The organism is Streptomyces sp. NPDC127197, from assembly GCF_042672405.1.
Lineage (GTDB): Bacteria > Actinomycetota > Actinomycetes > Streptomycetales > Streptomycetaceae > Streptomyces > Streptomyces flavusporus.
The window spans coordinates 167084-562438 of record NZ_JBHXVG010000001.1; the positions used below are offsets into that span (position 1 = coordinate 167084).

Annotated in this window: 360 protein-coding genes, 1 tRNA gene, 2 pseudogenes and 2 riboswitches (1 of these 365 running past the window's edge); of the genes and pseudogenes, 153 read left to right on the forward strand and 210 right to left on the reverse strand. The window is 70.6% G+C overall.

Going from position 1 to position 395355, the window contains the following annotated elements; translation table 11 throughout:
* Positions 1–721, reverse strand: partial view of a 5-dehydro-4-deoxyglucarate dehydratase gene (locus tag ACFVJQ_RS00855; RefSeq protein WP_385779917.1) — the 5' portion only. It extends 221 nt beyond the left edge of the window; only the first 721 of its 942 coding nucleotides appear in the window; its start codon is at positions 719–721; the stop codon falls past the left edge of the window.
* Positions 722–954: 233 nt separating this feature from the next.
* Between ACFVJQ_RS00855 and ACFVJQ_RS00860 the strand changes: the two genes are divergently transcribed.
* From ACFVJQ_RS00860 to ACFVJQ_RS00895, 8 genes are all read left to right on the forward strand, one after another.
* Positions 955–1779 carry an NAD-dependent epimerase/dehydratase family protein gene (locus ACFVJQ_RS00860; protein WP_385779920.1) on the forward strand — a complete coding sequence of 275 codons (825 nt, stop codon included), beginning with the start codon at positions 955–957 and terminating at the stop codon, positions 1777–1779.
* A 280-nt stretch (positions 1780–2059) separates the two neighbouring features.
* Complete coding sequence (locus ACFVJQ_RS00865; RefSeq protein WP_224739978.1) at positions 2060–2830, forward strand: DeoR/GlpR family DNA-binding transcription regulator; 771 nt, start codon at positions 2060–2062, stop codon at positions 2828–2830.
* Positions 2831–2908: 78 nt separating this feature from the next.
* Complete coding sequence (locus tag ACFVJQ_RS00870; protein WP_385509143.1) at positions 2909–4279, forward strand: ABC transporter substrate-binding protein; 1371 nt, start codon at positions 2909–2911, stop codon at positions 4277–4279.
* Positions 4276–5217 carry a carbohydrate ABC transporter permease gene (locus tag ACFVJQ_RS00875; RefSeq protein ID WP_385779923.1) on the forward strand — a complete coding sequence of 314 codons (942 nt, stop codon included), beginning with the start codon at positions 4276–4278 and terminating at the stop codon, positions 5215–5217. Before ACFVJQ_RS00870 ends, ACFVJQ_RS00875 begins: the two co-directional genes overlap by 4 nt.
* Positions 5214–6065, forward strand: coding sequence for a carbohydrate ABC transporter permease (locus tag ACFVJQ_RS00880; RefSeq protein WP_385509145.1), 852 nt, complete (start codon positions 5214–5216; stop codon positions 6063–6065). Before ACFVJQ_RS00875 ends, ACFVJQ_RS00880 begins: the two co-directional genes overlap by 4 nt.
* Positions 6062–7051: a zinc-dependent alcohol dehydrogenase family protein gene (locus tag ACFVJQ_RS00885; RefSeq protein ID WP_385779926.1), complete on the forward strand. Its 990-nt coding sequence runs from the start codon at positions 6062–6064 to the stop codon at positions 7049–7051. Before ACFVJQ_RS00880 ends, ACFVJQ_RS00885 begins: the two co-directional genes overlap by 4 nt.
* Positions 7052–7227: 176 nt before the next feature.
* Positions 7228–7452, forward strand: coding sequence for a hypothetical protein (locus ACFVJQ_RS00890; RefSeq protein WP_385509147.1), 225 nt, complete (start codon positions 7228–7230; stop codon positions 7450–7452).
* Positions 7453–7516: 64 nt separating this feature from the next.
* The gene (locus ACFVJQ_RS00895; RefSeq protein WP_385509148.1) at positions 7517–8734 is read left to right on the forward strand and encodes a TerD family protein; all 1218 of its coding nucleotides are present in this window, start codon (positions 7517–7519) and stop codon (positions 8732–8734) included.
* Between the two features lie 72 nt (positions 8735–8806).
* Here ACFVJQ_RS00895 and ACFVJQ_RS00900 read toward each other — a convergent pair whose 3' ends face one another.
* Entirely contained in the window at positions 8807–10390 is a 1584-nt protein-coding gene (locus ACFVJQ_RS00900) for a TROVE domain-containing protein (protein ID WP_385779929.1), read from the reverse strand.
* Between the two features lie 521 nt (positions 10391–10911).
* Here ACFVJQ_RS00900 and ACFVJQ_RS00905 point away from each other — a divergent pair.
* Together ACFVJQ_RS00905 and ACFVJQ_RS00910 are read left to right on the forward strand one after the other, a co-directional pair.
* The gene (locus tag ACFVJQ_RS00905; RefSeq protein WP_385509150.1) at positions 10912–13152 is read left to right on the forward strand and encodes a protein kinase; all 2241 of its coding nucleotides are present in this window, start codon (positions 10912–10914) and stop codon (positions 13150–13152) included.
* Positions 13149–15434, forward strand: a complete 2286-nt coding sequence (locus ACFVJQ_RS00910) for a protein kinase (protein WP_385779932.1) — start codon at positions 13149–13151, stop codon at positions 15432–15434. The genes ACFVJQ_RS00905 and ACFVJQ_RS00910 overlap by 4 nt, the downstream gene beginning before the upstream one ends.
* On the opposite strand, the gene ACFVJQ_RS00915 is transcribed toward ACFVJQ_RS00910, so the two are convergent.
* Both ACFVJQ_RS00915 and ACFVJQ_RS00920 read right to left on the reverse strand, forming a co-directional pair.
* Complete coding sequence (locus tag ACFVJQ_RS00915) at positions 15400–16848, reverse strand: alkaline phosphatase PhoX (protein ID WP_385509152.1); 1449 nt, start codon at positions 16846–16848, stop codon at positions 15400–15402. The genes ACFVJQ_RS00910 and ACFVJQ_RS00915 overlap by 35 nt on opposite strands.
* A 135-nt stretch (positions 16849–16983) precedes the next feature.
* Positions 16984–18417: a hypothetical protein gene (locus tag ACFVJQ_RS00920; RefSeq protein WP_385779935.1), complete on the reverse strand. Its 1434-nt coding sequence runs from the start codon at positions 18415–18417 to the stop codon at positions 16984–16986.
* Positions 18418–18674: 257 nt separating this feature from the next.
* Here ACFVJQ_RS00920 and ACFVJQ_RS00925 point away from each other — a divergent pair, with 257 nt between their 5' ends.
* The gene (locus tag ACFVJQ_RS00925; RefSeq protein WP_385779938.1) at positions 18675–20501 is read left to right on the forward strand and encodes an endonuclease/exonuclease/phosphatase family protein; all 1827 of its coding nucleotides are present in this window, start codon (positions 18675–18677) and stop codon (positions 20499–20501) included.
* Between the two features lie 10 nt (positions 20502–20511).
* On the opposite strand, the gene ACFVJQ_RS00930 is transcribed toward ACFVJQ_RS00925, so the two are convergent.
* The 6 genes from ACFVJQ_RS00930 to ACFVJQ_RS00955 form a co-directional block, all read right to left on the reverse strand.
* Positions 20512–21252, reverse strand: coding sequence for an SRPBCC domain-containing protein (locus ACFVJQ_RS00930; RefSeq protein ID WP_385509155.1), 741 nt, complete (start codon positions 21250–21252; stop codon positions 20512–20514).
* 17 nt (positions 21253–21269) lie between these two features.
* Positions 21270–21869: an ArsR/SmtB family transcription factor gene (locus tag ACFVJQ_RS00935; RefSeq protein WP_385509156.1), complete on the reverse strand. Its 600-nt coding sequence runs from the start codon at positions 21867–21869 to the stop codon at positions 21270–21272.
* A gap of 146 nt (positions 21870–22015) precedes the next feature.
* The gene (locus ACFVJQ_RS00940; protein WP_385509158.1) at positions 22016–22576 is read right to left on the reverse strand and encodes a DUF3618 domain-containing protein; all 561 of its coding nucleotides are present in this window, start codon (positions 22574–22576) and stop codon (positions 22016–22018) included.
* Entirely contained in the window at positions 22573–23022 is a 450-nt protein-coding gene (locus ACFVJQ_RS00945; RefSeq protein ID WP_385779942.1) for a phage holin family protein, read from the reverse strand. Before ACFVJQ_RS00945 ends, ACFVJQ_RS00940 begins: the two co-directional genes overlap by 4 nt.
* Positions 23023–23045: 23 nt before the next feature.
* Positions 23046–23738, reverse strand: coding sequence for a hypothetical protein (locus ACFVJQ_RS00950; RefSeq protein ID WP_385509160.1), 693 nt, complete (start codon positions 23736–23738; stop codon positions 23046–23048).
* Positions 23735–23869 carry a hypothetical protein gene (locus ACFVJQ_RS00955; RefSeq protein ID WP_385509161.1) on the reverse strand — a complete coding sequence of 45 codons (135 nt, stop codon included), beginning with the start codon at positions 23867–23869 and terminating at the stop codon, positions 23735–23737. Before ACFVJQ_RS00955 ends, ACFVJQ_RS00950 begins: the two co-directional genes overlap by 4 nt.
* 174 nt (positions 23870–24043) lie before the next feature.
* Here ACFVJQ_RS00955 and dapA point away from each other — a divergent pair, with 174 nt between their 5' ends.
* Complete coding sequence (dapA, locus tag ACFVJQ_RS00960; protein ID WP_385779946.1) at positions 24044–24952, forward strand: 4-hydroxy-tetrahydrodipicolinate synthase; 909 nt, start codon at positions 24044–24046, stop codon at positions 24950–24952.
* Positions 24953–25059: 107 nt separating this feature from the next.
* Here the strand turns inward: dapA and ACFVJQ_RS00965 are convergent, their stop codons facing one another.
* From ACFVJQ_RS00965 to ACFVJQ_RS00975, 3 genes and pseudogenes are all read right to left on the reverse strand, one after another.
* Positions 25060–25284, reverse strand: a complete 225-nt coding sequence (locus ACFVJQ_RS00965) for a hypothetical protein (protein WP_385509163.1) — start codon at positions 25282–25284, stop codon at positions 25060–25062.
* Between the two features lie 412 nt (positions 25285–25696).
* Positions 25697–26996: pseudogene (locus tag ACFVJQ_RS00970) on the reverse strand (FtsK/SpoIIIE domain-containing protein).
* Positions 26997–26999: 3 nt separating this feature from the next.
* Positions 27000–27359 (reverse strand): hypothetical protein, encoded by a 360-nt coding sequence (locus ACFVJQ_RS00975; protein ID WP_385509166.1) that lies wholly within the window; start codon positions 27357–27359, stop codon positions 27000–27002.
* 216 nt (positions 27360–27575) lie between these two features.
* Between ACFVJQ_RS00975 and ACFVJQ_RS00980 the strand changes: the two genes are divergently transcribed.
* On the forward strand, positions 27576–28250 hold the full coding sequence (locus ACFVJQ_RS00980; RefSeq protein ID WP_385779949.1) for an XRE family transcriptional regulator: 675 nt from the start codon (positions 27576–27578) through the stop codon (positions 28248–28250).
* Positions 28251–28354: 104 nt separating this feature from the next.
* Positions 28355–28824, forward strand: a pseudogene (locus ACFVJQ_RS00985) (NUDIX hydrolase).
* A 23-nt stretch (positions 28825–28847) separates the two neighbouring features.
* On the opposite strand, the gene ACFVJQ_RS00990 reads toward ACFVJQ_RS00985, so the two are convergent.
* From ACFVJQ_RS00990 to ACFVJQ_RS01000, 3 genes are all read right to left on the reverse strand, one after another.
* Complete coding sequence (locus ACFVJQ_RS00990; RefSeq protein ID WP_385779952.1) at positions 28848–29240, reverse strand: hypothetical protein; 393 nt, start codon at positions 29238–29240, stop codon at positions 28848–28850.
* Positions 29241–29310: 70 nt separating this feature from the next.
* Positions 29311–29562 (reverse strand): phosphohydrolase, encoded by a 252-nt coding sequence (locus ACFVJQ_RS00995; RefSeq protein WP_385779955.1) that lies wholly within the window; start codon positions 29560–29562, stop codon positions 29311–29313.
* A complete protein-coding gene (locus tag ACFVJQ_RS01000) occupies positions 29481–30044 on the reverse strand; it encodes an HD domain-containing protein (protein ID WP_385779957.1) in 564 nt (187 codons plus the stop codon). Before ACFVJQ_RS01000 ends, ACFVJQ_RS00995 begins: the two co-directional genes overlap by 82 nt.
* A gap of 214 nt (positions 30045–30258) precedes the next feature.
* Here ACFVJQ_RS01000 and ACFVJQ_RS01005 point away from each other — a divergent pair, with 214 nt between their 5' ends.
* Positions 30259–31653: an IS4 family transposase gene (locus tag ACFVJQ_RS01005; RefSeq protein WP_385779960.1), complete on the forward strand. Its 1395-nt coding sequence runs from the start codon at positions 30259–30261 to the stop codon at positions 31651–31653.
* A 189-nt stretch (positions 31654–31842) separates the two neighbouring features.
* Here ACFVJQ_RS01005 and ACFVJQ_RS01010 read toward each other — a convergent pair whose 3' ends face one another.
* A complete protein-coding gene (locus ACFVJQ_RS01010; RefSeq protein ID WP_385779963.1) occupies positions 31843–34242 on the reverse strand; it encodes a hypothetical protein in 2400 nt (799 codons plus the stop codon).
* A 652-nt stretch (positions 34243–34894) separates the two neighbouring features.
* Between ACFVJQ_RS01010 and ACFVJQ_RS01015 the strand changes: the two genes are divergently transcribed.
* Entirely contained in the window at positions 34895–35350 is a 456-nt protein-coding gene (locus ACFVJQ_RS01015; protein ID WP_385780382.1) for a GIY-YIG nuclease family protein, read from the forward strand.
* A 276-nt stretch (positions 35351–35626) separates the two neighbouring features.
* Here ACFVJQ_RS01015 and dapD read toward each other — a convergent pair whose 3' ends face one another.
* From dapD to ACFVJQ_RS01030, 3 genes are read right to left on the reverse strand one after another with little or no spacing between them, the layout of a single operon-like run.
* A complete protein-coding gene (gene dapD, locus ACFVJQ_RS01020; RefSeq protein ID WP_385509169.1) occupies positions 35627–36616 on the reverse strand; it encodes a 2,3,4,5-tetrahydropyridine-2,6-dicarboxylate N-succinyltransferase in 990 nt (329 codons plus the stop codon).
* A gap of 53 nt (positions 36617–36669) precedes the next feature.
* The gene (locus ACFVJQ_RS01025; protein ID WP_385509170.1) at positions 36670–37248 is read right to left on the reverse strand and encodes a TetR/AcrR family transcriptional regulator; all 579 of its coding nucleotides are present in this window, start codon (positions 37246–37248) and stop codon (positions 36670–36672) included.
* On the reverse strand, positions 37248–37568 hold the full coding sequence (locus ACFVJQ_RS01030) for a multidrug efflux SMR transporter (protein ID WP_129797252.1): 321 nt from the start codon (positions 37566–37568) through the stop codon (positions 37248–37250). Before ACFVJQ_RS01030 ends, ACFVJQ_RS01025 begins: the two co-directional genes overlap by 1 nt.
* 190 nt (positions 37569–37758) lie before the next feature.
* Here ACFVJQ_RS01030 and ACFVJQ_RS01035 point away from each other — a divergent pair, with 190 nt between their 5' ends.
* Positions 37759–38586: an AbfB domain-containing protein gene (locus ACFVJQ_RS01035; protein ID WP_385779968.1), complete on the forward strand. Its 828-nt coding sequence runs from the start codon at positions 37759–37761 to the stop codon at positions 38584–38586.
* A 67-nt stretch (positions 38587–38653) separates the two neighbouring features.
* Here ACFVJQ_RS01035 and ACFVJQ_RS01040 read toward each other — a convergent pair whose 3' ends face one another.
* Genes ACFVJQ_RS01040 through ACFVJQ_RS01075 form a run of 8 tightly spaced genes read right to left on the reverse strand, consistent with a single transcriptional unit; the run spans position 38654 to position 45209 of the window.
* Positions 38654–38986, reverse strand: coding sequence for a metal-sulfur cluster assembly factor (locus ACFVJQ_RS01040; protein ID WP_129797254.1), 333 nt, complete (start codon positions 38984–38986; stop codon positions 38654–38656).
* A complete protein-coding gene (gene sufU / locus ACFVJQ_RS01045; RefSeq protein ID WP_129797255.1) occupies positions 38983–39447 on the reverse strand; it encodes a Fe-S cluster assembly sulfur transfer protein SufU in 465 nt (154 codons plus the stop codon). The genes ACFVJQ_RS01040 and sufU overlap by 4 nt, the downstream gene beginning before the upstream one ends.
* Before the next feature lie 11 nt (positions 39448–39458).
* Positions 39459–40715 carry a cysteine desulfurase gene (locus ACFVJQ_RS01050; protein ID WP_385509172.1) on the reverse strand — a complete coding sequence of 419 codons (1257 nt, stop codon included), beginning with the start codon at positions 40713–40715 and terminating at the stop codon, positions 39459–39461.
* Positions 40712–41476: a Fe-S cluster assembly ATPase SufC gene (sufC, locus tag ACFVJQ_RS01055; protein ID WP_385509173.1), complete on the reverse strand. Its 765-nt coding sequence runs from the start codon at positions 41474–41476 to the stop codon at positions 40712–40714. Before sufC ends, ACFVJQ_RS01050 begins: the two co-directional genes overlap by 4 nt.
* A 7-nt stretch (positions 41477–41483) precedes the next feature.
* Positions 41484–41801 carry a bifunctional 3-phenylpropionate/cinnamic acid dioxygenase ferredoxin subunit gene (locus ACFVJQ_RS01060; protein WP_129797258.1) on the reverse strand — a complete coding sequence of 106 codons (318 nt, stop codon included), beginning with the start codon at positions 41799–41801 and terminating at the stop codon, positions 41484–41486.
* Entirely contained in the window at positions 41798–42982 is a 1185-nt protein-coding gene (gene sufD, locus ACFVJQ_RS01065; RefSeq protein WP_385779972.1) for a Fe-S cluster assembly protein SufD, read from the reverse strand. Before sufD ends, ACFVJQ_RS01060 begins: the two co-directional genes overlap by 4 nt.
* Before the next feature lie 59 nt (positions 42983–43041).
* Positions 43042–44463 (reverse strand): Fe-S cluster assembly protein SufB, encoded by a 1422-nt coding sequence (gene sufB / locus ACFVJQ_RS01070; protein ID WP_385509176.1) that lies wholly within the window; start codon positions 44461–44463, stop codon positions 43042–43044.
* Entirely contained in the window at positions 44460–45209 is a 750-nt protein-coding gene (locus tag ACFVJQ_RS01075) for a helix-turn-helix transcriptional regulator (protein ID WP_385509177.1), read from the reverse strand. The genes sufB and ACFVJQ_RS01075 overlap by 4 nt, the downstream gene beginning before the upstream one ends.
* A 219-nt stretch (positions 45210–45428) precedes the next feature.
* Here ACFVJQ_RS01075 and ACFVJQ_RS01080 point away from each other — a divergent pair, with 219 nt between their 5' ends.
* Genes ACFVJQ_RS01080 through ACFVJQ_RS01090 form a run of 3 tightly spaced genes read left to right on the forward strand, consistent with a single transcriptional unit; the run spans position 45429 to position 48229 of the window.
* Positions 45429–46352, forward strand: coding sequence for an ABC transporter ATP-binding protein (locus tag ACFVJQ_RS01080; RefSeq protein WP_385509178.1), 924 nt, complete (start codon positions 45429–45431; stop codon positions 46350–46352).
* A gap of 59 nt (positions 46353–46411) precedes the next feature.
* A complete protein-coding gene (locus tag ACFVJQ_RS01085) occupies positions 46412–47128 on the forward strand; it encodes an ABC transporter permease (RefSeq protein WP_385509449.1) in 717 nt (238 codons plus the stop codon).
* Between the two features lie 33 nt (positions 47129–47161).
* Complete coding sequence (locus ACFVJQ_RS01090) at positions 47162–48229, forward strand: heme A synthase (RefSeq protein WP_385509179.1); 1068 nt, start codon at positions 47162–47164, stop codon at positions 48227–48229.
* Here ACFVJQ_RS01090 and ACFVJQ_RS01095 read toward each other — a convergent pair.
* From ACFVJQ_RS01095 to ACFVJQ_RS01110, 4 genes are all read right to left on the reverse strand, one after another.
* On the reverse strand, positions 48184–48921 hold the full coding sequence (locus ACFVJQ_RS01095) for a nucleotidyltransferase domain-containing protein (protein ID WP_385779977.1): 738 nt from the start codon (positions 48919–48921) through the stop codon (positions 48184–48186). The genes ACFVJQ_RS01090 and ACFVJQ_RS01095 overlap by 46 nt on opposite strands.
* A gap of 18 nt (positions 48922–48939) precedes the next feature.
* Complete coding sequence (locus tag ACFVJQ_RS01100; protein WP_385779980.1) at positions 48940–50046, reverse strand: amidohydrolase family protein; 1107 nt, start codon at positions 50044–50046, stop codon at positions 48940–48942.
* A 96-nt stretch (positions 50047–50142) separates the two neighbouring features.
* Complete coding sequence (locus ACFVJQ_RS01105; RefSeq protein ID WP_385509182.1) at positions 50143–50463, reverse strand: hypothetical protein; 321 nt, start codon at positions 50461–50463, stop codon at positions 50143–50145.
* Between the two features lie 84 nt (positions 50464–50547).
* Positions 50548–51489, reverse strand: coding sequence for a heme o synthase (locus tag ACFVJQ_RS01110; protein WP_224740155.1), 942 nt, complete (start codon positions 51487–51489; stop codon positions 50548–50550).
* A 378-nt stretch (positions 51490–51867) separates the two neighbouring features.
* Here ACFVJQ_RS01110 and tkt point away from each other — a divergent pair, with 378 nt between their 5' ends.
* The 5 genes from tkt to pgl are packed head-to-tail and all read left to right on the forward strand — an operon-like array spanning position 51868 to position 58477.
* Positions 51868–53955 (forward strand): transketolase, encoded by a 2088-nt coding sequence (gene tkt / locus ACFVJQ_RS01115; RefSeq protein WP_385779984.1) that lies wholly within the window; start codon positions 51868–51870, stop codon positions 53953–53955.
* A 35-nt stretch (positions 53956–53990) separates the two neighbouring features.
* Complete coding sequence (tal, locus tag ACFVJQ_RS01120; RefSeq protein ID WP_385509184.1) at positions 53991–55109, forward strand: transaldolase; 1119 nt, start codon at positions 53991–53993, stop codon at positions 55107–55109.
* A gap of 4 nt (positions 55110–55113) precedes the next feature.
* Positions 55114–56637 (forward strand): glucose-6-phosphate dehydrogenase, encoded by a 1524-nt coding sequence (zwf, locus tag ACFVJQ_RS01125; protein WP_385509185.1) that lies wholly within the window; start codon positions 55114–55116, stop codon positions 56635–56637.
* The gene (opcA, locus tag ACFVJQ_RS01130) at positions 56634–57698 is read left to right on the forward strand and encodes a glucose-6-phosphate dehydrogenase assembly protein OpcA (protein WP_385509186.1); all 1065 of its coding nucleotides are present in this window, start codon (positions 56634–56636) and stop codon (positions 57696–57698) included. Before zwf ends, opcA begins: the two co-directional genes overlap by 4 nt.
* Positions 57695–58477 carry a 6-phosphogluconolactonase gene (gene pgl / locus ACFVJQ_RS01135; protein WP_385509187.1) on the forward strand — a complete coding sequence of 261 codons (783 nt, stop codon included), beginning with the start codon at positions 57695–57697 and terminating at the stop codon, positions 58475–58477. Before opcA ends, pgl begins: the two co-directional genes overlap by 4 nt.
* A 42-nt stretch (positions 58478–58519) precedes the next feature.
* On the opposite strand, the gene ACFVJQ_RS01140 is transcribed toward pgl, so the two are convergent.
* The 5 genes from ACFVJQ_RS01140 to ACFVJQ_RS01160 all read right to left on the reverse strand — a co-directional run bounded on the left by ACFVJQ_RS01140 (position 58520) and on the right by ACFVJQ_RS01160 (position 65182).
* Positions 58520–59359 (reverse strand): carbohydrate ABC transporter permease, encoded by an 840-nt coding sequence (locus tag ACFVJQ_RS01140; protein WP_385509188.1) that lies wholly within the window; start codon positions 59357–59359, stop codon positions 58520–58522.
* Positions 59356–60714, reverse strand: a complete 1359-nt coding sequence (locus ACFVJQ_RS01145) for an ABC transporter permease subunit (protein WP_385779988.1) — start codon at positions 60712–60714, stop codon at positions 59356–59358. The genes ACFVJQ_RS01140 and ACFVJQ_RS01145 overlap by 4 nt, the downstream gene beginning before the upstream one ends.
* Positions 60715–60718: 4 nt before the next feature.
* Positions 60719–62044 (reverse strand): ABC transporter substrate-binding protein, encoded by a 1326-nt coding sequence (locus ACFVJQ_RS01150; protein WP_385779991.1) that lies wholly within the window; start codon positions 62042–62044, stop codon positions 60719–60721.
* A 39-nt stretch (positions 62045–62083) separates the two neighbouring features.
* The gene (locus tag ACFVJQ_RS01155; RefSeq protein WP_385779993.1) at positions 62084–63721 is read right to left on the reverse strand and encodes a glycoside hydrolase family 13 protein; all 1638 of its coding nucleotides are present in this window, start codon (positions 63719–63721) and stop codon (positions 62084–62086) included.
* Between the two features lie 189 nt (positions 63722–63910).
* Positions 63911–65182, reverse strand: a complete 1272-nt coding sequence (locus ACFVJQ_RS01160; protein WP_385509192.1) for an ABC transporter substrate-binding protein — start codon at positions 65180–65182, stop codon at positions 63911–63913.
* Positions 65183–65303: 121 nt separating this feature from the next.
* Here ACFVJQ_RS01160 and ACFVJQ_RS01165 point away from each other — a divergent pair, with 121 nt between their 5' ends.
* From ACFVJQ_RS01165 to ACFVJQ_RS01175, 3 genes are read left to right on the forward strand one after another with little or no spacing between them, the layout of a single operon-like run.
* A complete protein-coding gene (locus ACFVJQ_RS01165; protein WP_129797277.1) occupies positions 65304–65819 on the forward strand; it encodes a PadR family transcriptional regulator in 516 nt (171 codons plus the stop codon).
* On the forward strand, positions 65816–66568 hold the full coding sequence (locus ACFVJQ_RS01170; RefSeq protein ID WP_385509193.1) for an ABC transporter ATP-binding protein: 753 nt from the start codon (positions 65816–65818) through the stop codon (positions 66566–66568). Before ACFVJQ_RS01165 ends, ACFVJQ_RS01170 begins: the two co-directional genes overlap by 4 nt.
* A gap of 51 nt (positions 66569–66619) precedes the next feature.
* A complete protein-coding gene (locus ACFVJQ_RS01175) occupies positions 66620–68902 on the forward strand; it encodes an FtsX-like permease family protein (protein WP_385779998.1) in 2283 nt (760 codons plus the stop codon).
* A gap of 18 nt (positions 68903–68920) precedes the next feature.
* Here the strand turns inward: ACFVJQ_RS01175 and ACFVJQ_RS01180 are convergent, their stop codons facing one another.
* The 12 genes from ACFVJQ_RS01180 to uvrC form a co-directional block, all read right to left on the reverse strand.
* Complete coding sequence (locus ACFVJQ_RS01180) at positions 68921–69412, reverse strand: DUF2087 domain-containing protein (protein ID WP_385509195.1); 492 nt, start codon at positions 69410–69412, stop codon at positions 68921–68923.
* Positions 69413–69509: 97 nt separating this feature from the next.
* Positions 69510–71159: a glucose-6-phosphate isomerase gene (pgi, locus tag ACFVJQ_RS01185; protein ID WP_385780001.1), complete on the reverse strand. Its 1650-nt coding sequence runs from the start codon at positions 71157–71159 to the stop codon at positions 69510–69512.
* Between the two features lie 154 nt (positions 71160–71313).
* Positions 71314–71649 carry an RNA polymerase-binding protein RbpA gene (locus ACFVJQ_RS01190; RefSeq protein WP_129797281.1) on the reverse strand — a complete coding sequence of 112 codons (336 nt, stop codon included), beginning with the start codon at positions 71647–71649 and terminating at the stop codon, positions 71314–71316.
* A gap of 199 nt (positions 71650–71848) precedes the next feature.
* Positions 71849–72079 carry a preprotein translocase subunit SecG gene (gene secG / locus ACFVJQ_RS01195; RefSeq protein WP_224740157.1) on the reverse strand — a complete coding sequence of 77 codons (231 nt, stop codon included), beginning with the start codon at positions 72077–72079 and terminating at the stop codon, positions 71849–71851.
* A gap of 101 nt (positions 72080–72180) precedes the next feature.
* Positions 72181–72957 carry a triose-phosphate isomerase gene (gene tpiA, locus ACFVJQ_RS01200; protein ID WP_385509197.1) on the reverse strand — a complete coding sequence of 259 codons (777 nt, stop codon included), beginning with the start codon at positions 72955–72957 and terminating at the stop codon, positions 72181–72183.
* A 5-nt stretch (positions 72958–72962) separates the two neighbouring features.
* On the reverse strand, positions 72963–74174 hold the full coding sequence (locus tag ACFVJQ_RS01205; protein ID WP_385509198.1) for a phosphoglycerate kinase: 1212 nt from the start codon (positions 74172–74174) through the stop codon (positions 72963–72965).
* Between the two features lie 108 nt (positions 74175–74282).
* Positions 74283–75290 carry a type I glyceraldehyde-3-phosphate dehydrogenase gene (gene gap / locus ACFVJQ_RS01210; protein WP_224740139.1) on the reverse strand — a complete coding sequence of 336 codons (1008 nt, stop codon included), beginning with the start codon at positions 75288–75290 and terminating at the stop codon, positions 74283–74285.
* Between the two features lie 238 nt (positions 75291–75528).
* Positions 75529–78492, reverse strand: coding sequence for a M14 family zinc carboxypeptidase (locus ACFVJQ_RS01215; protein ID WP_385780007.1), 2964 nt, complete (start codon positions 78490–78492; stop codon positions 75529–75531).
* Positions 78493–78643: 151 nt separating this feature from the next.
* Positions 78644–79633, reverse strand: coding sequence for a DNA-binding protein WhiA (whiA, locus tag ACFVJQ_RS01220; protein ID WP_086170825.1), 990 nt, complete (start codon positions 79631–79633; stop codon positions 78644–78646).
* A complete protein-coding gene (gene yvcK, locus ACFVJQ_RS01225; protein ID WP_385509200.1) occupies positions 79624–80691 on the reverse strand; it encodes a uridine diphosphate-N-acetylglucosamine-binding protein YvcK in 1068 nt (355 codons plus the stop codon). The genes whiA and yvcK overlap by 10 nt, the downstream gene beginning before the upstream one ends.
* Entirely contained in the window at positions 80688–81704 is a 1017-nt protein-coding gene (gene rapZ / locus ACFVJQ_RS01230; RefSeq protein WP_385509201.1) for an RNase adapter RapZ, read from the reverse strand. The genes yvcK and rapZ overlap by 4 nt, the downstream gene beginning before the upstream one ends.
* Positions 81701–83794: an excinuclease ABC subunit UvrC gene (uvrC, locus tag ACFVJQ_RS01235; RefSeq protein WP_385509202.1), complete on the reverse strand. Its 2094-nt coding sequence runs from the start codon at positions 83792–83794 to the stop codon at positions 81701–81703. The genes rapZ and uvrC overlap by 4 nt, the downstream gene beginning before the upstream one ends.
* 292 nt (positions 83795–84086) lie before the next feature.
* On the opposite strand from uvrC, the gene ACFVJQ_RS01240 reads away from it, so the two are divergent.
* On the forward strand, positions 84087–85061 hold the full coding sequence (locus ACFVJQ_RS01240) for a hypothetical protein (RefSeq protein ID WP_385509203.1): 975 nt from the start codon (positions 84087–84089) through the stop codon (positions 85059–85061).
* Between the two features lie 39 nt (positions 85062–85100).
* On the opposite strand, the gene ACFVJQ_RS01245 is transcribed toward ACFVJQ_RS01240, so the two are convergent.
* A complete protein-coding gene (locus ACFVJQ_RS01245) occupies positions 85101–85523 on the reverse strand; it encodes a Rieske 2Fe-2S domain-containing protein (protein WP_385509204.1) in 423 nt (140 codons plus the stop codon).
* 200 nt (positions 85524–85723) lie between these two features.
* Here ACFVJQ_RS01245 and ACFVJQ_RS01250 point away from each other — a divergent pair, with 200 nt between their 5' ends.
* Entirely contained in the window at positions 85724–86797 is a 1074-nt protein-coding gene (locus ACFVJQ_RS01250) for a LacI family DNA-binding transcriptional regulator (protein WP_385780012.1), read from the forward strand.
* Positions 86794–87705, forward strand: a complete 912-nt coding sequence (locus ACFVJQ_RS01255; protein ID WP_385780015.1) for a carbohydrate kinase — start codon at positions 86794–86796, stop codon at positions 87703–87705. Before ACFVJQ_RS01250 ends, ACFVJQ_RS01255 begins: the two co-directional genes overlap by 4 nt.
* An 82-nt stretch (positions 87706–87787) precedes the next feature.
* Here ACFVJQ_RS01255 and uvrA read toward each other — a convergent pair whose 3' ends face one another.
* Positions 87788–90817 carry an excinuclease ABC subunit UvrA gene (uvrA, locus tag ACFVJQ_RS01260; RefSeq protein ID WP_385509207.1) on the reverse strand — a complete coding sequence of 1010 codons (3030 nt, stop codon included), beginning with the start codon at positions 90815–90817 and terminating at the stop codon, positions 87788–87790.
* Between the two features lie 224 nt (positions 90818–91041).
* Here uvrA and ACFVJQ_RS01265 point away from each other — a divergent pair, with 224 nt between their 5' ends.
* Positions 91042–91728: a maleylpyruvate isomerase family mycothiol-dependent enzyme gene (locus tag ACFVJQ_RS01265; RefSeq protein ID WP_385780018.1), complete on the forward strand. Its 687-nt coding sequence runs from the start codon at positions 91042–91044 to the stop codon at positions 91726–91728.
* A gap of 61 nt (positions 91729–91789) precedes the next feature.
* The gene (locus tag ACFVJQ_RS01270) at positions 91790–92446 is read left to right on the forward strand and encodes an MBL fold metallo-hydrolase (protein ID WP_385509209.1); all 657 of its coding nucleotides are present in this window, start codon (positions 91790–91792) and stop codon (positions 92444–92446) included.
* 228 nt (positions 92447–92674) lie between these two features.
* Here ACFVJQ_RS01270 and aroQ read toward each other — a convergent pair whose 3' ends face one another.
* Positions 92675–93154, reverse strand: a complete 480-nt coding sequence (aroQ, locus tag ACFVJQ_RS01275) for a type II 3-dehydroquinate dehydratase (protein ID WP_385509210.1) — start codon at positions 93152–93154, stop codon at positions 92675–92677.
* Positions 93155–93259: 105 nt separating this feature from the next.
* On the opposite strand from aroQ, the gene ACFVJQ_RS01280 reads away from it, so the two are divergent.
* Together ACFVJQ_RS01280 and ACFVJQ_RS01285 are read left to right on the forward strand one after the other, a co-directional pair.
* Positions 93260–94306, forward strand: coding sequence for a S66 peptidase family protein (locus ACFVJQ_RS01280; protein WP_385780022.1), 1047 nt, complete (start codon positions 93260–93262; stop codon positions 94304–94306).
* 61 nt (positions 94307–94367) lie between these two features.
* Positions 94368–95672 (forward strand): MFS transporter, encoded by a 1305-nt coding sequence (locus ACFVJQ_RS01285; RefSeq protein WP_385780025.1) that lies wholly within the window; start codon positions 94368–94370, stop codon positions 95670–95672.
* A 31-nt stretch (positions 95673–95703) separates the two neighbouring features.
* Here the strand turns inward: ACFVJQ_RS01285 and ACFVJQ_RS01290 are convergent, their stop codons facing one another.
* The 6 genes from ACFVJQ_RS01290 to ACFVJQ_RS01315 form a co-directional block, all read right to left on the reverse strand.
* Positions 95704–96804 carry a calcium:proton antiporter gene (locus tag ACFVJQ_RS01290; RefSeq protein ID WP_385780028.1) on the reverse strand — a complete coding sequence of 367 codons (1101 nt, stop codon included), beginning with the start codon at positions 96802–96804 and terminating at the stop codon, positions 95704–95706.
* A gap of 263 nt (positions 96805–97067) precedes the next feature.
* Complete coding sequence (locus ACFVJQ_RS01295; protein ID WP_224738996.1) at positions 97068–98069, reverse strand: TerC/Alx family metal homeostasis membrane protein; 1002 nt, start codon at positions 98067–98069, stop codon at positions 97068–97070.
* A 259-nt stretch (positions 98070–98328) separates the two neighbouring features.
* Positions 98329–100317, reverse strand: a complete 1989-nt coding sequence (locus tag ACFVJQ_RS01300) for a TerD family protein (protein ID WP_385509214.1) — start codon at positions 100315–100317, stop codon at positions 98329–98331.
* A 65-nt stretch (positions 100318–100382) separates the two neighbouring features.
* Positions 100383–100961: a TerD family protein gene (locus ACFVJQ_RS01305; protein ID WP_129797301.1), complete on the reverse strand. Its 579-nt coding sequence runs from the start codon at positions 100959–100961 to the stop codon at positions 100383–100385.
* A 160-nt stretch (positions 100962–101121) separates the two neighbouring features.
* Positions 101122–103272, reverse strand: coding sequence for an excinuclease ABC subunit UvrB (gene uvrB / locus ACFVJQ_RS01310; protein ID WP_385780032.1), 2151 nt, complete (start codon positions 103270–103272; stop codon positions 101122–101124).
* A 40-nt stretch (positions 103273–103312) separates the two neighbouring features.
* Positions 103313–104182, reverse strand: a complete 870-nt coding sequence (locus tag ACFVJQ_RS01315; RefSeq protein WP_385509216.1) for an MHYT domain-containing protein — start codon at positions 104180–104182, stop codon at positions 103313–103315.
* 280 nt (positions 104183–104462) lie between these two features.
* Here ACFVJQ_RS01315 and ACFVJQ_RS01320 point away from each other — a divergent pair, with 280 nt between their 5' ends.
* Entirely contained in the window at positions 104463–105338 is an 876-nt protein-coding gene (locus tag ACFVJQ_RS01320) for a glycerophosphodiester phosphodiesterase (RefSeq protein ID WP_385780035.1), read from the forward strand.
* Between the two features lie 55 nt (positions 105339–105393).
* Positions 105394–105948, forward strand: a complete 555-nt coding sequence (locus tag ACFVJQ_RS01325; protein ID WP_385780038.1) for a methylated-DNA--[protein]-cysteine S-methyltransferase — start codon at positions 105394–105396, stop codon at positions 105946–105948.
* 13 nt (positions 105949–105961) lie between these two features.
* Here ACFVJQ_RS01325 and ACFVJQ_RS01330 read toward each other — a convergent pair whose 3' ends face one another.
* A complete protein-coding gene (locus ACFVJQ_RS01330; RefSeq protein WP_385509219.1) occupies positions 105962–106390 on the reverse strand; it encodes a VOC family protein in 429 nt (142 codons plus the stop codon).
* 66 nt (positions 106391–106456) lie between these two features.
* Between ACFVJQ_RS01330 and ACFVJQ_RS01335 the strand changes: the two genes are divergently transcribed.
* The 3 genes from ACFVJQ_RS01335 (at position 106457) to ACFVJQ_RS01345 (ending at position 110012) form a co-directional block, all read left to right on the forward strand.
* Positions 106457–107398, forward strand: a complete 942-nt coding sequence (locus ACFVJQ_RS01335; protein WP_385509220.1) for a pseudouridine-5'-phosphate glycosidase — start codon at positions 106457–106459, stop codon at positions 107396–107398.
* A complete protein-coding gene (locus tag ACFVJQ_RS01340) occupies positions 107395–108351 on the forward strand; it encodes a carbohydrate kinase family protein (RefSeq protein ID WP_385780042.1) in 957 nt (318 codons plus the stop codon). The genes ACFVJQ_RS01335 and ACFVJQ_RS01340 overlap by 4 nt, the downstream gene beginning before the upstream one ends.
* A 533-nt stretch (positions 108352–108884) precedes the next feature.
* On the forward strand, positions 108885–110012 hold the full coding sequence (locus ACFVJQ_RS01345) for a magnesium and cobalt transport protein CorA (protein WP_385509222.1): 1128 nt from the start codon (positions 108885–108887) through the stop codon (positions 110010–110012).
* A 57-nt stretch (positions 110013–110069) separates the two neighbouring features.
* On the opposite strand, the gene ACFVJQ_RS01350 is transcribed toward ACFVJQ_RS01345, so the two are convergent.
* Positions 110070–110498, reverse strand: coding sequence for a CBS domain-containing protein (locus ACFVJQ_RS01350; RefSeq protein ID WP_224740369.1), 429 nt, complete (start codon positions 110496–110498; stop codon positions 110070–110072).
* A 162-nt stretch (positions 110499–110660) separates the two neighbouring features.
* On the reverse strand, positions 110661–111293 hold the full coding sequence (locus tag ACFVJQ_RS01355) for a uridine kinase (protein ID WP_224740370.1): 633 nt from the start codon (positions 111291–111293) through the stop codon (positions 110661–110663).
* Between the two features lie 202 nt (positions 111294–111495).
* On the opposite strand from ACFVJQ_RS01355, the gene ACFVJQ_RS01360 reads away from it, so the two are divergent.
* The 3 genes from ACFVJQ_RS01360 to ACFVJQ_RS01370 all read left to right on the forward strand — a co-directional run bounded on the left by ACFVJQ_RS01360 (position 111496) and on the right by ACFVJQ_RS01370 (position 114579).
* A complete protein-coding gene (locus ACFVJQ_RS01360) occupies positions 111496–112200 on the forward strand; it encodes a DUF2293 domain-containing protein (protein WP_385509224.1) in 705 nt (234 codons plus the stop codon).
* Between the two features lie 261 nt (positions 112201–112461).
* The gene (locus ACFVJQ_RS01365; RefSeq protein WP_385780047.1) at positions 112462–112941 is read left to right on the forward strand and encodes a DUF1772 domain-containing protein; all 480 of its coding nucleotides are present in this window, start codon (positions 112462–112464) and stop codon (positions 112939–112941) included.
* Positions 112942–113091: 150 nt separating this feature from the next.
* Positions 113092–114579 carry a glutamate synthase subunit beta gene (locus ACFVJQ_RS01370; protein WP_385509226.1) on the forward strand — a complete coding sequence of 496 codons (1488 nt, stop codon included), beginning with the start codon at positions 113092–113094 and terminating at the stop codon, positions 114577–114579.
* A 65-nt stretch (positions 114580–114644) separates the two neighbouring features.
* On the opposite strand, the gene ACFVJQ_RS01375 is transcribed toward ACFVJQ_RS01370, so the two are convergent.
* The 3 genes from ACFVJQ_RS01375 to ACFVJQ_RS01385 all read right to left on the reverse strand — a co-directional run bounded on the left by ACFVJQ_RS01375 (position 114645) and on the right by ACFVJQ_RS01385 (position 116672).
* Entirely contained in the window at positions 114645–115457 is an 813-nt protein-coding gene (locus ACFVJQ_RS01375; RefSeq protein WP_385509227.1) for an SAM-dependent methyltransferase, read from the reverse strand.
* Positions 115458–115535: 78 nt separating this feature from the next.
* A complete protein-coding gene (locus tag ACFVJQ_RS01380; protein ID WP_385509228.1) occupies positions 115536–115811 on the reverse strand; it encodes a DUF397 domain-containing protein in 276 nt (91 codons plus the stop codon).
* A complete protein-coding gene (locus tag ACFVJQ_RS01385) occupies positions 115812–116672 on the reverse strand; it encodes a helix-turn-helix transcriptional regulator (RefSeq protein ID WP_129797316.1) in 861 nt (286 codons plus the stop codon).
* A 245-nt stretch (positions 116673–116917) separates the two neighbouring features.
* Here ACFVJQ_RS01385 and ACFVJQ_RS01390 point away from each other — a divergent pair, with 245 nt between their 5' ends.
* On the forward strand, positions 116918–117538 hold the full coding sequence (locus ACFVJQ_RS01390) for an ATP-binding protein (protein ID WP_385509229.1): 621 nt from the start codon (positions 116918–116920) through the stop codon (positions 117536–117538).
* Positions 117529–117963: a hypothetical protein gene (locus ACFVJQ_RS01395; protein WP_224735282.1), complete on the forward strand. Its 435-nt coding sequence runs from the start codon at positions 117529–117531 to the stop codon at positions 117961–117963. Before ACFVJQ_RS01390 ends, ACFVJQ_RS01395 begins: the two co-directional genes overlap by 10 nt.
* 29 nt (positions 117964–117992) lie before the next feature.
* Here the strand turns inward: ACFVJQ_RS01395 and ACFVJQ_RS01400 are convergent, their stop codons facing one another.
* The 6 genes from ACFVJQ_RS01400 to ACFVJQ_RS01425 all read right to left on the reverse strand — a co-directional run bounded on the left by ACFVJQ_RS01400 (position 117993) and on the right by ACFVJQ_RS01425 (position 123727).
* Entirely contained in the window at positions 117993–118169 is a 177-nt protein-coding gene (locus tag ACFVJQ_RS01400; RefSeq protein ID WP_385509230.1) for a hypothetical protein, read from the reverse strand.
* Positions 118170–118324: 155 nt separating this feature from the next.
* Positions 118325–119014: a DUF899 domain-containing protein gene (locus ACFVJQ_RS01405; RefSeq protein ID WP_385509231.1), complete on the reverse strand. Its 690-nt coding sequence runs from the start codon at positions 119012–119014 to the stop codon at positions 118325–118327.
* An 86-nt stretch (positions 119015–119100) separates the two neighbouring features.
* Positions 119101–120459 (reverse strand): amidohydrolase, encoded by a 1359-nt coding sequence (locus ACFVJQ_RS01410; protein ID WP_385780052.1) that lies wholly within the window; start codon positions 120457–120459, stop codon positions 119101–119103.
* A gap of 137 nt (positions 120460–120596) precedes the next feature.
* The gene (locus ACFVJQ_RS01415) at positions 120597–122468 is read right to left on the reverse strand and encodes an FUSC family protein (RefSeq protein WP_385780055.1); all 1872 of its coding nucleotides are present in this window, start codon (positions 122466–122468) and stop codon (positions 120597–120599) included.
* Between the two features lie 225 nt (positions 122469–122693).
* Positions 122694–122903: a DUF397 domain-containing protein gene (locus ACFVJQ_RS01420; protein WP_385780058.1), complete on the reverse strand. Its 210-nt coding sequence runs from the start codon at positions 122901–122903 to the stop codon at positions 122694–122696.
* Positions 122900–123727 (reverse strand): helix-turn-helix domain-containing protein, encoded by an 828-nt coding sequence (locus tag ACFVJQ_RS01425; RefSeq protein WP_385780061.1) that lies wholly within the window; start codon positions 123725–123727, stop codon positions 122900–122902. The genes ACFVJQ_RS01420 and ACFVJQ_RS01425 overlap by 4 nt, the downstream gene beginning before the upstream one ends.
* A 164-nt stretch (positions 123728–123891) precedes the next feature.
* Between ACFVJQ_RS01425 and ACFVJQ_RS01430 the strand changes: the two genes are divergently transcribed.
* Together ACFVJQ_RS01430 and ACFVJQ_RS01435 are read left to right on the forward strand one after the other, a co-directional pair.
* Entirely contained in the window at positions 123892–124356 is a 465-nt protein-coding gene (locus ACFVJQ_RS01430; protein WP_385780064.1) for an ATP-binding protein, read from the forward strand.
* Between the two features lie 80 nt (positions 124357–124436).
* Positions 124437–125369, forward strand: coding sequence for an expansin EXLX1 family cellulose-binding protein (locus ACFVJQ_RS01435; protein WP_385780067.1), 933 nt, complete (start codon positions 124437–124439; stop codon positions 125367–125369).
* Here ACFVJQ_RS01435 and ACFVJQ_RS01440 read toward each other — a convergent pair whose 3' ends face one another.
* Together ACFVJQ_RS01440 and ACFVJQ_RS01445 are read right to left on the reverse strand one after the other, a co-directional pair.
* On the reverse strand, positions 125370–126197 hold the full coding sequence (locus tag ACFVJQ_RS01440) for a maleylpyruvate isomerase family mycothiol-dependent enzyme (protein ID WP_385780070.1): 828 nt from the start codon (positions 126195–126197) through the stop codon (positions 125370–125372).
* Entirely contained in the window at positions 126194–126970 is a 777-nt protein-coding gene (locus ACFVJQ_RS01445; RefSeq protein WP_385780073.1) for a nucleotidyltransferase domain-containing protein, read from the reverse strand. Before ACFVJQ_RS01445 ends, ACFVJQ_RS01440 begins: the two co-directional genes overlap by 4 nt.
* Before the next feature lie 510 nt (positions 126971–127480).
* On the opposite strand from ACFVJQ_RS01445, the gene ACFVJQ_RS01450 reads away from it, so the two are divergent.
* From ACFVJQ_RS01450 to ACFVJQ_RS01460, 3 genes are all read left to right on the forward strand, one after another.
* Positions 127481–128170, forward strand: coding sequence for a hypothetical protein (locus ACFVJQ_RS01450; protein ID WP_385780076.1), 690 nt, complete (start codon positions 127481–127483; stop codon positions 128168–128170).
* Positions 128171–128235: 65 nt separating this feature from the next.
* A complete protein-coding gene (locus tag ACFVJQ_RS01455; protein WP_385780080.1) occupies positions 128236–129147 on the forward strand; it encodes a GNAT family N-acetyltransferase in 912 nt (303 codons plus the stop codon).
* 159 nt (positions 129148–129306) lie between these two features.
* Positions 129307–129753 (forward strand): GNAT family N-acetyltransferase, encoded by a 447-nt coding sequence (locus tag ACFVJQ_RS01460; protein WP_385780083.1) that lies wholly within the window; start codon positions 129307–129309, stop codon positions 129751–129753.
* Between the two features lie 8 nt (positions 129754–129761).
* On the opposite strand, the gene ACFVJQ_RS01465 is transcribed toward ACFVJQ_RS01460, so the two are convergent.
* Together ACFVJQ_RS01465 and ACFVJQ_RS01470 are read right to left on the reverse strand one after the other, a co-directional pair.
* Positions 129762–130481, reverse strand: a complete 720-nt coding sequence (locus ACFVJQ_RS01465) for an aspartate/glutamate racemase family protein (protein WP_385780086.1) — start codon at positions 130479–130481, stop codon at positions 129762–129764.
* A gap of 4 nt (positions 130482–130485) precedes the next feature.
* Positions 130486–131937, reverse strand: coding sequence for an NCS1 family nucleobase:cation symporter-1 (locus ACFVJQ_RS01470; protein WP_385780089.1), 1452 nt, complete (start codon positions 131935–131937; stop codon positions 130486–130488).
* A gap of 184 nt (positions 131938–132121) precedes the next feature.
* Here ACFVJQ_RS01470 and ACFVJQ_RS01475 point away from each other — a divergent pair, with 184 nt between their 5' ends.
* Positions 132122–132781: a GntR family transcriptional regulator gene (locus ACFVJQ_RS01475; protein WP_385509266.1), complete on the forward strand. Its 660-nt coding sequence runs from the start codon at positions 132122–132124 to the stop codon at positions 132779–132781.
* On the opposite strand, the gene pip is transcribed toward ACFVJQ_RS01475, so the two are convergent.
* Genes pip through ACFVJQ_RS01490 form a run of 3 tightly spaced genes read right to left on the reverse strand, consistent with a single transcriptional unit; the run spans position 132778 to position 136485 of the window.
* Positions 132778–133740, reverse strand: a complete 963-nt coding sequence (gene pip / locus ACFVJQ_RS01480) for a prolyl aminopeptidase (RefSeq protein WP_385509267.1) — start codon at positions 133738–133740, stop codon at positions 132778–132780. The genes ACFVJQ_RS01475 and pip overlap by 4 nt on opposite strands.
* A gap of 37 nt (positions 133741–133777) precedes the next feature.
* Positions 133778–134479, reverse strand: coding sequence for a uracil-DNA glycosylase (locus ACFVJQ_RS01485; protein ID WP_385780093.1), 702 nt, complete (start codon positions 134477–134479; stop codon positions 133778–133780).
* Between the two features lie 32 nt (positions 134480–134511).
* On the reverse strand, positions 134512–136485 hold the full coding sequence (locus ACFVJQ_RS01490) for a glycoside hydrolase family 5 protein (RefSeq protein ID WP_385780096.1): 1974 nt from the start codon (positions 136483–136485) through the stop codon (positions 134512–134514).
* Positions 136486–136615: 130 nt separating this feature from the next.
* Between ACFVJQ_RS01490 and ACFVJQ_RS01495 the strand changes: the two genes are divergently transcribed.
* Entirely contained in the window at positions 136616–137251 is a 636-nt protein-coding gene (locus tag ACFVJQ_RS01495; protein WP_385780099.1) for an RNA-binding S4 domain-containing protein, read from the forward strand.
* Positions 137252–137494: 243 nt separating this feature from the next.
* Here the strand turns inward: ACFVJQ_RS01495 and ACFVJQ_RS01500 are convergent, their stop codons facing one another.
* Together ACFVJQ_RS01500 and ACFVJQ_RS01505 are read right to left on the reverse strand one after the other, a co-directional pair.
* Positions 137495–137953 carry a DoxX family protein gene (locus ACFVJQ_RS01500; protein ID WP_385509271.1) on the reverse strand — a complete coding sequence of 153 codons (459 nt, stop codon included), beginning with the start codon at positions 137951–137953 and terminating at the stop codon, positions 137495–137497.
* Between the two features lie 119 nt (positions 137954–138072).
* Positions 138073–138753 carry a bifunctional 2-polyprenyl-6-hydroxyphenol methylase/3-demethylubiquinol 3-O-methyltransferase UbiG gene (locus tag ACFVJQ_RS01505; protein ID WP_224733194.1) on the reverse strand — a complete coding sequence of 227 codons (681 nt, stop codon included), beginning with the start codon at positions 138751–138753 and terminating at the stop codon, positions 138073–138075.
* A 222-nt stretch (positions 138754–138975) separates the two neighbouring features.
* Between ACFVJQ_RS01505 and ACFVJQ_RS01510 the strand changes: the two genes are divergently transcribed.
* Positions 138976–139242: a DUF6343 family protein gene (locus tag ACFVJQ_RS01510; RefSeq protein WP_385509272.1), complete on the forward strand. Its 267-nt coding sequence runs from the start codon at positions 138976–138978 to the stop codon at positions 139240–139242.
* 27 nt (positions 139243–139269) lie between these two features.
* On the opposite strand, the gene ACFVJQ_RS01515 is transcribed toward ACFVJQ_RS01510, so the two are convergent.
* The 4 genes from ACFVJQ_RS01515 to rpsA all read right to left on the reverse strand — a co-directional run bounded on the left by ACFVJQ_RS01515 (position 139270) and on the right by rpsA (position 143171).
* Positions 139270–139650 carry a tetratricopeptide repeat protein gene (locus ACFVJQ_RS01515; RefSeq protein ID WP_385509273.1) on the reverse strand — a complete coding sequence of 127 codons (381 nt, stop codon included), beginning with the start codon at positions 139648–139650 and terminating at the stop codon, positions 139270–139272.
* Positions 139651–139700: 50 nt separating this feature from the next.
* Positions 139701–140321, reverse strand: coding sequence for a dephospho-CoA kinase (coaE, locus tag ACFVJQ_RS01520; RefSeq protein WP_385780106.1), 621 nt, complete (start codon positions 140319–140321; stop codon positions 139701–139703).
* A 168-nt stretch (positions 140322–140489) separates the two neighbouring features.
* Positions 140490–141428: a PAC2 family protein gene (locus ACFVJQ_RS01525; protein ID WP_385509275.1), complete on the reverse strand. Its 939-nt coding sequence runs from the start codon at positions 141426–141428 to the stop codon at positions 140490–140492.
* 252 nt (positions 141429–141680) lie between these two features.
* Positions 141681–143171, reverse strand: coding sequence for a 30S ribosomal protein S1 (gene rpsA, locus ACFVJQ_RS01530; RefSeq protein WP_141308642.1), 1491 nt, complete (start codon positions 143169–143171; stop codon positions 141681–141683).
* A gap of 318 nt (positions 143172–143489) precedes the next feature.
* Between rpsA and ACFVJQ_RS01535 the strand changes: the two genes are divergently transcribed.
* A complete protein-coding gene (locus ACFVJQ_RS01535; protein WP_385780110.1) occupies positions 143490–144404 on the forward strand; it encodes a class I SAM-dependent methyltransferase in 915 nt (304 codons plus the stop codon).
* Between the two features lie 49 nt (positions 144405–144453).
* Positions 144454–146991, forward strand: coding sequence for an ATP-dependent helicase HrpB (hrpB, locus tag ACFVJQ_RS01540; RefSeq protein ID WP_385780113.1), 2538 nt, complete (start codon positions 144454–144456; stop codon positions 146989–146991).
* Here the strand turns inward: hrpB and ACFVJQ_RS01545 are convergent.
* From ACFVJQ_RS01545 to ACFVJQ_RS01555, 3 genes are all read right to left on the reverse strand, one after another.
* Positions 146981–147973 carry a DUF3068 domain-containing protein gene (locus ACFVJQ_RS01545; RefSeq protein ID WP_385780116.1) on the reverse strand — a complete coding sequence of 331 codons (993 nt, stop codon included), beginning with the start codon at positions 147971–147973 and terminating at the stop codon, positions 146981–146983. The genes hrpB and ACFVJQ_RS01545 overlap by 11 nt on opposite strands.
* 21 nt (positions 147974–147994) lie before the next feature.
* Positions 147995–148129, reverse strand: coding sequence for an SPW_0924 family protein (locus ACFVJQ_RS01550; RefSeq protein WP_385780385.1), 135 nt, complete (start codon positions 148127–148129; stop codon positions 147995–147997).
* 149 nt (positions 148130–148278) lie between these two features.
* Complete coding sequence (locus ACFVJQ_RS01555) at positions 148279–150000, reverse strand: lytic transglycosylase domain-containing protein (protein WP_385780119.1); 1722 nt, start codon at positions 149998–150000, stop codon at positions 148279–148281.
* A 277-nt stretch (positions 150001–150277) separates the two neighbouring features.
* On the opposite strand from ACFVJQ_RS01555, the gene ACFVJQ_RS01560 reads away from it, so the two are divergent.
* The gene (locus ACFVJQ_RS01560; protein WP_385509281.1) at positions 150278–151138 is read left to right on the forward strand and encodes a DUF4184 family protein; all 861 of its coding nucleotides are present in this window, start codon (positions 150278–150280) and stop codon (positions 151136–151138) included.
* Here ACFVJQ_RS01560 and ACFVJQ_RS01565 read toward each other — a convergent pair.
* On the reverse strand, positions 151083–151454 hold the full coding sequence (locus tag ACFVJQ_RS01565; RefSeq protein WP_385509282.1) for a hypothetical protein: 372 nt from the start codon (positions 151452–151454) through the stop codon (positions 151083–151085). The two genes, ACFVJQ_RS01560 and ACFVJQ_RS01565, sit on opposite strands and share 56 nt — an antisense overlap.
* A gap of 263 nt (positions 151455–151717) precedes the next feature.
* Positions 151718–154444, reverse strand: a complete 2727-nt coding sequence (gene polA, locus ACFVJQ_RS01570) for a DNA polymerase I (RefSeq protein ID WP_385780122.1) — start codon at positions 154442–154444, stop codon at positions 151718–151720.
* Positions 154445–154611: 167 nt separating this feature from the next.
* On the opposite strand from polA, the gene ACFVJQ_RS01575 reads away from it, so the two are divergent.
* From ACFVJQ_RS01575 to ACFVJQ_RS01605, 7 genes are all read left to right on the forward strand, one after another.
* Positions 154612–156891, forward strand: a complete 2280-nt coding sequence (locus ACFVJQ_RS01575; protein ID WP_385780125.1) for an FdhF/YdeP family oxidoreductase — start codon at positions 154612–154614, stop codon at positions 156889–156891.
* 67 nt (positions 156892–156958) lie between these two features.
* A complete protein-coding gene (locus ACFVJQ_RS01580) occupies positions 156959–157447 on the forward strand; it encodes a hotdog fold thioesterase (protein ID WP_385780128.1) in 489 nt (162 codons plus the stop codon).
* Between the two features lie 556 nt (positions 157448–158003).
* Positions 158004–159230, forward strand: a complete 1227-nt coding sequence (locus ACFVJQ_RS01585; RefSeq protein WP_385780388.1) for a branched-chain amino acid ABC transporter substrate-binding protein — start codon at positions 158004–158006, stop codon at positions 159228–159230.
* Positions 159231–159364: 134 nt separating this feature from the next.
* Entirely contained in the window at positions 159365–160294 is a 930-nt protein-coding gene (locus tag ACFVJQ_RS01590) for a branched-chain amino acid ABC transporter permease (protein WP_385509286.1), read from the forward strand.
* A gap of 4 nt (positions 160295–160298) precedes the next feature.
* Complete coding sequence (locus ACFVJQ_RS01595) at positions 160299–162107, forward strand: branched-chain amino acid ABC transporter permease (protein ID WP_385509287.1); 1809 nt, start codon at positions 160299–160301, stop codon at positions 162105–162107.
* Between the two features lie 5 nt (positions 162108–162112).
* Positions 162113–162976 carry an ABC transporter ATP-binding protein gene (locus tag ACFVJQ_RS01600; RefSeq protein WP_385509451.1) on the forward strand — a complete coding sequence of 288 codons (864 nt, stop codon included), beginning with the start codon at positions 162113–162115 and terminating at the stop codon, positions 162974–162976.
* Positions 162973–163689, forward strand: coding sequence for an ABC transporter ATP-binding protein (locus ACFVJQ_RS01605; RefSeq protein ID WP_385509289.1), 717 nt, complete (start codon positions 162973–162975; stop codon positions 163687–163689). Before ACFVJQ_RS01600 ends, ACFVJQ_RS01605 begins: the two co-directional genes overlap by 4 nt.
* 76 nt (positions 163690–163765) lie before the next feature.
* Here the strand turns inward: ACFVJQ_RS01605 and ACFVJQ_RS01610 are convergent, their stop codons facing one another.
* Positions 163766–164434: an ANTAR domain-containing response regulator gene (locus ACFVJQ_RS01610; protein WP_385509290.1), complete on the reverse strand. Its 669-nt coding sequence runs from the start codon at positions 164432–164434 to the stop codon at positions 163766–163768.
* Between the two features lie 104 nt (positions 164435–164538).
* Between ACFVJQ_RS01610 and ACFVJQ_RS01615 the strand changes: the two genes are divergently transcribed.
* Both ACFVJQ_RS01615 and ACFVJQ_RS01620 read left to right on the forward strand, forming a co-directional pair.
* Positions 164539–164622: transfer RNA gene (locus ACFVJQ_RS01615), tRNA-Leu, on the forward strand.
* Between the two features lie 89 nt (positions 164623–164711).
* A complete protein-coding gene (locus ACFVJQ_RS01620; RefSeq protein WP_385509291.1) occupies positions 164712–165500 on the forward strand; it encodes a helix-turn-helix domain-containing protein in 789 nt (262 codons plus the stop codon).
* Positions 165501–165510: 10 nt separating this feature from the next.
* Here the strand turns inward: ACFVJQ_RS01620 and pyk are convergent, their stop codons facing one another.
* Together pyk and ACFVJQ_RS01630 are read right to left on the reverse strand one after the other, a co-directional pair.
* A complete protein-coding gene (gene pyk / locus ACFVJQ_RS01625) occupies positions 165511–166941 on the reverse strand; it encodes a pyruvate kinase (RefSeq protein ID WP_385780133.1) in 1431 nt (476 codons plus the stop codon).
* Positions 166942–167122: 181 nt separating this feature from the next.
* Positions 167123–167845, reverse strand: a complete 723-nt coding sequence (locus ACFVJQ_RS01630) for an SIMPL domain-containing protein (protein WP_385509293.1) — start codon at positions 167843–167845, stop codon at positions 167123–167125.
* A gap of 162 nt (positions 167846–168007) precedes the next feature.
* Here ACFVJQ_RS01630 and ACFVJQ_RS01635 point away from each other — a divergent pair, with 162 nt between their 5' ends.
* Entirely contained in the window at positions 168008–169813 is a 1806-nt protein-coding gene (locus ACFVJQ_RS01635; RefSeq protein WP_385780136.1) for a bifunctional metallophosphatase/5'-nucleotidase, read from the forward strand.
* A gap of 20 nt (positions 169814–169833) precedes the next feature.
* Here the strand turns inward: ACFVJQ_RS01635 and ACFVJQ_RS01640 are convergent, their stop codons facing one another.
* From ACFVJQ_RS01640 to ACFVJQ_RS01660, 5 genes are all read right to left on the reverse strand, one after another.
* Positions 169834–171261, reverse strand: a complete 1428-nt coding sequence (locus ACFVJQ_RS01640) for a lysine N(6)-hydroxylase/L-ornithine N(5)-oxygenase family protein (protein ID WP_385780139.1) — start codon at positions 171259–171261, stop codon at positions 169834–169836.
* Positions 171258–172616, reverse strand: a complete 1359-nt coding sequence (locus ACFVJQ_RS01645) for a pyridoxal phosphate-dependent decarboxylase family protein (RefSeq protein ID WP_385780142.1) — start codon at positions 172614–172616, stop codon at positions 171258–171260. The genes ACFVJQ_RS01640 and ACFVJQ_RS01645 overlap by 4 nt, the downstream gene beginning before the upstream one ends.
* Positions 172617–172846: 230 nt before the next feature.
* Positions 172847–175333: an aminopeptidase N gene (gene pepN / locus ACFVJQ_RS01650; RefSeq protein ID WP_385780145.1), complete on the reverse strand. Its 2487-nt coding sequence runs from the start codon at positions 175331–175333 to the stop codon at positions 172847–172849.
* Between the two features lie 218 nt (positions 175334–175551).
* Positions 175552–175902: a chorismate mutase gene (locus ACFVJQ_RS01655; protein ID WP_385509298.1), complete on the reverse strand. Its 351-nt coding sequence runs from the start codon at positions 175900–175902 to the stop codon at positions 175552–175554.
* Between the two features lie 183 nt (positions 175903–176085).
* Positions 176086–176871 carry a trypsin-like serine protease gene (locus ACFVJQ_RS01660; RefSeq protein ID WP_374328856.1) on the reverse strand — a complete coding sequence of 262 codons (786 nt, stop codon included), beginning with the start codon at positions 176869–176871 and terminating at the stop codon, positions 176086–176088.
* A 173-nt stretch (positions 176872–177044) separates the two neighbouring features.
* Between ACFVJQ_RS01660 and ACFVJQ_RS01665 the strand changes: the two genes are divergently transcribed.
* Positions 177045–177941, forward strand: a complete 897-nt coding sequence (locus ACFVJQ_RS01665) for a hypothetical protein (RefSeq protein WP_385509299.1) — start codon at positions 177045–177047, stop codon at positions 177939–177941.
* A 31-nt stretch (positions 177942–177972) separates the two neighbouring features.
* On the opposite strand, the gene ACFVJQ_RS01670 is transcribed toward ACFVJQ_RS01665, so the two are convergent.
* Positions 177973–178887 (reverse strand): SDR family oxidoreductase, encoded by a 915-nt coding sequence (locus ACFVJQ_RS01670; protein WP_385509300.1) that lies wholly within the window; start codon positions 178885–178887, stop codon positions 177973–177975.
* 1 nt (position 178888) lies between these two features.
* Positions 178889–179647: an SDR family oxidoreductase gene (locus tag ACFVJQ_RS01675; RefSeq protein ID WP_385780150.1), complete on the reverse strand. Its 759-nt coding sequence runs from the start codon at positions 179645–179647 to the stop codon at positions 178889–178891.
* A 103-nt stretch (positions 179648–179750) separates the two neighbouring features.
* On the opposite strand from ACFVJQ_RS01675, the gene ACFVJQ_RS01680 reads away from it, so the two are divergent.
* From ACFVJQ_RS01680 to ACFVJQ_RS01695, 4 genes are read left to right on the forward strand one after another with little or no spacing between them, the layout of a single operon-like run.
* Positions 179751–180497, forward strand: a complete 747-nt coding sequence (locus ACFVJQ_RS01680; RefSeq protein ID WP_224740057.1) for an enoyl-CoA hydratase family protein — start codon at positions 179751–179753, stop codon at positions 180495–180497.
* Positions 180494–181342 carry a CoA transferase subunit A gene (locus ACFVJQ_RS01685; RefSeq protein WP_385509303.1) on the forward strand — a complete coding sequence of 283 codons (849 nt, stop codon included), beginning with the start codon at positions 180494–180496 and terminating at the stop codon, positions 181340–181342. The genes ACFVJQ_RS01680 and ACFVJQ_RS01685 overlap by 4 nt, the downstream gene beginning before the upstream one ends.
* A complete protein-coding gene (locus tag ACFVJQ_RS01690) occupies positions 181339–182082 on the forward strand; it encodes a CoA-transferase subunit beta (protein ID WP_385780153.1) in 744 nt (247 codons plus the stop codon). The genes ACFVJQ_RS01685 and ACFVJQ_RS01690 overlap by 4 nt, the downstream gene beginning before the upstream one ends.
* The gene (locus tag ACFVJQ_RS01695; protein ID WP_385780156.1) at positions 182082–183140 is read left to right on the forward strand and encodes an NAD(P)H-dependent flavin oxidoreductase; all 1059 of its coding nucleotides are present in this window, start codon (positions 182082–182084) and stop codon (positions 183138–183140) included. The genes ACFVJQ_RS01690 and ACFVJQ_RS01695 overlap by 1 nt, the downstream gene beginning before the upstream one ends.
* Here ACFVJQ_RS01695 and ACFVJQ_RS01700 read toward each other — a convergent pair.
* From ACFVJQ_RS01700 to ACFVJQ_RS01710, 3 genes are read right to left on the reverse strand one after another with little or no spacing between them, the layout of a single operon-like run.
* On the reverse strand, positions 183124–184281 hold the full coding sequence (locus ACFVJQ_RS01700; RefSeq protein ID WP_385509306.1) for an acetyl-CoA C-acetyltransferase: 1158 nt from the start codon (positions 184279–184281) through the stop codon (positions 183124–183126). The two genes, ACFVJQ_RS01695 and ACFVJQ_RS01700, sit on opposite strands and share 17 nt — an antisense overlap.
* 23 nt (positions 184282–184304) lie before the next feature.
* Positions 184305–184919 (reverse strand): TetR/AcrR family transcriptional regulator, encoded by a 615-nt coding sequence (locus ACFVJQ_RS01705; RefSeq protein ID WP_385509307.1) that lies wholly within the window; start codon positions 184917–184919, stop codon positions 184305–184307.
* A gap of 27 nt (positions 184920–184946) precedes the next feature.
* Positions 184947–185732, reverse strand: coding sequence for an SDR family oxidoreductase (locus tag ACFVJQ_RS01710; RefSeq protein WP_385780158.1), 786 nt, complete (start codon positions 185730–185732; stop codon positions 184947–184949).
* Positions 185733–185782: 50 nt separating this feature from the next.
* Here ACFVJQ_RS01710 and ACFVJQ_RS01715 point away from each other — a divergent pair, with 50 nt between their 5' ends.
* The gene (locus tag ACFVJQ_RS01715; RefSeq protein WP_385780161.1) at positions 185783–186922 is read left to right on the forward strand and encodes an acyl-CoA dehydrogenase family protein; all 1140 of its coding nucleotides are present in this window, start codon (positions 185783–185785) and stop codon (positions 186920–186922) included.
* Positions 186922–187887, forward strand: a complete 966-nt coding sequence (locus tag ACFVJQ_RS01720; protein WP_385509310.1) for an acyl-CoA dehydrogenase family protein — start codon at positions 186922–186924, stop codon at positions 187885–187887. The genes ACFVJQ_RS01715 and ACFVJQ_RS01720 overlap by 1 nt, the downstream gene beginning before the upstream one ends.
* Here ACFVJQ_RS01720 and ACFVJQ_RS01725 read toward each other — a convergent pair.
* On the reverse strand, positions 187859–189499 hold the full coding sequence (locus ACFVJQ_RS01725) for a cytochrome bc complex cytochrome b subunit (protein ID WP_385509311.1): 1641 nt from the start codon (positions 189497–189499) through the stop codon (positions 187859–187861). The two genes, ACFVJQ_RS01720 and ACFVJQ_RS01725, sit on opposite strands and share 29 nt — an antisense overlap.
* Before the next feature lie 77 nt (positions 189500–189576).
* A complete protein-coding gene (locus ACFVJQ_RS01730) occupies positions 189577–190299 on the reverse strand; it encodes a vWA domain-containing protein (protein ID WP_385780165.1) in 723 nt (240 codons plus the stop codon).
* A gap of 366 nt (positions 190300–190665) precedes the next feature.
* Between ACFVJQ_RS01730 and ACFVJQ_RS01735 the strand changes: the two genes are divergently transcribed.
* A complete protein-coding gene (locus tag ACFVJQ_RS01735; protein ID WP_385780168.1) occupies positions 190666–191571 on the forward strand; it encodes a rhomboid family intramembrane serine protease in 906 nt (301 codons plus the stop codon).
* A gap of 114 nt (positions 191572–191685) precedes the next feature.
* Here the strand turns inward: ACFVJQ_RS01735 and ACFVJQ_RS01740 are convergent, their stop codons facing one another.
* The 3 genes from ACFVJQ_RS01740 to ACFVJQ_RS01750 form a co-directional block, all read right to left on the reverse strand.
* Positions 191686–193149: a glutamate synthase subunit beta gene (locus ACFVJQ_RS01740; protein WP_385780171.1), complete on the reverse strand. Its 1464-nt coding sequence runs from the start codon at positions 193147–193149 to the stop codon at positions 191686–191688.
* Positions 193142–197737, reverse strand: coding sequence for a glutamate synthase large subunit (gene gltB, locus ACFVJQ_RS01745; RefSeq protein WP_385509452.1), 4596 nt, complete (start codon positions 197735–197737; stop codon positions 193142–193144). Before gltB ends, ACFVJQ_RS01740 begins: the two co-directional genes overlap by 8 nt.
* Positions 197738–198143: 406 nt before the next feature.
* Positions 198144–198875, reverse strand: a complete 732-nt coding sequence (locus ACFVJQ_RS01750) for a VIT1/CCC1 transporter family protein (protein ID WP_385780173.1) — start codon at positions 198873–198875, stop codon at positions 198144–198146.
* Between the two features lie 230 nt (positions 198876–199105).
* On the opposite strand from ACFVJQ_RS01750, the gene ACFVJQ_RS01755 reads away from it, so the two are divergent.
* From ACFVJQ_RS01755 to ACFVJQ_RS01780, 6 genes are read left to right on the forward strand one after another with little or no spacing between them, the layout of a single operon-like run.
* Positions 199106–200260, forward strand: coding sequence for an ADP-ribosylglycohydrolase family protein (locus tag ACFVJQ_RS01755; protein WP_385780176.1), 1155 nt, complete (start codon positions 199106–199108; stop codon positions 200258–200260).
* A complete protein-coding gene (locus ACFVJQ_RS01760) occupies positions 200257–201372 on the forward strand; it encodes an ADP-ribosylglycohydrolase family protein (RefSeq protein WP_385509317.1) in 1116 nt (371 codons plus the stop codon). Before ACFVJQ_RS01755 ends, ACFVJQ_RS01760 begins: the two co-directional genes overlap by 4 nt.
* An 8-nt stretch (positions 201373–201380) precedes the next feature.
* Positions 201381–202565, forward strand: a complete 1185-nt coding sequence (locus ACFVJQ_RS01765; RefSeq protein ID WP_385509319.1) for an ADP-ribosylglycohydrolase family protein — start codon at positions 201381–201383, stop codon at positions 202563–202565.
* The gene (locus ACFVJQ_RS01770; protein WP_385509320.1) at positions 202553–203989 is read left to right on the forward strand and encodes an ADP-ribosylglycohydrolase family protein; all 1437 of its coding nucleotides are present in this window, start codon (positions 202553–202555) and stop codon (positions 203987–203989) included. The genes ACFVJQ_RS01765 and ACFVJQ_RS01770 overlap by 13 nt, the downstream gene beginning before the upstream one ends.
* 5 nt (positions 203990–203994) lie before the next feature.
* Positions 203995–205185, forward strand: a complete 1191-nt coding sequence (locus ACFVJQ_RS01775) for a CaiB/BaiF CoA transferase family protein (protein ID WP_385780180.1) — start codon at positions 203995–203997, stop codon at positions 205183–205185.
* The gene (locus ACFVJQ_RS01780; protein WP_385780183.1) at positions 205182–206000 is read left to right on the forward strand and encodes an HpcH/HpaI aldolase/citrate lyase family protein; all 819 of its coding nucleotides are present in this window, start codon (positions 205182–205184) and stop codon (positions 205998–206000) included. Before ACFVJQ_RS01775 ends, ACFVJQ_RS01780 begins: the two co-directional genes overlap by 4 nt.
* A 79-nt stretch (positions 206001–206079) precedes the next feature.
* Here ACFVJQ_RS01780 and lgt read toward each other — a convergent pair whose 3' ends face one another.
* The 11 genes from lgt to hisI form a co-directional block, all read right to left on the reverse strand.
* Positions 206080–207009 (reverse strand): prolipoprotein diacylglyceryl transferase, encoded by a 930-nt coding sequence (lgt, locus tag ACFVJQ_RS01785; protein WP_385509323.1) that lies wholly within the window; start codon positions 207007–207009, stop codon positions 206080–206082.
* An 82-nt stretch (positions 207010–207091) separates the two neighbouring features.
* The gene (locus ACFVJQ_RS01790; RefSeq protein WP_385509324.1) at positions 207092–207868 is read right to left on the reverse strand and encodes a DsbA family protein; all 777 of its coding nucleotides are present in this window, start codon (positions 207866–207868) and stop codon (positions 207092–207094) included.
* 87 nt (positions 207869–207955) lie between these two features.
* Positions 207956–208783, reverse strand: coding sequence for a tryptophan synthase subunit alpha (trpA, locus tag ACFVJQ_RS01795; protein WP_385509325.1), 828 nt, complete (start codon positions 208781–208783; stop codon positions 207956–207958).
* Positions 208780–210066 (reverse strand): tryptophan synthase subunit beta, encoded by a 1287-nt coding sequence (gene trpB / locus ACFVJQ_RS01800; protein ID WP_385780188.1) that lies wholly within the window; start codon positions 210064–210066, stop codon positions 208780–208782. Before trpB ends, trpA begins: the two co-directional genes overlap by 4 nt.
* A 58-nt stretch (positions 210067–210124) precedes the next feature.
* Positions 210125–210346 carry a tryptophan biosynthesis modulator TrpM gene (gene trpM / locus ACFVJQ_RS01805; protein ID WP_385509327.1) on the reverse strand — a complete coding sequence of 74 codons (222 nt, stop codon included), beginning with the start codon at positions 210344–210346 and terminating at the stop codon, positions 210125–210127.
* A gap of 22 nt (positions 210347–210368) precedes the next feature.
* Positions 210369–211178 (reverse strand): indole-3-glycerol phosphate synthase TrpC, encoded by an 810-nt coding sequence (gene trpC / locus ACFVJQ_RS01810; protein WP_385780192.1) that lies wholly within the window; start codon positions 211176–211178, stop codon positions 210369–210371.
* Between the two features lie 187 nt (positions 211179–211365).
* Positions 211366–211809 (reverse strand): DUF2752 domain-containing protein, encoded by a 444-nt coding sequence (locus tag ACFVJQ_RS01815; protein ID WP_385780195.1) that lies wholly within the window; start codon positions 211807–211809, stop codon positions 211366–211368.
* 94 nt (positions 211810–211903) lie between these two features.
* Positions 211904–212197 carry an HGxxPAAW family protein gene (locus tag ACFVJQ_RS01820; RefSeq protein WP_385780198.1) on the reverse strand — a complete coding sequence of 98 codons (294 nt, stop codon included), beginning with the start codon at positions 212195–212197 and terminating at the stop codon, positions 211904–211906.
* A 143-nt stretch (positions 212198–212340) separates the two neighbouring features.
* A complete protein-coding gene (locus ACFVJQ_RS01825) occupies positions 212341–212982 on the reverse strand; it encodes a TIGR02234 family membrane protein (protein WP_385509330.1) in 642 nt (213 codons plus the stop codon).
* 45 nt (positions 212983–213027) lie between these two features.
* Entirely contained in the window at positions 213028–214545 is a 1518-nt protein-coding gene (locus tag ACFVJQ_RS01830; protein WP_385509332.1) for an anthranilate synthase component I, read from the reverse strand.
* 11 nt (positions 214546–214556) lie between these two features.
* Positions 214557–214961: a phosphoribosyl-AMP cyclohydrolase gene (gene hisI / locus ACFVJQ_RS01835; RefSeq protein WP_385780202.1), complete on the reverse strand. Its 405-nt coding sequence runs from the start codon at positions 214959–214961 to the stop codon at positions 214557–214559.
* An 81-nt stretch (positions 214962–215042) separates the two neighbouring features.
* Between hisI and ACFVJQ_RS01840 the strand changes: the two genes are divergently transcribed.
* Positions 215043–215678, forward strand: a complete 636-nt coding sequence (locus ACFVJQ_RS01840) for a TIGR03085 family metal-binding protein (RefSeq protein WP_385509334.1) — start codon at positions 215043–215045, stop codon at positions 215676–215678.
* A 10-nt stretch (positions 215679–215688) separates the two neighbouring features.
* Here ACFVJQ_RS01840 and ACFVJQ_RS01845 read toward each other — a convergent pair whose 3' ends face one another.
* The 10 genes from ACFVJQ_RS01845 to hisD all read right to left on the reverse strand — a co-directional run bounded on the left by ACFVJQ_RS01845 (position 215689) and on the right by hisD (position 223428).
* On the reverse strand, positions 215689–216879 hold the full coding sequence (locus tag ACFVJQ_RS01845) for an MFS transporter (RefSeq protein ID WP_385509453.1): 1191 nt from the start codon (positions 216877–216879) through the stop codon (positions 215689–215691).
* Positions 216880–216992: 113 nt separating this feature from the next.
* Entirely contained in the window at positions 216993–217580 is a 588-nt protein-coding gene (locus tag ACFVJQ_RS01850; RefSeq protein WP_385780205.1) for an ArsR/SmtB family transcription factor, read from the reverse strand.
* Positions 217581–217688: 108 nt separating this feature from the next.
* Positions 217689–218444, reverse strand: coding sequence for an imidazole glycerol phosphate synthase subunit HisF (gene hisF / locus ACFVJQ_RS01855; RefSeq protein WP_385509336.1), 756 nt, complete (start codon positions 218442–218444; stop codon positions 217689–217691).
* A complete protein-coding gene (locus tag ACFVJQ_RS01860) occupies positions 218441–218845 on the reverse strand; it encodes a RidA family protein (RefSeq protein WP_385509337.1) in 405 nt (134 codons plus the stop codon). The genes hisF and ACFVJQ_RS01860 overlap by 4 nt, the downstream gene beginning before the upstream one ends.
* Positions 218842–219567 (reverse strand): bifunctional 1-(5-phosphoribosyl)-5-((5-phosphoribosylamino)methylideneamino)imidazole-4-carboxamide isomerase/phosphoribosylanthranilate isomerase PriA, encoded by a 726-nt coding sequence (gene priA / locus ACFVJQ_RS01865; RefSeq protein ID WP_385509338.1) that lies wholly within the window; start codon positions 219565–219567, stop codon positions 218842–218844. The genes ACFVJQ_RS01860 and priA overlap by 4 nt, the downstream gene beginning before the upstream one ends.
* Positions 219568–219571: 4 nt before the next feature.
* Positions 219572–220225 (reverse strand): imidazole glycerol phosphate synthase subunit HisH, encoded by a 654-nt coding sequence (gene hisH / locus ACFVJQ_RS01870; RefSeq protein ID WP_385509339.1) that lies wholly within the window; start codon positions 220223–220225, stop codon positions 219572–219574.
* Entirely contained in the window at positions 220216–220380 is a 165-nt protein-coding gene (locus ACFVJQ_RS01875) for a hypothetical protein (RefSeq protein WP_165396167.1), read from the reverse strand. Before ACFVJQ_RS01875 ends, hisH begins: the two co-directional genes overlap by 10 nt.
* Positions 220377–220970 (reverse strand): imidazoleglycerol-phosphate dehydratase HisB, encoded by a 594-nt coding sequence (hisB, locus tag ACFVJQ_RS01880; protein ID WP_030932889.1) that lies wholly within the window; start codon positions 220968–220970, stop codon positions 220377–220379. The genes ACFVJQ_RS01875 and hisB overlap by 4 nt, the downstream gene beginning before the upstream one ends.
* Positions 220967–222106 (reverse strand): histidinol-phosphate transaminase, encoded by a 1140-nt coding sequence (locus tag ACFVJQ_RS01885; protein ID WP_385509340.1) that lies wholly within the window; start codon positions 222104–222106, stop codon positions 220967–220969. Before ACFVJQ_RS01885 ends, hisB begins: the two co-directional genes overlap by 4 nt.
* On the reverse strand, positions 222103–223428 hold the full coding sequence (hisD, locus tag ACFVJQ_RS01890) for a histidinol dehydrogenase (RefSeq protein ID WP_385509342.1): 1326 nt from the start codon (positions 223426–223428) through the stop codon (positions 222103–222105). The genes ACFVJQ_RS01885 and hisD overlap by 4 nt, the downstream gene beginning before the upstream one ends.
* Before the next feature lie 157 nt (positions 223429–223585).
* Between hisD and ACFVJQ_RS01895 the strand changes: the two genes are divergently transcribed.
* From ACFVJQ_RS01895 to ybaK, 3 genes are all read left to right on the forward strand, one after another.
* Positions 223586–225166, forward strand: a complete 1581-nt coding sequence (locus ACFVJQ_RS01895) for an oxidoreductase (RefSeq protein ID WP_385509344.1) — start codon at positions 223586–223588, stop codon at positions 225164–225166.
* A 70-nt stretch (positions 225167–225236) separates the two neighbouring features.
* Entirely contained in the window at positions 225237–225977 is a 741-nt protein-coding gene (locus tag ACFVJQ_RS01900) for an LON peptidase substrate-binding domain-containing protein (protein ID WP_385509345.1), read from the forward strand.
* Between the two features lie 17 nt (positions 225978–225994).
* Positions 225995–226501: a Cys-tRNA(Pro) deacylase gene (gene ybaK / locus ACFVJQ_RS01905; protein ID WP_385509346.1), complete on the forward strand. Its 507-nt coding sequence runs from the start codon at positions 225995–225997 to the stop codon at positions 226499–226501.
* A 268-nt stretch (positions 226502–226769) separates the two neighbouring features.
* On the opposite strand, the gene ACFVJQ_RS01910 is transcribed toward ybaK, so the two are convergent.
* From ACFVJQ_RS01910 to ACFVJQ_RS01925, 4 genes are all read right to left on the reverse strand, one after another.
* Complete coding sequence (locus tag ACFVJQ_RS01910) at positions 226770–227450, reverse strand: AAA family ATPase (RefSeq protein ID WP_385780213.1); 681 nt, start codon at positions 227448–227450, stop codon at positions 226770–226772.
* Positions 227451–227484: 34 nt separating this feature from the next.
* Complete coding sequence (locus ACFVJQ_RS01915; protein WP_385509348.1) at positions 227485–228306, reverse strand: ABC transporter permease; 822 nt, start codon at positions 228304–228306, stop codon at positions 227485–227487.
* Positions 228307–228409: 103 nt separating this feature from the next.
* The gene (locus ACFVJQ_RS01920; RefSeq protein WP_385509454.1) at positions 228410–229384 is read right to left on the reverse strand and encodes an ABC transporter ATP-binding protein; all 975 of its coding nucleotides are present in this window, start codon (positions 229382–229384) and stop codon (positions 228410–228412) included.
* Positions 229385–229560: 176 nt separating this feature from the next.
* A complete protein-coding gene (locus ACFVJQ_RS01925; RefSeq protein ID WP_385509349.1) occupies positions 229561–230778 on the reverse strand; it encodes an NYN domain-containing protein in 1218 nt (405 codons plus the stop codon).
* A 222-nt stretch (positions 230779–231000) separates the two neighbouring features.
* On the opposite strand from ACFVJQ_RS01925, the gene ACFVJQ_RS01930 reads away from it, so the two are divergent.
* A complete protein-coding gene (locus tag ACFVJQ_RS01930; RefSeq protein WP_385509350.1) occupies positions 231001–231165 on the forward strand; it encodes a hypothetical protein in 165 nt (54 codons plus the stop codon).
* An 85-nt stretch (positions 231166–231250) separates the two neighbouring features.
* On the opposite strand, the gene dnaE is transcribed toward ACFVJQ_RS01930, so the two are convergent.
* Positions 231251–234790 carry a DNA polymerase III subunit alpha gene (gene dnaE, locus ACFVJQ_RS01935; protein WP_385509351.1) on the reverse strand — a complete coding sequence of 1180 codons (3540 nt, stop codon included), beginning with the start codon at positions 234788–234790 and terminating at the stop codon, positions 231251–231253.
* Between the two features lie 216 nt (positions 234791–235006).
* Between dnaE and ACFVJQ_RS01940 the strand changes: the two genes are divergently transcribed.
* The 4 genes from ACFVJQ_RS01940 to ACFVJQ_RS01955 all read left to right on the forward strand — a co-directional run bounded on the left by ACFVJQ_RS01940 (position 235007) and on the right by ACFVJQ_RS01955 (position 239779).
* A complete protein-coding gene (locus tag ACFVJQ_RS01940) occupies positions 235007–236335 on the forward strand; it encodes a DUF2252 domain-containing protein (RefSeq protein ID WP_385780216.1) in 1329 nt (442 codons plus the stop codon).
* A 79-nt stretch (positions 236336–236414) separates the two neighbouring features.
* Positions 236415–237104 (forward strand): hypothetical protein, encoded by a 690-nt coding sequence (locus tag ACFVJQ_RS01945; protein ID WP_385780218.1) that lies wholly within the window; start codon positions 236415–236417, stop codon positions 237102–237104.
* Between the two features lie 86 nt (positions 237105–237190).
* On the forward strand, positions 237191–237991 hold the full coding sequence (locus ACFVJQ_RS01950) for a DsbA family protein (RefSeq protein WP_385509355.1): 801 nt from the start codon (positions 237191–237193) through the stop codon (positions 237989–237991).
* A gap of 126 nt (positions 237992–238117) precedes the next feature.
* The gene (locus ACFVJQ_RS01955; protein WP_385780221.1) at positions 238118–239779 is read left to right on the forward strand and encodes an alkaline phosphatase D family protein; all 1662 of its coding nucleotides are present in this window, start codon (positions 238118–238120) and stop codon (positions 239777–239779) included.
* Between the two features lie 21 nt (positions 239780–239800).
* Here ACFVJQ_RS01955 and ACFVJQ_RS01960 read toward each other — a convergent pair whose 3' ends face one another.
* Positions 239801–240370 (reverse strand): dienelactone hydrolase family protein, encoded by a 570-nt coding sequence (locus tag ACFVJQ_RS01960; RefSeq protein WP_224738275.1) that lies wholly within the window; start codon positions 240368–240370, stop codon positions 239801–239803.
* 106 nt (positions 240371–240476) lie between these two features.
* Between ACFVJQ_RS01960 and ACFVJQ_RS01965 the strand changes: the two genes are divergently transcribed.
* Complete coding sequence (locus ACFVJQ_RS01965) at positions 240477–241598, forward strand: mechanosensitive ion channel family protein (protein WP_385509357.1); 1122 nt, start codon at positions 240477–240479, stop codon at positions 241596–241598.
* Between the two features lie 54 nt (positions 241599–241652).
* Here the strand turns inward: ACFVJQ_RS01965 and ACFVJQ_RS01970 are convergent, their stop codons facing one another.
* From ACFVJQ_RS01970 to ACFVJQ_RS01980, 3 genes are all read right to left on the reverse strand, one after another.
* Entirely contained in the window at positions 241653–242597 is a 945-nt protein-coding gene (locus ACFVJQ_RS01970; protein ID WP_129797397.1) for an RluA family pseudouridine synthase, read from the reverse strand.
* Positions 242598–242661: 64 nt separating this feature from the next.
* A complete protein-coding gene (gene lspA / locus ACFVJQ_RS01975) occupies positions 242662–243324 on the reverse strand; it encodes a signal peptidase II (RefSeq protein WP_385509358.1) in 663 nt (220 codons plus the stop codon).
* Between the two features lie 100 nt (positions 243325–243424).
* Positions 243425–245542 carry a TraR/DksA C4-type zinc finger protein gene (locus ACFVJQ_RS01980; RefSeq protein ID WP_385780224.1) on the reverse strand — a complete coding sequence of 706 codons (2118 nt, stop codon included), beginning with the start codon at positions 245540–245542 and terminating at the stop codon, positions 243425–243427.
* Positions 245543–246145: 603 nt separating this feature from the next.
* Between ACFVJQ_RS01980 and ileS the strand changes: the two genes are divergently transcribed.
* Positions 246146–249289, forward strand: coding sequence for an isoleucine--tRNA ligase (gene ileS / locus ACFVJQ_RS01985; RefSeq protein ID WP_385509360.1), 3144 nt, complete (start codon positions 246146–246148; stop codon positions 249287–249289).
* 341 nt (positions 249290–249630) lie between these two features.
* Here the strand turns inward: ileS and ACFVJQ_RS01990 are convergent, their stop codons facing one another.
* From ACFVJQ_RS01990 to rsmH, 16 genes are all read right to left on the reverse strand, one after another.
* Positions 249631–250779 carry a DivIVA domain-containing protein gene (locus ACFVJQ_RS01990; RefSeq protein WP_224737511.1) on the reverse strand — a complete coding sequence of 383 codons (1149 nt, stop codon included), beginning with the start codon at positions 250777–250779 and terminating at the stop codon, positions 249631–249633.
* A gap of 55 nt (positions 250780–250834) precedes the next feature.
* The gene (locus ACFVJQ_RS01995; protein WP_385509362.1) at positions 250835–251122 is read right to left on the reverse strand and encodes a YggT family protein; all 288 of its coding nucleotides are present in this window, start codon (positions 251120–251122) and stop codon (positions 250835–250837) included.
* Positions 251123–251180: 58 nt separating this feature from the next.
* Positions 251181–251822 carry a cell division protein SepF gene (locus ACFVJQ_RS02000; protein ID WP_385509363.1) on the reverse strand — a complete coding sequence of 214 codons (642 nt, stop codon included), beginning with the start codon at positions 251820–251822 and terminating at the stop codon, positions 251181–251183.
* Between the two features lie 128 nt (positions 251823–251950).
* Positions 251951–252670 carry a YggS family pyridoxal phosphate-dependent enzyme gene (locus ACFVJQ_RS02005; RefSeq protein WP_385509455.1) on the reverse strand — a complete coding sequence of 240 codons (720 nt, stop codon included), beginning with the start codon at positions 252668–252670 and terminating at the stop codon, positions 251951–251953.
* Positions 252671–252675: 5 nt separating this feature from the next.
* Positions 252676–253407 carry a peptidoglycan editing factor PgeF gene (gene pgeF / locus ACFVJQ_RS02010; RefSeq protein WP_385780229.1) on the reverse strand — a complete coding sequence of 244 codons (732 nt, stop codon included), beginning with the start codon at positions 253405–253407 and terminating at the stop codon, positions 252676–252678.
* Entirely contained in the window at positions 253404–254594 is a 1191-nt protein-coding gene (ftsZ, locus tag ACFVJQ_RS02015; protein WP_129797406.1) for a cell division protein FtsZ, read from the reverse strand. The genes pgeF and ftsZ overlap by 4 nt, the downstream gene beginning before the upstream one ends.
* Positions 254595–254873: 279 nt before the next feature.
* Entirely contained in the window at positions 254874–255668 is a 795-nt protein-coding gene (locus ACFVJQ_RS02020; RefSeq protein WP_385509366.1) for a cell division protein FtsQ/DivIB, read from the reverse strand.
* 26 nt (positions 255669–255694) lie between these two features.
* Positions 255695–256792, reverse strand: a complete 1098-nt coding sequence (gene murG / locus ACFVJQ_RS02025; protein WP_385509368.1) for an undecaprenyldiphospho-muramoylpentapeptide beta-N-acetylglucosaminyltransferase — start codon at positions 256790–256792, stop codon at positions 255695–255697.
* A gap of 6 nt (positions 256793–256798) precedes the next feature.
* Positions 256799–258151: a putative lipid II flippase FtsW gene (gene ftsW / locus ACFVJQ_RS02030; protein WP_385509369.1), complete on the reverse strand. Its 1353-nt coding sequence runs from the start codon at positions 258149–258151 to the stop codon at positions 256799–256801.
* 104 nt (positions 258152–258255) lie between these two features.
* Positions 258256–259680 carry a UDP-N-acetylmuramoyl-L-alanine--D-glutamate ligase gene (gene murD, locus ACFVJQ_RS02035; RefSeq protein WP_385509370.1) on the reverse strand — a complete coding sequence of 475 codons (1425 nt, stop codon included), beginning with the start codon at positions 259678–259680 and terminating at the stop codon, positions 258256–258258.
* Positions 259662–260753 (reverse strand): phospho-N-acetylmuramoyl-pentapeptide-transferase, encoded by a 1092-nt coding sequence (mraY, locus tag ACFVJQ_RS02040; RefSeq protein WP_129797541.1) that lies wholly within the window; start codon positions 260751–260753, stop codon positions 259662–259664. Before mraY ends, murD begins: the two co-directional genes overlap by 19 nt.
* The gene (gene murF, locus ACFVJQ_RS02045) at positions 260753–262159 is read right to left on the reverse strand and encodes a UDP-N-acetylmuramoyl-tripeptide--D-alanyl-D-alanine ligase (protein ID WP_224737520.1); all 1407 of its coding nucleotides are present in this window, start codon (positions 262157–262159) and stop codon (positions 260753–260755) included. Before murF ends, mraY begins: the two co-directional genes overlap by 1 nt.
* Before the next feature lie 4 nt (positions 262160–262163).
* Entirely contained in the window at positions 262164–263822 is a 1659-nt protein-coding gene (locus tag ACFVJQ_RS02050) for a UDP-N-acetylmuramoyl-L-alanyl-D-glutamate--2,6-diaminopimelate ligase (protein WP_385509371.1), read from the reverse strand.
* 55 nt (positions 263823–263877) lie between these two features.
* The gene (locus ACFVJQ_RS02055) at positions 263878–265818 is read right to left on the reverse strand and encodes a peptidoglycan D,D-transpeptidase FtsI family protein (RefSeq protein WP_385780235.1); all 1941 of its coding nucleotides are present in this window, start codon (positions 265816–265818) and stop codon (positions 263878–263880) included.
* Between the two features lie 5 nt (positions 265819–265823).
* The gene (locus ACFVJQ_RS02060; RefSeq protein WP_385509373.1) at positions 265824–266408 is read right to left on the reverse strand and encodes a septum formation initiator family protein; all 585 of its coding nucleotides are present in this window, start codon (positions 266406–266408) and stop codon (positions 265824–265826) included.
* A 48-nt stretch (positions 266409–266456) separates the two neighbouring features.
* Positions 266457–267413 (reverse strand): 16S rRNA (cytosine(1402)-N(4))-methyltransferase RsmH, encoded by a 957-nt coding sequence (gene rsmH / locus ACFVJQ_RS02065; protein ID WP_385509374.1) that lies wholly within the window; start codon positions 267411–267413, stop codon positions 266457–266459.
* A 421-nt stretch (positions 267414–267834) separates the two neighbouring features.
* Between rsmH and ACFVJQ_RS02070 the strand changes: the two genes are divergently transcribed.
* The 4 genes from ACFVJQ_RS02070 (at position 267835) to ACFVJQ_RS02085 (ending at position 273523) form a co-directional block, all read left to right on the forward strand.
* Complete coding sequence (locus ACFVJQ_RS02070; RefSeq protein WP_385509375.1) at positions 267835–268383, forward strand: beta-class carbonic anhydrase; 549 nt, start codon at positions 267835–267837, stop codon at positions 268381–268383.
* A 240-nt stretch (positions 268384–268623) separates the two neighbouring features.
* Positions 268624–269658, forward strand: coding sequence for a MoxR family ATPase (locus ACFVJQ_RS02075; protein ID WP_224738416.1), 1035 nt, complete (start codon positions 268624–268626; stop codon positions 269656–269658).
* Positions 269658–271031 carry a DUF58 domain-containing protein gene (locus tag ACFVJQ_RS02080; protein WP_385780240.1) on the forward strand — a complete coding sequence of 458 codons (1374 nt, stop codon included), beginning with the start codon at positions 269658–269660 and terminating at the stop codon, positions 271029–271031. The genes ACFVJQ_RS02075 and ACFVJQ_RS02080 overlap by 1 nt, the downstream gene beginning before the upstream one ends.
* Positions 271031–273523 carry a DUF3488 and DUF4129 domain-containing transglutaminase family protein gene (locus ACFVJQ_RS02085; protein WP_385780243.1) on the forward strand — a complete coding sequence of 831 codons (2493 nt, stop codon included), beginning with the start codon at positions 271031–271033 and terminating at the stop codon, positions 273521–273523. Before ACFVJQ_RS02080 ends, ACFVJQ_RS02085 begins: the two co-directional genes overlap by 1 nt.
* A 97-nt stretch (positions 273524–273620) precedes the next feature.
* Here the strand turns inward: ACFVJQ_RS02085 and ACFVJQ_RS02090 are convergent, their stop codons facing one another.
* From ACFVJQ_RS02090 to ACFVJQ_RS02100, 3 genes are all read right to left on the reverse strand, one after another.
* Positions 273621–274016 carry a DUF3040 domain-containing protein gene (locus ACFVJQ_RS02090; protein ID WP_224738993.1) on the reverse strand — a complete coding sequence of 132 codons (396 nt, stop codon included), beginning with the start codon at positions 274014–274016 and terminating at the stop codon, positions 273621–273623.
* 277 nt (positions 274017–274293) lie between these two features.
* Positions 274294–275064: a methyltransferase gene (locus tag ACFVJQ_RS02095; protein ID WP_385509379.1), complete on the reverse strand. Its 771-nt coding sequence runs from the start codon at positions 275062–275064 to the stop codon at positions 274294–274296.
* A gap of 85 nt (positions 275065–275149) precedes the next feature.
* On the reverse strand, positions 275150–275764 hold the full coding sequence (locus ACFVJQ_RS02100) for an SAV_6107 family HEPN domain-containing protein (protein WP_385780246.1): 615 nt from the start codon (positions 275762–275764) through the stop codon (positions 275150–275152).
* Between the two features lie 156 nt (positions 275765–275920).
* Here ACFVJQ_RS02100 and ACFVJQ_RS02105 point away from each other — a divergent pair, with 156 nt between their 5' ends.
* From ACFVJQ_RS02105 to ACFVJQ_RS02125, 5 genes are all read left to right on the forward strand, one after another.
* Complete coding sequence (locus ACFVJQ_RS02105) at positions 275921–276721, forward strand: ATP-binding cassette domain-containing protein (RefSeq protein WP_385780249.1); 801 nt, start codon at positions 275921–275923, stop codon at positions 276719–276721.
* Positions 276693–278777 (forward strand): YhgE/Pip family protein, encoded by a 2085-nt coding sequence (locus ACFVJQ_RS02110; protein ID WP_385509382.1) that lies wholly within the window; start codon positions 276693–276695, stop codon positions 278775–278777. Before ACFVJQ_RS02105 ends, ACFVJQ_RS02110 begins: the two co-directional genes overlap by 29 nt.
* 50 nt (positions 278778–278827) lie before the next feature.
* Positions 278828–279457, forward strand: coding sequence for a TetR/AcrR family transcriptional regulator (locus ACFVJQ_RS02115; RefSeq protein WP_129797421.1), 630 nt, complete (start codon positions 278828–278830; stop codon positions 279455–279457).
* A 401-nt stretch (positions 279458–279858) separates the two neighbouring features.
* On the forward strand, positions 279859–280473 hold the full coding sequence (locus ACFVJQ_RS02120) for a DUF4126 domain-containing protein (RefSeq protein WP_385509383.1): 615 nt from the start codon (positions 279859–279861) through the stop codon (positions 280471–280473).
* 75 nt (positions 280474–280548) lie between these two features.
* Positions 280549–282066 (forward strand): phytoene desaturase family protein, encoded by a 1518-nt coding sequence (locus tag ACFVJQ_RS02125; protein WP_385780254.1) that lies wholly within the window; start codon positions 280549–280551, stop codon positions 282064–282066.
* Between the two features lie 10 nt (positions 282067–282076).
* Here ACFVJQ_RS02125 and ACFVJQ_RS02130 read toward each other — a convergent pair whose 3' ends face one another.
* The 6 genes from ACFVJQ_RS02130 to ACFVJQ_RS02155 form a co-directional block, all read right to left on the reverse strand.
* Entirely contained in the window at positions 282077–283015 is a 939-nt protein-coding gene (locus ACFVJQ_RS02130) for a hypothetical protein (RefSeq protein WP_385780257.1), read from the reverse strand.
* A 56-nt stretch (positions 283016–283071) separates the two neighbouring features.
* Positions 283072–283995 (reverse strand): methylenetetrahydrofolate reductase [NAD(P)H], encoded by a 924-nt coding sequence (metF, locus tag ACFVJQ_RS02135; protein WP_224735917.1) that lies wholly within the window; start codon positions 283993–283995, stop codon positions 283072–283074.
* 107 nt (positions 283996–284102) lie between these two features.
* On the reverse strand, positions 284103–284759 hold the full coding sequence (gene thiE / locus ACFVJQ_RS02140; protein ID WP_385509386.1) for a thiamine phosphate synthase: 657 nt from the start codon (positions 284757–284759) through the stop codon (positions 284103–284105).
* Between the two features lie 100 nt (positions 284760–284859).
* Entirely contained in the window at positions 284860–285225 is a 366-nt protein-coding gene (locus ACFVJQ_RS02145) for an Rv2175c family DNA-binding protein (protein ID WP_224739044.1), read from the reverse strand.
* Between the two features lie 107 nt (positions 285226–285332).
* Entirely contained in the window at positions 285333–286583 is a 1251-nt protein-coding gene (locus tag ACFVJQ_RS02150) for an NAD(P)/FAD-dependent oxidoreductase (protein WP_385780261.1), read from the reverse strand.
* A 28-nt stretch (positions 286584–286611) separates the two neighbouring features.
* Complete coding sequence (locus ACFVJQ_RS02155; RefSeq protein WP_385509388.1) at positions 286612–286965, reverse strand: hypothetical protein; 354 nt, start codon at positions 286963–286965, stop codon at positions 286612–286614.
* A gap of 52 nt (positions 286966–287017) precedes the next feature.
* Positions 287018–287130, forward strand: a riboswitch (TPP riboswitch).
* Between ACFVJQ_RS02155 and thiO the strand changes: the two genes are divergently transcribed.
* From thiO to ACFVJQ_RS02180, 5 genes are all read left to right on the forward strand, one after another.
* Positions 287127–288293, forward strand: a complete 1167-nt coding sequence (thiO, locus tag ACFVJQ_RS02160) for a glycine oxidase ThiO (RefSeq protein WP_385509389.1) — start codon at positions 287127–287129, stop codon at positions 288291–288293. (Overlaps the previous riboswitch by 4 nt.)
* A gap of 20 nt (positions 288294–288313) precedes the next feature.
* Positions 288314–288514, forward strand: coding sequence for a sulfur carrier protein ThiS (gene thiS / locus ACFVJQ_RS02165; protein ID WP_385258713.1), 201 nt, complete (start codon positions 288314–288316; stop codon positions 288512–288514).
* A gap of 3 nt (positions 288515–288517) precedes the next feature.
* Positions 288518–289312 (forward strand): thiazole synthase, encoded by a 795-nt coding sequence (locus ACFVJQ_RS02170; protein ID WP_385509390.1) that lies wholly within the window; start codon positions 288518–288520, stop codon positions 289310–289312.
* Between the two features lie 92 nt (positions 289313–289404).
* The gene (gene pknB, locus ACFVJQ_RS02175; RefSeq protein WP_385509391.1) at positions 289405–291327 is read left to right on the forward strand and encodes a Stk1 family PASTA domain-containing Ser/Thr kinase; all 1923 of its coding nucleotides are present in this window, start codon (positions 289405–289407) and stop codon (positions 291325–291327) included.
* A gap of 34 nt (positions 291328–291361) precedes the next feature.
* Entirely contained in the window at positions 291362–292237 is an 876-nt protein-coding gene (locus ACFVJQ_RS02180) for a deoxyribonuclease IV (protein ID WP_385780266.1), read from the forward strand.
* Positions 292238–292246: 9 nt separating this feature from the next.
* Here ACFVJQ_RS02180 and ACFVJQ_RS02185 read toward each other — a convergent pair whose 3' ends face one another.
* The gene (locus ACFVJQ_RS02185; RefSeq protein WP_385509394.1) at positions 292247–292879 is read right to left on the reverse strand and encodes a sulfite oxidase-like oxidoreductase; all 633 of its coding nucleotides are present in this window, start codon (positions 292877–292879) and stop codon (positions 292247–292249) included.
* A 174-nt stretch (positions 292880–293053) separates the two neighbouring features.
* Between ACFVJQ_RS02185 and bfr the strand changes: the two genes are divergently transcribed.
* Complete coding sequence (bfr, locus tag ACFVJQ_RS02190; protein ID WP_385509395.1) at positions 293054–293554, forward strand: bacterioferritin; 501 nt, start codon at positions 293054–293056, stop codon at positions 293552–293554.
* On the opposite strand, the gene ACFVJQ_RS02195 is transcribed toward bfr, so the two are convergent.
* Both ACFVJQ_RS02195 and ACFVJQ_RS02200 read right to left on the reverse strand, forming a co-directional pair.
* Positions 293551–293775, reverse strand: a complete 225-nt coding sequence (locus ACFVJQ_RS02195) for a bacterioferritin-associated ferredoxin (protein ID WP_385780270.1) — start codon at positions 293773–293775, stop codon at positions 293551–293553. The two genes, bfr and ACFVJQ_RS02195, sit on opposite strands and share 4 nt — an antisense overlap.
* A gap of 174 nt (positions 293776–293949) precedes the next feature.
* Positions 293950–295302: a class II 3-deoxy-7-phosphoheptulonate synthase gene (locus ACFVJQ_RS02200; RefSeq protein ID WP_385509397.1), complete on the reverse strand. Its 1353-nt coding sequence runs from the start codon at positions 295300–295302 to the stop codon at positions 293950–293952.
* Positions 295303–295398: 96 nt separating this feature from the next.
* On the opposite strand from ACFVJQ_RS02200, the gene ACFVJQ_RS02205 reads away from it, so the two are divergent.
* Together ACFVJQ_RS02205 and ACFVJQ_RS02210 are read left to right on the forward strand one after the other, a co-directional pair.
* Positions 295399–295455, forward strand: coding sequence for a trp operon leader peptide (locus ACFVJQ_RS02205; RefSeq protein WP_129797546.1), 57 nt, complete (start codon positions 295399–295401; stop codon positions 295453–295455).
* 103 nt (positions 295456–295558) lie between these two features.
* Positions 295559–297439: an anthranilate synthase family protein gene (locus tag ACFVJQ_RS02210; RefSeq protein ID WP_385780273.1), complete on the forward strand. Its 1881-nt coding sequence runs from the start codon at positions 295559–295561 to the stop codon at positions 297437–297439.
* Here ACFVJQ_RS02210 and ACFVJQ_RS02215 read toward each other — a convergent pair.
* From ACFVJQ_RS02215 to ACFVJQ_RS02235, 5 genes are all read right to left on the reverse strand, one after another.
* Positions 297391–298386 carry a 2-hydroxyacid dehydrogenase gene (locus ACFVJQ_RS02215; RefSeq protein ID WP_385509456.1) on the reverse strand — a complete coding sequence of 332 codons (996 nt, stop codon included), beginning with the start codon at positions 298384–298386 and terminating at the stop codon, positions 297391–297393. The genes ACFVJQ_RS02210 and ACFVJQ_RS02215 overlap by 49 nt on opposite strands.
* Positions 298387–298693: 307 nt before the next feature.
* A complete protein-coding gene (locus tag ACFVJQ_RS02220; protein WP_385509399.1) occupies positions 298694–299722 on the reverse strand; it encodes a 6-phosphofructokinase in 1029 nt (342 codons plus the stop codon).
* A gap of 144 nt (positions 299723–299866) precedes the next feature.
* Entirely contained in the window at positions 299867–300550 is a 684-nt protein-coding gene (locus ACFVJQ_RS02225) for a response regulator transcription factor (protein ID WP_224737339.1), read from the reverse strand.
* Positions 300543–301763, reverse strand: a complete 1221-nt coding sequence (gene macS, locus ACFVJQ_RS02230) for a MacS family sensor histidine kinase (protein WP_385509400.1) — start codon at positions 301761–301763, stop codon at positions 300543–300545. The genes ACFVJQ_RS02225 and macS overlap by 8 nt, the downstream gene beginning before the upstream one ends.
* Before the next feature lie 45 nt (positions 301764–301808).
* Positions 301809–302576 (reverse strand): lysophospholipid acyltransferase family protein, encoded by a 768-nt coding sequence (locus ACFVJQ_RS02235; RefSeq protein ID WP_385509401.1) that lies wholly within the window; start codon positions 302574–302576, stop codon positions 301809–301811.
* A gap of 160 nt (positions 302577–302736) precedes the next feature.
* Here ACFVJQ_RS02235 and ACFVJQ_RS02240 point away from each other — a divergent pair, with 160 nt between their 5' ends.
* Entirely contained in the window at positions 302737–303516 is a 780-nt protein-coding gene (locus ACFVJQ_RS02240) for a carboxylesterase (protein WP_224737336.1), read from the forward strand.
* Positions 303509–304156 carry a hypothetical protein gene (locus ACFVJQ_RS02245; RefSeq protein WP_385509402.1) on the forward strand — a complete coding sequence of 216 codons (648 nt, stop codon included), beginning with the start codon at positions 303509–303511 and terminating at the stop codon, positions 304154–304156. The genes ACFVJQ_RS02240 and ACFVJQ_RS02245 overlap by 8 nt, the downstream gene beginning before the upstream one ends.
* Here ACFVJQ_RS02245 and ACFVJQ_RS02250 read toward each other — a convergent pair.
* The 6 genes from ACFVJQ_RS02250 to ACFVJQ_RS02275 form a co-directional block, all read right to left on the reverse strand.
* Entirely contained in the window at positions 304153–304905 is a 753-nt protein-coding gene (locus ACFVJQ_RS02250) for an endonuclease/exonuclease/phosphatase family protein (RefSeq protein WP_385509403.1), read from the reverse strand. The two genes, ACFVJQ_RS02245 and ACFVJQ_RS02250, sit on opposite strands and share 4 nt — an antisense overlap.
* 73 nt (positions 304906–304978) lie before the next feature.
* Positions 304979–305932: an ROK family glucokinase gene (locus ACFVJQ_RS02255; RefSeq protein ID WP_129797446.1), complete on the reverse strand. Its 954-nt coding sequence runs from the start codon at positions 305930–305932 to the stop codon at positions 304979–304981.
* 114 nt (positions 305933–306046) lie between these two features.
* Positions 306047–306550, reverse strand: coding sequence for a DUF5304 domain-containing protein (locus ACFVJQ_RS02260; protein ID WP_385509404.1), 504 nt, complete (start codon positions 306548–306550; stop codon positions 306047–306049).
* 57 nt (positions 306551–306607) lie between these two features.
* Positions 306608–307777, reverse strand: a complete 1170-nt coding sequence (locus tag ACFVJQ_RS02265) for an ArsA family ATPase (protein ID WP_385780281.1) — start codon at positions 307775–307777, stop codon at positions 306608–306610.
* Between the two features lie 191 nt (positions 307778–307968).
* Entirely contained in the window at positions 307969–308409 is a 441-nt protein-coding gene (locus tag ACFVJQ_RS02270; protein ID WP_385509406.1) for an SRPBCC family protein, read from the reverse strand.
* Positions 308410–308531: 122 nt separating this feature from the next.
* Positions 308532–309329, reverse strand: a complete 798-nt coding sequence (locus ACFVJQ_RS02275) for a metallophosphoesterase (protein ID WP_385780284.1) — start codon at positions 309327–309329, stop codon at positions 308532–308534.
* 316 nt (positions 309330–309645) lie between these two features.
* Between ACFVJQ_RS02275 and ACFVJQ_RS02280 the strand changes: the two genes are divergently transcribed.
* Positions 309646–311442, forward strand: coding sequence for an AMP-dependent synthetase/ligase (locus tag ACFVJQ_RS02280; protein WP_385509408.1), 1797 nt, complete (start codon positions 309646–309648; stop codon positions 311440–311442).
* Positions 311443–311587: 145 nt separating this feature from the next.
* On the opposite strand, the gene ACFVJQ_RS02285 is transcribed toward ACFVJQ_RS02280, so the two are convergent.
* Entirely contained in the window at positions 311588–312730 is a 1143-nt protein-coding gene (locus tag ACFVJQ_RS02285; RefSeq protein WP_385780287.1) for a glycosyltransferase family 4 protein, read from the reverse strand.
* Positions 312731–312872: 142 nt separating this feature from the next.
* On the opposite strand from ACFVJQ_RS02285, the gene ACFVJQ_RS02290 reads away from it, so the two are divergent.
* The gene (locus tag ACFVJQ_RS02290) at positions 312873–314111 is read left to right on the forward strand and encodes a glycosyltransferase 87 family protein (protein ID WP_385509410.1); all 1239 of its coding nucleotides are present in this window, start codon (positions 312873–312875) and stop codon (positions 314109–314111) included.
* Here the strand turns inward: ACFVJQ_RS02290 and ACFVJQ_RS02295 are convergent.
* Positions 314072–315394 (reverse strand): MATE family efflux transporter, encoded by a 1323-nt coding sequence (locus ACFVJQ_RS02295; RefSeq protein ID WP_385780290.1) that lies wholly within the window; start codon positions 315392–315394, stop codon positions 314072–314074. The two genes, ACFVJQ_RS02290 and ACFVJQ_RS02295, sit on opposite strands and share 40 nt — an antisense overlap.
* Before the next feature lie 91 nt (positions 315395–315485).
* Between ACFVJQ_RS02295 and ACFVJQ_RS02300 the strand changes: the two genes are divergently transcribed.
* Positions 315486–316022, forward strand: coding sequence for a PadR family transcriptional regulator (locus ACFVJQ_RS02300; protein ID WP_385780293.1), 537 nt, complete (start codon positions 315486–315488; stop codon positions 316020–316022).
* Here the strand turns inward: ACFVJQ_RS02300 and ACFVJQ_RS02305 are convergent.
* From ACFVJQ_RS02305 to ACFVJQ_RS02325, 5 genes are all read right to left on the reverse strand, one after another.
* Positions 316010–317209 carry a hypothetical protein gene (locus tag ACFVJQ_RS02305; protein WP_385780296.1) on the reverse strand — a complete coding sequence of 400 codons (1200 nt, stop codon included), beginning with the start codon at positions 317207–317209 and terminating at the stop codon, positions 316010–316012. The two genes, ACFVJQ_RS02300 and ACFVJQ_RS02305, sit on opposite strands and share 13 nt — an antisense overlap.
* Positions 317210–317457: 248 nt before the next feature.
* Entirely contained in the window at positions 317458–318471 is a 1014-nt protein-coding gene (locus ACFVJQ_RS02310; RefSeq protein WP_385780297.1) for an NlpC/P60 family protein, read from the reverse strand.
* Between the two features lie 249 nt (positions 318472–318720).
* A complete protein-coding gene (locus tag ACFVJQ_RS02315; RefSeq protein WP_129797455.1) occupies positions 318721–319755 on the reverse strand; it encodes an NlpC/P60 family protein in 1035 nt (344 codons plus the stop codon).
* A 268-nt stretch (positions 319756–320023) separates the two neighbouring features.
* Positions 320024–321373, reverse strand: a complete 1350-nt coding sequence (locus tag ACFVJQ_RS02320; RefSeq protein ID WP_385509415.1) for an NYN domain-containing protein — start codon at positions 321371–321373, stop codon at positions 320024–320026.
* 35 nt (positions 321374–321408) lie between these two features.
* A complete protein-coding gene (locus ACFVJQ_RS02325) occupies positions 321409–321648 on the reverse strand; it encodes a hypothetical protein (protein ID WP_055541554.1) in 240 nt (79 codons plus the stop codon).
* A gap of 157 nt (positions 321649–321805) precedes the next feature.
* On the opposite strand from ACFVJQ_RS02325, the gene ACFVJQ_RS02330 reads away from it, so the two are divergent.
* A complete protein-coding gene (locus ACFVJQ_RS02330) occupies positions 321806–322540 on the forward strand; it encodes a rhomboid family intramembrane serine protease (protein ID WP_385509417.1) in 735 nt (244 codons plus the stop codon).
* Positions 322537–322818, forward strand: coding sequence for an Lrp/AsnC family transcriptional regulator (locus ACFVJQ_RS02335; RefSeq protein ID WP_224734452.1), 282 nt, complete (start codon positions 322537–322539; stop codon positions 322816–322818). The genes ACFVJQ_RS02330 and ACFVJQ_RS02335 overlap by 4 nt, the downstream gene beginning before the upstream one ends.
* A gap of 9 nt (positions 322819–322827) precedes the next feature.
* Here ACFVJQ_RS02335 and ACFVJQ_RS02340 read toward each other — a convergent pair whose 3' ends face one another.
* The 6 genes from ACFVJQ_RS02340 to ACFVJQ_RS02365 all read right to left on the reverse strand — a co-directional run bounded on the left by ACFVJQ_RS02340 (position 322828) and on the right by ACFVJQ_RS02365 (position 330076).
* Positions 322828–324189, reverse strand: coding sequence for an aminotransferase class V-fold PLP-dependent enzyme (locus ACFVJQ_RS02340; protein ID WP_385780303.1), 1362 nt, complete (start codon positions 324187–324189; stop codon positions 322828–322830).
* A gap of 181 nt (positions 324190–324370) precedes the next feature.
* Positions 324371–324487: riboswitch (SAM riboswitch) on the reverse strand.
* Positions 324488–324693: 206 nt separating this feature from the next.
* The gene (trpD, locus tag ACFVJQ_RS02345) at positions 324694–325758 is read right to left on the reverse strand and encodes an anthranilate phosphoribosyltransferase (protein WP_385509419.1); all 1065 of its coding nucleotides are present in this window, start codon (positions 325756–325758) and stop codon (positions 324694–324696) included.
* A 136-nt stretch (positions 325759–325894) separates the two neighbouring features.
* Positions 325895–327532: a cytochrome bc complex cytochrome b subunit gene (locus tag ACFVJQ_RS02350; protein WP_385780306.1), complete on the reverse strand. Its 1638-nt coding sequence runs from the start codon at positions 327530–327532 to the stop codon at positions 325895–325897.
* Positions 327529–328578, reverse strand: coding sequence for a Rieske 2Fe-2S domain-containing protein (locus ACFVJQ_RS02355; protein WP_385509421.1), 1050 nt, complete (start codon positions 328576–328578; stop codon positions 327529–327531). Before ACFVJQ_RS02355 ends, ACFVJQ_RS02350 begins: the two co-directional genes overlap by 4 nt.
* Positions 328575–329387 carry a c-type cytochrome gene (locus ACFVJQ_RS02360; RefSeq protein ID WP_385509422.1) on the reverse strand — a complete coding sequence of 271 codons (813 nt, stop codon included), beginning with the start codon at positions 329385–329387 and terminating at the stop codon, positions 328575–328577. The genes ACFVJQ_RS02355 and ACFVJQ_RS02360 overlap by 4 nt, the downstream gene beginning before the upstream one ends.
* A gap of 68 nt (positions 329388–329455) precedes the next feature.
* Positions 329456–330076 (reverse strand): heme-copper oxidase subunit III, encoded by a 621-nt coding sequence (locus tag ACFVJQ_RS02365; protein ID WP_171115452.1) that lies wholly within the window; start codon positions 330074–330076, stop codon positions 329456–329458.
* Between the two features lie 191 nt (positions 330077–330267).
* On the opposite strand from ACFVJQ_RS02365, the gene ACFVJQ_RS02370 reads away from it, so the two are divergent.
* On the forward strand, positions 330268–330669 hold the full coding sequence (locus ACFVJQ_RS02370; protein ID WP_385509423.1) for a hypothetical protein: 402 nt from the start codon (positions 330268–330270) through the stop codon (positions 330667–330669).
* A 105-nt stretch (positions 330670–330774) separates the two neighbouring features.
* Here ACFVJQ_RS02370 and ACFVJQ_RS02375 read toward each other — a convergent pair whose 3' ends face one another.
* The 4 genes from ACFVJQ_RS02375 to coxB form a co-directional block, all read right to left on the reverse strand.
* Positions 330775–332046, reverse strand: a complete 1272-nt coding sequence (locus ACFVJQ_RS02375) for an Ig-like domain-containing protein (RefSeq protein ID WP_385509424.1) — start codon at positions 332044–332046, stop codon at positions 330775–330777.
* Between the two features lie 142 nt (positions 332047–332188).
* On the reverse strand, positions 332189–332587 hold the full coding sequence (locus ACFVJQ_RS02380; protein ID WP_385509425.1) for a cytochrome c oxidase subunit 4: 399 nt from the start codon (positions 332585–332587) through the stop codon (positions 332189–332191).
* Positions 332584–334317: a cytochrome c oxidase subunit I gene (ctaD, locus tag ACFVJQ_RS02385; protein ID WP_385509426.1), complete on the reverse strand. Its 1734-nt coding sequence runs from the start codon at positions 334315–334317 to the stop codon at positions 332584–332586. The genes ACFVJQ_RS02380 and ctaD overlap by 4 nt, the downstream gene beginning before the upstream one ends.
* Positions 334314–335273, reverse strand: a complete 960-nt coding sequence (gene coxB, locus ACFVJQ_RS02390; RefSeq protein ID WP_385509427.1) for a cytochrome c oxidase subunit II — start codon at positions 335271–335273, stop codon at positions 334314–334316. The genes ctaD and coxB overlap by 4 nt, the downstream gene beginning before the upstream one ends.
* A gap of 234 nt (positions 335274–335507) precedes the next feature.
* On the opposite strand from coxB, the gene ACFVJQ_RS02395 reads away from it, so the two are divergent.
* Entirely contained in the window at positions 335508–336884 is a 1377-nt protein-coding gene (locus ACFVJQ_RS02395; protein WP_385780312.1) for a cysteine desulfurase/sulfurtransferase TusA family protein, read from the forward strand.
* Positions 336885–336906: 22 nt separating this feature from the next.
* On the opposite strand, the gene ACFVJQ_RS02400 is transcribed toward ACFVJQ_RS02395, so the two are convergent.
* On the reverse strand, positions 336907–337881 hold the full coding sequence (locus ACFVJQ_RS02400; RefSeq protein ID WP_224734464.1) for a carbohydrate kinase family protein: 975 nt from the start codon (positions 337879–337881) through the stop codon (positions 336907–336909).
* Positions 337882–338064: 183 nt separating this feature from the next.
* Here ACFVJQ_RS02400 and ACFVJQ_RS02405 point away from each other — a divergent pair, with 183 nt between their 5' ends.
* Both ACFVJQ_RS02405 and ACFVJQ_RS02410 read left to right on the forward strand, forming a co-directional pair.
* Complete coding sequence (locus tag ACFVJQ_RS02405) at positions 338065–338274, forward strand: hypothetical protein (protein WP_224734465.1); 210 nt, start codon at positions 338065–338067, stop codon at positions 338272–338274.
* 145 nt (positions 338275–338419) lie between these two features.
* Entirely contained in the window at positions 338420–340135 is a 1716-nt protein-coding gene (locus ACFVJQ_RS02410; protein ID WP_385509430.1) for a hypothetical protein, read from the forward strand.
* An 89-nt stretch (positions 340136–340224) separates the two neighbouring features.
* Here ACFVJQ_RS02410 and ACFVJQ_RS02415 read toward each other — a convergent pair whose 3' ends face one another.
* Positions 340225–340581 carry an iron-sulfur cluster assembly accessory protein gene (locus tag ACFVJQ_RS02415; protein WP_006135694.1) on the reverse strand — a complete coding sequence of 119 codons (357 nt, stop codon included), beginning with the start codon at positions 340579–340581 and terminating at the stop codon, positions 340225–340227.
* Positions 340582–340915: 334 nt separating this feature from the next.
* Here ACFVJQ_RS02415 and nadA point away from each other — a divergent pair, with 334 nt between their 5' ends.
* Positions 340916–342100: a quinolinate synthase NadA gene (gene nadA / locus ACFVJQ_RS02420; protein WP_129803545.1), complete on the forward strand. Its 1185-nt coding sequence runs from the start codon at positions 340916–340918 to the stop codon at positions 342098–342100.
* Positions 342101–342165: 65 nt separating this feature from the next.
* Here nadA and ACFVJQ_RS02425 read toward each other — a convergent pair whose 3' ends face one another.
* From ACFVJQ_RS02425 to ACFVJQ_RS02445, 5 genes are all read right to left on the reverse strand, one after another.
* Positions 342166–345291 (reverse strand): efflux RND transporter permease subunit, encoded by a 3126-nt coding sequence (locus ACFVJQ_RS02425; RefSeq protein WP_385780318.1) that lies wholly within the window; start codon positions 345289–345291, stop codon positions 342166–342168.
* Between the two features lie 156 nt (positions 345292–345447).
* Positions 345448–346128: a response regulator gene (locus ACFVJQ_RS02430; RefSeq protein WP_385258812.1), complete on the reverse strand. Its 681-nt coding sequence runs from the start codon at positions 346126–346128 to the stop codon at positions 345448–345450.
* Positions 346125–347345, reverse strand: coding sequence for a sensor histidine kinase (locus ACFVJQ_RS02435; RefSeq protein ID WP_385780321.1), 1221 nt, complete (start codon positions 347343–347345; stop codon positions 346125–346127). Before ACFVJQ_RS02435 ends, ACFVJQ_RS02430 begins: the two co-directional genes overlap by 4 nt.
* 157 nt (positions 347346–347502) lie before the next feature.
* On the reverse strand, positions 347503–347781 hold the full coding sequence (locus tag ACFVJQ_RS02440) for a hypothetical protein (protein ID WP_385780324.1): 279 nt from the start codon (positions 347779–347781) through the stop codon (positions 347503–347505).
* Between the two features lie 22 nt (positions 347782–347803).
* The gene (locus ACFVJQ_RS02445; RefSeq protein ID WP_129803841.1) at positions 347804–348607 is read right to left on the reverse strand and encodes a PspA/IM30 family protein; all 804 of its coding nucleotides are present in this window, start codon (positions 348605–348607) and stop codon (positions 347804–347806) included.
* 262 nt (positions 348608–348869) lie between these two features.
* On the opposite strand from ACFVJQ_RS02445, the gene ACFVJQ_RS02450 reads away from it, so the two are divergent.
* The 3 genes from ACFVJQ_RS02450 to ACFVJQ_RS02460 all read left to right on the forward strand — a co-directional run bounded on the left by ACFVJQ_RS02450 (position 348870) and on the right by ACFVJQ_RS02460 (position 351436).
* The gene (locus ACFVJQ_RS02450; protein WP_385780327.1) at positions 348870–349499 is read left to right on the forward strand and encodes a DUF3043 domain-containing protein; all 630 of its coding nucleotides are present in this window, start codon (positions 348870–348872) and stop codon (positions 349497–349499) included.
* An 83-nt stretch (positions 349500–349582) separates the two neighbouring features.
* Positions 349583–350284: a class I SAM-dependent methyltransferase gene (locus tag ACFVJQ_RS02455; RefSeq protein ID WP_385780394.1), complete on the forward strand. Its 702-nt coding sequence runs from the start codon at positions 349583–349585 to the stop codon at positions 350282–350284.
* Positions 350285–350353: 69 nt separating this feature from the next.
* Positions 350354–351436: a S1C family serine protease gene (locus ACFVJQ_RS02460; RefSeq protein WP_385509436.1), complete on the forward strand. Its 1083-nt coding sequence runs from the start codon at positions 350354–350356 to the stop codon at positions 351434–351436.
* A 39-nt stretch (positions 351437–351475) separates the two neighbouring features.
* Here ACFVJQ_RS02460 and ACFVJQ_RS02465 read toward each other — a convergent pair whose 3' ends face one another.
* Positions 351476–351688: a hypothetical protein gene (locus tag ACFVJQ_RS02465; RefSeq protein WP_224737563.1), complete on the reverse strand. Its 213-nt coding sequence runs from the start codon at positions 351686–351688 to the stop codon at positions 351476–351478.
* Positions 351689–351952: 264 nt separating this feature from the next.
* Here ACFVJQ_RS02465 and ACFVJQ_RS02470 point away from each other — a divergent pair, with 264 nt between their 5' ends.
* Positions 351953–353161: a bifunctional adenosylcobinamide kinase/adenosylcobinamide-phosphate guanylyltransferase gene (locus tag ACFVJQ_RS02470; RefSeq protein WP_385780331.1), complete on the forward strand. Its 1209-nt coding sequence runs from the start codon at positions 351953–351955 to the stop codon at positions 353159–353161.
* 21 nt (positions 353162–353182) lie between these two features.
* On the opposite strand, the gene ACFVJQ_RS02475 is transcribed toward ACFVJQ_RS02470, so the two are convergent.
* Complete coding sequence (locus tag ACFVJQ_RS02475; RefSeq protein WP_385780333.1) at positions 353183–354220, reverse strand: class I SAM-dependent methyltransferase; 1038 nt, start codon at positions 354218–354220, stop codon at positions 353183–353185.
* A gap of 152 nt (positions 354221–354372) precedes the next feature.
* On the opposite strand from ACFVJQ_RS02475, the gene cobT reads away from it, so the two are divergent.
* Positions 354373–355491, forward strand: coding sequence for a nicotinate-nucleotide--dimethylbenzimidazole phosphoribosyltransferase (gene cobT, locus ACFVJQ_RS02480; RefSeq protein ID WP_385509440.1), 1119 nt, complete (start codon positions 354373–354375; stop codon positions 355489–355491).
* A 151-nt stretch (positions 355492–355642) separates the two neighbouring features.
* Here cobT and ACFVJQ_RS02485 read toward each other — a convergent pair whose 3' ends face one another.
* Positions 355643–356413: a hypothetical protein gene (locus ACFVJQ_RS02485; RefSeq protein WP_385509441.1), complete on the reverse strand. Its 771-nt coding sequence runs from the start codon at positions 356411–356413 to the stop codon at positions 355643–355645.
* Positions 356414–356474: 61 nt separating this feature from the next.
* Between ACFVJQ_RS02485 and ACFVJQ_RS02490 the strand changes: the two genes are divergently transcribed.
* The 10 genes from ACFVJQ_RS02490 (at position 356475) to ACFVJQ_RS02535 (ending at position 373122) form a co-directional block, all read left to right on the forward strand.
* Positions 356475–357260 carry an adenosylcobinamide-GDP ribazoletransferase gene (locus tag ACFVJQ_RS02490; RefSeq protein ID WP_385509443.1) on the forward strand — a complete coding sequence of 262 codons (786 nt, stop codon included), beginning with the start codon at positions 356475–356477 and terminating at the stop codon, positions 357258–357260.
* Between the two features lie 236 nt (positions 357261–357496).
* Complete coding sequence (locus ACFVJQ_RS02495; protein ID WP_385509444.1) at positions 357497–359035, forward strand: leucyl aminopeptidase; 1539 nt, start codon at positions 357497–357499, stop codon at positions 359033–359035.
* A gap of 268 nt (positions 359036–359303) precedes the next feature.
* Positions 359304–360692 carry a dihydrolipoyl dehydrogenase gene (gene lpdA / locus ACFVJQ_RS02500; protein ID WP_385509445.1) on the forward strand — a complete coding sequence of 463 codons (1389 nt, stop codon included), beginning with the start codon at positions 359304–359306 and terminating at the stop codon, positions 360690–360692.
* A 62-nt stretch (positions 360693–360754) separates the two neighbouring features.
* On the forward strand, positions 360755–362533 hold the full coding sequence (gene sucB, locus ACFVJQ_RS02505; RefSeq protein WP_385780337.1) for a 2-oxoglutarate dehydrogenase, E2 component, dihydrolipoamide succinyltransferase: 1779 nt from the start codon (positions 360755–360757) through the stop codon (positions 362531–362533).
* 203 nt (positions 362534–362736) lie between these two features.
* Positions 362737–363375: a GntR family transcriptional regulator gene (locus ACFVJQ_RS02510; protein WP_224739404.1), complete on the forward strand. Its 639-nt coding sequence runs from the start codon at positions 362737–362739 to the stop codon at positions 363373–363375.
* Positions 363376–363536: 161 nt separating this feature from the next.
* Positions 363537–368252 (forward strand): HAD-IC family P-type ATPase, encoded by a 4716-nt coding sequence (locus ACFVJQ_RS02515; protein ID WP_385780340.1) that lies wholly within the window; start codon positions 363537–363539, stop codon positions 368250–368252.
* 57 nt (positions 368253–368309) lie between these two features.
* Positions 368310–368441 carry a hypothetical protein gene (locus tag ACFVJQ_RS02520; protein WP_263579104.1) on the forward strand — a complete coding sequence of 44 codons (132 nt, stop codon included), beginning with the start codon at positions 368310–368312 and terminating at the stop codon, positions 368439–368441.
* Positions 368442–368789: 348 nt separating this feature from the next.
* Positions 368790–371492, forward strand: coding sequence for a pyruvate dehydrogenase (acetyl-transferring), homodimeric type (gene aceE / locus ACFVJQ_RS02525; RefSeq protein ID WP_385780343.1), 2703 nt, complete (start codon positions 368790–368792; stop codon positions 371490–371492).
* A gap of 71 nt (positions 371493–371563) precedes the next feature.
* The gene (locus ACFVJQ_RS02530) at positions 371564–372547 is read left to right on the forward strand and encodes a helix-turn-helix transcriptional regulator (RefSeq protein WP_385780346.1); all 984 of its coding nucleotides are present in this window, start codon (positions 371564–371566) and stop codon (positions 372545–372547) included.
* A gap of 56 nt (positions 372548–372603) precedes the next feature.
* Positions 372604–373122, forward strand: coding sequence for a DUF4240 domain-containing protein (locus tag ACFVJQ_RS02535; protein ID WP_385780397.1), 519 nt, complete (start codon positions 372604–372606; stop codon positions 373120–373122).
* A 39-nt stretch (positions 373123–373161) separates the two neighbouring features.
* Here ACFVJQ_RS02535 and ACFVJQ_RS02540 read toward each other — a convergent pair whose 3' ends face one another.
* A complete protein-coding gene (locus tag ACFVJQ_RS02540) occupies positions 373162–374085 on the reverse strand; it encodes a peptidoglycan recognition protein (protein ID WP_385511784.1) in 924 nt (307 codons plus the stop codon).
* Between the two features lie 115 nt (positions 374086–374200).
* Between ACFVJQ_RS02540 and ACFVJQ_RS02545 the strand changes: the two genes are divergently transcribed.
* A complete protein-coding gene (locus ACFVJQ_RS02545; protein ID WP_385511786.1) occupies positions 374201–375385 on the forward strand; it encodes a MarP family serine protease in 1185 nt (394 codons plus the stop codon).
* A 16-nt stretch (positions 375386–375401) separates the two neighbouring features.
* Here ACFVJQ_RS02545 and ACFVJQ_RS02550 read toward each other — a convergent pair whose 3' ends face one another.
* Positions 375402–375905 (reverse strand): GNAT family N-acetyltransferase, encoded by a 504-nt coding sequence (locus tag ACFVJQ_RS02550; protein WP_385511788.1) that lies wholly within the window; start codon positions 375903–375905, stop codon positions 375402–375404.
* Positions 375906–375976: 71 nt separating this feature from the next.
* On the opposite strand from ACFVJQ_RS02550, the gene ACFVJQ_RS02555 reads away from it, so the two are divergent.
* Together ACFVJQ_RS02555 and ACFVJQ_RS02560 are read left to right on the forward strand one after the other, a co-directional pair.
* Positions 375977–376879 (forward strand): TIGR01777 family oxidoreductase, encoded by a 903-nt coding sequence (locus tag ACFVJQ_RS02555; RefSeq protein WP_385511790.1) that lies wholly within the window; start codon positions 375977–375979, stop codon positions 376877–376879.
* A gap of 162 nt (positions 376880–377041) precedes the next feature.
* Positions 377042–378472, forward strand: a complete 1431-nt coding sequence (locus ACFVJQ_RS02560; RefSeq protein ID WP_385780352.1) for an NAD(P)/FAD-dependent oxidoreductase — start codon at positions 377042–377044, stop codon at positions 378470–378472.
* 35 nt (positions 378473–378507) lie between these two features.
* Here ACFVJQ_RS02560 and ACFVJQ_RS02565 read toward each other — a convergent pair whose 3' ends face one another.
* A complete protein-coding gene (locus ACFVJQ_RS02565) occupies positions 378508–379944 on the reverse strand; it encodes a regulator (RefSeq protein ID WP_385511793.1) in 1437 nt (478 codons plus the stop codon).
* A gap of 244 nt (positions 379945–380188) precedes the next feature.
* Here ACFVJQ_RS02565 and lipB point away from each other — a divergent pair, with 244 nt between their 5' ends.
* The 4 genes from lipB to ACFVJQ_RS02585 all read left to right on the forward strand — a co-directional run bounded on the left by lipB (position 380189) and on the right by ACFVJQ_RS02585 (position 383406).
* Positions 380189–380986, forward strand: coding sequence for a lipoyl(octanoyl) transferase LipB (lipB, locus tag ACFVJQ_RS02570; protein ID WP_129802985.1), 798 nt, complete (start codon positions 380189–380191; stop codon positions 380984–380986).
* Positions 380987–381203: 217 nt separating this feature from the next.
* Positions 381204–382169 carry a lipoyl synthase gene (lipA, locus tag ACFVJQ_RS02575; RefSeq protein ID WP_385780355.1) on the forward strand — a complete coding sequence of 322 codons (966 nt, stop codon included), beginning with the start codon at positions 381204–381206 and terminating at the stop codon, positions 382167–382169.
* A 274-nt stretch (positions 382170–382443) separates the two neighbouring features.
* Positions 382444–382644: a hypothetical protein gene (locus ACFVJQ_RS02580; protein ID WP_224733085.1), complete on the forward strand. Its 201-nt coding sequence runs from the start codon at positions 382444–382446 to the stop codon at positions 382642–382644.
* A 57-nt stretch (positions 382645–382701) separates the two neighbouring features.
* A complete protein-coding gene (locus ACFVJQ_RS02585) occupies positions 382702–383406 on the forward strand; it encodes a DUF4191 domain-containing protein (RefSeq protein WP_385780358.1) in 705 nt (234 codons plus the stop codon).
* Positions 383407–383502: 96 nt separating this feature from the next.
* On the opposite strand, the gene ACFVJQ_RS02590 is transcribed toward ACFVJQ_RS02585, so the two are convergent.
* Positions 383503–383970: an RDD family protein gene (locus ACFVJQ_RS02590; protein ID WP_385511798.1), complete on the reverse strand. Its 468-nt coding sequence runs from the start codon at positions 383968–383970 to the stop codon at positions 383503–383505.
* A gap of 208 nt (positions 383971–384178) precedes the next feature.
* Here ACFVJQ_RS02590 and glnA point away from each other — a divergent pair, with 208 nt between their 5' ends.
* Positions 384179–385588 (forward strand): type I glutamate--ammonia ligase, encoded by a 1410-nt coding sequence (gene glnA, locus ACFVJQ_RS02595; protein WP_385511800.1) that lies wholly within the window; start codon positions 384179–384181, stop codon positions 385586–385588.
* A gap of 109 nt (positions 385589–385697) precedes the next feature.
* Here the strand turns inward: glnA and ACFVJQ_RS02600 are convergent, their stop codons facing one another.
* Entirely contained in the window at positions 385698–385976 is a 279-nt protein-coding gene (locus ACFVJQ_RS02600) for a hypothetical protein (RefSeq protein ID WP_385780362.1), read from the reverse strand.
* A 263-nt stretch (positions 385977–386239) separates the two neighbouring features.
* Between ACFVJQ_RS02600 and ACFVJQ_RS02605 the strand changes: the two genes are divergently transcribed.
* The 3 genes from ACFVJQ_RS02605 to ACFVJQ_RS02615 all read left to right on the forward strand — a co-directional run bounded on the left by ACFVJQ_RS02605 (position 386240) and on the right by ACFVJQ_RS02615 (position 388113).
* Positions 386240–386497, forward strand: a complete 258-nt coding sequence (locus tag ACFVJQ_RS02605) for a hypothetical protein (protein WP_129800720.1) — start codon at positions 386240–386242, stop codon at positions 386495–386497.
* A 111-nt stretch (positions 386498–386608) separates the two neighbouring features.
* Positions 386609–387526, forward strand: a complete 918-nt coding sequence (gene htpX, locus ACFVJQ_RS02610) for a zinc metalloprotease HtpX (RefSeq protein WP_385511803.1) — start codon at positions 386609–386611, stop codon at positions 387524–387526.
* 2 nt (positions 387527–387528) lie between these two features.
* The gene (locus ACFVJQ_RS02615; RefSeq protein ID WP_385511805.1) at positions 387529–388113 is read left to right on the forward strand and encodes a hypothetical protein; all 585 of its coding nucleotides are present in this window, start codon (positions 387529–387531) and stop codon (positions 388111–388113) included.
* A gap of 31 nt (positions 388114–388144) precedes the next feature.
* Here the strand turns inward: ACFVJQ_RS02615 and ACFVJQ_RS02620 are convergent, their stop codons facing one another.
* Positions 388145–388426, reverse strand: coding sequence for a hypothetical protein (locus ACFVJQ_RS02620; protein ID WP_224733115.1), 282 nt, complete (start codon positions 388424–388426; stop codon positions 388145–388147).
* Between the two features lie 149 nt (positions 388427–388575).
* Between ACFVJQ_RS02620 and ACFVJQ_RS02625 the strand changes: the two genes are divergently transcribed.
* The 3 genes from ACFVJQ_RS02625 to ACFVJQ_RS02635 all read left to right on the forward strand — a co-directional run bounded on the left by ACFVJQ_RS02625 (position 388576) and on the right by ACFVJQ_RS02635 (position 390660).
* Positions 388576–389097, forward strand: a complete 522-nt coding sequence (locus tag ACFVJQ_RS02625; RefSeq protein ID WP_385780366.1) for a DUF1269 domain-containing protein — start codon at positions 388576–388578, stop codon at positions 389095–389097.
* A 23-nt stretch (positions 389098–389120) separates the two neighbouring features.
* Entirely contained in the window at positions 389121–389309 is a 189-nt protein-coding gene (locus ACFVJQ_RS02630; protein WP_385780369.1) for a hypothetical protein, read from the forward strand.
* Positions 389310–389472: 163 nt separating this feature from the next.
* Positions 389473–390660, forward strand: a complete 1188-nt coding sequence (locus ACFVJQ_RS02635) for a winged helix DNA-binding domain-containing protein (RefSeq protein ID WP_385780371.1) — start codon at positions 389473–389475, stop codon at positions 390658–390660.
* Between the two features lie 87 nt (positions 390661–390747).
* Here ACFVJQ_RS02635 and ACFVJQ_RS02640 read toward each other — a convergent pair whose 3' ends face one another.
* Entirely contained in the window at positions 390748–391056 is a 309-nt protein-coding gene (locus tag ACFVJQ_RS02640; protein WP_385511812.1) for a hypothetical protein, read from the reverse strand.
* A gap of 261 nt (positions 391057–391317) precedes the next feature.
* On the opposite strand from ACFVJQ_RS02640, the gene ACFVJQ_RS02645 reads away from it, so the two are divergent.
* Both ACFVJQ_RS02645 and ACFVJQ_RS02650 read left to right on the forward strand, forming a co-directional pair.
* The gene (locus ACFVJQ_RS02645) at positions 391318–391677 is read left to right on the forward strand and encodes an arsenate reductase family protein (RefSeq protein WP_385511814.1); all 360 of its coding nucleotides are present in this window, start codon (positions 391318–391320) and stop codon (positions 391675–391677) included.
* 134 nt (positions 391678–391811) lie between these two features.
* Positions 391812–392489, forward strand: a complete 678-nt coding sequence (locus tag ACFVJQ_RS02650) for a hypothetical protein (protein WP_385511815.1) — start codon at positions 391812–391814, stop codon at positions 392487–392489.
* A gap of 3 nt (positions 392490–392492) precedes the next feature.
* Here the strand turns inward: ACFVJQ_RS02650 and ACFVJQ_RS02655 are convergent, their stop codons facing one another.
* Positions 392493–393350, reverse strand: a complete 858-nt coding sequence (locus ACFVJQ_RS02655; protein WP_385780375.1) for an alpha/beta fold hydrolase — start codon at positions 393348–393350, stop codon at positions 392493–392495.
* Positions 393351–393425: 75 nt separating this feature from the next.
* Here ACFVJQ_RS02655 and ACFVJQ_RS02660 point away from each other — a divergent pair, with 75 nt between their 5' ends.
* The gene (locus ACFVJQ_RS02660) at positions 393426–393875 is read left to right on the forward strand and encodes a MarR family winged helix-turn-helix transcriptional regulator (RefSeq protein ID WP_385511819.1); all 450 of its coding nucleotides are present in this window, start codon (positions 393426–393428) and stop codon (positions 393873–393875) included.
* Positions 393876–394188: 313 nt separating this feature from the next.
* Positions 394189–395217 carry a glutamine synthetase gene (glnII, locus tag ACFVJQ_RS02665; RefSeq protein ID WP_385511821.1) on the forward strand — a complete coding sequence of 343 codons (1029 nt, stop codon included), beginning with the start codon at positions 394189–394191 and terminating at the stop codon, positions 395215–395217.
* Positions 395218–395355: the final 138 nt, after the last annotated feature.

The window sequence follows — 395355 nt, forward strand, 5'->3', positions numbered from 1 at the left end:
CGTCGTCGCCGGACTCGAGCGCCCGGTGGAAGGCGAGGGCGATCTCCGGGGCGAAGCAGAACACGGCGGAGGAGTAGAGCGTGACGCCGATGGCGCGGTAGGCGAGCTGGGTCTGTTCGGCGGTCGGCAGACCGTTGAAGTAGAGGAAGTCGCCGGGGACTTCGGTGCGTACGGCGCTGACGATCCGCTGCATGAGGTCCAGGTCGCCGAGGCCGTCCTTGAGCCCGATGACACCGTCCGTGCGGGCCAGTTCGACGACGGCGTCCGGGGTGAACACGGCGTTGTCGCGCTGGTAGACGATGACGGGGAGCGCGGTCGCCGCGGCGATCTCCTTGTAGTGCCGCAGCAGCCCCTCCTGCCCGGCGACGACGAGATACGGCGGCATGGCGAGCAGCCCGTCCGCGCCGGCCGCCTCGGCGAGCCTCGCGTAGCGCACGGCGAGCGCGGTGCCGTACCCGGCGCCCGCGACGACCGGCACGCGGCCCGCCGCCTCCTCGACGGCCGCCCGCACGCACGCCTCGAACTCCTCGGGCGTGAGCGCATGGAACTCCCCGGTGCCGCAGCACGCGAAGACGGCGGCCGCCCCGGCCTCCACCCCGCGGCGGACATGGGCGCGGTAGGCGTCGAGGTCGACGGAGCCGTCGGGGCCGTAGGCGGTGACCGGGAAGAACAGCGGCCCGCTGGGGACGCTGAGGCGGGCGGCGAGCGGGGCTGACGTCACGGGCACTCCAAGGTCCACGATCCAAGGTCCATATTCATGTTCCGCGTCCACACTCCTGAACATGCTCACGCTATGGCGGGCGCCCAGGAGGGGTCAAGCGCACCAACCCCCAACACACCAGCGGATTCCTCTCCTTCGCGGCACACTTGACGCACGACGACCCGCTCCTTAGCGTGTCCACGCATGTGAATGCGGTATATGAATGCGGCCGTTCGATTCAAGGAGACCCGAGGATGCCCGCTCCCCGCACCGTTCTGCTCACCGGCGCCGCCAGCGGCCTCGGCACCCTGATGCGGGACCTGCTCCCCGACCACGGCTACGCACTGCGCCTGCTCGACCTGCGCCCCGTCGAGGGCGCACCGGACGCCATCACCGCGGACCTCGCCGACAGGGCGGCCCTGCGCGAGGCCGTACGGGGCGTCGACGCGATCATCCACCTCGCGGGCATCTCCCTGGAAGCCCCCTTCGAGAAGATCCTGAAGGCGAACATCGAGGGCACCTACAACCTGTACGAGGCCGCCCGCGAGGAGGGCATCCGGCGCATCGTCTTCGCCTCCTCCAACCACGCGGTGGGCTACACCCCGCGCCCCCAGGGCGACACACCTCTTGATCCAAGCGTGCTCATCCCGGTCGACACCCCGCGCCGCCCGGACACCTTCTACGGCCTGTCCAAGTCCTTCGGTGAGGATCTTGCGCAGTTCTACTGGGACAAGCACGGCATGGAGACCGTCTCCGTGCGCATCGGCTCCTGCTTCCCGGAGCCGACCAGCGTGCGCATGCTGTCGGTCTGGATGAGCCCCGCCGACGGCGCCCGTCTCTTCCACGCGGCCCTGACCGCCGAGAACGTCGGCCACACCGTCGTCTACGGCTCCTCCGCCAACACACGCCTGTGGTGGGACCTGTCCACCGCGCGGGCGCTCGGCTACGCACCGCAGGACGACTCCGAGCCGTACGCCGAGAAGCTCATCGCCGAACAGGGCGAGCTCGACCCGGACAACCCGGCCCACGCCTGCCTGGGCGGCCACTTTGTGAACGACCCGCCGATCTGGCCGTACTGATCTCGATACTGACTACGAACTGACCGAAAGCCGACGGCGGGCGGGCACCGAACGGGCCCGCCCGCCGTCGTGTTCGGGCGCGCACCCCGCCCGATCTCACACCCCGCTCCGCAACGCCGCAGGTCCGAGGCGGGCACACGCCGCGTCGAACGGGCACACACGGGCAGCATCGGGCCCGCATCAGACCTGGTCAGTGCCGCACACCCGCTGTAGAACTTCTCCCAAGGGCCGCACCGGGCCCGAACGGGCAGCACAGCACCACTGAAGGCAGGTGTCGGCCATGAGCACGAGTTCGGCGGAGGAACGCCAGCGGGAGATCGTGCGGGTGGCGCGCGCCGCCGGGTCGGTCGACGTCACCGCGCTCGCCGACCTGCTGGGCGTGGCCAAGGAGACCGTACGGCGGGATCTGCGCGCCCTGGAGGACCACGGTCTGGTCCGCCGTACCCACGGCGGCGCCTACCCCGTGGAGAGCGCCGGCTTCGAGACGACCCTCGCCTTCCGCGCCACCAGCCACGTCCCCGAGAAGCGCCGGATCGCGGCCGCCGCGGCCGAGCTGCTCGGGGACGCCGAGACGGTCTTCGTCGACGAGGGCTTCACCCCGCAGCTCATCGCCGAGGCACTCCCCAGGGACCGGCCGCTGACCGTGGTCACCGCGTCCCTGCCGGTCGCGGGCGCACTCGCCGAGGCCGAGGGCTTCTCGGTGCTGCTGCTCGGCGGCCGGGTCCGCTCCGGCACGCTGGCCACCGTCGACCACTGGACGACGAAGATGCTCGCCGGCTTCGTCGTCGACCTCGCCTACATCGGCGCCAACGGCATCTCCCGGGAGCACGGCCTGACCACCCCCGACCCCGCGGTCAGCGAGGTCAAGGCGCAGGCGGTGCGGGCCGCGCGGCGCACGGTCTTCGCGGGCGTGCACACCAAGTTCGGGGCGGTCAGCTTCTGCCGGTTCGCGGAGGTCGGCGCGCTGGAGGCGATCGTCACGAGCACGCTGCTGCCGACGGCCGAAGCACACCGCTACTCACTGCTCGGACCCCAGGTCATCCGCGTCTGAAAATCCGACCCACTCCCCTGTAGGGCACCCTCACGCCCAGCAGTGCCCCTTATTTCCCCATATGTTCAGGAGCGATCCATGCGAACCCAGAGCCGACGGAGGCCGCGAGCCACACTCGCCGCGGCCGCCGCAGGGACGCTGCTCGCCCCGCTGCTCTCCGGCTGCTGGGTCGGGGCGGGCGGGGCAGGATCGGGCGGCAACTCGATCAACGTCCTGATGGTCAACAACCCCCAGATGGTCGAGCTGCAGAAGCTCACCGCCGCCCACTTCACCAAGGACACCGGCATCAAGGTGAACTTCACCGTGCTGCCGGAGAACGACGTCCGCGACAAGATCAGCCAGGACTTCGCCAACCAGGCCGGCCAGTACGACGTCGCCACCCTCTCCAACTACGAGATACCGATCTACGCCCGCAACGGCTGGCTGCACGAGATGGACTCCTACGTCGCCGAGGACCCGGCGTACGACGAACAGGACGTCCTGAAGCCCATGCGCGAGTCCCTCACCGGCGACGACGGCAAGCTCTACGGCCAGCCCTTCTACGGCGAGTCCTCCTTCCTGATGTACCGCAAGGACGTGTTCGAGAAGGAAGGCCTCACGATGCCCGCGCACCCCACCTGGACGCAGGTCGCCGACCTCGCCGCCCGGGTGGACGGCGCCGAACCCGGCATGAAGGGCATCTGCCTGCGCGGACTGCCCGGCTGGGGCGAGGTCATGGCACCCCTGACGACCGTCGTGAACACCTTCGGCGGCACCTGGTTCGACGAGAACTGGAAGGCCCGGCTCGACTCCCCCGAGTGGGAAAAGGCGACGAAGTTCTATGTCGACCTGGTCCGTGAGCACGGCGAGTCCGGCGCCGCCCAGTCCGGGTTCGCCGAGTGCCTCAACAACATGACCCAGGGCAAGGTCGCCATGTGGTACGACGCCACCTCCGCGGCCGGTTCCCTGGAGTCCGCCGACTCCCCGGTCAAGGGCAAGGTCGGCTACGCCCCGGCCCCCGTCGAGAAGACCGAGTCCTCCGGCTGGCTCTACACCTGGGCCTGGGGCATCCAGGACGCCTCCCGCAACGCCGACAAGGCATGGCAGTTCGTGTCCTGGGCGTCCGGCAAGGAGTACGAGCAGCTGGTCGGCGACGAGATCGGCTGGTCGAACGTACCCGCCGGCAAGCGCGCGTCGACGTACGACAACCCCGACTACCGCGCGGAGGCCGCCGCCTTCCAGGAGATGACCAAGGAGGCCATCGAGGGCGCCCGCCCGGGCGACCCCGGTGTGCAGCCGCGTCCCGCACCCGGCATCCAGTTCGTCGGCATTCCCGAGTTCACCGACCTCGGCACCAAGGTCTCCCAGGAGATCAGCGCGGCCATCGCCGGACGCCAGTCCGTCGACGAGGCCCTGAAGAAGTCCCAGCAGCTCGCCGAGCGCATCTCCGAGGAGTACGAGGGACGATGACCGCCACCACCACGGCCCCCGTGGCCGCCCCGTCCGTCCGTACGAACAAGCGCGAGCCCTCGGCCCGGCTGCGCGCCTGGGCCACCCGGGCCCCCCTCCTCCCCGCCCTGATCTTCATGATCGTCGTGACCCAGCTGCCGTTCGTGGCCACGCTGGTGATCTCCTTCTTCGACTGGAACTCCCTCTATCCCGACGCCCGCCACTTCACCGGCGTGGACAACTACCGCCAGGTGCTCACCGACACCGACCTGCGCAACTCGGTCTGGACCACGATCCTGCTGACGGTGACGGTGGTCCTGGTCAGCCTGGTCCTCGGCCTGGTCCTGGCACTGCTGCTGGACCGCAGGTTCAAGGGCCGGGGCGTCGTCCGCACCCTGCTGATCGCGCCCTTCCTGGTCGTCCCCGTGGCGGCGGCGCTGCTCTGGAAGCACGTCCTCTACAACCCCGAGTACGGCCTGCTGAACGGCTTGTTGCACTACGTCGGCGGCCCCCAGCCCGACTGGATCTCCAACACCCCGCTGCTGGCGGTCGAGGCATCCCTGGTCTGGCAGTGGACCCCGTTCATGATGCTGATCATCCTGGCCGGCCTGCAGAGCCGCGACCCCCAGCAGATCGAGGCCGCGAAGGTCGACGGCGCGAGCGACTGGCAGATCTTCCGCCACCTCACGCTCCCGCATCTGCGCCGCTACCTCGAACTCGGCGCCCTGCTCGGCTCGATCTACATCGTCCAGAACTTCGACGCGGTCTTCACCATCACATCCGGCGGCCTGGGCACCGCCAACCTCCCCTACACCGTCTACCAGAGCTTCTACCAGGCCCACGAGAACGGCCTCGCCTCGGCCGCGGGCGTCCTGGTCGTCATCGGCTCGATCATCATCGCGACCTTCGCACTGCGCGTGGTGTCGTCCCTGTTCCGCGAGGAGGTGAACCGCGGATGAGCGGCATCGCCGTACAAGTCCGTCGTATCCGCCGTAAGGGCGTCGGCCTGGGCCTGGTGGCCTGGCTGGCCGGCATCGTCTTCTTCCTGCCCATCGCGTGGATGGCCCTGACGTCCTTCCACTCCGAGGAGGACGCGGCGACCAACCCGCCGTCCTTCGGGGCCGCCCTCACCCTGGACGGCTACCGCGAGTTCTTCGGCACGGGCGGCGGGGCGAGCCCGTGGCCGTCTCTGATCAACTCGACGGTGGCATCGGTGAGTTCGACCCTCCTGGTCCTGCTCCTGGCGCTCCCGGCGGCCTACGCCCTGTCGATCCGGCGGGTGCGCAAGTGGACCGACGTCCTGTTCTTCTTCCTGTCGACGAAGATGCTGCCGGTGGTGGCGGGCCTGCTGCCGATCTACCTCTTCGCCAAGAATGCGGGAATGCTGGACAACATCTGGCTCCTGGTCATCCTCTACACCTCCATGAACCTGCCGATCGCGGTGTGGATGATGCAGTCGTTCCTGGCCGAGGTCCCGGTGGCGGTGATCGAGGCGGCACGGGTGGACGGCGCCCGCCTCCCCACGGTCCTGACCCGCGTGATCGCCCCCATGGCTCTCCCCGGCATCGCCGCCACCGCCCTGATCTGCTTCATCTTCAGCTGGAACGAGCTGCTGTTCGCGAGGGTGCTGACGGGCGTCGTAGCCGAAACAGCCCCCGTCTTCCTGACCGGCTTCATCACCAGCCAGGGCCTGTTCCTGGCGAAGGTGTGCGCCGCGTCGCTCGTCATCTCCCTGCCGGTGCTCGCCGCGGGGTTCGCCGCCCAGGACAAGCTGGTCCAGGGCCTGTCGTTGGGAGCCGTGAAATGAAGGCCGCCGTCATCGAGTCCGTGGGCAAGGCCGTCGTCGCCGAGGTCCCGGACCCGACGCCGGGCCCGCGCGAGGTCGTCGTCGAGGTCGCCGCGTGCGGCCTGTGCGGCACGGACCTGCACATCCTCCAGGGGGAGTTCGCACCCGAGCTCCCCATCGTGCCGGGGCACGAGTTCGCGGGCGAGGTGGTCGGGGTCGGCACCCAGGTCACGGAACTGTCGGTGGGCGACCAGGTGGCGGTGGACCCGTCCCTGTACTGCTACGAGTGCCGCTACTGCCGCACCGGCCACAACAACCTGTGCGAGCGCTGGGCAGCGATCGGCGTGACGACGGCGGGAGGCGCGGCGCAGTACGCGGTGGCGCCGGTGGCGAACTGCGTGAAGCTCCCCGAGCACATCCGCACGCAGGACGCGGCACTGGTGGAGCCGCTGTCGTGCGCGGTACGTGGCTATGACGTGCTCCAGTCCCGCCTGGGCGCCCACGTCCTGATCTACGGTTCCGGAACGATGGGCCTGATGATGCTGGAGCTGGCGAAACGGACGGGCGCGGCGAGCGTCGACGTGGTCGACGTCAACCCGACCCGCCTGGAGACGGCCCGCCGCCTCGGCGTCTCGGCGTCCGCCGCGAACGCCGACGAGCTGGACCGCCCGCAGGGCTGGGACGTCGTGGTCGACGCGACGGGCAACGCGGCGGCGATCCAGGACGGGCTGGAGCGGGTGGCGAAGGCGGGGACGTTCCTGCAGTTCGGCGTCGCGGACTACGCGACCCGGGTGACGATCGATCCGTACCGCATTTACAACCAGGAGATCACGATCACCGGCTCGATGGCCGTCCTGCACAGCTTCGAGCGGGCCGCGGAACTCTTCGCGACGGGCGTCCTCGACCCCGAGGTCTTCATCAGCGACCGCCTGCCGCTGACCAGCTATCCCGAGGCCCTTGAGCAGTTCGCGTCGGGCGTCGGCAGGAAGATCGTGGTTGTGCCGTAGCTGAACGGCCTCGTCCTCAAACGCCGGACGGGCTTTCTCAGCCACTTGGGGGTCCCCCCTCTGGGGGAGTTTGAGGAGGGGGGCCCAGGGGGCAGAGCCCCCTGGAGGACGGGACGGGTAGGGGCGGGGGGCGAAAACCGCTGGGCCCGTCACCCCCCACCCCCTACGATCCGAACATGCCACGCCCCCAGGGATTCCGCTACGACACCCACGCCGACGGCACCGTCACCATCACCCACCACAACCGCCCCGCCACCACCCTCCACGGCCCCCGCGCACAACAATTCCTCGCCGAGACAACCTCCGCCCCGGACCCCCAGCTGGTCATGGCCCGCTGGACCGGCAACTACAAACGCGGCAACGAACGCACCGCCCGCAACCACCCCCGCAACCGCCGGTGACCCGATCGGCCGCCCGGTAAGGGAACGGTAAAGCGGCGTCGATCGTTCACCCGGCATGACAGCTATGACCCCCGGCTCGAACATCCCTCTCCCCACCGCCCGCGTGACGGTGGACGTCGCCGCCCCGGTGCGGCTCGACGTATCGGGCCTGCTGCTCACCGCCGACGGCAAGGTGCGCTCCGACGACGACTTCATCTTCTACAACCAGCCCACCGGACCGGGCGTGACGTACCGCTCGGGCGGCGGCACGGCCCCCGACGCGATCACCGTCGACACCACCGCCGTCCCCCCGGGCATCGAGAAGATCGTCGTCACGGCGAGCCCGGACGCCGCCGGCCAGACCTTCCAGGGCATCGAACCCACGGCCACGATCCGCAACGCGGACGACAACAGCGTCCTGGCCACGTTCACGCCCCCGCAGCTCGGCGCCGAGACGGCACTGGTGGTCGTGGAGATCTATCTGCGCAACGGCGCCTGGAAGGCCCGCGCGGTGGGCCAGGGCTACGCCAACGGCCTGGCCGGCATCGCCACCGACTTCGGCGTCACCGTGGAGGAACCGGCCCCGGCCCCCGTCGCCCCGCCACAGCCGGTCACCCCGCCGCCCGCCACGATGCAGCCCCCGGTGACCCCGCCGGCCCCGCCCATGTCCACTCCCCCGGCCCCGGCAGCGCCCCCCGCTCCGGCCGCTCCCGCCCCCGGCGCCGGGAAGATCAACCTCGACAAGGGCCGGGTCAGCCTCCAGAAGAACCAGACCGTCTCCCTGGTCAAGGGCGGCCGCCCGCTGCTCTCCCAGGTCAAGATGGGCCTCGGCTGGGAGCCCGCCTACCGCGGCAAGGACATCGACCTGGACGCCTCGGTCATCGCGTACGGCCCGCAGCGCAACCACATCGACAGCTGCTACTTCGGCAAGCTCCAGATCGTGGGCGGCGCGATCCGCCACTCCGGCGACAACCTCACCGGCGAGGGCGGCGGCGACGACGAGGTGATCACCGTCGACCTCGGCCGCCTCCCGCAGGAGGTCACCGGCCTGGTCTTCACCGTGAACTCCTTCTCCGGCCAGAAGTTCACCGAGGTCGCCAAGGCCTACTGCCGCCTCATGGACGCCGCCACCGGCGAGGAACTCGTCCGCTTCGACCTCACCAACGCCGAGCCCCAGACCGGCGTCCTCATGGCGAAGCTCATCCGCCAGTACTCCGGCGAGTGGGACATGACGGCCATGGGCGACTTCGTCAAGGCCCGCACGGTCCGCAACATGGTCAAGCCGGCGGCCCAGGCGCTGTAACGGCCGCTACGAGCACGGGGCGCCCCCGACAGAGGGGGCGCCCGGCGCCGTACCGTTCCCGCTCGTGCCCGTTCACTCAAGCCATGGCCAGTGCCCGTCCCGGCCTCGCTCGAGCAAGGGCACCATTCGGAACGCCGCGTCCGAGAGGCCGCCGAACGTGTGCCGGTTCCCCTTCCCGGACGGTCCGTGCCCCGCCCGGTAACCGGCCAGGTTCCAGGTGTAGACGGGCACGTCGGCCGGGACCTGTTCGGTCGGGTCGCCGTAGTGGCTGTGGGCGTACTGCTCGTCGGTGACGATCAGCACCCGGTCGTGCTTCGTGTAGTGCCGGCGCACCGCCTCGGTGGTGTTGGTGCCGCCCAGGTCGCCGAACCGCTCCAGGACCTTGAGCACCGACTCGCCCTTGCGGAACCGCACCCGGTTGCTGCTCGTGCCGAACTCGACAAGATCCGCGTCCGCCGCCCGCAGCGCCAGCGCCGTCCCGAAGATCGCCGCCGCGTCGGCCCGGTTGAGCTCCGAGCGGTCCGACAGCCGCGAGTAGAACATGGAACCCGAGCGGTCCACGAGCACCAGCGTCCGGCCGGGCAGTGCGGGCACGTGGGCCAGCGAGTGGCCGAGTGCCTGCTCCAGCGGGTACGACCAGCGCAGCGACGGCGCGTGCTGGTATGCGGCGAGGTACCGGAACGGGAACTGCCGCGAGCGCGCGACCTCCGCCGGGTCGCTGATCCGGGCGGCGACCTGGGCGGCCACCTCGTCGGAGACGCCCGCCTCGTCGAAGTTCCGCAGGTTGCGGACCAGCGCCATCGTGCCCATGGACGGGATCACGGCCTCCCAGGCCGCCTTGTCCATCGGCCCCTGCAGCCAGCCCGCCAGCGCCTCCCAGGTCATCCCGGCCGCCGCGAGCCGCTCGGCCCCGCCGTCCGACGTGACCACCGCGCGCCGCTCCTCGACCGGCAGCGCCATCAGCTCGCGGTGCGCGACCAGCGTCCGGTTCGACGCGGGCGGCACGGCGGTGTCCGGGTTGTGCCGGCGGTCCAGCGCGTACTGGAACAGCTCGCCCTGCCACGGCTTGTCCGGGTCCGGGGCCGCGTGCACCAGGTTGAGGATGTCGCCGAAGCGGTAGCCCTTCGACGCGGTGTCGTACTTCAGCAGCGACTTGCCGCTGTAGAGGCGCCGTACGGCGTCGGCGATGCCGCGCTTCACGGGCTTCGGGACGTTGCGGCCGTACATCGCTGTCCAGTACGCGAGCAGTTCACCGGGCTCGTCGGGACGCTGGAGCACGGAGGCGACGACCGTCCGGTTCGACGGACCGTCGGTCGCCCCGGCCTCCAGCCGCGCCTTCACGTACTCGGCGGCGCCCACGACCGCCGCCGTACGCAGGTTGCCCTCGCTGCGCAGCCAGCCGAGCAGGCCGGCCGTCCACTCCGGGTCGGTGACGGCGAGCTCGCGCACGAGCGTGGCGAACCGGTCGTCGCGGGCGGCGCCGGTCTCGTAGAAGGTCTGCTGAGAGACGAAGTGGGAGACCGCCAGCAGGAAAAGCTCGGAGTGCGCGTCGCGCTCGCGACCGAGGCCGCCCTCGTACGTGCGGAGTACCCGTCCCGTCGAGGTGACGCGCGAAGAGGGCCGTGCCTTCGCGGCCTTCGTGTTGAATCGCGCCATGGTGAATTCCCCCGAATTCATAAGAGGTTTCGGAGGGAGGCGCAGCAGAAGGAGGATGCCCGAGATCAGGAGTCGGCGACGGACTTAGCCTGGTGCTCTGCCGAATTGAGCTACACCGACCCGAAGTCGATGACGGGATTCGAACCCGCAGCCGCCAGATCCAATGAAGTAACCGTTGCCTGCGCACCGGGCACCCACCATGAGCTGCGCCTCCCGAGATCAAGTCGGCGGCGGCTGTGGATTCTTTGGAAGAGAAGTAGCCGCTGCCATCGCACCGGGAGGTGCGTTACCGCACCGGACGGTGCGGAACGTGCATGAAGTTGTGGTGTCCATTGAGGGTGGAAGCAGGTCCTGCCTTCGCACCTGGACGGGAATGACTCTAAGCGAGCGGGAGTTGGAGACGCCAAGGATTTTCCGCGGGGTTCTTGCAGGCCGCAACCTGACGGTGCCTCCCAGGCGTCGCACTGATCGTCGCTGTCATCGTGAGTGCCGTACGACAGGCTCGAGGAGGAGGCCGCTCCATGATGCGTCTCGCGGGGTACCGGCTCGTCACGCAACTCGGCGAGGGCGGGATGGGCCGGGCCCATCTCGCGCGCTCCGCCTCCGGACGGCTGGTCGTGGTCAAGACGGTGCATGCGCACCTGGCCGCGGAGCCGGGCTTCAGAGAGCGGCTGCGCCGCGAGTCGGCCGCGGCGCGGGCCGTCGAGGGGCCGTTCACCGCGGCGGTGCTGGACGCCGATCCCGATGCCCGGCAGCCCTGGCTTGCGGTCGAGTACTGCGCCGGTCCCTCGCTCTCCGAGGCGGTCGCAGCGCTGGGCCCGCTCGGCCCCGGCGATCTCGCGGCGCTCGGCGCGGCGCTCGCGGAGGCCCTGGCCGCCATCCATGGGGCGGGACTCGTGCACCGCGACCTCAAACCCGCGAACGTCGTCGTGACCGGCGACGGGCCCAAGGTCATCGACTTCGGCATCGCCAAGGTGATGGACCCGGCGGCGGGCGAGGAGACGCTGACGGCCACCGGTGAACTCATCGGCTCGCCCGGCTTCATGGCACCGGAGCAGATATCCCAGGACACCGAACCCGGCCCGGCCGCCGATGTGTTCGCGCTCGGCGCGCTGATCGCACTCGCCGCGACAGGACGCAGTCCGCATGGCTCGGGCACCGCGCCCCAGGTGCTCTACCGGACGCTGCACGAGGAGCCCGACCTGCTGGGCGTGCCGGACGCGGAGTGGGACGCGTTCCTCACGCGCTGCCTCGCCAAGTCCCCGGACGACCGTCCGACGGTCCCCGAGATCCTGGCCTGGTGCGCCACGCGGGCGGCCGCGCCTCCGTGGTGGGAACGCCCGGCGTTCACGTCCGTGCTCCGGGGCCACGAGGACGAGATCGCGGAGCGTGTGGCAGCGGCCGAGGAGGAGGGGGAGACGGCAGAGGAAACCGCCGTCGAGGAATCCCCTACCCCTCACGACGGCCTCGGCCGCCTGTCACGCCGACGCCTGCTCACCTGGACCGGCGCCGCACTGGCCACCGCGGCCACAGCCACCACGGCAGCGTTCCTCCTCGACGAGAACGAAACCGACGGCAAGGGATCCGCCTCCGCCTCACCCCGCCCATGGGAGAAGGGCACCTCCGTGTGGACGAGAGAGGTAGGCGCCCTGGAGTACGGGGGTTCCCTGATCCGCCACGGAGAAGCCCTCTACGTACAGGTGGACGGGACCGTCACCTGCCTCGACCCCGTCACCAACACACTGCGCTGGCGCTTCGAGGACGCCTCCGCCCTGGTCCCGCGCGGCGACACGGTGTACGTCCTGCGCCAAGGGGACGCCTTCACCCCTTCGTTCTCCACCCGGATCGCCGCATTGGACGCGGCCACAGGCGAGATCCGCTGGGAGACCGACCCGATCCTCCACAACCCGTACCGTCGGGCCGCGGCCGGCGAGACGGACGGTGAGATGGACGGCGATCATGCGTCGTTCATCGTCTCGGAGCGGACCATCTGCCTGGCCACCTACGCCTCGTACGACACGATCCAGGCCCGCCGCGCCGCGCAGGGCCGGCGGTGGCGGGCCTACGGCTACGACATCACACGCGGCGAGGCTCTCTGGTTCCGGGCAGGCACCGCGGCCGAGGTGATCGCGATGCACGCGGCGGGCGGGCGCTTCGCTCTCGCCCTCAACTCCACCTCCACGACGGGCGATTCACCACCCACCGGCCCACTCATGGTCCTGAACGAACGCAAGGGAACGGTCGAGTCGCGCGTCAGCGGCGGCGCGGCCCGCCCCGAGGCCCACCGCGGCGCCACGGGAACGCGCTGCTACGCGACCCAGAAGGCCGTGCAGTGCGTGGATCTGGCGAGCGGTCATGTGCGCTGGTCGAAACCGCCTGGGCAGGCCGGGGTCACGCCTGCCGCCGCGCACGGTCTCGTCCATGCCGCGACGAGCGAGGGTGTCGGCGCGCTCGACGCGGCGACCGGCAGCAAGCGCTGGTGGCGCGACGACGTGCGGGGCGTCGCGGGCGCGGAGGAACCGCCGCTGCGGGACGGCGGCCTGCTGTACGTGGCCGGGCCGGACCCGGACCGGGCTGCCGGCACGTCGGGGGACTGGCCGGTGTGGGGCGTGCACGCGCTGCACGCGGCGACGGGTGAACTGGCCTGGGCGGTCCCGGCGGACGGCCTGAGCAGCGAGGTGATCGCGGCTGCGGGCGGCGGTCTCCTGCATCTGTCCACCGGCAGGACCCTGCAGACGTTCCGCGGGCCGGGATCGGCATGAGGGGGACGAGGAGCGACGCGCTGGTCCCCGGCGACCCCGAACGGCTCGGCAGGTACGAACTGATCGGGCGGCTCGGTTCCGGGGGCATGGGGCAGGTGTATCTGGGGCGCAGTCCCGGCGGGCGGCTCGTCGCGGTGAAGACCGTGCACGAACACCTCGCTGCCGACCCGCACTACAGGGAGCGGTTCCGGCGCGAGGCGGCGGCCGCGCGGTCGGTCACCGGGGTGTACACGGCACCCGTCGTGGACGCCGATCCGGACTCGCCGATGCCGTGGCTGGCGACCGCCTATCTGCCCGGCGTCACCCTGCGCCAGGCGGTCGTGGCGGCCGGACCGCTCGCCCCCGGCGCCGTACGTGCGCTCGGCGGCGCGCTCGCCGAGGCGCTGCGGAGCATTCACGCCGCGGGGCTCGTGCACCGTGACCTCAAGCCGTCCAATCTGCTGGTGACCGGTGACGGTCCGCGGGTCATCGACTTCGGGATCGCCCGGCTGGTCAGCGCCCACGCGCTCACGGAGACCGGGGACATCATCGGTACGCCGGGCTATATGGCGCCCGAGCAGATCACCGGGGACATGCAGGTCACGGCAGCGGCCGATGTCTTCGCGCTGGGTGCGGTGCTGGCGTACGCGGCGTCCGGGCGAGGCCCGTTCGGCGGCGGTGGCGCGGCCGCGCTGCTCTACCGTGTCGTACACGACGAGCCGGACCTCGTCGATGTTCCGGAAGCGGGCGGGCTGCGGGAGCTGGTCGCGGAGTGTCTGCACAAGTCCCCCGAGCGACGGCCCGGTCCGGCGGAGGTGCTGCGCCGCACGGCGGACCGCAACCCGCCCCTGTGGTGGCGTGCGGAGCCGCTGCGCTCGCTCGTCTCGGGCGTCGCGGACGCGGTGCCCGAGCCGGGGCCGACGGTGGTCGTGCCGACGGTCGTCGACGAGGCCGCGCGGGACGCGGCGCGGCGGGCGATCCGGCGCCGCGAGCTCACCCGGCGCGGTCTGCTGCTGGGCGGGGGCGGCGGCCTGGTCGCGCTGCTGGCCTGTGCGGTGGGCCGTACGTCCGGGCCGACGGGTGAAGGGTCGACCGGACCGATCTGGGAGTTGAAGAAGGGCGCCACCAGGCCAGGAGCCCTGCGGTGGACCCTCTCGGCCGGCTCGGGCACGCTCGACGCGATGCTGGTGACCGCGGGCGGGATCGTGCTGCACGGCACCGAGGACAGCGTCAGCACCGACGGCACGGTCCAGTTCCGCACGACGGCGGGCGGCACCAGGCGGTGGGCCGTCGACTCCTTCACCGAAGCCCCGAAGGCCTGGGGCGTGGTGGACGGTGTGCTGACCGCGGGCGATCTGGGTCTCGAGGCCCTCGACCTGACAACGGGCAAGCGCAGAACACCGGTCGAGAAGGGACTGCTGACCCCTCTCTGGTTCACGGTGTCCGGCTCCACCCTCGTCACCCTGTCCCGGAACGGGAGCGGCGAGAACCTGTTGCGCGGGGCCTCCCTCAAGACCGGGCAGCGGCTGTGGCAACGCAAGGGGGAGGACGAGTGGCCCCGTCCGGCAGTCGCGGGCGATGCACTGCTGTTCACGGACGGATACGACGAACAGGAGTGCGTCTTTGCGGACGACGGGACGGTGCGGTGGCGCTACTCGGGTGTGGGCAAGGGCTACCAGGTGGCGGTCGCCGGCGCTCTGCCGCCCGATCGGTTCGCCGTCCTCACCACCGGCAGAGTCCTGCATCTCGTCGACGTACGTGACGGCCGCCGGATCAGCGGACGAGAGCTGGACGTTCCGGTGGCTCCGGGGGCAACGGCCTTCGCCCGCGCGGACAACACCGGGCTGCTGCTGTCCGGAGAACGGCTGTACGGTCTGGATCCCGACGCCGGCACGGTGCGCTGGAGCCGTCCCGCTCTCGGCCTGGACGCCTGCTGGGCGCCGCACCCCGGTGGCGACCGCTCCCCCGTCCTCGCCGGAGGGCAGCTGCTGCACTGGGCCGCGGACGGCCGCACCCTGGAAGCCCTGGATCCCGCCACCGGCCGGCCGCGGTGGCGGCGGCCGGAGCTCGGCGACGGCCCCGCACAGTGCCCGCCCGCCGTATCGGGCGGCACGGTCTACGCGGCGGCGGGACGCAAGTGCACCGCGCTGCGCCTCTCGGACGGGGTGCCGTTGCGCGACGAGTGGTCGCTGGACGGTGTGATCACCGGCCTCGCGGCCGATGCGAGCGGCTGGTACGCCCGCATCGGCCGCGGGTCGGTCGTTGCGGTCAACGGGATCGCTGCCGCTTCCAGGGACCGGTGATCGCGACCAGGATGCCCGGGTCCTGGATGTTGGCGAACAGCGTCCGGCCGTCGGGGGAGAAGGTGACGCCGGCGAACTCGCTGTACTCCGGCTCCTCTTCGGTGCCGACGTTCAGGTCGTTGCGGGCGATGGGGTACGTACGGCCGCTGTCCGTCGCGCCGAAGAGGTGCGAGACGCCCTCGCCGTCCTCGGCGAGGATCAGGCCGCCGTACGGGGAGACGGTGATGTTGTCGGGGCCGTCGAAGGCGCCGTCCTTGGAGGGGTCGGGGTTCACTCCGAGCAGGACCTTCAGCGTCAGCGTGCGGCGCTTGGGGTCGTAGAACCAGACCTGCCCGTCGTGCTGCACCGGGCTCTCCTCGCGGGCGTACGAGGAGACGATGTACGCGCCGCCGTCGCCCCACCACATGCCCTCGAGCTTGCGGGCGCGGGTGATCTCACCGTCGGCGAACTGCTTGCGCACGGCCACGGTCCTGGCGTCGCGGTCCGGTACGTCGACCCAGTCCACTCCGTACACCGTGCCGACCTTGGTGGCGCGGGAGAGGTCGTCGACGAACTTGCCGCCGGAGTTGTAGCACTTGGGCGCCTGCAGGACGCCGGCGTCGTCGGCGAGGGTGCGGAACCTGCCGCGGCCGTGCTCGAAGCCCTTGGGCGGGGTCCAGCGGTAGAAGAGGCCGTTGGGCTCGTCGTCGTCCTCGGTGAGGTAGGCGTGGCCGCGCTTGGGGTCGATGACGACGGCCTCGTGGTCGTAACGGCCGAAGAACTTCAGCGGCTTGGGGTCGCGGTTGGCGCGCCGGTCGCGGGGGTCGACCTCGAAGACGTAGCCGTGGTCCTTGGTCATGCCGTTGGTGCCGGCCCGGTCGGAGTTCTCCTCGCAGGTGAGCCAGGTGCCCCACGGGGTGCTGCCGCCCGCGCAGTTGGTGGAGGTGCCGGCGATGCCCACCCATTCGGCGACCTGTCCGTCGGGGCGGACCTCGACGACCGTGCAGCCGCCGGAGGCGGCGGGATCGTAGACGAGACCCTCGGTGAGCGGGACCGGGTACTTCCAGTTGGCGCGCGGGCCCTTCAGCTCGTGGTTGTTGACGAGGAGGGTGGTGCCGCGCGGGCCGTCGAAGGTGGCCGTGCCGTCGTGGTTGGAGGGGGTGAACTCGCCCGACTCCAGCTTGGTCTTCCCGCTGTAGGTGATGATGCGGTACTTGAAGCCGGCGGGCAGCGCGAGGATGCCCTTCGAGTCGGGGATCAGAGGGCCGTAGCCGACCCCGCCGGACGCGTCCGCCGACTCCTCCCCCGCGCTGTCGGTGTCGTAGGACGCAAGGGCGCCCGGAGCAGTGGCGAGGGCGCCGACGCTGCCCGCCAGCGCGACACCGGCGCCGGTGATCGCGGATTTTCTGGCGAAGTCCCTGCGGGTGAGCGACATGGTGTCTCCTGTAACGGTGGGAATGCCGTGGAGGGTGGCGGACCTCGGTCGGCGCCACGGTTTCGCCCGGTTCTGAACACGAGTTGAACACCGTGCTACTCCCCCGGGCTCGCTTCCGTGAAGGGTGGCAGGCCGTCAGCCGCCCTGCTGGGACCGTGCCTTGAACGCGGCCTTCCGGGCCTGCTTCGCGATCTTCTTGTCGGGGTGGATGCGCCCCATCGCCTCCAGGACGTCCGCGGTGGCCGGGTGGTCGACCCGCCAGGCCGCCGTGAAGAAGCCGCTGTGCTGCTGTGCGAGGCCCTCGACGAGGGCGCGGAGTTCCTCGGAGTTGCCCTCGGCGGCGAGCTGGGCGGCGAGGGTGTCCACGGTGAGCCAGAAGACCATCGCCTCGGTCGGGGGCGGTACGTCCGTGAAGCCGTGCTCGGTCAGCCAGACCCGGGCGAGGCCGCCCAGTTCGGCGTCGTCGAGGACCTCCCGCAGGGCGGGTTCGGCGTCGGTGCCGACCAGGGAGAGGGCCTGCTGGCAGCGCAGCCGGCGCAGGGGGGCGCCGGAGTCATTACCCCGCGCTGCGGACAGCAACTCGCGTGCGGCGGCGAGGGGTTCACGGCGGGCCAGCCACTGTTCGGTCTCGGCCTGTGCGGCGCTCGGCCCGAAGCCGGCCGTTCCGTCGAAGAGGGCGTCGGCGCCCTTGTCGGCCAGGTCGCCGACGGCGGGGGCCTCGAAACCGGCTTCCAGCAGTCGCGCCCGCAGCCCGTACAGGCCGAGCGGGGTGAGCCGGACCATGCCGTAGCGGGTGACGTCGGTCTCGTCGAGGGCGGACGGTTCGTCGGCAGCATCCTCGGTGTCCGCCATCAGGGCGTCGTCGACCGGCTGGTACTCGACCAGCCCCACCGGCTCCAGCAGCCGGAACTGGTCGTCCAGCCGCATCATCGCGTCGGACACCTGCTCCAGCATGGCGTTCGTGGGCTCCGCCAGGTCGCCGGGGACGATCACCGACGCGGCGAGCACGGGCAGCGGCACGGGTGCCGGCCCCGGCCCGTCCTCGCTGACGGACAGCAGGTAGAGGTTGCCGAGCACCCCGTCGAGGAACTCGGCCTCCGCCTCCGGGTCCCAGTCCAGCGAGGAGAAGTCGACCCGGCCGCCCTCGTCCATGGCGTCGACCAGATCGTCGAGGTCGGGCACGCTCGCGTCGGCGAGCACCGTCTCCAGGGCGGCCAGCCACACGCCGAGCACGTCGTGCGGCGAACCGCCGGTGAGCAGGGCCAGCTCCGTGCCCGTCGCGACCGTGCCGGCCGCCTCGTCGACGACCTCGACGAGCCCGGTGTCCACGGCCACCCGCCAGGCCTCGCTCGCCAGCGCCGCGGCGTCGTCCCCGTTCAGCCCGAGCGTCTCGGCGGCGGCCGGCAGCTGCTCGTCGACCAGCCCGCCCCCGGCGTCCACGCGGGTCTCCGGCCCGGCCCAGCGGGCGAGCCGCGCGGCCCGGGACAGCAGCGGCGTGGACAGCGCGTCGCGCGCCAGCTCCGCTTCGGAGGTCGGCCGGACCGGCGGCAGGGGGGCGCTGTCAGACATCGGGAGGTTCTCCTAGGGCGACATACGGCTCAGCCGCTCAGCCTAGACGGATTTCCACCGATGCCGCCCGGTTCATCTCCTCGTCAGGCCCCGTACATGGCCGAAACCTTGACAACTGGCCCGAGCAGGCTGGAAATTGACGCGCGTAGAAACCGAGAGGACAACTGTTCACTCCGTCACTGTTTCTACGCGCGTCGCCATGCCTGTACATGCTCCACCTCGTCCCGGCGCCCACGTATGTCCCCGGAGGGATCCCGTTGCCGAGCAAGTCTTCCGCGCGCCTTGCCGCGCTCACCGTCGCCGCCGTCTGCTCCGCGGCGTCCGTCGTCGTCCTCACCTCGCCCGCGCACGCGGACAGCGTGCGCATCCGTGACATCCAGGGCAGCACCCGAATATCCCCGTACGCCGGTCAGCAGGTCACGGACGTGGCCGGAACCGTCACCGGTGTGCGGACCTACGGGTCGTCGAGAGGCTTCTGGATCCAGGACCCGACCCCGGACGACGACGCGGCCACCAGCGAGGGCATCTTCGTCTTCACCGGCTCGACCCCGAAGGTCGCCGTCGGCGACTCCGTGACGGTCTCGGGCACGGTCTCGGAGTACGTCCCGGGCGGCACCTCCTCCGGCAACCAGTCCCTCACGGAGATCACCCGGCCGACAGTGACGGTCGTTTCCGGCGGCAACGCCGTCCCGGCGCCGACGGTCGTCGACGCCCGCTCCGTACCCGCCCGGTACGCCCCGGCCGGCGACACCGCCGCGAACGGTTCGATCAACGGCCTCACCCTGCGGCCGGCGCAGTACGCCCTGGACTTCTACGAGTCCCTGGAGGGCATGAACGTCCAGGTCGCCGACACCCGTGTGGTCGGCGCCACCGACCCGTACACCGAGCTGTGGGTCACGGTGAAGCCGCGGGAGAACGCCAGCCGCCACGGGGGCACCGTCTACGGCTCGTACACCTCGCAGAACACCGGCCGCCTCCAGATCCAGTCCCTCGGCAAGGCCGCCGACTTCCCGGACGCGAACGTCGGCGACACCCTCTCCGGCACCACGACCGGCCCGCTGGACTACAACCAGTTCGGCGGCTACACGCTCGTCGCCAACGAGATCGGTGAGCTGAAGCAGGGCGGTCTGGAGCGCGAGACGACCCGCAAGCAGCGGCGCGGTGAGCTTGCGGTGGCCACCTACAACGTCGAGAACCTGGACCCGACGGACGCCACGTTCGAAGAGCACGCCGCCGCGATCGTGAACAACCTCCAGTCGCCCGACATCGTGTCCCTGGAGGAGATCCAGGACAACAACGGCGCCCAGAACGACGGCACGGTCGCCGCCGACCGGACGATGACCAAGCTGGTCGACGCGATCGTCGCGGCGGGCGGCCCGGCCTACGAGTGGCGCTCCGTCGACCCGGTCGACCTCGCCGACGGCGGCGAGCCGGGCGGCAACATCCGCCAGGTGTTCCTGTTCAACCCGGAGCGGGTGTCCTTCACCGACCGTGCGGGCGGTGACGCGACAACCGCCGTCGGTGTCACCAAGGTGCGCGGCAAGGCGCAGCTGACCGCCTCGCCGGGCCGGATCGACCCGGCGAACTCGGCGTGGGCGAACAGCCGCAAGCCGCTGGTCGGCGAGTTCGTCTTCCGCGGCGAGACGGTCTTCGTGATCGCCAACCACTTCAACTCCAAGGGCGGCGACCAGGGTCTGACCGCGCAGTACCAGCCGCCGACGCGCAGCTCGGAGACCCAGCGGCACCTCCAGGCGACCGCGGTGAACGCGTTCGTCAAGGAGATCCTGGACACGCAGAAGAACGCGGACGTCGTCACGCTCGGCGACATCAACGACTTCGAGTTCTCCGGCACCACCGAGATCCTCGAGGGTGACGGCGAGCTGTGGTCGGCGGTCAAGTCGCTGCCCAGGAGCGAGCGTTACTCGTACGTCTACCAGGGCAACAGCCAGGTCCTGGACCAGATCCTGATCAGCCCGTCGATCCGGCGCGACTGCGACTTCGAGTACGACAGCGTGCACATCAACGCCGAGTTCCACGACCAGATCAGCGACCACGACCCGCAGGTGCTGCGCTTCCGCCCATAATCCAGGGTGCTCAGGGCTGGCTGAAGACGCCCTTCAGCCAGCCCTGCCAGGCGGCTTCGTCCGCCTTGGCGTCGGCGTCCGGCGCGAAGTCGTGGACGCTGATGCCCACCACATAACCCCAGTGGTTGCGCCCGAAGAAGCGGATCAGGGCGTCGTCGGTACGCAGCCCGATGAAGTAGGGGTTGCGGTAGTCGACGACCACGTCCAGGGTCTTTCCGCCGGGTCCCTGGGCGCTCACCCTGGCTCCCTCGGCCGTGTCGTCCGACAGTCCAAGGGCCCTGCCGACGGTGGCGAGGGCATCGGGGGCGCCGGACGCCTCGGGCCCGTCGAAGGTGGTGAAGGCGACGGGGCGGCCGCCGAAGTGCGTCAGGTACTGGCGCAGGGTGTGCAGATAGAAGTCGGTGTGCTTGCTCGCGCCGTCGTACTGGTTGTCCCAGTCGTCGACGAAGATGCCGCTGTGCACGTACCGCACCCAGGCGCGCCGGCCCTCGTCGCGCGGTTCGACCGTGTAGTCGAGCTGGTTGACGGTCTGCTCGGAGATGCCCTCGACGTCCTCGACCCGGTTGGTGTAGCGGTGCGGCGGGTCCCAGGCGAGGATCGTGGATCCGAAGGGCCCCCTGCCGCCCTCGCGCGGCTCGGGCGGCTCCATCGGCCACAGCCAGCCGCCGGTTCCTTCCGTGACGGCTTCCCACACCTGCTCCGGCGTGGCGTCGACCTCGAACTCGCGGGCGATCTCGAATTCCTTGGACATGGTGGGCTCCTGGGTTCTCAGCTCTCGTGGGTCTCGGGCTTGACCGTGGGATGGACGGCCACGACGATCCGGTGGTCCCGGCCGCCCTCGGCGTCAGGGGCGTCGTACTTGCGGATCAGCGCGCTGACCCCGGCGGTCAGCTCCTCGACGAACGCGGCCCGGTCGGCGGCCGAGGCGAACCGCACCTCGCCGTCCAGCGCATAGGTCGCGAGCCGCTTGCGGGCCTTGGCCGCGCCGGTGATCAGCGTGCCGACGTCCCGCACGAGCCGGGCGCCGACCGCGAGCAGCCAGCGCGCGGACAGCTGGTCCCGGAAGCGGTCCGGGTCCGGCTGCACGGCGGCCAGGGCGAGCGGCGAGATGACGTACGACGCGGCGGTCGCCCGCATCAGCCGCTCGGTGACGTTGCCCTTGCGGCGCTCCCCCGCCAGCTCGACCAGGCCGTGCCGCTCAAGGGCCTTCAGGTGGTAGTTCACCTTCTGCCGCGGCAGCCCGACCTTGCCGGCCAGCATGGCGGCCGACGCGGGGCCGGCCGCCAGCTCGGCGAGCAGCCGGGCCCTTATGGGGTCCAGGGAGACGGCTGCGGCCTCGGCGTCCTCGATGACGGTCACGTCCAGCATGAGCCCACCGTCTCACCGAAAACTTTTTTTGTCCAGACAGTCTGAGTTTTCGGAAGGTGCCGGTCCCCGTCGAAAGGCTGGTCGGTGGTATGCCGACCAGCCTTCAACCTCAACCAAACTTCAGCGCCCGTTGGGGGTGCGCGGCCCTACCGCCAGTCGCGCCGTCGCCGCAGTACCACCGCCGCGACGACCACCGCGACGGCCGCCCCGGCGACGAGCAGGGGCCGCGGATGCCGGAGCCCCGCCTGCACGACCGTGCGCACGGGCTGCGGCGCACGGCGCTCGACGGCGTGACCGGCCCGCGTCGCCCGCCCCTGAACCGTGCTGCCGACCTGCGCCGCCTTGCCCTGCACCGCATGGCCCGCCTGACTCGCCCTCCCCTGAACCGCGTGCCCGGCGTGGCTCGCCCTGCCCTGGACCGCGTGCCCGGCGTGACTCGCCCTCCCCTGGACCGCATGGCCGACCTGCGTCGCCCGGTCCTGGACCGCGTGGCCCGCGTGGGCTGCGGTGCTGCGCAGCTGGACGGTCATCGCGCCGGCCTTGTCCCTCAGGTCGGCGTACCGGGCCGTCGCCCGGCCCTTCACGTCCGCCTTGGCGGCCAGCTCCTCGATGGTGTCGCCGAGCTGGCTGCGGGTGTGTTCGATCTGCCGGCGCAGCTCGTCGGGCCCCTTGGCACCGCCGACGCCGCCCTTCGTCCGGTGTTTCATCGATGTGCCCTTTCCCTGATCTCCTCGACATCGGCCCTGACGCTGCCGAGAGTCACCTCGGGTGTGGGGGGTACCGCGCGGCGCAGCTGGGCGCGGCCGGTCGCGGCCAGCACACCGGCGAGCGCGAAGAGCACCGCCGTGACGATGAGCGCCGCGGCCCAGACGGGCAGCGTCAGCGGGAGGGCGGCGGCGGCCGTGGCGGCGAGGGCGAGCAGTCCGGCGTAGGCGAGGGCGCCCGCGGCTCCCAGGAGGCCGCCGCCGCGGCCCGCGCGCCGGCCCTTCTCGGCCAGTTCCTCCTTGGCGAGGCTCACTTCCTGCCGTACGAGACGGGAAAGCTGTTCGGTTGCCTGGCCGACGAGTTCGCCCACCGAGTGGTGCTCGTCGCGCACGGGCTTGACGTCCGGGATCCCGGTCACGGTGTTCCGCCTCCTCTCGGTTCGGAACATCCGGGTACCCGGGCCGGCCCGCGCTACCCGTTCCCCGCCCCGCCGCTGCCGTGCTCGCCGAGCCGTGCCAGCTGGGTCTGGAACCAGTCGAGCCGGGCCTGCAACAGGGCAGCCTCCGCGACGAGTTCGGGCATACCGAGTCCGTCGGACGCGTCGAGCCCGGCCGGCACCGCCCCGCCACCGCCGGTGGCCACCACGCGCAGCCCGCCCCCGGCCAGCCGGGCGAATCCGGCCAGGGACACGGACGTGCGGCCGCGCAGACAGGCCGCGCAGGAGGGTGCGAGGGCGTGCCAGCCGGGCCTGCCCCAGCCGGCGTCGGCCAGCGCCACCGCGGTCGCACCGCAGACGCAGGGGCCGACGGTCGCCGTGCGCACCCGCTGACGGGCGTAGCGGAAACCGCGTTCGAAACGGATGTAGCGGCCGAGCACCAGGACCTCGAGCAGGACGGCCGCTCGGTGCTCGGCGGTGCACAGCAGCCCTTCGGCCACCGAGCGGTCGTGCACACAGTGGAAGCCGCAGTCGCAGCGGCGGTGCGGTGCCGCATGCCGCAGGCCGTAGACGCAGGACGCGTCGGCCACGACTCCGTACGGCAGCGCGCCGCCCAGCGACACGCCGGTGAACGCGGCCCGGGTGCCGTCGTGGGACAGCATCGGGTGGGCGATCTTGTATCCGGTCGGCGGCTCCGTCGGACGTTCCTCGGGGAGCCGCAGCCTCATCGCGCGGCCGGGACCTCTTCGGGCGCGACCTCACCGAAGTCCATGGTCTCTTCGGGGAGTTCGAGTTCTTCCTCGTACGCGACCGGCTGCTCTTCCGCGACTCCGGTGGCGAGTGCCTTGCCGAGCTTCATGACGCCTCCCATGACCGGTGGTTTGGTGGACCGTCCCGGCCATGGTGACCCATGAAGAGCCGCATTGGACATAGGGCCCCGCATCGGGGAACCCGAAACATCACAGCAGCGCTTATCAATACATCGTAGAAGAATTAAGTGGAGCTGTACGGTCGCGCTGCCGAGACTACTCACATGACGAACCCCACCACCGCCACCGCCGCTCCCTTCGGCCGCGTCCTCTGCGCGATGATCACGCCCTTCACCACCTCGGGCGCCCTCGACGTCGACGGCGCGGGGCGGCTCGCCGAGCGACTGGTCGCGCAGGGCTGTGACGGTCTGGTGCTCAACGGCACGACGGGCGAGTCGCCGACCACCTCGGACGCGGAGAAATCGACGCTCGTGCGAGCGGTCCGGGAGGCGGTCGGGGACCGCGCGTCGATCGTCGCGGGAGTGGGGACGTCCGACACCCGGCACACGATCGAGCTCGCCCTTCAGGCCGAGAAGGCGGGCGCGGACGGGGTGCTGGTGGTCACGCCGTACTACAGTCGGCCGCCGCAGGACGCGGTCGAGGCGCATTTCCGCGCGGTGGCGGACGCGTCCGGGCTGCCGGTCGTCCTGTACGACATCCCGGGCCGCACCGGCACCCGGATCGAGCCGGAGACGATCATCCGCCTCGCCGGACATCCGCGGATCGTCGCGGTCAAGGACTGCTCCTACGACTTCCTCGGCACGCAGAAGGTGCTGTCCCGCACGGACCTCGCCTACTACGCCGGTTGCGACGAGCACAACCTCGCCCTGTACGCGGTGGGCGCGGCGGGCTGCATCAGCACGGTGGCGAATGTGACGCCACGTCACATCCGTTTCGCACTGGACGCGTTCGACGCCGGTGACACGGCCGGCGCGGCCCGCCGCCAGCAGCGGGCCACCCCGCTCATCGAGACGATGATGTCCGCGGACCTGCCCGGCACGGTCACCGCCAAGGCCCTCCTCAGCGCGCTGAACCTGCCGGCCGGCCCGGTCCGCCCACCCCTGCGGCCCGCCGACCGTGCGGCGACCGACCGGCTGCTGGCGGAGTACGAGCGGCTGACGGGCACCGGCTGATCGTCAGGAGGTTCGCGACTCTCGTCCCGGCGTCAGCACGCGGGAAGGCCCGTGGCCTGTACCGCGTCGGTGTGCGGTACAGGCCACGGGCCGTGCGGGATGACCGGTCAGCCCCAGATGTACTCGTCGCCGATCAGGCCGACGTGCTGCAGCACGTCTTCCATCGGGTCGTCGACCTGGCCGGTGTTGATCAGGCCGATCCGCGGGCCGTTGTGCGAGGCCGTGTTGGTCTCGTCCGCATGCGCGGCACCCGCGGGGAGCCAGCACATCGTCGCCGCGGCGACCACCCCGGTCAGTCGGCGCACCGCGATCCTCGCCCGCTCGTTCGTCATTGCTCGTCCTCGTCTCAGCGGTTCTGCATCTGATCGGACCCTGCGTCCACCCGTTCATCTGCAGAAGCCGCCCCGAGGACACGGACGGTAATCCTTTCAAGCGATCGTCCCGAGCGAGGGCGTGACCTCAGTTTTGACCTCCGTCTCCCTGTACTGAAGCACTGGGATTCTCCGTCTGCGGGTGGCCCTGTTGTGTCGGGGCTACCAGCTCCGGGTGGGTTCCTGGTTCCTCCCCACGCGGGGTGGGGGTTGTGCGCGCTGCCGGGCTGCTGCCCGGTCTTACGTGCGCTCCGCAGGCGTTTACCGCCGCCGTTACCGGCGTCGGGCCCCCGGTCCGGGGGTGGGTGGTGCTGTCTGTTCAGCCGCGAGGATGCGGCGTCCCTCGTAGAGGACGTTGCGGCCGGCGTTCCAGTCACGGTCGTGCCGGGTCTGGCAGTTCGGGCAGGTCCGGGGTCAGGTCGGCGTGCCGGTTGCAGATGTTTCACGGCCTGCCGCAGCGAGGTGTGCGGGGCGCGGATGCGGGCCCAGCCGCCGGTGGAGTCGCCCGTGATGGCGACGCCGGGCATGTCGGTGGGGATCTGGATCGCGGCGATCACGGCGTCCGGGGCGATGTCGCCGAAGGCCATGTTGGCGCTGGGTTCGTCGTTGACGCGGTGCGCGATCCAGCCGGTGAGCTGGGCGCGGAGCATGGTGATGCCCTTGCCGAGTTCGGGGCCAAAGCGCTGCCCGCAGATCTCCAGGTAGATCCCGGCGGCACGGCCGAGCTGGGCGAGCCGGGCGAGTGCGGTGATGATCCGGTCCCGCCGCTTCTCCTGCTCCTTGTTGGCAAACAGGGCGAGTTCGGCGACCTCATCGACCAGGACCACCACCGGGATCGGCCGCAGATCTTCGGGCAGGTCCCAGATGTCGGCGGCGATCTCCGCGTCCGGCACGTCGGCGGTGATCTGCTGCTCGGCACGGATGAGCTGGTAGACGCCCTCCATGTGGGACACCAGCGCGTCGAGGAGTTCGGCGGCGGTGTCCGGGGTGTCGGCGAGCGCGGAGAACCGGCGGGCCAAGGGGAACAGCTCAACACCCTGCTTGCAGTCGATGCCGACGAGGGTGACGTTCTGCGGGGCGAGCGCGGCCACGAGGTTGCGCTGATACACGGACTTGCCGGACTCCGTGGCGCCGAGGGTGAGCGCGTGCGGCACAGCCCGGTAGTCGCGGTAGTGGACACCGCCGTCCTCACGCAGGGCAACCGGTACCCGCATCGGGCGGGTGTCGGGCTGGGCAGGCATCTGCACGCGCTTGAGCACGTCGTAGCCGGTCATCCGCACCTCGACAACACCGGACCGAAGTTCGCGGGAGGTGACGCCGTACATCGCGAACGAGTGCCGCAGCCGGTCGCACGAGGCCGCCACGTCGAAGGCGTCCTGACCGGGCCGAAGCTTGAGCCGGAGGACCAGGCCGGTACGGGTCGGCCGCACGCGCAGGATGCGCGAAGCGCGAGGGCCGGGCACGGGCCGGTTGGTCATCCGGGCCAGGGTCAGGCGCCAGCGGGAGGCCGGGACGGTCAGGCCGCAGGCGTCCATCACGGACGGGTAGCGGACCAGGACCCGCAACGCAGCCCAGGCGACACCGAAGGCCAGCCAGTACCAGGCGGGGCGCCGCCACCGCAGGAGACCCGCAGCGGCGACGACCAGCACCAGGGCGACGATCAGCCACGTCATGGCTCAGGCCGCCTTCGACTTCGACGCGCCAGCCTCAGCGAGCGAGGTGACGGCGACGGCGCGGAACGCGATCCCGTGCCGCTTCTGGCCGTTGAACTCGTTCTCCCACGGCCGGGCGATCAGGCCCGTCAGGGCGACCGGCGTCCCCATCGTCAGGTCCTCGGAGATGCCGGTCTCCGGCACGGTGACGTTCAGGATCTCGACGTCGCCGTTGAGGGCGAACATCACGTTCACCGTCATCAGCTTCGCGCCGGTCTCGGCGTCGGTGGCGATCTCGCCGGTACGGCGGTCGCGGACCTTGGGCTCCGGGGTCTGGGCAACCATCACGGTGGCGGTGGAGGTGTCGACGGGAATCTGACGCATCGCCTGTTCTCCTGATCTGGAATGGATTTGGAACCGACTGGAATCGCCGGTGAGATCAGGAGACCGCGAGAAGTGGTGGACGCATCACGGCCCGTATGGACGTTTAGGGACGTCTGAGCCATCGTCAAAACGTCCCTGATACGTCCCACGAGAGGGCAGTCATGGCGAACGAGCGTCTGCGCGGCGATTTCAGCGAAGGGCGAGACCATCCAGTCCGTGGCTCAGCATGTCGGCGTCGACCCGAAGAGCGTGGAGTGCTGGATCGCCACCGGCCGGACGCCGCACCGAGGACACCGCTGGAAGGCCGCGAGCTTCCTTGGAGTTGACGAGGTCTATCTGTGGCCCACCGTCGAGAAGCAGGCCGAGTCCGCGAGCACGTCCGAGCTGATCACGTATTACCTACACCGGGGTGCGGTACTGGCCGCGCTGTGGTCATCGCTGATCGAGAAGGCGAAGGACCAGGTGGACATCCTCGTGTACGCGGGACTGTTCCTCTTCGACAACCACCCGGATCTCCCGTACGAGTTGGCCGACAAGGCCAAGGCCGGAGCGCAGGTACGCGTGCTCCTCGGCGACCCGGACTCGGAGATGGTTCGCCAGCGCGGCGAGGAGGAAGGCATCGGCGACGACCTGGCCGCACGCGCCCGGATAACGCGACGCTACCTGGAACCGGCGATGACGACACCGGGTGTCGAAGTCCAGCTGCACGACACGATCCTCTACAACTCGATCTACTGCTTAGACGACGACGTGTTGGTGAACCCGCACGTGCTCGGAGCACCGGCCGGGCAGAACCCGGTGCTGCACTTCCGGTACATCCCCGGCGCCCGCACCTTCCGGCACTACATGCGGAGCTTCGACTACGCCTGGGAGCGTGGTCGTCCCGCGTAGGCAACAGCCGATGCCCTCGGGAGCCGGGGCTGCGGGCGCCGGCGGAACCGGCACCCGATCCCCGGCCGACTCGGTTCGACAGCCGAGCATGCGAGGCTGGAGGCATGGCCCGAGTCGACTACTTCAACGATCCGAACGCCCCGAAGGCGAACAGCATCGTCCCCTCCGTGACCGCGGTCGCGCTGAACGATGCCGGGGAAGTCCTGCTGATCCACAAGACAGACAACAACCTCTGGGCTCTGCCGGGCGGCGGGTCGACGTCGGCGAGTCAGCACCCGATGCCGCCGTACGTGAGACGAAGGAAGAGACCGGCTTCGATGTCGAGGTGACCGGCCTGGTCGGCATCTATACCAACCCGGCTCACGTCATGGCGTACGACGACGGCGAGGTGCGCCAGCAGTTCTCGATCTGCTTCCGAGCACGCATCGTCGGCGGCGAGCTCCGGACGAGCAGCGAGAGCAAGGAAGTGGCGTTCGTACACCCCAGTCGGCTGGACAGCCTGAACATCCACCCGTCGATGCGGATGCGGATCGATCACGCACTAGAGGCACGACCCCAGCCATACCTTGGGTGACTCACGCGGCTCCAGGCTGAGCATCACTTGAAGATGAAGTCCGCGCACGCAACGATCGCCGAGATCACACCCACAGCGACACCCAGAGTTGCGCTCATCTGCTGCCGATCCTGCATGAGCGCTGCGTGGGGCCCTTGCGCTTTGCCTCCCGCTCCACGCAGCGCCTTCAGGCCTTGCCACTTGTGCTCACGAATCCAGCACCCACGCAGGAGACCCTGAGCGTTGTTACGGCATCTTCCTTGCCGTCCCAGGGCGATACACCTGAGCGGGGCTTGGAAGAGGAAGTACAGGACAGCCACGGAGGCTACGAGGATGAGGATCCCCGGCCCGATGATGTCCGAAGCCCATGCCAAGATCCCCAGTAAGAGGATCACCACGCCCCAACGCTTCTTTAGGAAGTCCCCCAGGTCACCCATGCGACGGACCGTAGAGCATTCAACACAGTGGCGGTAGAGCGCCTGTCAGCCATGAGCACAGGCCCGCGTCTCAGCCCAAGCGTGCTTGAACCCGCTGGACCGCCGCACCTAGGTAGGGCCGCGCCTTGCTGATCGCGTTGTGCACTTCGCTGCCCGACTCGTACCGCTCCAAAATCTCATCGATGCGGCGGTCGAAGTCGAAGGACTGCCCGGCTGGGCCGGTCGTCATGTCGGCGTAGATCAAGGCGTCCAGGACGGGAGAGTCCTCCCGCTCGTACACGGCCAACTCACCACTGAGCCCGCGCTGTTCAGCCTCATACACAGCGCCGGAGTGATGAGCAACGAGTCGCACGAGCCGATCGGGTGCCCTAGCGTTTCCAGGTGGCGCGCACCGTCGAGCGGATGGAACCCGGTGAGCCGCAGCTCCGGCGCATAGCCGATGTCGTGCAACCATGCAGCAGCGACGAGAAGATCCCTGTCCCCCTCGGGCACAGCCGCCGACGCTTCGCGCGCACGAGCCGCCACGGCCTGAGTGTGCAGCCAGCGGTTCCCGAGTGGAGGCAAGAGCGACTCGGCCAGTTCGGCCGCGCCTTGGGGCGTGTCCAGTCCAGAGGGCATGAATCGCACCGTAGCCGAAACGGGCAGGTCGCCGACAGCCCGGCACCGTCGCTCCGGATCATGGCGCGGTAAGACTTTCCCTACTTCATCAAGGCCCGCGCACGGCGCGGGCGCGCCGCCTTGTCGGCGGGGCCGCCGCCCTGTCTTCGCCAGCGGCGGCCCCGCCCGGCGGCGCGCTGCGTGCATGCGGGCAGAGGTAGGAAAAACCCTCTGTGGCTGAGGCCGGTCGGCTCCACGGCTTTAGGCCAAGACCGGGAAGTTAAGCGGTGTTGTGGCTGGTCGGGTGGGTTGACGTGGGAACGGAGCCCGGCGCGGACTGTGAGTGTCGAGGTCACGGTTCGTGGGGGCTCCGTTGTCTGTTCAGTGTGCCACCGCCGGGGTGGTTCGGGACCGGTCGTGGGTGTGGCTGCCGGGTCATTTAGGGGCGCTGACGCGGTGGGTTCCGCCGTCGTTGGTGGACGAGGTCGTGGAGGCGACGGGCTGTGGGCAGCGTCGGGTGCGGCTGCTGCCGGCCCGGGTGGTGGTCTACTTCCTGCTGGCGATGGGCCTGTTCGGGGAGTGTGGGTATCGCCGGGTGTGGGCGGCGATGACGGCCGGGTGGCCGCGCGGGCGGGTGGCTGATCCGTCGGCGGCCGCCTTGCGGCAGGCACGCCAGCGGTTGGGGGTGAAGCCGCTGATGCTGCTGTTCGACCGGCTGCGCGGGCCGGTCGGCACCGCCGCGACGCCCGGGGTGTTCTGGCGCGGGCTGCGGCCGGTGGCCTGGGACGGCACCTGCCTGGAGGTGGCCGACAGCCCGCACAACGTGGCCCACTTCCGCCGGCACGCGGCCCGCACCACACGCCCGGCCGGCTACCCGCAGCTGCGGCTGACCGCGCTGGTCGAGTGCGGCACCCGCGCGCTGATCGATGCGGTCTTCGGGCCGCAGCAGCACACCGAGCTGCCGCAGGCCAGGTGCCTGCTGGCGTCGCTGCGGCCCGGGATGCTGCTGCTGGCCGACCGCGGCTATGACGGCTTCGAAGCCTTACGGGACGCCGCTGCCACCGGAGCCGACCTGCTCTGGCGGGTGCAGGCCGGACGTCTGCTGCCGATGATCCGCCCGCTGCCCGACGGCACCCATCTCACCCTTGTCACCGACCGCCGCTCCGCCGACCGGCTGGCCAAATGGCAGCAGCGCGGCCGCCGCACCGCGAGGCCCGCGCTGACCGCCCTCACCCTGCGCGTGATCAGCTACCACGTCGCCGTGACCGGCGCGGACGGCACCTCGCACACCAGCACCGTGCGACTGGTCACCACCCTGCTGGACCCCCACCGGTATCCGGCCGCGGAACTGGCCGCCCTCTACCACCAGCGCTGGGAGATCGAGACCGCCTACTACGGGCTCAAGGTCACCCTGCGCGGACCCGACCGCGTCCTGCGCTCCCGCACGCCGGACGGCATCGAGCAGGAACTCTTCGCACTGCTGGTGCTCTACCAGGCCAGCCGCCAAGCCATCACCGAAGCCGCCACCAGCACTCACCTCGACCCCGACCGGCTGTCGCTGACGATCGCCCTGCACACCGTCCGGCTCACCGTGATCAACGCCAGAACAACCCATCCGGACGACCTCATCGCGGCCCTGGTCGACACCCGCAACCTCCACCCCGCCAGGCGCCGGCCACGAAGCAGCCCACGCTGCGTCAAACGCACCCTGTCCCCGTATGCCTACAACAAGACCAAAGGCAGCGTCGGACACAAGACGACCGTGACCACCACCATCACCCTGACCGGCCGTCCCGGCACGACCGAACCGCCCTAACTTCCCGGTCTTGGGCTTTAGGCAGCCAATTTGGCGCGAGCCTCGCAGATCATGGCCCAAAATCGGGCACTAACGGGCAGGCTTACAAACCTGCCCGATCCGCTGGCTAGCGTAATGGGCCATGATCACTCGCACCAAATCAGCTCCAGCCCAAAGCCGCTCCACCACCCTGCTGTATCACCTCACGCCTCAGCTAGCATCTACAGAAATCAAAGGCCGAATCGCATCCTTTGTGGAATCTGTCGAGGCCCGATATTTAGGCCATTTCTCCCATAGTTCGGTATACGTGGAACGTGCGCCTACGGAGAATCGAAGCACGTCCGTAGAAGCATTGAAGCTAGCAACAGGGACGATGAGTTGATCCGACCGCAGGCTAGGCATCCCCGATTCCCCAATGCCAGAAGGCCTGCGCGCAACATAATCCCGACCCTTGTAATCCCTGAACGAGTACGATGATCGCCCAGCAGAGTCCCGAGAGGTTCCTGCGGGCTTAAAAAGCGTTGGACACAAGCCGGAGCTTTCTGCGAGGTCCTGAAAAGCGCCAACGGCTCTTACGCACCGCAACAGTTCATCCTCCTTTGGGAAATCTTCGCGCTGATGCTGCAGCCTATTGCGAACGTCCGTCACGCACCCTTCCTCAAGGATTCGCGTGAAATCCTTTAGTAGGGCGAGAATCTTCGCTTGAGAGCTCGAACTCAAATCCAGAAAAGGGATCGTGTGCAAGTAGGGGAACGCGGTCAATTCGGCGTACCGCGCATAAGTTGGAATCTCACTTGCGGGCCGCTTATGCAGGTTGCTCTCACCCGAGACGCGCGCCAGGTATTCACGCAGGCGCGAAAAACCCGAGATGAGCGGGAAAAGTGTGTTTCGCCCTTCGCTGTCATAAATTACAGACTCTCTAGGGGAAGCCGCCTTCGTGGCCTTGTTCAGCAAGTCGGCCGTGTAAGCCCGAGCTTCCGAAAGGTGATAATTGAATTTCGGATGAGCCATCCAGTGGTCAAACGTGAGAGCCCAGACGCTGAAGGAAAGGGCCGAGTCTAGGGTCTTCTCAAGCGACGTGAACAGAGGAGCTGACTCACGTTTGATCTCATATTTCTCTGCATCGTTGTAGCCGGAGTAGGCGGCTACAGCCTGAGTGAAAGTCTCACGATGACGCTGGAGTGAGCCAGCCGTTTCATCACTGTTCAGTACGTCGAAACCCAATTTCCAGAGAAGGATGTTGAGAAGGTCGTCATCGTCCATCGCCTCCACATCGGCCGGCGCCAAACCGCATTTATCGGCAGCGATCGCGAAGGGTTGCGGACCAACAAGGATTAGATGCCGGATAACCTCTGCCGGATCTTCCTTTGCCAGATACCGTTCCAACTTTTCTTCTGCTGAATGCCCCTCGATCTTCTTCAAGAGCCAGGACAAATCGCGTGAAGCATCCGGATTGGACGGAGGATAGATGGCCAAGACTAGACGCTGAAGGCGCACGAGGGCGAGTGACGGTTCAGATGGCATTACACGAACACCATAACGTGAGCACTCTGCCGACAGTTTGTAGAAGCCTGATGTGACTCGCGCGATCTTCGGCTTCCGGATCTCGTGCTTGGGGATTTCAATCTGCCCCGTGTAAACGGCCCTGTCGATGCTTGTGACTAGGTCACGACTCCTCATAAGCAGGAGCGCTTGAATCTTCGCCGCCCTATCGAGGCTGTCAATAAATTGTTGCGGATCTCTTACCGTGATGTCATTGAAGGACAAAGCATCTCTCAGCGGTGCTGATTTTCCTTTAAGCGCCTCCAGCAACACGACGTCTAGTTCTGCGTCCGAGAAGCACTCTCCTAGGAGCGGTATCTCGCCTGTACAGCGGCGATCGCCGTAGAAGTCATAAAGAGAGTCTTCGATCTCATCAAAGAATTCATAGAAGGCCGAAGGAACCCCGTGCTCCTTATCGAGGATATCTTCCAGCTTTTCTTTAGTCTTGGCTATCTGACTATCTGCCGTGTCCAAAAATGTGGCGTGAACCAGACTGCAGCTTCTCTTTGCGCAGTGATACAGCGGGATCCTGGTAACAGGGGGAGCCTTTCGCATTTCGCGACTTCGGAGAATGCCTAGAGGTCCGGTCAGCAAGTCAAGTTGCTGGAACACTCCCCTCGGTGAACCGTCGAGAAGCTGAAGAGTGTCTCGATGATCCAGGATGTTAGGCTCGTGCGAAAAAAGATCGAAAGCCCTGTCGTAAAGTTCACGCCCCCAGATAAAGGGATGTAGAATCCTGCCCGCCTCGATCTCCTCATTGCATGCAGAGATCAGGTCTTCCGAATTTGTCTGTCTGTGGTCAACCAGGAGTTCTTTATGGTAAAAAGACAAGAAGCAGGCGAGTCGCGCCTCCGCCCATTTGAAGTTTCGGATTCTCATCAGCCGTCGGCACACATCTTCACCGTAAGTCGTGAGCACAATTGGCTCGTGAAGTGCAGACGGCACTCTGTATCGAGATGTCAGAATGGAAAAACCCATGAATTGTGTCAGTCCATAAAGCCTCAGAAGGGCCTTCTGCTCTTCATGGTCTGGGTACTTCTCTCGCAATTCCTGGCACGTGTACGCCATCCGCCCTCCCCATCTCGCCGCTTGAGGATAGCTGCTGGTGTGGTGCCTAGGGGGCTTCTTGCCACAGATTGAGCGGTTCCGGATCTCCGTGCGAACGGCTGTTCCCCTAGATCCTTGACTAACTAGCCGAGGCCGGACCCGCACCTTCCAAGCCCCCGGGTACCCCTGCGCCAACGTAGGAGGTGCGTGGCCTGGCGCGGTAATGGGTGTGTCTCCGCCTGTCGAATGCGTGTCGAAGGCCGGTCGCTGAGACGCCGCGCGAGGGAAGAGAAGCAGGTCAGTTGGGGTTTACTACTCGTCCCACCAAGCGCCTTCTAAGCACTCCGGCGTTCGGAACGTGCCACAGCCGTGCCACATCGTGCGGTCAACCACGGTCAACGACGGCTCGCCGTAGTCGAGATGCGCCGTTCACCTGGACTGCCGCTACCGCCGGAGTGACCTGGGCACCCCCGCTGCCGATCACGTCCGCCCTTACAAAGCCGCGGTGTCCGGTCTGCAGCTGGGGCCCAGGTAGTCAGCCAGTAGCCTGCGGCCAACAGCCTTTGCCGACCTTGGAGGCTCCGTGGCTCATGCTGCTCTTACAGAACCGGATCGGCTGTGGTCAGCGCAGGAGGTCTTGTTGCGTCCCAGCCCAGTGCCGGCGGCGGCCGGGGTGTACGGGTGGTACTTCGAAAACGCTCCCTGCGCAGACCTCGCGGCCGGGCGCCTGCTCTACGTCGGTATAGCCCCGCGACACATGGCGAACCGGACCAGCACGCAGAACCTGCGCAAGCGCGTGCGGTATCACTACCGGGGCAATGCGGCCGGATCAACGCTTCGCCTCACCCTCGGTTGCCTGCTCGGAATTGAGCTGCGCCGCGTAGGCAGCGGGAGGCGCATGACCTTCGGCAAGGCCGGGGAAGCCGCCCTCAGTCAGTGGATGGCGGAGAACGCCCGAGTGTGCTGGATCGAGCATGACGAACCGTGGACCATGGAGTCGGAGCTCATCTCTCAGCTCGACCTGCCTCTGAACCTCGACCAGAACCGCCACAACCCGTTCCACGGCCGCCTCAAGGAACTGAGATCCCAAGCCCGCCAGCGAGCACGGGAGTTGGCCGTCAGCGCATAGCTCGTCGGGCTGACATCAACGGCGGCGAACGATGGCGCACCGAAGCGGCCACAGCCGGATCGGTGAGCGACCAGCGGGCCCCGTTCCGGCACGCCGCACCGCACTGCGATCGAACTTACAAGGCGGTTGTCTCCCTCAACGCACGAGCGCCCTCCCGGGCCGTCCTGGGGCCGTGGAAGGGCGCTCAACGATGACCAACGCCGACAACCGCCGACAGCTCAGCAGCAGGTCAGGGCGTTCATCGTTTAGGCGGCCGCAGGTCACGGCCGCTGCTCGTCAGTTGTGGCTGTGCAGCACCTCGTTCAGTCCACCCCACTCGGCGTTGTTCGGGCGGGCCTCGACCGTGCCGGTGACGGAGTTGCGGCGGAAGAGGATGTTGGAGGCGCCGGACAGCTCACGGGCCTTGACGATCTGGCCGTCGGGCAGGGTGACGCGGGTGCCGGCGGTGAGGTAGAGGCCCGCCTCCACCACGCAGTCGTCACCGAGCGCGATGCCGACACCGGCCTCGGCGCCGACCAGGGAGCGCTCACCGATGGCCACGCGCTCCTTGCCGCCGCCGGACAGCATGCCCATGGTGGAGGCGCCGCCGCCGATGTCGGAGCCGTCGCCGACGACGACGCCCTGCGAGATACGGCCCTCGACCATCGACGTGCCGAGGGTGCCGGCGTTGAAGTTGACGAAGCCCTCGTGCATGACGGTGGTGCCGGCGGCGAGGTGGGCGCCGAGGCGGACGCGGTCGGCGTCGGCGATACGGACGCCGGCGGGGGCCACGTAGTCGGTCATGCGCGGGAACTTGTCGACGCCGAAGACGCTCAGGTGCAGGCCACGGGCGCGGGCGGCGAGACGGACGGTCTCCAGGGTGTCGACGGCGACCGGGCCGAGCGAGGTCCAGGCGACGTTGGCGAGGAGGCCGAAGATGCCGTCCAGGCTCTGTTCGTTCGGCCTGACCAGGCGGTGCGAGAGCAGGTGCAGGCGCAGGTAGGCGTCGTGGGTGTCGAGCGGCTTGTCGTCCAGCGAGGAGATGACCGTACGGACCGCCACGACCTCCACGCCGCGCACATCGTCCTTGCCGAGGGCGGCCACGCCGTGCTCGCCGAGCAGCTCGGCGGTGCGCGCCTCGTCGAGGCGCTCGGAACCGGCGGGGCCGGGCTCGGCGGTGAGCTCGGGCGCGGGGAACCAGGTGTCGAGGACGGTGCCGTCGGCGGCGATCGTGGCAAGGCCGGCGGCCACGGCGCCGGTGGTGCGAGGAGCAGTAGTGTCGGTCATGAGGGCAACCTAACCGGCCGGGGCCCACCGATGCGAACCCACGCCCGGGCGTCTCAGGTGCCGGGCGGGTCGAGGGGCTGCGCACCGCTCCCACGGGCGGGGATCAGGCGGGCCAGCATCTCGCGGGCGTACTCCTCGTCGTACGGCACGTCGGTGAGCAGCGCCTGCAGACAGAGGCCGTCCATCAGCGCGATCAGCGCTCGTGCCGTGACCGGGTCCGTGCGGCGGGCGAGCAGCTCGGCCACTCCGTCGGCCCACTCGGCGGCGACGGGGCGCAGGGCGGGGCGGCGCAGGGCGGCGAGATAGAGCTCGTACTCCAGCTCGACGCCGGTGCGGTCGCCGGCGAGCCAGTCGCCCAGCAGGGCGGCGAGTTCGCCGGCCAGGTCCGTACCGGGGTCGCTCAGGGAGCCGTGCGCGGCGATCATCTTGGCGAAGCCCTCGCCCGCCTGCCGCAGCGCGGCGACCAACAGCTCGTCGAGCGTCCTGAAGTGGTACGTGGTGGAGCCGAGGGGCACATCGGCCTCGGCGGCGACGGACCGGTGGCTCAGCCCGGCGATGCCCTTGGCGCCGACGACCCGGATCGCCGCGTCGATGATCCGCCGGCGCCGCTCGGGGTCGTACCGCCGGGCCATCAGTGCGCGCCTCCCAGGTTGAGCACCACGACCCCGACGATGATCAGCGCGATCCCCGCGGCCTTGGTGAGGCTCATCCCCTCCCCCAGGAACAGCATGCCGATCACCGCGACGACGGCCGTACCGACGCCGGCCCAGATCGCGTACGCCGTGCCGACCGACACCGTCTTCAGCGTCTGCGCGAGCAGCGCGAACGCGACGGCGTACCCGAGCGCGGTCAGCAGGGAGGGCCACAGCCTGCTGAAACCGTCGCTGTACTTCATGGCGGTGGTGGCGGCCACCTCGGCGGCGATGGCTCCGGCGAGCAGCAGATATCCCATGTGTACGACCGTACACAACGATGCGTACGCCCGTACACATCCGGGCTCGGACAACTCCTGGGAACCGATACGGAAAACGCTTGCGGAATCGACTGCTGGACGGTCGTCGTGTCCACTAGTGTTTCACCGCTCAAATACCGGACCGTCACGGCCGCGACCGTCGCCACGGGCGCCGCTGGAGGAACCGCGCATGCCAGAAAGCACGTCTCGGAGCCCGCAGAACCAACCGTGGGAGAACAACTGGACCCCGGACACCTCCCGGGTGCCCGGCACCCGACGGCTCTGGCTGGCGGGCGCCCTCGCCCTGGCCACGATCGTCGCGTGCGTGACCGCGATATCCGTCATGCAGACGCAGCCTGACGAGAAGTCACCCCTGAGCCAGTCCCCCGCGGCCGACGAGGCGTCCATACCCGGGCTGATCTCCTTCGCCACTCCCTCGGCGAGCGCCACCATCACCCCGCCCGGCGGGAAGAGCACTCTGCCGTCCGCACAGCCCACCCGGACGGCACCCCACCGGCCCACCCCCACCCCCACCGTCACCGCGTCCAAGTCCCCCGCGCCCCACACCACTTCACCGGCCCCGAAGCCGCCGTCGACCACCTGGCGCTCCCTGCGCTCGGTCAACTACCCGGACCACTACTGGCGGGTGAGCCACGGACAGGTCACGCTCGAGGCAATCGCCTCGTCATCGGGCCGCAGGGACGCGACCTTCAAGCTGGTGCAGGGCCTGGCCGCCCCCTCCTGCCACTCCTTCGTCACCGCCGACGGCAGCTACCTGCGCCACCGCGACTTCGAGCTGCGCGCCGACCGCCACGACGGTTCCCGCCTCTTCCAGCAGGACGCCACGTTCTGCCCCCGCTCCACCGGCCACTCCGGCGTGATCATGCTGGAGTCCGTCAACTACCCGGGCCGCTTCCTGCGCCACCAGAACTTCCGCCTGCGCCTGGACGAGTACCGGCACGGCGACCGGAACTTCTCCGCCGACTCGGCGTTCCGCCTGGTGGACGGCCTGAGCTGAGGCCGGGCACGACAGTGGCCCCCGGCGCTGCCGCCGAGGGCCACTGAAGCAGCCGGGAGAAACCGGCTCAGACGTTGAACCCGAGCGCCCGAAGCTGCTCGCGCCCGTCATCCGTGATCTTGTCGGGACCCCACGGCGGCATCCAGACCCAGTTGATGCGCAGCTCGCTGACGAGGCCGTCCGTGGCGGACTTGGCCTGGTCCTCGATGACGTCGGTGAGCGGGCAGGCCGCGGACGTCAGGGTCATGTCGACGGTCGCCACATTGGAGTCGTCGATGTGGATGCCGTAGATCAGCCCGAGGTTGACGACGTCGATGCCCAGCTCGGGGTCGACGACGTCCATCAGGGCCTCGCGGAGCTCCTCCTCCGAGGCCGGCTTCATCTCCAGGGTCTCGCTCATGCCGTCTTCCTTTCCGCGTCGGCGCCCAGCGCCTGGGCCGTCGCGTCCTTCCACGCCATCCAGCTCAGGAGGGCGCACTTGACCCGGGCCGGGTACTTGGACACCCCGGCGAACGCGACCGCGTCCTCCAGGACGTCCTCCATCGCGTCGTCGGGCTCGATCCTGCCCTTGGACTGCATCAGCTCCAGGAAGGTCTCCTGGATCTTCTGCGCCTCGGCCAGCTCCTTGCCGACGAGGAGTTCGTTCAGTACGGAGGCGGAGGCCTGGCTGATCGAGCAGCCCTGGCCCTCGTAGGAGACGTCGCTGATCGTCGTGCCGTCGTACTTCACGCGCAGCGTGATCTCGTCGCCGCACGTCGGGTTGACGTGGTGCACCTCGGCGTCGCCATCCCTCAGACCACGCCCGTGGGGGTTCTTGTAGTGGTCCAGGATGACTTCCTGGTACATCGAATCCAGCTTCACCGATCAGCCTCTCAGCCGAAGAAGTTCCGTACGTGCTCCAGTCCGTCGACCAGAGCGTCGATCTCGGCCGGCGTGGAGTACAGATAGAACGACGCTCGCGTGGTCGCAGGAATTCCGTACCTCAGGCAGACCGGCCGTGCGCAGTGGTGGCCGACCCGGACCGCTATGCCCTGCTCGTCGAGGACCTGGCCCACGTCGTGCGGATGGATGTCACCGAGCGTGAAGGAGATCGCGGCGCCGCGGTCCTCGGCCGTCGTCGGACCGATGATGCGCAGATCGGGGACCTCGGCCAGCCGCTTCACCGCGTACTCGGTGAGTGCGTGCTCGTGGGCGAGGATCTTGTCCATGCCGATCGACTGCAGATAGTCGATCGCCGCGCCCAGACCGACCGCCTGCGCGATCGGCGGGGTGCCCGCCTCGAACTTGTGCGGGGCGGGGGCGTACGTCGACGAGTGCATCGACACCGTCTCGATCATCTCGCCGCCGCCGAGGAACGGAGGCAGGTCCTCCAGCAGCTCCTGGCGGCCCCAGAGGACGCCGATGCCGGTCGGGCCGCACATCTTGTGGCCGGTGAAGGCCACGAAGTCGGCCTGCAGGGCCTGCACGTCCAGAGGCATGTGCGGGGCGGCCTGCGAGGCGTCGACGCAGACCAGCGCACCGACCTCCTGCGCGCGCCGCACGATCGCCTCGACGGGGTTGACCGTGCCCAGGATGTTGGAGACCAGCACGAAAGAGACGATCTTCGTCTTCTCGGTAATGATCTCCTCGATGTTGGACAGGTCGAGGCGGCCGTCGTCGGTCAGGCCGAACCACTTCAGCTTCGCGCCCGTGCGCTGCGCCAGCAGCTGCCACGGCACGATGTTGGAGTGGTGCTCCATCTCCGTGATGACGATCTCGGTCTCGGAGTCCACCCGGTAGGGCTCGTCGGCCCAGCCGAGCATGTTCGCCACGAGGTTGAGCGACTCGGAGGCGTTCTTGGTGAAGATCACCTCGTCGCGGCTGGGCGCGTTGATGAACTCGGCGACCTTGTCGCGCGCGCCCTCGTACAGCGCCGTGGCCTCCTCGGCGAGCACATGCACACCGCGGTGGACGTTGGCGTTGTAGCGCTCGTAGTACTCGCTCAGGGCGTCCAGCACCTGGCGCGGCTTCTGCGAGGTCGCCGCGTTGTCCAGGTACACGAGCTTCCGGTCGTCGTGGACCAGTCGGTCCAGGATCGGGAAGTCCTTGCGGATCGCCTCGGTGTCGAGGAGGCCCGGCAGCTGTGTCACGCGGATGCGCCACCCTTCACGTATGCCTCGTAGCCCTCGTTCTCCAGCTTGTCGGCGAGCTCGGGGCCGCCGGACTCGGCGATCCGGCCGGCCGCGAACACGTGGACGTGGTCGGGCTTGATGTAGCGCAGGATGCGCGTGTAGTGCGTGATCAGCAGGGTGCCGACCTCGCCCGTCTCGCGAACACGGTTCACACCCTCCGACACGATGCGGAGCGCGTCGACGTCCAGACCGGAGTCCGTCTCGTCGAGGATCGCGACCTTCGGCTTGAGCAGCTCCAGCTGGAGGATCTCGTGGCGCTTCTTCTCACCGCCGGAGAAGCCCTCGTTGACGTTGCGCTCGGCGAAGGAGGGGTCGATGTTGAGGCGCTCCATGGCCTCCTTGACCTCCTTCACCCAGGTACGCAGCTTGGGGGCCTCGCCACGGATGGCGGTGGCGGAGGTGCGCAGGAAGTTGGAGACCGAGACGCCGGGGACCTCGACCGGGTACTGCATCGCCAGGAACAGGCCCGCGCGGGCGCGCTCGTCGACGGACATCTCCAGGACGTCCTCGCCGTCGAGGGTGACGGTGCCCTGGGTGATCGTGTACTTCGGGTGACCCGCGAGCGAGTAGGCGAGGGTCGACTTGCCCGAGCCGTTGGGGCCCATGATGGCGTGCGTCTCGCCCTGCTTCACGGTGAGGTCGACGCCCTTGAGGATCTCCTTCGTGGCGTTGTCGGCCTCGACGGTGACGTGCAGGTCTCGGATTTCAAGCGTTGCCATGGGTGCCTCAGGACTCCTGGGTGAGGGAGACGAGAACGTCGTCCCCTTCGATCTTTACGGGGTATACGGGGACGGGGCGCGTCGCGGGGAGGCCGGACGGCTTGCCGGTGCGCAGGTCGAAGCTGGAGCCGTGCAGCCAGCACTCGATCTGGCAGTCCTCCACCTCGCCCTCGGAGAGCGAGACGTTCGCGTGGGAGCAGATGTCGTAGATCGCGAACACCTCCCCCTCGGTGTGCACGATGGACACCGGCGTGCCGTCGAGTTCCACCCGCTTCGGGGTGTCCTCCTCCAGCTCACTCAGCGCACATACGCGTACGAAGGTCATCCGACCGACGCCTCCAGCTCCTCTTCGATCCTGGCGATCAGCCGCTCCTCGATGTCCGCGATGCCGATCTGCTGGACCAGCTCGGCGAAGAAGCCGCGGACCACCAGGCGGCGGGCCTCGTGCTCCGGGATACCGCGGGCCATCAGATAGAACAGCTGCTCGTCGTCGAAGCGGCCGGTGGCGCTCGCGTGACCGGCGCCGACGATCTCGCCGGTCTCGATCTCCAGGTTGGGCACCGAGTCGACCCGCGCGCCGTCCGTGAGGACGAGGTTGCGGTTCATCTCGTACGTGTCCGTGCCCTCGGCCGCGGCCTGGATCAGCACGTCACCGATCCACACGGCGTGCGCGTCGTCGCCCTGGAGCGCGCCCTTGTAGGCGACGTTCGACTTGCAGTGCGGGGTGTTGTGGGTGACCAGCAGGCGGTGCTCCTGGTGCTGTCCGGCGTCGGTGAAGTACAGGCCGAACAGCTCGGCCTCGCCGCCGGTGCCGGCGTAGGTCACGCGCGGGTGGAGGCGTACGACGTCGCCGCCGAAGGTGACGACGATCGACTTGAAGCTCGCGTCCCGCCCGACGAGGGCGTTGTGCTGGGCGACATGGACGGCCTTCTCGTCCCAGTCCTGGACCGAGACGACGGTCAGCTTGGCGCCGTCACCCAGGATGTAGTCGACGTTGGCGGCGAGGACGGTGTCACCGGTGTGGTCGATGACGACGACGGCCTCGGCGAAGGCTCCGAGCTCGATGACCTGGTGGCCGTAGGCGACCCCGCCCTGGCCGTGCACGGCGATCCGGATCGGCTCGGTGAGCACCGTCTCCTTGGGGACGGTGACGACACCGGCCTTCTCGAACGCCGAGTACGCCTGGGCGGCGATGCGGTCCACCGGAGTGCCGGCCCTGCCGAGCCGCGCGTCGTCGCGGCCCACGGTCTCGACGACGACGCCCGCAGGGGCCTCGACCTCGACCTTCACGCCCTCGCCGGTGGCGACGGCGGTGCCGTCGTGCAGGCCGCGCAGGCGCTCCAGCGGGGTGAACCGCCACTCCTCCTCACGGCCGTGCGGGACCGGGAAGTCCGCCACGTCGAAGGAGGGCGGCGCGCTCATGCGCGTGGCGACGGTCGACTCGGCCGCAACGGCGATCGAGCCGGCGGTGGTGGATCCCACCGGGATGTTCTGAGCCTCAGCCATGGCTGTCGTTGTGCTCTCTTCCTACGTCAGAAATCTGCTGCTGCTTCTCAGAGGTACGGTCAGCCGACCGCACCTTCCATCTGCAGCTCGATCAGCCGGTTGAGCTCAAGGGCGTACTCCATGGGCAGCTCCTTGGCGATCGGCTCGACGAAGCCGCGCACGATCATCGCCATCGCCTCGTCCTCGGAGAGACCACGGCTCATCAGGTAGAAGAGCTGGTCCTCGGAGACCTTGGAGACGGTCGCCTCGTGACCCATGGACACGTCGTCCTCACGGACGTCCACGTACGGGTAGGTGTCGGACCGGGAGATCGTGTCGACGAGCAGAGCGTCGCACAGCACGTTGGACTTCGCGCCCGGGGCGCCCTCGCCGATCTCGATCAGACCGCGGTAGGACGTACGGCCGCCACCGCGTGCCACCGACTTGGAGACGATGTTGGACGAGGTGTTCGGCGCCATGTGGACCATCTTGGCGCCGGCGTCCTGGTGCTGGCCCTCGCCCGCGAAGGCGATGGACAGGGTCTCGCCCTTGGCGTGCTCGCCCATCAGGTAGACGGCCGGGTACTTCATCGTCACCTTGGAGCCGATGTTGCCGTCGATCCACTCCATGGTCGCGCCCTCGTAGGCGACGGCGCGCTTGGTGACCAGGTTGTAGACGTTGTTCGACCAGTTCTGGATGGTCGTGTAGCGGCAGCGGGCATTCTTCTTGACGATGATCTCGACGACCGCGGAGTGCAGCGAGTCCGACTTGTAGATCGGGGCGGTGCAGCCCTCGACGTAGTGCACGTAGGCACCCTCGTCGACGATGATCAGGGTCCGCTCGAACTGGCCCATGTTCTCGGTATTGATCCGGAAGTAGGCCTGGAGCGGGATCTCCACGTGCACGCCCGGCGGCACGTAGATGAAGGAACCGCCGGACCACACGGCGGTGTTCAGCGACGCGAACTTGTTGTCACCGGCCGGGATGACGGTCCCGAAGTACTCCTTGAAGAGCTCCGGGTGCTCCTTCAGCGCGGTGTCGGTGTCGAGGAAGATGACGCCCTGCTCCTCCAGGTCCTCGCGGATCTGGTGGTAGACGACCTCCGACTCGTACTGGGCCGCGACACCGGCCACGAGGCGCTGCTTCTCCGCCTCGGGGATGCCGAGCTTGTCGTACGTGTTCTTGATGTCCTCGGGCAGGTCCTCCCAGGACTCCGCCTGCTTCTCCGTGGACCGCACGAAGTACTTGATGTTGTCGAAGTCGATGCCCGACAGGTCCGATCCCCAGTTCGGCATGGGCTTCTTCTCGAAGAGCTTCAGGCCCTTGAGGCGGAGCTTGGTCATCCACTCCGGCTCGGACTTCTTCGAGGAGATGTCCCGGACGACGTCCTCATTGAGGCCGCGCTTCGCCGCAGCACCGGCCTCGTCGGAGTCGGCCCAGCCGTATTCGTACTTGCCCAGGCCCTCGAGTTCGGGGTGGGCAGTCTCCGTGGGGAGAGTCATGCGGGGTTCCTCCCGGCCGTGCTTGCAGATGCGTTCTGGGTGGTGGAAGTTTTCGGGGTCTTCGGAATGAAGGTGGTGCAGACACCGTCGCCATGCGCGATGGTGGCCAGCCGCTGTACGTGAGTACCGAGCAACTCGGCAAAAAATTCCGTCTCGGCCTCGCACAGTTGCGGAAACTGCTCGGCGGCATGGGCGACCGGGCAGTGGTGCTGGCACAACTGCTCGCCGGTGGGGGCGCTGCGCGCCGTAGCAGCGTACCCGTCCACGCTCAGGGCCTTGGCCAGCGCTTCCGTCCGCTCCTCGGGGGCGGCCGCCTCGACCGCCTTGCGGTACGCGCCTGCCTGGGCGGCGATCCGGGCGCGGGCGAAGGCGGCGACCGCCTCGCTGCCGCCCTCCCGCTCGGCGATCCAGCGCAGCGCGTCGACGGCGAGCTTGTCGTACGACTGGTCGAAGGCGTCCCGGCCGCAGTCGGTCAGGGCGAACACCTTGGCGGGCCGGCCGCGCGTCCGCGCCCCGTAGACCCGCTGCTCGCGCGCCTCGACGACATCGTCGGTGACCAGCGCGTCCAGATGCCGCCGTACGGCCGCCTGGGTGAGTCCGAGCCGTCCGGCGAGTTCGGCAACGGTCGACGGGCCGTGGTCCAGGATGGACCGCGCGACCCGGTTGCGCGTCGAGCGCTCCCCGGTCGCGAGCTCCTCCTGAGGGGCCCCCGTGGGGGTCACCCGAGCCTCGCCGACGTTTTTCACAACGCCATTGTTGCGTAATTCCTCAGAGCGTGACAAGCGGCGTCCGGACCGGCGGCTGGTGCGCTGCGTCACTTAGGCATACCTAAGCCGACCTGGGGAAACGATCTTTGATCGATCATTCTGACTGGTCGGAGGCCTGTTCATGGCCCGTCGTGAGAACGGCCGGTTTCCGCCACCCGCCCGCCTGAGGGACCGGGCCCCTACCTAGACTCTGGACCCATGCGAAGTGAGCCCGTGCTCCAGGTCCAGGCCTTGGTGAAGCGGTACGGCGACAAGACCGCGGTGAACGGCCTCGACCTGGTGGCCGGGGCGGGCGTCACCGCCGTTCTCGGACCCAACGGCGCCGGCAAGACGACCACCGTCGAGATGTGCGAGGGATACCGCAGGCCGGACTCCGGCACCGTGCGCGTCCTGGGTCTCGACCCGGCGCGGCAGACCCGCGAGCTGCACCCGCGGATCGGCGTGATGCTCCAGTCCGGCGGCGTCTACTCCGGCGCCCGCGCGGACGAGATGCTCCGCCACGTGGCCCGGCTGCACGCGCACCCGCTGGACGTGGACGCGCTGATCGAACGCCTCGGCCTCGGCAGCTGCGGCCGGACCTCCTACCGTCGCCTCTCCGGCGGCCAGCAGCAGCGGCTCGCACTGGCGATGGCCGTGGTCGGGCGCCCGGAACTGGTGTTCCTGGACGAGCCGACCGCCGGCCTCGACCCGCAGGCCCGCCACGCCACCTGGGATCTCGTACGGGACCTGAAGGAGGACGGCGTCTCCGTGATCCTCACGACCCACTACATGGACGAGGCCGAGCAGCTCGCGGACGACGTCGCGATCATCGACGGGGGCAGGGTCATCGCCCAGGGCTCCCCCGAGGAGCTGTGCCGCGGGGGCGCCGAGAACACCCTGCGCTTCACCGGCCGCCCCGGCCTCGACGTCGGCTCGCTGCTCAAGGCGCTCCCCGCGGACTGTGCGGCCGCCGAGCTGACGCCGGGCTCGTACCGGGTGGCCGGCAAGGTCGATCCCCAACTGCTGGCGACGGTGACCTCGTGGTGCGCACAGCACGGGGTGATGCCGGACCGGATCTCGGTGGAACGGCACACCCTGGAGGACGTCTTCTTGGAGCTGACCGGCAAGGAGCTGCGCTCGTGACGATCACGGCCGACAAGGGCACCTACGCGCCGAAGCCCGGCGCCGCCCCGCTCTCTCGCATGATCACGGCGCAGGCGGCGCTGGAGACGAGGATGCTGCTGCGCAACGGCGAGCAGCTGCTGCTGACGGTGATCATCCCGACGCTGCTGCTCGTCCTGTTCAGTGCGGTCGACATCGTCGACACCGGTGCCGGCGAGGCCGTCGACTTCGTCGCCCCCGGCATCCTGGCGCTCGCCGTGATGTCGACGGCGTTCACGGGCCAGGCCATCGCGACGGGCTTCGAACGCCGCTACGGCGTGCTCAAGCGACTCGCCTCCTCGCCGCTGCCGCGCTGGGGACTGATGACGGCCAAGACGGCGTCGGTCCTGGTCACCGAGGTCCTCCAGGTGCTCCTGGTGACGGTGATCGCCTTTGCGCTGGGCTGGTCGCCGCACGGCAACCCCCTTGCCGTGCTCCTCCTGCTGATCGTCGGCACGGCGGCCTTCTCGGGCCTCGGCCTGCTGATGGCCGGAACCCTGAAGGCGGAGGCCACGCTGGCCGCCGCGAACCTGGTCTTCCTGCTGCTGCTCGTCGGCGGCGGGGTGATCGTCCCGCTGGACAAGTTCCCGGACGCCGCGCAGAGCGTGCTGGGCCTGCTGCCCATCTCGGCGCTGTCGGACGGCCTGCGGGACGTGCTCCAGCACGGGGCCGGGATGCCCTGGGGCGATCTCGGGATCCTCGCCGCATGGGCGGTCGTGGGCCTGGCGGCGGCGGGGAAGTTCTTCCGCTGGGAGTGAGGGACGAGCCTCCCCCGGACCCCTCGTGAAAGCATGCACAAGCCCCCGCCTACGATGGTCGGCGTGCCAAACGTGACCCGCGCCGACGCAGCAGCAGCCGTGCGCAACCCCCTCGCTTTCATCGCCGCACGCTGGACCCCGACACCCCGGACGGTTCAGCGGGCGGCCCTCGCCGCGCTCGTCATGTCGGTGGTCATCGTGGTCACCGGCGGCGCAGTACGGCTGACCGGCTCGGGCCTCGGCTGCCCGACCTGGCCCAAGTGCACCGCCGACTCCCTGACCGCCACCCGGGAGATGGGCCTGCACGGCGTCATCGAGTTCGGCAACCGCCTGCTCGCCTACGTGCTGTGCGCCGCGGTCGGCTGGGCGATCATCGCCGCGCGCTCCGAGAAGCCCCGTCGGCGCAGCCTGGTCCGGCTGGGCTGGGCGCAGTTCTGGCTCGTCATGGGCAATGCAGTGCTCGGTGGCATCGTCGTGCTCGTGGGCCTCAACCCGTACACGGTCGCGGCCCACTTCCTCCTGTCGTCGGTCCTGATCGCGGTCGCCACGGTGATGTGGCGGCGCACCCGGGAGGGCGACGAGGCGCCGCGTCAGCTGGTCGGCAAGGTCGTGCAGCAACTGGTGTGGGTCCTGGTCGGCGTCACCGCCGCGCTGATCGCGGTCGGCACGGTGGTCACCGGCACGGGTCCGCACGCGGGCGACTCCAGCGAGGTGCCGCGCATGGACCTGCCGATGGGCATGACCTGGGAGGACGTCAGCAAGGTGCACGCCGTCCTGGCCTGGGTCGTGGTGACGCTGACCTTCGCCCTGTGGTTCGTCCTCAAGGCGGTCGACGCCCCCAGGGGTCCGCTGAACCGCACGCGCGACCTGTTCCTGATCCTGCTCGCCCAGGGCGCCATCGGCTACGTCCAGTACTTCACGGACCTCCCCGAGGTGCTGGTCGGCGCGCACATGTTCGGCTCGTGCCTGGTGTGGATCGGCGCGGTGCTCGTGCTGCTGTCGCTGCGTGAACGCGGGCCGCTCGCCCAGACCGACGACGTTTCGGCCCCGGCGACTCAGGCGTACGCCGCCACCAGCGCGTCGATGGCCGGCCCCAGGTAGCTCCTGGTCAGCTCGCCCCGCCGGGCCGTCCACTGCTCGGCGGGCGGGGCGGGATCCCCGTAGCGCCGCCGACGGATGTCCTCGACCACCTCGACGGGCGCCCCGAGAGCGGGCAGCACCTCCAGGGCCTCCCGCTTGGAGATCAGACGGCCCTCCCGCAGGGTGACGCTCGCGCGGGCGAAGGTCGTCAGGCCCACGTCCACCCAGGCGTCCTGCGTCCACGGCCGCGTCTTGCGCACCACCGGCCGCCAAAACTCCCGCTGGTCGCGTACGACGAAGTCGTTGAGCTCCCGGTCCGACACGGGTGGCAGCAGGCCCGCCGGCGGCGCCCCGTGCAGAACCCGGCCGAAAGTGTGCAGTTCGCGGCGGGTGACGGGAGTGACCGGCCGGCGCATCAACCGACGGTGGGCCCAGGTCAGATACGGTCGCCCGGAGTCGTCGAGGGCGTCGGGCGTGAGATAGCTGCAGTGCAGCTTGGCGGCGAGCGGCTCGGCATGCAGTCGGTTGTGCAGCACCGCCACCCGCCACACGGCGCTCGGTGTCAACGGCCCCGGCACCACCGCGATCAGGTCGAGGTCACTGCGGCCCTCCTGGTAGTCGCCACCGGCGAGCGAGCCGTGCGCCCAGACGGCGACGGGGGCGAGAGCCCCGAGCTCGGTGAGAAAACGGTCGAGTAACGCAGCGGTCGGCATGCGCCCAGTGTGTACACCTCACTCCAGCCCGTACACCCTGCGCGCGTTCCCCGCCGCGATCAGCCCGGCGACCCGCTGTGCGTCCTCCAGCGACCAGGCGCCCTCGGCCACCCAGCTGCCCAGCACCCGTCCCAGGGCCTCCCGGAACAGGCGCGCTCCCACCACGTGCAGTTCGGGGAGCCCCTGGGCGCCGCTGGAGAAGAGGATCTTGCCGAAGGGGGCCAGCTCCAGGATCTCGGCCAGGACGGTCGCGGCCCGGGCGCCGGTGCGCACCAGGGCCGCGCCCGAGTCGGCGTAGACGTGCGGGAAGACGCCGGCGAGGTGGGCGGCGTGGCGGTGGTACGGGTAGCCGTGCAGCAGGACCAGGTCGGTGCCCAGGCCCGCCGTCGCCCGCACGAAGTCGGTGAGCAGCACCGGATCCGTACGGTCGATGCGCAGTCCCGGCTCACCGAGCCCCGCGTGCAGTTGGAGGGGCCGGCCGGAGGCGACCGCGATCCACAGCAGGTGCCGTAGCAGCACCGGGTCGCTCAGCTCCCCGCCCACCCGGCGTGCGGCCAGCCAGCGGCCCGCCGCGCCCCGTACCTCGCCCGGCCCCGGCGGCTCGGGCGCGAGCGCGAGGCCGTGCCGCACGCCCGCCACGGACGTGAAGGCGACGGCGTTCGCGGCGGCCCCGTGCACCGACTCGGCGAGGTTGGCGAGGAACGACTCGACGGTGCCGGAGGTGTCGGCGACCTGCTCGGCCAGCAGCTCCAGGCGGACGATCTCACGCGCCTCGGCGGTCGAGGCGGAGGCCATCTCGGCGGGGCCGGTGAGGTCGCCGGGCAGTCCGGTGTCGACCAGGTATGTAGTGATTCCGCTGCCGCGCAGCAGACGCCGGACCGTATCCGGTACGCCGAGTTCGCGACGCCGGGCGAGATAGCGGGCGGGCGGGCAGTGCGGCTCCAGGCCGAGCAGCGGGGGGCACCATCTCCGTACGGCGAAGCCGGTCTGGGTGTCGAAGAGGGTGGTGCCGGGGGCGGGTGGGCCCTCGGTGCGGGACAGCTGGGCCTCGAAGGTGCCGAGGCCCAGCTCTGTTGTCAGGACGCCGTGGCAGTACTGGTCCACCAGGGACGGCGTTTCGATCATCCGGGCTCCCCGTGGCTCGTGCGGTTACGAGTCCTAACGGGTGAACCGGGGGTGAGGTGTTGCGTTCGGGTGCCTGTTCGGCCGCGGGCCCGTAGTTCAGCCGCCCACCTGGATGCCGGCCATGCGCTTCCACTCGTACGAGCCTGTCTTCACCTTCGCCGCGAACTCGCCGTCGAAAGCCTCGTGGACCGTGATCCCCGACTTCTGGACCGCCCGCTCCGCGATCGCGTACGTCGGCGCCACCAGGTCGCCCCAGCCGCCGTCCTCGCCCACCAGGACGATACGGGCGCCGCGGTCGCCGATGTACGCGACCTGGCCCTCGGCGCCGCCGTGGGCCTTGGCGAAGGCGTTGATCTGCTTGGCGAGGCGGGCCACCTTGCGCTCGGCCTTCGCGTCAACCTGCTGCGTGTCTCCCATGGCCAGGATGCTACCGACGAGTAGATCAAACGGCGACGGGCGGGGTGCGTGGCCTTGACCACGCACCCCGCCCGTCAACGAGTGCTATCGCAGGAAGGGATCCACCGCCACCGCCACGAACAGCAGTGACACATAGGTGATGGACCAGTGGAACAGACGCATCTCCTTGAGCTTGGCGCCCGTGACCTCGGCTTGGGCGCGCGCCTGCAGCGCGTGGGCCTCCCACAGCCACCAGCCGCCCGTCACCAGGGCCACCACCGTGTAGAACCAGCCGGTATAGCCGAGCGGCTGCAGGAGCAGGGACGCACCGACCATCACCCAGCTGTAGAGGACGATCTGCCGGGCGACCACCTTGTTCGAGACGACGACCGGAAGCATCGGCACGCCCACGCGCGCGTAGTCGTCCTTCACCTTCATCGACAGCGGCCAGTAGTGCGGCGGCGTCCAGAAGAAGATGACGAGGAAGAGGATGGCGGCGGCGTACGACAGGGAGTTCGTGACCGACGACCAGCCGATGAGGACGGGCATGCAGCCCGCGATGCCGCCCCACACGATGTTCTGCGACGTACGCCGCTTCAGGATCATCGTGTAGACGACGACGTAGAACAGCAGGGCGCCCAGCGACAGCCACGCGGACAGCCAGTTGACGAGCAGTCCGAACCAGAGCGTGGAGACGACGGCGAGGGTGATGCCGAAGACGAGGCCCTCTCGCGGGGAGACCATGCCGGTGACCAACGGCCGCTGCGAGGTGCGGTCCATGAGCGCGTCGATGTCACGGTCGATGTACATGTTCAGCGCGTTGGCGCCGCCCGCGGACAGATAGCCGCCGATGCAGGTCGCGAGTACCAGCCAGAGGTCCGGCACACCCTGCTCGGCAAGGAACATCACCGGGACCGTGGTGATGAGCAGAAGCTCGATGATCCGCGGCTTGGTCAGCGCCACGAACGCCTTCACACGGGCCCCGAACGGCCGGTGGGTCGGGCTCGTCCCGGTTACTCCCGCAGGACGGGATTCAACGGCCGTCACGCACACCCCTGACAGAGACATCCCAGCAAGCCTCCCCGTGTGAAGTCCCGGTAAAGGCTCGCGCGTACCACGCCACTGTAGACGTTGCCCATACCGCGGCCTTCGCGGGGGTGGGTCGTGTTGGGCGGCGTGCTCAGGGGTGCATGTCGGGGGCCGATTGAGCAGTCGGATGAGCGGCTCCGTATTCATTTGCCGAATGCGGAATGGCCCGGTCGGGGGGCGGATCCCCGCGACTCCCGGCAGTCTGGAATGACGCGAGAAAACGCACGTTCTTACGGGGGTAGGCTCGACAACGGCCGGTGGGCGCGATGTACACCGGCAGCCGGTGTACGTCCAGGTCACCGGCCTTCGACATGTGGAGAGGAGCCCTGACCCAGGGTGAGCACCAAGCCGACCACCACAGACCTCGAGTGGACCGAGCTGGACCAGCGGGCCGTCGACACGGCCCGTGTCCTGGCCGCCGATGCCGTACAGAAGGTCGGCAACGGCCATCCGGGTACGGCGATGAGCCTCGCGCCGGCCGCTTACACCCTCTTCCAGAAGGTGATGCGGCACGACCCGGCGGACGCCGACTGGGTTGCGCGGGACCGTTTCGTGCTGTCCGCCGGCCACTCGTCCCTGACCCTCTACACCCAGCTGTACCTGGCCGGCTTCGGCCTGGAGCTGGACGATCTGAAGGCCTTCAGGACGTGGGGGTCGAAGACCCCGGGCCACCCCGAGTACGGCCACACCAAGGGCGTCGAGACCACCACCGGCCCGCTCGGCCAGGGTGTCGCCAACGCGGTGGGCATGGCGATGGCCGCCCGCTACGAGCGCGGTCTGTTCGACCCGGACGCCCCGCAGGGCGCGTCCCCGTTCGACCACTTCATCTACTGCATCGCCGGTGACGGCTGCCTCCAGGAGGGCATCTCCGCCGAGGCCTCCTCCCTCGCGGGCCACCAGAAGCTCGGCAACCTGATCCTGCTGTGGGACGACAACCACATCTCGATCGAGGGCGACACGGAGACAGCGGTCTCCGAGGACACCGTCAAGCGGTACGAGGCCTACGGCTGGCACGTCCAGCGCGTTGCTCCGAAGCCGGACGGCGACCTCGACCCGCACGCCCTCTACAACGCGATCGAGGAGGCCAAGAAGGTCACGGACCGGCCGTCCTTCATCGCGATGCGCTCGATCATCGCCTGGCCCGCCCCGAACGCGCAGAACACCGAGGCCGCCCACGGCTCGGCGCTCGGCGACGAGGAGGTCGCGGCCACCAAGCGCGTCCTCGGCTTCGATCCGGAGCAGTCCTTCGAGGTGTCCGACGAGGTCCTCGGCCACACCCGCAAGGCCGTCGACCGCGGGCGTCAGGCCAAGGCCGAGTGGGAGAAGTCCTTCCAGGAGTGGCGCAACAACAATCCCGAGCGCGCCGCCGAGTTCGACCGCATCAGCAAGGGCGAGCTGCCCACCGGCTGGGAGGAGAAGCTCCCGGTCTTCGAGCCCGGCAAGGGCGTCGCCACGCGTGCCGCGTCCGGCAAGGTGCTGCAGGCGCTCGGTCCGGTCATCCCCGAGCTGTGGGGCGGCTCCGCCGACCTGGCCGGCTCGAACAACACCACGATCGACAAGACGTCGTCGTTCCTCCCGGCGGACAACCCGCTGCCGGAGGCCCACCCGTACGGCCGGACCGTCCACTTCGGCATCCGCGAGCACTCGATGGCCGCCGAGATGAACGGCATCGCGCTGCACGGCCACACCCGTATCTACGGCGGCACGTTCCTGGTGTTCTCCGACTACATGCGCAACGCCGTGCGTCTGTCCGCGCTGATGCACCTGCCGGTGACGTACGTGTGGACGCACGACTCCATCGGGCTCGGCGAGGACGGCCCGACCCACCAGCCGGTCGAGCACCTGGCCTCGCTGCGTGCGATCCCGGGTCTGAACGTGGTCCGCCCGGCGGACGCCAACGAGACGGCGGTCGCCTGGCGCGAGATCCTCAGGCGCTACACCAAGGAGTTCGGCAAGGGCGCCCCGCACGGCCTCGCGCTCACCCGCCAGGGCGTGCCGACGTACGAGCCGAACGACGATGCGGCGAAGGGCGGTTACGTCCTGTTCGAGGCCGAGGGCGGCGAGCCCGAGGTCATCCTGATCGCGACCGGTTCCGAGGTGCACGTCGCCGTCGGGGCACGCGAGCAGCTCCAGGCCGACGGCGTGCCCACGCGGGTGGTGTCCATGCCGTCCGTGGAGTGGTTCGAGGAGCAGGACCAGGGGTACCGGGACAGCGTCCTGCCGCCGTCCGTGAAGGCCCGGGTCGCGGTCGAGGCCGGTATCGGTCTCACCTGGCACAAGTACGTCGGGGACGCCGGTCGCATCGTTTCCCTGGAGCACTTCGGTGCGTCGGCCGACGGCAAGGTCCTTTTCCGCGAGTTCGGCTTCACTGCCGAGAACGTGGCCGCGGCGGCCCGGGAATCGATCGCCGCCACCCAGCGCTGACGCTCGTATAACGACACGTAGGAGATGCAATTTCCATGACAGACGCACTGAAGCGCCTCTCCGATGAAGGCGTCGCGATCTGGCTGGACGACCTGTCGCGCAAGCGGATCACGTCCGGCAACCTCGCCGAGCTGATCGACCAGCAGCACGTCGTGGGCGTCACCACCAACCCGACGATCTTCCAGAAGGCGATCAGCAGCGGCGACGGCTACGAGCAGCAGCTCGAGGACCTCGCCGCCCGCAAGGTCACCGTCGACGAGGCCGTCCGCATGATCACCACGGCGGACGTCCGGGACGCCGCGGACATCCTGCACCCGGTGTTCGAGGCGACCGGCGGCAAGGACGGCCGGGTGTCGATCGAGGTCGACCCGCGTCTCGCCCACAACACCAAGGCGACGGTCGCCGAGGCCAGGCAGCTGGCCTGGCTGGTGGACCGGCCGAACACCCTGATCAAGATCCCGGCCACCAAGGCGGGCCTGCCGGCGATCACCGAGACGATCGGCAACGGCATCAGCGTCAACGTCACGCTGATCTTCTCGCTGGAGCGCTACCGCGAGGTCATGGACGCCTACCTCTCCGGCCTGGAGAAGGCCAAGGAGAAGGGCCTCGACCTCTCCCTGATCCACTCGGTGGCGTCCTTCTTCGTGTCCCGGGTGGACACCGAGATCGACAAGCGGATCGACGCGCTCGGCACGCCCGAGGCCAAGGCGCTGCGCGGCAAGGCCGCCGTCGCCAACGCGCGGCTCGCCTACCAGGCGTACGAGGAGGTCTTCGGCTCGGACCGCTGGAGCGCGCTGGAGAGCGCGGGCGCGAACAAGCAGCGTCCGCTGTGGGCGTCGACCGGTGTGAAGGACAAGGCGTACAAGGACACCATGTACGTCGACGACCTGGTCGCGCCGAACACCGTGAACACCATGCCGGAGGCCACCCTGCTGGCCACCGAGGACCACGGTGAGATCACCGGCAACACCGTCGCCGGTACCTACGAGCAGGCCCGCGCCGATCTGGACGCGGTCGAGCGGCTCGGAATCAAGTACGACGACGTCGTCCAGCTGCTGGAGGACGAGGGCGTCGAGAAGTTCGAGGCGTCCTGGAACGACCTGCTGGCGTCGACCGAGGCCGAACTCAAGCGCCTCGCCCCTTCGGAGGGCTGAAACCTTGTCGAGCAGCAACCCGCTGCGTGACCCCGCAGACCGACGGCTCCCGCGTATCGCGGGGCCGTCGGGCCTGGTCATTTTTGGCGTCACGGGCGATTTGTCACGAAAGAAGCTGATGCCCGCGGTGTACGACCTCGCCAACCGGGGTCTGCTGCCGCCGGGCTTCTCGCTGGTCGGGTTCGCCCGCCGCGAGTGGCAGAACGAGGACTTCGCGCAGGAGGTCCACGACGCAGTCAAGGAGCACGCCCGGACGCCGTTCCGCGAGGAGGTCTGGCAGCAGCTCATCCAGGGCATGCGCTTCGTCCAGGGCACCTTCGACGACGACGACGCCTTCGACCGGCTGCGCGGCACGATCGAGGAGCTGGACAAGGCGCAGGGCACGGGCGGCAACTTCGCCTTCTATCTGTCGGTGCCGCCGCGGTCCTTCCCGGTGGTCATCCAGCAGCTGAAGAAGCACGGTCTTGCCGACCAGCGGGGCGGCTCCTGGCGGCGCGCGGTCATCGAGAAGCCCTTCGGCCACGACCTGAAGTCGGCCGAGGAGCTCAACAAGGTCGTGCACGAGGTCTTCGCCCCGGACCAGGTCTTCCGCATCGACCACTACCTGGGCAAGGAGACCGTCCAGAACATCCTGGCGCTGCGCTTCGCCAACACGATGTTCGAGCCGATCTGGAACCGGTCCTTCGTCGACCATGTGCAGATCACGATGGCCGAGGACATCGGCATCGGCGGCCGGGCCGGCTACTACGACGGCATCGGCGCCGCCCGTGACGTCATCCAGAACCACCTGCTCCAGCTGATGGCGCTGACCGCGATGGAGGAGCCCGCCTCCTTCGACGCGGACGCGCTGGCAGCGGAGAAGACCAAGGTGCTCGGCGCCGTGCGGCTGCCGAAGGACCTGGGCCGCGACACCGTCCGCGGTCAGTACGCGGCCGGCTGGCAGGGCGGCGCGAAGGTCATCGGCTATCTCGACGAGGACGGCATCGACGCCCAGTCGAAGACCGACACCTATGCCGCGATCAAGCTCGAGATCGACAACCGCCGCTGGGCGGGCGTCCCCTTCTATCTGCGCACCGGCAAGCGCCTCGGCCGCCGCGTGACGGAGATCGCGGTCGTCTTCCAGCGCGCCCCGCACTCCCCCTTCGACACGACGGCCACCGAGGAGCTGGGCCAGAACGCGATCGTCATCCGCGTCCAGCCCGACGAGGGCGTCACCGTCCGCTTCGGTTCCAAGGTGCCCGGCACCTCGATGGAGATCCGGGACGTCTCCATGGACTTCGCATACGGCGAGTCCTTCACGGAGTCCAGCCCGGAGGCGTACGAGCGGCTCATCCTGGACGTCCTGCTCGGCGACTCGAACCTCTTCCCGCGCACCGAGGAGGTCGAGCTGTCCTGGAAGATCCTCGACCCGATCGAGGAGTACTGGGACGGCAACGGCAAGCCCGCGCAGTACCCGGCGGGAACGTGGGGTCCCGTCGAGGCGGACGACATGCTCGAACGAGACGGACGGAGCTGGCGCCGGCCATGAAGATAGACCTCACCGACACCACCGCCAGCAAGATCAACAAGGCGCTGGTGCAGGGCCGCCGCGCCATCGGCACACCCGCCGTCGGCATGGTCCTCACCCTGGTCATCGTCACCGACGAGGAGAACGCCTACGACGCCCTGAAGGCCGCGAACGACGCCTCGCACGAGCACCCCTCGCGCACCCTCGTCGTCATCAGGCGCGTCTCGCGCTCGCCGCGCGACCGCACGAAGTCCCGCCTGGACGCCGAGGTCCGGGTGGGCGCCGACGCGGGCACCGGCGAGACGGTCGTGCTGCGGCTGTACGGCGACGTGGCCGACCACGCCCAGTCGGTCGTCCTGCCGCTGCTGCTGCCCGACGCCCCCGTGGTCGTCTGGTGGCCGGTGAACGCGCCCCTCGACCCGGCGCAGGACCCCCTCGGTGCGCTGGCCCAGCGCCGGGTCACCGACTCGTACGCCGCCGAGCAGCCGGTGCGGGACCTGGCCGCCCGCGCCAAGACCTACACCCCCGGCGACACGGACCTGTCGTGGACCCGCATCACGCCCTGGCGCTCGATGCTGGCCGCCGCCCTGGACCAGGTGGACTGCCAGGTCAAGGGCGTCGAGGTGGAGGGTGAGGAGTTCAACCCGAGCTGTGAGCTGCTGGCGATGTGGCTCGCGGACCGGCTGGACGTCCCCGTCAAGCGCTCGCTGTCCTCCGGCCCCGGTCTCACGGCGGTCCGTATGGACACCGACTGCGGTGCGATCATGCTCGACCGCGCGGACGGCTCCCTGGCGACCCTGTCCATCCAGGGACAGCCGGACCGTGCGGTGGCGCTCAAACGCCGGGAGACGGCCGAGCTGATCGCGGAGGAGCTGCGGCGGCTGGACCCGGACGACACCTACGCGTCGGCGCTGCGGTACGGCGTGGACCGGCTGAACCCGTCGAACGGCAAGGCCGCGGAGGCCGGGCCGCCGGCCAAAGGAGAAGCAGTCGCGGTCCCGGCTCCCGTCGAGACGGCTGCGAAAGCTCCCGCGAAGGACGCGGCGGCGCCGGCACCGGTGAAGAAGGCGGCGGCGAAGTGAACACTCCCCAACTCGTGGTCCACCACGACAAGGAGCTGATGGCGCAGGCCGCCGCGGCCCGGCTGATCACGAAGATCGTGGACGCCCAGGCCTCGCGCGGCAGTGCGTCCGTCGTGCTGACCGGCGGCCGCAACGGCAACGGCCTGCTGGCCGCGCTGGCCGCCGCGCCCGCCCGGGACGCCATCGACTGGGGCCGCCTGGACCTCTGGTGGGGCGACGAGCGCTTCCTTCCCGAGGGCGACCCCGGCCGCAATGTCACCCAGGCCCGCGAGGCTCTCCTCGACTCCGTCCCGCTGGACCCGAAGCGCGTGCACGCCATGCCCGCGTCGGACGGCCCGTACGGCTCGGACGTGGACGCCGCCGCAGCCGCCTACGCCGAGGAACTGGCCCGCGCGGCAGGCCCCGAGAACCACGGCGCGGTCCCCACCTTCGACGTCCTGATGCTGGGCGTCGGCCCGGACACCCACGTGGCCTCGCTGTTCCCGGAACTCCCCGCCGTACGGGAGACGGACCGCACGGTCGTCGGCGTCCACGGCGCCCCCAAGCCTCCGCCGACCCGCGTCACCCTCACGCTCCCCGCCATCCGAGCGGCGCGTGAGGTCTGGCTGCTGGCAGCCGGCGAGGACAAGGCCAATGCCGCGGCGATCGCCCTCTCGGGCGCCGGCGAGATCCAGGCCCCGGCCGCCGGCGCATACGGCCGCGCCCGCACCCTGTGGCTGCTGGACTCGGCGGCGGCAGCCCAGCTGCCGAGGTCGCTGTATCCGCCGGCGTCACCGTGACGGACGGGGCGGCACGGGGTTCCGGCCCCTGCCGCCCCTCCTCTACTTCACCGATCCCGCCATCACCCCCTGCACAAAGTGCCGCTGGAAGGCGAAGAACACCGCCACCGGCACGATCAGCGACACGAAGGCGCCCGGCGCCAGTACGTCGATGTTGCTGCCGAACTGCCGGATCTGTGACTGGAGTTCGACGGTCAGCGGCTGCGAGGAGCTGTCCGCGAACAGCAGGGCCACCAGCATGTCGTTCCAGACCCACAGGAACTGGAAGATGGCCAGGCTGGCGATGGCGGGCCGGCCCACCGGCAGGATGAGGCGGGTGAAGATGCGCCACTCGCTGCCGCCGTCCATGCGTGCCGCCTCCAGCATCTCCTTCGGTATCTCGGCGAAGTAGTTGCGCAGCAGGAACACCGCGAACGGCAGACCGTAGGCCACGTGGAAGAGCACCACACCCGGGATCGTGCCGAACAGCCCCAGCTGGCCGAAGAGTTTGGCCACCGGCAGCAGGCCGATCTGCACCGGCACCACCAGCAGCGCGACCACCAGCAGGAAGAGCGGCTCGCGGCCGGGGAAGTCCAGCCAGGCGAAGGCGTATCCGGCGAGTGCCGCGATGACGACGACCAGCGCCGTGGCCGGGACCGAGATCAGTACCGTGTTCCAGAACGCCTGTGTGATCCCGGCGTTCTCCAGCAGCGCGGAGTAGTTGTCGAAGGACAGCCGGCCGGGGCTGGTGAACACCGTCCACCAGCCGCCCTTCGCCGTGTCCTCGGCGGACCGCAGCGACGACAGGAACAGCCCCGCCAGCGGGGTGAGCCAGATCAGGCCCACCACCACTAGGAAGGCCTGGACCAGGCTGTTGCCCAGGCCCCGTCGGACGGCGTTCATCGCTGACTCCTTCGGAAACGGCGGACGTTGAAGACCATCGCGGGGATCACCAGGAGCAGGAGCAGCACACCGAGCGCACTGCCGAGCCCCTGGTCGTTGCCCCCGCCGAAGGACACCAGCCACATCTGCGTCGCCAGGACGGTCGCGTCCTCCTGCACCGGGCCGGGCGCGATGATGTAGACGAGGTCGAAGACCTTCATCACGTTGATCACGAGGGTCACGAACACCACGGTCAGCACCGGCGCGAGCAGCGGCACCGTGATCTTCCGGAAGATCTGCCACTCGTTGGCGCCGTCCATCCGCGCCGCCTCCAGCGCGTCCCGGGGCAGCGTCGACAGTCCCGCACCGATCAGCACCATCGCGAAGCCGGTCCAGATCCACAGATACGCGCCGATGATCGCGGGCGTCACCAGCGCCGGCCCCAGCCAGGAGACGCCTTCGTACGGCGGGGCGAAGTTCGAGGCGGGCAGCCGCACCGTGTACGAGCCCGCCTCCAGCCCCTCGAAGCGGAAGGAGCCGTCGGACGCGGTGGTCGTCGTGCCGACCGTCCTCCCGTCGCGCACCGCTTCGACGGTCATCTCCGGCAGCCCGCTCTCCCGCCGGTCGACCCTGCCCTGCTCCCCTCCGCCGCCGGGCGTGAAGTCCAGGTACACGACTCCGCGCAGCTCACCGGGGGCGGCCTTGCGTTCGGCCGCCGGGTACGCGGGCCCAGCACCGCCGGGCAGGTCGCTGGGCAGCACGCCGACCAGGCCGAGCGCCACCGTGTCCCCCGGCGACACGCCCGCGGTCGTCCGGTACGCCCCGCCCGCCTCCTTGGTCATGCCCTGGCCGTCACGCGCCCGGGCCGTCGGATAGGACGACGTGCCCTGGAAGGCATCGTGGACGCCGACCACGGCGGCGTTCAGGACACCCTTGTCCGGGTCCTCGTCGTAGGCGAGCCGGAAGATGATGCCCGCGGCGAGGAAGGACACCGCCATCGGCATGAACAGCAGCAGCTTGAACGCCGTCGCCCAGCGGACCTTCTCCACCAGGACGGCCAGGATCAGCCCCAGCCCGGTCAGCAGCGTCGGCGCCACCACGACCCAGATCGCCGTGTTGCGTACGGCCTTGAGCGTCGCCGGGTCGCGGAACATCTCGGTGTAGTTGTCGCCACCGACGAACTGTGTCCCGGAGGCGTCGAAGAAGCTGCGGCCGATGGAGAACAGCACGGGGTACACGACCAGGGCGCCCAGCAGGAGCAGCGCGGGGAAGACGAACAGCAGGGCGACGATCCGCCCCCGACGCCGCGGGCGCCGGCCGCTTCCGGCACCGGCGGCGGCCGGGGGGCTCGCCTCTTTCACGAGCGTTGCGGTCATGGCGTCAGTTCCCGTACGCCTTGGCCGCCGCGTCCTCCAGCTCGGCGGCGGTGCCCTTCGGGTCCGAGGGGTCGCGCAGGAAGTCCTGCAGGATCTTCCACTCGCCCGCACCCTTGGTGCCGCCGAAGGCCGCCGGCGCCTGGTCGGACATGTCGAAGCGGACCGAGTCGCCCGCGCCGACCAGGGACTCGGCGGTGGCCCGGGTGACGTCGTCGCCGTAGGAGGCGAGGTCGAGCTTCTTGTTCGGGGAGAGGAAGCCGCCCGCCTCGGCCCACACGGCCGCGGCCTCGGGGGTCGCGAGGTACTCCAGGAGCTTCATGCCGGCCTCGGCGTTCTTGCCGTCCTTCAGGACGACGGCCGCGTCGCCGCCGCTGACGACCGGCGCCGTGCCGCCGTCGACCGCCGGGAACGGGAAGAAGTTCGCGTCCTCGCCGATGCTCTTGCCGAACTGGTCCTTGGCGACCCCGGCGACGAAGTCGCCCTCGTAGACCATGCCGGCCTCGGGCTTCGGCCCGAACACCTTCTCCACCGAGCCCGGGAAGTCGGTGTTGAGGGCCCCCTTCTGCCCGCCGGCCACCAGCTGCTTGTCCTTGAACAGCTTGCCGAGCGTGGTGAGCGCCTCGACCACGGTCGGGTCGGTCCACTTCAGCTCGTGCGCGGCGAGGGCGTCGTACTTCTCGGGTCCGGCCTGGGAGAGGTAGATGTTCTCGAACCAGTCGGTGAGCGTCCAGCCGTCCTGCCCGGCGACCGAGAAGGCGGCGAGCCCGGAGTCGGAGACGGTCTGCCCGGCCTCCAGCATCTCCTCGTACGTCTTCGGCGGCTCGACCCCGGCCTGGGCGAGGGCGTCGGGGCTGTACCAGACGGTCGACTTGTGGGCGGCCTTGAAGTACAGGCCGTACAGCGTGCCGTCGACGCTGCCGTACGTCTTCCAGACATCGGCGTAGTTGGCGTCGACGGACTGCTGTGCGGTCTTGGACAGCGGCTTGAGCCAGTCCTCCTTCGCGAACTGCTGGAGCACGCCGACCTGCGGGACCATCACGACGTCGGGGGCGTTGCCGCCCTCGATCTTGCTGCCGACGACGGTGGAGACGTTGTCCCCGGTGGAGACGAACTGGGTCTTGGCTCCGGTCTTCTCGCTGAAGGCGTCGAGCACCTTCTGGAAGTTCTCCTGTTCGCTGCCGGACCAGACGCCGGCCACGGTGACCGTCTGGCCGCTGAGGGCCTTGTCGCCGCCGCCGGCCGTGACCGGGCCGCCGCCGCAGGCGGTCGCGCCGAGCGCCAGGACGAGGGCGGTGCAGCTGGTGAGCAGGGTGGTACGTCGTCGCATCATCGTTGATGTCCCTTCGGGTTATGGGGAGTTGACGGAATATCAGAGGTCGCTGATCCACCAGGCGGCCGTCGACCCGGGCAGCACCCCGGCCGGGCAGGGGCCGCTGGACAGCAGCGGGGTGCCGGAGACCGGCGCGGGCACGGGCGCGGTGCCGAAGTTGACGGCGCAGACCAGGTCGTCGCCGCGGACGAAGGCCAGGACACCGGGCGGGGTGTCCAGCCAGCGCAGCGAGCCCTCGCCCAACTGGGGCAGAGAGGCGCGCAGTTGGAGGCCGTCGCGGTACAGGTGCCAGAAGGAGCGGGTGTCGGCGAGGGCGCGGTCGGTGGCGTGCTCGGCGAACCACTCCGGCTGCGGCAGCCACGGCTTGGCGCCCTCGACCCCGGAGGTGAAGCCGAACGGCGAGGCCTGTCCCGACCACGGCAGCGGCACCCGGCAGCCGTCGCGGATCCGGGCCCGGCTGCCGGTGCGGCGGAAGATCGGGTCGGTGAGCACGTCGTCGGGCAGATCGACGACCTCGGGCAGGCCCAGCTCCTCGCCCTGGTAGATGTACGCGGCTCCGGGCAGCGCCAGCATGAGCAGCGCGGCGGCGCGGGCGCGGGCGGCGCCGAGTCCGCTGCCCTCGGTTGCGGGTTCGCCGTAGCGGGTGACGGTGCGGACCTGGTCGTGGTTGTTGAGGACCCAGGTGACCGTCGAGCCCGTGCCGGCTATGTCCTGCATGGCCTCGGAGACGACCTTGCGGAAGGCGTCGGCGTCCCAGGGGGCGCTGAGCAGGTCGAAGAAGAAGGCCTGGTGGAGCTCGTCGGCGCGGACGTACCGGGCGTGCTCGCGGGCGGTGGGCACGGACACCTCGCCGACCAGCAGGCGCTCGCGGCCGTCGCGGGCGGTGTAGTCCTCGCATATCGCGCGCCAGTGCCGCCACACCTCGTGCACCTCGGGCTGGTTCCAGGCCAGCGGGTTGACCGAGTCGCGGGTGCGGGCGTCGGCCTCGGGGTCCGGGGAGTCGGGCAGCTCCGGGTGCTTGAAGAGCCCGGCGGCGACGTCGATACGGAAGCCGTCGACGCCCCGGTCCAGCCAGAAGCGCAGGATCCTCTCGAACTCGGCGGGGACCTCGGGGTCGCGCCAGTTCCAGTCCGGCTGCTCGGGCGTGAACATGTGCAGGTACCACTGGCCGGGCCGCCCGTCCGCCTCCGTCACCCGGCTCCAGGCCGGTCCGCCGAACATGGCGTGCCAGTTGTTGGGCGGCTCTGAGCCGTCGGGACCACGGCCGTCGGCGAAGTGGAAGCGGGCGCGGGCCGCGCTGCCCGGCCCGGCGGCAAGCGCCTCGCGGAACCAGGGGTGCTCGCTGGAGCAGTGGTTGGGCACGATGTCCAGCAGCACCCTGACGCCGAGCCGCCGGGCGGCCTTCACCAGCAGGTCGAACTCGGCGAGGTCGCCGAAGGTCGGGTCGACGTCGCAGTAGTCGGCCACGTCGTAGCCGTGGTCGTGCTGCGGCGAGGGATAGAAGGGGCTGAGCCAGATCCCGTCGACGCCGAGCTTCTTCAGGTACGGCAGCCCGGCCCGGACGCCGGCGAGATCGCCGATGCCGTCGCCGGTGCTGTCCAGGAAGCTGCGGACGTACACCTGGTAGATCACTGCGTCGCGCCACCAGTGGCGGGCTTCTGTGCGGTGGAGACTCACCCCGTTGACCTGTCTGTGCGAGCTGACGGTTATGCATGCATGTTAAGTAGACGTGTCGCGAGGGTGTCAACGAACGGGCAGAAAGCTACTGGGATGTTGGGCGATGAAATCTCGACTTATCCGGGCATTGAGAGCGCAGATGAGATGTCGGCGTTACCTAACAAGTAACTATGAAGAGTCGGCGAAGGGCTAGCGGCGAGAGATGGCGGCCAGCTCCCGCGCCAGCCGCCGCACCGCCGCTTCGGGCGTCTGCCGCCCGGTCATCGCGTCGTGCACGACCGCCTGCACCGCCAGGCTGACCTGGTCGTAGTGCGGGCTCTTGGGGCGCGGCGCGGCCGTGAGCACGCTCTCGCGCAGGGTCGGCAGGTACGGGAACTCCCTGACGAGCTCGGGATCCTCGTAGAGGTCGGCCCGTACGGGCGGCAGTGCGCCGCGCGTGAGGACCTGGCGCTGGACGCGCTCGCCGGTGAGGTACGCGATCAGGCGCGCGGCGGTGTCGGGGTGCCGGGCGTGTGCGGTGACGGCCAGATTGGAGCCGCCGAGGACACTCGTCCCCGGCCCGTCCGGCCCCGGCAGCGGTACGGCGCCGATCTTCCCGGCGACCTTCGAGCCCTTGGCGGAGGCACCGACGTACGCGTACGGCCAGTTGCGCAGGAAGAGCAGCCGGCCGTCCTGGAAGGCCTGCTTGGACTCCTCCTCCTTGTACGTCAGCGCCGCTTTCGGTACCCAGCCCTCGCGCACCCCACGCGCGAGGAACCCGATGCCCTCACGGGCCGCCGCCGAGTCCACGGTGACGCGCGCGCCCTCGTCACCGAGGATCGTGCCGCCCGCCGAGTAGACGGCCTCGGCCGCGTTGACGGTGAGGCCCTCGTACGGCAGGAACTGGCCGGCGTAGCCGTCGAGTCCGTACTTCGGGGCGACGGTCCTCGCGGCCCGCTCCAACTCGGCCCAGGTGCGCGGCGGAGGGACGCCCTCCTTCGCGAGGACGTCCTTGCGGTACAGCAGCAGCCCGGCGTTGGTGACGTACGGGACCGCGTAGAGCTGCCCGTCGTAGGTCGCCGTGTCGACGACCGGCGGCAGGAAGGTCCCGAGTCCGAAGCGGTCGCGCGGAAGGGGCCGTATCCAGCCCGCCCCGGCGAACTCCGACGTCCAGTTGACGTCGATGTTGAGGACGTCGAACCGGCTGCGGTCGCCGCTGCGCAGGTCCGTGACCATCTGCGCGTGGGTCTCGTCGGCCGAGTCGGGCAGTTCGACGAGGGTCACCTTCTCGTCGGGGTGGGTGCGGTTCCAGCCCTGGAGGAGGGGGCCGAGATAGTTGGTGAGATCTCCGGCGGTGGCGAGCGTGAGCGGGCCGCGGCCGCCTCCGGTATCTTCCTGCGCCTGGGCGCCGGAGGCGACGTAACCGGTCAGGAGCACGAGCAGAACGAGAAGGCCCCTACCGGCGGCGCGCATCCACCGCATAGGTTCCTCCCTGTACACCGGCCACGGGCACCTTCGCCCGGGGTCAGAGGCCATGTATACCCGTTAGGTATGGGCGATACTAGGGCCTGGAGCACATTGCCGAGACAGGAGGACTGCACGCGTGCGCCTGCCCCTCCTGGCCCTCCTGGCCCGTGGCCCGGCCCACGGCTACGAGCTCAAGCAGGACCTTGAGCAACTGCTGGGCTCCGCGTACCCTCAGCCGAACGTCGGCCAGATCTACGTCACCCTCGGCCGCCTCGAGAAGCAGGGACTGATCGAGGGCGAGGACGTCGAACAGTCCAGTCGGCCCAACAAGAAGGTCTACCACCTCACCGAAGCCGGGCGTGAGGCGCTGCGCGCCTGGTTCGAGGAGCCCGAGGACGAGCCACGGGTGCGGGACGAGTTCTTCATGAAGCTGGCACTCGCCCCGCAGACCGGTATCGCCGACCAGATCGCCCTCATCAACAAGCAACGGCGCCAGTATCTGAACACCATGCGTCAACTGTCGAAGCTGGCCGCCGCCGAAGACCGGGACAACCGCATCGCCCACCTGTTGATCGAGGGCGCGATGCTGCATCTGCAGGCCGACCTCGACTGGCTGGAGCGGTGCCAGGAAGAGCTGGAGGAGCTTCAGTGAGCGACGGTTCCGCTCCCGTGCTGCGCGCCGAGGGCCTGGTCAGGACGCACTACGGCGAGGGCGCGCCCGCGTATGCCGTGCGCGGGGTCGACCTGAGCGTGCGGCGGGGCGAGTTCGTGGCGATCACCGGGCCGTCCGGTGCTGGGAAGTCGACGCTGCTGCATCTGCTCGGCGGGCTCCAGCGGCCGGATGCGGGAAGCATCTGGCTGGACGGTGAGTGCACGGACGCGTACAGCGAGGCGCGCTGGGCGGTGGAGCGCCGGAAGCGGATCGGGATCGTCTTCCAGTTCTTCAACCTGGTGTCGAACCTGTCCGTCGCCGACAACGTCGAGCTGCCGGCTCTCCTCGCCGGGGTGCCGCCGAAGCGGGCGCGCGCCGAGCGGGAGCAGCTGCTGACCGAGCTGGGGCTCGCGGGCAAGGAGCGCAGCATGCCGGGCGAGCTGTCCGGCGGCGAGCAGCAGCGGGTCGCGCTCGCCCGTGCCCTGGTCAACCATCCGCCCCTGCTGCTCGCCGACGAACCCGCGGGCAGCCTGGACAGCAAGGGCACCCGTGAGGTGATGCGGCTGCTGTCCCGCTTCCACCAGCGCGGCCAGACGATCCTGCTCGTCACGCATGACGCGCGGCTGGCGAGCGCCGCGGACCGGGTGATCAGCTTCTTCGACGGGCGGATCGCCGACGACGCGGAACTGGACGGCGGCCCGCCTGCGCGCCGCTCCGGGATATCGGGTGTGCTGGAGCTCAGGGACTGACATGCGGGCGTACGACCATTGCGCTGACTTCGGGCCGAGGGGCTGAGGCCCGTGCGAGCCACCCTGCGCTGGGCACACTCCGATCTGCGCACGCACCGCGGCGAGGCGCTGTTCCTCGTCCTCGCCACGGCGGGCATCGTCGTGTCGCTGCTGCTGGCCACCGCCCTCTTCGGGTACGCCACCAACCCCTGGCAGCGGGTCTTCACCCAGGCCCGCGGCGCCCACGTCTGGCTGCACACCGACGCCTCCGCCGACACCCGGAAGCTGGCCGCGCTGGACGGCGTCGAGTCCGTCGCCGGTCCCCTTCCGACCGCCTCCACCACCGTCGCCTCCCGGGGCACCCGCGCCTCGGTGGAACTGCGCGGCACCGGGGAGCTGCCCTCCGTCGACCGCCCGCTGCTCACCTCAGGCCACTGGCTGGATCCCGCCACCCCCGACGGCGTGGTCCTGGAGAGCGGTCTCGCCCGCGCCCTGCTGGCCCAGCCCGGCGACCCGCTCACCCTGCCCGGCACCGCGCGGAAGCTGACCGTCGTGGGCGTCGCCGACAGCGCCGAGCCCCGTTACCGGCCGGGTGAACAGCCCGGCCTGGTCTGGGCGCTGCCGTCCGCGGTGCCCGACCCCGGCGGACAGGTCATCGGCGTGCGCCTGACGGACCCGGACGACACGGACTACGCCGTCCAGCGCGCCGTGACCCTGCTGGGCGCCGGAGCGATCGGCGAGGTCTCCACCTGGCAGCAGGCGCGCGCCGAGGCGCAGGGCGACAACCGGCTGCTCGGCCAGGTGCTGGGGCTGTTCGGTCTTGGCGCGCTGATCGCCGCCGGACTCGCCGTGCACGGGGCGATCGGCACCCGTATCCGTGGCCATCTGCGGGACATCTCCGTACTGAAGGCGATCGGCTTCACGCCAGGCCAGGTCGTCCGGGTCTTTCTGCTCCAGCATCTGGCGTACGCCCTGCTGGGCGCCGTGGCCGCCGCCGCGCTCACCGAGGCGCTGGGCAGGCGGATCCCGGGGCGGTTCGGAGACGCGGTCGGCGTGTGGCAGGGACTGCCCGGGCATACGGCCGCCCTCATCGTGGTGCCGGTGGGCGCGGTGCTGTTCATCGGCGCGACCACCGGGCTCGCCGCATGGCGGGCGGGACGGGTGCCCCCGGTGCCCGTGCCCCGGGCCACGGCACCCCTCGGCGGCCGGCTGTCGGGCGTGGCGCGGCGCGCACTGGGCGTACGGGTGCCGCCCGCGCTGGTCCTCGGCTGGCACAAGGCGTTCACCCGTCGGCCCCGGTCCCTGGGCACGGTCGCCCGGCTCGCGCTGCCGCTGCTGCTGATCGTGGTGGCGATGAGCGCATGGACCACCATCGACCGCTTCCACAGCAGCCCCGAGCGGATCGGCCTCCCCGCCGCGCTGACCGTCCGGGCCGACGCGGGCCTGAACGACCGGGACGCCCGCGCCCTGCTGGAACGCGACCCGCAGGTCGCCGCCGCCTACCCGGGCGTCGAAGTGGCCGCCCTGGTACCGGGCCAGACGGCGACCATCGCCCTGCGCGGCCTCGGCACCCGAGCGGACCCCTATCCGTACACGCTGGCCGAGGGCCGCCCCGCGCGCGGGCCCGACGAGGCCGTGGCCGGGCAGGGGCTGCTCGACCTGCTGGACGTACGGGTGGGCGACTGGGTGCGGATGACCGTCGGCGACCAGCCGCAGGTCCTGCACATCGTGGGCCGCAGCATCGAGCCGGAGAACGCCGGCCGGGTCGTCTCCACCTCCCTGGACACCCTCCGCGAGAACGACCCCGGCCTCCGCCCGACCCTCCACCAGCTCCGCCTGACCGCCGGCGCCGACCCGCACGAGGTCGCCGACCGACTCGCCACGGCCGGACGCGGCCACCTCGACGTGCACACCGTGACGAACCCGGCCGACGGGCTGTCCCCGCTGCGCGGAGTCGTCCTCGGGCTGATCGCCGTGCTCGCCCTGATCGGGCTCATCGAGCTGCTGACCGCGATCGGCGGCACGGTCCGCGAGGGCGAGCGGGACCTGCTGGCCCTGAAGGCGATCGGCCTGTCCCCACGCCAGATCACCGCGATCACGGTCACGGCCACCGGCTGTACGGCACTGGCGGCCCTGCTCGCCGCCCTGGCCCTCGGGCTGCCGCTGGCGCACTGGCTGATCGACGCCCAGGGCAGATCCAGCGGCCTCGGCGCCGGCATCGCCCAGGGTCCCTCCCCCGCCCTGCTGCTGCTCCTCGGGGCGTCCGCCGTACTCGGCGCGACCGCCCTCGCCGCCCTCCCGGCCGCCCGAGCGGCCCGGCGCCGCCTCGCGGACACGCTCAGCGCGGTGGCCTGAGCGCGACTCCCGGCGTCGTCACCCGGAGACCGCGGTGACGCGCCGGTAGCTGCTGCCGTCGCGCTCGCGCACGAGCAGACCGTTCTCCACGCAGTAGCGGCGCAGCGCGGACGTGTCGTCGTGGACGGTGCGGAACGCCTCGTTGACCTCGCGCTCGGTATAGCTGCGCTCGGCCGCGAAGAGTGTTTCCGTCAGATGCTCGAGCAGTTCACGGCGTACGACCGGACGGACCGGGATCGACGTCAGCCGCCCGCGGGAAAAGAACCCGGTCAGCCGCCGGGGCACGCCGTCCGCCGCCGGTTCGGCGGGGCGTGCGCGGCGGAAGACCGACGCGTCGGCCGTCAGGGAGCCGTCGGGACGGCGTTCCACGAGCCCGGCCGAGATCAGGCGTCCCAGGTGTTTGCGCACCGCGGGCGCGTCCTCCTCGCGTGGCGGCAGGTCCTGCAGCACGATGCGGGCATACAGCTGCAGCCGTTCCGGGTCGGCGAGCGCGGCCAGGAGCTGGTCCATGGGATTCCTTCCGGCAGGTGACGGAGCCGGAGCAGTGTCACCCGCCGACCGGTGGCCGCGCATCCGAATAACGTCCGCGCGGCCACCCGGCACCGGCTCAACGCCCGCGCAGCTCCCGGTACTTGGCGACCAGCGTCTTGGTGGACGCGTCCAGGCCGGGCACCTCGGCGCCCTCGGTGAGCGCGGGCTCGACGCGCTTGGCGAGGACCTTGCCGAGCTCGACGCCCCACTGGTCGAAGGAGTCGATGTTCCAGACCGCGCCCTGGACGAACACCTTGTGCTCGTACAGAGCGACCAACTGGCCGAGCACCGACGGCGTGAGCTCACGCGCGAGGATCGTGGTCGTCGGGTGGTCACCCTTGAACGTCTTGTGCGCCACCAGCTCTTCCGGCACACCCTCGGCGCGCACTTCGTCCGGCGTCTTGCCGAAGGCCAGTGCCTGCGTCTGGGCGAAGAAGTTGGCCATCAGCAGGTCGTGCTGGGCCTTCAGCTCGTCGCTGAGCTCGGCGACCGGCTCGGCGAACCCGATGAAGTCCGCCGGGATTAGCTTCGTGCCCTGGTGGATGAGCTGGTAGTAGGCGTGCTGCCCGTTCGTGCCGGGCGTGCCCCAGACGACGGGTCCGGTCTGCCAGTCCACCTCGTGTCCGTCCCGGCCGACGTACTTGCCGTTGGACTCCATGTCGAGCTGCTGGAGGTAGGCGGTGAACCTGGACAGGTAGTGGCTGTAGGGCAGTACGGCGTGCGACTGGGCGCCCAGGAAGTTGCCGTACCAGATGCCCAGCAGGCCCAGCAGCAGCGGCACGTTGGACTCGGCGGGGGCGGTGCGGAAGTGCTCGTCGACCAGGCGGAAGCCGTCGAGCATCTCCCGGAAGCGGTCCGGCCCGATGGCGATCATCAGCGACAGGCCGATCGCGGAATCGTACGAGTAGCGGCCGCCGACCCAGTCCCAGAACTCGAACATGTTGGCCGTGTCGATGCCGAACTCCGCGACCTTCTCGGCGTTCGTCGACAGAGCGACGAAGTGCTTGGCGACGGCGGCCTCGTCACCCAACGCGTCCAGCAGCCACTTTCGCGCGGACGTGGCGTTGGTGACCGTCTCGATGGTGGTGAAGGTCTTGGAGGCGATGATGAACAGCGTCTCGGCCGGGTCCAGGTCGCGCGTCGCCTCGTGCAGGTCGGCGCCGTCGACATTGGAGACGAAGCGGACCGTCAGATCGCGGTCGGTGAAGGCGCGCAGCACCTCGTACGCCATCGCCGGGCCCAGGTCGGAGCCGCCGATGCCGACGTTGACGACGTTGCGGATCCGCCGGCCGGTGTGCCCGGTCCACTCCCCCGAACGGACCCGCTCGGCGAAGTCGGCCATCTTGTCGAGAACGGCGTGCACGGCCGGCACGACGTTCTCCCCGTCGACCTCGATGACGGCCTCGCGCGGCGCCCGCAGCGCGGTGTGCAGGACGGCGCGGTTCTCGGTCGTGTTGATCTTCTCGCCGCGGAACATGGCGTCCCGCAGGCCGAAGACGCCCCTAGCGGCGGCCAGCTCGCGCAGCAGCCGCAGGGTCTCGTCGGTGACGAGGTGCTTGGAGTAGTCGACGTACAGGTCCCCGACCTGCAGCGTGTAGCCGGAGCCGCGCCCGGGGTCCGCCGCGAACAGATCCCGCAGATGGGTGTCCGCGAACTCCTCACGGTGCTTGGCCAGAGCGGTCCACTCGGGCGTCTGATTGAGCCTGGTACGGCCGTCTGCGTTCATGGTCCCAACCTAATTGATCAGTGGGAGACGTGAGCTGTCGTCGCGTCGTCGTGCCGTGCAACAACAGATACGTTCACCTTGACCACAGGTGTCAGCACCACAGGCGTCAGCCGTCGGGCCGGGCACGGCTCGGTGCCCGGCCGGAGCTCAATTCCTAGATCTCGCCCCGCAGTTTGGCGAGCGCCTCGGCGAGGATCGCCTCGCCGTCCGCGTCGCTGCGCCGCTCCCGTACATACGCCAGGTGCGTCTTGTACGGCTCGGTGCGCGGCGGGGCCGGTGGGTTGTCCCGGTCCTGTCCGGCCGGGAACCCGCAGCGCGGGCAGTCCCAGGTGTCGGGAACCTGTGCGTCGCTGGCGAAGCTCGGCTGTGTTTCGTGCCCGTTGGAGCACCAGAAGGAGACGCGCAGACGGGGCGCGGACTCGCCGCGCTCGGCCTCGCCCATCGGCCCCGCCCCGACCCGGCTTCCTCGGATCGCGTTGCCACTTGCCACGGTCGTAACTCCCTGCGTGATGGTGCCGCGAAGCGAGTCGGCGTTTCGCTTCGCTGCGAGCGCCTCAGTCTACGTAAGGCCCAACGCGCGTCCAGTGATTGGAGTTACCGACCCCATATCAAGACGCAAGCCCCATGATAGGCCGCGCTCCGGTGCGCGTACCCAACATGGGGCGTTACGTGCGGAATGTGTGTGCCGGTCAGTTGCTGACCTTCATCAGGATGCCCAGCACGACAATGCACGCGAACCACAGCAGACCGACCACCACGGTGATGCGGTCCAGGTTGCGCTCGGCGACCGAGGAGCCGCCGACGGACGACTGCATGCCGCCACCGAACATGTCGGAGAGGCCGCCGCCCTTCCCCTTGTGCATCAGCACCAGCAGCATCAGCAGCAGGCTGAAGACGATCAGGGCGATCGAGAACCCCATAACCACGGCTGGACCAACTTCCTCGGATCTGGATCGACGACGGGGTCCAGCATGCACTGCTGGACCCCGCAAGGGTACGACGTATCGCCGCTACCGCATACTCACTGGTCGCGGAAGCGGACGATCTTGACGAACTCGTCCGCGTCCAGCGAGGCGCCGCCGACCAGCGCGCCGTCGATGTCGGCCTTGGCCATGATCTCGGCGACGTTGCCGGACTTCACGGAGCCGCCGTACTGGATGCGGACCTTGTCGGCGACGTCCTGGGAGTACAGCTCGGCGATCTTGCCGCGGATCGCCGCGCAGACCTCCTGGGCGTCGTCGGCGCCGCAGACCTTGCCGGTGCCGATGGCCCAGACGGGCTCGTAGGCGATCACGATGGTCTCGGCCTGCTCGGCCGCCACGTCCTTCAGACCGCCCTCGACCTGGGTGAGCGTGTGCGTGACGTGGTTGCCCGCGTCGCGGACCTCCAGCTCCTCGCCGACGCACATGATCGGGGTCAGGCCGTGCTTGAAGGCGGCCTTGACCTTGGCGTTCACCTGCTCGTCGGTCTCGCCGTGGTACTGCCGGCGCTCGGAGTGGCCGACCGCCACGTATGTGCACTTCAGCTTGGCCAGCATCGCGCCGGAGATCTCGCCGGTGTACGCACCGGAGTCGTGCGCCGAGAGGTCCTGGGCGCCGTACTTGATCTTCAGCTTGTCGCCGTCGACCAGGGTCTGCACGGAGCGCAGGTCGGTGAAGGGCGGCAGGACGGCGACCTCGACGGCCTCGTAGTCCTTGTCGGCCAGGGCGAAGGCGAGCTTCTGGACGTGGGCGATGGCCTCGAGGTGGTTGAGGTTCATCTTCCAGTTGCCCGCCATCAGCGGCGTGCGCGTGCTCATTAAGGTCAGTCCTCCAGTGCGGCGAGGCCGGGGAGCGTCTTGCCCTCGAGGTATTCGAGGGAGGCGCCGCCACCGGTCGAGATGTGGCCGAATGCGTTCTCGTCGAAGCCCAGGGTGCGCACGGCCGCGGCGGAGTCGCCGCCGCCGACCACGGTGAAGCCCTTGGAGTCGACGAGGGCCTGGGCGACCGCCTTGGTGCCCTCGGCGTAGTCGGGGTGCTCGAAGACGCCCATGGGGCCGTTCCAGAAGACGGTGGCGGCGTCGGCGAGCTTCGAGGCGTACAGCTTGCGGGTCTCCGGACCGATGTCCAGACCCTCCTGGTCCGCCGGGATGGCGTCCGCGGCGACGGTGGTGGGGTTCGCGGGAGCCTTGGTCTTCAGGTCCGGGAACTCGGGGGCGACCAGGACGTCGACCGGCAGGACCAGCTCGACGCCGGTCTTCTCGGCGCGCTCGATGTACTCGGTGACGGCCGGGATCTGGTCCTCCTGAAGGAGGGAGATGCCGACCTCGTAGCCCTTGGCCTTGAGGAAGGTGTAGGCCATGCCGCCGCCGATGAGGAGGCGGTCGGCCTTGCCGAGCAGCTGGTCGATCACGGCGAGCTTGTCGGAGACCTTGGCGCCGCCGAGAGCGACGACGTACGGCCGCTGGACGTCCTCGGTGAGCTTCTTCAGGACACCGACCTCGGTGGCGATGAGGTGGCCGGCGTAGTGCGGCAGCCGGGCCGGGAGGTCGTACACGGAGGCGTGCTTGCGGTGCACGGCACCGAAACCGTCACCGACGTACACGTCGGCGAGGGCGGCGAGCCGGTCGGCGAAGGCGGCGCGCTCGGCGTCGTCCTTGGCCGTCTCGCCGGCGTTGAAGCGCAGGTTCTCGATGACCGCGACCTGACCGTTCGCCAGTCCGGCGACGGTGGCCTGCGCGGACTCGCCGACCGTGTCGGTGGCGAACTGCGCCTCGGCACCGAGGAGTTCACCGAGGCGCCGGGCGGCGGGCAGCAGCGAGAAGGCGGGGTCCGGGGCACCCTTGGGGCGGCCGAGGTGCGAGGCGACGACCACCTTGGCACCGGCGTCCGCGAGGGCCTTGACGGTGGGCAGTACGGCGCGGATGCGGCCGTCGTCGGTGATGACACCGTCGGCCAGCGGCACGTTCAGGTCGGCACGGACGAAGACCCGCTTGCCGTCCACACCTTCCGAGAGAAGTTCGTCGATCGTCTTCATGAGGGGACTCCTGAGAGGGCTGGTCGATCAGTACGTGCGGCAGGGCTCGGACAACGCGGTGCGCGCTGACCGAGCCCTGCTCTCACATCGAGGTGCCTGCTCCGGTGATCAGAGCTGGTTGCCGACGAAGACCGTGAGGTCGACGAGGCGGTTGGAGTAGCCCCACTCGTTGTCGTACCAGCCGATGACCTTCACGTTCTTGCCCTCCTGGACCATGGTCAGGGAGGAGTCGAAGGTGCAGGACGCCGGGGCGTTGACGATGTCCGAGGAGACGATCGGGTCCTCGGTGTACTCGAGGAGGCCCTTCAGCTCGCCCTCGGCGGCCTTCTGGAAGGCGGCGTTGACCTCTTCCTTGGTGACCTCGCGGCCGAGCTCGACGACCAGGTCGGTGACGGAGCCGGTCGGGACCGGGACGCGCATGGCCATGCCGTCCAGCTTGCCCTTGAGCTGCGGCAGGACCAGGGCGGTGGCCTTGGCGGCACCGGTGGTGGTCGGGATGATGTTCTCGGCGGCGGCACGGGCGCGGCGCAGGTCCTTGTGCGGGAAGTCCAGGATGCGCTGGTCGTTCGTGTACGCGTGGACGGTCGTCATCAGGCCCTTGACGATGCCGAAGTTCTCGTCGAGGACCTTGGCCATCGGCGCCACACAGTTGGTGGTGCAGGAGGCGTTGGAGATGACGTGGTGGTTCGCCGGGTCGTACTTGTCGTGGTTGACGCCCATCACGATGGTGATGTCCTCGTCCTTGGCCGGGGCCGAGATGAGGACCTTCTTCGCACCGCCCGCGATGTGCTTCGCGGCGTCTTCCTTCTTGGTGAAGATGCCGGTCGACTCGATGACGATGTCGACGCCCAGCTCGCCCCACGGGATGTCGGCGGGGTTGCGCTCGGACAGCACCTTGATGGTGTGGCCGTCGACGGTGATCGTGTCGGCGGTGTGCGTGACCTCCTGCTTGAGGCGGCCCAGGATGGTGTCGTACTTCAGCAGGTGAGCGGTGGTCGCGGTGTCACCCAGGTCGTTGACAGCCACGATCTCGATGTCTGCACCCTGCTCCAGCAGCGCGCGGAAGTAGTTACGACCGATGCGGCCAAAGCCGTTGATGCCTACGCGGATCGTCACGAACCGATCTCCTCGTTGGTACGCCGGTGTCTTGACGCCGGCGAGCTGTATGGGATGTCCCCGACCGGATCCGACCCTACCTCCCCGAGGCCTCCGGGGTGACATCGAGATGGCCCATACACGGCACTGCGGTCCGTACCCGCCAGTAGGGGTACGGACCGCCCGGGCCGCGAGAGCCGATCACCCGAAATGACTACGCGGAGTCGGCGGTCGTTGACCGTCGTCGACCATTGGAAACTCAGTCGTCGAGTGCTGCGAGTGCCTCCCCGATCAGGGCTCTGCGGTCGGCCGCCGCGGTGACGTGCTCCAGACCGAAGCCCAGCAGCACGGTGTCGTCCGTGGTGACCGCTCCGTATGTCTTGAACAGTTCGCCGGACAGCCCCCAGTCCTTGACCACCGCGGGGCTGCCCGAGGGCGGTCCCGGGGTGCTCCAGGCGCCGAGCGATGTCTCGAAGCCCTCCGTCTGGCCCGCCGTACCGCCGATCACGACGGAGGCGTTGTCGGCGAGGACGCCGTGGCCGCCGGAGCCGGGGTCGGTGATGTAGGAGAGCGAGACCTCGACCGTCTTCCCGGCGTAGGCGGAGAGGTCGAACTCGACCTGCTGCCAGCCGTCCGAGGCGCCGGTGAAGCTGTTCCAGGAACCGCTCGTCCCGGTGGGCGTGCAGCCGCCCTCGCCCGGTGTCAGATACCGCTCGAGGGCCGGGTGCGCCTGGACGAAGTAACCGGCCTCGCACTCGGTGGGCACGGCGGTGCTGGTGGCGCCGCCCTTCTCCGGGAGCGTGGTCCAGTCGTCCGCCCCGGCGGTGTGCGCCTCCAGGACGGCGTGGTCGTAGCCCTGCTCGGTGTCCCACAGGAGCCGGGTGCGCAGGGTCGGGGCGTCGGCCGCGCTGACGGAGGTGAGGTCGATGGTCCGGGTCAGACGGTTCCAGGCGTAGTCGGAGTGCGTGACGGCCGCCATGGAGGCGCCCTCGTACGGGCCGTACGGGTTGACCGTCCCCGGGTACTGGCCCGCGCCCGCGCTCTCGAACTGCGGGAACGTCTCCACGGGCAGGGTGTCCGAGGTGACGCCGAAGGATCCGGCCGCGTTCAGCGGGTTGCCGGGCGCGTCGCCGAGGGTTCCCGTGACGCCCGCCAGCCGGCCGGTGCCGGTGAACGCCGTGGCGTCCGGCAGGGACGTACGGCTGTAGGCGCCCAGGTAGTACTGACTGAAGTCGTTCGACAGGGTGCCTCCGCCGAGGTCGACCGAGCCACCGGCCGTCTCGCCCGCCTCGATCAGCTTGCCGCCCTCGTTGAGGTGGGCGCGCAGTTCGAGCTGGGTGGCGACGCCGGGCCGGGCCGCGCCGGTGTGGTGGACGACGGTGTCGAAGTGCTTCAGGACGCCCAGTGCGTCCGGGGCGCCCTGGGTGGCGACGTCCCAGACGAGTGCCTTCCTGCCGTTGGCCTTCAGGGCGTCCACGTACATCTGTGCCTGGGTCGCGGGCGCCCCCTCCTCGGCGACGACGAGCGTGTCCGCGCGCGGCCGTTCGGCGACCGTGTACGTGAAGTGCTCGCTCTCGGTGCGCTTGCCGCTCTTCGTCTCGCCGGTGAACCAGACCTCGACCCTGTCCCCGGGATCGCCGTCGTCGACTTCGGCCCGGTACTCGTCGAAGTGGAGGTTGTCCTCACCGCCGAACGTCTCACCGCCCTGCCACGGCCGGAGCGCCACGTCCTGCGTACGGCCGCCGTTGACGCGGTACCTGAGCTCCTTGTCCCGCACGGACCTGCGTGCGACGACGGAGACCTCCTGGTCGGCGCCGCGCGCGTACGACGTCGTGAAGGCCGCCGGTGTGAAGTCGGGGGCGTCGATGCCGACCGACGACTTCGGCCGGTCCGGCCGGGCCGCGGACTCGGCGACGGAGAGCGCGAACGGGATGTTCTTCTCGAACTCCTGCTGGATCAGCTTCTCGTCGTCCGGGAAGGTGAAGATCGACGCGCAGTCCGCGGGCTTCCAGGCGTCGTCCGGGTCGACGTTCGAGGCCGTCTGACAGGTCGACATCTCCGGGGTGAACATCGCGGTGCCGTTGATGTTGGCCGCGTGACCGTCCGCCTCGCCGTTGGTGGTGTAGAGCTCGGAGGAGAGCTGCGGATGGTAGCCCGGGATCGCGGAGTTCTCCGGCGTACCGGCGAGGGCCTTGTAGAGCACGTCGTCCGGGGTCGGCGTGGCCACCTGCCAGCCGACCCCGTAGAGGAGGAGTTCGGCGGCGGAGTGGTAGTTGATGCCGTACTCGAAGCCGATACGCCGCTCGAAGGCATCGAGCGCCTTGGTCTCGGGTTCGGAGTTCGGGCCGGGGCCGCGGTAGGTCTGGCTGGTGGGGTACGGAGACGAACCCTCGTCGTCATAGCCCCACTTGTAGGCGAAGTTGCGGTTGAGGTCGACGCCGTCGCCGATCGTCCAGGCGCCGTCGCCGTTGTTGTCGCGCATGTTCTTGCGCCACTGGCGGTCGCCTTCGGGGGCGTGGGTCCAGTCGTAGCCGTCGGGGTTGGCGACGAGGACGAACCACAGCTCGGTCGTGTCGACGATCTTCTTGATCCGCTTGTCCGTGGCGTAGTTGTCCAGGTAGTGGTGCATCAGCCGCCGGGTCATCTCCGGGGTGATCCACTCGCGCGCGTGCTGGGCGGACATGTACAGGGCGGAGGGCTTGGCTCCGTCCTTGGTCCGCTTCGCGTTCCTGGTGAGCTTGAGGGCGAGGATGTCCTGGCCCTGGACCGTCTTGCCGATGGAGACGACCTTGGTGAGGGACGGGTGCTCCTGGCCGGTGCGGAGGATCTCCTCCTTGAGGCCACCCGCTCCGCTGTACGGCCGGTAGACACCGTCCCCGGCGGCAGCCACACGCGCGCGTGCCTGCGCCGAGAGCGTGTGCTCCTTGAGGTCGACGCCCTGCTTTTCGAGTTTCCTGGCCTGCTTGTCGGTGAGATAGACCTCGACGGTGGCGGTGCCCTTGTCGGGAGCCTGTTCGCCGAGTTCGTGACCGTCCTGACCGGTTGCGAGCAGCAAGGGGATCTGCTGCTTGGTGACTTCGGCGCGGTAGACCTTGACCTCTTCCGCGTCGGGACTCGATGAACTTGTGGAACTGGCGCCCTGTGCCTGGGCGAAGGGTGCGATGCTCGCTCCACCGATCAGGAGCGCGCCGACAGCGAGGATCGATCTCGCTCTGTGTCTCATGGACCCCCCTGGTACTGGATCGCCCCAGTGGCGAATAGGTGCCAGGCTCATGACACTTCATGATCGAGTCAAGGGTGCCTCCGACACGCACACACGCCGGTGCCGACCACCCAAGTGGGCGTCGGCACCGGCGTGCTGATCGCTCGTCAGGTCATCCCGCGAGGTTGTCCGCCAGCTCCTCGGAGAGGTTGGCCTCCGTTCCCGGGATACCGAGGTCGGCGGCCCGCTTGTCGGCCATGGCCAGCAGGCGGCGGATACGACCCGCGACGGCATCCTTGGTCAGTGGCGGGTCGGCGAGGGCGCCCAGCTCCTCCAGGGAGGCCTGCTTGTGCTCCATGCGGAGCCGGCCGGCGGCCGCGAGGTGCTCGGGGACGTCGTCGCCGAGGATCTCCAGAGCGCGCTGGACGCGGGCGCCGGCGGCGACGGCCGCGCGGGCGGAGCGGCGCAGGTTGGCGTCGTCGAAGTTGGCGAGGCGGTTCGCCGTGGCGCGGACCTCGCGGCGCATCCGGCGCTCCTCCCAGGCGAGCACCGACTCGTGGGCGCCGAGGCGGGTGAGGAGGGCGCCGATGGCGTCGCCGTCCCGGACGACGACCCGGTCCACGCCGCGCACCTCGCGGGCCTTCGCGGCGATCGACAGCCGGCGGGCGGCGCCGACGAGCGCGAGCGCGGCCTCGGGGCCGGGGCAGGTCACCTCGAGCGAGGAGGAGCGGCCGGGTTCGGTGAGCGAACCGTGCGCCAGGAAGGCGCCCCGCCAGGCCGCCTCGGCGTCACAGGTGGCCCCCGAGACCACCTGCGGGGGCAGGCCGCGGATCGGGCGGCCCCGGCCGTCCACGAGGCCGGTCTGCCGGGCCAGCTGGTCGCCGCCCGCGACGACGCGCACCACGTATCGCGAACCGCGCCGCAGCCCGCCCGGCGCCATCACGATCAGCTCCGAGCTGTGCCCGAAGATCTCCAGGATGTCCCGCTTGAGGCGGCGGGCCGCCATCGCGGTGTCCAGCTCCGCCTCGATCACGATGCGCCCGCTGACCAGGTGGAGGCCGCCGGCGAACCGCAGAATGGCGGAGACCTCCGCCTTCCTGCAGCAGGTCCGGGTGACGGGGAGCCGGGAGATCTCATCCTTCACCGCTGCCGTCATCGCCATGGGCCGATCCTTCCATGCATCCGAAAAATACGGTCGTACGCGGCGGCCAGCAGCTCCGGATCGTGCCGCGGAGTTCCGTCCCTCCGGGCCACCGGCGCCAGCTCGACCGCGGCCCCGAAACGCCGGGCGGCGTCGGTCAGCGAGTCGCGGTCGGGCACGGCGGCCTCGTCGGCCAGCACCACGTCCAGGGCGAGTTTAGGGGCGTGTCGTCCCAAAACCTCCAAATGACGCTGCGGGGAGAAGCCCTCGGTTTCTCCGGGCTGCGGGGCGAGGTTCAGCGAGAGTACCCGGCGCGCCTTCGTCTCCAGGAGGGCGTCCAGCAGTTCGGGCACCAGCAGGTGTGGGATGACCGAGGAGAACCAGGAGCCGGGGCCGAGCACCACCCAGTCCGCGTCCAGGACCGCCTCGACGGCCTCGGGCACGGCGGGCGGGTCGTTCGGCACGAGGTGCACGGACTGCACCTCGCCGGGGGTGAGCGCCACGGTCGCCTGGCCGCGGACCGTCCCGATCTCCTCCGGCCGGTCCGGGTCGTGCCCCTTGACCAGGGCCTGGAGCTCCAGGGGCACGGCGGACATGGGCAGCACGCGCCCCTGCGCGCCCAGCAGCTTGCCGACCAGGTCGAGCGCCTGGACGTGGTCGCCGAGCTGCTCCCACAGGGCGACGATCAGCAGGTTGCCCACCGCGTGTTCGTGCAGTTCGCCCTGGGACTGGAAGCGGTGCTGGATGACCCGGGCCCAGGTCTGGCCCCACTCGTCGTCCCCGCACAGCGCGGCCAGCGCCTTGCGCAGGTCGCCGGGCGGCAGCACGCCCAGCTCGTCGCGCAGCCGGCCGCTGGAGCCGCCGTCGTCGGCCACGGTGACGACGGCGGTGAGGTCGCCGGTGATCCGGCGCAGTGCGGCGAGCGAGGCGGACAGGCCCATGCCGCCGCCGAGGGCGACCACCTTGGGCTGGGCGCCCCGGCGGCGCGCCCGGCCACCCCGGGGCTCGGCGAGCCGGCCGCCGCGCCCTTCCGGGGTGACCCCGCGCAGCCTGCTGAGCCGCGACGTACGTCCGGTCATTCGCGTCCCATGTCCCGGTGCACGACCACCGTCTCCACGCCCTCGGCCGCGAGGCGCGCGGCGAGCTTCTCCGACATGGCGACCGAGCGGTGCTTGCCGCCCGTGCAGCCGACCGCGATGGTCACATACCGCTTGCCCTCGCGCCGGTAGCCGGTCGCAATGAGCTGGAGCAGCTCGGCGTAGCGGTCGAGGAACTCCTTCGCGCCGGGCTGGTTGAAGACGTACGAGGCGACCTCGTCGTTCAGGCCGGTGAACGGGCGCAGCTCGGGCACCCAGTGCGGATTGGGCAGGAACCGGCAGTCGACGACGAGGTCGGCGTCGACGGGGAGGCCGTACTTGTAGCCGAACGACATCACGGTGGCCCGCAGCTCGGGCTCCTCCTCGCCGGCGAACTGGGCGTCCATCTTGGCGCGCAGCTCGTGCACGTTCAGGCTGGAGGTGTCGATCACCAGGTCGGCGTCGCCGCGCAGCTCGCGCAGCAGCTGACGCTCGGCGGCGATGCCGTCGACGATGCGGCCGTCGCCCTGGAGGGGGTGCGGGCGGCGCACGGACTCGAAGCGGCGCACCAGGGCCTCGTCGGAGGACTCCAGGAAGACGATCCGCCGGGTGACGCCTCTGCTGTCGAGGTCCGCGAGGGACTCGCGGAGGTTGTCGAAGAAACGACGGCCGCGGACGTCGACGACGACCGCGATCCGCGCCACGTTGCCCTGGGAGCGGGCGCCGAGCTCCACCATGGTGGGGATCAGGGCGGGCGGGAGGTTGTCGACGACGAACCAGCCGAGGTCCTCCAAACACTTCGCGGCCGTCGAGCGTCCGGCTCCGGACATGCCGGAGATGATCACCAACTCGGGGATGGCCGTCTCGGGGACCCCGTTGCCTTCGACGCCCGTACCCACCTGCGCTCCGCTTTCCCGAGGCGCATCCTGCCGGGTGCGGTCCTCGCCGGTTTCCTTGTGCGTTTCCCTGGGTGCCTGATCTCGCTGGGCTGTGGGCTGCTTCTCGTGCTCGGTCATCTCTCCTGCCCCCGTCGCTCGTCCGGGGCGCCCGTGGGCACGGGCTCCCCTGGGGGACCCGCCGTCGTCTCGGGTGCCCCGTCTTCCACGTCATCCATGATCTCTCCGGTCGCCGTGTTCACGGCGGGCGCGGCCGGAGCCGCCTGGGCAAGGGCCACGGCGATGGTCTCGGCCGTTTTGCGGCCTATGCCCGGAACCTCGCAGATCTGGTCGATTGTTGCGGATCGCAGCTTCTTCACCGACCCGAAGTGCTTGATCAGCGCCTGTTTGCGTGTCTCGCCGAGCCCGGGAACGTCGTCCAGGGGGCTCGAACGGAAGCGCTTGGCGCGCTTGGTCCGCTGGTAGGTGATCGCGAACCGGTGGGCCTCGTCGCGGACCCGTTGCAGCAGGTAGAGGCCTTCGCTGGTGCGGGGCAGGACGACCGGGTCGTCGTCGTCCGGCAGCCAGACCTCCTCCAGGCGCTTGGCGAGGCCGCACACGGCGATGTCGTCGATGCCGAGCTCGTCCAGGGCCCGCTTGGCCGCCATGACCTGCGGCTTTCCGCCGTCGACGACGACCAGCTGCGGGGGGTAGGCGAAGCGCTTGGGGCGGCCGTCGTCCTCGGTGAAGGCGGTGGGTGCGCCGTTTCCGGCGGCGTCCACGGTGCCGTTCGTGAGGTCGGGCTCGCTCTCGGCCCACTCGCCGGTCTTCTCCTTCTCGGCGAGGTAGCGCCGGAAGCGGCGGGTGATCACCTCGTGCATCGAGCGGACGTCGTCCTGCCCCCGGAAGCCCTTGATCTGGAAGCGCCGGTACTCGCTCTTGCGCTGCAGCCCGTCCTCGAAGACGACCATGGACGCCACCACGTCGTCGCCCTGGAGGTGCGAGATGTCGTAGCACTCGATCCTGAGCGGTGCGCTGTCCAGGTCCAGGGCCTCGGCGATCTCCTCCAGCGCGCGCGAGCGCGTGGTCAGGTCGGAGGCGCGCTTGGTCTTGTGCAGGGCGAGCGCCTGCTGGGCGTTGCGCTGCACGGTCTCCATCAGCGCCTTCTTGTCGCCGCGCTGGGGGATGCGCAGCGAGACGATCGATCCCCGGCGCCCGGTCAGCCACTCCTGCACCGGCTCCACCGGGTCGGGCAGGGCGGGGACGAGGACCTCCTTGGGGACGGCGTCGCCGCTCTCCTCCCCGTACAGCTGCTGGAGGGCGTGCTCGACGAGGGCGCCGGTGGTGACCTCCTCGACCTTGTCGGTCACCCAGCCGCGCTGACCGCGGACGCGACCGCCGCGGACGTGGAAGATCTGCACGGCTGCTTCCAGCTCGTCCTCGGCGACCGCGATCAGGTCGGCATCGGTCGCGTCCGCGAGCACGACCGCGTTCTTCTCCATGGCCTTCTTCAGGGCCTCTATGTCATCGCGCAGCCGGGCCGCCCGCTCGTACTCCAGTTCCTCGGCCGCCTCGGTCATCTGCTTCTCGAGGCGACGCAGGTAGGTGCCCGTGCGGCCGGTCATGAAGTCGCAGAACTCCTCCGCCAGACCCCGGTGCTCCTCGGCGTCGACCCGGCCGACGCAGGGGGCGGAGCACTTGCCGATGTAGCCGAGCAGGCAGGGGCGGCCGGTGCGGGCGGCGTTCTTGAAGACTCCGGTCGAGCAGGTGCGCACCGGGAAGACGCGCAGGAGCAGGTCGACGGTGTCCCGGATGGCCCACGCGTGCGCGTACGGCCCGAAATAGCGCACGCCCTTCTTCTTGTGCCCGCGCATCACCTGCACGCGCGGGAACTCCTCGTTCATCGTCACCGCGAGGTAGGGGTAGCTCTTGTCGTCGCGGTACTTGACGTTGAACCGGGGGTCGAACTCCTTGATCCAGGAGTACTCCAGCTGCAGCGCCTCGACCTCGGTGGACACCACCGTCCACTCCACCGACGCGGCCGTGGTGACCATGGTCCGGGTGCGCGGGTGCAGTCCCGCCAGGTCCTGGAAGTAGTTGGCCAGGCGCTGGCGCAGGCTCTTCGCCTTTCCGACGTAGATCACCCGGCGGTGCTCGTCACGGAACCTGTACACCCCGGGAGAGTCCGGGATCTGTCCCGGACTGGGGCGGTAGCTGGAGGGGTCGGCCATGTCTCACACCCTACTGGCGAGCAGTGACACTCCGGCGAGCCTGTGGACAACGCCCGCAGGTCCTGCGGGGCGGCCGGCGGACGCCCGCCCGAGGACACCGGTCGAAGCTCGGCCAAGAGGACGCCACGGTTGGGCATCAGGTGTTGTCGAGGCATGGTCAACACGCTTCAATGCGGGGGAACTCGGGACGGCGGCGTACGGATGTGAAGAAGCCCCGACGCCGACAGGGGGACCCGACACCCGCGCGAATGGTCTGACCAGCCGTTGTGATCCAGCACAGAAAGGCCCCTGCATGCCGCACGCCACACAGCACGCGGACATCGCCGCCGACGCCGCCGAAGACGTCGCCGCCGCCGCGGAACTGGACACGGCCCTGCAAGGCGGCCCCTTCCACGTCGCGCTGCGCGCCGCGATAGCCGCCCGCGGACTGCCCCTGCAGCGCGTGCAGCACCATCTGTTGCGGTACGGCGTGAAGGTCGGCGTCACCAGCCTGAGTTACTGGCAGCAGGGCGCCCGGCGCCCCCAGCGCCCCGAGTCGCTGCGTGCCGTGCGGGCCCTGGAGGAGATCCTCCAGCTACCGGAGGAGTCACTGATCCGGCTGCTCTCCGACACCGACGAGCGGGTCTCCGCGCGGCGCCGAGGGGCCCGCTCCTACCGCGCTCTCGTCGAGGCCTCGGGCGTCCTGGAACGGCTGCTCGCCGAGCTGGACGCGCCCCTCGACGGCGGGCTGCACATGCTCGGGCACCACGAGCACGTACGGATCGGGGCGGGTCGCGAGCTCATGGGGCGCGAGTCGCACCACATCGTGCGCGCCCACCGGGAGGGCGTCGACCGCTTCGTGGCCGTCCACCACGGCGACCCCGGATGCGTACCGGAGCGGGTGAGGGTGCATGCGCTGGAGAACTGCCGCACGGGACGCATCCGTTGGCACCACGAGACCGGGGTGCTCGTCGCCGAGCTGCTCTTCGACACCCGGCTGCGGGCCGGCGACACCTACCTCTTCCGCTACGGCTTCGAGGACGGCACCGCCGGTGTCTCGCGCGAGTACGTCCGCGGCTTCGGCCCCGCCGGCGGCCAGTACGCCCTTCAGGTGCGGTTCGACGAGAACGCCCTGCCCGTGCGTTGCCACCGGTTCACCCAGCAGTCGGCGGCGGCCCCGCGCAGCGGCCGCCAGGAGCTGCCGCTCACGGACCGCCACCATTCGGTGCACCTCGTCGAGCCCCGGGTGCGGTCGGGGATCGTCGGCATCGGCTGGGACTGGGAGTAGTGGTGCTTCGTCAGGTGCTGCCGGGGATCCTCCGGCGGATCAGGCTCCCGGCCCGGCCACGATCCTGCCGTTCTCGGTCCTGACCGGGAGCTCGCTCAGCGGCACGGTGGCCGGGGCGTGCAGCACCTCGCCGGTCGTGGCGTCGAACTCGCTGCCGTGGCAGGGGCAGACGAGTTTCGTCCCCTCCAGCTTGTTGATGGGGCACGCCGCGTGCGTGCAGATCGTGCTGTACGCCTTCAACGAGCCGTCCTCGGCCCGGCTGACCACCACGTTGTGATCGCGGTACAGCCTGGCGCTCCCCTTGGTGACCTCGGTCTCCGCGCCGAGCTCTACCGGCGCGGTGGGCGCACCGGCCGGCGCCCCGCCCTGCGGGGAACAGGCCGCGAGCCCGAGCCCGGCGACCGGCGCGAGGGCCGCCCCTCGCAGGACGGTACGGCGGCTCGGGGAAGGTCGGGCGGGCATGGGGTCTCCACTGGTCAGTGCGGTTCAGGGGTGGTGTCTGCCGACGATAGCGGCCGGTGATCGAGCGGGGGCGCCTGGGGTGGGGCCGGGACCCTCGACGTAAACGCTTGCGCAAGCGTTTACGTCTGCCGCCGAATGGGATACGGTCCCGGCCAGAAGACGCGCGTCGGACCGCTGAGGGCGCGCTCGGGAGGGAACCCATGCCAACCATGGCCGACGTGGCACGCAGCGCCGGTGTCTCCGTCGCGACCGTCTCCCATGTGCTGAACGGCACCCGGCCGGTGCTCCCGGGGACCCGCCAGGCCGTCCTGGACGCCATCGACGAGCTCGGCTACACCCCGAACACCCTCGCCCGCTCCCTGGTGACCTCTCGCACCCGTTCCATCGGCCTCGCGGTGTCGGCCATCAGCAATCCCTACTTCACCGAGATCCTCCAGGGAGTCGAGTCGACCGCCCTGGAACACGGCTACAGCCTGCTCATCGCCGATCCGCACGACGACCCGCAGCACGAGCGCAAGGTCGTCCAGCTCCTGCACGAACGACGCGTGGACGGCCTGATCGTCGCGCCCTCGGCCGACCCGCGCGAACTCGTCACCTACCTGCATCGCCACAACGTCCCGACCGTGCTCCTGGACCGCCTGGTCGACCAGCCGGGGAACAGCGCGCCACGCTTCGACCAGGTCTGCGCCGAGAGCGCTGAACCGGTGGCCCGGCTGGTGAGCCATCTCGCCGGGCTCGGCCACCGCCGGATCGGCCTGGTCGCGGGCCGTCGCGGGCTCAGCACCACCAGCGAGCGCATCACCGGCTACCGCCACGGTCTCGCGGCCGCCGGGCTCCCCTACGACGAACACCTCCTCGTACACGGCGACTCCGAGTCGGCCGGCGGCGAGCAGGCCACGGCGACCCTGCTGTCCCTCGCCGTGCGGCCCACGGCGCTCGTCACCGCCAACAACGCGATGACCATCGGCGCGCTGCGCGCCCTGCGCGAGCACGGCCTGTCCGTGCCCGACGACATCGCGCTGTGCTGCTTCGACGACTTCGCCTGGGCAGACCTCTTCTCGCCCCGGCTCACCGCGATCGCCCAGCCCAGCAGGGACGTCGGCGCCCAGGCCGTGCGGGTCCTCCTGGAGCGCCTCACCGCGCCGGACCGGCCCCCTCGGACCGTGCGGCTTCCCTGCACCTTCGTCCACCGCACGTCCTGCGGCTGCCCCGAGCAGTCCGAGAAGTTCGACAAAGTCGAGCACCGAACCGCCCAGAAGGGACCCGTCTCGTGATCGTCGTCGCCGGTGAGGCCCTGATCGACCTGGTACCGCAGGGCACGGGTGCCCTCGCCGGCCTGCAGCCGGCCCTCGGCGGCGGCCCGTACAACACGGCCGTCGCGCTCGGCCGCCTGGGCTCGCCCACGGCCTTCTGCTCCCGTACCTCCCACGACGCCTTCGGTGAGGCCCTGCTCGACGGGCTGCGCAAGGCCGGGGTGGATGTCTCGGCGGTACAGCGCGGCACGGAGCCGACCACCCTGGCGGTCGCCACGATCGACGGGAACGGCTCGGCCGCCTACTCCTTCTACGTCGACGGCACTGCCGACCGCCTGTTCACAGCCCCTGACCGCCTCCCCGCCGGAGCACGCGCGGTGTCGTTCGGCACCTGCTCCCTGGTCCTGGAGCCGGGGGCGAGCGCCTACGAGAACCTGATGCGCAGCGCGGCCGCGCAGGGGGTGTTCACCGCGCTCGACCCCAACATCCGGGCCGGGCTGATCCCCGACGCGGACGCCTACCGGGCCCGGTTCGCCGGCTGGCTGCCGTCGGTGACGCTGCTCAAGCTCTCCGAGGAGGACGCCCGGTGGCTGGGCGGCACCCCGCGCGAGTGGCTGGCCGCGGGTCCCGCGGCGGTTGTGATGACCCGGGGTGGCGACGGGCTGACCGTCTTCACCCGGGACGGCGCGGAATACTCCGTGCCGGGCGAGCAGGTCGCCGTGGTGGACACGATCGGCGCCGGCGACACCGTGAACGCGGCCCTGCTGCACGGCCTGTCCACCTGGGACGCCCTGTCCTCCGACGCACTCAGGGCCCTCGACGACGACGGCTGGACACGACTGCTGCGGTTCGCGGCACGCGCGGCGGCGATCACCTGCTCCCGTGCGGGCGCGGAGCCGCCGTACGCGTCGGAACTGGGTGAGCTGTAGGGCGGCTGACTGTGCAACGGGCGGCGCCCCGCGGGGAGTTCCCGCGGGGCGCCGCCTTTCGCATGGTCTTCCGAGGCGTTGCTCAGGCCTTGCGGGCCCGCGTCGTCTTCTTCGCAGGCGTCGTCTTCTTGGTGACCCCGGCCGCCTTCTCGGTCGACGTGTTGTTGGCCGTCCTGGCCGTCGCCGTCTTCTTCGCCGGCGCCTTGGCGGCCACCGTCTTCTTCACCGCGGACCGGCGCGGGGCCTGTACCGCAGCGGCGTCGCTGATCCGGTCGGCGCCGAGGATCTCCCGCAGGAACTTGCCGGTGTGGCTGGTCGACACCGCAGCGACCTGCTCGGGCGTTCCCTCGGCGACGACGAGGCCACCGCCGGCTCCGCCTTCGGGGCCCATGTCGACGATCCAGTCGGCAACCTTGATCACGTCGAGGTTGTGCTCGATGACGATGACCGTGTTCCCCTTGTCGACCAGGCCGGACAGCACCGTCAGCAGCTTGCTGATGTCCTCGAAGTGCAGGCCGGTGGTCGGCTCGTCCAGGACGTAGACCGTACGCCCCGTGGAGCGCCGCTGAAGCTCGCTGGCGAGCTTGACGCGCTGGGCCTCACCGCCGGACAGGGTGGTGGCGGACTGGCCGAGCCGGACGTAGCCGAGGCCGACGTCGTGCAGCGTCTTCAGGTGGCGGGCGATGGCGGGGACGGCCTCGAAGAAGGCGAGGGCCTCCTCGATCGGCATGTTCAGGACTTCGGCGATGGACTTGCCCTTGTAGTGGACCTCCAGCGTCTCCCGGTTGTAGCGGGCGCCGTGGCAGACCTCGCACGGGACGTAGACGTCCGGGAGGAAGTTCATCTCGATCTTGATCGTGCCGTCGCCCGAGCAGTTCTCGCAGCGGCCGCCCTTGACGTTGAAGGAGAACCGGCCGGGCATGTAGCCGCGGACCTTCGCCTCGGTCGTCTCGGCGAACAGCTTGCGGATGTGGTCGAAGACGCCGGTGTACGTCGCCGGGTTCGACCGCGGGGTGCGTCCGATGGGCGACTGGTCGACGTGCACGACCTTGTCGACGAGGTCGTCGCCGTCCACGCGCGTGTGCCGCCCGGGCACGTTCCTCGCGCCGTTCAGCTCGCGGGCCAGGTGCGTGTACAGGATGTCGTTGACCAGCGTCGACTTTCCGGAGCCGGACACGCCCGTGACCGCGGTGAACACGCCCAGCGGGAAGGACACGTCGATGTCCTGGAGGTTGTTCTCGCGGGCACCGTGCACGGTGAGCTGCCGGGAGGGGTCGCGGGGGCGACGGATGTCCGGCATCGGGATGGACTTCTTCCCCGCGAGGTACTGACCGGTCTGCGACTCCTCGTTGGCGAGCAGCTCCTTCAGGGAGCCGCTGTGCACGACCTTGCCGCCGTGCTCGCCCGCGCCGGGACCGATGTCGACGACCCAGTCGGCGGTCTTGATCGTGTCCTCGTCGTGCTCGACGACGATGAGCGTGTTGCCCATGTCGCGCAGCCGGACCAGGGTCTCGATCAGCCGGTGGTTGTCGCGCTGGTGCAGGCCGATGGACGGCTCGTCGAGGACGTACAGGACGCCGACGAGGCCGGAACCGATCTGGGTGGCCAGGCGGATGCGCTGGGCCTCGCCACCGGACAGCGTGCCGGCGGCGCGGTTCAGCGAGAGGTAGTCCAGGCCGACGTCGACCAGGAAGCGCAGCCGCTCGTTGACCTCCTTCAGCACGCGCTCGGCGATCTTCTTGTCCCGGGCGTTGAGCTTCAGCTCGCCCAGGAACTCCGCGCAGTCGCTGATCGACATCGCGGAGACCTCCGCGATCGACTTCTCCATGATCGTGACCGCGAGGACTATCGGCTTCAGGCGCGTGCCCTCACAGGTGGGGCAGGGCACCTCGCGCATGTAGCCCTCGAAGCGCTCGCGGCTGGCGTCGCTCTCGGCCTCGCTGTGCCGGCGCTTGACGAAGGGGACGGCGCCTTCGAAGGGCGTGGTGTAGACGCGCTCGCGGCCGTACCGGTTGCGGTAGCGGACCTCGATCTGTGTCTTGTGGCCGTGGAGCAGCGCCTTCCTGGCACGCTGCGGCAGGCCCGCGAAGGGGATGTCCGTCCGGAATCCCAGCGCGTCCGCGAGGGCGCCGATCAGGCGGCCGAAGTAGTCCTTGGTGTGCCCGTGCGACCAGGGGTGGATGGCTCCCTCGTCGAGGGACTTCTCCTCGTCCGGGACGATCAGCTCGGGGTCGACCTCCATGCGCGTGCCGATGCCGGTGCAGTCGGGGCAGGCGCCGAAGGGCGAGTTGAAGGAGAAGGAGCGCGGCTCCAGCTCCTCGAAGGAGAGGTCGTCGTACGGGCAGTACAGGTGCTCCGAGTACATGCGCTCGCGCTCGGGGTCGTCCTCGGGGAGGTCGACGAAGTCGAGCACGACCATGCCACCGGACAGGCCGAGGGCGGTCTCCACGGAGTCGGTGAGGCGGCGCTTGGCGGAGTCCTTCACCGTGAGACGGTCGACGACCACCTCGATGGTGTGCTTCTCCTGCTTCTTCAGGGTGGGCGGGCTGGAGAGCTGGATCGTCTCGCCGTCCACCCGCGCGCGGGAGTAGCCCTTGGTCTGGAGGTCGGCGAACAGGTCGACGAACTCGCCCTTGCGCTCACGCACCAGCGGCGACAGCACCTGGAAGCGGCTCCCCTCCGGCAGCTCCAGGACCTTGTCGACGATGGCCTGCGGCGACTGCCGCGAGATCGGGCGGCCGCATTCGGGGCAGTGCGGCTTGCCGATCCGCGCGAAGAGCAGACGCAGATAGTCGTAGACCTCGGTGATGGTGCCTACCGTGGAGCGCGGGTTGCGCGAGGTCGACTTCTGGTCGATCGAGACGGCCGGGGACAGGCCTTCGATGAAGTCGACGTCCGGCTTGTCCATCTGGCCGAGGAACTGACGGGCGTACGAGGAGAGCGACTCCACGTAGCGCCGCTGACCCTCGGCGAAGATGGTGTCGAAGGCCAGGGAGGACTTACCCGACCCGGACAGGCCCGTGAAGACGATGAGCGAGTCCCGAGGCAGGTCGAGCGAGACGTTCTTCAGGTTGTGCTCGCGCGCGCCACGGACGATGAGACGGTCGGCCACGCCGGTCCGCACCTTTCTTGAGAGAAGTGACAGGGGCGGGGCCCCCGTGCTTTCTCAGACTAGGGGGAGCCACTGACAACGCCGGTCGGATTCCCGAGTTGCGTAACAATCCCCGACCATCCAGCATGCCCGACGCCACAGCCGACCATATAGCACGCGCATTCGATTTACGGGCCGGGCCCACCACCTTCACCCGAACGTGTGGCGGAGCTAGGGTCGACGTCATGACTGATCACGCGCGTGACCTGGTGTCTGTACGTGAAGCGACCGAACGGCTGCTCATCGCGGTCGGCAAGCTGGACAACGCGTCCGTGTCGCAACCGTCACGGCTCCCCGGCTGGAGCCGCGGTCATGTTCTCGCCCACCTCGCCCGCAACGCGGACGCCCTCGTGAACGTCCTGGAGGGCCATCCCATGTATGTCTCCGGCCAGGCCCGGGACGCCGACATCGAGCGGGACGCGCCCCGTCCGCTGGACGTCCAGCTCGGTGATCTCCGCGAGAGCGCGGACCGCTTCCAGGAGGCGGCGGCCGTGCCCGCCGACTGGTCGCGCACGGTGGAGCTGCGCAACGGCGTCACCGACTCCGCGTCCCGGCTGCCCTTCCGGCGGTGGGTCGAGGTCGAGCTGCACCATGTGGACCTCGGCATCGGGTACGAGCTGGAGGATCTGCCGGCGGAGTTCGTGGAGCGGGAGATCGACTTCCTCGCCGACCGGTTCGCCGGTCACCCCGAGGTGCCGTCCACCCGGCTGACGGACGGCACGCGCGTGTGGAGCACGGGCAGCGCAGCACCTGAGCCCGGGATCACCGTGACGGGCTCTCGAGCCGACCTTCTGGGCTGGCTCGCCGGCCGCCGCGACGGAGCCGGCCTGACCGTGCCGGGCGGTCCCCTGCCGACACTTCCACCCCTGTAGCCGACGGGCAGCCCGCTCCGGGCCGGGCCCCGGCCCGGACTCCCGGCGATAGGCTGCCACCATGACGTACAGCGGACAGGTGACGGTCGGCGGCCCGGCGGACGTGCACGAGCTGAAGGACCTGATGATCACCAAGATCGCGGTGGGCCCGATGGACAACAACGCCTATCTGCTGCGCTGCCGGGCCACGGACGAGCAGCTGCTGATCGACGCGGCGAACGACGCCCACACGCTGCTCGGCATGATCGGTGACGACGGCATCGCGTCCGTCGTCACCACGCACCGGCACGGCGACCACTGGCAGGCGCTCGCCGAGGTCGTGGCAGCCACGGGAGCACGCACCTACGCGGGCCGGGACGACGCCGACGGAATCCCCGTACCGACCGACGTCCTGGTCGACGACGGCGACACCATCCGGGTCGGGCGCGTGGAGCTCACCGCGCGCCATCTGGTCGGGCACACGCCGGGCTCGATCGCCCTCGTCTACGACGACCCGCACGGGCACCCGCATGTGTTCACGGGGGACTGCCTCTTCCCGGGAGGTGTGGGCAACACCCACAAGAATCCCAAGGCGTTCGCCAGTCTGATCCACGATGTCGAGACGAAGATCTTCGACGTACTTCCGGACGAGACGTGGGTCTACCCGGGACACGGCAACGACACCACGCTGGGAGCCGAGCGGCCGCATCTGCCGGAGTGGCACGCGCGGGGGTGGTGATCCCCGTCTCCAGGGGGCGTGAATCGCCAAACGCGCGCCCCGTGTGAATCCTTTGCACGCGCCGGCCTCCCGCGCGCACTCCCCGCGCACGCGGTTGCGCGGTCAACTGGATGCAGCCCCGCGCGGGATGACGGCACCTGCGCGGTATGGGCCGCCGGTCCCATCGATCCCCGCCCTCGGCCGGCGGCCCGGGCAACACCCGTACCCCAGCGCCGCCCTGACGGTGCTTCAGGACTGTGCGTCGGCCTGTTCCGACCTGACCAGCGCCACGACCCGCTCCACCCCGAACACATATCCCTGGACTCCGCACCCCGCGATGACCCCGTCGGCGCGCAGGGAGACGTACGAGTGGTGCCGGAACGACTCGCGCTTGTGGATGTTGGAGATGTGGACCTCCAACACCGGAAGGCCGTCACAGGTGTTGAGTGCATCAAGGATCGCGACGGATGTGTGCGAGTAGGCGCCGGGGTTGATGACGATGCCGCAGTGGTTCAGCCGCGCCTCGTGGATCCAGTCGACCAGCTCACCCTCGTGGTTGGACTGCCGGAAGTCGATCGTGCCGCCGTGCGCGGCCGCCGCCTTGGCGCACAGGGCCTCGACGTCGGCCAGGGTCTCGGAGCCGTAGATCTCCGGCTGGCGCTGGCCGAGCAGGTTCAGGTTGGGGCCGTTGAGGATCATGATCGGGGCGTTGGCCAGGGTGCGGGGCACGGTTCCTCCGGTCCGTTCGGGGGTCGGGCGGTCCGTCGATGACCGCTGCTCAGACCCCGGTTTATCACGGTGCACGGACCACACCATGGGTCATACCCTCCGGGTATGACCGTGATCTCGTATCCGCCCAAGCCCTCCCCCGGCGACCGCATCGCCGTCGTCTCGCCTGGCGCGGGCCTTCCCGGGCTCTTCCCACGCCCCTTTGAACTGGGCCTGGAGCGGCTGCGCAAGGACTACGAACTCGAACCGGTCGAGTACCCGGCGACCCGCAAGATGGGCTCGACACCGCAGGAGCGGGCCGACGACATCCACGCCGCGTTCGCCGACCCCGACATCAAGGCGGTCATGGCGTCGATCGGCGGCGACGACCAGATCACCGTGTTGCCGCTGCTGGATCGGGAGTTGATCCGGACGAACCCGAAGCCGTTCTTCGGGATGAGCGACAACACGAACCTGCTCATGTTTCTGCGCAACGCAGGAATCGTCGGCTACCACGGCGCGACGGTGATGACCGCGCTGGGCCGCCCGGGCGCCATGGACCCGCTGACGGCGGAGTCGCTGCGAGCGGCGCTGTTCACATCAGGTGACTATGAGTTGAAGCCCACCGAACGTTGGAACGACGTCGACCGCGACTGGGCCGACCCGGCGACCTTCGAGGCGGAGCCGGAGACGCGGCCCGGCGCCGGGTGGAGCTGGGTGAACCCCGACCGGGTGGTGGAGGGCCGCAGTTGGGGCGGATGTCTGGAGATCGTCGGCTGGCTGCTGATGGCCGACCGGGAGATCCCGCACGACCTCTCGGAGTTCGACGGCGGCGTACTGCTCCTGGAGACCTCGGAGGAGATGCCGAGCGGCACGGAGGTCTTCCGCACCCTGCGGAACATGGGCGAGCGCGGGCTGCTCCAGCGCTTCTCGGCGCTGCTGATGGGCCGCGCGAAGACCTGGTCCTTCGAGCGCCCCAACACCCCGGAGGAGGCTGCTCGTTACGCCGCCGAGCAGCGCGAGGCCGTCCTGCGCGCCGTGGAGGCCTACGCCCCGGACACCACGATCGTCTTCGACGTCGACTTCGGGCACACCGGTCCGCAACTGGTGATCCCTTACGGCGGCCTGGTGCGCGTCGACGGACCCGCCCGGCGCATCACCGTCACATACTGACGGGGCCGATCACCCCCGCGCGCCCCCGTAACCCGCCGTCACTGTGGGTAGTTGACGCAGCATGCACGACGTACGCACCGTAAGGGCGCCCTCCATGCTGCGGCTCGCGGCCGCCTCGCTCGCCGGAACGGCCATCGAGTTCTACGACTTCTTCGTCTACGGGACCGCCGCGGCGCTGGTCCTGGGGCCACTGTTCTTCCCGACGTTCTCGCCGGTGGCGGGGACCCTGGCCGCCTTCGCGACGTTCGGGGTGGGCTTTGTGGCGCGGCCACTGGGATCGGTGCTGTTCGGGCACATCGGGGACCGGCACGGACGCCGGCCGGTCCTCGTCGCCTCGCTGCTGCTGACCGGCGCCTCCACGGTCGCGGTCGGCTGCGTGCCGACGTACGACACGATCGGTGTGGCCGCTCCCCTGATGCTGCTCGTGCTGCGCTTTCTGCAGGGGCTGGGGCTCGGCGGCGAGTGGGGCGGAGCCGTGCTGCTGACCGTGGAGCACGCGCCTGCCGATCGGCGGGGTCTGTGGTCGAGCTTCCCGCAGGTCGGGCCGGCGCTGGGCTTCCTGCTCGCCAACGGCGTGGTGCTGGGGCTGTCGGCGACGCTGTCCGACGCCGAGTTCGCCGCCTGGGGATGGCGGGTGCCGTTCTGGGCGGCGGGGGTGCTGGCCCTGGTGGGGCTGTGGCTGCGGTCGTCGCTCGCCGAGAGCCCCCGGTTCCTCGAAATCGACGACCCCGCGCGCGTGCCGCTCGCCGAGGTGGTACACGACCACTGGCGGCTCCTCCTGCTGACGGCCGGGGGGTTGTCGATCGGATACGCGATCTTCTACGCCGTGACGACCTGGTCGCTCGCGTACGCCACGGAGCGGCTCGGTGTGAGCCGCAGCGTCATGCTGACCTGCATCATGGGCGCGGTGGTGGTGAAGGGCTCGCTCACACCGCTGATGGCGCTGCTCGGCGACCGGTACGGGCGGCGGCCCCTGTGCCTGATCGGGTGCGCTGCCGCCGCCCTGTGGATGTTCCCGATGGTCGCGCTCCTCGCGACGGGCGCGCCGCTGCCGATGTTCCTGGGCTTCGTCGGGGCGATGCTCGCGTTCATCACGATGTTCGCCGTGATCGCCGCGTATCTGCCGGAGCTGTACGAGCCCCGGGTGCGCTGCACGGGCGCCGCGGTGGGCTACAACCTCGGCGGCGTCCTCGGGGGCGCGCTCACGCCGATCGTGGCGACGGCGCTGGCCGAGCAGGGCGGTCGGGTGCCCTGGGGCGTGGCCGCGTACCTCACCACCATTGCGTTGCTCAGCCTGGGGTGCTTCGCGCTGCTCCCGGAGACCCGCCCGGTGCGGGTGGCGGCGGCAGAGGCGACGGCCGGCTGACGCACGACGTCCATGGGTGGCTCGTACGCCCCTAGGGATTGATCGCGAGTTCCAGGTAGGCCGCGAACATCACCAGGTGGACGCCTCCCTGGAGGGGTGTGGCCCGGCCCGGCACCACGGTCAGGGAGGTCACCACGACGGTGAGCGCGAGCAGCACCATGTGGGTGGCGCCGAGGCCGAGGACCAGGGGTCCGGAGAGCCAGATGGAAGCCAGGGCGACTGCGGGAATGGTCAGGCCGATGCTGGCCATCGCGGAGCCGAGGGCGAGGTTGAGGCTGGTCTGCACACGGTCGCGGCGGGCGGAGCGCAGCGCGGCGATGGTCTCGGGGAGCAGGACGAGCAGCGCGATGATCACACCGACGACGGCGTGGTGCAGACCGGCGGCCGCCACCGCGGACTCGATGGTGGGCGACACACCCTTGGCCAGTCCGACCACCCCCACCAGCGCGAGCCCCAGCAGGGCCAGGCTGATCCACGCGGTGCGCGCGGACGGCGCTTCGGCGTGGTCGCCCGCGGTGATCACCTCGCCCTGCCGGGTGATGGGCAGGAAGTAGTCGCGGTGCCGTACGGTCTGGGTCGCCACGAACAGGCCGTAGAGGATCAGCGAGGACACTGCGGCGAAGGTGAGCTGTACGCCGGAGAACTCCGGGCCCGGCTTGCTCGTGGTGAACGTGGGCAGCACCAGGCTGAGTGTGGCGAGCGTCGCGACGGTCGCGAGGGCGGCGCCGGTGCCCTCGGGGTTGAAGACGGCCGTGCCGTGGCGCAGGGAACCCACGAGGAGGCTGAGGCCGACGACGCCGTTGCAGGTGATCATCACCGCCGCGAAGACGGTGTCCCTGGCCAGGGTCGAACTCTTGGCGCCGCCGTCGGCCATCAGGGTGACGATCAGGGCGACTTCGATGATGGTGACGGCGACGGCGAGGACGAGGGAACCGAAGGGCTCGCCGACCCGGTGGGCAACGACCTCGGCATGGTGCACGGCGGCCAGGACCGCCCCGGCCAGCACCACGGTGACCACCGCTACGACCGCGGCCGGCAGATCCCGTCCCCAGGTGAGGACGAGCAGGACCACCGCGAGCACCGGCACGAGGGACGTCCACCGGGTCGTGAGCGACCTGAGCCGAGGGGTCATGCGGCGATCGTCGCAGACGGGCCGGGACCCCGCATTCCGGTCGGTGTGGGCCTTGTTGTCTCGGGTTCGCTGCTTCACATCGCCTCCTCCTGCGCACGCCCTGCGCGTTGGGCTCCATCACCACGGGACAGCGGTCGTCCTGGTCTCCTCCATCGGTTCGGTGGGTGCGGTCTCGGCATCAATGTCCGCGCGAACGACCAGGGCGGTGGACGGCAATCCGCCGCACACCGCCCTGGCTGCGTTGCTCTCGCGTCTCCGCGTGGTCAGGCGTCGATGCTGTCCTTCGGAGCGCCCTCGCTCTGCGCCTGCGCCGCTTCGGCCGCCGCCTGCTTCTTGGAGGCCCGGAGGCTGGTGATCGTGGTGATGACCAGGACCGAGCAGATCACGCCGAGCGAGACCGGGATGCTGATCTCGGGGACGTGGACCCCCGACTCGTGCAGGGCGTGCAGCACCAGCTTCACGCCGATGAAGCCGAGGATGATCGACAGGCCGTACGACAGGTGGACCAGCTTCTTCAGCAGGCCGCCGATGAGGAAGTACAGCTGCCTGAGGCCCATCAGCGCGAAGGCGTTGGCCGTGAACACGATGTACGGGTCCTGCGTGAGACCGAAGATCGCGGGGATCGAGTCGAGCGCGAAGAGCACGTCCGTGGTGCCGATCGCGAGAATCACGACCAGCATCGGGGTCATGACCCGCTTGCCGTTCTGCTGGATCCACAGCTTGGTGCCGTGGTAGCGGTCGGCCACACCGAAGCGCCGCTCGGCCGCCTTGAGCAGCTTGCTCTCCTCGTACTCCTCGTCCTCCTCCTCGGCCCGGGCCTCCTGGATGAGCTTCCAGGCCGTGTAGATCAGGAAGGCGCCGAAGATGTAGAACACCCACGAGAAGCTGGCGATGATCGCGGCGCCCGCGGCGATGAAGATCGCACGCAGTACGAGAGCTATGAGCACGCCGATGAGGAGCACTCGCTGCTGGTACTGCGTGGGCACGGCGAACTTCGCCATGATCAGCACGAAGACGAAGAGGTTGTCGACACTCAGCGATTTCTCGGTGATGAAGCCGGCGAAGAACTCACCGGCGGGCTGGCCTCCGCCGAAGACGAGCAGCCCGAGGCCGAAGAGGCCCGCCAGCACGATCCAGACGACGGTCCAGATCCCGGCTTCCTTGATCGATACGTCATGTGGCTTGCGGCCGATGAAGAAGTCGACCGCGATCAGCGCGGCCAGTCCTACGACGGTCAGGACCCACAGGGTCAGGGAAACATCCACTGCGCCTCCGGCAGTACGTAACGGCAAACAGTCAGTCAGCGTCGTCGCTGCCGGAGGTCTCTTCCACCCATAAGCGGGCCGGCGCCCCGGGATCTGGCCTGATCCGTATTGACGGGTACGCCGCAGTAGTCAGGGAGTACTCCCCTCCGTGCTGAAAAGAGTACCCAATCACCAAGGAAAGGCAAAGCGGTTAGTAAAAGAATGACCAAAGATGCTGGTCAGATCCCTTTACGTGCACTTGGCGCGGACGGGGGGACGGTCACCGGTGCCATGCGCGGCGAGCCGCGGCCACCTGTGTGAGCACCTGCTGGAGCACCTGACTGCCGGAGGGCACGACCGGCGGCTCGTACGTCCAGGCGTGCCCCACCCACGGGTCGGCGAGGTGATCGTCGGCCACCGGAGTCAGTCGCAGAAGCGAACGCCACAGGGGGTCGAGCAGCGGTCCGTAACCCGCGGAGTCCTCGCGGTCGGCCACCATCATCAGATGGACGCCGACGGCCGGGCCCTCGTCGGCGAGATAGCGCAGCTGGGTCACCGCCCGGTCGTCGAAGCCGTGCGGGAAGTCGTTGACCACCAGCAGGTGCTGGGAGGTGTCCATGCCCGGTGGCAGGGCGTCGGCCGCGCCGCCCCGCACCGCCATCTGCACGAGGTCGACGCGCTGAGTGAGTCTGGCCAGGGCGTCCGCCACACCGGCGGCACCTACGGCGGGCGGCGCCGCGAGCGCTCCGGTCTGCACCAGCGGTGCCAGCGCCTGCGCTCCGGAACCGGCCGGGTCGATCACATGCACGGTGAACTCGCCCGCCGGATGGACGGCGAGCAGCCGGGTCGCGTGGGCCACCGCCGACTCCATCGCCAGGCGCCGCAGATCGTGCGAGTCGGCGAACGAGCCGTCGAGTGCCCCGGCACGTCCGCTGTCGATCCACAGGCCGCGCTCCAGCGGCAACCGGACCAGCATCGGGATGCGCAGCTGGGCACACTCGGGCAGATGCAGCTCGCCCAGGCGCAGGGCCATCGGCATCTCCATCGGCACCCGGTAGCCGTGCCAGACGGGGTTGTCCCAGCCCGCGTACGCCGGTGGCAGCGCGGGTTCGACGACAGCGGCCTCCGCGGTGAGCTGGGCGACATCCCGGTCGAGGGCCTCTTTGGCCTGGTCGACGAGCTGGGTGTGCCGGGCGCGGGCGGCCTCGCGCGCGGCGTCGGCCTGCCCGCCGATCCGGCCGCGCGGGTCGGACAGGACCTGCTCCAGCTCCTTGTCCATGCGCGATTCGGCGAAGTCGACGGCGCTGCGGTAGGCGGCCGCGGTGCGGGCCAGGTCCTCGAACATGCCCCACACCTGGTTGTAGAGCCGCTCGTCCATGGACCAGCCGGTGGCGTCGCCCGCGACGGGCTGGGCGGGCTGACCCGGCGCCGCAGGGGGCGCGGTCGGCGGGGGCGGGGGCGGCGCCCCGTTCTGCCGACGGGGATGGTTGTAGTCGATCGGGCCCGCGGCGGTGGGCGCGGACGGCTCCGTGAGGGCGGACGGATCGGCCGAGGCCGGTCCTCCGGGGTAGCCCGTACGGGATCCCGCGCCGGCCTGGGGGCTCTGGGCGCCGTAGGGTGAGCCGCTCTGGTCCGGGCCGGGGGTGGGGGCGGCCGACTGCCTCGTGCGGTCACCGTCCGCCGTGCGCGGTGGGGGCGCCGCCACGGAGCGGGCCAGTCCGCGGGCCACGGCGTCGTTTATGGTGCCGGCGAGTTGGTGGGCCTGGGGCAGGTGCTGGTCGGTGAAGAGCTCGGCGAGCCCGCCCGCATAGCCCTGACCGACCGCGCGCACCTTCCAGGCGCCCTGGCGGCGGTAGAGCTCCAGGGCGACGACGGCCGTTTCCGCTTCCAGACCGGTGATCGTGTAGCTGGCGACCTCGGTTCCGTCCAGCCCGGTGACCGCGACGAAGGGGGCGGCCAGGGCACCGAAGCGGTTCGGCCCTCCCCCGACGCCGCCCGGCAGGGCGAGCAGCACATGGACGCGGTGCACCGTGTCCGGCATGGCGTCCAGATCCACCGCGAGGCGATGGTCGGCGGCCGCCTGCCGGGGGACCTCAAGTCCGGGCAGGGTGGGTGTGCCCGGGTGGGCCACCCGCTCCACTGTGTGGACCTTGCCCTGGTCGTCGCTGAGCGTGGCCACGGCCACGATCGGCGTGCCGGCCGAGACCCGGATCTCGAGACGGGCCTGGGAGAGCGGGTGGTTCTGCCCCCGCACCAGCTCGGCCGTCATCGCCTTCGTCCCCCTGTGTCGTGTGTCGGTGTCGTGTGCCGCTCGCCGTGCCCGTCCTAAAGGAGCTAAAGGAGCGGCAGGATCGCCGGCATCAGGTCCTGGAAGGTGCGACCGTTGGCCGGGTTGCCGAGGGCCGTCATCGTCCAGCCCGGGCCATTGCGGTGCACCTTCGCCATGATCTGGGCCGTGTACTGGCCGCCGCCCGCCAGCGTGTAGCGGGCGAGCTCCTGGCCGTTGGTCTCGTCGACGAGGCGGCAGAACGCGTTCTGCACCTCCTGGAAGGTCTGGCCCGTGAAGGAGTTCACGGTGAAGACGATCTGGTCGATGTGGACCGGGAGGCGCTGCAGGTCGACGAGGATCGCCTCGTCGTCGCCGCCCTGGCCGACACCGCCGACGAGATTGTCACCGGTGTGCCGAACGGAGCCGTCGTCGCTCACCAGGTGGCGGAAGAAGACGACGTCGACCGGCTGCTTGTCCGCGAACAGGACGGCGGAGGCGTCGAGGTCGATCTCCCGGGTGCGCGAACCGAACAGGCCGCGGCGCGGGGCCGCCTGCCAGCCGAGACCCATGCGCACCGCGGTCAGGCTGCCGCCGTCGTTCTTCTGCAGACTGATGGCCTGACCCTTGGTCATGTTGACGGTCACGCGCTGTTTCCCCTCTCGAGCATTCCCCTGTTGCCGCGATGCCGCGGATGACCAGAACCCTACGCAGGGGCACTGACAGTGCCGTACCCCGGTCCGCACTTTGTGTCGGTCTTGCAACACAGCGCATTCCCGGCGAGGTCACTGAGGCCTCCGTGGCCCGTCAGGCCAGTCCCGCCTCCTTCATCTGGCGGAGTTCCTTCTTCATCTCGGAGACCTCGTCGCGCAGCCGGGCGGCGATCTCGAACTGCAGGTCCGCGGCTGCGGCGCGCATCCGCGCGGTCAGCTCCTCGATCTGCTCGGCGAGTTCGGCCGCGGGGCGGTCGGTGGGCACGGTTTCCCCGGCCTTGCCCTTGGCCCTCTTGGCCGACTTCCCGCCCTTGACCGCGTGCTCTCCCAGGGAAGGCACCGGGGCCTTGGTGCCGCGGCCGTCCTTCTTCGCCTTGCGGTAGCCCGTACCGAGCAGCTGCTCGGTGTCGACGTCCTCGCGCGCGATCTGCGCGACGATGTCGTTGATCTTCTTGCGCAGCGGCTGGGGGTCGACGCCGTTCGCCTTGTTGTACGCGATCTGCTTCTCCCGGCGGCGGTTGGTCTCCTCGATGGCCTTCTCCATCGCCGGGGTGATCTTGTCGGCGTACATGTGGACCTGGCCGGAGACGTTGCGCGCCGCGCGGCCGATGGTCTGGATCAGTGAGGTGCCGGAGCGCAGGAAGCCCTCCTTGTCGGCGTCGAGGATCGCCACGAGGGAGACCTCGGGCAGGTCCAGGCCCTCACGCAGGAGGTTGATGCCGACCAGCACATCGAACTCGCCGGAGCGCAGTTCGCGCAGCAGCTCGACGCGGCGCAGGGTGTCGACGTCGCTGTGCAGATAGCGGACCTGGATGCCGAGTTCCAGGAAGTAGTCGGTGAGGTCCTCGGCCATCTTCTTGGTGAGCGTGGTGACCAGGACGCGCTCGTCCTTCTCCACGCGCGTGCGGATCTCGTGCACCAGGTCGTCGATCTGGCCCTCGGTGGGCTTGACGACGACCTCCGGGTCGACCAGGCCGGTGGGGCGGATGATCTGCTCGACGACGCCGTCCCCGCGGGAGAGCTCGTAGGTGCCCGGGGTCGCCGAGAGGTAGACGGTCTGCCCGATGCGCTGCTGGAACTCCTCCCACTTCAAGGGGCGGTTGTCCAGCGCGGAGGGCAGCCGGAAGCCGTGCTCGACGAGGGTGCGCTTGCGGGAGGCGTCGCCCTCGTACATGGCACCGATCTGCGGCACGGTGACGTGCGACTCGTCGATGACGAGCAGGAAGTCCTCGGGGAAGTAGTCCAGCAGGGTGTTCGGCGCGGAGCCGGGCAGGCGGCCGTCGAAGTGCATCGAGTAGTTCTCCACGCCGGAGCAGGTGCCGATCTGGCGGAGCATCTCGATGTCGTACGTCGTCCGCATCCTGAGGCGCTGGGCCTCCAGGAGCTTGCCCTGCTTCTCCAGCTCGGCCAGGCGCTCGCCGAGTTCCTTCTCGATGTCGTTGATGGCCCGCTCCATGCGCTCGGGGCCCGCGACGTAGTGGGAGGCCGGGAAGACGTACAGCTGCTCGTCGTCGCTGACGATCTCACCGGTGAGCGGGTGGAGGGTGGACAGCGCCTCGATCTCGTCGCCGAACATCTCGATGCGGACGGCCAGCTCCTCGTAGACCGGGAAGATCTCGATGGTGTCCCCGCGCACCCGGAAGGTGCCGCGGGTGAAGGCCATGTCGTTGCGCGTGTACTGGATGTCCACGAAGCGGCGCAGCAGCTCGTCGCGGTCGATCTCCTCGCCGACCCTGAGCGGGACCATGCGGTCGACGTACTCCTGCGGCGTACCGAGACCGTAGATGCAGGACACCGAGGCGACCACGACGACGTCGCGGCGGGTGAGCAGCGAGTTGGTCGCGGAGTGACGCAGGCGCTCGACCTCCTCGTTGATCGAGGAGTCCTTCTCGATGTAGGTGTCCGACTGCGGGACGTAGGCCTCGGGCTGGTAGTAGTCGTAGTACGAGACGAAGTACTCGACGGCGTTGTTCGGCAGCAGCTCTCTGAACTCGTTCGCCAGCTGGGCGGCCAGGGTCTTGTTCGGGGCCATCACCAGGGTGGGGCGCTGAAGCTTCTCGATCATCCACGCGGTGGTGGCGGACTTGCCGGTGCCGGTCGCACCGAGGAGGACGACGTCCTTCTCACCGGCTTCGATGCGCCGGGCGAGATCGGCGATGGCCGTCGGCTGGTCGCCGCTCGGCTGGTAGGGGCTGACGACCTCGAAGGGCGCCACCGTGCGTTCGATGTTGGAAACGGGCCGCATGGAATCCACCGTACGACCCCGCACTGACAACAGGCTCGGATCACCAGTTCTGCGGGGTGCGGGAGCGCTGGCGGGTCGGGTGTCGGCGGGTGCGGAGCGCGATGCGGCGGGGCTGGTGGGGCCGGTCGGGAGCGTGGGCCGGGACGCCGGGCTTGTCCTCGGCTCGGGGCCAGTGGGGCTTGCCCATGACCATGAGGGGGTCGAACAGCACGACGACGCCCGCGAGGCAGAGGAAGGCGAGGGGGCCGATCAGCATGGGGGCGAGCAGCGCCGCCGGGGAGTCGCCCGCGGAGGGGTCGGCGGGGGCGTGGAGGTGGACGCTGAGGGCTGCCATGCCCGTGTAGTGCATGCCGCTGACCGCGAGCCCCATGATGAGGCTGGCGCCCACGCTCCACCACAGTCCTCTGACCTGTCCGGCCGCCCACAGGGCGGCCGTGGCGGCGACCATGGCTATGACGACGGAGGCGGCGACGGTGAGCGTGTTGTACTCCAGTTTGCCGTTCAGCTGCATGCCGGCCATGCCCAGGTAGTGCATCGACGCGATACCGAGGCCGGTGATGGTGCCTCCGGTGAACAGGGCGGTGCCCCTGGCGCCCCGGTAGCCGACAATGAAGATCCCGATGCCGACCATCACGATGGCGATGCCCAGGCTGGCGTACGTCATCGGTTTGTCGTAGTGGATCGGCGCTTCTTCGACCTTGAAGCCCATCATCGCGACGAAGTGCATGGTCCATATGCCGGAACCGATCGCCGTGGAGCCCAGGGCGAGCCACCCGGGGCGCCAGGAACCGGCCACGAGCATGGATCTCGTGGTGCAGCGCAGGCCGAGTGCACCGCCGAGGCAGGCCATGAGGTAGGCCACCACGGGTGTGACGAGGCCGTAGCTGAATCCGTCGACCGTGCCTTGCATGCGCGGCTGCCCTTCCGCCCTCTTCCGTCCCGGAATGCCCTGATGTGCGCCCCCTCCCAGGACCGCAACGAACGGTCAGGGTTGAGGCAGAGAGTATGACTCGCACCGGAATGCTCGAACGATTTTCCGGCAAAGAAACACGTCCCTGCCTCAGTTGTGCCGCTGCGGTGAGCGGTCTCGGGCATCACCATTCAATCTGTGGCCATCCTGTACCCCTCTGGCGTTGACCCTCTGCTGTCACGGTGGAGCCGTCCGTGATTCTTCGACGCGAGGAGTACGCATGCACGCGCGCGCAGTTGCCGCCACGACCACCGCGCTCCTGGGGTCCGTCGCCCTGTTGCTCCCTGCCGCCGACGCAGGCGCCGACAGCGCTGCCGAGCAGCCTGTGGTCATCGCCCACCGGGGCGCCTCGGCGCAGGCGCCCGAGAACACCCTCGCCGCCGTCGACAAGGCGGCCGAGCTGGGCATCCAGTGGGTTGAGAACGATGTGCAGCGGACCAAGGACGGCGAGCTCGTGGTGATCCACGACGACAGCCTGCAGCGCACCACCGACGTGGAGGAGGTCTTCCCCGACCGCGCGCCCTGGAAGGTGAAGGATTTCTCGGCCGCCGAGATCGCACGCCTCGACGCGGGGAGCTGGTTCGCCCCCTCCTACGCGGGCGCGCGCGTGCCGACGCTCAAGGAGTACCTGCGTCGAGTAGAGCACCATCACCAGAAGCTCCTTCTCGAGATCAAGAAGCCGGAGCTGTATCCGGGAATCGAGCAGCAGACGCTCAAGCTCCTCGGCAACGAAGGCTGGCTCGATCGTGAGCACCTCACGGGCCGGCTGATCGTGCAGAGCTTCAGCGCGGACAGTGTGCGGACGGTGCACGAACTGAAGCCCGCCGTCAGGACGGGTTTCCTCGGGACACCGTCCATGGCGGAGGTTTCCGGGTACGCGCGCTTCGTCGACCAGATCAACCCGTCGTACGGCACCCTCTCGGCCCGCTATGTCTCCGCCGTCCACGGCGTCACCGGCGCCCACGGCAGGCCGCTGGAGGTCTTCACCTGGACCGTGGACGACGCGGCCACCGCCCGGCGGGTCGCCAGGTACGGCGTCGACGGCATCATCACCAACAAGCCCGACGTGGTGCGCGAGGCGCTCGGCGGGGAGTGACGGGTCCCGGGGCCGGTCGCCGGTCATTGTCAGTGGCGGGTCGTACGGTGGGCGCATGGACAGCCATGGGCAGGACGAGCAGCAGGTCGTGTGGACCGTCGTCGACAGCGACATCGGTCCGCTGCTGCTGGCCGCGACGACCGAGGGCCTGGTCAACGTCGTGTTCCACGCCACGGACGCGGTGCGTGACAGGGCGCTCGACCGGCTGGCGTCCCGGCTGGGCGCCGAGCCGGTCGAGGCACCCGGCTCTCCTCTGCTGGCCGAGGCGATACGTCAGGTGGAGGCCTACTTCGCGGGTGAGCGGCGGGACTTCCGGCTGCCGCTGGACTGGTCTTTGATCTCGGGTTTCAGCCGTCAGGTGCTGCGCGAGCTGGCGTCCGGCGTGCCCTACGGCACGGTGGTCGGTTACGGCGATCTGGCCGACCGGGTCGGACAGCCGGGCGCGGCCCAGGCGGTGGGCATGGCGATGGGCTCCAATCCGCTGCCGGTGGTCGTGCCCTGCCACCGGGTCGTCGAGAGCGACGGCGGCATCGGCGGGTTCGGCGGCGGTCTGGAGACCAAGCGGAGGCTGCTGGCGCTGGAGGGCGTGCTGCCCGAGCCTCTGTTCTGAGGCCCGGGCCCCCTCACGCGTAGTGACGTGCCTCCAGGACGTTGCCGTCCGGATCGCGGAAGTAGAAGCTGCGGGGTGCCTTGCCGCGTGCGCCGAAGGAGTCGCGGGAGATGTCCGAGACAGGGACCGAGCGCTCCTCCAGGCGTGTGCGCAGTGCGTCGAAGTCGTGCTCCGACAGTGCCAGGCAGACGTGGTTGACAGGGTGGCCCGCGCTTCCCGCGGCGTCGGGGAGCATGTTCATGCGTTCGGCCATGCTGAGAGGTGCGAGGTCGAAGATGGTCTCGTCATTGAGGCGTACGGAAGGGAAGGACACCTCGCCCGCGGCGAACTCGGTGACCCTCAGGGGCTCCAGGCCCACCGCCTTCTCGTAGAAGTCGGCGGCGGCGACCGGGTCGCGCACCCACAGGACGACGTGATCGAGACGTGTCGTGTTGTCCGTCATGTTCCCCAGGCTGGTGTCGTCCCTCACCGGCCGCAAGGGTTTGACGGGGCCCGCCGCCCGCCAGAGATGAGGGAAGACCGACAGACAGGAGGCAGGCGCGTGACGCTGGTGGTGTCCGAAGAGGTGCGGGAGGCGGTCCACGCGCGCCGGCCCGTGGTGGCCCTGGAGTCCACGATCATCGCGCACGGGCTGCCGCGGCCGCGCAATCTGCAGGTGGCGCTCGAGCTGGAGGAGGCCGTACGGCAGGAGGGCGCCGTCCCGGCGACGATCGCCGTGCTGGACGGGCGGCCTCGGGTCGGCCTGGACAAGGAGCAGCTGGAGCGGGTCGCCAACGAGGACGGGATCCGCAAGCTGGGCCATCGCGACCTGGCCCTCGCCGTTGCCTCCGGGGCGAGCGGGGCGACCACGGTCTCCGCGACCGCGCTGCTGGCGGCGCTGGCCGGAGTGCGGGTCTTCGCCACCGGCGGGCTCGGCGGGGTGCACCGGCAGTGGACGGTGACGCAGGACGAGTCCGCCGACCTGGGCCTGCTGGCGCGCACGCGGATCACGGTGGTGTGCGCGGGGGTGAAGTCGATCCTGGACGTGCCGGCGACTCTGCAGCGGCTGGAGACACTGGGCGTCGCGGTGGCCGGGTACGGCACGGACCGCTTCCCCGGCTTCTACCTCTCCGACTCGGGACACCCGGTGGACTGGACCCTGGACAGCCCGCAGCAGGTGGCGGAGGTCATGCGGGCCCAGGACGCGCTCGGTGTCCCGGACTCGGCGCTGATCGTGGCCAACCCCGTTCCGGAGGCGGAGCAACTGGATCCCGGGCTGCACGCACGCGTGCTCGCCGACGCGCTGCGGGCCTGCGAGGAGGAGGGAGTCAGCGGCCAGGCCGTCACACCGTTCCTGCTCGACCATCTGGTGCGGCACACCGACGGTGCCTCGCTGCGGGCCAACCTGGCCGCAGTACGCGGCAACGTACGGCTGGCGGGGCGGATCGCGGCGGCCTGGGCCGGGGCGTGAGCGGCTCGGGGACGCCGGGGCAGGGGGCCGCTTCGACCCGCCGTGGCTCCCCGAGCGGTGCGCTGCTGGTGGTCGGGGACGTGGTGACGGACGTCGTCGCCCGGCATCGAGGGCCTCTGGCCGCGGGTACCGACACGGCCGCTGTGATCCGGACGGTGCCCGGTGGCGCGGGCGCCAATGTGGCCTGCTGGGCTGCCCATTGGGGTTGTGCGGAGGTGCGGCTGCTCGGGCGGGTGGGGAAGGACGCGGCGGATTGGCACGAGCGGGAGCTGGCCGCCGCCGGGGTGCGGTCACGTCTGGTCATCGATCCGCAGGCGCCGACCGGGACGGTGATCTGCCTCGTCGACACGGGCGCTTCGGCAGAGCGGACGTTCCTCACCGACAGCGGTGCCTCGCTGCGTCTCGAGCCCGGTGACTGGTCGGACACCTTGCTCGACGGCGTCGCATGGCTGCATCTGTCCGGCTATCTGCTCTTCTCCGAGCAGAGCCGCGCGCTGGTGGCGCTGGCCCTGGCGTCGGCACGCGCACGTGGGGTGCCGGTGAGTCTGGATCCGGCGTCGGCCGGTTTCCTCGCGGAGTTGGGCGTCGACCGTTTCCTCGCGTCGGTCGAAGGGGTGGAGGTCCTGCTGCCCAGCCAGGACGAGGCGTGCCTGCTGACCGGGTTGCCGGATGCGGCGGACGCGGCGGCGAAACTGAGCCGCCACGTCCCGCTGGTGGTCGCCAAGCAGGGGGCGGACGGGGCCCTGGTGGCCCGCTCCGGGACCGTGCACACGCGGGTGCCCGCCGCACCGGCGAGGCCCTTGGACACCACCGGTGCCGGCGACGCGTTCACGGGCGCGTTCCTCACCGCCCTGCTCGCCGGCGCCGAGCCCGAGGCCGCGGCGGCGGACGGGTGTCTGGCGGGTGCGCGGGCGGTCGAACAGGTGGGCGGCAGGCCTCCGGTGAGCAGCTGACAGCAGGCAGAACGGCGAGCCTGGCCCGCCTTGTCGACCGCCTCCTGGGCGCGGCAGTTCCCCTCATGTCCCCCCCTTGCGTCCCCACGCCGGAATCATCGGAACCGCGGCAAGGTCCATGGTGTCGGAGGGTGGTGAGGGCCTCGGAGCGCGCTCCCGTCCCGGGCTGCCGGTTGTCGAGGAGAGACCCGTCCGTTGGCATCATGCCGCGATCATCCCATTTATCCGAATTGCCGGGAGGGGTCGACGCTCCGGTGCGACGGAAGGTCCGCGACGAGATGGACGACGAGGTGGACGAGGTATCGGGCGCCGGGCGCATCGAGACGGGCGGTCGGCACATGCCGGACGTCAGGCGGCGTGATTCCCGCCACGGGACCGCCACGGGCCCCCACAGGCCAACTCCCGTTGTCCACAGGCCGGAACCAAGCGGAACCCGTGGTTTCCACAGGCTTACCCGCCGCTCACGCGGCCCTGGCACACTGGCGCGACAGGCGCAGGATGCGGCGCGAGGGGATCCGAGCAAGGAGATCCAGATGTCCATGGCAGGGAATCTGCGGAAGGTCACGAGCCTCGGCACGGTCGACGGCCTCCGCAAGGTGGCGCGGCTGGCCCGGCGGCGCAGGCGTGTCGACCTGAGCCACCCCGCGCGATCCCCGCTGGGCTCCTCGGTGGTGAACTGCGTGGCGTACGAGGAAGGGGGCCGCGTCCCCGTAGGCGGCGACCTGGTCGACACGGTGGAGCGGGTGCGCAAGAGCGGTGACGGCTTCGTCTGGCTCGGTCTCCACGAGCCGACGAACCAGGAGTTCGCCGGCATCGCCGAGCTGTTCGACCTGCATCCGCTGGCCGTCGAGGACGCGATCGAGGCACATCAGCGCCCGAAGGTCGAGCGGTACGGGGAGACGCTGTTCGCGGTGTTCAAGACGGTCTGCTACGTCGAGCACGAGGAACTCACGGCCACGAGCGAGGTGGTGAACACCGGCGAGATCATGGTGTTCGTCGGCCAGGACTTCGTGATCAGTGTGCGGCACGGACGGCACGGTTCGCTGGGCCCGCTGCGCGAGGAGCTGGAGGCGGAGCCCGGCCAGCTCGCCAAGGGGCCGTCCGCGGTGCTGCATGCGATCGCGGACCATGTGGTCGACGACTACCTCAACGTCATCGACTCGGTACAGGCCGACATCGAGCACGTCGAGACGGATGTCTTCGCGGAGAACGGCGCGCGAGCCGATCCCGGCCGCATCTATCAGCTCAAGCGTGAACTCCTGGAGCTGAAGCGTGCGGTGGTCCCACTCGGCCGTCCGCTCGCGGATCTCGCCAACCGGCCGATCCGGGCGGTGGAACCGGAGATACAGGCCTACTTCCGCGACGTGTCCGACCACCTGCAGCGGGCCACGGAGCAGATAGCCGCCTTCGACGAGCTGCTCAACTCGATCCTGCAGGCCCACCTCGCCCAGGTGACGGTCGCGCAGAACGAGGACATGCGGAAGATCACGGCATGGGCCGCGATCGTCGCGGTGCCGACGATGGTCTGCGGGCTCTACGGAATGAACTTCGACCACATGCCGGAGCTCCACTGGCGATACGGCTACGGCATGGTCATCGGCGTCATATCCCTCGTCTGCCTGGTGCTCTACCGCGGTTTCCGGCGCAACGGCTGGCTCTGAGCGGGCCCGTGATGCGCGCCGGGCGGGGCCGCGGTGCCGGCGGGGCGGGGCATCGGGTCAGCGTGCCGTGCTCCTGGCGTAGACCCGCTCGGCCCAGGCGCCGATCTGGTCCTCCGTCAGATGCTGGGCCAGGTCGGCCTCGCTGATCATGCCGACCAGGCGCTTGTTCTCGATGACGGGCAGACGGCGGATCTGGTGGTCCTCCATCTCCTGGAGCACCTCGCTGACATCGGCGCCGGCGTCGATCCAGCGCGGCGTGCCCTTGGCCATCTCGCCCGCCGTGACCTTGGCCGGGTCGTGACCCATGGCCACACAGCCGACCACGATGTCCCGGTCGGTGAGGATGCCGCAGAGCCGTTCGTTCGCGTCGCTGATGGGCAGGGCTCCGACGTTGAGCTCGCGCATCAGCTGGGCGGCACGGTCCAGAGTCTCGTGGGCGGGGATCCACTGGGCACCACGGTGCATGATTTCTCCGGCGGTGGTCATGGGGTACCTCCCGGTGCCGGACGGCCGGCGCGGCGCAGGACACACCGCTAGTCCCGGCGCCCTACATTCTCGCCGGGTCGCGCAGCGCACGCACCCGGAACCCCCGGCAGCCGGAGCGGGCACGGGGAGGCGCTCACGGAAAGGATTGATCACATACTCCGCTCAGCCGTTCCAGGCCGGGCGGCGCGGATCGTCGGCGCGTACCAGGACGTCGGCCGTGCCGGCGGGATCGGTCTCGTGCTCGTAGCGCTCGAACGCGGGGAGGGTCCAGTGCTCGGGCTCGGGCGTACGGCGGCGCAGGGCGCCCGGCGACAGGAGGAGGTGAACCGTCAGATCGAAGGGGAACCAGTGGCGCAGGAGAAGGGGACCGTGCAGCAACAGGAGGCCACCGGGAGGGAGTTGGACATACGGGCTGCGGGTGGCGCGGTCGGTGACCGGGTCCAGGAGATCGGGCAGGATGCGCCCGTCGCCGCCGGGTTCGAGGGGGCCGAAGACCTCGCGCCACAGTGCGCCGGTGTCGAACCAGCCGTCGTAGTAGGCGTCCACGTCCTGGTGGCCGTGCTCCAGCCGGAGGGAGGCGGGGCGCAGGAAGCCCTCCGTGCCGACGACCAGCGACGGGCGGCCGCGCATGCGCAGCGCCTCGTGGACGCGCTCGGCGAGGTCTCCGGGCCGGGCCGCCGGGGCGCCGTCGAAGGCGATCCGCGGCCAGGGACCACCGTCGGCCGGCTCCAGGTCGAGCAGGCGTTCGGCGAGGCGGTCGCCGAGCCGGTCCCAGGTGATCGCTTCGAGTCGCACAGGGCCATGATGCCGCGCGCTGCCGAAAGCACCGATGGCCGGGCGCCGGGCTCCCGGTGCGGTCGGCGGCGGACAGTCGCGAGTGAGCCCATGCGCGGGGAGACGGGTGAGGTGAGGTGAGGTGCGGTACGAGGTCGGCGGTACGGCGTAAATCCCAGGGGTCCGCGGGCATGAAGCGGACATGGCGGATCAGGAAGCGGATATGACGGACAAGGCAGTGCCCGTGACTCCTTCGTCCCTTACCGGACTCGTCGCCATCCAGCCCCTGAAGAAGAAACGCTGTGCCGCGTGCCGGCGGGGACCACTGTCGCTGCTGGTCCTGGAGGAGGGCGTGCCACGGTGCCTCGACTGTGCCGACCTCGGGCACCTGGTGTTCCTGCCGCGCGGGGACACCGCGCTGACCCGCAGGGCGCGCGAGGAGAGCACGCTGTCGGTGATCGTCATGCGGTTCAACCGGCGCAAGAGCCGGTACGAGCGTCAGGGCGTCCTCGTCGAGGAGGAGGGGCTCACCAGGGCCGAGGAGCGGTGTCTGGCGGACGCGGAGGCCCGACGGCGGCGCCGGGCGAGGGACGCGCAGCGCAGGGCGGTCGAGGACGACCGGTTCACGGAGGCGTTCGCGGCGGAGATCCTGCGGCTGTTTCCCAGGTGTCCGGCCGAGCGGGCGCGGGCGATCGCGGCGCACGCGTCCGTGCGGGGCAGCGGGCGGGTGGGCCGGAGCGCGGCCGGGCGGGCGCTCACCGAGGGGGCGGTGACATCGGCGGTCGTGGCGGCCGTACGGCATGTGGACACGCCGTACGACCAGCTGCTGATGAACGGGGTGGCGAGGTACGAGGCACGGCGGCGGACAGCGGCGGCGGTGGAGACGGTGCTGCGGGGGTGGCGGGAGGCGGGCTCCTACTTTCCGTAGTCATCGCAGCCGTTCCAGCGACGGCCATGGGCAGTTGGCGGTGCCGGCAGCGGATCGGCGTACGGCACGCCACCCCCCTCCCCCGGCTCGGCTGGCCTCCCATGGCCCGCCCCAGCCTGGACGCTCGCGTATGCGGGTGCGGCGATGGGGCATGGTCCGGGTTCCTGTGCGGACATTCACTGGTGGGGAGCGGTGAGTGGTGAGTCGTGATCAAGGATGGGCTGGGCGCGGGCCCGGTCCGAAGTGGGAGATGAGGGCGACATGATCAATGGGCCGTACTTCGTACTGACGGCGTTGGGAGTGCTCGGGACAGGCCTGGTGGCCGGGGTCTTCTGCGCCTTCTCGACGTTCGTGATGCGAGGACTCGCCGCGCTGCCGCCCGCACAGGGCGTGGCCGCGATGAAGGCGATCAACGTGACGGCCGTACAACCGGCCTTCATGATCGTGTTCCTCGGGTCGGCGCTGTTGTGCGCGGTGATCGCCGTGGTGACGTTGGTGGTCTGGCCGGACGAGGGGGCGGTGGAGTTGCTGCTGGGCAGCGCGCTGTATCTGATCGGCTCGTTCGGCGTGACCGTGCTCGCGAACGTGCCGCGCAACAACGCGCTGCTCAAGCTCGACGCGGGGACACCGGAGGCGGCCGCGTACTGGCCCACGTACGTCAGGGAGTGGACGGCATGGAACCACGTCCGCATGATCGCCTCGGCTGCCGCGGCGGTGCTGTACGTGCTGGGGCTCACGTGACGACGCCCGCGTGGTCGGAAGGCCCCCGGTCAACCCGCCAGAAAGCGCTGTCCCACACTCTGCACCCATGGCCGACGGGACGTATCGTGGCCGAAAGAGTGCCGCCCGAAGATGCACGGCCTGTCGTACGCGTACGCAAGGAAATCGGCCATGGGCGATCCCAAGGGTTTCATGACCACCCCCCGCGAGGACTGGCCCCGCCGGCCCGTCGAGGAGCGGGTGCGGGACTGGAACGAGGTCTATGTCCCCGGGGCGCTGCTGCCCATCATCAACAAACAGGCCGACCGCTGTATGGACTGCGGCATCCCGTTCTGCCACGAGGCCTGTCCGCTGGGCAATCTGATCCCGGAGTGGAACGACCTTGTCTCCCGCGACGACTGGCGGGCGGCGAGCGACCGGCTGCACGCCACCAACAACTTCCCCGAGTTCACGGGTCGGCTGTGTCCGGCGCCGTGCGAGGCGGGTTGTGTGCTCGCCATCAACCAGCCGGCGGTCACGATCAAGAACGTCGAGTGCGCGATAGCCGACCGGGCCTGGGAGGAGGGTTTCGCGCCGCCGCGGCCGCCGGAGCGGCTCAGCGGGCGGACGGTCGCGGTCATCGGGTCGGGACCCACCGGACTTGCCGCGGCTCAGCAGCTGACCCGGGCGGGCCACACCGTGGCGGTGTACGAGAAGGACGACCGGCTCGGCGGGCTGATGCGGTACGGCATCCCGGAGTTCAAGATGGAGAAGCACCATCTGGAACGGCGGCTGGAGCAGATGCAGGCCGAGGGGACCAAGTTCCGTACGTCGACGGTGATCGGGCGGGACATCGGGGCAGCGGAGCTGCGGGCGCGCTACGACGCGGTGGTGATCGCGACCGGGGCGACCGCGTGGCGTGAACTTCCCGTTCCGGGGCGTGAGTTGGACGGTATCCATCAGGCCATGGAGTATCTGCCGCTGGCCAACCGGGTGTGCGAGGGAGATCTGGAGGTCTCCCCGCTGTCCGCCGTCGGCAAGCATGTCGTGATCGTCGGTGGCGGCGACACGGGAGCGGACTGTCTCGGCACGGCCGTACGCGAGCGTGCCGCCTCCGTCACACAGCTGGACATCTACGCCCAGCCCGGCGCCGAGCGCGACGAGGACGCCGAGCCCTGGCCGACGTACCCGAAGATCTACCGGCTGTCGGCCGCGCACGAGGAGGCCGGTGCTCTGCGGACCGCGCCGGCGGCGGACGCCGACGCCCGGTTGTTCGCGGCGTCGACGCTCCGCTTCACCGGTGACGCCGACGGACATGTGCGGTCGTTGCACCTCGTCGAGGTGGACGCGCAGCGGCGCCCCGTGCCGGGCACCGGGCGGGCACTCCCGGCCGACCTCGTGCTGCTGGCGCTCGGTTTCTCCGGGCCCGACCGGGCGGACGGCCTCATCGACCAGCTGGAGCTGGCGTTGGAGCCGCGCGGCACGATCGCACGGGATGCCGGATTCGCGACCAACGTCCCGGGCGTGTTCGCCGCCGGGGACGCCGCGCGCGGGCAGTCGCTGATCGTGTGGGCGATCGCGGAGGGGCGGGCGGTGGCAGCCGCCGTCGACCGCCATCTGACGGGGAGTTCACGGCTGCCGGCGCCCATAGGGCCGTATGACCGGCCCATGAGGGTCTAGAGCTGTCCGGCGCGGATCGTGCCGCAGAAGCGGGGTGCCACCGCCGCCGTGAAACCTCGGCAGCCCTACGGCTTGCGCCCCACCGCCCCATACCCGGGAATGACCCCGTCGTCCTGCCCCGGCACGGGCTCCCCCAGCTCCGGATGCCACTCGTGGACCACGGCGACCCCCGGTTCGACCAGTTCCAGTCCGTCGAAGAACCGGGCGAACTCGGCGCGGGAGCGGAGTGCCAGGGTGACGCCCGCGGCCTTCAGTTTCGCGGTTGCCGCCGCCGACTCCTCCGGCGTGAAGTCGGCGGAGGCGTGGGTCATCATCAGGTAGCTGCCGGAGGGCAGTTCGGACAGCAGGCCGGCGACCAGCTCGTGCGCGCCGTCCTCGTCGGAGACGAAGTGCAGCAGCGCGACGAGGGAGAGCGCCACGGGCCGGCTCAGGTCCAGGATCTTCCTGGCCTCCTCGATGATGGTGGCCGGATCCCGCACGTCGGCCTGCAGATACTCGGTCACGCCCTCGGGCGTGCTGCGCAGCAGGGCCGCCGCGTGGGCCAGCACGATCGGGTCGTTGTCGCAGTAGACCACGCGCGCGTCGGGCGCGACGGCCTGGGCGACCTGGTGCAGGTTCGGCTCGGTCGGGATGCCGGTGCCGATGTCCAGGAACTGCCGTACGCCGTTTCCGGCCAGCCAGCGGGTGGCCCGGTGCATGAAGGCGCGGTTGACGCGCGCCATGACCGGCACGCGCGGGTCGAGGGCCAGCATCTGCTTGCCCATCTCCTCGTCGACCGGGTAGTTGTCCTTGCCGCCGAGGTACCAGTCGTACATGCGCGCGGGATGCGGCTTGCTGGTGTCGATCTGGATGGCGCCGGTGGGGTCCTGCCCGGTCATGAGGCACTCCGTAAGCGTCGAATGCGGTAAGTGATCAATTCACTAATCAAATCAGTACTCTTAATCAGTCAGGTCGGTTCAGGACAGCAGAAAGTCCGCCTCCCCCGCCTTCGCGCCCTCGATGAACGCGGTCATCTCGTCGGAGGTGTAGATCAGCGCCGGTCCGTCGGGGTCGGTGGACTGCCGGACCGCTATCCGGCCGTCGGCCAGCTTCATCGCCTCCAGGCAGTTGCCCCCGTTGCCGCCGCTCCACGGCTTGTGCCAGCCCTCGCTGCCCAACTCCCGGGCGGGCATGCCGTTGTAGATCCGCTCGGTGCGGATCCGCGGCCTGGGCTGGGACGTGCTGCGATCCATTCACAACTCCTTGCGGAGATCCCTGAGGATCTCCTTCGTGCGATGTGCCGTGGCGGCCTGCGCCGCCATGCGGTCCATGACCTCGAGGTGGGTCGCCACCTCGGCGCGCGCGTCGAGATAGACGGCGCCGGTCAGGTACTCGCTGTAGACCATGTCCGGCAGTTCGGGCATGGCGAATCGGAACAGCACGAAGGGCCCGTACGTGCCGGGGTGCGGACCCGTGGCGAACGGGACGACCTGCAACGTCACGTTGGGCAGCTTCGTGGCCTCGAGCAGCTTGTCGATCTGCGCACGCATCACCTCCGGACCGCCGACCGGGCGCTGGAGCGCGGTCTCGTCCATCACGACCCACAGCCGGGGCGCGTTCTGACGGGTGAGCAGTTCCTGGCGTTGCATGCGCAGGTCGACATGGCGCTCGATGTCCTCGGGCCGGGTCTGGCCGACGGCGCCCGACCTCAGCACACCGCGCGCGTAGTCCTCGGTCTGCAGGAGGCCGGGCACGAAGTGGGGGTCGTAGCTGCGGATGAGGGCGGCGGCGCCCTCCAGGCTGACGTACATCGAGAACCAGCCGGGCAGGATGTCGTGAAACCGCTGCCACCAGCCGGGTTTGTTGGCCTCCTCGGCCAGTTGCACGAAGGCCTCGGACTCGTCGTCGGGGATGCCGTAGGCCTTGAGGAGCAGTTGGAGGTACGGGATCTTGAGGGCGACCTCGGCCGTCTCCATACGGCGGACGGTGGCGGGGGCGACGCGGAGGATGCGGGCGGCCTCCTCGCGCTTGAGGCCGGCGCGTTCCCGCAGATCCTGCAGGCGTCGGCCGAGGACGACCTGGCCGACCGTCGGCGCGGACCGCGGCTCGCTCACGCTCCACCTCCACTCACGGGAACTGACGACGCCTGGGGCGCTTCCTGACGGCCCGGGCGCGAATCCTGCACAGCCCAGCGGCGCCATTCGAAGATCTATTCGAAGACCGAGGCCGACCTCCGCCGATCCCAACTGGCGCCGCGTCACATGCTGTTGCGAGCAGTGTGCCACGACCCTTCATCGCGTCACACGGCACTCTGCAATTTTCAGAGTGACACTTGCCAAGTGTTCACGCCGGGGCGATAGTGGCAAGCGTGATTCCGTCCGCACCCTTAGGAACAGACGCCGCCGCAGGCCGCTTCGGCCTCGGTTCCGCTTCGGGAGCCGGCCCCCTCAGGGCAGCTGCCGAGCGCCGGTTCCGCTTCGAACTGGCCGCACATCCGGGTTCCCCCGCTCAGGCCAGACGCCTGACGCGTACCCGGCTGACCGGCTGGTCGGTGTGCGAGGACACCTGCGACACGGCCGCCCTGGTGGTGTCGGAGCTGGTCACCAACGCGATCATGCACACCGCGAGCGAGGTCGTCGTCTGCGAGGTGCACGACGGCGACGACGTGGTGCGCATAGCGGTGCGTGACGAGGGGTGCGCTCCGGGCGCTCCGCACCCGTCCCCGCGGCGGCCCGAGGAGGAGCACGGGAGGGGACTGCTCCTCGTCGACTCCCTGTCGCACTCCTGGGGCGCCCAGGAGCACGGCCCCGGCCTGCTGGTCTGGGCAGAGCTGCCGCGCCAGGCCGACGCCCCCCACGACGATCTCGGCTGGGGCGCCCGCCCCAAGCCGGGTCCGTCCGGCGGCTCGGACGAGGAGGACGAGGCGCACCGCGGGGCGCCGGACGCGACGCACCGCGAAACGGGGGCCGAATGGGTCTGACGGCTGCCTCCGGGGGCGGACAGGTGCTCAGTCTGGACACCCTGGTCCGTCTGGGTCGCGGGCTGCGCACCCCGGACACGCCCCGGCGGCTGTCCGTGCCGGACGGTATGACGGCCCCGCTGGGATGCGACGCGGTGGCGGTGCCCGCTCGCTTCGGACCCCTCGTACTGCCCCGGCTGCCCCGTGTGGGGTGCATCTACGCCGACGAGGCGCACTGGTGGTGGCTGGTTCCGTCCGACTCCGACTACGCCCTGGAATGGCCCGCCCCCGCGCGGTACGCCACCGGCGCGCTCGTCCCGGAGACCCCGCGCCTCATCCACCGCCCGGAAGGCACGTTCCCCTACACGCCGCCGATCCCGCTCTATCTGGCGCTGTGCCGGATCATGGGCACGACGCCGACGTGGTCACGGGCGGTCAGCGCCTGAGGCGCCCGCCCGAGGGCGAGCCGGCCGACTCACTCGGTACCGTCGCCACCCCGGACGATCACCAGGAACGTGTCCGTCGCGAGGTCCATGACGACCTCGGCGGGCAGGCCCTCCAGCCGGCGCGCCTGCGCGAACTCCTCCGCCGGCCACGAGCCCCGCGGCCCGCCTGCGGGAAAGCGTTCGAGCACCCTTCGCCCGTTCACCATCTCGCACCTCCAGTAAGCGTCGTACTTGTTGGAGTTAACGCCTTACAGAGGTGAATCGCCTCGGGAAGTGACGGGACTGAGACGTAGTTGACACGCGTTCACGTTGGAATGTGAGGAGCGTCTCTCCGCTTCCGGGTTTGCCGCTACGCTCCGCTTCACTCCTCGTACTCGTCGTGATACCGGATCCGTTCACTGCCCGCAGGCGCCCCGAGGGCCGACGCCCGCCCCTTGGGCTCCTCCCACTCCTCCTGCCGGCCCAGGGCGGTGAGGTCCAGGAAGCTGGTGGTGGAGCCGAGCCCGTCCAGGCCGCGCTCGTACGTGGAGTAGGTGTGGAAGACGCGGTCGCGGACCCGCAGGAAACAGCTCACGCCCGGCCGTTCGACGAGTTCCCCGGCACGTTCCAGGGTCACCTCGAAGTCATGGTTGAAGTCGCTGCCGTACGACGAGTACCAGGGCAGCGTCCAGCCCATCCGCGCCTTGAACGGCAGGATCTTCGTGTACGGCGCTCTGGACACGGCCGCCAACGACGTCCCGCGCGCGTGCAGGTGCGCGAGATGCCCGACCTGGTCGAGGAACGCCGAGCAGCTGCGGCAGCCGGCGTCCCATTCGGGCGCGAACATGAAGTGGTGGACGACGAGCTGATCGCGATCCGCGAAGAGGTCGAGCAGGGTGGCCTTGCCGTCACCGCCCTCGAACACGTACTCCGTGTCGACCTCGACCATGGGCAGCCGACGCCGCTCGGCATTGAGCGCATCACGCGCGCGTGTCACCGCCTTCTCCCTGACCAGCAGTTCCTGCCGCGCCTTGCGCCACTCCTCACGCGAGGCGATCTCCGGAAGCGACATGGTCCCTCCTGTGCAATGGTCCCGTTGCGGTTGGTGACCGTTGGGCGGGGCGGAACTCATCGCGGTTCCGGAAGATTTTCTGGGACCTAGGTGTCGTACTCCTGGATGCGCTTGCCGTGGCTCCGGTCCAGGAGCGCGGGCATCCGCTGCCCCAACTCCCTCACCACCGCGGGCACATCGATCGTCAGCAACTCCCGGTCGCGCATCAGGACCCGCCCGTCCACGATGGTCGTGCGGACGTCGGAGGAGCGGGCGCTGTGCACCAGGGTGGCGGCGAGGTCGTGGACGGGCTGGGTGTGCGGGCCGCTGAGGTCGACCAGGACGATGTCGGCCCGCCGCCCCGGTGCGATACGGCCGACGGTGTCACCGAGTCCGACCGCGCGGGCGCTCTGCAGTGTGGCGTGGTGCAGGGCCTGGCGTGCCGTCAGCCAGCGGGGGTCGCCCTCGGTCGACTTCTGGATGAGGGCGGTGAGCGCCATCGACTCCCACACATCGAGGGAGTTGTTGGAGGCGGCGCCGTCGGTGGCGAGTCCGACGGGGATGCCGATGGCGCGCAGAGCGCGTACGGGGGTGGTGGTGGGCCAGGCGAACTTGAGGTAGCCGCGGGGTGCGGTGGCGACGGCGACACGGCCCGTGGCGTTCCGGAGCACGGGCAGGTCGCGGTCGAGGATGCCGGTGCCGTGGGCGATGAGGACGTCGACGTCGAGGAGCCCGGTCCGTTCCAGGACCTCGATGGGGGTGACGCCGTGGCGGGCGAGGCTGGTGTCGGCCTGGTCGCGGTTCTCGGAGGCGTGGATGTGGACGGGGAGGCCGTGCTCGCGGGCGAGTTCGGCGGTGGCGGCCAGGTCGGCGTCGTCGACGGTGTAGGGGGCGTGCGGGGCGAGGGCGGTGGTGATACGGCCGTCGGCGCCGCCCCGATGCCGTAGCGCGAACTCCAGTGATTTCTCCCGCCCTTGGGGCCCCTGGGAGGAGAAGTAGGCCTCGCCGAGGTGCGCCCGCATCCCGCACTCCTCGACCACCGCGGCGACCGAGTCCATGGCGAAGTAGTGGTCCGCGAAGCAGGTGACGCCGGCCCGGATCATCTCGGCGCAGGCGAGCCGCGCGCCCAACTCGACGTCCTTCTCGGTGAGGTTGGACTCGACGGGCCAGACGACGTCGTTGAACCATTCCTCGGTGGGCAGGTCCTCGGCGACTCCGCGCAGGGCGACCATCGGGGCATGGGTATGGCAGTTGACGAGCCCGGGCATGGCGACCTGCCCGCGGGCGTCGAGGCGTTCGCGCGCCGCCAGGCCCTCGGCTTCGGCGGCGCCGATGACGGCCTCGACGACTCGGTCCCGTACGACGACGGCGGCGTCCTCCTCGAACCCGATCCGCTCCTGATCGTCGTGCACGAGGACGGTGCATCCGGTGATGATGAGATCAGCTTCCGCGGGAGAAGGCGTCATGGGGCCAACGTACGACGGTGTCGTGCCGGGACGTGAGCCGAACCGCGCATCCCCGGCGTCGCGACCGTGTCGCGGGGCGGGGCGGACCCGGGCCGGGCGGGGGACGGAGGCCGGGGACAGCCCTCGTGGTCCGGGCCCTACACGGCGATGGGCAGGTCGGGCAGTCCCAGCCCCACGCGATCACGCCGCTTGGCGAGTTCATCGAGGAGCTCGGTGAGCTGATCGGCGTGCCGGGGGGTGAGCCGGCCGGCGTCGTCGAGGTGGACGGCACACGCGGTGGTCGTGTCGACGAGCCGTTCGAGGACGGCGACGATCTCGTCCGCGCCTTCCGAGTGCCGGGCGAGCGCGGGGAGTTCGGCGGCGGCGAGGGCGATGGCGGCACGAGCCTCGGCGAGGGCCCGGTAGGCCTCGCGGCGGAGGGTCCAGCGGACGGCGCGGGTGTCGGAGTCGGCGTCGGGCTCGTGCAGAACGTGGGCGAGGTACGCCTGAGCCGCGCCGCCCGCCGCAGCGAGCCGGGCCCGCACACCCCCGCCCCGCTGTCCCGGCACCGGCAGATGCCCGACGATCAGCACGATCGCGCAGGCCAGCAGCGTCTCCCCGATCCGGCTGACGGAGGCCTGCGGCTCGCCGCCCACCATCACCAGGGCGAGGACGAGGACGGTCACGACGGCGGTCTGCGCGGCGAAGTGCCGCGTGGCCACGGGAATGAGCGCACCGCTGACGGCGACGAGCGCGATGAGCCCCTCGGGCCGGGGCAGGACGGCGGCGAAGCCCGCGAAGACGAGGGCCCCCAGAACGGTCCCCGCGGCCCGGTTCAGCACACGCGAGGCGAGCGGCCCGAGGTCGGGCTTGACGAGGAAGACGGCGGTGGCGGGAAGCCAGTACCAGTGCTCGTGCTGCCCGTACCACTGGGCGTGATGCAGGGCCTGGGCGACAGCGGCGCTGGCCCCGAAGCAGAGGCCGACACGCAGCCCGTACTCCCGCCCGCCGGCTCCGAAGACGGTGCGAAGCAGAGCCCCGGCCGTACGCCTCCGGGTGTGCAGGTCGGCCCCCTTGCCCCGGTCGAAGGCCTCGGCGGCGTGCAGCAGGGCGTCGTCGAGAGCGCGCAGGGCGGGGGCGTTCCGGTTGGGCGCGGGCAGCGGCCCGGTGTGCGTGCTGCCGCGTACGGCGGCGGCGAGTCGCCGGGGCCCTTCGGAGGCCCGCTCGGAGAGGGTCTCCCCCGCCCACGCGAGCGCGGTGGCGGCCTCGGCGAGGGGAAGGGCAGCGGCGTACTGCGCATGCAGTCGCCGCTCGGCCGCGGAACTGGCGTACCGCCGCAGCCGGGGCCCGGCGAGGGCGTCCTGCGCATGATCGAGGGCGGCGGTGAGGGCGGCACGGCGGGCGGTGGCGTGCGCGGTACCGACGGCGTCGAGAAGCCCGGCGACGGCGTCGTACACGTCGGCCACGGCCTCCCGCTCCCCGTCGAACCGGAAGTCCCCGGCGATCGCCCCGGGCGTCGGCAGCACCAGCCGCAGCCCGAGCAGCCACCCGGCCCCCGCGAGATAGGCGAGAGCCCGCTGCCACCCTTCGTCGGGCAACGGCATCCCGGCCCCGATGGCAGCGGCGACGAGCAGCTGGGTCCCGGCCCCGGAGGCAACGGGCCCCACGGCACTCATGCCGCCGGCGACCAGCCCGACAAGGGTGAGGAGAACGCTCAAGGCCACGACCCCGACATGGTCCCCTGCATACGTCCCGACGAGCATCCCACCGGCTCCCGCGAGCGCAGGCACCCCGAGCCGCCTGACGGAGGCCCGCCGGCTGCCGGGGCGGTCGTTGATACCGGCGAGCATGGCGGCGATGGCGGCTACCACACCGAGGGAGGTGCGGTCGGCGAGCACGGCAACAAGCAGTAACGGCCCGCTGGACAGGGCGCCTCGTACAACCGCGGGCCAGGGCACGGGACCCCGCTGGGCGCGGAGGGCGTGGGCGAGCCAGGGCGGAAGGTGGAACGCGGGGGTGGGGCGGGACACGGGGCTCCTGTCGTCTCGTTGAGGGCGGGGGTGTGCCTTCGGGCGACGGTGGCCGGGCGATGGGTGGGACTCAGTAGGACCCACCGTAGATCGGGGATCCGGAGAAAATGGGGCGCAATCATTTCCCCGAGGTGACACTTGGCCTGGATACCGTGTTCTTTATGTACGCAATCCGGCATGACAGTGCCCCGTGACCGACAGCGCGGTCACGGGGCACTGCAAGGATCACGCCCGGCGGGCAGCGAAGTCGACGAACTCGGTCCAGGCGTTCGGCGTGAGGCGCAGGACGGGGCCGGTCTTGTCCTTCGAGTCGCGGACGTGCAGGACGCCCCTCGCGGCGGCCACCTCGACGCACTCGCCACCATTGCCGGCGCTGTAGCTGCTCTTGAACCAAGCCAGGTCGGCCGTGTCCGGCCCGACCACTTCCCCGCTCATCTCTCTCCCAAAAGCTTCTCGATCAACGCGAGCGATTCAGCCGGTGTGAGCGCCTGCGCCCGGAGGACTCCGTACGCCGCCTCAAGCTCCCGAACCTTCCCACGCTCCGTGTGGACACGGCTGTCCCCTTGGACCTCCGTGTAGGCGATCCTCCGCCCCTCTTTGGTCTCCATCAAGGTGAACGGGCCGGCCAATCCCGCATGTTCCACATGAGAGAGCGGCATCACCTGGATCTCGACGTTGCGTTTCTGCCCAGCCAGGAGGAACTGCTCCAGCTGGCCGCGCCAGACAGCCTCACCGCCGAGCGGACGATGGAGGACGGCCTCCTCGATCACGAAGCTCAGGTGAGGCGCCGGACGCCGGGTGAAGATCTCCTGCCGCGCCAATCGAGCGGCCACCCGCTGTTCAATCACCGCCTCGTCCAACAACGGCCGCCACATGACGCACACGGCCCGGGCGTATTCCTCCGTCTGCAACAGCCCTGGCGCCGCCTGAGTCGCGTACACATGCAACTCAACCGCCTGCGCCTCCAACCGCGCCGCGTCCCGGAAGAAGGCCGGATACTGAGCGCGAGCCACTTCCTCCTTCCCGGCGCTCAACACCCCGCCTGCACCCAGCACTTCGTCCGCCTGGTCGATGAACCTGGGTGGCGGGATCCGCCTCCCCTGCTCGAACGAGGCGATCGTCGACGACGAATACCCGGTCCGCGCCCCCAGCTCCGCCCGATCAAGCCCGGCCCGCTCTCGGCACAGTTTCAGTTGCCGCCCGAACACGGCGAGGATGCCCGCCCCAGCCTCGTACTCGCCGCCACCCTCGGCTTCCACGCCCGGCACCTCCCGTATGCCGCCACCGTTCCAGGACCAACACGCCGCGCAGATGGCCGGTCACGCCTCACCCGTGTACGACTGCACCGCAGCCACGTGGAGCGGCCACCGGTCAGCACATCGCTCCTGTCCAACGCTACGCACAGTCAGTAACTGTTGACCACATGAAGTCAGCGACTCCCCCACAAAGGCACACGGCCCAACAGCCCGCACTCGCACGCGAGTTCGCCATGCAGTTCACCTCCACCCCGCGCGGTGCACGCCTGGCCCGCCGCCTGACCTCCCACCGCCTGCACGACTGGGGCCTTCCCTATGCCTCACCCACCAACGAGATGGTCACCCTGATCACGGCGGAGCTCGCCGCGAACGCCGTCACTCACGGCCACGTCCCCGGCCGCGACTTCCACCTCCACCTCACCTTCAGCGAAGCCGAGAAAGTCATCCGCGTCGAGGTCACCGACACCCGCAGCGAGAGACTCCCCGCGCCGAACGCCCCCGGCACGGACGCCGAATCGGACCCCGGTCTGCTCCTCATCGCAGCCCTCGCGAACGACTGGGGCGTCACCCCTCGCCCGGCGGCACCCGGCAAGACCGTATGGACGGAGTTTCTCCTACCGCACCGCCGCTGAAAGCTCGGCAACCTTTCCGGCCCCGGTGACCACTGATGAGTCGGAAGCCGTGTTCTCCCGAACCACGTAAGGACTCATCCGTGGCATCCCCTTCCCACCGCCGTCCGCTCCGCAAGCGGCGACGCACCGCCCTCGTCTCCACTGTCGCCGTGGCGGCCACCGTGCTCGTCGTCTCGCTGGTCGTGGCTCTCCGCCCCGACCGGGATGCCAATACCGTGCAGGCCACGGCCACGCCCGTCGCCGGCACCCAGGTGAGCGCCTCGCCAACGAAGCCAAAGCCGACGCCGTCCACAGCGTCCCCGACCCCGACGCCCACCGCGACCACCTCGTCGGCGCGGCCGTCGCCCAGGAGCACCCCCAAACCCGCCCAACGCCCGGCTTCCGGCACAGCATCACTGGCGGGACGGATTCAGCCCGAGGTCACCTACCGGGGCGTCGCGACCCACTACGACGCGGGAGACGGCGACGGCGCCTGCCTGTACGGCCCGAGCCCCGACCTCATGGTCGCGGCGATGAACCACACGGACTACGAGTCGTCCAAGGCGTGCGGGGCGTACGTGCTGGTCCGTGCGGTCGGCGGCGCCTCCGTAACGGTCCGGATCACCAACGAATGCCCGCTGCCCTGTGCGCCCGGGCAACTCGACCTCAGCAAACAGGCCTTCGCCAAACTCGCCGACCTCTCCGCCGGCCGGATTCCGATCACCTGGAGCCTGCTGAGCCTCAGCACATCCGACACGGTCTCGATCCGGTACAAGACCGGGTCCAGCCGCCACTGGTGCGGCATCCAGGCGATCGGCCACCGCAACCCGCTGGCCCGGCTGGAGGTCGGCGTCGGCAGCGGCTGGCGTCAGCTCTCCCGTACGGACTACAACTACTTCCTCTCCGCCGACGGCACCGGCTGCGGCGGCCCGCTAAGGCTCACCGACATCTACGGAGAACAACTGACCGTCAACGGCGTCGCAATACGCCCGGACGCCGTACAGCCGACCCGGGTCCAGTTCACCCAACACTGATCAGTAGACGATGGCCACGACCTTGCACGCAGCTTCGGCAAGTCGGCGCTCTCCCTGGACGCGGGCTCGGCCGAGGGCAGTGGCGGGCTCGATGCCACGTGTGCACAGGCGCCAGGCGGTCTCTGTATCCAGGAGTACCGCTGCGGTCGGCCTGCCGCTGGGCGGCTCGGCCAGTGACCAGCGGTCCGCAGTGGCGGTGGCGGTCCACCTGCCGCCGGCCGGCCCCTCGGCGATCACTTCGATTTGGGCCCCGGCAGGTGCTGTCGTATGCCGCAGAGTGTGGGGCAGGGCCCGCATGAAGGTGTCCAGGACCGTGGACAAGGCGTGCGGTTCCGGGTCGGTGTCGCGGCCGATGGCATGGCGGATCTGCTGCCGGTGTGTCCAGTGCTCGGTGAACTCCCGGGCGATGTCCAGCCATCCTGGCGCCGGGTCGGCTCCTGCCCACGACACGCCCAGGGCGGGCGCTTCGAGGTCGGCGGTGGCGAATCGCTGGGCGAGTTGGGTCCCGGCCTCTTCCAGGGCACCGATGAGCGAGGCGGGGCTGTCGTCGGCGTGGAGGTCGACCCATTCCTGATTGGTGCGGTGGATGAACGCCTCCAGCGTCTCTCCAGGCGTGAAGGCACGCCGGTATCCGCCTGGGGTGCGACCGAGGCGTCCGCAGTAGTCGCCGAGGATGTGGGCGGCGAGGTCATGCACGGTCCAGCGCGGGAGTGCCGTTCTGCTCCAGTCAGCGGGCCGCAGGCCACGCAAGGTGTCGAGGAGTGCTCCCAGCTCCGAACCGAACAACGGGCGAGCGTCGATCGGGTCGCCCAGCCAGGAAGTGGTCATCGGCGGGCCACCTCCACGGCCCGGCCGAGGAGCATCTCGGCCTCGGTGACCGACCGGGCGAGCGCCTCCGGATCGCGCGTCAGATTCCCCACCAGTACGTCGACTTCCTGCAGCCCGGCCCGCTCGACGAGGCCCTTCTCGTTGGTGACCCACTCCCCGCGCGCCGCCAGCACCGCATGTGCCGTCTGCGCCGCGGCCAGGGCGATCGCGCCCGCGACCTGGGTGAGGTCGCCCTTGGGTGCGTGTCCCGCCTTCGCGTACGCAAGGGTGGCCGCGGCCATGCCGTACCACCGTGCCGGGGCGTTCTCGCGCAGCGCCGACGGATAGGCTGCGGGGCGCGGCAACTCGCCCCGCAGCACCTTGTTGACGGCGAGTTCGGCGACGAGCAGGTATGTCGGAATGCCCGCCAGGTGGAACATCAGCGGTTCGACACGGAAGCGCCCCGCCTCCGCCTCCGCCAACTCGTGCTCCACGACGTCGAGATCCCGATAGTGGACGTCCACGCGCCTGCCCTCGATCGTCAGCCAGGCGCCGCCGTTGAATACGCCGCCGCCCCAAGCCCCGATCTCGGTGACCTCGCCCTCCCAGCCGACCGCGCGCAGGCCGGCGGGGTCGAAGGCGTCCCGGTAATAGATGGCCAGATCCCAGTCGCTCTCGGGACGTTCCGTGCCCTGGGCGCGCGAGCCGCCGAGGGCGACTGCCTGGACCGTGGGGAGAGCGGCCAGGCGGTCGGCGGTGGTGTTGAGGAAGGTGGCGTCGTCACGGGAGGGCATGTGTGCAGCGTATGTAGCTGTGTGCCATGGCTCCACACGATTACGCAGTCGCCGCCCGCCCCGGGACTCTGGGCCTCACCCCGTCGCCGCCCCTCCGAAGTCCGCCCCTGGAATACCGCCCCGTCTCTCCACGATCCGCAGCAACGGCTCCCGTAGGGCAGCCAGGTGGTGGTGAAGGGGCGGATGGTGTTGTTGATGAGATGCATGCGAGGGTCTGGACTGTAGGTGCGCCGGTCTCCGAACCGCGCTCTAGACCGATGCTGTACGTGTGCAACGTGCCCCGCGTGAAGTGGATCAACGACTCAGCGAGGTCAGTGCCTCGCGCAGGCTTCCCGCCCCCGGAGGGGTCCTGACGGTTCCGGCGGTTGAGTACGCCTCTGACCGCCGACGGTTGACCCTGACGGCCTGACGTCTCGCGCCGACCTCCGGAGTCGCCGCGAGGGCGATTGTCAGTGGTGCGCGTTACCAATGAACTCGTCACTCAGCGTAACGATGACGGGGGAAGCAGTGATGACGACGCACGAGAAGGATCACAAGGGTCAAGAGGCCCACGCCGGCCAAGACCCGCAGCCGACCTGCGCCTACCTGTCCGTCGCCGGACTGCGGGCTCGCGGCTGGACTCCCGGCATGGTGCGGCAACTGCTCGGCGAACCCGATCAACTGCGCACCAATCCGTACTTCCGCTCCGCCCCGCAGACCCGCCTCTACCGCACCGAGCGCGCCGAAGCCGCGGAGCGGAGTGAGGAGTTCCGGGCCGCTTCGGCCGCTGCCGCGCGACGGTCCGCCGCAGCGCGGGCTGCCGCTCTGCGCAGGCGGCGGGAGGTGTTGGCGCGGATCGCGGCGGAACCCATCGATGTGCCGCGGCTCGCCCCGCACACGCTGGCAACGCTGGCGGTCGAGCACCGCAATCGCCGGGACGAGGAGCGGGCGTTGTGGCGATGGGGGCACGTGGCGGATCCGGCCACGGTGGAGAGCGCCGAGCCCGGCGCGCTCGACCGCTGGAAGGTCAACTACCTGCGCCATCGGCTGACTCGCTACGACGAGATCCTCGACGAGTTGTTCGGGCGCATCGGACGCGCGGCTGTGGAGGATCTGCTGCGGCGCAGGGTCTACGCGGCCATCTCCAAGGCGTACCCGGACCTTGCACAGGAGTGCGAACGCCAGCTGCGTGAACGGGAGTGCGGTCCATCGCCCGGATGACATCCCCGGGTGAAGCTCCGAGGGCGCCGGGCCGGCAAGTTGCCACATCCCTACGCTCCGGGCCCATGAAGGATGATCAAGTCGCCCGTGTGCACGAACGCCTCGCAGCCCGCGCCGAGTTGTGTCCTGTCGCCTTCGATGAAGGCCGTCGGTTCGAGCTCTGGGACCTCGCCTCACTCGCCGAAGGTGCCCTCGGCGAGTGCGTCGACCCGGAGTCGCTCACCGTGTCGAGCGAGAAGCGGTGGCGGCTCCGGCTGGGCTCGGACGGGCGTGAGCACAGACACGACGACGACCTCCGCAGGAGGTACTGGATCTGCTCGCCGGGCGGCGGGCCCATGGGGACCATCGCCGTCGACACCTGGCCCGTGGGCGTGGGCGCGGTGCGCATCTCGTCGCTGTACGTCCATCCCGTCGCCCGCCGGCAAGGACTCGCCTCGGCCGCACTGGACATGGTGTACGACACCTGCCGCGCCGAAGGGCTGCACGGGTTCCGTCTGGACACGTACTGGACCTGGCAGCCGACGGTCCGCTACTACCTCGGCCGAGGGCTGTGGGTCACCTCGTGGAAGCATGCGCTGGGGCTCGCCCGGCTGTCGTATCTGCCTCGGTACGAGGTCCGGGAGAACGAGGAGGGTGAGGTGACGTTCCTGGTGGCCGACACCGAGGGGCAGTTGGTCCCGCTCCTCGTCGCCGGAAGCGACCGTGGGCAGCTGCGCCTGCGCGAGACCGAGCGGTACCGGCGTATGAGGGAAGAGCGGGATGTCGTACGGGTGTATGCGCGCTCGACTCTGGCGTTGCATCTGGCCGTGCGCGGGCGGCCGTTGGTGCGCGGGGCGGAGGAATGGGCCAAGGCCCACTGGTCGTGTGACATCGGGGAGCCGGAGGGGCTCGCGTACAAGATCGGCGTCTTCGAGCGAGTCGCGCGGGAAGGGGGATGGCGGGTGGAGAGTCCGTACGACGGTCTTCCGGCCGTGTGACGCGGGCGCGCGTAAATTCGGATGCGGGATCGGCAACCGGGCTGGAGGATCGGTGAGTTGTGCACAGTCGGCCCTCTCAGGAGCTCCCTTGATCCAGCGCGTCACCGTCCCCGCGCTCCTTCCACCGCCCATCTACTCCCACGCCTCCGGGGCGCGCTCATGACGGTCGTCCTGCGCCGAGCCGAAGCCGCCGACGCGCGCCTCGCGGCCGACGTCTGGCTGCGTTCCTTCGCCGCCGCGCTGCCGACCGTCGTCCGGCCTCGCACCGATGACGAGGTGCGCGCCTACTTCCAAGAGGTCGTGGTGCCCCTCCGGGAGACCTGGGTCGCGGAGTCGGCGGACGGCGTCGTGGGCGTGATGGTGCTCGCCGGGGCCGAGCTGTCCCAGCTGTATCTCCACCCCGACTGGCGCGGCCGCGGCATCGGTGACCGGTTCGTCGCGCTCGCCAAGGAGCGCAGTCCGCAGGGCCTGACGCTGTGGACCTTCCAGGTCAACACGCCCGCCCACCGCTTCTACGAACGCCACGGCTTCGTCGCCGTAGAGCGCACCGACGGCAGCGGGAACGAGGAGCAGGAGCCGGACGTGCGGTACGTGTGGCGGCCGTGAGCTCCCGGTCACCCCACGCCCCGCCCCCACTCCCGCCTCTTCCGCACCGGCCTCGCATAACTCCCCGCCCGGCTCGTGGTCAGCCCCAGCCCGACCAGCGACTCCGCCAACCGCACCGCCGCCCCCACCCCGTCGACGACCGGCACCCCCAGCTTCTCCCCCACCGCCCGCTGCAGCCCCGTCATCCCGGCGCACCCCAGCACCAGTACCTCGGCCCCAGCCGCCCGCGCCCGTTCGGCGGCCGCCAGGAACGCGGCCTCGGTACGGTCGGTGTCGCCGAGGTCGAGGACGCCCAGCCCCGTGCCGACGACGGCGACACAGTTCCGCCCCACCCCTGCCGTCTCCAGGCTGTCCTCGATCTGCCCGCACGACCGCTCCAGCGTGGTGACGACGCCGTACCGCCGGCCCAGCAGGCAGGCCAGATGCGCCGCGGCCTCCGTGATGTCGACGACGGGTACGTCCAGCAGCTCCCGTGCGCCTTCGCGCCCGTGCTCCCCGAAGCCGGCCATGACGACCGCGTCGTACGGCGGTCCCTCGTACGTCCGCAGTGCGTCCAGGACAGCCGCCGCCGACAGGTAGCTGTCGAGCCAGCCCTCCGCGGACTCAGGGCCCCAGGAGGGGGTCAGCCCGGTCACGGTGGTGCCCGGGCCTGCGGCGGCCCGGGCACCTCGTACGATCTCCTCGGTCATCTCCTGCGTGGTGTTGCAGTTGGTGACGACGATCCGCACTCGTTCAGCCCTCCACCACGCTGCGCTCGCGTCGGCACAGGACCGCGTACAGCCCGGCCGCCAGGGCCGTGCCGATGAACCACGAGTACGGCGCCACGTCGCTGAACGTCTTCACCAGCGCGAGCACCGCCGCGACCGCCGCGGCCGGCAGGAACGCCCACAGCGCCTTGGGGTTGACGCCCTTGCGGTAGTAGTAGCGGGAGCCGGGCTCGGCGTTGAACAGTTCGTTCACGTCGACGCGGCCGCGCTTGACCCAGTAGTAGTCGACCATGATGACGCCGAACAGCGGGCCCAGGAAGGCGCCGAGGCCGCCCAGGAAGTAGTTGACGACCGTCGGGTTGGAGAACAGGTTCCAGGGGGTCACGAGCAGCGCCGCGACCGTGCTGATCATGCCGCCGACCTTGAAGGTGATCTTCTGCGGCCAGACGTTGGCGAGGTCGTACGCCGGTGAGACGAAGTTGGCGACGATGTTGACGCCCATGGTGGCGATGGCGAACGTCAGGGCACCCACGACCAGGACCCAGGTGTTGCCGATCTCGGCGACGAGGTAGGCGGGGTCGGTGATCTCCTTGCCGAACACCTCGTACGCGCCCGCGGTGACGACGACCGACAGGATCACGAACGCCGTGGAGTTGACGGGCAGGCCCCAGAAGTTGCCGCGCTTGACGGTGCGGTAGTCGGGTGCGAAGCGGGAGAAGTCGCAGAAGTTGAGCATCAGGGTGCCGTACGTCGCCAGCACCAGGCCGACCGCGCCGAACCACTGGCGCCACTGCTCACCCACCGACACCGGGTGCGGGGTGCTGGTCAGGGAGATGGTCCAGTCGGCCTCGGCCAGGATCCAGACCGCCAGTGCGATCATCACCACCCAGATCGCCGGGCCGCAGAAGTCCTGGAACTTCCGTACGGACTCCATGCCCCGGCTGATGATCATCGCCTGGACCAGCCACAGGGCCACGAACGACACCCAGCCCAGCGCGTCGAGCCCCAGGAACGAGCTGTGCGTCCAGGACTCCAGGCCCGGCCAGGCCGCCAGCAGCATCACGTTGACGGCGACGGAGGCGAGATAGGTCTGGATGCCGTACCACATGATGGCGATGACGGCCCTGATCAGTGCGGGGATGTTGGCGCCCCAGACGCCGAAGCCGATACGGCTGACGACCGGGAAGGGGACGCCGGTGCGCTGGCCGATGCGGCCCATCATGTTCATCCCGACGTAGATGATCACGAAGCCGATGAGCAGCGACGTGAAGATCTGCCAGACGTTCATGCCGAGGAAGAGCAGGCCCGCGGCGAAGGTGTAGTTGCCGAGGTTGTGGACGTCGGACATCCACATGGCGAAGAGGTCGAAGACCTTCCAGTTGCGCTTGCCCGCGGGCGCGAGGTCTTCGTTGGTGAGGCGTGGGTCGGGGACGAACGCTGTCGTGCCGGCGGCTTCGGCACGGTCGGCGAGGGACACGGGGCCTCCAGGGGACGGAAGGGGATACGGCGGCCTTTGTGCGGGTGTGGGGAGCTTGCAGGCGTAGAGGTGAAGCATTTTGGTATACCAAACTGCCGACATGGTCCCGCCGTCAACCGTTCCGACCGATGTCGCTGTTGTTAACGCTGAGTAAAAGACACCCGGGGTCGGCGAAGATGGCCCCATGACGAAGATCGAACCTCTCGGAGCCGTGCGCGAGCGCGTCCTGGCCGCGCTGCGGCAGGACATCATCGCGGGCCGCCTCCGCCCCGGCGACCGGCTGGTCGAGCGCGAGCTGGCCGAGCGGTTCGGGGTCTCGCGTGTGCCGGTCCGCGAAGCGATCCGGGCGTTGGTCGCGGAAGGGTTCGTGCTCTTCGAGACACCGCGGCGCACGGTCGTACGCCGGCTCACCCCGACCGACGTCAAGGAACTGTTCGAGCTCCGCGAGGCGTTGGAGGTCTACGCGGCCGGCCTGGCCGCGTCACGCGCGACGCCCGAGGCACTGGCGGAGCTGCGGGACCTGCTGCGCAGCGCGGCCGACGCCACCGAGGCCGGGGACGCCGAGACCATCACCGACGTCAACACCCGTTTCCACGACCGCATCCTGGCGATGGCGGGCAACAGCCTGCTCATCTCGGTCATGGAACCGGTCGACGGCCGCCTGCGCTGGCTCACCCGGCAGAACGAGGAGTGGCCCCAACTTCTCACCGAACACCGGGAGTTGTACGAATCGATCGCCTCCGGCGACCCGGACCGGGCGCGCGCCCACGCCCTCAGCCACGTACGGGCCAACTACCGCTCGACAGTGCGGCACCTGTTCGGCGAGGCCGAGGAAGCCCCTTAGCGTGCGGCGTACTTGTCCGTCGCCGCCACCAACATCTCCGTCATCCCGGGCGCACCCGCGTTGTGCCCGGCCTCGTCGACCACCACCAGCTCGCTGCCCGGCCAGGCGTGGTGCAGCCGCCAGACGATGCCGAGCAGGTTGCCGAAGTCGAGGGCGCCCTGGACGAGGGTGCCGGGGATGCCCTTCAGCAGATGGGCGTCGCGCAGGACGACCTCGTCGTCGACGCCCTCGCCCAGCAGGTGGTCGTTGCCCCAGTAGTGCGTCACCGTGCGGGCGAAGCCCATGCGGAACGCCGGGTCCTCATAGCGTTCCACCGAACGCGGCGGCGCGGGGATGATCGCCGTCTCCCAGTCGGTCCAGGCACGCGCCGCCCGCTCCCGCACCGCCGGATCGGGGGACTCCAGCAGCCGGTTGTACGCGGCGGCGAGGTTTCCGTCGCGTTCGGCCACGGGCAGTTCGCCCACGAAGCGTTCGAAGGCCTCCGGGAAGATCCGGCCAAGTCCCCTGGTCATCAGGGCCACTTCGGCGTTCGAGCCGGTCGCGACACCGGTCAGCACCAGCTCGGACACCGCACCGGGGTGCGTCTGTGTGTACCGCAGCCCGAGCACCGACCCCCACGACACGCCCCACACCAGCCACCGCTCGATCCCGAGGTGGCGCCGCAGCAGCTCCAGGTCGGCGATGATGTGCGGCGTCGTATTGACGCTCATATCGGTGTCGTACGCGCTCGCCGGCGGCGTCGAACGCCCGCAGCCACGCTGGTCGAGCAGCACGATGCGGTATGCGGCCGGGTCGAAGTAGCGCCGGAAGCTCGGGGAACAGCCGGAGCCGGGCCCGCCGTGCAGCATCACCGCGGGCTTGCCGTGCGGGTTGCCGCAGGTCTCCCAGTAGATGCGGTTGCCGTCACCGACGTCGAGCATGCCGTGGTCGTACGGTTCGATCTCCGGATAGAGGCCCATCGGGGCACCGTAACGTCGCTACGGTGGCCCTGTCCCGTCAATTTCGCGCCGCCAGGCCCGCCGTACGTGCCGCTGTGCGCAGCACGTCCCGCAGCATCTGAGGGGTGAGGCGGCCGGTGAAGGTGTTGCGCTGGCTGACGTGGAAGCAGCCGAAGAGGTCCAGTCCGTCGAGGGCCACTCGCGCGCCGTGCGCGAAGGCCGGCCGGGGCCGTGGCACCGTCCAGCCCGCCTCCGCGAACGCCGGGAGCGCGGCCTGCCAGCCGAAGGCGCCGAGCACGACCACCGCCCGCAGGGTGGGGCGCAGCAGGTGCAGTTCCTGTACGAGCCAGGGGCGGCAGGTGTCCCGTTCCTCGGGGGTGGGTTTGTTGGCGGGCGGGGCGCAGTGGACGGGGGCGGTGACGCGTACGCCGTACAGCTCCAGGCCGTCGTCGGCGGTGCGGGAGGTGGGCTGTGAGGCCAGACCCACGTCGTACAGCGCCTCGTAGAGCACGTCCCCGGACCGGTCGCCGGTGAACATCCGGCCGGTGCGGTTGCCGCCGTGCGCGGCCGGGGCCAGGCCGACGATCAGCAGCCGGGCGTCCGGCGGGCCGAAGCCCGGGACGGGCCGCCCCCAGTACGTCCAGTCGGCGAAGGCGGCGCGCTTGGTACGGGCCACCTCCTCACGCCAGGCGACCAGCCGCGGACACGCCCGGCAGCCCGCGATCCGCTGGTCGAGGGCGCAGAGGCTGCCGACGTCCATGGATCCACCGTAGATCCGGGTGCGCCGGGCGGTCAGCCCAGCTTGCGGCAGTACAACGCGTCCGGCGTCCGTGCCGAGCCCACCCGGCCCGTGTACGCGATCCCGGCCGCGTACTCGTCGTCCGCGCACTGCCCCTTGTAGTGGCCCTGCGCGAAGTCCCCGCCCTTGGGGGCCGAGCCCCTGTTGTCGCCCCGGTCGAACCAGACCGTACGACCGCTCGTGCCGAGCCTGCCGGACGGTGCGGCCGCGCACAGGGCGGCGGAGACGGCGGCGCCGCGGACGCTGTACCCGGTCAGGAACTGACCGTCGGCGCACTGGAGCTTGGTGTACCCGGACGCCCAGTCCTGGCCCGGCCTGACGTGCCGCTCGTCGACGACCACCTCGTGTCCGCCGGCCGGGTCCCCCAGGGGACCGGCGGACACGTCGGAGCACAGGCCGCGGTTGCCGGTGTGGCTGAGGCCGAGGAGGCGCTGCCCGTCGGGGCAGACGGCCTTGCGGGCGCCGGAGTCCCAGTCGGGCAGCGCCCTCATCCGCCGCGACTGGACGACGTCGCCGTGGTCGGGGGCGAGCATCGACCACTCCGTCACGGGGGCGACGCGACCGGTGCGGCCCTGGGCGCCGATGAGCCGGGTCCAGGCGGCGGCCCGCCAGTCGTCGCCGTCGTACAGTCCCATGCGGCTGCCTGCGGAGTCCCAGTGCAGCAGGGCCCAGCCGTTGCCCTTGCGGTTCTCGTGCCAGCCGACGAGCGGCCAGTACGCGAAGTCGGCGTCGGTACGGATCAGGTGATCGACGAAGTTCTCGAACCAGGCGCGCTGCCTGACGCCGGTCTCGTCCCGGCCTCCGATGCCAAACTCGCTGATCCAGACGGGGGCGGTGAAGTGCTGATCCTGTTCGGCGGTCACGAAGAAGGCCTGGCGATTCAGGACGTCGATCAGTTCTGCGGGGCTCAGGTCGCGGTAGCGGGGGTCGCTGGTCTCGCCGGTTCCGGTGGCTCCGCTGTGGTTCGGGCCGGTGTAGTCGTAGAAGTGGGCCGAGTACACGAGCTTGCCGGAGTCGACGAGAGTGTGCGAGAGGCGGCGTACGGGCTCCAGGGTGGGGCGTTCGTGCGCGAAGCCGTCGACGGGGATGCCCGTCCAGTTGATGCCCTCGACGATGATCAGGAGGTCGGGATTCGCCTCCGTCAGGATGCGGTCGCCGACGCGCTGCGCGGCGGCGAACCAGTCGTGGTTGTCGCCGAGCCCCCAGTTGGGGTCGTCCCAGACGTTGCGGCGCACCTCGTTGTAGAGGTCGGCGCCGACGACGCGCTGGTTGTCCTGGTAGCGGCGGGCCATGAACAGCCAGTCGTTCTCCCAGGTCCCGGTGGACTGGCTCGCGTTCCAGCGCTCGTTGCCGTCGACTCCGCAGCACCAGCGGGTGGTGTTGGTGTGGTTGTTGAGGATCACGGCGAGTCCGGCGGCGGTGAGCTCACGGACCACGACGTCGTACACCTGGAGCGGGGTCCTGCCACGCAGGGAGGGGTTGGCGGCGACGGAATCGTCGCTGACGGGACGGCTGTCGTGGATCATCTCGTTGGAGAAGGGCAGCCGGATGCTGTTGATCCCGAGTTCCCGGAAACCGGCGATGATCTCGGCCATGGGGGCGCGATCCAGGCCGAGCGGCATCCGGCCGGAGTTCTCGCCGGCGTGGTGGTTGGCGTCGTCGTCCGTGCTGCCCGAGCCGTTCCAGGTGCCGCTGGCTCCGTGCCAGTTGCCTGAGCGCAGCTTGAAACGGTTGCCGTTCGCGTCGACGATCCAGCGGCCCCGGGTGCTGAGCGGGGGCGTCCAGTCCGGCGCGGCCGTGGCGGACGCGGATTCGGCGGCGGCAGCGGGCTCCCGGGCGACCCGGGGTTCCTCGGTGATCCGGAGTCCCCGCGGGACCGCGGGCTCTTGCGCGACCGCGGGGATGGGCGCCATGAGGAGCACGGCGGTCAGTGCGGCTCTCACGAAGGATCCGCGCACGGTCACCATCCGAGGACGACGTTGTCATGGCAGCGTCATCATGGAGGATGCAGGGCCATTGGTCCAGACGTACTCGTTACTCGCTGACCGGCCACGAAAGGCGTTCGGACACAACCGACCCGGGGACTAAGGTCGAAGCATGGCTTCGGAGCGCACCGGCAAGGACAGAAACGGCAGCAACAGCCGGAAGGACACAGACATCCGCGCGAAGGCCGTCGACCCGACGGCTACGGATCCGACGGCTACGGATCCGACGGCCGGCACGGACCAGCAAGCTGTGGAACCGACGGCCGTGGATGCGAACGCCGTGGATCCGAAGATTGCCGCCGCTGTGGCAGCCGCCGAGGCGGCCGGGCCGGCGAACGGCGAAACCGTCCGCATCGACAGCTGGATCTGGTCCGTGCGGCTGGTGAAGACCCGTTCCCAGGGCGCCACGGCCTGCCGCGGTGGTCATGTGCGCGTGAACGGCGAGCGGGTCAAGCCCGCGCATTCCGTCCGCGTCGGCGACGAGGTGCGCCTGCGGCAGGAGGGCCGGGAGCGGATCGTCGTCGTCAAGCGCCTGATCCGCAAGCGGGTCGGCGCCCCGGTGGCCGTCCAGTGCTACGTCGACAACAGCCCGCCGCCCCCGCCCCGCGAGGCCATCGCTCCGGCCGGCATCCGCGATCGAGGCACCGGCCGACCGACCAAACGGGACCGCCGCGAACTGGAACGCCTACGGGCCCTGCGCGGCCTCGGCGGTCCGGGCGGCCTGGGAGGCCGTCCCGGCGGACGATGACCGAGGACACGCGGCGGGCCGGCGGGGTGAGGCGTACGCCCAACGCGAGGGCCCGACGCGAACCGGAACGCAGGGGGGACTGAGCAGCGCTGCGTTCCGGTGGTCCGAAGAGCACCCGCCCGCACGTCGACTGCCGGCACCGGACACCACTGCCACCGCGAGGTCGACCGCCGTCGCACCACCGGCACCCGCCGCCGCAGGGCCGATCACCACCACGCGACCGACCCCGCCCCCAGGCGCCACTCAGCCCCGTCGGAGCACCACCCGCAGCAGCTCCCCGTTCTGTCGCCGCCGTGCCCAGGCGATCAGGGTGAGCGGCACGAGCAGGATCAGGGGTGTCGCCGCATGCTCGCCGTCGAAGACGGTGAGCTGGACGATGAACGCGCCCACCATCAGCCCGCTCAGCCCGATCGCCGCGACGGACTGCAGCAGAGGCAGCAACAGGCCGACCGCACCGGCTAGTTCGAGTGCGCCGACGGTGTACATCCCGGCACTGCCCCAGCCCATGTCGTCGAAGATCTCGGCGGCCGAAGAGTGGCCGATCAGCTTGGGGAGGGCGCTCGCGGTCGCGAAGAAGAGCGCGAGCACGACCTGGAGGGAACGCAGGGCGATACGGGCGCGACGCCCCCGCGCGGTCTCGGACTCGGCGACGACGATGCCGGACGAGGCGACGGAGGCTGCGGAAGCGGTGGACTCGGACATGAGGGTCTCCCGGGTGAAGCGGTCCGTGATGCTGTCACCTGGGTAGACCCGCCCGCGCTTCGGAACTCATCGCATCCGAGGGAGATCCCTCCGTGCCCTCCCCGCAGCCGCCCCGGCCATCAGTCCGCCGCGACCGCCCTCACCCATATCCGGTCCTCCGTCAGATACTCGTCCACTCTGAGCCCCGCCTCCGCCAGCGCCTCCTCGAACTCCTCCTTCGTCAGCGGCCGGGCCCGGAACGTCTGGGTCCAGGTCGCGTCGGGGAACTCGTACTCCGCGCGGACCGAGTTCGTGCCGTCCCCGAGCGGTTCCGACGACACGATCCGCAGGGTGAAGCCGGAGGCATCGACCCGCTCGCGCGGTACGTTCGTGTGGTAGTCCTCGCCCTCCCGCTGGATCAGCACGCAGCCGCCGTCCGCCAGGTGGCGGACGCAGGTCCGCAGCAGGCCGTGCCGCACCTCCACGTCCCCCGTGTGCACCAGGAACGACGCGAGCAGGACCGCGTCGAACCTCTCGCCCAGGTCGAGTTCCTCGATCGGGCTGCATATCGTGCGGGCACCGCGGACGCGTTCGAGCATGTCGGGGGACTCGTCCACCGCGGTGATCGAGTAGCCGCGCTCCAGCAGCGGGTGCGTCATGCGGCCGACCCCGCAGCCGAGTTCCAGGATGCGCGCACCCGCGGGCACGGCCGCGGCGATGATGTCCGGCTCGGTGCCGACGGGCAGTCGTGAGTAGAGCTCGACTGCGCAGCCGTCCGGGGTGATGGCTCCGGGACCCGTCCCGTGGTGTCCTTCTCGCATTTTCAGCTCCATGCCCGTCCAACGGACCGCATCCGCACGCCCGTTCCCGCCCACCCCGGGTTCACCCGTTCGAGTGGCGAAGGCGGAGCAATGGCGCAGGTGTCGCATCGCAGCCTCGGTCAGTTCGCCGGCGTCCGCGACGTATGAGATGTCGTTGCCTGGCCTCCGCCTTTGGAGAACGTCCGCGTCGAAGAGTACGTTTCAAGGAGGAGTGGTGATCCGATGCGTACGGGCAGTGAGCCGGTGACAGCGCGCAGTGCACTGCGTATGCGCTTCTGGCTGAGCGTGTGGGGGCTGCTCTGGGCGATCTTCGGGACGGTCGCGTTCGCTCTGGCCGGGCGGCCGGGGTGGGCGATCGCCTGCGGTGTGTTCTGGCTGGTGGTCACCATCGACCTTGCCGTGGTCCTCAGGCACATCCGCCAGGGCCCGCACTACCAGCCGGGCCCGGATGTCCCGCCGTACCGGCCGCCGGACGACCGTGCCCCGTAGCGCCTGCTCAGGGGCGCCGACGCACTCTCACCCGTCGAACCGGGCCGCCTTCAGATACTGCGGTTTCGGGTCCAGCGCGGCCGCCAGGCGGAAGTGGCGCTTGGCCTGCTCGGGCCGCCCCTGGCGCTCGTACGTCCGGGCGAGCGCGAAGTGGGCGAACGCGTTGTCCGGCTCGCGCTCCAGGACGATGGTGAACTCCAGCTCCGCCGGCCGCAGCTGCGCGGCCGCGAAGAAGGCACGCGCACGCAGCAGCCGGGCCGCGGTGTTCTCCGGGTGCGCGGCGATGACTCCGTCGAGCAGCTTCACCGCGCCCCGCGGGTCCCGTGCGGCGAGCAGGTGCTCGGCGGCTCGGAAGTCTATGACATGCGTCTCCGGAGTACGTCCGGTCGATCCGCTGGTCTCGGGCACGGCAGAGTCCTTCCCTTACTGACCGGTTTCAACGCCCGGCCGCGGGGCCGCTATTCCTGGGGCGGCTCCTGGGACGTCTGCGCCCGCCGGACGAGATCGGCCCATACGTCCTTCACGCGCCGCTGAAGCTCCTCCAGTGGTACGTCGTTGTCGATGACGATGTCCGCGATCTTCAGACGCTGCTCGCGCTTCGCCTGGGCTGCCATACGCGCGCGCGCATCCTCCTCGGTCATGCCCCGCAGCCGTAGGAGACGGTCGAGCTGGGTCTCGGGGCTCGCGTCGACGACGACCACCAGGTCGTACAGCGGCGCCAGGCCGTTCTCGGTGAGCAGCGGGACGTCGTGGACGACGACGGCGTCCTCGGCGGCCGCCGCCTCCAGCTCGTGGGAGCGGGCGCCCACCAAGGGGTGCACGATCGAGTTCAGGACGGCGAGCTTGTCCGGGTCGGCGAAGACGATGGAGCCCAGTTTGGGCCGATCCAGGCTGCCGTCCTCGGCGAGCACGTCCTCCCCGAAGGCCTCGACGACCGCGGCGAGACCGGGCGTGCCCGGCGCGACCACCTCGCGCGCGATGCGGTCCGCGTCGATCAGCACAGCCCCGCACTCGACGAGCAGCCGCGACACCTCACTCTTGCCGACGCCGATCCCACCGGTCAGGCCCACCTTCAACATGACCGGAAGCCTAAACGCTCCGCTTGAGAGGCGGTGCAGAAGGTGCAGGCCGTCTGCGGCTGGTCGCGCCCACGGTGGGGGTCCCCCCGCTCGAGCGAAGCCGAGAGTGGGGGAGGAGCCGCACATCGATACAGCCCCGCGCCCCTTGGGGCGCGACCACACCCCCGATCAGTTGTCGCCCTCCCGCTCCGCCAGGAACCTCTCGAACTCCCGCCCGATCTCGTCCGCCGACGGGATCTCGGCGGGCTCGGCGAGCATGTTGCCGCGGGTTTCGGCACCCGCGACGGCGTCGTACTGGTGCTCGAGGCCCTGGACCAGGGCGGTGAGGTCCTCGTCGCCCTCCTGGATCTGCCGGTCGATCTCGGTCTGCGTACGGTGGGCGTCCGTGCGCAGGGAGTGCGCGATGCTGGGAAGGACCAGTCCGGTGGCCGCCGTGATGGCCTCCAGGACGGTGAGCGCCGCGTCCGGGTACGGGGAGCGGGCGATGTAGTGCGGGACGTGTGCGGCGACGCCCAGGACGTCGTGCCCGGCCTCCATGAGGCGGTACTCGACGAGTGCCTCGGCGCTGCCGGGCACCTGGGCCTCGTCGAAGGGGCTGCGGTGGCCCGGTACGAGCTCGGTGCGGTTGCCGTGCGGGGTGATGCCCACGGGGCGGGTGTGCGGGACGCCCATAGGGATGCCGTGGAAGTTCACGGCGAGGCGGACGCCGAGGCGCTCCACGATCTGCTCCACGGCCGCGGCGAACCGCTCCCATTCCACATCCGGTTCCGGGCCGGACAGCAGCAGGAAGGGGGCTCCGGTGGCGTCCTGGACCAGTCGCACGGCGAGTGTGGGCTCGTCGTAGGCCGACCAGCGGTCGCGCCGGAAGGTCAGCAGCGGGCGACGGGCGCGGTAGTCCACGAGCCGGTCGTGGTCGAAGCGGGCGACGACCTGGTGGGGCAGCGAGTCGAGGAGCCGGTCGACGATCTGGTCGCCGGTCTCGCCCGCGTCGATGTATCCGTCGAAGTGGTAGAGCATGACAAGACCGGCCGACTCCTGGGCGAGCGCCATGTCGACGACGGCCAGGCCCTTCGGCTCCCACGTGTACAAACCCTGCGGATCAAGCACTGTGACCGCTCCTCCTCGTGTTCGTACGTCACAACGCGCGACCGGGCATGAGCATTCCCGTCCCGGGCCCATGATCAGGTGACGCTTACGGCTTTCTCAGAGCCGGGGGCAAGCCAGCTCCCCGAGGGGCGCGGGGAACTGCGCGACCAGCCCCACCGGGCCGCGACCGAACGACGGTCCGGGCAACGCCAAGGGCCCGCACCTCGAAAGGTGCGGGCCCTCAACCAACGGCTAAGCCTTAGCGGTCAGCGTTCAGCTCTGGCCGCCGGCCAGCTTCTCGCGCAGCGCAGCCAGCGCCTCGTCCGAGGCGAGGGCGCCGGACTGGTCGCCACCCTCGGAGGAGTACGAACCGCCGGTCGCGGCCGGAGCCGCAGCCTCGCCGCCCTCGGCGGCAGCCGCCGCGTCGGCCTCGCGGGACTTGATGACCTGCTGCTGGTGCTGCTCGAAGCGGGACTGCGCCTCGGCGTACTGGCGCTCCCACTCCTCCCGCTGCTTCTCGTAGCCCGGCAGCCAGTCGTTGGTCTCCGGGTCGAAGCCCTCGGGGTAGATGTAGTTGCCCTGGTCGTCGTAGGACGCGGCCATGCCGTACAGGGTCGGGTCGAACTCGACCGAGGCCGGGTCGGCACCGAAGGACTCGTTGGCCTGCTTCAGCGAGAGGCTGATGCGACGGCGCTCGAGGTCGATGTCGATGACCTTGACGAAGATCTCGTCGTTGACCTGGACGACCTGCTCCGGGATCTCCACGTGGCGCTCGGCCAGCTCGGAGATGTGGACCAGACCCTCGATGCCCTCGTCGACGCGGACGAACGCACCGAACGGAACCAGCTTCGTGACCTTGCCGGGCACGACCTGGCCGATCTGGTGGGTGCGGGCGAACTGCTGCCACGGGTCTTCCTGGGTCGCCTTCAGCGACAGGGAGACACGCTCGCGGTCCATGTCGACGTCGAGGACCTCGACGGTGACCTCCTGACCGACCTCGACGACCTCGGAGGGGTGGTCGATGTGCTTCCAGGACAGCTCGGAGACGTGGACCAGACCGTCCACGCCACCCAGGTCCACGAAGGCGCCGAAGTTGACGATCGAGGAGACGACGCCGGAACGGACCTGACCCTTCTGGAGGGTCGTGAGGAACGTCTGGCGGACCTCGGACTGGGTCTGCTCCAGCCAGGCGCGACGGGACAGGACCACGTTGTTGCGGTTCTTGTCCAGCTCGATGATCTTGGCCTCGAGCTCCTTGCCCACGTAGGGCTGAAGGTCGCGGACGCGGCGCATCTCGACCAGGGAGGCCGGGAGGAAGCCACGGAGGCCGATGTCGAGGATGAGACCACCCTTGACGACCTCGATGACGGTACCGGTGACGATGCCGTCCTCTTCCTTGATCTTCTCGATGGTGCCCCAGGCACGCTCGTACTGGGCGCGCTTCTTCGAGAGGATCAGGCGGCCTTCCTTGTCCTCCTTCTGGAGGACCAGGGCCTCGATCTCGTCGCCCACGGCGACGACCTCGTTCGGGTCGACGTCGTGCTTGATCGAGAGCTCGCGGCTCGGGATGACACCTTCGGTCTTGTAACCGATGTCGAGCAGGACCTCGTCCCGGTCGACCTTCACGATGACGCCGTCGACGATGTCGCCGTCGTTGAAGTACTTGATCGTCTCGTCGATCGCTGCGAGGAAGGCTTCCTCGTTACCGATGTCGTTGACCGCTACCTGCGGGGTGGTGGCGGTGGTCTCGGTGCTGCTCGTCATGTGGGAAAGGGCTCCGGTACGGACATTGAAGTCGTAGGTACTGCTTACGCCGGGAGCCCGTTTCGCTCTGTAGAAGCCGGACAGCCAAGGAAGCGCCCCACCAGTGACTGGTGGTGGCGCCTCGACAACCGAGGGGACATACAACAGATGCGAGCGCAGCCTGCTACGTCTGAGGTGCGCAGGCCCGCAGCGCAACTTGTAGCATACGGGGGCAGCCGGGCACGGTCAATGCGCGAAGCCGCACACCCGGGGCGGATCGCCGCATTCCCGGCACAAAACCTGTCTCTTCAGGCCACACGGGCCTGGTGCACCCCTCGTGTGACACCGCCGGGACGGGTTGGACGGAAGAGTACGACGAGGGAGCCGATCATCCAAGAGCCCGAAGCGAGCGAGACGGAAGCCACCCGACGCCACGCGGACGTCACGGAGAGCGCCCGGGCCAACCGGGGCTGGTGGGACCGCAACGCGGACGAGTACCAGGTCGAGCACGGCACGTTCCTCGGCGACGACCGCTTCGTCTGGGGGCCGGAGGGTCTCGACGAGGTGGAGGCGGAGCTGCTCGGTCCGCCGGAGCAGCTGAAGGACAGGGACGTCCTGGAGATCGGCGCCGGCGCGGCCCAGTGCGCGCGCTGGCTGGCCGCGCAGGGTGCGCGTCCGGTCGCCCTGGACCTCTCCCACCGCCAGCTCCAGCACGCGCTGCGGATCGGCGGATCGTTCCCTCTCGTGTGTGCGGACGCGGCCGCGCTCCCCTTCGCGGACGACTCGTTCGACCTGGCGTGCTCGGCGTACGGTGCGCTTCCGTTCGTCGCCGATCCGCGGCTGGTGCTGCGGGAGGTGCGGCGGGTGCTGCGGCCGGGCGGGCGTTTCGTGTTCTCCGTGACGCACCCGATCCGCTGGGCGTTCCCGGACGAACCGGGCCCCGAGGGGCTGAGCGTGTCGGGGTCGTACTTCGACCGCACGCCCTACGTCGAACAGGACGACGAGGGCCGCGCGGTCTACGTCGAGCACCACAGGACGCTCGGCGACCGTGTGCGGGACATCGTGGCGGCGGGTTTCCGGCTGGTGGATCTGGTGGAGCCGGAGTGGCCGGCCTGGAACACCTCCGAGTGGGGCGGCTGGTCGCCGCTGCGGGGGAACCTGATCCCGGGGACGGCGATCTTCGTCTGCGAGCGAAGCGAGATGGGGGTCCCCCCGGCCGAAGTCCCCCAGCCTCCCCCCGGGGGGAGGGACTGACGCACGCGCGCGTGCAGGGCGTTTCCGAGCACGTACGACACTGGGGTGCGTGATCCGCTACGACGCCCTGGACGCGCTGCCCGTCCGCACTGCTCTGCCCGCCCTGCGCGAGGCCCTGGACGGACACGGCACGGCCGTCCTCGTCGCACCGCCCGGCACCGGCAAGACGACGCTGGTGCCGCCGACGCTGGCGGGGCTGCTCGACGAGGGACCGGCATGGCGGGTGATCGTCGCCGAGCCCCGGCGGATCGCGGTCCGGGCTGCGGCGCGGCGGATGGCGTGGCTGCTGGGCGAGAAGGTCGGCGAGAGCGTCGGCTACACCGTGCGCGGAGAGCGGGTGGTCGGGCGGCACACGCGCGTGGAGGTCGTCACGACCGGTGTGCTGCTCCAGCGGCTCCAGCGGGACCAGGAGCTGAGCGGCGTCGACGTGGTCGTGCTCGACGAGGTTCACGAGCGGCATCTGGACGCGGACACGGTGGCGGCGTTCCTGTGGGACGTACGGGAGGCGCTGCGGCCGGAGCTGCGGCTGGTGGCCGCGTCGGCGACGACCGACGCCGAGGGATGGGCGCGGCTGCTGGGCGGGGCGCCGGTCGTCGAGGCGGAGGACGCTGCGCATCCGGTCGAGGTGGTGTGGGCGCCGCCCGGGCGTCCGGTGCGGCCGCCGCACGGCATGCGGGTCGATCCCGCCTTGCTGGCGCATGTGGCGTCGGTGGTGCAGCGGGCGCTGGCCGAGCGGTCGGGGGACGTGCTGTGCTTCCTGCCCGGCGTCGGGGAGATCGCCCGGGTCGCCGGGCAGCTGGGCGGTCTGGGGGATGTCGACGTGCTCCAGGTGCACGGTCGGGCGCCGACGGCGGTGCAGGACGCGGTGTTGTCGGCCGGGGCGCGGCGCCGGGTGGTGCTCGCGACGGCGGTGGCGGAGTCGTCGCTGACGGTTCCCGGCGTGCGTGTGGTCGTCGACTCGGGGTTGGCGCGGGAGCCGCGGGTGGACCATGCGCGCGGGCTGAGCGCGCTGACGACGGTGCGGGCCTCGCAGGCGGCGGGACGGCAGCGGGCGGGGCGCGCCGGGCGTGAGGCGCCGGGTGCGGTGTACCGCTGCTGGGCGGAGGCCGAGGACGCGCGGCTGCCGCGTTTTCCGTCGCCGGAGATCCTGCTGGCCGACCTGACGGCGTTCGCGCTGCAGACGGCGTGCTGGGGGGATCCGGACGCGTCCGGGCTGGCATTGCTGGATCCGCCGCCGGGTGGGGCGATGGCGGCGGCGCGGGCCGCTCTCGAGGGAGTGGGCGCGGTGGACTCCGCCGGCAGAGCCACGGAGCGGGGTGTGCGTCTGGCTCGGCTGGGGTTGCATCCCCGGTTGGGGCGGGCGCTGCTGGACGCGGGTCCCTTCGGTGCGGTCGCCGAGGTTGTGGCCCTGCTCAGCGAGGAGGCGCCGCGGGAGTACGGGGATGATCTCGCCGGTGCGTTGCGGGCTGCCCGGCGTGGGGGTGACGCCTACGCAGGGCGGTGGCGGGCGGAAGTCCGGCGGCTGCGGGCCGTCGTCGGGGAGTCTTCACACCCGCCCACCCGTGACTCTCTTCCGGCGGAGGTGGACGTCGAGGTCGACCGTGCGAACGTCAGTGAGGACCGTCTGGTCGGACTCGTTGCCGCGCTCGCCTTCCCTGAGCGTGTCGCCAAGGCCGACGGCGGTTCGTATCTCATGGTCTCCGGGACGCGGGCCGAGGTGGCTGCGGGGAGCGGCCTGCGTGGTGCGCCCTGGATTGCTGTCGCTGCAGCTGATCGGCCCGTCGGAAGAGGGCACGCGCGCGTGCAGGTCGGGGCCGTCGTGGACGAGGACATCGCGCGGCAGGCGGCCGGCGCGCTGCTCGACGAGCGGGACGAGGTCCACTGGGCCGACGGGGACGTCGTAGCGCGGCGTGTCGAGCGGCTGGGGGCCGTCGAACTGGCCTCGCGGCCGCTTGCCGACGCCGCCCCCGTGCTCGTACGCGACGCGCTCCTCGAAGGCCTGCGGCGAGAAGGGTTCGGCCTGTTGCGCTGGTCCGCCGACGCCGACGTACTGCGGCAGCGGCTCGCCTTTCTGCATCTGCACCTCGGCGAGCCCTGGCCCGATGTCTCCGACGACGCGCTCCACGCGCGCGTGGACGAGTGGTTGGAGCCCGAACTGAGCCGGGCCCGGCGGCGGGCCGACCTCTCGCGGATCGACGCCGGGGAGGCGCTCGCCCGGCTGATGCCGTGGGCCTCCGGGGAGGCCGGGCGACTCGACGAGCTGGCCCCGGAGCGGATCACCGTACCCAGTGGGTCCAGAATCCGAATCGACTACGGCAACCCCGAACAGCCCGTTCTCGCCGTGAAGTTGCAGGAGATGTTCGGGCTGCACGAGTCGCCCTCGGTCGCCGGGGTGCCGCTCCTGGTCCATCTGCTCTCCCCCGCCGGGCGTCCCGCCGCCGTCACCGCCGACCTCGCCTCCTTCTGGAAGGACGGCTACAACGGCGTACGGGCGGAGCTGCGCGGCCGTTATCCGAAGCATCCGTGGCCCGAGGACCCTGCCACCGCCGAGCCGACCCGGCACACCAACGCCCGGCTCAGGCGGTGACCGGTTCGGGTTCGGTGTTCTTCGTCGGCTCCGGGTCGCCGGGGCGGCGGCTGCGTGCCTCCAGGTAGAGGGAGAGCGACAGGAGCAGCACGCCGAGGATCAGGAAACCCCACGGCAGATATGACGTCATCAGCAGGACCAGCATGCGGTTGGACTTGACCAGGTTCACGGTGTGGTCGATGTAGTCCTCGCGCATCTTCACGTGGCCGGCGAACGCGGTGACCTTGTCGCGGTCGCCGAGCAGGGTGCCGCCGCGGAGTTCCTCCTTGTGGATCTCCTCGCCGTAGACGGGGGCGCCGGTCAGCGGTTCGACCCAGAACTTGCGGACCGTGGTGTACCAGCGGGTCGTGCCCGTCTCGGCGACGGACTCGGGGGTGATTCCCTCGACGGGCATGGCCTTGGGGAAGGCGACCTTCGTCCAGGGGATGGTCTGCTCGAAGTAGTAGACCTCGACGCCGCGGAAGTTCTGGGTGCCCTTGTAGTGGATCGGGGCCGTGATGCGGGCCTGTGCGTCGAAGTACTCGTAGTCCCTCTTCTCGGTCAGGAAGGGCCATTTGAACTCGATGCCCTCGCGTTTCACGCGATCGCCGTCGACCATCTCGCCGGTGGCGTGGACGGGTTCCTGGGTGTGGGCGTCGAAGATGTAGCGCTCGGGGATCTTGGAGACCATCTTGCCGTCGGGGCCCTGGACGTAGGACAGGCCGTCCCAGACGACGACGTCCCGGTCCGCCGTCTTCTCGATCCGTTCGGAGGCCTCCACGTTGCCCTTGAGGGTCTGGACGATGGTCACTTTGTCGACCTTGCGGGCCGTCATCGTGCCGTAGTCGAGAAGGGTGGCGTCCTCGGCCTCCAGGACCATGTCCTGGTACTGGCTCGGCGGGATCTTGGCCAGGCGCGGGAAGGCGTACCAGCGCAGCAGCGGGGACAGCGCCGCGAAGAACACGGCGAGGGCGAGCAGGATCAGACCGGCCTTGCGGCGCATCTCGGCCTCCCTCCCGGGCGGTTACGGGTGCGACGGCACCGTCGTCAGCAGCGGCTTGGGGGATGTCTTGCCCGTCGGTGAGCCGAGCGCCGTGATCGTGAGGACCAGGGCGAACGCGAAGGCGAGACCGGCCGCGGCGGCGATCAGGGCGCGCATACGGGCCTCCCGGGGCGTCGGTACGGACGGGACCTGATACTTCGTCAGGTCCGGCACCGTAGCAACGCACGCGCGAGATGAGAACACGTTGCACACATGACGAGGGCGCCCCGCCGCCGAAGCCGAGGGGCGCCCTGGTTGCCGCGTGCCTACGCCGAGGGCGAGGGCGAGGCGTCGGCGGATGTGCTTGCCGTCGGGCTCGGGGAGGGCGCCGCCGTCACGGTCAGCTCGACCGTCAGCACCGCGCCGCCCGTGGTGGTGATGCGCAGCAGGTACGTGCCTGGGGTGTCGTCCGCGTACAGCTTGGGCAGCGTCAGCAGGCCGTCCGCGTCCGTCTCGAGACCTGTCAGGGTCCGTACGGCGGTGCCGTCGGCGTCCTTGAAGTAGGGGCCCTTGTCGTTCGCGGTCGGGTCGTCCGCCGACTTGATCAGTGTCGCGGTGGCCGCGACACCGTCCGCGGCGGCGCCCTTGTACGTCGCCTTCACCTGGACCTGGTTCGCGAACTCGCCGCCCGCCACGCAGGTCAGCGCCTCGTCGCCGGTACGGGCGAGGGCGTCGGCGGCGCGGGGGGTGACGGTGGCGGCGTAGTCGACGCCGGGAATCGAGCGGCCCACGACGGAGGCCCGGACGGTGAAGTCGCCGGTCTTCTCGCCCGCCTTCAGCGCCGGAGCGAGGGCCACGCCGGACGTGCCGGTGACCATCGTGGCCACCTTCTCGCCGCCGGTGAAGGTGGTATCGGTGTCGCCGACGATCGAGAACCGGATCCGCACCTTGGCGACGCCCTTGCCGGCCTCGGTCTCGGCCCGGGCGCTGATCCGCTCGCCGAAGGTGTCGCCCGCCATGGCGGTCAGCTGCGCCGTGCCCGCGTCCTCGAGGTGGTCCACCGTGTCGGTGGGGGTCGGCGGGGTGCTGGGTGGGGTGCTCGGCGGGGTCGAAGGGGGAGGCGTCGGGCTGGTGGAACCGCCGCCGGAGGGCGGCTTCGCCGACTGGGTCCCTGGCTTCTTGGACGGCGGCTTCGGCGAGGGGCTCGACCCGGCGGGCTCGTCGCTGCGGTCGGAGGGGAGCTGGCCGGTGCCGTCCGGGACCTCATGGGTGCCCTTGCGGTAGTACTCCAGCCACGACAGGACGGTGTTGAGGTAGTCCGTCGAGTTGTTGTAGCTGAGGATCGCGCTGTTGAGGTCGGAGTCGGTCGACAGGTCCCAGCCGAAGCGGCACAGGTAGTGGCCGGCCGCGAGGGCGGCGTCGTAGATGTTGTTGGGGTCCTTCAGGCCGTCGTCGTTGCCGTCGCGGCCGGCCCACGCCCAGGTCGACGGGATGAACTGCATGGGGCCCACGGCCCGGTCGTACGCCGAGTCGCCGTCGTAGCGGCCGTTGTCGGTGTCGCTGATGTTCGCGAAGCCGTTGCCGTTCAGCTGGGGACCGAGGATGGCGGTGATCGTGGTGCCGTTCGCGTCGACGTTGCCGCCGCGCGCCTGGCCCGACTCGACCTTGCCGATGGCGGCGAGGAGCTCCCAGGGCAGGTTGCAGCCGGGCTTCGACGCGCGCAGCTCGTCCGCAGCCTTCTTGTAGGCGTCCAGGACGGTCGCCGGTATGCCGGCGGCCGCGTCGCCCGTGATCGGATCCGCCGTGGCGGAGGGCGAGGGGGTGGGGCTGTCCAGCGGCGGCAGGTCCGTGTAGTACGGCGAGTTGCCGGTCGCGCTGTCCCCGGCAGGCGCGTCGGGTGAGGGCTGGGTGCCGGTGGCGGACTGTCTGCCGGAGCCGTCGGTCACCAGTCCCGGGCCCTGGGACGCGGCCAGCGCCGCAACCGCCACCGCGGCCACGGTGGTGTTCATCGCCCCCTTGCGCAGCCTCCTGCCGAATTGCGCCGCCATGAAGTGAACCCCTCCCATGGGCGTCCGGGCGCCCGCCGCTGTCTGCCCTGCCGCGATGTCCTGTTCGCGACGTTCCGTCTCAGGTGCCCTGTGGCATTGTTCTGTTGGCGGTACGACGCGCTCCCCGGCACGTCAACCCAGGCGACCCTACGACAACTTCCTGCGCACGGGCACCCGTCCGTGCCCGATTTTCACCGCTTGGCCATACGCCGTTGGGCCGTCGGCCGCACCTCGGGCCCCGCATACTGGGCGTCAACGTCCGTCATGGGGAGCACTGTTGCCGTTCACTCTGAGTCATGCGGCAGCCGTGCTGCCCGCGGTACGCACCGACGGCACCGGCCGTGGACCGCTGGTGCCGTCCGTCCTTGTGGCGGGCTCCTTCGCGCCCGACATGACCTATTACGCGGCGAGTGTGCTGCCCGGTGCGATGGAGTTCGGCGAGGTGACGCACTCCTTCCCGGGCGTGTTCACGGTCGACGTGCTGGTCGCCTGGGTGCTGGTGGGGCTGTGGCTGCTCGTCCGCGAACCGCTGGTGGCTCTGCTGCCGCGGGGGTGGCGGCCACGGGTGGCCACGCTCCTGCGCTGCGGGGCGCCACGCGCGCGCGTGCAGCCGGTTTCGGTGGCGTGGTGGTACGTGTCCGCGGCGCTCGGGGCGCTCACGCATGTCGTGTGGGACGCGTTCACCCATCTCGACCGGTGGGGGATGCGGCTGTTTCCCGTCCTGGGGCAGGAGGTGGCGGGGTCACCGCTGTACTGGTACCTGCAGTACGGGGGTTCGGCTCTGGCCGCGGCCGCCATCGCCGTGTTCGTGGCCTACGCGCTGCGGCGCGTGTCCGCGGCCGAGCCGGTGGGTGTGCCCTCGCTGTCGGTACGGGACCGCTGGTGGGCTGGTGCCGTGATCGGCGGCTGCGCGCTGGTCGCGGCGGTGCACCGGGCGGCGCGGTGGTGGCAGTACTGGGGATCCGTCGCCAAGCCGTGGGAACTGATTCCGACGCTGTGCTTCGGAGCCGGGGCGGGACTCGTCCTGGGGGTGCTGTTGTACGCCGTGGGGGTGCGGCTCCGGCGGCCGGCTCGGGTCGCCTCTAGTGGTTCCAGAGGGGCCGGCAGGGAGCGGGACCGGAGCCGTCAGGGGGCTTGATGGCCGGGACGGTGGGGAGGGTCGCGGTGAACACGGTGAGTGTGTGCGTCGGACGGGGTGGCCGGGGCAGCTGGGCGAGGAGCAGGGCCAGGTAGCCGCGGGCCAGGTCGGCCCACAGGCGCCAGACGGCGGTGCCACGGACGCGTACGACGGCGGGTTTCCGGAATTCCCGGTGCGCGAGGCGGCGGCGTAGCTCCGCGGCGGCGTGTCTCAGGGCCGTCATCGCGTCGGTGGGGATGCGGGCGGTGCTTGCGCCGACCGCGTGGGTCGGGGCCGGCGGGATCGCCGTCCGGCGGTTGAGCATGCGTATACCCATGGCCGCATCTTGACCGGCCGGGGCGGCGGGGGGCTTTTCCGCGGGGGCCACGCGGGTGACGGGTCCCTCCGGGGGTGGCATGGATTCTGGGGTTGGGGGTGGGTTCCGGGGTTGTGCGGGTCGGCCCAGGTGGGGTGGGGTGCGGACGGTTCGGCACCGCTGGGGTGCGCCGTAGGGGTTGCTCGCCGTTGCGGCGGAGGGTTCGTGCCGGAACCCTCCGCCGCAACGGTGCAGCCTCTGATCGGGTTGGAAACCGCCGGAGGCTAGTGCGCTGCCGACTCCCAGTCGGGGCCCACGCCCACCGAGACGTCCAGGGGGGCCCTGAGGTGGACGGCGTCGGCCATTTCGCGGCGGACGATCTCCTCGGCCGCCGTTCGCTCGCCGGGGGCGATCTCCAGGACGATTTCGTCGTGGACCTGGAGGAGCATGCGGGACTTGAGGTCCGCCTCCCGCAGGGCCCGGTCCACGTTCAGCATGGCGATCTTGACGATGTCCGCCGCCGTGCCCTGGATGGGTGCGTTGAGGGCCATGCGCTCGGCCGCCTCACGGCGCTGGCGGTTGTCGCTGTTGAGGTCGGGGAGGTAGCGGCGACGCCCGAAGAGCGTCGCTGTGTAGCCCGTCGCCCGGGCCTCGTCGACCGCCCGGCGCAGATAGTCCCGTACGCCGCCGAAGCGCTCGAAGTACGCGTCCATCAGGGTGCGGGCCTCCGCCGCCTCGATGTTCAGCTGCTGGGACAGGCCGAACGCCGACAGCCCGTACGCCAGGCCGTACGACATCGCCTTGATCTTGCGGCGCATCTCGGCGTCCACCGCGGAGGGGGCGACGCCGAACACCTGCGCGGCAGCCGTGGTGTGCAGGTCCTCGCCGGACGTGAACGCCTCGATCAGACCCGCGTCCTCGGAGAGGTGGGCCATCACGCGCAGCTCGATCTGGCTGTAGTCCGCCGTCATCAGCGACTCGAAGCCCTCGCCGACCACGAAGCCGCGGCGGATCGCCCGGCCCTCGTCGGTGCGGACCGGGATGTTCTGCAGGTTCGGGTCCGTGGAGGACAGGCGGCCGGTGGCGGCGACGGTCTGGTTGAAGGTGGTGTGGATACGGCCGTCCGTCGCGATGGTCTTGATCAGGCCCTCGACGGTGACCCGCAGCTTCGCCTGCTCGCGGTGGCGGAGCATGATCACGGGCAGTTCGTTGTCGGTCTGGGTGGCCAGCCACGCCAGCGCGTCGGCGTCGGTGGTGTAGCCGGTCTTGGTCTTCTTGGTCTTCGGCAGGGCCAGCTCACCGAAGAGGACTTCCTGCAGCTGCTTGGGCGAGCCCAGGTTGAACTCGTGCCCGGCGGCCGCATGGGCCTCCTTCACGGCCTGCTGCACGGCACCGGCGAACGTCTGCTCCATGGCTTCCAGGTGGGCGCGGTCCGCCGCGATGCCGTGCCTCTCCATCCGGGCCAGCAGCACCGACGTGGGCAGCTCCACGTCCCGCAGCAGGTCCGCGGCGCCGACCTCCTGCAGCCGGCCCTCGAAGGCCTGGCCCAGGTCGAGGACGGCGCGGGCCTGGACCATCAGCGCCTCGGCCTCGGCGCCGTCGTCCGCGCCGAAGGCCAGCTGTCCGTCGGCCGCGGCGGCGGGGGCGAGCTCGCGGTGCAGGTACTCCAGGGACAGCGCGTCCAGGTCGAAGGAGCGGCGGCCCGGCTTGACCAGATAGGCGGCGAGCGCGGTGTCCATGGTGACGCCGACGACGGTCCAGCCGTGCTCGGCGAAGACCCGCATCGCGCCCTTGGCGTTGTGGAAGACCTTGGGCCGGGCGGCGTCGGCCAGCCAGGCCGCGAACGCCTTCTCGTCGGCCTCGTCCAGCTGGGACGGGTCGAACCAGGCCGCCGGTCCCGACAGCGTGGCGAGCGCGATCTCGGCGACCGCGCCCGTGCCGAGCGCCCACGTGTCCACCGTGGCGACGCCCAGGGGGCCTGCGCCGTGCTCGGCGAGCCAGGGCGCCAGCTCGCCCGTGCCCAGCACCGTGCCGTCCAGTTCCACGCCGTCGGCCACGACCGGGGTGACCTCGGCCTCCTCGGCGCCCGGGTCGACGCCGAAGAGCCGTTCGCGCAGCGAGGGGTTCCTGATCTCCAAGGTGTCCAGCACCATGGCGACGGCCTTGCGGTCGTACGGCGCGCGGGCCAGGTCGGCGACCGTCCTGGGCAGCTCCACCTGGCGCTCCAGCTCGGTGAGCCGGCGGTTCAGCTTCACCGCCTCCAGGTGGTCGCGCAGGTTCTGCCCGGCCTTGCCCTTGACCTCGTCGACGCGCTCCACCAGTTCGGCGAACGAGCCGAACTGGTTGATCCACTTCGCGGCCGTCTTCTCGCCGACGCCCGGGATGCCCGGCAGGTTGTCCGACGGGTCGCCGCGCAGGGCAGCGAAGTCGGGGTACTGCGCGGGCGTCAACCCGTACTTCTCGAAGACCTTCTCCGGCGTGAACCGGGTCAGCTCCGAGACGCCCTTGGTGGGGTAGAGCACCGTGGTGTGCTCGGAGACCAGCTGGAAGGAGTCGCGGTCGCCGGTGACGATCAGCACCTCGAAGCCCTCGGCCTCGGCCTGCGTGGCGAGCGTGGCGATCACGTCGTCCGCCTCGTACCCCTCGACCGCGAAGCGCTGGGCGTGCATCGCGTCGAGCAGCTCGCCGATCAGCTCCACCTGGCCCTTGAACTCGTCCGGAGTCTTGGAGCGGTTCGCCTTGTACTCCGTGAACTCCTGGGAGCGCCAGGTCTTGCGCGAGACGTCGAAGGCCACCGCGAAGTGCGTGGGCTCCTCGTCGCGGAGTGTGTTGGCCAGCATCGACGCGAAGCCGTAGATCGCGTTCGTCGGCTGGCCCGTCGCGGTCGTGAAGTTCTCCGCGGGCAGCGCGAAGAACGCGCGGTAGGCCAGCGAGTGCCCGTCCATGAGCATCAGGCGCGGACGGGTACCGCCGGGGGCGTTGTCGGTCTTCTTCGATGCTGTCTCTGCCACGCCCCCGATCCTGCCACGACCCACTGACAGTCAGCCCCGGGCACCGTCCACGCTCCTCGGCGCAGGCATTGCTCACGCCCTCCGCACGCCCGCACCGTCAACGGTGTCACCGCCACGTGCGAGGATCGGAGACGTATCTCACACACGCACTCGAAGGAGAGCGGGCGATGGCAACGAAGCCGCCCAACGCCGACCCGGTTCAGGACGCCCCTGACGTCGCCGAGCCGCAGCACGCGGCGGCCGGGCTGCCGGCCATCGGGCACACCCTGCGCGTCGCCCAGCAGCAGATGGGCGTGAAGCGCACCGCGCTGACGCTGCTGCGGGTGAACCAGAAGGACGGCTTCGACTGCCCGGGCTGCGCCTGGCCGGAGCCGGACCACCGGCACAAGGCGGAGTTCTGTGAGAACGGCGCGAAGGCGGTCGCCGAGGAGGCCACCCTGCGCCGGGTCACCCCGGAGTTCTTCGCCGCGCACCCGGTCGCCGACCTCGCCGGCCGCAGCGGCTACTGGCTCGGCCAGCAGGGGCGGCTCACGCACCCCATGTATCTGCCCGAGGGCGGCGAGCACTACGAGCCGGTCACCTGGGAGCGTGCCTTCGATCTCATCGCCGAGGAGATCACCGCCCTCGACTCCCCCGACGAGGCCGTCTTCTACACCTCGGGGCGTACGAGCAACGAGGCCGCGTTCCTCTACCAGCTCTTCGCGCGCGAGCTCGGCACGAACAACCTGCCCGACTGCTCGAACATGTGCCACGAGTCGTCCGGCTCGGCGCTGTCCGAGACGATCGGCATCGGCAAGGGCAGCGTCCTGCTGGAAGACCTCCACAAGGCCGACCTGATCATCGTCGCCGGCCAGAACCCCGGCACGAACCACCCGCGGATGCTCTCCGCGCTGGAGAAGGCCAAGGCAGGCGGCGCGAAGATCATCAGCGTCAATCCGCTGCCCGAGGCCGGCCTGGAACGCTTCAAGAACCCGCAGACCCCGAAGGGGCTGACCGCCGGGGCCTCGCTCACCGACCTGTTCCTGCAGATCCGCATCGGCGGCGACCAGGCCCTCTTCCGTCTCCTCAACAAGCTCATCCTCGAGGCCGAGGGCGCCGTCGACGAGGACTTCGTGCGCCAGCACACCCACGGCTACGAGGAGTTCGCCGCAGCCGCCCGCGCCGCCGACTGGGACGAGACGCTCACCGCGACGGGCCTCACGCGCGCGGAGATCGAGCAGGCCCTGCGCATGGTCCTCGCCTCCGAGCGCACCATCGTCTGCTGGGCGATGGGCCTCACCCAGCACAAGCACTCCGTGCCGACCATCCGCGAGGTGGTCAACTTCCTCCTCCTGCGCGGCAACATCGGCCGGCCCGGCGCGGGCGTGTGCCCGGTGCGCGGCCACTCGAACGTGCAGGGCGACCGCACCATGGGCATCTTCGAACGGCCGGCACCCGCCTTCCTGGACGCCCTGGAGAAGGAGTTCGGCTTCGCGCCCCCGCGGGAGCACGGCTACGACGTCGTACGCGCCATCCGCGCCCTGCGGGACGGCGAGGCGAAGGTGTTCTTCGCGATGGGCGGCAACTTCGTCTCCGCGTCCCCCGACACGGACGTCACCGAGGCGGCGATGCGACGCGCCCGGCTCACCGTGCACGTGTCGACGAAGCTCAACCGCAGCCACGTCATCACCGGCGCACGAGCACTCGTCCTGCCCACCCTGGGCCGCACCGAGCGCGATCTTCAGGGCAGCGGCGAGCAGTTCGTGACCGTCGAGGACTCCATGGGCATGGTGCACGCCTCCCGCGGCCGGCTGGAGCCCGCGAGCCCGCACCTGCTGTCCGAGCCGGCGATCGTCTGCCGTATGGCACGCCGCGTGCTCGGCGAGAACAGCACGGTGCAGTGGGAGGAGTTCGAGAAGGACTACGCCACCGTCCGCGACCGCATCGCGCGTGTGATCCCCGGCTTCGAGGACTTCAACGCGCGCGTGGCCCGCCCCGGCGGCTTCACCCTGCCGCACGCCCCGCGCGACGAGCGCCGCTTCCCCACGGCCACCGGCAAGGCCAACTTCACCGCGGCGCCCGTGGAGTACCCCAGGCTGCCCGAGGGCCGGCTGCTGCTGCAGACGCTGCGTTCGCACGACCAGTACAACACCACGATCTACGGCCTCGACGACCGCTACCGGGGCATCAGGAACGGCCGCCGGATCGTCCTCGTCAACCCCGAGGACGCGCGGGAGCTCAAGGTCGCGGACGGGTCGTACGTCGACCTGGTCAGCGAGTGGACGGACGGCGTTGAGCGGCGCGCGCCCGGCTTCCGGGTCGTGCACTACCCCACGGCACGGGGCTGTGCGGCCGCCTACTACCCGGAGACCAACGTCCTCGTCCCGCTGGACGCCACCGCCGACGTCAGCAACACCCCGGCCAGCAAGTCCGTCGTCGTCCGTCTGGAACAATCTGCGACCGACTGAGCGTTTGCTCAGCCGGATGCGTTCCCAGACGTGTTCGACGAGAAGACGACGAAACGGAGCCCGGCCCATGGGTGAGCAGCAGACCGTGAAGTTCCCGCAACAGGTCATCGACGAGTACGCGGCGCTCGGCGTCGACCTGCCCGCCCTCTTCTCCGCCGGACACCTGGGCACCCGCATGGGCGTGCAGATCATGGAGGCCTCCGCGGACCGTGTCGTCGGCACGATGCCGGTGGAGGGCAACACCCAGCCGTACGGGCTGCTGCACGGCGGCGCGTCCGCGGTGCTCGCCGAGACGCTGGGCTCGGTCGGCTCCATGCTGCACGGCGGCACCTCAAAGATCGCCGTGGGCGTCGACCTGAACTGCACCCACCACCGCGGCGTCCGCTCCGGCCTGGTGACCGGCGTGGCCACACCCGTGCACCGGGGCCGGTCCACGGCGACGTACGAGATCGTGATCAGCGACGAGCAGGACCGACGCGTGTGCACCGCCCGGCTGACCTGCCTGCTGCGGGATGTGAACCCGGGCGACGGGGACCACGTACGCACGGCGGGCTGATCCGGACACAGGGCCGGGCTCGCAGGGTGGTCGACCAGCGCCAGTCGCACCGCACCTCAGCCAGAACGGCGGGGCCCCGCGGTCCGGCCCCGCACGTCGCTTTTGCGGAAAAGTGCCGCGGAACGACGCACTCTTTTTCCCGCCTGTAACTCTATGTAATACGCGCGCAATTGAGGGCTGCACTTTCAGCCGGGATCCAGTGCAGGGGCGACACCCCACAAGCAACACCAGGTAGCCTGCAGCAACCACTCCCCGCCATTACCAAAACCGAAAACACTGCTGATCACAGCAGGCGAATCCTGCGAGTCTCAACATGCGGACAGGGCGAATCGGTTGGAATTCCGCGCTTCCACCCGCCTAGTACCGCTCTGCATTACGTCGTGTCATAACAAGAGCGTCACAGCCTTGGTCAGACACTCCTCCACGGTTCCCGCACACGCTTAGAGTCACGGCCAGTCACCGCTCCAACGGGAGTTCGGTACCAGCGCAGCACCCGCTATCCCCCCGCAGGGGGTGGCCGAGCCTGCCGAAAGGACTGATTGTGCGACAGCGTTCTTTGGTGATCCTTACCTCCGTCCTCACGACCGGAGCTCTGACGCTCACCGCCTGCGGCTCCCGAGACGACAACGGCGGCGGCGACAGCGGCGGCGGGGACACCACCACCCTGACCATCGGCGTGGACGCCCCGCTGTCCGGCGAGAACTCCCAGACCGGCCTCGGTATCCAGTACGGCGCCCAGATCGCCGTCGACGACGCCAACGAGAAAAACCTGGTCCCCGGCGTCAAGTTCAAGATCAAGGCCCTGGACGACAAGGCGCAGCCCGCCACCGGCCAGTCCAACGCCACCGACCTGACGGGTGACCAGAGCGTCGTCGGCGCCGTCGGCCCGCTGAACTCCGGTGTCGCCCAGTCGATGCTGCAGGTGTTCTCCGCGGCCAACATGGTCCAGATCTCCCCTGCGAACACCAACCCCGAGCTGACCCAGGGCAAGAACTGGCAGACGGACAAGAAGCGGCCGTACAAGACGTACTTCCGCACCTCCACCACCGACGAACTGCAGGGCAGCTACGCCGCCGACTACGCCTTCAACGGCCTCAAGAAGAAGAACGCCTTCGTCGTCGACGACAAGCAGACCTACGGCGCCGGCCTGGCGAAGATCTTCAACGAGCAGTACAAGAAGCTCGGCGGCAAGGTGGTCGGCACCGACCACGTCAACACCGGTGACAAGGACTTCGGTTCGCTCGTCACCAAGATCAAGAACTCCAAGGCCGACCTGCTCTACTACGGCGGCCAGTACGACGAGGCCCAGCTGATCACCAAGCAGCTCAAGGACGCCGGGGTCAAGATCCCGCTGTTCGCCGGTGACGGCACGTTCTCCACCACATACATCGAGACGGCCGGCGCGGCCGCCGAAGGCGACCTCGTCACCGCCATCGGCGTCCCCGCGGACACCCTGCCCGCCGCCAAGGACTTCATCGCCGAGTACAAGGAGAAGGGCTACAAGGGCGACTACGGCGCCTACGGCACCTACGCCTACGACGCCACCACCGCCATCATCAACGCCGTCAAGGCCGCCATGGACGCCAACGACGGCAAGCTGCCCGAGATGAACGAACTGCGTCCGAAGGTCGTCGACGAGGTCCAGAAGTCCGACTTCGAAGGCCTCACCGGCAAGGTCTCCTTCGACGAGTACGGCGACACCACCAACAAGCAGCTGACGGTTTACCAGGTCGAAAAGGGCGAGTGGAAGGCCGTCAAGACCGGCACCGCCGAACTCGGCTGATCCAGGCCCCCCAAGCACGCCACACACGGGCCGCGTGGAAGGAGGACCCCGACCGCGCGGCCCGTTTCCACACCCAGACCACCCCCCGGCACGCAACCAGTGCATACGACCACCAGCGACATGGAGGCCATGCGGTGAACACCCTGCCGCAGCAGCTGGCCAACGGGCTGCTCCTAGGCTCGATGTACGGGCTGATCGCCATCGGCTACACGATGGTGTACGGCATCGTCCAGCTCATCAACTTCGCGCACGGCGAGATCTTCATGACCGGGGCCTTCGGCGCCCTCACGGTCTACTTCTACATCCTGCCCGACGGCACCTCGATGGCGATCGCCGTCCCCCTGATGCTGCTCGGCGGCGCCATCGTCGCCATCCTCATCGCCGTCGGAGCGGAACGGTTCGCCTACCGACCACTGCGCGGAGCACCACGCCTGGCACCGCTCATCACAGCCATCGGCCTCTCCCTGGCCCTCCAGGAAGTCGTCCGCAACTTCTACCCCGAAGCCGACGGCGCCCGCCCCTTCCCCGGCCTCGACACCACCCACGACATCGGCTCCATCACCATCAAGGACGCCGACATCTTCCTGATCGCCGCCGCGATCCTCTGCATGTCCGCCCTCGCCTGGTTCGTCCGCAAGTCCCGCACCGGCCGCGCCATGCAGGCCACCGCCCAGGACCCCGACACCGCGCAGCTCATGGGCATCGACACCAACCGCATCATCGTCATCGCCTTCGCCATCGGCGGCTTCTTCGCCGCCGTCGCCGCACTCGCCTACGGCCTCAAATACGGCAACGTCGACTACCGCATGGGCTTCCTCATGGGCCTGAAGGCCTTCACCGCGGCCGTCCTCGGCGGCATCGGCAACATCTACGGCGCCATGCTCGGCGGCATCGTCCTCGGCATCGCCGAAACGCTCGCCTCCGCCTACATCGACGAAATCCCCGGCATGCAGCAGCTCGGCGGCCAGAGCTGGGCCAACGTCTGGGCCTTCTGCCTCCTCATCCTCGTACTCCTCGTCCGGCCACAGGGCCTGCTCGGCGAGCGTGTAGCGGACAGGGCGTGATCACATGACCGACATCGACAAGACCACGCCGGCCACCCCGGCCGCCCCCGTCCCCGCGGCACACAGTCTCCTGCCGCTGCCCCTCTCGGCCGCCCGCGCCCTGCTCCTGGCCGGCGGCATAGCCACCGCCGCCTCCGCCTTCCTCGCCTGGACCTGGACCTCCGAGTTCCCCGGCGACCTCACCATCAACGGCTACCCCGGCGGCCTGCAGTGGCTGACCTTCACCGCCGGCGTCATCACCGCGCTGTTCGCCCTCGCGTCGTACGGCATCCGCGGCCTCGGTTGGCTGCTGCCCGCGGGCAACAACGCACCCCTCGTGCTGAGCGCCGTCAGCGGCTTCGCCACCACCTGGTTCACCATCATCGCGATCAGCGTCGAACTCGGCGGACTCGCCAACCTCGAACCCGGAGGCTGGATCGCGGCCGTCGCCGCCCTCCTCCCCCTCCTCGGCGCCCTCGCCCTCCCCGAGAAGAGCACCGGCGACCCCAAGGACACCCTCAAGGCCTACATCACCAAGGCCGACAAGATCCCCGCGCCGACCCCCGTCGCACCCTGGGTCGAACGGCTCCTCCTCACCGTCATCACGATGATCGGTCTCGGTGTCTTCACCTACGGCATCGACACCGAGTACGGCGAACTCTTCATCGGCTACCTCATCGTGGTCGCCTTCACCGCCTGGGCCCTGCACACCGCCGGCCTCCTCGACCGGCTCTCCCGGCTCGTCGCCCACAACCGCAGCTTCACGCTCGCCATGGGCTTCGTCGCCGCCATCGCGTTCCCCTTCACCCAGACCAACGACCACTACGCCAACATCGGCGTCAACATCCTCATCTTCGGAACCGTCGCCCTCGGCCTCAACATCGTCGTCGGCCTCGCCGGACTCCTCGACCTCGGATACGTCGCCTTCCTCGGCGTCGGCGCCTACACCGCCGCCCTCGTCTCCGGCTCCGAGTTCTCCCGGTTCTCCGGCGTACAGTTCCCCTTCTGGGCCTCCGCCCTCACCGGCGCCGCCGCCTCGCTCGTCTTCGGTGTCCTCATCGGCGCCCCGACCCTGCGCCTGCGCGGCGACTACCTCGCCATCGTCACCCTCGGCTTCGGTGAGATCTTCCGCATCGCCATCAACAACATGGACGGCGACTCCGGACCCGACATCACCAACGGCCCCAACGGCATCGCGGCCATCCCCGACCTCAAGCTCTTCGGGTTCAACCTCGGCGAGTCCCACGACATCGCCGGCTTCACCCTCGGCCGCTTCGCCAACTACTACCTGCTGATGGTCCTCATCATGGCCATCGTGGTCCTCGTCTACACCCGCGCCGCCGACTCCCGCATCGGCCGCTCCTGGATCGCCATCCGCGAGGACGAGACCGCCGCCACCGCCATGGGCATCAACGGCTTCCGAGTCAAGCTCATCGCCTTCGCCCTCGGCGCCGCCCTCGCCGGCCTCGCCGGCACCGTCAGCGCCCACGTCACCTACAGCGTCGTACCGACGCCCTACCAGTTCGCCGGCTCCACCCCGCCCAACTCCGCGTTCCTCCTGGCCGCGGTCGTCCTCGGCGGCATGGGCACCGTCGCAGGACCGCTCCTCGGCGCGGCACTGCTCTACCTCATCCCGGAGAAACTCGTCTTCCTCCAGGAGAAGCAGCTCCTCGCCTTCGGCATCGCACTCATCCTGCTGATGCGCTTCCGCCCCGAAGGCATCATCGCCAACCGCCGCCGCCAGCTCGAATTCCACGAGACCGGCCAGACCGACGTACCAGACACCACGACGCTGACCGACGAACCGGCCGTCACCACGAAGGCGGGTGCGTGACCACCATGACGACACCAGTACTCCAAGCCCGCGACGTCACCATGCGCTTCGGCGGCCTCACCGCCGTACGGTCCGTCGACTTCACCGTCAACGAAGGCGAAATCGTCGGCCTCATCGGCCCCAACGGCGCCGGCAAGACAACCTTCTTCAACTGCCTGACGGGCCTGTACATCCCCACCGAGGGCACAGTCTCGTACAAAGGCACCGTCCTGCCGCCCAAGCCGCACCTGGTGACCAAGGCAGGTATCGCCCGTACATTCCAGAACATCCGGCTCTTCGCCAACATGACAGTCCTCGAAAACGTCCTCGTCGGCCGCCACACCCGCACCAAGGAAGGCCTCTGGTCCGCCCTGCTGCGCGGCCCCGGCTTCAAGAAGGCGGAGAAAGCCAGCGAAGAACGGGCCATGGAACTCCTGGAGTTCATCGGCCTCGCCCACAAACGCGACCACCTCGCCCGCAACCTGCCCTACGGCGAGCAACGCAAGCTCGAGATCGCACGGGCGCTGGCGAGCGAGCCGGGACTGCTCCTGCTGGACGAGCCCACAGCCGGTATGAACCCCCAGGAGACGCGAGCCACCGAGGAACTGGTCTTCGCCATCCGCGACAAAGGCATCGCCGTACTCGTCATCGAGCACGACATGCGCTTCATCTTCAACCTGTGCGACCGCGTCGCCGTCCTCGTCCAGGGCGAAAAGCTCGTCGAAGGCACCTCGGAAGTCGTCCAGGCCGACGAACGCGTCATCGCGGCCTACCTCGGCGAACCCTTCGAGGGCGACCCCGGCGAGGCGGAGGCCGCGGAGGTGGAGGCCGCCGAGGCCCACGCCGACGCCGCACAGAGCACCACCAGCACCAAGGGAGACGCCCAGTGACCGCACTGCTCGAGGTCGAGGACCTCCGAGTCGCCTACGGCAAGATCGAAGCCGTCAAAGGCATCTCCTTCAGCGTCGAAGCCGGCCAGGTCGTCACCCTCATCGGCACCAACGGCGCCGGCAAGACGACCACCCTGCGCACCCTCTCGGGCCTGCTGAAGCCGACATCCGGGAAAATCGTCTTCGACGGCAAACCGCTCACCGGCGTCGCCGCCCACAAGATCGTCGCCCTCGGCCTCGCCCACTCCCCCGAAGGCCGGCACATCTTCCCGCGCCTGAGCATCTTCGAGAACCTCCAACTCGGAGCCTTCCTCAGGAACGACAAGGCGGGCATCGAGAAGGACATCCAGCGAGCCTACGACCTGTTCCCCATCCTCGGAGAGCGCCGCAACCAGGCCGCAGGCACCCTCTCCGGCGGAGAACAGCAGATGCTCGCCATGGGCCGCGCCCTGATGTCCCAGCCGAAACTGCTCATGCTGGACGAGCCCTCCATGGGCCTGTCCCCCATCATGATGCAGAAGATCATGGCGACGATCGCCGAACTGAAGTCCCAGGGCACCACGATCCTGCTCGTCGAGCAGAACGCCCAGGCGGCACTCTCACTCGCCGACCAGGGACACGTCATGGAAGTCGGCAACATCGTCCTCTCCGGCACCGGCCAGGACCTGCTCCACGACGAGTCCGTCCGCAAGGCATACCTCGGCGAGGACTGAGCGCCTTCGCAACCACAACGAGGCCCGCGCCCCCTGCTCACCAGGGGACGCGGGCCTCGTGCTGCTGCCCGAGGGCTCAGCCCTTGCCCGCGGCCTTGCCCGCCTTCTTCTCAGCGGCATCCTCAATGACAGCCTCGGCCACCTGCTGCATCGACAGCCGCCGATCCATCGACGTCTTCTGAATCCACCGGAACGCGGCCGGCTCCGTCAGCCCGTACTCCGTCTGCAGAATCGACTTCGCCCGATCCACCAGCTTCCGCGTCTCCAGCCGCTGAGAGAGGTCCGCGACCTCCTTCTCCAGCTCCTTGAGCTGCGTGTACCGCGAGACGGCCATCTCGATCGCCGGGACGACATCACTCTTGCTGAACGGCTTCACCAGGTACGCCATGGCACCGGCGTCGCGAGCCCGCTCGACGAGATCGCGCTGCGAGAACGCCGTGAGCATCAGCACCGGCGCGATCGACTCCTCGGTGATCTTCTCCGCCGCGGAGATACCGTCCAGCTTGGGCATCTTCACGTCGAGGATCACGAGGTCGGGCTTGTGCTCACGGGCCAGCTCGACGGCCTGCTCACCGTCACCGGCCTCGCCGACGACCGTGTACCCCTCTTCCTCGAGCATCTCCTTGAGGTCGAGCCGGATCAGTGCCTCGTCCTCGGCGATGACGACACGGGTCGTCAGCGGAGGCACGTGCGACTTGTCGTCGTCGGGCGCGTCTACGGGCTGGGGCGACTCGGGGGCGGTCACGGGGGCTCCTTGGTACGGGCCGGGCAGGTGCTGCTGCCTATGCAGCCTACCTAGAGGCGGGGAGCTGCGGTGAGCCGGTATGCTTCTCAGCGGTCCCCTGGCCTGCCCGGTTGGAGGAACTGGTCAGACTCGCGGCACTCAAAATGCCGTGCCCTTTGGGCATGTGGGTTCGAATCCCACACCGGGCACTTTCGAGACAGGAAGCGGAGGATCACGTTCGCGTGGTTCTCCGCTTTTTGCTGCACTGAGCGAGTGAACCGTAACGCAAAGTGTTCGCATGAACTTTCACAGCACTCAAGTGCGACAGACCGCCCTCACACTGCTACGCAGTGGCGTGAAGAACGCCGATGTTGCCCGGAAGCTCGACGTCCCGCTCGGAACGGTTGGCTACTGGAAGCACATGGACCGAGCGAAACGCGGCGAATGTCCCGGCCCGCATGAAGCGCCGTGCCCCCGATGCGACGGGCGGGAACTCGACAGTTCCGCGTACAGCTACTTACTTGGCCTCTATCTCGGCGACGGCCACATCAGCCACTACTCCGGACATCGCGTACCCAACCTCATGATCGCCTGCACCGAGTCATGGCCCGGCCTCATGGATGACTGCGAGAAAGCCATGAGTACCGTCTTCCCTCACAACTCCGTCTGCCGCGTCCGCAAGACCGGCTGCCGGAACGTGAAGGTCTATTCGAAGCACCTGCCCTGTCTGTTCCCCCAGCACGGCCCTGGCAAGAAGCACGAGCGCCGCATCCTCCTCGAACCCTGGCAGCAGGAAATCGTCGACGCTCACCCCTGGGATTTCATCCGCGGCCTCATCCACTCCGACGGCTGCCGCATCACCAACTGGACGACCCGCATGGTCGGCGGTGAGCGCAAGCGCTATGAGTACCCCCGGTACTTCTTCTCCAACAAGTCGGACGACATCAGGCGGCTCTTCACAGACGCCCTCGACAAGGTCGGCGTCGAGTGGACCACGCTGGCCCGCGGAAGCGACCCGTTCAACATCTCCATCGCCCGCAAAGCCTCCGTCGCCCTCATGGACACCCACGTAGGCCCCAAACACTGAAAACCGCTTCCTACCTGGTGCTCTCCCCAATGTGGTGCACCCGCACCAGGTTCGTCGTCCCCGGCATCCCAGGCGGCGAGCCCGCGGTGATGATCACCGTGTCGCCCTTCTCGCAGCGGCCGTACCTCGTGAGGAGTTCGTCGACCTGGCCGACCATGGCGTCGGTGGACTCCACGTGCGGCCCCAGGAACGTCTCCACGCCCCATGTCGCGCTGAGCTGGGAGCGTGTCGCCGGCTCCGGGGTGAAGGCCAGCAGCGGGATCGGCGAGCGGTAGCGGGAGAGGCGGCGGGCCGTGTCGCCGGACTGGGTGAAGGCGACCAGGAACTTGGCGCCGAGGAAGTCGCCCATTTCCGCGGCCGCGCGGGCGACGGCGCCGCCCTGGGTGCGGGGCTTGTTGCGTTCGGTCAGGGGCGGGAGGCCCTTGGCGAGGATGTCTTCCTCCGCCGCCTCGACGATCTTTGCCATCGTCCTGACCGTTTCCACGGGGTACTTGCCGACGCTTGTCTCGCCGGAGAGCATCACGGCGTCCGTGCCGTCGATGACGGCGTTGGCGACGTCGCTGGCCTCGGCGCGGGTCGGGCGGGAGTTCTCGATCATCGAGTCCAGCATCTGCGTCGCCACGATCACCGGCTTGGCATTGCGCTTCGCGAGCTTGATCGCGCGTTTCTGGACGATGGGGACCTGTTCCAGGGGCATTTCGACGCCGAGGTCTCCGCGGGCCACCATGATGCCGTCGAAGGCGGCCACGATGTCGTCGATGGCGTCGACGGCCTGCGGTTTCTCGATCTTGGCGATGACGGGGAGGCGGCGGCCTTCTTCGTCCATGATGCGGTGGACGTCCTTGATGTCGCGTCCGCTGCGGACGAAGGAGAGGGCGATGATGTCGAAGCCGGTGCGCAGGGCCCAGCGGAGGTCGGCTTCGTCCTTGTCGGAGAGGGCGGGGACGGAGACGGCGACGCCGGGGAGGTTGAGGCCTTTGTTGTCGGAGATGACGCCGCCTTCGATGACCGTGGTGTGGACGCGGGGGCCGTCCACCTTGGTGACTTCGAGGCATACTTTGCCGTCGTCGACGAGGATGCGTTCGCCGGTGGTGACGTCGCTCGCGAGTCCGGCGTAGGTGGTGCCGCAGGTTTCGCGGTCGCCGGGGGTGCCTTCTTCGACGGTGATGGTGAAGGTGTCGCCGCGTTCAAGGAGTACGGGGCCTTCGGTGAAGCGGCCGAGTCGGATCTTCGGGCCTTGAAGGTCGGCGAGGAGTCCGACGCTGCGGCCGGTTTCGTCGGAGGCCTTGCGTACGCGTTGGTAGCGCTCCTCGTGCTCGGCGTAGCCGCCGTGGCTGAGGTTGAATCGGGCGACGTCCATTCCGGCGTCGACCAGTGCCTTGATCTGGTCGTATGAGTCGGTGGCGGGGCCCAGTGTGCAGACGATCTTTGCTCGGCGCATGGTTCGAGCCTAGGCCTTACCGGCGGGTAGAGAATTGGTCGGGCGTGACTACTCAACAACCGTTGGGTGAAGGGGCGTTGACAACTGTTGAATTGTGCGGATGGCTGCTCTGATGAGCAATAGCACTCCTGTCACGCATTTGGAGCCGTGCATTCACACTGGCGGATTGTTGAATGTGTGGTCAAAGGCGGGGTGGTGCCATCGTGAATCGGGCGTTGACCTGGGCGTGGACGTGTTGTCGTTGGGGTTCGAGGTCGAGGGGTGCGGCGGTGGTGTCCTCGGCGGAGGCGGCGTGGGCGATGGAGCGCATGCGACTGCCAGGTGCTTGGGGGTAGGGCGGGGGGTTTTCGGCGCCGGTGTCGGCGAGTTCGACGAGGGCGGTGAGGGTGGTGCCGAGGGCGTCGGCGTATTCGCGGGCGCGTTGGACGGCTTCGTGGACGGCTTGTTGGCGGGCTTGGCGGTGGGCGGGTGAGTCGGGGCGGAGGGTCCACCAGGGGCCGTCGACGCGGGTGAGGTCGAGGTCGGCCAGTCGGGTGGTGAGTTCGCCGAGGGCGGTGAAGTCGGTGAGTTCGGCGGTGATGTGGACGCGGCCGTGGTAGGTGCGGATGCGTTCGGCGCGGCCGTGTTTGGTGAGTTCGGGGGTGATGGAGAAGGCGCCGGTTTCGAGGCGTTCGACGGCGTCGCCGTAGGTTTTGATGAGGTCGAGGGCGGTGGTGTTGCGGCGGGTGAGGTCGTCGAGGGCGGTGCGGCGGTCGCGGCCGCGGGCGGTGACGGTGATGCCGATGCGGGCGATTTCGGGGTCGACTTCGAGGTGGGCTTGGCCGCGGACGGCGATGCGGGGGGCGTCGGGGGTGCCGTAGGGGACGGCGGGTGGTTGGGGTTCGTGGCCGGTGGGTGTGGTCATGGGCCCACTGTGTCAGTTCTCGGTGTGCTGTCACTCGTTTGGTCGGCGGGTTGGGTCATCAGATCGAAACCTGGTGGGTCTGTTGCGGGCGGTCATGTCCGGGTCAGAATCTACGCGCGTTATCTACGCGCGTCGTTGGCCGTGGCTGGAGGAGAGCACGAGATGCCGTTGAACCGCCGGAAGTTTCTGAAGAAGTCCGCCGTGACCGGGGCGGGGGTGGCGCTCGCCGGTGCGGCGTCGGCTCCGGCGGCTCAGGCCGCGGAGGTGAGGAAGGGCCCGAGGCCGGCGAAGCGGTACTCGTTGACGGTGATGGGCACGACGGACCTGCACGGGCACATCTTCAACTGGGACTATTTCAAGAACGCGGAGTACACGGACGCCAAGGGCAACGCGCAGGGTCTGGCGCGTATCTCGACGCTGGTCGAGCAGGTCCGTGCGGAGAAGGGCCGCCGCAACACGCTGCTGCTGGATGCGGGCGACACGATTCAGGGCACCCCGTTGACGTACTACTACGCGAAGGTCGACCCGATCACGGCCGAGGGCGGGCCGGTGCACCCGATGGCGCAGGCGATGAACGAGATCGGGTATGACGCGGTGGCGCTGGGCAACCACGAGTTCAACTACGGCATCGAGACGCTGCGGAAGTTCGAGGAGCAGTGCGACTTCCCGCTGTTGGGTGCGAACGCCCTGGACGCGAAGACGCTGAAGCCGGCGTTCCCTCCGTACTTCTTCAAGAAGTTCCATGTGAAGGGCGCTCCGCCGGTCAGGGTTGCGGTTCTGGGTCTGACGAATCCTGGTATCGCGATCTGGGACAAGGCGTATGTGCAGGGCAGGATGACGTTTCCCGGTCTGGAGGAGCAGGCGGCGAAGTGGGTGCCCAGGCTGCGCTCGATGGGTGCGGACGTGGTGGTGGTGTCGGCGCACTCCGGGTCGTCCGGCACTTCTTCGTACGGTGACCAGCTGCCGTATATCGAGAACTCGGCGGCGTTGGTGGCGCAGCAGGTGCCAGGGATCGATGCGATTCTGGTGGGTCATGCGCACACGGAGATCGCCGAGTTGAAGGTGACGAACGAGAAGACCGGTAAGACGGTGGTGCTGTCGGAGCCGTTGGCGTATGCGGAGCGGCTGTCGCTGTTCGACTTCGAGTTGGTTTTCGCGAAGGGCCGGTGGACGGTGGAGTCGGTGGCGGCGACGGTGCGCGACTCGAAGACGGTCGCCGACGACCCGAAGATCACCAAGCTGCTGCAGGACGAGCACGATGTCGTCGTGGCGTATGTCAACCAGGTCGTCGGCACTGCGACGGAGACCCTGACGACCGTCGAGGCGCGTTACAAGGACGCTCCGATCATCGACCTGATCACCAAGGTGCAGGAGGATGTGGTCAAGGCGGCGCTGGCGGGCACGGAGTACGCGTCGTTGCCGGTGATCTCGCAGGCTTCGCCGTTCTCGCGGACTTCGGAGATCCCGGCGGGCGATGTGACCATCCGGGATCTGTCGAGTCTGTACGTGTACGACAACACGCTGGTCGCGAAGCTGATGACGGGCGCGCAGGTCAAGGCGTATCTGGAGTATTCGGCGGAGTATTTCGTGCAGACGGCGGCGGGCGCGGCGGTCGATGTGGAGAAGTTGACCAATGCGGGTGGTCGGCCGGACTACAACTACGACTATGTGTCGGGGTTGGCGTACGAGATCGACATCGCCCGGGCGGCGGGTTCGCGGATCAGGAACCTGACCTACGACGGAGCCGCGCTGGATGACGCCCAGCAGTTCGTGTTCGCGGTGAACAACTACCGCGCGAACGGTGGTGGCGCGTTTCCGCATGTGGCGTCGGCGCGGGAGTTGTGGTCGGAGTCGACGGAGATCCGGACCCGGATCGCGGAGTGGGTGACGGCGAAGGGTGTGCTGGATCCGAAGGATTTCGCGTCGGTGGGCTGGAAGCTGACGCGGGATGGCGTGCCGGTGTTCTAGACCGTCTGGCCTGGGGGTTTTCAGTTCCCGTCCGTGAGGGGTGTGAGTGTCTTCGGGTGGCGCGCGGGCGGGAGCTGGGACTGGTGTGGTTGCAGGCCGAAGGTGGTGAATGCGGTGCGGTGGGGCAGTGGGTAGGGCTCCTTGCCGGTCAGGGAGTTGAGGATGGTGGCGCTGCGCCAGGCGGCGAGGCCGAGGTCGGGGGTGCCGACGCCGTGGGTGTGGGGTGCGGCGTTCTGGATGTGGATCGCTCCGGTGATGGCGGGGTCGAGGAGGAGGCGGTATTCGTCGTCGATGCGGGGGCGGTTCTGGCTGTCGCGGCGTAGGTGGGGGTCGAGGCCGGCGAGGAGGCGGGTGAGGGGGCGTTCGCGGTAGCCGGTGGCGAGGACGACGGCGTCGGTGGTGAGCCGGGTTCGGGTGTTCTGCTGGGTGTGTTCGAGGTGGAGTTCGATTCTGCTGGTGGCGATGCGGCCGGCGGTGCGGACGTGGACGCCGGGGGTGAGGACGGCGTCGGGCCAGCCGCCGTGCAGGGTGCGGCGGTAGAGCTCGTCGTGGATGGCGGCGATGGTGTGGGTGTCGATGCCTTTGTGGAGTTGCCACTGTGCGGCGATGAGGTTGTCGCGGACGGGTTCGGGCAGGGCGTGGAAGTAGCGGGTGTAGTCGGGGGTGAAGTGTTCCAGGCCGAGCTTGGAGTACTCCATGGGGGCGAAGGCTTCGGTGCGGCCGATCCAGTGCAGTTTTTCGCGGCCGGCGGGGCGGTGGCGCAGTAGGTCGAGGAAGACTTCGGCGCCGGACTGTCCGGAGCCGACGACGGTGATGTGGTCGGCGGTGAGGAGGGTGTCGCGGTGGTCGAGGTAGTCGGCGGCGTGGATGACGGGTACGCCGGGTGTGTCGACGAGGGGGCGGAGCGGGTCGGGGATGTGGGGTTCGGTGCCGATGCCGAGGACGATGTTCCTGGTGTAGGTGCGGCCGAGGGACTGGGCTTGTGAGTCGGTGTCGAGCTGGGTGAAGTCGACTTCGAAGAGGTCGCGTTCGGGGTTCCAGCGGACGGCGTCGACCTGGTGGCGGAAGTGGAGTCCGGGGAGGTTGTCGGCGACCCAGCGGCAGTAGGCGTCGTATTCGGCGCGTTGGATGTGGAAGTGCTCGGCGAAGTAGAAGGGGAAGAGCCGGTCGCGGGTTTTGAGGTAGTTGAGGAAGGTCCAGGGGCTGGTGGGGTCGGCGAGGGTGACCAGGTCGGCGAGGAACGGTACTTGGATGGTGGCGCCGTCGATGAGCAGGCCGGGGTGCCAGTCGAAGGTGGGGCGTTGTTCGTAGAAGACGGCGTCGAGTTCGGCGAGGGGGTGGGCGAGGGCGGCGAGGGAGAGGTTGAAGGGGCCGATGCCGATGCCGACCAGGTCGCGGGGGGCTTGGGTTGCGTGGTGCGGGGTGTGGGGGTTGGTGGGGCGGGTCATCGGGGGGTGTTTCCTTCCACCAGTGTGAGGAGGGCGGCCAGGTCCTGGGGGGTGGTGTGGGGGTTGAGGAGGGTGGCTTTGAGCCAGAGGCGGTCGGCCAGCCGGGCTCGGCCGAGGACGGCGCGGCCGTCGGTGAGGAGTTGTCTGCGTACGGCGGCCACGGTGTCGTCGGTGGCGTGGGTGGGCCGGAACAGGACGGTGCTGATGGTGGGCCGGTCGTGGAGTTCGAGGGCGGGGTGGGTGTCGATGAGGTCGGCGAGGTCGTGGGCGTGGGCGCATACCTGGTCGATGAGTGCGCCGAGCCCGCTGCGGCCGAGGGTTCTGAGGGTGACGGCGATCTTGAGGATGTCGGGTCTGCGGGTGGTGCGCAGGGAGCGGCCGAGGAGGTCGGGGAGGCCGGCTTCGGTGTCGTCGTCGGCGTTGAGGTAGTCGGCGCGCTGGTGGAGGGCGGCGAGGTCGCGGGGGTCGGTGACGGTGAGGAGGCCGGCGGCGATGGGCTGCCAGCCGAGTTTGTGCAGGTCGAGGGTGATGGTGTCGGCGGCTTCGAGGCCGGCGAGTTTGGTGCGGTGGCGTTCGCTGAACAGGAGTGCGCCGCCGTATGCGGCGTCGATGTGCAGGCGGGCGCCGTGGGCGCGGCAGCGGGCGGCGATGTCGGGCAGCGGGTCGATGAGTCCGGCGTCGGTGGTGCCGGCGGTGGCTGCGACGAGGAGGGGGCCGCGCAGGTCGGTGAGGGCTTTGTCGAGGGTGGCGGGGTCGAGGGTGCCGGTGGGGGCGGGCAGGACGACGGGGTCGGGCAGGCCCAGCAGCCAGGCGGCGCGGCCGAGGGAGTGGTGGGCGTTCGTGGCGTGGACGAGCTGGATGCGGGGGCCGTGGGTCTCGCGGGCGAGCAGCAGGGCGAGGTGGTTGGATTCGGTGCCGCCGGTGGTGACGAGGGCGTCGGCGGCGCCGACTTCGTGGGCGAGCGCCTGTGTGACGAGGGTTTCCAGGGTGGAGGCGGCCGGGGCCTGGTCCCAGGAGTCGAGGGAGGGGTTGAGGGCGCTGGCGGCGAGGTCGGCGGCGGTGGCGACGGCGAGGGGTGGGCAGTGCAGGTGGGCGGCGCACAGGGGGTGTGCCGGGTCGGCGGAGCCTGTGGCGAGGGTGTGTACGAGGACGTGCAGGGCGTCCGGGTGGCCTTCGTCGGGCAGTACGTCGCCCACCGCGGCCCGGACCTGCGCGGCGACGGCGTCCGGGCCGCCGGCGGGCAGCGGCCCACCGCGCGCTCGGGTGCCGTCCTGGAGGGCGTGGAGCACGGTGTCGAGCAACGGCCGTAGCGCGCCCGGGCCTTCGGGGCCTGAGGCGAGGGGCGGCGTGGGCATGCTTCCAGCTTGTACGCGGGTGGGGGCGACGCGCCCGAAACGCCCAGGGATCGGTACCCGAAAGGGGTACGGGGTGGCGTCGGGTGGCGGGCGTGGGCCCGCCAACCCTGTGCCGCGTTGCGGGCCCCGCCCGCCCGGTGCCGCGTTGCGGTGGCGTGCCGGGCCCCGCGGTTGCAGCGTGATCCGCCGGACGGGGGCCCTACCCCCACGGCGTGATCCGCCGGACGGCCCTACGCCTGCCGTACTCGCAAGGCGCGGGCCAGATCGTCCAGTTGGTCGGCCAGCTTGCGGCGCAGGGCCGGGATGGGGTCGGCGTCGCGCAGGCACTCCTCGCCGAGGCGCAGGGTGTCGGTGTCGACGGCGTGGGTGGGGAAGGCCCAGCGGCCGGCGGCATCGGCGATGGCGGGGCCGCGGCGGGCGGCTACGGCGACGGCGTCCTCGTAGTAACGCGGCACGTACTCCCGTACGAGGTCGGCCTGTTCGGGCTGCCAGAAGCCCTGGGCGGTGGCGGTGAACAGGTAGTTGGACAGGTCGTCCGTGGCGAACATGGCCTCCCAGGCGGTGTGCTTGGCCGCCGGGTCGGGCAGGGCGGCGCGGCAGCGGGCGGCGCCCTCCTGGCCGGTGGCGCTGGGGTCGCGGTCCAGCTCGGCGGCTATGGCCGTCTCGTCGGTGGCGCCGAGGACGGCGAGGCGGGCGAGGACGCGCCAGCGCAGCTCGGGGTCGAGTTCCGGTCCGCCGGGGACGGTGCCGTCGGCCAGCCAGGCGGCGATGGTGTCGGGCTGGGCGGCGACGTCGATGAAGTGGCGTACGGCGAGCAGACGCAGGCCGGGGTTGTCGCCGTCCTCGGTGCGGCGCAGCAGGTCGCGGCAGAGGGAGGAGATGGTGGTCAGGGCGGCGGGGCGGTCCTCGGGGGCGAGGTAGCGGTCGGTGATCTGGGTGGTGGCGAAGCCGAGGACGCCTTGGACTAGGGCGAGGTCCGTCTCGCGCGGGAGGTGGGCGCGGGCGGTGTCCAGGTAGGTGGTGGGCGGGAGTTCGCCGTCGCGGACGGCGTCCCTGAGGGCGTTCCACACGACCGCGCGGGTGAGGGGTTCGGGCAGGCCGGACAGTCCGTTGCGCACGGCGCGGAAGGACTCCGGGTCGAAGCGGACCTTCGCGTAGGTGAGGTCGCTGTCGTTGAGCAGCAGCAGCGCGGGGCGCTTGCCGATGGGCCGGCCGTCGGTCTGCGGGATGTCGAGGTCGAGGCGTTCGCGCAGGGTGAGGCGGCCTTCGTCGGTGAGGTCGGGGTCGTAGAGGCCGACGGCGATGCGGTGCGGGCGGCTGCCGGTGCGTTCGACGGTGAGGGTGTAGGTGCCGTTGTCGCCGGTGACGCGGGGGGTGAGGGTGTCGACGCCGGTGGTGCGCAGCCAGGCGTCGGCCCAGGCGTGGACGTCGCGTTCGGTGGCGGCGGTGAGGGAGTCGATGAAGTCGGTGAGGGTGGCGTTGCCGAACCGGTGCCGGGTGAAGTGGGTGTTGATGCCGGCGAGGAAGTCCTTCTCGCCGAGCCAGGCCACCAACTGGCGTAGCGCGGAGGCGCCCTTGGCGTAGGAGATGCCGTCGAAGTTGAGCAGGGCGGAGGCGGTGTCGTTGACGGCTTCGGGGGCGACGGGGTGGGTGGAGGGGCGCTGGTCGGCGTCGTAGCCCCAGCCCTTGCGGACGACGCCGAAGTCGGTCCAGGTGTCGGTGAAGCGGGTGGCCTCGGTGAGGGTCTGGTAGCCCATGTACTCGGCGAAGGACTCGTTGAGCCAGATGTCGTCCCACCACTTGAGGGTGACGAGGTCGCCGAACCACATGTGGGCCATCTCGTGGGCGATGACCATGGCGCGGGTCTGCCGCTCGGTGTCGGTGACGGCGGAGCGGTAGACGAACTCGTCGCGGAAGGTGACCAGTCCGGGGTTCTCCATGGCGCCGGCGTTGAACTCGGGGACGAACGCCTGGTCGTAGGAGTCGAAGGGGTACGGTTCCTCGAACTTCTCGTGGTAGCGGTCGTAGCACGCGCGCGTGACGTCGAGGATTTCGTCGGCGTCGGCGTCCAGGTAGGGCGCGAGCGAGCGGCGGCAGTGGATGCCGAAGGGCAGGCCGCGGTGCTCGGTGCGCACCGAGTGCCAGGGGCCGGCGGCGACGGCGACGAGGTAGGTGGAGATCAGCGGGGTGGGCGCGGCCTTCCATACGCCGTCGGTGTGCTCGGTGATGCCGTTGGCGAGGACGGTCCAGCCGTCGGGTGCCTTCACCGACAGTTCGAAGACGGCCTTGAGGTCAGGCTGGTCGAAGGCGGCGAAGACCCGCTGGACGTCGTCCATGAACAGCTGGGTGTAGACGTAGGTCTCGCCGTCGGTGGGGTCGGTGAAGCGGTGCATGCCCTCGCCGGTGTGCGAGTAGCGCATGGCGGCGTCGACGCGCAGTTCGTGGTCGCCGGGGGTGAGGTTCTTCAGGGGCAGGCGGTTCTCGTCCAGGGTCTCCGGGTCGAGGGGCTGTCCGTCGAGGGTGACCGAGCTCAGTTCGGCGGGCTTGAGCTCGACGAAGGTGTCCGTGACGTCCTGGTCCGCGCGGACGGTGAACCTGATCACGGTACGGGAGTCGAAGGTCTCGTCCCCGGTGGTCAGATCTAGGTCGATCGTGTAGCGGCGGACGTCGAGGAGCTGGGCACGGGTCTGCGCTTCGTCGCGCGTGAGTACGGACATGGAGGACATGCTGCCTGATGGCACTGACAGGGGGACAGGGGCGGAGGGGTATACGGGCCTGTGTGGGGTCCCGCGTCGGTGGCGCGGCCCAGCCGGTGGCCTGGACGACCGAACCGCGCCCGGGTCGCTGACGGGGAGTGCTCGCCTGCTGACGTGGAGTGCACGACGCGCCGTGCCCGCGTGGGTCCCTGTCCCGTCCTGGGTGAGGTCGGCCGAGGTCAGTCGGCCGGGGACGCGGTTGCGTTCTCGGTGTCCTCGGCGATTCTCTCGTGGTGCCGGATGACCTCGGCGATGATGAAGTTGAGGAATTTCTCAGCAAAACCCGGGTCCAGCTTGGCGCTCTCCGCGAGGGCGCGCAGCCGGGCGATCTGCCGTCCCTCGCGGTCCGGGTCGGCGGGCGGCAGCTGGTGCACGGCCTTGAGGTGTCCGACCTGCTGGGTGCACTTGAAACGCTCGGCGAGCATGTGGACGACGGCCGCGTCGATGTTGTCGATGCTCTCACGCAGCCGGGCGAGCTCCTCGCGGACGGCCGGATCGACGTCACCGGTGGTGGTGTTGCTGGTGGTCATGGGCTCCCACCCTACGGGGCGGCGTCGCGGGCCGCGCCGATCACCTTGGGGAAGGCCACTCCTCATGCCCGCCGGGCACGCCCGGCACGCGTCCCGTCTCACGGAAGCCGTGCCTGAGGTGGAAGCCGGTTTTCCGGCGGAGCCGCACATGACACGGGCGGCTCCGCCGTACGGTGGCTCGCCCTACAGCGCGGACGCCGCCCGGGCTATGTCCTTCGCGAAGTGGCTGACCTCGGTGTAGACACCGGGAACGCCGGTGCGGGCGCAGCCGTCACCCCAGCTGACGATGCCGACCTGGATCCACTTGCCCGCGTCGTCCTTGCGGAACATGGGGCCGCCGGAGTCGCCCTGGCAGGTGTCGACGCTGCCGCTCTGGTAGCCGGCGCACAGTTCCTCTGCGGGCACCAGGCGGTTGCCGTAGTGCCACTTGCACGCGCGGTCGCTGACGAACGGCACGGTGGCCTTCTGGAGCTTGGTCGTGCCGGTTCCCGCGCCCTCCTTCGTGTCGCCCCAGCCGGCGATGGTGAACATGCCGCGGTTGTAGCGGTTGGTGGTGGCGATCTTCAGCGTGGGCTTGTCGATGGGCCGGGCCAGCTTGATCAGCGCCCAGTCCTTGCCCGTGCCGTCGTAGCCCGGCGCCACCTTGACCTTGGTCGACTTGACCTTGATCGCGGCGGAGGAGTTGAGGTCGGCGACACCCGCGGTGACGGTGATGCGGGTGTTGTTGCCGGAGCCCTCCATGCAGTGGGCGGCGGTCAGGACGATGTCCTTCTTGTACAGCGCCCCGCCACAGCCCATGGAGAGGTGGACCATGAAGGGGAACTCGTTCTGCGCGGCGGGCTTTCCGCCGATGACGCGCGTGTCCGCGGCGTGCGCGCTGACCGGCTGGAGGCTGGCGACCGCGAGGGCGACGGCACCGGCTGCCGCGGCTCTCTTCGCCAGGGTCAGGCCCGTTCTTCTCGTCGCGATATGGGTCAACGTACTTCCCTTCGTGGGGGATTGGGCGGCTCGCGAGTATGAAGATCGGATGGCGTGCATGACAAGGACAGATCTCACGCCCCGGCGGAGGAACCCGGCCGGCGAAAATCAGCTCTCACCCCCGTAGAGTGGAATCGGGTTCAAGGCGTCTTGGGGGTACGGGCGTGGCGAACGACGGACCGGTCGAGCACGGCTACCCACACCTGGAGACGGTGCGGGCCGCCATCACCGCGCTGTACAGGCGGCTGTCGTACGACACCGTCCAGACGTTCGCGACCAGCGTGGCCCCGGCCGACGTGGCCTTCTGCGACACCGACGACCTGTATCTGGGCGCCCAGCGGGTGGCCCGCGAGCTGGTGCGGCACTACCGGCTGCCGGACGCCCGCCTGATCGTCAGCTTCCGGGAGATGCAGCACGCGGCGAACGTCGAACTCGCCGCGGGCCCCGAGTACTTCGTGGAGTTGAACGACCGCTTCCGCGCCCACCGCCGGGACATCGGCGCGGCGCTGGCGCACGAGGTGATGCATGTGTATCTGCACCGCCTGGGCCTGTCCTTCGACGGCACGCGGGACAACGAGATCCTCACGGACACGGCGACGACGTATCTGGGCGCCGGCTGGCTGCTGCTGGATGCGTACCGGGAGGACTCGGCGTCCAGTCAGAAGCTCGGCTATCTGACCCCGGAGGAGTTCGGGTACGTCCTCGCCAAACGCGCCATGGTGTTCGGGGAGGATCCGTCGACGTGGTTCACCAGCCCGCAGGCGTACACGGCGTTCGTGGAGGGCAGGTCCCTGGCCCGCCGGGACGAGCAGCAGCCTCCGCTCACGGCGGCGGGCTGGGCGGGCCGGCGGCGCTACGCCCGCGACCGGCGGCACGCTCAGGACCGGCACGCCCTGGTCGCGGCGCCGGGCGCGCCGTACGCCTTCACGCCGGATGCGCGCGGGCCGCTGCGGGTGTCGTTTCCCTGCCCGACGTGTCACCAGCGGATCCGGGTACCGGTGCGGGGGCGTGTGCGGGCGCGCTGTGCGCTGTGCAGGACTGTGCTGGAGTGCGATACGTAGGTGTGGTGGTGGTCGGGTGTTGATGCCAGGGTCAGTCCACCTGGCTCCCGTACACCGCCCCCGGAACCTCCGCGGCGTCCAGCAGCCCGCGTACCGCCCCATCTACTTCGGTCACGTCCCACCGCGCGCCCTTGTCGGTCTCGGGCCCCGCCCGCCACCCCTCCATCACGGCGATCCGGCCCCCTTCCGCCTCGAAAACCCGCCCGGTGACCCCCGTGCTGGCGGCCGAGCCGAGCCAGACGACGAGGGGGGAGACGTTCTCCGGGGCCATGGCGTCGAATCCGCCGTCCGGGGCAGCCATGGCCGTCGCGAACGTGCGGTCCGTCATCCGTGTGCGCGCTGCCGGTGCAATCGCGTTGACCTGTACGCCGTACCGCCCGAGCTCTGCCGCCGCGACCAGGGTCAGCCCGACGATCCCGGCCTTCGCGGCGCTGTAGTTGCCCTGACCGACGGAGCCCAACAGGCCCGCTCCACTGCTGGTGTTGACGATCCGGGCCGCCGGTGTGCGGCCGGCCTTGGCCTCGGCCCGCCAGTGCGCGGCGGCATGTTTCAGTGGCAGGAAGTGGCCCTTGAGGTGGACGCGTACGACGGCGTCCCAGTCGTCCTCCCCGAGGTTGACCAGCATGCGGTCGCGCAGGAAGCCGGCGTTGTTGACGAGGGTGTCGAGCCGGCCGTACGTCTCCAGCGCGACCTGGATCAGGGATGCCGCGCCGTCGGTCGTGGCGACGTCCCCGCCGTGCGCGACCGCTTCACCGCCGCGCGCCCGGATCTCCGCGACCACCCGCGCGGCCGGGCTGTCGGCCGCGGGTGTCCCGTCCGGCCCGACCCCGAGGTCGTTGACGACGACCCGTGCGCCCTCGGCGGCGAAGGCGAGCGCATGGGCCCTGCCGAGCCCCCGCCCGGCCCCGGTGACGACGACGACCCGCCCGTCGCAGATTCGGCTCATCTCACCCCTCCTTGTGGGCGGTCGCGGCGTCCAGGAACGCGGGCCGCTCCCCGCCTCCGTGTACGAGCAGGCTCGCCCCGCTGATGTACGAGGCGGCGTCGGAGGCGAGGAACACGGCGGCCGCACCGACGTCGGACGGTTCCGCGAGCCGTCCGAGCGGAACCGTGCGCGACACCGCCGCGATCCCGTCCTGGCCCCCGTAGTGGAGGTGGGACAGCTCCGTTCGCACCATCCCGACCACCAGCGTGTTGACCCGCACGTCCGGCGCCCACTCGACGGCCATGGAGCGGGCGAGGCTCTCCAGTCCCGCCTTGGCGGCGCCGTACGCGGCCGAGCCGGGGGACGGGCGGCTGCCGCTGACGCTGCCGATCATCACCACACACCCCTTGGCCTGTGCGAGGTGCTCGTACGCGGCGAGCGAGGCGGTCAGCGGGGCGACGAGGTTCAGTTCGACGACGCGGGCATGCCGCTCGGCGTCGACGTCGGTCAGCAGCCGGTGCGGAGTGCCGCCTGCGTTGTTGACGAGGACGTCGAGGCGGGGCAGCGCGGCGAAGAAGGCCCGTACGGCGCTCTGGTCGCGCAGGTCGACGGACACGAACCGGCAGCCGTCGAGCGGAGTGTCGGCCGGTCTGCGCGCACAGGTGACGACGTCGGCGCCCGCGTCGACGAAGGCCCGCGCGATCCCGGCGCCGACTCCTCGGGTGCCGCCGGTGACGACGACGGTCCGGCCGGCCAGGCTCGGGCGCCGTGAGTTTTCCACAAGGGGTGCTTTGTCCACAGGGGCTCCCACTGCCGAACGGCGGCTGCTAGCTTCAAAGCCTCACACCTAACAAATGTTTGGTGGAAAGGTAGCTGATGTGCTCATGGGTGTCTCCACCTCGTCCCCGGGAAAGGGGATTTCCGTCGTCACGGTCGACCATCCGCCGGTGAACGCGCTGCCGGTGGCCGGCTGGTACGCCCTCGCGGACGCGGTGCGCGCGGCCGGCCGGGACGCCGAGGTCCGCTGTGTCGTGCTGGCCGCCGAGGGGCGGGGCTTCAACGCGGGTGTGGACATCAAGGAGATACAGGCGCGGGGCGACAGCGCCCTGCTCGGTGCCAACTCCGGCTGTGCCGAGGCGTTCGCGGCGGTGTACGAGTGCGAGGTTCCCGTCGTGGCGGCGGTGCAGGGCTTCTGCCTGGGCGGCGGTATCGGCCTGGTGGGGAACGCGGACGCGATCGTGGCGAGCGAGGACGCCGTCTTCGGCCTGCCCGAGCTGGACCGGGGCGCCCTCGGCGCGGCCACGCACCTGGCCCGCCTGGTCCCCCAGCACCTCATGCGCACGCTGTACTACACCTCGCGCACGGTGAGCGCGGCCGAGCTGCAGGCGCACGGCTCGGTGTGGCGGGTGGTGCGACGCGGGGAACTGCGGGCGGCGGCCCTGGAGTTGGCCCGCGAGATCGCCGCCAAGGACGGTCGGCTGCTGCGCCTGGCCAAGGCCGCCATCAACGGTATCGACCCGGTCGACGTGCGCCGCAGCTACCGCTTCGAGCAGGGCTTCACCTTCGAGGCGGGTCTCAGCGGGGTGGCCGGCCGCGTCCGCAGCGGCTTCGGAAAGGACGTGCCCGAGTGACCGACAAGACGATGACCGCCGACGAGGCCGTCTCCCGGCTGCGGAGCGGTATGACCCTCGGCATCGGCGGCTGGGGCTCGCGCCGCAAACCGATGGCCCTGGTGAGAGCACTGCTCCGCACCGGGATCACCGATCTCACCGTCGTCTCGTACGGCGGTCCGGACGTCGGCATGCTGGCCGCCGCCGGCCGGATCCGGAAGCTGGTCGCCGCCTTCGCCACCCTCGACTCGATCCCGCTCGAACCCCACTACCGGGCGGCGCGCGAACGCGGGGCGTTCGAGCTGATGGAGATCGACGAGGCGATGTTCCTGTGGGGGTTGCAGGCCGCCGCGAACAGGCTCCCGTTTCTCCCGGTCCGGTCCGGCCCCGGTTCGGACGTGATGCGGGTGAACCCCGCGCTGCGCACGGTGACGTCCCCGTACGAGGACGGCGAGACGCTCGTGGCCATGCCGGCCCTGCGCCTGGACGCGGCTCTGGTCCATGTGAACCGCGCGGACCGGCGGGGCAACGGGCAGTATCTGGGCCCCGACCCGTACTTCGACGACCTGTTCTGCGCGGCAGCCGAGCGGGCGTACGTCTCCTGCGAGCGGATCGTGGACACGGCCGAGCTGACGAAGGAGGCCGCGCCGCAGACGCTCCTCGTCCAGCGGCACACGGTGGCCGGCGTCGTCGAGGCCCCGAACGGCGCCCACTTCACCTCCTGCGCACCCGACTACGCGCGCGACGAGGCCTTCCAGAAGCACTACGCCGGCACGCCCTGGCCACAGTTCGCCGAGCAGTTCCTCGGCGGCGACGAGCCCGCATACCGGTCCGCCGTCCAGGCCTGGCACAAGGAGCGGCCATGAGCGCAGAAGCGTCCGCACCCACCCGCGCCGAGTACTGCGTGATCGGCTGCGCCGAGGCCTGGCGCGGGGCCGGCGAGATCCTGGCGAGCCCCATGGGCCTGATCCCCTCCATCGGCGCCCGGCTCGCCCGCCGTACCTTCGCCCCCGACCTGCTGCTGACCGACGGCGAGGCGACGCTGGTGGACGTCGACGGCACGCCTGAGGGCTGGCTGCCGTACCGCCGGCACCTCACCCTGGTCACCGGTGGCCGACGGCACGTGATGATGGGCGCGAGCCAGATCGACCGCTACGGCAACCAGAACATCTCCTGCATCGGCGACTGGACGAAACCCGTCCGGCAACTGCTCGGCGTGCGCGGAGCGCCGGTCAACACACTGAACAATCCGACGAGTTACTGGATCCCCCGGCATTCCCGGCGGGTGTTCGTCGAACGCGTCGACATGGTGTGCGGGGTCGGGTACGACCGTGCCGCCGCGCACCCGGAGACGGCACGCTTCCACCACCTGGCCCGGGTCGTCTCCGACCTCGGCGTCTTCGACTTCGCCACGCCGGACCACTCGATGCGGGTGGCGTCACTGCACCCGGGGGTGAGCGTCGAGGAGGTGCGGGAAGCGACGGGCTTCGCGCTGACGGTCCCGTCCGAGGTGCCGCCGACCCGCGCGCCCACGACCGAGGAACTGCACCTGATCCGTGAGGTGATCGACCCGGCGAACACCCGGGACCGGGAGGTGCGGACCTGATGGAGACGGCGCTCACCAGACTGGTCGGCGTACGGCATCCCGTCGTGCAGACCGGGATGGGCTGGGTGGCGGGCCCCCGCCTGGTCTCGGCGACGGCGAACGCGGGGGCGCTCGGCATCCTGGCGTCGGCGACGATGACGCTCGACCAGTTGCGCGAGGCGATACGCGAGGTCGCATCGCGGACGACCGCACCCTTCGGCGTCAATCTGCGGGCCGACGCGGGCGACGCGGCCGACCGGGTCCAGATCATGATCGACGAGGGTGTCCGGGTCGCCTCGTTCGCCCTCGCCCCCTCCCCCGAACTGATCGGCGCTCTCAAGGAGTCGGGCACGGTGGTCATCCCGTCCGTCGGGGCGCGGCGCCATGCCGAGAAGGTCGCGGCGTGGGGCGCGGACGCGGTGATCGTGCAGGGCGGCGAGGGCGGCGGCCACACCGGCGAGGTGGCAACGACGGTGCTGCTGCCCCAGGTCGTGGACGCCGTGGACATCCCGGTCGTGGCGGCGGGCGGCTTCTTCGACGGGCGGGGCCTGGTCGCGGCGCTGGCGTACGGGGCGGAGGGCGTCGCCATGGGCACGCGGTTCCTGCTGACGTCGGACTCTGCGGTGCCTGACGCGGTGAAGGCGAGGTATCTGGCGGCGACGGTCAGGGACGTCACGGTCACGACGGCGATCGACGGCCTGCCGCACCGCATGCTGCACACGGAACTGGTCGACGCGCTGGAGAGATCCGGCCGTACGACGACCCTGCTGCGGGCCATACGCAGGGCGGCCGGGTTCCGGAAGCTGTCCGGCCGCACCTGGCGCGGCATGATCCAGGACGGCCTCGCGATGAAGCACGGCAAGGACCTGACCTGGAGCCAGGTCCTGCTGGCCGCCAACACGCCGATGTTGCTGAAGGCGTCGATGGTGGACGGTCGTACGGACGTCGGTGTGATGGCGTCCGGGCAGGTCGCCGGGGTCATCGAGGACCTGCCGTCGTGCGCGGAGCTGGTGGAGCGGATCATGACGGAGGCCGAGGAGACGCTGAAGTCCTTGGAGCTGCTCAGATCCTCTCGATGATCGTCACGTTCGCCTGTCCCCCGCCCTCGCACATCGTCTGCAGCCCGAACCGCCCACCCGTGCGCTCCAGTTCGTGCAGCAGCGTCGTCATCAGCTTCGCGCCGGTCGCGCCGAGCGGGTGGCCCAGGGCTATCGCGCCGCCGTTGACGTTGACCTTCCCGGGGTCGGCGCCGGTCTCCTTCAGCCAGGCCAGGACGACCGGCGCGAAGGCCTCGTTGATCTCGACGAGGTCGATGTCGTCGATGGTGAGGCCGGTCTTCTTCAGGGCGTGGGCGGTGGCGGGTATCGGGGCCGTGAGCATGCGGATCGGGTCCTCGCCGCGCACCGAGAGGTGGTGGACGCGGGCGCGCGGCGTCAGCCCGTGCTCGCGCACCGCCTGCTCGGAGGCCAGCAGCAGGGCCGCCGCGCCGTCGGAGACCTGCGAGGAGCAGGCGGCCGTGATCGTGCCGCCGTCGATGACCGGCTTCAGCGCGGCCATCTTCTCCAGGGAGGTGTCCCGCCGTGGCCCTTCGTCGGCGGCGACGTCCCCGTACGGCACGGTCTCCCGCGTGAACCGCCCCTCGTCGATCGCCCGCACCGCCCGCCGGTGCGAGCCGAGCGCGAACTCCTCCTGCTCCGGCCGGCCGATCCCCCACTTCGCGGCGATCATCTCGGCGCCGGCGAACTGGTTCACCGCCCGGTCCCCGTACCGCGCCCGCCACCCCTCGCTCCCTGCGTAGGGCCCCTGGGTGAAGCCCAGCGGCTCGGCGGCCTGCCGGGTCGCGTAGGCGATGGGGATCTGCGACATGTTCTGTACGCCCCCGGCGACCACCAGGTCCTGTGTCCCGGACAGCACGCCCTGCGCCGCGAAGTGCACGGCCTGCTGCGAGGACCCGCACTGGCGGTCCACGGTCACCCCGGGCACCTCCTCGGGCAGCCCGGCCGCCAGCCAGCAGGTCCGCGCGATGTCCCCGGCCTGCGGCCCGACGGTGTCCAGGCATCCGAAGACGACGTCCTCGACGGCGGCCGGATCGACCCCGGCCCGCTGGATCAGCGCCTTGAGCACATGGGCACCCAGGTCGGCCGGGTGGACCCCGCTCAGTCCTCCTCCGCGCCGCCCCACGGGCGTGCGGACCGCTTCGACGATGTAGGCCTCGGCCATGTCAACTCCCTCACGGAAAAGGGCTATTCACGTACGGCGATCCCGTCCAGCACCATCGACAGGTACTGCCGGGCGATCTCCTCCGGACTGTGCTGCCCGCCGGGCCGGTACCAGGACGCGGCGACCCACACCGTGTCCCGCACGAACCGGTAGGTGAGCCGGACGTCGAGGTCGTCCCGGAAGACCCGGTCCGCGACGCCGCGCTCCAGCGTGGTCAGCCACGCCTTCTCGAACTTGCTCTGGGACTCGGCGAGGAAGGCGAACCGCTCCTGCGCCGCCAGCTGCCTGGACTCCTTCTGGTAGATCGCGACGGCGGGGCGGTGCCGGTCGATCTCCTTGAACGACTCGGTGACCAGGGCCTGGAGCGTCTCGCGCGGCCCGAGCCCGGCCTCCAGGACGGCGTCGTAGCCGTCCCAGAGCTCGTCCAGGAAGGTGTGCAGGATCTCCTCCAGCATCGACTCCTTGGAGTCGAAGTGGTAGTAGAGGCTGCCCGCGAGCATGCCCGCCTGGTCGGCGATGGTCCGTACGGTTGTTGCGTTGTAGCCCTGCTCGGCGAAGACCTCTGCGGCGGTGCGCAGGAGTTCGCGGCGGCGCGCCGGCGCGGCGCCGGTCACCTGAGGCTTCTTCTTGGTCGGCACGTGACCCATTGTGGTCTGCACCCGCACCTAGGGATGCCGGCTGCTGACGGACACGACCTCTCCGGTCATGTACGAGGAGTAGCCGGACGCCAGGAACACGATCACGTTGGCCACCTCCCAGGGTTCGGCGTACCGCCCGAAGGCCTCGCGGGCGGTGAGCTCGGCGAGCAGTTCGGGTGTCGTCACCTTCACCAGGTGTGGATGCATGGCGAGGCTCGGCGCGACGGCGTTGACCCGCACTCCGTACTCGGCGGCTTCCAGGGCCGCGCACCGGGTCAGCGCCATCACGCCCGCCTTCGCCGCGGCGTAGTGCGCCTGCCCGGCCTGGGCGCGCCAGCCGACGACGGACGCGTTGTTGACGATCACTCCGCCGCCGGTCGTGCGCATCGCCCGCAGGGCCGCCCGGGTGCACCGGAAGGTGCCGTTCAGCGTCACGTCCAGCACGCGGGACCACTGCTCGTCGCTCATGTCGACCAGGTCGGCCGTCCCGCCCAGGCCCGCGTTGTTGACGACGATGTCCAGCCGCCCGTGCTCCCGTACAGCCGCCGCGAAGAGCGCCCGCACCTGGGCGTCGTCGGTGACGTCACAGGGGACGGCCGCCACCGCGCCCGCGAACTGACGCCCCAGCTCTGCCTCGTACTCCTTCAGCCGCCGCACATGCGCGTCACTGATCAGCACGCGTGCGCCCTCCTCCAGGAACCGGCGGGCGGTGGCGCCGCCGATCCCCGCCCCGGCCGCCGCGGTGATGACGGCGGTGCGCCCGGCGAGCAGTCCGTGCCCGGGGACGTATGACGGAGCCTCGACGTCTGTCATGGCGCCACGCTAACCTACCAAACACTTGTTAGGGAAGGGAGCGGGCACCCGTGGACCTGGACGAGTCAGCCGAGGAGCAGGCGTTCCGCGCACAGGCCCGGCAGTGGCTGCGGGCCCACGTGCCCGCCGAGCCACCGGCCTCACTGGAGACGGAGGAGGGCTTCGCCGAGCACCGGGCCTGGGAGGCACGGCTGTATGCGGACCGCTGGTCGGTGGTCTCCTGGCCGGAGGAGTACGGCGGCCGGGGCGTGGACCTCGTCAAGTGGCTGATCTTCGAGGAGGAGTACTACGCGGCGGGCGCTCCGGGCCGGGTCTCGCAGAACGGCATCGGTCTGCTGGCCCCCACCCTCTTCGACCACGGCAGCAGGGAGCAGCAGGCCCGGATCCTGCCGACGATGGCGAGCGGCGGGGTGATCTGGGCGCAGGCGTGGTCGGAGCCGGAGGCGGGCTCGGACCTGGCGTCCCTGACCTCCCGGGCCGTCCGCACCGACGGTGGCTGGCTGCTGTCGGGACAGAAGACCTGGTCCTCCCGTGCGGCCTTCGCCGACCGCGCCTTCGGCCTGTTCCGCAGCGAGCCGGGCACCCCGAAACCCCACCAGGGCCTGACGTACGTGATGTTCGACCTGCGCGCCCCCGGCGTCACGGTCCGTCCCATCGCCCGGCTGGACGGCAAGCCCGCCTTCGCCGAACTGTTCCTGGACGATGTCTTCGTCCCGGACGAGGACGTCATCGGCGAGCCCGGCCAGGGCTGGCGGATCGCGATGTCGACGGCCGCCAACGAGCGCGGCCTGACGCTGCGCTCCCCCGGCCGCTTCCTCGCCGCCGCCGGCCGGCTGCACGAGCTCTGGCAGGCACAGGGAAGTCCGGAATCCGCACGGCGGAGAGTGGCCGATGCCCTCATCGGCTCCCGCGCCTACCAGCTCTTCACCTACGCGGCCGCCGCCCGCTTCCTCGACGGCGAACCGCTCGGCGCTCAGTCCAGCCTGAACAAGGTCTTCTGGTCCGAGTACGACATCGCGCTGCACGAGACCGCCCTCGACGTCCTCGGGCCGGAGGGCGAGTGCGCGGACACGGAGTGGTCCGAGTCCTACGTCTTCTCCCTCGCCGGCCCCATCTACGCCGGCACGAACGAGATCCAGCGCGACCTCGTCGCCGAACACCTGCTGGGCCTGCCGAAGGGACGCCGCTGATGCGCTTCCTCCTCGACTCCGATCAGCGTGCCTTCGCCGCCTCCCTGGACGCGATGCTGAGGTCCGCCGAGACGCCTACCGTCATACGGGACTGGAGCCGCGGCGAGCACACGAGCGGCCGCAAGCTGTGGTCCCGTATCGCCGAGGCGGGGGTGTTCGCGCTGGCGGTACCCGAGGCTTACGACGGAGTGGGCCCGCGCCCCGTCGAAGTCGCCGTCGCTTTCGTGGAGTTGGGGCGGCATGCGGTGCCGGGGCCGTTGGCGGAGACGGTCGCGGCGGCCGTACTGCTCACCGAGCCGGACGCTCTCGCCGAGCGCTTCCTCCCCCGGCTGGCAGCAGGCGAGTCGATGGTGACGCTGGCACCCGAAGGGTCGTACGCCCTCGACGGCGACGCGGCGACCATCCATCTCTCCCTCGCACCCGACGGCCTGCGTCTCGCCCCCGGCCACGCGCCCGCGCGCCCCTCCCTCGACCCCGCCCGCCGCCTCACCCCCCTCCTGACCGGCGGTGAACTCCTCTCCCCCGCCCCGCCGGCCGACCGCGCCCTCACCTGGGCCTGGCTCGCCACCGCCGCCCAGGCCCTCGGTGTGGGGCTCGCGCTGCTGGACCGGACGGTCGCGTACGTCAGGCAGCGCACGCAGTTCGGGGTCCCCGTCGGTTCGTTCCAGGCGGTCAAGCACCGGCTGGCCGACGCGAAGATCGCCCTGGAGTTCGCGCGGCCGCTGGTCTTCGGCGCCGCGGTGACGATGAGCCCGGCCGACGTGGCCGCCGCGAAGACGGCGGCCTGCGAGGCGGCGTACACCACGGCCCGGACGGCCCTCCAGCTGCACGGCGCGATCGGCTACACCGCGGAGTACGACCTGTCCCTCTGGCTGACCAAGGCCCGCGCCCTGCGCACCGCGTGGGGAGGCCCCGACGAGTGCCGGACCGTCGTCCTCAATGCCCGTGCCCGCCCCCGCGGGTGATCTCCCGGTACTCCTCCCGGGTCGGCTTCGGTATGTGGCTGCCGGGCCCGAACATGACCCGGGCGAGCCGGGCCCGCACCCGCTGGGAGACCGTGACCGGACGGCGCACGCCGTTCGCGTCGACACGCGGTCCGATCTCGTACGGCGCCGGCTGCTCGTGCTGGGTGAGGGTGAACCGCTGGTCCTGGACGAGGGGTTCGTGGACCTCGATGTACTCGCCGTGCGGCAGCCGCTTGATGGTGCCGGTCTCCCGACCGTGCAGCACCTTCTCCCGGTCGCGGCGTTGCAGGCCCAGACAGATCCGCTTGGTGACGAAGAACGCCAGCACCGGCGCAACGAAGAACGCGATCCGCACGAACCAGGTGATGGCGTTGATCGACAGATGCAGATGCGTCGCGATGATGTCGTTGCCGCCGCCGATCAGGCACACCGCGTACAGCGTGAGCCAGGCGACGCCGAGCCCCGTGCGGACGGGGGCGTTGCGCGGCCGGTCCAGGATGTGGTGCTCGCGTTTGTCGCCGGTGATCCACGCCTCGATGAAGGGGTAGATCCCGATGGCGGCCAGGATCAGCGGGAACAGCGCGAACGGGATGAAGACGCCCAGCACCAGCGTGTGGCCGAAGGCGCTGATCTCCCATCCCGGCATCACCCGGATCAGGCCCTCGGAGAAGCCGAGATACCAGTCGGGCTGGGCGCCGGTGGTGACGAGGTCGGGACGGTAGGGGCCGAAGGCCCACACGGGGTTGATCTGCGCGAGGCCGCCCATGATCGTGAGCACGCCGAAGACCAGGAAGAAGAAGCCGCCCGCCTTGGCCATGTAGACCGGCATGAAGGGCATGCCGACGACGGACTTCTGGTCGCGGCCGGGGCCGGGGTACTGGGTGTGCTTGTGATAGAAGACCAGGATCAGATGGGCCACGACCAGGCCCAGCATGATCCCGGGCAGCAGCAGGATGTGGATCGGGTACAGCCGCGCGATGATGTCGTGCCCCGGGAACTCCCCGCCGAACAGGAAGAACGACAAATACGTGCCCACGATCGGGATCGACAGGATCGCGCCCTGGGCGAAGCGGATGCCGGTGCCGGACAGCAGGTCGTCGGGGAGCGAGTAGCCGGTGAGACCGGTGATGATGCCGAGCATCAGCAGCGTCCAGCCGAACACCCAGTTGATCTCGCGCGGTTTGCGGTAGGCGCCGGTGAAGAACACCCGCATCATGTGCACGAGCATGCCGGTGACGAAGACCAGCGCCGCCCAGTGGTGGATCTGCCGGATCAGCAGCCCGCCGCGCACATCGAAGCTGATGTCGAGGGTGGACTCGAACGCCTTGGTCATCACGACGCCGTTGAGCGGTGTGTAGGACCCTTCGTAGACCACCTCGGCGCTGCTCGGCTCGAAGAACAGCGTGAGGTAGACGCCGGTGAGGATCAGCACGAGGAAGCTGTAGAGACAAACCTCACCCAGCATGAACGACCAGTGGTCCGGAAACACCTTGCGCATATTGGCCTTGGCCAGCGCGTACAGGCCGAGCCGTCCGTCGGCCCAGTCGGCCACTCGCTCGCCGCGCGGGGCCGTGGCGGCCCGTGCGTTCCCCGTTCGTGCGCCCTCACCCATGAGCTGCGTCGCCTCCCCGTCGGATCAACCTCAGGGTGACACGGCGTCCCGTTCCAGCCAACAGTGCGGCAGGCGGCTCAGGTTCGTACGATCCCCTGTGCCCGCGCGGCCGCCAGCCACTGCGGGAAGTCGCCCACCAGTCGGTCGTACAGCTCGGCGTCGGACACCGCCCGCGGATCCGCACCGGCGTGGAAGAACCCCGCGTTGTCGACGACCCGCTTGTCCGGTACCGGCAGCTCGTCGAGCCTGCGCAGGAACTCGAACTGCCGGCTGTTCGGATCACCGAAGCCGATGAACTGCCAGAACAGCGGCAGCCGAGCCGCCTTGCACAGATAGCGCTCCGCGGCGAGCTTGTTGATCGGCCCGCCGTCGGTCTGGAAGACGACCAGGGCGGGATCCGTGGAGCCGCTGTCGAGATAGTGGTCGATGACGGCGTCCATCGCCAGGTGGTAGCTGGTCTTCCCCATGTGCCCGAGCCCGGCCACGATCCGCTCGATGCGCCCGCGATGGTCGGCGAGCGCGATGTCGGTCTCCGCGTCGACGTCCGTCGAGAAGAACACCACCGGCACCCGGCCGTCGTCGTCGAGGTGCGCGGACAGCCCGAGCACCCGGTCGGCCAGCGCCTGCACGCTGCCGTCCCTGTAGTACGGCTTCATCGAGCCGGAGTAGTCGACCACCAGGTAGACGGCGGCCCGCTGTCCGTCCAGCCCGTGCCTGGCGAGCGACACCCCGGCGCTCTTGTAGAGACTGACCAGTGCGGGTGCGGTTTCCTCGACCTTGCTGAGACTGATCGCCGCCATGCGGGCTCCCCCTTCGCCACCAGGACCGACGCCGAGGCTACGGCACCAGGGCCTGTCCGGCGGATCAGGTCGCAGGAAAGCGACGGTGACTGATCGGCGCTGGTGAGCGGGGTCTGGTGCGTCCAGCTGCAAGGCGGAGGAGGGAGTCGACGCGATGAGGGCCCCTCCCGCGCGAGCGAAGCCGAGCGTGGGGGAGTCGGCAAGTGACGACAACGCGGCAGACGGGCGTGCCAGACCCCGCGTCTGCGGCATGATCCGCCGGACAGGCCCTAGGCCCCACCTCTCCCCCTGTCCACAGGCGTTCGCTATTTTGATCGCCGCCGCCCCGCCGGCTCGCCGTCCGTTCACCCCCAAGAGGAGCCGGCTGTGGAACCCGAGTCCGCCGTCACCACCTGCTATCGCCATCCCAAGGTCGAGTGCCACGTCCGCTGCACCCGCTGCGACCGGTACATCTGCCCCGACTGCATGCGGGAGGCGGCCGTCGGCCACCACTGCCCGGAGTGTGTGAAGGAGGGCGCCCGCTCGGTGCGCCAGGCGCGGACCGCGTTCGGCGGCCGGATCACCGCGGTGCCCCTGGTGACGTACGCGCTGATCGCGCTCAACGTCCTCGCCTATGTCGGCGAGTTGGTGCGCCCGGAGATCGTGGACCGGTTCGGGATGCTGGGCGGCGGGCTCGTCGGACCGGACGGTGGCCACTATGTGTGGCAGGCGGTGTACCCGCCGGGCTTCGCTGCCGAGGGCCTCGTCGACGGGGAGTGGTGGCGCCTGCTGACCGGCGCGTTCCTGCATCTGCCGCCCACCGAGGGCACGTTCGGGATCCTGCACATCGTGATGAACATGGCGGCGCTGTGGAACCTCGGCCGCCTGGTCGAGTCCCAGCTCGGGCGGATCCGCTATGTCGCCCTCTACCTGCTGTCGGCGCTCGGCGGCTCGGTCCTCGTCCTGCTGCTCGCCCCCGAGGACCTCACCGTCGGCGCGTCCGGCGCGATCTTCGGTCTGGGCGCCGCGTACTACGTGATGTCCCGCCGCCTCGGCTACGACATGAACGCCGTCAACCGTTTCATGGCGGGCCTGCTGCTGTGGCTGCTGATCTCCGCGGCCTTCACCTCCTGGGAGGGGCACCTGGGCGGGCTGCTGGCGGGGGCGCTGGTGACGCTCGCCTATGCGTACGCGCCGCGGGAACGGCGTTCGCTGGTGCAGGCGGGGGCGTGTGTGGCGCTGCTGGTGCTGCTGGTGGTCCTGACGGTCGGGAAGGTCACCGCCCTGACGTGAGGAAAAGGCGACGGCGCCTGCCCAGTCGTCCGGTCGGGGACAAGAGGCAGGCGCCGTCTGTGTTCCGTACGCCTTTGTACGGGACGTCTTGTGAGGTGTCGTTCTCCGGAACCGTCAGACCATCAGCGCACGGTCCGTCGGACGGATCGGCGCCGGCAGGTCGCTGGCGCCGGTCAGGAAGCGGTCGACGCCGCGGGCGGCCGAGCGGCCCTCCGCGATCGCCCACACGATGAGCGACTGGCCGCGGCCGGCGTCACCGGCGACGAACACGCCCGGCACGTTCGTCTGGTAGTCGGCGTCGCGGGCGATGTTGCCGCGCTCGTCGAGCTCCAGGCCGAACTGGTCGACCAGTCCGTTCTCCCGGTCGGTGCCGGTGAAGCCCATGGCGAGGGTGACCAGCTGGGCGGGGATCTTGCGCTCCGTGCCCGGCTTCGGGGTCAGCTTGCCGTCGATGAACTCCACCTCGGTGAGGTGCAGCCACTGGACGTTGCCGTCCTCGTCGCCCTCGAAGTGGGTGGTGGAGACGGAGTAGACCCGCTCACCGCCCTCCTCGTGCGCCGAGGTGACCTTGTAGAGCATCGGGAAGGTCGGCCACGGCTGGGCGACCGGGTTCCGCTCCTCGTTCGGGCGCGGCATGATCTCCAGCTGCGTCACGGAGGCCGCGCCCTGACGGTGGGCGGTGCCCACGCAGTCGGCGCCCGTGTCGCCGCCGCCGATGACGACGACGTGCTTGCCCTCGGCCGAGATCGGCGGGGTGACGTAGTCGCCCTCCTGGACCTTGTTGGCCAGGGGCAGGTACTCCATCGCCTGGTAGATGCCCTTGAGCTCGCGGCCGGGGACCGGGAGGTCACGCGCCGTGGTGGCACCGGCGGCGATGACGACCGCGTCGTACCGCTTCCTCAGATCCGTGGCCTTCAGGTCGCGGCCGATCTCGATGCCGGTGCGGAAGCGGGTGCCCTCCGCGCGCATCTGCTCGATACGGCGGTTGATGTGCCGCTTCTCCATCTTGAACTCGGGGATGCCGTACCGGAGGAGGCCTCCGATGCGGTCCGCGCGCTCGTAGACGGCGACCGTGTGGCCGGCCCGGGTGAGCTGCTGGGCGGCGGCCAGGCCCGCCGGGCCCGAGCCGATGACCGCGACCGTCTTGCCGGAAAGGCGCTCGGGGATCTGCGGCGCGACGTCACCGGTCTCCCACGCCTTGTCGATGATCGAGACCTCGACGTTCTTGATGGTGACGGCCGGCTGGTTGATGCCGAGCACACACGCCGACTCGCAGGGAGCCGGGCACAGGCGGCCCGTGAACTCCGGGAAGTTGTTCGTGGCGTGCAGGCGCTCGGAGGCGGCCGCCCAGTCCTCGCGGTAGGCGTAGTCGTTCCACTCGGGGATCAGGTTCCCCAGCGGACAGCCGTTGTGGCAGAACGGGATGCCGCAGTCCATGCACCGGCTGGCCTGCTTGCTGATGATCGGCAGCAGCGAGCCGGGGACGTAGACCTCGTTCCAGTCCCTGACGCGCTCCTCGACGGGGCGGGACTTGGCGACCTCACGGCCGTGGTTCAGAAAGCCCTTCGGGTCAGCCATTGATCGCCGCCTCCATCATCTTCTCGGTGATCTCGGACTCGGAGAGACCGGCTCGCTCGGCGGCGTCCTTGGCGGCGAGCACTGCCTTGTACGTGCTGGGGATGATCTTGCTGAAGCGCTCCACGGACACGGACCACTCCGCGAGCAGCTTCTCGGCGACCGTGGAACCGGTCTCCTCCGCGTGCCGGCGCACCACGTCGTGCAGCCACTGCTTGTCGGTGTCGTCGAGCACCTCGACCGACTCCACGTTGCCGACGTTGACGTTGTCGCGGTCGAGGTCGATGACGTACGCGATACCGCCGGACATACCGGCCGCGAAGTTGCGGCCCGTCTCGCCGAGCACCACCGCGTGACCGCCGGTCATGTACTCGCAGCCGTGGTCGCCCACGCCCTCGGAGACGACCAGCGCGCCGGAGTTGCGGACGCAGAAGCGCTCGCCGACCTTGCCGCGCAGGAACATCTCGCCGCCGGTCGCGCCGTACGCGAGGGTGTTGCCCGCGATGACGCTGTACTCGGCGAGATGGTCGGCGCCCCGGTCCGGGCGGACGATGATCCGGCCGCCGGACAGGCCCTTGCCGACATAGTCGTTGGCGTCGCCCTCGAGGCGCAGCGTGACACCGCGCGGGACGAAGGCGCCGAACGACTGGCCCGCGGACCCGGTGAAGGTGATGTCGATGGTGTCGTCGGGCAGACCTGCGCCGCCGAACTTCTTCGTCACCTCGTGGCCGAGCATGGTGCCGACCGTGCGGTTGATGTTGCGGATGGCGACCTGGGCACGGACCGGCTGGGCGTCGTTCACCGAGTCCACGGCGAGCGCGTCGGCGGCGAGCTTGATCAGCTCGTTGTCGAGCGCCTTCTCCAGGCCGTGGTCCTGCTCGATCAGCTGGTGGCGCACCGCGCCCTCGGGCAGCTCCGGCACGTGGAACAGCGGAGCCAGGTCCAGGCCCTGCGCCTTCCAGTGGTCGACGGCCCGCGTGACGTCGAGGGCCTCGGCGTGGCCGACGGCTTCCTCGATGGAGCGGAAGCCCAGCTCGGCGAGGATCTCGCGGACCTCTTCGGCGATGTACTGGAAGAAGTTCACGACGTACTCGGCCTTGCCGGTGAACCGCTCGCGCAGGGTCGGGTTCTGGGTGGCGATGCCGACCGGGCAGGTGTCCAGGTGGCAGACGCGCATCATGACGCAGCCGGAGACGACGAGCGGCGCGGTCGCGAAACCGAACTCCTCGGCGCCGAGCAGCGCGGCGATGACGACGTCACGGCCGGTCTTCAGCTGGCCGTCGGTCTGCACGACGATCCGGTCGCGCAGGCCGTTGAGCAGCAGCGTCTGCTGGGTCTCGGCGAGGCCGAGCTCCCAGGGACCGCCCGCGTGCTTCAGCGACGTCAGCGGCGAGGCACCCGTACCACCGTCGTGACCGGAGATGAGCACCACGTCCGCGTGGGCCTTGGACACACCGGCGGCGACCGTGCCGACGCCGACCTCCGAGACCAGCTTCACATGAATCCGCGCCTGCGGGTTCGCGTTCTTCAGGTCGTGGATCAGCTGGGCCAGGTCCTCGATGGAGTAGATGTCGTGGTGCGGCGGCGGGGAGATGAGCCCCACGCCCGGCGTCGAGTGCCGGGTCTTCGCCACCCACGGGTACACCTTGTGGCCGGGCAGCTGGCCGCCCTCGCCGGGCTTGGCGCCTTGGGCCATCTTGATCTGGATGTCGTCGGAGTTGACCAGGTACTCGGAGGTCACACCGAACCGGCCCGACGCCACCTGCTTGATCGACGACCGGCGAGCGGGGTCGTAGAGACGCTCCGGGTCCTCGCCGCCCTCACCGGTGTTGGACTTGCCGCCCAGCTGGTTCATGGCGATGGCGAGGGTTTCGTGCGCCTCCTTGGAGATGGAGCCGTACGACATGGCGCCCGTCGAGAAGCGCTTGACGATCTCGGAGACCGGCTCGACCTCGTCGATGGAGATCGGCTGCCGGTCGGACTTGAAGCCGAACAGACCGCGCAGCGTCATCAGCCGCTCGGACTGCTCGTTCACGCGCTCCGTGTACTTCTTGAAGATGTCGTAGCGGCCCGTACGGGTCGAGTGCTGGAGGCGGAAGACCGTCTCCGGGTCGAACAGGTGCGGCTCGCCCTCGCGGCGCCACTGGTACTCGCCACCGATCTCCAGCGCGCGGTGCGCCGGGGCGATGCCGGAGGCGGGGTACGCCTTGGCGTGCCGGGCGGCGACCTCCTTGGCGATGACGTCGATGCCGACGCCGCCGATCTTGGTGGCGGTGCCGTTGAAGTACTTCTCCACGAAGGCCTCGTCGAGACCGACGGCCTCGAAGACCTGGGCGCCGCGGTAGGAGGCGACGGTGGAGATGCCCATCTTGGACATGACCTTCAGGACGCCCTTGCCGAGGGCGTAGATCAGGTTGCGGATGGCCTTCTCGGGGTCGACGCCGGGCAGGAAGGTGCCCGCGCGGACCAGGTCCTCCACGGACTCCATGGCCAGGTACGGGTTGACCGCGGCGGCGCCGTAGCCGATGAGCAGGGCGACGTGGTGGACCTCGCGGACGTCACCGGCCTCGACCAGCAGGCCCACCTGGGTGCGCTGCTTGGTGCGGATGAGGTGGTGGTGGACGGCCGCGGTGAGCAGCAGCGACGGGATCGGCGCGTGCTCGGCGTCCGAGTGCCGGTCGGAGAGGACGATCAGGCGGGCGCCGTTCTCTATCGCGGCGTCGGCCTCGGCGCAGATCTCCTCGATGCGCGCGGCGAGGGCGTCGCCGCCGCCGCTGACCCGGTAGAGGCCGGAGAGGGTCGCGGCCTTCATGCCGGGCATGTCGCCGTCGGCGTTGATGTGGATGAGCTTGGCCAGCTCGTCGTTGTCGATCACCGGGAAGGGCAGCACGACGCTACGACAGGAGGCGGCCGTCGGCTCCAGCAGGTTGCCCTGCGGGCCCAGCGACGAGCGCAGGGAGGTGACCAGCTCCTCGCGGATCGCGTCCAGCGGTGGGTTGGTGACCTGCGCGAACAGCTGGGTGAAGTAGTCGAAGAGCAGCCGCGGGCGGTCGGAGAGGGCCGCGATCGGCGAGTCCGTACCCATCGAACCGATCGGCTCCGCACCGGCCTTGGCCATCGGGGCGAGGATGACGCGCAGCTCCTCCTCGGTGTAGCCGAAGGTCTGCTGGCGGCGGGTGACCGAGGCGTGGGTGTGCACGATGTGCTCGCGCTCGGGCAGGTCGGAGAGCTCGATCTCGCCGGCCTCCAGCCACTCGGCGTACGGGTGCTCCGCCGCGAGCTGGGCCTTGATCTCGTCGTCCTCGATGATGCGGTGCTCGGCGGTGTCGACGAGGAACATGCGGCCCGGCTGCAGGCGGCCCTTGCGGACGACCTTGGCGGGGTCGATGTCGAGGACGCCGACCTCGGAGCCGAGGACGACGAGACCGTCGTCGGTGACCCAGTAGCGGCCCGGGCGCAGACCGTTGCGGTCGAGAACCGCGCCGACCTGGGTGCCGTCGGTGAAGGTGACACAGGCCGGGCCGTCCCAGGGCTCCATCATCGTGGAGTGGTACTCGTAGAAGGCGCGCCGGGCCGGGTCCATGGAGTCGTGGTTCTCCCACGCCTCCGGGATCATCATCAGCACCGAGTGCGGAAGCGAACGTCCGCCGAGGTGCAGCAGTTCGAGGACCTCGTCGAAGGACGCCGAGTCGGAGGCGTCGGGCGTGCAGATCGGGAAGACCCGCTCCAGCTTCTCCGGGGAGCCGAACAGCTCGGAGTACAGCTGGGACTCGCGGGCCCGCATCCAGTTGCGGTTGCCCTTGACGGTGTTGATCTCACCGTTGTGCGCGACGAAGCGGTACGGGTGGGCCAGCGGCCACGACGGGAACGTGTTCGTCGAGAACCGGGAGTGCACGAGCGCGATCGCGGAGGCGAACCGGCGGTCGGACAGGTCCGGGAAGAAGGGCTCCAGCTGGCCGGTGGTCAGCATGCCCTTGTAGACGATGGTCCGCGCGGACAGCGAGGGGAAGTAGACGCCGGCCTCGCGCTCGGCGCGCTTGCGCAGCACGAAGGCCTTGCGGTCGAGCGCGATGCCCTCCGAGACGCCGTCGCTGACGAAGATCTGCCGGAAGGCGGGCATCGTCGAACGGGCGGTGGCACCGAGCAGTTCGGGGGCGACGGGGACCTCGCGCCAGCCGAGGACGGTCAGGCCCTCTTCGGCGGCGATCGTCTCGATCTGTGAGACGGCGTCGTCGGTCCCGTCCTCCGGCAGGAAGGCGATGCCTACGGCGTAGGCGCCGGCCTCGGGCAGCTGGAATCCGGCCACCTCGCGGAGGAAGGCGTCGGGCACCTGGGCGAGGATGCCGGCGCCGTCTCCGGAATCCGGCTCGGAGCCGGTGGCCCCGCGGTGCTCGAGGTTGCGCAGAACCGTGAGCGCCTGCTCGACCAGCGCATGGCTCGCCTCGCCGGTGAGGGTGGCCACAAAGCCGACGCCACAGGCGTCATGCTCGTTGCGGGGGTCGTACATACCCTGCGCAGCAGGGCGAGCATCCATGAACGACCAGTTCTGGCCGTTCGTGGACTGCTGGGACGGCTGGCGCGGCGTACGCATCGGCTCTCCCGTCGTCGTCATGTGGCTTGAGGTCCTCCCAGGCCTTCGGCTCTGGGGGAAGGGGTGCCGAGGGACGACGCTGGCCCTCTGCGTGAGATCTCCGATGAGATCAAAATTTCGTGCAGGTTACATGATGGAGCGGTTCTCGGGAACCGGATACTCCGTTCCAACATGCGGACGCCGCGGGTGACGGCGGGGTACCGCGCACGGGCGGCGGAGGTATGGGGGCCGAAGCGGACAGATCGGTGTCCGACGACCCGAAAGATCAGGGAAGCAGCGTCGCCCCCCGAGGGTGCGCCGCAGGCCTCATTGCCCACAGCGCTTACGGCTCATGCCCCGCGGTTAAGCATTCGAAACCAGCGAGTAACGGGTACTTATGCGGCCCAACGCATAAGTCCGAGCCGCTTTATCCTACGGCCGTTCCGAACAAACTGCCCAGGGCGTACGTCACACCGGCCGCCGCGCCGCCCAGGGCGAGCTGCCTGAGTCCGCTGTACCACCAGGTCCGCGCGGTCACCTTGGCCACTACGGCACCGCACCCGAAGAGCCCGAGCAGCGCGAGCAGCACGGCGGGCCACAGCACGGTCGCTCCCAGCAGATACGGCAGTACGGGGAGCAGGGCGCCCAGCGCGAAGGAGCCGAAGCTCGACACGGCGGCGACCAGCGGCGACGGCAGGTCCCCGGGATCGATGCCGAGTTCCTCGCGGGCGTGGATCTCCAGCGCCTGCTCAGGATCCTTCGACAACTGCCGGGCGACCTCCCGGGCCAGCCCCGGCTGGACGCCTCTCGCCTCGTAGAGCGCCGCGAGCTCGGCCTCCTCGTCCTTCGGGTGCTTGCGCAGCTCGCGCCGCTCCACGTCCAGTTCGGCCTCGACGAGCTCGCGCTGCGAGGCGACGGAGGTGTACTCACCGGCGGCCATCGAGAAGGCGCCGGCAGCGAGGCCCGCGAGTCCGGTCAGGACGATGGTCTGCTGACTCACCGCGCCGCCCGCGACGCCGGTCATCAGGGCGAGGTTGGAGACCAGGCCGTCCATCGCGCCGAAGACGGCGGGGCGCAGCCAGCCGCCGTTCACGTCCCGGTGCGTGTGGTTGTCGCGGTGCGCCTCGTGCAGCGCCGCCTCGATCTCGATGATGGCCATACCAGTCCCCCTGAACGTCAGTTTGGACGAGTTCTACTTTTCGACAATGCCAAGACTACGTCGCGAATTTCCCGCCCGCCAGCAAGGAAAGGCTGGGCTAACCTGCGGTTTTACCGTTTCTTGCTCATCCGTTCGAAGTCCTGCTCAGATGTCGACCGGGTGACGCTGAGGCCCGTGAGGCTGCGCCGCACACCGCACCGGGGACAGATCCGCAAAGAGAGGAGGCCGCGATGGCATCGATCGCCTGCATTCCCTCGGTCCCGGCCCGCGAGGACACCGCCGGACTCCGCGACCGGGCCCGCGGCGCCCTGCTCGGCCTCGCCGTCGGCGACGCCCTCGGCGCACCCGCGGAGAACCTGAAGCCCTCCGAGATCCGCGCCCGCTGGGGCCGCATCACCGGTTACGTCGCCGACCAGCCGTCGGGCACGGACGACACGGAGTACGCGATCTTCTCCGGCCTGCTGCTCGCTCGGCACGGCTCCACCCTCACCCCCGCCCACGCCGAGGCGGCCTGGCACGCCTGGATCGCCGACCGCGCCGAGGGCCCCTTCCGCGGCGCCGGCTTCAGCGAGCGCGGCACGCTGGAGAACCTCCGCCGCGGCCTCGCCGCGCCCATCTCCGCCCAGCACCGGCACGCCTGGAGCGACGGCCTCGCCATGCGGGCGGCACCCTTCGGGGTGTTCGCCGCGGGCCGCCCCGCCGAGGCGGCCCGGCTGGTCGCGATCGACGGCTCGGTCAGCCATGACGGCGAGGGCATCTACGGCGGACAGGCGGTGGCGGCCGGGGTCGCGGCGGCGATGGCGGGCGCCCCGACGGTCGCCGTCGTGGCCGCGGCCCTGGCCGTCGTCCCGGACGACTCCTGGACGGCCCGCTCACTGCGCCGGGCCGTGGCCGTCGCCCACCGCGGCGAACGCGCGGTCCGCTCTGCCGTCGTGATCGGCGGCTACCCCTGGACCGACCTCGCGCCCGAGGCGGTCGCCCTGGCTTTCGGCGCGTACGCCGCGGCCGACGGCGACTTCAAGGGGGCCGTCCTCACCGCCGTCAACATGGGGCGCGACGCCGACACCACGGCCGCGGTCGCCGGCGCCCTGGCCGGTGCGACGCAGGGCGCCGGCGCCATCCCGGCCGAGTGGGCGGCGGCCATCGGCCCGGCCCGTGGCACCTGTCTGCCGTCGATGGCGGGCCACCACGTGCTGGACGTGGCGGATCTGCTGACGTCTCCAGAGGTGGACGTCGCAGGGAACGGGGACCCCGTACCGCACGGCGATCCCGCGGAAGACCCCGGTCTCGTACGGGACACCGCTCCCCTGCGCGCCGACGCCGCCCCGCCGCCCGATCCCGCCGCCTACGTCCTCGCCGCCGACGAGGACGAGGTGCGGCCATGAGCCGCCGGGTCGAGGGGATGCTGCTGGGCCTCGCCGCCGGTGACGCCGCCGGCTGGCCGGCCGCCCGGCACCGGGCCGCCCGGATGCCCGAGTGGACCCGGCGCCTCACCCGCGAGCTGGACACCTTCGCCGAGCACAACGCGACCACCACCCTCCCCGTCCCCATCGCCCTCAACCAGCCCCCGGAGCCCCTCCGCCTCGGCCCCTCCGACGACGCGGAGTGGGCGGTGTTCGCGGCGGAGGCGGTGCTGCGGGCCGGCGACGACAGCACGCTCGGCGATCTCAGCCGGGACCGCCGGATACGCGCCGCCATCGACCTGACCTGGAGCGCCGTCGCGAGCGAAGTGGCGGCGGCCGCCGAACGTGCCCCCGAGATCGAGTCCGCCGTACTGCCGCTGCGCGCCCGTATCTCCGTCCGGGCCGGCCTCGGCAACCTCGCCGCCGGCCTGCGCCCGCCCGCCACCGGCCACGACAACCCGCACTACTTCGACGACGCGGCCTGCGTCCGGGCCTGTGTCCTCGCCGTGGCCCACCCCGGCGACCCCATACTCGCCGCCTCCCTCGCCGAGTTCGACGCCCGCTACACCCAGGACGGCGACGGTGTGCACGGCGCCCGCGCGATGGCCGCCGCGGTGGCGCTCGCCCTGACCGGTGCGGACCCGGCCGCGTGCGTGAGCGCCGCGCTCGCCGAACTGCCCGAGGAGACGGAGATCGGCCGCAACACCCGCCACGCGCTGAAGCTGGCGGCGGACGCCGAGAGCGCCTTCGCCCTGGTCCCCCTCCTGGAACACCAGATCGTCGACCACGTCTACAGCTACGGCATCGCCGCCGCAGAGACGGTCCCGGTCGCCCTCGCCCTCGCCACCGCCTCCGCCGGCCGCATCCGGGATGCGGTGCCCGCGGCGGCCTGTCTGTCCCGGGTCGCGGACTCGGCCCCTGCCCTGGCGGGCGCCCTGACCGGCGCGCTGGGCGGCGGCGCGGCGATCCCGGCGTCCTGGCGCGACACCTGCCGCACCCTGCCCGGCTGTGTCCTGCCTCGCCTCACCGGCACCGACCTGGTGGAACTCGCCGAACTCCTGGAAGCCGCACAACCGACCCCGCCAGGAGGATGATTCGGGGCATGACGCCCAAAGGAGAAGAAAGCCGAGCGCACAGTCCGCACTCTCTCGACGACCGGATCGCCGGCGCCCTGGTCGGCGCGGCCGTCGGCGACGCCCTCGGCGGCCCCGTCGAGGGCTACTCCCCCGACCGGATCGTCGAACGCCACGGCGGCCGCGTCCACGGCATCGTCGGCCCCTGGAACGGCGCCGACTGGCGCACCGCCCGCCCCATCGCCCCGTACCACAAGGGCGACGGCCACGTCACCGACGACACCCTGCTGACGCACGCGCTGGTACGGGTCTACGCGCAGGTCCGCGACCACCTCGACGCCTACGCGATCGCCGACCACCTGGTCCCCGACCTGATGACGACCCCGCGCTGGATCCCGGAGCTGGAGACGGAGGCACTCCCCCTGCACCGGATCTTCCTGGCGGAGAAGTGGCTCGTGACGAGGCTCCACTACGGCCATGTGGACCCGCGAGAGGCAGGCGTCGGCAACATCGTCAACTGCGGTGCCGCGATGTACATGGCCCCGGTCGGCCTGGTCAACGCGGCCAACCCGGCGGGCGCCTACGCCGAGGCGCTCGACCTCGCCGGCGCCCACCAGTCGTCGTACGGCCGCGAGGCGGCGGGCGTCTTCGCGGCGGCGGTGGCCGCGGCGTGCACACCGGGGGCGACGCCGGACTCGGTGGTGACCACGTGCCTGGAGCTGGCGAAGGACGGCACACGGGCGGCGATCGAGCAGGTCTGCGAAGTGGCGTCCCACCACAGGGACTTCGAGTCGGCCCTGACACCGCTGCGCGACGCGGTGGCCCCGTACGACACCGTGGGCCCCGACTACCGCGCCCCGTCCCTGGGCGCCCGCCGCCCCTCCCGCCTCCACTCGATCGAGGAACTGCCCGTCGCCCTGGGCATGTTGGTCGTGTCGGGCGGCGACTACCGGCAGGCGGTCCTGGGTTCGGTGAACTACGGCCGCGACTGCGACTCGATCGCCACGATGGCCGGCGCGCTGGCCGGCGCCCTGGGCTCACCGGTACCGGAGGACTGGTCGAAGACGGTCGCCGAGGCCAGCCGCCTCGACCTCTGGGAACCCGCCCGCACTCTGGCCGAAGTCACCTGGGAGATCTTCAAACGGGACGTACGCCGGCGCCGTACCCACGAGCAGATGTTCACTGCGCTGGGAGGCACCGCATGCTCCGACTGACCTGGGTCCAACCGGAGGACCTGATCGGCCACGAGATCCGCCAGGCACACCAGGACGGCCGCGAACCGACAGCGATCGCAAAGCGCTGGGAGGCAGCGGGCGGCCCGAAGTCCCCCCACCGCGCAGGCGCCTCCCCCCAACCGGCATCACGCTACCTGCGCCAACTGGCAGAAGACCTCCTGGACGAACTGGCCGACCTCCCCAGCAGCTTGACAGAAACCGAACCAACGGACCTACCAAAGATCAAGGCCTTGTGCCAGAACTGGCCACCCGTCAGGCCGCGGGCAGTCGTGCCGCCTGGGGCGGCACGGGTGGGCGCGGGCGGCACCCCGCCAGCGCCGGGCAGCGCGACCCACCCGACCCCAGCCCCCACCCAGGCCAACCTGGAAGCCGCCTGGCTCGGCCGAGCCGCGGGCTGCCTCCTGGGCAAGCCGGTGGAAAAACTCCCCCTCACCGCCATCCGCCAACTGGCCCAGGCAACCGGCAACTGGCCCCTCACCACCTACTTCACCGCCCAGGGAGTCCCCTCCGACCTCCTGTCCACGCACCCCTGGAACCGCCGCTCGGCCCACACCTCCCTCGCCGAGAACATCGACGGCATGCCCGAGGACGACGACCTCAACTACCCCCTCCTCAATCTCCTCCTGCTCCAACGCCACGGCAGAACCTTCACCACCACCGACGTAGCAACCCTCTGGCTGGACGAACTCCCCGCCGGCCGCGCCTTCACCGCTGAACGCATCGCCTACCGCAACCTCCTCACCGGCATCGAACCCCCGCACACCGCCCGCCACCGCAACCCCTTCCGCGAATGGATCGGCGCCCTGATCCGCGCCGACATCCACGGCTGGACCAACCCCGGCGACCCGGCCGCCGCTGCCGAACAGGCCCACCGGGACGCCACCCTCACCCACACCGCCAACGGCGTCTACGCGGCGATGTTCACCGCCGCCACCATCGCCACCGCGGCCACCGGCACCACGGACATCCACACCAGCCTGCGCACCGGCCTCTCCGTCGTCCCCCCGCACTCCCGCCTGGCCGAGGCCGTCCACCACGCCATCCACCTGGCCGAATCCCACAAGGACTTCGACACGGTCGTGGACGAACTCCACGCCCGCCACGCCGCCCACCACTGGGTTCACGCCATCCCCAACACCGCCCTGATCGCCGCCGCCCTCACCCACGCGGACGGCGACTTCACGGGCTCCATCTGCCGTGCGGTGTCCGGTGGTTGGGACACCGACTCGAACGGCGCGACGGCCGGCAGCATCGCCGCCCTCCTCGCCGGCACCCCCACCGCTCTCCCCGACCGCTGGACCACCCCGCTGAAGAACCGCCTGTCCACCTCCGTCGGCGACTTCAACGGCACCGGCTTCGACACCCTGGCCCACCTGACCCACCTGGAGGCCCTCCGCCCATGACCCCCATGAGCACCCCGCCCCTGACCGGTCTCCGCGTCCTCGACATGGCCACCCTCTTCGCCGGTCCCCTCGCCGCCACCATGCTCGGCGACTTCGGCGCGGAGGTCGTCAAGATCGAGCACCCCACCAGGCCCGACCCCTCCCGAGGCCACGGCCCGGCCAAGGACGACATCGGACTGTGGTGGAAAATCCTCGGCCGCAACAAGCGCACCATCACCCTCGACTTCTCCAAGCCCGGCGGTCGCGCCACCCTCCTTCGCCTCGCCGCCACCGCGGACGTCGTCATCGAGAACTTCCGCCCCGGCACCCTGGAGAAGTGGGACCTGGGCTGGCCGGAACTCTCGGCCGCCAACCCCCGCCTGGTGCTCACCCGTGTCACCGGCTTCGGCCAGTTCGGCCCGTACGCGCACCGCCCCGGCTTCGGCACCCTCGCCGAGGCGATGAGCGGCTTCGCCGCGATCACCGGCGAACCGGACGCGCCGCCGACCCTCCCGCCCTTCGGCCTGGCCGACTCGATCGCGGGCCTGGCGACGGCGTACGCGGTGCTGACCGCCCTCGCCGCCCGCGACCGCACCGGCGAGGGCCAGGTCGTCGACATGGCGATCATCGAACCGATCCTGACGGTGCTGGGCCCCCAGCCGACCTGGTACGACCAGCTCGGTCACGTCCAGCCCCGCACCGGCAACCGCTCCCAGAACAACGCCCCGCGCAACACCTACCGCACCGCCGACGGCACCTGGGTCGCCGTCTCGACCTCGGCCCAGTCGGTGGCGGAACGCGTGATGCGCCTGGTCGGCCGCCCGGACCTGATCGACGAACCGTGGTTCGCCACGGGCGCCGGACGGGCCCGGCACTGCGACGTCCTCGACCAGGCGGTGGGCGACTGGATCGCGCAGCGCACCCGGACCGAGGTCCTGGCCGCCTTCGAGAAGGCGGAAGCGGCGGTGGCACCGATCCAGGACGTACGCGACGTGATGACGGACCCGCAGTACACGGCCCTCGGCACGATCACCACGGTCGACGACCCCGATCTGGGCCCGCTGCGCATGCAGAACGTCCTCTTCCGTCTCTCCGCCACCCCCGGCGCGATCCGCTGGGCGGGCCGCCCGCACGGCGCGGACACGGACGCGGTCCTCACCGAACTGGGCCTGACCCCGGCCGAGCTGACGGCGCTGCGCACGGAGGGCGCACTGTGATCCCGCTGACCTGGCTGTACGTCCCCGGCGACCGCCCGCACATCGTCACGAAGGCCCTCGCCTGTGGTGCCGACGTCGTCGTGGTCGACCTGGAGGACGCGGTTGCCCCGGACCGCAAGGACTACGCCCGCGCGGCCACCGCGGAGCTTCTCTCCGAGGCCCAGCCGGTGCCGGTACACGTCCGTGTGAACGCCGTGGGCACACCCCTGGCGGCGGCCGACCTGAAGGCGGTGGCCGCGCTCCCGGGCCTGTCGGGCCTCCGTCTGCCGAAGGTCACGTCGGCCCGGCAGGTCGTGCAGGTGGCCGAGTCCACGGCCGCCGACGCGGTACCGCCCCTGTACGCCCTCCTGGAAACGGCGCTGGGCATCGAGCACGCCCACGCCGTCGCCCGCGCGCACCCGTCCCTGCGCGGTATCGCTCTGGGCGAGGCGGACCTCAAAGCCGACCTGGGCGTACGCGCCGACAGCGGCCTGGACTGGTCCCGCTCCCGAGTCGTCGTCGCCGCACGCGCGGCGGGCCTGCCGCCCCCGTCCCAGTCCGTCCACCCCGACACCCGCGACCTCGACGGCCTGGCGGCGAGCTGCGCCCACGGCCGGGCCCTGGGCTTCCTGGGCCGCGCCGCCATCCACCCGCGCCAGCTTCCGGTCATCGAGCGGGCCTACCTCCCGACCCAGGAGGAGATCGAGAAAGCCGAAACCATCGTCAAGGCAGCGGCCACCAACCGGGGCGCGCAGGCCCTGCCCGACGGAACGTTCATCGACGCGGCGGTCGTGACAGCGGCGAACCGAACCCTCTCCCTGGCCCACCGCCGCTGAGTCCCGGTCCTCGGCGCGAACGAGGGCGCCCGGAAAACTCCGAGCGCCCTCATCGACGTATGAGACGTACGACCGATCGTCACGTCTTCTTCGTGGACCCGGCCCCGTCCTCGACCTCGGACTTCGCACCGGCCTCGGCCCCGTCCTCGGGCTCACCGTCGCCCTCGTCGCCCCCGTCGGCCGCACCGCCGGCGGCAGCCGGCTCCACCACGGCCTCCCGGCCCGGCCGCTTCCTGGCCGACAGCACGATGTAGACCACGGCGAGCAGGAACACCAGCAGCGCGGTCCAGTTGTTCAGCCGCAGGCCCAGGATGTGGTGGGCGTCGTCGACGCGCATGTACTCGATCCAGAAGCGGCCTGCGCAGTACGAGGCGACGTACAGGGCGAACGCGCGGCCGTGGCCCAGCTTGAAGCGGCGGTCGGCCCAGATCACCAGCACCGCGACGCCGATGCACCACAGGGACTCGTACAGGAACGTCGGGTGGTAGTAGCCCGGCACCCGGCCGTCCGCCGTGGACGTGATGTGCACCGCCCAGGGGAGGTCGGTCTCCCGCCCGTACAGCTCCTGGTTGAACCAGTTGCCCCAGCGCCCGATCGCCTGCGCGAGGGCGATACCTGGCGCAACGGCGTCGGCGTACGCGGGCAGCGGGATACCGCGGCGGCGGCAGCCGATCCACGCGCCCAGCGCACCGAAGGCGATCGCACCCCAGATGCCCAGGCCGCCCTCCCAGATCTTGAAGGCGTCCACCCAGTCACGGCCCTCGCTGAAGTACAGCTGGTAGTCCGTGATCACGTGGTAGAGCCGGCCGCCGATCAGGCCGAACGGAACGGCCCAGACCGCGATGTCGGCAACCGTTCCGGGCCGTCCGCCGCGGGCGATCCAGCGCCTGTTGCCGAGCCACACGGCCACGAAGACACCGATGATGATGCAGAACGCGTAGCCGCGCAGCGGAACGGGGCCGAGGTACAGCACTCCGCGCGACGGGCTGGGAATGTAGGCAAGTTCCATGGCAGGGTCGACGCTACCCTGCCGGACGCGCCCGACGGCGGGCGGCCCGGCTACGGCTCCATAACGGGCAGCGGCCCGCGCCTCATCCCTGCGCGGCCTCCTGCACCTGCTGCTTCAGCTTCGCGGGCGTCATCGACTGGTCGTCGAAGATGTTCTTGCCGTTGAGCAGCACGGTCGGCGTGCCCGAGAAGCCGCCCTTGGTGAAGGCCTCGGCGGACTTGTCGACCCAGCTGTTGTGGGTGCCGTCCTCGACACACCTGCGGAAGGCGGGGGTGTTCAGACCCTGTACCTTGCCGGCCAGCTCGATGAGCCTGGCGTTGTCCCCGAAGGCGTCGTCGGTCTCCGGCGGCTGGTTGTCGTACAGCACGTCGTGGTACGCGACGAACTTGCCGACGTCCTGGGCGCAGGCCGCGGCGTTGGCCGCGTTGCGGGAGCCGCTGCCGCCCATGCCGCCGTCGATGATCGTGGCCAGCCGGTACTCCGCTCTCAGCTGCCCGGCGTCCGTCAGTTCGTGGATCGTCGAGCGGTATGTCGTCTCGAAGGACTTGCAGGCGGGGCAGCGGAAGTCCTCCCAGATCGTGAGCGTCGACTTCGCGCCCTCCCGGCCGACCGGGATGACGAGGTTGTCGTCGCCGTTCGCCCCCGAGGGGGCCACGACCGGGCCCGCGCTGTCGTCGCCTTCGTCCTTGCCGGCGTTCGCGGCGACCACGCCGATCACCGCCGCAAGGCCCAGGACGCAGACGACTGCCGCGCCCACGATCAGCGTCCGCCTTCGCTTCTCCGCCGCCTTCTGCTTCTCACGCTCGACCGCCATCCGCTCCCGGGCGGTGCGCTTTCCGTCACGGTTCTTCTCGCTCACACCCCGCAGAACGAACCGGGGAGGCGCACCGCGCCTCCCCGGCCCCAGGTCCACTCGTTCGAGTGACCGAATTTTCCCTTACGCCTGTCAGCTTTCCGTGAACACCTGTCCGCGCACGCCCTTGGCCAGCTCACCGGCGAGCGCGCGGACCGCCTCGACGGCGGCCGTGTGGTCCGGGGCGTCCAGCATCCGCTTGACGAAGGCGGAGCCGACGATCACGCCGTCGGCGAAGCCGGCGACCTCGGCGGCCTGGGCGGCGTTGGAGACGCCGAGGCCGACGCAGACGGGCAGGTCGGTGGTGGCGCGGGTGCGCTGCACCAGGTCCTGGGCCTGCGCGCCCACGGTCTCCCGGGTGCCGGTGACGCCCATCAGGGAGGCGGCGTAGACGAAGCCGCTGCCCGCCTTGGTGATCTCGGCGAGCCGCTTGTCCTTGCTGCTGGGCGCCACGACGAAGACCGTCGCGAGGCCGTGCTTCTCGGCGTGCTCCCGCCACAGCGCCGACTCCTGCACGGGCAGGTCGGGCAGGATGCATCCGGCCCCGCCCGCCTCGGCGAGCTCGGCGGTGAAGCGCTCGACGCCGTAGCGGTCGATGGGGTTCCAGTACGTCATGACGAGGATCGGCTTGCCGGTGGCCTCGTGGGCCTCGCGGACCGTCCGCATCACGTCGGCGATTCTGACCCCGCCGCGCAGGGCGATGTCGTCGGCGGTCTGGATGACGGGGCCGTCGAGGACGGGGTCGCTGTGCGGCAGACCGACCTCCACGATGTCGGCGCCGCCTTGGAGGACGGCCTTGACCGCCTCGATGCCGCCGTCCACGGTCGGGAAGCCGGCCGGGAGGTAGGCGATGAGGGCGGAGCGGCCCTCCGCCTTGGCGGCGTGGAGGGTGTCCGTCAACAGCTGGATGTTGCCGCTCACTTGGCGTCCCCCTGGATCTCGGCGGCACCGCCGTTGGCATCGGCGGCGACCTCGGCGTCGGTGTCGTACAGGCCGAAGTAACGGGCGGCCGTGTCCATGTCCTTGTCGCCACGCCCGGACAGGTTGACCACGATCAGCCCGTCCTTGCCCAGCTCCCTGCCGACCTCCAGAGCGCCTGCGAGTGCGTGAGCACTCTCGATTGCCGGGATGATCCCCTCGGTCTGCGACAGCAGGCGCAGCGCCTGCATCGCCGCGTCGTCGGTGACGGCGCGGTACTCGGCGCGGCCGGTGTCCTTGAGATAGGAGTGCTCGGGGCCGATGCCGGGGTAGTCCAGTCCGGCCGAGATCGAGTACGGCTCCGTGATCTGGCCTTCGTCGTCCTGGAGGACGTACGACCGCGAACCGTGCAGGATGCCGGGCTCGCCCGCGGTCAGGGTGGCCGCGTGTTCGCCGGTCTCGACGCCGTGTCCGGCGGGCTCGCAGCCGATGAGGCGGACGTCGGTGTCCGGGATGAAGGCGTGGAAGAGGCCGATGGCGTTGGAGCCGCCGCCGACGCAGGCGATGGCGGCGTCGGGGAGCCGGCCGGCCCGCTCCAGGAGCTGGCGTCGGGCCTCCACGCCGATGACGCGGTGGAAGTCGCGGACCATGGCCGGGAAGGGGTGGGGCCCGGCGACGGTGCCGAACAGGTAGTGGGTGTGGTCGACGTTGGCGACCCAGTCGCGGAACGCCTCGTTGATGGCGTCCTTGAGCGTCCGGCTGCCGGACTTCACGGCGATGACCTCGGCGCCGAGCATGCGCATCCGGGCCACGTTGAGGGCCTGACGGCGGGTGTCGATCTCGCCCATGTAGATGGTGCACTGGAGCCCGAACAGCGCGCAGGCCGTCGCCGTCGCCACGCCGTGCTGGCCGGCGCCGGTCTCGGCGATGACGCGGGTCTTGCCCATGCGCTTGGTGAGCAGGGCCTGGCCGAGCACGTTGTTGATCTTGTGGGAGCCGGTGTGGTTGAGGTCCTCGCGCTTGAGGAACACCCGGGCGCCACCCGCTTCCGCGGCAAAACGAGGGACCTCGGTGAGCGCCGACGGGCGGCCCGTGTAGTTGACGAGCAGGTCGTCGAGCTCGCGGGCGAACTCGGGGTCGTGCTTGGCCTTGTCGTACTCGACGGCCACCTCGTCCACGGCGGCGACGAGGGCCTCCGGGATGAACTTGCCGCCGAACGCGCCGAAGTAGCCTTCGGCGCTGGGGGTTTGACCCTCCGGGTCGGGGATGAAGAAGTCGCTGGGCATGCAGATACCTCACGGTGAGTGCGTGGACAGACACTAATCGCCGTGGGAGCGGGGATTGTCAGTTGGCTGCGGGCCCGTTGTGGCTGGTCGCGCAGTTCCCCGCGCCCCTGAAGGGGCGCTGCCATCGCCGCCCGTTTACCTGTCCAGGCTCGTCACCGATCACGTACCGCACCCGGCGTCCGTGCACCCTGCGCGCGGGCGCGCGGCAGCCTCGGGGACGGCAGCCGCGCGCGAGGCGGGCGTACGGGTCCCTCGTCGTCAGGGTGATCGGGAGAGTCATCGGGGCCAAGCCTAGCGGGAGATCAGCCTCGGCCGTGCCGCAATGCGGGGTGCTCACCGGCCGCCACCAGGTCGGAGACGGCCGTCTTGGGATCGCGGCCGGTGACGAGGGACTCGCCGACCAGGACCGCGTCGGCGCCGGCGTTGGCGTAGGCGATGAGGTCGTGCGGGCCGCGGACGCCGGACTCGGCCACCTTGACGATGCCGGCCGGGATGTCCGGGGCGAGCCGCTCGAACGTGCCGCGGTCGACCTCCAGCGTCTTCAGGTTGCGCGCGTTGACGCCGATGAGCTTGGCGCCGGCGTCCACCGCGCGGTCCACCTCGTCCTCGTCGTGCACCTCGACGAGCGGCGTGAGCCCGATGGACACCGCCCGCTCGATGAGGGACTCCAGCGCGGGCTGGTCGAGGGCCGCGACGATCAGCAGCACGAGGTCGGCGCCGTAGGCCCGGGCCTCCCACAGCTGGTAGGAGGTGACGATGAAGTCCTTGCGCAGGACGGGGATGTCCACGCGCGTGCGGACCGCCTCCAGGTCCGCCAGAGAGCCGCCGAAGCGGCGCTGTTCGGTGAGGACGGAGATGACGGCCGCGCCGCCCGCCTCGTAGTCCGCCGCGAGGCCGGCCGGGTCGGCGATCGCCGCCAGCGCACCCTTGGAGGGGCTGGAGCGCTTGACCTCGCAGATCACCTTGACGCCGTCGCCGCGCAGGGCGGCCAGACCGTCCTTGGCTGCGGGGGCCTTCGCCGCGCGCTCCTTGAGCTCGTCGAGGCTCACGCGCGCCTGCCGCTCCGCGAGGTCGGCCCGCACTCCGTCGATGATCTCGTCGAGCACACTCACGCGAGCGGCCCCCTTCCAGACGGTTGACTGATAAAGCGCTTGGGCCTCTGCCCGCGGCTGCCTCATCAGCCGAGCCGGAGGCGGTACCGAAGGCGAAACCGGTGGTCACTGCGATGGTATCCGGAGGAAGGCGTAGTCCTCGCATCCGGTTGACGGCGGTCCCACTACCTGGACGTTTACCCGTTGATCAAGGGTGCAGCCAGCCGCCGAAGGGCAGGTTCCGGACAACCGTGAAGACCAGCAGCAGGGCTCCTGCGGTCCACGCCTGCGCCGGTCGGAGATCGATCCGCAGGGGACGGCCCCGCGCCGCCCGGACCGTCCAGAGGCTCCACAGCAGGGCGAAGAGCAGGTAGCCGGCCACGGCCAGGGCGTTGGCCTGGAGCGCCGCCGCGATGTCCCCGTGCACGACGGCGTGCGCGCTGCGCAGGCCGCCGCAGCCGGGGCAGTAGAGGCCGGTGTACTGCAGGAGCGGGCAGACGGGGTAGTGACCGGGCTCGTTGGGGTTCACGGCCCCCACGTACGCGAACGCCCCGGCGACGGCCGCCAGGACTCCTGCGGGCAGGGCCAGACGCCCGAGCACGGGTGCGGAGGGCGTCGGCATGCGCCGGCTGTCGGCGTTCACGCCTCGCATTGTGCCCCGCGCGGGCCCCGAACACGCGTCAGGGGCGGCCCGGCGGGATGCCGGGCCGCCCCTCGACGAGGTCGCACGGGACAGCCGTACGGGCTCAGCTCTCGGCGGCCACCGGCTCGCGCGTCGCCTTGGGCGCCGCCGTCGCCGTCGTCGCCGTCGTCGCGGACTGGACCATCTTGAGGGGCTTCGCCTTCGGCTGGCCGAGGCCCATCGCGCTCATGATCGCGCCGATGACACCGCCCAGCGCCACGATCGCCAGGCCGCCCCAGAAGCCGAGGGGGTTGTCCATCACCATGTAGGCGCCCGAGACGCAGAAACCGATGAAGATGATGATGGAACCGGTCCAGGCGGCCGGGGTGTGTCCGTGACCGTGGCTGCTGCCCGCCATTGCTTGCTCCTCGTTGCCGTGTGGGTGTGTGAGCCTGATGTCTGTCGCCCATTGTCCCGTACGCGCGCGGGTGACGTGCGCGGGGGTCGCCCCGCCGGGACGTCTGTTTCGCCACATCGGGACCGGTGGCCCGGGCCCGCCCGCTAGGCCGGTTCGGTGCCGGTCGGGTCCTCGCCCCGGTCGAGCGCCTTCCACACGTCCTCGGGGCGGTCGGGGTCGACGACGGGGGCCGTACGGCGTGGACGGGGGGCGCCGCTGCGCTCGTAGCGGCCGGACATCGCGGGCCACAGCCGGCCGTAGCGCAGGGCGAGCAGCCCGGCGAGGAGGATCAGGACGCCGCCCGCGGCCGCGGCGTACGGCCACGCGGTGTGGGTGAGCGCGTCCACGGTGGCGGAGGTGTCGCCGGAGGCCTGCGCGGCCTTCTCGTCCAGTGCGGAACTGTCGGAGGCTCCGGACAGGGCCGCGGCGACGGTGCCGACGCCGCACAGCGTGAGCAGCACGGACACCGCGAGGCGACCGGCGCGGCGGACGGCGAAGACGGCGACGAGCGCGGCGAGGCCCACTATGGCGAGGGCCGCGGGAACGCCCGTGACGTCGCTGCCCTTGGCGGTCAGCGGGAAGGGGCCGCCGGCCACCGTGGCGGTGCCCTCCGACCATTGCTGCCGGGTCGCCAGCAACGCCACGGCCGCGCCGAGCGCACCGGCCAGCAGTGCCACGGCGAGACTCATGCGGCCGGCCCGGGCGGAACCCGCGGCTTCGGAACGGGGGTGAGGAACAGCAGTCACGTACCCAACTATCGCCTGAACCTCGGGCGAACCGTCACCCGGGGTTCAGTGAGAAGCGCCCCATTGCGCCGGAGGGTTCGCGTCCTGCCGGCCCAGCCGGTTCGCCGTGTGCACCGCGCGCAGTACCGCCGCCGCCTTGTTGCGGCACTCGGTGTCCTCGGCGACCGGGTCGGAGTCGGCGACGATGCCCGCGCCGGCCTGGACGTAGGCCGTGCCGTCGCGCAGCAGGGCCGTACGGATGGCGATGGCGGTGTCGGAGTCGCCGGCGAAGTCGAGGTAGCCGACACAGCCGCCGTACAGGCCCCGGCGGGACGGCTCGAGTTCGTCGATGATCTGCATCGCGCGCGGTTTGGGCGCCCCGGAGAGGGTGCCGGCCGGGAAGCAGGCCGTGAGCACGTCGAAGGCGGTGCGGCCGGCCGCGACACGTCCGGTCACCGTCGAGACGATGTGCATGACGTGCGAGTACCGCTCGATGGACATGAAGTCGACGACCTCCACCGAGCCGGGCTCGCAGACCCGCCCGAGGTCGTTGCGGCCGAGGTCGACGAGCATCAGGTGCTCGGCGCGCTCCTTGGGGTCGGCGAGCAGTTCGTCGGCGAGGGCCTGGTCCTCCTGCGGGGTGGCGCCGCGGTGCCGGGTGCCGGCGATGGGGTGGACCATGGCCTGCCCGTCCTCGACCTTGACCAGTGCCTCGGGGGACGAACCGACGACGTCGAAGCCCTCGAAGCGGAGCAGGTACATGTACGGCGACGGGTTGGTCGCCCTCAGCACCCGGTACACGTCCAGCGCGCTCGCCGTGCACGGTGTCTCGAACCGCTGCGAGGGGACGACCTGGAACGCCTCGCCGGCCCGGATGCGCTCCTTGATGTCCTCGACGGCCTCCTGGAAGTCGGGGCCGCCCCACAGCGCGCTGTACTCGGGCAGTTCGGACGGCGGGAGCGCGGCCGGGGGCTGGGCGACCGCGCGTGACAGGTCCGCCTCCATGGCGTCCAGGCGGGCCACGGCGTCCTCGTACGCCTCGTCCACGCCCGTGTCGAGGGCGTTGTGGTTGATCGCGTTGGCGATCAGCAGGACCGAGCCCTCCCAGTGGTCCATCACCGCGAGGTCGCTGGTCAGGAGCATGGTCAGCTCGGGCAGTTTCAGGTCGTCCCGCTCGCCGGGGCCGATCTTCTCCAGGCGGCGCACGATGTCGTATCCGAGATAGCCGACCATGCCTCCGGTGAAGGGTGGCATGCCGTCCTGGTGCGGGGTGTGCAGGGCCTCGATCGTGGCACGCAGGGTGGCGAGCGGGTCGCCCTCGGCCGGGACGCCGACCGGCGGGGTGCCGAGCCAGTGGGTCTGACCGTCGCGCTCGGTGAGGGTGGCGGCGGAGCGCACGCCGATGAAGGAGTAGCGGGACCAGGCGCGGCCGTTCTCCGCGGACTCCAGGAGGAAGGTGCCGGGGCGCTCGGCGGCGAGCTTGCGGTAGAGCGCGACCGGGGTGTCGCCGTCGGCGAGGAGCTTGCGCGTGACGGGGATGACGCGGCGGTCGGTGGCCAGCTTGCGGAAGGTCTCGAGATCCATGGCGGCCGACCCTACTGATCCTGGTGTTCCGAGCGTGCCGGTACGCCGAGTTCTGCTTCCTTCAGCAGCACGTCGGCGTCGAAGCAGGTGCGGGCCCCGGTGTGGCAGGCGGCGCCGACCTGGTCGACCTTGACCAGCACGGTGTCGGCGTCGCAGTCGAGGGCGACGGACTTCACCCACTGGACGTGGCCGGAGGTGTCGCCCTTGACCCAGTACTCCCGGCGGCTGCGTGACCAGTAGGTGCAGCGGCCGGTCGTGAGCGTGCGGTGCAGTGCCTCGTCGTCCATCCAGCCGAGCATCAGTACCTCTCCGGTGTCGTACTGCTGGGCGATGGCGGGCAGGAGCCCGTCGGCGCTGCGCTTGAGGCGCGCGGCGATCTCGGGGTCGAGGCTGCTGGGCGGAGGCGAGCTGGTCATGGGGCCATTGTGCCGCGCGGCACTGACAAGCCCGGGCGGCGTCCACTGTCCGGACCCGCTACCCGGTCGTAGGCTGACTGCATGTCGACCTTTGCCAAGCGTGAACGGCTCCTTCTCGCCGACCTCTTGGAGACCGCAGGTCCGGAGGCCCCCACCCTGTGCGAGGGCTGGCAGACCCGTGATCTGGCCGCGCACGTGGTCGTGCGCGAGCGCCGCCCCGACGCCGCCGGGGGCATGCTGATCAAGCAGCTCGCACCCCGTTTGGAGAAGGCGATGGAGGAGTTCACGGCCAAGCCGTACGAGGAGCTGATCCAGCTCATCCGCACCGGCCCGCCGCGCTTCTCCCCCTTCCAGCTCAAGCAGATCGACGAGATGTCGAACACGGTCGAGTTCTACGTCCACACCGAGGACGTCCGCCGCGCCCAGCCGGACTGGACGGCCCGCGAGCTCGACCCGGTCTTCCAGGACGCCCTGTGGTCCCGTCTGGAACGCACCGCCCGCCTGATGGGCCGCAGCGCCCCCACGGGCCTGGTGCTGCGCCGCCCCGACGGCCAGACCGCCGTCGCCCACCGCGGCACGCCGGTCGTCACGGCGACCGGCGAGCCGTCGGAACTGCTGCTGTTCCTCTACGGCCGCCAGAGCGCCGCCGACGTGGACGTGGACGGCGACCAGGACGCGATCACCAAGCTGCAGGAGTCGAAGCAACTCGGCATCTGAGGGCCGCCGCTCAGCCGGGCAACTCGGCCCGGCGCAGATCCCGGACGCACAGGACGACGACCCCACCGAGCCCGCAGACCGCCGCGCTGACGACGAACACCGGCCCGGTGCCCCAGACTCCGATGGCGGCCGCCGACAGCGGCATGCTCAACGGGGCGAAGCCGAGGCTGACCAGGCCGGCGACGGCGGTGACCCGGCCCAGGTAGGCGGGGTCGGCCTGGGTCTGCAGCAGGGCGCCGCACAGGGTGCCGCTGAGCCCGGCGAGCAGGCCGATCAGCAGTGCGGTGCCGACGGCCACGGCCACACCGGGGGCGTAGGCGAGCGCCCCGATGGCCACCGAGCCGGCGAGGATCGCGTACGCCGCGGTCCGCCCGGCGTGCGGTAGCCGCCCCCGTACCGTGAGCAGCAACGCGGCGGCGCCCGCGCCGGTGCCGAACCCGGCGAGTACCCAGCCCATCCCGGCCGCGCCCCAGTCCCGCTCGTCGGCCAGCAGGGTGAGGCCGACGTTGAGCGGGCCGACGAAGCCCAGGTCACCGAGGGCGATGGCCACCATCAGCGGGGCGAGCACCCGGTGACCGCGGATGTAGCGCAGCCCCGCGACCAGGTCACTCCCCCACGCTCGGCTTCGCTCGCGCGGGGGGACCCCCATGGCGGTGGTACGTCCGTCGGCGGGCGCGTCGTCCGCCGGCAGGTCCCGGACGCGTACGGAGATCAGCAGCGGCACGGACACCGCGATCAGCAGCCCGGCGAGCGCGAAGGCGGCAGCCGCACCGCCCACCGCCACACCGAGACCGCCGAGCGGGGCACCGACGACGCTCGCGAACCTGATCGCGAGGCTTCGCATGCCCTGCACGCGCGCGAGCTGACCTCGACCGGTCACGCGCGCGGGGAGGGCGCCCACAGCGGGCATGAACACGGCGTCGACGGTGCCGAAAACGAGCGCGAGCAGGGCCAGCGGCCACAGGCCCGGGCTGGTGAGGAACAGCAGCCCGGCCACCGCGAGCACGGCCACGCAGCGCACCGCGTCACTGCCTATGGCGACCCTGCGCGGCCCGAGCCGGTCGGCGATCACTCCGCCGCCCAGCATCAGCACGGCTCGCGGCAGCGCGCTGACCGACATCACCACACCGGCCTGCGAGGGCGTACCGGCCTGGACGGCGGCCCAGGACAGGGCGATGTAGTAGACGCTGTCGCCGACCATCGAGGAGGTGTAGGCGGCGAGCCAGCGCAGAACGTTGCCGTCGCGGTGGGCGGGGCGGTCGGCGTGCTGCTCGGGTACGACGGGCGCGGTGACGGTCACGGAGGCGGCCTCTCTCAGACGCGGAACGGAAACCCGTACACATGCAGCGCGACACTCTCGCGCCCTTCGGTGTCGCCGGCTGCTTCGGCGGCCCGGCCCTTCGCCTCGTACTTCCTGGCGAGCGCCTCCAGCTCCTGACGGAGCTCGTCCAGCTCGGCGGAGGTCAGCCGCAGCAGGGACTCGCTGTCGGGGGCTGCGGAGTTCCACTCGGGGCCCCAGGTCGGCCGCTCGTCGAGATAGCGGCGGTACATGTCGGCGCGCTGCTCGTGGAAGAGCCGGGTGGCCGCCAGGTGCGCGGCCGCCCGCTCGGGTGCGTCCCGGAAGTCCTTGTCCCGGATGCTCACGCCCTCCGAGGAGGGCTGCCACCAGCGCTCCCGGCCGTCCGCGCTCTGCGGCTCGGCCTCTTCGATGAGCCCGTGCTCGGCGAGTTTCCGCAGGTGATAGCTGACCAGCGAGACGGCCTCGTCGACCTGGTCGGCGAGTTGCGAGGCGGTCGCCGTGCGGGCCACGCACAGCCCCCGGTACAGCTGCATCCGCAGTGGGTGGGCCAGGGCCTTGAGCGTGCCCAGGTCGGTGATGGGGCGGTTCTCCTCGCGTGCCATCACGTCACCGTAGATACGAAAGGAAAATTGCACAACAGATTTTGTGCAATTTCTCTTGTGTACCTGCCCATGAGAAAGCCCCGGCCGTCGGCCGGGGCTCAGCTCCGCTTACCTGACGGGATGCCCCGCCCCCCGCAGCGTCGCCTTCACCTCGCCGATCCGCAGATCTCCGAAGTGGAACACCGACGCCGCCAGTACGGCGTCCGCGCCCGCGGCGATCGCCGGCGGGAAGTCGGCCAGTTTGCCCGCGCCGCCGGAGGCGATCACCGGCACTGTGACGTGCTTGCGTACCGCGGCGATCATCTCGAGGTCGTAGCCGTCCTTCGTGCCGTCCGCGTCCATCGAGTTGAGCAGGATCTCCCCCGCGCCCAGCTCGGCGGCCCGGTGCGCCCACTCGACGGCGTCGATGCCGGTGCCGCGGCGGCCGCCGTGGGTCGTGACCTCGAAGGAGCCCGACTCGGTGCGGCGAGCGTCCACGGAAAGAACCAGGACCTGGCGGCCGAAGCGCTCTGCGATCTCGCGGATGAGGTCGGGGCGGGCGATCGCGGCCGTGTTCACGCCCACCTTGTCCGCGCCGGCCCGCAGCAGCTTGTCCACGTCCTCCGCCGTGCGCACGCCACCGCCGACGGTGAGCGGGATGAACACCTGCTCGGCGGTGCGGCGCACCACGTCGTACGTCGTCTCGCGGTTGCCGGACGACGCCGTGATGTCCAGGAAGGTCAGCTCGTCGGCGCCCTCCGCGTCGTACACCTTGGCCATCTCGACGGGGTCGCCCGCGTCGCGCAGGTTCTGGAAATTGACACCCTTGACGACCCGGCCGTTGTCGACGTCCAGGCAGGGGATGACTCGGACCGCCAGGGTCATGAGTTCACGGCTCCTCTGAATGCTTCCAGTTCCACTGAGACCAGGACACGCGGGTCGACGAAGCCCTCGACGACCAGCAGGGTCGTGACGGGCCGTACGGAGTCGAAGAGCTCCTTGTGGGCCCGTCCCGCCTCGTCGATGTCCCGCAGATGCGCCAGATGCATCCGCGTCCTGATCACGGACTCGATGCCGAGCCCGAACTCGCCGATCGCCTCGATCGCGCTGGTGAACGCCACCTTCGCCTGCTCGTACGGGTCTCCCTCCCCGTACAGCACGCTGCCCTTGAAGGACGTCGTGCCCGCCACCAGAACGCGGTCGCCCGCCGCGACGGCACGCGCGAAACCGAAGGACTCCTCCCAGGGGCTTCCGCTCTGTATGCGCCGCACGGCATCCGACGTCATGGCGACACAGCCTCCAGGGCCTCTTCCAGGGTGAACGCCTTCGCGTACAGGGCCTTCCCGACGATGGCGCCCTCGACACCGAGGGGGACGAGGTCCGCGATGGCGCGCAGGTCGTCCAGCGAGGACACGCCGCCGGAGGCCACGACGGGCCGGTCGGTCGCCGCGCAGACGTTCCTCAGGAGCTCCAGGTTCGGGCCCTGGAGCGTGCCGTCCTTGGCGATGTCCGTGACGACGTAGCGCGCGCAGCCCTCCTTGTTGAGGCGCTCCAGCGTCTCGTAGAGGTCACCGCCGTCGCGGGTCCAGCCGCGGCCGCGCAGAGTCGTGCCGCGTACGTCGAGACCGACCGCGATCTTGTCACCGTGCTCGGCGATGACCTTGGCGACCCACTCGGGGGTCTCCAGGGCGGCCGTACCGAGGTTCACGCGCGTGCAGCCGGTCGCAAGCGCGGCGGCGAGGGAGGCGTCGTCGCGGATGCCGCCGGACAGCTCCACCTTGATGTCCATCGCCTTGGTCACCTCGGCGATCAGCTCCCGGTTGTCGCCGGTGCCGAACGCCGCGTCCAGGTCGACCAGGTGCAGCCACTCGGCGCCCGAGCGCTGCCAAGCGAGGGCGGCCTCCAGGGGCGAGCCGTACGAGGTCTCCGTACCGGACTCGCCGTGCACGAGGCGGACGGCCTGGCCGTCGCGGACGTCGACGGCGGGGAGGAGTTCGAGCTTGGCCATGTCTCTACAGGGTTCCGATCCAGTTGGTGAGCAGCTGCGCTCCGGCGTCGCCGGACTTCTCGGGGTGGAACTGCGTGGCCCACAAGGCGCCGTTCTCGACGGCGGCCACGAAGGGCTTGCCGTGCGTCGACCAGGTCACCTTGGGGGCGGTCAGCGTCGGGTTGTGCGTCTCCAGGGTCCAGTCGTGGACGGCGTAGGAGTGCACGAAGTAGAAGCGCGCGTCCGCGTCCAGGCCGGCGAACAGCTCGGAGTCGGCCGGCGCCTCGACGGTGTTCCAGCCCATGTGCGGCACGATGTCGGCCTGGAGCGGCTCGACCGCGCCGGGCCACTCGTCGAGGCCCTCGGTCTCCACGCCGTGCTCGATGCCGCGCGCGAAGAGGATCTGCATACCGACGCAGATGCCCATCACGGGGCGCCCGCCGGCCAGCCGCCGGTCGACGATCCAGTCGCCGCGCGCCTCCTTCAGGCCCGTCATGCAGGCGGCGAAGGCACCGACGCCGGGCACCAGGAGGCCGTCCGCGTTCATGGCCCTGTCGAAGTCGCGGGTTATCTCGACATCGGCTCCCACGCGCGCGAGGGCGCGTTCGGCGGACCTCACATTGCCGAAGCCGTAGTCGAACACAACGACGTTCTTGACGTTCTTGGTGCTCAATTCCACACCTCCAGCCGCAGGACGCCCGCGACCAGACACATCGCGGCGCCGATGGAAAGCAGCACGATCAGGCCCTTCGGCATCTGCTGCTTCACGAAGGAGACGATGCCGCCGACGAGGAAGAGGCCGACGACGATCAGGACGGTCGAGGTGCCGTTCACAGCGCGCCCTTCGTGGAGGGCAGGATGCCGGCCGCGCGCGGGTCACGCTCGCTGGCGTACCGCAGCGCCCGCGCCAGCGCCTTGAACTGGCACTCCACGATGTGGTGTGCGTTGCGCCCGTACGGCACGTGCACGTGCAGCGCGATCTGCGCCTGCGCGACGAAGGACTCCAGGATGTGCCGGGTCATCGTGGTGTCGTACTCGCCGATCATCGGCGCCATGTTCTCGGGCTCGGTGTGCACGAGGTACGGGCGGCCGGAGAGGTCGACGGTGACCTGGGCGAGGGACTCGTCCAGCGGGACTGTGCAGTTGCCGAAGCGGTAGATCCCCACCTTGTCACCGAGCGCCTGCTTGAAGGCGGCGCCCAGCGCGAGGGCGGTGTCCTCGATGGTGTGGTGCGAGTCGATGTGCAGGTCGCCCTCGGTCTTCACGGTCAGGTCGAACAGACCGTGCCGGCCGAGCTGGTCGAGCATGTGGTCGTAGAAGCCGACACCTGTCGACACATCGACCTTCCCGGACCCGTCGAGGTCGATCTCGACCAGGACCGAGGTCTCCTTCGTCACCCGCTCCACGCGTCCTACGCGGCTCATGCGCTCTGCTCCTTCGGGGGTGTGGGGGTGGTGTCCCCCACCAAGCTCAGTAGTTCACGGACCGCGTCGAGGAACGCGTCGTTCTCTTCGGGGGTTCCGGCGGTGACCCGCAGCCACCCCGGTACGCCGTTGTCCCGGACCAGGACGCCCCGGTCGAGGATCTTCCGCCAGGCCTCCTGGGCATCCGGGAACCGCCCGAACTGCACGAAGTTGGCGTCGGACTCCGTCACCTCGTAGCCGATCGCGCGCAGTTCTGCGACCAGCCGGTCCCGCTCGGCCTTCAGCTGCTCGACATAGCCGAGCAGGGTGTCGGTGTGCTCCAGTGCGGCCAGCGCGGTCGCCTGGGTGACGGCCGACAGGTGGTACGGCAGCCGTACGAGCTGCACCGCGTCCACGACGGCCGGGTGCGCAGCGAGATAGCCGAGGCGCAGGCCGGCCGCTCCGAACGCCTTCGACATGGTCCGCGAGATGACGAGGTGCGGGCGGCCCTGAAGCAGCGGCAGCAGCGAGGCGCCGTGGCTGAACTCGATGTACGCCTCGTCGACCACCACCATCGACGGCTTCGCCGCCTGCGCGGCCTCGTACAGCGCGAGGACCGTCTCGGGCGGAACCGCGTTGCCCGTGGGGTTGTTGGGGGTGGTGACGAAGACGACGTCGGGCTGGTTCTCGGCGATGGCCTTCTCGGCCGCCGCGAGGTCGATCGTGAAGTCGTCGTTCCGGGGGCCGGAGATCCAGCCGGTGCCCGTGCCGCGCGCGATCAGGCCGTGCATCGAGTACGACGGCTCGAAGCCGATCGCCGTGCGGCCCGGTCCGCCGAAGGTCTGCAGCAGCTGCTGGATGACCTCGTTGGAGCCGTTGGCGGCCCAGACGTTGGCCAGGCCGACCTTGTAGCCGGACGTGTTCGTCAGGTACTCGGCGAGCTTCGTGCGCAGCTCGACCGCGTCCCGGTCCGGGTAGCGGTTGAGGTTCCGGGCCGCCTCGCGCACCCGCTCGGCGATCCGTTCGACCAGCGGCTCGGGCAGCGGGTAGGGGTTCTCGTTGGTGTTGAGCCGTACGGGGACGTCCAACTGGGGCGCGCCGTAGGGGGACTTGCCGCGCAGCTCGTCCCGTACGGGGAGATCGTCGATGCCTGTCACTTGCCTTCGGGTACCTTCCAACCGAACCTCGCCTTGATTGCCGCGCCGTGCGCCGGCAGGTCCTCCGCCTCCGCCAGCGTCACCACGTGGTGCGCGACCTCGGCCAGTGCGTCCCGCGTGTAGTCGACGATGTGGATGCCGCGCAGGAAGGACTGCACGGACAGGCCCGAGGAGTGGCAGGCACAGCCGCCGGTGGGCAGGACGTGGTTGGAGCCGGCCGCGTAGTCGCCGAGCGATACGGGCGCCCAGGGGCCGATGAAGATCGCACCCGCGTTGCGGACCCGGTCGGCGACTTCGGAGGCCTGGCGGGTCTGGATCTCCAGGTGCTCGGCGCCGTACGCGTCGACGACGCGCAGCCCCTCCTCGATCCCGTCCACCAGCACGACCGCGGACTGCTTGCCGCCGAGCGCCGGGCGGATCCGGTCCTCGATGTGCCTGGTGGCCGCGACCTGCGGCTCCAGCTCCTTCTCCACCGCCTCCGCCAGTTCGACGGAGTCGGTGACGAGGACGGCGGCGGCGAGCGGGTCGTGCTCGGCCTGGCTGATCAGGTCGGCGGCGACGTGCACCGGATCGGCCGTCTCGTCCGCGAGGATCGCGATCTCGGTCGGGCCGGCCTCGGCGTCGATGCCGATCTTGCCGGTGAAGTAGCGCTTGGCGGCGGCGACCCAGATGTTGCCGGGGCCGGTCACCATGTTGGCGGGCGGGCAGGACTCGGTTCCGTACGCGAACATCGCGACGGCCGTGGCACCGCCGGCGGCGTACACCTCGTCGACGCCCAGCAGCGCGCACGCGGCGAGGATCGTCGGGTGCGGCAGGCCGTTGAACTCGGCCTGGGCGGGCGAGGCGAGCGCGATCGACTCGACGCCGGCCTCCTGCGCGGGCACGACGTTCATGATCACGGAGGACGGGTAGACGGACCGGCCGCCGGGGGCGTACAGCCCCACGCGGTCCACCGGCACCCACTTCTCGGTCACCGAGCCGCCGGGAACGACCTGCGTGGTGTGGGACGTGCGGCGCTGCTCGCGGTGGACGAGGCGGGCGCGGCGGACGGACTCCTCCAGGGCCGCGCGCACCGCCGGGTCGAGTTCCTCCAGGGCACGGGTCAGCGCCGCGGCCGGCACCCGCACCTGGTCGAGCTTCACGCCGTCGAACTTCTCGGCGAAGTCGATCAGCGCCGCGTCGCCCCGATGATGCACGGCCTCGCAGATCGGACGCACCTTCTCCAGGGCGGCCGAGACGTCGAAGTCGGCTCGGGGCAGCAGGTCGCGCAGGGCGGGACCCTCCGGGAGGGCGTCGCCGCGCAGATCGATTCGGGAGATCACGTGCTCAATTCTCGCAGACCCGGATGGGACGCCGTTCGCGCGTATCAATGGCTGATACACCACACGGAAGATCCCCTTCACGTTTTGCGTTCGGAGCGTCACTCAGCGGGCATGAACGATTGTACGAAACCCATGAGTAACCGGAGGAAGAAGCACCGTGAGCGAGGGGGCCGGCATCCGGAACGGGGATCTGCCGGACGATCTGACCGCCACCGAGGCCGGCATGTGGCAGGCCTTCCGCAACGGCAGCGCGTACGACCTGAGCAGCGGGGACACCGTCGTCGACGATCCGCACGGCGGGCATCCGTGGGGCCCCGAGCGGACCGTGCGGGCCCGCATCGTGTGCTGGCTGCTCCTCGACGGGCCGCCCGCCCTCGCCGGCCGCGTCTCCTCGCTGAAGCTGACCGGCGTGCAGATCAGCGGCAGCCTGGACCTCGCGGGCGGCTCGGTGACGCCCTACGTCGAGCTGCGGGACTGCCGCTTCGAGCAGGAGGTCCTGCTTCCGGAGGCTCGGTTCAAGACCGTACGGCTGGTGAACTGCTCGGTGCCGCGGCTGGAGGCGGCCCGGGTGCACACCGAGGGCGATCTGCACCTTCCGCGCTGCCGCTTCCTGGGCGGGGTCCGGCTGACCGACGCGCAGATCGGCACCGACCTGCTGCTCAACCAGGCCGTCGTCCACCGGGACCGCACCGGCCGCTCGATCGTCGCGGACGGGATGACCGTCGGCCAGGACCTGCAGGCCGAGATGCTGGAGTCGTACGGCGAGCTGAGTCTGCGCGGCGCGCAGGTCGGCGTCTCGCTCAGCCTGCGCGGGGCCCGGCTGCGCAACCCGTACAGCCGCCTCGCCCTGAACGCGCCCCAGCTGACCGTCGAGCGCACCCTGTACCTCAGCCCGGCGGCCGTCGGCAGCATCCAGCTGAGCGGCACGACGCCCGCGCGCGGGACCCGGATCCAGCGGTTCGAGTGCCAGGGCGGAGTGCGGCTGGACGACGGCCGGTTCGGCGACGCGGTCGACCTCGAACGCGCCCGCTTCACCTTCACCGACGAGCAGGAGCTGTCGCTGCGCCGCGTCCAGGTGCCCGAGCTGCGTTTCCTCGGGGAGCAGCCGCAGCGCGGCAAGGTCGTGCTGTCCGGGGCGCGGATCGTCAACCTCGTCGACCGGGCGGGCAGCTGGCCGGGCCCGGGCAATCTGCACATGCCCGGTTTCGCGTACGAGAACCTGGTGCCGCAGGGCCCGTTCCCGCTGTCCGAGCGCCTCGACTGGGTGGCCGCCGCCACCGCCGAGTACCACCCGGAGCCGTACGAGCGCCTGGCCGCCGTACTGCGCAACGGCGGTGAGGACGAGGACGCCCGCGAGGTGCTGCTCGCCAAACAGCGCCGCCGCCGCGAGACCCTGCCGCCGGCCGCCAAGCTCTGGGGGTACGCACAGGACCTGACGGTGGCCTACGGATACCGGCCGGGGCGGGCCGCGGTATGGATGGCGGTGCTGTGGGCGGCGGGCTCGCTCGCCTTCTGGTACGCCGGGCGACCCCGGACCGGTGCCAATGCCGGGGACCCGCCCTGGAACCCGGCCCTCTTCGCCCTCGACCTGCTGCTTCCGGTCATCGAGCTGGGCCAGGTGGGCTACTGGCAGCTGCACGGCGGCTGGCAGTGGCTGGCGGCCGCACTGATCCTGCTGGGCTGGATCCTCGCGACGACGGTGGCAGCGGGGGCGACCCGGCTGCTGCGGCGCAACTGAGCAGGTTCACCGGGCCGCGGAACGTGCGCGACGGACGCGCGCCCTCCGGCGACCATTAGGCTCTTGCGTCGTGACCACCGTCCGGCTGCCGCTCTTTCCCCTGAACTCTGTGCTGTTCCCGGGGCTCGTGCTCCCCCTGAACATCTTCGAGGAGCGCTATCGCGCCATGATGCGCGCGCTCCTGAAGACCCCCGAGGACGAACCGCGCCGCTTCGCCGTCGTGGCGATCCGCGACGGCCATGAGGTGGCACCGAGCGCGCCCGGCATGCCCGACCCGACGGCCCTGCCCGAGCGGGGACCCGCGGCCGGCTTCGGCAGCGACCCGGCCAAGGCCTTCCACGGCGTGGGCTGCGTGGCCGACGCCGCGACGATCCGGGAGCGTCCCGACGGCACGTTCGAGGTGCTGGCGACCGGGACGACCCGGGTGCGGCTGCGGTCGGTGGACGCGTCGGGGCCGTATCTGACGGCCGAGCTGGAGGAGCTGCCGGAGGAGCCGGGCGACGAGGCGGGGGCGCTGGCCGAGGGCGTGCTGCGCGCGTTCCGCCAGTACCAGAAGCGGCTGGCGGGAGCGCGGGAGCGGTCGCTGACCACCGGCGGGGACCTGCCGGACGAACCGTCCGTGGTGTCGTACCTGGTGGCGGCGGCGATGATGCACGACATCCCGACCAAGCAGCGGCTCCTGCAGGCGCCGGACACCGCGTCCCGCCTGCGCGACGAGCTGAAACTCCTTCGCTCCGAGACGGCCGTCATCCGTACCCTGCCGTCACTGCCCGCGTCGGACCTGACGCGCGGCCCGACGAGTCTGAACTGAACAGGGAAACACCCCGGATGGCGAAGAAAGCAGCGAAGAAACAGCAGCAGTCCGGCGGCACGCCCGCGACGGTGGCGCTGACGGCCGCGGGCGTGGACCACACGATCCACTCCTACGACCACGACCCCGCCCACCCGTCCTACGGCGAGGAGGCGGCCGAGGCGATGGGCGTCTCACCGGACCGGGTCTTCAAGACGCTGGTCGCGGACGTCGACGGCACCCTGACCGTGGCCGTGGTCCCGGTGGCCGGCTCCCTGGACCTGAAGGCCCTGGCCTCGGCGGTGGGCGGCAAACGGGCCACGATGGCCGACCCGACCCTCGCGGAACGCACGACGGGCTACGTCCGGGGCGGCATCTCCCCCCTGGGCCAGCGCAAGAAACTCCCCACGGTCCTGGACTCCTCGGCCACCACCCACCCCACGATCTGCATCTCGGCCGGCCGCCGCGGCCTGGAAGCCGAACTCTCCCCCCACGACCTGGCCGACCTCACCAACGCCACCCTGGCCCGGATCGGCCGCGCGTAACCTCTCGACGACATGCCCTTCCTCGGCTAATCAGAAAGGGCATGTCGAAGAAAACACGCAAGCGCAAGTGGCGCACCAAAAAACGCCGCTCAAACCACGGCCACCGCCCGGCGTAGCTGCGGGACCCCGACGTCAAACAGCGGGCATTCGTGCCTCCCCCAGTGCCTTAAGGGCCTGGGGGAGGCACGGGTGGGCGCGGGCGGCACCCCATTAGCGCCGGGCTGCGCGACGCCCCCGCCCCCGGCACCGACGCCGGGCCCCTCAAAACCTACGGGCGCTCATACTCCGCCGACCCATACCCCACCGGCTCCGGATCCCGAGGCCCGAACAACGCCGTCAACCCCAAATGCACCAGCAACCCGGCCAGGGACCACGCCAGCAACGCCCCCTTCGCCCCCAACCTCAACGGCGCCGAGAACGTCACCCCCTTACCCACACCCTTGGCCTGCGCCAACACATCCTGCGCAGGCCCGAGCCACACCCCCACCCGCCAGGCGAGCAAAGACCCGAGCAACCCCCCGACCCCCAGCGCCACCACCACCGGCACGCCCCCACGCCGCCGCAGCACGAACACCACGACCGCACTGACGAACCCGAACGCCAACGCCAGCAGAGTGAACGTTCCGTCGACCCCGATCGACTGCTCCCCCTCGGTGTCCTTGAGGTACACGACCCACGTGTCGTCCACCACCTCACCGACCAGCGGCACCCGCGGCGCCAGCCAGCACCACAGCACCCCGAACAGCGCCCCACCGAGCGCCACCGCCACCGTGATCACGGCGGCCTCCCGCACTTCGGTCTTCATCCCGGGACCGTCCTGATCCTTGGTTCCGTGAGCGACGTGATCAGGCGCGCCGACCACGTGTCCGGACCCGCCGGGGGCAGGCGGCCACGCACTGTGCGAGGACTGTTCATGCGGCGGCGGAGGCGGTGTCAACGGAGCTGTCACCCTGACATCGTGCCAGGCCCGCCGGGGCGGCGCGTCACCGGACGGCAGCCCGGCGGTACGCCCAGGTGGCGGCGGCCAGCGAGATCACCCCGACCCCCGCACAGACGGCGAGGTCACCAGCGACCATGGCCCACTCGGGGCTGGCCGAGAAGGTCCGCGCGTACGCCTCCACCCCGTACGTCGACGGCAGCAGATCCCGCGCGAACCGCACGATCTCCGGCATCCGCTCCGGCGGCAGCACGCCGAGGAGCAGCGCCGCCGACATCCCCAGCTGCCCCAGCAGCGTGGCCAGCTCCGGCCGCGGCGCCAGCAGCCCGAAGGCCGCGCCGAGTCCGGAGAGCGCCGCGCCGGCGAGCGGGATCACCGCGAGCAGGATCCACAGGTTGGTCAGCGGCAGCCCGAACAGCACGCACCCGAAGACGGCTGTCACCAGCGTTCCCGGCACGGTGAAGGACGCGTACGCCCCTGCCGCCCCCAGCACCACCGCCGCGGGCGGCACCGGCAGGGTGGCGTAGTGGTCGAGCCCGCCGGTGGCGCGGAGCTGTCCGAAGTACTGCGCGAGGAGGTTCAGCGCGACGAAGGCGACGACCACGACCGACGAGCCGGCCACCACCGCCTGGGCCTCGCCCCCGCCGTCCACGACCCCGCGCATCATGATCATGATGCCGACGGACTGGAAGGTCGCCACGAACAGCAGCGGAATCCGGGCCACCCGGGCCCGGGACAGCTGTGCCCGGTACACGGCCGCGAGGGACGGCCACAGCCGGGCGGGCGGCGCGAGTTCGGCCGGGCCCACGACCGGACCGTCCAGGGCACGGGCGCTGCCCGGCAGAACCTCTGTGGGTACGGCACTCACGTCGCGCTGCTCCCCTTTCTGGGGTTCACTTCGGCGGTCGCCCTGTTCCGTACGGATACGACGGCCCCTCCATTCAAGACCGACGCGCTCACGGCCTGCTCGCTCACGCCTTCACCAGTCCCTGCTCGGCGGCGCCGCCCAGCGCCATGTACACGTCCTCCAGGCTCGGCGTGGCCAGGGTGAAGTCGTCGAGGGCGGCGAAGGCGGCCCCGCCGGTGACCGTGGACACGACCGCGCGGGCCTCTTCGGGGGCCAGCCGCAGCGTCCAGCGGCGCCCGGACTCCACGGCCCGGTCCCGCAGCGCGGCCACCTCGGGCACGTCGAGCGGCGCCCGCTCCCGCCACACCAGCTCGACCCGCACCTCGCCGGCGACCCGCTCCTTCAGCCCGGAGGGCGAGTCGCAGGCGATCACGCGTCCCCTGTCCAGGACGGCGACCCGGTCGAGCACGGTCTCGGCCTCGATGACGTTGTGGGTGACCAGCACCACGGTCGTCCCGCGTTCGGCGCGCCGCCGGTCGACGGCGGACCACACCGCCCGGCGTGCCACCGGGTCCATGGCGGCGGTCGGCTCGTCGAGGACGAGCAGCGGCCGCTCCCCCACCAGCGCCGCCGCGACACAGGCCAGCCGCCGCTGCCCGCCGGACAGCTTCTTCAGCGGCCGCCCGGCGATCTCGGTCAGCCCCAGTTCGTCGAGTACGGCGTCCCGCTCGGCCCGGGCCCGCCGCACGTCCAGGCCGCGCAGCCGCCCGGTGGTCTCGGCGGCAAGGGACACCGTGAGTTCGTCGAGGGCGGTGGACTCCTGCCCGAGGTAGGCGAGAAGGCGCGAGGCCCGCTCCGGATGGCGCACGATGTCGTGCCCGAGGATCTCGACACTGCCGCGGTCGGGCCGCATCAGCCCGGTGAGCTGTCGCACGAGGGTGGACTTGCCGGCCCCGTTCGGCCCGAGCAGCCCGAAGATCTCACCCCGCCGCACTTCCAGCCGTACGTCGTCGGTGGCCCGCACCTCGGGCGTCCCCGGTGCCCCGCGCCGCGCGCGGACCGCGGGGTAGGTCTTGGTCAGTCCGCGTACCGCGCACACGACCTCGCCACTGTCCCGGAAGGCCTGTGCCGCACGCGTACTCACAAGGGACGAGACTACGGGGTCCGCGCCCTGTGCCCGCGTCCGGGGCGGCCTCTTGCCCCAGAACGTCCGGAATCCGTCATTCCGGCCAGACCGGAACCAGCCGCGCCGACCAGATCCCCGCTCGAAGGCCGCTACTCCCCCGCAGGGGCGTGCTCCGCGGCCGTGCGCACATCCACCTCGCGCCAGAAGCCCGCCCGGATCGCATACCGGTCGTGCTCGTCGATCTGGTCGTCCTTGTGCGCCAGCAGCCCGAACCGGGCGGCGTACCGCAGCAGCTCCCCGTCGATCCGATGCGGGATCCGCGGATACATCCCGGACAGCTTCTGCAGATGCCCCTGGTCACCGAGCCGGGACATCCACCGCCGGGCGAACACCTGCCCCACCTCGTAGGGGTCCCCGCCGACCGTCGTGATGTCCTCCTCGCGGTCGGCCCACCGCTGCTCCGCGGTGGTGAGCTGCGCGAGCGTCGGCATCGTCGCGACCTCGGGCGGCTCGGCGGCCGCGCCGGACCGGTCCACCCACCCCTTGTCGGAGGACCAGCGCAGGGTCGCGGTGGCGGGATGCTGGGCGGCCTGGGTGCCAGGAGCCCGCAGCGCGGCCAGGTCCTTCGGCGTCGGTACACCCTTGGGTGCCGGCACCCGCTCCTCGCCGCCATTCTGGGCCGCGGCCGGCGCGGGGTGCGGCGCCTCCTGGGCGGTCCTCTCGGCGGCCGGGGCGAGCGAGGCGTCGGGCAGCGGAGCGGAGAGGATCGCGGCGATCTCGGGCCGCGGCGCGGGTGGCGGTGCGCACACCCCACCCAGGTCCTTGGCCCGTACGGCCTTGGTGATCCACGCCCGGTCGAGCACCCGCCGCTCGTCGGCCTCGGCGACCAGGTCTTCGGACTGGTTGTAGTCACCGTCGGCGGCCTGCACGGCCCACAGGTGTACGGCGACCCCGTGCTCCTTGGCCGCCATCATGCCCGGCAGCAGATCGCCGTCGCCGGTGACCAGAACGACGTCGGAACAGGCGCGGTTGCGGGCCAGCTCGGTGAGCTCGGCGTGCATGGCGGCGTCCACGCCCTTCTGGTTCCAGCGGCCGTCACTGCGGGTCAGCGCGCCGAGCCGGACCGTGACCCGGGGCATCACGCGCAGCCTGCGGTGCTCGGGCTGGGGGACGCGGTCGGGGGCGCCGTCGAACCAGTAGATGCGCAGCAGCGGCCGTTCCGTGTCGGACTCGGCGCGTTCGCGCAGACCGTGGATGAGGGCGGTGTGGTCGACGGTGATGCGGGACCGCGAGGGTTCTCCGGCAAGGAGACTCGCGGCGGCCCCCAGCAGATACCCGGCGTCCACCAGGACGATGCAGCGGTCCACACGACTCACCCTCTTCCCGGGAGGTTTGCTTCGGGCTTGCTTCGAGTCTGCCCGACCACGCGTGGGTTAACGGCCCGAACTCGATCTTCGGCGTGGCGTTTCCGGGATTCGCTCGACGACAACGCCTGTTACATACGGTAATTATCCGAAATGCGTTTGTTGTCAGCCTATGTGAATCTGGTCCCGGCCCTGGCCCCTAGATCCCCCACAGGAGGCATCACCATGGCCAAGAACAAGAACCGTGACCGAAAGCAGCCCCGATCCGAGCGCGGCCAGCACGAGGGCCGACAGTCCTCGCTGGAGCCGGATGCAGAGGAGCGTGCCGCGGAGGTGACGCCCGGCGACATGGCCCGCAAGGGGCGGCACAAGCGCTTCGGCCACAACTGACAGCTGCGTGACGGGCTGTTGCAGCCCAGGCACAGAACGAGGGGCGCATCCGGCATCGGATGCGCCCCTCGCGTACGTCGGTTGCTCAGCCTGCGAGGCAGGACGGGCCCAGCAGCACCTTTAGATCGCCGAACAGTGCCGGATCCGGCTTCACCCGGTGCCGGTCCAGCCGCAGCACAGTCGTCTTGGTCGGCCCCTGGAGCTTGATGCGCACCTCGCTGTCTCCCTTGTGGTGACTGAGGATCTCGCCGAGCCGGCTGACCATGGGCGGGGTGACCCTCGTCGCCGGGATGGTGAGCACCACGGGCGCGTTGGTTCCCGCGTTCGACAGGTCGGGAACCATCAGCTCCATCGCCACCAGGCGCGGCACGTCCTCACGCTTGTCGAGGCGGCCCTTGACGAACACCACGGCGTCCTCGACGAGTTGGGTCGACACCAGCTGGTAGGTCGCCGGGAAGAACATGCACTCGATGGAGCCCGCGAGGTCCTCGACGGTGGCGATCGCCCAGGCGTTGCCCTGCTTGGTCATCTTGCGCTGAAGGCCCGAGATGATGCCGCCGATGGTGACGACCGCGCCGTCCGCGTGCTCACCGCCGGTGAGCTGGGCGATGCCCGCGTCGGCCTTGTCCGACAGCACGTGCTCCAGGCCGAAGAGCGGGTGGTCGGAGACGTACAGGCCGAGCATCTCCCGCTCCTGGGCGAGGAGATAGGTCTTGTCCCACTCCTCGGTGGAGAACTCCACGTCGAGCCCGAACCCGGGCTCGCTGGTGTCGTCCTCGCCCATGCCGCCGAAGAGGTCGAACTGGCCCTCGGCCTCCTTGCGCTTGACCGCGACCACGTTGTCGATCATCGGCTCGTACTGCGCCATCAGTCCCTTGCGGGTGTGGCCCATCGAGTCGAAGGCGCCGGCCTTGATCAGCGATTCCGTGGTGCGCTTGTTGCAGACGACCGCCTCGACCTTGTCGAGGTAGTCGGGGAACGAGGCGTACTTCCCCTTGGCCTTGCGGCACTTGATGATCGACTCGACGACGTTGGTGCCGACGTTGCGCACGGCGGACAGGCCGAAGAGGATCACGTCGTCGCCCTGCGCGGCAAAGTTGGCCTCGGACTCGTTGACGTTCGGCGGGAGCACCTTGATGCCCATGCGGCGGCACTCGTTGAGGTAGACCGCCGACTTGTCCTTGTCGTCCTTGACCGAGGTGAGCAGGGCGGCCATGTACTCGGCGGGGTGGTTCGCCTTCAGGTACGCGGTCCAGTACGAGACCAGTCCGTACGCCGCGGAGTGCGCCTTGTTGAACGCGTAGCCGGCGAACGGGACCAGCACGTCCCACAGTGCCTGGATCGCTTCGTCGCTGTAGCCGTTCTTGCGGGCGCCGCCCTGGAAGATGACGAAGTTCTTCTCCAGCTCCTCGGGCTTCTTCTTGCCCATCACACGGCGGAGGATGTCGGCCTCGCCGAGCGAGTAGCCCGCGATGATCTGGGCGGCCTTCTGCACCTGCTCCTGGTAGACGATCAGGCCGTAGGTGACGTCCAGAACCTCCTTGAGCGGCTCCTCCAGCTCGGGGTGGATCGGCGTGATCTCCTGCTGGCCGTTCTTGCGCAGCGCGTAGTTCGTGTGGGAGTTCATGCCCATCGGCCCCGGGCGGTACAGGGCCGACACGGCGGAGATGTCCTCGAAGTTGTCCGGCTTCATCAGCCGCAGCAGCGAGCGCATCGGTCCGCCGTCGAACTGGAAGACGCCGAGGGTGTCGCCGCGCTGGAGCAGGTCGAAGGTCGTGGGGTCGTCCAGCGGCAGCGACAGCAGGTCGATGTCGATGCCCTTGTTGGCCTTCACCATCTTGACGGCGTCGTCCATGATGGTCAGGTTGCGCAGGCCCAGGAAGTCCATCTTCAGCAGGCCGAGCGACTCACAGCTCGGGTAGTCCCACTGCGTGATGGTCACGCCGTCGGTGTGCCTGACCCAGACGGGGACGTGGTCGGTGATGGTCTCGCTGGACATGATCACGCCGGCCGCGTGCACGCCCATCTGCCGGACCAGGCCCTCGACGCCCTTGGCGGTGTCGATGACCTTCTTGACGTCGGGCTCGTTCTCGTACATCGCCCGGATCTCGCCCGCCTCCGAGTAGCGCGGGTGCTGCGGGTCGGTGATGCCGGACAGCGGGATGCCCTTGCCGAGGACGTCGGCGGGCATGGCCTTGGTGAGGCGGTCGCCCATCGCGTACGGGTAGCCCAGCACGCGCGCGGAGTCCTTGATCGCGTTCTTGGCCTTGATGGTGCCGTACGTGCCGATCATGGCGACCTTGTCGGCGCCGTACTTCTCCGTCACGTACCTGATCACCTCGACGCGCCTGCGCTCGTCGAAGTCGATGTCGACGTCGGGCATCGAGATGCGCTCGGGGTTGAGGAACCGCTCGAAGATCAGGCCGTGCGGGATCGGGTCGAGGTCGGTGATGCCCATGGCGTACGCGACGATCGAGCCGGCCGCGGAGCCTCGGCCGGGGCCGACGGCGATGCCCTGCTTCTTGGCCCACATGATGAAGTCGGCGACGACGAGGAAGTAGCCGGGGAAGCCCATCGAGATGATGGTGTCCATCTCGTAGTCGGCCTGCTTCTGCCGGTCCTCGGGGATGCCGCCCGGGTAGCGGCGCTCCATGCCGCGGCGGACCTCCTCCTTGAACCAGGTGACCTCGGTGTAGCCCTCGGGGATGTCGAACTTGGGCATGAGGTCGCGCTTCTCGAACATGCCCGTGGTGTCGACCATCTCGGCGACCAGCAGCGTGTTGCGGCAGCCCTCCTGCCAGGCCTCCGAGGAGTCGATGGCGTACATCTCGTCCGTGGACTTCAGGTAGTAGCCGGTGCCGTCGAACTTGAAGCGGTCGGGGTCGGAGAGGTTCTTGCCGGTCTGGATGCACAGCAGCGCGTCGTGCGCCCCCGCCTCGTGCGCGTACGTGTAGTGCGAGTCGTTGGTGACCAGCGGGGGGATGCCGAGCTTCTTGCCGATCTCCAGGAGGCCGTCGCGGACCCGGCGCTCGATCTCGATGCCGTGGTCCATCAGCTCCAGGAAGTAGCGGTCCTTGCCGAAGATGTCCTGGTAGTCGGCGGCCGCCTTCAGGGCCTCGTCGAAGTGACCGAGGCGTAGCCGGGTCTGGACCTCGCCGGAGGGGCAGCCGGTGGAGGCGACGATCCCCTCGGACCACTGGGAGATGGTCTCCTTGTCCATCCGGGGCCACTTCTGCAGCCAGCCCTCGGCGTACGCGTCGGAGGAGAGCCGGAAGAGGTTGTGCAGGCCCGTCTTGTTCACGGCCCACATCGTCTTGTGGGTGTAACCACCCGAACCGGAGACGTCGTCCCGCTTCTGGTGCGGCTGGCCCCACTGGATCTTGCGCTTGTTGCGCCGGGACTCGGGGGCGACATAGGCCTCGATCCCGATGATCGGGGTGATTCCGGCCTTCTTCGCGGAGTGGAAGAAGTCGTACGCCCCGTGGAGGTTGCCGTGGTCGGACATGGCGATGTGTGTCATGCCCATTTCGGTGCAGGCGTTGAACATGTCCTTCAGCCGCGCGGCACCGTCCAGCAGCGAGTACTGGGTGTGGACGTGCAGGTGCGTGAACGGCGGCTTTGACACGGCTGCGGCCTCCAAGGAAAACGTACGTCGACGGGGGTCCGACAGGCTGCGGACAGTCTGGGGGACAGCGTCGAAGTCTATGCCTCGGCACTGACATTCTGCGGGCACTCCCGCGTACCTTCGAACGTTGGAAGATGGCGGGTGATCCGTGCCACGGGCATGGACCATCCGTCTCACAGGTCACGTACCACCCCCCGCACCAGGAGGCACCCAGCGATGTCGTTCCCGCAGCTCAATGACGAGCAACGCGGTGAGGAGATCCTCGCCGTCTTCGACACCGCGTTCGGCGAGCTCCTCGCCGCCGACCCGGCCGCGTTCCGCGTGAAGTTCCGGAAGATGGCGGCCTCGGCCTTCGCCTTCTACCGGGGCACGGCGTGCCTCTTCTACCATGACCTCGACGCGGAGAAGCGCGGCGGTCCGTACCTGGACGAGCGCACCTCGCGCGTGTGGATCCACGGTGACCTGCACGCGGAGAACTTCGGCACGTACATGGACTCGACCGGCCGTCTGATCTTCAACGTCAACGACTTCGACGAGGCATACGTCGGCCCCTTCACCTGGGACCTGAAGCGCTTCGCCGCCTCCATCGCACTCGTCGGGTACGCGAAGGCACTCAGCGACGAGCAGATCACCGAGCTGGTGAAGATCTACGCGGCCGCCTACCGTGAGCGCATCCACGCCCTGGCCACGGGCGCCAAGAGCGACGAGGTGCCGCCCTTCACCCTGGACACCGCCGAGGGCCCGCTGCTCGACGCCCTGCGCGACGCCCGCTCGCTGACCCGGTTCGGGCTGCTGGAGTCGATGACCGAGATCCGCGACTTCGAACGCCGGTTCGCTCCCGGCGGCGGCTCCATCGAGCTCGACGCGGCCACCCGCTACAAGGTACTGGCCGCCTTCGACGGCTATCTGGAGACGCTGCCGGAGTCCTCGCTGGCCCGCCCGGACTCGTACCGGGTGAAGGACGTCGTCGGCCGCCGCGGCATCGGCATCGGCTCGGCCGGTCTGCCGTCGTACAACATCCTGCTGGAGGGCAACAGCGACGCCCTCGAGAACGACGTCGTGATCTACGTCAAGCAGGCCCAGACCCCGGCCGTCTCCCGGCACATCACCGACCCGGCGGTCCGGGAGTACTTCCAGCACGAGGGCCACCGCACGGTCATCTCCCAGCGCGCGCTCCAGGCGCACGCCGATCCGTGGCTGGGCTGGACCGAGCTGGACGGCGCGGGCCAGCTGGTCGCCGAGGTGTCGCCGTACGCCGTCGATCTCGACTGGGGCGACATCGACGACCCGGAGGAGATCGCCGCGGTCGTCGCCGACCTGGGCCGGGCGACGGCCACGATGCACTCGGCCGCGGACGACGAAAGCGGCCACTCGGACCTGGTGCCGTTCTCCACGGAGCGGGCCATCGACGCGGCCATCGCCTCCGACGAGGAGGGCCTCGCGCCGCTTCTGGTCGACTTCGCGCACAGCTACGGCGCACGCGCGCGTGCCGACCACCAGATCTTCGTCGACCTGTTCCGCAACGGCCGGATCCCCGGCCTGTGACCGAACACCGACCCCCCACCCGTTTCACAGGGACCCTTTAGGAGTCCCTTACAGGAGTCCGTGACACACTCTTCCCGCTATGGACATATCCGGGACACAGCTCAGAGCCGTACGCGCGGCGCTGTTCACGGCCTTGGTCGTGACCCTCAGCACCGCGTCGCACGTGCTGCTGTCCGGGGTCCCGCTGCCGGTGGGCACGGTGGCGACAATCACCGCCACCGTGTTCGTGATCGCGTACGCACTGGCCGGCCGTGAGCGCGGTTTCGGCCGGATCGCCGCCCTGCTGATCCCGCTGGAACTGACCGCCGACACGGTGTTCACCGCCGGCCAGCACGCCTGCTACGGCCGGGCGGGCGGCCCCGTCGCGGGCCCGCTGCGCTCGGTCGGCCTGGACGTGCTGTGCGGCGGCGAGGTGGGCGCCCCGCTGGCCCGCATGGCCGGCACCACCGGCACGGACCGGGTCGCCGCCCTGCTCGCGGACGCCCACCCGGAGACGGCCTGGCTACTGCTCGGCGCGCACGTCGGTGTGGGGCTGCTGGCGGCGGCCTGGCTGAGCCGCGGCGAGCGTGCGCTGGCCCAGCTGCTGTGCGCCACGGCCGCGACCACCTTCCGCCCGCTGCTGCTGGCGGTCACCGCGGTGACGGTACGGCGCGCCCCGGCGGCGCCCCGGCTGCCTCGCCCCGTCCGCCGTACGGCCACCGCCCGCGACCTGCTTCTCGCCCACTCCCTGGGACGGCGTGGACCGCCGTGCTCCCTCGCCCTCGTCTGAACCGAGCGGCACCGCAAGAGCACGACCACCCCCCTCACACGTATCCCGCGTACGACATGTGCGCGTCCCACACGGAGATCATCACCATGAGCAAGCGGAACAGCCAGGCGGCGAAGACGGCGGCCCGGGAGCGGCTGCGCATCGAGCGTGAGCGCGAGGCCAAGCGGGCCAAGGTCAGGCGGCAGATCATCGTCGCCTGCTCGGTCGTCGGCGTCCTCGCGGTGGCCGGCGGCATCGGCTACGCCGTCGTCCAGACCAACCAGCCCACGAAGTGGGAGGAGGCCGCCGACGCGAAGGTGGTCGCCCCCGCCAACAGCTCCGGCAAGGACGGCACCACGGTCCTCATCGGCGACTCCAAGACGGACAACGTCGTCCACCTGTACGAGGACCCGCGCTGCCCGGCCTGCGCCTCCTTCGAGCAGACGGTCGGCGAGACCGTCAACAAGGGCATGGAGGACGGCGACTACAAGCTCTCCTTCACCATCGGCACCTTCCTGGACGGCAACCTCAGCGGAGAGGGTTCGAAGAACGCGCTGAGCGCCCTCGGCGCCGCGCTGAACGTCAGCCCCGAGGCGTTCCTGGACTACAAGGCCGCGCTGTACTCGGCGGAGTACCACCCCGAGGAGTCGACCGACGAGTTCGCCAAGGACGACTACCTGATCAAGGTGGCCAACACGGTCGACGCGCTGAAGAACAACAAGAAGTTCCAGGACGCCGTCGAGAAGGGCACCTACGACGCCTGGGCGATGAAGATGAGCAAGACCTTCGACGACACCGAGGACGTCAAGTCGACCCCGACCATCAAGATCAACGACAAGGTGATCGAGAACCCGAGCACCGTCGCCGATTGGCAGACGGCGCTCAAGGACGCGGGCGTCACGAAGTAACACCCCGTCAGGCGGTAACGCTGTACGGAAGCATGACGAAAGAGCGGGCGAACTCTTCCGGGTTCGCCCGCTCTTCGCGTACCCGTCCCTTACCGAAGTCACTACCGATCAGTAATCTGATCGCCCGTGACCAGTCGCCACAGATCCCACACAAGCCCCAACGTCCCCGCTCCGCGCCGCCGTACGGTTGTCAAGGCCGCCGCGACCGGAGCCGTCCTCGCCGCTCCGCTGGCCGGTGCCCTGCCCGCCCGCGCGGCCACCGAGGCCCCCGCCTTCCTGCACGGCGTCGCCTCCGGCGACCCCCTCCCCGACGGCATCCTGCTGTGGACCCGCGTGACCCCCACCACGGAGGCGATACCCGGCTCCGGACTCGGCCCGGACGTCCGGGTGAGCTGGGTCGTAGCCAGGGACAAGTCGTTCACCGACGTCGTCGCCAAGGGCTCCACCACCGCGACCGCCGCCACCGACCACACCGTCAAGGCGGACATCCGCGGCCTCGCGCCCGCCACCGACTACTGGTTCCGCTTCTCGGCGGGCGGCACCGACTCCCCCGCGGGACGCACCCGTACGGCCCCCGCCGCCGACGCGGCCGTCGCGGGCCTGCGTTTCGGCGTGGTCTCCTGCGCCAACTGGGAGGCCGGCTACTTCGCCGCGTACCGCCACCTCGCGGCCCGCGGCGACCTGGACGCCTGGCTGCACCTCGGTGACTACATCTACGAGTACGGCACCGGCGAGTACGGCACGCGCGGCACCGTCGTACGACCGCACGCCCCCGCCCACGAGATCCTCACCCTCGCCGACTACCGCACCCGGCACGGCCGTTACAAGACCGACCCCGACCTCCAGGCGCTGCACGCCGCGGCCCCGGTCGTCGCGATCTGGGACGACCACGAGATCGCCAACGACACCTGGTCGGGCGGCGCCGAGAACCACACCGAGGGCGCCGAGGGCACCTGGGCCGGACGCCAGGCGGCCGCCAAGCAGGCCTACTTCGAGTGGATGCCGGTGCGCCCGGCCATCGCCGGCACGACCTACCGCCGGCTGCGCTTCGGCAAGCTCGCCGACCTCTCCCTGCTCGATCTGCGCTCCTTCCGCTCGCAACAGGCCTCTGTCGGCAACGGCGACGTGGACGACCCGGACCGTACGCTCACCGGGCGCGCCCAACTGGACTGGCTGAAGGCCGGGCTGGCGTCCTCCGACACCACCTGGCGGCTGGTCGGCAACGCGGTGATGATCTCGCCCTTCGCGATCGGCTCGCTCTCCGCGGAGTTGCTGAAGCCGCTCGCCAAGCTGCTCGGTCTGCCCCAGGAGGGCCTCGCCCTCAACACCGACCAGTGGGACGGCTACACCGACGACCGCCGCGAACTCCTCGCGCATCTGCGCTCGAACGCCATCCGCAACACCGTCTTCCTCACCGGCGACATCCACATGGCGTGGGCCAACGACGTGCCGGTGAACGCCGGTACGTATCCGCTGTCGGCCTCGGCCGCCACGGAGTTCGTCGTCACCTCGGTCACGTCCGACAACCTCGACGACCTGGTGAACGTCCCCCAGGGCACCGTCTCCACCGTCGCCGCGCCGGTCATCCGCGCGGCCAACCGGCATGTCCACTGGGTCGACACCGACCGCCACGGATACGGCGTCCTGGACATCACCGCGGACCGCGCGCAGATGGACTACTACGTCCTCTCGGACCGCACGAAGGCCGACGCGACCTCGTCCTGGAGCCGCTCGTACCGCACGCTCAGCGGCACACAGAAGGTCGAGCGGACGTACGACCCGGCGTAACCGCCCCCGGTTGGGCGCCCTTTACAGGCTGTCGAGGAAGCCGAGCGCCACCCGCCAGGTGGCCTCGGCTGCCTCCTCGTCGTAGTCGGGCAGTTCAGGGTCGGTGTACAGGTGCCCGGCCCCGGCGTATCTGTAGACCTCCACATCGGCCCCCGCTCTGCCCATCTGCAGATACCAGGCGCTCAACCAGTCGTCCGTCTCGAACGGATCCGGCTCGGCGACATGCAACTGGACCGGGAGTTCGTCCACGGACGTGTTCGGCGCGAGGTCCGACGTGCCGTGCAGGAGCAGCAGGCCACGCGCCTTCTCGTCGCCCAGCGCAAGCGTCTGCGCGATGGAGGCGCCGAGCGAGAACCCGGCGTACACCAGCCCCCGTTCGGAATAGGGCGCGGCGGCCAGCACGGCACGTCTGAGCAGTTCGTCTTTGCCGATCTCCTCCTTGAACGCCATGCCGTCCTCGACCGTCTCGAACGTCCGCCCGTCGAAGAGGTCCGGCGTCCACACCTCGTGACCGGCTGAGCGCAGCCGGTCCGCCGCGGCGCGCACCGCGGGTCTGAGGCCATAGGTCGAGTGAAACAGCATGATGTTCATGAGGCCATGGTGCCAGCCGGGTACGACAACGCAGATCCGGGCATTGCCCAGAACGGCGTTGAAATCACATGTTCAGTCCCCGCCTGAGCCGGTTACGTTCGTGGGCATGGAGAACATACTCCGCCCGCTGATCGTGGTCGGCGGCTCGGTCCTGCTCACACTGCTGATCGGCTGGGCCACCGACCGGCTGCTGCGCAAGGCCGACGAACGGCACCCCGAGACCCAGCTGTGGGGCCTGCTGCGCCGCGGCCGCATCCCGTACCAGCTCGTGCTGTGCGCGGCGCTGCTGAGAGCGTCGTACGACTCGGCGCAGCTGCTCCAGGACCACCGGGTCGGTATCGGCCGCGCCCTGACGCTGGTCCTGATCGGGTCGGCGGCGTGGCTGGTGATCCGGATCGCGGCGGCGGTCGTCGAGACGTCGTACACGCGCTACGCCAGCTCCCGCGCCCAGCGCGACCCGGCCCGGGTCCGCCGGGTGCGCACCCAGGTGACGCTGATCATGCGGGTGGTCGCGGCGATCGTGGGCGTGGTGGCCATCGCCGCGATGCTGCTGACGTTCCCCGCGTTCCGCGCGGCGGGCGCCTCGCTGCTGGCCTCGGCGGGCATCCTCGGCATCGTCGCCGGTGTGGCGGCGCAGTCCACGCTGAGCAACCTGTTCGCGGGGCTGCAGATCGCGTTCGGCGACATGGTGCGGCTGGGCGACACGGTCGTGGTGGACGGCGAGTGGGGCACGGTCGAGGAGATCACCCTGACGTACCTCACGGTCCGTACCTGGGACGAACGCCGTATCACCATGCCGGTCTCCTACTTCACGTCGAAGCCCTTCGAGAACTGGTCCCGCGGCACCCCCCAGATGACCGGCATCGTCTACTGGCACCTCGACCACACGGCTCCGGTCGACGCGATGCGCGAGAAGCTCCGCGACATCCTGCGCGAGTGCCCGGCCTGGGACGGCCGCCACTACGGACTGGACGTCACGGACACCACTCCCAACACCATGGAGGTACGGGCCCTGGTGACCGCGAAGGACGCGGACGACGTCTGGACGGTACGGGTCACGGTCCGCGAACAGATGATCGGCTGGCTGGTCCGCCACCACCCGTACGCCCTGCCCCGCGTCAACACAGCGGACGCGATCCTGCCCCCCGGCTCGAACGGCAACCGCCGCTCCCCCGACGGTGCGGCACCACGCCGAGCCGTGGACACCCCGAGGCCGGAACGAGGCTGACGAAGGGCTACGACCGAAGGAAGCCGCCGACGGGGAGCCCCACCCACGCGGGGGTCATCCGTACGTCTCCTCGCGGACCTGGTCCAGGGCCTTCTGCAGGTCGGCGGGGTAGTCGCAGGCGAACTCGACCCACTGGCCGTCCCCGGGGTGCTCGAAACCGAGGCGTACGGCGTGCAGCCACTGGCGGGTGAGGTGCAGCCGCTTGGCGAGCGTCGGGTCGGCGCCGTACGTCAGGTCGCCGACGCAGGGGTGGCGGTGCGCGGCCATGTGGACGCGGATCTGGTGTGTGCGGCCGGTCTCCAGCTTCACGTCGAGCAGGGAGGCCGCGCGGAACGCCTCGATCAGGTCGTAGTGCGTGACGGACGGCTTGCCGTCGGCCGTGACCGCCCACTTGTAGTCGTGATTCGGATGGCGGCCGATGGGCGCGTCGATGGTGCCGCTGGTCGGGTCGGGGTGGCCCTGCACCAGGGTGTGGTAGCGCTTGTCGACCGTGCGCTCCTTGAACTGGCGCTTGAGCGAGGTGTAGGCGCGCTCGGACTTGGCGACCACCATCAGTCCCGACGTACCGACGTCGAGCCGGTGCACGATGCCCTGCCGCTCCGCGGCGCCCGACGTCGAGATCCGGTAGCCGGCCGCCGCCAGCCCGCCGATGACCGTCGGCCCGGACCAGCCCGGACTCGGATGCGCCGCCACGCCCACCGGCTTCACGATCACGACCACGTCATCGTCGTCGTGCACGATCTCCATGCCCTCGACCGGCTCGGCCACCACCTGCACCGGCGCGGGCGCCTGCGGCATCTCGACCTCGAGCCAGGCGCCGCCTCGCACCCGCTCGGACTTGCCCACCACCGAGCCGTCGACCGTGACCTTCCCCGCCGCTGCCAGCTCGGCGGCCTTGGTACGGGAGAAACCGAACATGCGGGAGATGGCGGCGTCGACGCGCTCGCCCTCCAGGCCGTCCGGCACGGGCAGGGTACGGATCTCGGGAATCGTGCTCACCCGTCGAGTATGCCGGACGGGTCCGACACCGCCGTACGCCAGCCTGTCGGCCGGCCCTCGGGCCTCAGTCCTTGTGGACGGTCCCGTCCGGGTCCAGCCCCTTGAAGGACAGCAGCACGATCAGGATGCCGCCGCACACGATCGCCGAGTCGGCGAGGTTGAAGACGGCGAAGTGCTTGGGCGCGATGAAGTCGACGACCGCGCCCTGGAAGACGCCCGGCGAGCGGAAGATCCGATCGGTGAGGTTGCCGAGCGCACCGCCGAGCAGCAGGCCGAGTGCGATCGCCCAGGGCAGGCTGTACAGCTTGCGGGCGAGCCGGGCGATCACGACGATCACGGCTGCCGCGATCACCGTGAAGATGATCGTGAACGCCTGGCCGAAGCCGAACGCCGCGCCCGGGTTGCGGATGGCGTCCAACCTCAGCCAGTCCCCGAAGATCTCGATCGCGTCGTGGTGCTCCAGCTCGGCCACCACGATGATCTTGCTGATCAGGTCGAGGGCGTACGCGAACGCGGCGACCCCGAACAGCACGGCGATCCGTCGCTTGCCCCGGTGCTGTTCGGCCGGAGCCGACTGCTCATCCGCGCCGGAACCGCCGGCCGGGGTCTGTGCCGGCTCGGAGCCCGACCGCTCACCCGGCGCCGCGTCGTCGCCGGGCCGGTCCTGTTCGGCCCGCGCCGCGTCCGGGGTGTCCGGCGTACCGATGATGCGCTCCGCCTCTGCCACGTGAGTCCTTCAACCTAGGTGCCTGACTGAGCACGAGGGTACGGCACGCCTCCCGTGCTGCATGTGCCCAGGAGGCGTACGACGGTTCGGCCGGTGCCGGTCAGTACCGGCGCTCCTGCTTCTGCTTGCACTCGACGCAGAGCGTGGCCCGCGGGAAGGCCTGCATCCTGGCCTTGCCGATGGGGTTGCCGCAGTTCTCGCACAGGCCGTACGTGCCTGTGTCGAGGCGCTGCAGGGCGCGCTCGGTCTGGGTGAGCATCTCGCGCGCGTTGGCTGCGAGCGCCAGTTCATGCTCGCGCGTGATGTTCTTGGTGCCGGTGTCCGCCTGGTCGTCGCCGGCGCCGTCCCCGGAGTCCCGCATCAGACCGGCGAGGGACACCTCGGAGGAGGAGATCTCGGCGCGTAGCCGCTCCGCCTCGGACATCAGCTCCGTGCGGGCCTCCGCGACCTCTTCCGGGGTCCAGGGGTCCTCACCGGGGCGCACCGCCAGATCGCCCGGCTCCGCCGCGGCGATCCGTGCCTTGGGGACGGCGGTCTTCGCCGCCGTGGCCTGGCCAGGAGTCTTCTTCGCAACCACCGTCGTGGCTCCCGTCTGCTTCGCGGCCTGCGCCGCGCCCACCTTTTTGGCCGTGCTCTTCTTGCCCGCACGCTCAGCCCCCGCGGCTCCCTCCCCCACCACCGCTTCCTTCTCGCCCCCCACGACCTCGCCGGCCCCCTTCTCGGCAACCGCCTTCTCGGCAACCGCCTTTTCGGCGACGGCCTCCTCAGCGGCCACCTTCTGCCCGGCCGCCCTGTGGACGGTCCCCTTCTGGGAGGTCCCCCTCTGGGCCGTCTCCTTTGGGGCGGCCTCCTTCCCCGCGGCCACCTCCCTGGCGTCCTTCTTCTCGCCAGCCACCTTCCGGGCAGCCGCCTCCACCGCAGCCGCCTTCTGGGCCGTGGCTCTCTGGGCCCTCTCCTTTGGGGCAGCCACCTTCCGGGCAGTCACCTCCTCCGCGGCCCCCTTCTGAGCGGTCCCCTTTGGGGCGGCCTCCTTCCCCGCGGCCACCTCCCTGGCGTCCTTCTTCTCGCCAGCCACCTTCCGGGCAGCCGCCTCCACCGCGGCCCCCTTCTGGGCGGTCCCCTTTGGGGCGGCCTCCTTCCCCGCGGCCACCTTCCTGGCGGGCTTCCTCCTCTCCGCAGCCGCTCTCTGGGCCGTCTTTTTCTCCGCGGCCCGCTTCTCAGCGACCCCTTCCTTGGCCACGGCCTCGCTCTTGGCAGCCGTCTTCTTCGCCGGGGCCCTGTTGGCGGCTGCCTTCTTGGCGGCCGTCTTCGTCGCGGCGCCCGTCTGCTTTGCCGGGGGGCTCTCGCCGGCCCTCCCCTTGACCGGGGCCTCCTTGGCCGAGGCCTCCTCGGCGACCCTCTTCTTGGTCCCCGTCTCCTTGGCCGCCCTCTTCTTGCCGACCCGCTTACCAGCCGCCTCCTCCTTGGCCGCCGCATTCGCAGCCTGCGTTTCCTTCGCCGCCGTCTTCTTGACCGGCCGCTTCCCAGCCGCCGTTTCCTTGGCCGCCGACTTCTTGACCGACTGCTTCCCAGCCGCCGCTCCAGCCGCCGATCCCTTCGCCGCCGCCTCCCTGACCGACCGCTTCCCAGCCCCCGCCCTCCCAGTCGCCGCCTCCCCAGCCGCCGTCTCAGCGGCCGCCCTCCCGGTCGGTGTCCGCTTCGTCTCCCCCTTCTCGGGCGGCTGCTTCGCAGCTGTCGCCGTGGCCTTCTTGGCAGGGCTTTTCCCACCGGCCGCCCTGGGAGCACGGGCCGTCGTACCAGCCGCCGCCCTTTCGGCCGCCTTCTTCCCACCCGCCCCCGTCCCGGCCCCCCTCTTCGACGCCATCCCTGACTCCGCGGCCGCCTTCTTCCCGGCCGCGCCCGTCACACCCCCCGTCCTGCCCTTCCCCGCCGCCCCCCTTTCCTTCGCACCGCCCCTCTCCGCAACCGTCTTCCCACCGGCCACGGTCCCCGGCCCGGCTCCGCCCCCCGCAGCACCCGTCGCCCCCGATCCCGCGCTCCCCCTGCCTACAGCCCCCCGCACCGTCTTCACTGCCTTGGCCACCGTCCGCCTCACGGTCGCCGCCCTCTGCGTGCTCTTCTTCCCGTCCACGTCCTTGGCCGCGCCGCCGGAGGCACCCGTGGCGCGCACGGTCCTCTCGGACCCCGACTGCTGTACGGCCGTCTTTTTCGCCACCATGGCCGCGGCCCCTTCACATTTTGTGATTTTGCACGCGAATCGTGCTGGGACGATAAATCGACTTGAGTCCCGCGGCAACGGGGCATGCCACCCGATTCGCCCGCCCCGCGACCGCCACGCGGCCGGCATGCATGCGTTGTGCCCAGCTCCCCGCCGGGTAATCCGCCGAGTCGGGACATCCCCGGATCGAAAGCCGCGCACCTCACCATTCGGGTCATCTCGCACATGCCCCCGCCCCACCCTCCGGCGCCGGAAATCCGGTCGGCCGCTGTCCCCCCGGAGCCGTACACTGGGCGGAGCGAGAAGCGTGGATGGGGACGAGTAGCGGCGTACGCAGCCCAGAGCGACCCGGGGACGGTGGAAGCCCGGGGGCGAGCGCGACGTGAAGATCACCCCGGAGCCGCCGGAAGAAAGCCGCAGGAAACCCACCGCGGCGAGTAGAACCGGCATCGCGACCCCAATGAGGGGGCTCACCGAGGCACACCATGCGTCGGCGGGCCAAGGAGGGTGGTACCGCGGGAGCGCGCCGAAAGCGGCGTAAGGAAGACATGGCTCTCGTCCCTCCGGACGGAAGGCAGCAAGTCCGCCGGAGGAAGCTCGCAGATGACAACGCCGACGTACCGCCAGGTGCCCGCCCAGGTCGACCTGCCCGCCCTTGAGCACGCCGTGCTCGACTTCTGGCGCGAGCAGAAGATCTTTGCCAAGAGCCTGGAGCAGTCCGAGGGCCGCCCCGAGTGGGTGTTCTACGAAGGCCCGCCCACCGCCAACGGCATGCCGGGCGCCCACCACATCGAGGCGCGCGTCTTCAAGGACGTCTTCCCCCGCTTCCGCACCATGCGCGGCTACCACGTGGCACGCAAGGCCGGCTGGGACTGCCACGGCCTCCCGGTGGAGCTGGCGGTGGAGAAGGAACTCGGCTTCAGCGGCAAGCAGGACATCGAGGCGTACGGCATCGCCGAGTTCAACGCCAAGTGCCGCGAGTCGGTGACCCGCCACACCGACGCCTTCGAAGCGCTCACGACCCGCATGGGTTACTGGACCGACCTCAACGACCCGTACCGCACGATGGACCCCGAGTACATCGAGTCGGTCTGGTGGTCGCTCAAGGAGATCTTCAACAAGGGCCTGCTCGTCCAGGACCACCGCGTCGCCCCCTGGTGCCCCCGCTGTGGCACCGGCCTGTCCGACCACGAGCTGGCGCAGGGCTACGAGACGGTCGTCGACCCGTCCGTCTACGTCCGCTTCCCGCTCACCTCCGGCCCGCTGGCCGGCGAGGCCGCGCTCCTGGTGTGGACGACGACCCCCTGGACCCTGGTCTCCAACACGGCCGTCGCCGCCCACCCCGAGGTCACCTACGTCGTCGCGACGAACGGCGAGGAGAAGCTCGTCGTCGCCGAACCGCTCGTCGCCAAGGCGCTCGGCGAGGGCTGGGAAGCCACCGGCCAGACCTTCACCGGCGCCGAGATGGAGCGCTGGTCGTATCAGCGCCCGTTCGAGCTGGTCGAGTTCCCGGCGGACGTGGACACCCACTTCGTGGTCAACGCCGACTACGTCACCACCGAGGACGGCACCGGCTTGGTCCACCAGTCCCCCGCCTTCGGTGAGGACGACCTCCGGGTCTGCCGCTCCTACGGCCTGCCCGTCGTGAACCCCGTCCGCCCGGACGGCACCTTCGAGGAGGACGTCCCCCTGGTCGGCGGCGTCTTCTTCAAGAAGGCCGACGAAAAGCTCACCGAGGACCTCGGCAACCGCGGCCTGCTCTTCAAGCACCTGCCGTACGAGCACAGCTACCCGCACTGCTGGCGCTGTCACACCGCGCTCCTCTACTACGCACAGCCGTCCTGGTACATCCGCACCACGGCGATCAAGGACCGCCTCCTGGCGGAGAACGAGCGGACCAACTGGTACCCGGACACGGTCAAGCACGGCCGCTACGGCGACTGGCTGAACAACAACATCGACTGGGCCCTGTCCCGCAACCGCTACTGGGGCACCCCGCTGCCGATCTGGCGCTGCGAGGACGACCACCTCACGGTCGTCGGCTCCCGCGCCGAGCTCACCGAGCTCACCGGCACCGACCAGTCCGGCCTCGACCCGCACCGCCCGTTCATCGACGAGGTCACCTTCGCCTGCCCGCAGTGCGCCCAGACGGCCACGCGCGTGCCGGAGGTCATCGACGCCTGGTACGACTCGGGTTCGATGCCGTTCGCGCAGTGGGGCTACCCGTACAAGAACAAGGACCTCTTCGAGTCCCGCTACCCGGCGCAGTTCATCAGCGAGGCCATCGACCAGACCCGCGGCTGGTTCTACACGCTGATGGCGGTCGGCACGCTGGTCTTCGACAAGTCCAGTTACGAGAACGTCGTCTGCCTCGGCCACATCCTCGCCGAGGACGGCCGGAAGATGTCCAAGCACCTGGGCAACATCCTCCAGCCGATCCCGCTGATGGACCAGCACGGCGCGGACGCGGTCCGCTGGTTCATGGCGGCCGGCGGCTCCCCGTGGGCGGCCCGCCGGGTCGGCCACGGCACCATCCAAGAGGTCGTCCGCAAGACGCTCCTGACGTACTGGAACACGGTCGCCTTCCAGGCCCTGTACGCCCGTACGTCCAGCTGGGCTCCGTCCGAGGCCGACCCGGCCCCGGCCGACCGCCCGCTCCTGGACCGCTGGCTGCTGTCCGAACTGCATGCGCTGACCGACCAGGTGACCCAGTCCCTGGAGGCGTACGACACCCAGCGCGCCGGCAAGCTGCTGTCGGCGTTCGTCGACGATCTGTCGAACTGGTACGTACGCCGCTCCCGGCGCCGCTTCTGGCAGGGCGACAAGGCGGCGCTGCGCACCCTGCACGAGGTCGTCGAGACGGTCACGAAGCTGATGGCACCGCTGACCCCGTTCATCACCGAGCGGGTCTGGCAGGACCTGGTCGTGCCGGTCACACCGGGCGCCCCGGAGTCGGTGCACCTGGCGGCGTGGCCGGAGGCGGACCTCACCGCCATCGACCCGGAGCTGTCGAAGCAGATGGTGCTGGTGCGCCGCCTGGTGGAGCTGGGCCGTGCCACGCGCGCGGAGTCGGGCGTCAAGACCCGCCAGCCGCTGAAGCGCGCGCTGATCGCGGCGACCGGCTTCGAGTCCCTGGACCGCGAACTGCACACGCAGATCACGGAGGAGCTGAACGTCGAGTCGCTCGCGTCGCTGAGCGAGGTCGGCGGCAGCCTGGTCGACACGACCGCGAAGGCCAACTTCCGCGCGCTGGGCAAGCGGTTCGGCAAGCGTGTCCAGGACGTGGCGAAGACCATCGCGAACGCGGACGCGGCCGCGCTGTCCCTCGCCCTGCGCGAGGGCACGGCCTCGGTGGAGGTCGACGGCGAGACGATCACCCTGGCTCCCGACGAGGTGATCATCACGGAGACCCCGCGCGAGGGTTGGTCGGTGGCGTCCGACTCGGGCGCGACGGTCGCCCTGGACCTGGAGATCACGGAGGAACTCCGCCGCGCGGGCCTGGCCCGTGACGCGATCCGCCTGATCCAGGAGGCCCGCAAGAACAGCGGCCTCGACGTCGCCGACCGGATCACCCTGCGCTGGACGGCGACGGACCCGGCGGTCGTCGCGGCCCTGACCGAGCACGCGGAGCTGATCGCCGACGAGGTCCTCGCCCCGGACTTCGCCCAGGGCGAGGCGGACGACAGCTACGGCGACCCGTTCACGGACGAGTCCCTGACCCTGACGTTCCGCCTGCGCAAGGCGTAGCCACACGCAAGCCCGCAGCCGCCGCAGCCTGCGGGCCACGGCGCAGCCTGCGGGCAGTCGTGCCGCTGGGGCGGCACGGGTGGGCGCAGGCGGCACTCCGCCAGCGCCGGGCAGCGCGACCCACCCGACCTCAGCCCCAACCCCGCGCACATCGAAGGCCCAGGCCGACCAAGATTTCTTGGCGGCCTGGGCCTTCGGCGTTTCGTGCGTCGGACACCGCCCCCAGGCCCGAACAAACACCGCAAACCCCGTGAACCCGCGTAGCAAAAGGGCGGGGCCCCGGATCAAAATCCGGGGCCCCGCCCTGAACGCTGCCGACGCCTACGCCGTACTACGAACCGTCAGTTGTCGTCCTCGTCGATGAGGAACCCACGCATCGGCGACGGAGCCTGGCCCATGGGCGACGGCCCCTGCGGCCGGACCGGAGCCATCGGCTGGGTCATCGCCGGGGACATCTGCTGCTGACCGCCACCGTAGGAGGGCGCCGACGGAGCGGGCGCGCCGCCCATCGTCTGGTTGCCGCCGTACGACGGGGCGCTCGCACCGGCCGGGGCCATGGAAGGCGCCGGGGACGGCGGGAGCGACGCGGTCGCCGGGGTCCGCGGCGGGGCGAGCGAGTCGTCCGCCTGGGTCTCCAGCTGACGCAGCTGCGACTCCAGGTAGGACTTCAGCCGCGTGCGGTACTCGCGCTCGAAGCCGCGCAGGTCCTCGACCTTGCGCTCCAGCGTCGCGCGGGCGGACTCCAGGGAGCCCATCGCGACACGGTGCTTCTCCTGCGCGTCCCGCTCCAGCGCGTCGGCCTTGGCGCGCGCGTCGCGCTCCAGACCCTCGGCACGCGAACGCGCCTCACCGACGATCTTGTTGGCCTCGGAGCGGGCCTCGGCGATCGCCTGGTCGGCAGTCTGCTGGGCCAGCGAGAGGACTCGGGCGGCGCTGTCGCCGCCGGGGCCGCCCTGACCGGGCATGCCGGGGCCGCCCATCGGACCGCCCATGGGGCCCGGGCCCATCTGGCCCTGCATCGGCCCCTGGCCCATCGGACCCTGACCCATCGGGCCGGGACCCTGCGGACCCTGACCGCCGGGACCGGCGGGCAGCTGCGGTGCACCGCTCGGCAGCTGGGGCGGGCCACCCATGGGGCCACCCATCTGCTGCTGCGGCGGGCCCGATATGCCGGCGGGTACCGGAGCGCCCGGACCGCGCATGCCCTGCTGCGGCATGCCGCCCTGCTGGGGCATGCCGCCCTGCTGGGGCATGCCACCCTGCTGCTGGTCCTGCGGCTCCGGGGGCTTGCGCATGTTCTGCTGGTTCTGGGCAGCAGCACGCGTGGCCGCGGCCAGCTTGGCCCGCAGGTCCTCGTTCTCGCGGAGCAGGCGGGTCAGTTCGGCTTCGACCTCGTCGAGGAAGGCATCGACCTCGTCCTCGTCATAGCCTTCTCGGAGGCGGACGGTCGTGAACTGCTTGTTCCGCACGTCCTCGGGGGTCAACGGCATCTCTTCACCTCAACGTTGTCGTCGGCAGTCGGCAAGACCGTATCTGTCACATCGCTCACATCGCGCTCCGCACGAGCGTGATCAGGATGTAGACGATGATCATCAGTACGAAGAAGGACAGGTCGAGCGCCACGCCCCCGAGACGCAGCGGCGGAATGACCCGCCGCAGAAGCTTGAGCGGTGGATCAGTGACAGTGTAGGTGGCCTCCAAAACGACCACCATCGCCTTGCCGGGTTGCCACGAGCGGGCGAACTGGAAGACGTAGTCCATGACCAACCGGAAGATGAGCACGATGAGGAAGACCGTCAGCGCGATGTAGAGAACCTGCAAGACCACGCTCATGACTGGTGCTTCCCTCTCCCCTGTTCCCTGTTTCGTGCGTTCATTCCGGTGGTGCGTCTCAGCTCTGGTTGAAGAACCCGCCCTCTGCGATGCGGGCCTTGTCCTCCGCCGTGACATCGACGTTAGCAGGCGACAACAGGAACACCTTCTGCGTCACCCGCTCGATGCTGCCGTGAAGACCAAACACCAAACCGGCCGCAAAGTCGACAAGTCGCTTCGCGTCTGTGTCATCCATCTCAGTCAGATTCATGATCACCGGGGTGCCTTCACGGAAGTGTTCCCCGATGGTACGGGCCTCGTTGTAGGTCCGCGGGTGAAGCGTGGTGATCCGGTAAGGCTCTCGTTCCGACACGACCTTGGGCATGATCACCGGTGCGTTCTTCTCCAGGCTTGCGCGTTCTTGTGTGATGGATGCCACGGGCGCGATGCGCGCCGGACGTCCCGATTCCGCGGGTAGCGAAGTGGAATGTGCGACCGGCTCACGAGGCGCCGGAGGCTGCACCACCCGTACCGATTCTTCCCTTTGGGGCTGATGTGCACCATGAGGCTGGTGCGACGGCTCGTGCCGCCGGTGGTCCCGCTCGGGCTCCGGGTCCAGTTCGGGTTCGAAGTCGTCGTCGGGGTCGAAACCCCGGCCGTCGTACCCATCGTCCTCCACGAGGCCGAGGTAGACCGCCATCTTGCGCATCGCGCCGGCCATTCTCTGAGTCCTCCGCTCTGTGGTGGATCGGCTGACGACTGCCAAGTGCCCGCGATCCACGAGGTCGTTACGCCCGCCCTTCGACGGTAATGACCATATTTTCTGCTGTGGTCCGACTCTTGGCGACGTTACCGGAGCCTGGGGCGGACTCCGAGTACCGCAGTGCCGACGCGCACATGTGTCGCTCCGGCAGCCACGGCCTGTTCGAGGTCCGCACTCATGCCTGCCGAGACCATGGTGGCAGCCGGATGGGCCCTGCGCAGGTCAGTCGACAAATCCATCATCCGCTCGAATGCCGCCAGTTCGCGTCCGGCGTACTCTCCGGTGAGCGGTGCGACGGTCATCAGTCCGTCGAGCCTCAGCCCCTCGGCGGCCGCCACGCGGTCCGCCAACTCCCCGATTCCGCCGGGCGCTACGCCGCCCCGCTCCCCTCTCCCGCTCTCGCCCGCGTCGAGCGCGACCTGGATCAGACAGCCCACCTCACGCCCGGCGCGCACGGCCTCCTTGGACAGGGCTGTGACAAGCTTGGAACGATCGACGGACTGCACGAGATCCGCGTAACCGACCACAGAACGAACCTTGTTGGTCTGCAACTGACCCACAAAGTGCCATGTAAGGGGCAGATCCGAGCATTCGGCGGCTTTGGGCGCCGCGTCCTGATCGCGGTTCTCGGCGACATGACGCACACCGAGTTCCGACAGGACCCGCACATCGCTCGCGGGATAGGTCTTGGTGACCACGATCAGGGTCACCTCCTCGCGCGCTCGCCCGGCGGCCGCACAGGCCGCGGCGATACGCTCCTCCACTTTCGCCAGATTTGCGGCGAGTTCGTCCTTACGATCCGTCATGCCCATCAGTCCAGCCAGACATAGCCCGCGAGCCGACCCGTGGTCCGGTCGCGGCGGTACGAGAAGTGGTCGCCTGACTCCAGCGTGCACACCGGCGACTGCGCCCGGTCACCTACCCCGAAGCGTTCGAGCTGGGCGTGCACACCGGCGGCCACGTCGACCGCGGGCGTACCCCAGCTCGTCTCGGCGTATGCCGCCGGTTCCACGGCGGCCACCTCGGCGCGCATCGGCTCGGGCACCTCGTAGCACCGGCCGCAGACGGCGGGTCCGGTGCGGGCGACGATGCGGTGCGGCTCGGCACCCAGTTCCATCATCGCGCGTAGCGCGGCGGGGACGACTCCGGCGACCATGCCGGGCCGGCCCGCATGGGCCGCGGCGGCGATCCCGGCGACGGGGTCGGCGAGCAGTACGGGCACGCAGTCGGCGGTCAGAACCGCGAGGGCGAGGCCACGGCGTGCGGTGACGATCGCGTCGACCGGCGGAATCCCGGCCGGGGAGCCCCAGGGCCCGTCGACCACGGCCACGTCGTTGCCGTGCACCTGGTTCATCCAGACGACCTCGCCGGGATCCAGTCCCAGCGACTTGGCCGCGAGCTCGCGGTTGGTGCGGACGGCCTGGGGGACGTCGCCGACGGCTCCGCCGAGGTTGAGCTCCTCGTACGGAACGGCGCTCACCCCGCCCCACCTGTCGGTGAAGGCGAAGTGCGCGCCGTTCACGGTGTCGCCCTGTCCTATCACTTCAGGAAGTCCGGTACGTCCAGCTCCTCGGCCGCACTGTCCGCGTAGTTCCGCGACGTCGGGACCGGCGGGGGAGCCTGGAGGTCGCTCACCGGCTCCGGCGCGGGCTCCGGCTCCTCCTTCGGCTTCACGCTGCCGAGCGAGCCGAAGGACGGGCGGCTCTCGGGCTGCCGTACCGGAGTGGGCTCCTCGCGCTTGGGGGAGGAGGCGCCGAGCACGTTGTCCCGGCGGGCCGGCGGCTGGCCCCCGTCGAAGCCGGCCGCGATCACGGTGACCCGGACCTCGTCGCCGAGGGCGTCGTCGATGACCGCACCGAAGATGATGTTGGCCTCGGGGTGGGCGGCCTCGCTCACCAGCTGGGCGGCCTCGTTGATCTCGAACAGACCGAGGTCGGAACCGCCGGAGATGGAGAGCAGCACGCCCCGGGCGCCGTCGATGGACGCCTCGAGCAGCGGCGAGGAGATCGCCATCTCGGCCGCGGCCACCGCGCGGTCGTCACCGCGGGCCGAGCCGATGCCCATGAGGGCCGAACCGGCCTCGGACATGACCGACTTGACGTCGGCGAAGTCGAGGTTGATGAGGCCAGGGGTGGTGATGAGGTCGGTGATGCCCTGGACACCGGAGAGCAGGACCTGGTCCGCCGACTTGAAGGCGTCCAGGACCGAGACCTGGCGGTCCGAGATGGACAGCAAGCGGTCGTTCGGGATGACGATGAGGGTGTCGACCTCTTCGCGGAGCTCGGCGATGCCGTCCTCGGCCTGGTTGGCACGGCGCCGCCCCTCGAAGGTGAACGGGCGCGTGACCACGCCGATGGTGAGGGCGCCCAATGAGCGTGCGATGTTGGCCACGACGGGCGCGCCGCCGGTGCCGGTGCCGCCGCCTTCACCGGCCGTCACGAAGACCATGTCGGCCCCCTTGAGGACCTCCTCGATCTCCTCGCGGTGGTCCTCGGCGGCCTTGCGGCCGACGGCCGGGTTGGCTCCGGCGCCGAGTCCGCGGGTGAGTTCGCGGCCGACGTCGAGCTTGACGTCGGCGTCGCTCATCAACAGCGCCTGCGCGTCGGTGTTGATGGCGATGAACTCGACGCCCTTGAGACCGACCTCGATCATCCGGTTGATGGCATTGACACCACCGCCGCCGACACCGATGACTTTGATGACTGCGAGGTAGTTCTGCGGTGCTGCCACGTCGAAGGCCTCTCGCCTCGAGTTACGTGTCGCCGCCTCGCGGCCTTGCCGCGATCCGACGACTGATGCCGATGGGGACGGTCCGTATCGCCGACCCGAACCCTAACGTTGAAGTTTAGGGTTACCAGTGTGTCTGTTCCCTGGAGTCTTCTGAACAGGACACTAAGTCGACAAGTGGCGCACGTTCAACGAACACGCCGAACCTCCCGTTTTTCTTTTCACCCTATGTGATCAGGCGTAGCGCTGCCCAACCAGGGTGCTGGCCTGCGCCGATGTCCGTCAACTCCCTGATGACGCAGGGGCGGTGGGAACGCTGACGTCGAAGTGCCGGGCGGCGGGGGCGGCTTTCATGAGAGCGGCGAGCGTACGGGCCTTCGCGCGCCCTTTCTCGCTGCTCCCCCACGCGACTGTCCGATCGCCGCTCAACTCCAGCGAGATGTCGTCGTAGGAACGGACCTTGACGACCCGGGTGTCGCGTGCGATCGCGGCCGGAAGGGCACCGGCGACGCGTACCGCCTCCCGCACCAGCCGGTGCTCGCCGAAGCGTCGGTGGCTGGCCGCGGCCGAACCCGACCGGGACATCGTCAATTCGAGAAGCGGGACGCCTTTCGGAGCCTCAGAAACCGTGGCGAACCGGACACCCTCGTCGTCCACTTCTACGAACTCCGCGCCCTTTTCGACGAGCAGAACCGGAGTCCGCTCGGTCACTTTCAGACCGATTCCATGGGGCCAGGAACGGACCACATCAACTGCGTCAATTCGGGGCAATTTCTGACGAAGTCGCGTCTCAATCCCATCGGTGTCGACGGAAATCAGCGGCGATCCGAGCGGAACATCGGCGGCTTCGCGCACCTGCGCCGGCGCCAGGACCCGGGTCCCGGAGACGGTCACGCGCTCCACGCGCAGCATCTGCGAGCCGTACAACAGCCAACCCCCGCCCGCGCCGAGGAGGACCAGCACGATCGCGAGGATGATGATCGTACGAAGCCGGGGCGGTTTCAGCCGCCGGGCAGGGGGCGGACCGGACGACTCCTGCCGGCGCGCACCGCGTTCGGCGGTGGTGGGTCCGACCACGCTCCCCTGCCTTCCGTCACACGTGCCTAGCGATGTGCACGATGCGCGGCGATCGCCTCGTACACCATGCCGACGAGGAGTTCGTCGGCGTCCCGGCGGCCGAACTCGGCGGCGGCGCGGGACATCTCGTACAGCCGGTGCGGGTCGGCGAGCACGGGCAGGACGTTCTGCTGCACCCACTGGGGGGTGAGTTCCGCGTCGTCGACCAGCAGTCCGCCGCCGGCCTTCACCACCGGCTGGGCGTTCAGCCGCTGTTCGCCGTTGCCGATGGGCAGCGGGACGTAGGCGGCCGGGAGCCCGACGGCGGAGAGTTCGGCGACGGTCATCGCGCCCGCGCGGCAGAGCATCATGTCGGCCGCGGCATACGCGAGGTCCATCCGGTCCAGGTAACTTACCGGGACGTAGGGGGGCATTCCCGGCATCTGGTGCACCTGCGGCAGTTCGTTCTTCGGGCCGACCGCGTGCAGGATCTGGATCCCGGCCTGCTGGAGCCACGGAGCGACCTGCTGGACCACCTCGTTGAGGCGGCGGGCGCCCTGCGAACCGCCGGAGACGAGCAGGGTCGGCAGGTTCGGGTCGAGGCCGAACATCGCGCGGGCCTCGGGGCGCGCGGCAGCCCGGTCGAGGGTGGCGATGGAGCGGCGCAGCGGGATGCCGATGTAGCGGGCGTCACGCAGCTTGCTGTCCGGCGTGGAGACGGCGACCTTGGCGGCGTACCGCGAGCCGATCTTGTTGGCGAGGCCGGGGCGGGCGTTGGCCTCGTGGATGACGATCGGCACACCGAGTCGCTTGGCGGCCAGGTAGCCGGGCAGGGCGACATAGCCGCCGAAACCGACCACCGCGTCCGCCTTGGTGCGCTCCAGGATCTGCTCGGCCGCCTTGATCGTGCCGCGCAGCCGACCCGGGACGGTGATCAGCTCGGGGGTGGGCTTGCGCGGCAGGGGTACTGCAGGGATCAGCGCGAGTTCGTACCCGCGCTCGGGTACGAGTCGGGTCTCCAGGCCGCGCTCCGTGCCCAGGGCCGTGATTCCCACGGTCGGGTCCTGCCTGCGCAGGGCGTCCGCGAGGGCGAGCGCGGGCTCGATGTGGCCGGCGGTCCCTCCGCCGGCGAGTACGACATGCACCGAAATTCACCGCTCTCCGGACGTGCGCGCCGCCGAGGCGCGCCGTCGCATCGTGTTCCATCTCCGAGGCCCCTGAGAGCCCCCACCCCCCCGCTTTCTACCAAAGCGGGGTTGCCGCATCGCAAGCGCCGCCCGCGCAGCGGGCTCGTCGCGCGCGAAGGCGATCAGCAGCCCGATGGCGAACATGGTCGGCAGCAGGGCGGATCCCCCGTAGGAGAACAGCGGGAGGGGGACGCCGGCGATCGGCAGCAGACCGAGCACCGCACCGATGTTGATCACGGCCTGGGCCGTGATCCAGGTGGTCACACCTCCCGCGGCATACCTCACGAAGGGGTCCTCCGTGCGTCCGGCCACGCGGATGCCTGCATAGCCTAGAGCGGCGAAGAGGGCGAGCACCGACAGCGTCCCCGCCAGGCCCAGTTCCTCACCGGTGACGGCGAAGATGAAGTCGGTGTGCGCTTCGGGGAGTTGACCCCATTTTTCCACACTTGCACCGAGCCCGGAACCGAAGAGTCCGCCGGAGGCGAGGGCGTAGATCCCGTGCACGGCCTGCCAGCAGGAGCCGTCCGGGCCCATCTCGGTGGCACCGATGCAGCGGAACCGGTCCAGCCGGTTGGAACTGCTCTGGATGAGGACCGTGCCGATCACCGCGGCCACCGCCAGTACCCCGACGAACAGCCGGGTCGGTGCTCCCGCCAGCCACAACAACCCGAACAGGATCGCCGTGACGATGATCCCCGTGCCCATGTCGCCACCGAGCATGATCAGCCCGAGCAGCATGAAGGCGACCGGCACGAGCGGCACCAGCATGTGCTTCCACTGCGCCAGCAGCTTCTTGTCCTGTTTGCGGGCGAGCAGGTCGGCGCCCCACAGCACCAGCGCGAGCTTGCCGAACTCACTGGGCTGGATCTGGAAGGAGCCGCCGAGGGCGATCCAGTTCTGGTTGCCGTTGACTGCCATCCCTATCCCCGGCACCTGCACCAGAGCCATCAGGAAGACGGCGCCCGCCAGGATCGGGTAGGCCAGCGCCCGGTGCAGCTTCACCGGCATCCGCGACGCGGCGAACAGCAGCCCGGCGCCGATGACGGCGGCCAGCATCTGCTTGCGGAAGAAGTACGACCCCGGCAGGGACATCTGCAGGGCGGTGATCTGGGAGGCCGAGTAGACCATCACCAGGCCCAGCACGGTGATCAGCAGACTGCCGCCGAGGATCAGGTAGTACGCGGTCAGCGGCCGGTCCCACGCTCTGCGCGCACGCGTGGAGAAGCGTACGAAGGGGTTCTCGCGCGGCGGCCGGGGAGCGGCGGGCCCGCGGACGGCCCGCCGAACCGGAGGACGCCCCGTACGGCTGCCGGACATCACCGGCTGCCACCGGCGGGTACCCGCCGACCAAACCCGAGCCACATCCGAGTCACCCGTCCCTCCAAGGGTCCCGAAGCACCCGCCGTGGCCGAGACCCGCCGTCAGGCGCCCGCGCCGAGTTCGCGAACCGCCTCCGCGAACGCCTCTCCGCGCTTGTTGTAGTTGGCGAACATGTCCATGGAGGCACAGGCCGGTGCCAAGAGCACCGTGTCTCCGGCAACGGCGAGTCGCCGGGCCTCCTGGACCGCCGCGAGCATCGCCCCAGTGTCGGTCCGGTCGAGGTCGACGACGGGTACTTCCGGGGCGTGTCGCGCGAGGGCGTCACGGATCAGGGCACGATCGGCACCGATGAGGACGGCTCCGCGAAGTCGCTTGGCCGACTTGGCGACGAGTTCGTCGAAGGTGGCGCCCTTCGCCAGTCCGCCGGCGATCCACACGATCGACTCGTATGCCGCCAACGAGGCTTCTGTCGCATGGGTGTTGGTGGCCTTGGAGTCGTCGACGTATGCAACCCCGTCCACGTCGGCGACGTGCGCGATGCGGTGCGCGTCCGGCGTGAAGGCCCGCAGCCCGTCCCGTACGGCCTCGGGCGGCACACCGTAGGCGCGCGCGAGGGCCGCTGCGGCAAGGGCGTTGGCGATGTTGTGCGGGGCGGGCGGGTTGACGTCGGAGACCTCGGCGAGCTCCTGGGCGTTCTTCTGCCGGTTCTCCACGAAGGCGCGGTCGACCAGGATGCCGTCCACGACGCCGAGTTGGGACGGCGCGGGCGTGCCCAGCGTGAAGCCGACGGCCCGGCAGCCTTCTTCGACGTCGGCCTCGCGCACCAGGTCCTCGGTGGCCTTGTCGGCCGCGTTGTAGACGCAGGCGACGCGATTTCCTTCGTAGATACGGCCCTTGTCGGCGGCGTACGCCTCCATGGAGCCGTGCCAGTCGAGGTGGTCGGGAGCGAGGTTGAGGACGGCGGCGGAGTGGGCGCGCAGCGAGGGCGCCCAGTGGAGCTGGTAGCTGGAGAGTTCGACCGCCAGGACGTCGTACTGCTCGTCGCCGAGCACCGCGTCCAGCAGTGAGACGCCGATGTTGCCGACGGCGGCCGTGCGCAGGCCGGCCGCCTTCAGGATCGAGGCGAGCATCTGGACGGTGGTGGTCTTGCCGTTGGTGCCGGTGACGGCGAGCCAGGGGGCGGCGTCGGGGCCACGCAGGCGCCAGGCCAGTTCGACGTCGCCCCAGATCTCGATGCCGGCTTCGTGCGCCGCCGCGAACAGCGGCTTGTCCGGCTTCCAGCCGGGCGCGGTGACGATCAGCTCGGTGCCCTCCGGCAGGGTCGCGCCGTCGCCGAGGCGGACCTTGACGCCCAGGGCCTGAAGCTCGGCCGCCTGCGCCCGCGCCCGGTCGTCGTCGCCGTCGTTGACGACGGTGACGAGCGCGCCCAGGCCGTGCAGGACCTTGGCCGCCGGGACGCCGGAGACGCCGAGCCCGGCGACGGTGACGTGCTTGCCCTGCCAGTTGGTCACTTTTCCGCTGCCCATCCCGCGTAGAAGAGGCCCAGTCCGACGATCACACAGATGCCCTGAATGATCCAGAAGCGGACCACGACGAGCACTTCGGACCAGCCCTTGAGTTCGAAGTGGTGCTGGAGTGGCGCCATCCGGAAGACCCGCTTCCCGGTGAGGCGGAAGGAACCGACCTGGATGACCACCGACATGGTGATGAGGACGAACAGACCACCGAGGATGGCGAGCAGCAACTCGGTGCGGGAGCAGATGGCCAGACCGGCGAGCACACCGCCGAGCGCCAGCGAACCGGTGTCGCCCATGAAGATCTTGGCGGGCGAGGTGTTCCACCACAGGAAGCCGAGGCAGGCGCCCATGAGGGCGGCGGAGACGACCGCGAGGTCGAGCGGGTCGCGCACCTCGTAACAGGCGTTGGGGTTGGTCAGATCCAGCGCGTTGGCGCAGGACTCCTGGAACTGCCAGACGCCGATGAAGGTGTAGGCGCCGAAGACGAGGACGGAGGCGCCGGTGGCCAGACCGTCGAGCCCGTCGGTGAGGTTCACGCCGTTCGACATCGCGAGGATCATGAACAGCGCCCACACCACGAACAGCACCGGGCCGATGGTCCAGCCGAAGTCCGTGATGAAGGACAGTTTCGTGGAGGCCGGGGTGTTGCCGCGGGCATCCGCGAACTGCAGCGAGAGCACAGCGAAGGCAATACCGACGATCAGCTGGCCGGCCATCTTCGCCTTGGCCCGCAGACCCAGCGAACGCCGCTTGACGATCTTGATGTAGTCGTCCAGGAAGCCGACCAGACCCATCCCGACCATCAGGCCGAGCACCAGCAGACCCGAGAAGGTCGGCGCCGCGTCGGCCTCGGGGTCCAGGTAGCTCGTGACCACCTTGGCCAGGAAGTACGCGGCGACCGTCGCCAGGATGAAGGCGATACCGCCCATGGTCGGCGTACCGCGCTTGCTGGCGTGCTCGCGCGGGCCGTCGTCGCGGATGTACTGACCGTAGCCCTTGCGGGCGAGCAACTTGATCAGCAGCGGGGTGCCGACCAGGGTCAGGAAGAGGCCAATGACTCCTGCGAACAGGATCTGCTTCATCATCGGGCGGCAACCTCACCCTCGGCACCGTTCTCGATGAGCGCCTGCGCCACGCTCTCGAGCCCGACCGACCGGGACGCCTTCACGAGTACGACGTCTCCCGGGCGCAACTCGCTGCGCAACAGGTCGACCGCCGCCTGTGCGTCGGACACGTGCACCGACTCCTCACCCCACGAACCCTCGTTATATGCGCCCAGTTGCAGCCAGGACGCTTCCCTGCCCCCGACCGCGACGAGCTTGCTGACGTTGAGCCGGACGGCGAGCCGTCCGACCGCGTCGTGCTCGGCGAGCGCCTCGTCCCCGAGCTCGGCCATCTTGCCGAGCACCGCCCACGTACGGCGCCCCTTGCCCATGGCCACGAGGGCGCGCAGGGCGGCCCGCATGGACTCGGGGTTCGCGTTGTAGGCGTCGTTGACGACCGTCACGCCGTCCGGGCGCTCGGTGACCTCCATGCGCCAGCGGGAGAGGGAGCCTGCCTCGGAGAGCGCGGTGGCGATCTCTTCCGCGGACATGCCCAGCTCATGGGCGACGGCGGCCGCGGCGAGCGCGTTCGACACGTGGTGCTCACCGTACAGGCGCATGGTCACATCACTGCACCCGGAGGGTGTGTGAAGGGTGAAAGAGGGCTGCCCGGTGTCCGTCAGGTGCACGTTCTCGGCGCGTACGTCCGCTTCGTCGGCCTCTCCGAAGAGAATCACCTTCGCCTTCGTACGGGATGCCATGGCGCGTACGAGGGGGTCGTCGGCGTTGAGGATCGCGGCTCCCTCTTCGGGGAGCGCCTCGACCAACTCGCCCTTCGCCTGGGCGATCTGCTCGCGGCCGCCGAACTCGCCGATGTGCGCGGTGCCGACGTTCAGCACCAGGCCGATGTGCGGGGGCGTCAGGCCGGTGAGGTAGCGGATGTGGCCGATGCCGCGGGCGCCCATCTCAAGGACGAGGAACCTCGTCTCCTCGGTGGCGCTCAGTGCGGTCAGCGGCAGTCCGATCTCGTTGTTGAACGATCCCGGCGTCCACACCGTCGGTGCCTTGCGCTGGAGCACCTGGGCGATGAGGTCCTTGGTGCTGGTCTTGCCCGCGGAACCGGTGAGCGCCACCAGGGTGGTGCCGAGCTTGCGTACGACGTGCCGGGCGAGGGCGCCGAGGGCCGTCTGGACGTCGTCGACGACGATCGCGGGCACACCGACGGGGCGGGAGCCCAGAATCGCGGCTGCGCCCGCCTCGATCACGGCCCCGGCGTAGTCGTGGCCGTCCACGCGCTCGCCGACGAAGGCGGCGAAGAGGCTGCCGGGCTCCACCTCGCGGGAGTCCCGGACGACCGGTCCGGTCACCTGCACCGACGGATCCGGTATGTCGTACGTCTGCCCGCCGACGACTTCTGCGATCTCGGCGAGAGAGAGGGCGATCACAAGTTCATCCCTGGGTCTTCTGGATAGCTTCGCGAAGCACCTGGCGGTCGTCGAAGGGACGGACCACCCCGGCGATGTCCTGGCCCTGCTCGTGGCCCTTGCCCGCGACCAGCACGGTGTCCCCGGGCTGTGCGCGGTCGACGGCGGCGGCGATCGCGGCGGCCCGGTCCTCGAAGAGGAGCACTTCGCCGCGTTCGTGCGCGGGCACCGAGGCCGCGCCCTCGAGCATGGTCGCGAGGATCGCGAGGGGGTCCTCGGAGCGGGGGTTGTCGGAGGTCAGTACGGCGATGTCGGCGAGCCGTGCCGCGGCGGCGCCCATGGGGCCCCGCTTGTTCCTGTCCCGGTCGCCGCCGCAGCCGAGGACGACGTGCAGCCGGCCCTTGGTGACCTTGCGCAGCGCCTTGAGCACGGATTCGACGGCGTCGGTCTTGTGGGCGTAGTCGACGACCGCGAGGTACGGCTGCCCGGCGTCCACGCGCTCCAGGCGGCCGGGCACGCCCGGCACGGCGGCGATGCCGTCGGCGGCGGTCTGCGGGTCGAGGCCGGCGGCGGCGAGGGCGACGATCGCGGCGAGGGTGTTCGCCACGTTGAAGGGGCCCGGCAGCGGCGACCTGGCGCCGATCCGCTCGCCGTTCGGGCCGATCACGGTGAACGGCGAGTCCAGCGGGCCGACCGTGACGTCCTCGGCGCGCCAGTCGGCGTCGGGGTGGCCCTCGGCGGAGTAGGTGACGACCGGGACTGTGGCCTCGCGGGCGAGCCTGCGACCGTACTCGTCGTCGATGTTGACGACGCCGAGACGGCTGCGTTTCGGCGTGAACAGCTGTGCCTTGGCCCGGAAGTAGTCCTCCATGTCGGAGTGGAACTCCATGTGTTCCGGGCTGAGGTTGGTGAAGACGGCCACGTCGAAGACGCAGCCGTCGACCCGGCCGAGAACCAGCGCGTGGCTGGAGACCTCCATGGCGACCGCCTGGACGCCGCGTTCGCGCATGACGGCGAACAGGGCCTGGAGGTCGGTGGCTTCGGGGGTGGTGCGCTCGGACTTGATGCGCTCGTCGCCGATGCGCGTCTCGACGGTGCCGATCAGTCCGGCCGAACGGCCGCCCGTCCGCAGACCGCCCTCGACGAGGTAGGCCGTCGTGGTCTTGCCGGACGTGCCGGTGATGCCGATCTGCAGCAGATCGTGGCCGGGCCGGCCGTAGATCGTGGCCGCCAGTTCGCCCATCCGCGCGCGCGGGTCGTCGACGGTGAAGACCGGCAGGCCCGTGGCGGCGGCGCGTTCGGCGCCGGCCGGGTCGGTGAGCACGGCGACCGCGCCGAGGCCGACGGCCTGGGTGACGAAGTCGGCGCCGTGCGCGCGGGCGCCGGGCAGGGCGGCGTACAGGTCGCCGGGGCGGACGGCCCGCGAGTCGTGGGTGATGCCGGTGACCTCGACGGTGCCGGCCGGTGCGGCGACACCCAGCTGGTCGGCGAGCTCCGCGAGGGGTGTGGCGGAGACCCGTTCCGGCCGTGGCGGGCCCGGATATGTCACGGGAACGCCCTTCTGGGTGGTTTGGGACTGATCAGCGTGTGGCACGGCGGTGAGCGTACCGGGCGCACCCGCTCCGGAGCGAAGTGAGGGGCGAGGGACGCTCTGGTCCCCGGGATCGGGGGTGATCGTTGTCACGGGTGGTTCCTGGGTGCTCGGTGCTGAACGGATGGTTCCGGCGGCTCGCCGCTGATCAGGGTTTGAAGGTGACCGGGAGTTTCGCGGGCGGCGTCCCGGTCGGCGGGACCTGGAGGGTCTTCAGGGCGAACTCCATCACCTTCTTGTAGACGGGGCCGCAGATCTGGCCGCCGAAGTAGCTGCCCTTGGTGGCGTTCTGAATGGCGCAGTACACGGTGACACGGGGCTTGTCCGCGGGTGCGAATCCGGCGAAGGACGAGGTATAACCGCGGTACTTGCCGGTGGCCGGATCCACGCGGTTGGCCGTGCCGGTCTTGCCCGCCACCCGGTAGCCGGGGATACGGGCCTTGGTGCCGGTGCCCTCCTCGTCGTCGACGACCGACTCCAGCATCCGGGCGAGCGTCCTGGCCGTCTTCTCGCTCACGACCCGCGTCTTCTCCGGCTTCGGGGCGGGCGTGAAGACACCGTCGGGTCCCTGCGTGCCGCGCACGAGCGAGGGTTCGACGCGGACGCCGCCGTTGGCGATCGTCGAGTAGACGGACGCCGCCTGCATCGCGTTGATGGAGACGCCCTGGCCGAAAGGAATCGTGTACTGCTGCGACGTCGACCAGGTGTCCGGGGAGGCGAGGATGCCCTTGGTCTCGCCGGGGAAGCCGAGCCCGGTGTAGCTGCCGATGCCGAACTTGCGCAGGTACTCGTACAGCACCCGGTTGGCCTCCGCCTGGTTCTTGCCGAGCTGGCCGGTCGCCAGGATGGTGCCGATGTTGCTGGACTTGGCGAGCACGCCGTTGAGCGTCAGGTACCAGGTCTCGTGGTCGATGTCGTCCCGGAAGAGCCGGTCGCCGCGGTGCAGCCGGTTGGGTACGACGACATGCGTGGCCGGCGTGGCGACGTTCTCCTCCAGTACGGCGGCCATCGACATCACCTTGGCGGTGGAGCCGGGCTCGTAGGCGTCCTGGACGGCCGCGTTGCCCATGGCGGTCGCGTCGGCCGTGGTGAGGTCGTTGGGGTCAAAGCCGGGCGAGTTGGCCATGGCGAGGATCTCGCCGGTGGCGGTGTCCTGGACGATCACATAGCCGCGGTCCGCCTTGGACTCCTTCACCTGTTCGGCGATGGCGTTCTGCGCGGCCCACTGGATGTCCCGGTCGATGGTCAGCTCGATGTCGGAGCCGGGCACCGCGGGGGTCTCGGTGGAACCGACGGTCGGCACCTGGTGGCCGCCGGACTGGGCGTAGCGGATCTTGCCGTCCTCGCCGGCCAGCTGTCCGTTCAGCTGCTGCTCGATGCCGCCGCCGCCCTTGCCCTCGGCGTTGACCCAGCCCAGTATCCCGGCGGCCAGGTCGCCGTTCGGGTACACGCGCTTGCTGCTGGGTTCGGCGAGGACACCGGCGAGGACGTTGACCGTGCTCTTGTCGGTCTCCGCCTTGGCGGCGAGCGCGGTCCTCAGGTCCTTGATCTGCTTCCAGACCTGCGGGGTCTGCCGGCCGGCGAGCTTGACGTAGCGGAGCTTCTTGTCCTCGGGCCGGAGCTTGCGGGCGAGCTCGGCCTGGTCCTGGCCGAGGATCGGGGCGAGGAGGGCGGCCGCCTGCTCGGGCCCGTCGTCGACCTTCAGCTGCTCGGGGGTGAACAACGTGGGGTCGGCCGTGATGTCGTACGCGTCCACGCTGGTCGCCAGGGCCACGCCGGTGCGGTCGGTGATCTCGCCGCGCTGGGCGGCGAGGGTGTGCACCACGTACCGGTTCCGCTCGGCCTTCGCGGCGTATGCGCTGGCATCGACGGCCTGCACCTGGAGCAGCCGTACGACGAACACGAGCAGTACGAGGGTCAGCGCCAGGCCGACCATGCGCAGGCGGGGCCGGGGGCTGCCGAGCCGGATGACGCGCGGGGCCGGACGGCGGGCCGGGCGGGCGCCGGGGCCGGGGCGCCGTGCGCTGCCGGAACGGTCGGGCCGTGCGGGTCCGGGCACGCGGCGGTGCGGCGCTTCCCTGTCGGTCACTTCCGTCACCTGCCGGGGGTCGTGGTCGGGGTGGAGGTGGAGCGGGGTGTGGGGGTGGATGCCGAGCGGGGTGTGGCGGGGGCCGTGCGAGTGGCCGGGGTGGGGCTCGGGGCCGGGGAGCCGAACGGCGTCGGGCTGGCCGCGCCCGGCGGAGGCTCGGCGGTCATCGCCTCGGGGGCCAGGACGAGGGGCGTGCGCGCGGAGGCCGGCTCGGCGGCGGAGGGGACGCCCTTGACGGTGCCGTCGGGGTCGAGGAAGGCGGGGTCTCCGCCGGGCACCATGCCGAGTTCGCGGGCGCGGCGCTGGAGGGCGTCGGGGGCGGAGTAGGCGTCGATGTCCCGCTGGAGGGCCTGTTCCTCGTCGGTGAGGTTCTTGGTCTCCTTCTGCAGGTCGTCCAGTCGGAACGACCCTTCGCTGAGTGCCGAGTTCAGCACCAGCAGTCCGATGAGACCGCCGCCCAGCAGAAGGACGACCAGCAGGACGAACGGAGTCCGGGCGGCCTGCCCCCGACCGGTGGGAAGAAGCCGTGCGAGGCGGGCGGCCCTCCCCTTCAGCTCGGGTTTCCTGATCGGTTCGGGTTTCCTACTCACTCGCCCTCCCCCGGGCTCGGAACCCGAACGCCCGCCCCTGCCGCCGCCTCACTCGACGTCCTCCCTGATGCGCTCGGCCGCGCGCAGTCGCGCCGGGGCCGCCCTGCGGTTCTCGGCGACCTCTTCCTCGCTGGGAAGTTCGGCACCGCGCGTGAGCAGCTTGAGCCGGGGCTGGTACTGCTCGGGCACGACCGGCAGCCCGGGCGGCGCGGTGCTGGCGGCGCCGGCCGCGAACACCTGCTTGACCAGCCGGTCCTCCAGCGAGTGGTACGACAGCACGGCGATCCGCCCGCCCACGCCGAGGGCCTGCACAGCGGCCGGGATCGCGCGCTCCAGCACGGAGAGTTCGCCGTTGACCTCGATACGCAGGGCCTGGAAGGTGCGCTTGGCCGGGTTGCCGCCGGTCCGCTTGGCGGCCTGCGGCAGCGCGTCCCGGATCACCTCGACGAGCCGCCCGCTGTTCGTGAACGGCTCCTTCTCCCGTTCGCGTACGACGGCGGCGACGATCCGCTTGGCCTGCTTCTCCTCGCCGTACGCGCGCAGGATCCGCACCAGTTCACCGGCCGGGTAGGTGTTGAGGACCTCGGCGGCGCTGATGCCGGTCGTCTGGTCCATGCGCATGTCGAGCGGGGCGTCCTGCGCGTAGGCGAAGCCGCGGTCGGCCTCGTCGAGCTGCATCGAGGAGACCCCGAGGTCGAACAGAACGCCCTGCACGCGCCCGATGCCGAGCCGGTCGAGGACGTCGGGCAGCTCGTCGTAGACGGCGTGCACGAGCGTGGCGCGGTCGCCGTACGGGGCGAGGCGCTCGCCGGACAGGCGCAGCGCCTCCTTGTCGCGGTCGAGGGCGACGAGCCGGGCCTCGGGGAAGCGGGCGAGCAGCGCCTCGCTGTGGCCGCCGAGGCCGAGCGTGCAGTCGACGACGACCGCTCCGGGGGCCTGGAGGGCGGGGGCCAACAGGTCCAGGCACCGCTGGAGCATCACCGGGACGTGTCGACTCTTGCTCAAGGGGCCCTCTCAGGTCCGGCGGGCGGTACGCACCGCCGGGTCCCCGCCCGCTCGTGAAGGGGAGGCCTGCCGGCGCCGGAAGCGTCAGCCGGCCGGGAGCGGGTGGAGGCCGAGCCGTACGTACGCGCCGCGCACGTGGGGAGATCTCCGGCAGCAGTGCCGGGGTCTTCGGGAAATTCAGTCCAGCGGGGAGAGCCTCGCCTCCCGCTTTCGCGTCACTTTAGTCCACCCTGTCTCGCGGTCAATCAACCGGCCTGCGCGTCGCGGCGGCCGACGGCGAGGAAGCGGCGAACCGGAAGGAACCACTCGAACGGACGCACCCTTCTCACGCCTGTGGGTTAGCTCACAACACGGCGTGATGACGCTCTTTGTCCTCCCTCACAGCAGGACCGGATCGCCCGTGACCAGTACCGTCGTCACCATGACGACTTCCGCATCGGTTCCCGCCGGCTCCGAGGACGCCATAACCCGCGTCGGCACCGTCACCGACCGTCTCGTCGAGGCGAACGAGCGGTACGCCGCCGCCTTCACCGACCCGGGTATGGACGCCCGTCCCGTCCTCCGTGTGGCCGTCGTGGCCTGCATGGACGCCCGGCTCGACCTGCACGCCGCGCTCGGCCTCCAGCTCGGCGACTGTCACACCATCCGCAACGCGGGGGGTGTCGTCACCGACGACGTGATCCGCTCGCTCACCATCAGCCAGCGCAAGCTCGGCACGCGCAGCATCGTCCTCATCCACCACACCGGATGCGGTCTGGAGAGCCTCACCGAGGACTTCCGCACCGAGCTGGAGCTGGAGGTGGGCCAGCGCCCCGCCTGGGCGGTGGAGTCCTTCCGGGACGTCGACCAGGACGTACGGCAGTCGATGCAGCGCGTGCGCACCTCGCCGTTCCTGCTGCACACCGACGACGTACGCGGCTTTGTCTTCGACGTGCGGACGGGTCTGCTGCGCGAGATCGACCCGGCGTGACCGTCACCCGGGGTTCTCGGTTTCGGGAATCCCGGGCTCGGGACGGAACAAACTGCCGTAAGGCCTGACATATCGCGGCCAGTTGTCCACAGGCGAGTGACACGAATCGGTAACGGCAGCAAGAATGCGGGTTGTGGCGTCGCGCGGAACTTTTCACGCGTGGTGTCCGTGTTTCGGGGTGGGCCGGTTACGCGTCACAGAGCGTCGGCCCGTAAGAAAGAACGGGCCGAGGAGGGCCGGGTGACGACCTATGACGATCGAGCGAGCCTTACTGATCTGACTGCCACCGTGGATCGGGTCCGCAGTTCGGTGGAAGAAGTGATCGAGGGCAAGCCCGAGGTCGTACGGCTTTCGCTGACCGTACTGCTCGCCGAGGGGCACCTCCTGATCGAGGACGTCCCAGGAGTGGGCAAGACGATGCTGGCCAAGACGCTGGCGCGGTCCATCGACTGTTCGGTGCGGCGTATCCAGTTCACGCCCGACCTGCTGCCCTCGGACATCACCGGTGTGTCGATCTGGGACCAGCAGCGCCGGGACTTCGAGTTCAAGCCGGGCGCCATCTTCGCGCAGATCGTGATCGGCGACGAGATCAACCGCGCCTCGCCCAAGACGCAGTCCGCGCTGCTGGAGTCGATGGAGGAGCGCCAGGTCACCATCGACGGGCAGACCTACGAGCTGCCCAGTCCCTTCATGGTGGTGGCCACGCAGAACCCGGTCGAGATGGAGGGCACCTACCCGCTGCCGGAGGCCCAGCGCGACCGCTTCATGGCCCGTGTCTCCATCGGCTACCCCAGCGCGGAGGCCGAGCTGCAGATGCTGGACGTGCACGGCGGGGTGAACCCGCTGGACGACCTCCAGCCGGTGGCGCACGCGCACGAGATCGTGAAGCTGATCGAGGCGGTACGCGGCGTCCACGTCGCCGACACGGTCCGGCGGTACGCCGTGGACCTGGTCGCCGCCACGCGCAGCCACCCCGACCTCAGACTCGGCGCCTCCCCGCGCGCGACGCTGCACCTGCTGCGCGCGGCGAAGGCATCCGCCGCCCTCAGCGGCCGGGAGTACGCGCTGCCGGACGACGTGCAGGCCCTCGCCGTCGCCGTGCTGGCCCACCGTCTGCTGCCCACCGCCCAGGCCCAGCTCAACCGGCGCACCGCGGAGCAGGTGGTCCAGGAGATCCTGCAGCGCACCCCTGTGCCGGCGGCGCCCCAGCAGAACGGTTTCGGCCTGGGGCACGGCTCGCCGGCCTACGGCCAGCAGCCGCCCCGGAGGCTGTGATGTCCACCGCGTCGGGCCCGGGCCATCCCGAGACCGACCGGGGCGACAAGGGCGGCGTGCGCACGGCCCTGGCCGGTCTGACCACCCGCGGCCGCTCGTTCCTGGCCGCCGGGGTCGCCGCCGCCGTCTGCGCCTACGTCCTGGGCCAGAGCGACCTGCTCCGGGTGGGGCTGCTGCTGGCGGTCCTGCCGCTGGTGTGCGCGACGGTGCTGTACCGCACCCGCTACCGGGTCGCCGGCAGCCGCCGGCTCTCGCCCGCGCGCGTGTCCGCCGGTGCCGAGGCCCGCGTCCATCTGCGGATGGACAACGTCTCGCGGCTGCCCACGGGTCTGCTGATGCTCCAGGACCGGGTGCCGTACGTGCTCGGCCCGCGCCCCCGCTTCGTACTCGACCGGGTGGAGGCCGGCGGCCGCCGCGAGGTGTCGTACCGGGTCCGTTCCGATCTGCGCGGCCGCTATCCACTGGGCCCGCTGCAGTTGCGCCTGACCGACCCGTTCGGGATGTGCGAGCTGACCCGGTCCTTCTCGACGTACGACACGCTGACGGTGATCCCGCGCGTGGAGCCGCTTCCGCCGGTGCGGTTCAGCGGGGAGGCGAAGGGGTACGGCGACGGGCGGCAGCGCTCGCTCGCCCTGGCCGGCGAGGACGACGTGATCCCGCGCGGCTACCGCTACGGCGACGACCTGCGCCGGGTGCACTGGCGCTCCACCGCCCGCTACGGCGAGTTGATGGTGCGCCGCGAGGAACAGCCGCAGCGCTCCCGCTGCACGGTGCTGCTGGACACCCGGGGCACAGCCTTCCGCGGCGCGGGCCCGGACTCGGCCTTCGAGTGGGCGGTGGGCGGCACCGCGTCGGTGCTGGTGCACATGCTCGAACGGGGCTTCTCCGTACGGCTGTTGACGGACACCGGCAGCTCGGTGCCCGGTGAGGGCGCCGACGGGTTCGCGGGCGCGAGCCAGGAGTCGGCGGACGCGGCGGGGCTGATGATGGACACCCTCGCGGTGATCGACCACTCCGACGGCACCGGCCTGTCCCGCGCCTACGACGTGCTGCGCGGCGGGAACGAAGGGCTGTTGGTGGCCTTCTTCGGCGACCTCGACGAGGAGCAGGCCACGGTGGCCGCGAAGATGCGCCAGCGCAGCGGCGGCGCGCTCGCCTTCGTCCTGGACAGCGAGACATGGGGGCGGGAACCGACCGATGTGCCCGGCCCGTTGGACGGGAACGAGGAGCGGCTGCGGATGCTGCGCGAGGCCGGCTGGACGGTCGTGAGCGTTCCGCGGGGCGCTTCGCTGCACGACCTGTGGCGCCAGGCCGACCGGGAGCGTACGGGCATCGTGGCGGCGGGCGGGACCAGCGGCGGGGAGGGGCGTTGATGAGCGGGCAGGCACGTATGGCGCTGGGCGCGACGGCGGCGACGCTGATGGCCGCGTGCACCCTGCTGCCGTTGGTCGACGAACCCATGTGGTTCCTGCAGGCGGCCGTGCTGCTGGCGATCCAGGCCGGCGTGGGCGCGGCGGCCCGGCGGGTGCCGCTGGCCCGCCCCCTGACGGTGGCCGTGCAGGCCCTGGTCACGCTGATGCTGCTGACCCTGGTGTTCGCCCGGGAGTACGCGCTCGCGGGACTCTTCCCGGGTCCGGACGCCTTCGTGCACTTCGCCGACCTGCTCCAGCAGGGCACGGACGACGTCGGGCGGTATGCCATCCCCGCGCCGCTGTCCGACGGCATCAAGCTGATGCTCATCGGCGGTGTCCTGGTGATCGGCCTGGCCGTGGACGCCCTCGCGGTGACCTTCCGCAGCGCGGCTCCGGCCGGGCTGCCGCTGCTCGCGCTGTACTCGGTCGCCGCGGGGCTGTCCGACGGCGCCGGCGGCTGGGTGTGGTTCCTGATCGCGGCGGCCGGCTATCTGATGCTGCTGCTCGCCGAGGGGCGGGAGCGGCTCTCGCAGTGGGGCCGGGTCTTCGGCGGGGCACCGCGCGCTCCGGGCGGGGAGCCCGGTTCTCCGGTGGCGCCGGTGCGCACCGGGCGGCGGATCGGCGTGGTCGCGCTGGGCGTCGCCCTGGTGGTGCCGCTGGCCCTGCCCGCCATGAACGGCGGACTGCTGGACAGCGCCGGGACGGGCGTGGGCTCGGGCAGCGGGGGCGGCGGCACGATCTCCGCGGTGAACCCGCTGGTGTCGCTGCGCGACAGCCTGAACGTCGACGAGGACCGCACGGTCATGACCGTGCGCACCAGCACCAACGACATCTCCAACCTGTACCTGCGGATCGTCTCGCTGGACGACTTCGACGGCACGACCTGGAAGCCGTCCCGCCGGAACATCGTCGCGGTGCCGGACGAGCTCCCCACGCCCACGGGCCTGGGACCCGACGTCCGGCGCTCGGAGGTCCGTACGCGCGTCGCTGCCGCCGACTGGTACGCGCAGGACTGGCTGCCGATGCCGTACCCGCCGAGCGACGTGCGGATCGACGGCAGCTGGCGGTACGAGCCGGTGGGGATGACGCTGGTCGGCGACCACGGTCAGAACACCAGGGGCGCGACCTACGAGGTGACCAGCCTCGATGTGCGCCCGACCGCCGAGCAGCTCGCCTCGGCGCCGGCGCCGCCCGGCGCCTTGGAGCGCGAGTTCACCGAGGTGCCCGATTCCCTGCCGTCCGTGGTGTCGAGGACGGCCCGCCAGATCACGGACGGCGCGGCCAACCCTTATGAGCAGGCGGTCAAGCTCCAGGAGTACTTCGCCCTGACCGGCGGGTTCCAGTACGACACCGAGGTGGAGGTCGGCGGCGGCTCCGACGCGATCGCCCGCTTCCTGCGGGACAAGCGGGGCTTCTGCGTCCACTTCTCCTTCGCGATGGCGTCGATGGCCCGCACGCTCGGGATACCGGCCCGCGTCGCGGTGGGCTTCGCGCCCGGTACGCCGCAGGCGGACGGCACGGTGACGGTGGGGCTGCGGGACGCGCACGCATGGCCCGAGCTGTACTTCGAGGGCGTGGGCTGGACCCGCTTCGAACCGACGCCGAACCGGGGCACGACGCCCACATACACGCAGCCGGAGATACCGGACAGCGTCCCAGACCTGCCGGAGGCCTCCAGCTCGGCGGACGCGGCTCCTTCGGCGGCGCCGTCGACGAGCGAGAGCTGCTCGGCGGACGACAAGCGGCTCGAGGTGTGCGGTGGGGCGCTGCCGCTGGACCCGGGGACCTCGGACGACGGGGGCCGGCCCTGGTATCAGACCGTGGGCTGGATACTTCTGGGGCTGGCGGTGGTCGTGATACCGCTGCTGCCGATGTTGTGGCGGCTGAGAAGGCGGTCGGTGCGGCTGGCGTCGGCCCGGCACACGGCGGCGGCAGCGCAGGGTGTGCTCACCAGGGAGCGGGGCGGCGCGGGCCGTGGCGACGGGGTGGAGGCGTCGGCTCTGCAGGTGGAGCCTTCCGAGCAGCATGTCGCCGAGGTGACCGCCGGGCATGTGCTGGCGGTGTGGCGCGAACTCACGGACACGGCCTGGGACTACGGCATCGTGCCGGACGACGCACTGACTCCGCGGAAGGCGGCCGCCCGGATCGTGCGGCTCGGGCATCTGGACGAACGGACGGCCGAGTCGGTGCACCGGGTGGCGAGCGCCGTGGAGCAGGTGCTGTTCGCACCACGGCCGCGGGCCGAGGCCGGGCTGGCGGACGAGGTGCGCAGGCTGCGCGTGGCGCTACGGTCCAGGGCGGGCTGGCGGGCCCGGGTGCGGGCGGCCGTCGCGCCCCGTTCGGCCATCCGCGCCGTCTGGGACCTCACCGACCGCTGGACGGCCGTCAAGGCCCGTCTGGCCACCCGCTGGGCGGCGCTGGTACGGCGCCCGTCGGGTCAGCAGAGCGGCTGAGGCGACAGACAGCCGGCCCCTTCAGGGCATGCGTGAGGGGTTGCCGCTCATCGGGCGGCAACCCCTCACCTACGTCATCGGGAGCTGATCGTGTAAATCAATGGCCCTGTTGTTCGTCGCGGCGTCGCTGCCAGCGCTGTTCGATGCGATCCATCATCGAGCGTCGCTGGCGTCCCTGACGGCCGGCCTGCTGACCACCGCCGGCGGGCTGTTCCCCCGGCCTGGGGGCCTTGCGCCAGCCGGTCACGGCGAGTACCGCGCAGCCCAGCATGACCAGGAAGCCCACCACGCTGAGCCAGACCTGCTTGGCGACCATTCCGGCCATGAGGAGCGCGATACCTACGAGGAAGCCCGCGACCGCCTGGTAGACCCGTCGCCGGGTGTACGTACGCAGCCCGCTTCCCTCAAGCGCTGTCGCGAACTTGGGATCTTCGGCGTACAGCGCTCGCTCCATCTGCTCGAGCATGCGCTGCTCGTGCTCTGAGAGCGGCACGGAGTCCTCCTCATCGTGCAGTCGCCGGGGCGACCCGGGGGGTCCCTTCAGGATAGGCAGGGAATCGCCCCCGTGAAACCCGCCCCTCTGCGCCATTTGGCCAACCGGAATCCGCCATGGTCGGACCGGCCCGCTGAGGCTTCCATTCCCCGGCGGCCGACCCGTCATGCCGGTCGGTCTCCCTCGATCATACGGCGGGAAGGCCCCGATCGGGGGGCCTGTGGCGTACTCCATCTGCAACCAACGCGCTGATCAGCGGCGCGCCCCGGCAGGCTGCTCAGGCTTCGGCAGCCCCTGGCGTCTCGCCGAGCACATGAAGCTGCGTGGCCACCGCGTGGAACGCCGGTACCTCGGCCGCCGCGGCCTCCAGCTTCAGCAGGGCGTCCATGGCTCCGGGCTCGGTGTCCACCAGCACCCCGGGCACGAGGTCGGCGAAGACCCGTACGCCGTGCACGGCACCGACCCGGAGGCCGGCGGCCTCGACCAGTTCGGTCAGCTGGTCGGCGGTGAAGCGGCGGGGCATCGGGTCACCCGCGCCCCAGCGGCCGTGCGGATCGTCGAGGGCCTGCTTGGCCTCCTTGAAGTGGCCCGCGAGGGCGCGCGCGAGGATGGCACCGCCCAGACCGGCGGCGAGCAGGCTGAGGACGCCTTCGGGGCGCAGCGCGGCCACCGCGTTGCGGACGCCCTCGGCCGGGTCGTCGACGTACTCCAGGACGCCGTGACACAGCACCGCGTCGTAGCCGCCGCGCTCGACCACGTCGAACAGCCCGTGGGCGTCGCCCTGCACACCCCGCACCCGGTCGGCGACGCCGGCCTCGGCGGCGCGGCGCTCCAGGGCGAACAGCGCGTTCGGGCTGGGGTCCACGACCGTGACCCGGTGTCCGAGGCGGGCGACGGGCACCGCGAAGTTGCCACTGCCGCCTCCGGTGTCGAGGACGTCCAGCGACTCCCGGCCCGTGGCCTTGACCCGGCGGTCCAGGGCGTCCTGGAGGACCTCCCAGACCACGGCGGTACGGAGAGAAGCGCGGGGGCGCATCGGGTCCGACACGGCAGTTGACTCCTCGGCGCGGCACCGCCTCGGGGCGGAGCGAACGGGCTGCCTCCCCGGACCCGGGGTGCGGGAGGGGATGGCTTCAGGCGCTCTCCACCCTATTGCCTCCACGGCCCTGCCTGGTCACTCCTGTGGTCCCACCCCCGTGGTGATCCGGGCCGGGATCGCGGTCCGCTGCCTCGTTCGCGTCCGGACGTGGCTGGGGCAGGACCGGCTGGAGTACCAGCATCCGCTCGACAAGGCGGATGAACATCGCCACGTCGCGTATCAGGTCGTCGGCGTCCCGGCGGCTGGCCGCGCCCTTGATGCCCGCTTCGGCCCGGGCGCGGCGCCGGGCCCCCGAGGCGAACAGGGCGCTCCACTCGGTGAGTTCGGGCGCGATTTCGGGGAGCACTTCCCACGCGCTCCGGATCCGGGCCCGACGTCGGGGACTGGTCTCCGGGCGTCCCCGCGCGGCGAGGACAGCGGCGGCGGTGCGCAGGGCGGCGAGGTGGGCCGTCGCGTAGCGCTCGTTCGGCGTTTCGAGGACGGTTGCCTCGTCGAGTCCGGCACGGGCCTGGGCGAGCAGGTCGAGGGCGGCGGGCGGGGCCGTGGCCCGGCGGAGCACGGGGTGCACATCGCTCGCCGGGCCGGTCAGTGAGGGGGCAGGGCCGGTGGCGCGGCGCCGACGTGCGGCAGCTGCGGACGAGTTGGCCATGACGAACCTCCTGTCGTCTGTGTGACGGCACTGTGGCCGTATGTGCCCATCGTGAGGTATGGCACTGACAATCCGTTCTGACCTGGGCTTTTGCTTCGATCGAAGGTTCGGGTTAAGTTTTGCACTGACCAGTCAGTTCAAATTCCTGGGGGAACTGTGGGGGGACTCGCCGTCGCCGCCCGCGACTTCGGGCTCAGGGGGCCTCGCGGCTGGGCCTTCCGCGGCGTCTCCTTCACCGCGGAGCCCGGCTCGCTGATCGCCGTCGCGGGACCGTCGGGGTCGGGCCGTACGAGCCTGCTGCTCGCGCTGACCGGACGGATGAAGGCCACCGAGGGGACGGCGGCCGTCGGCGAGGCCCGGCTGCCGAAGCAGTCGGCGGCCCTGCGCCGGGTCAGCGGGCTCGCGCACGTTCCCGGCGTGACCGACCTCGACCCCGCCCTGACCGTGGCGGAGCACCTGCACGAACGGGCCTTGCTGCAGAGCCGCTTCGGAGACTCGCTGCGGGGGCTGCTGCGGCCGCGCGTCGAACGCGCGAACGAGGCGAAACTGCGGATCGACACCACCCTGGCCGCCGCAGGCCTCGACCGGGAGGCCCTGCCCAAGGGCTCCCGGACCGCCGTACGCGACCTGGAGCGCCTGGAGGCGCTGCGCCTGTCCGTCGCCCTGGCCCTCATCGGACGCCCGCGACTGCTGGGCGTGGACGACACCGACCTGAAGCTCTCCCTCGCCGAACAGGGCGAGGTCTGGGCCCTGTTGAGGTCGATCACCGAGGCCGGGACGACGGTGCTGGCGGTGTGCAGCGAGGCACCGGAGGACGCGGTCGTGGTGTCCACGCAGGCCCGCGACAACGACGTACAGGCGCCCGAAGACCACCCGGAGGACCAGCCGGAAGACCAGACCCTGGACGACGAGGTGAAGGAGGCGGCGGATGCGCTCGCCGAAACTGGCCGCTCTTGAGCTGCGCCGCTTCGGGCGCGGCAAGCTGCCCCGCGCCGCCCTGGTGGCGCTCCTGCTGCTGCCCCTGCTGTACGGCGCGCTCTACCTGTGGTCCTTCTGGGACCCGTACGGCCGCCTCGACCGGCTCCCCGTGGCGCTGGTCAACGACGACAAGGGGGCGACCGCGGACGGGAAGAAGGTCAACGCGGGCGACGACATCGTGGCGGGGCTGCGCGACAGCGAGGTCTTCGACTGGCACGAGGTGAGCGCCGCCGAGGCCCGCGCGGGCGTCGAGGACGGCACGTACTACCTGTCGCTGACCATGCCGGCCGACTTCAGTGCGCGCATCGCCTCCAGCGCGGGCGACTCCCCCGAGACGGGCGCCCTTCAGGTACGTACGAACGACGCGAACAACTACATCGTCGGGCAGATCTCCCGGACGGTGTTCAGCGAGGTGCGCACGGCGGCGTCCACGAAGGCGTCGCGGTCGTTCCTGGACCGGATCTTCATCTCGTTCTCCGACATCCACGGCGAGACGGTGAAGGCCGCGAGCGGCGCCGACAAGCTCAGGAGCGGTATCGGCACGGCGGAGAAGGGCTCGAAGGATCTCGCCGACGGCCTGAAGGACGCCGAGGACGGCAGCGGGAAGCTGGCCAAGGGCCTGAAGAAGCTCAACAAGGGCGCCGACGACCTGGAGGACGGTTCGAAGCAGGTCGCCGAGGGGACGCAGGCCCTTGCCGACAAGGTGAACGGGGTCGCGGACAAGGTGGGGCCCTTCCTCGAGGACAACGAGAAGACCATCGGGGACACGGCCCAGCTCGTCGCCGACACGTCCGGGGCGATCCGCGACAACCTCGAGACCCTGGTGAAGCGGGCGCCGACGGCCGCCAAGGATGCCCGCGCGGCCTCCGACACGCTGAACGACGTCCACAAGAGGCGCTGCGAGACTCCCGTACTGCCCGATGCGGCCTGCTCCGACCTGGAGAAGGCCAAGAACGCGGCGGCCGACGCGGCGGCGATCGCCGACGACGTCAACACCCTGATCACCGATCACGACAGCGACCTGAAGAAGCTGGACGGCCATCTCGCCACCCTGGAGGAGCAGTCCCAGGCCCTCGCCGACCGCGCCCCGCACCTCTCCGAGGACCTCGACGACGCCGTCTCCAGGATCAACAAGCTGAACGAAGGGGCAGGAAAGGTCGCCACGGGTGCGAAGTCGCTGCACACCGGGCTCGGCACCGCCAAGACCGGCGCCGTGGACCTCGACAAGGGCGTCGGTGACCTCAGGACGGGTGCGGACGACCTCAGCGGCGGCATGTTCAAGCTCGTCGACGGTTCCGGGAAGCTCGCGAACGGGCTGCACGACGGCGCCGAGCAGATTCCCGACTACGACAAGCAGCAGCGCGACGCGCGGACGGAGGTCATGGCGGACCCGGTCCAGCTCGCCTCCAAGACGCTGCACAAGGCACCCAACTACGGCACCGGTTTCGCCCCGTACTTCATCCCGCTGTCCCTGTGGGTGGGTGCGATGGTGGCGTACATGCTGATCCCGCCGCTCAACCGGCGGGCGCTGGCCACCGGTGCCTCGGCCTGGCGGATCGCCCTGGCGGGCTGGCTGCCGGTGCTGGCGATCGGCGTACTCCAGACGGTGGCCCTGATGTCGGTGCTGCACTGGGCGGTCGGGCTGGAGATGGCGCGGGCGGCCGGGACGGTGGGCTTCCTGTTCCTGGTGACGGCGTGCTTCGCGGCGCTGATCCAGTGGCTGAACGCCCGCTTCGGAGCCGCCGGCCGCATCCTGGTCCTCGCCCTGCTGATGCTGCAACTGACGTCCGCGGGCGGCACCTATCCTGTGCAGACCAGCCCGGGCTTCTTCAACGCGCTGCACCCCTTCCTGCCGATGAGTCACATCGTCGAGGCCCTCAGGAGGCTCATCTCGGGTGGTGGCCTGGAACCCGTGTGGCACGCGTGCGTGGTGCTGGCCGCCTTCACCGCGGGCGCCCTCGCGCTGACCGCGCTGTCGGCCCGGCGCCGGCAGGTGTGGACCCTGGACCGGCTGCACCCGGAGCTGAGCCTGTGAAGACACCTCCCGCCCCTGCGGGGCAGCGGTTTCCTGTGACAATCGGGGCCATGGAAAGCAGCAGCACCGCCTCGGGGGCCAGTACGCGCCGAGAGGCCACCCGGCAGAAGCTCTACGAAGCGGCCGTCACACTCATCGCGGAGCAGGGCTTCTCCGCCACCACGGTGGACGAGATCGCCGAGCGGGCCGGGGTCGCGAAGGGCACGGTCTACTACAACTTCGCCAGCAAATCCGTCCTCTTCGAGGAACTGCTGCGGCACGGCGTGGGCCTCCTCACCGCCTCCCTCCGGGAGGCGGCCGAGCAGACGGCGAAGGACGGCGGCACCAAGGTGGCCGCCCTGGACGCGATGATCCGGGCCGGGCTCGTCTTCATCGACCGCTATCCGGCCTTCACTCAGCTGTACGTGGCCGAGCTGTGGCGTACCAACCGGGCCTGGCAGTCCACCCTGCTGGTGGTCCGGCAGAAGGCGGTGGCGGTCGTCGAGGACGTGCTGCGCGAGGGCATCGAGAACGGTGAGTTCAGCGAGGAGATCGACGTACCGCTGACGGCGGCGGCGCTCGTCGGCATGGTGCTGGTGGCCGCACTGGACTGGCAGGCGTTCCAGCCGGAGCGTTCCCTGGACGACGTCCACGCAGCCCTCTCACGGCTGCTCCAGGGGCGGGTCAGCGGGCGCCCTTAGGCAGCACGTACAGGCAACACCAACAGGCGGCACGAAAGCGCCGGTCCGAGATGGCCGCGTCCCCCGCGGGCCACACTCGAACCGGCGCTTCCCTGTGCGCCCCCGTTTTCCCCCGTTGGGCCCCTTCTCCCCCGTCGGGCCCCTTCGGTCCTCCCCCGGACTCCCCCGTGCCTCGCTCCCGCCGACCAGGGCCGGCGGAAGGAGCGGATCGTGGGCCGGGCCGTTCCGGCGCCCCGTGTCGCCGGTGCCGGGCCCGTGCCCCTCTCCGTGCCTCCACTCTCTCGTTCGCGCAGGTCGGCCCCCATCCGCGCGCGTACTCATCTCGTCGGCTGAGTACGGATACTCAGCCGTACGCACTCGCCCCCAGGACGCGTCGGCCACGGCTGGTTACGATCGCGTCCGTGTCCGTACTCCCCCTGGTGTTCACGAGCGGCTGGGCCAGCGGCGTCAACGCGTACGCGGTGGTGCTGGTGCTCGGCTTCTTCGGGGCGACGGGACTGAGCGACGAGGTCCCCGAGTCGCTGCAGCGCCCCGAGGTGCTGATCACGGCGGGGGTGCTGTTCCTGGGCGAGGCGGTCGCCGACAAGATCCCCTACGTCGACTCGGCGTGGGACTCGGTGCACACGCTGATCCGGCCGACCGCCGGGGCCTGGATCGGGGCGCTGCTCGCGGGCCAGAGCGGTTCGCTGTCCGATCTGACGGCGGGCGCCATCGGCGGTTCGACGGCGCTGGCCAGCCATGCGGTCAAGGCCGGCACGCGGATGGCGGTCAACAGCTCGCCGGAACCCTTCAGCAACGTGATCATCAGTGTGGCCGAGGATCTCGGGGTCGGCGGGATCGTCACGTTCGCGATGTTCCATCCGGAGGCGGCGGCCGTCATCGCCGGCGTGCTGCTGGTCGCCGGGCTGGTCATGCTGTACTTCCTCGTCTCTCGTATCCGCCGCTTCCGGCGCCGCAGGGCGCAGCGCCGGGAGGAACGGCGACTGGCGGCACGGGCCGGCCCACCGCCCGGCTGACCCCCGGGCCAGGGGAGCGTTGCAGGTCACAGGCCCGCGGGCGGATTGTCAGTGGCGGCCGATAAAGTCGCAGGCATGGCACGGATTGCGGTGATCGGCGCCGGGATGGGCGCGATGGCGGCTGCTGCCCGGCTGGCCGTCGCGGGCCACCGGGTGGCGGTGTACGAGCGTACGGAGACGTACGGCGGCGCGGTGCGCCGACTGGAGCGGGACGGGTTCTCCTTCGACACCGGCCCCGGGCTGCTGCCGCTGCCCGCGGTCCACCGCGACCTGTTCCTCAAGACCGGCAAGGAGCCGCTGGAGGCGTGCGTCGAGCTGGTCCAGGTCGACCCGTCGGCCCGGCATGTCTTCGCGGACGGCACCGAGGTGTCGCTGCCGAACGCCTCGCGCGCGGGAGCGGTCGCCGCCCTGGACGAGGCGCTGGGGTCGGGGGCGGGCGGGCGCTGGGGCGACTTCCTGGTGCGGGCCCGCGAGGCCTGGGACCGGACCCGCAGGCCTCTCCTGGAGGAGCCCCTGTGGCCGAACTGGCCGGTGCTGGCCGAGCGTGAGCCCTACCCCGCCGTCCCGCACAAGCGGCTGCTGCGCACCCGCCGGGCCGCCACGCTCGCCGAGGTCGGCGCCTGGGAGCTGCGCGATCCCCGGCTGGTCGCCCTGCTGGAGAGCCAGGCCCTCGCGTACGGCCTGGACCCGCGCGTCGCTCCGGCCGCCGCCGCCGTGCTGCCGTACATGGATCACGCCTTCGGCACCTGGTACGTACGCGGTGGCATCCGGGAGCTCGCACGCGCGGTGTACGAGCGCTGCCTGGCCCGGCGGGTCGAGTTCGTCTTCGGCGCCGAGGTGACGACGGTGCTGGAGAAGGACGGCCGGGCCGCGGGGGTGGAGCTCGCCGACGGGACGGTGGCTCAGGCGGACTTCGTGGTCGCCGGTGTCGCACCGGAGGTGCTGAGCCGTGTAGTGCCCGGTACGGCGATACGGGGGGCAGGCGAGGTCCCCGGGCAGCGCGGGCTGCCAAGCCGTCTGACAGTGCTGCTGGCGCTGCGCGGCGGGCGTCCGGAGGGGACGGTTCATCGGACGGTGGTGCACGCGGAGGACCGCGAGCTCGAGCTGGAGTCCCTGTTCGGCCCGCCCGCGGGGATGGCCGCCCGTCCCACGGTCACGGTGCTGCGGCCCGACGATCCCCAGCTGGTCCCGGACCCCGCGCATGAGGCGGTCACGCTGACCGCCACGGTCGCCTCCATGCCGGGTGAGCGGAGCCGGGCCGACGCGGAGGTCCTCGACCGGCACGCAGAGGCCATGATCACCGTCGCCGAACGCGTCATACCCGACCTGCGGGGCCGCCTCCTCTGGCGCGAGGTGCGCACTCCGGCCGACATCGCGGAGGTGACCGGCGCGGAGGGCGGGGCGGTGCCGGCACCGGCGCTGGCGGCGGCCGGGGGCCGGCTGCTGCACCCGTCGAACACGACCGGGCTGCCGGGCCTGTTCACCGTCGGCGGCTGGTCTCACCCGGGCGGCGGTCTCCCCCATGCCGGCATGTCGGGCGCCCTGGTGGCGGGGCTGATCGTGGAGGGGCCGGACTTCCGGGGATCTCAGTGAGAGGCGGCGTTCAGAAGCGGTACCGCTCGTCGTACTCGTTCCCCTGCGCCTGACCGTCGCCCTGGTACGGGTAGGGCTGCTCGGGCGGGAGTTCCCCGCCGTAGGCGTCGTCGGTGCTGCGCTGCTGCGGTACCCACACGCCGCCGGGCGGGGTCTGGCCGCCGTAGCTGCCGGTGGCGTACTGGTCCTGGCCGGAGGCCTGCTGACCGTACTGCTGCTGGTCGTAGCCGGTGTCGTACGCGGCGCCGCCGTAGGTCTGGGTGCCGATGTACGGATCGGCGTACGCGGCGTACTGCTGCTGGCCGGTGGTGTCGTAGCCGTACTGCTGCTGGCCGTAGGAGTAACCGTCGTAGGCGTAGTTCTGATCGGCACTCTGGGCGGCCGTCGCGTACTGGTCCTGGGTCTGCCCCGCGGCGGCGTACGCGGTGTCGCCGTATATGCCGTACGAGCCGGTGTCGTCGGGCATCGGCTGCGGTTCGTACACGGCGGTGGCCTCGGCGGCCGTCGGCTCATGGGAACGAGCGGGCGTGAACACGTCGTCACGGTCGTAGTCGTCCTGGCCCTGGGAGGCGTTGCGGTGACCGTACTGGGCACTGTCGTCGCCGTAGTCGCCCGCTTCCAGATCGGAGACCTCGAGGGTCGGGTCCTGGTGCTCCGGCTCGCCGCGGCGGCGCTTGCTGCCGCCCAGGCCCGAACGCCCGGTGACCGCCCAGCCGGCGGCGAAACCGCGGCGGAACGACAGCGTGACGTACGTCTGCCCGACCGCGAAGGCGGCGGCGCCCAGTCCGATCACGACGACGGACGGGATCAGTACACCGACGACGACACCGAGGAAGCCGACGAACGCCAGCAGCCGCCAGCGAAGCCGTGCCTTGTACTGCAGCAGCACCTCGCCGAGCAGCCACAGCGCGACGATGCCGAACGCGATGTAGAGGACCGTCCAGCCCATGTACGCCCCTCTCCCAGTGGCCGCTACGCAGTGTGTCGTATGAGCGTGCGACCGGTCTAGGCCCGCGGTGGGTGGTGCAGGCCCAGATTCTCGTAGATTTCCAGCGTCGCCGTGGAGTTGTTGAGCGTGATGAAGTGCAGTCCGGGCACTCCCTCGGCCAGCAGCCGCGCGCAGAACTCCGTGGCGAACTCGATCCCCATGGAGCGTACAGCGGCCGGATTGTCTTTTGCTGTGAGGATTCGCTCTTTCAAGGTGGACGGAAGGTGAGCATTACTGAGCTGCGGCAGTCGTTCCAGCATCCGGACGCTGGTCACGGGCATGACCTCAGGGATGACCGGGGTCTCACAGCCGGCCGCCGCGACCCGGTCGCGCAGCCGGAGATAAGACTCCGGCTGGAAGAACATCTGGGTGATCGCGTAGTCGGCGCCGGCGCGGCACTTGTCGACGAAGTGCGTGACGTCCGTGTCCCAGTCGCTGGAGCGCGGGTGCATCTCCGGGAAGGCCGCGACGCCGACGCAGAAGTCGCCCGACTCCTTGATGAGCCGGACAAGTTCGGCGGCGTAGGTGAGGCCCTTGGGATGCGGCACCCACTCGCCCATCGGGTCGCCGGGCGGGTCGCCGCGCAGGGCGAGCATGTTGCGGATGCCGGCGTCGGCGAACTGGCCGATGACGTTGCGCAGTTCGGTGATGGAGTGGTCGACCGCGGTGAGGTGGGCGACCGGGGTGAGGGTGGTGTCGGCGACGATCTGCTCGGTCTCCTTGACCGTGCTCGCGCGCGTTGAACCGCCGGCACCGTACGTCACGGAGACGAAGTCGGGGGCCACCGCCTCGACCCTGCGGAGAGCGTTCCACAGGCTGCGCTCACCCTTGGCGGTCTTCGGCGCGTAGAACTCGAACGAGTACGTCGTCTTGCCGGTGGCGAGCATGTCGCGCACGGTACGTGCGCGATCAGTCCTGGTGGATGCGGTTCCGAGGGCCATACGGGCAGGTTAGCCAGGGGGCGGCGGTCCCCCAACCGGATGCCGTAAATTTGCCCGATTTGTCGGCTTGTTGTCCATCCCTTGGACACCTTGGACAAACGTGCGTGTCACGCCTGCCGCAGCCGCTTGGCGAACTCCGCCGCGGCCGCACCAGGGTCGTCCGCCTCCGTGATGGCCCGTACGACCACGACCCGGCGGGCGCCCGCGTCGAGCACCTGGTCGAGGTTGCCGAGGTCGATGCCGCCGATGGCGAACCAGGGGCGGTCGGTGCCGAGCCCCGCCGTGTACCGCACCAGGTCGAGGCCGGGGGCGTGGCGGCCGGGCTTGGTGGGGGTGGGCCAGCAGGGGCCGGTGCAGAAGTAGTCCACGCCGTCCTGGACGGCGGCCGCGGCGGCCTCGGACTCCGCGTGCGTGGAGCGGCCTATGAGGATGTCGTCGCCGAGGATCGCCCGGGCGGCGGGGACGGGGAGATCGCCTTGGCCGAGGTGGAGTACGTCCGAGCCGGCGGCGTGCGCGACATCCGCGCGGTCGTTGACCGCGAGGAGCCTGCCGTGCCGCGCGCAGGCCTCGGCGAACACCTTCAGGTGCTCCAGTTCCTCGGCCGCCTCCATGCCCTTGTCGCGCAGCTGCACGATGTCGACCCCGCCCGCCAGGACCGCGTCCAGGAACTCCGGCAGATCACCCTGGCGCTTGCGCGCGTCCGTGCACAGGTACACCCGGGCGTCGGCGAGCCTGGCGCGGGCGGTGGCGGCGGTGTCGGTCATGTGTCCCCCGTTGTGGGCGGCGTACGGGCTGCGGGTGAGCGTGCTGGACAGCGGCCGTGGCCTGCGCGCGCCGCGGCCCGTACGCCGGACGGTTTTCGGATCAGACGGCGAGCGCCTGGGCGCGGCGCTTCACCTCCGTGCCACGATTCTCGCTCAGCGCCTGTGCGGGGGTGCCGGGCAGGGTCGGGTCGGGGGTGAACAGCCACTCCAGCATCTCTTCGACCGTGAAGCCGTCGTCCCGCAGGAGCGTCAGGGTCCCGGAGAGGCCCTTGACGACCTTGTCCCCGTCGATGAAGGCGGCGGGGACGTGCAGCGCGCGGTTCTCGCCGCGGCGTACGGCGATGAGCTGGCCCTCCTTGACCAGCTGTCGCACGCGCGTCACCTCGACACCGAGCTTTTCGGCGATGTCGGGAAGGGTGAGCCAGGCGGGGACGAGAGCGTCGATCTTTGTGTCAATCTCGGTCACGGAAACTAGCCTGCCATCCCCCACTGACAGTCGGAAGCCAGACCGGTCCGACCTGGGGCGACGGACCACTGGGACGGACCGGGAGCAAGGGGCCGTCCGGGCGGTGCCTACGACGGCTGCGCCACCGCCGCTTTCAGCGGCCGCGCCGGGTCCGCCAGCAGTTCCGGGTTCATCGGTGTGCCGGCCTCGATCAGCCGTCGTCCCTGGGCCAGATCCCTCGGGCGGCCCACCGCCAGCAGGGCGACGAGCCGGTTCTCGCGCAGCCAGCAGACCGTCCAGGCGGGGCCGGACGGGTCGCCGCGCCATACGGTGCGGTCGGCGGACGTGTGGTGGCCGGCGTACTGGACGAAGCGGCCGAACTGCTCGGACCAGAAGTACGGCACCGGGTCGTAGACCACCGGGGCCTCGCCGGTCGCCTCGCCGATGATGTTCGCGGCCACCGTACGAGGGCCCTGCAGGGCGTTGTCCCAGTGGTGGACCAGAAGGCGCTCGCCATACCTTCCCGAAGGGAAGGAGGCGCAGTCTCCCACCGCGTAGACGTCCGGCGCGGAGGTGCGCAGGTGCTGGTCGGCCACGACCTCGCCGTATGCGCCGAGTTCGATGCCGGCGCCGGTGAGCCAGGCGGTGGTGGGCCGGGCGCCGATACCGACCACGACCGCACCGGCGGGCAGCCGCGAACCGTCGTCGAGCACGACCGCGCCGGGCTCGACCCGCGCCACGCGCGCGTGCGTGCGCAGTACGGCACCGCTGTCCGCGTACCAGTCCGCCATCGGCGCGGCCACCTCGGCGGGCAGCGCCCCGGCGAGCGGGCGGTCCGCGGCCTCCACGACCGTCACGGCGCAGCCCGCCTCGCGCGCGGCCGTGGCGAACTCCGCGCCGATCCAGCCCGCACCGACGACGACGATGTCGTGCTGGCGGGCGAGCACGGGCCGCAGCCGCTCGGCGTCGTCCAGGGTGCGCAGCAGATGCACACCGGGGACGCCCTCCGCGCCCGGCAGCGTGATCGGTTCGGCACCGGTCGCGAGGACCAGGACGTCGTACGGCACCGGCCCGGCGGCCGTGTCGAGCTCGTGCTCGTCGGGGCGGACGCCGAGGACCTCGCGCCCGAGGTGCAGCTCGATGTCGAGCGCCTCGAAGTCGACGTCGAAGGCGGAGCCCTCCGCCGTGCCGAGCAGAACGGCCTTGGACAGCGGCGGACGATCGTACGGCTGGTGGGGCTCGGCGCCGATCAGCGTCACGGTGCCCGTGAAGCCCTGTTCCCGCAGGGCGACCGCGGTCTGCACACCGGCCATGCCCGCACCGACCACGACCACGCGCCGCGGCTGCGACAGCCCCGTCTCCTGCGTCTGCTCGCTCACCTGATCACCATAGTCAACTGACTTTCTGTCAGTCAGCGGTGGGTTCGGTGACCTGCTCCACAACGCTCGTCCCGTTGCCCTGCTGCGACTCCCACTCCCAGGTCTCCTCCAGCCGCACCCGCCCGTCGGGCAGCTCGACGACCTTGGACTCGCAGTGCCCCGAGGACGTCGTCCCGTCCTGCTTGAGCTGCACGTACCGGAAGTCGAGCCGGTCGCCCTCCCGGGTCCCCACCAGGTACCCGCGCACGATGTCGCCGCCCGCGTACTCGGCCCAGATCCGGCCGTCCCGCTCGTGGTACGTGAACCGGGTGCGGGTACCCACCTGACCCGGTGCCTGGTCGGCTACGGGGGCGAGGACGAGGCCGTCGAGCGAGCAGGGCATGACAAGAGGCTCCCTTACAGAGGCGCGGAACGAGAGGCTAGGGTGGCCAACGTAGAGCACTCGCGGGAGCCCGGACGCACCGGGCTGAGAGGGAGGCTGGCGGCCTCCGACCGTACGAACCTGATCCGGGTCATGCCGGCGAAGGGAGGGGCGCAGCGCCCGTGTCGTCATCCACACGTACGTCAGACGTCCTCGTCATCGGGGGCGGCATCATCGGTCTGGTCACGGCCTGGCGGGCCGCGCAACGCGGCTTCGCGACCGCCGTCGTGGACCCCGAACCCGGCGGCGGGGCCGCCCAGGTGGCGGCGGGGATGCTGGCCGCCGTCACGGAACTGCACTACGGCGAGCAGACCCTGCTCGGCCTGAACCTGGCCTCGGCCCGCCGCTATCCGGACTTCGCGGCCGAGCTCACCGACCTCACCGGCCACGACCTCGGCTACCGCCAGTGCGGCACGCTCGCCGTCGCCCTGGACGCCGACGACCGCGCCCATCTGCGGGAACTGCACGCCCTGCAACGGCAGTCGGGCCTGGACTCGGAGTGGCTGTCCGGACGGGACTGCCGACGCCTGGAGCCGATGCTCGCGCCGGGTGTGCGCGGCGGGCTGCGGGTCGACGGCGACCACCAGATCGACCCACGGCGGCTCACGGGGGCGCTGGTGGCCGCGTGCGAGCGGACGGGCGTGGTCTTCCACCGGGAGTGGGCGCAGCGGCTCGTGGTCGTACGGGACCGGGCCGCAGGGGCCGTCACGCGCGCGGGCACCGAGCTGGCCGCCGGGCAGGTGGTCCTGGCCGCGGGCAGCCTCAGCGGGCGGCTCGCGGGCGTCCCGGACGCCGTCCTGCCCCCCGTACGGCCTGTGAAGGGGCAGGTGCTGCGGCTGACCGTGCCCCAGCAGTACGCGCCGTTCCTGAGCCGGACCGTGCGCGCGGTCGTCCGCGGCAGCCATGTCTATCTGGTGCCGCGCGAGAGCGGCGAGCTGGTCGTCGGGGCAACCAGTGAGGAGCTCGGCTGGGACACGACGGTCACGGCCGGTGGCGTGTACCAGCTGCTGCGCGACGCGCACGAGCTGGTGCCCGGCATCACCGAGCTGCCGCTGACCGAGACGCGGGCCGGACTGCGCCCCGGCTCGCCCGACAACGCGCCCCTGCTCGGACCGACCGGGCTGGACGGACTGCTGCTGGCCACCGGGCACTACCGCAACGGTGTCCTGCTGACTCCCGTCACCGGCGACGTCATGGCGCATGTGCTCACGACCGGTGAACTCCCGGACGTGGCACGCCCCTTCACCCCGAAACGCTTCAGCGCAGTACTCACGGAGCAGCCCGCATGAACATGCACGGAGCAGCCCGCATGACCATCTCCGTCAACGGCGAGCCGCGCGAGGTCGAGCCCGGCACGGCTCTCGACGTCCTGGTGAAGACCCTCACGGCAGCCCCCTCCGGAGTGGCCGCCGCCCTCAACGAAACCGTCGTCCCGCGCGCGCAGTGGCCGACCACGCCCCTCTCCGAGGGGGACCGTGTCGAAGTCCTCACCGCCGTCCAAGGAGGCTGACCCATGGCCGACGATCCCTTTGTCCTGGGTGGTACGACCTTCACGTCCCGGCTGATCATGGGCACCGGGGGTGCGCCCAGCCTCGACGTGCTGGAGCGGGCGCTGGTGGCTTCCGGAACGGAGCTGACCACGGTGGCCATGCGGCGGGTGAATCCCGATGTGCACGGGTCCGTGCTGTCGGTCCTGGACCGGCTGGGGATCCGGGTGCTGCCGAACACCGCGGGGTGTTTCACGGCGGGTGAGGCCGTGCTCACGGCCCGGCTGGCGCGGGAGGCGCTCGGGACGGAGCTGGTCAAGCTGGAGGTCATCGCCGACGAGCGGACGCTGCTGCCGGATCCGATCGAGCTGCTGGAGGCGGCGGAGACGCTGGTGGACGACGGGTTCACGGTGCTGCCGTACACGAACGACGATCCCGTGCTGGCGCGGAAGCTTCAGGACGTGGGGTGTGCCGCGATCATGCCGCTGGGATCGCCGATCGGGTCGGGGCTCGGGATTCGCAATCCGCACAACTTCCAGTTGATCGTGGAGCACGCGCGTGTGCCGGTGATTCTGGATGCGGGGGCCGGTACGGCGTCGGACGCGGCGTTCGCGATGGAGCTGGGGTGCGCGGGTGTGATGCTCGCCTCGGCCGTGACACGGGCGCAGGAACCGGTGCTGATGGCTGACGCCATGCGGCACGCGGTGGAGGCGGGACGGCTGGCGTTCCGGGCGGGGCGGATCCCTCGGCGGCACTTCGCGGAGGCGTCTTCTCCTGTGGAGGGACTCGCTGCGCTGGATCCTGAGCGGCCCGCGTTCTAGGTTCGTGGGTTGCGTCACAGGTGCGCTTCAAGTGGGCCCTCAACAGGGCTGAACGGGGCGGCGTGTCGGTGGCGGCTCGTACACTCGCCTGCGTGGACACGACCCTTCAGGACCCTCTGGTCGGGCAGTTGCTCGACGGCCGTTATCGCGTCGACGCGAGGATCGCGGTCGGCGGGATGGCCACGGTCTACCGGGCCGTGGACACCCGCCTGGACCGGGTCCTCGCGCTCAAGGTGATGCATCCGACGCTCGCGACGGACGGCACGTTCGTCGAGCGGTTCATCCGCGAGGCCAAGTCGGTCGCCCGGCTCGCCCACCCCAACGTCGTCCAGGTGTTCGACCAGGGCGCCGACGGGTCGTACGTCTATCTGGCCATGGAGTACGTCTCCGGCTGCACCCTGCGTGATGTGCTGCGCGAGCGCGGGGCACTGCAGCCGCGGGCCGCGCTGGACATCCTGGAACCGGTCCTCGCCGCGCTCGGCGCCGCGCACCGCGCCGGGTTCGTGCACCGCGACATGAAGCCGGAGAACGTCCTGATAGGGGACGACGGCCGGGTCAAGGTCGCCGACTTCGGGCTGGTCCGGGCGGTGGACACGGTCACCAGCACCACCGGGTCCGTCCTCGGCACGGTGTCCTACCTCGCGCCGGAGCAGATCGAGCAGGGCAGCGCCGACCCCCGTGTCGACGTGTACGCGTGCGGTGTCGTGCTGTACGAGATGCTGACCGGCGCCAAGCCGCACTCCGGGGACTCCCCCGCCCAGGTGCTCTACAAGCACATCCACGAGGATGTCCCGCCGCCCTCGGCCGCCGTGCCGGGCCTGGCGTACGAGCTGGACGAGCTGGTCGCCTCGGCGACATCGCGCACCCCGGACGTCCGCCCGCACGACGCGGTGGCGCTGCTCGCCCAGGTCCGCGAGGCGCGCGGCGCGCTCGGCGCGGACCAGCTCGACGCGATGCCGCCGCAGGCGCTCACCGCGGAACACGACAACGCCGACGACCGTACGAGCGTGATCCCGCGCGCGCTGACCGCGCTGCGGCAGCTGCCCGTCAACGAGGACGACGAGCCCCCGCTCAACCGGACCAGCCGGCTCCAGGCCCCGCCGGCTCCGGCTCCGCGGCGCTCGGCCCCGCCCCGGCGCACACTGTTCACGATCATCGCCGCCGTCCTGCTGGTGCTCGGCGTCGGCACGGGCGTCTGGTACATCAACTCCGGCCAGTTCACCAAGGTCCCGCCGCTACTGGCGAAGACCGAGGCCGAGGCCAGGGACCGGCTCGCGGACGCCGGGCTGGAGGTCGGGCAGATCGAGCACGCCTACAGCGACACCGTGAAGCGCGGCACGGTCATCAGCACCGACCCGGCGCCGGGCGCCCGGATCCGGCACAACGACTCCGTCGCACTCACCATCTCCGACGGCCCGCAGACGGTGAAGGTCCCCGATCTGGCGGGCTACCGGCTGGACAAGGCACGCGATCTGCTGAAGGACAGCGGGCTGGAGCCGGGCATGGTGACCCGGGAGTTCAGCGACGACGTCCCCAAGGGGTTCGTGATCGGCTCGGACCCGCAGACGGGCACGGAGACCCGCGCGGGCACGGCGATCGCGCTCACCGTCAGCAAGGGCAGCCCGGTGGACGTCCCGGACGTTACCGGCCGCGACCTGGAGGACGCCCGGAGCGAGCTCCAGGAGGCCGGCCTCAAGGTGCGCATCGCGTCCCAGCGGGTCAACTCGGAGTACGACGCGGGCCAGGTCGCCCGGCAGTCGCCGCAGGCCGACAGCCAGGCCGCCGAGGGCGACACGGTGACGCTGACGCTGTCCAAGGGCCCGGAGATGGTCGAGGTTCCGGACGTGGTCGGTGACAGCGTCGACGAGGCCAGGCAGCAGCTGGAGGACGCCGGCTTCCAGGTCGACGAGGACCGCGGTCTGCTCGGGCTGTTCGGCGACGAGGTGAAGGGCCAGTCGGTGGAGGGCGGCGACACGGCTCCCAAGGGGTCGACGATCACCATCGAGATCGGCTGACGGAGCACGCGCGGGGACATGACACCCTGAACGCGTGAAGAGTCAACACCCCTCCCGCAATCCCGTCGGCGGTCATGTCCCCGTCGCCGGCGGCCTGCACTCCGCAGGCCTGACGTACGCCCACGATCTCAAGGCCGAGACCGTGCAGGTCTTCGTCGCCAACCCGCGCGGCTGGGCCACGCCCGTCGGGAACCCGGCGCAGGACGAGGCGTTCCGGGCGACGTGCGCGGCGGAGTCGATACCGGCGTATGTGCATGCGCCGTACCTGATCAACTTCGGCTCGCACACCGAGGCCACCGTGGAGAAGTCGGTGGAGTCGCTGCGGCACTCGCTGCGGCGCGGACGGGAGATCGGCGCACTGGGCGTGGTCGTGCACACCGGGAGCGCGACCGGTGGCCGGGACCGCTCGGTGGCCCTGAAGCAGGTACGGGAGTACATGCTTCCGCTGCTGGACGAGCTCACCCATGACGACGATCCGTATCTGCTGCTGGAGTCCACGGCGGGACAGGGCGCCTCCCTGTGTTCGCGCACCTGGGACTTCGGGCCGTACTTCGAGGCCCTGGACGCCCATCCGAAGCTGGGGGTCTGTCTCGACACCTGCCATGTCTTCGCCGCCGGACACGACCTGACCGGCCCGAGCGGCATGCACCACACGTTGGACCTGCTGGTGGACACGGTCGGCGAGGGCCGGCTGAAACTGATCCATGCCAACGACTCCAAGGACGTGGTGGGCGCGCACAAGGACCGGCACGAGAACATTGGCGCCGGACATATCGGCGAGGACCCGTTCCGGGCGCTGATGACCCACCCCGCAACCGAGGGCGTACCGCTGATCATCGAGACACCCGGCGGCAAGGAAGGGCACGCGGCGGACGTGGCCCGGCTGAAGAGGCTCAGGGACGACGGCTGACGCCGAAGGTCACAGCTCGGGGCCGTCCCCGGGCTCCTCCTGGTAGGAGTAGCGCTGTTCCTTCCAGGGGTCGCCGATGTTGTGGTAGCCGCGCTCCTCCCAGAAGCCGCGGCGGTCGGCGGTCATGTACTCCACGCCGCGGACCCACTTGGGGCCCTTCCAGGCGTACAGGTGCGGGACGATGAGCCGCAGCGGGAAACCGTGCTCCGCGGTCAGCAGTTCGCCGTCCTTGTGGGTGGCGAAAATCGTGCGCTCGGACGCGAAGTCCGACAGGCGCAGATTGGAGCTGAAGCCGTACTCCGCCCACACCATCACATGGGTGACATTCGGGGCGGGCGGGGCGATCTCCAGGATGGTTCGCGCGGGGATTCCGCCCCACTCCGCGCCGAGCATGCTGAACTTCGTGACGCAGTGCAGATCGGCCACTACGGTGGTGTAGGGCAGGGCCGTGAACTCGTCGTGGTTCCAGCAGTGCTTCTCACCGTCGGCGGTGGCGCCGAAGACCCTGAATTCCCAGCGCTCGGGCCGGAACTTGGGCACCGGCCCATAGTGCGTGACCGGCCAGCCACGCTGCACTCGCTGCCCCGGCGGAAGCTCGCACTGTGCTGCTTCTCCAGATTCGCGCTCCACCGGATGACCCATGGCTCCATCCTGACAGACCCGACGCAGTGCACTTGACCAGGCCGGTCCAGAATCGGGCAACTCGCACTAAGCATGGACTTACTTACTAAGTCCTCACTTACTGGACGATCTTCGACACCCGGTGCAATCATGCGGCGGCAACCTCCCATTCCCCACGCGGAAGGAGCCGCTGCCATGCAGGGCGACCCCGAGGTCATCGAGTTTCTCAACGAGCAGCTCACCGGCGAGCTGACCGCGATCAACCAGTACTTCCTGCACGCGAAGATGCAGGAGAACTACGGCTGGTACAAGCTCGCGAAGTACACCCGGAGCGAGTCGTTCGACGAGATGAAGCACGCCGAGATGCTCACCGACCGGATCATCTTCCTCGAGGGGCTGCCGAACTACCAGCGGCTGTTCCACGTACGGGTGGGGCAGACCGTCAAGGAGATGTTCGAGGCGGACCGGCAGGTCGAGGTGGAGGCGATGGACCGGCTCAAGCGCGGTATCGAGGTGATGCGCAACAAGGGCGACATCACGTCCGCGAACCTCTTCGAGTCGATCCTCGCGGACGAGGAACACCACATCGACTATCTCGACACCCAGCTGGATCTGGTGGAGAAGCTCGGTGAGGCGCTCTACATCGCGCAGCTGATCGATCCATCCGAATCCGGACCGAACCCGAGCGAAGGCTAAGCGGCTTCCTCGAGCTCTTCGAGCACCGGCTTGCCCTGGTCGGCCAGCTCCCGGCGCGGGCACGCGCCCCTGCCGAGGAGCGCCTGGATCCGGCGTACGCATGAGCCGCAGTCGGTGCCCGCCTTGCAGGCCGACGCTATCTGGCGTGGGGTGCAGGCGCCGTTCTCCGCGTGCTGCTTGACCTGCTGCTCGGTGATGCCGAAGCAACTGCAGACGAACACGCGGTCCACCTCCCGCCGGGATCAAAGGGTCGTGCCGTAACCGATGGAGCACGGGCCCGCTTGATCGGTGAGGCAAACCTAACCTTACCCGTCGCGGGGGTGCCGTAAAAGTGGGAGGGGGCGCGGATCGTATGTGATCCGCGCCCCACCACACTGTCCGTAACGGGTCGACCGCTACTGGTCCCGGTACATCTCCGCGACGAGGAACGCCAGGTCCAGCGACTGGCTGCGGTTCAGCCGCGGGTCGCAGGCCGTCTCGTAGCGCTGGTGCAGATCGTCGACGAAGATCTCGTCGCCGCCGCCCACGCACTCGGTGACGTCGTCGCCGGTCAGCTCCACGTGGATGCCGCCCGGGTGGGTGCCCAGCGCCTTGTGGACCTCGAAGAAGCCCTTGACCTCGTCGAGCACGTCGTCGAAGCGGCGGGTCTTGTGACCGGAGGCCGCCTCGAAGGTGTTGCCGTGCATCGGGTCGGTCACCCAGGCCACGGTCGCGCCCGAGGCGGTGACCTTCTCGACCAGCTCGGGCAGCTTGTCGCGGACCTTGTCGGCGCCCATGCGGACGATGAAGGTCAGCCGGCCCGGCTCACGCTCCGGGTCGAGGCGCTCGATGTACTGCAGCGCCTCCTCGGCCGTCGTCGTCGGGCCGAGCTTGACGCCGATCGGGTTGCGGATCTTCGACGCGAACTCGATGTGCGCGCCGTCCAGCTGACGGGTGCGCTCACCGATCCACACCATGTGCCCGGAGACGTCGTACAGCTGCCCGGTGCGCGAGTCGACCCTGGTCAGGGCGGACTCGTAGTCGAGCAGCAGTGCCTCGTGCGAGGAGTAGAACTCGACGGTCTTGAACTCCTCCGGGTCGGCCCCGCAGGCGTGCATGAAGTTCAGCGCCTGGTCGATCTCGCGCGCCAGCTGCTCGTAGCGCTGCCCGGACGGGGACGACTTCACGAAGTCCTGGTTCCAGGCGTGCACCTGGCGCAGGTCGGCGTAGCCGCCGGTGGTGAAGGCGCGCACCAGGTTGAGCGTGGAGGCGGAGGCGTTGTACATCCGCTTCAGGCGCTCGGGGTCCGGGACGCGGGCCGCCTCCGTGAAGTCGAAGCCGTTGACGGAGTCGCCGCGGTAGGACGGCAGCGTCACGCCGTCACGGGTCTCGGTCGGCTTGGAGCGCGGCTTGGAGTACTGGCCGGCGATCCGGCCCACCTTCACGACGGGCACGGACCCGGCGTACGTCAACACCGCGCCCATCTGGAGCAGGGTCTTGAGCTTGTTGCGGATCTGGTCCGCGGACACCGCGTCGAAGGCCTCGGCACAGTCGCCGCCCTGGAGGAGGAACGCCTCTCCCTTGGCGACGGCCGCCATCCGGGCGCGCAGCTGGTCGCACTCGCCCGCGAAGACGAGCGGCGGATACGACTCGAGGTCCGCGATCACTGCGCGCAGAGCCTCGGCGTCGGGGTACTCGGGCTGCTGCGCCGCGGGCAGGTTTCGCCAGGTGTTGCCAGCGCCGGCGCTGGTCTTAGCGTTCACGGTCACGACGTCAACATTACGGGGTGATGTCCGGCTTCCGGCCCCGTGCCCAGCAAATGAGACGCCGGTAACGGTCTGCGGACATGGGGTAGGGTTCGGCTCATGTTCGCGCACTCGCACCAGACCTGGTGGTGGACCGCTTCTCCGGCGGCCCACTGACTGCGCGTACGCAAGACTTCGCGAAGGCCGCCCGAGGGGCGGCCTTCGGTGTTTTCGCGACCGGGCCGCTCCTCTCTCAGAGACCCTCAGAGAAGGAGCTCCCGTGAACCTGCTCGAACTGCTCGACGATCCCCGCCCCTTCGCCCTGCTCCGCCGCCGCGCTCCCGGCCACGACCACGAGGTGGTGGAGCTGCTGCTCGGCCCGGTCAGGACGTACGACCGGCTCGCCGACCTCCCCGACGAGGGCCTGGCCCTGGTGCCCTTCCGCCAGATCCGCGAGCGCGGCTTCGACGTCCGCGACGACGGCACGCCGCTGGTGGCGCTGATGCCGGAGGAGAGGTACGAGATCCCGCTCGCCGAGGCCCTGACCCGGCTCCCGGCGCACGAGGTGCGGGTCGAGGGCGGCGGGTTCGACGTCGGTGACGAGGAGTACGCGGAGATCGTCGGGCGGGTGCTGCGGGAGGAGATCGGGCGGGGAGAGGGCGCGAACTTCGTGATCCGGCGGACGTACGGGGGCCGGATCCCGGGATTCGGCAGGGCCGATGCCCTCGCTCTCTTCCGGCGGCTCCTCGAGGGCGAGCGGGGCGCGTACTGGACGTTCGTCGTGCACACCGGGGACCGGACGCTGGTCGGTGCCAGCCCCGAGGTGCACGTACGCATGTCGGGTGGCACGGTCGTGATGAACCCGATCAGCGGGACGTACCGCTATCCCGCCGAAGGGCCGACGCCCGAGCACCTGCTCGGCTTCCTCGCCGACGGCAAGGAGATCGAGGAGCTGTCGATGGTCGTCGACGAGGAGTTGAAGATGATGTGCACCGTCGGCGACATGGGCGGGGTCGTCGTCGGGCCTCGGCTGAAGGAGATGGCGCACCTCGCGCACACCGAGTACGAGCTGCGCGGGCGGTCGTCGCTGGATGTGCGGGAGGTGCTGAAGGAGACCATGTTCGCGGCGACCGTGACCGGCTCACCCGTGCAGAACGCCTGCCGGGTCATCGAGCGGCACGAGATCGGCGGGCGGGGTTACTACGCCGGTGCGCTGGCGCTGATCGGGCGCGACTCCGGCGGTGCCCAGACCCTCGACTCCCCCATCCTCATCCGCACCGCCGACATCGACACGGACGGGCGGCTGCGGGTGCCGGTCGGCGCGACGCTGGTACGGGGCTCGGACCCGGCGGGCGAGGTCGCGGAGACGCACGCGAAGGCGGCAGGCGTGCTGGCGGCTCTGGGGGTACGGCCGTCCAGGCCGCGCGAGGAGCGGGCGCGGCCCCGGCTGGCCGACGACCCTCGGGTGCGGGCGGCGCTGGACGGGCGGCGGGCCGCACTCGCGCCCTTCTGGCTGCGGATGCAGAAGAGGTCGGACGCCCTCGCGGGTCACGCGCTGGTCGTCGACGGCGAGGACACCTTCACGGCCATGCTCGCGCATGTGCTGCGGTCGTCGGGGCTCACGGTCACCGTGCGGCGGTACGACGAGCCGGGGCTGCGGGATGCCGTGCTCGCGCACGAGGGGCCGCTCGTGCTCGGCCCCGGGCCCGGTGACCCGTCCGACCTGACCGATCCCAAGATGCGCTTTCTCCGGGACCTCACCGCCGAGGTGATCCGGGAACACCGGCATGGTGTGCTCGGTGTGTGCCTCGGGCACGAGCTGATCGCGGCCGAGCTGGGCCTGGAGATCGTACGGAAGGACGTGCCGTACCAGGGGGCGCAGACGACGATCGACCTGTTCGGGCGGGCCGAGACCGTCGGCTTCTACAACAGCTTCGTGGCCCGCTGCGACGACGAGGCGGCCGGGGAGCTGGCCGCGCACGGCGTCGAGCTCAGCCGGAGCGCGACCGGCGAGGTGCACGCGCTGCGCGGGCCCTCCTTTGCCGGGGTGCAGTTCCACCCGGAGTCGGTGCTGACGCTGAACGGCGCCGCGGTCGTGGCGGAGCTGGTCGGTCAGCTGCGCGGCACCAGCACGTTCTCGGAGCGGCGGCCCGCCGTGTAGTCGAGGACGTTGCGCACCGTCGTCTCGACGATCTGGCCGACCGCCTCCTGCGTGTAGTACGCCTGGTGGGAGGTCACCAGGACGTTCGGGAAGGTGACGAGGCGGGCCAGGGTGTCGTCCTCGATGGCCTCCAGGGACTTGTCGAGGAAGAACAGGCCCGCCTCCGCCTCGTACACGTCGAGGCCGACACCCGTGAAGCGGCCTGCGCGCAGTTCGTGCACGAGGGCGGCGGTGTCGATGAGGCCGCCGCGGCTGGAGTTCACCAGGATCGCGTCGTTCTTCATCGTCTTCAGGGCGTCCGCGTCGATGAGGTGCTGGGTCTCCGACATGAGGGGGACGTGCAGGGTGACCAGGTCGGACTCGGCGAGCAGTTGTTCCTTGGGGACGTACCGCATGCCGAGCTGCATGCACGCGGGGTTCTCGGCGATGTCCCAGCCGAGCAGCCGCATGCCGAAGCCGTGCGCGATCCGGGCGAACGCCTCGCCGATCTTGCCGGTGCCGAGGACACCCGCGGTGCGGCCGTGCATGTCGCGGCCCATCAGGCCGTCGAGACGGAAGTCGAAGTCGCGGGTGCGGGTGGAGGCGCGGACGATACGGCGGTTGACCGCCATGGCGAGGGTCCAGGCGAACTCGGCGACCGCGTACGGGGAGTAGTACGAGACACGGGCGACCGTCATGCCGAGGCGTTCGGCGACGGTGAGGTCGATGTTGTTGAAGCCGGTGGAACGCTGGGCGATCATGCGGGTTCCGGCTGCGGCGAGGGCTTCCAGGACGCGCGGGCCGAGGTCGGCGTTGACGCTGGTGGAGATCACCTCGTGGCCGGCCGCGATGGGGGCGGTGTCCTCGTTGAGGAAGACGTCCAGACAGCGGACCTCGTGGTGGGCCTGGAAGGCCTGCTCGATCAGGGGCTTTTCGTCGGCTTGTACGCCGAAGGCCAGGATCTCCACGGGTGCCCTCCCGGGGTTCACCGGAATTGTTGCCGTACGGGCGAATATACGGGGCTGTGGGTGGGCGTGCTCGGGGGGTGGTTCGCTCACCGGCGCCGGCGGGGACCGCCTGAGTGGCGGCGAGGACGACCACAGCGTGCTCGGGCGACTCCGCATCCGTACCCCGGCCCGCCCTGGCCGCCGCCCGGACCAGCGCGGTGAGCGCACGTGCCCGGGGCGGGATCCGGGGCGGGCAGGGCCGTACCGTCGCGCACGGCGGGCCGGACGGTGGCTAGTTGACGGGGTGTCAGCCGAAGGACACCACAACTCAGCCGAAGAACACCCCGACCTCGTCGTACAGCTTCAGGTCGACCGTCTTCAGCCGGGCCGTGGCCTCGGCGATCGGGACGCGGACGATGTCCGTGCCGCGCAGGGCGACCATCGTGCCGAAGTCGCCGTCGCGGACACAGTCGATGGCGTGCAGTCCGAAGCGGGTGGCGAGCCAGCGGTCGAAGGCGCTGGGGGTGCCGCCGCGCTGGACGTGCCCGAGGACCGTGGTGCGGGCCTCCTTGCCGGTGCGTTTCTCGATCTCCTTGGCCAGCCACTCGCCGACGCCGGACAGCCGAACGTGCCCGAAGGAGTCGAGGGACTCGTCCTTGAGCACCATGTCGCCGTCCTTCGGCATGGCCCCTTCCGCGACGACCACGATGGGCGCGTACGACGCCTTGAAGCGGGAGGTCACCCAGGCGCACACCTGGCCGACGTCGAAGCGCTGTTCGGGGATGAGGATGACGTTGGCGCCGCCGGCCAGTCCCGAGTGGATCGCTATCCAGCCGGTGTGACGGCCCATCACCTCGACGACCAGGACACGCATATGGGACTCGGCGGTGGTGTGCAGCCGGTCGATGGCCTCGGTCGCGATGCCGACCGCCGTGTTGAAACCGAAGGTGTAGTCCGTGGCGGACAGGTCGTTGTCTATCGTCTTCGGGACCCCTACACAGGGCACGCCGTACTCGTCGGACAGCCGGGCGGCGACGCCCAGGGTGTCCTCGCCGCCGATCGTGATGAGCGCGTCGACCTCCTGCTTGGCGAGGTTCTCCTTGATCCGGGCGATACCGCCCTCGTGCTGGAACGGATTTGTGCGCGAGGAGCCGAGGATGGTGCCGCCGCGGGGCAGGATGCCGCGCACGGCCGGGATGTCGAGGCGCATGAGGTCACCGTCGAGCGGCCCGCGCCAGCCGTCCCGGAAGCCGACGAAGTCATAGCCGTACTCCTGCACGCCCTTACGGACGATGGCCCGGATGACGGCGTTGAGCCCGGGGCAGTCGCCGCCTCCGGTCAGTACTCCGACCCGCATGGAATTGTCCCTTCGCCGCGGTGGTCGTATGCCCTGCGAGCACGCTAATGGTGATACAGGTCACTACGGCATGGTCCGTGCGGGCAATTCCGGGGAATGGCCCAGCGGTTGGAGCCACGTGGCTCATTCCGGAGCCCAGGCGGCTCACTCCTCGTCGAGCCCGCGCTCTATCGCGTACCGCACCAGCTCCACCCGGTTGTGCAACTGGAGCTTGCCGAGGGTGTTCTGGACGTGGTTCTGCACCGTGCGGTGGGAGATCACCAGTCGTTCCGCGATCTGCTTGTAGCTCAGGCCCTTGGCAACCAGGCGCAGCACCTCGGTCTCGCGCTCGGTCAGCCGCGGCGCCCTGGGCTCGTCGGTGTCCGGTCCCGCACCGGGTGCCGGGTCGGAGGCGAGGCGGCGGTACTCACCGAGGACCAGTCCGGCGAGGCCCGGTGTGAAGACCGGGTCGCCGACCGCCGTGCGGCGCACCGCGTCCAGCAACTCCTCGGTGGAGGCCGACTTCAGCAGATAGCCGGTGGCGCCGGACTTCACGGCCTCCAGTACGTCGGCGTGCTCGCCGCTCGCGGACAGGACCAGGACCCGCAGGGCGGGGTTGTGGGCCACCAGCTCCTTGCAGACCTGGACGCCGGGCTTGGCGGGCAGATTGAGGTCGAGGACGAGGACGTCGGGCGCGGCGGCCTTGGCGCGCCGGACCGCCTGTTCGCCGTCGCCCGCGGTGGCGACCACCTCGAAGCCGGACTCGGTCAGGTCACGGGCGACGGCATCGCGCCACATGGGGTGGTCGTCGACCACCATCACCTTGATCGTGCCTTGTTGCTCACTCATCGCCGCCCCGTGCCATCGTCGTGTCCTTCGGTACCTTCAGCTCAACTTCCGTGCCCTGTCCAGGGGTTGAGATCAGCTCGGCCGTGCCGCCCAGGTCGCGCAGCCGGCCGCGGATCGACAGGGCCACCCCGAGCCGCCCCTCACCCTCGGCCTGGGCGAGCCGTCCCTCGGGGATGCCCGGTCCGTCGTCGCGTACGGTCACGATCACCGAGTCGGGTTCGTCCTCGACGAGGATCCAGGCCCGGGCGCCCTCCCCGGCGTGCTTGCGGACGTTGTCCAGGGCGGCCGCGACGGCCGCGGCCAGCTCCCGCGCGGCGGCCGGCGGCAGCAGCACGGGGGCGCCGGGCTCGGCGAGGCTGGTCCGGGCGCCGGCGTACGGGGCGAGCAGCGCGCGCACATCGACCGGGCCGTCGTCCTCCGGTTCCTCGACGGTGCGTACGACCGCCCCCTCGGCGGCGTCCTCCGACACCCGGGAGACGGGCACCAGCCCGCCGGAGACCAGGGTGCGCAGCGCCACCTCCTGCTCGCCGGCCAGCCGGCCCAGCTCGGCCGCCTCACCGCCGATCACCGCGCCGCGCCGCTGCACCATCGCCAGCACCTGGAGGACGCTGTCATGGATGTCCCGGGCCAGCCGTTCCCGCTCCCGGGTCGCGGCCTCGATCTCCAGGGCGCGGGCGAGGGTGCGCTCGGAGGCGCGGGCGACCTCGACGACGTAGCCGATGGCGATGGAGGCGATCCAGACGAGCAGCACCATGTGGACGGTGTCGCGGGTCGGTACGCCGGACCGGTGGACCAGGTTGGCGGCGGCGACCAGCGTGGAGGCGAAGGCCGCCCAGCGCCAGCCCCCCTTGATCGCGAACGCCAGCACGGCACCCGCGGTCCAGATCGACGGCAGGGTCGGCGCACTGGCGTCGATCCGCTCCGGGGTCTCGGCGACCCGGGTGAGCAGGATGCCGGTCAGGGCGATGGCGAGGTCGACGGTGAGGAAGGGCTTGGTGCAGCTCGCGGCGCTCGCGACCCTGGGCAGGGTGGCCAGGGTCCAGACGGCCAGTACCGCGAAGTAGGCGATGGCCACCCGAGGGCGGGCGACCTCGTCGTACGCGCTGATGAAGAGCCCGATCGCGTACACCATCGTCAGGACGCGGTAGCCCATGAGCGCACGCCACAGCGGCTGCTCGACCGACATCCTCATGACGCGCTCGCGCCTGGCCATGTCCCCCCACCCCGGCTCGGCCCGTTCCTACTGGAAGGCCTGTTCCTACTGGTCGGCCTGATCCTTTTCCTTCTGCGCCTGTTCCTTCTCGGCCTGCGCGAGCGCGGCCTTGGCCGCCTTGGCCGCTTCCTTCTCCGCCTTGGCCGCCTCCGCGATCTGCCGCTTGGCAGCGGTCGCGTACATGTCGACGTACTCCTGGCCGGAGAGCTTCATGATTTCGTACATGACCTCGTCGGTCACCGCGCGGAGGACGAATCGGTCGTGTTCCATGCCCTGGTAGCGGCGGAAGTCCAGTGGCTTGCCGATGCGGATGCCCGGCCGCATCAGCTTCGGCATGACCTTCCCGGGCGGCTGGATCTTCTCCGTGTCGATCATCGCGACCGGGATGACGGGCGCGCCGGTGGCCAGCGCGACACGCGCGAGGCCGCCGGGCTTGCCGCGGTAGAGGCGACCGTCCGGCGAGCGGGTGCCCTCCGGATAGATGCCGAACAGCTCACCGCGCTCGATGACCTCGATCCCGCTCCTGATCGCCGCCTCGCCCGCGCCGCGGGCCCCGGAGCGGTCCACCGGCAGCTGGCCGAGGCCCTTGAAGACGGCGGCGGTCAGCCGGCCCTTGATGCCGGGGGTGGTGAAGTACTCGGCCTTCGCGATGAAGGTGACCTTGCGGTCGAGAACCGCGGGCAGGAAGAACGAGTCGGAGAAGGAGAGGTGATTGCTCGCAAGGATCGCGGGGCCCTCGGCGGGTACGTTCTCCAGGCCCTCCACCCAGGGCCGGAAGACGAGCTTCAGCGGACCCCCGACGGAAACCTTCATCGCGCCGTACAACAACCGAGTGCCTCCTGTGTCTGTAAATCAGACCTTAACCCGGCGGCCGGGCGAAGAGTCCGACGGCCCTGGTCGGTGTCAGTGCGGTCGCGTACGGTGATGCACACCTGGACTCGTTCTCGCCCCTCTCATGAACAGGAGACCGAAGGTGCCGGTCCTTCCTGGAGCCGAGCCGTACCGCCATGACGGCGGGGAGGTCGGCGTCCTGCTCTGCCACGGCTTCACCGGTTCACCCCAGTCACTGCGCCCCTGGGCGGAGTATCTCGCCGGGCACGGTCTGACCGTCGCCCTGCCGCTGCTTCCCGGGCACGGCACACGCTGGGAGGACATGCAGCTCACGGGCTGGCAGGACTGGTACGCCGAGGTGGATCGCGAGCTGTGTGCCCTGCGCGAGCGCTGCGCGCAGGTGTTCGTGTTCGGCCTGTCCATGGGCGGCGCCCTGGCCCTGCGGCTCGCCGCCAGGCACGGGGACGCGGTCAGCGGCGTCGTGGTCGTCAACCCGGGGAACAAGGTGCACGGCCTGTCGGCGTACGCCCTCCCGGTGGCCCGGCATCTCGTCCGGACGACGAAGGGCATCACCAGCGACATAGCCAAGCCGGGCGTGGAGGAGATCGGCTACGACCGGGTGCCACTGCACGCGGCGCACTCCCTGCGGACCTTCTTCCGCCTGGTCGACGGCGAGTTGCCGCAGGTCACCCAGCCGCTGCTGCTTCTGCACAGCCCACAGGACCATGTGGTGCCGCCGGCCGACTCGGCGCGCATCCTCAGCCGGGTCTCGTCGACGGACGTGACGGAGCTGCTGCTGGAACAGAGCTACCACGTGGCGACGTTGGACCACGATGCGGACCGGATCTTCGAGGAGAGTCTCGCGTTCATCGGCCGGCTCGCACCCAGTGTCGGCAAGGAAGGGACGGCGGCAGGTGGCTGAGCACGACTCCGACCGCGAGGAGCGTGACGAGCGGCAGGAGCGGGAGGACCGCGCCGGCCGGCCGGACCGGGAGCATCGCGAGCCCGGCGAGCAGAACGTGCCGTTCGACGAGGAGGCCGCCTGGGCGGCGATCGTCGCCGGATACGGGGACGAGCCGCCGGACCCGCCGGGCGCCAAGCCGTTCAAGTCGGTCGAGGACCTGGCGCTGCTGGAGGCCGAGACCAACGACAGCAAGGGCAGCAAGGACGACACGGCCCAGAACGAGCCGGAGCCCAAGCAGGAGACGCCCAAGCCGCTCGGCAGCTCCGTCAGCTTCGCCCCCGGCGTGAGCGGCGGCCCGCGCGACTACAGCCTGCAGGAGCCCTCCGACGACGACCTCGGTGAGGACGACGAGGGCCACTTCGTGCCGCCGGAGCCGCCGCCGCTGCCGTCCGCCGACGCCACCGCCAAGTTCGCGTGGCTGGGTGTGATCGGCGGCCCCGTGCTGCTTCTGCTGGCGGTGCTGCTCGGCTGGGACATGACGTGGTGGCTGACCACACTCAGCATCGGCGGCTTCCTGGGCGGCTTCGCGACGCTGGTGATGCGGATGCGCACGGACGACGAGGACGACGACGATCCGGGTCGGGGCGCGGTCGTCTAGGTTGCGGGCACTCTGAGGGCGGCCAGGACCGGAAGGTGGTCCGTGGCCGCCCTCAGGTCGCTCTCAGTCACCCCGGGGTGCCCCAGGGGCACCCCGCAGCCGAGGATCTCGATGCCCTTCGTCGCGAAGATCGCGTCGATGCGCTGATGGGGATCGATGGGGGTGGATGTGTACTCGCCGCCCCAAGGGGCGGCGGCCCAGCAGTCCTGGAGGCCGTCGGCGAGCCGCCGGAACGTGCGTCCGTTCGGCCGCTCGTTGAGATCACCGCCCGCGATCGCGTGCGGGGCGTCGAGCGCGGCCAGGCGGTCCAGGAGCATGCCCCCTTGCTCGTACCGCTCGTCCTTCTGCAGCGAGAGATGGCAGCTCAGGACGCCGAGGCGGGCGCCGCCGAAGCGGACCACCGCGGTCGCGAAACCTCGCCGGTGCAGGCCGGGGGTGAGCGGCAGCAGGACGTCCTCGGTGCGTTCGACAGTGGCGCGCAGGGAGCACAGCAGGGCGGGCCCCGCCGCGGGGGCGCCGCCCGAGAGGATCACCTGTCCCGACGCGGCCGCGAGCCGGGCCAGCTTCTTGCGCCAGCGGAAGAACCGCGGGGCCTCCTGAACGAGGACGAGGTCGGGCTCGCAGGCGCTGATCACCCGGGCGAGCGCGTCGGTGTCGTCACGCATGGAGCGGATGTTGTAGCTGAGCACCCGGATCACGGCCGAACCGTCGGCTCCGGTACCGGAGTTGGGCAGCAGACTTGTCGCCATGGCGATCAAGATACGACGGAGCCCGCCGTCCCCGGGCGGGGCTCGGCGGGCACGGTCGTACCGGACTGCGGCGTCACATGATCGGGTCGGGCTCGCGGGCCAGGTCCGCGGCGCCGACTAGGCCGGCCTTGTTGCCGAGCTGCGCGGCGATCACATCGGCGACCGGGCGCCAGTTGCCGCCGACCAGCCAGCGCTTGTACGACTTGCGGATGGGGTCGAGGACCAGCTCGCCCTCCTCCGACAGGCCGCCGCCGACGATGAAGGCGGACGGGTCGAAGAGGGAGGCCAGGTCGGCGAGACCGGCGCCGGCCCAGCGGGCGAGCTCGCGGTAGGAGTCGACGGCGACCGGGTCGCCCTGGCGGGCGGCCATGGAGATGTGCTTGCCCTCGATGCCCTCGGGGGTGCCGTCACCGAGGGAGAGCAGCACCTCGGCGTTCTCGGGGGTCGCGTTGGCGCGCTGCTTGGCGTACCGGACGAGCGCGCGCCCGGAGGCGTACTGCTCCCAGCAGCCCTGCGAGCCGCAGCCGCACAGCAGGCCGTCCGGCACCATCCGGATGTGGCCGAACTCGGCGGCCACGCCGTAGTGCCCGCGGCGCAGCTTGTTGCCGATGATGATGCCGCCGCCGAGGCCGGTGCCGAGCGTGATGCAGATGACGTTGCGGTGGCCCTTGCCCGCACCGAACTTGTACTCGCCCCATGCGGCGGCGTTGGCGTCGTTCTCCACGACGACGGGCAGGTCGACGCGCGCCTCGACCTTCTCCTTCAACGGCTCCTGGCGCCAGTCGATGTTGGGCGCGAAGTAGACCGTCGAGCGCTGGCGGTTGACGTATCCGGCGGCACCGATGCCCACGCCGACGATCTCGTGCCCCGCGCGTGCGCCCTCCACCGCCGAGGCGATGGCGTCCACGATGGCCTCGGGCGTGGTGGGGGTCGGCACCTTGAAGGTCGAGAGGATGTTGCCTTCCTCGTCGACCACGCCGGCCGCAATCTTCGTGCCGCCGATGTCGACGCCGATGGTGAGTCCCATGAATCCCTCAGTTTCGGTCGAGCCCCGCTATGGCCAACCGTACCCGAGGCCCTGTCGTCGGGTGCCCGCCGTCCGCCCGGAGGGCGGGCCCGGTGACGACCGGGGCAGTGGCCGTCAGTCCAAGTCGATGCGTTGGCCGGGGCCGGTGCCCTCGCCCCGGTCGTCACGGTCGTCGGTCTCGTCCAGCTCGTCCATGCGGCCGGTCCAGCGGCGCTCCTGTGCCTCGACCGCGGAGCGGTAGGCGGCGAGCAGCTCGTTGCCGGCCGCTGCCAGGTGGTCGAAGACGTCCGGGTTGCGTTCGATGACGGGCTCGACGGCGGCCTTCGCCTGCTGGACGACCTGCTGCAGCACCTGCTGGGCGGCGGGCCCGGCGACCGCCCCGAGCAGCGGGGACTGCAGGCCGGACAGCTTGTCCGCGACGGTGTCGACGAGCCGGCGCAGTTCCTCGGCGGCCGAGCCCGAACCCGCGGGCGGGCCGTACTGGGCGCGGATGCGGGCCTTCTCCGCTGCGAGATCCTCGGCACACGCGGTCGCCCAGGCGTCGTCGTCGGTGACCGGCGGCACCTCGTCGGCCGCCTGCTCCTGAGCGGCGTCGGACGGGGGGCGCTCTTCGCTCATGGCGGACTCCTGACTACGGCTTGTCCCTACGACGTTACCCGAACGGCGGTAGCGGCTTCACCGTGCCGCAGGCCACAGCCCGGGGTCCGGTGCGAAGCGGATGTGCAGCTCGTCGTCGCGCAGGGCCGCGCCGTCGACGGTGCAGCGGCGCAGGGCGGACGGCAGGGGGAGGACCCGGCGGAACTGTCCGGCGGTGACGACGAGTTCGTCGCCGCGCCGGACGAGGTCGAGTTCCTCACGTACGGCTCCGGGGAGCGGGACGTGCCAGACCAGCACGCCGTCCGGGGCGAGCCGGTCGACGACGGGCCAGTCGACCCTGGCGTCGGCCGGCCCGGCCTCCGGTACGGCGAGCGCCAGCAGATCGTCGGGGCCGCGCGGGTCGCGGCCCAGGTGGGCGACGGTGCGGACGTCGTACGTCGTCTGCCACTCGTCGATGACCTTGCGCTGCTGGGCGAGCGGACCGGCGAGCCAGCCGTCCCCTCTCTCTTCCGGGAACACCCGGTTGGCGATCAGCCGGTCCGGGCGCAGGCCGCGCAGGGCGAGGCCGAGGGCGGCGGTGTGGACGGCGTCGGCGCCGGCCGGGGAGGGTTCGGCGACCAGACGTACGGTCGTGTCCCGGTCGGCGAGGACCGCCTCCACGGCGGCGAGTTCGACGTCCCAGCGGGCGGCCGTCTCGTACAGCCACTCCGCCGGCATGGGGACGCCGGCGAGCCGGCCGAGGACGGGGCGCAGGGCGCGGGCCGCCTGGCGTTCGGGCGGGAGCAGACGGCGCAGGTAGCGGCGGAGCTCCTCCGGGAGGGCGAGCAGGTCGAGGGCGTGCGGGAGGGGCGGCAGGTCCACGACGAGGAGGTCGTGGCGCTCGGCGAGGGCGGCGTCGCGCAGGGCGCGGAGTACGGCGATCTCCTCGGCGCCGGGCAGCGGGGTGAGCTCCTCCGGGTCGAGGCGGGGGGCGCCGAGGAGGTCGAGGGCGGCGGAGGCGCGGTCCTGGAGGGCGGCGAGGTCGTCCCGGAAGCCGGCGGCCGGGTCGGGGCGCCAGGCGGTGAGGTGCGGGGCGATCTCGACCGGGGCCGGGCCGGTCGCCGCGCCCAGAGCCGCGCCGAGGGTGTCGGTGCGGTCGGTGCCCAGGACGAGGGTGCGGGTGCCCTCGCGGGCGGCGGCGAGCGCGGTGGCTGCGGCGACGGTGGTACGGCCGGTGCCGCCTGGGCCGGTGATCAGGATGGTGCGCATGGGGCTGAACCGTAACGGACGTTCGGGTTCAACCGCGTTGCCCTGTCGCCCGGCGTGGTTGCTCGGGAGGTGGGTCGCGCAGCCCGGCGCTGACGGGGTGCCGCCCGCGCCCACCCGTGCCGCCCATGGGGGGTCCCCCAGGCCCTTAAGGCACTGGGGGAGGCACGAATGCCCGCGGCTTGACGCGGAAGCTACTCTCCCGACTCCACGCGCTTCTTCAGGCCCGCCAATGCCCGGTCGATGATGACCTTCTCGGCCTTGCGCTTGATCATGCCCAGCATGGGGATCTTGACGTCGACGGTGAGCTGGTAGGTCACCTCGGTGGCGCCCGTGCCCGCCGGCTTCAGGAGGTACGAGCCGTCCAGCGACCGCAGCATCTGGGACTTCACCAGCGTCCAGGAGACCTCGTGGTCGCCGGTCCAGGTGTACGCCAGCACCTGGTCGTCCTTGATCGCGCCGGCGTCCATGACGAGGCGGACCTGCTCGGCGCGTCCCTCGGCGTCGGTCTCGAGGACCGCGGCCTCCTTCACCTCACCGGTCCAGTCCGGGTAGCGGGCGAAGTCGGCGATCACCGCCATGACGTCGGCCGGGGACGCCTCGATCTCGATGCTCGAGCTGGTGTGTTCCGCCATCGCCGTGGCTCCTCCAGATGCGGTCCGGCAAGAGGTGGTCGTGCGCACGTGTGTGCAGCGTGAAGGCTACCGCGCGCCGACCGGCCCGACGTCACCCCTACCTGGGCATACCGGAGGCGGACTCACCATTCCAGCGCCCACGGCCGCCCCGTCCCGGCGAAGTGCCCCACGTTCACGCACTCGGTCGCCCCGATCCGCATCCGCCGGACGAGCGGCTGGTGCACATGGCCGAAGAGTGAATAGCGGGGCCGGGTACGGCGGATGGCGTCGAGCAACGCCCGGCTCCCCCGCTCGAAGCGCCGCGCCACCGTGTCGTAGACCAGCTCCGGCACCTCCGGCGGGATGTGCGTGCACAGCACGTCGACCTCGCCCACCGCCTCGATCTTCGCCGCGTACTCCTCGTCGCTGATCTCGTACGGCGTCCGCATCGGTGTGCGCAGCCCGCCGCCGACGAAGCCGAAGACCCAGCCCCCGATCTCCACCCGCTCCCCGTCGAGCACGGTCGTACCGGAACCGGCGTACTCCCGCCACAGTGGCGGCATGTCGACATTGCCGTAGGTGGCGTACGTCGGTGTGGGGAACGCGGCGAACAGTTCGGCGTACTGCTTGCGCACCGCCTGTTCGATCACCGCCGCCCGGTCCTCCCCGACCCCGGCCCAGAGCCGGGCACCGAACTCACGTGCCTCCTCGTAGCGGCGGGCGGTGCGCAGGGCGACGATGCGGTCCGCGTTCTCGACGCCGAACAGGTCGGGGAAGATGCCGCGCGAGTGGTCGGCGTAGTCGAGGAAGAGGACCAGGTCCCCGAGGCAGACGAGCGCGTCCGCGCCGTCCCCGGCCTGTGCCAGGTCACGCGCGTTGCCGTGTACATCGCTGACCACGTGGATGCGCGTCCTGCGGTTACCGGCTGGTGTGGGTGCCATGGCGATCAAGGGTAGGCGTGTGGGACATGCGTGAACAGTGACGGCCGGACCTGCGATTACTCGCCAGTGGGGAAATCCGTGGACTACTGTGCGCGCAGGAATACCAATCAGTGTGACGCAGCGAACATCTCGCCGGACCCCCCTGTCGTAGACGCCATACCGGCGGGTAACGTCCGGGCAGTCCAGTCGTGCTCAGGTTTTCAACAAGTGGGCCCCTACGGCTCATGCCGGATCCCTGAGCACCTGCCCGAGCCTTGGACCGGACCGTCGCATCACACAACGTCGTGGCGCCGGCGCCCTATGAGGAGCAGCAGTCTTGCGCGAGTTCAGCCTTCCGGCTTTGTACGAGGTCCCCTCGGACGGCAACCTGACCGACATCGTCCGCAGAAACGCCGCGCAGCATCCCGACGTCGCCGTGATCGCCCGCAAGGTCGGCGGCAGCTGGCAGGACGTGACGGCCACCGCCTTCCTCGCCGAGGTACGAGCCGCTGCCAAGGGGCTCATCGCCGCCGGCGTCCAGCCGGGCGACCGGGTCGGCCTGATGTCCCGGACGCGTTACGAGTGGACGCTCCTCGACTTCGCGATCTGGAGCGCGGGCGCGGTCACCGTGCCGGTGTACGAGACCAGTTCGCCGGAGCAGGTGGCCTGGATCCTCGGCGACTCGGGTGCGACGGCCTGCCTCGTGGAGCTGGACGGGCATGCGGCCGCCGTCGAGTCGGTGCGCGACCGGCTGCCCGCCCTCAAGCACGTCTGGCAGATCGAGGCCGGCGGTGTCGAGGAGCTGGGCCGCCTGGGCAGGGACCTGAGCGACGACACGGTCGAGGAGCGCAGCTCGCTGGCGAAGGCCGACGACCCGGCGACGATCGTCTACACCTCCGGTACCACCGGCCGCCCCAAGGGCTGTGTGCTCACCCACCGCAGCTTCTTCGCCGAGTGCGGCAACATCGTCGAGCGGCTGCGGCCGCTGTTCCGTACCGGCGAGTGCAGCGTGCTGCTGTTCCTGCCGCTGGCGCATGTGTTCGGCCGGCTGGTCCAGGTCGCGCCGATGATGGCGCCGATCAAGCTGGGCTGCGTCCCGGACATCAAGAACCTCACCGACGAACTGGCCGCGTTCCGGCCGACGCTGATCCTGGGCGTGCCGCGCGTCTTCGAGAAGGTCTACAACTCCGCGCGCGCCAAGGCGCAGGCGGACGGCAAGGGCAAGATCTTCGACAAGGCGGCGGACACCGCGATCGCGTACAGCAAGGCGCTGGACACCCCGTCCGGCCCGTCGCTCGGCCTGAAGATCAAGCACAAGGCCTTCGACAAGCTCGTCTACAGCAAGCTGCGCGCGGTGCTGGGCGGTCGCGGCGAGTACGCCATCTCCGGCGGCGCCCCGCTGGGCGAGCGCCTCGGCCACTTCTTCCGCGGAATCGGCTTCACGGTTCTGGAGGGCTACGGCCTGACCGAGTCCTGTGCCGCCACCGCCTTCAACCCCTGGGACCGGCAGAAGATCGGCACGGTCGGCCAGCCGCTGCCGGGTTCGGTGGTGCGGATCGCGGACGACGGGGAGGTGCTGCTGCACGGTGAGCACCTGTTCAAGGAGTACTGGAACAACCCGGGCGCGACCGAGGAGGCCCTGGCCGACGGCTGGTTCCACACCGGCGACATCGGCACCCTCGACGAGGACGGCTACCTCCGGATCACCGGCCGCAAGAAGGAGATCCTCGTCACCGCGGGCGGCAAGAACGTCGCCCCGGCCGTGATCGAGGACCGGATCCGCGCGCACGCCCTCGTGGCGGAGTGCATGGTGGTCGGCGACGCGCGGCCGTTCGTGGGTGCGCTGGTCACCATCGACGAGGAGTTCCTGGGCCGTTGGGTGGCCGAGCACGGCAAGCCGGCCGGTTCCACCGCGGCCTCGCTGAAGGACGACCCCGACCTGCTGGCCGCGATCCAGGACGCCGTCGACGACGGCAACGCCGCGGTGTCCAAGGCGGAGTCGGTACGCAAGTTCCGCATCCTGCCCTCGCAGTTCACCGAGGAGTCGGGCCACCTCACCCCGTCGCTGAAGCTGAAGCGGAACGTGGTGGCGAAGGACTTCGCGTCCGAGATCGAGGCCATCTACCAGAAGTAACAAAGCGCTCCGCTGGAAGTCCGGTACGCCACCTGCGGGTGCGTCGTGACTGATCGCGCCCGCGCGGCGGAGCCGCATGTCGATACAGCCCGCGCCCCTTTGGGGCGCGGCTGAACCGCACCGGACTTCGCCGAGCCCGCTCTACTCAGAGCAGCTCCTCGAGCCGCTCTGCAAGCAGATCCCAGCGCCACTTCTCCTCGACCCAGCTCCGGCCCCGCTCCCCCATCCTGCGGCGCAGTTCCGGGTCCCCGAGGAGGGTGACGATCCGGTCGGCGGCGTCCTCGGCGGAGCCGCCCCGTACGACCCAGCCGGTCTCCCCGTCGAGCACCGCGTCGGGCGCGCCGCCGGAGTCCCCGGCGACGACGGGCAGGCCGGTCGCGGACGCCTCCAGGTAGACGATGCCGAGGCCCTCGACGTCGAGCCCGCCGCGCCGGGTGCGGCACGGCATGGCGAAGACGTCGCCGGCGCCGTAGTGGGCGGGCAGCTCCGACCAGGGCACCGCGCCGGTGAAGACGACCGACTCCTCGACCCGGGTCTCCCGCGCGAGTTTGCGCAGCTCCTTCTCGTACGGCCCGCCGCCGACGATCAGCAGGACCGCGTCGGGCTCCTTGGCCAGGATCCGCGGCATGGCGAGGATGAGCGTGTCCTGGCCCTTGCGCGGCACGAGCCGGGAGACGCACACGACCACCGGCCGGTCGGTGAGCCCGAGCCGGGCGCGCACCCGGTCGCCGCCGGAGTCCGGATGGAAGGTCTTCTCGTCGACCCCGGGCGGCAGTTGCACCATGCGGGCGGCGGCGTCCGGGGTCAGCGCGGTGGCGATCCGTGACCGGGTGTACTCGCCGAGGTAGGTGATGGTGTCCGTGGACTCGCCGATCCGGCGCAGCAGTTGCCGCGCGGCGGGCAGTTGGGCCCAGCCGGCCTCGTGCCCGTGGGTGGTGGCCACCAGCCGCTCGGCGCCCGCCCTGCGCAGCGCCGGTGCCATCAGCCCGAGCGGTGCCGCCGCCCCGAACCACACCGACGTACATCCGTGCGCCCGTAGCAGCGCGACGGCCTCGCGGGTCGCGGCGGGCGTCGGCAGCAGCATGGTCGTCCGGTCGCGCACGACGGTGAAGGGCTGCTCGGCGTCGAAGGCGGCCGTCGCCTCGAGGCCCTCCCGGCTGCGCTTCCAGGTGGAGGCGTAGACGACGAGCCGCTCGGGGTCGAGCCGGAGTGCCATGTTGTGCAGGAATGCCTGAATACCGCCCGGCCGGGGCGGGAAGTCATTCGTCACGATCAGGGTCTTGCGCATCGACGCCGACCTTACCCAACGTACACTCGCAGCTCGGTACGGCCGCGCTGCACGGCTCTCGTACAGGCGGCCGGGAGATCATGGCCCCGCACACGAGGGGCAGCGCCCCGAAGGCGGACACGGACCACGAACAGGGGCTTCGGTGGACAGGACGCAGGGCACGCGGTCCCTGGCAGGGCTGCTGGTGATCTGGGGACTGACCCGCCTGGCACTGCTCCTGTTCGTCTTCAAGGTCATCGTCTTCCCCGGCCCGGACGTCACCAGCGACGTCTCCGTGATCTACCAGGGCTGGTACGAAGTGCTGCGCACCGGGACGTTCCCGCTGGACGACGTCACCTGGCAGTACCCGCCCGCCGCCGCGCTGCCGATCCTCTCCCCGGCGCTGCTGTTCTTCCTCGACTATGCGCAGGCCTTCTTCGTCCTCGCCTGCCTCGCCGACCTCGTCGTCCTCGCCCTGCTGCTGTACGCGGGCCTGCGGCCGGGCCGGTCGGTGCGCGGCGCCTGGGTGTGGGTGGTGGGCGTACCGCTGCTCGGGCCGACCGTGTACGCGCGCTACGACGTGATGGTCACCGCCGTCGCGGTGGCCGCGCTCCTCGCGGGCCAGCGGCATCCCCGGCTGATGGGGGCGCTGGCCGGGTTCGGGGCGATGCTGAAGGTGTGGCCGGTGCTGCTGCTGATCGGTGCCGTGCGGCGCCGGGCGTGGGCCGCGGCAACGGTGACGGCCGGGGCGCTCGCGGCGCTGTTCGCGCTCGCCATGCCCGGCGCGTTCGCCTTCCTGACCTTCCAGCGTGACCGGGGCACCGAGGTGGAGTCGCTGGGCGCCCTCGTCTTCCATGTGGCGCGGCACTACGGCTGGGACGGGCAGGTGCTGCTCAACTACGGCTCGGTGGAGTTCCTCGGCCCGTACGTCGACGTCGTCAGCTCCGCGGCGCTGGCGCTCACCGGGATGGCGTTCGGCTGGCTGCTGCTGTGGCGGCTGATGGCCTCGCGGTTCCTGTCGCACACGCTCGCGGATGCGGCGTTCGTGGCGGTGCTGATGTTCACGACCACGAGCCGGGTGATCAGCCCGCAGTACCTGGTGTGGCTGGTCGGTCTCGCGGCGGTGTGCCTGTGCTTTCCCCGCAGCGGGATGCGGCTGCCGGCCGGTCTGGTCCTGGCGGCGTCCTTCGCGACGGTGCTGGAGTTCCCGCTCTGGTTCTCGCATGTCGTCGCGAGCGACGCCCTCGGCATCACCCTCCTGTTCTTCCGCAACGGGCTCCTGGTCCTCGCCACACTCACCGCGGCCCGCACCCTGTGGCGCTCGACGGTGTCCCGGCCCGCCGTGAAAGCCCCGTTCCCCCGTCACCCGGCCCGCACCGAGGAGACCCCGGTCTCCTCCTGACGCCGCGCCCGCCGGAAGAGCACCAGGACCGCCGCGCACTGCACTCCCATCGCGAGCGCCGACGCCAGGCACACGCCCGGCAGCCCGAGCCCGGACAGCCCGTACGCCAGCACCGGCTGGAGTCCCGTGCCGGCCACCGTCACCCGTAGCAGCACGGGCGCGCCACCACTCCCCTCGAGGACCCCGCCGAGCGCGATGAAGCAGGCCATGAGCAGGAGGTAGGGCCCGATGCAGCGCAGGAACAGCACCCCGTCGTGGGCGACGGCAGGTCCGGCGCCGAAGGCGGCCATGATCCAGGGCGCTGCGACCCCCAGCACCACCACGGCCGCCAGCCCCGCCGCCCCGGCCACGAGCACGGCCTCCCGCCCGATCGCCGCCCGCTCCTCGCGGCGTCCGGCGCCGAGCAGGTGCGCGGTGTGGATGGCGGCGGCCTGCCGCACCGCGTAGAACGCCATGGTCGCCACGTACATGACCTTGTATGCGATCGAGTACGCGGCCACGGCCGACCCCCCGATCCGCGCCACGATGGCGACCACTACCAGCGCCCCGCCCTGCCGCACGGTGAAGTCGGCGGCCATGGGCAGCCCGGTCCGCAGCGTGCGGCGCAGCGCCGCCCTCGTCCGGGGTGCCGGCCCCGTCCCCGCGCACTCCCGCAGAAGCACGTTCCGGCGCAGCGCCGCCAGCCCGAACGCCAGGGCCACGGACCGGCACAGCACGGTCGAGGCGGCGGCGCCCTGGACGCCGTACAGGCGGATCAGCCAGGGATCGCAGACCAGGATCAGCCCGCCCGCCAGCAGGGCGAGCCGCATCGGGGTCCTCGTGTCGCCGGCGCCCTTGAGGATCCCGTCGACGAGGTTCTGCGCGAAGAAGACGGCCATGCCCGGCAGGGAGACGGCGAAGTAACCGACCGCCAGGGGGAGAGCACCGCTCTCGCCGCCGAGGACCAGCCGGGCCAGCGGCTCGCGCAGCAGGAACCCGCCCACCGCGACCACCGGCGTGACCACCGCCCACAACGCCCAGCCGCCCCGCACGGCCGCCTGCACCGCGGCCGGATCCCGCGCGCCCCGGGCGTGGGCGACGAGCACGGTCGTACCGGAGCCGAAGACGAGGGCGATGCCAAGGAGCACGTTCTCGGTGTTGGTCGCGACGGCGACGGCGGCCACCGCCGGTCCGCCGAGCCGGGCGACCCAGACGGTGTTGATGATTCCGGCGGCGACGGAGGCGAGGAGCGAGAGGTAGACGGGGTGGGCGAGCGAGACGAGTTGCTTGCGGTGTGCGTTCACGGCGGGCCCCTTGGCTGGATACCTCGATTAGAGGTAGCTCGATAAGAGGTACCATCGCCGTACGACACCCGCAAGGAGGGACCGGAGCCGGATGCTGGAGCTGTCGATCCTGGGCTTCCTCGCCGAAGAGCCGCTGCACGGCTATGAACTCAAAGAGCGCATCAAGGCCCTGACCGGCCACGTCCGCCCGGTCAGCGACGGGGCCCTCTACCCGGCGATCAGCCGACTGATCGCGGCCGGAAAGCTCGACCAGCACACCGAGCCGGGCACGAGCGCGGCGCCCCGCCGCATGCTGTCACTCACCGACCAGGGCCGCGCGGACCTCCTGGAACGGCTCCGCCACCCCAAGCCCGCGGACATCACGGACCAGGCGCGCTTCAACACGGTGCTGGCCTTCCTGCGTCACCTGCCGGACCGTCGGGAGCAGGCCGCCGTACTCCGCCGCCGCCTCGACTTCCTGCAGACCCCGGCGAGTTTCTTCTACCGGGACGGCGATCCCGTACGGGCGGAGGAGGCCGACGACCTGTTCCGCCAGGGCATGCTGCGGGTGGCCCGGGCGACGGGCGAGGCGGAGCGGGCGTGGCTGGAAGAGGCCATTGCCCGGCTGGACCCGCCTCAGCCGAACTGATCCCGCAGATACTGCCGCCACTGCGCCGTGAACTCCTCCGGCGTCGTCCCGAGCACGTCCTTCAGCGCGCCCTCGACCGCCCCCGCCCGCTTCTCGTGGGCGCCGACCGCCCGGTAGAACTCGCCCAGCCGCGCCTCGCCCCACCGGTCCGCGATCATCCGGCAGGCCATCCAGCCGCCCTCGTACGCCCGGGCCAGCGAGGTGGAAGCGCCGGTGAAGCCGAAGTCGGCGTCGGTCGGCAGCGCGGCCGGGACGTCACCCGAGGTCACGGCGTGGGCGAGTTCCGGCGCGGCCTGGGCCGGGGGGCGCCCGCTGTCGCGGTAGCCGACCCAGTCGGCGTATCCCTCGGACAGCCACAGCGGGGTCGCGGCGTTGGTATGGGCGCGGGTGGCGACATGGGTCGCCTCGTGGGTGAGGACGACCTGCTTGCCGACGTCGCCGAGAACCCCGTACGCGTCGGGGTTGACGATGATCCGGTCGGCGGGCGCCTGTTCCGCCCCCGTCTCGCCGGTCGTCACGGCGGCGATCCCGCGGTAGGAGGAGGCGGGCGAGCCGAGCAGACCCGCCATCCCCTCCAGCGACCTGGGCACGAGCAGCACGACCTGCCGGCTCCAGGCGGTGCCCCAGGCGTCCGTCACGGCGGGCACCGCGCGGTCCCCCAGGTCGGCGAAGGCGTGCAGCGCCGCGCGGGACCGGCCGACGCCCAGCACGAGACTGTGCTCGCCCCGGACCACCGTCACCGGACCCTGGTCCCACAGTTGCTGGCCGGACGTGCGGGCGGGCCGGTCGGAGACCACGGTCCACTGCCCGTCGGCGGCACGGTCGAGGCCCAGGGTGCGGCCGGCGGTGACCGGCGCCTTGTCCGGGCCGTCGAGGCGGTAGCGCAGTTCGGCGTCGGCGGTGGCCGTGTCGCCGGTGCGGTGCACGGCCGTGACCTCGTACGACCAGTCGGCGAGCGGCACCGCGCGCAGGTTGGTGAAGCCCACCGCCGTACCGGTCCGCCGGTAGGCGCTCTCGTCGCGGTCGAGGAGCGCGGCCGCCCGCCGGTCGAGCAGCCGCTGCACTTCGGCCTCGGCGCGGTCGGCGGCGGGCCGGCCGCCGCAAGCGACCAGCGAGCCGAGCAGGGAGACGAGCAGCAGACAGAGCGCCACGACTCCGGATCCCGACGCACGCCCTCGACCAGCCATCCTCCCGATCGTACGGGGAGGTGCCAGTGCCGCGGCAGGCAACGTTTGCCCGTCAAGGAGCGGCGTCCGGTGCGTGCTCTGGGGGTCCCCCCGGCCGGAGGCTGGGGGAGTGCCGCGGCCGGAAGCCCTCGTACTGGATGTACTTGGGCTTTCGGCCGGTGCGGCGAGTGGGGGTACCTCCCACGCCCTTGAGGCAGTGGGGGAGCGTGCCGGGCGTCGCGACGGGGCGAACGTTGCCTGTCGCGGCACTAGGGCCTGGTGACCGCCGAGACCGGCATCATCCCGACCGGGTCGTAGCGCACGGGCGCGCCGGGGTAGGGGGCGTGGATCACCTGGCCGTTGCCCATGTACATCGCGACATGGCTGGCGTCGGAGCGGTAGGTGACCAGGTCGCCGGGCCGGGCCTCGGAGAGCGGGACCTGCCGGCCCGCCGCCCGCTGGGCCTGCGAGGTGCGCGGCAGAGCGACCCCGGCCTGCGCGTACGACCACTGCATGAGGCCGGAACAGTCGAAGCCGCTGGGGCCGTTCGCGCCCCACACGTACGGCTTGCCGACCGCGGACACGGCGGCGGCGGCCGCGGCGGCCGCTCGGCCCGAGGCGGGGACGGCGCCGCCGAAGTCGGGCAGGTCGGAGCGGCCGGAACGGGAGGCCCGGTCGTAGGCGGCGCGTTCGTCGTCCGGAAGGGCGTTGAGGAGCCGGCGGGCCTTGGCGAGCTTCTTCTCGACGGTGCGTTTGTGGGAGGCGACGGCCTTGCGGCTCTTCTCCAGTTCGCCGAGCTTCTCGGCCGCCTCCGCGCGCTCCTGGGTGAGTTCGCGCATGGCCTCCTGAAGGTCCTTCAACTGCCCGGCCTGGTGGGCGTTGATCCGGTCGAGGACGGACGCCTTGTCGAGGTATTCGTCCGGGTCTTCGGAGAGCAGCAGCGCGAGGGAGGGGTCGATGCCGCCCGAGCGGTACTGCGCGCCGGCCAGCGAACCCAGCGCTTCCCGCAGGGTGTTGATGCGCTCCTGCTGCCGGGCGACCCGGTCCTGCGCCCGGCTCACCTGCCCACGCAGTGCGTCGGTGCGCTCGTCGGCCTTGTTGTAGGCCTCGGTGGCCTTCTCGGCCTCCGCGTAGAGGCGGTCCACCTCGGCGCGGGTGTCGTCGTGCGGCGCGGCCTGCGCCGGGAGGGTGCCGAGGGCGGCCGCGGTGGCCGACAGGACGGACAGCGCCACGCAGGCGCCCCGGTCGAACCCGGACGGTGCAAGGCGGCGATGGGACCCCACGGGTAGCCGCGCTCCTTCCACTGGCGGACAGGAAAATCCCCCGGTGCCGGGACGGGAGCCCGGCGGTGGGGAAACGCGGCAGACAGTAGCCCCGTCGCGGGGCGCCGACCAAAGAGATCCGCGGCCACACAACGTGACGCCCCGCCGCTGACGCAGGTCAACGGCGGGGCGTGGGGTCAGTCGCGGTTGCCGTAATTCGCCCGTTCGGGCGGCACGCCGTGCTGATCTTGAAGGGTCGCGGCCCGTGGATCAGATACGGACGCCGAACTGGTACGGCATGTTGTTGATCGACTCGTAGCGCACGACCGTGCCGGTGCGCGGGGCGTGCAGCACCTGGCCGTTGCCCGCGTAGAAGCCGACGTGGTGCAGGTCGCCGTAGAAGATGACCAGGTCACCGACCTTGAGGTCGGACTGGCTGTAGATGCGCGTACCGGCGTTGGCCTGGTCCTGCGAGATGCGCGGTATGGCGACGCCGGCCTGGGCGAAGGCCCAGGAGGTCAGGCCCGAGCAGTCGAAGGAGGACGGGCCGGAGGCGCCGTAGACGTAGGGCGAGCCGATCTTGCTCTGGGCGGCCTGGAAGGCGGCCATGGCCCGGCCGGAGGCGGCGCCGGTGTTGCCGAGGTCCACGCGGGCTTCGGAGGACCGGCTGGCGCGCTCCTCCTCGGCGGCGAGGGCGGCCTTCTCGGCGGCCGTCAGCGTGTTGAGCAGCTTCTGCGCCTCGGCGAGCTTGGCCTGAACTTCCTTCTTCTTCTTGCCCAGTTCGGTGCGGGTGGAGGCGAGGTCCTTGAGCTTGTCAGAGGCCTCGGCGCGCTCCTGGGCGAGTTCGCGCTGCTTCTCCTGGATCTTCTTCAGCGCCTCGACCTGCTGGCTGCTCAACTGGTCGAGCGTGGAGGCCTTGTCGAGGTAGTCGTCCGGGTCGGCGGAGAGGAAGAGCTGGACGGACGGGTCGATGCCGCCGGAGCGGTACTGGGCGGTGGCCATCGAACCGAGGCCGTCGCGCAGCTCGTTGACCTCTTCCTGACCGCGGGCGACGTTGTCCTGGATGGTGGAGATCTCCTTCTGGAGCTTCTCCTGCTTCTCCTTGGCCCCGTTGTACTTCTCGGTGGCCTGCTCAGCCTCTTCGTAGAGCTTGTCGACCTTGGCCTTGACCTCGTCCTTGCTCGGCTTCTCGCTCGGCGCGGCGTTGGCGGCCTGCGAGCTCAGGGCCACGGCAGCGGCGGCTGCGGTGGTCAGCACGGTCACTCGTGCGCGACTCGGCTGCTTGGGTCGACGGTGGGACGCCACGGGGGCGAGCTCCTTCATGTGAGTGATCACCCGGTCGGAGGTTCGAGCAGACCCTAGTGACCCGACTGTGATCAGTTCAAATCCTCAGCTGAAAAATCCCGTCACACCCTGCATTCTTTACTCACAACTCACATGATGTGACGCCCGCTTGACGCTACGTTGTACGCAGATCACACCAATTCGGGCAAGCGGTCCGTACGTTGCGGTTGAGGCGTTACGTAGTACATGGGATGTATGCCGCGCAGGCTCAAACCCGTTGAAAACAGACTCAACCTCGTTGGAATCGCTTGAGAAGCACTGCCGACGCCACCGGCCGTGCCCCCGCCCGTGCCACCCCGTCGGCCACCTCACGGTCGGTCGAGACGACGATGACCGGACGGCCCGGCGGCTCGGCGCGCACCAGCTGGCGGATCAACTCGTCCGCGGTGACGCCCGGTTTGGAGAACAGCACCCGCACCCCACGCGGCGGCGCCAGCAGCACCGGCGCGGCCAGCTCGGCTCCGTCGAAGACACAGGTCACCTCGGCACCGGACTGGGCGGCGAGCTGCGAGAGCTGCCCGAGCAGCCTCAACCGCTGCTTCTCCAGGGGCATTTGGGGATAGCCGGTCTTGGTGACGTTGTAGCCGTCGACGACCAGATGTGCCTGCGGCAGCGCGAGGAGCTGGTCGAGGATCGCGGGGTCGTTCTCGGACAGGGCCCGCGCGGCGATGTCCTTCGGGGTCATTCGTCCCGGTTCGACCGCGTCCACGGTCTCGGCGGGACGTACGGACACCGGCGGCAGCGCCAACTCCCGCCTGAGCCCCTGCGCCGCGTCCAGCACGGTGTCGAGCAGCAGCCGCACCCGCATGTCCTCGACGCTGCGCCCCTCGCGCGCGGCCTTCCGGGTGGCCTCCAGGGCTGCCTCGGCCTCCCCCAGCCGCGCCTTGAGCCGCCGCGACTCGCTCTCGGCGGCGGACACCTGCGCGTGCCCCTCGGCGCGTACGGCCTCGATCTCGCCCTGCACCTTGCGCAGGGCCGCCTCACCGCGCTTGACGTCGCTGAGCGCGGCACGCAGCTTGCGGTGAAGCGATTCGGCTTCCTTCTTGGCGGCTTCCAGCTCGGCGCGCAGCCGCTCGGTCTCGGCGCGGGTGTGGTCGCGGGCGGCGGCGAGTTCGGCGCGCAGCCGCTCCAGTTCGGCCCGGTTCTCCTCGTCGGCGCGCTCGGCGTCCGCCCGCAGGGCCTCCTCGCCGGCGGCGGTCACGAGCTTGACCCAGCCGGTGGGGCGCAGCACATAGGCCGCGGCGGCCACGTCCAGCGGATCCGCGGCCGGCGGCGGCGCACCGGAGTCGAGGGCGCCCGCGAGCTCCGGTTGAGCCTCCCTCAGCTTCTCGCCGATGCGCTGCCGGAACAGCGGGTCCGTCTCCAGCGCCGCGGCCATGGCGTTGCCTGCGAACTTGGCGCGGCGATTCGGGGCGAACCGGGCGTACTGCCTCAGTTGTGTGGGCAACTCGGCGACGGTCAGCCCGCCGAAGCCGTCGGAGACGATCTGCACGACCCTCCGGCGCACCCCTTCGGGCAGTGGTCGGTCGAGCACCTCAGCGGTGCCGTCGCCCGGCCCCCCGCCTGCGGTCTCCACCATCCGTCACCCCAATGCCCGTAGGGGCCCGCCCCCGGTCAGGAGCCGGCGCCCGGCCTGTCCACGAGTTCCACCTGATCCACGGCGTTGCACCACCGGCAGCGCACCGACTCGATGGTCTCACTGACCACCTCACGCTCCTCGACCTTCGGCTCACCGGCCAGATCGAGGTGGACGTATTCGACGACCTTCGACGAGCGGGTCACATCGAACCGGGTGAGGTTGCCGCAGAGCGTGCAGCGCCACCGCGTGGTGGCGGTGGGCAGGGGAACCGTCATCGTGGCTGTTCGCTTTCCTTCTAGTTTCCGTGATGCGCCAGTTTCCCTGGAGCGTGTGGCTCGTAACCCTACGGCCTGGCGCGTACTCGCCGCCGGTCTGTTCCCGGCGGCGAGGCGGTCTGTGCTGTTGCGTCCGCTTACGTCATGCTCTGTGTTCATGATCAGCAAGTGGAGTGCGGTGGCCCGCCGGGCGGTCCGGCGGCCGGCGGCGCCGGTGACGTACGGACTGATCGCCCTGTGCTGCCTGATCTTCCTGACCGGCCCCGCCTCGGGCCTCTCTCCGGCGTACGGCTCCGGCGACGCGCTGCTCGCCGCGCAGCAGGCCTACTTCCGCCACTGGGGCGTCGTGCCCGCAGAACTGTTCGAGGGTGCCCCGAGGGCAGCCCTGACCCCGGCCACGGCCCTCTTCGTCCATGGCAGCTGGCTGCATCTGCTCGGCAACATGCTCTTCCTCTACGTGTTCGGGGTGATGACCGAGGAACGGATGGGCCGGGTCGAGTTCACCTGCTTCTACGTCGGCTGCGGCTACCTGGCCCTGCTCGGGTACGCGGGCGCCCACGCCGGCTCCGAGCAGTCGCTGGTCGGCGCCTCGGGGGCGATCTCAGCGGTGCTGGGCGCGTTCCTGTTCCTTTTCCCCCGCGCCCGGGTGACCAGCCTCCTGCCCTTCCTGTTCTTCCTGCCGCTACGCTTCCCGGCGTGGGTGGTGCTGCCGTTCTGGGTGGCCCTGCAGTGGCTGGCGGCGGGACAGGCGACCGGCGGGCCGGGGGTGGCCTACCTGGCCCACCTGGTGGGCTTCGCGCTGGGCTTCCTCTACGCGTGGGCGCGGTTCGGCCGGACAGCTAGAGTGAAGGCCGCCCCAGCTCCGGCCACCGAGGGAGAGAACCAGCCGTGATCACCGCGATCGTCCTGATCAAGACCAGCGTGGACCGGATCCCCGAGATCGCCGAGCAGATCGCCTCGCTGGACTCCGTCAGCGAGGTCTTCTCGGTCACGGGCACCTACGACCTGATCGCGATGGTCCGGGTCAAGCAGCACGAGAACCTGGCCGACGTCATCCCCGGCCGGATCAGCAAGATCCCCGGCGTGGAGGCGACGGACACGCACGTGGCGTTCCGGACGTACTCGCAGCACGACCTGGAGGCGGCGTTCGCCATCGGCCTGGACTCCTGAGTCGCCTGTCTAGACCACGGGCACGCAGCGGCCCTCCTCCGTCCGGTACTGCCACTTCGCGCCGTGCCGGACGAGTTCCTTCACAGCCTTCACGAAGCGCTCCACATGCTCGTCCGGCGTCCCCGCGCCGAAGCTGACGCGGATCGCGTTGAGGGACTTCTCGCCGGGCGCGGCCTCGGGGGCACCGCACTCGCCCTGGGCCTGCGGGTCGCTGCCCAGCAGGGTGCGGACGAGGGGGTGGGCGCAGAAGAGGCCGTCGCGGACGCCGATGCCGTACTCGGCGGACAGGGCGGCGGCGAAGTGGGAGCTGTTCCAGCCGTCGACCACGAAGGAGATCACCCCGACCCGCGGGGCGTCGTCGCCGAACAGGGACAGCACCCTGACCTCCGGGACCTCGGCGAGCCCCGCACGCACGGTGTCGATCAGGTGCCGCTCGCGGGCGACGAGGGTGTCGAAGCCCGCCTCGGTGAGCGCCTTGCAGGCGGACGCGACGGCGTAGGCGCCGATGACGTTGGGCGACCCGGCCTCGTGCCGCGCGGCGCTCTCGTGCCACTCCACGTCCACTCCCCCGTCCGCCCGCCGGGTCACCTTGCGGCTGGCACCGCCGCCCGCGAGGTACGGCTCGGCCGCGCGCAGCCAGTCGGCACGGCCGGCCAGCACGCCGGAGCCGAAGGGGGCGTACAGCTTGTGCCCGGAGAAGGCGACCCAGTCGACGTCGAGGTCCTGCACCGACACCGGGTGGTGCGGGGCGAGTTGGGCGGCGTCCAGGACGATCCGGGCGCCGTGCGCGTGCGCGGCCGCGGCGAGTTCCCGTACGGGCCACAGCTCGCCGGTGACGTTGGAGGCCCCGGTGACGCACACGAGGGCGGGGTCGTGGGGGTCGCGGTCGGCCAGGGCGCGCTCCAGGGTCTGAACGGCCTGCTGCGGGGTGCGCGGGGCGTCGAGGTAGCTGACGCGGGCGTCCTGCCAGGGCAGCAGCGAGGCGTGGTGCTCGGTCTCGAAGACGAAGACCTGGCAGTCGGCGGGGAGCGCGGCGGCGAGCAGGTTGAGCGAGTCGGTGGTGGACCGGGTGAACACCACTTGGTCGTCCGCCCGGCAGTCGAGGAACTCGGCGACGGTCCTGCGGGCGTTCTCGAAGAGGTCGGTGGACAGCTGCGAGAGGTATCCGGCGCCGCGGTGGACACTGCCGTAGTACGGCGCGTACGCCGCCACGTCGTCCCAGACCCGCTGCAGCGCGGGCGCGCTGGCGGCGTAGTCGAGCGCGGCGTAGGTGACTTCGCCACCCGTGACGAGCGGGACGGTGACATCCCGGCCCAGAACAGGCAGGGGGGAGCAAACGGACTGGGCGGCGGCAGCGGTGGAGACGGACATGGGTGTACTCCCGTAATCGCAGGCGAAGATGACCGCGCGAGCGGCACGGCTCAAGCGCGGGGAAGGATGAAAAGGGTGTGCGGAGGCGGGGCTCTGCGGCCCTATCGCATTCGCTTGCTCACGGAAGGCTCCCTCGACGACCAGGACCCCTGGTCCCACACTCGTTCAAAAGTGTGCGAGGGGTCCGCGCTTGTCGTAGACCTCGCTGCCTACGACCTGGTCTTCACCCGGGGCACCCCGCCACGGACGGAGGGTTGCCGGACAGCCGGCCGGGGCCTTTCAGCTGTCGCTCATGACCTGATCGGAAAACTACGTGACCTGATCGCCGAAGCGCAACTCCTGTCCGGATCCCGAAACGTTCAGGCGCTGCCGAACGCCGCGGTTCGGCAGCGCCCTGAAGGGGCGCGGGGCTGTGCCGATATACGGCTCCGCCGCGTGGGCGCGACCAGCCACGATGGCGCCGCAGACGATCGACGGCGCATCGCGGCTGTTCCATCGGAGCGCTTACGCGTTGCTCGCGGCCACCCATCGCTCGAGCGTCCGCTTCGCCGCACCGGAGTCGATCGATTCCGCCGCCTTCTCCATCCCGGCCCGGATCTGCTCGGTCAGCGGCGCAGCCGTCGGCGCCAGCGCCACCAGCGCCGCCGCCGAGTTCAGCAGCACCGCATCCCGTACCGGGCCCTGCTCCCCGTCGAGCAGCCGCCGGGCGACCTCGGCGTTGTACGAGGCGTCGGCGCCGCGCAGCGCCTCCAGCGGCACCAGCTCGATCCCGACGTCCCGCGGGTCGAGGCTCTCCTCGGTCACCTTGCCGTCCCGGACGACCCAGACCCGGGAGGTGGACGCGGTCGTCAGCTCGTCGAGGCCGTCGTCGCCGCGGAACACCAGGGAGGAGTTGCCGCGCTCGGCGAAGACGCCGGCCACGATGGGCGCCATCCTGAGGTCGGCGACGCCCACCGCCTGTGCCTTCACCTTGGCCGGGTTGGTCAGCGGACCGAGAAAGTTGAACGTCGTCCGGATGCCCAACTGCCCGCGGGCCGCTGCCACATGACGCAGCGCCGGGTGGAACTTCACCGCGAAGCAGAAGGTGATCCCGGCCTCCTCGGCGACCTCCGCGACCCGCTGCGGCGTCAGCTCCAGATTGACGCCGAGCTTCTCCAGCACATCGGACGCCCCGGACGCCGAGGACGCGGCCCGGTTGCCGTGCTTGACGACCTTCGCACCGGTGCCGGCGATGACGATCGCGGACATCGTGGAGATGTTGACGGTCTTCGCGCCGTCGCCGCCGGTGCCGACGATGTCGACGGTGTCGCCCGGCACCTCGATCACGTTCGCGTGGTCGTACATCGCCCGGACGAACCCGGCGATCTCCTCGACGGTCTCGCCCTTGGCGCGCAGTGCCACCGCGAACCCGGCGATCTGGGCGTCCGTCGCCTCGCCACGCATGATCAGGTCCATCGCCCAGGCGGTGTCGTCCGCGCTGAGGTCGCGGCCCTGAAGCAGGCCGTTCAGCAGGGCGGGCCAGGAACGGCCCGCCGCGGTGTCGCCTCCAGCGGGGGTCACAGCGCTCATAAGCCGCTCCTGGGTCAGTCCCGTACACCGGGACACGAGTCTCGAACAGGTCCACCCTATCCAGCCGCGGGCACGGCGAAGGGCCCCGTCCGAACAACGGACGGGGCCCTTCGCCGTGGCGTGGCGAACGCAGTGATCAGTGGTGGCCGTGGCCGCTCGTGATCTCCCTGTACTCCTCGACGGTGGGCTTGGGGATCTGGGCGTCCTCGCCGTAGTACGCCTTGCTGAGCTTGGCGCGCAGCTTCTCGGAGCCCTTCACCTTGCGCTCGACACCGTGCTCGTCGACCGTCGGGCCGATCTCGGCCGGCTGGTACTGCTCGTGCGCCGTGATCGTGTGCAGCTGCTCCTGGCTGAGCGGCTCGTGCACCTCGATGAACTCACCGTGCGGCAGGCGCTTGATCGTGCCGGTCTCCCGGCCGTGCAGCACCTTGTCCCGGTCCCGGCGCTGCAGGCCGAGGCAGATCCGCTTGGTGACGATGAACGCGATGACCGGTCCGGCGAAGAAGCCGATCCGGACGAACCAGGTGACCGCGTTGATCGACAGGTGGAAGTGGGTGGCGATCAGGTCGTTGCCACCGCCGACCAGCGTGATCATGTACAGCGTGATCCAGGCGACGCCGAACGCGGTACGCGTCGGGGCGTTGCGCGGGCGGTCCAGGATGTGGTGCTCGCGCTTGTCGCCGGTGATCCAGGCCTCGATGAACGGGTAGAGGGCGAGCACCACCAGGACCAGACCGAAGAGCACCAGCGGGATGAACACGCCCAGGACGAGCGTGTGGCCCCAGAGATTGATCTCCCAGCCCGGGAAGTAGCGGACCAGGCCCTCGGCGAAGCCCATGTACCAGTCGGGCTGGGCGCCGGTGGACACCTGGTCCGGACGGTAGGGGCCCATCGCCCAGATCGGGTTGATCTGCGCGATCGCCGCGATGGCCGCGATGACACCGAAGACCAGGAAGAAGAAGCCTCCGGCCTTGGCCATGTAGACCGGCAGCAGCGGCATGCCGACGACGTTCTTGTTGGTCTTTCCGGGGCCCGCGAACTGCGTGTGCTTGTGGTAGAAGACCAGGATCAGGTGGCCGACCACCAGGCCGAGCATGATGCCCGGCAGCAGCAGGATGTGGATCGAGTAGAAGCGGGCCACGAAGTCGGTGCCCGGGAACTCGCCGCCGAACAGGAAGAACGAGATGTACGTGCCGACGATCGGCATGGACAGGATCGCGCCCTGCGTGAAGCGGACACCGGTGCCGGAGAGCAGGTCGTCCGGGAGCGAGTAGCCGGTGAAACCGGTGAACATGCCGAGGACGAACAGCAGGAAGCCGAACAGCCAGTTGATCTCACGCGGCTTGCGGAACGCGCCGGTGAAGAACACCCGGAACATGTGCACGAACATCGCGGCCAGGAAGATCAGCGCGGCCCAGTGGTGGATCTGCCGGATGAGCAGACCGCCCCGGACGTCGAAGCTGATGTCCAGCGTCGAGGCGAACGCCTCGGACATGAGCTGGCCCTGCAGCGGGACGTAGCTGCCGTGGTACTCCACCTCGTTCATCGACGGGTGGAAGAACAGCGTCAGGTACACACCCGTGAGGATGATGATGATGAAGCTGTAGAGCGCGACCTCGCCCAGCATGAAGGACCAGTGGTCCGGGAAGATCTTGCGCATGTTGGCCTTGGCCAGGGAGTAGATCCCCAGCCGGCCGTCGGCCCAGTCGGCGACGCGCTCGCCGGCCGGTGCCTTCCCGCGAGAGCGGGACTCGGAAGTGGTCGTAGTGCTCATCCGCGCTCCCAGAATGCAGGACCGACGGGCTCTTCGAAGTCGCCGAGCGCCTCGAGGTAGCCCTCGTCGTTCACGCCGATACGCAGCTGCGGCAGGGCGTGGCCGGCGGGGCCGAAGATGACCCGGGCACCGTCGGAGAGGTCGAAGGTGGACTGGTGGCAAGGGCACAGCACGTGGTGCGTCTGCTGTTCGTACAGCGAGATCGGGCAGCCGACGTGGGTGCAGATCTTCGAGTACGCCACGATGCCCTCGTGCGACCACTCGAGCTCGCGCTTGTCCTTGATGTCGCCCGGCTGGAGCCGCACGATCATCAGGGCCGCCTTGGCGATCTCGTTCTGGAAGTCGTGGTCGTGCTCCTCCAGGCCCTCGGGCTTGGCGAACGTGAGCGAGCCGACGGCGACGTCCGAGGGACGCAGCGGCTCGTTCGTGTTCATGTTGACGAGGAGCTTGCCCCTCTTCCACAGCGTGTGGCGCAGCTTGGTCTCGGGCAGCGGGCCGAGGTCGCGCAGCAGGACGACGCCGGAGAGCGGCACCAGGGTGAGCGCGCCGAACATCGTGTTGCGGATCAGCTTGCGGCGGCCGAGCGCCGACTCCTTGGCGCCCTGCTTGAAGTCCGCGTGGACCTTCGCACGGACCTCGGGGGACGCCTCGATCGGGTGCCGCTCGTCGGCGATCTCCACGTCGGACATCAGGGTGCGGGCCCAGTGGACCGCGCCCGCGCCGATGCAGAACAGCGCGATGCCGAGCGTCAGACCCAGCGCGAAGTTCAGGGCGCTGAGGTGACCGATCGGGAAGACGAAGATCGACTTGTCGACCGGGATCGTCACATACGCGGCGATGAAGCCGATGGTGGCCAGCATCGACACCGTGAACAGCAGGGCGACCGTACGCTCGGACCGCTTGGCGGCCCGCTCGTCGATGTCCTGGATCCGGTGCTCGTGGGGCGGCAGGCCCGGGTCGGCGAACGGGTCCTTCTCGTCCGCGACCGCTACGGCGCGGTCCTGCTCAGCGGGCAGGTTCTCTTCTGGAATGTCTTGGCTACTCATGACTTCTTGGCCTTTGCGGTCCGAGCGGCGACCCAGACGGCGACCGCGACGAGCGAGCCCAGACCGAAGACCCACGAGAACAGGCCCTCACTGACCGGCCCGAGGCCGCCCAGCTCCAGACCACCGGGGTTCTCCGTGTGCTCGCTGTTGACCGCCTCCAGGTACGCGATGATGTCCTTCTTGTTCTGCTCGGACAGCGTCGTGTCGGGGAAGGAGGGCATGTTCTGCGGGCCGGTCTGCATGGCCTCGTAGATGTGCTTCGGGTCGACGCCCTCGAGCGTCGGCGCGTACTTGCCCTTGGTGAGCGCACCGCCCTTGCCGGTGAAGTTGTGGCACTGCGCGCAGTTGGTGCGGAAGAGCTCGCCGCCCTTGCCGATGTCCGCGCCCTCCGTGCCGTACTGCTCCTTGGTCGGGATGTTCGGGCCGGCGCCGAGCGAGGAGATGTACGCCGCGAGCTGGTCGATCTCGGCCTGCGTGTAGATGACCTTCTTCCGCGGAACCTGGGCGCCCTGCGAGGTCGCGGCCGGCATGCGTCCGGTGCCGACCTGGAAGTCGACCGCCGCCGCGCCCACGCCGACCAGGCTCGGACCGTCGGAGGTGCCCTGACCGCCGGTGCCGTGGCAGCTGGCACAGCCGACGGCGTAGAGCTTCTTGCCCTCGTCGATGGCGAGGGACTGGGCGGTTTCATCGGCCTGCGCGTTGCCCGCGGGGGCGAGCGCGGTGTACAGCCCCCCAGTGGCCGCCAGCGCGAGGAGTAGGACGACGACCGCCGCCAGCGGATGGCGTCGTCGTGCGGAGAGCTTTTTCACGGATTACCCCGGTGTCAGGATCTTCTGCGTCGATGCTTCTGGAATGGGTGCTCGGGAGTCGGTCCCGGCTACTTGATCATGTAGATCGTGGCGAAGAGGCCGATCCAGACGACATCGACGAAGTGCCAGTAGTAGGACACGACGATGGCGGCGGTCGCCTGCTCGTGAGTGAACCTCCGAGCCGCGTAGGTACGGCCGAGGACCAGCAGGAAGGCGATGAGACCGCCCGTCACGTGCAGGCCGTGGAAGCCGGTGGTCAGGTAGAACACCGAGCCGTACGGGTCGGAGGACAGCGAGAGGCCCTCGTGCTTGACCAGCTCGGTGTACTCGTAGACCTGACCGCCGATGAAGATCGCACCCATGACGAAGGTGACGATGAACCACATCCTGAGCTTCTTGACGTCACCGCGCTCGGCGGCGAACACGCCGAGCTGGCAGGTGAGGGAGGAGAGCACCAGGATCGTGGTGTTCGTCGCCGAGAACGGGAAGTTCAAGGCCGCGGCCTTCTCACTCCAGAACTCGGGTCCGGTCACCGATCGCAGGGTGAAGTACATCGCGAAGAGGGCCGCGAAGAACATCAGCTCGGAACTCAGCCAGATGATGGTTCCGACGCTGGTGAGGTTCGGCCGGTTGACCGACGGGTGCGCGTGCCCGGTATCTACTGTCGTTGCTGTCGCCACGACCGACATTATGTCGGTCGCTTATCCCGCCCTCACTCCGGGGGGTGCCGTTCGGAGTGTTCGCAGCGTGTGGACTGCCCGTATGGCCCATCGAAGGCGTGTCCGAACCGGTGTTGACGAGGTGTTCAAGGGAGTAGCATCCGCGGCATCGGGCCGTTCCGTCCGGCCTTTCCGTACGACACTGACGTCTCGGAGGAAGCATGCAGCCAACCGCCACGGTGCTGGTCTACAGCGACGACTCCAACACGCGCGCGCAGGTGCGGTTGGCCTCCGGCCGGAGGCCGGCTCCTGACGTCCCCGTCGTGGAGTTCGTCGAGTGTGCGACTCCGGATGCCGTCATCAGGGAGCTGGACAAGGGCGGGATCGACGTCTGTGTGCTGGACGGTGAGGCCGTACCCATGGGGGGCATGGGGGTGTGCCGGCAGATCAAGGACGAGGTGTTCAACTGCCCGCCGGTGCTGCTGCTCATCGGGCGACCTCAGGATGCGTGGCTGGCTACGTGGAGTCGGGCTGATGCGGCGGTGACGTTGCCGGTGGAGCCGGTGGAGTTTGCGGGGGCGTTGGCTTCTCTGTTGCGGCAAAAGAGGTTGCAGAGCGCCTGAGGGGGCGGGGCAGCAGGTTTCGGGCGGCTGCGGGTTCGTTGTGGTTGGTCGCGCCCACGCGGCGGAGCCGCATATTGAACACAGCCCCGCGCCCCTTCGGGACGCTCACACTGCCGTTGGTCGCAGTCTTGGCGTTTCCTTGGGGCCCGGGCCCTCTGGGTTGCCGACTACCAACGCGCTGCCCTGGCGCCACTTCTTCCAGTCGACGTTCCAGTCGCCGTAGCCGTTGCCGAAGGGTTCCATCATCTTGCCGTTGGAGTTGACGACCTGGACCACGTCGCCCTCGCGGACGTTCTCGTAGAACCAGCCCGCGTTGGTGGTGTTCATGCCGATGCAGCCATGGCTGACGTTGGCGGAGCCCTGGTCGCCGACGGACCACGGGGCGGCGTGCACGTACTCGCCGCTCCAGGTGACCCGGGTCGCGTAGTAGACGGGCAGGTCGTACGACTCCGAGGTGCCCTCGGCGATGCCGACCGTGGTGCCGCGCATGCGTACGAAGTACTCCTTGCCCAGGACGATCTTGACGCCGTTGCGGGTCTCGAAGCCCGACTTGCCCATGGTGATCGGGATGGAGTTGATCTCCTTGCCGTTCTTGTAGATCGTCATCCGGTGGGTGTCGGCGTCCCCGACGGCGATGACCTGGTCACCTGTGGTGATCTTCAGGGGCTTCGCCGGGCCGCCCCAGAGGTGATCGTTGATCTTGATGCCGTCCAGGTTGCTGCGGATCCGGATGGTGGCGTGGGCGGGCCAGTAGTTCTTGGGGCGGTAGTGGAGCTTCTTGTCGTCGACCCAGTGCCAGGAGCCCTCCACCGTGGGGGTGGACTCCACCTTGAGGGCGCGTTCGACGATGGCGCGCTGAGCCCTGTCCCTGATGGGCTGGTTCAGGTCGGCGGTGATGGGCTGGCCGACGCCGTACGTGCCCGCCACGGGGCCGAAGGTGACGTTCAGGCGCTTCTTGGCGCGGGGCTTGCCGGTGTCGAAGGTGAGGACCCGGCGGCCGGGTGCCCCGTCCTCGTCCTCGGTGCTCACGCGGACCGTGTAGTGGGCGTCCGCGGCCAGCGGGGAGGTGCTGTGCCAGCGGCCGCCGTCCGCGGAGAGTTCGCCGGAGACGCGGCGTCCTGCGGCGTCCATGGCCGTGACGTCCGTGATACGGCCCTCTGAGGCGTCGGCGGTGACCTCCAGGGGCTTGTCCGGCTCGACCTTCTTCCCGGTGTCGGCGGGGCCGTTGAAGGCGATCAGCTCCGCCGCGTCGTAGGGCTCGGCGGACAGCGGGTGGCCATCGTTGCCGCAGGCGGTGACGCCCGCACCGAGAGCGATGACCACCAGCGTGCAACCGCCGACTCTGCGGGTGCCCCGAAGGTGTGCTGTGTGGCTCATGACCTCACGCTATGGAGCTTCGTCAACGTCGGCGCGGTGAGTCGTCCGGACGAGGGAGTGAGGGGCTGAGAAAGGGTTGGGGAAAGGGGGAAGCCCGGACGCTCCTGACGGAGTGTCCGGGCTTCCCGACGCTCAGCGCGTCCTACTGGGTGCGGTTCTCACCGCGGTAGTACTCGAAGACCCAGCCCCACAGGCCGATCAGCAGCAGCGGCGCCGAGAAGTACATCAGCCACCAGCCGACCGCGATACCGAGGAAGGCGAGGGCGCCACCGATGGCCAGCGAGAGCGGCTGCCAGCTGTGCGGGCTGAAGAAGCCCAGCTCGCCGGCGTCGTCCGCGACATCGGCCTCCTTGTCGTCCTGTGCACCCGCGTCGACCCGCCGGGCCGTGAAGCCCAGGTAGAAGCCGATCATGATGGACAGGCCGAAGGCCAGGAAGAGGGCTGTGGTGCCGGCCGGCTCCTTCGACCACACGCCATAGACGATCGCCATGGCGAGGATGAAGACGCTCAGCCACATGAACATCTTGCCCTGGATTCTCACTTGCCGGCCTCCTTGCCACCCGCGAGGGCGCTGGCACCGTGACCGCCGTGCCCGAGTTCCTCGAGGGCGGCGATTTCGGGGTGGTGCAGGTCGAACGCCGGGGATTCGCTGCGGATCCGCGGCAGGGTGAGGAAGTTGTGCCGCGGCGGCGGGGAGGAGGTGGCCCACTCCAGGGAGCGGCCGTAGCCCCACGGGTCGTCGACGCCGACCGGCTTGCCGTACTTGGCCGTCTTCCACACGTTGTAGAAGAACGGCAGGACCGACAGGCCGAGCACGAACGAGCTGATCGTCGAGATCGTGTTCAGGGCGGTGAAGCCGTCGGCGGCCAGGTAGTCCGCGTAACGGCGCGGCATGCCCTCGGCGCCCAGCCAGTGCTGGACCAGGAAGGTGCCGTGGAAGCCGATGAACAGCGTCCAGAAGGTGATCTTGCCGAGGCGCTCGTCGAGCAGCTTGCCGGTGAACTTCGGCCACCAGAAGTGGAATCCGGCGAACATCGCGAAGACGACCGTACCGAAGACGACGTAGTGGAAGTGGGCCACCACGAAGTACGAGTCGGAGATGTGGAAGTCCATCGGCGGCGAAGCCAGGATGACACCGGTCAGACCACCGAAGGTGAAGGTGATCAGGAAGCCGGTCGCCCAGAGCATCGGTGTCTCGAAGGACAGCGAGCCCTTCCACATCGTGCCGATCCAGTTGAAGAACTTCACACCGGTCGGGACGGCGATGAGGAACGTCATGAAGGAGAAGAACGGCAGCAGCACACCACCGGTGACATACATGTGGTGGGCCCACACGGTCACGGACAGACCCGCGATTGCGATGGTCGCCGCGATCAGACCCGAGTAGCCGAACATCGGCTTGCGGGAGAAGACCGGGATGATCTCACTGATGATGCCGAAGAACGGCAGCGCGATGATGTACACCTCTGGGTGGCCGAAGAACCAGAAGAGGTGCTGCCAGAGCAGGGCTCCGCCGTTGGACGCGTCGAAGATGTGCGAGCCGAACTTGCGGTCCGCCTCCAGCGCGAACAGGGCCGCCGCGAGGACCGGGAAGGCCAGCAGGACCAGGACACCGGTCAGCAGCACGTTCCAGGTGAAGATCGGCATGCGGAACATGGTCATGCCCGGGGCGCGCATGCAGATGATCGTGGTGATGAAGTTGACCGAGCCGAGGATGGTGCCGAAGCCGGAGAAGGCCAGACCCATGATCCACATGTCCGCGCCGACACCCGGCGAGCGGACCGCGTCCGACAGCGGCGCGTAGGCGAACCAGCCGAAGTCGGCCGCACCCTGGGGGGTGAGGAAGCCGCCCACCGCGATCAGCGAGCCGAACAGGTACAGCCAGTAGGCGAACATGTTCAGCCGCGGGAACGCCACGTCCGGGGCGCCGATCTGCAGCGGCATGATCCAGTTCGCGAAACCGGCGAACAGCGGCGTCGCGAACATCAGCAGCATGATCGTGCCGTGCATCGTGAACGCCTGGTTGAACTGCTCGTTCGACATGATCTGCGTGCCCGGGCGGGCGAGCTCGGCGCGCATGAAGAGCGCCATCACGCCACCGATGCAGAAGAACGCGAACGACGTGACGAGATACAGCGTGCCGATCGTCTTGTGGTCGGTGGTCGTCAGCCACTTCACCACGACGTTGCCGGGCTGCTTGCGCCGGACGGGCAGCTCGTTCTCGTAGGAGCCGGCCGCGGCGGCACCCGCGGGTTCGTTGAGGATGCTCACAGCTGGTTCGTCTCCCGGTTCTTCTCGTGGCTCGTCTGCGCGATGCCGGCGGGAACGTAACCGGTCTGCCCCTTCTTGGCGAGGTCCTTGAGGTGCTGCTCGTAGCGCTCCGGCGAGACGACCTTCACGTTGAACAGCATCCGGGAGTGGTCGACGCCGCACAGTTCGGCGCACTTGCCCAGGAAGGTGCCCTGCCTGTTGGGGGTCACCTGGAAGGCGTTGGTGTGGCCCGGGATGACGTCCTGCTTCATCAGGAACGGCACCACCCAGAAGGAGTGGATGACGTCACGCGAGGTGAGGACGAAGCGGACCGTCTTGCCCTCGGGCAGCCACAGCGTGGGGCCGGGGTTGCCGGTCTGCGGGTTCCGCTCACCCGGCGTACCGCAGGTGTAGACACCGCCCGCGTCCGCGGGGAAGTCCTTCTTGTACCGGTCCGGAACGGCGTCGAGTTCCTTGGCGGTCTTGGCGTCGCCCGTGGAACCCTCGACGTTCTCGATGTAGTTGAAGCACCAGCTCCACTGGAAGCCGACCACGTTGACCGTGACGTCGGGCTTCTTCGACATGTCGAGGAGCTTCGACTCGTCGCGGGCCGTGAAGTAGAAGAGGACCGAGACGATGATGATCGGGACCACCGTGTACAGCGCCTCGATGGGCACGTTGTACCGGGTCTGCGGAGGAACCTCGACCTTGGTGCGGCTGCGCCGGTGGAAGATGGCACTCCACAGGATCAAGCCCCACACCAGCACGCCGACGGCGAGCGCGGCAGCCCAGGATCCCTGCCACAGGGAGAGGATCCGCGGAGCCTCTTCCGTGGTGGGGGTGGGCATACCAAGGCGGGGGAAGTCCTCGTATGTGCAACCGGTAGCGGTCGCCAGGACCAGGCCCGCGGTCAGTGCCTGCAGCAGCTTCCGCCGCATCGGGCGCCGCGGCGAGCGGTCGGAGCCGTTGGGACTCACGTAGCGCCTTCCCGAGAGTCTCGCCCGCGCGTCGGCTGCGGCCTTCTCGCTGGTCGGTCGCCGCCCTGCGTCGGGCAGGGGTTTGGATGTTTATGCGGACCAAACCCTACTGGACGCTATTTGGGGTCGCGCGGGGAGGGTACCCAACGCGCCGCGGGTCACCCCGAAGGGGTGGAATGCCCGCCTCCGGACTGGTTCTGACACCTCCTCCGGAGCAGGAGTTAGCGTGGTCGTGTGCCGTACTTCGATGCCGCTTCCTCGGCCCCGCTCCATCCCGTGGCCCGCCAGGCCCTGCAGGCCTCCCTCGATGAGGGGTGGGCCGATCCCGCGCGTCTGTACAGAGAGGGGCGCCGGGCCCGCATGTTGCTGGACGCGGCGCGGGAGGCGGCCGCGGAGGCCGTGGGGTGCCGGGCGGACGAGCTGGTGTTCACCACCTCCGGGACCCGTGCCGTGCACGCCGGTGTCACGGGGGCGCTGGCGGGGCGGCGGCGGGTCGGACGTCACCTGATCGTGTCGTCGGTCGAACACTCCTCGGTCCTGCATGCGGCGGAGGTGCACGAGACGGACGGTGGGACGGTCACGCAGGTCGCGGTGGGCCGGACGGGGGCCGTGACACCGCAGGCGTACGCCGCGGCGCTGCGGTCCGACACGGCGCTGGCGTGTCTGCAGTCGGCCAACCACGAGGTCGGCACCGTGCAGCCGGTGGCCGAAGTGGCCGACGTGTGCCGGGAGGCGGGGGTGCCGCTGCTGGTGGACGCGGCGCAGTCGCTGGGCTGGGGCCCGGTGGCGGGCGACTGGTCACTGCTGACCGCGAGCGCCCACAAGTGGGGCGGGCCGTCGGGCGTCGGACTGCTGGTGGTCCGCAAGGGAGTGCGCTTTGCTCCGCAAGGGCCCGCGGACGAGCGGGAGTCGGGGCGGGCGGCCGGGTTCGAGAACATTCCGGCGATCGTGGCCGCGGCCGCTTCCCTGCGCGCCGTACAGGCGGAGGCTGCCGAGGAGGCGGTACGGCTGCGGGAGCTGACGGACCGGATCCGGGCGCGGGTGCCGGAGGTTGTGGGGGATGTGGAGGTGGTGGGTGACCCGGTGCGCCGGCTACCCGGGATCGTCACCTTCTCCTGTCTCTATGTCGACGGGGAGACTCTGCTGCACGAGCTGGACCGCTCCGGCTTCTCCGTCTCGTCCGGGTCGTCGTGTACGAGCAGCACGCTGACGCCGAGCCATGTGCTCAAGGCGATGGGGGTGCTGAGCGAGGGCAACGTCCGGGTGTCGCTGCCGTTCGGGGCGCCGGCGGAGGACGTCGAGCGGTTCCTGCAGGTGCTGCCCGGGGCGGTCGCGGGGGTCCGGGAGAAACTGGGGGCGCCCGCTCCCGAGACGGCGGTACGGGGGGACTCCCTCGTCGTGGACGCGGTGGGCAAGCTCTGCCCGATCCCGGTCATCGAACTGGCCAAGGTCATCGGCGACGTGCCGGTGGGCGGCACCGTGCGGGTACTGGCGGACGACGAGGCGGCACGCCTGGACATCCCGGCGTGGTGCGCGATGCGGGGGCAGGAGTACGTGGGTGAGGAACCGGCGGACCAGGGCTCTGCCTATGTGGTCCGCCGGTGGGCCTAGGGTCTGCCCCGGCGGACCCTGGTCAGCTCAGGTGTGCCTTGACGTCGTCGGCGGCGTCATGGCCGTACGCCTTGGTGAAGCGGTCCATGAAGTGGGCGCGGCGCAGCGCGTACTCCTGGGTGCCTACCGTCTCGATGACCAGCGTGGCCAGCATGCAGCCGACCTGCGCGGCGCGCTCCAGGGAGACGCCCCAGGCGAGGCCGGAGAGGAAACCGGCGCGGAAGGCGTCGCCGACGCCGGTGGGGTCGGCCTTGCGCTCCTCCTCGGGGCAGCCGACCTCGATGGGGTCCTCGCCGGCCCGCTCGATGCGTACGCCGCGGGAGCCGAGGGTGGTGACGCGGTGGCCGACCTTGCCGAGGATCTCCTCGTCCGTCCAGCCGGTCTTGGACTCGATGAGGCCCTTCTCGTACTCGTTGGAGAAGAGGTACGTCGCCCCGTCCAGCAGTATCCGGATCTCCTCGCCGTCCATCCGGGCGATCTGCTGGGAGAAGTCGGCGGCGAACGGGATGGACCGGGAGCGGCACTCCTCGGTGTGCCGGAGCATCGCCTCCGGGTCGTCGGCGCCGATGAGGACGAGGTCGAGGCCGCCGACGCGGTCCGCGACGGTCTTCAGCTCGATCAGGCGGGCCTCGCTCATGGCGCCGGTGTAGAAGGAGCCGATCTGGTTGTGGTCGGCGTCGGTGGTGCAGACGAAGCGGGCGGTGTGCAGCGTCTCGGAGATGCGCACGGAGGCGGTGTCGACGCCGTGCCGGTCCAGCCAGGCCCGGTACTCGTCGAAGTCGGAGCCCGCGGCGCCGACCAGGACCGGCCGGGTGCCGAGCTGGCCCATGCCGAAAGCGATGTTGGCGCCCACGCCGCCCCGGCGTACATCGAGCTTGTCGACCAGGAACGACAGCGAGACCGTGTGCAGCTGGTCCGCGACGAGCTGGTCGGCGAAGCGGCCGGGGAAGGTCATGAGGTGGTCGGTGGCGATGGAGCCGGTGACTGCGATGCGCACGGCGTGGAATCTCCCGGGTGGAGGGGGTTGACAGTCCACGCTACCGAATAGGGGCGGGGGCGCTGAAGCGGATGGCTGAGGGTGGCCGGTTGTGGCGCAACGGGCGTGGGTGGCGGTGAAGCAGGTAAAACTACCCGATAGTAGATCTTTCTTCGCGGGTCTCGGCGTGCCTACGGTTTCATCATGACGAATATCGACGCCCCTGCTCCCGCCCCAGCCGACCTGGAAGGCGACCTGGCGTCGCTGCGCGGCGACTGCGCCCGGATGGCTCCGCACTGGACGGTCCCCGACCGGATCGCCACCCGTCCGGTTCCGCCCTCGCTCATCCACGGTGTGACGGTGCCGCCGAAGTCGGCGCGGCTGCTGGAGGCGATGTCGGACTACGGCGACTGAGCCGACCCGCCCGGGAACCGTGTGCTCCCCCGCTGCGTCCCATCGCTGTCCCCTGTAAAGGGGATACGGGATACGACCCATCAGCGGCCCCCTTCCGGCAGGGCCGGGTCACCAGGGACAGCTGTGCAGCCGAAGGAGCGATGCGGTGAACACCGAGCGACCCGACAACGACGACGTCTCGGGCGAGACCGGCGCCACCGAGCCGACCGAGGACGCGCGGGGCGCTGCGGAGGCTTCGGGGACGGCGGATACCTCTGTTTCGGAGGCGCCGGAGCCTGCTTCGGAGGAGTCGGACACGGCGGATACGTCTGCCTCGGAGGCGCCGGAGCCTGCTTCGGACGAGTCGGACACGATGGACGTGTCTGTTTCGGAGGCCTCGGGCACGAGCACCGGTGAGTCCGAGGGCGACGGCGCCCCCCGGCCGGCCCGGCGTCGCTCCCCCGCGGTCATCGCGTCGGTCGCTGCCGCGGTGCTGCTCGTCGGGGGTGGTGGGGCGTATCTCGCGGCGTCCGCCGGTGGTGGGGCGGGCGGTGGTGCGGGGTCCGGGGTGCCGGCCGGGGACGGTACTCCCCCGCCACTGGCCCTCGACGGCTACTCCGAGGGCGCCACGAACGGCATCGCCCCCGGTGAGCCCGACCCGAACGGCGTCACCTACCGGGCCTCCGGCGCACTCCCGGACGGCCCCGGCTCGGCGCCTGTGTACCGGGCGACGGGTGAGGTCACGAAGGCGGAGGTGACGCGGCTCGCCAAGGCGCTCGGCCTCGACGGGACGCCGGTCAGCGAGGGGCAGGCGTGGCGGATCGGGGGCCAGGACGGTCAGGGGCCCAGCCTCCAGGTGAACCGGCAGGCGCCCGGGACCTGGACGTTCAGCCGGTACGTCCCCGGCACCGACAACTGCGAGAGCACCACCGTGTGCGCCAAGGATCCCGGCGCCCCGGCCGCCGACCCGGTGAGCGAGGCGACGGCGAGGAAGGCGGCCGCGCCCGTCCTGAAGGCGGTCGGGCAGGACGCCGCCGAGGTGGACGCCGGCCAGGTCATGGGCGCCCAGCGGGTGGTGAACGCCGAGCCGGAGATCGGCGGGCTCGCCACATACGGCTGGCCGACCGGGATCACCGTCGGCGCCGGGGGCGAAGTGGTCGCCGGCAGCGGTCAGTTGAAGGCGCCGGTGAAGGGCGACACGTATCCCGTACTCGGCGCGGCCGAGACACTGAAGCTGATGAACGCGGCGCAGGAGCCGGGCCACCGGGTCGGCATCGGCGGCTGCGCCAGTCCCGTACCGCTGGAGGACCGGCCGGCCGCGCCCTGCGCGGAGTCGACGGACGCTTCGAGCACCGCCGCCCGGCCGGAGCCGGTCGAGGTCGAGGACGCGGTGTTCGGGCTGGCCTCGCACTTCGTTCAGGCACGGCAGACGCTGGTGCCGTCCTGGCTGTTCGAGGTACGGGCGCCCGGTGCCGAGGACGGCTTCACGGTCACGTATCCCGCGATCGACCCCGAGTACCTCACCTCGACGACGCCGAGCGCGCAGCCCAGCCCGCGGCCGAGCGCGCCGGGTGACGAGCCGACGTCGGCGCCGACCACGCGGGACGTGCGAGTGGAGGGCTACACCGCCGAGGGCCGGGAGCTGACCGTGAGCTTCACGGGCGGGGTGTGCGCCGACTACGAGGCGAAGGCGACCGAGAGCGCCGACCGGGTGACGGTGACCGTGACCGAGACGCCCTGGAAGGACAAGGTCTGCATCCTGATCGCCAAGGTCCATCACCGCACCGTGCAGCTCGACGAGCCGCTCGGCGACCGGAAGGTGGTCGGGTCGGACGGCAAGGGGATCCCGCTGGAGAAGTCGGGGGCCCGGCTGCCCGAGTAGGAGCGAGTCGTACAGACGTGAAGGCGGCGGCCCCCGTCTCGGGGCCGCCGCCTTCATGCTGTGTTCAGTTGTTCAGCTCGGTGCACGGCTCAGCTGAAGGAGTCGCCGCAGGCGCAGGAACCGGTCGCGTTCGGGTTGTCGATCGTGAAGCCCTGCTTCTCGATCGTGTCCACGAAGTCGATGGTGGCGCCGCCCAGGTACGGAGCGCTCATACGGTCGGTGACGACCTTGACCCCGCCGAAGTCCTTCTCCACGTCACCGTCGAGGGAACGCTCGTCGAAGAAGAGCTGGTACCGCAGGCCGGAGCAGCCGCCGGGCTGGACGGCGACGCGCAGCGCGAGGTCGTCGCGGCCTTCCTGGTCGAGCAGCGCCTTGACCTTGGACGCGGCGGCGTCGGTCAGGATGATGCCGTCGGTGACGGTGGTGGTCTCGTCCGATACGGACATCTACATCTCTCCCGGGTTGTACGGAGACTGCTTGCCGACGAGTGCAACCGGCAAGGCCGCGGATTCATTCCGGGCCGAGCACTTGCCTTTCTTCTTCTTCATGCTCGCACATGCGTGGCAGGCCGCACAGCGCCCTGTGGACAACGCGACAACGCCGCGCGACGCCCAGGTGTCGGGATTCACGTCACATCGACGCTATGGCCATCGTCAAACTGACGTGAAGCAGTTATGATAGATAGCGTCATTTCGACGAAAAGTCGAAAAGGTGTCCCGTATGTCCCGCCGGCCCGGATCCCCCGGGTCGGCGAGCCGCAGAAAAGAAAGGGTGCGTGTCGTGACCACCGCCCAGACCCAGGAGCTCGACGTACAGCCGACGCCCCTCGCCCTGCTGCTGCTCGGCCGTGAGGCCGACCCGAGGAGCGAGCGGGGCGTGGAGTGTCCCGGCGACCTGCCCTCGCCGTCCGACCCGGACCTGGTCGAGCGCGCCCGCGCGGCCAAGGAGAAGCTGGGCGACAAGGTCTTCGTGCTCGGCCATCACTACCAGCGCGACGAGGTCATCCAGTTCGCCGACGTCACGGGCGACTCCTTCAAGCTGGCCCGGGACGCCGCCGCGCGCCCCGAGGCCGAGTACATCGTCTTCTGCGGTGTGCACTTCATGGCGGAGTCCGCGGACATCCTGACGAGCGACGACCAGAAGGTCGTGCTGCCCGACCTGGCCGCCGGCTGCTCGATGGCCGACATGGCGACGGCCGAGCAGGTCGCCGAGTGCTGGGACGTGCTGACCGAGGCCGGGATCGCCGAGCAGGTCGTGCCGGTCTCGTACATGAACTCGTCCGCGGACATCAAGGCGTTCACGGGCAAGCACGGCGGCACGATCTGCACGTCGTCGAACGCCAAGCGCGCCCTGGACTGGGCCTTCGAGCAGGGCGAGAAGGTGCTGTTCCTGCCCGACCAGCACCTCGGCCGCAACACCGCCGTCCGCGACATGGGCATGTCACTGGAGGACTGTGTCGTCTACAACCCGCACAAGCCGAACGGCGGGCTGACCGCCGACGAGCTGCGCGCCGCGAAGATGATCCTGTGGCGGGGCCACTGCTCGGTGCACGGCCGCTTCAACCTCGACTCGGTCAACGACGTGCGCGAGCGCATCCCGGGCGTCAACGTCCTGGTCCACCCCGAGTGCAAGCACGAGGTGGTGTCGGCCGCGGACTACGTCGGTTCGACGGAGTACATCATCAAGACGCTCGAGGCGGCGCCGGCCGGATCCAAGTGGGCCATCGGCACCGAGCTGAACCTGGTCCGCCGTCTGGCGAACCGTTTCGCGCCCGAGGGCAAGGAGGTCGTCTTCCTCGACCGGACGGTGTGCTTCTGCTCGACCATGAACCGCATCGACCTGCCGCACCTCGTCTGGGCGCTGGAGTCCCTCGCCGAGGGCAACCTCGTCAACCGCATCGAGGTGGACAAGGAGACGGAGGCGTTCGCGAAGCTGGCGCTGGAGCGGATGCTGGCACTGCCGTAAACGCCGGTAACAGTAAGGGGTGCCCTCCCGGGGAGGGCACCCCTTACTCATGCGCTCGGTGAGCCTCAGACTCCGGCCGGCTCCGGGGACTTGTCCTCGTCGGCCAGGGGTGCCGCGCCGGACTTCTCGGCCCGCTTCGCCGCCCGCTTCTTCGCCCGGCGCTCCTTGCGGAGCTCCAGCATCGCGTACAGCGTCGGGACCAGGAGCAGGGTCAGCAGCGTGGAGCTGATCAGACCGCCGATCACGACCACCGCCAGCGGCTGGGCGATGAAGCCGCCCTCGCCGGTGATGCCCAGGGCCATCGGGAGCAGAGCGAAGATCGTCGCCAGGGCCGTCATGAGGATCGGGCGCAGCCGGTGGCGACCGCCCTCGACCACGGCCTCGACGACGCCGTAACCCTGCCTGCGGTACTGGTTGATGAGGTCGATCAGCACGATCGCGTTGGTCACCACGATGCCGATCAGCATCAGCATGCCGATCATCGCGGGGACGCCCATCGGGGTGTCCGTGGCGACCAGCAGGCCGATCGCGCCCGTCGCGGCGAACGGGATCGACACCAGCAGGATCAGCGGCTGGGCGAGCGAACGGAACGTCGCGACCAGCAGCATGAACACGATCGCGATCGCCGCCAGCATCGCCAGGCCCAGGTTGGCGAAGGCCTCGTCCTGGTCCTCGGAGACACCGCCGATCTCGGCCGTGGCGCCCTCCGGGAGGTCCAGCGCGTTGATCTCCGACTGGAGGTCGGCGCTCACCGCACCCGTGTTGTCGCCGGTCGGCCGGGCGGTGATGGTCGCCGCGCGCTGACCGTCGATCCGGGTCATGGAGACCGGCCCGTCGACGACCCGCACGGTCGCGATGTCACCCAGCTTCACCGGGCCCAGGGAGAGGTTCTTCAGCTGGGCCATGGTCTCGGCCGGCTTCGCCGACTTGATGACGACGTCCCGCTCGGTGTCGTCCAGCGTCGCCTTGGCCGCGGTCGTGCCGCGCACCGCCTGCGCCACCGCGGCGCCCAGCGTCCGGTCGTTGAAGCCGGCCTCGGCCGCCTCCTCGGTGGCCTTCACGGAGATGCGGGGCACGCTCTGCGACAGGTCGCTGGTGACGTCGGTGACGTCGTCCAGGCCGGCCACCGCCTTGCGGACCTCCTCCGAGGCCGTGCGCAGCACGTCCGCGTCGGCCGCCTTGACGACCACGCTCAGGTCCTGGCTGCCGAAGCCGTCACCGGCGGCGATGGTGGTCGTACCGATGCCGGAGAGATCCGCCAGGCCCTTCTCGATACGGTCGTGGACGTCCTCGTACGAGGCCGAGTCGTCCAGCATGACCGCGTACGAGGCCTGGTTGGTGTCCGTGCCGCCGCCGAAGGCGGCCATGAAGCCGGACGAACCGACCGTGACCTGGTAGTCCTTGACGCCCTCGGTGTCGGCGAGGAGCTGCTCGACCTTCTGCGCCTGGGCGTCGGTCGCCGCCAGGCTGGTGCCCGGCTTCAACTCCTGCTTGACGGTGAGGACTTCCTGCTCGCCCTGGTCGAAGAAGTTGGTCTTCAGCAGCGGCGCCATGCCGAAGGTGCCGATGAGGACCACGACCGCGATCGCCACGCTGGTCAGGCGGCGACGGGTGGCGAAGCGCAGGACGGGGACGTAGAGGCGCTGGAGCCTGCTCTTCGCTTCCTTCTCCTCCGCCTGCCGGCGCGCCTCGTCGGCGTCCTCGGGGGTGCCCTTCGGGGCGCGCAGGAACCAGTACGACAGGACCGGCACGACCGTCAGCGAGACCAGCAGGGACGCCAGCAGGGCGGCCGTGACAGTCAGGCTGAACGAGCCGAACAGGGCACCCACCATGCCGCCGACCAGGCCGACCGGCAGGAACACCGCGACCGTGGTGAGGGTCGAGGAGGTGACCGCGCCCGCGACCTCGCGGACCGCCTTGAGGATCGCCTCCTGGCGCTCCTCGCCGTAGCCGAGGTGCCGCTTGATGTTCTCCAGGACCACGATCGAGTCGTCGACGACCCGGCCGATCGCGATGGTCAGAGCGCCCAGGGTGAGCATGTTCAGGGACAGGTCCCGCGTCCACAGCACGATCAGGGCCAGCACGACGGAGAGCGGGATGCTCACCGCCGTGACCAGGGTCGAGCGGATCGACGCCAGGAAGACCAGGATCACCAGGACCGCGAAGACCAGGCCCAGCGCGCCCTCCGTCGTCAGGCCCTCGATGGACTTCGACACCGCCGGCCCCTGGTCGCTGACGACCGTGACGGTGGCGCCGGAGCCGAGGTCCTCCCGCATCTCGGGCAGCTTGTCCTCGACCGCGTTCGAGATGGCGACCGCACTGCCGTCGTGGTCCATGGTGACGGCGACGGCGAGGCTGGGCTTGCCGTTGGTGCGGGTGAGGGAGTCGGCGGTGGCCTGCTCCTCCTTCACCGTGGCAACGTCACCCAGGCGTACGGGCTTGTCGACACCCTCGCCGGTGATCATCAGGTCCTTGATCTGCTTCAGCGAGGTGAAGGCGCCGCCGACCTGCACGGTGCGGTTGCTGCCGTCCTCGTCGAAGGAGCCGGCCGGGACGGTGGCGCCGCCCGCCTCGAGGGCCTGTGCGAGGGTCTGCGTGGTCAGGCCCGCCTTCGCCAGCTCCCGGTCGTCCGGGGTGACGGCGACCTGGAGGTCCCGTACGCCCTCCACGGAGACCTGGCGGACACCGTCGATGCCCTTCAGGTCCGGGACGACGGTCCGGTCGAGCCGGTCGGCGAGGGCCTGCTGGTCCTCGCCGGAGGTGACGGCGAGGACGACGGTCGGTATGTCGTCCGTGGAACCGGCGACGACCTGCGGGTCGACGTCGTCCGGGAGCTGCACGCGGGCCCGGTTGACGGCCTGCTGGACATCGGCGACGAGCTGCTTGGTGTCGTTGCCGTAGTCGAAGGACGCCATGATCACGGCGTTGCCCTCGCTCGCCGTGGAGGTGACGCCGGTGATGCCGTCGACGGCCTCGAGGTTGTCCTCGATGGGCTCGACGACCTGCTTCTCGACCACGTCCGGGGACGCGCCCTGGTACGGCGCGAGGACCGACACCATGGGCAGTTCGATGGTGGGCAGCAGCTGCTGCTTGAGCTGCGGGATCGCGATCGCACCGAAGGCGAGCGCAATGATGGACATCAGCCCTATCAGGGCCCGTTGCGCGAGGCTGAATCTTGACAGCCAGGACATGGGTCAGCGTCTCTCTTCCGTGGCCGAGCGGAGCCGCGGGCGCACAGGTGAGCGCCCACCCCACCACCCTGAGCCATGGAAAACCGCCGATCCGTCGCCCCCAGGTCCATTTCCTTATACGGCGCATACTGCGGGTGGAGTAGGGACGCGATGCGGTCAGTCCACCCTTGGACGTACCAGCCCCGACTCGTACGCGATCACCACGAGCTGCGCCCGGTCACGCGCGCCGAGCTTGGCCATGGCCCGGTTGACGTGCGTCTTCACCGTGAGCGGGCTGACCTCCAGCCGCTCGGCGATCTCGTCGTTGGAGTGCCCGCCCGCGACCTGGACAAGCACCTCGCGCTCGCGCCCGGTGAGCGCGTCCAGCCGCTCGGAGCGGGCGGGATCGCGGTCCGGGGAGTCGCCGCCCTGGGCGAGGAAGCGGGCGATCAGGCCCTTGGTGGCGACCGGGGAGAGCAGCGCCTCCCCGTCGGCCGCGACCCGGATCGCGGTGAGCAGTTCGTCCGGCTCGGAGCCCTTGCCGAGGAAGCCGGAGGCGCCCGCGCGCAGCGACTGCACCACATAGTCGTCGACCTCGAACGTCGTCAGGATGACGATCCGGACATGGGCGAGAGCGGGGTCCGCGCTGATCATGCGGGTGGCGGCGAGACCGTCCATGCCGGGCATCCGGATGTCCATCAGGACGACGTCCGCCCGCTGCTCCTTCGCCAGCCGTACCGCCTCCGCGCCGTCGGACGCCTCGCCGACCACCTCCATGTCGGGCTCGGAGTCGACGAGCACGCGAAAGGCACTGCGGAGCAGCGCCTGGTCGTCGGCGAGCAGGACACGGATCGTCATACGGGGTCCTTCGCTGGGCCGCTGCGGGTCTTGACCGGCAGGATCGCATGGACGCGGAACCCGCCGCCGTAGCGGGGACCGGTGGTGAGGGTGCCGCGCAGGGCGGTGACCCGCTCGCGCATGCCGAGCAGTCCGTGACCGCCGCCCGTCCCCGGGCCGTCGTCCTCGCCGGTGCCGTTGTCGAGGACGGTGATCTCGATGTCCGGTCCCACGCGGACGACGCTGACCTCGGCCTTCGCGGCGGCGCCGGCGTGCTTCTGCACATTGGTGAGGGCTTCCTGGATGACGCGGTAGGCGGCCAGGTCGACGGCGGCGGGCAGGGTCGTGTCGTGGTCGGCACGGGCGACCTCGATGTGCAGGCCGGCGCTGCGGAAGGTGCCGACGAGTTCCTCGAGGCGGTCCAGGCCCGGGGCCGGTTCGGTGGGGGCCTCGGGGTCGTCGGACTGGCGGAGCAGGCCGACGGTGGCGCGCAGTTCGTTGAGCGCGGAGCGGCTGGCTTCGCGTACGTGCGCGAGGGCCTCCTTGGCCTGGTCGGGGCGCTTGTCCATGACGTGGGCGGCGACCCCGGCCTGGACGTTGACCAGGGCGATGTGATGGGCGACGACATCGTGCAGGTCACGGGCGATACGCAGCCGCTCCTCCGCGACGCGGCGGCGGGCCTCCTCCTCGCGGGTGCGTTCCGCCTTCTCGGCGCGCTCACGGATGGCGTGCACGAAGTCGCGGCGGCTGCGGACGGCGTCGCCGCCTGCGGCGGCCATGCCGGTCCAGGCGAAGATGGCGAGGTTTTCCTGCGCGTACCAGGGCAGGGGGCCGGCGAGCATGGCGGCCCCGGTCAGCACGGTCATGGTGAGCAGGCCGACGCGCCAGGTGGTGGGACGGTCGGTGGTGGAGCCGACGGTGTAGAGGGCGACCACCGCGGACATCGCGACGGGAGCTCTGGGGTCGCCGGTGATGCCTTCGACGACGGAGAGGGTGCCGGTGAGGACGAGGATCCGCATCGGGGCGCGGCGGCGGAACACCAGGGCGGCGGCGCCGAGGGCCATGAGGACGAGGCTGAGGAAGTCCGGGGTGCGTACGCCCCAGCTGACGCCGCCCTTGCCGTGCGGGTCCACGAACGAGCCGGCCACCATGCAGATCAGTACGCCGGCCGCCAGCGTCGCGTCCAGCGCCATGGGGTGCGCCTTCAGTTGGCGGCGGGCGCGTTCGAGGGTGGTCACGGCTGTTTACGGTAGCTGGGCTCTGGGTCGGTGCGAATGGTGCCCGGCGTTCGGCGGGGTGAGAGCGCGGCCCGGCGCTACGGGGTGCCGCCCCGCGCCCACCCGTGCCGCCCTGGGGGTCCCCCTCTGGGGGAGGCACGAATGCCCGCGGGCTGGTTCAGCCTGGGATCAAGCCGTCGTCGCTGAGGAGTTCGCGGACCTCCTCCAACGTCGCGTCGGGGGACGGGAGGATGAGTTCCGAGGGTTCCAGGGAGTCGTCGGGGAGCGGGTCGCCCAGGTCGCGGACCGTGGTCAGGAGTGCCTGGAGGGTGCGGCGGAAGCCGGGGCCGTCGCCGTTCTCCATTTCGGCCAGGAGCTCGTCGTCCAGCTTGTTCAGCTCGGCGAGGTGGCTGTCGGCCAGCCTCACCTGCCCCTCCCCCATGATCCGTACGATCATGTCGCCCTCCTCGGCGTGGGCCCTACTGCTTGTCGAAGCGCGGGGTGTCCTGCGGCTGCTGCTGGGACTGCTCCTGCGACTGGCCCGTGCCGCCTTCGATGGCCTGCTGGCCACCGGACGTGCCTCCCGCCAGCTCCGCCTTCATGCGCTGCAGTTCCAGCTCTACATCCGTACCACCGGAGAGCCGGTCCAGCTCGGCCTGGATGTCGTCCTTGGCCATGCCGGTGGGGTCGTCGAGGGCACCGGAGGCGAGGAGTTCGTCGATCGCGCCGGCGCGGGCCTGGAGCTGCGCCGTCTTGTCCTCCGCGCGCTGGATGGCCAGACCGACGTCACCCATCTCCTCGGAGATGCCGGTGAACGCCTCACCGATGCGGGTCTGGGCCTGCGCGGCCGTGTACGTCGCCTTGATCGTCTCCTTCTTCGTACGGAAGGCGTCGACCTTGGCCTGGAGGCGCTGCGCCGCCAGGGTCAGCTTCTCCTCCTCGCCCTGGAGCGTCGCGTGCTGCGTCTCGAGGTCCGTCACCTGCTGCTGGAGCGCGGCGCGGCGGGACAGCGCCTCGCGGGCCAGGTCCTCGCGGCCCAGCGCGAGCGCCTTGCGGCCCTGGTCCTCCAGCTTGGTGGACTGTGACTGGAGCTGGTTGAGCTGCAACTCCAGGCGCTTGCGCGAGGTCGCGACGTCCGCGACTCCGCGGCGCACCTTCTGGAGCAGCTCCAGCTGCTTCTGGTACGAGTAATCGAGGGTCTCGCGCGGGTCCTCGGCCCGGTCAAGGGCCTTGTTCGCCTTCGCGCGGAAGATCATCCCCATACGCTTCATGACACCGCTCATGGGCTTCGCGCGCCCCCTTCTGACGGACTCCAGCTCACAGGTCTGCGACAGAACCCACAGTACGGGCCCTGCATCCATTGACGCACTGTTCGGGGACGGATGCGCTCATCCCCAAGGACGACTGAGTACGCTCCTGCTCCGGCGTAGGGAGTAGGTGGTCCCCGGGTATGCCCCGGGGGGACCCGAGGGCGTACGCATCGTCCCCTCTGTCCCCTTACAGACGACTGGTGTTGCGGGATCGTTCCCCACCGGGCTGGGGTCCATGCGCTGGTACCCCGTACCCTTGGGTTTTGTGTTCCGTAGCCGTGCCAAGGAAGAGAAGGCCGCAGTCGCCGACAAGGCGCCGCTGACCGACTCCAAGCAGACCCGTGACCCGCAGGCCCCGAAGGGCCGGCCGACGCCCAAGCGCAGTGAGGCCCAGTCCCAGCGCCGCAGCGTCGCAAATACGTCGATGACGCGCAAGGAGGCCGCCAAGCGGCAGCGCGAGGAGCGCCGTGCCGCGCTGGACCGGCAGCGCCAGGCGCTGGCCACCGGCGACGAGCGGTATCTGCCGGCGCGGGACAAGGGGCCGGTCCGCAAGCTGGCGCGCGACTTCATCGACTCGCGGTTCAACATCGCGGAGTTCTTCCTGCCGATGGCCGTGGTCATCCTCGTGCTGAGCATGGTGCGGGTGCCCGCGCTGCAGACCATCGCGCTGCTGCTGTGGCTCGTCGTGATCGTGCTGATCGTGCTCGACTCGTTCGTCACCGGCTACCGCCTGAAGAAGCGGCTCGCCGAGCGCTTCCCCGACGACAACAAGCGCGGTGCGGTCGCCTACGCGCTGATGCGCTCCCTCCAGATGCGCCGACTCCGGCTGCCGAAGCCGCAGGTCAAGCGCGGAGAGCGGCCCTGAGCGCGGCTTCGTTCTCCGGGGGTGCGGCGGGTGCCTGGCTCAGCGGTCTCGGCGGGCTGCGGGATGTCGTGTCACTGGAACTGGTGGCCCGGCAGCTCGACGAGCAGATAGCCGGGCGGTTCCCGGTCGGGCAGCGGCTGCGGGTGCTCGACGTGGGGATGGGCCAGGGGACGCAGGCGCTGCGGCTGGCCCGGGCCGGGCACCAGGTGACGGGGATAGAGAAGGACTCCGCGATGCTGTCCGCGGCGCGGGCGGCGCTCGCCGCGGAGCCGGAGGGGATCCGGGAGCGGGTGCGGCTCGTCGAGGGAGACGGGCGGGACACGGGGGTGCACTTCCTGCCGGGCAGCTTCGACGTGGTGCTCTGTCATGGCGTGCTCATGTACGTCAACGATCCCGATCCGCTGCTGGCGGGGCTGGCGCGGATGCTCGCTCCGGGCGGGCTGCTGTCGCTGCTGGTGCGCAACGGTGACGCGTTGGCCATGCGGCCGGGGCTGTCCGGGGACTGGAGTGCCGCGCTGGCGGCCTTCGACACGACCGCGTACCGGAATCGGCTGGGGCTCGATGTACGGGCGGACCGGCTGGGCACGCTGACCGCCACCCTCGCCGGGATCGGAGCGCCGCTGCACGCGTGGTACGGGGTGCGGGTCTTCACGGACACCGCTACGGACGGGGCGGAGCTGCCGACCGACGTGTCGGTACTGCTGGCAGCGGAGGAGCGGGCCGGGCGGACGGATCCGTATCGGGGGGTCGCTGCGTTGCTGCATCTCTGCGGAGTGCGCGGATAGCAGGCTGGGGCTGCCCGTTCGGGTGAGTAGCGCAGGGCAGGCGCGTCGTGCCGAGGAGAGACTCGGGGCATGGACGCTCCCTCGTTCTTGATCGTGACCCGTGCCCTGCGCCGCCTTGTCCTCGTCGGTGCCCTCTCGGCCGCCCTTGCGCTCGTCGCCGGGTGCACCGGCTCCGGTTCGCCGGACGAGCCGGAGTCGACGACCAGGCAGGCCGCGCTGCCGGTGGCCGCCAAGGACCTGCAGGACGACTACCAGAAGGTGATCGAGGACGTCCTGCCGTCGGTCGTGCAGATCCAGGGGCGCAACTCTCTGGGATCGGGCGTGGTGTACGACGACCGGGGGCACGTCGTCACCAACGCGCATGTCGTCGGCAAGGAGAGGACCTTCGCCGTGACGACGGCGAACAGCGAGGACGTACTCACCGCCGAGCTCGTCTACTCGTACCCGCAGCAGGACCTCGCCGTCATCAGGCTGGACAAGGCCCCGAAGGGCCTGAAGGCGGCGGCCTTCGCGGACTCGGCCAAGATCGAGGTGGGGCAGATCGTGCTGGCGATGGGTTCGCCGCTGGGACTGTCGTCGAGCGTGACGCAGGGGATCGTGTCGGCGACCGGACGGACCGTCACCGAGGGCAGCAGCGGCGGCGGTACGGGCGCGACGCTCCCCAACATGGTGCAGACGTCGGCCGCCATCAACCCCGGCAACAGCGGCGGCGCGCTGGTGAACCTCGACGGACGGGTCATCGGCATCCCGACGCTCGCCGCCCTCGACCCCAAGTTCGGGGACAGTGCGGCGCCCGGCATCGGGTTCGCGATCCCGGCGTCGATGGTGAAGACGGTCGCCGATCAGATCGTCAAGGAAGGCCGGGTCACCGACTCGGGCCGGGCGGCGCTCGGCATCACCGGCCGCACGGTCGTGGACGACCAGTTCCGGCCCGCCGGGGTCGCCGTCGTCGAGGTGATCGAGGGCGGGGCGGCCGAGCGGGCGGGGATCGCACCCGGGGACATCATCACGCGGCTGGGCGACGACGACATCACGACCATCACCTCGCTCGCCGAGGCGCTGGCGACCGCGCAGCCGGGCGACCGGACCACGGTGACGTTCACCCAGAACGGCGACGAGCGGACCGTCGACGTGACGCTGGGCGAGCAGTGAGAACGGGGCGGCCCGGCCGTCGGCCGCCCCCTGCCCCCGCTACGCCTCGTCCGCGTGCAGGCTCATCGGTCCGTAGATCTCCGTGGCGTCCTCGAACAGCCGCACCTGGTCCGCGCCCCCGGCGAGCAGTTCCTTCCAGTGCTCCCCGATCCAGGACTCGGCGTCCCCCTGCGTGGTGAACTCCTCGGGCTGCACCGCGGGCTGGACCTCCGTCCCGTCGGCTTTCTCGAACCGCCACGTCCATGCCGCCATGTACGCCTCCCAGGTGTCAGCACGCCGGATCTTGGTCCGGCTCCCGTGCTGAGCCTATGCGCTCCGCTGGGTGCCGTCGTGGGGCTGCGGGTGATCTGTCACCGTGCGGGTTTGTGGGGGCTGGTCCCGGCCTTTCGCTCGCCCCGCGCCTGCGGGGTGCCGCTGCGCCCACCCGTGCCGCCCCAGCGGCACGACTGCCCGCAGCTGCGCAGGCGGCGGGTCCCGGGCGCGCAGTGTCGGCGGCTAGCGGTGAAAATCGGGGGCGTGGAACTGACTCTGCTCGGCACCGGTGCCCCGGCGGGACTGCCCCGCCCCGACTGTCCCTGCGCGGCCTGCGCGACCGCGCTCGGCGTGGATGCGCGGGCGGCCACCTCCGTTGTGGTGGACGGGGCGCTGCTGCTCGATCTGACGCCGGGTGCGGCGTTCGCGGCGGCGCGGGCGGGGCGTTCGCTGTCGGGCGTACGGCAGGTGCTGCTGTCGCATCCGCACGACGGGCCGCCGGTGGAGGTGCCGGCCGGGCTGCCGCAGCCCGGGCGGGTGCCGGACGGGCGGGAGTTGGCGCTGCTGACGGGGCATCGGGTGCGGGCGGTGGCGATGGACTCGCCGGGCACGGGGTACGCGGTCACCGGGCCGGACGGCCGGCGGGTGCTGTATCTGCCGCCGGGCGGCGCACCGGCCGGGCTGGAGGAGGGCTCCGCCCAGGCCGAGCCGTACGACATGCTGCTCGCGGACGTGGTGGGGCGGCCGGACGGCCTGGCCCGGTTGCGGGCGGTGGGCGCGGTGGGGCCGACGACCGATGTCGTCGCCGTTCATCTGGACCACGACGTGCCGCCGGGGGCCGAGTTGCGGCGGCGGCTGGCGGCGGCCGGGGCGCGCGCGGTGCCGGACGGGACGACGCTGGCGGTGGGGGCGTACGAGGACGTGCCGGACGTGCCGCGCCGGACGCTGGTGCTGGGCGGGGCGCGGTCGGGGAAGTCGGTGGAGGCGGAGCGGCGGCTGGAGGCGTTCCCCGATGTGCTGTACGTCGCGACGGGCGGCACCCGGAACGGGGACGGCGAGTGGGCGGAGCGGGTCGCCGCGCACCGAGAACGGCGGCCCGGCTCGTGGCGGACGGTGGAGACGTGCGATCTGGTGCCGTTGCTGAAGGAGGACGGGCCGCCGCTGCTGATCGACTGTCTGTCGCTGTGGCTGACCGACGCGATGGACTCCGTCGAGGCGTGGGACGACGCCGAGTGGGCCGACGGGGGTGAACGTGCGTTGCGGGAGCGGGTGCGCGAGCTGACGGAGGCGGTGCGGCAGACCCGGCGGGTCGTGGTCGCCGTGTCCAACGAGGTCGGGTCGGGGATCGTGCCGGTCACGGCGTCGGGGCGGCGGTACCGGGACGAACTCGGGCGGCTCAACGCGGCGTTCGCGGGTGAGTGCGAGCAGGTGCTGCTGGTGGTGGCGGGGCAGGCGGTGCTGCTGCGGGGGTGACCGTCCACCGCCGCTGCGCGGTCAGGTGCGGCGGGCGATGATCCGGTAGGCGTTGGCGAAGCGGGTGCGGCGGAGCAGGGGCGCCAGGGTGTGGTCCGCGGCGCCGGCTGCCGCCGTCAGGGGCAGGGCGGCGCACCGGAAGGCCGTACGGACCGTCTGCTGGAGCGGGGTCGGTGCGGTCGGCCGCCACGGGGTGTCCGGGGCCGGCAGGACGTGGGACACCGCCAGGGACACGGCCGTTGACAGGTCGTGGGGCCGGTGGGCCGGGCGGTGGTCGGCGGTGACGATCGTGCAGCCGTGGGACTCCAGTTCCCTGCGGAGGTTGTCCAGCGGGATCAGGTGCAGATGGCGGGGCAGGGTGTGCGGGAGCCACCACTTGCCGAGCAGCCGGGCGAACACGCACTGGGGGTCGGGGGCTTCGAGGAGGAGGTGGCCGCCGGGGCGCAGCGCGGTGACGGCGGCCCGGATTTCCGCGCGGGGGGCGGGGGTGCGGTCCAGGTGGTGGAGCAGGCTGACGACGTCGTAGCGGGCGCGCAGGCGTGCGCTGAGGTCGGGCGCGGCGAGGTGGCCGACGTACGCCTCCTCGATCCGGCCGGCCGCGCGGGCCCCCAGCACGCGGTGGGTGGGGTCGACGCCGTCGAACGCCGTGTACGGGAAGAGTTCCCGCGCCGCCTGCGGGAAGTGCGCGTCGCCCGTGCCGACGTCCAGCCAGCTCTCCGGCTCCGGGAAGGGCAGCAGCGCGCGGGCGGCCGCCCGGAGCCGGCGTCGGCCCGGCCGGGGGTCGTGCGGGTAGCGGTGGTGGAAGGCGAGGCCCTCGGGTGAGAGAGGCGGGTTCAGGAAGGTGTGGCCGCAGTCCCGGCACTCGTCGAGCGTGAAGGTGCCCGGCTTGTGGTGGAGCAGGTCGGGGGCGGTGAAGCGGGTGAGCAGGCGGGCCGAGCCGCACCAGGGGCAGTCGGCGCGGCGCGGGGCGTGGAAGCGGGCGGTGCCCAGGGCGAGTTCGGCGAAACAGGCGGCACGGCGTCGCTCGGCCGCCGTTGGGTCGGGGGACGTGGGTGGCATCGGCGGCTCCCGGGAGAAGACGGACAGAGGCCTACGACATTCCCCTGCAAACCGGAACGTATGGGATCGCGATCTTGGGTGCAATGACGTCGTGGGGTGGTGGTGGCCATGTGGCGCCGCTCTGTTCGATCGAGGCCGGTACTGTTCGGCGAATGAGCTCGCTTAATCTCGACGACTTCACCGATCTGATCGAGCGCCCCGACGGCGGGGTGCGCCGCGACGCCGAGGCGCGCCGGGAGCGTCAGATCGTGCCGCCCGGTTCGCTCGGGCGCCTCGACGACCTGGGTGAGTGGCTGGCCGCGGCGCAGGGCGCCGTACCGGTGCGGCCGGTGGAACAGCCGCGCGTGGTGCTGTTCGCCGGTGACCACGGCGTCGCGGAGTTGGGAGTGTCGGCGCGGCCCGCGGGCAGTGCCGCGGAGTTGGTGCAGGAGGTGCTGGAGGGCGGCCGGCCGGTGTCCGTGCTCGCCCGGCGGCTCGGCGTGCCGGTGCGGGTCGTCGACATGGCACTGGACTGCGATCCGGGGACGCTGCCCGAGGACGTCGTACGGCATCGGGTGCGGCGTGGCAGCGGCCGGATCGACATCGAGGACGCGCTGACGGCCGAGGAGGCCGAGGCCGCCTTCCGGGCCGGGGTCGCGGTGGCCGACGAGGAGGCCGACTCCGGTACGGATCTGGTCGTGCTGGGCGATGTGAGCGTGGGCGGCACGACGGCGGCCGGGGTGCTGGTCGCCGCGCTGTGCGGAACCGACGCCTCCGTGGTGACCGGGCGGGGCGGCCTCGCGATCGACGACCTGGCGTGGATGCGCAAGTGCGCCGCGATCCGGGACGCGCTGCGGCGGGCGCGGCCGGTGCTCGGGGACCAGTTGCAGCTCCTGGCGACGGTGGGCGGTGCCGACCTCGCCGCGATGACCGGGTTCCTGCTGCAGAGCGCCGTGCGGAAGATGCCGGTGATCCTGGACGGGGTGGTCGTCGCCGCGTGTGCGCTGGTGGCCCAGCGGATCGCGTTCCGGGCGCCGGACTGGTGGCTGGCCGGGCACAACAGCGGGGAGCCGGGACAGGCCAAGGCGCTGGACCGGATGGCTCTGGAGCCGCTCCTCGACCACGGGATGAAGGTCGGCGAGGGCGCGGGCGCCCTGCTGGCACTGCCCCTGGTGCAGGCCGCGGCGGCACTGGCGGCGGAGCTGCCCGAGCAGGCGGAGCCCGAGAAGGACGAGCCCGAGAAGGCGGACTCGGTGACGGAGGAGCAGGCGGAGGCCGGCGAGACGGAGTAGGCGGCTGCGGAAGCTGCGCAGGCGGCGAGTGCGGGGCGTCCCGGTGGCAGTCGGGGTCGGCCCGCGCCGACGGGGTGCCGCTGTGCCCACCCGTGCCGCCTGGGGGTCCCCCAGGCCCTTAAGGCACTGGGGGAGGCACGACTGCCCGCAGCTACGGTGTGTGGCGTTCGAGGGCGTGGGTCGGGTCCGGGTCGGGGGTGCCGCCGATCCAGTCCTGGAGTCTGCGGCTGGGGCCCGCCCAGCGGCGGTCGTGGTGGTAGGCGCGCAGCTGGGCCCGGGCGCGGGCGCGGGGGCGGCGACGGTAGAGGTGTTTCGCCCAGGGGGAGCCGGGGCGGGCCAGACGGATCGCGCCGAAGAGGGCGACGAAGGGAATGACCACCCCGAAGATCGCGATACGCACCTTGCCCTTGGCGAGGGCGATGAGGGCGAGCAGGAAGTTCCCGGCGATCGCGCTGATCGCCGACCCGCGGTCCTGGAGGTCGTCCTCGCTGAGGTCGTTCACCCCGAACGGCGCGAAGCCGAGGAGGAGCAGGCCGACCAGGGCGGTGGTGAGCACGACCGCCTCGACGCTCTTGCGGCCGGCCTCGGTCCAGTAGACGTCCGCCAGATGCAGGATCAGCGCGAACTCGTCCAGGACCAGGCCCGCGCCGATCCCGAAGACGACGGCGGCGAGGGCCGAGCCGAAACCGTGCTGCCCGCCGGCGACGGCACAGAAGCCGCCGATGACCGTGAGGACCACGCCGGGGACGACGTGATGGATGTGCACGCCGCCCGCGCTGACGTTGCCGAAGGGGCCTTTGCCCGCCCGGATGAGGCGGGTGATGACCCGGGTGATCACGAAGGTGACGACGAAGGCGGTCAGGGCGAGAAGCAGGGGGAGTTTGCCGGGTTCGACGATGTTGCGCTCCAGCCACACTCCCATGCGTCCAGTTTGACCGGGTTCCCCCCGAGGTGCTCCACAAGTCCTCGCGTACGCTGCCGGGATGCCCGAGTTCCCGCCCCTGCACGGCCTTCGTTTCGCCTTCGGCACGCTCACCGTCCTTCCTGTCACGGTGATCCGCTGGGACCGGGGAGCGGCGCGGGGCGGAATGCTGTGCGCGCCGGTCGTCGGGCTGGTCGTCGGGGGCTGCGCCGCGGGGATCGGTCTGCTGCTGCTCCTGCTCGGCGCCGGTCCGCTGCTCGCCGCCGTCGGCGGTGTCGCCGTGCCGGCGGCGCTCACCCGGGGGCTGCATCTCGACGGGCTGGCCGACACCGCGGACGGGCTGGGCAGCGGCAGGCCCGCCGAGGACGCGCTGCGGATCATGAAGCAGTCGGACATCGGGCCGTTCGGGGTGATCACGCTCGTCTTCGTGCTGCTCGCCCAGGTGGCGGCCCTGGCGCAGCTCTACGACGCCTCCTGGGCGCGCGGTGCGCTCGCCGCCGTCGTCTCGGCGGCCGCCGCCCGGCTGGCGCTGACCCTGGCCGCCCGTGGCGGGGTGCCGCCGGCCCGGCCGGAGGGGCTGGGGGCGGCCGTCGCCGGAGTCGTCCCGGCGCGGGGGGCGCTCGGCGCGGCCCTCGCGGTCACGGGGGCCGCCGCTGTCCTGGGGGCGCTCTTCGGGCCGTACGACATCGCCCGTACCGCCCTCGCGGTCGTCGCCTCCGTCACGGTCGCCGAACTCCTGCTGCGCCACTGCATCCGCCGCTTCGGCGGAGTCACCGGCGACGTCTTCGGCGGCCTCGCCGAGACGGCGGCGACGACCTCGCTGGTGGTTCTCGCACTCGGCCAGTAACCCCACGGGTGTGACCCGGCTCATGAAGTGCGAGGATCGGGACATGGCGACGACGCCACCCAGAGGTGAACGCCCGCAGGCATGAGGGAAAGCCTGCCGGGCGTAGTCTCGTGTCCGGTGTCCACCTGCCCGGACGAATACCGCGCGTGAGGTGCACCTGGGGTCGGCTGTCGGGCCCGGTCGACCCATCCCGTTCGACCCCTGCAACTTCACATCGGAAGCGAGATTTCACCACCGTGACTGCTCTGACTCTCAGCACCGCCGCGGCGCCCGGCCTGCGGGCCGACGCGATCGTGATCGGTGTCTCCAAGGGCGACAAGGGCCCGGTCGTCGCACCGGGCGCGGAGGCCGTGGACCAGGCGTACGACGGCGGGCTGGCCGGCGTCCTCGAGACCCTCGGTGCCTCCGGGGCCGAGGGCGAGATCACGAAGCTGCCCGCACCGGCCGGCTTCAGGACGCCGCTCGTGGTGGCGGTGGGCCTGGGCGCCCTGCCCGAGAAGGATGCGGAGTACGACGCGGAGGCGCTGCGCAAGGCCTCCGGCGTCGCCGCCCGCGCGCTGGCCGGCTCCAAGAAGGCGGCGTTCGCCCTGCCGGTCGCGGACGCGGCCGCCGTCGGCGCGATCGGTGAGGGCGCGCTGCTCGGCGCGTACTCCTTCGACGTGTACAAGGAGAACGCGCAGAACAGCAACGCCGCCAAGGGCAAGAAGAACGGCAAGGCCCCGCTCGCCGAGGCCGTCGTGCTCGGCGGCAAGCCCCGCGACAAGGCGCACAAGGCGGCCGTCGAGCGCGCCACCGCCGTGTCCGAGGAGCTGAACCGCGCCCGCGACCTGGTCAACACCCCGCCGAACGACCTCAACCCGGAGGCCTTCGCCGCGGTCGCCCAGGCCGCGGCCAAGGAGAACGGCATCAAGGTGCAGGTGCTCGACGAGAAGGCGCTGGCCAAGGACGGATACGGCGGCATCCTCGGCGTCGGCTCCGGCTCGGCGGCGGCGCCGCGCCTGGTGAAGCTGTCGTACACCCACTCCAAGGCGAAGAAGCACCTCGCCTTCGTCGGCAAGGGCATCACCTACGACTCGGGCGGCATCTCGCTGAAGCCCGCCGGTCACAACGAGACGATGAAGTGCGACATGAGCGGGGCGGCCGCCGTGTTCGCGGCCGTCGTCGCCGCCGCGCGACTCGGGCTGGAGGTCAACGTCACCGGGTGGCTGGCGCTGGCCGAGAACATGCCGTCCGGTTCGGCGACCCGCCCCGGTGACGTGCTGCGGATGTACAGCGGCAAGACCGTGGAGGTGCTGAACACCGACGCGGAGGGGCGGCTGGTCCTCGCCGACGCGCTGTGGGCGGCGTCCGAGGAGAAGCCGGACGCGATCGTGGACGTGGCGACGCTGACCGGCGCGATGGTGCTGGCGCTCGGCAACCGGACGTTCGGCGTCATGGCCAACGACGAGGCGTTCCGCTCCGCGGTGCACGAGGCCGCGGAGGAGGTCGGGGAGCCGGCCTGGCCGATGCCGCTGCCGGAGCACCTGCGCAAGGGAATGGATTCGCCGACCGCCGACATCGCGAACATGGGTGAGCGGATGGGCGGCGGACTGGTCGCCGGGCTGTTCCTGCGGGAGTTCGTGGGCGAGGGCATCACCTGGGCGCATCTCGACATCGCCGGGCCCGCCTTCAACGAGCAGGGACCGTTCGGGTACACGCCGAAGGGTGGTACGGGGTCCGGGGTGCGGACGCTCGTCCGGCTTGCCGAGCTGACCGCTTCGGGTGATCTGGGCTGAGGTTCGCCCACTGACCCGGGTCTCCTTGTCGTACGGCGGCTCCGCTGCGAGCGGGCCGGTCGCGCCCGCGCGGCGGAGCCGCACATCGACAAACGAGCGTGCGACGTATCACACTCCGGCCCCGCGTCTCGTCCCGCGGTGACAAGTGCGAAGATGGGGCTCGGCAGGACAGGGCCCCACCGAAGGGCCGAAGTAGAGCGGCCGGACACCAGCCGCCCAGCCGGTCATCGTCGACCGGCGTACGGCGCACATGCATGGAGGACGTGACGTGGCGAACGACGCCAGCACCGTTTTCGACCTAGTGATCCTCGGCGGTGGTAGCGGTGGTTACGCCGCGGCCCTGCGCGGGGCGCAGCTGGGCCTGGACGTCGCCCTGATCGAGAAGGACAAGGTCGGCGGCACCTGCCTGCACCGGGGTTGCATCCCCACCAAGGCCCTGCTTCACGCGGGCGAGATCGCCGACCAGGCGCGCGAGAGCGAGCAGTTCGGCGTCAAGGCGAGCTTCGAGGGCATCGACGTCGCCGGTGTGCACAAGTACAAGGACGAGGTGATCTCCGGCCTGTACAAGGGTCTGCAGGGGCTCATCGCCTCCCGGAAGGTCACCTACATCGAGGGTGCGGGCCGGCTGTCCTCCCCCACCTCGGTGGACGTGAACGGTCAGCGGATCCAGGGCCGTCACGTGCTGCTGGCCACCGGCTCCGTGCCGAAGTCGCTGCCGGGCCTGGAGATCGACGGCAACCGCATCATCTCCTCGGACCACGCCCTGGTCCTGGACCGCGTGCCGAAGTCGGCGATCGTGCTCGGCGGCGGTGTCATCGGCGTCGAGTTCGCCTCCGCGTGGAAGTCCTTCGGTACGGACGTCACGGTCATCGAGGGCCTGAAGCACCTCGTCCCCGTCGAGGACGAGAACAGCTCGAAGCTGCTCGAGCGCGCCTTCCGCAAGCGCGGCATCAAGTTCAACCTGGGCACCTTCTTCCAGAAGGCCGAGTACACGGCCGACGGTGTCAAGGTCACCCTCGCCGACGGCAAGGAGTTCGAGGCGGAGATCCTCCTCGTCGCCGTCGGCCGCGGCCCGGTCTCCCAGGGCCTGGGCTACGAGGAGGCCGGGGTCGCCATGGACCGCGGCTACGTCCTCGTCGACGAGTACATGCGGACGAACGTCCCGACGATCTCCGCGGTCGGCGACCTGGTCCCGACCCTCCAGCTCGCGCACGTCGGCTTCGCCGAGGGCATCCTGGTGGCGGAGCGGCTGGCCGGTCTGAAGGTCGTCCCGATCGACTACGACGGCGTGCCCCGGGTGACGTACTGCCACCCCGAGGTCGCCTCCGTCGGTATCACCGAGGCCAAGGCCAAGGAGATCTACGGCGCGGACAAGGTCGTCGCCCTGAAGTACAACCTGGCGGGCAACGGCAAGAGCAAGATCCTCAAGACCGCGGGCGAGATCAAGCTCGTCCAGGTCAAGGACGGTGCGGTGGTCGGCGTCCACATGGTCGGCGACCGCATGGGCGAGCAGGTCGGCGAGGCCCAGCTGGTCTACAACTGGGAGGCGCTGCCCTCGGAGGTCGCCCAGCTCATCCACGCCCACCCGACGCAGAACGAGGCCCTCGGCGAGGCCCACCTGGCCCTGGCCGGCAAGCCGCTGCACTCCCACGACTGACGCTCTCGGTCATCGGGCGCGACGACACAGACTTCCGCAATTCGTAAGGAGCAACCGAAACCATGGCGGTTTCCGTAACCCTTCCGGCGCTCGGCGAGAGCGTCACCGAGGGCACTGTCACCCGCTGGCTGAAGGCCGAGGGTGAGCGCGTCGAGGCCGACGAGCCGCTGCTCGAGGTCTCCACCGACAAGGTCGACACCGAGATCCCGGCCCCGGCCGCCGGTGTCCTGGCCTCCATCAAGGTCGCCGAGGACGAGACCGTCGAGGTCGGCGCCGAGCTGGCCGTGATCGACGACGGCACGGGCGCGCCTGCTGCCGCCCCGGCCCCGGCCGTCGAGGAGGTGCCCGCTCCGCCGACTCCCGAGCCGACCCCGGCTCCGGTCGCCGAGGCCCCGGCCGCCCCGGCTCCCGCTCCGGCTGCCGCCCCCGCGGCTCCGGCCGGTGGCGCCGCCGAGGGCACGGACGTCGTCCTGCCCGCGCTCGGCGAGTCCGTCACCGAGGGCACCGTCACCCGCTGGCTGAAGTCGGTCGGCGACAGTGTCGAGGCCGACGAGCCGCTGCTCGAGGTCTCCACCGACAAGGTCGACACCGAGATCCCGGCGCCCACCTCGGGTGTGCTGCTGGAGATCACGGTCGGCGAGGACGAGACCGCCGAGGTCGGCGCCAAGCTGGCCGTCATCGGCGCTCCCGGTGCGGCTCCGGCCGCTGCCCCGGCCCCGGCCGCCCCGGCTCCGGCTGCTGCTCCGGCCCCGGCCGCCCCCGCCGCACCGGCTCCGGCACCCGCCGCGCCCGCCGCTGCCGCCCCGGCTCCGGCTCCGGCTCCGGCCCCGGCCCCGGCCCAGCCTGCGGCTCCGGCGCCCGCGCCGGCCGCTCCGGCTCCGGCCCCCGCCGCCGCTCAGCCGACCGACGAGGGCGCCTACGTCACCCCGCTGGTGCGCAAGCTCGCCGCCGAGAACGGCGTCGACCTGTCCACCGTCAAGGGCACCGGCGTCGGCGGCCGGATCCGCAAGCAGGACGTCCTGGCCGCCGCCGAGGCCGCGAAGGCCGCCGCCGCTGCCCCGGCTCCGGCTGCTGCCGCTGCTCCGGCCGCCAAGAAGGCGCCGGTCCTGGAGGTCTCCCCCCTCCGTGGCCAGACCGTCAAGATGCCGCGCATCCGCAAGGTCATCGGCGACAACATGGTCAAGGCGCTGCACGAGCAGGCCCAGCTGTCCTCGGTCGTCGAGGTCGACGTGACCCGCCTGATGCGGCTGCGCGCCCAGGCCAAGGACTCGTTCGCGGCGCGCGAGGGCGTCAAGCTCTCCCCGATGCCGTTCTTCGTCAAGGCCGCCGCGCAGGCGCTGAAGGCCCACCCGGTCATCAACGCCAAGATCAACGAGGCCGAGGGGACCATCACCTACTTCGACACCGAGAACATCGGTATCGCGGTGGACTCCGAGAAGGGCCTGATGACCCCGGTCATCAAGAACGCCGGTGACCTCAACATCGCCGGTATCGCCAAGGCCACGGCCGACCTGGCGGGCAAGGTCCGCGGCAACAAGATCACGCCGGACGAGCTCGCGGGCGCGACCTTCACCATCTCCAACACCGGTTCGCGCGGTGCGCTGTTCGACACGATCATCGTTCCGCCGGGTCAGGTCGCGATCCTCGGCATCGGTGCCACGGTCAAGCGCCCGGCCGTCATCGAGACCGAGGAGGGCACGGTCATCGGCGTCCGGGACATGACGTACCTGACGCTCTCCTACGACCACCGCCTGGTGGACGGCGCCGACGCGGCCCGTTACCTGACGGCGGTCAAGGCGATCCTGGAGGCGGGCGAGTTCGAGGTCGAGCTCGGCCTCTGATTTCTGCGACAGGACCTGACAGGTCGTACGGCGCCCCCGCCCGGAGCTCTCCGGGCGGGGGCGTCCCGCGTTGCCGGGGCGTGTAAGTCTCGTCTCACCTGCGCGAAAGCGCCCCCGCGCGCCCCTCCGGGACGGTCCGGCGGCCTTATTGTCTAAACGTCAAACGCCCCGGGGTCTGGATTGCCCCTCCCTAAGGAGCCCTCATGACCGCGCCCGTCGTCCACTCGCTGCGCGAACAGATCCGCGAGCACATCCTCGAGGGGATCATCAGCGGACGCTGGCAGCCGGGCGAGCGGATCGTGGAGCGGCGCATCGCCACCGAACTGGAGGTCAGCCAGACGCCGGTGCGGGAGGCGCTGCGCGAGCTGGAGTCGCTACGGCTGATCGAGTCGGCGCCGAACAAGGGCGTACGGGTGCGGAATCTGACGGCGGCCGACCTGGAGGAGAGCTACCCGGTCCGGGCCGGCCTGGAGGCGATCGCGGCGGAGCTGGCGGCGGAGCGGCTGTCCCAGGACTGTTCGGCCCTGCAGCCGCATGTCGCCGCCCTGTACGAGGCCGACCGCAAGTCCGACGGCACGGCCCAGGTGCGGCACACGGTCGCCTTCCACCGCGAGCTGGTCCGGGCGGCCGGCAACTCGGTGCTGCTGCACACCTGGGAGGGCCTCGGCATCGAGGTCTTCACGACGCTTTCCATCCGCTGGCTGGGCACGGTCCAGCAGTCCTACGCCGAGGAGCACGAGGAGTTGGTCGAGGCGTTCCGGCGGCGCGATCCGGACATCGGCCGCCTGGTGAAGGAGCACGTGCTGGGCTGCGCGCCGCGCGCCGCCGACGATCACGCCTGATTTCGGGATTCGCTCGTGCCGTAGGGGGCACTCGGCCACGCGGCCCATCAGGCGCGCCTGTCCCGGGCGAGGCTGCTGGGACCTGCACATACTGAGGGGAGCCGTGTCGTCCTCCGAGGCGGCGACCCCGTCCCCTCGTCGGCCGATGGTGGAGGCCGCGCGTGATCTGGCCACAGCTGTCCTCCGTGCTCACCAGGTCCGTGCTGCCCGCGTCCGTGGTGCCCTCGACGACGGCCGCCGTCGCCTCGACGGTCCGGGCCGTCGCGCAGGGGCTGACCGGCGTACCGGCGGCGCTGCCGGGGGTCGGGCCGATGCTGCGGCCCCGCGGGCCCCGGCTCTGGTGGACCCCTGGAGGCGTGCAGATCGAGGTTCGGCGCCTGGGACGGCCCGGGACGGCATCCGCGGCGCGTGAGCTGGAGGCCGCGCTGCGCCGGGTGACGGGGGTGAGCCGGGCCGAGGTGAACGGCACGCTGGGCTGCGTGTACGTGGGCTGCGGGCCGGAGACCGATCCGGAGACCCTGGTCGACGTCGTCGCCGCCGCGGACGCGGCCGCCGAGGAGGAGGCGCTCCGTGCCGGGGGCGTGGATGCGGGGCGGCCGCCGGTGGGCTACCCCGGGGCGGCGGGGGCACGGATCGGCGCGGCCGTACGGCTCGGAGCGGGCCTGGTGGCGGTGGGCGTGGCGTCGGTGGGGAACGCCGTCGGGCTGCGGGGCCTGCCGCCGGTGGTGATCTCGGCGCTCCAGCTCGTGGAGTCGATGCCGCCGCTGCGTGAGGGCCTCGCCCGCCGGATCGGCGAGCCGGCCGCGGAGCGGGGCTTCGCCGCGGCGAACCTGGTGGTGACGACGCTGACGTACCGGCCGCTGGGCGCGCTGGTGGCCGCCGTACTGGCCGCTGCCCGATACACGGAGGTGCAGGCCCGCCGCGCGGCGTGGGGGAACTGGGCGCGCAGGCTGGCCGTGCACGAGGGCACGTACCGCCACGACGCCGTCCCGGGCTACGAGCGGCCCGCACCGCTGCCCCCGGGCCCGGGCGAGCGGTACGCGAACGTGGCGGCGCCGGCCTCCCTCGCGGCGTACGGGCTCACCGCGCTCGGCAGGCTCGGCCACGACCACGCGCTGGCGCTGCTGATCGCGGGGACGCCGAGGGGCCCGCGGTTCGGCCGGGAGGCGTTCGCGTCCTCGGTGGGCCGGGCCGTCTCCGACCGCGGGGCCCTGGTGCTGCGGCCGGAGACGCTGCGCCGGCTGGACCGCATCGACACGGTGGTCCTCGACGCCCGGGTACTGGCCGACGGCGCCTGGACGGTGGAGAACGTCCTGCGCCTACCGCCCTCCGGGCCGGCCGACGGTGGTCCCCTCGCTGCCCTGCCGGTCGGCCCGGAGCCGGTCCGCTCCGAGGCCGACGGCCCGAACGGCGGACCGGAGACCGGCGGACCCGAGGGTCCCGAGGGCGAGGGCCCGGGGGACGACGAGATCCACGCGCGTATCCACGAGCTGATCGCGCCGGACGGGCCGCCGCCCAGGTGGCGGGCCCGGCACGGCGGAGTGCCGCTGCCTGCGCGGCGGCAGGGCGGCTGGGAGCTGCGGCCGTTCACGGGAGAGGCGCGCGGCGCCGGCGTACCCGCGGCGACGGCCGCACAGGCCCGGCAGTGGGCCGAGGAGGGTGCGCAGGTGATGCTCGTGCTGCGGGCGGGCACGCCGGTGGCCGTGGCCGCCCTGGTGCCCCAACTGCACCCGCTCGCCCACCACTTGGTGCGCGCGGCGCGGGAGTGCGGCCAGGTGCGGCTGGTGGGCGGCCCGCCCGGTCTGCACCGCCGGTTCGGGCTCGCGGAGGCCGCGCCCACCGGGCATCGGCGTACGGCCGCCCTGGTGCGCTCACTCCAGGCCGACGGGCACGGTGTCGCGGTGGTCTCCGCACGGACCCGGCGCGCGCTCGTCCGCGCGGACCTGGGCATCGGGGTGATCACCGTCACCCGGCATGTGCCGTGGGACGCCGATGTCGCCGCCCCGCCCGATGTCGTCCACCTGCTGCTGACGGCCCTGCCGGAGGCCCGGCGGATCAGCCGGCTGTGCACCCGGCTGGAGGCCGCCGGCGCCGTGCTGGGCTCGGGCCTCGCCCTCCTGGTGCCCCGCCCGCGGGCCTGGGTGCGGGCCCGCCTGGTGACCGACGGGGTGACCATCGCCGGGATCGCGGCGGGCTTCTGGGCGGGCTGGCAGCTGCACGGCCGGCCCGCCCCGGCCGCCGCCGAGCGCACGCCCTGGCATGCCATGACGGTGCGTCAGGTGATGGCCCGTCTGGGCACCTCGTCCCGCGGGCTGGACGAGGCCGAGGCCGCCCGGCGCAGGCAGTTCGAGGGCCATGACCGGCACGACGGCGCCGTCACCCTGATCGGCCGGGTCGCGGAGGAACTGGCCAATCCGCTCACGCCAGTTCTGGCGATCGGCGGCGGCATCTCGGCGGCGCTCGGCTCCGTGCTCGACGCCGTACTCATCGGCGGGGTGCTCGGCGTGGACGCACTGGTCGGCGGGGTGCAGCGGCAGCAGGCCGACGAGGCGGCGGAACGGCTGGTCGAGGCGACCTCGGCGCGGGTGCGGGTGCGGCGGCCCGGCCGGGCCGAGGCGGTGGAGGCGGCCGGTGAGCATCTGGTGCGCGGCGACGTGATCGAGCTGCGGGCCGGGGACGCGGTTCCGGCGGACTGCCGGGTGGTGCGGGCGCAGGGTCTGGAGGTGGACGAGTCCAGTCTCACCGGTGAGTCGCTGCCGGTCGTGAAGAGCGCCGCGCCGACCGCGGCCCGGACGGTCGCGGACCGGACGTCGATGCTCTACCAGGGGACGACGGTGGCGGCCGGCCAGGCCCTCGCCGTGGTCGTCGCCACCGGGGCGGCCACCGAGGCGGGCAGTGCGGCGGAGGCGGGCCCCGAGGGCGGGCCGCCGGAGAGCGGTGTGGAGCGGCGGCTGAAGGCGCTGGGCCGGTGGTTCCTGCCGCTGTCCATCGCCGCCGGGGTCGTCCTGTTCGCCGTCGACCTGCTGCGCAGGCGACCCGCGGGCGCCGCCCTGGGCTCCGCGGTCAGCCTGTGTGTCGCGGCCGTACCGGAGGGGCTGCCCTTCGTCGCCACGGTCGCGGAGCTGGCCGCGGCGCGCCGGCTGTCCACCCGCGACACCCTTGTCCGCAGCGCCTCCACCATCGAGGCGCTGGGCCGCACCGACGTCCTGTGCTTCGACAAGACCGGCACGCTCACCGAGGGACGGATCAGTCTTCAGCAGGTCTCCGACGCCCTGGAACGCCGTCCGCCCGACCGGCTCACCCCGGCGCTGCGCCGGATCGTCGCCACGGCGGCCCTGGCGGGTCCGCGGGGCCCGGCCGCGACGCTCGCCCACCCCACCGACCGTGCCATTGCGGCGGGGGCCGAGCTGCTCGGTGCCTCCCCGGAGCGGGCCGCCGGGCTCGGCTCGGATGCCTGGGAGCAGCTGGCGGAGCTGCCGTTCGAGCCGGGGCGCGGCTTCCACGCCGTGCTGGGGCGGACCGACTCCGAGGCACGGCTCGCCGTCAAGGGCGCACCCGAGGTGGTACTGGCCCGCTGTGACCGTATCCGCCGGGGTACCGCCGAGCCGTATGCCACCGAGCCGTTCGGGGACCTGCTGCGGGAGGAGATCGAGGCGGAGATCGACCGGCTGGCCCGGCGCGGCCTGCGGGTCCTCGCGGTCGCCGAGCACGTCCTGCCGGCGGGCGCGCCGCAGGAAGGTCCCGCCGAGCTCGGCGACGAGGACGTCGACGGGCTGTGTCTGCTGGGCCTGCTGGGCCTGGCGGATCCGGTGCGGGCCACGGCCGCGGAGAGCGTGGACCGGCTGTCCCGGGCCGGGGTGCGCATCGTCATGCTCACCGGGGACCATCCCAGCACCGCCGCCGCGATCGCCCGGGAGCTGCGGCCCGAGGAGGAGCCCCGGCTGATGACCGGGGCGGAGCTGGACGCCCTGGACGACGACGCGCTCGCCCGGACGCTGCCGGACATCACGGTGTTCGCCCGGGTCACCCCGGCCCACAAGGTCCGTATCGTCACCGCGCTGCGCTCGGCCGGCCGGATCGTCGCCGTCACCGGCGACGGCGCCAACGACGCGCCCGCCATCCGGATCGCCGACGTCGGTATCGCCCTCGGCTCGCGGGCCACCCCGGCCGCCCGCGCCGCCGCCGATGTCGTCGTCACCGACGACCGCATCGAGACGATCGTCGACGCCTTCGTCGAGGGCCGGGCCATGTGGGCCTCGGTGCGCAAGGCGCTCGGCATCCTGCTCGGCGGCAACCTGGGCGAGATCGTCTTCACCCTGGCGACCACGCTGCTCACCGGGCGCAGCGCGCTGAACGCACGCCAGCTCCTCCTGGTGAACCTGCTCACCGACATGCTGCCCGCGATGGCGATCGCCGCCCGGCCGCCCGCCGACCACGCCGGCCGGCTGCTCGCGGAGGGGCCGGAGGCCTCGCTCGGCAGGGCGCTGACCCGCCACATCCGGCTGCGCGCCGTCCTCACCACGGCGGCGGCCACCGTCGCCTGGGTGCTCGCCCGGGCGACCGGCACCCGGGGGCACGCCGACACGGTCGCCCTGGTCGCCCTGGTGACGTCCCAGTTGCTCCAGACGCTGGCGGACGCGGGCCGCGATCCGGTGGTCGCAGCGGCCGTGGCGGGGTCCCTGGCGGTGCTGGGTGTGGTGGTGAGCGTGCCCGGGCTCAGCCACTTCTTCGGCAGCCGGCCGCTGGGCCCCGTGGGCTGGACGATCGCGCTGGCGTCGGCGGCGGGGTCGGTTGTCGTGCCGGCCGCGGCGCAGGGCATCGCCGGGATGCAAGGCAGATTTCACCTGAAGGACACCATCGCGCAGCCTCGCGGATGACATCGGCCCGGACAAAGGAGCCGTACCCCGCACACTGCACACGAAAGGCGGCTCACCATGCCGCACATCCTCACCACCATCGTCACCCAGGTGGCCGTCGCCCTGATCGAGGCCGCCCTGGTGCGCCTGTTCATGCAGCTCTGGAAGTCGTTCGGTGCCACGGCACGTCCTGCGGCCGCCTACGCCTGACCGGAGCACGAAGTTCCTCGCCGGATGCCCCTGAACGCACTGGCCGTTCAGGGGACCAGCCCAAGTTAGCCGCCCGCACCTCATCTGAGCAGGAAAAACCGGCACCGCGTGCCTGCCGCAAAGGCACCGCGTGCCGACTTTCTCGCGATCAAGAGGTTTTCGCCCTCAACCCTTTGATCGATCATCGATCAGGGAGTTACAGTCGCCGACGGGCCACGCGGCGGAAGCCGCATGGTGTTACAGCACCAGAGCCTCACGCCCTGTCCTGCCAAAGACCAAGGGCAACCGAACCCTTAACCGATGAGGGAAACCCCCTCGGCTTCCCCTTCGACTGAGGAAGGCGGCGACATGACCGACCCCAACGCCATCCAGCCGAGCGAGCTCGACCAGCTCCCGGACCGCGACCCGGAGGAGACCGCCGAATGGCAGGCCTCCCTGGACGCCGTCGCGAAGGCGGCCGGGCCGCACCGTGCCGCGTACCTGATGCGCCGCACGCTGGAGCGTGCCGAGGGCGCCGGCATCGCGCTGCCCAAGCTGCTCGAGACCGACTACGTCAACACCATCCCCACCGCCGCCGAGCCGTCCGTGCCCGGTGACGAGGAGATGGAGGCCCGGATCACCGCCTGGAACCGCTGGAACGCGGCCGCCATGGTGACCCGCGGCTCGAAATACGGCGTCGGCGGCCACATCGCCACCTTCGCCTCCGCGGCCTGGCTGTACGAGACCGGCTTCAACCACTTCTTCAAGGGCAAGGAGGCCGACGGGTCCGGCGACCAGCTCTACATCCAGGGCCACGCCTCCCCCGGCATCTACGCCCGCGCCTTCCTCGACGGCCGGCTGAACGAGCACCACCTCGACAACTTCCGCCGCGAGTCCGGCGGCAACGGCCTCCCGTCGTACCCGCACCCGCGCCGCCTGCCCTGGCTGTGGGAGTTCCCGACGGTGTCGATGGGCCTCGGCCCGCTCTCCGCGATCTACCAGGCGCGGTTCAACCGCTACCTCACCAACCGCGGCATCAAGGACGTCTCCGCCTCCCACGTCTGGGCCTTCCTGGGCGACGGCGAGATGGACGAGCCGGAGTCGACGGCGGCCCTCGCGCTGGCCGCCCGTGAGGAGCTGGACAACCTCACCTTCGTCATCAACTGCAACCTGCAGCGCCTGGACGGCCCGGTCCGCGCCAACTTCAAGATCGTGCAGGAGCTGGAGGCCCAGTTCCGCGGCGCCGGCTGGAACGTCGTCAAGACGCTGTGGGGCTCCGCCTGGGACGAGCTGTTCCAGCTCGACACCACGGGCGCGCTCGTACGCCGACTGCGCCAGGTACCCGACGCCCAGGTGCAGACGTACCAGACGCGCGACGCCGCCTACATCCGCCAGGACTTCTTCGGCGCCGACCCGGCGCTGGCAGAGATGGCGAAGCTGATCGGCGACGACAAGATCCTCGACTGCTTCCACTTCTCCCGTGGTGGTCACGAGCCGCGCAAGGTGTACGCCGCGTACAAGGCCGCCGTCGAGCACAAGGGCGCCCCGACCGTGATCCTGGCCCAGACGGTCAAGGGCCACACCCTCGGTCAGGGCTTCGCGTCGAAGAACGCCAACCACCAGATGAAGAAGCTGTCGGTGGACGAGTTCAAGGCGATGCGGGACCTGCTGGGTCTGCCCATCGCCGACAGCGCGTTCGTCGACGGTGTCGTGCCCTACGCCCACCCCGGCGCCGACTCCCCCGAGGTGCGCTACCTCCAGGAGCGCCGTGCCGCCCTCGGCGGTCCGGCCCCGGCGCGTCGCGTCCACCCGGTCGCGCCGCTGCCCGCGCCCGCCGAGAAGGCCTTCGCCTCCTTCGACAAGGGCTCCGGCTCGCAGAACGTGGCGACCACGATGGCCTTCGTCCGCCTGATCAAGGACCTGGTCCGCGACAAGGAGACGGGCAAGCGCTGGGTGCCGATCGTCCCCGACGAGGCGCGCACCTTCGGCATGGAGAGCCTCTTCCCGTCCCTCGGGATCTACTCCCCCAAGGGCCAGACGTACGAGCCGGTCGACCGCGACCAGCTGATGTACTACAAGGAAGCCAAGAACGGCCAGATCCTCAACGAGGGGATCACCGAGGCCGGTTCGATGGCCGACTTCATCGCCGCGTCCACGTCGTACGCGACGCACGGCGAGGCGATGATCCCGTTCTACATCTTCTACTCGATGTTCGGCTGGCAGCGCACGGCCGACCAGATGTGGCAGCTCGGCGACCAGCTCGGCCGCGGCTTCCTCGTCGGCGCCACGGCCGGTCGTACGACACTGACCGGTGAAGGCCTGCAGCACGCCGACGGCCACTCCCCCGTCATCGCCGCGACCAACCCGGCCGCGCTGACGTACGACCCGGCGTTCGCCTACGAGATCGCGACGATCGTGAAGGACGGTCTGCGCCGCATGTACGGCGAGGCCGCGCCCGGCGAGGACCCGGACGTCTTCTACTACCTGACCGTCTACAACGAGCCGCTGCCGCAGCCCGCGAAGCCGTCGGGCCTCGGCATCGACGAGGGCATCGTCAAGGGCCTGTACCGCTTCAACACGGCGGAGTCGGCGGAGCTGTCCCCGGCGGTGAACGCCCCGCGGATCCAGCTGCTGGGCTCCGGCACGGCGATCCACTGGGTGCTCAAGGCGCAGCAGCTGCTCGCCGAGGAGTGGGGCGTGGCCGCCGACGTGTGGTCCGCGACCTCGTGGAGCGAGCTGCGCCGGGACGCGCTGGAGGCCGACGAGGCGCTGCTGCGCGGCGAGGAGCGGGTGCCGTACGTCCGTCAGGCGCTGCAGGGCGCCGAAGGGCCGGTGCTGGCGGTGTCCGACTACATGCGCCAGGTCCCGGACCAGATCGCGCAGTGGGTCGAGCAGGACTACTCCTCGCTGGGCGCCGACGGCTTCGGTCTGTCGGACACCCGTGAGGCCGCCCGCCGCCACTTCGGCGTCGACGCCGAGTCGATCGTCGTGGCCGCGCTGGCCCAGCTCGCGAAGCGGGGCGAGGTCAAGGCGACGGCCGTGAAGGAGGCGCGCGAGCGCTACGGCCTGTAAACAGGGCAGCACTGTGAAGGGGACCGGCACCATCTGCGTGCCGGTCCCCTTCTGCACGCCATGATGAACCCATGCGCGCTGCCCGGCTGATCAAGATGGTGCTGCTGCTCCAGTCCCGGCCCTCCATGACCGCCGCCGAACTCGCCCGCGAGCTGGAGGTGTCCGAGCGGACCGTCACCCGGGACGCACAGGCGCTCTCGGAGGCGGGCGTTCCGGTGTACGCCGACCGGGGGCGGGCCGGCGGGTACCGGCTGATCGGCGGGTACCGGACACGGCTGACGGGACTGCACCGCAGCGAGGCCGAGGCGCTGTTCCTGTCGGGCGTGCCCGGCCCGTTGCGGGAGATGGGGCTTCAGGACGCGGCCTCCGCGGCCCGGCTGAAGGTGTCGGCGGCACTGTTGCCGTCCCTGCGTGACGCCTCCCGTACGGCCGCCCAGCGGTTCCATCTGGACGCGCCGAACTGGTTCAAGGAGCCCGAGACACCCGAGCTGCTGCCGGTCGTCGCGGACGCCGTGTGGGACGACCGGCGGATCACCGCCCGCTACCGCAGGGGTGAGGGCGAGGTGAAACGCGAGCTGGAGCCGTACGGGCTCGTCCTCAAGGCGGGTGTCTGGTACCTGTGCGCGCAGGTGGCGTCCAACGGGTCCCACCGGACGTACCGGGTGTACCGGATCGACCGGTTCACAGCCGTCGAGGCCGGGGCGGAGCGTTTCACCCGTGACGAGGAGTTCGACCTGCCCGGCTTCTGGGAGGAGCGGGCCGAGCAGTTCGCGCGGTCCATCCTGCGGGCCGAGGTCGTGGTGCGGCTGTCCGCGGAGGGCATGCGCCGGCTGCCGTGGGCGGTCGATCCGCTCTCCGCGCGGGAGGCGCTTGAGGACGGGGGCGCTCCGGACGCCGACGGGTGGGTGACGCTGACCCTCCCCGTGGAGTCCGAGGAGGTCGCCCACACGCAGCTCACGGCGCTCGGGCCGGAGGTCGAGGTGCTGGCTCCCGAAGGGCTGCGGGAGCAGTTCGCGCAGGACGCCGCCCGGCTCGCGGAGCTCTACCGCCGATAACAATCCGCCGCACTCCACGTGCGTCCCATCGGTCCAGGCCCGATGCTGGACCCGTGATGGACGAGACGGAGTTCTGGGAGCTCGTGGACACCACCCGCGAGGCCGCCGAGGGCGACCCCGAGGAACAGGCCGACCTGCTCGTCGACCGGCTCGCGCAGATGGACCCCGAGTCGGTGCTCGACTTCGCCCGTCACTTCGAGGCCCGCTACAACCGCTCCTACCGCTGGGACCTGTGGGGCGCCGCCTGGGTGCTGCTCGACGGGGCCAGCGACGACGCCTTCGACTTCTTCCGGTGCTGGCTGATCGGCCAGGGCCGCAAGGTGTTCGAGGGCGCCCTGCACGACCCGGACTCGCTCGCCGACCTGCTGGACGACTTCGACGAGGAGATCGACGGCGACGGCGAGGAGCTCGGCTACGCGGCCGACGAGGCCTACGAGCAGCTCACCGGCACCGTCGCCCCCGATCTCGGCGTCCCGCCCGCCGCCGCGGAACCGGAGGGCACGCCGATCGACCTCGAGAACGACCGGGTGCTGGCCGAGCGGTATCCGCGCCTGTGGGACCGCTTCAAGGAGTGACGCCCGCTCAGGCGGCCCTGCACCGGTTCCCTGTGGGCCTCATGTCCTGCCCTGGAGCCGGGCGGCGCGTTCCCTGATCTCCGGCAGCCGCGCGGTCAGGGCCGCGCCCGGGCAGCTGGTCTGGAAGCCGTCGGTGTGGCCGGCCAGCGCCGGCAGTCTGGCGGAAGTACCGGCGGTGAAGCGGCTCTTGCTGTTGCTGGAGACCAGGCGGACCCGGGTCCGCGGGTCGGTGTCCGACAGGCCCAGCTTCCAGGCGGCCAGCGCCGCTATTGCGTCGGTCATCGCCTTCGGCGTCTCGACACCCGCGGTGAAGGTGCCGATGGCGGCGATGCCGGCGGTGCGGTGGTTGAAGCCCTGGGTGTGGGCGCCGGTGACGGGGCGGTCGACGCCGCCCGCACGGCCCTCGTAGATCGTGCCGCAGCGGTCGACGAGGAAGTTGTAGCCGATGTCGTCCCAATGGCGGATGCCCGTCTGGCCCGTGTACAGGTGGCGGATGATGCGGGGGGCGTCGGCGCACTTGTAGCCGTTGGGCGAGTCGGTGTGGTGCACGAACACGGCGACGACCTTGTCGTCGTAGCGCGGCGGTGGCTGCCGGGCGGGGAGCCCGCCCTGCTTCAGCCATACCGACCTCGGAACGACCCGCGGCTTGGGCGCGGTGTACGGGGCGGCGTGGCGGGCCGCGAGCGAACGGTCGGCCCGGGCGGCCGTCCCGGAGCTGTCCACGCCGTGCGCGCACAGCGCCAGAACGGCCACCGCGGTGAGCCCGGGCAGGCAGCCCAGCAGCCCCACCGCGGTGCCGGGTCCGCGCACGGCATGTCGTCGAGCACCTCGCCCTCGCCAAGGGCCATGGGGGAACACGCACATGACCCCACTGTCGGTCGGATGCGGTCCGCCCGCGATGTGTGGTGTGCCACCCGGTGGAACCATCGTCCGGGTCCGCGGCGTTTTCCGAGGTACATGCATGCGTGGCCGGTTCCCGACCGACACGCGCGCGTGGCTGATCACTGGGCCCTTCTCGCGCGTACTAAGGCATGCCGGGCGCGTGCCGACGCGACGGGTCCTAGAGAAAGGCGGCTCCGTGGACCTGCTCGACATCCTGCTGGTGCTGGTGATCCTGGTCTACGCCGGTTCCGGGTACCGGCGCGGACTGGTGGCCGGCTGTGTCTCGCTCGCCGGGTTCGTGGGCGGTGCGGTCATCGGCGTGTGGATCCTGCCGTGGGTGATGGACCTGGTGACGCCGGGGACGACGGCGGCGACGGTGACCGCGGTGCTCACGGTGCTGGTTCCGGCGGCGGTGGGTCATGAGCTGGCCGGGCGGCTGGCGCTCAGGCTGCGCCGCGAGCTGGACCGGGGGCCGCTCAGGATGGCCGACGGGATCGGCGGGGCCGCGGCCAACTCGGTGGCCGTGCTGATCGTGGCCTGGGTGGCGGCGAGTGTGCTGGCCGCGTCCTCGTCGCCGCTGCTGACCTCGGCGATACGGGACTCGCGGCTGCTCGGGGCGGTGCAGAACGCGATGCCGGAGACCACGCCCGCCTGGTTCTCGCAGGCCACGTCGGCGCTCACCGAGGCGGGCTTCCCGCAGGTCTTCAACCCCTTCGAGAACGAGTCGACCGCCGAGGTGGCCAAGCCCTCCGGGGACAGCGTCACGGCGCGCGCCACGAACGCCGCCAAGCTGAGCACGGTGAAGGTGGAGGGCGTGGCGGGCGGCCAGGGCCGCGAGGGCAGCGGGTTCGTGTACGCCGCGGAGCATGTGATGACCAACGCCCATGTGGTGGCGGGCATCGACGCCCCCACCGTACGGGTCGGCGGGATCGGGCAGGCGTACGAGGCGCGGGTGGTGCTCTTCGCCCCCGACCGGGACGTGGCGGTGCTCCACGTGCCCGGTCTGCGCGCCCCCGTCCTGGACTTCGTCGACGACGCCGAGCGCGGCGAGGCGGCCGTGGTGGCCGGCTATCCGCAGGACGGCGGCCTGGACCTGCAGGCGGCCACGGTGGCGAACCGGGTGCGGGCGACCGGCCAGAACATCTACAACGACGAGAGCGTCACCCGCGAGATCTACTCGATCCGCTCCACGGTCCGCCCCGGCAACTCCGGCGGCCCGCTGCTGACCACCGACGGCCGGGTGTACGGCGTGGTCTTCGCGCGTTCCACCTCCGACGCGGAAACCGGTTACGTCCTGACGGCCGACGAGGTCGCCGGCGACGCCGCGCGGGCGGCGGACGCGACGACACCGGTGGACACGGGCGAGCTGGTCACGTCGTAGGCGCTGCCTGTGCGAGCTACAGCGAACGCCCCATCAGGACGTCGTCGACGTACGCGCCGTCGATGAAGAACTCCTCGGGCAGGACCCCCTCCACCACGAAGCCCTCGGACTCGTACAGCTTGCGGGCCGGGGTGTTGTGGCCGAGGACGCGCAGGGTGATGCGGCGGGCTCCCTGGCGCCGTGCCTCGTCCTGCGCGGCACGCAGCAGCGCACGGGCGACCCCGGCGCCGCGCGCCTCCTCGGCGACGGCCAGGCCCTGGATCTGGCGGACGTGGGCGTTGCACTCCAGCGGTGTGGGAAAGCCCAGCCGGACGTAGCCGACCACCGCGTCGCCGCGTCCGGCGAGCTCGGCGACGAGATGGTCCAGCGGCCCGAACCGGTCGTTGAAGAAGGGCTCGTACGGCGGCCGGGGGCGGGGCTGGACGGCGTGCAGCGGAGACCAGGTGGCGCGGTCGAGCCGGGCCAGCGCCTCCTCGTCCTCGTACAGGGCATGACGTATGTGTATCTGCGGGTCCGGCATGACGGTCAGCGTACGTCGCACGGGCGAGGCGCCCTCGGGGATTTCGGCGGCCCCGGCGGCATGATGGCCGTATGGAACGTTCCCGAATCGCGGTGGCCGGTGCGTCCGGTCTGATCGGCAGTGCCCTGGTGCGGTCCCTGACCGCGGACGGGCACGAGGTGGTGCGGCTGGTGCGCCGGGCGGCCCGGACCGCGGACGAGGTCTGCTGGGATCCCGAGGGCGGATATGTGGACGCGGCCGGGCTCGCGGGGTGCGACGCCGTGGTGAACCTGGCGGGCGCCGGGATCGGCGACCGCCGGTGGACCGAGGCGTACAAGGCGCGGATCCGGGACAGCCGGGTGCTCGGCACGCGGGCGCTGGCCGAGGCCGTCGCCGCACTGCCGGCGCAGGAGCAGCCGAAGGTGTTCGTCAACGGCAGCGCGATCGGCTACTACGGGGAGACCGGGGAGCGGCCGGTCGACGAGAGCGCGCCTGCAGGGGCCGGATTCCTGCCCGAGCTGTGCGTTCAGTGGGAGGCGGCCGCGGCGCCCGCGCAGGAGGCGGGCGTGCGCACGGTGTTCACGCGGACCGGGCTGGTGGTGGCCCGCGGGGGCGGCGCCTGGGGGCGGCTGTTCCCGCTCTTCCGGGCCGGACTGGGCGGGCGGCTGGGCGACGGGCGGCAGTACTGGTCGTTCATCGCGCTGCACGACGAGGTCGCCGCGATCCGGCATCTCCTCGACCGCGACGACCTGTCGGGACCGTTCAACCTGACGGCTCCGCAGCCGCTGACGAACCGTGAGATCACCGCGGCGATGGGCCGGGTGCTGCACCGGCCGACGCTCTTCGCGGTGCCCGCGCCGGTGCTGCGGGTCGTGCTGGGCGAGATGGCCGGGGACGTGCTGGGCAGTCAACGGGTGCTGCCGATGCGGCTGTTGGAGTCCGGGTTCTCGTTCGCGTTCCCCGGGATCGAGGAGACGATCCGGGCCGCGAAGTGACGGTTGGGTCCGACCGTATGCGACCGCTGTGCGACCGTGCTCTGTCCATGCGCGACTGCCGACGGCCGATCACCGCCCTAACCTCGACCCGAACTCGGGTATCCCCGGCGCCGGTTGGGGGCATGAGGTCTCCACCGGCTGCGCAACCTCGAGGAGGGGCACGTGCTAGAGCCCGCATTTCAGGCGGACGTCGTCGTCGTGGGAGCCGGGGTCGCCGGACTCTCGGCTGCACATCGGCTGACCCGTGCAGGAGTCACCACCACGGTTCTGGAGGCCGCCCCTTGTGCGGGCGGCCGTATGGCGACCGAGAAGGTCGACGGTTTCCGGCTCGACCGCATCGGACAGCTCCTGTTCACGTCGTATCCCGAACTGCGCCTGGCGCCGGGGCTCGACGCGCTCGCCCTGCGGCTGTTCGCCCCGGGCGTCCTGCTGCACAGCGACGGCCGTCGGCAGCGCGCGGGCGCTCCGGCGGGCGGAGGGAGCGCAAGGGGCGCATTGCACGCCGTGCGCGCCCTGGCGAGCGCCCCCAGGGTGGCGCCGCCGGCCCGGGGCCGGGTGGCCGTCCCCCGGCCCGGGTCGGGGTCGCCCAGGGGCCTGGCGGCCGTTCCCCGGCAGGCCGCCGTGCCGCGGGGGCGGGCGGGTGCCCCGCTGGGCGGCGCCGTCGACCAGGCGCGGCTCGGGGCCGCGCTCGCCCGGATCGGGAGCATGCCCGTCGAACGGCTGCTGGCCCGCCCGGAGTTGCCCGCCGGACAGGCCCTCGCGGAGCGCGGGCTGCCCGCCCGCACGATCGACGGCTTTGTGCGCCCGCTGCTCGCCGCCCTGCTGTGCGACCCGGACCTGACCACCTCCAGCCGGTGCGCAGACCTCGCGCTGCGGGCGTTCGCCGGGGGGCGCATGGGACTTCCGGAGGGCGGAGCCGAGGCGCTGCCGGAGCTGCTCGCGCGGACGCTGCCGCCGGGCACGGTGCGCACCGGCGTGCAGGTCACCTCGGTCGCCACGACGTCGGTGACCACGGCCGAGCACGGCGAGTTCCGCTGCCGGGCCGTCCTGCTGGCCACGGACGCGCGCACCGCCGCCGAACTGCTGCCCGGCCTGCGGGTGCCGGACTTCCATCCGGTGACGGTGGTGCACCACACGACCGACGATCCGCCGCAGACCGGGGCGTCGCTGCTGCTCGACGCCGACCGGGGCGGGCCGGTGGCGCACACGGCGGTGGTCAGCGCCGTGGACCCGACCCGGGCGCCGCAGGGCCGGGCGCTGATCTCTTCGACGGTGCTCGGCGTCCCGCCGACCGACGTCGACACGGCCGTACGGATGCACCTGGCACGCCTCTACGGCACCTCCACGGCACGCTGGGAGACCCTTGCCGTGCACCACACCGCCGAGGCCGTGCCCGCGATGCGGCCGCCGCACGATCTGCGGCGGCCGGTGCGGCTGATGGCGGGCCTGTACGTGTGCGGCGACCACCGGGACACCAGCAGCGTCCAGGGTGCGCTGCACTCCGGGCGACGGGCGTCGGCGGCGATTCTGGCGGACCTGGGGGCGGGGTCGATGCACGGAGCGGAGCCGACGCCGACGCCTCGGGCGGCGTGAGCCCCGGTCCACGGTAGTGACCGCGCCCCGGCGGCTCAGCTCAGGGCCGCCACCTTGTCCCGGTACGTCCGTACCGGTGCCGCGTCCTTGTACGGCTCCAGCCGTCGCTCGAAGTCCCTGACGTACTCCACCGCCCGCACCGAGCGCATCTCCGCGGCCTGGCCCGCCGCCTCGGCGGCCAGCGCGCAGGCCTGGTCGAGTTCGCCGAGGCCGAGGCGGGCGGTGGCGAGGACGACCCGGCAGAAGAGGCGGCTGCGGGCGAAGCCGGGGGCTCGCAGCTGCAGGGAGCGCTCGGCGTGCTGCGCGGCGGCGCGGAACTGCTGCAGGTCCCGGTGGCAGTGCCCGAACTCGTCGGCGAGCTGGGCCTCGTCGAAGAACCGCGCCCAGTGCGGCACCTCGTCCCCGGTCCGGGCGGCCTCCAGGGTGCGCTCGGCCCGGACGAGCGCGGCGGTACAGGCCCGGACCTCCCCCAGCACCCCGTGCCCGCGCGCCTCGGCGGCGTGCAGCAGAGCCTGGACGACGGGCGGGGCGGAACTGCCCACCCCCTGCTGCGCCACGCGTGCCAGCTGCACCGCCTCGCGCCCGTGGCCGAGGTACACGGCCTGCCGGCTCATGGTGGCCAGGACGTAACTGCCGTACGCCCGGTCCCCGGCCGCCTGCGCGAGCCGCAGCGCCTGCACGAAGTAGCGCTGGGCGAGGCCGTGCGCGGCGATGTCGTACGACGTCCAGCCGGCGAGCCGGGTGAGGTCGGCGGCGGCGGCGAACAGACGGCGGCCGGTCTGCTCGCCGTAGGTGCCGCGCAGCATCGGCTCGCACTCGTGCTCCAGGTAGCGCACGAGGGCCTGGCGGGCGTGGCCGCCGCCGTAGGCGTTGTCGAGGGTGCGGAACAGCTCGCCCACCGAGCGCAGCGCGGCGATGTCACCGGCGGTGACCCGATGGCCGGAGGCGCGTTCGGACCGGCCGCGCTGCCGGGGCACCGCAGGGCGGCCCTGCGGGGGCACCCGGGTGAGCAGCTCGCCGCGGGCCACCTTCTCGTCGGCCCGCCCGATCAGCCAGTCCCGGCTGGGCACGACGAGCCCGGCCGCGGTGAACGCGATCTTGCGCAGCTCGGCATGGCTGCCGGAGTCCTTGCGCCACAGTCCGCTGACGATGTCGACGGCCTCCTCGGGCCCGGCCGCGAACTCCAGGCCGGCGTAGACCGGGGCGCAGGCGTCCAGGCCCAGGTCCTGTGCGGTGAGCCGACGCCCGAGCCGCCGCGTGAACACCTCGGCGATGAGGGCCGGGGTGGCCCCTCTGGGCTGCTGTCCGCGCAGCCAGCGGGTGACGGAGGTCTTGTCGTATCTCAGGTCGAGGCCGTGTTCGAGGCCGAGCTGGTCCACACGACGGGCCAGACCTGCGTTGGAGAATCCCGCTTCTGCGATGAGCGCGGCGAGCTGGCGGTTGGGAGTGCGCTGCGCGGGTCGTTCCGTCATCTGCGGTGCGGTCTCCTGCCTTTCGGGCCTCGCAGAGGCCCTGCGGTGCCCGGATTGCCTGTGAGCAGCCCTTATGGCCTCGTGAACGGCGCGAATGTAGCGGAGAGTGAGCAGTCGATCGCACACTTCGACATTCATTCATCCGATCGTGTGAGGATTGCCCCCGGGACTGACGCGCTCGGAGCAGTCGTACAGTGGCGTAGGCGCGTTTCATGCCTTACGACCTTCTAGGGAGGCGCTTGCCGTGAGTGAGTTGCGGTTCGTCCGGATGGGATTCGGTGCGGACGCCGTCGAGTACCAGGAGGCGTGGGACGAACAGCGCCGGGTGCACGCGGCACGGTTCGCCGACGAGATCCCCGACACCGTGCTGCTGCTGGAGCACCCGCCGGTCTACACCGCGGGCCGGCGCACGGCGGACAACGAGCGCCCCCTGGACGGCACTCCGGTCATCGACGTGGACCGCGGCGGCAAGATCACCTGGCACGGCCCGGGCCAGCTGGTGGGCTACCCGATCCAGAAGCTGCCGCGCCCGGTGGACGTGGTGGCCCACGTACGGCGCCTGGAAGAGGCGCTGATCCGCACCTGCACGGAGTTCGGCCTGGAGACCACCCGGGTCGAGGGCCGCAGCGGGGTGTGGGTGCTCGGCGACCCGGTGGAGCAGCGCCCGGCCCTCGGCGGGCTCTCCCTCGACTTCGACCCGCGCCTGCAGGACGAGGAGTTCGACCCCCGCCTGAACGGCCCGGAGTACGCCCCCTCCAACGCGGGCCAGCGCCGCGAGGACCGCAAGATCGCGGCGATCGGCATCCGCGTCGCCAAGGGCGTCACGATGCACGGCTTCGCACTGAACGTGAACCCGGACAACAAGTGGTTCGACAAGATCATCCCGTGCGGCATCCGGGACGCGGGCGTCGCCTCCCTCGCGAACGAACTGGGCCGCGACGTGACGATCGAGGAGGTGCTGCCGGTGGTGGAACGGCACCTGAGGGACGTACTGGAAAACGCGGACCTGAAGCCGCGCGAGATCGAACGAGCATCGGCATAGCAGCCGAGGGAGCTGCGGGCAGTCGTGCCTCCCCCAGTGCCTTAAGGGCCTGGGGGGACCCCAGGGCGGCACGGGTGGGCGCAGCGGCACCCCGCAAGCGCGGGCGAGCTTTGGGGAATGCGACCCAGGCCCCCGCAGGTTGCCCACCACGCAGGGCCGAAAACTGCACGGGCGTACCCTGGTGTACGCCGAAGAATCGAAGCTACAGGGAGCCGACGTGTCCGCAGTCGCACCCGACGGACGCAAGATGCTGCGCCTGGAGGTCCGCAACAGCCAGACCCCCATCGAGCGCAAGCCCGAGTGGATCAAGACCCGGGCGAAAATGGGTCCCGAGTACACGAAGATGCAGAACCTCGTGAAGAGCGAGGGCCTGCACACGGTCTGCCAGGAAGCCGGCTGCCCGAACATCTACGAGTGCTGGGAGGACCGCGAGGCGACCTTCCTCATCGGCGGCGACCAGTGCACCCGGCGCTGCGACTTCTGCCAGATCGACACCGGCAAGCCCGAGGCCCTCGACCGCGACGAGCCCCGCCGGGTCGGCGAGTCCGTGGTCACCATGGACCTGAACTACGCCACCATCACCGGCGTCGCCCGCGACGACCTGGCGGACGGCGGCGCCTGGCTGTACGCCGAGACCGTGCGCCAGATCCACCAGCAGACCGCGCACCGCGAGGCCGGCCGGACCAAGGTCGAGCTGCTCGCCCCCGACTTCAACGCGGTCCCGGAGCAGCTCGAGGAGGTCTTCTCCTCACGCCCCGAGGTCTTCGCGCACAACGTGGAGACGGTGCCCCGGATCTTCAAGCGGATCCGCCCCGGCTTCCGCTACGACCGCTCCCTGAAGGTCATCACTGCGGCCCGCGACTACGGCCTGGTCACCAAGTCCAACCTGATCCTCGGCATGGGCGAGACCCGCGAGGAGGTCAGCGACGCGCTGCAGCAGCTGCACGACGCCGGCTGCGAGCTGGTCACCATCACGCAGTACCTGCGCCCGTCCGTGCGCCACCACCCCGTGGAGCGCTGGGTCAAGCCGCAGGAGTTCGTGGAGCTGAAGGAGGAGGCCGAGCAGATCGGCTTCTCCGGTGTCATGTCCGGCCCGCTGGTCCGCTCCTCGTACCGCGCCGGTCGCCTCTACCAGATGGCGATCGAGAAGCGCGGCACGTACATCGCCGCCCAGGCCGTCTGATCCACCGTCACACCGGCGCTGCCCGCGGGCGTTACGACAATCGTGTGAATTCGCGCACAAGCAGCTACCCATGAGTAGTGGCCGATTCGACGCGGCCCTGACCGTCCTCGCAGATAGGGGCGTACGTCAGGGCCGCGTCAGCGTTTTCGACCCCCGTATCAAGGCTTCATTCGTGTTTGACCGGTCGGTCACGCCCTGGTAACACCAATCAGTGACCCTGGACTCACGCCACGTAAACCCGGCCCCGAAGCCGTACCGAGGGGGGACCTTCACCATGCAGGCCGCGCCCGTTCGCGCCACAGCGATCCCGTCCTTCACCACCGCCCTGCGCGCCGTCGAGTCGCTGCTGATGAGCAGCGGCCAGCGCACCGCCCGCCGCAACGCCTGGACCTCCGTTCTGGAGGACCGCCGCCGGGCCAAGGACCGGGTCGAGGCGCAGCGGGTGGTGGAGCAGGTCCTCGCCGGCCGTTCCTGAACCCGTACTGCCCGTACTGCCGTCGAAGGCACTCCGGGAGCCACGTAGACTCGTGGCATGGCGAGGAAGGAAACTGCAGCGGACGCTGCGAACCCCGGGCGACTGAAGCAGATCGCCCTGACCTACAAGATGACCCGCAGGGCCGACAAGACGATCGGTCTTGTACTCGCAGCAGTAGGAATCGTCACCTTCGGTGTCTTCCTCGCGATCGGTTTCCTGATCGGTCACCCCATCTATCTCGGCATCCTGGGCCTCCTGCTCGCCTTCCTCGCGACGGCGATCGTCTTCGGACGCCGGGCCGAGCGGGCCGCCTTCGGGCAGATGGAGGGCCAGCCGGGCGCCGCCGCGGCCGTGCTGGACAACATCGGCAGGGGGTGGACGACGACCCCCGCAGTGGCGATGAACCGCAGCCAGGACGTGGTGCACCGGGCCGTCGGCAAGGCCGGCATCGTGCTGGTCGCCGAGGGCAACCCGAACCGGGTGAAGAGCCTGCTGGCCGCCGAGAAGAAGAAGATGAACCGGGTCGTCGCGGACGTGCCGGTGCACGACCTGATCGTCGGCACGGGCGAGGGCACGGTCGAGCTGAAGAAGCTGCGCACGACCATGATGAAGCTGCCGCGCGTGCTGACCGGGCCGCAGGTCACCGCGACCAACGACCGGCTGCGGGCGATGGGCGACCTGATGAGCAACATGCCGCTGCCGAAGGGTCCGATGCCCAAGGGCATGCGGATGCCGAGGGGCGGCGGGCCGAAGGCGCGGTAAGGCCGTCGGCTCACGTCATGAATGGGCCGGGCCCCGGAACCTTCGCGGTTCCGGGGCCCGGCCCATGAATGTGTGGGGGTCTGAATATCTGGGAGGTCAGATCCTGACCTCGACCGTGCGCGCCAGCCGGTCGTGCAGGCCGCGGCCGTCGCGGTCCCAGATCAGCGCGGGGAGGGCCACGCACAGCAGGGCCGTGCGCAGCAGGGCGCGACCGGGGTGGACGGTGCCCGTGTCGAGGGCGACGACGCGCAGGCCGAAGAGGCGCTTGCCGGGTGTGGAGCCGACCGTGCCGACGGTCAGGACGCCCAGGACGAAGAAGATCAGCAGGGCCCAGTTGCCGGTGGCCTGCTCGTAGCCGTCCGTGATCAAGCTGTATGCGATCAAGAGGCACAGGGCCCAGTCGACGGCCAGTGCGCCGAGCCGCCGGCCGGGGCGGGCGATCGAGCCCGGCCCGTCCTCCGGCAGTCCGAGCTGCTCGCCCCGGTAACCGAAGTCGGCACCCGCGTCCTCCATGGCCGCACGCGGGCCGGAGAGCCATGATCCGATTGCTTGCCTCTTGTCCACCCGACCACGGTACTGCGCCCGGATTTGACCGGGGTACGGCGGGGTCGTTCCGCGCTACCGTGGAACGGAACCGGTTAACTTCTGCGAAACAAATGGGTCACGCCCGAGAAATGACACGTCCCTAGGGTCGAGGTCAGCGTGTGCCACCGCACTGGCCGCACGAACGAACTACCACCCCGGCGGGACGGTCGGGAGTAGGAGGAGCTGGATGTTCCAGAACGCCGACGAGGCCAAGAAGTTCATCGCGGACGAGGACGTCAAGTTCATCGACGTCCGTTTCTGCGACCTGCCGGGCGTCATGCAGCACTTCACGGTGCCCGTCGAGGCGTTCGACCCGGACGACGAGCTCGCCTTCGACGGATCCTCGATCCGCGGCTTCCAGGCCATTCACGAGTCCGACATGGCGCTGCGCGCCGACCTCTCGACCGCCCGCGTCGACCCGTTCCGCCGCGACAAGACGCTCAACATCAACTTCTTCATCCACGACCCGATCACCGGCGAGCAGTACAGCCGTGACCCGCGCAACGTGGCGAAGAAGGCCGAGGCGTACCTGGCCTCCACCGGGATCGCCGACACCGCGTACTTCGGCCCGGAGGCGGAGTTCTACGTCTTCGACAGCGTGCGCTTCAAGACGTCCGAGAACGAGTCCTTCTACCACATCGACTCCGAGGCGGGCGCCTGGAACACCGGTGCGCTGGAGGACAACCGCGGCTACAAGGTCCGCTACAAGGGCGGTTACTTCCCGGTCCCGCCGGTCGACCACTTCGCCGACCTGCGCGCCGAGATCTCCCTGGAGCTGAACCGCGCCGGCCTGCAGGTCGAGCGCCAGCACCACGAGGTGGGCACCGCCGGCCAGGCCGAGATCAACTACAAGTTCAACACGCTGCTCGCCGCCGCCGACGACCTCCAGCTCTTCAAGTACATCGTGAAGAACGTCGCCTGGCGCAACGGCAAGACCGCGACCTTCATGCCGAAGCCGATCTTCGGCGACAACGGCTCGGGCATGCACGTCCACCAGTCGCTGTGGAGCAACGGCGACCCGCTGTTCTACGACGAGCAGGGCTACGCCGGCCTGTCGGACACCGCCCGCTACTACATCGGCGGCATCCTCAAGCACGCCCCGTCGCTGCTCGCCTTCACCAACCCGACGGTGAACTCCTACCACCGTCTGGTGCCGGGCTTCGAGGCGCCGGTGAACCTGGTGTACTCGCAGCGCAACCGCTCCGCCGCGATGCGTATCCCGATCACCGGCTCCAACCCGAAGGCCAAGCGCGTCGAGTTCCGCGCGCCCGACTCCTCCGGCAACCCGTACCTGGCGTTCTCCGCGCTGCTCCTCGCGGGCCTGGACGGCATCAAGAACAAGATCGAGCCGGCCGAGCCGATCGACAAGGACCTGTACGAGCTGGCTCCCGAGGAGCACGCGGGCGTTCCGCAGGTCCCGACCTCGCTCCCGGCCGTCCTCGACTCCCTCGAGGCCGACCACGAGTTCCTCCTCCAGGGCGACGTCTTCACCGCCGACCTGATCGAGACGTGGATCGACTTCAAGCGCACGAACGAGATCGCTCCGCTGCAGCTGCGTCCGCACCCGCACGAGTTCGAGCTGTACTTCGACGTCTGAGAAAGCCGACGCTTTCGACGTCCGAGATGCGGTGAGGGCCGCCACCTGAAGTACTTCAGGTGGCGGCCCTCGGCCGTGTGCATTCGGTCCGGCGGAATCCCTACCGCCCTCAGCCCACCACGATCACCACGGGGCCGCCGCCGAAGCGGTCGAAGCGGTCGAAGTGGTCGAAGCCGTTGAAGAACCCGAACCGGTGGTCGAACCGGTCGCCGAAGCGATGACAGTCGCCCCACCAGTCACAGTCGTCGCCCCAGTTCGTGGGAACGGTGGCCGTGGTGGCCGGGGTGGCCGCCGAGGCCGTACCTGCTGTGCCGATCGCGGCGCCACCAGCCATCAGTACGCCGATGGCGGACAGCGCGAGGAGACGCCTAGCACGTGGTGCGTTCATGGAGATACCTTCCTTCCATCCCATCGTGCGGTCATTGCACGAGCCGGACGGATGGCCGCGGCCGCAGCGGTAGAAGTACGGCGCGGTCGTCGGTGTTGCCGCCTGAGTGCGAGGAGTACGTTTTCAGCCGCCGGCGTCTCCACGGGAATCCCGCCGACGGAAGGCAATCCCAGGTGCGGCCTTCCCCTAAAGGCTAGTCTTCCCTCGATCACTCAGCATCTTGAATGACAAGAGGCATGGAGCGAAGAGGTATGGAGCGGGGGATGTCGGAAAAGGATCACTGGGAGCACGAGTTCGACCACAAGTGGGCGAACGACGCCGAGCACAAGGAACCCTCCGCCCGGGCCCGGATGCTCGCCGCCCGCTGGAAGCACAATCCGCCGGAGCCGGTGCCCTTCCGGGGCGACCCCGACCCGGTGCGGCCCCGCCGGTCCGGGTGGATATCGACGGCCGTGGTCCTGGGGTGCGTCGTCGCGGTGATCGTTCTGCTGGGATACATCAACTTCCGCGCGCCGTACTAGGGCCGGTCCGGAAGCCTTTGCCGGTCCCAGGGCTGATCGCGACCGCTTCATGGGGTGGGGCGGGTGCACACTGGGCAGTGGGACGAGTGCCTGAACGCAGGGTGGTGTTCCATGCACAGCCGCTTCCGGAGCGACCCGCGGTTGACCGTGCGGATGACGGTCACGCTGTTTCTGCTCGGCTTGTTGTACGTGGCGTTCGTCGCCGCGTTGATCGCACTGCTGAAGTCCTGGGTGCTGGTCGTGGTGGTCGCGGCGGCGCTGCTGGGTGCGCAGTACTGGTTCTCCGACCGGATCGCGCTGTACGCGATGCGTGGCCGGATCGTGGAGCGGGACGAGTATCCCGAGCTGCACGGCGTGGTCGACCGGCTGTGCGCGGTCGCCGACATGCCCAAGCCGGTGGTCGCCGTGTCCGACATGGATATGCCGAACGCGTTCGCGACCGGGCGCAACGCCGATCATGCGGTGGTCTGTGTGACCAGCGGGCTGCTGCGGCGGCTGGAGCCGGCCGAGCTGGAGGGCGTGCTCGCGCACGAGCTCTCGCACGTGGCGCACAAGGACGTCGCGGTGATCACGGTCGCGTCGTTCCTGGGCGTGATCGCGGGGTTGATCGTGCGGTTCGCCTTCTACTCGCAGGTGTTCGGAGGGCGCCGGGACCAGAACACGGCGGTGGTCTTCATGACGGTGATGGCCGTCTCCGCGGCCGTGTACGCGATCAGCTTCCTGCTGATCCGGGCCCTGTCCCGGTACCGGGAGCTGGCCGCGGACCGGGCCGCGGCGCTGCTGACCGGACGGCCCTCGGCGCTGGCGTCCGCGCTCACCAAGGTGTCCGGCGACATCGCCAGGATCCCGACGAAGGACCTGCGGACGGCGCAGGCCTTCAACGCCTTCTACTTCACGCCGGCCCTGGGCGCCGGGCCCAGCATCGGACGGCTGTTCTCCACCCACCCCACCCTGGAGCAGCGGCTGGAACAACTGGGGCGGATCTCCGGGGAGTTGGGTGAGGCGGCGGCGCCCGGGAAGGGCGGCTGAGGATGGGGCTGCTGGACATCCTGCTCGGTCGTACGAAGCCGGTCGCGCCCGATCTCGACCAGCTGTTCGCGCTGCCCTCGGCGGCCGTCACCCTGCAGGCCGCGACCGCCTTCACGCCGACCGGGCACGGCGCGGTGTGTTTCGCGACGGTCGAGGGCGGCGCCTTCGAGCAGACGCACCGCGAGGTGCAGGCCCTGCTGGACGCGGACGCCGACCGCACCGGGCCCCCGGTGGAGCTGGAACGGGACGCCTACGGCTACTCCTGGCTGGTCTCCCGCCGCGGCCCCGACGAGCTGCCGCTGCTCGTCAACGACCTGCACGCGGTGAACAGCTCGATGGAGGTCAACGGCTTCGGCCCGCAGCTGCTGTGCTCCCTGGCCGGCTTCCAGGACGGGCCCGGCCGCCGGCTCGCGCTGGTCTACCTCTACAAGCGCGGCACCTTCTACCCGTTCGCGCCGCTGCCCGGCGCGGGGCAGCGGCGCGACAACGCGCTCGAGCTGCAGGTGAAGGCGGCCCTCGCCGACGACCTGCGGATCGAACAGGACCTGGAGCGCTGGTTCCCGGTGTGGGGCGCCCCGGGGCTGTGACCCGGGGCCGCCGTCACGACAGGTCCCGCTCTCACCTGCTCTTCTCGCGCGCCTGACGGCGGGCCTCCAGGGGGCGCTCGCGGCGGTAGCGGCGCTCCCACTTGGCCTGCCTGTCACGGCGGTCGCGGTACGCCTTGTACGTCGCGGGCGCCGCCCCTGACGGGGCCGCGCCGCCCGACGAGGATGTAGAGGACGCGCCGCGCCCGTACTGCACGTACACGAAGAGCAGGGCGACGGCGGCGAGCCAGTAGAGGTGGTTTCCGAATCCCAGGACGACCAGGACGACCGTCCCGGAGATGACGATGGTGCCCATGACGGGCCTCCCTGGGCGGTGGGTTGGGATGCCTCGAGAGTGCACCGGGACGTGGGGGTGGCGCATCTCCTTTTCTTCCGCCTGCGTGCCTCTCAGCACGGCTATAAAGTCGGGAAAAAGGCGCGAAACGTTAATAAGGGGTGTCCGGCATGAGCAATCTCTTCGTCGTCGCGTACAACGACCTCGCCACCGCCGAGCAGGTGCGGCAGAAGCTGTTCGACCTGTCCAAGCAGCATCTGGTCGAGCTGGAGGACGCGGTGGTCGTCGAGCGGCGGGAGGACGGAAAGATCAAGCTGCACCAGGCCGTGAGCCACACGGCGGCGGGCGCGGCCGGCGGCGCCCTGTGGGGCGGTGTGATCGGGCTGCTCTTCCTGGCGCCGCTGCTCGGCGCAGCCGTGGGCGCGGCGGCCGGAGCGGCCGGCGGCGCGGTCACCGACACGGGCATCAACGACAACTTCATGAAGGAGCTCAGCCAGAATCTGCGCCCGGGCGCGGCGGCACTGTTCGCGCTGATCAGGCAGGCGGCCGGGGACAAGGTGATTCCGGAAATCGCACCCTACGGCGGCCAGTTGGTGCAGACCTCACTGAGCCAGGCCGAGGAGGACCAGCTGCGCGAGGCACTGGCGGCAGCACGGGCACCGAAGACGGAGAGCACACCTCCCCCGGCCTGACCGGCGTGAGTGAATGGGGGGCCATGAGCGAGCTCAACGCGGTGTACGGCGGTGGTGCGGGAGCGGCCACCGCCGTTGTGCTGCACGGCGCGGGCAACGGCAGCAAGGAGCGGCTGCTGCCGCTGTTGGGCGAGTTCGTGGCGCGCGGCTGCGGCGGGCCGGCCCTCGACTTCTCCGGGCACGGCAAAACACGGGCAAGCTACGGGAGTTGAGCCTTGGGCGACGCTTCGAGCAGGCCGTGTCCGTGATCGACACGCGGATCCGGCGGACGAGGCGCTGGTCCTGGTCGGGTTCAGCTTCGCAGGTGGCGGCCGGTTGTCAGTGGTGTTCGGCAGGATGCTCTGTGGACGCGACTGAACGGGTGGAGGTCGGAGCATGGGTGGCGGACAGCAGCCGTATGTCGGTGTGGCGGAGCGGCGGACGCGGCTGGCGCTGCGGCATCGGCTGGCGCCGGCGGCGCGGGGCGCGCGTCCCGAGGAGGTCGCCGGCGCGCTCGTCGCGCTGCACGGCACGGACCCCGCGACGGTGTATCTGGCGGTGGGCGCACGGCTCGCGGAGCAGGCGAAGACGGTGGCGGAGACCGAGCGTGCGCTGTACACGGACCGGGCCCTGGTGCGGATGCACGGCATGCGGCACACCGTGTTCGTGTTCCCGACGGAGCTGACCGCCGTCGTGCATGCCTCGACCGGTCTCACGGTCGCCGCCCGTGAGCGGGCCTCGCTGGTCAAGGACATGGCGAAGGCCGGGGCTCCGGACGCGGCCTGGCTGAAGGAGGTCGAGGAGTCGACGCTGGCCGCGCTGGCCCGGCGCGGCGAGGCGACGGCCGCCGAACTGACGCAGGACGAGCCGCGCCTGCGGGAGCAGTTCGCGTACGCGGCCGGGAAGAGCTACGAGGGTGTCCACACCGTGTCGTCCCGGCTGCTGCGGCTGCTGGGCGTGGAGGGGAAGGTCGTACGCGGCCGGCCGCTCGGCTCCTGGACGTCGACCCAGGCCCGCTGGGCCCTGGCACCCGAGCATCCCGAACTGGACGTCGCCGAGGCCCAGGCCGCACTCCTGCGCCGCTGGCTGACGGCGTGCGGCCCGGCGACGGAGTCCGACCTGAAGTGGTGGACGGGGTGGCGGGTGACGGAGGTACGGCGGGCGCTGGCCGCGATCGGGACGCAGGAGGTCCGGCTGGACGAGGGCACGGGGTACGTCGTCGACGGCGACACCGAGCCGGTGACGGCGCCCGTGGAGCCGTGGGCCGCCCTGCTGCCCGCCCTCGACCCCACGGCGATGGGCTGGCAGCTCCGCGACTGGTTCCTCGCCCCCGACCTGCGCCCCGCCCTCTTCGACCGCAGCGGCAACGTGGGGCCGACGGTGTGGTGGGACGGGCGTGTGGTGGGCGGCTGGGCCCAGCGGCCCGACGGGGAGATCGTCTGGCGGGTACTGGACGGCGCGGGCGTGGGCCGGGAGGCGCAGGCGGCGATCGAGGCGGAGGCGGCGCGACTTCGGGAGTGGGTGGGGACGACGCGCGTCACTCCACGCTTCCGGACACCGTTGGAGCGGGAGTTGGCGGGGTGAGGAGCGGGACCCTGGAGTACCGATCGGCGCATTCCGGCAACGCCGGCGCCGGGCACCGCACAACAGCACGGCACCCGGCGCCACCACTCAGCGCGTGTACCGCAACAGCGCACGCACCATGTGGCACGTCGTGTCCGACGGCGGGTGGACGCCGATGAGTTCCGCGGTGCTTCGTATCGTCTCGTTCCGGGCCTGGTTCGGCGCGTACACGCCCGAGTCGAGCAGGGCGATCGCAAGGCGCATGGCCTTGAGCCGGCGGTTGTGCGTGACGTACCACTCGCGCGGACGCCCCGGCGGCAGCGGCCGCTTCTCCACGGGCGCGTACGGCCGGTCGAGCAGCACGGGACGGTTGGCGGTGGACTGGGTCGGCTTCGGCTTCAGTGCGGCAGCGGGCACAGGCATCCTCCTGTCGCGGTCAGGGCGCCGCCCGGACACTCCGGCAACACCCTCGAACACTACTTCCAGTCTACTGGCCGCCACTGACATCCGGGGAGTCGGCGAACCTGCCAAACGCCCAGGTGAGCAGGGGAATGCCGCCGTGTCACACACGATCTGCGAGGTGCCTGTGAGACGAAGGAAAATTCGAACAGAGCTCGTCGTTGCGACCCTGGCCTCAGGGGGTCGTGCGAGGCGATCGCGGCGGCGTACCGTGCCCGCATGGAAATCTGGATCAACCCCGCCTGCTCCAAGTGCCGCAGCGCCGTCAAGCTGCTCGACGCCGAGGGCGCCGACTACACCGTCCGCCGCTATCTGGAGGACGTACCGACCGAGGACGAGATCCGCGACGTACTGAGCCGGCTCGGTCTCGAACCGTGGGACATCACCCGCACCCAGGAGGCCGCGGCCAAGGAAATCGGCCTCAAGGACTGGCCACGGGACGCCGCCGCGCGCGACCGGTGGGTCACCGCACTCGCCGAGCACCCGAAGCTGATCCAACGGCCCATCATCACCGCGGACGACGGCACGGCGGTGGTCGCCCGCACCGACGAGGCCGTACGCGAGGCCCTGTCCCGTTAGCACGGTTGGCACGGCCCCGCCGACAACTCCCATGTGATGTACGTTACTTCAACGTACTCCTGTAACCGCTGAGTAACCTCGTTCGGGATCTCGTACATAGCGGCGTACGCTCCCCTACCTCCCAGGAGGCGCGCATGTCGCGTAGGAGAACTCTCGGTACGAAGAAGAAGATCGCCCTGCTGGTCAGTGCGGCGACGGTGGCGGGAGGCGGTGCCTTCTTCATGGCGACCACCTCGAACGCCGCGCCCCCGAAGACGGCCGCCGAGTCGTCCGTCTGCCAGGGGCTCGCCACCGCCCTCGGCAACAACGAGCGGTTCATCGCGGACCAGAAGGCCAAGCCCGACGCTCAGTCGACGGCGCGGATCGCCAACCGCGAGGCCGTCATCGAGCAGATCAAACGCCAGCAGGAGGCGTCCGGGTGTGTCGTGGGGGAGTCGGCTCAGGGCTCCCAGGCGGCGCAGAACGGCCAGCAGGGCGGTCAGCAGCAGGCGGGCGGCGGCCAGGCCGCGCAGCCCTCACAGACCGCCGCCCCGGAAGGCAACGGCGGTGGCGCCGCGGCCTCCGGCCAGCAGGTGTGCAACGGCTCCACCGTCACGCTCTCCGGCGAGGGTGGCGCGCCGGCCGCGTCCAGCAACCAGTTCCCGGCGGGTACGAAGCTGAAAGTCACCAACCTGGACAACAACAAGTCCACGACGGTGGAGGTCACTTCGGTCTCCGGCAGCTGTGTCCTGCTCAACAACGCGGCCTTCGAACAGGTCCGGGAGCCCGGCAAGTTCCTGATCCGCCGGGCGCTGATCGAGAAGGTGGGGTGAGGCTCAGCCTCTCAGAAATCCGCTGAGGCGGCGGCCCAGTTCGGCGGGTGCAGCGTGCGGCAGGGCGTGATGGGAGACGTCCGGCAGGACGACCGTCTCGACCCGTGGCAGCACCGCACTCGCTCGGGCCGCCACCCGGTACGTGTCATGGGTCCTGCTGTTCCCGGCCAGGAGCAGCAGGACCGGCATGTCCAGGGCGCGCAGCGCCAAGGGCGCCGGGCGCGGGCCCGTCACCGGCCTGACGGAGGGGAAGCCGGTGGCGGCCTCCTGGAGCCGGAGCCAGTCGGGGTCCAGGCCCGCCCCGCCGGTCTCCCACTCCAGGAAGGCGCGGACCCGGCGCGGCGAGGGCCGCAACAGCATCGGCAGAGCACGCGCGAGGTACGCCGCTTTGAACCCGGCGAAGCACTGGGTCGGGTCCAGGAGGAACAGGCGGCGCACCCGGGCGGGCGCGTGCAGGGCGTGGTGGAGGGCGATCCACGCGCCGTACGAGTGCCCGCCGAGGACTGCCGGACCGGCGCCCAGCCCGTCGAGGACGGCGCCGAGCCAGGCGGTGAGGTCGGCGATCGTACGGGGGTGGCGGTCGCCGGCCGCGGCGCTGCGACCCGGGGCGCCGACCAGGTCGACGGCGTACACCCGATGGGTAGGGGCGAAGTCGGCCGCTTGGGCGAACCAGGACGCCGAGGTCGCTCCCCCGCCGCCTGGCAGCAGCACGAGCGGGGGTCCGTCGTGCGGGCCGCAGGCGTTGACGTGGGTCGTGCCGTACGGCGTGGGGACCCGGACGGCCTCCCGCTGGGCGGGCCACCTGGCCATGACCTTGTCGTAGGCCGCCTGAAAGGCGTCGTCGTCGTACGCGTCGCTCATGCCCGTCCTCAGCCCCTCCCTTATTATCTCGCTCAGCGAGATGTTCGATGAGCGAGATAATAACGGAGGAGACGCATGCCGACCCAGGGTCCGGAGATGGAGATCGTCCATCTGCTGCGCGCGGTGACGGTCGAACTCGGCCTGCACAGCACGCGGTTCGCGAACCGCAGCGGCATGCACCCCACGGACGTACGCGCCCTGATCGCGCTCATGGACGCGGCGCGCGGGGGCGAGGAGATGACGGCCGGGCGGCTGGGCACGGCGCTGGGGCTGAACTCGGCCGGGACGACCTCGCTGATCGACCGCCTGGAGCGGGCCGGGCATGTGCGGCGGGTGCGCGGTGGGCGGGACCGGCGCAAGGTAGTCGTCGAGGTGGACGAGCGGGCGGTCGAGCTGGGGTGGTCCTTCTTCGGGCCGCTCATCGAGCGTGCGGTGGAGCTGCTGCGCGGCTACGACGAGCGGGAGCGGGCCGCGATCCGGGGCTTCCTGGAGGGGGTGCGGAAGGCGGCGGCCGAGGGCGACTGAGCGGGCCCGCTCCGCACGCCGCCCTGCCCGCTCCGAGCGGGAGTAGCCGTGCCGGGGCACCGTATTCCCATCGCATACGAGCCGTCGGGCGGACCTCGTGTCCGCGACCGCGAACGCCGAGTTTCCGCACCGACCAGGTCCTCACCGCGTGAGCCGCGCCACAGCATGACCAGGTAACACGGGGTTCACAAACGGGCAATGATCGGGAAATCGCCTGTTGACAGGCTGCCGGGCAAACAAGCGCGGCGCCCCAGTGCCGCAGCGCCGCAGCACCCGCAAACGCGCCCAGACCCACCCCCGAAGGATGTGGCCCGTGACCTTCAAGGCTGAGTACATCTGGATCGACGGCACCGAGCCGACGGCCAAGCTTCGTTCCAAGACGAAGATCCTGGCCGACGACGCCAAGGGTGCCGAGCTGCCGATCTGGGGCTTCGACGGGTCCTCCACCAACCAGGCCGAGGGCCACGCCTCGGACTGCGTGCTGAAGCCGGTCTTCACCTGCCCGGACCCGATCCGCGGCGGCGACGACGTCCTGGTGCTGTGCGAGGTCCTGAACATCGACTTCACCCCGCACCCGTCCAACACGCGCGCCGCGCTCGTCGAGGTCGCCGAGAAGTTCGCCGCGCAGGAGCCGATCTTCGGCATCGAGCAGGAGTACACCTTCTTCGACGGCGCCCGTCCGCTCGGCTTCCCCGAGGGCGGCTTCCCGGCCCCGCAGGGCGGCTACTACTGCGGTGTCGGCGCCGACGAGATCTTCGGCCGTGAGATCGTCGAGGCCCACCTGGAGAACTGCCTGAAGGCGGGCCTGGGGCTGTCCGGCATCAACGCCGAGGTCATGCCCGGCCAGTGGGAGTTCCAGGTCGGCCCGCTGTCCCCGCTGGAGGTCTCCGACCAGCTGTGGGTGGCCCGCTGGCTGCTCTACCGCACCGCCGAGGACTTCGGCGTCTCCGCCACCCTCGACCCCAAGCCGGTCAAGGGCGACTGGAACGGCGCCGGTGCGCACACCAACTTCTCCACCAAGGCGATGCGCGAGGGCTACGACGCGATCATCACCGCGTGCGAGTCGCTCGGTGAGGGCTCCAAGCCGCTCGACCACGTCAAGAACTACGGCGCCGGCATCGACGACCGTCTGACCGGTCTGCACGAGACCGCCCCGTGGAACGAGTACTCCTACGGTGTCTCCAACCGTGGCGCCTCGGTCCGTATCCCGTGGCAGGTCGAGAAGGACGGCAAGGGCTACATCGAGGACCGCCGCCCGAACGCCAACGTCGACCCGTACGTGGTGACCCGCCTGCTGGTGGACACCTGCTGCTCCGCCCTGGAGAAGGCCGGCCAGGTCTGATCCACACGCTCGAAGTCGAAGGGGGCCCCCCGGGGTTGGGGGGGGCCCGCGTGTTTTAATGCGGGGGGTTTGTGTGGTGGGTGTAATAGTTGGGGGCAGGGGTAAGACGGGGGGCGTGGGCTCAAAGTGGAGAAGGGG

Excerpts from the sequence above, each read along its gene's own strand:
- ACFVJQ_RS02275 (WP_385780284.1), bottom strand. The coding sequence starts at position 309,329 with ATGGCACCCACACCAGCCGGTAACCGCAGGACGCGCATCCACGTGGTC.
- ACFVJQ_RS01730 (WP_385780165.1), bottom strand. The coding sequence starts at position 190,299 with ATGGCGGCGATCAGTCTCAGCAAGGTCGAGGAAACCGCACCCGCACTG.
- ybaK (WP_385509346.1), top strand. The coding sequence starts at position 225,995 with ATGGCGAAGAAAGCAGCGAAGAAACAGCAGCAGTCCGGCGGCACGCCC.
- ACFVJQ_RS02365 (WP_171115452.1), bottom strand. The coding sequence starts at position 330,076 with ATGTCGGTCGTGGCGACAGCAACGACAGTAGATACCGGGCACGCGCAC.
- ACFVJQ_RS02565 (WP_385511793.1), bottom strand. The coding sequence starts at position 379,944 with ATGACGGAACGACCCGCGCAGCGCACTCCCAACCGCCAGCTCGCCGCG.
- ACFVJQ_RS01755 (WP_385780176.1), top strand. The coding sequence starts at position 199,106 with ATGGCATCGATCGCCTGCATTCCCTCGGTCCCGGCCCGCGAGGACACC.
- ACFVJQ_RS02620 (WP_224733115.1), bottom strand. The coding sequence starts at position 388,426 with ATGGGCACCATCGTCATCTCCGGGACGGTCGTCCTGGTCGTCCTGGGA.
- ACFVJQ_RS01035 (WP_385779968.1), top strand. The coding sequence starts at position 37,759 with ATGCCAGAAAGCACGTCTCGGAGCCCGCAGAACCAACCGTGGGAGAAC.
- ACFVJQ_RS02155 (WP_385509388.1), bottom strand. The coding sequence starts at position 286,965 with ATGCCCTGCTCGCTCGACGGCCTCGTCCTCGCCCCCGTAGCCGACCAG.
- ACFVJQ_RS01980 (WP_385780224.1), bottom strand. The coding sequence starts at position 245,542 with ATGGTGGCGAAAAAGACGGCCGTACAGCAGTCGGGGTCCGAGAGGACC.
- ACFVJQ_RS01030 (WP_129797252.1), bottom strand. The coding sequence starts at position 37,568 with ATGGGATATCTGCTGCTCGCCGGAGCCATCGCCGCCGAGGTGGCCGCC.
- ACFVJQ_RS01620 (WP_385509291.1), top strand. The coding sequence starts at position 164,712 with ATGAACTTTCACAGCACTCAAGTGCGACAGACCGCCCTCACACTGCTA.
- sufC (WP_385509173.1), bottom strand. The coding sequence starts at position 41,476 with ATGGCAACGCTTGAAATCCGAGACCTGCACGTCACCGTCGAGGCCGAC.
- ACFVJQ_RS02250 (WP_385509403.1), bottom strand. The coding sequence starts at position 304,905 with ATGGCGACAAGTCTGCTGCCCAACTCCGGTACCGGAGCCGACGGTTCG.
- whiA (WP_086170825.1), bottom strand. The coding sequence starts at position 79,633 with ATGGCGATGACGGCAGCGGTGAAGGATGAGATCTCCCGGCTCCCCGTC.
- ACFVJQ_RS01460 (WP_385780083.1), top strand. The coding sequence starts at position 129,307 with ATGACGGTCGTCCTGCGCCGAGCCGAAGCCGCCGACGCGCGCCTCGCG.
- ACFVJQ_RS01160 (WP_385509192.1), bottom strand. The coding sequence starts at position 65,182 with ATGCGGTGGATGCGCGCCGCCGGTAGGGGCCTTCTCGTTCTGCTCGTG.
- ACFVJQ_RS02540 (WP_385511784.1), bottom strand. The coding sequence starts at position 374,085 with ATGCATGTACCTCGGAAAACGCCGCGGACCCGGACGATGGTTCCACCG.
- bfr (WP_385509395.1), top strand. The coding sequence starts at position 293,054 with ATGCAGGGCGACCCCGAGGTCATCGAGTTTCTCAACGAGCAGCTCACC.
- thiE (WP_385509386.1), bottom strand. The coding sequence starts at position 284,759 with ATGACCGACACCGCCGCCACCGCCCGCGCCAGGCTCGCCGACGCCCGG.
- ACFVJQ_RS00930 (WP_385509155.1), bottom strand. The coding sequence starts at position 21,252 with ATGTCCAAGGAATTCGAGATCGCCCGCGAGTTCGAGGTCGACGCCACG.
- ACFVJQ_RS01245 (WP_385509204.1), bottom strand. The coding sequence starts at position 85,523 with ATGCCCGCCCGACCTTCCCCGAGCCGCCGTACCGTCCTGCGAGGGGCG.
- hisF (WP_385509336.1), bottom strand. The coding sequence starts at position 218,444 with ATGACCCTGGCGGTCCGAGTCATCCCCTGCCTGGACGTCGACAACGGC.
- ACFVJQ_RS01405 (WP_385509231.1), bottom strand. The coding sequence starts at position 119,014 with ATGTCGCTTCCGGAGATCGCCTCGCGTGAGGAGTGGCGCAAGGCGCGG.
- ACFVJQ_RS01335 (WP_385509220.1), top strand. The coding sequence starts at position 106,457 with ATGAGGGAAGACCGACAGACAGGAGGCAGGCGCGTGACGCTGGTGGTG.
- ACFVJQ_RS00895 (WP_385509148.1), top strand. The coding sequence starts at position 7,517 with ATGACCCCCGGCTCGAACATCCCTCTCCCCACCGCCCGCGTGACGGTG.
- ACFVJQ_RS01710 (WP_385780158.1), bottom strand. The coding sequence starts at position 185,732 with ATGACAGACGTCGAGGCTCCGTCATACGTCCCCGGGCACGGACTGCTC.
- ACFVJQ_RS01360 (WP_385509224.1), top strand. The coding sequence starts at position 111,496 with ATGACGGACAAGGCAGTGCCCGTGACTCCTTCGTCCCTTACCGGACTC.
- ACFVJQ_RS02475 (WP_385780333.1), bottom strand. The coding sequence starts at position 354,220 with ATGCCACCCACGTCCCCCGACCCAACGGCGGCCGAGCGACGCCGTGCC.
- ACFVJQ_RS01080 (WP_385509178.1), top strand. The coding sequence starts at position 45,429 with ATGCGAAGTGAGCCCGTGCTCCAGGTCCAGGCCTTGGTGAAGCGGTAC.
- ACFVJQ_RS01775 (WP_385780180.1), top strand. The coding sequence starts at position 203,995 with ATGAGCACCCCGCCCCTGACCGGTCTCCGCGTCCTCGACATGGCCACC.
- ACFVJQ_RS01090 (WP_385509179.1), top strand. The coding sequence starts at position 47,162 with ATGCACAAGCCCCCGCCTACGATGGTCGGCGTGCCAAACGTGACCCGC.
- ACFVJQ_RS01545 (WP_385780116.1), bottom strand. The coding sequence starts at position 147,973 with ATGCGCCGCAAGGCCGGTCTGATCCTGCTCGCCCTCGCCGTGTTCTTC.
- ACFVJQ_RS01690 (WP_385780153.1), top strand. The coding sequence starts at position 181,339 with ATGAGCGCAGAAGCGTCCGCACCCACCCGCGCCGAGTACTGCGTGATC.
- ACFVJQ_RS02000 (WP_385509363.1), bottom strand. The coding sequence starts at position 251,822 with ATGGCCGGCGCGATGCGCAAGATGGCGGTCTACCTCGGCCTCGTGGAG.
- ACFVJQ_RS01445 (WP_385780073.1), bottom strand. The coding sequence starts at position 126,970 with ATGCCCTCCCGTGACGACGCCACCTTCCTCAACACCACCGCCGACCGC.
- ACFVJQ_RS02430 (WP_385258812.1), bottom strand. The coding sequence starts at position 346,128 with ATGACGATCCGTGTCCTGCTCGCCGACGACCAGGCGCTGCTCCGCAGT.
- ACFVJQ_RS01000 (WP_385779957.1), bottom strand. The coding sequence starts at position 30,044 with ATGCACGCAGCGCGCCGCCGGGCGGGGCCGCCGCTGGCGAAGACAGGG.
- ACFVJQ_RS01370 (WP_385509226.1), top strand. The coding sequence starts at position 113,092 with ATGGGCGATCCCAAGGGTTTCATGACCACCCCCCGCGAGGACTGGCCC.
- ACFVJQ_RS02650 (WP_385511815.1), top strand. The coding sequence starts at position 391,812 with ATGTCGCGTAGGAGAACTCTCGGTACGAAGAAGAAGATCGCCCTGCTG.
- ACFVJQ_RS01580 (WP_385780128.1), top strand. The coding sequence starts at position 156,959 with ATGGGTGAGCAGCAGACCGTGAAGTTCCCGCAACAGGTCATCGACGAG.
- ACFVJQ_RS01420 (WP_385780058.1), bottom strand. The coding sequence starts at position 122,903 with ATGAGCGGGGAAGTGGTCGGGCCGGACACGGCCGACCTGGCTTGGTTC.
- ACFVJQ_RS02405 (WP_224734465.1), top strand. The coding sequence starts at position 338,065 with ATGACGAATATCGACGCCCCTGCTCCCGCCCCAGCCGACCTGGAAGGC.
- aceE (WP_385780343.1), top strand. The coding sequence starts at position 368,790 with ATGACCGACCCCAACGCCATCCAGCCGAGCGAGCTCGACCAGCTCCCG.
- secG (WP_224740157.1), bottom strand. The coding sequence starts at position 72,079 with ATGGGGTTCTCGATCGCCCTGATCGTCTTCAGCCTGCTGCTGATGCTG.
- ACFVJQ_RS01475 (WP_385509266.1), top strand. The coding sequence starts at position 132,122 with ATGACGAAGATCGAACCTCTCGGAGCCGTGCGCGAGCGCGTCCTGGCC.
- pip (WP_385509267.1), bottom strand. The coding sequence starts at position 133,740 with ATGGGCCTCTATCCGGAGATCGAACCGTACGACCACGGCATGCTCGAC.
- pyk (WP_385780133.1), bottom strand. The coding sequence starts at position 166,941 with ATGCGCCGAGCAAAGATCGTCTGCACACTGGGCCCCGCCACCGACTCA.
- murD (WP_385509370.1), bottom strand. The coding sequence starts at position 259,680 with ATGGGCAGCGGAAAAGTGACCAACTGGCAGGGCAAGCACGTCACCGTC.
- ACFVJQ_RS02600 (WP_385780362.1), bottom strand. The coding sequence starts at position 385,976 with ATGAACGCACCACGTGCTAGGCGTCTCCTCGCGCTGTCCGCCATCGGC.
- ACFVJQ_RS01840 (WP_385509334.1), top strand. The coding sequence starts at position 215,043 with ATGTCGACCTTTGCCAAGCGTGAACGGCTCCTTCTCGCCGACCTCTTG.
- ACFVJQ_RS00990 (WP_385779952.1), bottom strand. The coding sequence starts at position 29,240 with ATGGGTGACCTGGGGGACTTCCTAAAGAAGCGTTGGGGCGTGGTGATC.
- ACFVJQ_RS02070 (WP_385509375.1), top strand. The coding sequence starts at position 267,835 with ATGACGACTTCCGCATCGGTTCCCGCCGGCTCCGAGGACGCCATAACC.
- ACFVJQ_RS00875 (WP_385779923.1), top strand. The coding sequence starts at position 4,276 with ATGACCGCCACCACCACGGCCCCCGTGGCCGCCCCGTCCGTCCGTACG.
- ACFVJQ_RS02625 (WP_385780366.1), top strand. The coding sequence starts at position 388,576 with ATGAGCAATCTCTTCGTCGTCGCGTACAACGACCTCGCCACCGCCGAG.
- ACFVJQ_RS01550 (WP_385780385.1), bottom strand. The coding sequence starts at position 148,129 with ATGCGCGCCCTGATCGCCGCCGCGGCCGGTCTCGCCTTCGCGTTCGCC.
- ACFVJQ_RS01060 (WP_129797258.1), bottom strand. The coding sequence starts at position 41,801 with ATGACCTTCGTACGCGTATGTGCGCTGAGTGAGCTGGAGGAGGACACC.
- ACFVJQ_RS02320 (WP_385509415.1), bottom strand. The coding sequence starts at position 321,373 with ATGGTGGAGACCGCAGGCGGGGGGCCGGGCGACGGCACCGCTGAGGTG.
- ACFVJQ_RS01350 (WP_224740369.1), bottom strand. The coding sequence starts at position 110,498 with ATGACCACCGCCGGAGAAATCATGCACCGTGGTGCCCAGTGGATCCCC.
- ACFVJQ_RS02370 (WP_385509423.1), top strand. The coding sequence starts at position 330,268 with ATGCAGCCAACCGCCACGGTGCTGGTCTACAGCGACGACTCCAACACG.
- ACFVJQ_RS01205 (WP_385509198.1), bottom strand. The coding sequence starts at position 74,174 with ATGAAGACGATCGACGAACTTCTCTCGGAAGGTGTGGACGGCAAGCGG.
- ACFVJQ_RS01860 (WP_385509337.1), bottom strand. The coding sequence starts at position 218,845 with ATGACGTCGGATGCCGTGCGGCGCATACAGAGCGGAAGCCCCTGGGAG.
- ACFVJQ_RS02170 (WP_385509390.1), top strand. The coding sequence starts at position 288,518 with ATGGCCGACGATCCCTTTGTCCTGGGTGGTACGACCTTCACGTCCCGG.
- ACFVJQ_RS01640 (WP_385780139.1), bottom strand. The coding sequence starts at position 171,261 with ATGACCCGCCCCACCAACCCCCACACCCCGCACCACGCAACCCAAGCC.
- ACFVJQ_RS01455 (WP_385780080.1), top strand. The coding sequence starts at position 128,236 with ATGAAGGATGATCAAGTCGCCCGTGTGCACGAACGCCTCGCAGCCCGC.
- ACFVJQ_RS01105 (WP_385509182.1), bottom strand. The coding sequence starts at position 50,463 with ATGGGAGACACGCAGCAGGTTGACGCGAAGGCCGAGCGCAAGGTGGCC.
- priA (WP_385509338.1), bottom strand. The coding sequence starts at position 219,567 with ATGGCCAAGCTCGAACTCCTCCCCGCCGTCGACGTCCGCGACGGCCAG.
- glnA (WP_385511800.1), top strand. The coding sequence starts at position 384,179 with ATGTTCCAGAACGCCGACGAGGCCAAGAAGTTCATCGCGGACGAGGAC.
- ACFVJQ_RS01725 (WP_385509311.1), bottom strand. The coding sequence starts at position 189,499 with ATGGGTGAGGGCGCACGAACGGGGAACGCACGGGCCGCCACGGCCCCG.
- ACFVJQ_RS01635 (WP_385780136.1), top strand. The coding sequence starts at position 168,008 with ATGCCGTTGAACCGCCGGAAGTTTCTGAAGAAGTCCGCCGTGACCGGG.
- uvrB (WP_385780032.1), bottom strand. The coding sequence starts at position 103,272 with ATGCGGCCCGTTTCCAACATCGAACGCACGGTGGCGCCCTTCGAGGTC.
- uvrC (WP_385509202.1), bottom strand. The coding sequence starts at position 83,794 with ATGGCCGACCCCTCCAGCTACCGCCCCAGTCCGGGACAGATCCCGGAC.
- ACFVJQ_RS01670 (WP_385509300.1), bottom strand. The coding sequence starts at position 178,887 with ATGAGCCGAATCTGCGACGGGCGGGTCGTCGTCGTCACCGGGGCCGGG.
- htpX (WP_385511803.1), top strand. The coding sequence starts at position 386,609 with ATGCACAGCCGCTTCCGGAGCGACCCGCGGTTGACCGTGCGGATGACG.
- ACFVJQ_RS01250 (WP_385780012.1), top strand. The coding sequence starts at position 85,724 with ATGCCAACCATGGCCGACGTGGCACGCAGCGCCGGTGTCTCCGTCGCG.
- ACFVJQ_RS00965 (WP_385509163.1), bottom strand. The coding sequence starts at position 25,284 with ATGACGAACGAGCGGGCGAGGATCGCGGTGCGCCGACTGACCGGGGTG.
- ACFVJQ_RS02125 (WP_385780254.1), top strand. The coding sequence starts at position 280,549 with ATGGCACGGATTGCGGTGATCGGCGCCGGGATGGGCGCGATGGCGGCT.
- ACFVJQ_RS02220 (WP_385509399.1), bottom strand. The coding sequence starts at position 299,722 with ATGCGGGTCGGAGTACTGACCGGAGGCGGCGACTGCCCCGGGCTCAAC.
- ACFVJQ_RS00915 (WP_385509152.1), bottom strand. The coding sequence starts at position 16,848 with ATGTCGCTCACCCGCAGGGACTTCGCCAGAAAATCCGCGATCACCGGC.
- pgi (WP_385780001.1), bottom strand. The coding sequence starts at position 71,159 with ATGAACGCAGACGGCCGTACCAGGCTCAATCAGACGCCCGAGTGGACC.
- ACFVJQ_RS00865 (WP_224739978.1), top strand. The coding sequence starts at position 2,060 with ATGAGCACGAGTTCGGCGGAGGAACGCCAGCGGGAGATCGTGCGGGTG.
- cobT (WP_385509440.1), top strand. The coding sequence starts at position 354,373 with ATGAGCTCGCTTAATCTCGACGACTTCACCGATCTGATCGAGCGCCCC.
- ACFVJQ_RS00880 (WP_385509145.1), top strand. The coding sequence starts at position 5,214 with ATGAGCGGCATCGCCGTACAAGTCCGTCGTATCCGCCGTAAGGGCGTC.
- ACFVJQ_RS02635 (WP_385780371.1), top strand. The coding sequence starts at position 389,473 with ATGGGTGGCGGACAGCAGCCGTATGTCGGTGTGGCGGAGCGGCGGACG.
- ACFVJQ_RS00910 (WP_385779932.1), top strand. The coding sequence starts at position 13,149 with ATGAGGGGGACGAGGAGCGACGCGCTGGTCCCCGGCGACCCCGAACGG.
- ACFVJQ_RS00860 (WP_385779920.1), top strand. The coding sequence starts at position 955 with ATGCCCGCTCCCCGCACCGTTCTGCTCACCGGCGCCGCCAGCGGCCTC.
- ACFVJQ_RS01095 (WP_385779977.1), bottom strand. The coding sequence starts at position 48,921 with ATGCCGACCGCTGCGTTACTCGACCGTTTTCTCACCGAGCTCGGGGCT.
- ftsW (WP_385509369.1), bottom strand. The coding sequence starts at position 258,151 with ATGTCCGGCAGCCGTACGGGGCGTCCTCCGGTTCGGCGGGCCGTCCGC.
- ACFVJQ_RS01680 (WP_224740057.1), top strand. The coding sequence starts at position 179,751 with ATGGGTGTCTCCACCTCGTCCCCGGGAAAGGGGATTTCCGTCGTCACG.
- ACFVJQ_RS02485 (WP_385509441.1), bottom strand. The coding sequence starts at position 356,413 with ATGGGAGTGTGGCTGGAGCGCAACATCGTCGAACCCGGCAAACTCCCC.
- ACFVJQ_RS02005 (WP_385509455.1), bottom strand. The coding sequence starts at position 252,670 with ATGACGGATCGTAAGGACGAACTCGCCGCAAATCTGGCGAAAGTGGAG.
- ACFVJQ_RS01815 (WP_385780195.1), bottom strand. The coding sequence starts at position 211,809 with ATGCGAGGCGTGAACGCCGACAGCCGGCGCATGCCGACGCCCTCCGCA.
- ACFVJQ_RS01995 (WP_385509362.1), bottom strand. The coding sequence starts at position 251,122 with ATGAGCGTGGTCTTGCAGGTTCTCTACATCGCGCTGACGGTCTTCCTC.
- ACFVJQ_RS01145 (WP_385779988.1), bottom strand. The coding sequence starts at position 60,714 with ATGACCGCAACGCTCGTGAAAGAGGCGAGCCCCCCGGCCGCCGCCGGT.
- ACFVJQ_RS02550 (WP_385511788.1), bottom strand. The coding sequence starts at position 375,905 with ATGCCGGACCCGCAGATACACATACGTCATGCCCTGTACGAGGACGAG.
- trpD (WP_385509419.1), bottom strand. The coding sequence starts at position 325,758 with ATGAGCGCTGTGACCCCCGCTGGAGGCGACACCGCGGCGGGCCGTTCC.
- ACFVJQ_RS02655 (WP_385780375.1), bottom strand. The coding sequence starts at position 393,350 with ATGAGCGACGCGTACGACGACGACGCCTTTCAGGCGGCCTACGACAAG.
- ACFVJQ_RS01630 (WP_385509293.1), bottom strand. The coding sequence starts at position 167,845 with ATGACCACACCCACCGGCCACGAACCCCAACCACCCGCCGTCCCCTAC.
- ACFVJQ_RS02080 (WP_385780240.1), top strand. The coding sequence starts at position 269,658 with ATGTCCACCGCGTCGGGCCCGGGCCATCCCGAGACCGACCGGGGCGAC.
- ACFVJQ_RS02445 (WP_129803841.1), bottom strand. The coding sequence starts at position 348,607 with ATGAGCGGTGTCATGAAGCGTATGGGGATGATCTTCCGCGCGAAGGCG.
- ACFVJQ_RS01720 (WP_385509310.1), top strand. The coding sequence starts at position 186,922 with ATGCGCTTCCTCCTCGACTCCGATCAGCGTGCCTTCGCCGCCTCCCTG.
- ACFVJQ_RS00920 (WP_385779935.1), bottom strand. The coding sequence starts at position 18,417 with ATGTCTGACAGCGCCCCCCTGCCGCCGGTCCGGCCGACCTCCGAAGCG.
- ACFVJQ_RS01950 (WP_385509355.1), top strand. The coding sequence starts at position 237,191 with ATGAGCAAGCGGAACAGCCAGGCGGCGAAGACGGCGGCCCGGGAGCGG.
- ACFVJQ_RS01960 (WP_224738275.1), bottom strand. The coding sequence starts at position 240,370 with ATGAACATCATGCTGTTTCACTCGACCTATGGCCTCAGACCCGCGGTG.
- ACFVJQ_RS00890 (WP_385509147.1), top strand. The coding sequence starts at position 7,228 with ATGCCACGCCCCCAGGGATTCCGCTACGACACCCACGCCGACGGCACC.
- trpB (WP_385780188.1), bottom strand. The coding sequence starts at position 210,066 with ATGCCCAGCGACTTCTTCATCCCCGACCCGGAGGGTCAAACCCCCAGC.
- ACFVJQ_RS01315 (WP_385509216.1), bottom strand. The coding sequence starts at position 104,182 with ATGCAAGGCACGGTCGACGGATTCAGCTACGGCCTCGTCACACCCGTG.
- ACFVJQ_RS01565 (WP_385509282.1), bottom strand. The coding sequence starts at position 151,454 with ATGGGTATACGCATGCTCAACCGCCGGACGGCGATCCCGCCGGCCCCG.
- ACFVJQ_RS01700 (WP_385509306.1), bottom strand. The coding sequence starts at position 184,281 with ATGGCCGAGGCCTACATCGTCGAAGCGGTCCGCACGCCCGTGGGGCGG.
- ACFVJQ_RS00940 (WP_385509158.1), bottom strand. The coding sequence starts at position 22,576 with ATGAAACACCGGACGAAGGGCGGCGTCGGCGGTGCCAAGGGGCCCGAC.
- ACFVJQ_RS01830 (WP_385509332.1), bottom strand. The coding sequence starts at position 214,545 with ATGGATCTCGAGACCTTCCGCAAGCTGGCCACCGACCGCCGCGTCATC.
- ACFVJQ_RS01940 (WP_385780216.1), top strand. The coding sequence starts at position 235,007 with ATGTCGTTCCCGCAGCTCAATGACGAGCAACGCGGTGAGGAGATCCTC.
- ACFVJQ_RS01450 (WP_385780076.1), top strand. The coding sequence starts at position 127,481 with ATGACGACGCACGAGAAGGATCACAAGGGTCAAGAGGCCCACGCCGGC.
- tal (WP_385509184.1), top strand. The coding sequence starts at position 53,991 with ATGACAGACGCACTGAAGCGCCTCTCCGATGAAGGCGTCGCGATCTGG.
- ACFVJQ_RS02490 (WP_385509443.1), top strand. The coding sequence starts at position 356,475 with ATGCCCGAGTTCCCGCCCCTGCACGGCCTTCGTTTCGCCTTCGGCACG.
- ACFVJQ_RS01085 (WP_385509449.1), top strand. The coding sequence starts at position 46,412 with ATGATCACGGCGCAGGCGGCGCTGGAGACGAGGATGCTGCTGCGCAAC.
- ACFVJQ_RS01820 (WP_385780198.1), bottom strand. The coding sequence starts at position 212,197 with ATGGCGGGCAGCAGCCACGGTCACGGACACACCCCGGCCGCCTGGACC.
- macS (WP_385509400.1), bottom strand. The coding sequence starts at position 301,763 with ATGGCCAGGCGCGAGCGCGTCATGAGGATGTCGGTCGAGCAGCCGCTG.
- ACFVJQ_RS01750 (WP_385780173.1), bottom strand. The coding sequence starts at position 198,875 with ATGGCCATCATCGAGATCGAGGCGGCGCTGCACGAGGCGCACCGCGAC.
- ACFVJQ_RS01100 (WP_385779980.1), bottom strand. The coding sequence starts at position 50,046 with ATGATCGAAACGCCGTCCCTGGTGGACCAGTACTGCCACGGCGTCCTG.
- ACFVJQ_RS01500 (WP_385509271.1), bottom strand. The coding sequence starts at position 137,953 with ATGTCCGAGTCCACCGCTTCCGCAGCCTCCGTCGCCTCGTCCGGCATC.
- ACFVJQ_RS01505 (WP_224733194.1), bottom strand. The coding sequence starts at position 138,753 with ATGCGAGAAGGACACCACGGGACGGGTCCCGGAGCCATCACCCCGGAC.
- ACFVJQ_RS01330 (WP_385509219.1), bottom strand. The coding sequence starts at position 106,390 with ATGACGGACAACACGACACGTCTCGATCACGTCGTCCTGTGGGTGCGC.
- rapZ (WP_385509201.1), bottom strand. The coding sequence starts at position 81,704 with ATGACCGAGCACGAGAAGCAGCCCACAGCCCAGCGAGATCAGGCACCC.
- ACFVJQ_RS02130 (WP_385780257.1), bottom strand. The coding sequence starts at position 283,015 with ATGGGCTGGACGGTCCTCTACATCGCGTTCGGCATCGTCGCGCTGTGG.
- ACFVJQ_RS01845 (WP_385509453.1), bottom strand. The coding sequence starts at position 216,879 with ATGGTCGGCGACAGCGTCTACTACATCGCCCTGTCCTGGGCCGCCGTC.
- ACFVJQ_RS01040 (WP_129797254.1), bottom strand. The coding sequence starts at position 38,986 with ATGAGCGAGACCCTGGAGATGAAGCCGGCCTCGGAGGAGGAGCTCCGC.
- ACFVJQ_RS01410 (WP_385780052.1), bottom strand. The coding sequence starts at position 120,459 with ATGACGCCTTCTCCCGCGGAAGCTGATCTCATCATCACCGGATGCACC.
- ACFVJQ_RS02415 (WP_006135694.1), bottom strand. The coding sequence starts at position 340,581 with ATGTCCGTATCGGACGAGACCACCACCGTCACCGACGGCATCATCCTG.
- ACFVJQ_RS01285 (WP_385780025.1), top strand. The coding sequence starts at position 94,368 with ATGCACGACGTACGCACCGTAAGGGCGCCCTCCATGCTGCGGCTCGCG.
- ACFVJQ_RS02465 (WP_224737563.1), bottom strand. The coding sequence starts at position 351,688 with ATGGCGGCATGGACGTGGCGGTTCGAGAAAGCCGACGGGACGGAGGTC.
- ACFVJQ_RS01395 (WP_224735282.1), top strand. The coding sequence starts at position 117,529 with ATGGGTCTGACGGCTGCCTCCGGGGGCGGACAGGTGCTCAGTCTGGAC.
- ACFVJQ_RS02270 (WP_385509406.1), bottom strand. The coding sequence starts at position 308,409 with ATGGCGGAACACACCAGCTCGAGCATCGAGATCGAGGCGTCCCCGGCC.
- trpM (WP_385509327.1), bottom strand. The coding sequence starts at position 210,346 with ATGACTCTCCCGATCACCCTGACGACGAGGGACCCGTACGCCCGCCTC.
- yvcK (WP_385509200.1), bottom strand. The coding sequence starts at position 80,691 with ATGACCGGACGTACGTCGCGGCTCAGCAGGCTGCGCGGGGTCACCCCG.
- mraY (WP_129797541.1), bottom strand. The coding sequence starts at position 260,753 with ATGAAGCAGATCCTGTTCGCAGGAGTCATTGGCCTCTTCCTGACCCTG.
- dapD (WP_385509169.1), bottom strand. The coding sequence starts at position 36,616 with ATGACCGACACTACTGCTCCTCGCACCACCGGCGCCGTGGCCGCCGGC.
- ACFVJQ_RS02185 (WP_385509394.1), bottom strand. The coding sequence starts at position 292,879 with ATGGGTCATCCGGTGGAGCGCGAATCTGGAGAAGCAGCACAGTGCGAG.
- ACFVJQ_RS02510 (WP_224739404.1), top strand. The coding sequence starts at position 362,737 with ATGACCGCGCCCGTCGTCCACTCGCTGCGCGAACAGATCCGCGAGCAC.
- metF (WP_224735917.1), bottom strand. The coding sequence starts at position 283,995 with ATGGCCCTCGGAACCGCATCCACCAGGACTGATCGCGCACGTACCGTG.
- ACFVJQ_RS02235 (WP_385509401.1), bottom strand. The coding sequence starts at position 302,576 with ATGAAGGTTTCCGTCGGGGGTCCGCTGAAGCTCGTCTTCCGGCCCTGG.
- ACFVJQ_RS01345 (WP_385509222.1), top strand. The coding sequence starts at position 108,885 with ATGTCCATGGCAGGGAATCTGCGGAAGGTCACGAGCCTCGGCACGGTC.
- ACFVJQ_RS01400 (WP_385509230.1), bottom strand. The coding sequence starts at position 118,169 with ATGGTGAACGGGCGAAGGGTGCTCGAACGCTTTCCCGCAGGCGGGCCG.
- tpiA (WP_385509197.1), bottom strand. The coding sequence starts at position 72,957 with ATGAGCACGCGCACGCCGCTGATGGCGGGCAACTGGAAGATGAACCTC.
- sucB (WP_385780337.1), top strand. The coding sequence starts at position 360,755 with ATGGCGGTTTCCGTAACCCTTCCGGCGCTCGGCGAGAGCGTCACCGAG.
- ACFVJQ_RS02340 (WP_385780303.1), bottom strand. The coding sequence starts at position 324,189 with ATGTCCGTCTCCACCGCTGCCGCCGCCCAGTCCGTTTGCTCCCCCCTG.
- ACFVJQ_RS01010 (WP_385779963.1), bottom strand. The coding sequence starts at position 34,242 with ATGGCGTACACGTGCCAGGAATTGCGAGAGAAGTACCCAGACCATGAA.
- opcA (WP_385509186.1), top strand. The coding sequence starts at position 56,634 with ATGAAGATAGACCTCACCGACACCACCGCCAGCAAGATCAACAAGGCG.
- ACFVJQ_RS02285 (WP_385780287.1), bottom strand. The coding sequence starts at position 312,730 with ATGCGCAAGACCCTGATCGTGACGAATGACTTCCCGCCCCGGCCGGGC.
- ACFVJQ_RS01595 (WP_385509287.1), top strand. The coding sequence starts at position 160,299 with ATGACCGACATCGACAAGACCACGCCGGCCACCCCGGCCGCCCCCGTC.
- ACFVJQ_RS02605 (WP_129800720.1), top strand. The coding sequence starts at position 386,240 with ATGTCGGAAAAGGATCACTGGGAGCACGAGTTCGACCACAAGTGGGCG.
- ACFVJQ_RS01380 (WP_385509228.1), bottom strand. The coding sequence starts at position 115,811 with ATGGATCGCAGCACGTCCCAGCCCAGGCCGCGGATCCGCACCGAGCGG.
- ACFVJQ_RS01485 (WP_385780093.1), bottom strand. The coding sequence starts at position 134,479 with ATGGACGTCGGCAGCCTCTGCGCCCTCGACCAGCGGATCGCGGGCTGC.
- hisB (WP_030932889.1), bottom strand. The coding sequence starts at position 220,970 with ATGAGCCGCGTAGGACGCGTGGAGCGGGTGACGAAGGAGACCTCGGTC.
- rpsA (WP_141308642.1), bottom strand. The coding sequence starts at position 143,171 with ATGACGAGCAGCACCGAGACCACCGCCACCACCCCGCAGGTAGCGGTC.
- ACFVJQ_RS01740 (WP_385780171.1), bottom strand. The coding sequence starts at position 193,149 with ATGGCTGACCCGAAGGGCTTTCTGAACCACGGCCGTGAGGTCGCCAAG.
- ACFVJQ_RS01655 (WP_385509298.1), bottom strand. The coding sequence starts at position 175,902 with ATGACCACCAGCAACACCACCACCGGTGACGTCGATCCGGCCGTCCGC.
- ACFVJQ_RS02225 (WP_224737339.1), bottom strand. The coding sequence starts at position 300,550 with ATGAGTGAGCAACAAGGCACGATCAAGGTGATGGTGGTCGACGACCAC.
- ACFVJQ_RS01510 (WP_385509272.1), top strand. The coding sequence starts at position 138,976 with ATGCGTACGGGCAGTGAGCCGGTGACAGCGCGCAGTGCACTGCGTATG.
- ileS (WP_385509360.1), top strand. The coding sequence starts at position 246,146 with ATGACAACGCCGACGTACCGCCAGGTGCCCGCCCAGGTCGACCTGCCC.
- ACFVJQ_RS01490 (WP_385780096.1), bottom strand. The coding sequence starts at position 136,485 with ATGGTGACCGTGCGCGGATCCTTCGTGAGAGCCGCACTGACCGCCGTG.
- thiS (WP_385258713.1), top strand. The coding sequence starts at position 288,314 with ATGACCATCTCCGTCAACGGCGAGCCGCGCGAGGTCGAGCCCGGCACG.
- ACFVJQ_RS02580 (WP_224733085.1), top strand. The coding sequence starts at position 382,444 with ATGCAGGCCGCGCCCGTTCGCGCCACAGCGATCCCGTCCTTCACCACC.
- ACFVJQ_RS00870 (WP_385509143.1), top strand. The coding sequence starts at position 2,909 with ATGCGAACCCAGAGCCGACGGAGGCCGCGAGCCACACTCGCCGCGGCC.
- ACFVJQ_RS01240 (WP_385509203.1), top strand. The coding sequence starts at position 84,087 with ATGCCGCACGCCACACAGCACGCGGACATCGCCGCCGACGCCGCCGAA.
- ACFVJQ_RS02530 (WP_385780346.1), top strand. The coding sequence starts at position 371,564 with ATGCGCGCTGCCCGGCTGATCAAGATGGTGCTGCTGCTCCAGTCCCGG.
- ACFVJQ_RS01215 (WP_385780007.1), bottom strand. The coding sequence starts at position 78,492 with ATGAGACACAGAGCGAGATCGATCCTCGCTGTCGGCGCGCTCCTGATC.
- ACFVJQ_RS01930 (WP_385509350.1), top strand. The coding sequence starts at position 231,001 with ATGGCCAAGAACAAGAACCGTGACCGAAAGCAGCCCCGATCCGAGCGC.
- pepN (WP_385780145.1), bottom strand. The coding sequence starts at position 175,333 with ATGTCCGTACTCACGCGCGACGAAGCGCAGACCCGTGCCCAGCTCCTC.
- ACFVJQ_RS02100 (WP_385780246.1), bottom strand. The coding sequence starts at position 275,764 with ATGGCCAACTCGTCCGCAGCTGCCGCACGTCGGCGCCGCGCCACCGGC.
- ACFVJQ_RS02520 (WP_263579104.1), top strand. The coding sequence starts at position 368,310 with ATGCCGCACATCCTCACCACCATCGTCACCCAGGTGGCCGTCGCCCTG.
- ACFVJQ_RS01140 (WP_385509188.1), bottom strand. The coding sequence starts at position 59,359 with ATGAACGCCGTCCGACGGGGCCTGGGCAACAGCCTGGTCCAGGCCTTC.
- ACFVJQ_RS01375 (WP_385509227.1), bottom strand. The coding sequence starts at position 115,457 with ATGACCGGGCAGGACCCCACCGGCGCCATCCAGATCGACACCAGCAAG.
- lgt (WP_385509323.1), bottom strand. The coding sequence starts at position 207,009 with ATGGAACTTGCCTACATTCCCAGCCCGTCGCGCGGAGTGCTGTACCTC.
- ACFVJQ_RS02450 (WP_385780327.1), top strand. The coding sequence starts at position 348,870 with ATGCGCTGGTACCCCGTACCCTTGGGTTTTGTGTTCCGTAGCCGTGCC.
- ACFVJQ_RS01575 (WP_385780125.1), top strand. The coding sequence starts at position 154,612 with ATGGCAACGAAGCCGCCCAACGCCGACCCGGTTCAGGACGCCCCTGAC.
- ACFVJQ_RS02440 (WP_385780324.1), bottom strand. The coding sequence starts at position 347,781 with ATGATCGTACGGATCATGGGGGAGGGGCAGGTGAGGCTGGCCGACAGC.
- ACFVJQ_RS01760 (WP_385509317.1), top strand. The coding sequence starts at position 200,257 with ATGAGCCGCCGGGTCGAGGGGATGCTGCTGGGCCTCGCCGCCGGTGAC.
- ACFVJQ_RS02585 (WP_385780358.1), top strand. The coding sequence starts at position 382,702 with ATGGCGAGGAAGGAAACTGCAGCGGACGCTGCGAACCCCGGGCGACTG.
- ACFVJQ_RS02330 (WP_385509417.1), top strand. The coding sequence starts at position 321,806 with ATGATCAGCAAGTGGAGTGCGGTGGCCCGCCGGGCGGTCCGGCGGCCG.
- ACFVJQ_RS01325 (WP_385780038.1), top strand. The coding sequence starts at position 105,394 with ATGGACAGCCATGGGCAGGACGAGCAGCAGGTCGTGTGGACCGTCGTC.
- ACFVJQ_RS01555 (WP_385780119.1), bottom strand. The coding sequence starts at position 150,000 with ATGGCGGCGCAATTCGGCAGGAGGCTGCGCAAGGGGGCGATGAACACC.
- ACFVJQ_RS00905 (WP_385509150.1), top strand. The coding sequence starts at position 10,912 with ATGATGCGTCTCGCGGGGTACCGGCTCGTCACGCAACTCGGCGAGGGC.
- ACFVJQ_RS01695 (WP_385780156.1), top strand. The coding sequence starts at position 182,082 with ATGGAGACGGCGCTCACCAGACTGGTCGGCGTACGGCATCCCGTCGTG.
- ACFVJQ_RS00885 (WP_385779926.1), top strand. The coding sequence starts at position 6,062 with ATGAAGGCCGCCGTCATCGAGTCCGTGGGCAAGGCCGTCGTCGCCGAG.
- ACFVJQ_RS01270 (WP_385509209.1), top strand. The coding sequence starts at position 91,790 with ATGACGTACAGCGGACAGGTGACGGTCGGCGGCCCGGCGGACGTGCAC.
- ACFVJQ_RS01280 (WP_385780022.1), top strand. The coding sequence starts at position 93,260 with ATGACCGTGATCTCGTATCCGCCCAAGCCCTCCCCCGGCGACCGCATC.
- ACFVJQ_RS01850 (WP_385780205.1), bottom strand. The coding sequence starts at position 217,580 with ATGGCACGCGAGGAGAACCGCCCCATCACCGACCTGGGCACGCTCAAG.
- ACFVJQ_RS01265 (WP_385780018.1), top strand. The coding sequence starts at position 91,042 with ATGACTGATCACGCGCGTGACCTGGTGTCTGTACGTGAAGCGACCGAA.
- ACFVJQ_RS01025 (WP_385509170.1), bottom strand. The coding sequence starts at position 37,248 with ATGGCCCGGCGGTACGACCCCGAGCGGCGCCGGCGGATCATCGACGCG.
- sufB (WP_385509176.1), bottom strand. The coding sequence starts at position 44,463 with ATGACTCTCCCCACGGAGACTGCCCACCCCGAACTCGAGGGCCTGGGC.
- ACFVJQ_RS00935 (WP_385509156.1), bottom strand. The coding sequence starts at position 21,869 with ATGCTGGACGTGACCGTCATCGAGGACGCCGAGGCCGCAGCCGTCTCC.
- ACFVJQ_RS02300 (WP_385780293.1), top strand. The coding sequence starts at position 315,486 with ATGCTGGAGCTGTCGATCCTGGGCTTCCTCGCCGAAGAGCCGCTGCAC.
- ACFVJQ_RS01765 (WP_385509319.1), top strand. The coding sequence starts at position 201,381 with ATGACGCCCAAAGGAGAAGAAAGCCGAGCGCACAGTCCGCACTCTCTC.
- coaE (WP_385780106.1), bottom strand. The coding sequence starts at position 140,321 with ATGTTGAAGGTGGGCCTGACCGGTGGGATCGGCGTCGGCAAGAGTGAG.
- ACFVJQ_RS00975 (WP_385509166.1), bottom strand. The coding sequence starts at position 27,359 with ATGCGTCAGATTCCCGTCGACACCTCCACCGCCACCGTGATGGTTGCC.
- gltB (WP_385509452.1), bottom strand. The coding sequence starts at position 197,737 with ATGCGTACGCCGCGCCAGCCGTCCCAGCAGTCCACGAACGGCCAGAAC.
- ACFVJQ_RS01320 (WP_385780035.1), top strand. The coding sequence starts at position 104,463 with ATGCACGCGCGCGCAGTTGCCGCCACGACCACCGCGCTCCTGGGGTCC.
- ACFVJQ_RS00945 (WP_385779942.1), bottom strand. The coding sequence starts at position 23,022 with ATGTTCCGAACCGAGAGGAGGCGGAACACCGTGACCGGGATCCCGGAC.
- ACFVJQ_RS02255 (WP_129797446.1), bottom strand. The coding sequence starts at position 305,932 with ATGGGACTCACCATCGGCGTCGACATCGGCGGCACGAAGATTGCGGCC.
- ACFVJQ_RS02085 (WP_385780243.1), top strand. The coding sequence starts at position 271,031 with ATGAGCGGGCAGGCACGTATGGCGCTGGGCGCGACGGCGGCGACGCTG.
- ACFVJQ_RS02535 (WP_385780397.1), top strand. The coding sequence starts at position 372,604 with ATGGACGAGACGGAGTTCTGGGAGCTCGTGGACACCACCCGCGAGGCC.
- ACFVJQ_RS01290 (WP_385780028.1), bottom strand. The coding sequence starts at position 96,804 with ATGACCCCTCGGCTCAGGTCGCTCACGACCCGGTGGACGTCCCTCGTG.
- ACFVJQ_RS00950 (WP_385509160.1), bottom strand. The coding sequence starts at position 23,738 with ATGAGGCTGCGGCTCCCCGAGGAACGTCCGACGGAGCCGCCGACCGGA.
- ACFVJQ_RS01990 (WP_224737511.1), bottom strand. The coding sequence starts at position 250,779 with ATGCCGTTGACCCCCGAGGACGTGCGGAACAAGCAGTTCACGACCGTC.
- ACFVJQ_RS02350 (WP_385780306.1), bottom strand. The coding sequence starts at position 327,532 with ATGAGCACTACGACCACTTCCGAGTCCCGCTCTCGCGGGAAGGCACCG.
- ACFVJQ_RS02630 (WP_385780369.1), top strand. The coding sequence starts at position 389,121 with ATGAGCGAGCTCAACGCGGTGTACGGCGGTGGTGCGGGAGCGGCCACC.
- ACFVJQ_RS01645 (WP_385780142.1), bottom strand. The coding sequence starts at position 172,616 with ATGCCCACGCCGCCCCTCGCCTCAGGCCCCGAAGGCCCGGGCGCGCTA.
- ACFVJQ_RS01770 (WP_385509320.1), top strand. The coding sequence starts at position 202,553 with ATGCTCCGACTGACCTGGGTCCAACCGGAGGACCTGATCGGCCACGAG.
- hisI (WP_385780202.1), bottom strand. The coding sequence starts at position 214,961 with ATGACCAGCTCGCCTCCGCCCAGCAGCCTCGACCCCGAGATCGCCGCG.
- ACFVJQ_RS02660 (WP_385511819.1), top strand. The coding sequence starts at position 393,426 with ATGCCGACCCAGGGTCCGGAGATGGAGATCGTCCATCTGCTGCGCGCG.
- ACFVJQ_RS00955 (WP_385509161.1), bottom strand. The coding sequence starts at position 23,869 with ATGAAGCTCGGCAAGGCACTCGCCACCGGAGTCGCGGAAGAGCAGCCG.
- ACFVJQ_RS02375 (WP_385509424.1), bottom strand. The coding sequence starts at position 332,046 with ATGAGCCACACAGCACACCTTCGGGGCACCCGCAGAGTCGGCGGTTGC.
- ACFVJQ_RS02325 (WP_055541554.1), bottom strand. The coding sequence starts at position 321,648 with ATGACGGTTCCCCTGCCCACCGCCACCACGCGGTGGCGCTGCACGCTC.
- ACFVJQ_RS02425 (WP_385780318.1), bottom strand. The coding sequence starts at position 345,291 with ATGTCCTGGCTGTCAAGATTCAGCCTCGCGCAACGGGCCCTGATAGGG.
- ACFVJQ_RS01965 (WP_385509357.1), top strand. The coding sequence starts at position 240,477 with ATGGAGAACATACTCCGCCCGCTGATCGTGGTCGGCGGCTCGGTCCTG.
- ACFVJQ_RS02615 (WP_385511805.1), top strand. The coding sequence starts at position 387,529 with ATGGGGCTGCTGGACATCCTGCTCGGTCGTACGAAGCCGGTCGCGCCC.
- ACFVJQ_RS01300 (WP_385509214.1), bottom strand. The coding sequence starts at position 100,317 with ATGACGGCCGAGCTGGTGCGGGGGCAGAACCACCCGCTCTCCCAGGCC.
- dapA (WP_385779946.1), top strand. The coding sequence starts at position 24,044 with ATGACGAACCCCACCACCGCCACCGCCGCTCCCTTCGGCCGCGTCCTC.
- ACFVJQ_RS01150 (WP_385779991.1), bottom strand. The coding sequence starts at position 62,044 with ATGATGCGACGACGTACCACCCTGCTCACCAGCTGCACCGCCCTCGTC.
- ACFVJQ_RS01440 (WP_385780070.1), bottom strand. The coding sequence starts at position 126,197 with ATGACCACTTCCTGGCTGGGCGACCCGATCGACGCTCGCCCGTTGTTC.
- ACFVJQ_RS02110 (WP_385509382.1), top strand. The coding sequence starts at position 276,693 with ATGCGCTCGCCGAAACTGGCCGCTCTTGAGCTGCGCCGCTTCGGGCGC.
- ACFVJQ_RS02555 (WP_385511790.1), top strand. The coding sequence starts at position 375,977 with ATGGAACGTTCCCGAATCGCGGTGGCCGGTGCGTCCGGTCTGATCGGC.
- ACFVJQ_RS02115 (WP_129797421.1), top strand. The coding sequence starts at position 278,828 with ATGGAAAGCAGCAGCACCGCCTCGGGGGCCAGTACGCGCCGAGAGGCC.
- ACFVJQ_RS01180 (WP_385509195.1), bottom strand. The coding sequence starts at position 69,412 with ATGGACCAGCTCCTGGCCGCGCTCGCCGACCCGGAACGGCTGCAGCTG.
- ACFVJQ_RS01365 (WP_385780047.1), top strand. The coding sequence starts at position 112,462 with ATGATCAATGGGCCGTACTTCGTACTGACGGCGTTGGGAGTGCTCGGG.
- ACFVJQ_RS02265 (WP_385780281.1), bottom strand. The coding sequence starts at position 307,777 with ATGCGCACCATCCTGATCACCGGCCCAGGCGGCACCGGCCGTACCACC.
- sufD (WP_385779972.1), bottom strand. The coding sequence starts at position 42,982 with ATGGCTGAGGCTCAGAACATCCCGGTGGGATCCACCACCGCCGGCTCG.
- ACFVJQ_RS02645 (WP_385511814.1), top strand. The coding sequence starts at position 391,318 with ATGGAAATCTGGATCAACCCCGCCTGCTCCAAGTGCCGCAGCGCCGTC.
- ACFVJQ_RS01600 (WP_385509451.1), top strand. The coding sequence starts at position 162,113 with ATGACGACACCAGTACTCCAAGCCCGCGACGTCACCATGCGCTTCGGC.
- ACFVJQ_RS00900 (WP_385779929.1), bottom strand. The coding sequence starts at position 10,390 with ATGGCGCGATTCAACACGAAGGCCGCGAAGGCACGGCCCTCTTCGCGC.
- ACFVJQ_RS02355 (WP_385509421.1), bottom strand. The coding sequence starts at position 328,578 with ATGAGTAGCCAAGACATTCCAGAAGAGAACCTGCCCGCTGAGCAGGAC.
- ACFVJQ_RS02460 (WP_385509436.1), top strand. The coding sequence starts at position 350,354 with ATGGACGCTCCCTCGTTCTTGATCGTGACCCGTGCCCTGCGCCGCCTT.
- ACFVJQ_RS02260 (WP_385509404.1), bottom strand. The coding sequence starts at position 306,550 with ATGAGCGAAGAGCGCCCCCCGTCCGACGCCGCTCAGGAGCAGGCGGCC.
- ACFVJQ_RS02305 (WP_385780296.1), bottom strand. The coding sequence starts at position 317,209 with ATGGCTGGTCGAGGGCGTGCGTCGGGATCCGGAGTCGTGGCGCTCTGT.
- ACFVJQ_RS01945 (WP_385780218.1), top strand. The coding sequence starts at position 236,415 with ATGGACATATCCGGGACACAGCTCAGAGCCGTACGCGCGGCGCTGTTC.
- ACFVJQ_RS01495 (WP_385780099.1), top strand. The coding sequence starts at position 136,616 with ATGGCTTCGGAGCGCACCGGCAAGGACAGAAACGGCAGCAACAGCCGG.
- ACFVJQ_RS01430 (WP_385780064.1), top strand. The coding sequence starts at position 123,892 with ATGAAGTCAGCGACTCCCCCACAAAGGCACACGGCCCAACAGCCCGCA.